This is a genomic window from Microbacterium sp. 10L49, assembly GCF_056395125.1.
On sequence record NZ_JBFTIW010000003.1, the window covers coordinates 396427 to 850467 of the forward strand.

Annotated in this window: 410 protein-coding genes, 4 tRNA genes and 1 pseudogene (2 of these 415 cut by a window edge); 179 read left to right on the plus strand and 236 right to left on the minus strand. The window is 69.6% G+C overall.

What is annotated here, in order from left to right; all coding sequences use genetic code 11:
• Together AC1DCT_RS09715 and AC1DCT_RS09720 are read left to right on the plus strand one after the other, a co-directional pair.
• Nucleotides 1–386, plus strand: the 3' portion of a protein-coding gene (locus AC1DCT_RS09715; protein WP_441977916.1) for a lipoate--protein ligase family protein. Its footprint begins 274 nt before the window's first position; only the last 386 of its 660 coding nucleotides appear in the window; its start codon lies beyond the left edge, outside the window; the stop codon is at nucleotides 384–386.
• Between the two features lie 58 nt (nucleotides 387–444).
• Entirely contained in the window at nucleotides 445–954 is a 510-nt protein-coding gene (locus AC1DCT_RS09720; protein WP_441977915.1) for a hypothetical protein, read from the plus strand.
• Between the two features lie 21 nt (nucleotides 955–975).
• On the opposite strand, the gene AC1DCT_RS09725 is transcribed toward AC1DCT_RS09720, so the two are convergent.
• The 3 genes from AC1DCT_RS09725 to AC1DCT_RS09735 all read right to left on the minus strand — a co-directional run bounded on the left by AC1DCT_RS09725 (nucleotide 976) and on the right by AC1DCT_RS09735 (nucleotide 6263).
• A complete protein-coding gene (locus tag AC1DCT_RS09725; RefSeq protein WP_477428843.1) occupies nucleotides 976–2220 on the minus strand; it encodes a glycosyltransferase family 4 protein in 1245 nt (414 codons plus the stop codon).
• 6 nt (nucleotides 2221–2226) lie between these two features.
• Nucleotides 2227–3381 (minus strand): glycosyltransferase, encoded by a 1155-nt coding sequence (locus tag AC1DCT_RS09730; RefSeq protein ID WP_477429652.1) that lies wholly within the window; start codon nucleotides 3379–3381, stop codon nucleotides 2227–2229.
• Nucleotides 3382–3815: 434 nt separating this feature from the next.
• On the minus strand, nucleotides 3816–6263 hold the full coding sequence (locus AC1DCT_RS09735) for a polysaccharide lyase 8 family protein (RefSeq protein WP_477428845.1): 2448 nt from the start codon (nucleotides 6261–6263) through the stop codon (nucleotides 3816–3818).
• Nucleotides 6264–6418: 155 nt separating this feature from the next.
• Between AC1DCT_RS09735 and AC1DCT_RS09740 the strand changes: the two genes are divergently transcribed.
• Nucleotides 6419–7036 carry a hypothetical protein gene (locus AC1DCT_RS09740; protein ID WP_477429654.1) on the plus strand — a complete coding sequence of 206 codons (618 nt, stop codon included), beginning with the start codon at nucleotides 6419–6421 and terminating at the stop codon, nucleotides 7034–7036.
• Nucleotides 7037–7094: 58 nt separating this feature from the next.
• Here the strand turns inward: AC1DCT_RS09740 and AC1DCT_RS09745 are convergent, their stop codons facing one another.
• The 6 genes from AC1DCT_RS09745 to AC1DCT_RS09770 all read right to left on the minus strand — a co-directional run bounded on the left by AC1DCT_RS09745 (nucleotide 7095) and on the right by AC1DCT_RS09770 (nucleotide 15251).
• Entirely contained in the window at nucleotides 7095–7616 is a 522-nt protein-coding gene (locus AC1DCT_RS09745) for an SRPBCC domain-containing protein (RefSeq protein WP_477428847.1), read from the minus strand.
• A gap of 99 nt (nucleotides 7617–7715) precedes the next feature.
• Complete coding sequence (locus tag AC1DCT_RS09750; RefSeq protein WP_477230158.1) at nucleotides 7716–8126, minus strand: MmcQ/YjbR family DNA-binding protein; 411 nt, start codon at nucleotides 8124–8126, stop codon at nucleotides 7716–7718.
• 183 nt (nucleotides 8127–8309) lie between these two features.
• A complete protein-coding gene (locus AC1DCT_RS09755; protein ID WP_477428849.1) occupies nucleotides 8310–9941 on the minus strand; it encodes a fucose isomerase in 1632 nt (543 codons plus the stop codon).
• Complete coding sequence (locus AC1DCT_RS09760; protein ID WP_477428850.1) at nucleotides 9938–12556, minus strand: GH116 family glycosyl-hydrolase; 2619 nt, start codon at nucleotides 12554–12556, stop codon at nucleotides 9938–9940. Before AC1DCT_RS09760 ends, AC1DCT_RS09755 begins: the two co-directional genes overlap by 4 nt.
• Nucleotides 12553–14058: an FGGY-family carbohydrate kinase gene (locus AC1DCT_RS09765; RefSeq protein WP_477428852.1), complete on the minus strand. Its 1506-nt coding sequence runs from the start codon at nucleotides 14056–14058 to the stop codon at nucleotides 12553–12555. The genes AC1DCT_RS09760 and AC1DCT_RS09765 overlap by 4 nt, the downstream gene beginning before the upstream one ends.
• Nucleotides 14059–14270: 212 nt before the next feature.
• Complete coding sequence (locus AC1DCT_RS09770; RefSeq protein WP_441977906.1) at nucleotides 14271–15251, minus strand: LacI family DNA-binding transcriptional regulator; 981 nt, start codon at nucleotides 15249–15251, stop codon at nucleotides 14271–14273.
• 144 nt (nucleotides 15252–15395) lie between these two features.
• Here AC1DCT_RS09770 and AC1DCT_RS09775 point away from each other — a divergent pair, with 144 nt between their 5' ends.
• Together AC1DCT_RS09775 and AC1DCT_RS09780 are read left to right on the plus strand one after the other, a co-directional pair.
• Nucleotides 15396–16523: a glycoside hydrolase family 172 protein gene (locus tag AC1DCT_RS09775; RefSeq protein ID WP_441977905.1), complete on the plus strand. Its 1128-nt coding sequence runs from the start codon at nucleotides 15396–15398 to the stop codon at nucleotides 16521–16523.
• Nucleotides 16524–16569: 46 nt separating this feature from the next.
• Nucleotides 16570–18105 (plus strand): DUF4185 domain-containing protein, encoded by a 1536-nt coding sequence (locus AC1DCT_RS09780; protein ID WP_477428854.1) that lies wholly within the window; start codon nucleotides 16570–16572, stop codon nucleotides 18103–18105.
• 203 nt (nucleotides 18106–18308) lie between these two features.
• Here AC1DCT_RS09780 and AC1DCT_RS09785 read toward each other — a convergent pair whose 3' ends face one another.
• From AC1DCT_RS09785 to AC1DCT_RS09810, 6 genes are all read right to left on the minus strand, one after another.
• Entirely contained in the window at nucleotides 18309–18740 is a 432-nt protein-coding gene (locus AC1DCT_RS09785) for a DoxX family protein (protein ID WP_477428856.1), read from the minus strand.
• A gap of 108 nt (nucleotides 18741–18848) precedes the next feature.
• Complete coding sequence (locus AC1DCT_RS09790) at nucleotides 18849–20636, minus strand: ABC transporter ATP-binding protein (protein WP_477428858.1); 1788 nt, start codon at nucleotides 20634–20636, stop codon at nucleotides 18849–18851.
• A 5-nt stretch (nucleotides 20637–20641) separates the two neighbouring features.
• Entirely contained in the window at nucleotides 20642–22366 is a 1725-nt protein-coding gene (locus AC1DCT_RS09795) for an ABC transporter ATP-binding protein (protein ID WP_477428860.1), read from the minus strand.
• A 174-nt stretch (nucleotides 22367–22540) separates the two neighbouring features.
• Nucleotides 22541–23326: an anti-sigma factor gene (locus tag AC1DCT_RS09800; protein ID WP_477428862.1), complete on the minus strand. Its 786-nt coding sequence runs from the start codon at nucleotides 23324–23326 to the stop codon at nucleotides 22541–22543.
• The gene (sigK, locus tag AC1DCT_RS09805; protein WP_439901844.1) at nucleotides 23323–23922 is read right to left on the minus strand and encodes an ECF RNA polymerase sigma factor SigK; all 600 of its coding nucleotides are present in this window, start codon (nucleotides 23920–23922) and stop codon (nucleotides 23323–23325) included. Before sigK ends, AC1DCT_RS09800 begins: the two co-directional genes overlap by 4 nt.
• 147 nt (nucleotides 23923–24069) lie before the next feature.
• The gene (locus tag AC1DCT_RS09810) at nucleotides 24070–24747 is read right to left on the minus strand and encodes a fasciclin domain-containing protein (RefSeq protein ID WP_477230147.1); all 678 of its coding nucleotides are present in this window, start codon (nucleotides 24745–24747) and stop codon (nucleotides 24070–24072) included.
• Between the two features lie 129 nt (nucleotides 24748–24876).
• Here AC1DCT_RS09810 and AC1DCT_RS09815 point away from each other — a divergent pair, with 129 nt between their 5' ends.
• On the plus strand, nucleotides 24877–26439 hold the full coding sequence (locus tag AC1DCT_RS09815; RefSeq protein ID WP_477428864.1) for a molybdopterin-dependent oxidoreductase: 1563 nt from the start codon (nucleotides 24877–24879) through the stop codon (nucleotides 26437–26439).
• 41 nt (nucleotides 26440–26480) lie between these two features.
• On the opposite strand, the gene AC1DCT_RS09820 is transcribed toward AC1DCT_RS09815, so the two are convergent.
• The 4 genes from AC1DCT_RS09820 to AC1DCT_RS09835 all read right to left on the minus strand — a co-directional run bounded on the left by AC1DCT_RS09820 (nucleotide 26481) and on the right by AC1DCT_RS09835 (nucleotide 30905).
• On the minus strand, nucleotides 26481–27584 hold the full coding sequence (locus tag AC1DCT_RS09820) for a DUF4185 domain-containing protein (protein WP_477428866.1): 1104 nt from the start codon (nucleotides 27582–27584) through the stop codon (nucleotides 26481–26483).
• Between the two features lie 29 nt (nucleotides 27585–27613).
• Nucleotides 27614–28525 (minus strand): carbohydrate ABC transporter permease, encoded by a 912-nt coding sequence (locus AC1DCT_RS09825; RefSeq protein ID WP_440732481.1) that lies wholly within the window; start codon nucleotides 28523–28525, stop codon nucleotides 27614–27616.
• The gene (locus AC1DCT_RS09830) at nucleotides 28525–29451 is read right to left on the minus strand and encodes a carbohydrate ABC transporter permease (protein WP_441977895.1); all 927 of its coding nucleotides are present in this window, start codon (nucleotides 29449–29451) and stop codon (nucleotides 28525–28527) included. The genes AC1DCT_RS09825 and AC1DCT_RS09830 overlap by 1 nt, the downstream gene beginning before the upstream one ends.
• An 83-nt stretch (nucleotides 29452–29534) precedes the next feature.
• On the minus strand, nucleotides 29535–30905 hold the full coding sequence (locus AC1DCT_RS09835; RefSeq protein ID WP_477428868.1) for an ABC transporter substrate-binding protein: 1371 nt from the start codon (nucleotides 30903–30905) through the stop codon (nucleotides 29535–29537).
• Nucleotides 30906–31223: 318 nt separating this feature from the next.
• Here AC1DCT_RS09835 and AC1DCT_RS09840 point away from each other — a divergent pair, with 318 nt between their 5' ends.
• Entirely contained in the window at nucleotides 31224–32180 is a 957-nt protein-coding gene (locus tag AC1DCT_RS09840; RefSeq protein WP_477428870.1) for a hypothetical protein, read from the plus strand.
• A 91-nt stretch (nucleotides 32181–32271) separates the two neighbouring features.
• On the opposite strand, the gene AC1DCT_RS09845 is transcribed toward AC1DCT_RS09840, so the two are convergent.
• From AC1DCT_RS09845 to dnaK, 4 genes are all read right to left on the minus strand, one after another.
• On the minus strand, nucleotides 32272–32751 hold the full coding sequence (locus tag AC1DCT_RS09845; protein ID WP_440732485.1) for a heat shock protein transcriptional repressor HspR: 480 nt from the start codon (nucleotides 32749–32751) through the stop codon (nucleotides 32272–32274).
• Nucleotides 32752–32967: 216 nt separating this feature from the next.
• Nucleotides 32968–33954 (minus strand): DnaJ C-terminal domain-containing protein, encoded by a 987-nt coding sequence (locus AC1DCT_RS09850; protein ID WP_441977893.1) that lies wholly within the window; start codon nucleotides 33952–33954, stop codon nucleotides 32968–32970.
• A 10-nt stretch (nucleotides 33955–33964) separates the two neighbouring features.
• Nucleotides 33965–34606, minus strand: a complete 642-nt coding sequence (locus AC1DCT_RS09855; RefSeq protein WP_441977892.1) for a nucleotide exchange factor GrpE — start codon at nucleotides 34604–34606, stop codon at nucleotides 33965–33967.
• Complete coding sequence (gene dnaK, locus AC1DCT_RS09860; RefSeq protein WP_441977891.1) at nucleotides 34606–36459, minus strand: molecular chaperone DnaK; 1854 nt, start codon at nucleotides 36457–36459, stop codon at nucleotides 34606–34608. The genes AC1DCT_RS09855 and dnaK overlap by 1 nt, the downstream gene beginning before the upstream one ends.
• 219 nt (nucleotides 36460–36678) lie before the next feature.
• Here dnaK and AC1DCT_RS09865 point away from each other — a divergent pair, with 219 nt between their 5' ends.
• Nucleotides 36679–37356, plus strand: coding sequence for a hypothetical protein (locus AC1DCT_RS09865; protein ID WP_477428872.1), 678 nt, complete (start codon nucleotides 36679–36681; stop codon nucleotides 37354–37356).
• A gap of 82 nt (nucleotides 37357–37438) precedes the next feature.
• Here the strand turns inward: AC1DCT_RS09865 and AC1DCT_RS09870 are convergent, their stop codons facing one another.
• Nucleotides 37439–37903 carry a DUF3817 domain-containing protein gene (locus AC1DCT_RS09870; protein WP_477428873.1) on the minus strand — a complete coding sequence of 155 codons (465 nt, stop codon included), beginning with the start codon at nucleotides 37901–37903 and terminating at the stop codon, nucleotides 37439–37441.
• Between the two features lie 233 nt (nucleotides 37904–38136).
• On the opposite strand from AC1DCT_RS09870, the gene AC1DCT_RS09875 reads away from it, so the two are divergent.
• Complete coding sequence (locus AC1DCT_RS09875) at nucleotides 38137–38931, plus strand: sirohydrochlorin chelatase (RefSeq protein ID WP_477428875.1); 795 nt, start codon at nucleotides 38137–38139, stop codon at nucleotides 38929–38931.
• A gap of 358 nt (nucleotides 38932–39289) precedes the next feature.
• On the opposite strand, the gene AC1DCT_RS09880 is transcribed toward AC1DCT_RS09875, so the two are convergent.
• The 10 genes and pseudogenes from AC1DCT_RS09880 to AC1DCT_RS09925 form a co-directional block, all read right to left on the minus strand.
• On the minus strand, nucleotides 39290–39997 hold the full coding sequence (locus AC1DCT_RS09880; protein WP_477428877.1) for an ABC transporter ATP-binding protein: 708 nt from the start codon (nucleotides 39995–39997) through the stop codon (nucleotides 39290–39292).
• A 2-nt stretch (nucleotides 39998–39999) separates the two neighbouring features.
• Nucleotides 40000–40215: an ABC transporter ATP-binding protein C-terminal domain-containing protein gene (locus AC1DCT_RS09885; RefSeq protein ID WP_477429656.1), complete on the minus strand. Its 216-nt coding sequence runs from the start codon at nucleotides 40213–40215 to the stop codon at nucleotides 40000–40002.
• An 18-nt stretch (nucleotides 40216–40233) separates the two neighbouring features.
• Nucleotides 40234–40698: pseudogene (locus AC1DCT_RS09890) on the minus strand (ATP-binding cassette domain-containing protein); the annotation flags it as partial.
• Nucleotides 40695–41696: a branched-chain amino acid ABC transporter permease gene (locus tag AC1DCT_RS09895; protein WP_477428879.1), complete on the minus strand. Its 1002-nt coding sequence runs from the start codon at nucleotides 41694–41696 to the stop codon at nucleotides 40695–40697. The gene AC1DCT_RS09895 and the pseudogene AC1DCT_RS09890, both read right to left, overlap by 4 nt.
• A 3-nt stretch (nucleotides 41697–41699) precedes the next feature.
• Nucleotides 41700–42563 (minus strand): branched-chain amino acid ABC transporter permease, encoded by an 864-nt coding sequence (locus AC1DCT_RS09900; RefSeq protein WP_477428881.1) that lies wholly within the window; start codon nucleotides 42561–42563, stop codon nucleotides 41700–41702.
• Complete coding sequence (locus tag AC1DCT_RS09905) at nucleotides 42563–43819, minus strand: ABC transporter substrate-binding protein (protein WP_477428883.1); 1257 nt, start codon at nucleotides 43817–43819, stop codon at nucleotides 42563–42565. The genes AC1DCT_RS09900 and AC1DCT_RS09905 overlap by 1 nt, the downstream gene beginning before the upstream one ends.
• A 128-nt stretch (nucleotides 43820–43947) precedes the next feature.
• A complete protein-coding gene (locus tag AC1DCT_RS09910; RefSeq protein WP_477428885.1) occupies nucleotides 43948–45531 on the minus strand; it encodes an AMP-binding protein in 1584 nt (527 codons plus the stop codon).
• Nucleotides 45532–45601: 70 nt separating this feature from the next.
• Nucleotides 45602–46420 carry a lysophospholipase gene (locus tag AC1DCT_RS09915; protein ID WP_477428887.1) on the minus strand — a complete coding sequence of 273 codons (819 nt, stop codon included), beginning with the start codon at nucleotides 46418–46420 and terminating at the stop codon, nucleotides 45602–45604.
• A complete protein-coding gene (locus AC1DCT_RS09920) occupies nucleotides 46417–47004 on the minus strand; it encodes a PadR family transcriptional regulator (protein WP_477428889.1) in 588 nt (195 codons plus the stop codon). Before AC1DCT_RS09920 ends, AC1DCT_RS09915 begins: the two co-directional genes overlap by 4 nt.
• Nucleotides 47005–47210: 206 nt before the next feature.
• On the minus strand, nucleotides 47211–49229 hold the full coding sequence (locus tag AC1DCT_RS09925; protein ID WP_477428891.1) for an oxidoreductase: 2019 nt from the start codon (nucleotides 49227–49229) through the stop codon (nucleotides 47211–47213).
• Nucleotides 49230–49461: 232 nt separating this feature from the next.
• On the opposite strand from AC1DCT_RS09925, the gene AC1DCT_RS09930 reads away from it, so the two are divergent.
• The 13 genes from AC1DCT_RS09930 (at nucleotide 49462) to AC1DCT_RS09990 (ending at nucleotide 63279) form a co-directional block, all read left to right on the plus strand.
• Nucleotides 49462–50496: a hypothetical protein gene (locus AC1DCT_RS09930; RefSeq protein WP_477428893.1), complete on the plus strand. Its 1035-nt coding sequence runs from the start codon at nucleotides 49462–49464 to the stop codon at nucleotides 50494–50496.
• A gap of 271 nt (nucleotides 50497–50767) precedes the next feature.
• Nucleotides 50768–52489, plus strand: a complete 1722-nt coding sequence (locus tag AC1DCT_RS09935; RefSeq protein WP_477428895.1) for a nitrite/sulfite reductase — start codon at nucleotides 50768–50770, stop codon at nucleotides 52487–52489.
• Nucleotides 52486–53232, plus strand: a complete 747-nt coding sequence (locus AC1DCT_RS09940) for a phosphoadenylyl-sulfate reductase (protein ID WP_477428896.1) — start codon at nucleotides 52486–52488, stop codon at nucleotides 53230–53232. Before AC1DCT_RS09935 ends, AC1DCT_RS09940 begins: the two co-directional genes overlap by 4 nt.
• Nucleotides 53229–54167, plus strand: coding sequence for a sulfate adenylyltransferase subunit CysD (gene cysD / locus AC1DCT_RS09945; protein WP_477428898.1), 939 nt, complete (start codon nucleotides 53229–53231; stop codon nucleotides 54165–54167). Before AC1DCT_RS09940 ends, cysD begins: the two co-directional genes overlap by 4 nt.
• Entirely contained in the window at nucleotides 54167–55492 is a 1326-nt protein-coding gene (locus tag AC1DCT_RS09950; protein WP_477428900.1) for a sulfate adenylyltransferase subunit 1, read from the plus strand. Before cysD ends, AC1DCT_RS09950 begins: the two co-directional genes overlap by 1 nt.
• 151 nt (nucleotides 55493–55643) lie before the next feature.
• A complete protein-coding gene (locus tag AC1DCT_RS09955) occupies nucleotides 55644–56729 on the plus strand; it encodes an ABC transporter substrate-binding protein (RefSeq protein WP_477428902.1) in 1086 nt (361 codons plus the stop codon).
• Nucleotides 56726–57526 carry an ABC transporter ATP-binding protein gene (locus AC1DCT_RS09960; protein ID WP_440732516.1) on the plus strand — a complete coding sequence of 267 codons (801 nt, stop codon included), beginning with the start codon at nucleotides 56726–56728 and terminating at the stop codon, nucleotides 57524–57526. The genes AC1DCT_RS09955 and AC1DCT_RS09960 overlap by 4 nt, the downstream gene beginning before the upstream one ends.
• Nucleotides 57516–58529, plus strand: coding sequence for an ABC transporter permease (locus tag AC1DCT_RS09965; RefSeq protein WP_477428904.1), 1014 nt, complete (start codon nucleotides 57516–57518; stop codon nucleotides 58527–58529). The genes AC1DCT_RS09960 and AC1DCT_RS09965 overlap by 11 nt, the downstream gene beginning before the upstream one ends.
• The gene (gene cobA / locus AC1DCT_RS09970; protein WP_477428906.1) at nucleotides 58526–59437 is read left to right on the plus strand and encodes a uroporphyrinogen-III C-methyltransferase; all 912 of its coding nucleotides are present in this window, start codon (nucleotides 58526–58528) and stop codon (nucleotides 59435–59437) included. Before AC1DCT_RS09965 ends, cobA begins: the two co-directional genes overlap by 4 nt.
• Nucleotides 59434–60921, plus strand: coding sequence for an FAD-dependent oxidoreductase (locus AC1DCT_RS09975; RefSeq protein ID WP_441977874.1), 1488 nt, complete (start codon nucleotides 59434–59436; stop codon nucleotides 60919–60921). The genes cobA and AC1DCT_RS09975 overlap by 4 nt, the downstream gene beginning before the upstream one ends.
• The gene (gene fdxA / locus AC1DCT_RS09980) at nucleotides 60918–61247 is read left to right on the plus strand and encodes a ferredoxin (RefSeq protein ID WP_477428908.1); all 330 of its coding nucleotides are present in this window, start codon (nucleotides 60918–60920) and stop codon (nucleotides 61245–61247) included. The genes AC1DCT_RS09975 and fdxA overlap by 4 nt, the downstream gene beginning before the upstream one ends.
• Nucleotides 61240–62166: an NAD(P)/FAD-dependent oxidoreductase gene (locus AC1DCT_RS09985; RefSeq protein WP_477428910.1), complete on the plus strand. Its 927-nt coding sequence runs from the start codon at nucleotides 61240–61242 to the stop codon at nucleotides 62164–62166. The genes fdxA and AC1DCT_RS09985 overlap by 8 nt, the downstream gene beginning before the upstream one ends.
• 57 nt (nucleotides 62167–62223) lie before the next feature.
• Nucleotides 62224–63279, plus strand: coding sequence for a hypothetical protein (locus tag AC1DCT_RS09990; RefSeq protein ID WP_477428911.1), 1056 nt, complete (start codon nucleotides 62224–62226; stop codon nucleotides 63277–63279).
• A gap of 44 nt (nucleotides 63280–63323) precedes the next feature.
• Here the strand turns inward: AC1DCT_RS09990 and AC1DCT_RS09995 are convergent, their stop codons facing one another.
• Together AC1DCT_RS09995 and AC1DCT_RS10000 are read right to left on the minus strand one after the other, a co-directional pair.
• Complete coding sequence (locus AC1DCT_RS09995) at nucleotides 63324–63884, minus strand: hypothetical protein (protein WP_477428913.1); 561 nt, start codon at nucleotides 63882–63884, stop codon at nucleotides 63324–63326.
• 6 nt (nucleotides 63885–63890) lie between these two features.
• Nucleotides 63891–64433: an MOSC domain-containing protein gene (locus AC1DCT_RS10000; RefSeq protein WP_477428915.1), complete on the minus strand. Its 543-nt coding sequence runs from the start codon at nucleotides 64431–64433 to the stop codon at nucleotides 63891–63893.
• Nucleotides 64434–64648: 215 nt separating this feature from the next.
• On the opposite strand from AC1DCT_RS10000, the gene AC1DCT_RS10005 reads away from it, so the two are divergent.
• Nucleotides 64649–66064, plus strand: coding sequence for an MFS transporter (locus AC1DCT_RS10005; protein WP_477428917.1), 1416 nt, complete (start codon nucleotides 64649–64651; stop codon nucleotides 66062–66064).
• Between the two features lie 47 nt (nucleotides 66065–66111).
• Here AC1DCT_RS10005 and AC1DCT_RS10010 read toward each other — a convergent pair whose 3' ends face one another.
• Nucleotides 66112–66543 (minus strand): MepB family protein, encoded by a 432-nt coding sequence (locus AC1DCT_RS10010; RefSeq protein WP_477428918.1) that lies wholly within the window; start codon nucleotides 66541–66543, stop codon nucleotides 66112–66114.
• Between the two features lie 269 nt (nucleotides 66544–66812).
• Entirely contained in the window at nucleotides 66813–67379 is a 567-nt protein-coding gene (locus AC1DCT_RS10015) for a MarR family winged helix-turn-helix transcriptional regulator (RefSeq protein ID WP_477428920.1), read from the minus strand.
• Between the two features lie 155 nt (nucleotides 67380–67534).
• On the opposite strand from AC1DCT_RS10015, the gene AC1DCT_RS10020 reads away from it, so the two are divergent.
• Both AC1DCT_RS10020 and AC1DCT_RS10025 read left to right on the plus strand, forming a co-directional pair.
• Complete coding sequence (locus AC1DCT_RS10020) at nucleotides 67535–68476, plus strand: hypothetical protein (RefSeq protein WP_477428922.1); 942 nt, start codon at nucleotides 67535–67537, stop codon at nucleotides 68474–68476.
• 105 nt (nucleotides 68477–68581) lie between these two features.
• A complete protein-coding gene (locus AC1DCT_RS10025; RefSeq protein WP_440732528.1) occupies nucleotides 68582–69499 on the plus strand; it encodes a helix-turn-helix transcriptional regulator in 918 nt (305 codons plus the stop codon).
• 228 nt (nucleotides 69500–69727) lie between these two features.
• On the opposite strand, the gene AC1DCT_RS10030 is transcribed toward AC1DCT_RS10025, so the two are convergent.
• From AC1DCT_RS10030 to AC1DCT_RS10065, 8 genes are all read right to left on the minus strand, one after another.
• A complete protein-coding gene (locus tag AC1DCT_RS10030) occupies nucleotides 69728–70942 on the minus strand; it encodes an MFS transporter (protein WP_440732529.1) in 1215 nt (404 codons plus the stop codon).
• Nucleotides 70943–71045: 103 nt separating this feature from the next.
• On the minus strand, nucleotides 71046–71825 hold the full coding sequence (locus AC1DCT_RS10035; protein ID WP_441977865.1) for a hypothetical protein: 780 nt from the start codon (nucleotides 71823–71825) through the stop codon (nucleotides 71046–71048).
• Nucleotide 71826: 1 nt separating this feature from the next.
• Nucleotides 71827–72432, minus strand: a complete 606-nt coding sequence (gene dcd / locus AC1DCT_RS10040) for a dCTP deaminase (protein WP_233311902.1) — start codon at nucleotides 72430–72432, stop codon at nucleotides 71827–71829.
• Nucleotides 72433–72454: 22 nt separating this feature from the next.
• Nucleotides 72455–73150, minus strand: coding sequence for a response regulator (locus AC1DCT_RS10045; protein ID WP_440732532.1), 696 nt, complete (start codon nucleotides 73148–73150; stop codon nucleotides 72455–72457).
• On the minus strand, nucleotides 73147–74511 hold the full coding sequence (locus AC1DCT_RS10050) for a sensor histidine kinase (protein WP_477428924.1): 1365 nt from the start codon (nucleotides 74509–74511) through the stop codon (nucleotides 73147–73149). Before AC1DCT_RS10050 ends, AC1DCT_RS10045 begins: the two co-directional genes overlap by 4 nt.
• Nucleotides 74508–78272, minus strand: a complete 3765-nt coding sequence (locus AC1DCT_RS10055; RefSeq protein WP_477428926.1) for an efflux RND transporter permease subunit — start codon at nucleotides 78270–78272, stop codon at nucleotides 74508–74510. The genes AC1DCT_RS10050 and AC1DCT_RS10055 overlap by 4 nt, the downstream gene beginning before the upstream one ends.
• Before the next feature lie 227 nt (nucleotides 78273–78499).
• Nucleotides 78500–79321, minus strand: a complete 822-nt coding sequence (locus tag AC1DCT_RS10060) for an ABC transporter permease (protein WP_477428928.1) — start codon at nucleotides 79319–79321, stop codon at nucleotides 78500–78502.
• A complete protein-coding gene (locus AC1DCT_RS10065) occupies nucleotides 79318–80262 on the minus strand; it encodes an ABC transporter ATP-binding protein (protein ID WP_477428929.1) in 945 nt (314 codons plus the stop codon). The genes AC1DCT_RS10060 and AC1DCT_RS10065 overlap by 4 nt, the downstream gene beginning before the upstream one ends.
• A gap of 622 nt (nucleotides 80263–80884) precedes the next feature.
• On the opposite strand from AC1DCT_RS10065, the gene AC1DCT_RS10070 reads away from it, so the two are divergent.
• The 3 genes from AC1DCT_RS10070 to AC1DCT_RS10080 all read left to right on the plus strand — a co-directional run bounded on the left by AC1DCT_RS10070 (nucleotide 80885) and on the right by AC1DCT_RS10080 (nucleotide 83372).
• Complete coding sequence (locus tag AC1DCT_RS10070) at nucleotides 80885–82219, plus strand: chymotrypsin family serine protease (RefSeq protein WP_477230119.1); 1335 nt, start codon at nucleotides 80885–80887, stop codon at nucleotides 82217–82219.
• 12 nt (nucleotides 82220–82231) lie between these two features.
• Nucleotides 82232–82777, plus strand: a complete 546-nt coding sequence (locus tag AC1DCT_RS10075; RefSeq protein ID WP_477429658.1) for an Ig domain-containing protein — start codon at nucleotides 82232–82234, stop codon at nucleotides 82775–82777.
• Nucleotides 82778–83298: 521 nt separating this feature from the next.
• A tRNA-Gly gene (locus AC1DCT_RS10080) sits at nucleotides 83299–83372 on the plus strand.
• A gap of 70 nt (nucleotides 83373–83442) precedes the next feature.
• On the opposite strand, the gene AC1DCT_RS10085 is transcribed toward AC1DCT_RS10080, so the two are convergent.
• From AC1DCT_RS10085 to AC1DCT_RS10095, 3 genes are read right to left on the minus strand one after another with little or no spacing between them, the layout of a single operon-like run.
• On the minus strand, nucleotides 83443–83967 hold the full coding sequence (locus AC1DCT_RS10085) for a putative glycolipid-binding domain-containing protein (RefSeq protein ID WP_477428931.1): 525 nt from the start codon (nucleotides 83965–83967) through the stop codon (nucleotides 83443–83445).
• Between the two features lie 7 nt (nucleotides 83968–83974).
• The gene (locus AC1DCT_RS10090) at nucleotides 83975–84454 is read right to left on the minus strand and encodes a VOC family protein (RefSeq protein ID WP_477428933.1); all 480 of its coding nucleotides are present in this window, start codon (nucleotides 84452–84454) and stop codon (nucleotides 83975–83977) included.
• Nucleotides 84451–85758 (minus strand): FAD-binding oxidoreductase, encoded by a 1308-nt coding sequence (locus AC1DCT_RS10095; RefSeq protein ID WP_477428935.1) that lies wholly within the window; start codon nucleotides 85756–85758, stop codon nucleotides 84451–84453. The genes AC1DCT_RS10090 and AC1DCT_RS10095 overlap by 4 nt, the downstream gene beginning before the upstream one ends.
• Before the next feature lie 264 nt (nucleotides 85759–86022).
• Between AC1DCT_RS10095 and AC1DCT_RS10100 the strand changes: the two genes are divergently transcribed.
• The gene (locus AC1DCT_RS10100) at nucleotides 86023–86340 is read left to right on the plus strand and encodes a DUF2853 family protein (protein WP_477428937.1); all 318 of its coding nucleotides are present in this window, start codon (nucleotides 86023–86025) and stop codon (nucleotides 86338–86340) included.
• 114 nt (nucleotides 86341–86454) lie between these two features.
• Here the strand turns inward: AC1DCT_RS10100 and AC1DCT_RS10105 are convergent, their stop codons facing one another.
• Nucleotides 86455–86940: a MarR family winged helix-turn-helix transcriptional regulator gene (locus AC1DCT_RS10105; RefSeq protein ID WP_477428939.1), complete on the minus strand. Its 486-nt coding sequence runs from the start codon at nucleotides 86938–86940 to the stop codon at nucleotides 86455–86457.
• Nucleotides 86941–87018: 78 nt separating this feature from the next.
• Here AC1DCT_RS10105 and AC1DCT_RS10110 point away from each other — a divergent pair, with 78 nt between their 5' ends.
• Nucleotides 87019–88218, plus strand: coding sequence for an FAD-dependent oxidoreductase (locus AC1DCT_RS10110; protein WP_477428941.1), 1200 nt, complete (start codon nucleotides 87019–87021; stop codon nucleotides 88216–88218).
• Nucleotides 88219–88253: 35 nt separating this feature from the next.
• Entirely contained in the window at nucleotides 88254–89165 is a 912-nt protein-coding gene (locus AC1DCT_RS10115) for a cyclase family protein (protein WP_477428943.1), read from the plus strand.
• A gap of 32 nt (nucleotides 89166–89197) precedes the next feature.
• Here the strand turns inward: AC1DCT_RS10115 and AC1DCT_RS10120 are convergent, their stop codons facing one another.
• The gene (locus AC1DCT_RS10120) at nucleotides 89198–89356 is read right to left on the minus strand and encodes a hypothetical protein (RefSeq protein ID WP_477428945.1); all 159 of its coding nucleotides are present in this window, start codon (nucleotides 89354–89356) and stop codon (nucleotides 89198–89200) included.
• A gap of 186 nt (nucleotides 89357–89542) precedes the next feature.
• On the opposite strand from AC1DCT_RS10120, the gene AC1DCT_RS10125 reads away from it, so the two are divergent.
• Together AC1DCT_RS10125 and AC1DCT_RS10130 are read left to right on the plus strand one after the other, a co-directional pair.
• On the plus strand, nucleotides 89543–90082 hold the full coding sequence (locus tag AC1DCT_RS10125; RefSeq protein WP_477428947.1) for a GNAT family N-acetyltransferase: 540 nt from the start codon (nucleotides 89543–89545) through the stop codon (nucleotides 90080–90082).
• Between the two features lie 104 nt (nucleotides 90083–90186).
• Nucleotides 90187–91827: an acyl-CoA dehydrogenase family protein gene (locus AC1DCT_RS10130; protein ID WP_477428949.1), complete on the plus strand. Its 1641-nt coding sequence runs from the start codon at nucleotides 90187–90189 to the stop codon at nucleotides 91825–91827.
• Between the two features lie 131 nt (nucleotides 91828–91958).
• On the opposite strand, the gene AC1DCT_RS10135 is transcribed toward AC1DCT_RS10130, so the two are convergent.
• The 3 genes from AC1DCT_RS10135 to AC1DCT_RS10145 all read right to left on the minus strand — a co-directional run bounded on the left by AC1DCT_RS10135 (nucleotide 91959) and on the right by AC1DCT_RS10145 (nucleotide 96908).
• Nucleotides 91959–93680 carry a phospholipase C gene (locus AC1DCT_RS10135; RefSeq protein ID WP_477428951.1) on the minus strand — a complete coding sequence of 574 codons (1722 nt, stop codon included), beginning with the start codon at nucleotides 93678–93680 and terminating at the stop codon, nucleotides 91959–91961.
• Nucleotides 93681–93957: 277 nt separating this feature from the next.
• Nucleotides 93958–95355, minus strand: coding sequence for a Re/Si-specific NAD(P)(+) transhydrogenase subunit beta (pntB, locus tag AC1DCT_RS10140; RefSeq protein ID WP_477428953.1), 1398 nt, complete (start codon nucleotides 95353–95355; stop codon nucleotides 93958–93960).
• Nucleotides 95352–96908, minus strand: a complete 1557-nt coding sequence (locus AC1DCT_RS10145) for a Re/Si-specific NAD(P)(+) transhydrogenase subunit alpha (protein WP_477230110.1) — start codon at nucleotides 96906–96908, stop codon at nucleotides 95352–95354. Before AC1DCT_RS10145 ends, pntB begins: the two co-directional genes overlap by 4 nt.
• 180 nt (nucleotides 96909–97088) lie before the next feature.
• On the opposite strand from AC1DCT_RS10145, the gene AC1DCT_RS10150 reads away from it, so the two are divergent.
• From AC1DCT_RS10150 to AC1DCT_RS10165, 4 genes are all read left to right on the plus strand, one after another.
• On the plus strand, nucleotides 97089–97514 hold the full coding sequence (locus AC1DCT_RS10150) for a hypothetical protein (protein WP_477428955.1): 426 nt from the start codon (nucleotides 97089–97091) through the stop codon (nucleotides 97512–97514).
• 82 nt (nucleotides 97515–97596) lie between these two features.
• Nucleotides 97597–98001 carry a trimeric intracellular cation channel family protein gene (locus AC1DCT_RS10155; RefSeq protein ID WP_477428957.1) on the plus strand — a complete coding sequence of 135 codons (405 nt, stop codon included), beginning with the start codon at nucleotides 97597–97599 and terminating at the stop codon, nucleotides 97999–98001.
• Nucleotides 98002–98256, plus strand: a complete 255-nt coding sequence (locus tag AC1DCT_RS10160) for a trimeric intracellular cation channel family protein (RefSeq protein ID WP_477428959.1) — start codon at nucleotides 98002–98004, stop codon at nucleotides 98254–98256.
• A 75-nt stretch (nucleotides 98257–98331) separates the two neighbouring features.
• Nucleotides 98332–99633 carry an alpha/beta hydrolase gene (locus AC1DCT_RS10165; protein ID WP_477428961.1) on the plus strand — a complete coding sequence of 434 codons (1302 nt, stop codon included), beginning with the start codon at nucleotides 98332–98334 and terminating at the stop codon, nucleotides 99631–99633.
• Nucleotides 99634–99722: 89 nt separating this feature from the next.
• Here AC1DCT_RS10165 and AC1DCT_RS10170 read toward each other — a convergent pair whose 3' ends face one another.
• A complete protein-coding gene (locus AC1DCT_RS10170; protein WP_441978223.1) occupies nucleotides 99723–101039 on the minus strand; it encodes a cation:proton antiporter in 1317 nt (438 codons plus the stop codon).
• A gap of 61 nt (nucleotides 101040–101100) precedes the next feature.
• Nucleotides 101101–102045 carry a LysR family transcriptional regulator gene (locus AC1DCT_RS10175; RefSeq protein ID WP_477428963.1) on the minus strand — a complete coding sequence of 315 codons (945 nt, stop codon included), beginning with the start codon at nucleotides 102043–102045 and terminating at the stop codon, nucleotides 101101–101103.
• Nucleotides 102046–102142: 97 nt separating this feature from the next.
• Between AC1DCT_RS10175 and AC1DCT_RS10180 the strand changes: the two genes are divergently transcribed.
• Complete coding sequence (locus AC1DCT_RS10180) at nucleotides 102143–103183, plus strand: YeiH family protein (RefSeq protein WP_477428965.1); 1041 nt, start codon at nucleotides 102143–102145, stop codon at nucleotides 103181–103183.
• Nucleotides 103184–103277: 94 nt separating this feature from the next.
• Here the strand turns inward: AC1DCT_RS10180 and AC1DCT_RS10185 are convergent, their stop codons facing one another.
• The 5 genes from AC1DCT_RS10185 to AC1DCT_RS10205 form a co-directional block, all read right to left on the minus strand.
• Nucleotides 103278–104294, minus strand: coding sequence for a magnesium and cobalt transport protein CorA (locus AC1DCT_RS10185; RefSeq protein WP_477428967.1), 1017 nt, complete (start codon nucleotides 104292–104294; stop codon nucleotides 103278–103280).
• Nucleotides 104295–104434: 140 nt separating this feature from the next.
• A complete protein-coding gene (locus tag AC1DCT_RS10190) occupies nucleotides 104435–105715 on the minus strand; it encodes a serine hydrolase domain-containing protein (RefSeq protein ID WP_441978220.1) in 1281 nt (426 codons plus the stop codon).
• Nucleotides 105716–105833: 118 nt separating this feature from the next.
• The gene (locus tag AC1DCT_RS10195) at nucleotides 105834–106565 is read right to left on the minus strand and encodes a response regulator (RefSeq protein WP_477428968.1); all 732 of its coding nucleotides are present in this window, start codon (nucleotides 106563–106565) and stop codon (nucleotides 105834–105836) included.
• Nucleotides 106562–107857, minus strand: coding sequence for a sensor histidine kinase (locus AC1DCT_RS10200; RefSeq protein ID WP_477428970.1), 1296 nt, complete (start codon nucleotides 107855–107857; stop codon nucleotides 106562–106564). Before AC1DCT_RS10200 ends, AC1DCT_RS10195 begins: the two co-directional genes overlap by 4 nt.
• Nucleotides 107854–108429 (minus strand): hypothetical protein, encoded by a 576-nt coding sequence (locus AC1DCT_RS10205; protein ID WP_477428972.1) that lies wholly within the window; start codon nucleotides 108427–108429, stop codon nucleotides 107854–107856. Before AC1DCT_RS10205 ends, AC1DCT_RS10200 begins: the two co-directional genes overlap by 4 nt.
• Nucleotides 108430–108699: 270 nt before the next feature.
• Here AC1DCT_RS10205 and AC1DCT_RS10210 point away from each other — a divergent pair, with 270 nt between their 5' ends.
• Complete coding sequence (locus tag AC1DCT_RS10210; protein ID WP_477428974.1) at nucleotides 108700–109773, plus strand: hypothetical protein; 1074 nt, start codon at nucleotides 108700–108702, stop codon at nucleotides 109771–109773.
• Between the two features lie 142 nt (nucleotides 109774–109915).
• Complete coding sequence (locus tag AC1DCT_RS10215; RefSeq protein WP_441978216.1) at nucleotides 109916–110569, plus strand: response regulator; 654 nt, start codon at nucleotides 109916–109918, stop codon at nucleotides 110567–110569.
• A 64-nt stretch (nucleotides 110570–110633) separates the two neighbouring features.
• Here the strand turns inward: AC1DCT_RS10215 and AC1DCT_RS10220 are convergent, their stop codons facing one another.
• Complete coding sequence (locus tag AC1DCT_RS10220; protein WP_477428976.1) at nucleotides 110634–112427, minus strand: sensor histidine kinase; 1794 nt, start codon at nucleotides 112425–112427, stop codon at nucleotides 110634–110636.
• Between the two features lie 110 nt (nucleotides 112428–112537).
• A complete protein-coding gene (locus tag AC1DCT_RS10225; RefSeq protein WP_477230100.1) occupies nucleotides 112538–113923 on the minus strand; it encodes an ATP-dependent DNA helicase in 1386 nt (461 codons plus the stop codon).
• Between the two features lie 162 nt (nucleotides 113924–114085).
• Between AC1DCT_RS10225 and AC1DCT_RS10230 the strand changes: the two genes are divergently transcribed.
• Nucleotides 114086–115204 (plus strand): hypothetical protein, encoded by a 1119-nt coding sequence (locus AC1DCT_RS10230; protein WP_441978212.1) that lies wholly within the window; start codon nucleotides 114086–114088, stop codon nucleotides 115202–115204.
• Nucleotides 115205–115323: 119 nt separating this feature from the next.
• Here AC1DCT_RS10230 and AC1DCT_RS10235 read toward each other — a convergent pair whose 3' ends face one another.
• From AC1DCT_RS10235 to AC1DCT_RS10295, 13 genes are all read right to left on the minus strand, one after another.
• Nucleotides 115324–117525, minus strand: coding sequence for a bifunctional copper resistance protein CopD/cytochrome c oxidase assembly protein (locus AC1DCT_RS10235; protein WP_477230099.1), 2202 nt, complete (start codon nucleotides 117523–117525; stop codon nucleotides 115324–115326).
• A 116-nt stretch (nucleotides 117526–117641) separates the two neighbouring features.
• Nucleotides 117642–117929, minus strand: coding sequence for an HU family DNA-binding protein (locus AC1DCT_RS10240; protein ID WP_045250850.1), 288 nt, complete (start codon nucleotides 117927–117929; stop codon nucleotides 117642–117644).
• A gap of 395 nt (nucleotides 117930–118324) precedes the next feature.
• On the minus strand, nucleotides 118325–118918 hold the full coding sequence (locus AC1DCT_RS10245; protein WP_477428978.1) for an endonuclease domain-containing protein: 594 nt from the start codon (nucleotides 118916–118918) through the stop codon (nucleotides 118325–118327).
• Between the two features lie 519 nt (nucleotides 118919–119437).
• Nucleotides 119438–119743 (minus strand): 30S ribosomal protein S14, encoded by a 306-nt coding sequence (gene rpsN, locus AC1DCT_RS10250; protein WP_233311002.1) that lies wholly within the window; start codon nucleotides 119741–119743, stop codon nucleotides 119438–119440.
• A gap of 3 nt (nucleotides 119744–119746) precedes the next feature.
• The gene (gene rpmG, locus AC1DCT_RS10255) at nucleotides 119747–119917 is read right to left on the minus strand and encodes a 50S ribosomal protein L33 (protein ID WP_045250846.1); all 171 of its coding nucleotides are present in this window, start codon (nucleotides 119915–119917) and stop codon (nucleotides 119747–119749) included.
• The gene (rpmB, locus tag AC1DCT_RS10260; RefSeq protein ID WP_045250845.1) at nucleotides 119917–120153 is read right to left on the minus strand and encodes a 50S ribosomal protein L28; all 237 of its coding nucleotides are present in this window, start codon (nucleotides 120151–120153) and stop codon (nucleotides 119917–119919) included. Before rpmB ends, rpmG begins: the two co-directional genes overlap by 1 nt.
• Before the next feature lie 150 nt (nucleotides 120154–120303).
• A complete protein-coding gene (locus AC1DCT_RS10265) occupies nucleotides 120304–121089 on the minus strand; it encodes a DNA-3-methyladenine glycosylase (RefSeq protein ID WP_477428980.1) in 786 nt (261 codons plus the stop codon).
• Nucleotides 121089–122978: a hypothetical protein gene (locus tag AC1DCT_RS10270; protein WP_477428982.1), complete on the minus strand. Its 1890-nt coding sequence runs from the start codon at nucleotides 122976–122978 to the stop codon at nucleotides 121089–121091. The genes AC1DCT_RS10265 and AC1DCT_RS10270 overlap by 1 nt, the downstream gene beginning before the upstream one ends.
• Nucleotides 122968–123798, minus strand: coding sequence for a TIGR03943 family putative permease subunit (locus tag AC1DCT_RS10275; protein WP_440732569.1), 831 nt, complete (start codon nucleotides 123796–123798; stop codon nucleotides 122968–122970). The genes AC1DCT_RS10270 and AC1DCT_RS10275 overlap by 11 nt, the downstream gene beginning before the upstream one ends.
• A complete protein-coding gene (locus AC1DCT_RS10280; RefSeq protein ID WP_440733200.1) occupies nucleotides 123791–124777 on the minus strand; it encodes a permease in 987 nt (328 codons plus the stop codon). Before AC1DCT_RS10280 ends, AC1DCT_RS10275 begins: the two co-directional genes overlap by 8 nt.
• 94 nt (nucleotides 124778–124871) lie before the next feature.
• Nucleotides 124872–125270, minus strand: a complete 399-nt coding sequence (locus AC1DCT_RS10285; RefSeq protein ID WP_440732570.1) for a Fur family transcriptional regulator — start codon at nucleotides 125268–125270, stop codon at nucleotides 124872–124874.
• A 226-nt stretch (nucleotides 125271–125496) separates the two neighbouring features.
• Entirely contained in the window at nucleotides 125497–126816 is a 1320-nt protein-coding gene (locus AC1DCT_RS10290; protein WP_477428984.1) for a cell division initiation protein, read from the minus strand.
• A 236-nt stretch (nucleotides 126817–127052) separates the two neighbouring features.
• On the minus strand, nucleotides 127053–127649 hold the full coding sequence (locus AC1DCT_RS10295; RefSeq protein WP_477428986.1) for a TetR/AcrR family transcriptional regulator: 597 nt from the start codon (nucleotides 127647–127649) through the stop codon (nucleotides 127053–127055).
• 135 nt (nucleotides 127650–127784) lie between these two features.
• Here AC1DCT_RS10295 and AC1DCT_RS10300 point away from each other — a divergent pair, with 135 nt between their 5' ends.
• Entirely contained in the window at nucleotides 127785–128471 is a 687-nt protein-coding gene (locus AC1DCT_RS10300; protein ID WP_477428988.1) for a DUF899 family protein, read from the plus strand.
• 59 nt (nucleotides 128472–128530) lie between these two features.
• On the opposite strand, the gene AC1DCT_RS10305 is transcribed toward AC1DCT_RS10300, so the two are convergent.
• The 7 genes from AC1DCT_RS10305 to AC1DCT_RS10335 all read right to left on the minus strand — a co-directional run bounded on the left by AC1DCT_RS10305 (nucleotide 128531) and on the right by AC1DCT_RS10335 (nucleotide 135723).
• Nucleotides 128531–129967: a YibE/F family protein gene (locus AC1DCT_RS10305; protein ID WP_477428990.1), complete on the minus strand. Its 1437-nt coding sequence runs from the start codon at nucleotides 129965–129967 to the stop codon at nucleotides 128531–128533.
• A 91-nt stretch (nucleotides 129968–130058) separates the two neighbouring features.
• On the minus strand, nucleotides 130059–130949 hold the full coding sequence (locus AC1DCT_RS10310; RefSeq protein ID WP_477428991.1) for a metal ABC transporter permease: 891 nt from the start codon (nucleotides 130947–130949) through the stop codon (nucleotides 130059–130061).
• Nucleotides 130946–131785 carry a metal ABC transporter ATP-binding protein gene (locus AC1DCT_RS10315; protein WP_477428993.1) on the minus strand — a complete coding sequence of 280 codons (840 nt, stop codon included), beginning with the start codon at nucleotides 131783–131785 and terminating at the stop codon, nucleotides 130946–130948. Before AC1DCT_RS10315 ends, AC1DCT_RS10310 begins: the two co-directional genes overlap by 4 nt.
• Nucleotides 131782–132708 (minus strand): metal ABC transporter solute-binding protein, Zn/Mn family, encoded by a 927-nt coding sequence (locus AC1DCT_RS10320; protein ID WP_477428995.1) that lies wholly within the window; start codon nucleotides 132706–132708, stop codon nucleotides 131782–131784. Before AC1DCT_RS10320 ends, AC1DCT_RS10315 begins: the two co-directional genes overlap by 4 nt.
• 70 nt (nucleotides 132709–132778) lie before the next feature.
• The gene (locus tag AC1DCT_RS10325; protein WP_477428997.1) at nucleotides 132779–133444 is read right to left on the minus strand and encodes a hypothetical protein; all 666 of its coding nucleotides are present in this window, start codon (nucleotides 133442–133444) and stop codon (nucleotides 132779–132781) included.
• Between the two features lie 138 nt (nucleotides 133445–133582).
• Nucleotides 133583–134344: an SDR family oxidoreductase gene (locus AC1DCT_RS10330; protein WP_477428998.1), complete on the minus strand. Its 762-nt coding sequence runs from the start codon at nucleotides 134342–134344 to the stop codon at nucleotides 133583–133585.
• Nucleotides 134345–134835: 491 nt separating this feature from the next.
• Complete coding sequence (locus AC1DCT_RS10335) at nucleotides 134836–135723, minus strand: RNA polymerase sigma-70 factor (RefSeq protein ID WP_477429000.1); 888 nt, start codon at nucleotides 135721–135723, stop codon at nucleotides 134836–134838.
• Between the two features lie 304 nt (nucleotides 135724–136027).
• Here AC1DCT_RS10335 and AC1DCT_RS10340 point away from each other — a divergent pair, with 304 nt between their 5' ends.
• Nucleotides 136028–136600: a dihydrofolate reductase family protein gene (locus tag AC1DCT_RS10340; RefSeq protein ID WP_477429002.1), complete on the plus strand. Its 573-nt coding sequence runs from the start codon at nucleotides 136028–136030 to the stop codon at nucleotides 136598–136600.
• A gap of 55 nt (nucleotides 136601–136655) precedes the next feature.
• Here AC1DCT_RS10340 and AC1DCT_RS10345 read toward each other — a convergent pair whose 3' ends face one another.
• The 4 genes from AC1DCT_RS10345 to AC1DCT_RS10360 all read right to left on the minus strand — a co-directional run bounded on the left by AC1DCT_RS10345 (nucleotide 136656) and on the right by AC1DCT_RS10360 (nucleotide 141546).
• Entirely contained in the window at nucleotides 136656–138335 is a 1680-nt protein-coding gene (locus tag AC1DCT_RS10345) for a glycoside hydrolase family 13 protein (RefSeq protein ID WP_477429004.1), read from the minus strand.
• A gap of 105 nt (nucleotides 138336–138440) precedes the next feature.
• Entirely contained in the window at nucleotides 138441–139328 is an 888-nt protein-coding gene (locus tag AC1DCT_RS10350; protein WP_441978195.1) for a carbohydrate ABC transporter permease, read from the minus strand.
• On the minus strand, nucleotides 139328–140239 hold the full coding sequence (locus tag AC1DCT_RS10355) for a carbohydrate ABC transporter permease (protein ID WP_440732582.1): 912 nt from the start codon (nucleotides 140237–140239) through the stop codon (nucleotides 139328–139330). The genes AC1DCT_RS10350 and AC1DCT_RS10355 overlap by 1 nt, the downstream gene beginning before the upstream one ends.
• Nucleotides 140236–141546, minus strand: coding sequence for an ABC transporter substrate-binding protein (locus tag AC1DCT_RS10360; RefSeq protein ID WP_441978194.1), 1311 nt, complete (start codon nucleotides 141544–141546; stop codon nucleotides 140236–140238). The genes AC1DCT_RS10355 and AC1DCT_RS10360 overlap by 4 nt, the downstream gene beginning before the upstream one ends.
• 144 nt (nucleotides 141547–141690) lie before the next feature.
• On the opposite strand from AC1DCT_RS10360, the gene AC1DCT_RS10365 reads away from it, so the two are divergent.
• The gene (locus tag AC1DCT_RS10365) at nucleotides 141691–142977 is read left to right on the plus strand and encodes an ROK family protein (RefSeq protein ID WP_477429006.1); all 1287 of its coding nucleotides are present in this window, start codon (nucleotides 141691–141693) and stop codon (nucleotides 142975–142977) included.
• Between the two features lie 27 nt (nucleotides 142978–143004).
• On the opposite strand, the gene AC1DCT_RS10370 is transcribed toward AC1DCT_RS10365, so the two are convergent.
• From AC1DCT_RS10370 to AC1DCT_RS10385, 4 genes are all read right to left on the minus strand, one after another.
• On the minus strand, nucleotides 143005–144354 hold the full coding sequence (locus AC1DCT_RS10370) for a dihydrolipoamide acetyltransferase family protein (RefSeq protein WP_441978192.1): 1350 nt from the start codon (nucleotides 144352–144354) through the stop codon (nucleotides 143005–143007).
• A gap of 127 nt (nucleotides 144355–144481) precedes the next feature.
• Nucleotides 144482–145486, minus strand: a complete 1005-nt coding sequence (locus AC1DCT_RS10375) for an alpha-ketoacid dehydrogenase subunit beta (RefSeq protein ID WP_440732586.1) — start codon at nucleotides 145484–145486, stop codon at nucleotides 144482–144484.
• Nucleotides 145483–146610 (minus strand): thiamine pyrophosphate-dependent dehydrogenase E1 component subunit alpha, encoded by a 1128-nt coding sequence (locus AC1DCT_RS10380; RefSeq protein WP_477429008.1) that lies wholly within the window; start codon nucleotides 146608–146610, stop codon nucleotides 145483–145485. Before AC1DCT_RS10380 ends, AC1DCT_RS10375 begins: the two co-directional genes overlap by 4 nt.
• Before the next feature lie 220 nt (nucleotides 146611–146830).
• On the minus strand, nucleotides 146831–147898 hold the full coding sequence (locus tag AC1DCT_RS10385) for a histidinol-phosphate transaminase (RefSeq protein ID WP_477429009.1): 1068 nt from the start codon (nucleotides 147896–147898) through the stop codon (nucleotides 146831–146833).
• Nucleotides 147899–148050: 152 nt separating this feature from the next.
• Here AC1DCT_RS10385 and AC1DCT_RS10390 point away from each other — a divergent pair, with 152 nt between their 5' ends.
• Entirely contained in the window at nucleotides 148051–148455 is a 405-nt protein-coding gene (locus tag AC1DCT_RS10390) for a phage holin family protein (RefSeq protein ID WP_440732589.1), read from the plus strand.
• A 47-nt stretch (nucleotides 148456–148502) separates the two neighbouring features.
• Here the strand turns inward: AC1DCT_RS10390 and AC1DCT_RS10395 are convergent, their stop codons facing one another.
• Together AC1DCT_RS10395 and AC1DCT_RS10400 are read right to left on the minus strand one after the other, a co-directional pair.
• Nucleotides 148503–149999, minus strand: coding sequence for a hypothetical protein (locus AC1DCT_RS10395; RefSeq protein ID WP_477429011.1), 1497 nt, complete (start codon nucleotides 149997–149999; stop codon nucleotides 148503–148505).
• 4 nt (nucleotides 150000–150003) lie between these two features.
• Nucleotides 150004–150249, minus strand: a complete 246-nt coding sequence (locus AC1DCT_RS10400) for a hypothetical protein (protein ID WP_477230081.1) — start codon at nucleotides 150247–150249, stop codon at nucleotides 150004–150006.
• 208 nt (nucleotides 150250–150457) lie between these two features.
• Between AC1DCT_RS10400 and AC1DCT_RS10405 the strand changes: the two genes are divergently transcribed.
• Together AC1DCT_RS10405 and purB are read left to right on the plus strand one after the other, a co-directional pair.
• Nucleotides 150458–150961, plus strand: coding sequence for a low molecular weight protein-tyrosine-phosphatase (locus AC1DCT_RS10405; RefSeq protein ID WP_440732592.1), 504 nt, complete (start codon nucleotides 150458–150460; stop codon nucleotides 150959–150961).
• 45 nt (nucleotides 150962–151006) lie between these two features.
• Entirely contained in the window at nucleotides 151007–152413 is a 1407-nt protein-coding gene (gene purB, locus AC1DCT_RS10410) for an adenylosuccinate lyase (protein ID WP_477429013.1), read from the plus strand.
• Nucleotides 152414–152419: 6 nt separating this feature from the next.
• Here purB and AC1DCT_RS10415 read toward each other — a convergent pair whose 3' ends face one another.
• The 5 genes from AC1DCT_RS10415 to manA form a co-directional block, all read right to left on the minus strand.
• Nucleotides 152420–153862, minus strand: coding sequence for an MFS transporter (locus tag AC1DCT_RS10415; protein WP_440732593.1), 1443 nt, complete (start codon nucleotides 153860–153862; stop codon nucleotides 152420–152422).
• Nucleotides 153863–153910: 48 nt separating this feature from the next.
• Nucleotides 153911–154306, minus strand: a complete 396-nt coding sequence (locus AC1DCT_RS10420; protein ID WP_440732594.1) for a hypothetical protein — start codon at nucleotides 154304–154306, stop codon at nucleotides 153911–153913.
• Nucleotides 154303–154986 (minus strand): acyl-CoA synthetase, encoded by a 684-nt coding sequence (locus tag AC1DCT_RS10425; RefSeq protein ID WP_477429015.1) that lies wholly within the window; start codon nucleotides 154984–154986, stop codon nucleotides 154303–154305. The genes AC1DCT_RS10420 and AC1DCT_RS10425 overlap by 4 nt, the downstream gene beginning before the upstream one ends.
• A gap of 130 nt (nucleotides 154987–155116) precedes the next feature.
• On the minus strand, nucleotides 155117–156094 hold the full coding sequence (locus tag AC1DCT_RS10430; RefSeq protein ID WP_477429017.1) for a DMT family transporter: 978 nt from the start codon (nucleotides 156092–156094) through the stop codon (nucleotides 155117–155119).
• Between the two features lie 161 nt (nucleotides 156095–156255).
• Nucleotides 156256–157416: a mannose-6-phosphate isomerase, class I gene (gene manA, locus AC1DCT_RS10435; RefSeq protein WP_477429019.1), complete on the minus strand. Its 1161-nt coding sequence runs from the start codon at nucleotides 157414–157416 to the stop codon at nucleotides 156256–156258.
• Between the two features lie 177 nt (nucleotides 157417–157593).
• Here manA and AC1DCT_RS10440 point away from each other — a divergent pair, with 177 nt between their 5' ends.
• The gene (locus AC1DCT_RS10440) at nucleotides 157594–159339 is read left to right on the plus strand and encodes an AMP-binding protein (protein ID WP_477429021.1); all 1746 of its coding nucleotides are present in this window, start codon (nucleotides 157594–157596) and stop codon (nucleotides 159337–159339) included.
• A gap of 102 nt (nucleotides 159340–159441) precedes the next feature.
• Here AC1DCT_RS10440 and AC1DCT_RS10445 read toward each other — a convergent pair whose 3' ends face one another.
• Complete coding sequence (locus tag AC1DCT_RS10445; RefSeq protein WP_477429023.1) at nucleotides 159442–159855, minus strand: winged helix-turn-helix transcriptional regulator; 414 nt, start codon at nucleotides 159853–159855, stop codon at nucleotides 159442–159444.
• 116 nt (nucleotides 159856–159971) lie between these two features.
• Between AC1DCT_RS10445 and AC1DCT_RS10450 the strand changes: the two genes are divergently transcribed.
• Complete coding sequence (locus AC1DCT_RS10450) at nucleotides 159972–160337, plus strand: DoxX family protein (protein WP_441978179.1); 366 nt, start codon at nucleotides 159972–159974, stop codon at nucleotides 160335–160337.
• A 169-nt stretch (nucleotides 160338–160506) separates the two neighbouring features.
• Here AC1DCT_RS10450 and AC1DCT_RS10455 read toward each other — a convergent pair whose 3' ends face one another.
• The 3 genes from AC1DCT_RS10455 to AC1DCT_RS10465 all read right to left on the minus strand — a co-directional run bounded on the left by AC1DCT_RS10455 (nucleotide 160507) and on the right by AC1DCT_RS10465 (nucleotide 163623).
• Nucleotides 160507–161409: a VOC family protein gene (locus tag AC1DCT_RS10455; protein ID WP_477429025.1), complete on the minus strand. Its 903-nt coding sequence runs from the start codon at nucleotides 161407–161409 to the stop codon at nucleotides 160507–160509.
• A gap of 129 nt (nucleotides 161410–161538) precedes the next feature.
• Nucleotides 161539–163011, minus strand: a complete 1473-nt coding sequence (locus AC1DCT_RS10460) for an MATE family efflux transporter (RefSeq protein WP_440732602.1) — start codon at nucleotides 163009–163011, stop codon at nucleotides 161539–161541.
• A gap of 135 nt (nucleotides 163012–163146) precedes the next feature.
• A complete protein-coding gene (locus AC1DCT_RS10465) occupies nucleotides 163147–163623 on the minus strand; it encodes a MarR family winged helix-turn-helix transcriptional regulator (protein ID WP_477429027.1) in 477 nt (158 codons plus the stop codon).
• Between the two features lie 54 nt (nucleotides 163624–163677).
• Between AC1DCT_RS10465 and AC1DCT_RS10470 the strand changes: the two genes are divergently transcribed.
• The 3 genes from AC1DCT_RS10470 to AC1DCT_RS10480 are packed head-to-tail and all read left to right on the plus strand — an operon-like array spanning nucleotide 163678 to nucleotide 165496.
• Complete coding sequence (locus tag AC1DCT_RS10470) at nucleotides 163678–164388, plus strand: hypothetical protein (protein WP_477429029.1); 711 nt, start codon at nucleotides 163678–163680, stop codon at nucleotides 164386–164388.
• Entirely contained in the window at nucleotides 164385–165110 is a 726-nt protein-coding gene (locus tag AC1DCT_RS10475) for an SDR family NAD(P)-dependent oxidoreductase (RefSeq protein WP_477429031.1), read from the plus strand. Before AC1DCT_RS10470 ends, AC1DCT_RS10475 begins: the two co-directional genes overlap by 4 nt.
• A gap of 20 nt (nucleotides 165111–165130) precedes the next feature.
• A complete protein-coding gene (locus AC1DCT_RS10480; RefSeq protein ID WP_477429033.1) occupies nucleotides 165131–165496 on the plus strand; it encodes a Fe-S protein in 366 nt (121 codons plus the stop codon).
• Between the two features lie 48 nt (nucleotides 165497–165544).
• Here the strand turns inward: AC1DCT_RS10480 and AC1DCT_RS10485 are convergent, their stop codons facing one another.
• From AC1DCT_RS10485 to AC1DCT_RS10500, 4 genes are all read right to left on the minus strand, one after another.
• The gene (locus AC1DCT_RS10485) at nucleotides 165545–167722 is read right to left on the minus strand and encodes a heavy metal translocating P-type ATPase (protein ID WP_477429035.1); all 2178 of its coding nucleotides are present in this window, start codon (nucleotides 167720–167722) and stop codon (nucleotides 165545–165547) included.
• 38 nt (nucleotides 167723–167760) lie between these two features.
• Complete coding sequence (locus AC1DCT_RS10490; RefSeq protein ID WP_441978173.1) at nucleotides 167761–168693, minus strand: heavy-metal-associated domain-containing protein; 933 nt, start codon at nucleotides 168691–168693, stop codon at nucleotides 167761–167763.
• On the minus strand, nucleotides 168693–168902 hold the full coding sequence (locus AC1DCT_RS10495; RefSeq protein WP_440732609.1) for a heavy-metal-associated domain-containing protein: 210 nt from the start codon (nucleotides 168900–168902) through the stop codon (nucleotides 168693–168695). The genes AC1DCT_RS10490 and AC1DCT_RS10495 overlap by 1 nt, the downstream gene beginning before the upstream one ends.
• 140 nt (nucleotides 168903–169042) lie before the next feature.
• Complete coding sequence (locus AC1DCT_RS10500) at nucleotides 169043–169621, minus strand: DUF1349 domain-containing protein (RefSeq protein WP_441978171.1); 579 nt, start codon at nucleotides 169619–169621, stop codon at nucleotides 169043–169045.
• A 140-nt stretch (nucleotides 169622–169761) separates the two neighbouring features.
• On the opposite strand from AC1DCT_RS10500, the gene AC1DCT_RS10505 reads away from it, so the two are divergent.
• Complete coding sequence (locus AC1DCT_RS10505) at nucleotides 169762–170286, plus strand: DEAD/DEAH box helicase family protein (protein WP_477429037.1); 525 nt, start codon at nucleotides 169762–169764, stop codon at nucleotides 170284–170286.
• 30 nt (nucleotides 170287–170316) lie between these two features.
• Here the strand turns inward: AC1DCT_RS10505 and AC1DCT_RS10510 are convergent, their stop codons facing one another.
• The 4 genes from AC1DCT_RS10510 to AC1DCT_RS10525 form a co-directional block, all read right to left on the minus strand.
• Nucleotides 170317–171468, minus strand: coding sequence for a cystathionine gamma-synthase (locus AC1DCT_RS10510; protein ID WP_441978169.1), 1152 nt, complete (start codon nucleotides 171466–171468; stop codon nucleotides 170317–170319).
• Between the two features lie 29 nt (nucleotides 171469–171497).
• Nucleotides 171498–172619 carry a PLP-dependent cysteine synthase family protein gene (locus AC1DCT_RS10515; protein WP_441978168.1) on the minus strand — a complete coding sequence of 374 codons (1122 nt, stop codon included), beginning with the start codon at nucleotides 172617–172619 and terminating at the stop codon, nucleotides 171498–171500.
• A gap of 264 nt (nucleotides 172620–172883) precedes the next feature.
• Nucleotides 172884–173333, minus strand: coding sequence for a Fe-S cluster assembly sulfur transfer protein SufU (gene sufU / locus AC1DCT_RS10520; RefSeq protein ID WP_477429039.1), 450 nt, complete (start codon nucleotides 173331–173333; stop codon nucleotides 172884–172886).
• The gene (locus AC1DCT_RS10525) at nucleotides 173330–174634 is read right to left on the minus strand and encodes an aminotransferase class V-fold PLP-dependent enzyme (RefSeq protein ID WP_477429041.1); all 1305 of its coding nucleotides are present in this window, start codon (nucleotides 174632–174634) and stop codon (nucleotides 173330–173332) included. Before AC1DCT_RS10525 ends, sufU begins: the two co-directional genes overlap by 4 nt.
• 157 nt (nucleotides 174635–174791) lie before the next feature.
• Here AC1DCT_RS10525 and AC1DCT_RS10530 point away from each other — a divergent pair, with 157 nt between their 5' ends.
• The 11 genes from AC1DCT_RS10530 to AC1DCT_RS10580 all read left to right on the plus strand — a co-directional run bounded on the left by AC1DCT_RS10530 (nucleotide 174792) and on the right by AC1DCT_RS10580 (nucleotide 188084).
• Nucleotides 174792–175805 (plus strand): hypothetical protein, encoded by a 1014-nt coding sequence (locus tag AC1DCT_RS10530; RefSeq protein WP_477429043.1) that lies wholly within the window; start codon nucleotides 174792–174794, stop codon nucleotides 175803–175805.
• 75 nt (nucleotides 175806–175880) lie between these two features.
• Nucleotides 175881–179927, plus strand: coding sequence for a beta strand repeat-containing protein (locus tag AC1DCT_RS10535; RefSeq protein ID WP_477429044.1), 4047 nt, complete (start codon nucleotides 175881–175883; stop codon nucleotides 179925–179927).
• Nucleotides 179928–180094: 167 nt separating this feature from the next.
• A complete protein-coding gene (locus tag AC1DCT_RS10540; RefSeq protein WP_477429046.1) occupies nucleotides 180095–181804 on the plus strand; it encodes a radical SAM protein in 1710 nt (569 codons plus the stop codon).
• A gap of 3 nt (nucleotides 181805–181807) precedes the next feature.
• Entirely contained in the window at nucleotides 181808–182182 is a 375-nt protein-coding gene (locus AC1DCT_RS10545; protein ID WP_441978162.1) for a hypothetical protein, read from the plus strand.
• Nucleotides 182182–182988 (plus strand): prolipoprotein diacylglyceryl transferase, encoded by an 807-nt coding sequence (locus AC1DCT_RS10550; RefSeq protein ID WP_441978161.1) that lies wholly within the window; start codon nucleotides 182182–182184, stop codon nucleotides 182986–182988. Before AC1DCT_RS10545 ends, AC1DCT_RS10550 begins: the two co-directional genes overlap by 1 nt.
• A 274-nt stretch (nucleotides 182989–183262) precedes the next feature.
• Complete coding sequence (locus AC1DCT_RS10555) at nucleotides 183263–183694, plus strand: hypothetical protein (protein WP_477230063.1); 432 nt, start codon at nucleotides 183263–183265, stop codon at nucleotides 183692–183694.
• Nucleotides 183695–183791: 97 nt separating this feature from the next.
• On the plus strand, nucleotides 183792–184823 hold the full coding sequence (locus tag AC1DCT_RS10560) for an iron-siderophore ABC transporter substrate-binding protein (protein ID WP_477230062.1): 1032 nt from the start codon (nucleotides 183792–183794) through the stop codon (nucleotides 184821–184823).
• Nucleotides 184823–185872: a FecCD family ABC transporter permease gene (locus AC1DCT_RS10565; RefSeq protein WP_477429048.1), complete on the plus strand. Its 1050-nt coding sequence runs from the start codon at nucleotides 184823–184825 to the stop codon at nucleotides 185870–185872. The genes AC1DCT_RS10560 and AC1DCT_RS10565 overlap by 1 nt, the downstream gene beginning before the upstream one ends.
• Nucleotides 185869–186924: a FecCD family ABC transporter permease gene (locus AC1DCT_RS10570; protein ID WP_477429050.1), complete on the plus strand. Its 1056-nt coding sequence runs from the start codon at nucleotides 185869–185871 to the stop codon at nucleotides 186922–186924. The genes AC1DCT_RS10565 and AC1DCT_RS10570 overlap by 4 nt, the downstream gene beginning before the upstream one ends.
• Nucleotides 186921–187715 carry an ABC transporter ATP-binding protein gene (locus AC1DCT_RS10575; protein ID WP_477429052.1) on the plus strand — a complete coding sequence of 265 codons (795 nt, stop codon included), beginning with the start codon at nucleotides 186921–186923 and terminating at the stop codon, nucleotides 187713–187715. The genes AC1DCT_RS10570 and AC1DCT_RS10575 overlap by 4 nt, the downstream gene beginning before the upstream one ends.
• Before the next feature lie 27 nt (nucleotides 187716–187742).
• Nucleotides 187743–188084: a CHY zinc finger protein gene (locus AC1DCT_RS10580; protein ID WP_477429054.1), complete on the plus strand. Its 342-nt coding sequence runs from the start codon at nucleotides 187743–187745 to the stop codon at nucleotides 188082–188084.
• A gap of 128 nt (nucleotides 188085–188212) precedes the next feature.
• On the opposite strand, the gene AC1DCT_RS10585 is transcribed toward AC1DCT_RS10580, so the two are convergent.
• From AC1DCT_RS10585 to AC1DCT_RS10605, 5 genes are read right to left on the minus strand one after another with little or no spacing between them, the layout of a single operon-like run.
• The gene (locus AC1DCT_RS10585) at nucleotides 188213–189124 is read right to left on the minus strand and encodes a carbohydrate ABC transporter permease (protein WP_477429056.1); all 912 of its coding nucleotides are present in this window, start codon (nucleotides 189122–189124) and stop codon (nucleotides 188213–188215) included.
• Nucleotides 189114–190094, minus strand: a complete 981-nt coding sequence (locus tag AC1DCT_RS10590) for a carbohydrate ABC transporter permease (RefSeq protein ID WP_477429058.1) — start codon at nucleotides 190092–190094, stop codon at nucleotides 189114–189116. Before AC1DCT_RS10590 ends, AC1DCT_RS10585 begins: the two co-directional genes overlap by 11 nt.
• Entirely contained in the window at nucleotides 190091–191371 is a 1281-nt protein-coding gene (locus tag AC1DCT_RS10595) for an ABC transporter substrate-binding protein (protein ID WP_477429060.1), read from the minus strand. The genes AC1DCT_RS10590 and AC1DCT_RS10595 overlap by 4 nt, the downstream gene beginning before the upstream one ends.
• A 28-nt stretch (nucleotides 191372–191399) precedes the next feature.
• A complete protein-coding gene (locus AC1DCT_RS10600; protein ID WP_477429062.1) occupies nucleotides 191400–193007 on the minus strand; it encodes an FAD-dependent oxidoreductase in 1608 nt (535 codons plus the stop codon).
• Nucleotides 193004–194053, minus strand: a complete 1050-nt coding sequence (locus tag AC1DCT_RS10605; RefSeq protein ID WP_477429064.1) for a LacI family DNA-binding transcriptional regulator — start codon at nucleotides 194051–194053, stop codon at nucleotides 193004–193006. The genes AC1DCT_RS10600 and AC1DCT_RS10605 overlap by 4 nt, the downstream gene beginning before the upstream one ends.
• Nucleotides 194054–194213: 160 nt before the next feature.
• Here AC1DCT_RS10605 and AC1DCT_RS10610 point away from each other — a divergent pair, with 160 nt between their 5' ends.
• Nucleotides 194214–196520, plus strand: a complete 2307-nt coding sequence (locus tag AC1DCT_RS10610; protein ID WP_477429066.1) for a hypothetical protein — start codon at nucleotides 194214–194216, stop codon at nucleotides 196518–196520.
• Nucleotides 196521–196559: 39 nt separating this feature from the next.
• On the opposite strand, the gene AC1DCT_RS10615 is transcribed toward AC1DCT_RS10610, so the two are convergent.
• The 3 genes from AC1DCT_RS10615 to AC1DCT_RS10625 all read right to left on the minus strand — a co-directional run bounded on the left by AC1DCT_RS10615 (nucleotide 196560) and on the right by AC1DCT_RS10625 (nucleotide 201008).
• Nucleotides 196560–199409: an FAD-binding and (Fe-S)-binding domain-containing protein gene (locus AC1DCT_RS10615; protein ID WP_477429068.1), complete on the minus strand. Its 2850-nt coding sequence runs from the start codon at nucleotides 199407–199409 to the stop codon at nucleotides 196560–196562.
• Between the two features lie 186 nt (nucleotides 199410–199595).
• Entirely contained in the window at nucleotides 199596–200402 is an 807-nt protein-coding gene (locus AC1DCT_RS10620; RefSeq protein ID WP_441978157.1) for a 2-phosphosulfolactate phosphatase, read from the minus strand.
• Nucleotides 200403–200468: 66 nt separating this feature from the next.
• A complete protein-coding gene (locus tag AC1DCT_RS10625) occupies nucleotides 200469–201008 on the minus strand; it encodes a VOC family protein (protein WP_477429070.1) in 540 nt (179 codons plus the stop codon).
• Nucleotides 201009–201113: 105 nt separating this feature from the next.
• Here AC1DCT_RS10625 and AC1DCT_RS10630 point away from each other — a divergent pair, with 105 nt between their 5' ends.
• From AC1DCT_RS10630 to AC1DCT_RS10640, 3 genes are all read left to right on the plus strand, one after another.
• Complete coding sequence (locus AC1DCT_RS10630) at nucleotides 201114–202052, plus strand: J domain-containing protein (protein WP_477429072.1); 939 nt, start codon at nucleotides 201114–201116, stop codon at nucleotides 202050–202052.
• A 287-nt stretch (nucleotides 202053–202339) separates the two neighbouring features.
• On the plus strand, nucleotides 202340–204082 hold the full coding sequence (locus AC1DCT_RS10635) for a sensor histidine kinase (protein ID WP_477429074.1): 1743 nt from the start codon (nucleotides 202340–202342) through the stop codon (nucleotides 204080–204082).
• Complete coding sequence (locus AC1DCT_RS10640; protein WP_477429076.1) at nucleotides 204073–204738, plus strand: response regulator; 666 nt, start codon at nucleotides 204073–204075, stop codon at nucleotides 204736–204738. Before AC1DCT_RS10635 ends, AC1DCT_RS10640 begins: the two co-directional genes overlap by 10 nt.
• A 180-nt stretch (nucleotides 204739–204918) precedes the next feature.
• Here the strand turns inward: AC1DCT_RS10640 and AC1DCT_RS10645 are convergent, their stop codons facing one another.
• Nucleotides 204919–206220 (minus strand): serine hydrolase domain-containing protein, encoded by a 1302-nt coding sequence (locus tag AC1DCT_RS10645; protein ID WP_477429078.1) that lies wholly within the window; start codon nucleotides 206218–206220, stop codon nucleotides 204919–204921.
• A gap of 4 nt (nucleotides 206221–206224) precedes the next feature.
• Entirely contained in the window at nucleotides 206225–206458 is a 234-nt protein-coding gene (locus tag AC1DCT_RS10650) for a hypothetical protein (RefSeq protein ID WP_477429080.1), read from the minus strand.
• Nucleotides 206459–206658: 200 nt separating this feature from the next.
• Between AC1DCT_RS10650 and AC1DCT_RS10655 the strand changes: the two genes are divergently transcribed.
• Nucleotides 206659–207972 (plus strand): serine hydrolase domain-containing protein, encoded by a 1314-nt coding sequence (locus AC1DCT_RS10655; RefSeq protein WP_441978152.1) that lies wholly within the window; start codon nucleotides 206659–206661, stop codon nucleotides 207970–207972.
• A gap of 163 nt (nucleotides 207973–208135) precedes the next feature.
• Here AC1DCT_RS10655 and AC1DCT_RS10660 read toward each other — a convergent pair whose 3' ends face one another.
• From AC1DCT_RS10660 to AC1DCT_RS10690, 7 genes are read right to left on the minus strand one after another with little or no spacing between them, the layout of a single operon-like run.
• The gene (locus AC1DCT_RS10660) at nucleotides 208136–208750 is read right to left on the minus strand and encodes an alkylhydroperoxidase domain protein (RefSeq protein WP_441978151.1); all 615 of its coding nucleotides are present in this window, start codon (nucleotides 208748–208750) and stop codon (nucleotides 208136–208138) included.
• Nucleotide 208751: 1 nt separating this feature from the next.
• Nucleotides 208752–209339 carry a CMD domain protein gene (locus AC1DCT_RS10665; RefSeq protein ID WP_477429082.1) on the minus strand — a complete coding sequence of 196 codons (588 nt, stop codon included), beginning with the start codon at nucleotides 209337–209339 and terminating at the stop codon, nucleotides 208752–208754.
• Entirely contained in the window at nucleotides 209332–210447 is a 1116-nt protein-coding gene (locus tag AC1DCT_RS10670) for a putative FMN-dependent luciferase-like monooxygenase (protein WP_477429084.1), read from the minus strand. Before AC1DCT_RS10670 ends, AC1DCT_RS10665 begins: the two co-directional genes overlap by 8 nt.
• A complete protein-coding gene (locus tag AC1DCT_RS10675; protein ID WP_477429086.1) occupies nucleotides 210444–211169 on the minus strand; it encodes an ABC transporter ATP-binding protein in 726 nt (241 codons plus the stop codon). The genes AC1DCT_RS10670 and AC1DCT_RS10675 overlap by 4 nt, the downstream gene beginning before the upstream one ends.
• Nucleotides 211166–212134: an ABC transporter ATP-binding protein gene (locus tag AC1DCT_RS10680; RefSeq protein WP_477429088.1), complete on the minus strand. Its 969-nt coding sequence runs from the start codon at nucleotides 212132–212134 to the stop codon at nucleotides 211166–211168. Before AC1DCT_RS10680 ends, AC1DCT_RS10675 begins: the two co-directional genes overlap by 4 nt.
• A complete protein-coding gene (locus AC1DCT_RS10685) occupies nucleotides 212131–213933 on the minus strand; it encodes an ABC transporter permease (protein ID WP_477429090.1) in 1803 nt (600 codons plus the stop codon). The genes AC1DCT_RS10680 and AC1DCT_RS10685 overlap by 4 nt, the downstream gene beginning before the upstream one ends.
• Nucleotides 213934–213942: 9 nt before the next feature.
• Nucleotides 213943–215112 (minus strand): ABC transporter substrate-binding protein, encoded by a 1170-nt coding sequence (locus AC1DCT_RS10690; RefSeq protein WP_477429091.1) that lies wholly within the window; start codon nucleotides 215110–215112, stop codon nucleotides 213943–213945.
• Between the two features lie 455 nt (nucleotides 215113–215567).
• Between AC1DCT_RS10690 and AC1DCT_RS10695 the strand changes: the two genes are divergently transcribed.
• Nucleotides 215568–215786, plus strand: coding sequence for an RNA-binding S4 domain-containing protein (locus tag AC1DCT_RS10695; RefSeq protein ID WP_440732649.1), 219 nt, complete (start codon nucleotides 215568–215570; stop codon nucleotides 215784–215786).
• A gap of 193 nt (nucleotides 215787–215979) precedes the next feature.
• Nucleotides 215980–216576, plus strand: coding sequence for a P-loop nucleotide/nucleoside kinase family protein (locus tag AC1DCT_RS10700; RefSeq protein WP_477429093.1), 597 nt, complete (start codon nucleotides 215980–215982; stop codon nucleotides 216574–216576).
• Here the strand turns inward: AC1DCT_RS10700 and AC1DCT_RS10705 are convergent.
• The 3 genes from AC1DCT_RS10705 to AC1DCT_RS10715 form a co-directional block, all read right to left on the minus strand.
• Nucleotides 216573–217649: an RNA polymerase sigma factor gene (locus tag AC1DCT_RS10705; protein WP_477429095.1), complete on the minus strand. Its 1077-nt coding sequence runs from the start codon at nucleotides 217647–217649 to the stop codon at nucleotides 216573–216575. The two genes, AC1DCT_RS10700 and AC1DCT_RS10705, sit on opposite strands and share 4 nt — an antisense overlap.
• A 145-nt stretch (nucleotides 217650–217794) precedes the next feature.
• On the minus strand, nucleotides 217795–218181 hold the full coding sequence (locus AC1DCT_RS10710; RefSeq protein WP_440732656.1) for a YciI family protein: 387 nt from the start codon (nucleotides 218179–218181) through the stop codon (nucleotides 217795–217797).
• Nucleotides 218182–218310: 129 nt separating this feature from the next.
• Nucleotides 218311–218778, minus strand: a complete 468-nt coding sequence (locus tag AC1DCT_RS10715) for a hemerythrin domain-containing protein (protein ID WP_477429096.1) — start codon at nucleotides 218776–218778, stop codon at nucleotides 218311–218313.
• Between the two features lie 224 nt (nucleotides 218779–219002).
• On the opposite strand from AC1DCT_RS10715, the gene AC1DCT_RS10720 reads away from it, so the two are divergent.
• Both AC1DCT_RS10720 and AC1DCT_RS10725 read left to right on the plus strand, forming a co-directional pair.
• The gene (locus tag AC1DCT_RS10720; protein WP_477429098.1) at nucleotides 219003–219173 is read left to right on the plus strand and encodes a hypothetical protein; all 171 of its coding nucleotides are present in this window, start codon (nucleotides 219003–219005) and stop codon (nucleotides 219171–219173) included.
• A 206-nt stretch (nucleotides 219174–219379) separates the two neighbouring features.
• On the plus strand, nucleotides 219380–220828 hold the full coding sequence (locus tag AC1DCT_RS10725; protein WP_477429100.1) for an HNH endonuclease signature motif containing protein: 1449 nt from the start codon (nucleotides 219380–219382) through the stop codon (nucleotides 220826–220828).
• A gap of 95 nt (nucleotides 220829–220923) precedes the next feature.
• On the opposite strand, the gene AC1DCT_RS10730 is transcribed toward AC1DCT_RS10725, so the two are convergent.
• The 6 genes from AC1DCT_RS10730 to AC1DCT_RS10755 all read right to left on the minus strand — a co-directional run bounded on the left by AC1DCT_RS10730 (nucleotide 220924) and on the right by AC1DCT_RS10755 (nucleotide 225109).
• A complete protein-coding gene (locus tag AC1DCT_RS10730; protein ID WP_477429102.1) occupies nucleotides 220924–221724 on the minus strand; it encodes a family 1 encapsulin nanocompartment shell protein in 801 nt (266 codons plus the stop codon).
• Between the two features lie 26 nt (nucleotides 221725–221750).
• Complete coding sequence (locus AC1DCT_RS10735) at nucleotides 221751–222794, minus strand: Dyp-type peroxidase (protein ID WP_477429104.1); 1044 nt, start codon at nucleotides 222792–222794, stop codon at nucleotides 221751–221753.
• Nucleotides 222795–222941: 147 nt separating this feature from the next.
• A complete protein-coding gene (locus AC1DCT_RS10740; protein ID WP_440732665.1) occupies nucleotides 222942–223487 on the minus strand; it encodes a DoxX family protein in 546 nt (181 codons plus the stop codon).
• 37 nt (nucleotides 223488–223524) lie between these two features.
• On the minus strand, nucleotides 223525–223947 hold the full coding sequence (locus tag AC1DCT_RS10745) for a hypothetical protein (RefSeq protein WP_477429106.1): 423 nt from the start codon (nucleotides 223945–223947) through the stop codon (nucleotides 223525–223527).
• Complete coding sequence (locus AC1DCT_RS10750) at nucleotides 223944–224849, minus strand: NAD-dependent epimerase/dehydratase family protein (RefSeq protein WP_477429107.1); 906 nt, start codon at nucleotides 224847–224849, stop codon at nucleotides 223944–223946. Before AC1DCT_RS10750 ends, AC1DCT_RS10745 begins: the two co-directional genes overlap by 4 nt.
• Nucleotides 224846–225109 carry a hypothetical protein gene (locus AC1DCT_RS10755; RefSeq protein ID WP_441976462.1) on the minus strand — a complete coding sequence of 88 codons (264 nt, stop codon included), beginning with the start codon at nucleotides 225107–225109 and terminating at the stop codon, nucleotides 224846–224848. The genes AC1DCT_RS10750 and AC1DCT_RS10755 overlap by 4 nt, the downstream gene beginning before the upstream one ends.
• A gap of 296 nt (nucleotides 225110–225405) precedes the next feature.
• On the opposite strand from AC1DCT_RS10755, the gene AC1DCT_RS10760 reads away from it, so the two are divergent.
• The 3 genes from AC1DCT_RS10760 to AC1DCT_RS10770 all read left to right on the plus strand — a co-directional run bounded on the left by AC1DCT_RS10760 (nucleotide 225406) and on the right by AC1DCT_RS10770 (nucleotide 228522).
• A complete protein-coding gene (locus tag AC1DCT_RS10760; protein ID WP_441976463.1) occupies nucleotides 225406–226608 on the plus strand; it encodes a PucR family transcriptional regulator in 1203 nt (400 codons plus the stop codon).
• A gap of 98 nt (nucleotides 226609–226706) precedes the next feature.
• Complete coding sequence (locus AC1DCT_RS10765) at nucleotides 226707–227588, plus strand: helix-turn-helix transcriptional regulator (protein ID WP_477429109.1); 882 nt, start codon at nucleotides 226707–226709, stop codon at nucleotides 227586–227588.
• Nucleotides 227589–227700: 112 nt separating this feature from the next.
• Nucleotides 227701–228522, plus strand: coding sequence for an alpha/beta fold hydrolase (locus tag AC1DCT_RS10770; protein ID WP_477429111.1), 822 nt, complete (start codon nucleotides 227701–227703; stop codon nucleotides 228520–228522).
• Nucleotides 228523–228585: 63 nt separating this feature from the next.
• Here the strand turns inward: AC1DCT_RS10770 and AC1DCT_RS10775 are convergent, their stop codons facing one another.
• Together AC1DCT_RS10775 and AC1DCT_RS10780 are read right to left on the minus strand one after the other, a co-directional pair.
• Complete coding sequence (locus AC1DCT_RS10775) at nucleotides 228586–228741, minus strand: hypothetical protein (protein WP_441976466.1); 156 nt, start codon at nucleotides 228739–228741, stop codon at nucleotides 228586–228588.
• A gap of 134 nt (nucleotides 228742–228875) precedes the next feature.
• Entirely contained in the window at nucleotides 228876–229442 is a 567-nt protein-coding gene (locus AC1DCT_RS10780) for a dihydrofolate reductase family protein (protein WP_477429113.1), read from the minus strand.
• Between the two features lie 141 nt (nucleotides 229443–229583).
• Here AC1DCT_RS10780 and AC1DCT_RS10785 point away from each other — a divergent pair, with 141 nt between their 5' ends.
• Both AC1DCT_RS10785 and AC1DCT_RS10790 read left to right on the plus strand, forming a co-directional pair.
• Nucleotides 229584–229958, plus strand: a complete 375-nt coding sequence (locus tag AC1DCT_RS10785) for a TfoX/Sxy family protein (RefSeq protein WP_477230026.1) — start codon at nucleotides 229584–229586, stop codon at nucleotides 229956–229958.
• Nucleotides 229959–229960: 2 nt separating this feature from the next.
• Nucleotides 229961–230611, plus strand: a complete 651-nt coding sequence (locus AC1DCT_RS10790; protein ID WP_477429115.1) for a DUF2461 domain-containing protein — start codon at nucleotides 229961–229963, stop codon at nucleotides 230609–230611.
• A gap of 137 nt (nucleotides 230612–230748) precedes the next feature.
• Here the strand turns inward: AC1DCT_RS10790 and AC1DCT_RS10795 are convergent, their stop codons facing one another.
• The 9 genes from AC1DCT_RS10795 to AC1DCT_RS10835 all read right to left on the minus strand — a co-directional run bounded on the left by AC1DCT_RS10795 (nucleotide 230749) and on the right by AC1DCT_RS10835 (nucleotide 238730).
• Nucleotides 230749–230940, minus strand: coding sequence for a hypothetical protein (locus tag AC1DCT_RS10795; RefSeq protein WP_477429116.1), 192 nt, complete (start codon nucleotides 230938–230940; stop codon nucleotides 230749–230751).
• On the minus strand, nucleotides 230937–231401 hold the full coding sequence (locus AC1DCT_RS10800; protein WP_477429118.1) for a MarR family winged helix-turn-helix transcriptional regulator: 465 nt from the start codon (nucleotides 231399–231401) through the stop codon (nucleotides 230937–230939). Before AC1DCT_RS10800 ends, AC1DCT_RS10795 begins: the two co-directional genes overlap by 4 nt.
• A gap of 351 nt (nucleotides 231402–231752) precedes the next feature.
• Nucleotides 231753–232862 (minus strand): Gfo/Idh/MocA family protein, encoded by a 1110-nt coding sequence (locus tag AC1DCT_RS10805; protein ID WP_477429120.1) that lies wholly within the window; start codon nucleotides 232860–232862, stop codon nucleotides 231753–231755.
• A 5-nt stretch (nucleotides 232863–232867) separates the two neighbouring features.
• Nucleotides 232868–233785: a carbohydrate ABC transporter permease gene (locus AC1DCT_RS10810; protein ID WP_477429122.1), complete on the minus strand. Its 918-nt coding sequence runs from the start codon at nucleotides 233783–233785 to the stop codon at nucleotides 232868–232870.
• Nucleotides 233782–234705, minus strand: coding sequence for a carbohydrate ABC transporter permease (locus AC1DCT_RS10815; RefSeq protein ID WP_477429124.1), 924 nt, complete (start codon nucleotides 234703–234705; stop codon nucleotides 233782–233784). The genes AC1DCT_RS10810 and AC1DCT_RS10815 overlap by 4 nt, the downstream gene beginning before the upstream one ends.
• 4 nt (nucleotides 234706–234709) lie before the next feature.
• A complete protein-coding gene (locus AC1DCT_RS10820) occupies nucleotides 234710–236017 on the minus strand; it encodes an ABC transporter substrate-binding protein (RefSeq protein WP_477429126.1) in 1308 nt (435 codons plus the stop codon).
• Between the two features lie 99 nt (nucleotides 236018–236116).
• Nucleotides 236117–236863: a cupin domain-containing protein gene (locus AC1DCT_RS10825; protein WP_477429128.1), complete on the minus strand. Its 747-nt coding sequence runs from the start codon at nucleotides 236861–236863 to the stop codon at nucleotides 236117–236119.
• Complete coding sequence (locus AC1DCT_RS10830; protein ID WP_477429130.1) at nucleotides 236860–237729, minus strand: sugar phosphate isomerase/epimerase family protein; 870 nt, start codon at nucleotides 237727–237729, stop codon at nucleotides 236860–236862. Before AC1DCT_RS10830 ends, AC1DCT_RS10825 begins: the two co-directional genes overlap by 4 nt.
• The gene (locus AC1DCT_RS10835; protein ID WP_477429131.1) at nucleotides 237726–238730 is read right to left on the minus strand and encodes a zinc-dependent alcohol dehydrogenase; all 1005 of its coding nucleotides are present in this window, start codon (nucleotides 238728–238730) and stop codon (nucleotides 237726–237728) included. The genes AC1DCT_RS10830 and AC1DCT_RS10835 overlap by 4 nt, the downstream gene beginning before the upstream one ends.
• A 188-nt stretch (nucleotides 238731–238918) precedes the next feature.
• Between AC1DCT_RS10835 and AC1DCT_RS10840 the strand changes: the two genes are divergently transcribed.
• The gene (locus AC1DCT_RS10840) at nucleotides 238919–239935 is read left to right on the plus strand and encodes a LacI family DNA-binding transcriptional regulator (RefSeq protein WP_477429132.1); all 1017 of its coding nucleotides are present in this window, start codon (nucleotides 238919–238921) and stop codon (nucleotides 239933–239935) included.
• Nucleotides 239936–240044: 109 nt separating this feature from the next.
• Nucleotides 240045–241010: an acetylxylan esterase gene (locus tag AC1DCT_RS10845; RefSeq protein ID WP_477429134.1), complete on the plus strand. Its 966-nt coding sequence runs from the start codon at nucleotides 240045–240047 to the stop codon at nucleotides 241008–241010.
• A 66-nt stretch (nucleotides 241011–241076) separates the two neighbouring features.
• Here AC1DCT_RS10845 and AC1DCT_RS10850 read toward each other — a convergent pair whose 3' ends face one another.
• From AC1DCT_RS10850 to AC1DCT_RS10870, 5 genes are all read right to left on the minus strand, one after another.
• Nucleotides 241077–243317 (minus strand): right-handed parallel beta-helix repeat-containing protein, encoded by a 2241-nt coding sequence (locus AC1DCT_RS10850; protein WP_477429136.1) that lies wholly within the window; start codon nucleotides 243315–243317, stop codon nucleotides 241077–241079.
• Between the two features lie 169 nt (nucleotides 243318–243486).
• Nucleotides 243487–244605: a Gfo/Idh/MocA family protein gene (locus tag AC1DCT_RS10855; protein WP_477429138.1), complete on the minus strand. Its 1119-nt coding sequence runs from the start codon at nucleotides 244603–244605 to the stop codon at nucleotides 243487–243489.
• The gene (locus tag AC1DCT_RS10860; protein WP_477429140.1) at nucleotides 244602–245426 is read right to left on the minus strand and encodes a sugar phosphate isomerase/epimerase family protein; all 825 of its coding nucleotides are present in this window, start codon (nucleotides 245424–245426) and stop codon (nucleotides 244602–244604) included. Before AC1DCT_RS10860 ends, AC1DCT_RS10855 begins: the two co-directional genes overlap by 4 nt.
• Nucleotides 245427–245765: 339 nt before the next feature.
• Complete coding sequence (dnaB, locus tag AC1DCT_RS10865; RefSeq protein ID WP_477429142.1) at nucleotides 245766–248345, minus strand: replicative DNA helicase; 2580 nt, start codon at nucleotides 248343–248345, stop codon at nucleotides 245766–245768.
• A gap of 441 nt (nucleotides 248346–248786) precedes the next feature.
• A complete protein-coding gene (locus AC1DCT_RS10870) occupies nucleotides 248787–249653 on the minus strand; it encodes a hypothetical protein (RefSeq protein WP_477230019.1) in 867 nt (288 codons plus the stop codon).
• 150 nt (nucleotides 249654–249803) lie between these two features.
• Between AC1DCT_RS10870 and AC1DCT_RS10875 the strand changes: the two genes are divergently transcribed.
• Both AC1DCT_RS10875 and AC1DCT_RS10880 read left to right on the plus strand, forming a co-directional pair.
• Entirely contained in the window at nucleotides 249804–250823 is a 1020-nt protein-coding gene (locus AC1DCT_RS10875; RefSeq protein ID WP_477429144.1) for a hypothetical protein, read from the plus strand.
• 88 nt (nucleotides 250824–250911) lie between these two features.
• Nucleotides 250912–251916 carry a chaplin family protein gene (locus AC1DCT_RS10880; protein WP_477429146.1) on the plus strand — a complete coding sequence of 335 codons (1005 nt, stop codon included), beginning with the start codon at nucleotides 250912–250914 and terminating at the stop codon, nucleotides 251914–251916.
• Between the two features lie 153 nt (nucleotides 251917–252069).
• Here the strand turns inward: AC1DCT_RS10880 and AC1DCT_RS10885 are convergent, their stop codons facing one another.
• From AC1DCT_RS10885 to AC1DCT_RS10940, 12 genes are all read right to left on the minus strand, one after another.
• Complete coding sequence (locus AC1DCT_RS10885; protein ID WP_477230016.1) at nucleotides 252070–252807, minus strand: class F sortase; 738 nt, start codon at nucleotides 252805–252807, stop codon at nucleotides 252070–252072.
• Between the two features lie 22 nt (nucleotides 252808–252829).
• Nucleotides 252830–253534, minus strand: a complete 705-nt coding sequence (locus AC1DCT_RS10890) for a hypothetical protein (RefSeq protein ID WP_477230015.1) — start codon at nucleotides 253532–253534, stop codon at nucleotides 252830–252832.
• A 240-nt stretch (nucleotides 253535–253774) separates the two neighbouring features.
• Nucleotides 253775–254452, minus strand: coding sequence for a response regulator (locus tag AC1DCT_RS10895; RefSeq protein ID WP_477429148.1), 678 nt, complete (start codon nucleotides 254450–254452; stop codon nucleotides 253775–253777).
• Nucleotides 254452–256044 (minus strand): ATP-binding protein, encoded by a 1593-nt coding sequence (locus tag AC1DCT_RS10900; RefSeq protein ID WP_477429150.1) that lies wholly within the window; start codon nucleotides 256042–256044, stop codon nucleotides 254452–254454. Before AC1DCT_RS10900 ends, AC1DCT_RS10895 begins: the two co-directional genes overlap by 1 nt.
• A gap of 83 nt (nucleotides 256045–256127) precedes the next feature.
• Nucleotides 256128–257756, minus strand: a complete 1629-nt coding sequence (locus AC1DCT_RS10905) for a tripartite tricarboxylate transporter permease (RefSeq protein WP_477429152.1) — start codon at nucleotides 257754–257756, stop codon at nucleotides 256128–256130.
• A complete protein-coding gene (locus tag AC1DCT_RS10910) occupies nucleotides 257756–258322 on the minus strand; it encodes a tripartite tricarboxylate transporter TctB family protein (protein ID WP_477429154.1) in 567 nt (188 codons plus the stop codon). Before AC1DCT_RS10910 ends, AC1DCT_RS10905 begins: the two co-directional genes overlap by 1 nt.
• Before the next feature lie 77 nt (nucleotides 258323–258399).
• Complete coding sequence (locus AC1DCT_RS10915) at nucleotides 258400–259416, minus strand: Bug family tripartite tricarboxylate transporter substrate binding protein (RefSeq protein WP_477429156.1); 1017 nt, start codon at nucleotides 259414–259416, stop codon at nucleotides 258400–258402.
• 238 nt (nucleotides 259417–259654) lie between these two features.
• On the minus strand, nucleotides 259655–260107 hold the full coding sequence (gene rplI / locus AC1DCT_RS10920) for a 50S ribosomal protein L9 (RefSeq protein WP_440732688.1): 453 nt from the start codon (nucleotides 260105–260107) through the stop codon (nucleotides 259655–259657).
• Between the two features lie 11 nt (nucleotides 260108–260118).
• Nucleotides 260119–260373 carry a 30S ribosomal protein S18 gene (gene rpsR, locus AC1DCT_RS10925; RefSeq protein ID WP_071641238.1) on the minus strand — a complete coding sequence of 85 codons (255 nt, stop codon included), beginning with the start codon at nucleotides 260371–260373 and terminating at the stop codon, nucleotides 260119–260121.
• A gap of 89 nt (nucleotides 260374–260462) precedes the next feature.
• Nucleotides 260463–260984, minus strand: a complete 522-nt coding sequence (locus tag AC1DCT_RS10930; protein ID WP_378806617.1) for a single-stranded DNA-binding protein — start codon at nucleotides 260982–260984, stop codon at nucleotides 260463–260465.
• Nucleotides 260985–260989: 5 nt separating this feature from the next.
• Nucleotides 260990–261355, minus strand: a complete 366-nt coding sequence (gene rpsF, locus AC1DCT_RS10935) for a 30S ribosomal protein S6 (protein ID WP_440732690.1) — start codon at nucleotides 261353–261355, stop codon at nucleotides 260990–260992.
• A gap of 189 nt (nucleotides 261356–261544) precedes the next feature.
• A complete protein-coding gene (locus AC1DCT_RS10940) occupies nucleotides 261545–262342 on the minus strand; it encodes a hypothetical protein (RefSeq protein ID WP_477230013.1) in 798 nt (265 codons plus the stop codon).
• A gap of 232 nt (nucleotides 262343–262574) precedes the next feature.
• Between AC1DCT_RS10940 and AC1DCT_RS10945 the strand changes: the two genes are divergently transcribed.
• The 3 genes from AC1DCT_RS10945 (at nucleotide 262575) to AC1DCT_RS10955 (ending at nucleotide 266153) form a co-directional block, all read left to right on the plus strand.
• The gene (locus tag AC1DCT_RS10945) at nucleotides 262575–263567 is read left to right on the plus strand and encodes a hypothetical protein (RefSeq protein ID WP_441976481.1); all 993 of its coding nucleotides are present in this window, start codon (nucleotides 262575–262577) and stop codon (nucleotides 263565–263567) included.
• A 52-nt stretch (nucleotides 263568–263619) separates the two neighbouring features.
• The gene (locus AC1DCT_RS10950; protein ID WP_441976482.1) at nucleotides 263620–264855 is read left to right on the plus strand and encodes a hypothetical protein; all 1236 of its coding nucleotides are present in this window, start codon (nucleotides 263620–263622) and stop codon (nucleotides 264853–264855) included.
• Between the two features lie 65 nt (nucleotides 264856–264920).
• Entirely contained in the window at nucleotides 264921–266153 is a 1233-nt protein-coding gene (locus AC1DCT_RS10955; protein WP_477429159.1) for a hypothetical protein, read from the plus strand.
• Between the two features lie 147 nt (nucleotides 266154–266300).
• On the opposite strand, the gene AC1DCT_RS10960 is transcribed toward AC1DCT_RS10955, so the two are convergent.
• From AC1DCT_RS10960 to AC1DCT_RS10975, 4 genes are all read right to left on the minus strand, one after another.
• Nucleotides 266301–268028 carry a dipeptide ABC transporter ATP-binding protein gene (locus tag AC1DCT_RS10960; RefSeq protein ID WP_477429161.1) on the minus strand — a complete coding sequence of 576 codons (1728 nt, stop codon included), beginning with the start codon at nucleotides 268026–268028 and terminating at the stop codon, nucleotides 266301–266303.
• Nucleotides 268025–269038: an ABC transporter permease gene (locus tag AC1DCT_RS10965; RefSeq protein WP_440732695.1), complete on the minus strand. Its 1014-nt coding sequence runs from the start codon at nucleotides 269036–269038 to the stop codon at nucleotides 268025–268027. Before AC1DCT_RS10965 ends, AC1DCT_RS10960 begins: the two co-directional genes overlap by 4 nt.
• A 1-nt stretch (nucleotide 269039) precedes the next feature.
• Entirely contained in the window at nucleotides 269040–270116 is a 1077-nt protein-coding gene (locus AC1DCT_RS10970) for an ABC transporter permease (protein WP_441976485.1), read from the minus strand.
• A gap of 174 nt (nucleotides 270117–270290) precedes the next feature.
• Nucleotides 270291–271925 (minus strand): ABC transporter substrate-binding protein, encoded by a 1635-nt coding sequence (locus AC1DCT_RS10975; protein ID WP_477230008.1) that lies wholly within the window; start codon nucleotides 271923–271925, stop codon nucleotides 270291–270293.
• A gap of 327 nt (nucleotides 271926–272252) precedes the next feature.
• Between AC1DCT_RS10975 and AC1DCT_RS10980 the strand changes: the two genes are divergently transcribed.
• Entirely contained in the window at nucleotides 272253–272477 is a 225-nt protein-coding gene (locus tag AC1DCT_RS10980; RefSeq protein WP_477230007.1) for a hypothetical protein, read from the plus strand.
• Nucleotides 272478–272700: 223 nt separating this feature from the next.
• Here the strand turns inward: AC1DCT_RS10980 and AC1DCT_RS10985 are convergent, their stop codons facing one another.
• The 4 genes from AC1DCT_RS10985 to AC1DCT_RS11000 form a co-directional block, all read right to left on the minus strand.
• Nucleotides 272701–273081 (minus strand): DUF779 domain-containing protein, encoded by a 381-nt coding sequence (locus AC1DCT_RS10985; protein WP_477429163.1) that lies wholly within the window; start codon nucleotides 273079–273081, stop codon nucleotides 272701–272703.
• Between the two features lie 171 nt (nucleotides 273082–273252).
• Nucleotides 273253–274803 carry an acetaldehyde dehydrogenase ExaC gene (exaC, locus tag AC1DCT_RS10990; protein ID WP_477429165.1) on the minus strand — a complete coding sequence of 517 codons (1551 nt, stop codon included), beginning with the start codon at nucleotides 274801–274803 and terminating at the stop codon, nucleotides 273253–273255.
• 172 nt (nucleotides 274804–274975) lie between these two features.
• Nucleotides 274976–276298 (minus strand): GAF domain-containing protein, encoded by a 1323-nt coding sequence (locus AC1DCT_RS10995; RefSeq protein ID WP_440732700.1) that lies wholly within the window; start codon nucleotides 276296–276298, stop codon nucleotides 274976–274978.
• A gap of 92 nt (nucleotides 276299–276390) precedes the next feature.
• Nucleotides 276391–277854, minus strand: a complete 1464-nt coding sequence (locus AC1DCT_RS11000) for an MFS transporter (RefSeq protein ID WP_477429167.1) — start codon at nucleotides 277852–277854, stop codon at nucleotides 276391–276393.
• 130 nt (nucleotides 277855–277984) lie between these two features.
• On the opposite strand from AC1DCT_RS11000, the gene AC1DCT_RS11005 reads away from it, so the two are divergent.
• Nucleotides 277985–278707, plus strand: coding sequence for a TetR/AcrR family transcriptional regulator (locus AC1DCT_RS11005; RefSeq protein ID WP_477429169.1), 723 nt, complete (start codon nucleotides 277985–277987; stop codon nucleotides 278705–278707).
• Nucleotides 278708–278716: 9 nt separating this feature from the next.
• Here the strand turns inward: AC1DCT_RS11005 and AC1DCT_RS11010 are convergent, their stop codons facing one another.
• Nucleotides 278717–280159 (minus strand): CCA tRNA nucleotidyltransferase, encoded by a 1443-nt coding sequence (locus AC1DCT_RS11010; RefSeq protein ID WP_477429171.1) that lies wholly within the window; start codon nucleotides 280157–280159, stop codon nucleotides 278717–278719.
• Between the two features lie 83 nt (nucleotides 280160–280242).
• Here AC1DCT_RS11010 and AC1DCT_RS11015 point away from each other — a divergent pair, with 83 nt between their 5' ends.
• Nucleotides 280243–282090: an alkaline phosphatase family protein gene (locus AC1DCT_RS11015; protein ID WP_477429173.1), complete on the plus strand. Its 1848-nt coding sequence runs from the start codon at nucleotides 280243–280245 to the stop codon at nucleotides 282088–282090.
• A 24-nt stretch (nucleotides 282091–282114) separates the two neighbouring features.
• Here the strand turns inward: AC1DCT_RS11015 and AC1DCT_RS11020 are convergent, their stop codons facing one another.
• The 3 genes from AC1DCT_RS11020 to AC1DCT_RS11030 are packed head-to-tail and all read right to left on the minus strand — an operon-like array spanning nucleotide 282115 to nucleotide 285689.
• Nucleotides 282115–283032: an alpha/beta hydrolase gene (locus AC1DCT_RS11020; RefSeq protein ID WP_477429175.1), complete on the minus strand. Its 918-nt coding sequence runs from the start codon at nucleotides 283030–283032 to the stop codon at nucleotides 282115–282117.
• 23 nt (nucleotides 283033–283055) lie between these two features.
• Nucleotides 283056–284111 (minus strand): LLM class flavin-dependent oxidoreductase, encoded by a 1056-nt coding sequence (locus AC1DCT_RS11025; protein ID WP_477229999.1) that lies wholly within the window; start codon nucleotides 284109–284111, stop codon nucleotides 283056–283058.
• Nucleotides 284112–284150: 39 nt separating this feature from the next.
• Nucleotides 284151–285689 carry a DUF7059 domain-containing protein gene (locus AC1DCT_RS11030; RefSeq protein ID WP_477429177.1) on the minus strand — a complete coding sequence of 513 codons (1539 nt, stop codon included), beginning with the start codon at nucleotides 285687–285689 and terminating at the stop codon, nucleotides 284151–284153.
• A 161-nt stretch (nucleotides 285690–285850) separates the two neighbouring features.
• Between AC1DCT_RS11030 and AC1DCT_RS11035 the strand changes: the two genes are divergently transcribed.
• The 5 genes from AC1DCT_RS11035 (at nucleotide 285851) to trxA (ending at nucleotide 291912) form a co-directional block, all read left to right on the plus strand.
• A complete protein-coding gene (locus AC1DCT_RS11035; protein WP_477429179.1) occupies nucleotides 285851–288052 on the plus strand; it encodes a DUF6049 family protein in 2202 nt (733 codons plus the stop codon).
• Between the two features lie 79 nt (nucleotides 288053–288131).
• A complete protein-coding gene (gene murJ, locus AC1DCT_RS11040) occupies nucleotides 288132–289661 on the plus strand; it encodes a murein biosynthesis integral membrane protein MurJ (protein WP_477229996.1) in 1530 nt (509 codons plus the stop codon).
• Between the two features lie 28 nt (nucleotides 289662–289689).
• Nucleotides 289690–290346 carry an IMPACT family protein gene (locus tag AC1DCT_RS11045; RefSeq protein WP_477229995.1) on the plus strand — a complete coding sequence of 219 codons (657 nt, stop codon included), beginning with the start codon at nucleotides 289690–289692 and terminating at the stop codon, nucleotides 290344–290346.
• A gap of 215 nt (nucleotides 290347–290561) precedes the next feature.
• A complete protein-coding gene (trxB, locus tag AC1DCT_RS11050) occupies nucleotides 290562–291515 on the plus strand; it encodes a thioredoxin-disulfide reductase (protein ID WP_477229994.1) in 954 nt (317 codons plus the stop codon).
• A gap of 73 nt (nucleotides 291516–291588) precedes the next feature.
• The gene (trxA, locus tag AC1DCT_RS11055) at nucleotides 291589–291912 is read left to right on the plus strand and encodes a thioredoxin (protein WP_292717765.1); all 324 of its coding nucleotides are present in this window, start codon (nucleotides 291589–291591) and stop codon (nucleotides 291910–291912) included.
• Nucleotides 291913–292548: 636 nt separating this feature from the next.
• Here trxA and AC1DCT_RS11060 read toward each other — a convergent pair.
• The 9 genes from AC1DCT_RS11060 to rpmH all read right to left on the minus strand — a co-directional run bounded on the left by AC1DCT_RS11060 (nucleotide 292549) and on the right by rpmH (nucleotide 298806).
• Nucleotides 292549–292887, minus strand: coding sequence for a single stranded DNA-binding domain-containing protein (locus AC1DCT_RS11060; RefSeq protein WP_440732712.1), 339 nt, complete (start codon nucleotides 292885–292887; stop codon nucleotides 292549–292551).
• Between the two features lie 97 nt (nucleotides 292888–292984).
• On the minus strand, nucleotides 292985–293962 hold the full coding sequence (locus AC1DCT_RS11065; protein WP_477429181.1) for a ParB/RepB/Spo0J family partition protein: 978 nt from the start codon (nucleotides 293960–293962) through the stop codon (nucleotides 292985–292987).
• Entirely contained in the window at nucleotides 293962–294888 is a 927-nt protein-coding gene (locus tag AC1DCT_RS11070; RefSeq protein WP_477429660.1) for a ParA family protein, read from the minus strand. The genes AC1DCT_RS11065 and AC1DCT_RS11070 overlap by 1 nt, the downstream gene beginning before the upstream one ends.
• Nucleotides 294889–295727: 839 nt before the next feature.
• Nucleotides 295728–296369: a 16S rRNA (guanine(527)-N(7))-methyltransferase RsmG gene (gene rsmG / locus AC1DCT_RS11075; protein ID WP_441976506.1), complete on the minus strand. Its 642-nt coding sequence runs from the start codon at nucleotides 296367–296369 to the stop codon at nucleotides 295728–295730.
• Between the two features lie 15 nt (nucleotides 296370–296384).
• Nucleotides 296385–296870, minus strand: coding sequence for a Jag family protein (locus AC1DCT_RS11080; RefSeq protein WP_440732716.1), 486 nt, complete (start codon nucleotides 296868–296870; stop codon nucleotides 296385–296387).
• Nucleotides 296867–297982, minus strand: coding sequence for a membrane protein insertase YidC (yidC, locus tag AC1DCT_RS11085; protein ID WP_441976507.1), 1116 nt, complete (start codon nucleotides 297980–297982; stop codon nucleotides 296867–296869). The genes AC1DCT_RS11080 and yidC overlap by 4 nt, the downstream gene beginning before the upstream one ends.
• A 3-nt stretch (nucleotides 297983–297985) precedes the next feature.
• Nucleotides 297986–298336 (minus strand): membrane protein insertion efficiency factor YidD, encoded by a 351-nt coding sequence (yidD, locus tag AC1DCT_RS11090; protein WP_441976508.1) that lies wholly within the window; start codon nucleotides 298334–298336, stop codon nucleotides 297986–297988.
• Entirely contained in the window at nucleotides 298333–298665 is a 333-nt protein-coding gene (rnpA, locus tag AC1DCT_RS11095; protein ID WP_440732719.1) for a ribonuclease P protein component, read from the minus strand. The genes yidD and rnpA overlap by 4 nt, the downstream gene beginning before the upstream one ends.
• Nucleotides 298666–298668: 3 nt before the next feature.
• Complete coding sequence (gene rpmH, locus AC1DCT_RS11100; protein ID WP_105689046.1) at nucleotides 298669–298806, minus strand: 50S ribosomal protein L34; 138 nt, start codon at nucleotides 298804–298806, stop codon at nucleotides 298669–298671.
• 300 nt (nucleotides 298807–299106) lie between these two features.
• Here rpmH and dnaA point away from each other — a divergent pair, with 300 nt between their 5' ends.
• The 8 genes from dnaA (at nucleotide 299107) to AC1DCT_RS11140 (ending at nucleotide 309769) form a co-directional block, all read left to right on the plus strand.
• On the plus strand, nucleotides 299107–300507 hold the full coding sequence (gene dnaA, locus AC1DCT_RS11105; RefSeq protein WP_440732720.1) for a chromosomal replication initiator protein DnaA: 1401 nt from the start codon (nucleotides 299107–299109) through the stop codon (nucleotides 300505–300507).
• Between the two features lie 514 nt (nucleotides 300508–301021).
• A complete protein-coding gene (dnaN, locus tag AC1DCT_RS11110; RefSeq protein WP_440732721.1) occupies nucleotides 301022–302161 on the plus strand; it encodes a DNA polymerase III subunit beta in 1140 nt (379 codons plus the stop codon).
• 5 nt (nucleotides 302162–302166) lie between these two features.
• Nucleotides 302167–302619 (plus strand): GNAT family N-acetyltransferase, encoded by a 453-nt coding sequence (locus tag AC1DCT_RS11115; RefSeq protein ID WP_441976510.1) that lies wholly within the window; start codon nucleotides 302167–302169, stop codon nucleotides 302617–302619.
• A gap of 154 nt (nucleotides 302620–302773) precedes the next feature.
• A complete protein-coding gene (gene recF, locus AC1DCT_RS11120; protein ID WP_441976511.1) occupies nucleotides 302774–303943 on the plus strand; it encodes a DNA replication/repair protein RecF in 1170 nt (389 codons plus the stop codon).
• The gene (locus AC1DCT_RS11125) at nucleotides 303930–304421 is read left to right on the plus strand and encodes a DciA family protein (RefSeq protein WP_440732724.1); all 492 of its coding nucleotides are present in this window, start codon (nucleotides 303930–303932) and stop codon (nucleotides 304419–304421) included. Before recF ends, AC1DCT_RS11125 begins: the two co-directional genes overlap by 14 nt.
• A 118-nt stretch (nucleotides 304422–304539) precedes the next feature.
• Nucleotides 304540–306645: a DNA topoisomerase (ATP-hydrolyzing) subunit B gene (gene gyrB, locus AC1DCT_RS11130; RefSeq protein ID WP_440732725.1), complete on the plus strand. Its 2106-nt coding sequence runs from the start codon at nucleotides 304540–304542 to the stop codon at nucleotides 306643–306645.
• A 176-nt stretch (nucleotides 306646–306821) separates the two neighbouring features.
• A complete protein-coding gene (gyrA, locus tag AC1DCT_RS11135; RefSeq protein WP_477229990.1) occupies nucleotides 306822–309371 on the plus strand; it encodes a DNA gyrase subunit A in 2550 nt (849 codons plus the stop codon).
• Complete coding sequence (locus tag AC1DCT_RS11140; protein WP_441976513.1) at nucleotides 309368–309769, plus strand: DUF3566 domain-containing protein; 402 nt, start codon at nucleotides 309368–309370, stop codon at nucleotides 309767–309769. Before gyrA ends, AC1DCT_RS11140 begins: the two co-directional genes overlap by 4 nt.
• Before the next feature lie 149 nt (nucleotides 309770–309918).
• Here AC1DCT_RS11140 and AC1DCT_RS11145 read toward each other — a convergent pair whose 3' ends face one another.
• On the minus strand, nucleotides 309919–310632 hold the full coding sequence (locus AC1DCT_RS11145; protein ID WP_441976514.1) for a VIT1/CCC1 transporter family protein: 714 nt from the start codon (nucleotides 310630–310632) through the stop codon (nucleotides 309919–309921).
• 137 nt (nucleotides 310633–310769) lie between these two features.
• Here AC1DCT_RS11145 and AC1DCT_RS11150 point away from each other — a divergent pair, with 137 nt between their 5' ends.
• From AC1DCT_RS11150 to AC1DCT_RS11170, 5 genes are all read left to right on the plus strand, one after another.
• On the plus strand, nucleotides 310770–312050 hold the full coding sequence (locus AC1DCT_RS11150) for a sensor histidine kinase (protein WP_477429183.1): 1281 nt from the start codon (nucleotides 310770–310772) through the stop codon (nucleotides 312048–312050).
• A 52-nt stretch (nucleotides 312051–312102) separates the two neighbouring features.
• Nucleotides 312103–312819 (plus strand): LuxR C-terminal-related transcriptional regulator, encoded by a 717-nt coding sequence (locus AC1DCT_RS11155; protein WP_441976516.1) that lies wholly within the window; start codon nucleotides 312103–312105, stop codon nucleotides 312817–312819.
• The gene (locus AC1DCT_RS11160; protein ID WP_477429185.1) at nucleotides 312816–313721 is read left to right on the plus strand and encodes a hypothetical protein; all 906 of its coding nucleotides are present in this window, start codon (nucleotides 312816–312818) and stop codon (nucleotides 313719–313721) included. Before AC1DCT_RS11155 ends, AC1DCT_RS11160 begins: the two co-directional genes overlap by 4 nt.
• A 55-nt stretch (nucleotides 313722–313776) precedes the next feature.
• A tRNA-Ile gene (locus tag AC1DCT_RS11165) sits at nucleotides 313777–313850 on the plus strand.
• A gap of 68 nt (nucleotides 313851–313918) precedes the next feature.
• Nucleotides 313919–313991, plus strand: a tRNA-Ala gene (locus AC1DCT_RS11170).
• 96 nt (nucleotides 313992–314087) lie between these two features.
• On the opposite strand, the gene yczR is transcribed toward AC1DCT_RS11170, so the two are convergent.
• Nucleotides 314088–315512 carry a MocR-like transcription factor YczR gene (yczR, locus tag AC1DCT_RS11175; protein WP_477429187.1) on the minus strand — a complete coding sequence of 475 codons (1425 nt, stop codon included), beginning with the start codon at nucleotides 315510–315512 and terminating at the stop codon, nucleotides 314088–314090.
• A 61-nt stretch (nucleotides 315513–315573) separates the two neighbouring features.
• Between yczR and yczE the strand changes: the two genes are divergently transcribed.
• The 3 genes from yczE to AC1DCT_RS11190 all read left to right on the plus strand — a co-directional run bounded on the left by yczE (nucleotide 315574) and on the right by AC1DCT_RS11190 (nucleotide 317860).
• Nucleotides 315574–316305: a membrane protein YczE gene (gene yczE / locus AC1DCT_RS11180; RefSeq protein ID WP_477429189.1), complete on the plus strand. Its 732-nt coding sequence runs from the start codon at nucleotides 315574–315576 to the stop codon at nucleotides 316303–316305.
• A gap of 34 nt (nucleotides 316306–316339) precedes the next feature.
• Nucleotides 316340–317161, plus strand: coding sequence for a phosphatase PAP2 family protein (locus AC1DCT_RS11185; RefSeq protein WP_477429190.1), 822 nt, complete (start codon nucleotides 316340–316342; stop codon nucleotides 317159–317161).
• 357 nt (nucleotides 317162–317518) lie between these two features.
• A complete protein-coding gene (locus tag AC1DCT_RS11190; protein WP_477429192.1) occupies nucleotides 317519–317860 on the plus strand; it encodes an avidin-fold protein in 342 nt (113 codons plus the stop codon).
• Nucleotides 317861–317941: 81 nt separating this feature from the next.
• Here AC1DCT_RS11190 and AC1DCT_RS11195 read toward each other — a convergent pair whose 3' ends face one another.
• Nucleotides 317942–318517 carry an Lrp/AsnC family transcriptional regulator gene (locus tag AC1DCT_RS11195; protein WP_440732736.1) on the minus strand — a complete coding sequence of 192 codons (576 nt, stop codon included), beginning with the start codon at nucleotides 318515–318517 and terminating at the stop codon, nucleotides 317942–317944.
• 129 nt (nucleotides 318518–318646) lie between these two features.
• Between AC1DCT_RS11195 and AC1DCT_RS11200 the strand changes: the two genes are divergently transcribed.
• The 5 genes from AC1DCT_RS11200 (at nucleotide 318647) to AC1DCT_RS11220 (ending at nucleotide 324045) form a co-directional block, all read left to right on the plus strand.
• Nucleotides 318647–320233, plus strand: coding sequence for an ABC transporter substrate-binding protein (locus AC1DCT_RS11200; RefSeq protein ID WP_477429194.1), 1587 nt, complete (start codon nucleotides 318647–318649; stop codon nucleotides 320231–320233).
• 80 nt (nucleotides 320234–320313) lie between these two features.
• Complete coding sequence (locus AC1DCT_RS11205; RefSeq protein WP_440732738.1) at nucleotides 320314–321381, plus strand: ABC transporter permease; 1068 nt, start codon at nucleotides 320314–320316, stop codon at nucleotides 321379–321381.
• Entirely contained in the window at nucleotides 321378–322304 is a 927-nt protein-coding gene (locus tag AC1DCT_RS11210; RefSeq protein ID WP_441976521.1) for an ABC transporter permease, read from the plus strand. Before AC1DCT_RS11205 ends, AC1DCT_RS11210 begins: the two co-directional genes overlap by 4 nt.
• Entirely contained in the window at nucleotides 322301–323194 is an 894-nt protein-coding gene (locus AC1DCT_RS11215; protein ID WP_477429196.1) for an ABC transporter ATP-binding protein, read from the plus strand. The genes AC1DCT_RS11210 and AC1DCT_RS11215 overlap by 4 nt, the downstream gene beginning before the upstream one ends.
• A complete protein-coding gene (locus AC1DCT_RS11220; RefSeq protein WP_477429198.1) occupies nucleotides 323191–324045 on the plus strand; it encodes an ABC transporter ATP-binding protein in 855 nt (284 codons plus the stop codon). The genes AC1DCT_RS11215 and AC1DCT_RS11220 overlap by 4 nt, the downstream gene beginning before the upstream one ends.
• A gap of 79 nt (nucleotides 324046–324124) precedes the next feature.
• Here the strand turns inward: AC1DCT_RS11220 and AC1DCT_RS11225 are convergent, their stop codons facing one another.
• From AC1DCT_RS11225 to AC1DCT_RS11240, 4 genes are all read right to left on the minus strand, one after another.
• The gene (locus tag AC1DCT_RS11225; protein WP_477429200.1) at nucleotides 324125–325246 is read right to left on the minus strand and encodes a M24 family metallopeptidase; all 1122 of its coding nucleotides are present in this window, start codon (nucleotides 325244–325246) and stop codon (nucleotides 324125–324127) included.
• Nucleotides 325247–325498: 252 nt separating this feature from the next.
• Nucleotides 325499–326176: a DUF3349 domain-containing protein gene (locus AC1DCT_RS11230; protein ID WP_477429202.1), complete on the minus strand. Its 678-nt coding sequence runs from the start codon at nucleotides 326174–326176 to the stop codon at nucleotides 325499–325501.
• Nucleotides 326173–326463, minus strand: a complete 291-nt coding sequence (locus AC1DCT_RS11235) for a hypothetical protein (protein ID WP_441976528.1) — start codon at nucleotides 326461–326463, stop codon at nucleotides 326173–326175. Before AC1DCT_RS11235 ends, AC1DCT_RS11230 begins: the two co-directional genes overlap by 4 nt.
• Before the next feature lie 16 nt (nucleotides 326464–326479).
• Nucleotides 326480–327676 (minus strand): inorganic phosphate transporter, encoded by a 1197-nt coding sequence (locus AC1DCT_RS11240; protein ID WP_441976529.1) that lies wholly within the window; start codon nucleotides 327674–327676, stop codon nucleotides 326480–326482.
• A 260-nt stretch (nucleotides 327677–327936) separates the two neighbouring features.
• Between AC1DCT_RS11240 and AC1DCT_RS11245 the strand changes: the two genes are divergently transcribed.
• Complete coding sequence (locus tag AC1DCT_RS11245) at nucleotides 327937–328758, plus strand: cytochrome c oxidase assembly protein (RefSeq protein ID WP_477429204.1); 822 nt, start codon at nucleotides 327937–327939, stop codon at nucleotides 328756–328758.
• Between the two features lie 174 nt (nucleotides 328759–328932).
• Here the strand turns inward: AC1DCT_RS11245 and AC1DCT_RS11250 are convergent, their stop codons facing one another.
• On the minus strand, nucleotides 328933–329391 hold the full coding sequence (locus tag AC1DCT_RS11250) for a hypothetical protein (protein ID WP_477429206.1): 459 nt from the start codon (nucleotides 329389–329391) through the stop codon (nucleotides 328933–328935).
• A gap of 153 nt (nucleotides 329392–329544) precedes the next feature.
• On the opposite strand from AC1DCT_RS11250, the gene AC1DCT_RS11255 reads away from it, so the two are divergent.
• Together AC1DCT_RS11255 and AC1DCT_RS11260 are read left to right on the plus strand one after the other, a co-directional pair.
• Complete coding sequence (locus tag AC1DCT_RS11255; protein WP_477429208.1) at nucleotides 329545–331158, plus strand: amidohydrolase; 1614 nt, start codon at nucleotides 329545–329547, stop codon at nucleotides 331156–331158.
• A gap of 39 nt (nucleotides 331159–331197) precedes the next feature.
• Nucleotides 331198–331626, plus strand: coding sequence for an NUDIX hydrolase (locus AC1DCT_RS11260; RefSeq protein ID WP_477429210.1), 429 nt, complete (start codon nucleotides 331198–331200; stop codon nucleotides 331624–331626).
• Nucleotide 331627: 1 nt separating this feature from the next.
• Here AC1DCT_RS11260 and AC1DCT_RS11265 read toward each other — a convergent pair whose 3' ends face one another.
• The 3 genes from AC1DCT_RS11265 to AC1DCT_RS11275 form a co-directional block, all read right to left on the minus strand.
• Nucleotides 331628–332113: a hypothetical protein gene (locus AC1DCT_RS11265; RefSeq protein ID WP_477429212.1), complete on the minus strand. Its 486-nt coding sequence runs from the start codon at nucleotides 332111–332113 to the stop codon at nucleotides 331628–331630.
• Between the two features lie 46 nt (nucleotides 332114–332159).
• Nucleotides 332160–332576: an aminoacyl-tRNA deacylase gene (locus AC1DCT_RS11270; RefSeq protein ID WP_477230355.1), complete on the minus strand. Its 417-nt coding sequence runs from the start codon at nucleotides 332574–332576 to the stop codon at nucleotides 332160–332162.
• A gap of 107 nt (nucleotides 332577–332683) precedes the next feature.
• Nucleotides 332684–333154, minus strand: a complete 471-nt coding sequence (locus tag AC1DCT_RS11275) for a DNA helicase (protein WP_440733203.1) — start codon at nucleotides 333152–333154, stop codon at nucleotides 332684–332686.
• A gap of 169 nt (nucleotides 333155–333323) precedes the next feature.
• Here AC1DCT_RS11275 and AC1DCT_RS11280 point away from each other — a divergent pair, with 169 nt between their 5' ends.
• Together AC1DCT_RS11280 and AC1DCT_RS11285 are read left to right on the plus strand one after the other, a co-directional pair.
• Nucleotides 333324–333881, plus strand: a complete 558-nt coding sequence (locus AC1DCT_RS11280; RefSeq protein WP_233310797.1) for a peptidylprolyl isomerase — start codon at nucleotides 333324–333326, stop codon at nucleotides 333879–333881.
• A gap of 28 nt (nucleotides 333882–333909) precedes the next feature.
• Nucleotides 333910–334800, plus strand: a complete 891-nt coding sequence (locus AC1DCT_RS11285) for a rhomboid family intramembrane serine protease (RefSeq protein WP_477429214.1) — start codon at nucleotides 333910–333912, stop codon at nucleotides 334798–334800.
• Nucleotides 334801–335051: 251 nt separating this feature from the next.
• Here the strand turns inward: AC1DCT_RS11285 and AC1DCT_RS11290 are convergent, their stop codons facing one another.
• On the minus strand, nucleotides 335052–335291 hold the full coding sequence (locus AC1DCT_RS11290; protein ID WP_477429216.1) for a cell division protein CrgA: 240 nt from the start codon (nucleotides 335289–335291) through the stop codon (nucleotides 335052–335054).
• A 78-nt stretch (nucleotides 335292–335369) separates the two neighbouring features.
• Between AC1DCT_RS11290 and AC1DCT_RS11295 the strand changes: the two genes are divergently transcribed.
• Both AC1DCT_RS11295 and AC1DCT_RS11300 read left to right on the plus strand, forming a co-directional pair.
• Nucleotides 335370–336170 carry a class E sortase gene (locus AC1DCT_RS11295; protein ID WP_477429218.1) on the plus strand — a complete coding sequence of 267 codons (801 nt, stop codon included), beginning with the start codon at nucleotides 335370–335372 and terminating at the stop codon, nucleotides 336168–336170.
• Nucleotides 336170–336343: a hypothetical protein gene (locus tag AC1DCT_RS11300; protein WP_441976537.1), complete on the plus strand. Its 174-nt coding sequence runs from the start codon at nucleotides 336170–336172 to the stop codon at nucleotides 336341–336343. The genes AC1DCT_RS11295 and AC1DCT_RS11300 overlap by 1 nt, the downstream gene beginning before the upstream one ends.
• Before the next feature lie 104 nt (nucleotides 336344–336447).
• Here AC1DCT_RS11300 and pknB read toward each other — a convergent pair whose 3' ends face one another.
• The 7 genes from pknB to AC1DCT_RS11335 all read right to left on the minus strand — a co-directional run bounded on the left by pknB (nucleotide 336448) and on the right by AC1DCT_RS11335 (nucleotide 345313).
• Entirely contained in the window at nucleotides 336448–338148 is a 1701-nt protein-coding gene (pknB, locus tag AC1DCT_RS11305) for a Stk1 family PASTA domain-containing Ser/Thr kinase (RefSeq protein ID WP_477429220.1), read from the minus strand.
• Between the two features lie 63 nt (nucleotides 338149–338211).
• Nucleotides 338212–339948, minus strand: coding sequence for a protein kinase domain-containing protein (locus tag AC1DCT_RS11310; RefSeq protein WP_477429222.1), 1737 nt, complete (start codon nucleotides 339946–339948; stop codon nucleotides 338212–338214).
• A complete protein-coding gene (locus AC1DCT_RS11315) occupies nucleotides 339945–341402 on the minus strand; it encodes a peptidoglycan D,D-transpeptidase FtsI family protein (RefSeq protein ID WP_440732755.1) in 1458 nt (485 codons plus the stop codon). The genes AC1DCT_RS11310 and AC1DCT_RS11315 overlap by 4 nt, the downstream gene beginning before the upstream one ends.
• Nucleotides 341403–341415: 13 nt before the next feature.
• Entirely contained in the window at nucleotides 341416–342816 is a 1401-nt protein-coding gene (locus AC1DCT_RS11320; RefSeq protein ID WP_477429224.1) for an FtsW/RodA/SpoVE family cell cycle protein, read from the minus strand.
• Nucleotides 342813–344063 (minus strand): protein phosphatase 2C domain-containing protein, encoded by a 1251-nt coding sequence (locus tag AC1DCT_RS11325; RefSeq protein WP_440732757.1) that lies wholly within the window; start codon nucleotides 344061–344063, stop codon nucleotides 342813–342815. Before AC1DCT_RS11325 ends, AC1DCT_RS11320 begins: the two co-directional genes overlap by 4 nt.
• Before the next feature lie 9 nt (nucleotides 344064–344072).
• Nucleotides 344073–344588: an FHA domain-containing protein FhaB/FipA gene (locus AC1DCT_RS11330; RefSeq protein WP_477429226.1), complete on the minus strand. Its 516-nt coding sequence runs from the start codon at nucleotides 344586–344588 to the stop codon at nucleotides 344073–344075.
• Nucleotides 344585–345313 (minus strand): FhaA domain-containing protein, encoded by a 729-nt coding sequence (locus tag AC1DCT_RS11335; protein WP_477429228.1) that lies wholly within the window; start codon nucleotides 345311–345313, stop codon nucleotides 344585–344587. The genes AC1DCT_RS11330 and AC1DCT_RS11335 overlap by 4 nt, the downstream gene beginning before the upstream one ends.
• Before the next feature lie 396 nt (nucleotides 345314–345709).
• Between AC1DCT_RS11335 and AC1DCT_RS11340 the strand changes: the two genes are divergently transcribed.
• The 5 genes from AC1DCT_RS11340 to AC1DCT_RS11360 all read left to right on the plus strand — a co-directional run bounded on the left by AC1DCT_RS11340 (nucleotide 345710) and on the right by AC1DCT_RS11360 (nucleotide 357512).
• Nucleotides 345710–345793: transfer RNA gene (locus AC1DCT_RS11340), tRNA-Leu, on the plus strand.
• A gap of 227 nt (nucleotides 345794–346020) precedes the next feature.
• Nucleotides 346021–348525, plus strand: a complete 2505-nt coding sequence (locus AC1DCT_RS11345; protein WP_477429230.1) for a right-handed parallel beta-helix repeat-containing protein — start codon at nucleotides 346021–346023, stop codon at nucleotides 348523–348525.
• A gap of 178 nt (nucleotides 348526–348703) precedes the next feature.
• On the plus strand, nucleotides 348704–350578 hold the full coding sequence (locus AC1DCT_RS11350) for a lipase family protein (RefSeq protein ID WP_477429232.1): 1875 nt from the start codon (nucleotides 348704–348706) through the stop codon (nucleotides 350576–350578).
• A gap of 268 nt (nucleotides 350579–350846) precedes the next feature.
• Nucleotides 350847–355463, plus strand: a complete 4617-nt coding sequence (locus AC1DCT_RS11355; RefSeq protein ID WP_477429234.1) for a Calx-beta domain-containing protein — start codon at nucleotides 350847–350849, stop codon at nucleotides 355461–355463.
• 186 nt (nucleotides 355464–355649) lie between these two features.
• Nucleotides 355650–357512, plus strand: coding sequence for an AAA family ATPase (locus AC1DCT_RS11360; RefSeq protein ID WP_477429236.1), 1863 nt, complete (start codon nucleotides 355650–355652; stop codon nucleotides 357510–357512).
• Nucleotides 357513–357566: 54 nt separating this feature from the next.
• Here the strand turns inward: AC1DCT_RS11360 and AC1DCT_RS11365 are convergent, their stop codons facing one another.
• Complete coding sequence (locus AC1DCT_RS11365; RefSeq protein WP_440732764.1) at nucleotides 357567–358352, minus strand: DNA/RNA non-specific endonuclease; 786 nt, start codon at nucleotides 358350–358352, stop codon at nucleotides 357567–357569.
• A gap of 194 nt (nucleotides 358353–358546) precedes the next feature.
• Here AC1DCT_RS11365 and AC1DCT_RS11370 point away from each other — a divergent pair, with 194 nt between their 5' ends.
• From AC1DCT_RS11370 to AC1DCT_RS11395, 6 genes are all read left to right on the plus strand, one after another.
• The gene (locus AC1DCT_RS11370; RefSeq protein ID WP_477429238.1) at nucleotides 358547–360655 is read left to right on the plus strand and encodes an MDR family MFS transporter; all 2109 of its coding nucleotides are present in this window, start codon (nucleotides 358547–358549) and stop codon (nucleotides 360653–360655) included.
• Between the two features lie 56 nt (nucleotides 360656–360711).
• On the plus strand, nucleotides 360712–361326 hold the full coding sequence (locus AC1DCT_RS11375; protein ID WP_441976547.1) for a TetR/AcrR family transcriptional regulator: 615 nt from the start codon (nucleotides 360712–360714) through the stop codon (nucleotides 361324–361326).
• A 195-nt stretch (nucleotides 361327–361521) separates the two neighbouring features.
• Nucleotides 361522–363597 carry an MDR family MFS transporter gene (locus AC1DCT_RS11380; protein WP_477429240.1) on the plus strand — a complete coding sequence of 692 codons (2076 nt, stop codon included), beginning with the start codon at nucleotides 361522–361524 and terminating at the stop codon, nucleotides 363595–363597.
• Between the two features lie 61 nt (nucleotides 363598–363658).
• Nucleotides 363659–364291: a TetR/AcrR family transcriptional regulator gene (locus AC1DCT_RS11385; protein ID WP_477229965.1), complete on the plus strand. Its 633-nt coding sequence runs from the start codon at nucleotides 363659–363661 to the stop codon at nucleotides 364289–364291.
• Nucleotides 364288–364872 (plus strand): GNAT family N-acetyltransferase, encoded by a 585-nt coding sequence (locus AC1DCT_RS11390; RefSeq protein ID WP_477429241.1) that lies wholly within the window; start codon nucleotides 364288–364290, stop codon nucleotides 364870–364872. The genes AC1DCT_RS11385 and AC1DCT_RS11390 overlap by 4 nt, the downstream gene beginning before the upstream one ends.
• 549 nt (nucleotides 364873–365421) lie before the next feature.
• Nucleotides 365422–365625, plus strand: a complete 204-nt coding sequence (locus AC1DCT_RS11395; protein WP_045250254.1) for a cold-shock protein — start codon at nucleotides 365422–365424, stop codon at nucleotides 365623–365625.
• 173 nt (nucleotides 365626–365798) lie between these two features.
• On the opposite strand, the gene AC1DCT_RS11400 is transcribed toward AC1DCT_RS11395, so the two are convergent.
• The 3 genes from AC1DCT_RS11400 to AC1DCT_RS11410 form a co-directional block, all read right to left on the minus strand.
• Nucleotides 365799–366473, minus strand: a complete 675-nt coding sequence (locus tag AC1DCT_RS11400) for an HAD hydrolase-like protein (protein WP_477429243.1) — start codon at nucleotides 366471–366473, stop codon at nucleotides 365799–365801.
• A gap of 26 nt (nucleotides 366474–366499) precedes the next feature.
• Nucleotides 366500–367195: an endonuclease NucS gene (gene nucS / locus AC1DCT_RS11405; RefSeq protein WP_441976552.1), complete on the minus strand. Its 696-nt coding sequence runs from the start codon at nucleotides 367193–367195 to the stop codon at nucleotides 366500–366502.
• A 127-nt stretch (nucleotides 367196–367322) separates the two neighbouring features.
• Complete coding sequence (locus AC1DCT_RS11410; protein ID WP_440732772.1) at nucleotides 367323–368546, minus strand: MFS transporter; 1224 nt, start codon at nucleotides 368544–368546, stop codon at nucleotides 367323–367325.
• 59 nt (nucleotides 368547–368605) lie between these two features.
• Between AC1DCT_RS11410 and AC1DCT_RS11415 the strand changes: the two genes are divergently transcribed.
• The 11 genes from AC1DCT_RS11415 to AC1DCT_RS11465 all read left to right on the plus strand — a co-directional run bounded on the left by AC1DCT_RS11415 (nucleotide 368606) and on the right by AC1DCT_RS11465 (nucleotide 383861).
• Nucleotides 368606–369700, plus strand: coding sequence for a LacI family DNA-binding transcriptional regulator (locus AC1DCT_RS11415; RefSeq protein WP_477429246.1), 1095 nt, complete (start codon nucleotides 368606–368608; stop codon nucleotides 369698–369700).
• 119 nt (nucleotides 369701–369819) lie between these two features.
• Nucleotides 369820–372765: a Na+/H+ antiporter subunit A gene (locus tag AC1DCT_RS11420; protein WP_477429247.1), complete on the plus strand. Its 2946-nt coding sequence runs from the start codon at nucleotides 369820–369822 to the stop codon at nucleotides 372763–372765.
• A complete protein-coding gene (locus AC1DCT_RS11425) occupies nucleotides 372765–373364 on the plus strand; it encodes a Na(+)/H(+) antiporter subunit C (protein ID WP_477429249.1) in 600 nt (199 codons plus the stop codon). The genes AC1DCT_RS11420 and AC1DCT_RS11425 overlap by 1 nt, the downstream gene beginning before the upstream one ends.
• The gene (locus AC1DCT_RS11430) at nucleotides 373361–374923 is read left to right on the plus strand and encodes a Na+/H+ antiporter subunit D (RefSeq protein WP_440732776.1); all 1563 of its coding nucleotides are present in this window, start codon (nucleotides 373361–373363) and stop codon (nucleotides 374921–374923) included. Before AC1DCT_RS11425 ends, AC1DCT_RS11430 begins: the two co-directional genes overlap by 4 nt.
• On the plus strand, nucleotides 374920–375597 hold the full coding sequence (locus AC1DCT_RS11435) for a Na+/H+ antiporter subunit E (protein WP_477429251.1): 678 nt from the start codon (nucleotides 374920–374922) through the stop codon (nucleotides 375595–375597). The genes AC1DCT_RS11430 and AC1DCT_RS11435 overlap by 4 nt, the downstream gene beginning before the upstream one ends.
• Entirely contained in the window at nucleotides 375594–375863 is a 270-nt protein-coding gene (locus tag AC1DCT_RS11440; RefSeq protein ID WP_045271280.1) for an MrpF/PhaF family protein, read from the plus strand. The genes AC1DCT_RS11435 and AC1DCT_RS11440 overlap by 4 nt, the downstream gene beginning before the upstream one ends.
• 58 nt (nucleotides 375864–375921) lie before the next feature.
• On the plus strand, nucleotides 375922–376311 hold the full coding sequence (gene mnhG / locus AC1DCT_RS11445; protein WP_440732778.1) for a monovalent cation/H(+) antiporter subunit G: 390 nt from the start codon (nucleotides 375922–375924) through the stop codon (nucleotides 376309–376311).
• Nucleotides 376312–376976: 665 nt separating this feature from the next.
• Nucleotides 376977–377612, plus strand: a complete 636-nt coding sequence (locus AC1DCT_RS11450) for an endonuclease domain-containing protein (protein ID WP_477429253.1) — start codon at nucleotides 376977–376979, stop codon at nucleotides 377610–377612.
• A 198-nt stretch (nucleotides 377613–377810) separates the two neighbouring features.
• Nucleotides 377811–381896 (plus strand): Pls/PosA family non-ribosomal peptide synthetase, encoded by a 4086-nt coding sequence (locus AC1DCT_RS11455; protein WP_477429254.1) that lies wholly within the window; start codon nucleotides 377811–377813, stop codon nucleotides 381894–381896.
• 34 nt (nucleotides 381897–381930) lie between these two features.
• Nucleotides 381931–383307, plus strand: coding sequence for a M1 family metallopeptidase (locus tag AC1DCT_RS11460; protein ID WP_477429255.1), 1377 nt, complete (start codon nucleotides 381931–381933; stop codon nucleotides 383305–383307).
• On the plus strand, nucleotides 383304–383861 hold the full coding sequence (locus tag AC1DCT_RS11465) for an RDD family protein (protein ID WP_477429257.1): 558 nt from the start codon (nucleotides 383304–383306) through the stop codon (nucleotides 383859–383861). The genes AC1DCT_RS11460 and AC1DCT_RS11465 overlap by 4 nt, the downstream gene beginning before the upstream one ends.
• A 40-nt stretch (nucleotides 383862–383901) precedes the next feature.
• Here AC1DCT_RS11465 and AC1DCT_RS11470 read toward each other — a convergent pair whose 3' ends face one another.
• Both AC1DCT_RS11470 and AC1DCT_RS11475 read right to left on the minus strand, forming a co-directional pair.
• Complete coding sequence (locus tag AC1DCT_RS11470; protein ID WP_477429259.1) at nucleotides 383902–385317, minus strand: MFS transporter; 1416 nt, start codon at nucleotides 385315–385317, stop codon at nucleotides 383902–383904.
• Complete coding sequence (locus AC1DCT_RS11475; RefSeq protein WP_440732783.1) at nucleotides 385317–385769, minus strand: MarR family winged helix-turn-helix transcriptional regulator; 453 nt, start codon at nucleotides 385767–385769, stop codon at nucleotides 385317–385319. Before AC1DCT_RS11475 ends, AC1DCT_RS11470 begins: the two co-directional genes overlap by 1 nt.
• Before the next feature lie 55 nt (nucleotides 385770–385824).
• On the opposite strand from AC1DCT_RS11475, the gene AC1DCT_RS11480 reads away from it, so the two are divergent.
• A complete protein-coding gene (locus AC1DCT_RS11480; protein WP_440732784.1) occupies nucleotides 385825–386409 on the plus strand; it encodes a cysteine hydrolase family protein in 585 nt (194 codons plus the stop codon).
• Here the strand turns inward: AC1DCT_RS11480 and AC1DCT_RS11485 are convergent.
• Nucleotides 386354–386908, minus strand: coding sequence for a 4'-phosphopantetheinyl transferase family protein (locus tag AC1DCT_RS11485; RefSeq protein WP_440732785.1), 555 nt, complete (start codon nucleotides 386906–386908; stop codon nucleotides 386354–386356). The genes AC1DCT_RS11480 and AC1DCT_RS11485 overlap by 56 nt on opposite strands.
• Nucleotides 386909–387090: 182 nt before the next feature.
• Here AC1DCT_RS11485 and AC1DCT_RS11490 point away from each other — a divergent pair, with 182 nt between their 5' ends.
• The 6 genes from AC1DCT_RS11490 (at nucleotide 387091) to AC1DCT_RS11515 (ending at nucleotide 395044) form a co-directional block, all read left to right on the plus strand.
• Nucleotides 387091–388101: a LacI family DNA-binding transcriptional regulator gene (locus AC1DCT_RS11490; protein WP_477429261.1), complete on the plus strand. Its 1011-nt coding sequence runs from the start codon at nucleotides 387091–387093 to the stop codon at nucleotides 388099–388101.
• A 103-nt stretch (nucleotides 388102–388204) separates the two neighbouring features.
• Nucleotides 388205–389515, plus strand: a complete 1311-nt coding sequence (locus tag AC1DCT_RS11495) for an ABC transporter substrate-binding protein (RefSeq protein WP_477429263.1) — start codon at nucleotides 388205–388207, stop codon at nucleotides 389513–389515.
• Nucleotides 389516–389585: 70 nt separating this feature from the next.
• Nucleotides 389586–390506 (plus strand): carbohydrate ABC transporter permease, encoded by a 921-nt coding sequence (locus tag AC1DCT_RS11500; RefSeq protein WP_477429264.1) that lies wholly within the window; start codon nucleotides 389586–389588, stop codon nucleotides 390504–390506.
• Complete coding sequence (locus tag AC1DCT_RS11505) at nucleotides 390503–391345, plus strand: carbohydrate ABC transporter permease (protein ID WP_441976566.1); 843 nt, start codon at nucleotides 390503–390505, stop codon at nucleotides 391343–391345. The genes AC1DCT_RS11500 and AC1DCT_RS11505 overlap by 4 nt, the downstream gene beginning before the upstream one ends.
• On the plus strand, nucleotides 391345–393477 hold the full coding sequence (gene yicI / locus AC1DCT_RS11510; protein WP_477429266.1) for an alpha-xylosidase: 2133 nt from the start codon (nucleotides 391345–391347) through the stop codon (nucleotides 393475–393477). Before AC1DCT_RS11505 ends, yicI begins: the two co-directional genes overlap by 1 nt.
• Before the next feature lie 70 nt (nucleotides 393478–393547).
• Entirely contained in the window at nucleotides 393548–395044 is a 1497-nt protein-coding gene (locus tag AC1DCT_RS11515; RefSeq protein ID WP_477429268.1) for a glutamate-cysteine ligase family protein, read from the plus strand.
• Between the two features lie 120 nt (nucleotides 395045–395164).
• On the opposite strand, the gene AC1DCT_RS11520 is transcribed toward AC1DCT_RS11515, so the two are convergent.
• The 8 genes from AC1DCT_RS11520 to AC1DCT_RS11555 all read right to left on the minus strand — a co-directional run bounded on the left by AC1DCT_RS11520 (nucleotide 395165) and on the right by AC1DCT_RS11555 (nucleotide 405017).
• Nucleotides 395165–395923, minus strand: a complete 759-nt coding sequence (locus tag AC1DCT_RS11520) for an alpha/beta fold hydrolase (protein ID WP_477429270.1) — start codon at nucleotides 395921–395923, stop codon at nucleotides 395165–395167.
• A 73-nt stretch (nucleotides 395924–395996) separates the two neighbouring features.
• Nucleotides 395997–398636, minus strand: coding sequence for a penicillin acylase family protein (locus AC1DCT_RS11525; RefSeq protein WP_477429272.1), 2640 nt, complete (start codon nucleotides 398634–398636; stop codon nucleotides 395997–395999).
• Nucleotides 398637–398738: 102 nt separating this feature from the next.
• On the minus strand, nucleotides 398739–400634 hold the full coding sequence (locus tag AC1DCT_RS11530; RefSeq protein ID WP_477429274.1) for a YhgE/Pip family protein: 1896 nt from the start codon (nucleotides 400632–400634) through the stop codon (nucleotides 398739–398741).
• On the minus strand, nucleotides 400631–401596 hold the full coding sequence (locus AC1DCT_RS11535; RefSeq protein WP_477429276.1) for a P-loop NTPase family protein: 966 nt from the start codon (nucleotides 401594–401596) through the stop codon (nucleotides 400631–400633). The genes AC1DCT_RS11530 and AC1DCT_RS11535 overlap by 4 nt, the downstream gene beginning before the upstream one ends.
• The gene (locus tag AC1DCT_RS11540) at nucleotides 401593–402261 is read right to left on the minus strand and encodes a TetR/AcrR family transcriptional regulator (RefSeq protein ID WP_477429278.1); all 669 of its coding nucleotides are present in this window, start codon (nucleotides 402259–402261) and stop codon (nucleotides 401593–401595) included. The genes AC1DCT_RS11535 and AC1DCT_RS11540 overlap by 4 nt, the downstream gene beginning before the upstream one ends.
• Nucleotides 402262–402500: 239 nt before the next feature.
• Entirely contained in the window at nucleotides 402501–403133 is a 633-nt protein-coding gene (locus AC1DCT_RS11545) for a SatD family protein (RefSeq protein WP_440732797.1), read from the minus strand.
• 91 nt (nucleotides 403134–403224) lie between these two features.
• Complete coding sequence (argG, locus tag AC1DCT_RS11550; RefSeq protein ID WP_477429280.1) at nucleotides 403225–404673, minus strand: argininosuccinate synthase; 1449 nt, start codon at nucleotides 404671–404673, stop codon at nucleotides 403225–403227.
• Between the two features lie 110 nt (nucleotides 404674–404783).
• On the minus strand, nucleotides 404784–405017 hold the full coding sequence (locus tag AC1DCT_RS11555; RefSeq protein ID WP_477429282.1) for a PIN domain-containing protein: 234 nt from the start codon (nucleotides 405015–405017) through the stop codon (nucleotides 404784–404786).
• Nucleotides 405018–405132: 115 nt separating this feature from the next.
• Between AC1DCT_RS11555 and AC1DCT_RS11560 the strand changes: the two genes are divergently transcribed.
• Nucleotides 405133–407250 carry a carbohydrate-binding module family 20 domain-containing protein gene (locus AC1DCT_RS11560; RefSeq protein WP_477429284.1) on the plus strand — a complete coding sequence of 706 codons (2118 nt, stop codon included), beginning with the start codon at nucleotides 405133–405135 and terminating at the stop codon, nucleotides 407248–407250.
• A gap of 76 nt (nucleotides 407251–407326) precedes the next feature.
• On the opposite strand, the gene AC1DCT_RS11565 is transcribed toward AC1DCT_RS11560, so the two are convergent.
• From AC1DCT_RS11565 to AC1DCT_RS11600, 8 genes are all read right to left on the minus strand, one after another.
• Entirely contained in the window at nucleotides 407327–408061 is a 735-nt protein-coding gene (locus AC1DCT_RS11565; RefSeq protein ID WP_477429286.1) for a Pr6Pr family membrane protein, read from the minus strand.
• Nucleotides 408062–408090: 29 nt separating this feature from the next.
• Nucleotides 408091–409263 carry a hypothetical protein gene (locus AC1DCT_RS11570; RefSeq protein WP_477429288.1) on the minus strand — a complete coding sequence of 391 codons (1173 nt, stop codon included), beginning with the start codon at nucleotides 409261–409263 and terminating at the stop codon, nucleotides 408091–408093.
• Nucleotides 409257–410075 carry a hypothetical protein gene (locus AC1DCT_RS11575; protein WP_477429290.1) on the minus strand — a complete coding sequence of 273 codons (819 nt, stop codon included), beginning with the start codon at nucleotides 410073–410075 and terminating at the stop codon, nucleotides 409257–409259. Before AC1DCT_RS11575 ends, AC1DCT_RS11570 begins: the two co-directional genes overlap by 7 nt.
• On the minus strand, nucleotides 410072–411007 hold the full coding sequence (locus AC1DCT_RS11580; protein ID WP_477429662.1) for a vWA domain-containing protein: 936 nt from the start codon (nucleotides 411005–411007) through the stop codon (nucleotides 410072–410074). The genes AC1DCT_RS11575 and AC1DCT_RS11580 overlap by 4 nt, the downstream gene beginning before the upstream one ends.
• Nucleotides 411008–411285: 278 nt before the next feature.
• The gene (locus AC1DCT_RS11585; RefSeq protein ID WP_477429292.1) at nucleotides 411286–412272 is read right to left on the minus strand and encodes a vWA domain-containing protein; all 987 of its coding nucleotides are present in this window, start codon (nucleotides 412270–412272) and stop codon (nucleotides 411286–411288) included.
• The gene (locus tag AC1DCT_RS11590) at nucleotides 412263–412754 is read right to left on the minus strand and encodes a hypothetical protein (protein WP_477429294.1); all 492 of its coding nucleotides are present in this window, start codon (nucleotides 412752–412754) and stop codon (nucleotides 412263–412265) included. The genes AC1DCT_RS11585 and AC1DCT_RS11590 overlap by 10 nt, the downstream gene beginning before the upstream one ends.
• Complete coding sequence (locus tag AC1DCT_RS11595) at nucleotides 412738–413766, minus strand: DUF58 domain-containing protein (RefSeq protein ID WP_477429296.1); 1029 nt, start codon at nucleotides 413764–413766, stop codon at nucleotides 412738–412740. Before AC1DCT_RS11595 ends, AC1DCT_RS11590 begins: the two co-directional genes overlap by 17 nt.
• 223 nt (nucleotides 413767–413989) lie before the next feature.
• The gene (locus AC1DCT_RS11600; protein ID WP_441976632.1) at nucleotides 413990–414955 is read right to left on the minus strand and encodes an AAA family ATPase; all 966 of its coding nucleotides are present in this window, start codon (nucleotides 414953–414955) and stop codon (nucleotides 413990–413992) included.
• Between the two features lie 40 nt (nucleotides 414956–414995).
• On the opposite strand from AC1DCT_RS11600, the gene AC1DCT_RS11605 reads away from it, so the two are divergent.
• The 3 genes from AC1DCT_RS11605 to AC1DCT_RS11615 all read left to right on the plus strand — a co-directional run bounded on the left by AC1DCT_RS11605 (nucleotide 414996) and on the right by AC1DCT_RS11615 (nucleotide 417433).
• A complete protein-coding gene (locus AC1DCT_RS11605; RefSeq protein WP_477429298.1) occupies nucleotides 414996–415304 on the plus strand; it encodes a hypothetical protein in 309 nt (102 codons plus the stop codon).
• 210 nt (nucleotides 415305–415514) lie between these two features.
• Nucleotides 415515–416765 carry a sensor histidine kinase gene (locus tag AC1DCT_RS11610; protein ID WP_477429300.1) on the plus strand — a complete coding sequence of 417 codons (1251 nt, stop codon included), beginning with the start codon at nucleotides 415515–415517 and terminating at the stop codon, nucleotides 416763–416765.
• Nucleotides 416762–417433, plus strand: coding sequence for a response regulator (locus AC1DCT_RS11615; RefSeq protein WP_440732824.1), 672 nt, complete (start codon nucleotides 416762–416764; stop codon nucleotides 417431–417433). Before AC1DCT_RS11610 ends, AC1DCT_RS11615 begins: the two co-directional genes overlap by 4 nt.
• Before the next feature lie 61 nt (nucleotides 417434–417494).
• Here the strand turns inward: AC1DCT_RS11615 and AC1DCT_RS11620 are convergent, their stop codons facing one another.
• Nucleotides 417495–417890, minus strand: a complete 396-nt coding sequence (locus tag AC1DCT_RS11620) for a DUF4190 domain-containing protein (RefSeq protein ID WP_441976589.1) — start codon at nucleotides 417888–417890, stop codon at nucleotides 417495–417497.
• A 176-nt stretch (nucleotides 417891–418066) separates the two neighbouring features.
• On the opposite strand from AC1DCT_RS11620, the gene AC1DCT_RS11625 reads away from it, so the two are divergent.
• From AC1DCT_RS11625 to AC1DCT_RS11640, 4 genes are all read left to right on the plus strand, one after another.
• The gene (locus AC1DCT_RS11625) at nucleotides 418067–419368 is read left to right on the plus strand and encodes an acyltransferase family protein (protein ID WP_477429303.1); all 1302 of its coding nucleotides are present in this window, start codon (nucleotides 418067–418069) and stop codon (nucleotides 419366–419368) included.
• Nucleotides 419369–419487: 119 nt separating this feature from the next.
• Entirely contained in the window at nucleotides 419488–420453 is a 966-nt protein-coding gene (locus AC1DCT_RS11630) for an AraC family transcriptional regulator (RefSeq protein ID WP_477429305.1), read from the plus strand.
• A 129-nt stretch (nucleotides 420454–420582) separates the two neighbouring features.
• Nucleotides 420583–422736 (plus strand): adenylate/guanylate cyclase domain-containing protein, encoded by a 2154-nt coding sequence (locus AC1DCT_RS11635; protein WP_477429307.1) that lies wholly within the window; start codon nucleotides 420583–420585, stop codon nucleotides 422734–422736.
• A 1-nt stretch (nucleotide 422737) separates the two neighbouring features.
• Nucleotides 422738–424165, plus strand: a complete 1428-nt coding sequence (locus AC1DCT_RS11640) for a mechanosensitive ion channel domain-containing protein (RefSeq protein WP_477229928.1) — start codon at nucleotides 422738–422740, stop codon at nucleotides 424163–424165.
• Nucleotides 424166–424225: 60 nt separating this feature from the next.
• Here AC1DCT_RS11640 and AC1DCT_RS11645 read toward each other — a convergent pair whose 3' ends face one another.
• Both AC1DCT_RS11645 and AC1DCT_RS11650 read right to left on the minus strand, forming a co-directional pair.
• Nucleotides 424226–425224, minus strand: coding sequence for a DMT family transporter (locus tag AC1DCT_RS11645; RefSeq protein ID WP_477429309.1), 999 nt, complete (start codon nucleotides 425222–425224; stop codon nucleotides 424226–424228).
• Nucleotides 425225–425347: 123 nt separating this feature from the next.
• Nucleotides 425348–426274: a hypothetical protein gene (locus AC1DCT_RS11650; protein ID WP_477429311.1), complete on the minus strand. Its 927-nt coding sequence runs from the start codon at nucleotides 426272–426274 to the stop codon at nucleotides 425348–425350.
• A 262-nt stretch (nucleotides 426275–426536) separates the two neighbouring features.
• Between AC1DCT_RS11650 and AC1DCT_RS11655 the strand changes: the two genes are divergently transcribed.
• From AC1DCT_RS11655 to AC1DCT_RS11665, 3 genes are all read left to right on the plus strand, one after another.
• Nucleotides 426537–427823, plus strand: coding sequence for an adenylosuccinate synthase (locus AC1DCT_RS11655; RefSeq protein WP_477429312.1), 1287 nt, complete (start codon nucleotides 426537–426539; stop codon nucleotides 427821–427823).
• Nucleotide 427824: 1 nt separating this feature from the next.
• Nucleotides 427825–429051, plus strand: coding sequence for a lactonase family protein (locus AC1DCT_RS11660; RefSeq protein WP_477429314.1), 1227 nt, complete (start codon nucleotides 427825–427827; stop codon nucleotides 429049–429051).
• Between the two features lie 91 nt (nucleotides 429052–429142).
• Entirely contained in the window at nucleotides 429143–430039 is an 897-nt protein-coding gene (locus AC1DCT_RS11665; protein WP_477429316.1) for a DUF4238 domain-containing protein, read from the plus strand.
• 93 nt (nucleotides 430040–430132) lie between these two features.
• Here the strand turns inward: AC1DCT_RS11665 and AC1DCT_RS11670 are convergent, their stop codons facing one another.
• Nucleotides 430133–430561: a hypothetical protein gene (locus AC1DCT_RS11670; RefSeq protein ID WP_477429318.1), complete on the minus strand. Its 429-nt coding sequence runs from the start codon at nucleotides 430559–430561 to the stop codon at nucleotides 430133–430135.
• Between the two features lie 393 nt (nucleotides 430562–430954).
• Nucleotides 430955–431578, minus strand: a complete 624-nt coding sequence (locus AC1DCT_RS11675; protein WP_477429320.1) for a DUF4352 domain-containing protein — start codon at nucleotides 431576–431578, stop codon at nucleotides 430955–430957.
• A gap of 194 nt (nucleotides 431579–431772) precedes the next feature.
• On the opposite strand from AC1DCT_RS11675, the gene AC1DCT_RS11680 reads away from it, so the two are divergent.
• The 12 genes from AC1DCT_RS11680 (at nucleotide 431773) to AC1DCT_RS11735 (ending at nucleotide 445496) form a co-directional block, all read left to right on the plus strand.
• Nucleotides 431773–433785, plus strand: a complete 2013-nt coding sequence (locus tag AC1DCT_RS11680) for a hypothetical protein (RefSeq protein WP_477429321.1) — start codon at nucleotides 431773–431775, stop codon at nucleotides 433783–433785.
• 8 nt (nucleotides 433786–433793) lie between these two features.
• A complete protein-coding gene (locus AC1DCT_RS11685) occupies nucleotides 433794–435446 on the plus strand; it encodes a class I SAM-dependent DNA methyltransferase (RefSeq protein WP_477429323.1) in 1653 nt (550 codons plus the stop codon).
• Nucleotides 435443–436603: a restriction endonuclease subunit S gene (locus AC1DCT_RS11690; RefSeq protein ID WP_477429324.1), complete on the plus strand. Its 1161-nt coding sequence runs from the start codon at nucleotides 435443–435445 to the stop codon at nucleotides 436601–436603. The genes AC1DCT_RS11685 and AC1DCT_RS11690 overlap by 4 nt, the downstream gene beginning before the upstream one ends.
• Nucleotides 436600–437355, plus strand: a complete 756-nt coding sequence (locus AC1DCT_RS11695; RefSeq protein WP_477429326.1) for a hypothetical protein — start codon at nucleotides 436600–436602, stop codon at nucleotides 437353–437355. Before AC1DCT_RS11690 ends, AC1DCT_RS11695 begins: the two co-directional genes overlap by 4 nt.
• A gap of 66 nt (nucleotides 437356–437421) precedes the next feature.
• Nucleotides 437422–437943 carry a hypothetical protein gene (locus AC1DCT_RS11700; protein WP_477429328.1) on the plus strand — a complete coding sequence of 174 codons (522 nt, stop codon included), beginning with the start codon at nucleotides 437422–437424 and terminating at the stop codon, nucleotides 437941–437943.
• A gap of 164 nt (nucleotides 437944–438107) precedes the next feature.
• Nucleotides 438108–438350, plus strand: coding sequence for a type II toxin-antitoxin system RelE/ParE family toxin (locus AC1DCT_RS11705; RefSeq protein ID WP_477429330.1), 243 nt, complete (start codon nucleotides 438108–438110; stop codon nucleotides 438348–438350).
• Nucleotides 438351–438363: 13 nt separating this feature from the next.
• Nucleotides 438364–439446, plus strand: coding sequence for an ImmA/IrrE family metallo-endopeptidase (locus AC1DCT_RS11710; RefSeq protein WP_477429332.1), 1083 nt, complete (start codon nucleotides 438364–438366; stop codon nucleotides 439444–439446).
• 32 nt (nucleotides 439447–439478) lie between these two features.
• Entirely contained in the window at nucleotides 439479–440621 is a 1143-nt protein-coding gene (locus AC1DCT_RS11715) for a hypothetical protein (RefSeq protein WP_477429334.1), read from the plus strand.
• Entirely contained in the window at nucleotides 440599–443790 is a 3192-nt protein-coding gene (locus AC1DCT_RS11720; protein WP_477429336.1) for a type I restriction endonuclease subunit R, read from the plus strand. Before AC1DCT_RS11715 ends, AC1DCT_RS11720 begins: the two co-directional genes overlap by 23 nt.
• A 102-nt stretch (nucleotides 443791–443892) precedes the next feature.
• Nucleotides 443893–444375, plus strand: a complete 483-nt coding sequence (locus AC1DCT_RS11725; RefSeq protein ID WP_477429338.1) for a hypothetical protein — start codon at nucleotides 443893–443895, stop codon at nucleotides 444373–444375.
• 2 nt (nucleotides 444376–444377) lie between these two features.
• Nucleotides 444378–444839: a hypothetical protein gene (locus AC1DCT_RS11730; RefSeq protein WP_477429340.1), complete on the plus strand. Its 462-nt coding sequence runs from the start codon at nucleotides 444378–444380 to the stop codon at nucleotides 444837–444839.
• Nucleotides 444840–444881: 42 nt separating this feature from the next.
• Nucleotides 444882–445496 carry a hypothetical protein gene (locus AC1DCT_RS11735; RefSeq protein ID WP_477429341.1) on the plus strand — a complete coding sequence of 205 codons (615 nt, stop codon included), beginning with the start codon at nucleotides 444882–444884 and terminating at the stop codon, nucleotides 445494–445496.
• A 23-nt stretch (nucleotides 445497–445519) separates the two neighbouring features.
• Here AC1DCT_RS11735 and AC1DCT_RS11740 read toward each other — a convergent pair whose 3' ends face one another.
• Genes AC1DCT_RS11740 through AC1DCT_RS11755 form a run of 4 tightly spaced genes read right to left on the minus strand, consistent with a single transcriptional unit; the run spans nucleotide 445520 to nucleotide 449105 of the window.
• On the minus strand, nucleotides 445520–446389 hold the full coding sequence (locus AC1DCT_RS11740) for an ABC transporter permease (RefSeq protein ID WP_477429343.1): 870 nt from the start codon (nucleotides 446387–446389) through the stop codon (nucleotides 445520–445522).
• Nucleotides 446389–447207: an ABC transporter permease gene (locus tag AC1DCT_RS11745; RefSeq protein WP_477429345.1), complete on the minus strand. Its 819-nt coding sequence runs from the start codon at nucleotides 447205–447207 to the stop codon at nucleotides 446389–446391. Before AC1DCT_RS11745 ends, AC1DCT_RS11740 begins: the two co-directional genes overlap by 1 nt.
• A complete protein-coding gene (locus AC1DCT_RS11750; protein WP_440732851.1) occupies nucleotides 447197–448027 on the minus strand; it encodes an ABC transporter ATP-binding protein in 831 nt (276 codons plus the stop codon). Before AC1DCT_RS11750 ends, AC1DCT_RS11745 begins: the two co-directional genes overlap by 11 nt.
• A 13-nt stretch (nucleotides 448028–448040) precedes the next feature.
• The gene (locus AC1DCT_RS11755; protein WP_440732852.1) at nucleotides 448041–449105 is read right to left on the minus strand and encodes an ABC transporter substrate-binding protein; all 1065 of its coding nucleotides are present in this window, start codon (nucleotides 449103–449105) and stop codon (nucleotides 448041–448043) included.
• A gap of 277 nt (nucleotides 449106–449382) precedes the next feature.
• On the opposite strand from AC1DCT_RS11755, the gene AC1DCT_RS11760 reads away from it, so the two are divergent.
• The 6 genes from AC1DCT_RS11760 to AC1DCT_RS11785 all read left to right on the plus strand — a co-directional run.
• A complete protein-coding gene (locus tag AC1DCT_RS11760; RefSeq protein ID WP_477429347.1) occupies nucleotides 449383–450801 on the plus strand; it encodes a dihydrolipoyl dehydrogenase family protein in 1419 nt (472 codons plus the stop codon).
• A 277-nt stretch (nucleotides 450802–451078) separates the two neighbouring features.
• The gene (locus AC1DCT_RS11765) at nucleotides 451079–451411 is read left to right on the plus strand and encodes a DUF427 domain-containing protein (RefSeq protein ID WP_440732854.1); all 333 of its coding nucleotides are present in this window, start codon (nucleotides 451079–451081) and stop codon (nucleotides 451409–451411) included.
• 14 nt (nucleotides 451412–451425) lie between these two features.
• Nucleotides 451426–452292, plus strand: a complete 867-nt coding sequence (locus tag AC1DCT_RS11770; protein WP_441976605.1) for an ABC transporter ATP-binding protein — start codon at nucleotides 451426–451428, stop codon at nucleotides 452290–452292.
• Between the two features lies 1 nt (nucleotide 452293).
• The gene (locus tag AC1DCT_RS11775) at nucleotides 452294–452980 is read left to right on the plus strand and encodes an ABC transporter permease (RefSeq protein WP_477429349.1); all 687 of its coding nucleotides are present in this window, start codon (nucleotides 452294–452296) and stop codon (nucleotides 452978–452980) included.
• A complete protein-coding gene (locus AC1DCT_RS11780; protein ID WP_477229913.1) occupies nucleotides 452977–453720 on the plus strand; it encodes an ABC transporter permease in 744 nt (247 codons plus the stop codon). The genes AC1DCT_RS11775 and AC1DCT_RS11780 overlap by 4 nt, the downstream gene beginning before the upstream one ends.
• Before the next feature lie 35 nt (nucleotides 453721–453755).
• Nucleotides 453756–454041, plus strand: the start of a protein-coding gene (locus AC1DCT_RS11785) for an ABC transporter substrate-binding protein (RefSeq protein WP_477429351.1). Its footprint extends 632 nt past the window's final position; 286 of the gene's 918 nt are visible here — the first part of the coding sequence; it begins with the start codon at nucleotides 453756–453758; its stop codon lies beyond the right edge, outside the window.

Sequence of the window (454041 nt, forward strand, 5' to 3'; positions counted from 1 at the left end):
TCGTCGAGCGCGAGGAGGCGCATGCCGACCCCACCGCGTTCTTCGCGCAAACGGGCAGGACGATCGTCGACGCGCTGCGCGGGCTCGGCGTCGACGCCCGTCTGGGTGAGGTGCCCGGCGAGTACTGCCCCGGCGAGTACAGCATCAACGCCCGCGGCGCCGTGAAGCTCGTCGGCACCTCGCAGCGCGGTGTGCGCGGCGCACGCCTGCTCAGCGGGATGCTCGCGTTCGGCCCCGTCGACCGCTTCGTCGCCGTGCTCACGGAAGCCAACGCCGCACTGGGGCTCGACTGGGATCCGCAGACGTTCGGATCCATGCTCACCGAGGCGCCGGCGGTCTCGCGCGACGACGTCGAGAACGCGCTGGCGGCGGCGCTCATCGCCTGACCGACATGGGCAGCGCTGCCCATGTCGCGAATGCGCCGGTGCCGGTAGCGTCGGCGACATGAGCGATCCCCAGCAGCAGTTCCCGCCCGCACCCGGCGCGCAACCGCCCGCGACCGCGTCGACTCCCCCGCAGCCGCCCTACGGATCCACGCCCGCCTATCAGCCGGCATATCCCGGAGCCACCGCGCAGAACGGCCATCCTGCCGGGGCGCAGAACGGCCTGCCTGCGACGGCCGGGGCGGGCCGCAGTGCGGACGGCAGCGCCCGCGTCGCCCTGGTGCTGGCGATCGTGAGCGTCGCACTGGGCGTGCTGTACACCTTGCTCTTCCGCTTCGCGATCATCCGACTCTCGTACGACTTCCACCTGGGCGCAGGGGTCATCGGGACTTACAGCCTCGTCGGGCAGACCCTGCTCTTCCTCGCTTACGCCGTCACGCTGATCTTCGGGATCCTCGGCGCCCGCGGCAGTCGATCGGTGCAGGCGGGTATCGCGATCGGAGTCGGTGGCGCAGGCATCATCGGCATCGCGTTCGCTCTGCTGTCGAACGTGATCCCCACGTCGTTCTGACGGATCCGTGTTCCGCCGGGCTCAGCCTGCGATCGCGCGACCGTAGACCTCGAGCATCGCGGCCGTCCGCGACGACTGCCGGAAGTCGGCGGCGACCTGCGGGTCTGGCTCGGGCGCACGGCCGGCCGCGATGTCCGCGGTGGCGATGCGCAGCGTGTCCGCCAGAGCCGCGATCCGGCGGGATTCGTCGGCGCCGACGTCGGGCACGGCCCACAGCCCGCCGCGCAGCTCGCTCGCGATGTCGGGGTCGCTCACGACCGTCGGGGTGCCCAGGGTCGCCGCTTCGAAGGGCGTCATCCCCTGCGTCTCGAAGCCGATCGACGTCTGCACCACCGCGTCGGCCGCAGCGATCCGGGCGAGCACGTCGGCGTAGCCGATCCGGCCGGCGAAGTGGATGCCGGGGCGCACCGCGCGTGCGGCGATGCGCTCGGCGGCGCGGCGCTCTCCCCCGCCTCCGACGATCTCGATGTCCGCATCGACGTCGCTCGCGACGACGGCCTCGAGGAACGGCAGCAGACGCTTCTCCGGGCTCATCCGGCCGAGCCAGATGAACCGCGGCCGCCCCGGCTTCCGCTCCGTGCCCGGTCCCTGAGCCTGTCGAAGGGCGGCGAGCACCTGCTCGCGCACCTCGTCGTCGATCCCGTTCCAGATCACGTCCACGGATCCGAAGACGCCGTGCTGCTCGAGCCGGCGGGCGAAGTGCCCCGACGGCGCGGTCACCGCGCGCGACTCCGCGGCGATCCCCGCGAGGTACGCCCACCCGTCGACGCCGCGCGGCTGCACCCCGATCCCGCGCAGCGCCGCACGGCGCCACAGGTTCAGCGCGCCGAGCACGGGCTTGTGCAGAGGGGTCACCGCGGCGATCCCGACGTCGACGCGGTTGTGCATGGTGTGCACGGCGGGGATGCCGTGCCGGTGCGCGAAGCGGTGCCCGATGTACGCGCCCCAGAAGTCGGCCTGCACGTGCACGAGGTCCACGGGCGGCCGGCGGGTGAGCGCACGGTCGAGGAAGCGGTCGGTGCGCCGTCCCGGCCACGTCAGCGAGTACTCGCGGTCGGCCGTGATCGGGATCGACGGGAGGTCGACGTAGCCAGGGTCGCCCGCGGCCGCGGCGAGCCGGGCCGATCCCGGAGCCGAGTGCATCCGCGGCGCGACGATCGTGACCGTGTGACCCGCCCGCTCCAGGTACTTCCGCTGCAGTCGCATCGAGACCTGCGCCCCGCCCAGCGACTCGGCGTGCTGGTCGCCGAAGAAGACGATGTGCATCCGCGCCTACTCCGGCAGCGGCTCGTCGCGGTACAGCGCCTCGAAGGTGTCCAGCGTGCGGTTGATGTCGTGCACGACGACCCCGTCGAGCGAGGCGCGCTGCATGCGCTCGTATTCGGCCGGGTCGGCGGTGAGCACGTCGGTCAATCGCGCGGCCAGCTCGTTCACGTTGCCGGGCTCGAACAAGTAGCCGTTCTCCCCGTCGTGCACCAGGTGCGGCAGCGCGACGGCGTCCGCGGCGACGATCGGCAGCGCCGAGGCCATCGCCTCCATCGTCGCGATGGACTGCAGCTCGGCGATCGAGGCGATCACGAACAGCGAGGCGCGGCTGAGGATCGCGCGCAGCTCGGCATCGGTCGTGCGCCCGTGGAAGGTCACCCGGTCGGCCAGCCCGAGCTGCTGCGCGAGCGCCTCGAGCTGTTTGCGCTGGTCTCCCCCGCCCACGATGTCGAACGTCACGTCGAGAGCCGGATCCAGTTTGGTCATCGCCTTGAGGATGACCTCGACCTGCTTCTCGGCCGTGAGCCGGCCGACGAACACGATGCGGTTCTTCTCACGCGGGCCGATGACCGGCGTGTACTGGGTGCGGTCGATCCCGCAGCTGATCGGGATGACGCCCTCGACGTCGATCGTGCGCTCGAGGAAGTCGGCCGCGCGGCGGGTCGGCGTGGTCACGGCGCGGGTGAGAGCGAACGTGCGCGCCGCGTCGGCCCACGCGAACTTCAGCACGATGTCGTCGACGAACTTCGGCATCGTGGTGTGGTCGAGGATGTTCTCGGCCATGACGTGGTTCGTGGCGATCACGGGGATCCCGCGCTGATGTGCGATGCGCGAGAGCCCGCGCCCGATCACGATGTGCGACTGGATGTGCACCACGTCGGGCTGCACCTCGTCGAGCACTTTGCGTGCGTAGTGCTTCGCGCGCCACGGCCAGACGAACCGCAGCCAGTCGTGTGGCGCCCAGCGCACCGACGGCAGCCGGTGCAGCGTCATCGCCTCGCCCTCGATCACCTCGATGCGGGGCTTCGCCGTGCGGTAGGCCTGGTTGGGGGCCACGACGTGCACGTCGTGGCCGCGCTGCACCAGGCCGGCGGCGAGGCGCTCGGTGAATCGGGCGGCGCCGTTCACGTCGGGTGAGAACGTGTCGGCGCCGATGACGATGGTGAGCGGGCGCGGCGCGGCCGCGGACTCAGCCGAGGCGGACGCGGCGGTGTCGGGGGTGGCCTGCGGGCGATGATCGCCGGGGGAAGTCACGTGATTGCTGCCTTTTGCTGGGCCGCGGCGCCGGCGAGCGCCTCATCGGCCGCTCGAACCCCGCGGAGATGGCCTGGATCGGGCGCTGGCCACTCTACCCGAGCGGACTGAGGATGCCGGGGAGGCGGATCCGGCACCGCACGGCAGCGTTCGGCGGTCCGCGGCGTCCCGTGCTCAGGATGGATCGGTGTTCGCCGCCTCTTGCCGACCGGAACGTCGCGGTTTCGGAGAATCCATCCTGAATTGCGGACACCAGGGGCGATGGCGGAGTCCGCGATCCAGCGTCCACCGCACGGCTCCACGGCCGGCCCGCTGATCGGCGGGCCGGCCGTGGACAGGATTCAGACTCCGAGCACGACGCGCTTGGCGTGCCCGTGCCCGTCGAGGTCGAACTCGAGGGTGAGCGGCGACGTGCCGACGATCCGAACCCCGTCGTCGGCCTCGACCACGGTCGACTCCACGACCCCGGCGAGCACGACCTGCGCGGTCGCCTGCGTGCGGCTCGGGTCCGAGAGCGCGACCGTCGTGCGCCCGCCCTCGGTGTGCACCGCGAGCGAGCACGGGCCGCTCACCGTCACTCCGTTGCCCGGGGTCGTGCCCGACGGCGTGGCCTGGAAGAAGTTCCCGAGGGTGAGGCCCTGCCCCGCCACGCGGATCACCTGCGCCTGGGCGTTGTTCGCGACGACCTCGACGGTCGGCGCATCCGACTCCGTGAACGTGACCGAGTGGTCCACGTTCGGCAGCACTATGTACGCGTAGCCGCCGCCGGACGGATCCGTGCCGTGGTGGTGCGTCACCGTGACGTAGTCGCGGTTCTTGACCTCGGTCGTGCCGCCGGTGTCGGATCCGGAATTGATCGTCTGCCAGTCGCCGGAGCGGGGCACGACCTGCACATCGATCGCGCCCGAGACGTTCTCCCCCTTGAGGAAGACGTATCCGCCGTGACCCATGATGTGCACGTTGCGCTTCACGGTCACCGCACCATCGGCCGCGGTGAGCACGCGGTTGCGATTGTCGGTGCGCACGTTCGGCACGGTGCCGGCCGCGAACGAGCGGTTGTCGATCGTGGTGAACACGTCGTTGCCGGAGGTCGACGCGATCGCCGCGCCCAAGCACACCACCTTGTCGTCGAGGAAGAACCAGGACTTGCGGGCGCTCAGCGACTTGTCGAAGTTCAGGTGATCCATGCCCTGGATGCCCCAGCGCTCGTCGAGCGCGAGCCCGCCGCCGAACGCCTGGAACGCCCGAGGGATACCCGTGCCGTCCGTGGCTCCGTTGGCCCGCGTCGCCGCCGTGACGGTCGTGCCGGGCAGCCGGTACGGGTCGACCGTGGGCCAGAAGTCCGCACTGTACTGCGCCGGATCCGCAGCGCTGTAGAAGAAAGTCAGCCCGTCGCCCTGGTACCAGCCGAGGTTGTTCTCACGGTTGCCCCATTCGTAGCGGCCGATCCGCTTCGAGGAGACGTTGACCACGGCGCTGAAGCCGGGGCGGTGGTGCACCAGGCGGTCCTGGTCGCCGAATGCCCGCGTGTAGACCGGGGCGTCGGCCGGCGTCACGCTGTCGTCGCCGAGGATCGAGGTCACCAGCAGCGACTTGGCAACCGTCTGGGTGGGCAGGCCGTACAGCTTCTCGTCGGTGCAGCGCTGCAGCCAGCCCTTCACGAGCGAGAGGTAGCGGCTGCGATACGGCTCCCCCGCGCCGGGGGCGAGCAGCAGGATCGCGGTGATCGCGGCGGCCCCGTCGACGTAGTCGGGCTCGGCCTGTCGCGAGACCGCCCGGCCGCGGACGGTCTCCATCATCCGGCCGTTCCAGATGAACGGCGCGTACGAGGCCTCGACCGCATCGAGGACCACCGACTTCTTCGGATCCGTCACCGCCCAGTCGCTGCCGCCGAGCAGGCCCAGGATCTCGGCGATGCCTCCGAGCGTGACCACGCCGTAGGTTCCGACGTAGGGCAGGTAGCTGTGCTGCACGAAGGATCCGTCGGCGTAGAAGCCGTCGCCGCTGGTGACGTAACCGAACACGCTGTTCTTCCCCGCCCGCACCGTGTCGCTGAGGGCGTCGCGGGCGAGCGCGATCTCGTCAGGACGCCCGTCGAGGATTCCGCGCAGCGCGCAGGACAGGGCTTTGTCGGTGCGGTTCGCCCCCGTCTCGGCGAAGCTCGTACCGCGGCCGCGCCAGTTCGGGTCGGGCGTGAAGTAGCGCGCGGCCGCCAGGAGCGCGGTGCGCACGTCGGCCGGGACCGCGTCGTGCAGCAGGATGCAGATGTCGGCCGCCTTGCGGGGCACGCCGATCTCCCAGAACCACCAGTTGCCTACGGCGGACTTGCCCGCCTTGTAGACGTTCGCGCTGAGCCAGGTCAGCGCGTCCACGAGGTCGGCCGCGAGCGCGGCATCGCCGTGCTGCGCGCACCCCGCGGTCGAGTAGGCGAGGGCGAGGTCGAAGATGCGGTTGAACGTCACGCCCATGTTGCCCGACATGACGGTGCCACTCACCCCGGTGAGAGGCAGATCGGCCCAGATTCCGGGAGACGCGGCGGGCCGCACCATCGCGTTCCACGACGCGGTCGCCGCGGTGCTCATGCTGCTCAGCACGTCGGCGAGTTCGGGGATGGACGCCGCGCTGCCGTCGCCGGCCAGCATCACGCGACGGCGCTCGATGAGCACCGCGAGCGGGTCGTCGGCGACGGCCGGGACGCGGCCGGACAGCGGCCGGGCGCTCGCGGATTCGCCGGCGACGGCGACGAGGGCGCCTGCGCCGAGCAGCCCGAGCAGGATGCGGCGGTTCATCTCAAGAGGGGACATCATCGGCCTCCGGGTCGTTCGGGGAAGGATTCGCGCACCATGGTATGCGCTTTCCCATCCGAATAGTAGAGGCGGTGTACATATTTCACGGCGCAGTGGACGCACGGCTGGCCCCCACCTTCGCCCCCTACGCTCTGAGCATGCGCCTGCTCGCCGACGCCGACCCCGCACGCTGGATCCCCGTGACCGGATCCCTCGGTCTACGCGGCCGGCGGCACCGCAAGGCGGCGATCCGGATGCTGCTCGGCCAGGCCGGCGCGGCGGTCGGCGCTCCTCCGACGGCCTCAGGAACCAGGGGCGGATCCGGCTTCGGTGCGTGGGCGCTCAGCCAGGCCGCGCCCTTCCTCATGCGGAAGGCTGACGGCCGCGTACTGGTATGGACCTGGAAGGCGGAGCCCGAGCTCATCGTGGCCATGGCGAGCGCGCAGGAGCTCACCCCGCAGCTGCGCACCGCCCGCGCCATGATGCCGATGGAGTACGACGACACCGGGGAGTTCCGCAACCCCTACCTCGGCGCCGGGGAGAAGCTCGTCGTGCCGCTGCCGCAGCCGGGGCCCACGGGGCAGTCGGCACCGCCGTTCGCGACGTACACCTGGGACACCGGCACGCACCTCATCACGCTGCAGGCGGTCTGCGCCGACCGGGAGCGATTCGGCACCGTCATCTCCGCCGTGGACGAGATCGCGCGCACCCTGCGCACCGCGGACGACCTCGCCGTGGGCGAGGCGGGTCCGGTGCTGCGGCTGCCACCGGCCTGAGCGCAGGACAGCGGATCAGTCCGTCCTGTCTCGGGGAATCAGCCTGTGGCTCTGATCGTCAGTCGCCCTGAAGCGCAGCGGCGAGGCCGTTCAGGCGAAGGGTCGTGCCCCCGCGCAGGTGCGGGAAGTCGTCGCCCCCGTCACCGGTGCGGGCCAGGAACGCGACCTGCTCGGTCCACGTGAGCAGGCAGCCCGTGCCGTCGTCGGCGAACAGGACGGTCACCAGCGACGCCCACCGCGGCACGTCGTTCACCGTCGAGGTGTAGGAGAACACGATCCGACGGTCGGTGACGATGTCGAGATAGTGGGAGTGATAGGCAAGCTGCTCCGGTGCCGCATCGGGAACCGGGAAGCTGCTGGTGGCATCCACGCCGCCACCGACCCGGAACTCGTGACGTTCAGCCGTCCGCTTCCCCGGCAACCGGAACCATCGTCGTCGCTCCGTCTCATCGGCGAACGCGGCGAACACCGACGAGGCCGCCGCCTCGAAGCGGCGCTCGATCGTGAAGGCGTCGTGACGTACGTCTAGGGCGGCGGGCGTCCACCTCGCGTCGTCGTGGGGTGCGGGGTGGGCTGTCATATCGTCTCCGGTTCATCAGCGGGTTTCTCGGTGACCCTCAGGAAGAAACGTGAACGGACGGCGATGATTCCGCCCGCGCCATGCAAGCTCCGGTCACCCTCAGTTCAAGCCGCGCTCGGCCAGCCACGCGCGACCTACCGCCTTCGGCGCGCGGAGCAGCCACGCGTCGGCGATCACCTCGCCGAGATGATCGGGCACGATCGCGTCGAGGCGCAGCAGCACGGCGGGGTATCCCGCGAAGTGCGGGATGGTGAAGAAGACGTCCGGATCCGCTGCGATCAGCTCCTCGGCGAGGGCTGCGGTCTCGGTGTGCACGGCGACCACCGCCCCCTCCGGCCAGGTGCGGCCGAGTTCAGAGAGCTGCGCCAGATCCGTCTTGCGCGGTCCGCGCATCCACGCGATCTGGCCGCCGTTGCAGCGCCAGGCCGGTTCCCCAGTGTGACCGCCGGTCCTCTCCTCGACGCCGGGCAACGCAAGGGCCAGCGCACGGACATCATCGATCGTCGCCATGGATCCGATCCTCGTCCCGTCCGGGACGCGGCTCAAGGGGCGGGCGGTTGCAGGACGTCGCGACGGATGCAGGACGGATCCGGCGATCACGTCGTGGACGCATTCGTGGCGGGACTGCTGCCGCGAGCCTGACCCGTCGCCGCCGCCGCGCTTGTCGCGACACGATGGATGGCCCAGGGTGAGTCAGACGTTCACGTCGCCCACGAGGTTGACGCGGATCCCCATGCCGTCCAGCATCGCAGCCTTAGCGACGAGCGCCTTGTCGGCGGTCTCGGCGTCGGGCGCGTAGACCAGCTGCGCGTGGTTGGCCTTGTGCCTGGCCATGAACTGGTCCCGACTCTGACCGTGCAGCACGACGTGCGCGATCGGCCACTCCGGGTTCGTGGCGTCCTTCCGACGCTGGGTCTCCTCGGCGGGCAGCTCCACGACCGTGCCGCGGAACACGTCGGCCTGCAGCACCCCGTCGGCGATGAAGATGCGGGACAGCACGACTTCGCCCGGCTTGGAGACGCCGTTGATCGTGGCGCCGCCGGCGGGGAAGAACACGTGACCCTGCCGCCATCCTTCAGCCCTGTCCCAGCCGCCGAGGTGCGAGGCGGGGACGGATCCGGAGATCTCGTAGACCCAGACGAACTCGCCGTCGTAGTCCTCGCCCCAGCGCACGTCGTGCAGCGTGTTGTCGGGCACGAGGCCCATCGCCCGCCACACCCGGTCGGTCACGAGGGCATCGACCGCGACCCCCTCGTCGGCCTCGTTGAAGTGCGGGAAGGCGCGCCCCTCGTGCAGGATCCGGGATCCGTCGCGCGAGGTGACCGGCGGGCGCTCCGTGGAGTTCAAGATCCCCTCGGCGAGATCCGATGCGGGCACCAGATCCTTGAGGCCCTGCTGGTACTGGATCCCGACCGCGTCCAGGCCGAAGTCGTCGGCGATGCGAAGGGCGGCGATGTACATCTTCAGCTGCCACTGCACCTGCTCACGGGTGAGCTCGGTGGCGGCGTCCTCGCCGTAGACGAAGGTCATGCCGTGCGCGATGAGCCAGTCGTAGGCGGCGTCGGCCTCGGCGTCGGTCACGGTCAGCATCTCGGCGTACAGCGCGGACTGCGACAGGCGCTCCTTGTAGATGCCGGTCCCATTGAGCAGCTCGTCGTCGAAGATCGCGTTGTACATGCCCATGCAGCCCTCGTCGAACACGCCGATGATGGCCTTGTCGGCGCGCAGCTGCGCGGCGAGCGCCTCACCGAGTTGCTTCTCCGGGCTGTCCGGGAGCACGGGCAGGGCACGTACGTGTGAGGCGTCGTGCGTGATGCGGCCCGTCTCCGTCCACTCCTTCAGGCCCGCGCGGAACCAGTCGTCCGTGAAGTCGACCGACCAGATGGTGGAGTAGGGCTTGCCCATCTTCGTGAGGCCCGCGTTCAGACCGAGCAGACCCACGAGCCCCGGCCAGTCCGGAGCGAAGTTCGCGGTGGTGAGGATCGGGCCGCGGTGCGTGCGCAACCCTGCCAGCACGTGGTGCGAGTACTGCCAGTTCGCGGTCGCCACGATGAGCGGTGCGTCGACGGGGATCCTCGTGAACACCTCCATGCCCATCCGCTGGCTCGAGATGTAGCCGTGACCGGTGACCGGATCCACGCCGAAGGGGCGGATGACGGTCCACCCGAGGTCCGCGAAGGCGGCGGTGACGGCAGCCTCGGTCGCGGCCTGCACCGGCCACCCCGCGACGTTCGCCGATTCACGGAGGTCGCCGGAGGTGATCAGGTAGGCGGTCTTCGGTGCGGAGGCGGGGCGCACGGTCGGCGCGGGGATGGCGTAGCTCATGGGATTCTCCGTTGCTGGATGGGGGTCTCGTCAGTGGTGCCGGTGGTGCCGGTGGGCAGCGGGAGGGTGCGGGTCTCGCCCGCGACCATCCGCAGGTCGCCGGCGACGACGGCGTCGTGCAGGCGGAGCTCGGCGAGGTCGAGCGCTCCGCCGTGGAGGTGGAGGGTCAGCGTGCCCGGGTCTACTTCGGCCAAACCCCACCCGGTCCCGGTGGTGAACAGGAATCGCGCAGGGGCATCCACAGCGAAGGCGCCCAGGGTCGGTGCGAAGGACAGGGTTCGCGCGGGCGCGTCCCACTGCGCGCCGCTCGCGGCGAGCAGCAACGCCCAGGAGGCGAGGGAGCGGGCGTAGTGGTTGCCGCACTCGATCTCGTTCCACGGATTGCGGTGAACGCCGTCATAGCGGGAGCGCAGGGTGCGTTCGACGAGCAGGGCGTCCTCGACCCGGCCTGCATAGAGCAGCGATGCCGCCACCTGGTGCTCGATGCCGGTCCACACCTCGTCCGAGTACACGAACGGGATCGCGGGCCGCCCGCCGCGTGGCCAAGAAGCGAGCAGCAGCCCGCCCTCATCGTTCAGGGCGTACACGCGCTGCGTGCTCTCGTGCACGGACAGGTCGGCCCGGTGGTTGTGCGCCACGATCGCGGCGAGCGCGGAGTCGAGATGCTCGGGTGGCAGCAGCGCTCCGAGCCCGTTCACCCAGGCGTGGAACTGCCCGAGGAGCTGGTCCGACAGCACACCCTCGCCATACTGGTAGCGGTGCGCGTCGACGTCGTCGATCACCTGCCGGTAGTACTCGCCGCTGTACAGCACGTCGTCCATCGCCCCGGCGACGTGGTCGGCACGGGCCGCCCAGTCGCGAGCACACTCGGTCTCGCCGAGGTGGGCCGCCATCCGCGATCCGGCCCGGAGTGCCGCCAGATAGATGCCGTTGGCGAGCGGATCGATCCCGTGGAACTCGATGTCGTAGGTGTTGTGCAGCTCGCCGTCCAGCAGGCCGTCGCCGTCGCGATCCCATTCCCGGATGGCATGTTCCAGGGTGCGCACCGCCGCCGGCCAGAGCTCGCGCAGGAACGCGTCGTCGCCGGAGAACCGCCACTCGCGATGCAGCCGCAGGAGTGTGCCGAGCTGGCCGTCGACTGCCGGACCGATGAACCACGACGGGGATCCGAAGATCCGGTTGCCGCGGAACTTCTGCGCGCCGTCCTCGTCGGTCTCGAGCAGGAACTCGGGCCGGCGGGCGCTGCGCTCGAGCGAGGGGAACAGCCATGCGACGGTCTGCGCGTACGACCAGACATGGGTGCAGGTGCCCTCGCAGGAGCCGCCGTGGTCGAAGGATCCCTCCCACGCGGCGAACACCGGCCCCTCCCCCAGGACCGGGTTCGGCGACTCCAGCACGAAGCAGGTGGTGGAGCGCGCCGCGGCGATGTTCGCCCCGGCGGCTTCGGCGAGCACGGGATCCAGGGTGCCGCCGTAGAGGGCCTCGACGAACGCGTCGGTCGCCGCCTCGAGCGCGGGCAGTTCGCGGTGCAGGTGCACGGCGGCCGCCCACGCGTCGGGCCAGAGCGACGCGTAGTGGTTGCGCACGACGGGTGGCAGCGCGGGATCCACCGGTTCATCGTCCAGGATGATGTGCCCGTGCCAGCCGCGCCGTCGGTTCGGGAACGACCAGCTCAGCACGAACTCGAAGTCACGAGCCTCGCCGGGCGCGAGCGTGTGCAAGATCCCGAGGGACCCTGTGCGCAGCCGCGGCAGTTTCGCGAGCATCTCCTGCTCGGTGAGCGGCGGGGCGTCGGGGTCCGCGTCCCGCTCCGCGAACAGGCCGCGCGGGCGGTCCTCGAGCGTGAGGCGGGGTTCAGGGTCGAGCAGTCCGTCGGCGGTGAGGTCGCTCCAGAACATGCGGGCGCCGTCGGGCCAGTAGCTCGTGACCCACTGCGGCTTGACCGTGGTCGACGCGTCGCTCGTGGTGAGGGCGAGGGTGCCGTAGCCCGGATCGTCCTCGGGCAGATCGATGCCGAAGTCGAGTCCGCCCACGGCGCCGTCGTCGCGCCAGCGCACGGTCTGCGTGCCGCGCATGCCCCAGGGAGCATCCGGTCCGGGCTCCCCGCGGCCGGCTGTGTGCGAGACGCTGCCGGCGATCGTGACCGCGATCGGCACGACGCCCGGATTGACGACCCGGTAGCGCAGTACGGCCGCGGGGATGCCCGAGGCATCCGCATCGAGCGGCACGAGCGGGGTGAACGCATGCAGCGACACCTCCACGGGCAGCACGCGGTCGGCGAAGTCGATGTCGACCACGGGGTACTCGCCGTGCATCGTGGCGCCGTCGAGCCGCGGCAGGCCCGCGAGGTCATCGAACGAGAACCCGGCATCGAGGTCCCGGCGGCCGGTCACGCGCGCCTCCAGCACGCGGGTGACCGGATCCGCGCCCTGCGGCGCCGCGTGGATCGCGAAGAACGTGCGCGGGTTGCGCCGGTCCTTGTCGGGATGGTTCTCCAGCTCCCAATCGCGCAGCTCGCCGCGGGCCCCGAGCGACACGTTCCCGGTGCCGATGCCGCCGAGCAGGAACGCCGCGCGCTCCGCGGTGTGCGGGATGGGGCGGGCGCGGCGCGTCATGCGGACGCCTCCTTCTCGTCGGCCCTCTGCTGCGCCGCGAGCTCGTGCACGACGTCGGCGGTGCCCGCGTAGAGACGCAGGTAGCGGTCGAACAGCGCGTTGTAGACCGGGGCGAGTGCGGGGTCGGGGGTGATCGTGGCGACGGCCGGGTTCCAGTCCGCGATCGCGGGGGCCGGATCGGAGACCGCGCCCGCCGCGAGGAAGGCCGCGCCGTAGCTCGCACCGATCGTCACCTCGGGCACCTCCTGCACGAGCCCGGTGACGTCGGAGACGATCTGCAGCCAGAGCCGGCCCTGCGTGCCGCCGCCCACCGCGACGACGCGCCGGATGCCGGCGCCCGCGTCGCGCATGGTCTGCACGTTGTGCCGCACGCCGAGCGCGGTGGCCTCGAGCGCGGCCCGGTACAGGTCGCCGCGGCCGTGCGCGAGCGTGAGACCGGCGATCACGCCGCGCGCGTCCGGATCCTGGATCGGCGTGCGCTCGCCCGCGAAGTACGGCAGCAGCACGAGCCCGCGCGCTCCGACGCCGGATGCGTCCGCCTCGGCGAGCAACTCGGCGTAGTCGGACCCGGTGAGGTCCTTCAGCCACGCGGTGAGCGCGCCGGACGTCGACAGCCCGCCGGCGAGGTTGCGGGTGCCCGCGAAGGCGCCGGCCGTGGTCCACATCGAGGGGGTGCGCAGAGTCTCCTCCCCGGTCGCGATGAGGAACATGGTCGTCCCGTACATGAGCATGAGGTCCCCGACGCCGTGGGCCCCGACGCTGACCGCCTCGGTCCACGCGTCGATGGTGCCGGCGATGACCGGCGTACCCTCGGGGATGCCGGCGAGGGCTGCCGCCTCGGCTGACACGGCCCCGGCGACGTCGCCCGCCCAGCACAGGGCGGGCTGCTCGATGGGCGCCGCGTACCGCTGCCACCATCCGTCGTGCCAGCATTCCCGTTCGATGTCGTAGAGCGGAGACACCTGGCTCGCGGACTGGTGGTCCAGCACGTAGGCGCCGGTGAGCCGGTGCGCGAGCCACGAGGCGGGCATGAAGAGCCGATGCGCGCGGCTCCACGCCGCCGGATCCTCGTCACGGATCCAGAGGATCTTCGGACCACCGGCCTGAGAGGTGAGTTCGGATCCCCCCACCCGCGTGATCTCGGCGACACCCAGGTCTGCCGTCATCCGCTCGATCTGCTCGCCGGCCCGGGTGTCGACACCGTAGAGGATGGCAGGACGGACGGGTTCGCCCGCGTCGTCGGCCAAGAGGATGCACGGTCCCATGCCGCTCACGCCGACGCCGGCGACCTCGGCCTCCGGCACCTCGGCCAGCAGCTCACGGGACAGGGAGACGAACTCGTCCCACCAGATCCCGCCGTCCATCTCGACCCATCCGCTGCGCGGACGCATCACGTCATGCGTCCGCGTGGCCTGGGCGAGGATCGCACCGTCGGCATCGACGAGGACGCCCTTGCTGCTGGAGGTGCCGATGTCGACACCGATGGTGCACCGCACGCGCATCCTCCTCGATCGCTCGCCCTGACCGGACGGCGATCACACTACGCGAAATCGATTTCAAGTGCAATCGGCCTGGAAACACTTCGCGAGGATCGGCATTTGCGTGGTCTTCGCGCTGATTTCGTGAAACCGATCCACATGCTCAGTGGCCAAACGAATCCCCGCCGGATGGTTCGTCCCCGCGCTCGGCTCTGCTCTGCTCTGCTCGGACCAGCTCAGCGCGAGACGGTCGCGGCCTGGATCTCGTTGCGGAGCACGATCGTGCGCGCGGGCTGGTCGTCGCCGCCGATCCGGTCCAGCAACATCCGTGCGGCCGTCACGCCCATGTGGCGCGCAGGAAGACGCACCACGGTGACCACGCTCGGCGACAGCGTCGTGAACGGCAGCGAGCCCACGACCGCGACGCCCATCGCGGGCGGAGTGAGGCCGTGTTCGGTGAGCACCTGGATGGCACCGACGCCGATGAGGTTGTTGCCCGCGACCACGGCGTCAGGCGGCTCGGGGAGCGCCAGCAGCTGCTCCATGGCCTCGCGGCCCCCGTCCACCCGGAACGACGAGAACCGCAGCAGGTCGGGGATGACAGGAAGACCGTGGGAGGCAAGAGCCATCCGCCAGCCGTCCACGCGTTCGACCGCTGTCTCGATGTGCTCGGGCCCGGCGATGTGCGCGATGCGGGTGTATCCGGCGTCGATCAGCTGCTCGGTCGCGCTGCGGCCCGCGTCGCGGTTCGCCATGACCACGCCGTCGATGTCGTACCCGGTGCTGCGGTCGACGGCGACCACAGGCCGCCCCGCCGCCATGATCTCCTCGAGGCTGGTGTGATCCGATGCCGCGGCGAGGATCACCCCGGACATGTGCTCGGCGATCGCGATCCGCAGATACGTCTGCTCCTTCTCGACCTGCGCGTCGGAGTTGCACAGCACCACGGAGAAGCCTGCTTCAGAGGCGACGTCCTCGACTCCGCGCGCCATCTCGGTGAAGTAGGGGTTCTCGATGTCGGGGATCACGAGCGCGATCACCTCGGAGCTCTGCCGCCGAAGGGTGCGCGCGGTGCGGTTCGGGAAGAACTTCAGCTGCGCGGCGGCCTGGCGCACGGCCGTGACCTTCTCCTCGGAGACGCCGACGCCGTTGAACACGCGGGAAACCGTCGCCGGAGACACGCCCGCGAGACGCGCCACGTCGTAGATGGTCGCCATCCCGCCCTGCCTTCTGTTGTCCGTCAGGACACACTACCGTGATGAAATCGATTGCAACAGTGGGATGGAATCGGTAGGGTGGCCGCACGCGCTGCCACGCCCTGCACGCGTCTTCACCCACTCGACACGAGGATGTGCCCCGCCATGACCTTTTCCGACCTGTCGTCCCTGTCCGCCTTGCGCACCGTGCAGACCCGGTCCATCTCCCCGGAGAACTTCGACGGCTCCGTCGGCGGCGGCGCCAGGGCGACCGAGGGGACGGGGGCCGACTGCGCCCGCGACCTGGGGCCCGGCTGGAAGATCTCGCCGAGCGTCGACATCGCAGCGGGCGAGACGTTCGATCTCGCCGTGATCGAGGGCGCGGGCAGGATCACCCACATCTGGATCACCACGCACACCGACAACTGGCGCACTCTCATCCTGCGCGCGTACTGGGACGGCGCGGCCGAGCCCGCCGTCGAGGTGCCCTACGGCGACTTCTTCTGCAACGGCTGGGGCGTTTTCGCGCAGGTGAACTCGCAGGTGATCGCCGCGAACCCGCATGGCGGCTTCAACTCGTACTGGCCGATGCCGTTCCGCGACGGCGCCCGCCTCACGATCGAGAACACCTCGGCGGTCGATGTGCGCGTCTACTACCAGGTGACCTACGAGACCGGCGGCGACTACTCCGCCGACGGCTACTTCCATGCGCAGTGGCGCCGCTCGAACCCGCTCGAGGAGCTCGTCCCGCACACGATCCTGGAGGGCATCGAGGGGCAAGGACAGTACGTCGGGACGTACATCGCGTGGGGTGTGAACTCCAACGGCTGGTGGGGCGAGGGCGAGATCAAGTTCTACCTCGACGACGACACCGACCACCCCACGATCTGCGGCACCGGCACCGAGGACTACTTCGGCGGCGCCTGGAACTTCGACATCCCCGGCCAGGGGTACACGGCGTTCTCGACGCCCTACCTGGGCATGCCCCAGGTGATCCGCCCCGACGGGCTCTACGTCTCGCAGCAGCGCTTCGGCATGTACCGCTGGCACCTCGCGGATCCGATCCACTTCTCCACCGGCCTGCCGAAGGTCGACATCCAGGCGCTCGGATGGCGCAGCGGATGGCGCTACCTCCCCCTCCGCGACGACATCGCCTCCACCGCGATGTTCTACCTGGATCGCCCGACAGCCCGCCGCCCGAAGGCGCCGAGCGCTGACGACATGGAGGTGCACCTAGGAACGGCCCCGGTGCCCGACCTCGGATCCACTCCCCCGCGCGCACCGCGCAGCTGAACCCGTCGCGCGGCGAGTGCCGGCGACGCGAAGAAAGGAGAGGGCGATGAAGCCCCTGACCAGGATCGCGGCGGGCGCCGCGATCACCTCCCTCGCCGTCGTCGCCTTCGCGGCCGCGACCGCGCCTCCGCCGGCCGTGGCCACCACTGCGACGACCCCGGCCACCGTCGTCGAGAAGCTCACCGGACCGGATGCTCCCAACAACACCTGGGGGCGCTGGGACGTGAAGGCGACCGATCTCGGCATCGGGTGGGACGACGGATCCGGCCACGTGCTCACCGCGTTCGGCGACACCTTCGGCAACTCCTGGACCGGCCCCGGCGGCGGTGCGCCGCCGAACGGGAACTGGCGCAGCAACGTGCTGCTGCGCTCGAGTGACACGGACCTGGCCGACGGCATGCTCTTCGATCACGCCGCGCAGGATCCGCAGGGGATCGCGAAGCAGATCATCCCGTCGAAGAAGATCAACGGCGACGAGATCACCGTCATCCCTACGGCGGGCATCTCGGTCGGCGGGCGGCAGTACCTCGGCTTCATGTCGGTGCGGCAGTGGGGTCCTCCCGGGGTGTGGGACACGAACCACGCGGGCATCGCCTACTCCGACGACGACGGCGAGACCTGGACCGTCTCCGACACCCGCTGGGACAACCCCGACGGCCACGACCCGTTCCAGATGCAGGCCTATGTGCAGAAGGGCGGCACGATCTACGTCTTCGGCACGCAGAACGGCCGCAACGGCCCGGCATCGGTGGCGAAGGTTCCCGCGCAGAAGCTGCTCGACAAGGCCTCGTACCGGTACTGGGACGGATCGTCGTGGAGCAAGGACGAAGCCGCGGCGAAGCCGGTCATGGACGCGCCGATGAGCGAGATGTCGGTGCAGTGGGACGACTACAGCAAGCGGTTCCTGATGATGACGCTCTCGGGCGAGGACATCATCCTGCGCACCGCGACCAGCCCCGAGGGTCCGTGGACGCCGGCGCAGACGGTGGCCAGCTCGACCGATTACCCCGCGCTGTACGGCGGCTACTTCCATCCGTGGAACAAGAACGGCGAGATCTACTTCACGATGTCGCAGTGGAATCCGTACAACGTGTATCTGATGCACCTGCGCATCGATCGCAACGGCACGATCATCGATCCGAATCTCGTCGCGGATCCGAGCTTCGAGCGCGCGACCGCTCTGGGCGACGGCACCAACGGCACCTGGGGCGCCAAGCCCAACTCGGGGATCGACAACGCGCCTGCCGCGGGTTTCACGGGCGACCACCGCGTGTTCGTGCGGTACAACCAGGGCTGGCGCGACGTCTGGCAGGACGTGGCGGTGCAGCCGCACACGACCTACCGCCTGACGGGCTTCGTCCGTACATCGGTGAACAGCGACGCCGGCTACTTCGGCGCCCGCTCGCTCGACGGCACGGTGATCTCCGAGGCGCACTTCACCTCGGTGGGCGCATGGACGCGCTTCACCGTCACGTTCGACTCCGGAGACCGCGATCAGGTGCAGCTCTACGGCGGCGTCTGGACGAACAGCGGCGACATCTGGATGCAGATGGACGACGTGGCGCTCGTGCGGGTGCCCTGACCCCGCGCTGAAACGCCGGAGCCGGCGCCGGCGTCGCCGGCAGATCCCCAAAGATGGAAAACGTCGCTCCGAGCCGCGTCGGGCAGCGAAATCCATCTCGCAGCCCGCGGCGCGGGATCCGAAAGATGGAAAACGTCGCTCCCACGGCCCTGGGAGCGACGTTTTCCATCTTCGGCGCCGCTTGCGGTTCAGGCCACAGCGGTTCAGGCCAGTGCGCGCACCGGTCCGCGCAGAACGGCGCGGTCCAGGCCGTAGCGGCCCGCGCCGGTGAAGGCGAGCGCGAGGGCCCCCGCGCCGAGCACGGCTGCGAACTCCCAGCCGCCGTCGCCGACCCAGATGCCGTTTCCGAGGTGCACGAGCACGATGGCTCCGACCATGTCGGCGGCCAGCAGCACGCCGACGGGGCGTGTGAAGAGACCGGCGATGAGCAGGATCCCGCCGATGAACTCGAGGAATGCGATCACGGGGCCGGCGATCTCGGGCAGCGGGGCGCCCATGCCCGCGAAGGCCTGCACCGTGCCGGGCAGGGTGAACTCGAAGACCTTCTGGGCGCCGTGCGCGGCGAAGACGCCGCCGATCACGAGGCGCAGGACCAGGAGTCCGAGAGAGGCGGCGGGCTTCGTGGTGTTCGTCATTCCGGACAGCTCCTTCGTGGCAGGACACGAGCTGCGAGCTCGCCTCGGGGCATCCGCCCCGTTCCTCCACGCTACGGAGCCGACCCTGTCATGTTTCTGAACGCGGGCTCAATATCCGGTGACGGATCCTCGGGAACGGATGCCGTCATCGCGCCAGAGCGCCCAGAGCCGGGCGTAGGCGCCGCCGGCGGCGACGAGCTCGTCGTGGGACCCGAGCTCCACGATCCGCCCATCGTCTACGACAGCGATTCGGTCGGCGTCATACGCCGTGGACAGCCGGTGCGCGATCGCGATAACCGTGCGCCCTTGCATGGTCGCGGCGAGCGCCGCCTCCAGATCGCGCGCCGCGGTCGGATCCATAGCGCTCGTCGCCTCGTCCAGGATGATCGTGTGCGGATCCGCGAGCAGCACCCGGGCGAGCGCGAGCTGCTGCTCCTGGGCCCCCGTGAGCGGATGCCCGCCGGATCCGACCACGGTGTCCCATCCGTCGTCGAGCGTGTCGATCCAGCCCATGGCACCGATCCGATCCAGCGCATCCGCCACCTCGGCATCGGCGGCGTCGAGGTGCCCCAGCAGCACGTTCTCGCGCACGGTCGCCGCGAACACATGGTTCTCCTGGGCAACGAGCAGCACGTGCCGTCGCCGGAGGGCGAGCGGGATCGACGCGACGTCCGCTCCCCCGACGAGGGCGCGGCCAGCCGTGGGTCGGTCGACCCCGGCGAGCAGCCGAGCCAGTGTGGACTTCCCGGCGCCCGAAGCGCCGACGATCGCGAGACGCTCCCCCGGCACGATCCGCAGCGACACGTCGTGCACGACCGGCCGCCCCGGTCGGTAGGCGAAGGTCACGTCGTCCAGTTCGACCTGGGTCGCCTGCGGCTCGGCACCGTCCTCCGCGTGCGGCGCCTCTGCGGCTTCGTGCACGCCAAGGATCCGCGCGAACGAGACGAAGCTGCGTTGCAGCTCGTCCGTCCAGTCGATGAGGGATTCCAGCGGCGCGACCAGCGCCGAGGCGTACAGAGTGGCGGTCACGACCGCGCCGACCGATACCTCGCCGCGCACGGCGAGCCAGCCTCCCCACGCGAGCGACGAGAAGACGGGGATCGCGAAGGCGAGGTTCGCCCACGGGAGCATGGTCTGGCGCAGCCGGATCCGGCCCACCGCGGCCCGCCAGTGCAGGGCGAGCGCATCCGAGATCGAGCGCCGGCGCGCGCCCTGCAGGCTCAGCGCCTCGACCGCGCGGGCTCCGTTCGCGGTCTCGTCGAGGGAAGCGAACGTGGGCCCGTAGCTGTCTCCGAGCCGCTGATAGACGCCAGGGGCCCTCCGCGTGTACCAGCGCATCAGCAGGACCAGCACGGGCAGAGCGATCAGGTACACCGGCGCGATGAGGGGCGCGGCGATCGCCGCGGCGACGAGGGTGAGTACCACGGTGAGCGCGGATATCAGGCTCCCTGGGAGCGCCCAGCGCACCGTCTCCGCCACCGTGCTGATGTCCTGCGTGGTGCGCGTGACGAGCTCGCCCGTGCCCGCAGACTCCACCACGCCCATCGGAACAGCGAGGACGTCGGAGAGGAAGTCGATCCGCAGCCGGGCGAACACGTCTTCGCCGAGCCGCCACGCGCTGCGCGCGGCCGTCAGCACGAAGAGGGTCTGCACGAGAACGCCTGCCAGCATGGCGGAGCCGTACAGCGCCACCTCGCCCGCCCCCGCCCCTGCGCGGAGCCGATCGATGAGCAGTCCGATCAGCCGCGGCGGCACGAGCGACGACGCGGCGGCCCCCGCGTTCAGGGCGATCACGAGCACGAAGCGCGCCCGATGCCGTCTCCAGATCGCGGCGAGCTCCTGCCGCACCCGCGCGGCGCTCGCCCGGGGCAGCGCCTGCTCGTTCTCGTCGGTCATCGTCATCATGCGACCCCCTCGGCCCGCAGCACCGCGCGGCGATACGCGGGATCCAGCCCGATCAGCTCCTCGTGCGTGCCCTCGGCGCAGATCTGGCCGTCGTCGATCACGACGACCCGGTCGGCGGCGCTGAGCACGAGCGGGCTGGTGCTCACGACGACCGTGGTCCGCCCGGCGCGATGCACGCGGATCCCGGTCGCCATCCGCTCCTCCGTCGCGGCATCGACCGCGGACGTCGGATCGTGCAGCACCAGGATCGGCGCCTCGGTCAGAAGAGCCCGCGCGGCGCCGAGGCGCTGCCTCTGACCGCCGGAGAACTCGACACCGCGTTCGCCGACACGCACATCGAGCCCTTCCGGAAGCTGCTCGAGGACGTCCTCCGCATCGGCCGCCGCGACGGCGCGCAGGATCCGCGCATCGTCGTGGCGTCTCCAAGGGTCCAGCAGATCCCGCAGCGTCCCGCTGAACAGGAACGGCACGGGGCCGGACACAACGATCTGCGCTCGCACGGCCGACACGGCAAGGCTCGAGGCCTGTCGCCCACTCAGCAGCACCGGGTCGGCGATGTCGTCGCCGAGGCGGCCGAACCGATCGACGAGAGCCTGCGCCTGCTGCGCGTCGCGCACCACGACGGCGACGACTTCGCCGTCGCGCACGGTGAGTCCCGTGCGAGGATCGTGCAGCGCGGGCGCTCCCGCCCCTGGCGCCGGCACGGCGTCGTCGGGGCCGTCCGTCCAGAGCGGCTCGACCGCGAGGAGCTCCACGATGGCGCGCGCCGCGATCATCCCGCGCACGACGACCCGGACGACCTGGTTGAACAGCGTGACGGGCAGCACCATGAAGCCCGCGTATCCGTAGAACGCCACCAGCTCGCCGATCCGCAGCTCTCCGCGGGCGACCATCGCGGCGCCGATCCAGGTGAGCCCGACGACGAGGACTCCCGCGATCAGCACGCCGAGCGCGTCGGCGAGCGACACCGGCCAGGCGACCGCCTGCTGCGCGTCCCTGGCGCGCTCCGAGCGGCGGCGGAACCGCTCCAGGAACCAGTCCTCGCCGCCGATGCCGCGGATCACCCGCAGCCCGCGCACACTGTCGGTCGCGACCGCGTTCATGTCGCGGGTCGCATCCCTGGCCGCGCTCTGTCGAGAACGGAGGATCCCGACGAGGAACACCTGCAACATCGAGAACGCGGGCACCGCGACGATCACCAGCACGCCGAGCAGCACCGAGTCGCGCAGCAGAAGGACCGAGACCGTGCCGAACGAGACGAGCGCGGAGACCAGGGTGCCGACGTTGATCGGCACGAATCCGAACCACCAGGCGTCGTTCGACGCCATCGTGACCGCGGATCCGGATCCCAGCCGGCGATCGGCGGCGATCGTGATCCGCGTCGCGGTGTGCACGATCACCTGATCGACCCGGCTCACCCCGCGCTCGTAGTTGATGGATCCGGCGCGGTCGCGGAGCCCCTGGATGAGCGAATGCTGCAGCTGCAGCCACACGACGACGCCCAGCCAGCCGAGGAAGGCGCTGTAGTCGCCCGCGACCAGGCCCTCGTCGATCGCCCTGCCGATCGCCCACGGGGTGAGCGCGAGTCCGAGCAACCAGACGACGTCGCACACGACGCCCTGCAGCACCGTGGTCCACTGCCGGCGTACGAGCCAGGCCAGGAAGCCGAGCGGTGTCACTCCTGACGGCGGGGGGACATAGGTCTCGGGAAGGGCGATCATCGCCCGGCTCCTCTCGCGGGGGAAACAGAGTCATCGCCCCTCGGCGCACGCGGCCGGGGGCGGAAAGGATCACAGGATCCGGGGAGCTCTGTTCAACGGCGCATGCCGCCACGCTAGCGGATTTCGCGTGAAATCGATATCACTGATTTCGGGAGATGCGGAACGAGATCTGCCTCAGGCCGTCGGGATGACGATGATCGGCTGGCTTGTGGGCTTTCCCGTGGGGGATCCCCCCGCCGGCTCCACCGTCACGGCGATCGCGTCGCCGGCGTGCATGTTCCCGCTCAGTTGCGCGGTCGTCGTTCCCTGCTCCGCGGCGAAGACGCCGGCTGAGACGGGCCCATCGCCCCGGACGAACCACAGCTCGTACGTCTGCTTCGCGTCCAGCGGCTGCAGCCCGTCGGACACGAGCACCGCCGAGCCGATCGACGCCGACCAGTGCGCCGTCGCGTGGCCCCCGGAGGGCAGCGACACGGTCTTCTGCGCCGCATCGGGTGCGTTCTCGATCTTGTCCAGCGCGACGACGGCCGCGGGGCGCAGCAGTTGCGGGATCACGACGGAGGCGGCCACGCCGAGACCGACGATCAGCACGAGGCACGCGGCCAGTGCGAACAGCAGCCTGCGCGGACGACGCGCGGGCTCCGCTGCGGCGGCCTCCGGAGCCGGGGCTGGATCGCCCTGGTCGGAAACGGCCGGCGGCTCGTCCGCGGGCGCTGCGTCGTGGCCGAGGTTCTGGGGCGTCACCGCGATGCGGGCGAGAAGCGCGTCGCGCAGCGCCGGAGGGGGCGCGACCGGGGGCACCCCGTCGGCAAGGAGGGCTGCAGTGTCCGCGTCGTCGGAGACGATCGACGACCACTCGGGGTGCGCGGCGAGCGCGGTCCGGTAGCGCTGCTCGTCCTGCACCGACAGCGACCCGAGGCTGTGGCCTGCGGCCAGCTCTGCGAACTCCCGCTCGTTCATGCGTTCACCCCCCAGTGCGTCCGAAGACGCGTGAGTCCATCTCTCATGCGGGTCTTCACCGTTCCCAGCGGTGATCCCGTGATCGTGGCGATCTCGCTCTGCGAGTAACCGCCGTAGTACGCGAGCACGAGTGCCTCGCGTTGCGCGTCCGGCAAGGCGGAGAGGGCATCGACCACCCGGTCCGCATCGATCGACAGCTCGGCCTGTTCGGCGACGCTGTCATGGGCGACGTCGAGGTCGCGTGCGCCGATCCGCACGTCCCGGTCGGCGCTGGCCTGCGAGGCACGCACGCGGTCGACCGCTCGACGATGCGCGATCGTCAGGATCCAGGTCCTGCCCCGGCCCCGATCGGAGGTGAAACGGGAGGCCGTCTGCCAGATCTCCAAGAAGACCTCCTGCAGCACCTCTTCGCTCTGCGACCGGTTCACGAGGACGCGGAGGATGAGGCCGAAGACGCGCGAGGAGAGCATGTCGTAGAGCTCGGCGAACGCTGACTGATCGCCCTGCGCGACGCGCAGCAGCAGCGCGGACGCAAGGTCGTCGCCGCCGTCCTGCTCGGCGTGCTCCCGATCGTCGATCACCATGGGTTCCAGCATGCCTCACCTCCCTGCCCCGCATCGGCAATGCGTCGAGGGCGAGCACTGTCGCGTCTTTCTGTATGCCCCTCCCCGCCGGACCGGATCGCATGCTCGGACGGTGCCGTCGATCATGCGATCCGGTCTGCGTGGCGGATCCGCAGGTCCTTACTGGGCCGGCGGCATCAGGACGGAGTCCACGAGGTACACGGTCGCGTTCGCGGTGTGGACGCCGCCGCAGATCACGTTCGCGTCGTTGACCTTGAGGTTGTCGCCCGAACCTGTCACGGTCACGTCGCCGCCCTCGACGGTCTTGTGCGTGCCGACGATGTCCTTCGGCGAGATCTGACCGGCGACCACGTGGTACGTCAGGATCTTGCTGAGGGTGTCCGCGCCCGCATCCGTCTTCAGCGTGTCGATCGTCGCGGGATCGATCTTCTTGAAGGCGTCGTCGACGGGTGCGAAGACGGTGAACTCGCTCCCGTTCAGGGTGTCGACCAGGTTCACTTTCGGGTTGAGCTTGCCCGAGACCGCCGCGACCAGCGTGGTCAGCAGCGGGTTGTTGCTGGCGGCCGTCGCGACCGGGTCCTGCGCCATCCCGGCGACGGAGCCGGAGCCGGACGGGACCTGCTGCGCATAGGCGGCGCATCCCGGTCCGACCAGATCGGCCGCCGGATCCATCGTCTGAGACGGAGACGCGGCCGGCGCGCTGGTCGATGGCTCGGAGGACGAGCCGGAAGATGAGCCCGACATCGACGAACAGCCCGTGAGGGCCAGGGCCGCGGCGGCGAGCAGGCTGGCGGCGGCGAGCGACGCCCTGGCGTGCAGGCGAACAGTGGATCGCATGATCTTTCTCCTTTGACTGGTGCATCGTGACCGTTCATCGGCCGACACGATGCATTCGGAGCCGCACCCGCACCGGATTGGATCCGGCCCGATCGCCATCCGATCCGCCGATCGCGACGAACCACGGATATGGATGAGAGCACAGGGAATGCCGGCGCACGGATCTGGGCCGCTGTCGCGGGGGTCGTCAGCGGCATGGTGTTCGTCGCCGCCGCCGAGATCACGGCCTTCCTCGTGGCGCGCGACGCGAGTCCGCTGCTCGCGGCGGGCTCGTTCGTCATCGACATCGTGCCGCAGTGGGCGAAGGAGCTGGCGATCGAGCTCTTCGGCGCCAACGACAAGCTCTTCCTCCTGCTGACCCTCGGCGTCGGCGTGCTCGTCGCCGCCGCGGCCGCCGGCCTCCTGGAAGGTCGACGCCGCTGGATCGGCGTCGCGGTGTTCGCCGTCGCCGGCGCCGCCGGGACATTGGCCGCGCTGACCCGCACGGGGGCGACGCCGTTGTCCGCCTTGCCGTCGCTCATCGGCGCGATCGCGGGCTGCGTGTTCCTGCGGATGTCGATCGCAGCGCTGCGCCGATGGCGCGCCCTCCGGGCCGCGGATGGCGCGGGTGGCGGCCCGGATCGGCGGCGCTTCCTCCTGCTGACCGCGGTGGGAGCGGTCGCCGCGATCGTGGCGGGAACCGGTGCCCGCCTCGGAACCGCGGCGACCACCTCGATCGCAGCGGTGCGCAAGGCGCTGCGACTGCCGGAGCCGCTGTCGCGGGTCACGGTCCCCGAGGGAGCCGAGCTCGACATCCCGGGCCTCTCGCCGCTGTTCACCCCGAACGCCGACTTCTACCGTGTCGACACCGCGCTGACGGTGCCTTCGTTGGCACCCGCAGATTGGCGCCTGACGGTCGATGGAATGGTCGGCGAGAAGGTGGAGCTGAGCTTCGACGAACTGCTGCGGATGGGCCTGCGGGAGTACGCGGTGACCCTGACCTGCGTCTCCAACCAGGTCGGCGGCGATCTCGTCGGCACGGCACGCTGGCTCGGCGTGCCGGTGCGCGAGATCCTCTCCCGCGCGCTCCCCGCGAAGGGGGCCGACATGATCCTCTCGCGCAGCATCGACGGGTTCACCGCGAGCACACCGCTCGACGCGCTCACGGATCCGCACCGCGACGCGATCCTCGCGGTCGCGATGAACGGCGAGCCCCTGCCGCCCGAGCACGGTTTCCCGGTGCGGATGGTCGTCCCCGGGCTCTACGGGTACGTCTCGGCGACGAAGTGGCTCACCCGGATGACGGTCACGACATTCGAGAAGGACCAGGCCTACTGGACGCCCCGCGGGTACAGCGCGCAGGCGCCGATCAAGCTGTCGAGCCGCATCGACACCCCGCGCATCGACAAGGAGATCCCGCCGGGGGCCGCCCGGATCGCCGGGGTCGCCTGGGCGCAGACCGTCGGGATCCAGCGGGTCGAGGTGCAGATCGACGGAGGGGCCTGGCAGACTGCGACGCTGTCGGCTCCGGTCAGCGACGACACCTGGGTGCAGTGGTTCCTCGACTGGAACGCGACGAGCGGCAGCCACTCGCTGGTCGTCCGCGCCACCGATCGGCACGGCCGGATGCAGGAACAGCAGCGCACCCCGATCGCTCCGAACGGATCAACCGGATGGCAGTCGACCGTGGTCCGGGTCGGCACGGCCGGCTGAGCGGCAGCGGGAAGCGCCGACCCCCGAGCCGGCGCCCGCCGTCAGACGAGCCCTTGGATCCGGAACTGCTCGACGTGGTAGACACTGTTGTCGCCGGTGTTCCACTGACTCACGCTGAGATGCAGATCCGGCAGCGTCGAGCCGGGCAGGATGTACCCGCCATAGAGCTGGGCGACGTGGGTCGCGTCCTCGGCGCCCCAGTTCCCGCCCCAGAGCAGGGTGGTCTTCGCGGCTGTGTAGAGGTTGTCCGTCGGAGTGTTCACGATCATCGCGTCGATCCGGTAGGCATCGGCGTTGAACCAGGTCAGGATCCACTTGCCTCCGAGAGGTCGCAGGCACATCTCGCCGAACTTTCCCGGCAGCACCTCGGTCGCGGGGTTTCCCCAGCCCCACGCACCGTTCGCGTAACCCCACGGCTGGTACGCCGACAACGTGGTCATGCTGTTCTGCGGCACCCGGTAGAGCACGATGCCCTTGTCGCGCTGGAAGCCCGTGCCGTAGATGTAGACGTAGCCGTCGTTGCCCTGACCCCACGTGATGCACTGGAAGTGCCCGTTGGCCATGTCGGCCGGGAACTTCAGCCCCGTATGCTGCCAGGTCGCCCCGGAATCGTCGGACTGCCACAGTTCGGTCCAGCGCACCGCCCCGAACGTCGGCCCGTTCACGATGGCATGCAAATACATCCGGGATCCGATCGTGATCACGTCGGAGGGGATCACGGTCTCGTAGTACGCATCGTGCGGGTAGTACCAGAGCTGGGGCGCCGTGACCTGGGTGTTCGCACCCGCGCCCGCCGCGCCGTTGAACACGACCCCGGTGGTGAGGTCGGTGGTCGAGGAGTACAGCGCGACCGGGGAGCGCCAGTTCGTACCGCCCACCGTGTCGGCCCAGGTGTCGCCGAACATGAACAGCAGCCGCCCGTCGGGCGTGCGAGCGGGTATCCCGAGATCGGTCGCGCCGATCCCGTACTGCACCCCCGCCTGCGTGCCGGCGAGCACCTTCATACGGGTCACGGTGAGTCCCGCGGCCGCCGCGGGACTCGCGCCCAGCGCCGAGACGCCGAATGCGGCGCCGGCGGCGAGCGCTCCCTGCAACAGGCTGCGGCGGGTGAGCCCGCGGGCAGGTCGGATCGCTTCTTCGGACATGGCCTTCTCCCCTTCGAGAACGCGACCGGCTACTTGAGCCCGGCCATTTTGATGTTGCCGATGATCTGACGCTGGAAGATGAGGAACAGGATCACAACCGGCGCCGCGGCGAGCACGGATCCGGCCATGAGCAGGCCCAGCTCGCTCGAGCCGCGGCCGGTGCGGAACTCCGCGAGGTACTGCTGCAGCACGAATTTCTCCGGCGACGTGATCGTCATGATCGGCCACACGTAGGAGTTCCAGTAGGCGAGGAACGCCGTGATGCCCATGACGACGAACGGCGGCTTGGACAGCGGCAGGAAGATCCGCACGAAGATGCCGAACCGGCCGCAGCCGTCGAGCATCGCCGCCTCCTCGAGGCTGGCCGGGATGTTCAGGTAGAACTGCCGGATGAAGAACACCGACGCGGCGCTGGCCGCCCCCGGGATCACCAGCACGGCGAGCGTGTCCAGCATCGCCAGCTTCGTCACGACGATGAAGCTGGTGAGCAGGATCGTCATCCCCGGGATGAACATGGTCGTGAGCACGGCGACCCACAGCGTGCGCTGGAACCGGAACTCGAGACGCGCGAACGCGTAAGCCGCGAACGAGTTCACCGTCAGGCTGAGCACGGTGAACAGGATCGCGCCGAGGAACGTCCAGCCGAGCGTGCGCAGGAATGTCTCGTCGCCGAGGATCTTGCCGTAGTTCTCCCAGTGCCACACTTCGGGGAAGAACTGGAACGGAGTGCTCAGCACTTCGGTCTTCGCCTTGAAGCCGGCGATCACCATCCAGGCGAGCGGGAACAGCGCGGCGAGCAGGAAGATCAGGCCGACCACGCCCTTGCCGACGAAGGCCGCCCAGCCACCGATGCCGTGCGGCACCTTGAGCCGGCGGTGATCCTTGCCGTCCAGGACGATGCGGGTGGTCTCGGGCACGGTCGCGGGGTACGTCGCGCTCATCAGTCGACCAGCCTTTCGGAGTTGATGAACTTGAACACGAGGGCCGACACGGATCCCAGCACCACGAACAGCAGCAGCGCCGCAGCGATCGAGTAGCCCACGTTCACGTCGTTGCGGAAGTGGTTGAAGATGAACAGGTTGGGCAGGGTGGTCGAGTCCAGCGGACCGCCCTGCGTCATCACGAGGGGCAGCTCGAACTGCTGGATCGCGGCGACGAAACCCGTGATCAGCAGGTACAGGAACACGTTCTTCATCTGCGGCATCGTGATGTAGAAGGTCTTCTGCCACCAGCCGGCGCCCTCCATCGCCGCTGCCTCGTAGTACTCCGTCGGGATGTCGACCATCGCGGCGACCATGATGAGCGAGGTCAGCCCCATGCCGAGCCACACAGCCGGCACGGCCACGGCGAGCAGCGCCCAGGCCGGATCCCCGATCCAGGAGACCGCGTCGATGTGGAACGCGGCCAGAACGGCGTTCAGGATTCCGCCGTCATAGGCGTAGATCACCACGAAGATGATGGACGCGATGACTCCGGAGATGATCGTCGGGATGTAGATGCTGACCTTGAGGATGGTCGCGAGCCGACGCGACAGGCTCACCACGAGACTCGCGAACAGGAAGGCCAGCACGAGCATCGCAGGCACCGTCATCAGCACGAACAGGAAGCCTCGGCCGATCGTGGCGACGAACAGCGGGTCCGTCAGCACGTCGGCGTAGTTCTTCCACCCGACGAACTGCGGATCCTTGTAGAAGCTCCAGTCCTGGAAGGAAAGGAAGCCGGCGTACACCGCCGGCCAGGCTACGAAGATGCCGAGCAGGATCACCACGGGGGCGAGCATCAGGTACGCGAGCTTGGTGTCTCGGTTCCGGTACCGCGCGTGCCGGCGCCTGACGGTGTGCCGGTCGTCGGTGACTTCGGCGGGCATCGTGCCTCCTCGTCGTTCTGAGGTGCGGGGCGTCGGCTGCGCGGTCGGGGACGGCCTCGCAGCGGTCCCCGACCGCGCCGCGCTCACTTCTTGGGAGCCTTGCTGGGCAGATCCTGCGACTGGATGACCTTCTGGATCGCGGCATCGGCCGTGTTGATCGCGTCATCCGGCGAGGCCGCGCCCTTCATCACCGACTCCATGGCAGTTCCGACGGCGAGCGAGACGTCCCAGGGGTAGGTCGGCTCGGGGATCGCGTCCGGCGCGATGTCCTTCGTGATCACCTTCGACCACGGGGCCTTGGCTGCGGCCTCATCCTTCGCGACGGCATCCTGCACGGAGGTGCGCACAGGGACCTTGGTGAACTGCGTGTTCACGAAGAACGGCACGAGGTTCTTCGGGTCGCCGGCGAGAGACCACTCGAGGAACTTCCCGGCGGCGTCGGCGTGCTTGCTCTTCGCGTCGATGACCCACTTGAAGTTGCCGAGGGTGGTCGCGGTGCGGCCGTCGGCGCCCGAGGCGTTCGGGAAGGCGCCGATGCCGGTCTTGGTCAGCAGGTCGGGATAGTCGGATCCGATCTCGGACATCATCCACGAGCCGGAAACCTTGAAGGCGACCTTCTTCTGGCCGAAATCCTTGCCCTCGACATAGGCGGCGAGCGCCTGCTTGGGCATGTATCCCTTGTCCCAGAGCTCCTTGTACTTGGACATCAGGTCACGGTACGCCGCGTTGTCGATGTCCGGCTTGGCCCAGTCGTCCGTGAGCGCCGTGTGCCCGGCGAAGTTGTACTGCTGACCGACCGTCGACCAGGCGAAGGTGATCGCGTCGGACGCCGGCGAGATGCAGTACTGACCCTGCGCGAGCGTCGGCTGGATCTTGGCGCAGTCGGCGAGCAGGTCGTCCCAGGTCGCCGGGGCCTTGTCGGTGTCGACGCCGGCCTTGTCGAGCATGTCCTTGTTCCAGAACAGCACCGTCTGCGCTTCCTGCAGCAGCGGGTAGGCGTAATAGGTGCCGCCGATCTCGGACACGGACTTGGCGGAGTCGATGATCTCGTCGAGCTTCGACTTGTCCACGACCTTTCCGAGGTCGTAGAGCTGCCCGGCGTTGACCGCGTCCTGGATGCTGCCGGAGTGCGTGTAGATGTCAGGGGCCTTGCCCGCCGCCTGGGCAGCCTTCATCTTCTGATCCCAGGCATCCGCCGGGATCTCCGTGTCCTTGACGACGATCTTGTCCTGGGAGGCGTTGAACTTCTTGACGATGTCCTTGTACCAGGCGTTCTCGGGCGGAGTGAACGTGCGGTGCCAGAACTCGATCGTGGTCTTGCCGGAGGAGTCGCCTCCGTCGCCCGCGGCCTGCCCCGGCGTGCTCGAGCCGCAGCCCGCGAGCAGTCCTACCGCCGTGATGCCGCCGAGAGCGGCCATCACCACCCGGCGCGTGCGCTGTGTGTCCGTCTTCATGGGTTCCTCCTCGGGAACACGACTTCCTCGTCGAATCGGTGCTGGGTCCGGCACAGAGGGCCGGGTCCGCGGTCGCGCTGAGTCGGCATCGACCGGGCTGCATTCAGAGTAGGCGAAATCGATTTCAGGCACAAGACGCTCTTGAGCGATCTGCGCAACCCCCTGCGAGTGAAAGCCGATTCCTCTTCTCTCCGCACCGCGCCCACCCTTTCGGCCGCGACCAGAACGCCCCTAGAGTCGTTCGACAGGAAATCGATTTCAGATGAGGTTTGCTCGTCCAGTCGTGAGGACACTCGCGAAAACCACGAAGGAGCTCCCATGATGACGTCCGCCGTCGGATCCCCCTCACCGGCCGATCTCTCCGGGCGATGGATCCGTCCTGCCGGTCCTGTCCCGCGCGAACCCCGCTGGGGCCATCCCGCGGGGATGCAGCTGGGCATCAGTTCCGCACCGCGCGGGCTGCTGCAGATCTTCACCCCCTATCTGGAGCATCCGCCGGAGCGACTGGTGAACTACATCGCCGTGGAGCCGGTGCCTGCGGGCAGCGCCGAGCGCGGCTATTCAGAGCTGGAGCCGAGCACGCTCGACCCCGGCGAGCGCGGGAAGCGGATGTGGGCCGTCGACCATCCGTCCGATGCCGCGGTGCGGGCACGGCTGGATCCCGATCCCGGAATCGTCGACACCGCGGACGGCGTGGAGCGGCTCACGATCTGGATCCGGGTCGAGCCGTTCGATAACGGGGCGCAGGTGCAGGTGCGGGCGCGGTTCAGGGCCGATCGTCCGCACGAGGTGGAACTGGCGGGGTACAGCGACTCCGGCTCCGTGCCTCTGGACCGGCTCGTACTCAGCGCGACCATGGGCAACTGGGCGCGGCTGCGCCGGCTCGAGCTCGCGGACCGCGTGGTCACGCCTGCAGAGCTCTGGCCCGGGTTCACCGGCACCGGGTTCGCCGCGCACGCCTCCTTCGGACTCGACGAGCTCGTCCGCGAGGGCGGGGCTGCGCTCGTCTCCGCGACGGGCGACGAGGACGACCCGTGGTCCGTCGGCTACAGCGCGGACACCGCGGAGCACTGGCGGTTCCTCGGTCGGAGGATGCGGCAGACATGGCGGGTGGACCACCCGCATCCCGCCCTCCGTGCACAGGTCAATGCGCGGTGGTCGTACTGGGCGAGCGCCTCGGAGATCCCCGGCGGTCCCGCCTACGAGAACCTCGAGGTCGTGCAGCCTTTCCGACAGGGCGCCGCACTGCGCTTCATCGTCGAGCCGCTGGACTGATCGCCAGCGTGCACGGCGGAGGCCTGCACCGCCGTCTCGGCTCTGCCTGCGCGTGTCAGCGCCGGCGCGGTCTCTGCGCCGCTGTGCTGCCTCAGCGCTGGCTGTCGTCCGGATCGTCCGCGGTGTCGTCGGCACGCTCCGGGCCGCTCAGCCACGGACGCCACAACACCACCTCGGTGGAGCGGCGGATCCGGCGCCCGGACGGGACGGCCATGACGGATCCGGTCGTTCCGGCGGCGAACACACGCACGCCGGGGCGGTTCGCGCGCTCCTCGCGCAGGTCGTGCTCGAGCTCGCCCACACGGCGGCGCAGCGTGCGCACCTCGTCCTCGAGGTCGAGCAGGCGCGCGATCGCGGGCAGGCTCATCCCCTCACCGGACAGCTGGGCGACCTCGCGCAGCTGCTCGATGTTGCGCATCGAGTAGCGGCGGGATCCGCCCCTGGTGCGGCCGGGAACGACCAGGCCGATCCGGTCGTACTGCCGCAGGGTCTGCGGGTGCATCCCGGCGAGCTCGGCGGCGACCGCGATCGCGAAGATCGGGGTCTCGGCGTTCATGCGCTCATCGGCCATGACGCACCCTCGTCCTTCGCGCACGGCGCATCCCGAGAACACCGGTCGCGCCCCGCAAGCGGGCGCGCGTACCGGAAACAGGAGAATGCACCGAGATCAGGAGGATCCGCGAGGAATCGTCCTGATCTCGGTCACTGTTCCTGATTCCGGGACGACGCGGCGAGCGGCGCCCGGTGTCCGCGTCGCGCGCGGACCCGATCGACGGCGCAGGTGAACTCATCCCCGGGCCTTCGCCAGCAGCTCGGTGCGCGGGTTCTCGGCGGGCTCCGCCTCACGGAAGCGCTCCAGCGCCTCGCGCGCGGCGTCGTCGAGGTGCGACGGCACGGCCACCTGGACCTCGGCGAGCAGGTCGCCGACGCCCTTCGACGTCGTGACGCCGCGGCCCTTGACCCGCAGCACCCGGCCCGACGGAGTGCCCGGCGCGACCTTGAGCTTGACCGGATCTCCACCGAGGGTCGGCACCTCGATGGTGGCGCCGAGCGCGGCCTCGGTGAACGTGACAGGAACCGTCACCCGCAGGTTCAGCCCATCGCGGGTGAACACGGGGTGCGGCTTCACGGCCACCTGGACCACGATGTCGCCGTTCTCGCCGCCGTCGGGCGAAGGCCGCCCACGGCCGCGCAGACGGATCTTCTGCCCGTCCTTCACGCCCGCGGGGATCTTCACCTTGAGCGGGCGGCCGTCCTCACCCTGCAGCGTGACGGTCTCGCCCTGCACAGCGGTCGCGAACGACAGCGTCGTGCGGGCCGTGACGTCGGCGCCCTTCTGCGGGCCGCCGTAGCCGCGGAACCCGCCGGAGGGCTGGCCGAACCGACCGGATCCGAACCCGCCGCCGCCCTGGTTGAACATCGCGAAGATGTCGTCGAAGTCGGCGGACTGCCCGCCACGGCCCCGGTTGAACGCGCTGAACACGTCATCGAAGCCGCCGTTGCCGGCACTGCCGGGCGCAGTGAACCGCGCCCCACCGGCGCCCATCGCGCGGATCTGGTCGTACTCGGCGCGCTGCTCGGTGTCGGAGAGCACCGAGTACGCCTCGCTGATCTCCTTGAACTTCGCCTCCGCCGCGGCATCGCCGGGGTTGGAGTCGGGGTGGTACTTGCGCGCGAGCTTGCGGTAGGTCTTCTTCAGATCCGCCTCGGACACGTCCTTCGAGACGCCGAGGGTCTTGTAGAAGTCCTTGTCGAACCAGTCCTGGCTAGCCATCGATCACCCCCTACTCAGCAGGAACGGCGACGACGACCTTGGCAGGACGCAGCTCCACATCGCCCAGGCGGTAGCCCACCTCGACGACCTCGAGCACGACGGCCTTCTGCACACCCGGGGTGGGCTGCTGGAAGATCGCCTCGTGCTGCTGCGGGTCGAACTCGTCGCCCTTCTCGCCATACGAGACCACGCCGAGGCGCTCCACAACCGAGCGCACCTTGTCGGCGATCGCGGCGAAGGGAGTCCCCTCCTGCAGATCGCCGTGCTGGGCGGCGCGGTCGAGATCGTCGAGCACGGGGATCAGGCCCTTGGCGGCCTCGCCCTTCGCGCGCTGGATCTCGACGCCGCGCTGCTCCTCGGTGCGGCGGCGGTAGTTCGCGTACTCGGCCTGAAGACGCTTGAGGTCGACGAGCAGCGTGTGCTCGGCGTCGGCGAGGGCCGCGTCCTCGGCGGCGTCCTCGGCGAGCGCGTCGTCGCTCTGCGCGATGTTCAGGATGTCGTCGACCGTGAGCTCGTCATCGGCGCCGGCGTTCGCTCCGGAGTCCTGCCCTTCCGGCTGGGGGCCGGACGCGTTCGCGTCCGACCCCTCGCTCGGTCCTTCGACAGGCTCAGGAACCGCGGCGTTCTCGTCGAAGTCCTTGGGATCCGTCATTACTTCTTCTCGTCCTCGTCGTCCACGACCTCGGCGTCCACGACGTCCTCATCCGACGCCGCGCCCTCGGCCGCCGGCTCGCCCTGCGGGGCGGCCGCGTCAGCCTGGGACTGCGCGTAGATGGCTTCGCCGAGCTTGCCCTGCGACTGGTTCAGCTTGTCGAACGCGGTCTTCACGGCCTCGTCGTCATCACCGGCCAGCGCGGTCTTCAGCGCGTCGACGTCGGCCTTGACCTCGGTCTTCACGTCCTCGGGGAGCTTGTCCTCGTTCTCCGAGATGAGCTTCTCGATCGAGTAGGAGAGAGTCTCGGCCTGGTTGCGGACCTCGGCCGACTCGCGGCGCTTCTTGTCCTCAGCGGCGTGCTCCTCGGCCTCGCGCACCATGCGGTCGATGTCGTCCTTGGACAGCGAGGAGCCGCCCGTGATCGTCATCGACTGCTCCTTGCCGGTGCCCTTGTCCTTGGCGGACACGTGCACGATGCCGTTCGCGTCGATGTCGAAGGTGACCTCGACCTGCGGGATGCCGCGCGGAGCCGGCGCGATGCCGGTCAGCTCGAAGGTGCCCAGCGGCTTGTTGTCGCGGGTGAACTCGCGCTCGCCCTGGAAGACCTGGATCGCGACCGACGGCTGGTTGTCGTCGGCGGTGGTGAAGGTCTCGCTGCGCTTGGTCGGGATGGCCGTGTTGCGCTCGATGAGCTTGGTCATCATGCCGCCCTTGGTCTCGATACCGAGGCTCAGCGGGGTGACGTCGATCAGCAGGACGTCCTTGCGCTCACCCTTCAGCACACCGGCCTGCAGGGCGGCGCCGACGGCGACGACCTCGTCCGGGTTGACACCCTTGTTGGCCTCCTTGCCGGTCTCGCGCTTGACGAGCTCGGCCACAGCGGGCATGCGGGTGGATCCGCCGACGAGCACGACGTGAGCGATGTCGCCGACCTTGATGCCGGCCTCGCGGATCACGTCCTCGAAGGGCTTCTTGGTGCGGTCCAGGAGGTCCTTGGTGAGGTCCTCGAACTTCGCGCGGGTGATCGTCTCGGAAAGCGACACGGGGCCGTTCTCGGTGAGCGACAGGTACGGCAGGTTGACGCTGGTCGACGTCGAGGAGCTGAGCTCCTTCTTCGCCTGCTCCGCGGCCTCCTTGAGGCGCTGCAGCGCGATCTTGTCGCCCGAGACGTCGACGCCGGTCGAGTCCTTGAACTGCTTGATCAGGTAGTCGACGAGACGCTGGTCCCAGTCGTCGCCGCCGAGGCGGTTGTCACCGGCGGTGGCGCGCACCTGGATCGTGGAGAAGTCGTCGTCCTTGCCCACCTCGAGCAGCGAGACGTCGAAGGTTCCGCCACCGAGGTCGAAGACGAGGATGAGCTCGTCCTCCTTGCCCTTGTCGAGGCCGTAGGCCAGGGCCGCCGCGGTGGGCTCGTTGATGATGCGCAGGACGTTCAGGCCCGAGATCTCGCCGGCCTCCTTGGTGGCCTGGCGCTCGGCGTCGTTGAAGTACGCGGGGACGGTGATGACCGCGTCGGTCACGGTGTCGCCCAGGTAGGCCTCGGCGTCGCGCTTCAGCTTCATCAGGATGCGCGCGGAGATCTCCTGCGGCGTCCACTTCTTGCCGTCCACGTCGAACGACCAGTCGGTGCCCATGTGGCGCTTGACCGAGGCGATCGTGCGGTCGACGTTGGTGACGGCCTGGCGCTTCGCGGTCTCGCCGACGAGCACCTCCCCGTCCTTGGTGAAGGCGACCACCGAGGGGGTGGTGCGGAATCCTTCTGCGTTGGCGATGACCTTGGGCTCGCCGCCCTCGAGGACGCTGACGACGGAGTTCGTCGTACCGAGGTCGATACCGACAGCACGTGCCATTTGTTTTCTCCTTCAGTCGGAAGTTTCGTGGAAGTCTGCGCGAGCTCCGGATCCTTGGGGATGACCCTGCGAAACCTGAGTCGCGATGACTCAACGATACGCCCACTGTCAAGAGATGTCAAACAAACTTGATACGAGTGCGCTCAACTTTCACGAGTGGCGTCGCATGGATAGTTCACCCCATCGTGCGGACGCACAGCAGATCCCTAGGATCGGGGCATGACCTCACGCACCCGCACCGCATCTGCCGCGATCCGCCTCGGCGCCGCCGCGCTCCTCCTGGCCACCGCGCTGCCGCTGAGCGCCTGCCTGAACCCGTTCGACCTCATCCCCAAGGGGCCGGCCAAGACGCCCACGTCCGAGCCGACCGCCGATGCCGGCACCGTGACGGACGCACCGGCCGACTCGTCCTCCTCCGGATCGCTGTACTTCGAGGACCCGTCTCTGCCGGCGGGTACGGCCGCGGAGTGGTCGGACGGCCTGATCAGCGACAGCGAGTGGGACTACACCACTCCCGACGACGGCAAGGGCAACTGGGGCTTCACCCGCAAGGACGGCGTCTGTCAGGCGAAGTTCTGGCAGGGCACCATGACGTGGAACGGTCAGACCGACGACCGATCCGCGTCGGACGCGGTGCTCGCGGCCGTCCTCGGCACGACGCCCGACAAGGCCACCGAGCGCGCGACGGATGACACGCTGATGAACGCGACCAGCCAGACGAAGGACATCGCGAGCCGCACGCTGACCTACCCCGCGGACAAGGGCAGCGGATATGCAGCGGCGCGTGGATTCCTGAACGCCGGCCTGGGATTCTACGTCGCGGTGACGTGCACCGATGGCTCAGCATCCTCGGTCGTGAGGGACGTGCTCGACAAGGACGCAATCCTCATCCACTGATCTCGCACGGCGCGAGGACGGCCGTCTTCTTCGAGCCTGTTGTCGTCCAGTCCCGCCTGAGGTGGCCGCGGTCACACCCCGGTCAGTGGCTCCCGCCGGGCGGGCCGATCAGCAGCAGCACCGCGAACAGTGCGGCGACGGCGGCGACGATGAGCAGCCCGAGCACCCACGGCCGGTGCAGGAACCAGCGCATCGTGCGGTCGTACCAGGCGGCGTCACGCGGGTCGTCGGTCTGCGCGAGACGCCAGTCGCCGGCGAGGCGGCCGGTGCGGTGCAGCCAGATCTCGGCGGGGATCGTGGCATAGGGCACGATCGCGCTGGCGATCGCGAGGATCGCGACACCGACGCCCCAGCGCTGGTGGAACGCGAGCAGCACCGCGGTGGCGCCGTAGGAGAGGAACACGAAGCCGTGGATGGAGCCGGCGATGGTGACGAGCACCGGCGGCAGGCCCGTGGCGCGAGCGATCAGGGCGCCGATCAGCAGAGTCCAGGTGATGGCCTCCGCGATCGCGAGCACGCGGAACAGGCGGGCGGGGGTGGTGAACACGTCTCTCCTCGGGTCGAGTATCTTTCCAGCGTAGGGAGCCGGATCCCCCCGCCGCCTCCCGCCGGCCTCCACCTTTCGGACGGTTTCTGAGGCACCCTCCCGCGAGGCACCACATGCTGCCCGACGCACCCCGCGCGCCGTGATGCCTCAGGCAGGATCTGGCTTCCCACGGTCGTGTCACCGTATGACGCGCGATCCGGCGGGGCGGCACCGAGGCGGCCTACACTCCCCCCATGCCCCGCCCCGCGCTGCTCGCCGTCTCGCACGGCACCTCCGACGCCGCCGGCGCCGCCGCGATCGCGCTGCTGGTGCGCCGGGTCGCCGACCGGCTCCCGGACGTCGCCGTGCACTCCGGCTTCGTCGACGTGCAGCAGCCCGACGCGCCCACGGCCCTCGCCGCGGTCGACGGACCCGTGGTCGTGGTGCCACTGCTGCTTTCGCAGGGCTTCCACGTACGGGTGGACCTGGGGCGGGCCGTGTCGGAGCGCTCCGACGCGGTCGTGACGGATCCGCTCGGGCCCGATCCGCGCCTCGCGACGGTGCTCGCGCTCCGGCTCGCGGACGCCGCTGCTGCGGCGCACCCGGCACCCCGGCTCGCTGGTCGCGAATTGCGCCTTCACACGCCCCAGGAGCGCAATATCCGACCAGTGAGCGGCCCCATTCGCACGGACCCCGCTGCGCCGGTGATCCTCGCCGTCGCCGGCTCTCGGGATCCGCGTTCGCTGCCCGACGCCGAGTCGATGGCCGCGCAGCTGGGCGAGGAGCTCGGGCGCGCGGTCGTGCCCGCCTACCTCGCCGCGCGCGAGCCGGCCCTCGCCGACGCCCTCGCCGCGCATCCGGGCGCAGCTGTCGCGACCTATCTGCTCGCGCACGGCTACTTCTTCGACGTGGCGGAGCGCGTGACCGGATCCGCCGTGCTCACCGAGCCGCTGCTCGACGATGGCGAACCGCCCGCGCCGCTCGTGGATCTCGTCGTGGACCGCTACCTGGCAGGCGAGGCCGAGCTCAGGCGGCTGCGGGGGCACTGAGCGACTGTCGGCACGCCGCCGCGGTGATCGCCAGGGTTCCTGACGAGCTGTTCCCCTTCCGTTCACGCATTAGCCACTCGCGTCGGGCTCGCGAGCGCGCGACCGGATGGGCTCGACGGGGGCTGTGCGGCTGGCCGCGACGCGCCCCCCACGGCGTGACGCGCCCTCACGCTCGGTGACGGCTGGCCGCCCAGCGAAAGGTGCTTTCGTGCACGCCGACGCGGCCGGACGCGCTCACGGAGTCTGCGTTCTCCGTGCGGCACATCCGACCGCGCACTCGGCGAAGCGATGTCCACCCGTCGACACCGCCCCACCCCGCGTCGCCCGATCTGCGAACCCCGGACGACGACGCTTCGGCCTATCCCCCGAGGTAGGCGTCGGAGAGCAGATCCCGCGCGACGAGGCCCTGCACCGTGCCGTGGCCGACGACTCGGCCCTCGGCGAGCACGGAGACCGTCGAGCACAGATGCTGCACGAGGTGCGTGTTCTGTTCGACGAGCAGCACGGTCAGCCCCTGCGCCGCTACCGCCTCCAGCAACACGCGCACCTCCTGCACCGCCACCGGCGAGAGACCGCTCGAGGGCTCGTCCAGCATCAGCAGGCGCGGATCCGACATCAGCGCTCGGGCGATCGCGACCAGCTGCTGCTGCCCGCCGCTGAGCCGCCCCGCCGCCTCTCTGCGACGCTGCGCGAACCAGGGCGTGCGTGCGTATGCCGCGTCCAGGCGCTGCCGCGCGATCCTGCCGCCGGCATGGCTGGCTCCGAGCAGCAGGTTGTCCTCGATCGACATGCTGGGGAACAGCCGCCTGTTCTGCATGCAGAGGGCGATGCCGGCGTCGACGATCCGCCGGGTGGGATCCTGCCCCCGTTCGACGCCGTCGAAGCGGACGCTCCCGGTGCGACGCGGAGTCGCACCCATGATGCCCATGAGCAGCGAGGTCTTGCCGGCGCCGTTGGCCCCGAGCACCCCCGCGACCGTGCCCGCCTCGACCTCGAGCGACACGCCGTGCAGCGCCTCGACGGCGCGGTAGCCGACGACGAGGTCGGTGATGGTGAGAAGCGCCATGTTCAGCTCCCGAGGTACGCGGCGATCACCGCAGGGTCGTTGCGGACGTGTTCCGGGGATCCCGCCGAGAGCACCTCGCCGGACGCCATCACGACGATCTCGTCGGCGAGCGGCATCAGGAAGCGCATGTTGTGCTCGACGACGATCACGCTCGTCGCCAGCTCATCCCGTACGCGGGCGACGACGCTCTGCAGGTGATCGGTCTCCGCGACGTCCATGCCCACGGCCGGTTCGTCGAGCAGCAGCACGGTCGGTGCGGCGGCGAGCGCGGTGGCGATCATCACGAGACGCTGCACGGCGCTGGGGAGCGAGGATCCGACCCGATCCAGATCGGCCTCGATGCCCACGATCTCCGCCGTCCGTTCGACCGGCGGGGATCCCGGGCGGGCGCGCCGGGCCAGGTTCAGGGTCTCCCGCACCGTCCAGCCGTGGAACAGCCGCGTCGTCTGGAAGGTGCGGGCGATGCCGCGGCGCACGGTGCGGTGCGGGTTCAGCCGGCTCACGTCCGCCCCGTTCAGCAGCACCCGCCCGGACGTGGGCGGGATCGTTCCGCCGATCATGTTGAGCAGGGTCGTCTTGCCGGATCCGTTCGGGCCGATCAGGCCCAGCACGCGCCCGCGGTCGACGCTCACCGACACCTCCTTGACCGCGTGCACCCCGCCGAAGTCCTTCGACAGCGCGTCGATCACCAGGACGCTCATGCCTTCCCCTTCCCTGCGGACCCGCCACGGCCGAACGCCGCGCGCACCGCGCCGAGCAGGCGCTCGACACCGCCGACGACACCGCCAGGCATCAGCAGCGTCACCAGCACGAAGATCACGCCGAGGACGATCTGGCTCACCCCCGGATACAGCGTGAGCAGCTGTGAGAGGCCGACCACGACCAGCGCTCCGATGACCGGCGTGAACAGCCGCCCGTAGCCGCCGATGCCGATCGCGACGAACATCAGGAAGCCCTGCACGAACGTGAACTGCGAGGGCGCGATCACGCCGTTGTACTGCGCGAGCAGCACTCCCGCCCACGCGCCGATCACAGAGGAGATGATGAACGCGATCGCCTTGGTGCGGGCCGTGGGTACGCCCGCGTGCTCGGCGAGGTCCTCGTCGGCGCTGATCGCGCGCAGCCGCTCCCCGAGCGCCGACCGGCCGAGCACCTCGAACAGGACGAGCGCCGCGACCAGGGATCCGACGATGAGGGCCATGACCGCCTCCAGGGGCAGCCCGAGCGCCACCGGCATGCCGTTCGGCCCGCCGGTGAGCTTCGCCTCGTTGACGAACACGAGCGTGCACACGGCGCCGAAGAACAGGGTGCCGATCGCGAAGTACTGCCCGCGGGTGCGGCTGAACACGAACGCCACCGCGGCTCCGACGACGCCCGCGATCAGGACCGCTCCCAGCGCCGCGGCGATGAAGGGCAGCCCTGCGTTCACCAGCAGCGACGACGCGTAGGCGCCGATCCCGAAGAAGCCCGCCTGCGCGAGGCTCGGGTAGCCGCCGAGACCCTGCACGATGTTGAGGCCGACCAGGGCGATCGCCCAGATCACGACGAGGACGGCGACGAGCCCCTGATCGCCCTGCAGCCCGGTGACGGCGAGGGCGGAGACCACGCCGATGACGGCGATCCCGGCCCAGCTCGGCCACCGGCGCCGGCGTTTCGGCGCGGCCGTGCGCGGGGGCGCCGTGAGTTCGAGGACGGACATGCGTCAACCCACTCTCTGTGCGTTGGTGGTGCGGATGCCGCCGGGCCGGAGCACCAGCACCGCGACCAGAAGGAGGAATCCGAATGCGCTCTGATAGGCGGGGTCGACGAAGGTCCCTCCGAGGCTCTCCACGATGCCGAGGGTGAGCCCGCCGATCACGGCGCCGGCGATGCTGCCGAGGCCGCCGATGACGACCACGACGAAGGCGCTCAGCAGCAGCGGATCCGCCATGAACGGCGAGACCTGGTAGGTCGGGGCGAAGGTCACGGCGGCGATCCCCGCCAGGATCCCGGCGATGAGGAACGCCAGCAGATACTGCCGCTGCACCGAGACGCCGAGGATGCCGGCCGCCTCCCGATCCTGCGCGACCGCGCGGATCGAGCGACCGAAGCCCGTACGGTTCATCACCAGGGCGAGCAGCGCGACGCTGACCGCGGCGACGAGCACGACCACGACCTTCACCCCGGCGATGCGCAGGCCGCCGAGCTGCAGCGTCCAGTGATCGTAGGGCGTGTTCAGGGCCTTGCCCTCGCCGCCCCAGATCACGAGGGCGATGTTCTGCAGGATCAACAGCAGCCCGAGCGCGATCGCGGGCGCTGCTGCCGGGTTGCTCCGGATCCACCGGTACGCGAGCACCTCGGTGAGCACGGAGAGCACCCCGGCCAGCAGCACTCCGGCGGCGATCGCCCACAGGTACGGGACCCCGGCGGCCTGCAGCGCCCACGCCGTGTACGCGGCCAGGACGATCACTCCCGCGTGTGCGAAGTTCGGGATCTCCATGATGCCGTAGACGAGCGTGAGGCCCAGGGCGACCAGCGTGAACAGACTCCCGAGGAACACCCCGTTGACGAGCGCCTGCGCGATCATCAGCCCGCGGCCCCGCACGGCGCATCGGTGATCTTCGGGTCGGCGATCTTGCCGCCGAGTCCGTCGAACACCATCGCGGTCGCGATCGACCCCTTGCCCGTGCACCACTGGGTGACCTCGGAGAGCGTGCGCGCGTTGCGGTCGGTGAAGAGCGCGCCCTTGCCCGACGGCAGCCACCCGCTCACGGTGCCCTTGGGCACGTCGATCGCGCCGAGCGCCTTCAGGATCGCGGCGCGATCGGTGGTGGATCCGGCCTTCGTCATCGCCTCGGCGACCACGAACGGCAGGTCGTACGCCCACATCGTGAGGTCCTGCGGCACCTCGTCGTACTTCGCCTGATACGCCTTCGCGAAGGCCTGGGCGGCGGCGTTGTCGGCCGTGGTCGGCGTCGTGCCCGCGCAGTCGAGGTTGTTCGCCATGAGGGCGTCGAAGCCGTCACCGAGGATCGCCTTCGCCTGCTCGGGGTTCACGCCGGCGCTGTGCAGCACCGGGCCGGTGTAGCCCGCCTGGCGCAGCTGCTTCAGCACCGGAAGGATGACCCCGGTCACGCTGGAGAGGTACACCGCGTCCGGCTGCGTGGCGAGGGCGCCGGCGATCGCGCTGCCGTAGTCGGCGCTGCCCAGCGGCGCCGACGTGACGGTCACGTCGAGGCCCGCCGCGGTGCCCTGCTTCTGGATGAGCTGGGTCAGCCCCTCGCCGTAGGGCTCGCCCTTGGTGTCGATGACGCTGATCTTCGTGGCACCGAGCTTCTGCTTCGCCCAGTCGACGCATCCGACCGTGTACGTCTCAGATGCGCCGCGCATGAGCACGATGTCGTCGCTGTAGCCGAGGATGCTGGGATAGGTGCTGTCCAGGATGTTCACCATCGGCACGGGCGTGCGCTGCAGCTGCGGGGCGTAGGTGGAGGATCCGAGGCCGAACGCGATCAGCGGCAGTTTCTCGGACTGGACCATCTGGCGCAGGGCCGCGACGCCCGTGGTGGCCGGGTCGCTCTTGTCGTCGGCGTAGCTGAAGGCCAGGGTGTGGTGTGTGCCGGCGACGTCGAAGCCCTTCTCGTTGAGGGCGGCGAGGCCGAGCTCGATGGCGTTCTTCTCCGAGGGACCGAGCGTGGCGTACACGCCCGACATCGAGAGGATCGCGCCGACGGTGACCTTCTCCTGGCTGCTGCCGGAGCCGCCGCCCTGCGGGGCGCAGGCCGCCGTGGCCAGCATCACGGTCGCGACGATCCCCATCGCGGCGAGGTTGCGGATCTTCATGTTCTCTCCTTTGAGTGGTGGCCCGATCGAGCGGTCGAGCGAGTTATTGCAACTTGTTGCATCAGTGGCCGCAGAAGACGCGGCGCGATGCGAGGGACAGTGCGCAGATCCGGCCGGACCCGGCGGACTCAGCGGGTCGGGACCGGCGCCCGATCGCCGAGGGCGCGCAGCTCGCGCCGCAGGATCTTGCCGGCCGCCGACTTGGGCACGGCGTCGATGAACTCCAGCAGCCGGATGCGCTTGTACGGCGCCACCTTCGCGGCGACGAATGCCATCAGCTCCTCCGGATCGATCGTCCGCCCCGGCTGGGCGACGACGAAGGCCTTCGGAATCTCTCCCGCGTCCTCATCCGGCACGCCGATCACGGCGGCGTCCGCGACATCCGGATGCTCCAGCAGCACGGCCTCCAGTTCGGCGGGCGGCACCTGGTAGCCCTTGTACTTGATGAGCTCCTTCAGGCGGTCGACGATCGTGACGTTGCGGTCGGCGTCGACCACGACGACGTCGCCGGTGCGCAGGAATCCGTCCGCATCCAGCACCTCCGCCGTCGCTGCGGGGTTGCCGACGTAGCCGCGCATCACGTTCGGACCGCGGACCCAGAGCTCACCGGGCTCGCTGACGCCGGCGGAGGGCACGGCGATCTCGCTCCCGTCCGCGCCGACGACGCGGTTCTCCGAGTTGGGCACCGGGGTCCCGACGCTCGCCTTGGGGGCGCTCTCGCCGCGGCCGACGAAGTGCGACACCGGGCTCATCTCGCTCATGCCGTACCCCTGGCGCACCGACACGTCGAGCCGGCGCTCGACGGTCTCGGCCAGATGCTCGTCCAGCGGCGCCGCCCCGGAGAAGATCTCCCGCAGGCTCGACACGTCGTACTCGTCCACGAGCGGATGCTTGGCGAGCGCCACCGCGATCGGCGGGGCCACGAAGGCGAACGTCACCCGATGCCGCTGGATCAGGCTCAGGAACTGCTGCAGGTCGAAGCGCGGCATCGTCACCAGCGTGGCGCGGCGCTTGAGCGCGAGGTTCAGCAGCACGGTCATCCCGTAGATGTGGAAGAACGGCAGTACGGCGATCACGACGTCTCCCCGGTCCACGCCGATCCGCTCCTCGATCTGGCACAGGTTCGCGACGATGTTGCGGTGCGTGAGCTCGACGCCCTTGGGGTGGCCGGTCGTGCCGGAGGAGAACGGCAGCGCCATGAGCTGCGTGGCGGGGTCGAACGCGGCATCGGGCAGCGTCAGCGCGCCGCCGTCGCGCGCCCGGCCGGCGAACTCGAGCGAGAGCACCGCGTCCGGGCCGAGACCCGCCGCCCCAGCGCCCTGCGCGGCGGTGTCCCGCAGCGCCGGTGCGGCGTAGATGCGCCGGGCCCCGGCGACCCGCAGCTGCGTGCAGATGTCCTCGGCGACCGCGAGCACGGGCACGGTCGTGACGGCGACGCCCAGAGCACCGCACGCGTGGAACAGCACCGCGAACTCGAGCGAGTTCGGCGCGTGCAGCCCGACCACGTCGCCGGCGCGCAGGCCGCTGCGGCCGAGCTCGTGCGCCGTCGCGGCCACCAGATCGCGCAACCCGCCGTAGTCGACCTCGCGACCGGATGCGCCGTCGATGATCGCGGTCTTCGCCCGGTCGTGGTCGGCGAGCCGCCCGAACACGACCTGGGGCAGGGATGCCTCCGGGATCACGACCGCCGGGTGCGGACTGGAAAAGCTCATGAGGACTCCTTCGTCGCTCTGGCGGGTGCCGGGTCGCCGGTGTGGCGGCCCGGAGATGCGGGGGTCGGGTTCAGCGGCGGATCGGGACGTGCTTCGCGAGGAAGTCGATCACGTCGCCGATCACCTCATCCCGGTTGGTCTCGTTGAAGATCTCGTGACGCGCGCCGGGGTAGCTCGTGTGCTCGCCGCCCTCGCCAATGAGATCGGGCAGCACAGCCGCCGCGAGCGGGTAGGGCGCGATCGGATCCGCGTCGCCGTGCAGCCAGATCGTCGGCAGTGCGCCGACGTCGGGCCCGTCGGCGATGTCCTTCAGGGCGACCTCGATCGCGAGCAGCGTCTCGCGCAGGAACGGCCCGTGGTAGACGTACTCGTCGTCGAGATAGGCCTGCCCGGTAGCGGGGTCGCGGGAGAGCCCGTCCGGATCGATCGGCACATCGGGGATCGGGTCGAGGTTCACCAGCCCCATCAGGTCGGGGTTGCCTCCGATGAACGGCCCGCTCAGCACCAGTGCGGCCAGGGCGCCGGTGCCTTCGCGCTGCACGTAGCGCGCCGAGATCGCACCGCCCATCGAGTGCCCGATCAGCACCACCGGGAGGCCGGGGTGCGCGTCGATGGCGAGGCGGATGACCGCGTCGAGGTCGCGGGCGTAGTCGTCGAAGGTCTCGATGAACACCCGGGCGCCCTCGGACCGGCCGTGACCCTGATGGTCGGGGGCGTACACCTCGGCGCCGGCCGCAAGCAGGCGCTCGACGACGTGGTCGTAGCGGCGGGCGTGCTCGCCGTAGCCGTGCGCGATGACGGCGACGAACTGGGGCGCGTGTCCGGCCCAGTTCCACACGGCCACCCGCCCTGCGGTGCCGGCGAGGTCGAGCTGTTCGGGTTCGGTCATGATGTCCCCTTCGGGTCGTGACGGGTCGGGTTCTCGGCGGTCGAGTCCGCCGCCGGGGCGTCGAGGGCCTCGAGCTGGGCGATCGCGGCATCGGCCCAGTCGAGCCGGGCCTTCTGCAGGTGCAGGCCCCACTGCAGCACGAGGTACTGGCGGCGCCGGGTGTCGGAGAGCGTCCCCTGGAAGTCGCGTTTCTCGATCGCCTCGTACTCGGCGAGCTGGCGGGCGTGGATCTCCCGGTGCCGTCGGATCTCCGGCAGCAAGTCCCCCCCGAGCGAGGACGACGCGCGCACCCGCACCATCAACGAGTCCTTGATGTGCTTGGGGTCCTCCGGCGCCGTCATCCAGCGCCGGAGCTCGTCGCGCCCCTCCTCGAGGATCGCGTAGGTGCGCTTGCCGCCCCGGCCGCCGCCATCGGCGACCTCGACGATCAGGCCGTCCCGCTCGAGCCCCTTGAGCTCTCGATAGATCTGCTGGTGCGTGGCTGGCCAGAAGTAGCCGATCGAGCGGTCGAACCGCCGGGCGAGCTCGAGGCCGGAGGACGGCCGCTCGTTGAGCGCGGTGAGGATGGCATGAGCGAGAGACATGCGATCAGGATACGAACGCGACCGTCCGGGGACGCGCTCGCCTGCGGCGCGAGGCGCGGGACGGGTGAGCACGTTCATGGGGGATCGACCTCTCTGTCGTGGCCCGGCGGGCAGTCCACCAGAAGTCTGAGTGATACTCAGTGTCATTCTTGATGGAACCGGGTAGCAGCGATGGTACCGATGTTCCGACCTTTTTGCAACAAGTTTCATTCTAGGTGCGCGGCGAGCTCGACGCCCTGCCTGATCGCCCGCTTCGCGTCGATTCCGGCCGCCTCGTCCGCGCCCCCGATCACGTGATGGCGGAGCCCCCTGGCGCGGAGATCCGCCACGAGCGCCGCATTCGACTCCTGCCCCGTGCACAGCACGACGGTGTCCGCCTCGATCAGCCGCTCCTCACCGTCGACGACGATGCGCACGCCGTGCGGCGTCACGGCGAGATAGTCCGCGCCGGCGATCTCCTGCACCCCGCGGCGGCGCAGCTCGGCGCGGTGGATCCACCCGGTCGTCTTGCCCAGTCGCGACCCCAGCCGACCCGGCGAGCGCTGCATCAGCACGACGGACCTCGGCGAGTGCTCCGGGGCGGGCTCGACGAGGCCCCCGCACCCGCGGCCGCCTTCCGCGATCCCCCACTCGCGCTCGAACGCCCGGAGGTCGTCCTCGCCCGCCCGGTGTCCAGGGTGGGTCAGATAGGCGGCGACGTCGTAGCCGATGCCCCCGGCGCCCAGGATCGCGACACGACGACCGACCGGGCGCCCCTCGCGCACGACCTGGGCATAGTCGAGCACGTGCGGCAGATCGAGGCCGGGGATGTCCGGTCGGCGCGGCAGGACGCCGGTCGCCACGACGATCCGATCGGCGCCCGCCAGCATCTCGATGTCCGCGGTGACGCCGAGGCGCACGGCGATGCCGAGCTCGTCGACGCGATGCCGGTAGTAGCGCAGCGTCTCGTCGAACTCGCTCTTGCCGGGGATGCGTCGCGCGATGTCGAACTGCCCGCCTATGTCCGCCCGTCGCTCGAACAGCTCGACCCGATGACCCCGCTCGGCCGCCGCCACCGCGAACGCGAGGCCGGCTGGCCCCGCCCCCACCACGGCGATGCGTTCCGCCGCGCGCGTCGGTCCGAGCCGGATCAGCGTCTCGTGGGCGGCGCGGGGGTTCACCAGGCAGCTCGTGACCCGGCCCGTCAGGGTGTGGTCGATGCACGCCTGGTTGCAGCCGATGCACGTGTTGATCCGGTGCGCCTCGCCACGCGCCGCCTTCGCGAGGAGCTCCGGATCCGCGAGGAACGGACGCGCCATCGACACGAGATCGGCGTCCCCCGCGGCGAGCAGGCGCTCCGCGACCTCCGGCGTGTTGATCCGGTTGCTCGCGACCACGGGGATCGCGACCTGTTCCCGCAGGCGTCGCGCCGCCGCGGCGAACGCGGCACGCGGCACGAGGGTCGCGATCGTCGGCACCCGCGACTCGTGCCAGCCGATGCCGGTGTTCAGCAGGTCGACGCCCGCCGCTTCCAGGTCCTGCGCGAGCGCGATCGTCTCCTCCTCGGTCGATCCGCCCTCGACGAGGTCGACCGCGGAGAGGCGGAAGGAGAGGATCGCGTCGACGCCGAGCGCGGCTCGGACGGCGCGCACGACGGCGATCGGGAACGCGCGGCGCCGATCGGGATCCCCGCCCCAGGCGTCGTCGCGGTGGTTGGTCGCCGGCGCGAGGAACTCGTTGAGCAGATACCCCTCCGACCCCATGATCTCGACACCGTCGTATCCGGCCGCGATCGCGAGCGTCGCCGCGTCGGCGAAGCCCCGGATCACGTCGAGGACCTCGCGGTGCGTCAGCGCGTGCGGCACATGCTCGGCGATCGGCGCCTGCAGCGCACTGGGGGCGACGAGGTCGGGGTGGTGGGCGTAGCGCCCGAAGTGCAACAGCTGGAGCAGGATCCGGCCGCCCTCGGCGTGCACGGCCTCTGTGATGAGCCGGTGTTCGGCGACGGCGTCCGCGGACATCACCGCACCGCCCTCCCAAGGACGCCCCGCCCGATCGGGCGAGACTCCCCCGGTGACCATGAGCGCGACGCCGTGCCGCGCGCGCTCCGCGTAGAAGGCCGCGAGGCGCGCGAAACCGCCGTCGAGCTCCTCGAGCCCCAGATGCATCGACCCCATGAGCACGCGATTCGACAGCGTCACCGCGCCGACGCGGATCGGGGTGAAGAGCGCGGGATAGGGGTTCATCGTCGACCTCCAATTGCAACAAGTTGCATAAGCATGGTCTTGATCCTCTCACGCCCGGGCCGCGTTTCGTCCCGGCGGGTTGCGGAAGCCGCATCCGTACCGCGCTCCCCGCCTCCGGCCGGGGAAGTTCGCCGGCCGTTCACCCTCCGTCCATCCGCACGCCCCCGTGACTCGGAAGGGGTGGACGAGGCGCCGCCCCCGTTCCGGCACGCCCCCGACGAAGGAGCCTCGCATGCACGTCCCCCGTACCCTCGCGGCCGCATCGGCCGCAGCCGTCGCCCTCTTCGCCGCGAGCACGGCCCCCGCCGTCGCCGCGGACGCGCCCGGCCAGGACAAGACCGGCCACTACTCGTTCGCCGTGATCGGTGATGTCCCCTACGGCACCGCACAGCAGGCGCTGTTCCCGCAGTGGATCCAGGAGATCAACGCTGCGGATCCGGAGATGACGTTCCACGTCGGCGACATCAAGAACGGTTCGACGCGCTGCGACGACGCCCTGTACCAGCAGATCAAGAGTGACTTCGACACCTTCACGAACCCGCTGATCTACACCCCGGGCGACAACGAGTGGACCGACTGCCACCGTGCGAACAACGGGGCGTACAACCCGCTCGAGCGCCTCGCCCACGACCGCTCCGTGTTCTTCGCGAACCCCGGAGTCTCCCTCGGGCAGAACCCGGTGAAAGTCGACGCGCAGACCGCGGCCGGGTTCCCCGAGAATGTGTCTCTGCGTCGCCAGGGCGTCGACTTCGCCGCGATCCACGTCGTCGGTAGCAACGACGGCGTCCAGCCGTGGGCCGGCCTCGGTGACACCGTCGCGCGCCCCGAGCAGCTCGCCGCGGAGCAGGCGCGCATGGCGAACGCGATCTCGCTCGTGAAGAGCACGTTCGCGACGGCGAAGCAGAAGCACGATCGTGCCGTGATGGTGCTGCTGCAGGCCGACATGTTCGACCCCACCTACACGCCCTCCTGGTCGGACATCTCGGCCTTCCAGCCGCTCGTGCAGACTCTCGTGGAGCAGTCCAGCGCTTTCGACGGCGAGGTCTACCTCGTCAACGGCGACAGCCACGTCTACAACTCCGACAAGCCGCTCGCGGCCGGATCCCCGTGGCTGACGACCTATGGCGTGACCGGATCCGCCGACAACCTCACGCGCGTGACGGTCGACGGATCCTCGAACAACAAGGACTGGCTGCACGTCACGATCAACCGCCCCGGCGCCGACCACGTGCTGAGCTGGGAGCGCGTGCCGTACCTCGCGCACTGATCCGTATCGCGCTCGAGGACTCCGCCTGCGCTCGCGCTCGGGCGGATTTCTCGCGTTCCAGAGGAGGGATTCGCGGATCCGCTCCGCCGGTGGCTGCGTTCTCCTCCCGAGCGTGCGGGCGACCGGATCCCAGCTCGAGGGCCGCACCGCGGACGCTCCATTGAACAGCATCCTCCCCGGAGGAAACTGGACCATGTCGAACAATGACGCTCCGTGTCGGAGCCGATGACACACACGAGCGCCCGCGCGGATCCGCCCGTAGCTTGTCGGCATGCCTCCCGAAGCGATCGTTCCTGTGCGTGGTGCCCGCACGCGCACCGCCCGCGTGCCCACCAAGCCGCACGGGCAGTGGGCCGTCGACGGCCACGAGCCCCTCAACGGCAACGAGGAGTGGAAGCTCGCCGACGGCGGGCTGAGCGTGCGCGAGCGGATCGAATCGACGTACGCCGCCGGCGGCTTCGCCTCGATCGACCCCACCGACCTGCACGGCCGGTTCCGCTGGTGGGGCCTGTACACGCAGCGCAAGCCCGGGATCGACGGCGGTCGCACGGCGACGCTCAGCCCGGAGGAGCTCGAGGACGAGTACTTCATGCTGCGCGTGCGCATCGACGGCGGCCAGCTCACGACCGAGCAGCTGCGCGTGATCGGCGGCATCTCGACCGAGTTCGCACGCGACAGCGCCGACTTCACCGACCGGCAGAACATCCAGCTGCACTGGATCCGCGTCGAGGACGTCCCCGAGATCTGGCGCCGGCTCGAGGATGTCGAGCTCAGCACCACCGAGGCCTGCGGCGACGTGCCGCGCGTGATCCTGGGATCCCCGGTCGCCGGCATCGCCGCCGATGAGATCATCGATCCGACCCCGCAGATCCTGGAGATCGCGGAGCGGTTCATCGGCGACGAGACGCTCGCCAACCTGCCGCGCAAGTACAAGACCGCGATCACCGGCCACCCCAGCCAGGACGTCGTGCACGAGATCAACGACTGCGCGTTCGTCGCTGTCGAGCACCCCGAGCTCGGCATCGGCTACGACCTCTGGGTCGGCGGCGCGCTCTCCACGGTGCCCCGCCTCGGCGAGCGCCTGGGCGTGTTCGTCAGCCCCGACCGCGTGGCCGAAGTCTGGCACGGCGTCACCCAGATCTTCCGCGACTACGGCTACCGGCGGCTGCGCAATAAGGCCCGGCTGAAGTTCCTGCTCGCCGACTGGGGCACCGAGAAGTTCCGCGAGGTGCTCGAGGGCGAGTACCTGGACACCCCGCTGCCCGACGGCCCGGCCGCGCCGAAGCCGGTCGGCAAGGGCGATCACGTCGGTGTGCACCTGCAGAAGGACGGCCGCTACTACGTCGGTGCCGCCCCCACGGTCGGCCGGGTCTCCGGCACCGTGCTCACCGGGCTCGCGGACCTCGCCGAGGCGCACGGATCCACCCGGATCCGCACCACGCCGTACCAGAAGGTCCTCGTGCTCGACATCGCCGAGGATCGCGTCGAGTCGCTCGTCGCGGGCCTGTCGAAGCTGGGACTCGAGGCCCGTCCGAGCCTGTTCCGCCGCGCGACCATCGCGTGCACCGGCATCGAGTACTGCAAACTCGCGATCGTCGAGACCAAGGCCAACGCGGCCATCGCGATCGACCAGCTCGAGCAGCGCCTCGGCGCCCTCGAGCCCGAGATCGGCCGCCCGATCACGCTGCACGTGAACGGCTGCCCGAACTCGTGCGCCCGCATCCAGACCGCGGACATCGGCCTGAAGGGCCAGCTCGTCATGATCGACGGCGAGCAGGTGCCCGGCTACCAGGTGCACCTCGGCGGCGGGCTCGCCAATCCCGACCGCGAGGAGGCGGGCCTGGGCCGCACCGTGCGCGGCCTGAAGGTGCCGGCCGACGGGATCGCGGACTACGCCGAGCGGGTGATCCGCCGCTACCTCGCCGACCGTGCCGGAACCGACGAGACCTTCGCGACCTGGGCGCACCGCGCCGACGAGGAGGCGCTGCAGTGAGCACCGTCGTGGACCTCGACCTGCGCCCGGCCCGTCGCTCGCCCGACGAGCTGCGCGCCCTCGCCGAGCGCGGCGCGGCAGAGCTGCGCAGCGGATCCGCCGACGAGGCCTCGCCCGCCGAGGTCGCTGCCTGGGTCGCTGCGAACGTCTCCCCCCGCCTCGCCGCCGTCGCCTGCTCGATGGCCGACGCCGCGCTGCCGCATCTCGTGGCCGAGGCGATCCCCGGCGTCGACGTGCTGTTCCTCGACACGGGCTACCACTTCCTCGAGACGACGTTCACCCGTGACGAGGTCGCCCGCACGCTCGACGTGCGCATCGTCGACGTCAAGCCCGCGCAGACCGTGCGCGAGCAGGACGCCGAGTTCGGCAAAGACCTGTTCGCGCGCGATCCCGCGCTCTGCTGCGAGATGCGCAAAGTCGCCCCGCTGCACCAGGCGCTCGGCGGCTACGAGGTGTGGTTCACCGGCGTGCGCCGCGAGGAGGCGCCCACCCGGGCGAACACGCCCCTGATCGCCTTCGACGAGCGCAACGGGCTGATCAAGGTGAACCCCGTCGCGGCGTGGTCGTTCGACGACCTCATCGCCTACGCCACCGCGAACGACGTGGTGGTGAACCCCCTCGTCGCGAACGGGTACCCCTCGATCGGCTGCGCGCCCTGCACCAAGCCCGTCGCCGCCGGCGAAGACCCCCGCTCCGGCCGCTGGGCCGGACTCGCCAAGACCGAATGCGGACTCCACGTATGAGCATCATCGACACCCTGCCCGCACGCACGCCGGCCGACGCCGGATCCCTCACGGGGCTCGATCTGCTCGAGGCCGAGGCGATCCACATCATCCGCGAGGTCGTGGCCGAGTTCGAGCGCCCCGTGCTGCTGTTCTCCGGCGGCAAGGACTCCGTGCTCGTGCTGCACCTCGCCGCTCGCGCCTTCGCGCCGGGCCGGATCCCCTTCCCCGTGCTGCACGTCGACACCGGGCACAACTTCGACGAGGTCATCCGGTTCCGCGACGAGACCGTCGAGCGCCTGGGCCTGAAGCTCGAGGTCGCCCGCGTGCAGGACTACATCGACGACGGCCGCCTCGCCGAGCGACCCGACGGCACCCGCAACGTGCTGCAGACCCAGCCGCTGCTCGACGCGATCACCGCGGGCAAGCACGACGCCGTCTTCGGCGGCGCCCGCCGTGACGAGGACAAGGCACGTGCGAAGGAGCGCATCATCTCGCTGCGCGACGAGTTCGGGCAGTGGGATCCGCGCAACCAGCGCCCCGAGCTGTGGAGCCTGTACAACGGCCGGCACACGCCGGGCAAGCACGTGCGCGCGTTCCCGATCTCGAACTGGACCGAGCTGGACGTCTGGCGCTACATCGCCCGCGAGCAGATCGCCCTGCCGCCGCTGTACCTGGCCCACGAGCGCGAGGTCTTCCGCCGCGACGGCATGTGGTGGGCCGTGAACGAGTTCGCCCAGCCCCGCGAGGGCGAGCAGGTCGAGCGCCGCGTGGTCCGCTACCGCACGGTCGGAGATGCGAGCTGCACCGGCGCCGTCGAATCCGACGCCGCCACGGTCGACCAGGTGGTCTCCGAGGTCGCCCGCTCCACCCTCACCGAGCGCGGCGCCACCCGCGCCGACGACCGCATCAGCGAGGCCGCCATGGAGGACCGCAAGAAGAACGGATACTTCTGATGAGCACGATCGAGACCGCCCCGGCGCTGCTCCGCGACACCACCCTCTTCCGGTTCGCGACCGCGGGCTCCGTCGACGACGGCAAGTCGACGCTGGTCGGCCGGCTGCTTCACGACGCGAAGGCGATCCTTGCCGACCAGCTCGAGCAGGTCGCGCGCACCTCGGCCGACCGCGGCTTCGCGCACGGCGAGTTCGACTTCGCGCTGCTCACCGACGGCCTGCGCGCCGAGCGCGAGCAGGGCATCACGATCGACGTCGCGTACCGCTACTTCGCCACGGACGCGCGCAGCTTCATCCTCGCCGACTGCCCCGGCCACGTGCAGTACACGCGCAACATGGTCACCGGATCCGCCACCGCCGACGCGGTGGTCGTGCTGATCGACGCGCGCAAGGGCGTCGTCGAGCAGACCCGCCGGCACCTCGCCGTCGTGTCGCTGCTGCGCGTGCCGCACGTCGTGATCGCGGTGAACAAGATCGACCTCACGGGCTTCGACGAGGAGCGGTTCCGCGCCGTCGAGGAGCAGGCGCTCGCCGTCGCCGCCGAGCTCGGCCTCATCGACATGCACGTGATCCCGGTCTCGGCGCTCGAGGGCGACAACATCGTGGATCGGTCCGACCGCACCCCGTGGTTCGAGGGCCCGACCCTGCGCGAGCTGCTGGAGACCCTTCCTGCCCGCCAGGCCGAGGAGGACGCCGCATTCCGCCTGCCGGTGCAGACCGTGATCCGTCCGCAGGGCGGCATCTCGGCACTGATCGACGACGCCGAGACCGACGAGCTGCGCGACTACCGAGGCTTCGCCGGGCGGGTGTCGAGCGGATCCGTCCGCGTCGGCGACCGCGTGCAGGTCTTCCCCGGCGGTCACGAGACGACCGTCACCGGCATCAGGGTCGCGGGCCGCGTGGCCGAATCCGCGCACACCGCGCAGTCGATCGCCGTGACGCTCGCCGACGAGGTGGACGCCGCGCGCGGCGCCCTCATCGCGACCGCCGGCACCGTGCCGGACGGGCATGCGGAGGCCGAGGTCGAGATCTTCCAGCTCGACGTGCGGCCGATCGCCCCGGGCGCCCGCGTGCTCGCCAAGCACGGCACCGCCACGGTGCAGGCGATCGTGACCGAGGTGCTCTCGCGCCGCGACCTGGACACGCTCGCCCTCGAGGACGCCGCAGAACTGGCTGTGAACGAGATCGGCCGCGTGCGGATCCGCTTCGCGTCGCCGCTCCCCCTCGAGCCCTATGCCGATGACCGGGAGGGCGGCGCCCTGCTGCTCATCCACCCGGTCGACGGAGCGACGCTGGCTGCCGCCACGGTCGTCGCGGCGACGTAAGGGGTCGTTGAGCGAGGACGGCGAAGCCGACCGAGACGAAACGCGATAACCCGCATGAGCACCGCGTTTCGTCTCGCTTCGCTCGCTCAACGACCACGAAGAAGAACCAGACCCGCAACACCCACCCAAGAAACGCCCTAAGGAGGCGACAGTGAATCGCAAGACCCGCATCAGCACGGCCCTCACCTCTCTCGGACTCGCGATGGCGATGCTCGCCGGCTGCGCCTCCGGTCAGGCGGCTGCCTCGGGCCCGTCCGCCTCCCCGACGCACGACGACCTCGCCGAGCTGCACCTGGGCTACTTCGCCACGGTCACGCACACCCCGGCCCTGGTCGGCGTGCAGGAGGGCCTGATCCAGAAGGAGCTCGGCTCGACCCAGCTCAAGACCGAGGTGTTCAACGCCGGCCCCGCGGCCATCGAGGCGCTCACCGCGGGCGCGATCGACGCCGCCTACATCGGTCCGAACCCGGCGATCAACTCGTTCATCAAGTCGGGCGGCGCCTCCGTGCGCGTGATCGCCGGCGCGACCAGCGGCGGCGCGGCCCTCGTGGTGCGCGACGGCATCACCAGCGCGGACGAACTCAAGGGCAAGACGCTCGCCACTCCGCAGCTCGGCAACACGCAGGACGTGGCACTGCGCACCTGGCTCTCCTCGAAGGGGCTGAAGACCAGCGTCACGGGCGGCGGCGATGTGAACATCACCCCGACGGAGAACGCACAGACCCTGACGCTCTTCAAGAACGGACAGGTCGACGGCGCCTGGGTGCCGGAGCCGTGGGCCTCGCGCTTGGTGGTCGAGGCCGGCGGGCACGTCCTGCAGGACGAGCGCGACCTGTGGCCCGACGGCACGTTCCCGACCACGGTGCTGCTGGTCAGCAAGGATTTCGCCGACAAGCACCCCGGCGCCGTGAAGGAGCTGGTGGCGGGTCACCTCGACTCCCTGGACTGGATCGCGAAGCACAAGACCGAGCTGCCCGGCGCGGTCAACGACGCACTCAAGGCCGCGACCGGCAAGCCGCTCTCGGACGCGGTGCTGACCAAGGCGCTCAGCACGGTGTCGTTCTCGGCCGATCCGAGTGCGAAGGCGTTCGCGACCCTGGTCAAGAACGGCGTCACCGCGGGCACGCAGACGAAGGGCTCGATCGACGGCCTGTTCGATCTCGCGGCGCTGAACGCCGCCCTGAAGGAGCGCGGTGAGAAGGCCGTGAGCGACGGCGGGCTGGGAACGAAGAAATGACCGCCCCGCTCGCGCCGAGCTTCGACGGGGTCACCCCGGTCCTGCCCGCACCGGATCCGGTGGATCCGGCCGTGCGCCTCGCGCATGTGACCAAGCGGTACGGATCCGGCCCCGTCGTGCTCGACGACATCTCCCTGGACATCCTGCCGGGAGAGTTCGTCTGCCTGCTCGGCGCGAGCGGCTGCGGCAAGTCCACCCTGCTGAACCTCATCGCGGGCCTCGAGCCGCTGAGCTCGGGCTCGCTGACGGCTCCGGACGAGGGCGCCGCCGTGATGTTCCAGGATGCGGCACTCATGCCGTGGCTGAGCGCCCGGCGCAACGTCGAACTCGCCCTGCGTCTGCGCGGGGTGCCGCGCGCGGAGCGGCGGGCGGAGGCGCTGCGCCTGCTCGGGATCGTGAACCTTGCGGACGCCGCGGACAAGCGCCCGCACGAGCTCTCCGGCGGCATGCGGCAACGTGTCGCGCTCGCCCGCGCCCTGGCCCAGGACCGGCCGGTGCTGCTCATGGACGAGCCGTTCGCCGCGCTCGACGCGATCACCCGCGACCTGTTGCACGAGGTGCTGGAGAACGTGTGGCGCGAAACAGGCCGCACGATCGTGTTCGTGACCCACAACGTGCGCGAGGCGGCCCGCCTCGGCGAGCGCGTCGTGCTGCTCGGCAGCCGCCCCGGCCGGATCTCGCGCGAATGGCGCGTCGCACGCACCCGCGGCCGTCGTATCGAGTCGCCCGAGGTGTCGGCGCTGGCCGCCGAGATCACCGTCGAGCTGCGGAAGGAGATCCGCCGCAATGCCTCTTGACAAGATCAGCCGCAATTCGGGGTCGCCCCGCGAGGACGAGCGAAGCGAGACCGAGACGAAACGCGGAGGCCTCGCAGGGGGCGCCGTTTCGTCTCGCTCCGCTCGCTCAACGACCGCCGCTCGCTCAACGACCGTCGAGAGTGACGACGACCTCGCCCGTCTCGAAGCGGGCCTGGACCGGCTGCAGACCGCCGAGGCCGGATCCGTCTCCCCCACCCGCGAGCGCCTGCGCGCCATCCTGCCGCCGGTGGGTCTGCTGGTGCTGCTGCTCGCCGCCTGGCAGCTGTACATCGTCATCGCGAACCCCCGGCCCGACAAGGCGCCGAGCCCCCTGCAGGTGCTGGGCGCGCTCGGAGACGCCTGGCAGGCGGGCCGGCTGCAGGAGGCTGTGCTCACGAGCCTCGAGCGCGGCGGCATCGGCTTCGTCATCGCGATCGTCGTCGGCACGCCGATCGGCCTGCTGCTGGCTGAGTGGAAGCTGCTGCGCCGTGCCGCCGGACCCCTGATCTCGGGGCTGCAGGTGCTGCCGTCCGTGGCCTGGGTGCCCGCCGCGATCATCTGGTTCGGCCTGTCCGATGCGACCGTGTACTTCGTGATCCTCATGGGCGCGATTCCCTCGATCGTGAACGGACTGCTCTCCGGAATCGACCAGGTGCAGCCGCAGCTGCGCCGTGTGGGCACCGTGCTCGGCGCGAACCGCTGGCAGGCCGCCACCGCGATCGTGCTGCCGGCTGCTCTGCCCGGCTACCTCGCCGGCCTCAAGCAGGGCTGGGCGTTCTCCTGGCGGTCACTGATGGCGGCGGAGATCATCGCGACCGGCGGATCCATCGGCTTCGGACTCGGATCCATGCTCGACCAGTCCCGTCAACTCGCCGACCTGCCGGGCGTGCTCGCGACCATCATCCTGATCCTGGCGATCGGCATCCTGATCGAGCTGGTGCTGTTCGCCCCGCTGGAGCGGGCCGTGCTGCGCCGCCGCGGACTTCTGCTCGGAGGCGCATGATGACCAACGGAACCGTCACCCTCGTCGGGGCCGGCCCCGGCGACGCCGGCCTGCTCACGATCCGAGGACTGCGCGCCCTCGAGCGCGCCGATGTGATCGTCGCCGATCGTCTGGGTGCGCGCGCCGTGCTCGACCAGCTCGCCGCGGAGGGCACAGTCCTCACCGCCGAGGTGATCGATGTGGGCAAGACCCCCGGCCACCACCCCGTGCCCCAGCACGAGATCAACGCTCTGCTGGTGCGGCATGCGCGTGCCGGGCGCGAGGTCGTGCGCCTCAAGGGCGGAGACCCGTTCGTGCTCGGCCGCGGCCGCGAGGAGGCCCTCTACTGCGAGGCCGAGGGCATCGCGGTACAGGTCGTGCCGGGCATCACCAGCGCGATCTCGGTGCCCGCCGTCGCCGGCATCCCGCTCACCCACCGCGGCGTCGCCACGGCCTTCACCGTCGCGAGCGCGCACGATCCGATCGAGCAGCTGCCTGGCGGATCCGACCACACGGTCGTGCTGCTCATGGGCATCGGCACGCTCGCGCACACCGCGGGGATCCTCGCCCGGGGTGACCGCGGCGCCGACTGCCCCGTCGCGATCGTCGAGGACGGCTACGGCCCCGGCGAGCGCGTCACGATCGGCACGCTCGGCACGATCGCCGCCGTCGCCGCGGTGCGTCAGGTGCGCAACCCCGCCGTCGTCGTCGTGGGCGACGTGGTGCGGCTGAGCCCGCACGCCTCGCCCTCGCAGACCGCATCTTCGTCGCCCCTTTCCTGGTCGTTGAGCGAGGACGCCGGAGGCGACCGAGACGAAACGCCGCACGCTCGCGAGAGCACCGCGTTTCGTCTCGCTCCGGCTGCGCCGGTGCTCGCTCAACGACCCCGTTCTTCCGCCCGATCCGACCGAAAGACCCTGCAGCCGTGACCGCTCTGAACTCCTCCGCCCCGCTCCGCGTCGCGATCGTCGGCGCGGGCCCTGCCGGGATCTACGCCGGCAACATCCTCGCGAACGCCGTCGCCGCCCGCGCGAACGGCTCGTCCGTCGGCGCAGCCGGCGACACGTTCGGCACCGTCGGCGCAGCCGGCGACACGTTCAGCACCGTCGAGATCGACCTGTTCGAGTCGCTGCCCGCGCCCTACGGGCTGATCCGCTACGGCGTCGCCCCCGACCACCCCCGTATCAAGGGCATCGTGAACTCGCTGCACGAGATGCTCGACGCTCAGGGCGTCGATGCCGAGCGTCGCACGATCCGCTTCCTCGGCAACATCGAGGTCGGCCGCGACGTGTCCCTCGACGAGCTGCAGGCCCGCTACCACGCCGTGGTGCTCGCGACCGGTGCGATCCGCGACGCCGCCCTGCGCATCCCCGGCGTCGAGCTGCCCGGATCCTACGGCGCCGCCGACTTCGTCTCCTGGTTCGACGGCCACCCCGATGTGCCGCGCACCTGGCCGCTCGTGGACGAGCAGGTCGCGGTGATCGGCAACGGCAATGTCGCGCTCGACGTCGCCCGCATCCTCGCGAAGCTGCCGGAGAACCTGCGCAGCACCGAGGTGCCCGACAACGTGCTCGCGGGACTCGAGGCGTCCGCCGTTACCGACGTGCACGTGTTCGGCCGCCGCGGGCCCGCCGACATCAAGTTCACCCCGATCGAGCTGCGTGAGCTGGGCGAGGTCGCCGGAGTCGACATCCTCGTCGATGACGCAGACTTCGAGGGCGTGGATCCGGCCGCCGCGCCCAACAACCAGCTGAAGATCATGCTGCGCACGCTGAACGCCTGGCGCGACCGTCCCGAGAACCGGGGCGAATCGACCGGCGCCCGCCGCCGGCTGCACCTGCACTTCTGGCACGCGCCGGTGGCGATCATCGGATCCGATCGCGTCGAGAAGGTGCGCTTCGAGCGCACCGCTCCGGCCGAGGACGGATCCGTCTCGGGCACCGGCGAGTTCGTCGAGTACCCGATCACCGCCGTGTACCGAGCCGTCGGCTACTTCGGCTCGCCGATCGTCGACGCCCCCTTCGACGCCCAGCGCGGCGTGGTGCCGAACGAGAGCGGCCGCGTCGACGGCACGCCGGGGCTGTACGCCACCGGCTGGATCAAGCGCGGTCCGGTGGGCCTCATCGGGCACACCAAGTCCGATGCAACCGAGACCATCGCGAACCTGCTCGAGGACGCCGAGGCCGGTCGACTCGTCGCCCCCACCGAGTCCGCCGACGTGCTGGAACTCCTCGCCGAGCGCGAGGTCGAGGTGACCACGTGGGACGGGTGGCTCGAGCTCGACGCGCACGAGCGCGCTCTGGGGGCCGCACACCAGCACTCGCGCGAGCGGGTCAAGGTCGTGCCGCGCGAGGAGCAGGTGGAGATCTCGCGCCGCTCTGCGCTTTCCGGCACCGGAGCGCTCGCCCGATGACCTACGTGATCGCGCTGCCCTGCGTGGATGTGAAGGACCGCGCGTGCATCGACGAATGCCCCGTGGACTGCATCTACGAGGGCGAGCGCTCCCTCTACATCCACCCCGACGAGTGCGTCGACTGCGGCGCCTGCGAGCCGGTCTGCCCCGTCGAGGCGATCTACTACGAAGACGACCTCCCCGACGAGTGGACGGACTACTACAAGGCCAACGTGGAGTTCTTCGACGAGATCGGATCCCCGGGCGGCGCCGCCAAGGTCGGCCCCTACGCGTTCGACCACCTGCTGGTCGCCGCGCTGCCTCCGCAGGCGGACGACCATGACTGACGACGTCTACGACGTGCTCGTCGTCGGCGGGGGCCCGGCCGGCCTCTCCGCCGCGCTGAACCTCGCCCGCTCCCTCGCCCGGGTGCTCGTCGTCGACGCGGACCGACCGCGCAACGCCGCGACCCTCATCTCGCACGGCTTCCTCACCCGGGATGGGATCCCCCCGCACGAGCTGCGGCGGATCGCGCGCGAAGAGCTCGCCGCCTACCCGAACGTCACGATCCGCACCCGCGAGCGGGTGTTCCAGATCGAGGCCGACGGATCCGGGTTCGTCGCCGAGATCGGCCGACGCGCCCCCGAGGTACGGATCGCCGCACACCGCGTGCTCCTCGCCACGGGCCTGCGCGAGACGCTGCCCGAGGTGCCGAACCTGCGCGGGTTCTACGGCGTGAGCCTGTTCAGCTGCGCGGCGTGCGACGCCTGGGAGCTGCAGGACCGCCCCCTCGCCCTCATCGGCGAGACGTCGGACCTCGCCGCCCGGGCCCGGCTCATCGCGCGGTGGACGAAGGAGCTCACGGTCTTCACGAACGGCGCCGACACCGTCGACACCGCGGAGGAGGCCGAGCTCGCGGCCGCCGGGATCGCGGTCGAACGCAGCCCGATCGCCGAGCTGTACGGAGAGCGCGGGGCGCTCACCGGCATCCGCCTCGCCGACGGATCCATGCACGCGGTCGAGGGTGGCTTCGTGCGCCCCGAATGGGAGACCGACCTCTCGTTCCTGCCCGCACTCGCGCCCGATCTCGACGCGCACGGTCACCTCGCTGCCGACCGCGCGGGCCGCACCAGCGTGCCCGGACTCTACGCCGCGGGCGACGTCGCCTCGCCCGGTCCGCAGCAGCTCATCGTGGCCGCCGGTGCCGGGGCGCGGGTGGCCGCGGTGATGATCCACGACTCGATCGGCGTCGCGACGGCCCACTGACTCCGCCGGCAGCACTGCGTCGGGGATCCGGCCAGGGAACATCGTTAACCTGTGCGCATGAGAGCCCGTCGCGGTATCGCCGTCGCCGCCGTCGCCCTGCTCGCGGTTCTGACCGCGGGGTGCACGGCCCCACCCGATCCGAAGGCATGGCTTCTCGAACCGGTGCCGTTCGCGCCGGGCGGGGAGGCCGCGGTCGATGTCGCGTATGCGCAGGACCAGCTCGTCCCGGACGGCGCCGGCGGGTTCTGGGGCGCGTCCAGCACGACCTGGCTGCATGTCGACGCCGCAGGCAGGACGCTCGCGCACTTCAACATAGACATCTCGGAGCTCGGCGCGCGGATGCCATTGCTCGCGCCGCTGTCGACGACAGAGCTTCTCGTCGCGGATCGGTTCAGGGCACAACTGGGGATCCGCGACAACGCCGCGGGAACGACGCGCGTGCTCGGATCCCTCTTCGCCGATGGCGGGTATGCGCCGATCGCCGCGCTCGCCGCCCGAGGCCGCGTCGCGTACGTAGGCCTGCTGAGGCCGGGCACGCCCGATGCGCCGAGGACCCTCACGCTCGAGATCGTCCGCCTCGATGTGGACGACGGCACCCGGGCGGTGCTGCATACTGAGCCGATCACGATCCTGCCGGCGAACAGCTCCGACTCGGGGCCGCGGGTGCGGCTCGACGTCCAGGAGAACGGCTCGATCTTGCTCCTGACGCCGACGGGGCTCGCTCTGCTCGCACCCGACGGATCCGTGCACTCGCGCATCGACTCCGACCAGCCGATGTCGGCGCTCGCTCTCGGAGCCGGGAGCGAGGTGCTGTGGTGGGGCGGATCCGTCGCGTTGCTTCCGTCCGCGACGCGCGAGTCCGCCGCACCGGTCCGCGTCGAGGTGCGCGGTGGCTCGGCCGAGGCGCGCGCCTCGGTCGAGCGCCATTCGACCTGCGACGACGGCCGCACCCTGCGGCTAGTCTCGACCGGCGGCGGCACGCTGCAGACCACAGCACGGCTGCCGTTCCTCTGCGATGGGCGTGCGGGCGTGTGGACGGGATCCTCGTGGATCGTCTCGATCGGCGGAGAGGGCGACGGCGTGCTGGTGCGGGTGACGCCGCCGCGGGCCTGAGCGGCGTCGGGCTCGAGACACCGACGCACGGACGCCGGTCGGTATCAGGCCCGCGCCACGACCTCCGCGACCGCGTCGAGCAGCGCCACGAGCGGATCCGGGATCCGCTCGGCGGGGAGGGCTGCGACCACGTCGGCCGCGAACCGCGTCTTGCGGCCGCTCGCGGTGCCGGCGAAGCGGTGCAGCTGCGCCTCGACCGAGCGGACCCGCTGCGCGGGCTGACCTTGGAACACCCGGAACAGCGCGAGCTCGCCACGCGCGGCCAGCGTCTCCAGCACCAGATCGGATCCGGCGGCGCGGATCACCTCGTCCTCGAGGTCCTGGTCGCAGCCGAAGAACCCGACGTGCGTCACGGCGGCCGGATCCGTCTCCCCGTCGGACAGCACCCCCGCCGCGATGAGGGCGCCGAGCACGTAGCGCAGCTCGGCCGCGTCGTAGAGGCCGAGCACCGGCACAGCCGGATCCCGCCGCTGCAACCAGGACCGCAGGTTCGTGATGCCGCCGAGCGAGACCACGTCCGCCCGGACGTCGTCGCCGCGCAGCTGTGCCGCGGCGATCAGGGCGAGCCTGTCGCTCTCCCCCTCCACGAGCACTACGGGCAGCACGGGCAATCAGACCCGGGTCAGTGGAAAGTGCGGCGGGGACGGCAATTCGACCTCGATCACATCTCCGGGGACCACGGATCCACCGCGTGAGACGATGCCCATCACCCCGGCCAGTCGCACCACGGACCCCTCACCGTCGGCATGCACGAGCCGCTTCAGCAGCCCGGACCGGAAGTCGTTGATCTGCTGGCACGGATTGCGCAACCCGGTCACGGTGACTACCGCTTCGGATCCGACGTGCAGCCTCGTCCCGACCGGCAGCGCCAGCAGATCCACATCGCCGGTCGTGATGTTCTCGCCCAGCTGCCCCGACGCCACCTCGTAGCCGGCCGCACGGAGGTCGCCGAAGAGCTCCTCATGGATCAAGTGCACCTGACGGAGGTTCGGCTGCGAGGGATCCACGGCGACCCGCGAGCGGTGCTGCACCGTGGGACCGGCGTGGGCATCGCCGGCGACCCCCACACCCTCGACCAATGCGATCTCGCCCTGCGTGGATTTGCTGAACCCGTGCACCGGGCTGGTAGAAACCGCGACCACTCGACCCGTCATGGGTTCATCGTGCCACGGGCGCCTTGCCGCTGAGGCGCGGTCCGGCGTCTCGAACTCAGTCGATTCTGCCCGCTACGCCGCATCAGGCACTCGAATCAACCGGATCGGCGGAGTTCGGAACGGAGTCCGCCGACCAGAAGTGAGCCGACAGGACCGCGGATCGCGCATCGGCGCGCCGCTACCTCTCGTTCACCCCCACCCACGAGACTTCCTGCATGAGCAACGGCGATCATCCCGAACCCCAGGCGACCGCGAACAGCGGAGCCGTCGCGGTGGTGGGCCTCGAGCTGCGCGGTGACGAGCCGGCGCCGAAGAAGCAGATCTACTCCTGGGCGCTCTGGGATTGGGCGACGCAGCCGTTCCACTCGGTGATCCTGACCTTCATCTTCACCGCGCTGTACCTGACGTCCGACGCATTCCTGCCGGCCGACCTCGCCTCGCTGGCCGACAAGGACCCGGCCAAGGTCGCCGGCATCGCCGAGCTCACGAGCGGACTCGGACTCGGCGGCACGATCGCCGGGCTCGCCATCCTGCTGCTCGCCCCCGTGCTCGGGCAGCGGGCCGACGCGGCCGGCCGCCAGAAGCTGTGGCTCGGGATCGGCACCGGTGCGCTGATCCTGTGCATGCTCGGACTCTGGTTCGTCACCCCGACGCCGTCCCTGTTCTGGTTGGGCGTCGCGCTGATCTCTGCCGGCGTCGTGTTCAGCGAGATCGCCTCGGTGAACTCGAACGCGATGCTCATCTCGATCGCGAATTCGAAGACGGTCGGACGAATCTCGGGCCTCGGCTGGGGCTTCGGCTACCTGGGCGGCATCGTCGCGCTCGTGCTGGTGATCGTGTTCTACATGGCGGACTGGTTCGGGCTCTCCGCGGACGGCGGTCTGCCGTTCCGCATCATCGCCGTCGGCTGCGCGGTATGGGCGATCGCGTTCTCGATCCCGATCTTCCTGAACGTGCCGGAGCCGTCGCTGGGACGGGCGGACCGGAAGGTCGGCTTCTTCGCGTCGTACGTGCTGCTCGTGAAGGACGTGATCGGGCTCTACCGCAACCCGAGCACACGCACCACGTTCTGGTTCCTGGTTGCGAGCGCGGTGTTCCGCGACGGCCTGGGCGCGGTCTTCACGTTCGGCGCCGTGATCGCGAGCACGGTCTTCGGCTTCAAGTTCATCGAGCTGGTGATCTTCGGCGTCGCCGCGAACCTCATCGCGGGCGTGTCCACGATCCTGGCCGGGCGTCTCGATGACCGCTGGGGCCCGAAGCGGCTGATCCTCATCTCGCTCGCCTGCATGTGCGTCGCGGGCATCGCGGTGTTCGCCCTGGTCGACACCGGGCGGATCGCCTACTGGATCGGCGGCCTGATCCTGTGCGCGTTCGTGGGACCCGCGCAGTCGGCAGGGCGGTCGTTCCTGGCCCGGGTCACCCCGGCCGGCCGCGAGGGCGAGATCTTCGGCCTCTACGCCACGACGGGCCGAGCGGCGAGCTGGATCGCCCAGGGCGCCTGGACGGTGCTGATCCTGCTGACCGGCAACACGAAGTTCGGGATCCTCGGAATCGTGGCGGTGCTGCTCGCCGGCCTCCTCCTGCTCCTGCCGGTGAAGGAGACGCGGCGCAGCGTCCACCTCTCGCGCTAGGCCGTATCGCCCGCCGCAACCCATCGGCTCACCAGCACCACCTGAGCTCAGAACTCCTGGAACGCGGGCGCTTGAGCACGTTGCGTGGCCGTGGCCTGGACGTTCAAGCCCGTGCACCAGCTCGGATACACCCGGAAGCCGCGCTTGCCCGGCCACCTTCCTGACGTGATGCCGAGCTCCGCGAGATGCGTGCCGGTGAACCGGAACACCCCTCTCCGACCCTGTTGCTCCACGAAGACGAGCAGACCCGCAGCGCGATCGTCATCGCTGAACGGCGCCGTGCTTCCCTCAGCGTCCCGTTGCCAGAACGCGACGAAGGCGCCCGGCTTGGTCGGAGTGGTACGCGCGGTGCGGATATGCCAGGCCTCGTCGCCGATCTGGACGATCCCGGACTCGTAGTCGCTGTTCTGCATCTCGGGGATGACTTCGGCCGCCGTGCCCACCCCCGCCGAGTACGCCGCAAAGGCAGTGAAACGCATACAGCCACGCTAACCTAGAGCACATCCGGCGGCCCGGACCTCCGCCCGGCCAGTTCAGGTCGCGATCTCTCCACTCAGGTCGCACTCTCTCCACTCAGGTCGCACCTTCTGCGCCGAACGGCGGCTCCGAAGAGCAGAAAGTGCGACCTGAAGCGGATCCGGCCGAAGCGGATTCGGCTCGCGGCGGAGCGGTCGCATAGCCCCGCCGAACCCGCCGGACCCCGCGAGACCCTGCGGGGTCGCCGCGCCCTGAGCGACAGACCGGCCGCTCAGCGCCAGTTGGCGGCGACCTTGGCCAGCAGGCGGGCGAACTCGGCCTGCTCCTCGGCCGTCAGCGCCGACATCGCCGTTCGCAACGCCTCGCGCCGGTCGCCGCGGATGCCGCGGCCCATCCGCCGCCCCTCGTCGGTGAGCACGATGCGGGTACGACGGGCGTCGTCCGGGTCCGCCTCGCGAAGCAGCCAGCCTCGTTCCACACCCTGCTGCACGAGGCGCGATGCGCGCGGCTGATCCACGCCGATCGCCTCACCCAGCGCGCTCACGCTGAGCGGGCCCTGGGCCAGCGCCTCGAGCATGCGCAGCCGCGCAGGCGCCTCGCCGCGAGCACCGCCCCACGGCCCCGCCCCGCGCGCGCGCGGATCCCCGTGCGCGGCTCCGTGCGCGCCGCGCACGTGCGGACCGCCGCGGCCCCGGAATCCGTCGCCACCATGCCCGAAGTCGGGATCGTGCATCCCGTGCCGATGCTCGCGCGGCGGGCGCAGGCCCCGACCGCGCAGTAGGCCGAGCGCCGCGACGATCGCGTCGAGGGGATCCGGGTTCTCGGCATCGTGAGGCATGCTCCGATTTTACATGCGACTTGACATGGATCCGGATTGCATGTCACACTGCATATACATGGCAGATGACATGGATCCGGAGAGTCCGGAGAGGCAGCCCCGCCGCGAACGGCGCCGAGCAGCCGGTCATCGCCCCGAGACCTGAAGGACTTCGCATGAACACCGCAGAGAACAACACACAGAACACGCCCACTGACCGGAGCCGCCCGTTCGGCTTCTGGATCACCGCCGTCGACCGCCTGATGGCGGCCAAGTTCGCCACCGCGTTCGAGGACGAGGGGATCACCCGCCGCGACTGGCGGATCCTCAACGTCATCGACGGCACCGTTCCGACGGGCCGCGAGCTTCCGGCCGGCAAGGTTCGCCGCCTGGTCGCGCTCGGCTGGGTCGAGCCCGGCGCTGAAGGCTGGGCGCTCACCACGGACGGCACGGCCGCCAAGGCTCGCCTGACCACCGCCGTCGAGGAGATCCGCGCGCAGGTCGCCGGTGCCCTCGAGCCCGACGAGTTCGCCACGATGACGGGCTCCCTCGAGAAGCTCGCCCGCAGCCTCGGCTACGAGGAGGGCACTCGCCTGCCTCGTCGTCGCGCCGGCGAGCGCCGCGAGGGCGGCCACGGCCGTGGCCACCGCAGGCACCACCGCGGATACGGCGACCACCGCCGCAGCCACGGTGAGCACCGCCACGAGGCCGGGTTCGGACACGGCGAGGCCGGGTTCGGACACGGCGAGCGCTTCGCCGGCGGCGAGCGTCCGGGCTTCGGCGAGCGCCCCGGCTTCGGCCGGTTCGCCGACCACCCCGGCTTCGGCCGCGAGTGGCTGCAGCGCGAACACCTCCGTCAGGAGCACGCCCGCCACCAGCGCCGTTGCGACGGACACGCCGACGGTGAACGTCAGCACGGCGAGCACTCGCACGGCGAGCGTCAGCACGGCGAGCACCAGCACGGCAAGCACTCCCACGGCGAGCGTCAGCACGGCGAGCGCCTGCGCGAGCGCCGGCAGGGCGAGCACCGGCACGGCATGGGCCCGCGCGGCGGATTCCACCGGCACACGCCGGAGCAGATCCACATCCACCTGCACGGCGGTCGTCACGACGGCTGATCCGCTTCCCCTTCCGGCCCCTGTCCGCGCACGCGGCAGGGGCCGGACCCGTCTCCTCCGCCGGCCGCCGGAATAGAGGCCGCGCGGCCTCGGTTTCCCTTTCACATGACACTTCTCGCCCCGGACAGGACGACGCCCGCCGTCGTCGTGCCGGGCGCGATCCCGCCCACCGGCGGCGCGGTCGATGCCCTTCTCTCGGCTGTCGACGTGCGGCTGATGCGGCAGGTGCGGATCGCGCCGGATCCGGCCGAGACCATCGCGCTGGACCGTGACGCGCTGTCGATCGTGTACGTCATCGATGGCGCCGTGCACACCCGCTGCGGCGACAAGCCGATGTCCCTCGCGCGGGGCGACGCCATGCTGACGCCGGGACGGGTGCCGATGTCGGTGAAGACCGATCCCGGCACCCGGATCCTCGTCTCCACCCTCACGCTGGTGCCGCACGCGGCGCACATCGCGAACGCCCTGCCCGACGTGGCCCTGGTGCGCGATTTCGCCCACCACGAGCCGGCGGCGGCCGCGCTGGCCGCCCAGGTCGGACTCGATCTCACAGCCCTGCCGGTCGACGCCGCTGCGTTCGAAGCCGCCGGCCGCGACGGCGACGCCGTGATCTGCCGCATGATGGCGAACACCGTGCTCGCGTCGGTGATCCGCGCCTGGGCCGCGCACGGCTGCGCCCCCGCGGGGTGGCCGGCGCGCACGAGCGACCCCTTCCTGGAGAAGGTGATCGACGCGATCCACGCCGCACCCGGCAACGACTGGAGCGTCGAGGGCCTCGCCAGCGTCGGCGCCATGTCGCGGACGGTGTTCGCAGAACGCTTCCGCGCCGCCTTCGGCACCTCGCCCGCGAGCTACGTGACCGAGGTGCGGATGCGCGCCGCCCAGGACCGGCTCGTGCTCGGCTGCCTCGTCAGCGAGATCTCCCGCGACCTCGGCTACAGCTCCGACGAGGGCTTCAGTCGCGCCTTCCGCCGCCGCACGGGCCAGACCCCGACGGCGTGGCGCGAAGCTCGCACCGCCTGACGCGCCCGCGGAATTGCGGTGCGCTGCTCCGCTCAGCGATCCGCGCGGGCGCGGACGACGTCCGGCTCGCTGTCGCGCCCGGACCGGATCCGTCTCGGGCGCATCCGCTCCTGCCCGGACGCTTCCGTGATTCCGCAATAAGGACGATGGCAACTTCTCAGGACGGATCCGCCCGGATCCTCCTGCAGAGTTGCCATCGTCCTCCAGAATTGCGGCGCGCTGCTCCGCTCAGCGATCCGCGCGGGCGCTGATCCTGCTCGATACCCCGAACAGCAGCGCTCCGACCACCAGCACGACCGCGCCGATCACGTAGACCTGGGCGATCCCGATGCCGTCCACCAGCAGGCCGCCGACGCCGGCAGCGGTCATGATCGCCGCCTGGAATCCCATGACCACGAGGCTTCCGCCCGCCTCGAGCCGGTCCGGCATGCGGTGCCCGATCCAGGTGTTCACGATCAGCAGCCACGAGGCGAAGAAGAATCCCCAGACGAACGCCACCACGCCGATCGCCCAGAGGGATCCGGTCATCGCGTCCATCAGCAGCACCGCGCCGGCGATCACGAGCGGGGTGATCACGGCGAGCGTGCGGTAGCGGCGGTCGACGATCACGCCGATCGCGATGTTGCCGATGAAGCCGCCGATGCCGAACAGTGCGAGCAGCAGGATGATCGTCCCCTCGGTGATCGCGGCACCGCCCTCCTGCACGCGCTCGAGCGCGACCCGGATGTACGTATAGGCGAGGAAGTGCCCGAGCACCACCAGCACGTGGCCCACCACGCCGAGGCCGATACCGCGGCGGCGGAACGTCTCGACCAGAGTGGACAGCCGTGCGGCCCCCTCTGCGGGCACGCTCGGGAGCAGGATCCGCAGCAGGACGGCGAGCACCGCGCTGGCCGCCGCGGCGATCCCGAAGACCCCGCGCCAGTCGAGCACCTGGCTGAGCAGCACGCCCGCCGGCACACCCGCCACAGTGGCGAGCGACACACCCGCCGAGTTGAACATCATCGCCCGCCCCAGGCGCTCCGGACCGGCGATCCGCGCGGCGACCGTGACAGACATCGACCAGAAGCCACTCAGCGCGGCGCCCAGCAGCACGCGCGCGACCAGCAGCAGCGGCAGGTTCGGAGCGACCGCGACGATCAGGTTCGAGACGGCCGCGCCGATCGCCATCCACACCAGCAGGGAGCGGCGGTCCAGGCGGGGCAGCATGAGGCCGATGGTCGGAGCCACGATGAGCCCGGCGAGCGCCGTCACGGTGACCATCTGCCCGGCCTGGCCGGGCGTGACGCCGATCTCCGCCGCGATGTCGGTGAGCAGGCCGCCGGGGAGGAACTCCGCGGTGACGAGCAGGAACGCCGTCGCCATCATGGCGAGCAGGGCGCCGTAGTTCAGCCGGCGCGGGGCGGAGGCCGCGATCGTGGGCACGGGGGCGGTGGTGGTCATGCTTCCAGCCTGGCGCACGACGGGGTGCGGCGCCCGACCGTGCGTCCGGCCGATCCGACCGATCGTCCGGATCGGATCCGGGCGTGCTCGATCGCGGCGGTTGTCAGAGCAGCGGCAGCACGGCCGGCACCGCGGCGGCGACCGGGAACGGCCAGGCCGCGTTCGCGATGAGCACGGCGATCAGCACGATCGCACCGATCAGCAGCACGACGAGGATCAGGAACACCAGCGCCACCAGGCCGGGGTAGCCGCCTCTACCCGCCTCGGGGGCCGACGGCGGAGATCCTGGCCGCTCCGGCGGGAGCGCAGGAAGCGGCAGTCCGGTCGGCGGCACCGGATCGGAGTCGCGGGCGGGGACCATGCCCGCGGGCGTCGGGTCGGCACGCGGGGGCTTGGCGTCGCGGCGGGAATCCCAGGTCTGCCTCACGGCGGCCCCCGGCGCCGACGGGTGCCCCGTCGTCTGCGCGGTGTCGGGTGCGGCTTCTGTGCCCGACCGGGCCTCGGAGGCCGGCTCGCCGAACAGCGCGGGGTCGGGATCCGCCAGGATCGCGGCGAGGCCCGGAGTCTCCTCCGCGGGCGCTGCCGCCTCAGGGCTGGCGAGCAGTCGCGCGAGCTCGGCGTCGTCCCGGGCGGGCGCGATCTGGGGGTCGGCGAGGATCCGCGCCAGCCCTTCGCTCTCCACGGGCACAGGCGCCGGATCGGCATCACCAGGAAGCGGTGCCGGCTGCGGGAGCGACGTCGGATCGTCGGCACGCCCGGGCTCGGGCGCATCGTGGACGGGCGGCTCAGGGACGACGGACGGGGTCGGCGCGACCGACGGACCGGGCGGTGCGGGCGCGGAGGACGGTTCGTCCCGGGTCGGATCCGTCTCGTCCGCGGTCATGTCAGCCTCCGGTGGATCCCGCGTCGGTCACTCCGACGTCGGTGCGATGGAAGTTCTGGAAGGAGCGCGAGGCGGTCGGGCCGCGCTGCCCCTGGTAGCGGTTGCCGTACGGACCGGATCCATAGGGGTTCTCCGCCGGCGAGGACAGCTGGAAGAAGCACAGCTGACCGATCTTCATGCCCGGCCAGAGCTTGATCGGCAGGGTCGCGACATTGGCGAGCTCGAGCGTGACGTGCCCCGTGAAGCCGGGGTCGATGAAGCCGGCCGTGGAGTGCGTGATGAGTCCGAGGCGGCCCAGCGACGACTTCCCCTCGAGGCGCGCGGCCACGTCGTCCGAGAGCGAGACCTGTTCGAAGGTCGCGCCGAGCGCGAACTCGCCGGGGTGCAGCACGAACGGCTCATCCGGTTCGACCTCGATCAGCCTGGTCAGCTCGGGCTGATCCTCGCCCGGGTCGATGAAGGGGTACTTGTGGTTGTCGAACAGCCGGAAGTAGCGGTCCAGCCGCACGTCGATGCTCGACGGCTGGATCATCGACGGTTCGAGCGGATCCAGTCCGATCCGCCCCGCGTCGAGCCCCGCCCTGATGTCCCTGTCGCTCAGCAGCACGGTTTCAGCGTAGTCGGTGCCGTCACTGCGAGTCGGTCAGGCCGTTGCGGAACGCGAAGACGACCGCCAGCACGCGATCACGCATGCCGAGCTTCTGCAGCACCCGGCCGACATGGGTCTTGACCGTGGACTCGCTCAGCCAGAGCTTCTCCGCGATCTCGGCGTTGGACAGCCCCTGCACCAGTGCGTCGAAGACCTCGCGCTCACGGTCGGTGAGCACCTGCAGCCGGGCCGCGGCGGCGGCACGGTCGTCGTCCCTCGCGCGGCGGCCGGGGTCCTCCGCGGCGCGGCTGAGCACGCCGAAGCGCCGGAGCAGTTCCGAGGTGACCCGTGGTGCGAGCACGGCGTCTCCGGCGGCCACGGCGCGGATCGCGGCGACGATGTCGTCCGCATCCGAGTCCTTGAGCAGGAAGCCGCTGGCGCCGGCGTCGATCGCACCGAACGCATAGGCGTCGAGATCGAAGGTCGTGAGCACGAGCACGCGGATCCCGCTGCCCGACGCCACGAGCTCCCTGGTCGCCTCCAGGCCGTCCTTGCGGGGCATCTGCACGTCCATGAGCACGACGTCGGGCCGGTGCACGGTCGCGAGCGCCACCGCCTCGATCCCGTCCTGCGCCTCTCCCACCACCTCGATGTCCGGCTGCGCGCCCAGCACCATCGCGAGACCGGCGCGGATCAGGGCCTGATCGTCGGCGATGAGCACCCGGATCGCGGTCATGACGCGCTCCTCGGCAACGCCAGGCGCACGACCCAGCCCCGCGGCGCAGTGGGTCCGGCCTCGAGCGCACCCCCGTAGAGGGCGGCGCGCTCGCGCATCCCGAGAAGGCCCCGGCCCACGCGACCGGAAGGCGCCGTGGATCCGGATCCCTCCACGCGCCCATGCTCCGGCGGAGCACTGTGCCCTGCGCGGGCGCCCTCGGGCGCGACCGGCGTCGTGCCGTTGTCCCGGATCTCGGCGTGGATCGCCTCGGCGGTCACCCGCACCTCGACCCGCACCTCGGTCGGCGCCTCGGCGTGCCGCAGCGCGTTGGTGAGGGATTCCTGCACGACCCGGAACACCGTCATCTGCAGACCCGCCGGGACCGCCTGCGCAGCGCCGGTCGCGGATCCGGTGGCGGCGTCCTGCTCCGCGCGCCCCAGGTCGAGATCCAGCCGCACTGGCAGCCCGATCCCCCGGTAGACCTCGGCGAGGCGCGGCAGGTCGTCCAGACCCGTGCCGTTGCGCGTCGATTCCTGCCCGTTTGTCCGTTCGAGCACCCCGATCGCCCGCCGCATCTCGTCGAGGGAGGAACGCGCCACCCCGGCGATCTGGCCCACCGCCTCGCGCGCTCGGTCGGGATCCGCGTCGAAGACGGCCCTCGTGCCGTCGGCCAGCCGCACGATCACGCTCAGCGAATGGGACACGATGTCGTGCACATCACGGGCGATGCGCGACCGCTCGGCGAGAGCGGCGAGCTGCGCCTCCTGATCACGCTCGTGCTCGAGGATCCGCGCTCGCTCCACGAGCGCCGCCACATATCGGCGGCGGTTTCCCGCGTTCTGCCCCCACAGCAGTGCGACCAGGAGCAGCAGCAGGTCGAACGCCGCCCAGGACAACGCCGTGTCCAGCCGCGAGCCCGAACGGTTCACCGGTGCGAACCCGAACCCGGTGAGCAGATGGACACCGCCCAGCGCCAGCGTCACCGCATAGGCGATCGCGCCGGCGATCCACGCGCGGGACATCCGGTCGTACACGGCGATCGCGAACACCGCGTAGGCGACGGCGAACGCCCCCACATCCAGCCAGAACGGCAGCAGTACGAGCGGCAGCGTCAGTGTCACGAGGTACAGCAGCATCGGGTTGCGCCGGCGGAACAGCACCATCATGGTCGCGACGATCGCCACGACCACGAGTCCCAGGCCGATGCCCCAGACTCCGCCGGGCCGCACGACGACCGGGTCCCCCGCGGGGGCCGTCCCGAGCATCGGCACGACCGTCAGCACGACCCAGCTGAGCGTCGTGAGGGCGTCGGCCCAGTGCGGATGGCGCTGCCAGCGCGACGCGGCGCGATCCAGGGCGCGCGCGGAGCCGTCGGTCACGTCGCCAGTCTCCCACGGTCCTCCGGGTCGGCCGAGGCCGCCCGGTCCGCGGTCGTGCGCGACGAGCGTGACGCGGGCTCGCCGGCGCTCAGCGGCAGCACGGCGACCGTCTCCGCCTCGGACGACGCCGGATCCTGCCCGGTCTCGAACACCTCGACACCGGCGCTGCGGCGTTGGCGACGGGCCTCGCGACGCTCCCTCCGCGCCTGCCTGCGATCCCCGCGGCGCTCGTAGAGCACGACCAGCGCCGGCACCAGCAACAGGGTGAGCACCGTGGACGAGACCAGACCGCCGATGACCACGATCGCGAGCGACTGCGAGATGAATGCCCCGCCGCCGGTGATGCCGAGGGCCATCGGGATGAGCGCGAAGATCGTCGCGCACGCGGTCATGATGATCGGCCGCAGGCGCAGGCGCGCCCCGTGCACGACCGCGTCGTCGAGCCCCGAGCCGTTCCGGCGGTACTCGTTGATGAGGTCGATCAGCACGATCGCGTTCGTGACCACGATCCCGATCAGCATGAGCATCCCGATGAGCGCCGGGATGCCGAGCGGGGTCCCCGTGATCAGCAGCCCCGCGATCGCCCCCGTCGCCGCGAACGGCACCGAGACCAGCAGGAGGAGCGGCTGCACGAGGGAGCGGAACGTCGCCACCAGCACGATGTAGACCAGGGCGATCGCCGCGAGCATCGCGAGCCCGAGCTCGCTGAACGACTGTGCCTGTTCAGCGGCGGCGCCGCCCTCGTCCAGGTTCACGCCGGCCGGCAGGTCGACTCCCGCCACCGCCGTCTGCACGCCGTACGACGCCGTGGAGAGGTCGGCTCCCTCTGCGGGCGTGGCCGAGATCGTGACCGCGCGAGCGCCGTCGATCCGGGTGATCGTGGCGGGAGCCGAGACCACATCCACGGCGGCGATGTCGCCGACGCGGATCGGCGTCGCGCGCAGATGCTCGAGGTCGCGCTGCGCCTGCGTGAGCCGGTCGGTCTCGGCCTGCTGGCGCGACCCGTCGGCGATCGCGGTGCGCGCCGCGGAGATCTGCTCGTCGAGGCCCGTCAGCCCGCTCTCGGCCCCGGCCACGGCCTGGGTGAGCTGCTGCACGAGCTTCTGATACTCGAGTGCGCTGAGCTGACCCTGCGTCGCGGGCTGGGGGTCGGCGGGCGGCGGCGAGGCGAGCAGCTGCGCGAGCTGCTCGCGCAGCGCGGCCAGGTCCGCCGCCCCGGAGGAGCGGGCGTCGTACAGCGTGGAGAGCTGCTCATCGGCCTTGTTCTCCGCCTCGGTGCGCGCCTGGGCGGACATCGTCTCCTGCTCGCGCTGCAGTGCATCCGCCGCATCCTTCTGCGTCTTCTGGGCCTGCAGAGCCGAGATCGGCAGGGTGAGCGCCTTGACCGCCTCGGGGTCCGTCGCGGTCGACTGCGCACGGACCACCAGATCCGTGGCGGTGCCGTCGATGCTGACGGAGCCGAGCCGCTCGCCCTGGACGGCGGAGGAGATCGCCGCCCCCACCTCGGCGGTGGTGAAGCCCTGCGCCGCCGCACGCGCGGGGTCGACGGACACCTTCAGCACGGGCAGATCCGCGGCGAGGTCGCTCTTCACCGTGCCGATGCCGTCCACCTTGCCGAGAGCCGCCGTGAGCTTCTCCGACGCGCTCGCCAGCGCCTTGTCATCGGGGCTCTTCACGATCACATCGATCGACGACGACGTGGTCTGCGTCGCCTGGGTCGAGACGGTGATGCGGTCGGCCTCCGGGAGCCCGGCGACGGCCTTGCGGATCCGCGGCAGCACGGCCTCGGGATCCGCATCCGGCGCGATCACGATGTCGAGCGTGACCGGCGCCCCCTGCTCACCCGCCGTGGTGCGGTACGAGGCGACCCCGTCGAGATCGCGGACCTTCTTCTCCAACGCGGTCGCGGCCTTGTCCGATACGGCGAGCGTGGTGTCCAGCGGCATCGTCTGGGTGACGGTCACCGCGCGCTCGTCGGCGAAGCTGCCGAGCATGTCGGTCTTCAGGAAGGTCGCCGCCACGATGGTGCCGGCGAACACGACCACCGAGATCAGCACGACCGTGACCGGCCGGCGCAGCGCGAACAGCAGCGAGGGCAGATAGGCCCGCTGCATGCGCGTGACGCGCTCGGCGGGATCCTGCGCCGCCGCATCAGCGCCCGCGGCGGTCACGCCCGACGTGCCGGCCTGTTGCGGATCCGCTACGGCGGCGTCCGTGGGATCCGTGCTCTCGACGGCGGTCATCGCCGCCTGCTCGGCATCCGCGGCCTCGGCATCCGCGACGGCGCCCCTCTTCGGACGGCGCAGGAACCAGTACGCGAGCACGGGCACGATCGTCAGCGACACCAGCAGCGAGGCCAGCAGCGCGATGGTCACGGTCAGGGCGAACGGCCGGAACAGCTCCCCCGCCATGCCGCCGACGAGGGCGACCGGCAGGAACACCGCCACCGTCGTCAGCGTCGACGCCGTCACGGCGCCGGCCACCTGGCGCACCGCGGCCAGCACATCGCCAGGGGTGAGCGGCGCGGATCCGCGTCGCCGCGCGATGTTCTCGATGACGACGATCGAGTCGTCGACCACGCGGCCGACTGCGACGGTCAACGCGGCGAGAGTGAACACGTTGAACGAGAACCCGCCGACGCGCAGCCCGATCACCGCGATGAGCAGCGACAGCGGGATCGAGACGGCCGTGATCACGGTGGCCTTGGGCGAGAGCAGGAAGACCAGGATGATCAGCACCGCGAACACGAGGCCGAGGCCGCCCTCGACGGCGAGGTCGTGCGTCGACTTCTCGATCATCGTGGACTGGTCGAACAGCACCGAGCTCGCGGCGTTCGCGCCGAGAGAGGGCAGCGCCTTCGCGACCGCGGCCGTCACCGCATGCGACACCTGCACGGCGTTCGCCTCGGGCGTCTTGGTGATCGTCAGGCTCAGCGCGGGACGGCCGTCGGCGCGCGAGATCGTGCTCTGCGGGACGGGGGCGAGCTCGACCGTCGCGACCTCGGACAGCGGCACAGGCCCCTGCATCGTCGGGATCGGCATCGCCGACAGGCGCTCGATCGAGGTACCCTCCTGGCCGACCTCGATCGCCATGGCGCGCGTGCCGTCGCTGCTGGTGCCCGCCGGCACCACGACGCCGGCGGTCCGCAGAATCCCCGACACCGCGGCCGCATCGATCGAGCGCGCCGACAGCTTGGCCGGATCCAGGGTCACGAGCACGCGCTCGGAGGCGCGGCCCGACACCTGCACCGCACGCACACCCGGCACGTGCTCGATCGCAGGGACGAGGGTCTTGTCCACCCGCTCGGCAAGGGCGCCGACGTCGCCGTCACCCGTGATCGCGAGACTCTGCACCGGGATGTCGGCGGAACTGCCCGCGTAGACCTCGGTGTGCACGCCGTCCGCGGCGGATCCGGCGGCGGACGCGGCGGCCTTGAGATCGGCGAGGATCTTGGTGTCATCGCGGCCGAACGCCCAGTTCACGGTCAGCTGCCCGCTGCCGCTCGAGGTGCTCGTGCGCACCTCGTCCACCCCGGTCACGGAACCGAGCGCATCTGACAGCGGCTTGACCACATCGTGGTCGAGGGTCTCGGCCGAGGCGCCGGGCTTCGTCACGAGGACGACCGCCGCGGGCTGCGACATCGACGGCAGCAGCTCCTGCTTCATGCTGCCGGTGGCCCACAGGCCCGCTCCGACGATGAGCACGGTGAACAGGGCCACGACGGCGCGGTTGGCGAGGCTGAGTCGGGTCAGCGGGGTCACGGATCCTCCAGGCGATCACGGGCGGGCGCAGGGGCACCGCGACTGCCGCGGGCTGCGACGAGCCGTACCTTCAGCCAACCGCGCACCACGAGGCCGGCACATCCGCTTCGGGGAGGATCCGGTCCGTCCCGGGGTGGTCCTCAGGTACCACATCCTCCGGCCGCGTCCGCAGACGACGTCGCCCCCTCCGCACAGTGCGAAGGGGGCGATGTCGGCAGATCCGCGGGTCAGGCGTCGCGCGAGCGCAGCACCACCCAGGATCCGAGCAGGCCTGCGGCGACCCAGGCGCCGAGGGTGAGGAACGCCACGCCTGCGGACATCGGCGCGGTGTCGCTGGGCAGGATCGCGTTCTGCGCGGCCGACAGCGGAAGGTAGTTCGCGGCGTCGAGCACCCATTTCCAGGACTCGCCGGCGAAGGCGAAGAAGTTCGACATGATCGGCAGCACGAACAGCAGTCCGACCGTGGCGGCGATCGCACCGGCACCCGAACGCAGCATGAAGCCGAACGAGACGCCGATCAGCGCGCACACCGCCATCGTCGCGGCGGCGGCGAGCAACGGCAGGATCACCTTGTCGGGCGCACCCCACTCGAGCCCCTGGCCGTGCGCGCCGAGGATCGCCGACACGATGACCGCGGCGACCACGAACATCACCAGCGACGCGAGGAACAGGAACACCCCGAGCACGACGGACTTCGCCACCAGCACGCGCCCGCGGCGCGGGTCCGCGGTGAGCGTGGAGCGGATCATGCCCGTGGAGTACTCGCCGGTGACGGCGATCGCACCCAGAATCCCGGCCAGCAGCGCGGTGAACTGGATGGGCGTGACCACGGCCATGATGCCGTTGAGCCCGCGGGGCGCCTCACCGGAGGTGGTGAGGGCGAAGGCGATCAGCACGGCGATGCCGATCGTGAGTGCGGCGGTGATCGCGATCGACCACCAGGTGGAGCGCAGCGTGGTGAGCTTGATCCACTCGCTGCGCAGGCTCCGCGGGAAGCTCAGACGGAACCGGCTCGCGGCGACGGGCACGGTGGGAGCGACGGCGCTCATGCGACCACCTCCGGGATCGGGGCGCCGGCTTCGGAGACGGCGCGGGTGCGGTACTCGACGGACTCGCCCGTCAGAGCGAGGTAGGCGTCCTCGAGCGAGCCGCTGGTCGGGGTGAGCTCGTGCAGCGCGATGCCGCGCTCGGCCGCGAGGTCGCCGATCCACCACGCTTCGGGGCCGGTGACGTCGATCGTGTCGTGCCCCGAGCCGTTGACCACGGCGCCGGCGGCGAGGAGCAGATCCGCCAGCTCGGCGGCGCGCGGGCTGCGCACCCGCACCTGGGCGGTGGTCCACTGCTGCACGAGCTGCGCCAGCGGCGCGTCGGCGAGCACCCGGCCGCGGCCCAGCACGATGATGTGGTCGGCGGTCTGCGCCATCTCGCTCATGAGGTGGCTGGACAGCAGCACGGTGCGGCCCTCCGACGCGGCGTGCCGCACGAAATTGCGCACCCACATCACCCCCTCGGGGTCGAGGCCGTTGACGGGCTCGTCGAGGATGAGCGTGTGCGGGTCGCCGAGCAGCGCGGCGGCGATGCCGAGGCGCTGCCCCATGCCGAGGGAGAACCCGCCGGCGCGCTTGCGGGACACGGATCCGATCCCGGTGATCTCGATGACCTCGTCGACGCGCTTCGAGGGCAGGCCGTGCGTGGCGGCGAGCGCGCGCAGGTGGTTGCGGGCCGAGCGGCCGGTGTGCACGGCCTTGGCGTCCAGCAGCACGCCGACCTCGGTGAGGGGCGCGTGCAGACGGCGGTACTCCTGCCCGTTCACGGTCACGCGGCCCGCGCTCGGCCGGTCCAAGCCCACGATCATCCGCATCGTGGTCGACTTGCCGGCGCCGTTCGGTCCGAGGAAGCCGGTGACGGTGCCCGGCCGCACGGTGAACGACACGTTGTCGACGGCGGTCTTGGGTCCGTATCTCTTGGTGAGGCCCTCTGCGGTGATCATGTCTTCGACGCTATGCGGCGGCTGTGCCTCGTCGCATCCCTCTGGAGGATGACTCCGGGGATCCCCGGGGATGATTCCGGAAACCCCGAACGTCGCCCGCCCCTGCCCGGGCTCCTCGCGGGTTCTCCCCTCACTCCGTTTCCCTCCCCTCACTCCGTTTCCCTCCCCTCACTTTGTTTCCCTCCCCCGGTCGGCGCCCGTGCGGGGAGGGAAAGTCGCGGCGGGGAGGGAAACCGTGCGATGAGGCAGGGCGGATCCGGGATCCCGTGGGCGTTTGTTATGCTGGCCAGGCGTCACCGACGCACGGGGCTGTAGTTCAATGGCAGAACTTCTGCATCACAAATTCTGAATCCCGCAACTTCCCGGAAGCTCCCGCCGCGGTCGATTCTCCTGCGCGATTCCGCGGAACGCTGGCCGCTTGACATCCCGCCCGGTCCCGGCCGATCCCGCAATTTCCTCGCGCAAAGCGCGGGGTAAACGCGTGGCAATCAGACCCCACGATGCATGCACATCGGATAGAACATAGATTTGAATGCGGGTAGAGTGTGGCCGCACGCGTCGTTTTGCGACAACCGCACCAGCGTGTTTGACTGAAGTTCCGCGGAGCCCGTAGATTCCGCGCATGAACCGTGGAACGAAACTGGGGTTGACCTCGGTCGCTATTGTCGTCACCTTTCTCACGCTCTGGCCCTCGAACGCGGTTCTGGCGGCCACGTCGAAGCCTGCGGTGGACCTGACGCAGCCCGTTCCACCGAACGGGCAGTTGGTGTCGAGCCTCAACGCCGAGGGCCGATGCCTTTTCGACAATGGCGTCTACCCGGCGGGTGGCGTGGGTTACCGAGACAGCTCTCTCCCTTATGACGACCTTGAGCCCGTACCTCGAGCCGAACAGACGTTGCGCGCCCAAATCCTGCGGCAGCACGCGGGGCAGGTGATGGAGGTATCGTTCGCGGGGAAGACGGGGACCGTCACGGTCAGCAAGGCGTCGGTTCAGGGTGCGACGTCGACCGTCGACGAGCTGGCGGGAGCCGACCCTGCAGCCGTCGACGCGTTGGCGACGTTGCGAGCTGCGGGAACTCAGATCGGCGTGGAGTCCAAGGATGCGCCGTCGCTGTTGGATGTGTGTACGATCCGAAGCGCCATCAGCACCGTCGCCACCAAGATTCCCACTCTGTCCGCCTCCGCCGTGACCAACGCAGCCGACGGCAAGGTCGATATCACCGTCAATGCCGAGTCCTTGCTCTCGCTTCAGGCAGCACTCTCCGGCTTTGCGCCGTGGATTCGACTGCAGAGCGGGGACGTCGAGCCGGCTTCCCGGACCGCCGATAGCGCACCATGGTACGGGGGCGCCAGGACCAATCGTTGGGACGGCGAGCCCTGGTGCTCCACGTCTTTCCGGTTCAACAACGGTTCTCGGTACCTTCTCACGGCGGACCATTGCGGCCCATCAGGGTACAAGTGGTACAACAACGGCGACATGTACAACGGCGGCTACGTGGGGTTCAGCGCTTCTAATCTCGGCGCCTACGGCGTTGATGCGGCCGTCATTGCCGGCTCTTCCTACGGTTCCAGGGTGTACACAGGTTCGCCCAGTTCCTCGACCTCCATCGAGGCAAACGGTGTCTATCCGAACTCCGCCCTCAACTACCTCGACCAGCTGGTGATCTCTGGGGCATCTTCAGGACAAGGCAACATCACCTCGGCAGGAAACAGTCAAACCTGCCGTTGGTATGAGGGAAAGAACTATTGCCACCTGCTGTACTTCTCCGCTGTCGGCGGCCTCTGCATCGGTGGCGACAGCGGCGGCCCAATCGGCGTCTACGACCCCGCGAACGGAAGGTTGATCGCCTCGGCTATCGTTTCGGCCACAGAGGGCGACCGGAATGGCAATCATTGGTGCCTAGGTACCGATATCTCTGCCGCCATTTACCTTTGGGGTGGTGGGACCATTGGCTGAAAAGGGACGATGATGCAAAAGACACGACCAACACGATTCGCCGGAACGAAGCGTGCGACCTCCTATCTCACGATCGGCGTAGTCGCGGTGCAGCTCCTGCTGACTTCTTGTTCGGCCTCGACGGGGACAACAGCCGAGACCGGGAGCAGCAGCACCACATCCCCATCAACGCCCACGCCCACGCCCACGCCCACGCCCACGCCCACAGTGTTCGAGCCAGTGACCGCAGGACGGGTGCTTGTGGCCCTGCGCCCAGGAAGCCTTCCGATCGGCTCGATTAGCGGGCCTGCGGAGACGTGGTTCATCGCTGCTGGAAGGTGCTCGGCAGAAGGATGCGCGGGGGGCCCCTACACCTTCGCCAGTCAGGGTGAACTTCCGCCCGGGATGACTCTGGAACCAAACACAGGGCGGCTTACGGGGACCTCCACGAAACTGGGCACCTGGAAGATCACTATCACAGCGACCGACGTGAACGATCCGTCAGAAACCGGATCACTCACCCTGGACTACAGCATCTTCCAGACGGAGGCCGCGGACGGTAGCTCCCCCTCGCCCTAAATGCCAGGGACGATGCGCTGCGGCCTCATCAGGTGCGGCTCGCTCGTTGAGTTAGACGATGGCGCGGCTCGATTTCGTTGCGTCAGGAGGGGCCCTAGAACAATACCCACGAACGAGAGAAGGCCCCCGCCCCCCGGCATTGCCAGGGACGGGGGTCTTCTCTGTCTGCAGTATTCGCAACTTAGCGCCAGGTCTGGGCGGTTGAAGCACGCAGCGCTCAAGGGGACCGCGTTCGAGGGCCGGCTACCGAGGGAGTTTCGCTCCACCGTTGCCACGCTGCTGCGCGACGAGGCCGGCATCGAAGCCGCTCAGCACCAGCTCAACCATGCGCACATGTCTACGACAGAGGACAAGTACGCGGTGCACGTCACGGTCCTTCCGGACCAGACAGTCATCCTCGAGCAGTTCGATGTTCTCTCGGATTGAAAGCGCGGGGTAAACGCGGGGTTTGCCCGTCTGACATGCAACCTATAGACTCGCAAAGTCGCTACAGCCGCGGAATTACGCGGCTGTTTCGGTGCGGGGCTGTAGTTCAATGGTAGAACTTCTGCTTCCCAAGCAGACAGCGCGGGTTCGATTCCCGTCAGCCCCTCCACTCCGACAAGGCCTCCGTCACCGACGGGGGCCTTCGTCGCGTCAGACGCCGTACGGATCCCGCTCCGGGGCTACTCCCGCACGCGCACGAACAGTCCCGGGTACTCGAGCACGAGCCCCGCGGCGTCGACGAGGATCTCCCGGCGGAAGTCGCTGTCCCGCGACTCGTAGAGGTAGCGCTCTCGGCTGCGGCACGTGTAGCGCTGCGGATCCGGCAGCACCTCGAGCGCGTCGGTGACGTAGGCGGTGACGATGTCCCGGGACTCGCCGGGTCTCAGCGCCAGGCGGCGGATCGGCAGCGTGTTCGTGAAGGGGCTGAAGGACAGGTCGATGTCGATCGCCGCACTCAGGTCGGGGCGCGGCACGTCGTTCACCCGCCATTCGCCCGCCGACGATCGGGCCAGGCGCAGGGTTCCGACGCGGTCGTCCTCGACCGTGAGATCCGCGAACTCCCACCGCTCCGTCAGCCGGGCGGCATAACGGATCACGCGACCAGGGCTCTCCACGACCGATGTCGCATCCACGCCGCCCGTCGCGACGGACAACTCCAGCGTCTCCGTGCTCCCCGTTTCGACGCCTCGCCAGCGGATCCGCATGACGCCGTCAACCGATCGATTCGGCGAGGGAGACGATGATGCCCTCCGGACCGCGGACGTAGGCCATCCGGATGGCGTGCTGCCATTCGCCGACGCCGCCGACCAGCGCGTATCCGTCGCCCACGACCTGGTCGATCATCGCGTCGAGGTCGTCGACCATGAAGGCGACGTTGCGGATGCCGAGCTCGTTCGCCATCGGAGCCGGCGAGCCGGGCTCGTGATCGGGGCGGGTGAAGCTGGACAGCTCCAGCGTCGTGCCGCCGGAGGGAGCGCGCAGCATGACGATCCGAGTCCGGGCGTCGGGGATCCCGATCACCGTGTCGAGGAATTCGCCCTCCACGGCCATGGGATCGCCGAGAACCTCCAGCCCGAGGCCGGCGAAGAACGCTGTGACCGCCTCCAGGTCGGCGACCGTGATTCCGACGTGATCGAAACTGCGCACCCGCGGCGCACCAGCAGGGTCAGACAGGGGCTTCTGCGTGCTCATCCTCGAACCTCGTTCCTGTGGGGGTGCGGGTCGCTGCCCGCGGGCTGAATGGCTTGCGGGAAGTCGAAGAACCGGTGCGGGTCGTAGCGCAGCTTGATTCCGGCGAGACGGTCCGCGTTGGCGCCATGGTAGGCGGCCAGCGGATCCTCCAGTAGGAGGTCGGGGAAGTTCGGATACACCCGTCCGGATCCGGCTTCGTGGGCGGCGTTCCAGGAATCGTCGATCCACGGGTCGCCGGGGTCGCCGACATGCTCCAGCAGGAAGCGGGTGCCACGGTGCGCGAACGTGGTCTCACCCGAAGCCACCCGGTTGTACGCCCCGCCCATCGCCGTGTACGAAAGCCTGCGCGGCCTGCTGCGGTCCGCGTCGGCGAGCAGCGACAGGATCCGCTCCAGGATCGGTTCTTCGATCGTGTGCTCGAAGAACTCCGACCGCAGGCGGACCGGACGCTGCGGCAGCGAACGCCGCTCGTCGGCGTGCGTCTCCTTCACGGTCGAGTACGGCACCGGATCTTCCACCCGCAGCCGCGCCGACCCGGCTCTGCCGAGGAGCTCCCGCAGCCACGCGTTGGTCACGGACGCGGGAAGGCTCGAGACTCCGACCGCGCGGATCTGCACGCCGGGGACACCCGGCTCCTGCTCGACGACCAGATCGACGGTCAGGCCGTCCGGCGCATCGGGGGCGTGCTCCTGCCAGTCCGTCACAAGAGCACCGACGTCGACATTCCCCGGTATCACGACCTCGACACGGGAGACCATGGGCTCGGGCACGGTCGCGAATCGGAACGTGCCGACCACCCCGAACTGGCCCCCTCCCGCGCCGCGCAGCGCCCAGAACAGATCCGGCTCGCGATGCTCGTCGCAGTCGACGATGTCGCCGTTGGCGAGCACGACCCGGGCGCCGATCAGCCGGTCGCAGGTCAGCCCGTGCTGCCGTCCCAGCAGCCCGATCCCGCCGCCGAGAGTCAGCCCCGCGATGCCCACGGTCTCCCCGCATCCCGCCGACAGCGTGCGTCCCACCGCATGCAATGCGCCGTACACCCGGCGCAGCCGGCACCCTGCGCCGATCGTCGCCGTACCCGACGGATCGACGCGGACCTGATCCATCGCGGCGAGGTCGAGCACGATGCCGTCGGTGGTGGATCTGCCGGCGAAGCAGTGGCCACCGCCCCGCGGCACCAACCGCATCCCGGTCGCCGCGGCGTGGCCGATCTCCCGTGCGATGTCACGCTCCGACGCGCACGCGACGACCAGCGACGGCCGCACGCCTGACGACGCGGTGCGATGCTGCTCTGGTGCGGACATGACTCGACCGTACGAACCACGTAGGCGCTGAGGATTGAACAGAACGCGCATCGTCCAGCACTCCGAGGAGGCCCGCCGGATGCTGCCGGCGGTGCCGACGTGTCGAACACCGCACGAGGATCGCCGGCCGGCTCACGCACCACGGGTACGGCATCAGATCCCGCTGTCAGTTTCCTATGGGTGTCTGTTGCTGTTCGGATGCGGCCTCTAGGCTCTCTGGCGAGCGCGGCACATCCGAGCCGAGCCGGAGCGAAGGAGTTCCCTATGGCCGACTGGGCCGCTGACGTCAAGATCTACCGTCCCGACGCCGATGATGCTGCGATCGCGGGTCTGCTCAAGACCTACCGACTCGTCATGGACAGCCAGGACTCGGCGTACGTCGCATTCTCCGACAAGGACGAGGTCGAGACCGTCAAGACCAATTTCCTCAAGAAGAAGCTCGGCCTCACGGAGTCGGACGCGGTGCTCGACGCCGCGCTCGACGAGGTCAAGGAGACCATGAAGGCGGACCGCACCAAGAGCCGCATCACGGTCTACTACCTCCTCGCGGAGAAGTTCGGCAAGCTGGGCCAGTTCCACTGAGCACCCGCTCCGCCGCATGACGAGGAGGGGCCGCAACCGCATGAGCGGGTTGCGGCCCCTCCTCTTGTTCTGTCGACCGCGGCACTCGTCTGTCGTCCGCGGCGAGTCACATCCTCAGGCCCCGGTCTGCCTGCGGAGCTGATCGATCTCGTCCCGGTTCAGTTCGGCGGCGCGAGCCAGCAGCTCCGCGGCGAACTCGATCTGCTCGTCGCTGAGCGTGTCCAGGTATGCGTTCCACCGCTCGGCGACCCGGCCGTAGATCGGACCGACGCCGGCCAGGATCGGATCCGGGTCCGCGGTGACAATCACCTTGCGACGATCCGACTCGTCCCGGGCACGGTGCACATAGCCCGCGCGCTCGAGGCGGTCGATCATCGCCGTGACCGCTCCCCCCGCCGTGAGCCCGGTCCGTGCCGCGAGTTCCCCGGGGGTTGCGGGGCCGCTGCTCAGCAGCAGGCCCACGGCCTGCAGGTCGGTGCCGTTGAGCCCGACCGACCGTGCGACCGCATCCTGGAAGAGCACTGCCCGTGCCATGAACTCCTGCATGGCCTCACTCTGACGGGTGATGGCGTCCGCACGACGTGCGGTCGGTTCGGTCATCTGATATTCTCTCTAATATCGAGAGACTCTGATCGCGAGACTCTCTCTGTCCTCCAAGACTATCGAAAGGCAGATCCGATGCCCAAGGCACTCATCATCGGTGGCGGAGTCGCCGGCCCTGCCGTCGCCCTCTTCCTGCGCCGCGCCGGCTGGGACGCGGAGATCTATGAGGCCCGGCCGGCCCCGGATGCCTTCGGGGGCCTCTTCCTCAATGTGGCGACCAATGGTCTGGCGGTGCTCGAGACCCTCGGGCTGAACGAGCGCCTGCTCGGCGACGGCCACCTCAGCCCGTACATGCAGATGTGGAGCGGGCGCGGGCGAAAGCTCGGGACCGTGCCCAACGGCCCCGCCGGCGAACCCGATCGCGGGAGCGTCGTCGTGCGACGGGAATGGCTCAACACCGTGCTGCGCGAGTCGACCGCGGAGGCGGGCATCCCGCTCACCTGGGGCGCGCGGCTCGACCGCATCGAGGAGACACCGAACGGCGTCATCACGCACTTCGCGGATGGCACCACGGCGAGCGGCGACATCCTGATCGGCTGCGACGGCGTCGGCTCCCCGACCCGGCGGTGGATCGACCCCGCCGCGCCGGATCCAACGTACGCCGGCCTGCTCAGCATCGGTGGCTTCGCACGCGTCGAGGGGCTCGCACCGACCCCGCTCACGCAGCACATGGTGTTCGGCGCCCGTGGCTTCTTCGGATACCTCGTGCGCGAGGACGGCACGGTCTACTGGTTCGCGAACCCCGCCAAGGCTGAGATGGACCGAGACGAGCTGCGGGCGGTGCCGAGCACCACTTGGATCCATGAACTGCGCGCCCTGCACGCGAACGACCCGTACCCGATCCCGCAGATCCTGGACGGCACGACCGGCACCGTCGGCGCCTACGGCATCTACGAGCTGCCGCACGTGCCGCGCTGGCACCGCGGGCGGGTCGTCGCCGTCGGCGACGCCGTGCACGCGACTTCACCGAGCGCAGGCCAGGGCGCCTCGCTCGCCTTGGAGGATGCGGCGACCCTCGCCCTGTGCCTGCGCGACCTGCCCGACCACCAACAGGCGTTCACCCGATATCAGGCGCTTCGCCAACGTCGCGCGGAGGACATCGTGGCCTACGCCCGGGCGATCGGCCGGCAGAAGACGGGGAGCTCGTCGAAGCTCTCCATCCTGATGCGGGACTTCCTGCTCCCGCTGTTCCTGCGCGGCGCGATGAAGGACACGCGCAACAACCACCTCTACAACCACACGATCCCGTGGGAGAGCTCGATCGTCGACACGTGACGCCCGCCCGCGGCGTTCCTCGACATACTGGCGGGATGACCTCCCCCGAGTACCGCGCGCGCTTCGGCTTCGACATCGCCTTCACCAACGGCGGCGGGATGCACGGCGACGGCTTCCGTCTCGACCTGCCCTCCCCCGACCTGGACGCCGAGGCGATCGGCCTGCTCCTCATCCGGCACCTCGGTCTCACCCTCGTCGAGTCGGTCGTGCTGCACGATCTCGAGATCGTCGCCGAGCAGCACCGCGGCAGCCGCGGGGTCGAGGCGACGCCCACGTCCGCCCGCCGAATCGTGGATCTGTCGCACCCGATCCACGCCGGCCTCGTCACCTACCCCGGGCTGCCCGCGCCCGAGATCACCCCGTTCCTCACCCGGGAGGACTCGAGGGCGAAGTACGCGCCGGGCACCGAGTTCGCGATGGACGTCATCACGATGATCGGCAACACCGGCACCTACATCGACTCGCCGTTCCACCGCTACGCCGACGGCGGCGACCTCTCGTCGTTGCCTCTGGAGAAGCTCGTCGACCTGCCCGCCGAGGTCTTCCACCTCACCGACGCATGGTCGTCCGGCCGTCGTGGGATCGGATCCGCGACGCTCGCCGACCGCGACCTGGTCGGCACGGCCGTGCTGCTGCACACGGGCTGGGACCGATACTTCGGCACTACGGAGTACGGCCGGGGCGCGCCGTTCCTGACCGGAGCCGGGGCACAGGCGCTCGTCGACGCCGGGGTCGCTCTCGTCGGCATCGACTCGCTCAACATCGACGACACCGAGTCGGGCGGCGAGCGCCCCGCCCACTCGACCCTGCTCGCGGCGGGGATCCCCGTCGTCGAGCATCTTGCGAACCTGGGCTTGCTGCCGGCGCGCGGCGCCCGGTTCACCGCCGCACCCCCGGCCGTCGCGGGTTTCGGGACCTTCCCCGTGCGGGCGCACGCGATCGTCTAACCCGGCCGCCCACGCGACAGGGCGGCCCGCCGTCAGAGACCCTCGATCGACCCTTCGAACCCGAGCATCGTGTCCACCGTGGGCGGCGGGAGCAGGCCGCCGTCGTCCTCGTCCCGCGGCGGACCGTTCTCGACCGCCTCCTTCTCATCCACCACTGCTTCGACCTGATCGTCGTCTTCGTCGTGCCCCATCTCTTCCTCCTTCACGAGGGAGCCGGCCCGCGACGCCTCGTCAGCATGCCCGCCGGCGGCGGGTCCGGATCCCGACTTCTTCTCCGCAGAGTATGCCGACCCGCAAGGGGTCACAAGAGGACGATGCACCCCGTCGCCGGGGTCGACGGCGGCCACGTCGTCCGAGCCTGCGGGTAGCGTGGGCCTATGTCCACAGGACCCGCCGTCACCCTCCGCGCCCGCACCGAAGCCGACTACGACGCCCTGTACGCGCTCGCTGCGGAACTCGACAGCTGGGAGGAGCGCAGCCCGCTCCGGCCCGCCGCCATGACGCGGAAAGGCTGGGAGGCGCGCGTGGCCGACTACGACGCGGACCCCAGCGGCAACCTCGGATTCGTGATCGACGTCGACGGCGAGGCCGTCGGCACGGTGAGCCTGTTCGACATCGACGGCTTCACCGGAACGGCCGAGGTCGGCATCGCCCTCGTCCGATCCGCGCGCGGCCAGGGGATCGGCACCGAGGCCATCGCGCAGATCCTCGAGTTCGGATTCGTGCGCGCCAACCTGCGCCGCGTGCATCTCGAGGTGATCGCTTCCAACGCGGCGGCGATCCGGTCGTATGAGAAGGCCGGTTTCGTCGTCGAGGGACGCCAGCGCGAGCACGCCTGGGTGCGAGGGCGCTACGAGGACATCGTGCGGATGGGGTTGCTCCGCGACGAGTGGCGGGAGAGTCGCGCCGCGGGCTGAGTCCGGCGATCCGCCGTCGAGCGCGCCCGCATCGGTGCGATGTCTCCGGGTCGCCGGCGGGGATGGCGTAGCGTCGGACCAGACCGCGATCGAAGGGGATCCGCATGGCGACGCACACCGTCACGAACCAGGCCCCGCCACGAGAAGGCCTCGATGAGTACGCACTCCACCTCCCCCTCGTCGAGGGTGTGCGGCGACACGGCGCTTCCTGGGCCGAGCCGGAGCTGACCGCGAGCGGGATGCTGGTCGGATCCGCCGCCTTCCAGCACGACGCGGAGCTCGCGAATGTGCACGAGCCGGAGCTCGTCGCGTTCGATCGCTGGGGGCACCGCATCGACGAGGTCGAGTACCACCCCTCGTACCACCGGGTCATCGGCGCCGCGGTCGCCGCCGGAGCGCACACCGCCGCCTGGGCGGATCCGCGTCCTGGCGCGCAGGTCGCTCGCGCCGCCCAGTTCCTGCTGTTCGCGCAGATCGAGCCCGGCCACGCCTGCCCCGTGTCGATGACGCACGCGGTCGTTCCCGCGCTGCAGCAGTTCGGGTCCGCGCACCTGCAGGACGAGTGGATGCCGCGGCTGCTCTCCCGGGATTACTCGCCCGCACTCGCCCCCGGCAAGACGTCGGCTCTGTTCGGCATGGCGATGACGGAGAAGCAGGGCGGATCCGACGTGCGCGCGAACCGCACCTCCGCGGCGCCGACCGGCGACGGGTCCTGGATCCTCACCGGGCACAAGTGGTTCTGTTCGGCGCCGATGTCCGACGGCTTCCTGGTGCTCGCTCAGGCGCTGGCCGGGCTCACCTGTTTCCTCGTGCCGCGCGTGCTGCCGGACGGATCCCGCAACCCTTTCCTCATCCAGCGCCTCAAGGACAAGCTCGGCAACCGCGCGAACGCCTCGAGCGAGGTGGAGTTCGACGGCACCCTCGGCTGGCTCGTGGGCGAGGAGGGTCGCGGTGTCCGCACGATCATCGAGATGGTCAATCAGACCCGGCTGGACTGCATGCTCGGCGCCGCCGCCGGCATGCGTCAGGCGACCGCCGAGGCGATCTGGCATGCGCAGCACCGATCGGCCTTCGGTGCCCTGCTCGCCGACCAGCCCGCGATGACGCAGGTGCTCGCCGACCTCGCCGTGGAGGCCGAGGCCGCGATCGCCTCCTCGCTGCGGGTCGCCGCAGCCTACGAGGCCGACGCGCCCTCCGAGGACGAGCCGTTCCGCCGGCTCGCGACGGCGGTGCTCAAGTACTGGATCTGCAAGCGCGGGCCCGGCCACGCCTACGAGGCGCTGGAGTGCCTGGGCGGCAACGGCTACACCGAGGCGTTTCCGCTCGCCCGGCGCTACCGCGAGCAGCCGGTGATGGCGGTGTGGGAGGGATCCGGCAACGTCATCGCGCTCGACGTGCTGCGCGCGATCGCCCGTGAGCCGGAGACCGCCGACGCGCTGCTCGCCGAGGTGCGCCTCGCCGCCGGGGCGGACGCCCGCCTCGACGCACACGTGGCCGACACGGAGCTTCTGCTGCGCGCGGCGCAGCGAGATCCCACGTCCACCGAGGCGCAGGCCGGAGCACGCCGACTCACGGAAGCGCTCGCGGTGGCGCTGCAGGGCTCGCTGCTGCTCCGGCACGCGCCGGCACCGGTCGCCGACGCCTTCGTCGCGTCCCGCCTCGGCGGCGCACGCGGCTTCCTCTACGGAGCCGCGCCCGCTCGGGCCGCCGCCGCGATCGTCGCCCGCCACGCCGGCTCGCCATGAAGGCTGTCCGCCGAACCGGCTCGATGCCGGCGGCGACGTCGACGGCCCGGTCGCTCACTCCGAGCGCCCGGGCCGTCGTGCCGATGCGCGGGCCGGCTCCAGGAGGCCGGCCCGCGTGTGCCCGTCGGGCGTCAGCTGCAGCCGCCGCCCTGCCCGAGATGCTTGCCGTTGTTGCCGGCGCAGTACGCCGGCTGGACGATCGCGCCGGTGGCCGGATCCAGCGTCAGGTTCGCGTCCTTGCGCGGGTGCGAGAAGTCGAGCATGTTGCCGAGGGAGCCGGCGACCGCGTCCACGGATCCGTCGCCGAGCCGGCCGAGGCCCCAGTTGTCCTCGATGAACCGCGAGATGGACGACTGCTGTGTGACGGTGTGGTCGACGAAGTCCTTCTTCGCGAACGGGGAGATCACCAGGAGCGGCTGACGCGGTCCGGGGCCGCAGCGGTCGGCGTAGCCGCCCAGGATCGGCGTACCGGAGGCGGCCGCGTCGAGGCACCAGGCCGCATCGTTCTGCGGATCGTTCGACGCGTTGGTCACGGTCGCCGCGACGTGGTCGTACCAGCCGTCGGAGTCGTCGTAGGCGAGCACGATCGCCGTGGATCCCCAGTTCTTGGACTTCTGGATGGCGTTGATCTCGTTCACGACGAAGGCCTGCTCGTCGATCGGATCCGAGTACGACGCGTGCCCGTCCTGGTAGTTCGGCGCCTTCAGGTACGAGACCGCCGGCATGTTGTCGGTGTCGACGACCTTGTTGAAGTCGGTGATGTCGTACTGGTGGTTGGCCTGGCCGGCGTGCCCGATCTCGGCGTCGGAGGCCGGGGCGAGGTGGTGCGGGTTGGCCGTCGACGCGAAGTACTGGAACGGCTCGTGGTGCGGGTTGTAGTCGGTCGACGAGACGCCGGCCACGTTCGTGTGCGTGGTCGTGCACTGCGCATAGTCGATGCCCTTGATCGTCTTGGTGCCTTGCGGCGTGAAGCCGCCCTGGAACCAGCCCCACGACACGTTCTTCTCGTTCAGCAGATCGCCGATGTTGCGACCCTGCATCGCGGCGAGCGCATAGCTCTTCGCGTGGCTGCCGTCGGAGCAGTCGTCGAAGGCCGGATCCGGATCCTCCGTCATGGTGCCGACGCCCTGCGCGTCCGGGCTCTTCACCGTGTACGGGTCGGGGGTGGCGGTCTGCGCGCCGGTGAACGGGTCGACGCTGATCACGCCGTGCGTCTGCCCGGAGACGAGGTTGAGCGCACCGGGGCTCGACGGGCCGAAGGTGTCGGAGAAGCTGCTGTCGCTGAGCGCGTAGTGCTGGGCGTAGTTCCACAGGCCGGTGACGGTGTTGCCGTCGTAGTAGTCCATGGTCATGCCCGGGGTCGCATACCGGGGATCGCCGGGGTTGCCGCAGGTGTCGGTGCTGGTGTTCTCGACGAAGCGGTCCATGGCGCCGCCGTTGTACGCCTTCTGCTCGGCGAGGTACTCGTGGTCCTGGTCGCAGGTGACGGACTGACCGGGGGTGAGCCGCTTCGGCTGCACGGTGTTGGGGTTGTTCGGCGCGAGCAGCCCGGCGTTCGCGAGGGTGGCGATGTCGGTCGGGGTGTCCTTCGCGGCGGTGAACGCGGAAGCCGGCGCCCCGGTGCCCTGGACCGTCTCGCCCGCGATGTTCGCGGCATTCGGGTAGGTCGCGAAGTAATGGTCGAAGGACACGTTCTCGCCGAAGATCACGACGACGTGCTGGATCGGCGTGGAGGTGGCGGCAGCGGGACGCGGAGCAGCGGCGGCCGGCAGCGCGCCGGCTGCACCGCCGGCCGCGGCCGCCAGCACGAGGGCGCCGAGCGCCCCGGCGGTGCCGAATCGGGAACGGAACATCGAGGGACCTTTCGTGAGAGGAAGGGGCCTCGATGCCGCGGAGGACGCCAGGCGCTCCCCGGCATCGGGTCCCGCACCGAAGGTAGGCCCGCACGACCGCCGGCGACAGGGGTCGAAGGCATCATTCCCGATCCGTTCACCGGATCCATCGGGTTCTCCCAGGAAAGCGGCCCGCGAAGACGCGCGCGCGCTCAGGAAAGGCCGGCCCGCAGGCCCTCTCGTGCCGAAGGTCGGCCCCCGTCAGGGAGCCGATCTTCGGCGCACTGGGCGGCGTGGATCAGAGCGCCGCGATGATGTCCTCCACGCGCTGCTTGGCGTCGCCGAACAGCATCTGCGCGTTCTCCCGGAAGAACAGCGGGTTCTGCACGCCCGCGTAACCGGCGGCCATCGAGCGCTTGAACACGATCACGTTCTCGGCCTCCCACACCCGCAGCACCGGCATGCCGGCGATCGGGCTGCCCGGATCCTCCGCTGCGGCGGGGTTGACGGTGTCATTCGCGCCGATCACCAGCACGACGGAAGTCGACGCGAGGTCGTCGTTGATCTCCTCCATGCTGAGGACGATGTCGTACGGCACCTTCGCCTCAGCGAGCAGCACGTTCATGTGGCCCGGCAGGCGCCCCGCGACGGGGTGGATGCCGAAGCGCACGTCGATGCCGCGTTCGCGCAGCTTGGAGACGAGGTCGGCGACGGGATACTGGGCCTTCGCGACCGCCATCCCGTAGCCCGGGGTGATCACCACGCTCTTCGCGGAGGTGAGCATGTCGGCTGCGCCCTCCGCGGTGATCTCCCGATGCTCGCCGTGCTCCTCGTCGCCCGACGCGGACGCCACGATCCCGAAGCCGCCGGCGATGACGGACAGGAACGACCGGTTCATGGCCTTGCACATGATGTAGGAGAGGTAGGCACCACTGGATCCGACCAGCGCACCGGTGACGATGAGCAGGTCGTTGTTGAGCAGGAAGCCCGCGGCGGCTGCCGCCCAGCCGGAGTAGCTGTTCAGCATCGAGACGACGACCGGCATGTCGCCACCGCCGATCGAGGCGACGAGGTGCCAGCCCAGCGCGAATGCGAGCAGGGTGACCGCGATGAGCAGCCACAGCTGCTGGTCGATCACGAACCACACCGTGAGAACCAGGAATGCCACGAGCGCCAGGATGTTCAGCACGTTCTTGCCGGGCAGCATGAGCGGCTTCGAGGAGATCCGCGCCGACAGCTTGAGGTAGGCAACGATGGATCCGGTGAAGGTCACACCGCCGATGAAGATGCCGATGAAGACCTCGGCGTTGTGGATTCCGACCAGGGCAGGGGCGATCTTCGCGTGGGCGAGGTGGCCGTTCCAGCCGACCAGCACGGCGGCGAGGCCGACGAAGCTGTGCAGCAGCGCGATGAGCTCGGGCATGCCCGTCATCTCGACGACCCTGGCGCGCCACAGGCCGATCCCCGCTCCCACGATCAGGGCGACGAGCAGGAAGACCAGCCCGATCACGGCGCCGCCGGACCAGGCCTGCGCCACGGTCAGCGCCACGGTCGCGACGAGCGCGATGGCCATGCCGGAGATGCCGAAGATCACGCCGGAGCGTGCGGTCTCGTGCTTGCTGAGCCCGGCGAGGCTGAGGATGAACAGCAGGGCCGCGACGATGTACGCGGCAGTGGAGAGAGCCCCGACGGTCACTTCTGGCCGCCCTTCGTGAACATGGCGAGCATGCGACGGGTGACCGCGAACCCTCCGAAGATGTTGATGGATGCGAGCAGCACGGCGATTGCGGCGATCACCTGGACGACCGGATTCGGATCCGTGATCTGCAGCATCGCGCCGACCACGATGACGCCCGAGATGGCGTTGGTCACCGACATGAGCGGGGTGTGCAGCGCGTGGTGCACCTTGCCGATCACGTAGAAGCCGATCACGACGGATAGCGTCAGCACCGTGAAGTGCTGAGGCAGCGGCGCGGGCGCGAAGGCGTTCACCGCGAACAGCGCGGCGATGCCGAGCACGATCAGCAGCGCCTTGCGGCCGGCCGACATGCCCTTCTTCGCCGGTGCCGCCCCATCCGGTCCCTGAGCCTGTCGAAGGGCGACCGGCGCCTTCGCCGGAGCCGCCGCGACCTGCACGGGCGGTGGCGGCCAGGTGACGGCACCGTCGCGCACGACCGTGACCGAGCGCTGCACGACGTCGTCGAAGTCGATCGTGAGCACGCCGTCCTTGCCCGGGGTGAGCAGGGCGACGAGGTTCGCCACGTTCGTGCCGTACAGCTGCGAGGCCTGGGCGGCCAGGCGTGAGGCGAGGTCGGTGTAGCCGAGGATGATCACGCCGTTCTCGGTGACGATGCGCTCGCCCGCGACGGATCCCTCCACGTTCCCGCCCTGGCCCGCCGCCATGTCGACGATCACGCTGCCGGGCTTCATCGCGGCGACATCGGACGCCGTGATGAGCCGGGGCGCGGCACGCCCCGGGATGAGCGCCGTGGTGATGATGATGTCGACGTCGGCGGCCTGCTCGGTGTAGATCTCGGCGGCGCGGCGGTCGTACGCCTCGCTCGTGGCCTTGGCGTAGCCGTCGGAGGACTTCTCCACAGCCACGTCGACGGGCAGGTACTCGCCGCCGATCGAGGTGACCTGGTCGGCCACCTCGGGGCGCGGATCCGTGGCGCGCACGATCGCGCCGAGGCTCGAGGCCGCACCGATCGCGGCGAGGCCGGCGACGCCCGCGCCCGCCACGAGCACCTTCGCCGGCGGCACCTTTCCGGCGGCGGTCACCTGGCCCGTGAAGAACCGGCCGAACTCGTGCGCAGCCTCGACCACGGCCCGGTAGCCCGCGATGTTCGCCATCGAGCTCAGCACGTCCATCGACTGCGCCCGCGAGATGCGCGGCACGGCGTCGAGCGCCAGGGCGGTGATGCCGCGCTGAGCGAGGGACTCGACGAGGTCGGGGCGCAGCGCCGGTGACAGCAGCGCGATGAACGTCGCCCCGTCGGCGAGCAGAGCGATCCGCTCCGGATCCGGCGGCGTGATCGCCAGCACGATCTCACTGCCCCACGCCTGCGAACGTTCGACCAGCGTCGCCCCCGCGGCCGCGTAGGCCTCGTCGGGGTACGACGCATCCGATCCCGCTCCGCGCTCCACGACCACGTCGTGACCGAGCTTGCGAAGCTGCGCGATCGTCGCCGGGGTCGCGGCCACGCGCGCCTCGCCCGCAGGCTCGCGCACGATGCCGATGACTGCCATAGCTACCTCCTCTGTGCCCGTCAGCGATGACGGGGCTCCAGGCGACCTCGCCCGGACAACCTGCTCAGAGTACTGAGCCGGACGGCGGGGATCCCTCGGCTTTTCGCGATCTTACGCGCAAAGAATCGCGGATCTTTCCAGTCCGACAACGCCGCGCGCTCCCCGCGTAGGCTCGTCCTCATGGCACCGGATCCTCGGCTGAAGGCACTGCTCGGCGACTGGACGGGGACGGAGGAGCTGTACCCGACCGCATGGACGGAAGCGGGATCCGCCCGCGGTGCCCTCAGCATCGAGCCAGGCCCCGACGGGATCCTCCTCGACTACGTGGAATCGAGGGACGGCGCAGCCGGCGCACCCCTCGTGGCGCACGCCGTCGTCGCCGGCGCCGGCTTCTGGTGGTTCGACACGTACGGCTTCACTCCGGCGACGCCCGGCACCGCGGTCTGGGACGGCGAAACCCTGGTGCTCGACCGTCGATCCGACCGCGGCCGCACCGTGATGCGGCTGCGGCCGGAGCGCGACCGCCTGATGCTCGAACTGGACACGGCCGTGCCGGCGGACGCGGATCCGTCTCCCCTCGTGCGCGGCGTCTACACGCGCGGCTGATCGGCCGCCGGGAACGCGGAGCCGGATCCGCCACGCCGGGGCGATGCCTGCGGGCGGTCGCGCGAGACGCTTAGCTGTCCTCGTGAAGGCCACTGCATCCAGGCTCCTCGCGACGCCGCGCCCCGCGATCAGCGCCCGCCTGTTCGACACCCTCGACATCGTGGCGACCGGTCTGTTCGCGGTCGAGGGTGCGGCGGCTGCCGCGCATGCCGGCCTGGATCTGCTGGGTGTTCTGGTGGTGGGCTTCATCGTCGCGCTCGCCGGCGGTATCCTTCGCGATGTGCTGCTCGGCGACCTTCCTCCGGCGGCGTTCTCCTCGCGGATCCGGATCATCGCCGCGCTCGGCGCCTCGCTCGCCACGTTCGGGGTTCTCGCCGCGGTCGACGAGATCCCCGCCCTCGCGCTCGCCGCTGCGGACGCGGTGGGCCTGGCCCTGTTCGCCGTCGGCGGTGCGGAGAAGGCCGCCTCCCGCGGCGCCAATCTGTAGGTGGTCGCCGCGCTCGGCACGATGACGGCGACGGGCGGCGGCCTCGTGCGGGACGTGCTCCTGAACCGCGTGCCGTTCGTGCTCTCGCAGAGCGTCTACGGCACGGCCGCACTGGCCGGGGCGCTGGTGACGGGGATCCTGCTGCGCTGGACCCGGGCACGCGGACTCGCGCTGCTCGCCGGATTCGCGGTGGCGTTCCTGCTGGGCATGCTGGCCGTGGTCTTCGACTGGCAGCTGCCCCGGCTTCCGGTCTGACCGGTTGTGATCGGCACCGGACTAGAGTCACTCGTGCCGCGCGCGATACGACTGACCACCGAACAGGAGCCATCGATGACCTGGTTCTTCAAGCTCAACGTCATCGACGGCCCGCTCCCGCTCACGATCTGGGGGCTGACGATCGTGGCCGTGATCGTCGTCCTGATCCGCCGGCCCAGCCCGGCGTGGTTGTGGCGGATCGTGATCGCCCTCGCCGTCGGGATCGGCGGAGGCGCTGCACTCGTGGCGTTCGTGAACACGTCGCACGCCTTCGGGCCGGCCTTGCCCTACGCGTGCTGGTTCTGGGTGCCGGCAGGGTTCGCGGCGATCCTCCTGGGCATCGTGTCGTTGTGGGAGCGCCGGGTCTGGCGGAAAGTCGTCGCGATGCTGGTGGTGGTCCTCTCCCTGCTCTCTACGACGCTCGGCGTCAATGCGGCGTTCGGCGTCAACACCACGGTCGGCTCGATGCTCGGCATCGCGACCGACGACAAGATCGACGTGCTGCCCAAGCCGGTCCCGACCGAGACCACGAGCGGCCCGCTCTACGAGTCCTGGTACCCGCCGGCGGACATGCCGAAGACCGGCGAGACGGCCGTGCTCAGCGGCTCGCACGCGATCCCCGCCACCGGCGGCTTCCGGCCCCGCGATGCGGTCCTCTACCTACCGCCCGCGGCGCGCACCGCGAATCCCCCGCGGCTCCCCCTGATCGTGATGATGATGGGCTATCCCGGCGATCCGGACGCGACGTTCATCGCAAAGGCGCTCGATGACCTCGCCGCCAAGAACAAGGGCCTCGCGCCCATCGTGATCGTCGCGGATCAGCTCGGCGTCACCAAGTCGGATCCGGTCTGCGCGAACACCGCCAAGTACGGCGACGTGCCCGCCTACTTCAACACCGACATCCCGGCCTACGCGACGAAGAACCTCAACGTGCTGCTCGACCACAGCTACTGGACGATCATGGGCTACTCGAACGGCGGCGCCTGCGCGTTCACATGGGCGACCCACCACCCGGACATCTGGGGGAACATCGTGGCGATCTCACCGGACGAGTACCCGGGCGTGGAGTGGCGCGACGAGGCGATCAAGACGCTCTTCGGCGGCGACGCGGCGAAGTTCGACGCGCTCAAGGCCGAGGCGGGGATCGCGGAGAACCCCGGGAAGTTCGCCGGCCACCTCGCCGTGTTCACCGTCGGCGGTGCGGATCCGGGATACATCCCGGGGACGAAGCGCGACGCCAAGCGCGCCGAGGACGCCGGCTTCACCACCACGTTCCATGAAGCACCGGGAGCCGATCACGTCGCAGGCGCCCTGAACACCGGGATCCCGTTCGCCATGGAACTGCTCTACAAACATCTGGGCCTTTCGGCTCCCTGACCCCCGCCCCGTGCGCAGCGCATGACCGGCGGTCCGCCGGCTGCCGAGCCGGGCGAGACCGCCGCTCGGTCACGACAGGGCGGCGCCGATCAGTGCGGCGTCGCCGAGCCCTCGGCCCGCGCGGCCGTGTTGCCCGGCGAGAGCCGACGCAGCACGAGCGGCGCCGCGATGCCGTGCAGCAGGATGCTGCCGACGACGGTGACGACCATGACCAGGAGCACGATGTTGCCGTCCTCATCGGGCAGCGCGTTGTACGCGAGCAGGCCGAACACGATCGTCGCCGTGCCGCGCGGCCCGAGCAGGCCGATCCGCACCCGGTCTCCGCGCCCCACGGAGCTGCCCATCAGCGAGAGGTACACCGGGCCGAGCCGCAGCAGGGTGAGCGCGAGCAGCGCCAGCACGAGAACCCGCCAGTCGAAGGAGTCGGTGAAGGCGAGCAGCGCCGCACCGCCGAGCATGAACCAGACGAAGTTGGCGGTGAGCGTGCCGACCTCCTCGACCAGCAGCAGCTCGGCATGAGGGATCACCCGCAGCTCCATGCCGCGGGTGCGGGCCACGCGGTACATCAGACCGGCGACGAAGGCGGCGACGAAGCCGTTCGCCTCGAGGGCCGGGATCGTCGCGATGCCGTACGCGATGAGCGGAAGCAGCAGCATGGCGTAGCGCGCACCGCCCTCGCTCGCGATGTTCCGGTCGCGCGCGATCCGCAGCACGAGGCCGACGAGACCGCCGAGCACCACGCCGATCACGACGGCCCAGAGCGTGGCGGGCACCGCATTCAGGAATGCCTCCGTCATCTTGTCGACGTTGTGCCCGAGATCCTCATCCGTGACGTTGACCGTGTCGGATCCGGTGGCGATCGCCTGCCGGACCACGGGGGCGAGCACGACGGCGATCGGCAGCGCCATCCCGAAGATCGGCGAGACGAGGCCGTCGTTGTAGCCGCTCTCCACGTTGAGGATCGCGCGGATCCGCTCCGGCAGGCGCTTGGTGCGCAGCAACCGGGCGGCTGGAGCGAAATCGGTCGGCATGACCACGCACGCGATCACCCCGATCACCACGAACGACTCGGGGATGAGCAGCACGCTCGCGATTGCCGTGAGGATGAGCGACAGCGGCAGCGCGATGAGCACGAGCCGCGCCGTGACCCTGCCCTCGCCCCCGAAGATGCCGCCGCGCACCTCGGTGGCGTCGGCGAACAACAGGAGGGAGAGGATGACCTCGACGATCTTCTCGGTGACCGGAGAATCCAAGGCGGTCGCATAGGTCGGCAGGTCCCACACCGTGGTCGCGGCGCCCAGCACCAGCAGCATCGCCGGGCCCGCGACGCCCCAGCGCTCGAAGCGGCGCGACACCAGCGACCACAGCAGCACCGCGGCGAGGCCGAAGAGCACGAGCGAGGGCATCCGGTTCCTTCCGACGATGGCGACGGCGGCGCGACGGCCGCAGTATCGCGACGAGGTGAGACTATCGCGCCGAGCGTCCCTGCTTCGCCGCCCGTTCCTTCGCGGTCGCCACGGCCACCTCGATCAGCTCCCGGGCGGCCGGGGAGAGGTCGCGCGCTCCCCCGCGCCAGAGCGCCGTGATCGGGCGGATGACGGGTTCGCCGGCGGTGCGCACCGCGCGCAGTCGGCCCAGCCGGATGTCGTCGGCGGCCTCCCGCCGGCTCATCACCGCGGCCCCCAGTCCGCCCGCGACCGCGGAGCGCACGGCGGCCGAGGTCGGCAGCACCACTGCCGGCTCCGCGGCGTCCCGGCCGAGCCGGCGGCGCACCTCGTCCTCCCAGGCGCGCCGGGTGCCGCTGCCCTGCTCGCGGGCCACGAGCGCCTCGTCGGCCACCGTGTCGAACTCGACGGGGCCGCGCGCGTTCCAGGGGTGCTCGGGCGCCACGACCAGCACGAGCTCGTCCTGGTCCACCATGGTCGCGCCGAGCTCGACCGGCACCTCGGTCGACTCGATGAACGCGAGATCCGCATGCCCGTCCCGCACCAGCGCAGCGGCGTCCGTGCTGTTGCCCGAGAGCAGCTGCACGGCGGTCGGCGTGCGCCCGGCCTCGACCTGGCGCCCGCGCAGTGCGACGAGCCACGGTGGCAGCAGCTGCGCCGACACGGTCTGGCTCGCCGCGACGGTGAGCCGTGCGGTGCTCTCGCCACGCAGGGTGCGCGTCGCGGTGCGGAACCGGCCGACCGCCGCCAGCACATCGTCCGCCCAGGACGCCACGACCTCGCCCTCGAGCGTGGGGCGGGTGCCCGACGGGGCGCGGTGGAACAGCGACAGTCCGAGTTGACGCTCCACCGCGCGCAGACGTGCCGACGCCGACTGCTGGGTCACGCCGGTCTCCCGCGCCGCGCCGGAGATCGAGCCGGTGCGCACGACGGCGACCAGCAGCTCGAGCGCTCCGAGGTCGGGCATCGCTCCCTCTGTCACCTGGCTTGCCACAGTCCACGACTGTACCCCTATCGAGCGCCGCCGGATACCGCGGTCGACGTCGACGGACGAGCCTGGATCCATGATGTTCCGCCCTGCCCCCACGTTCCCCTCCCGCCTCGTCGCGCGCGGGGCGGACGTGCTGCCGGGCTTGGCGCTCACCGTGCCGATCGCCGTCGTCGCCACGCTGATCGGCGCGGCGATTCCGGTGCTCGGATCCGCCCTGCCCGCGATCGTGATCGGCGTGGTCATCGCGGTGATCCGTCGGCCCGGCGCGCGTTTCCAACCCGGTGTGGAGTACTCGGGGCGGTTCCTGCTGCAGTTGGCCGTGGTGCTGCTGGGCGCGCAGCTGTCGCTCGACGCGATCCTGCGCGTGGGCGCGGAGACGCTGCCGGTCATGCTGTCAACTCTTGCCGTGTGCCTGCTCGGCACCTGGGTCATCGGCCGGGCGCTGCGCGTGCCCCAGCGCCTGCGCACCCTGATCGGCGTCGGCACCGGAGTCTGCGGGGCCTCCGCGATCGCCGCGGTGTCGCCGGTGATCGGCGCGCTCAGCGCAGAGGTCTCGTACGCGGTGTCGACGATCTTCGTCTTCAACATCCTCGCCGTGGTCCTCTTCCCCCTGCTCGGTCACGCCCTGAGCATGGATCCGCACACCTTCGGACTGCTCGCCGGCACCGCCGTGAACGACACCAGCTCGGTGGTCGCCGCGGCGAGCGTCTTCGGAGCGGCCGCGCTCGGGTATGCGGTCGTGGTGAAGCTCGTGCGCACGCTGATGATCATCCCGATCTCGATCGGACTGTCCGTCATCGAGTCACGCCGGGCGACCGAGGGGCGGCGGCTGACCCTGCGAGGTGTGATCGGGCTGGTGCCGTGGTTCCTCGTGGGGTTCCTCGTCGTCGCGGTGATCGGATCCCTCGGGGTGATCCCCGCCGGCCCACGAGAGGCGATGGTGCACACCAGCGGGTTCCTCATCGCCACCGCGATGGCCGGCATCGGGCTGTCCACCGACGTGACCGCGCTGCGCCGTGCCGGCTGGCGGCCCCTCGCGCTCGGCGCGATCCTGTGGATCCTGGTCACCGTCACCGCCCTCGCGGTGATCGCGCTGACGACAACTGGTGGTTGAGCGAGGACGCGCGAAGCGCGACCGAGACCAAACGCGGCGCTCTCGCGAAGGACGGCGTTTCGTCTCGCTTCGCTCGCTCAACGACCCCGGTCGGTCAGAGCCAGCCGCGCTTCTTGAAGACCAGGTACAGGGCGAATCCGCCGCCCACCATGAGCGCGATCGCCATCGGATAGCCGGCGGCCCATTTCAGTTCTGGCATCACCTCGAAGTTCATGCCGTAGATGCCCGCCACGATGGTCGGCGCGAAGAAGATGGCGGCCCAGCTGGAGATCTTCTTGACCTCCTCGCCCTGCCGCATGCTCTCCTCGGTCATCCGGCGCATCTCCTCGTTCTGGCGCCGGGCGACGATCGTCGCCTCCACGGTGAGCGCGTTGTCGAGATTGGCGCGGAACGTCGAGACGCGCTCGGACAGGGTCAGGATGTGGTCGAGCACGTCGCGCAGGTAGCGCTGCAGCTCCAGGTCGACGGCGTACTTCGCGGATCCGCGCAGCAGGTTCTCCAGCATCGGCTGCAGCGGCTGCGTGGCCTTCTGGAAGTCGATGACCTCGCTGCTCAGCTCGTAGATGCGCTGGGTGACGTCGGACTCCTCGAGGAACAGCTGCGCCTCGATCTCGTCGATGTCGTTCTCCAGACCCGCCAGCACCGGCGAGTACTCGTCGACGAGCTCGTCGAGGACCGCGTAGAGCACGGCCTCGGGGCCGCGGGCGAGCAGCTCGGGGTCGTGCTCCATACGGCCGCGCACCCTGCTCAGGCTCGGCGTCTCGGCGTGCCGGATCGTGACGACGAAGTTCGGGCCGACGAACACGTGAAGCTCGCCGAACTCGACCTCCTCGTTCGCGTCCAGATAGCGAGCGGGGCGCAGCACGATGAACAGGGTCTCCCCGTAGCGCTCGAGCTTGGAGCGCTGATGCCCGGTCAGCGCATCCTCCACGGCGAGCTCGTGCAGGCCGAACTCCGCGGCGACCTGGCGCACCTCCTCCTCGCTGGGGCGGTACAGGCCGATCCAGCCCATGCCGCCGCGGCCGTGCATGAGCTCGAATGTCTCATCCAGCGTGTGCGGGGTGTCGGTGCGGACGCCGTCCACATAGATGCCGTTGTCGACGATCGCCATGGTTGCTCCTCGGGTCGTGCGTGCGCCTCGACCTGCAAGCCGGTCGAACGCGGGAGGCGTCGAGCCGTCCGCTCAGCTGTCTTCCGGCAGATGAGCGGACCAGCCGAACCAATACTCCCGCGCTCGACGGGAGTATTGCATCAGCCTTGCGGCAGCGGGCAGATGGCCGCGCCGTCGACCGCCTTAGCGTAGTCGTCCGAGGTGAACGGCAGGGCGAATTCCGGCGCCGTCCTGCCCTTGCCCGCGGGCGCCTTGGAGGCGATCGCCGCGAGCTCGAACGCGAGGTCACCCGCGAACGCGTCGCCGACCGTGGAATCGTTCAGCACCACGGCGACCGTGAAACCGGTCGCCGGGTCGGAGTAGGCCGCAGTCAGGTAGCCGGGCGTCCCGCCGTGCTGGCCGATCATCGATCCGACCAGCTTCGCGCCGCCGGTGGTCTGATACCAGCTCGGGGCTCCGTCCGCGATGGGGAGCGGGGTGCCGAAGCGCTTCGGGGTCTTCTTCACCCGCAGCGCCTGCGCCGCCTCGGCCTGCACGTACCGTCCGAGATCGGCGATCGTGGAGACCACTCCCGAGTCGGTGTAGCCGTTGCTCGACGAGCTCACGGTGATGTCCGTGGGCTTCGCGCACTGATAGGCGCCGTCGACCTGGGTCAGGTAGGAGCCCTTCAACGCAGGCGACGGGGTGGGCGCGGCGGCCTGGGGACCGGGCAGCGACGTGGAGCCCAGCCCGAGCGGAGCCGTCACGTACTGGCGGATGAGCTGCGCCGCGGTCTGGCCCGTGGCGCGCTCCAGCGCCTGCCCGAGCAGCAGATACCCCGCATCGGAGTCGCGGTAGCCGGTGTGCGGGGGCGTCCGGTTCTGGGCGAGCCCGTAGGACGCCAGCTCCTTCGGCTCCCACTGCCGGTCGGGGTTGCTCAGCCACATCGGCATCGCCGTCGCCTGGGAGGAGCCGATCCCGCCGGTGCCGTTGCACAGATCCAGCAGGGTGACGTCCTGCAGATCCGGCACACCCGAGACGTACTCGGTGATCGACGCGTCGAGCTTGACCGCGTCGCGGTCGGCCAGCGCGTACAGCACGTCGCAGGTCATCAGGCGAGTGACATCGCCGATCCGGAACGACATGTCGGTGCTCACCGGGGTCTTGTCCTCGACGGACACGGTGCCGAGACCCTCGACGTAGGATCCGCCCCAGGGCGCCCACACGCCGACGATCGCGCCGCTCGAGCCGCTCGCCGCCATCGCGCGCTGGACGGCCGCCTTGATCTGGTCCTGCGTATCGGACGGCAGCCCGCCCTGCACCTGCGGTTTCGGCGAGTACGAGGGCGCTGCGGCAGTGCCCGAGCAGCTGCTCAACGCGAGTGCCGCCGCAACGGCACCGGCGACCAGCGCCCCTATCCGACGGCCTGTGATCCGACGCATTCGCCCCCCTGACATCCTCACGATTGTAAGCGGCCCTTCTCAGGGCGACGTCATCCCTGAGGATGATCCCGGACATCGGGCGAAGATCGTGATGTGCGGGATACGCGCCCACTGTGCCTCAGACGCTCCCGAGTCCCTTCGCGATCGCCTGCGCGCGATCGCGCACGCCCAGCTTCGCGAACAGCGCGTTGACGTGCGTCTTCACCGTGGCCACCCCGACGTAGAGCGCCTCGGCGATCTCGCCGTTCGACCGGCCCCGCAGGATGAGCGCGTAGACCTCCCGCTCCCGGGCTGTGAGCGCGGGGAAACGCGTGGCGAGGGCCGTCGCCGAGGCCGGATCCGGATCCGGATCCGTGTCCGCGAGGGAAGGCTCGACGCGCCCGTGCGCATCCGGCGCGGCGGCATCGGGGGTGACGGCGTGCGGCGCGCCGATCCGTCCCAGCAGCACGTCGCGCACCGGGGCGGAGAACGTGGACTGTCCTGCGGCGACCGCGCGGATCGCGGCGGCGAGCTCCGCCCGCCCCGCGTCCTTGGTGAGGTAGCCGCGAGCTCCGGCGCGCAGCGCGGCGACGATGTCGGCGTCGTCGGCGAAGGTGGTGAGCACCAGCACGGCGGTGCCCGGCGTCTCCGCCGTGACCCGCCGAGTCGCGGCGGCGCCGTCCAGCACCGGCATCCGCAAGTCCATGAGGGCGACATCGGGATGGGTGGCGGCGATGAGCGCCACGGCCTCGGCCCCGTCGCCGGCGGCGCCGACGACCTCGAAGTCCTCGACGAGGCCCAGCACTGTCTCCAGCCCGTCGCGGATGATCGCCTGGTCGTCGGCGAGCACGATGCGGATCCGCTCGGTCACGCCGGCGCCTCCACCCGCAACTCGAAACGATCGCTCCGTGCGCCCGCACCACCGCCGGTCCCTGAGCCCGTCGAAGGGTCCGGCACCAGACCTGCACGGGCGGTCCCGCCGAGCGCGGCGAAGCGCTCCCGCACCCCGCGCAGCCCATAGCCGCCACCGGTCGCGACGAGCCCCCTGTCCTGAGCGGGCGCCGCGGGGGCCGGGTTCTCGATCGTGCACTCCACCCGGTCAGGATGCCAGATCAGCCCGACCCGCACCTCGGCGCCCGGCGCGTGCTTGCGCGCGTTGCTCAGCCCTTCCTGCACCGCGCGGATCAGCGCCTCGGCGAGCGCGGCCGGTACCGAGCGCGGCACGCCGACGACGTCGAGGCGGGCGCTCTTCTCCCCGGTGACGAGTGCGCGGATCCGGACCTCGAGTTCGTCCGGCGCTACCGGTGCTGCCGTGTCGGACCCCGGTTGCTCGGCCGGCTCGCGCAGTGCCCGCACGGCCTCACGCGCCTCTTCCAGCCCGTTCACGGCGAGCCGCCTCGCGGCTGTCACCCGTTCCGCCGCGCGACCGGCGTCACCCGCGTCGAGCAGCGCCTCGGCCGCGTCCAGCTGCACCACGAGGCCGCCCAGGCTGTGCGCCAGCACGTCATGCAGGTCACGGGCGAGCGCCACCCGTGCGGCGGTGGCCTGCGCCCGCAGTGCCTCCGCGCTCGCGCGTTCCCTCTCGATCAGGAGCACGCGCTGCGCCCGCCGGCCGAGCCCCGCGATCACGCACAGCACGAGGGCGGCGACGATCCCGGCGAACCCGAGGACGTCGACCTCGGATCCGGCCGTCCCCGTCGCGCCGGCCTGCGCGAGCGCGGCGCCCAGCGCGATCCCGAGCGCCCCCACGACCGCGACGCCGCCGAAGACCGGCAGCGGCGTCTGGGGGTCGCTCGTCACGGTCATCACCGCCACCACGAGCAGCGCCACACCCACCCCGCGCGTCGGAACCGCGGTGAGGCTCCCCGCGATCGTCATCACGGCGAGCAGACCGATCGCGAGCAGCGACGCCCGGCCGGATGGCGGAGACGTCCTCGCCTGAGCGGCCGGCGCCTGCACCCCTGTTGGAGGAACCGGATCCGTTCCGCCCCGGGTCGCAGCGACCAGCGTGCGGATCACCCAGGCCGCGAGCCCGACGAGGGCGAGGGCGGTGACCCACGGCGAGACCACGGGGGCGGCCCGCCACAGTCCGTAGGCGACGGCGAGAGCGCCGGCGAGATTGATGCCGGCGCTCCACCAGGTGAGCGGATTGATGCGGGTCACGAGACCATGATGCGCGCTGATGCGTCCTGCGCGGTGCCGCGGCGCAGCCCTTCGACTCGGTGGTGCAGGACGAGGGTCCTGGCTGCGCGGTTCGCGGCGAGCACGAGCAGGATCAGTCCGCCGGAGATCCCGAGGTGGCTGCCGAACGACTCGAACGCGAAGGTCAGGCCCACGCGCACGCCGATAAGCACGACCCACAGCGCAAGGCCCCAGGGCGAGGTGCGGGTCTCGAACTCGGCGGCGGCCCTGGCAGCGGCCTTGACGGGCATCCCCGCCGTGACCGGGACGGCGCCGTCCGGGCGGGCGATGCGGCGGATGTGCGCGATCGCGCCCATCGCGGCGCCCACGACCACGGCGATCACGATCTCGACGACGAACGCGACGACGTCGATGACCCCGAGTCCGCGCCCGTTCAGGGACTGCAGCAGCAGGGCCACGCCGAGGATCGCCGCCACTGCGGGGAAACTCCAGTCGCGGGTGCCGAGCACCGGACGCCAGGTCATCTGCCGGACGGCGATCACGCCGACCGCGACGAGGATCAGCAGGACGTTGGAGACGATCGAGAGGTTCATGTCCTCGATGCTCCTCGGATGCCGGATCCGGCGGCACCGCCCTGGGGTGGAGATCCGCGTTCGGCGGGTGGAGATCTGCGGCCAGCGCGCGGAGTCCGCGCCCGGCGGGTGGAGATCCGCGTCCGAGCCCGCGATGTGGTGCAGGCACCACATCGCTGTGGTGGCACGACCATCGGCCGCCGGCGCGTCGATTTCTAGCCTTTTCAGTACGAGAACTTCCCGGATCGGGATGCCGCAGACGCCCTTCGCGGGCAGTGAGAGAAGGACACCATGAACACCACGAAGACCACTGACAACACCACCGCCAGACGCCTCGTCGGAGCCGGGCTCGTCGGCGCCACCGTGCTCGGCTCGATCGCCATCGGCGTCGCCACCGCCGCCCCCGCGTCGGCCGCGACCCCGGTGCGCGCGGCGGCCACGGCCGACGTCACCCGCGGTTTCGACATCGTCAACATGACCAAGCACACTCTGGAGCTGACCGGGATCGGCAGCCCGGGCGAGCGCGATCAGTACCGGCCGACCGGGACGAAGATCCTCCCCGGTCAGTCATACCGCTACGAGAAGGTCTACTACTTCGCCAAACGCGGTGAGACGACCCTCACATTCAACTACAGCGAGAACCTGCCCGACGGCTCGATCCGGCTCGGAACCTTCGAAGCGACACTCGTCGTCGACGCCTTCAGTGGCACCAACATCCGCACGGATGCCGGTGCCACCTTCACCGTCGAAAACCAGGGCATCACCGCCGGCCGGCTGATCCTCTCGGAGAAGGAGTTCTCCACGATCTCGGTGCCCGCCTCCGACGCCCAGCGGCAGGCCGACCTGCTCAACCAGACCTGCATCTCGGGGATGGCGTCGTGCACGTTCACGCCGGTGACGAAGGTGGACGGTCCCGATCAGCGCAGGCTGGTCGCCGGTGGCGCGAACAACACCGACACGGCGCGTCCGGAGAGCTTCACCACCAAGGTCGTGGCCACCACCACCTCCTCGGTCGAGACAACCGGATCCGCCAAGCTGACGATCAAGGGGATCCTCGAGGCGGGCCTCAGCCACAAGTACGGCGGCACCTGGTCCGACACCAAGGAGACCACGAAGGTGCACAACTACACGATGAGCCCTTACTCGAACTACAACATGTGGTCGCGGTCGCTGACCGACCGGGTGACCGGCGACTTCACCGTCACGATGGGCAAGACCACCTGGAAGCTCACCGGGGTGCACTTCGACATCCCGAAGAAGGACGCCGACCCGCTCTACGACAGCGTCGCACGCCCGCTCACCGACCAGGAGAAGGCGAACCTGCCGCAGGTCGCCGAGATCAAGCCGATCGCGCCGGCCGACTGACCCACTGGGGACCCGGGGGATCCGAGGAGTTGGGGAACCACGGATCCGAGCCGCCGCCCGCACCCGAGAGGTGTGGGCGGCGGTTCTGCGGGAGTACTCTCGGGGCACCGGCGGGATCGCACACCGGCAGGCAGGAGCACGTATGCGCGTCGTCATCGCCGAGGACGAGTTCCTGCTGCGGGAGGGGATCTCCCGCATCCTCGCGGATGAGGGTCACGAGATCGTCGCGACGGCCGGCGACGCGGACGACCTGCTCGGCAAGGTCGCCGCCTACCGGCCGGATCTCGTGCTCACCGACATCCGGATGCCGCCCGATTTCGCCGACGACGGTCTGCGCGCGGCGAAGCGGATCCGTCGAGAGTTTCCCGGGACGGCCGTGGTCGTGCTGTCCCAGTACGTGGACGCCACCGGTGCGATGGAGCTGCTCGCGGACGGCGCGAACGGCATCGGCTATCTGCTGAAGCGCCGCATCCTCAACCTCGAGGACTTCCTCGACTCCGTTCAGCGCGTCGCCGACGGCGGATCCAGCATCGACTCGGATGTCATCACCTCGATGGTGCGCCGCGAGGTCCGCAACCACCAGGACGGCGGCATCGCGCAGCTCACCCCGAGGCGGCTGGAGGTGCTGCAGCTGATGGCGCAGGGCTACAGCAACGCGCGCATCGCCCGAGAGCTCTTCGTGACGGAGAAGGCGGTCGCGCGCAGCATCGCTCTCATCTTCGTGGCCCTCGATCTGCCTCCGGATCCCGACGACCATCGCCGGGTCCTGGCCGTGATGCGCTTCCTGGACCGGTGACGGATCCGGCACGCTCAATCGGTCCCTGAGCTCGTCGAAGGGCCCGAACCCGTGCGTGGGTGCACTATGCCTCGCGATGGCCGAGTGGAATCTCCGCGCGCAGCCTCGTCCCGCCGGGAACGGCCGGCTCGAGTGTCATCGTCCCGCCCAGGGTCTCGATCCGGTCCCTGAGGCTGCGCAGGCCGAATCCCGGGACCGCCCCGACCGGCCCCTTCCCGTCGTCGCTCACCGCGATCTGCAGGCGGCCGTCCCGCACGGCCAGGTCCACGACGATCTCGCGGGCGCCGGCGTGCTTCACAGCGTTGGTCAGGGCCTCGGCGATCACGAAGTAGGCGGTCGACTCGATCTCGGCCTCCATCCGACCGAGAGGAACGGCGGCCTCGACCCGCACCGGGATCCGGACCTGGTCGGCCAGCGCGGATACGGCGGCCTCCAGGCCGTGGTCCTTCAGCCGGCTCGGCATGAGGCCCTCGACCAGGCCGCGCAGCTCGTCGAGCAGGGATCCGCAGCGCTCGGCGATCTGCGCAGCCTCCGCCCGGATGTAGTCCGCGTCGTCGGCCTGCCGCGCCATCCGCTGCACGTCGATGCCGACCAGGACGATCCGCTGCTGGGCGCCGTCGTGCAGATCCTGTGCGATGCGACGACGTTCGGCGTCCGCGGCCACGACGATCCGGCGCCGAGAGGTCTGCAGCTCCTCCGCGGCCACGTGGAGCTGCTGCACCGCGGAGCGCAGCTCGACGATCAGCCGCTGCTTGTCCATCGCGAGTCCGAGCTGTGCGGCCACGGTCGCGACCAGCCCCCGGTCCGCGATCAGGTCGCGGTCATACAGGAGCGCGCCGGTGGGGGCCTCCGGCGGGCCGATCGGCCACCGGCCGCTCTCATCGGGTACGGCGAGCTCGCGCCCTGCGCTGTCGACGAAACGCGCCGGGTCTGTGTCCGCCGTCCAGAGGATCCTGGCGCTGGGGTCGCCCAGAGCCCGCACCGCGAGCGCATCGAGCAGCGCCGGCTCCACGGATGCCGCGGAGATGCCCGCGGCCACCTCCGCGACCTCACCCGCGTGACCGAACGCGCCGAAGGTCAGCCCCACGAGGAAGGCGACGGGCAGGCCACCGAGCATGAGCAGCTGGACGACGGTCGCGGCCTGCTGCACGCCGGGGCGGGAGTCGAGGTGCAGCATCACGACCGTCACGCCGATCACCGCGATGGCCGCGCACCCGTAGCCGATGAACGGGAGCAGTTGGCGGCGCGGGAGTGTCGCCATCCGCGAGAGCCGGATGCCCCAGAGGACGACCGTCGCCGCCAGAGCGAGCATGCCCACCGCCGCCTGCAGGGTCCAGACCACCTCGGTCACACCGGGTTGCAGGACGACGATGATCTGCGGGGCCACGGAGACGAGATAGGCCACCGCCACGATGGCGCGGGCGGCCCTGCCGGGCAGCCGACCGGAGGGGAACGCGAGCAGCAGGTGCAGCAACAGGGCAAGCGGGAGGCTGGACGTCAGCGTGCCCAGGACGCGGAGCGCCGGGATGCTGTCGTCGTAGGTGCCGGAGGCCCACAGCGCCAACGCGGTGAGCAGCATCAGCCGCCCGATGGCGTTGTGCGGGCGCCGGTACCACGCGAGGAGGCCGGTGATGGTGAAGACCGCGACCAGCACGGTGTCGAGCAGGGATCCGCCGAGGCCCCTCGTCGAGGGGATCGCGAGCTCGACCAGGCAGAGGACGGCCATCAGGATGCCGACGCCGACCAGCGCCGCACGCAGGCTCGGCGTTCCCGCCCCCGAGGAGCGTCCGTCCGCGGTCGGCGGGCGCCGGTCGGCCGCCGGAATGCGGCCGTCCGCCGAGCCGTTGAGCGGTGTCATGCGTACAGGATCCCAGGACCGGCCGACGGGCGGAACGGTTCCCAGGTGTTCCGCCGCCGCACCGGCTCCGCATCGGTTCGGTCGCCTGACGGCGCGTGCCGCATGCCCGCCTACGAACCGACCTTCGGCGTGGAGTCGCCCTGGCGGGCCTCCCACGCGGCGCGCATGAAGCGGCGCACGTCCTCGTCGACGCGGATGTCGCGGGGGCGCAGCGGGCGGGACAGGTACAGCCCGTCCAGCGAGGTCAGCCGCGACAGCGCGACGTAGGTCTGCCCGGGCGCGAACGCGCCGGATCCGAGATCCACGATCGCCCGGTCGTAGGTCTTGCCCTGGGACTTGTGGATCGTGACCGCCCACGCGAGCCGCAGCGGGAACTGCGTGAACTCCGCGACCACTTCGCGCGAGAGCGTCTTGGTACCGGGGTTGTAGATGTACCGGTAGCGCTCCCAGACCGCGGGTTCGACGTCGACCTCCTCGCCGTCGATCTCCACGCGCACGGCATCGCCGAGAATGCGCACCACCGTCCCGATGGTGCCGTTCACCCAGCGCGGCGGATCCGGCGACGCTGCGATGTCGTTGCGCAGGAACATCACCTGCGCGCCCTCCTTGAGCTGCAGCTCCTGGTCGGCGGGATAGTTCGCCTCGCCGCGGCCGAAGTCGCCGGAGATGTCGGCCTTGGCCTTCTGCACCTTGCCGGGCAGCGCCGCGAGATGGCGGGCGTTGATGCCGTTCACGATGTCGTTGCGCGTGGCGAGCGTGATGATCGGGATCTCGCCGGGTGCCGGATCCGGCGGCGTCCTCGCGCCCGCGTCGTTGAGCGCACCCGCGATCTCGGCGGTCACTCGGCCGTAGCGCACGGCGTTCAGCATCGCCTTGAAGCCCGCATCGGACTGCCGGTGGATGTGCACGAGCTCGCGCACGTGCAGCGTCGCGCCGTGCGTGCCGATGTCGAGCAGTCCGTCGGTGGCCTCACCACCGGTCCACACCTTGGCGTCGAAGAACCAGAAGGAGCGGTAGTGGTCCTGGATGTAGCGCAGCTCGTCGCCGCGTGGCGGCACGGGGGCCAGCTGATACGGATCCCCGAACATCACGACCTGCACGCCGCCGAACGCCTCCGCCTTGCGGCCCCGCGCCTGACGCAGCGACCGGTCGATCGCGTCCATCAGATCCGCGTTGACCATCGACACCTCGTCGATCACGAGCGTGTCGATCGCGTTCAGGATCTTGCGAGTCGCATCCGACTGGTCGATCTCGCTGTCGGCGATGAGGCCGATCGGCAGGCGGAACAGCGAATGGATCGTCTGACCCTCGACGTTCAGCGCTGCCACCCCCGTGGGGGCGCAGACGGCGATCTGCTTCTGCGTGTTGTACGCGAAGTGCTGCAGCAGCGTGGACTTGCCGGTTCCGGCGCGGCCGGTGATGAACACGTGCTCGCGGGTGTCCTCGATCAGTCGGAACAGTTCTTCCTGTTCGGCGGAGAGGGTCGGCGTGCTCACGGTCCTCGAATTCTACCGGCGAGCGTCTTCTCTGACCGCGAGACTGCACTGGAATAACGAGACAGCACTCCGGGAGTGCAGTCTCGTCACTCAGTTGCAGTCTCGCGGACCCGGCCGGGCCACTCGGGGTTCCTGCAGGCGGACTTTCGTAGACTGGCGCACATGGTGCAGTCGGCGGGGGTGCTGACGCCAGGCGTGCGGTCGCGCCGGGCGCGGAGTGCGCGTCGCCGTGCCTCGCTCTGGTCTGACCTCACCCTGCTGGCTGTCGTCGGCGCCGTGCTGGTGGCCGCCCTCGCCGCGGGCGGACTCACCATGTACCGCGAGTTCTACAGCCCCTCCGCCTTCGTCACGCGCTATCTGACGCTGCTCAGCGAGGGTCGCGCGGCCGACGCCCTGCAGCTGCCCGGCGTCGCCCTCTCGCACGGCGACCTCGACACCGACGCGTTCCGCTCCGCTTCCGATGCTCTGCTGCGTCATGACGCACTCGGCACACTCACCGACATCGTCGTGACCGACGAGCACCCCGACGGCGACGCCACCTCGGTCACCGTGACGTACAAGGCCGGGGGTCACGCCGGATCCTCCACCTTCCGCGTCGCTCAGGACGGCTGGATCGGCGTCGCACCCGCGTGGGAGTTCGCGCAGAGCCCGCTCGCCGTCATCTCGCTCACCGTGCGCGGATCCGACCGGTTCTTCGTGAACGGCTTCGAGCTCGACCGCCGCCAGGTCGCGGCGCAGGGTGCGGACTCATCGGCGCTCGACGCGGTCCCGATGCTGGTGTTCTCCCCGGGGCTGTATTCGGTGTCTGTGAAGACCGCGACCGCGACCGCGACCGGCATCGGGGTGCTGGCCGACAAGCCGCTCGCCGACGTGCCGCTGGATGTGCAGGCCAAGCCCACCGACGCCTTCGTCAAGGTCGTGCAGCAGCGCGTCGACGATTTCCTCGCGCAGTGCACGACGCAGCATGTTCTGCAGCCCACCGGCTGCCCGTTCGGTCAGACCGTGCCCAACCGCGTCGTCGACGGCCCCACCTGGAGCATGGTCAAGGGACCCGACATCACCCTGCAGCCCGACGGCGAGGGGTGGAAGATCGTGGCGACCCCGGCCACCGCACACATCGAGCTCGAGGTGAAGTCGCTCTACGACGGATCCGTGTCGCACGTCGACGAGGACGTGCCGTTCGAGGTGGACGGGACGATCCGGTTCCTGCCCGACGGATCCGCCTCGATCAGCATCACCTCACCCGAGCAGTCCGCTCCCCCGCCCGGATCCGAAGGCTGAGCCCGCCCCGCACGTGGTCGTTGAGCGAGGACGCCGAAGGCGACCGAGACGAAACGCGGTGCCCTGCCGGGGTGCCGCGTTTCGTCTCGCTTCGCTCGCTCAACGACCCCGTGGGGGCCTCAGCGCCCGCGGGCGGCAGCCCTGGCGTCCTTCTCGGCGAGTTCGGCGAGCCGCGCGTTGTACTCCTCGAGCTCCGCATCGCCCGAGCGATCGGCAGCCCGGTCCTGACGCTTCTGCACCTTCGCGTCGCTGCGGCTCCACTGGATCGCGACCGTGATGGCGAGGATCAGCGTCGGGATCTCCCCCACCGACCATGCCACGCCGCCGCCCACGTACTGGTCCTGCAGCGGCGTCGCCCCCCAGGTGCGGCCCATGGATCCGAACCACTCGGCGACCATCAGGCCCGACTGCATCATGATCGCCATGCCGAAGAACGCGTGCGTGGCCATCACGGCGATGAGCGTGATCAGGCGTCCGGCGTACGGCAGCCGCCGCGGAACCGGATCCGCGCCGATGAGGCTGAGCACGAACAGGTATCCCGAGATGAGGAAGTGCATCGTCATCCACTCGTGCCCGATGTGGTCGGTCATGGCCCAGCGCACGAGGTCGGTGAAGTAGAACGCCCACAGCGACAGCACGAAGATCGCCGCCGCCACGAACGGGTTGGTGACCACCCGCGAGAACGGCGAGTGCACCGCCCACAGGATCCATTCCCGCCCGCCGCGGGTGCCGTCGTCGCGCTTGTCGATCGCGCGCAGGGCGAGCGTGACCGGTGCGCCGGCCACGAGCAGCAGCGGGATCGCCATGGAGAGCATCATGTGCCCGAGCATGTGCACGCTGAACAGGGTCTCCTGATACGCGTTGATCGCGCCCCCGGTGACCCACACCAGCCCCAGCATCCCGAGGATCCAGAACACCGTGCGGTGGATCGGCCAGGCGTCGCCGCGCTTGCGCAGACGGAGGACTCCGAGCACGTACAGCGCGATTCCGAACGCCGCGGCGGTCGCCCAGATCAGGTCGATGTTCCACGCCGTGATCCAGCGGATCGGGGTGAGTTCGGGGGGCAGCGGGGAGCCGGTGAGGATCTCGGCCGGCGTGCGCACGGTGGCCACCTCGAGGCCGGTGGGCGGCGCGGTGCGCGAGAGCGCGGCGGCGAGGCCGGAGGCGATGCCCATGAGGGCGAGCTCCAGCAGCACCAGGGTCCAGAACGGGCCGGATCCGCCCGCGTTCGCCGACGCGGAGCCGGATCCGTCCTGCTCGAGCTTCGGGATGAGCCGGGTGCGGTAGCGGGCTCCGAGCGCACCGAGCAGGATCAGCACGATCGCCTTGGCGACGATGAGTCCACCGTAGGGCGTGAGCAGACCGGCCCAGTCGCCCACGGCGACGATGGAGCGGGCGATGCCTGAGACCGCGACCACGATGTACGCGGCGAGGGCGAGGGAGGAGTAGCGGCGCACGAGGTCCGCGAAGGTGAGGGCACCCCTGGTCTTCTTCGCGCCGGCGGGCCTCTTGGCGCTCTTCGCCCCGGGCTTGGCGGAGGCGTGCGCACCGGCCGTGGCGCTGCCCTTGCGGGCGCCGCCACGCCCGGCGTCGGCGAGCTCGCTGCGGGATCCGCGCAGCACGATCAGCAGCACGAGGCCGCCGATCCACACCGCGGCGCCGACCGTGTGCAGCAGCAGCGAGTTCACCGCGGCGTCATGGCCGCTGAGCTCGCCCGCATGGCCCTGCGTGGCGAGCGGGACGAACGAGGCGGCGGCGAGGATCGCGGTGAGCAGAGTGGCGGTCCAGCCGCGGAAGGCGAACGCGGCGATCGTGATGACGGCGCCCGCGAGCACCGTCATCAGCCAGGCCTGACCGAGAGGGAGCTCGAGCAGGAACCGGCCCAGCTGGGCGCCGAACTCCGGCCCCGCGCTGAGCTTCACACCGAGCGTCTGCAGGAACGTGAACAGACCCGCCACGGCGCTTGCGACCGTGTAGACCGCGGCACCGATCGAGGCGGTGTCCAGTGCGATCTCGAAAGAGCGCGCCCCGCTGCGCAGGGCGAACAACGCGAGCACGAGGGAGCCCAGCATCGCCGCCGCGCCCAGGTTGCTGATCGTCTTCACGACGGGCAGGCCCCAGCGCACCACGGGTCCGGGATCGAGGAGCAGGTTGGGCGCTGCGCCCCCGCCGAACGCGAGCCCGGCGACGACGGCGAGGATCGCGGCGCCGACAAGGATCACGGGACCGGCGATGCGCAGCGTCGGGGATCCGGCGGGCAGGGCGGAGCGGGCGGCGTCCGACCCGGTCTCGGGGCGGACCCCGGTGGCGGGGCGATTCACCCCTCCAGCCTATTCCGGTGTCGCTCGGGGTCTGCCGGGAGCCCGGCCGATTGCGAGGCCCCACGCGAAAGGCCGCCCCTCCGAGAGAGGGACGGCCTTGCGAGGCGAAGCCAGAATTACTTGACGGCAGCCTTGAGCTTGGAACCAGCGGTCACCTTGACGCGCTTGCCGGCCGGGATCTTGATCTCGGCGCCGGTCTGCGGGTTGCGGCCCGTGCGGGCGGCGGTGGCGACCTGCTCGAAGGAGATCCAGCCCGGGATCGAGACCTTGCTGCCCTTGGCAACAGCGTCCGAGACCGTCGCGAACAGGGCATCGAGAACGCCGGAGACGGCAGCCTGGCTCTGGCCGGTGGCGCTGGCGATGCTCGCGACGAGCTCGGTCTTGGTGATGGACTTGTCAGCCATTTCATCCTCCAGCGACGGGATCCCGTCGCTTCGTATCAGAGTTCCGGATGGGCGGATGCCCCCCGTTGGTCGAACGACCGCCTTGAATGTATCAACCAAACCCCGGATTTCCGCGTCATTTCGCGGGTTTTGACGTTTTGAGACGGCGTGTCGCGCCTCATTCGTCACTCCAGTCACAGGGGCGGGCGCCGATTCCCCCTCCGTCCACCCGCACGGGAGGACTTCTCCCGTTCGGGAGGAGGTCCAGGATCCGATCGTCCTCCCGAACAGGAGTTCTCCTCCTGAGGCTGTGAGCGGCTCAAGGCCCCGGTAGACATTGCCACGCGCGATCGCGCAGTTCGGCACGCGCCAGGCGGATCGCCGAGGGCTCAGAAAAGTGCGGTGCGGCGCGGGCTTCAGCGCGCGAGATGGAGTCGCTGGGCGATCGCCATCAGAATCGCGGCCTGCACCTCGGGCCAATGCTTCATCAGGCGGTCGTATCCGATCCGGATGACGTGGTAGCCGTGCAGCCGGAGCAGAGCATCGTGGCTGTTGTCCTTCTCACGCTGCTCACCGACATGGTGCCCACCGTCGATCTGCACCACGAGCCGCTCGCCGATGAGGAAGTCCACTCGATGGCCGAGCAGCCACACCTGCGGCGTGATGGGGATATCGAGCCACGCGAGCCGAGTGCGGAAGATGCTCTCCGTTCCCGCATCCGCGAAAGGTCGAGCCTCCGCGAGCATCCGTCGAGCGTCGGGCGGCAGCGGGAGGCGCTCGAGCACCGCTGGGTCCACGACACGCTTGCGCATCGCCGACTCCCACACTGCGAGCGCCGCCTCGTACGGCTGACATCTCGCGATGAGAATCAGGGCGTTCTCGAGCGAGTCCTCCAGCGCATCGGGATCACGTGGCAGCAACGGCGCACTCCAGTGGATGACGCCCTCCGACACCTGGGCATGCCCCGACCGCGGCGGCGCCGCGAGATGCGGCTCGCGTGCGTCGAGCACCCAGAGCCCCTTGCGCTCCGCGCCAGCGTGATGCAAGTCAGCACGACGCCGCGCCGCGCTGCGGCCACCAGAGACGGGTCTGCCGCGGGCAGGGCGACCCAGCCTCTGCGCACAGAGAACAGCCCGCCCGCTTCGCGCGCGCGGCGGAGCTCGTACGCGGTGACGCCGGCACGCCGAAGCACATCGATGCGCGCCACACCGCCGCGTCGCCGGAGCTGTTCGATCGGATCCATTCCTCGATGGTGAACCTGCTCGGGATTCCATAGGACCGGATCCCGAAACCCGTGCGGAAACCACCGCAGCGCCGACCTGTGCAGGGAGTTCTCCTCGGGAGGAGAACTCCCGGATGGGAGGAGGATCCGCCTCGGATCCTCCTCCCATCGAAGAGGATTCGCCCGATCTGCGCGACCTCAATGCTGCGCGAGCAGGAGCGGGGGCACTCCGGACACGCAGAAGGGGCGAGGATCCGAAGACCCTCGCCCCTTGCGTCCCTGGGATGAACTCAGGGACCGGTAAGACTTACCAGCTCGACTTGGTCACGCCGGGCAGCTCGCCACGGTGCGCCATGTCACGGAAGCGGACACGCGAGATGCCGAACTTCGTGAGGACACCGCGGGGGCGGCCGTCGATGGCGTCGCGCGAACGGACGCGGGCAGGCGACGCGTTGCGCGGAAGCTTCTGCAGGCCGACGCGGGCGGCCTCGCGGGCCTCCTCGGTCGCGTTCGGGTCGACCAGGGTCTTCTTCAGCTCGGCACGACGCTCGGCGTAACGCTCGACGACGACCTTGCGCTGCTCGTTGCGCGCGATCTTGCTCTTCTTAGCCATGGATCAACGCTCCTCTCGGAATTCGACGTGCTTGCGAACCACCGGGTCGTACTTCTTCAGCACGAGGCGGTCGGGGGTGTTGCGGCGGTTCTTCTTGGTCACGTAGGTGTACCCCGTGCCCGCGGTCGAACGCAGCTTGATGATCGGACGGATGTCCTGAGCCTTCTTGGCCATTAGAGCTTCACACCCTTCGCCTGGAGGTCCGCGACGACCCGCTCGATGCCGCGGGCGTCGATCACCTTGATGCCCTTGGCGGACACGTTGAGCGTGATCTTACGACCGAGCGACGGAACGAAATACGTCTTCTTCTGCACGTTCGGGTCGAAGCGGCGCTTCGTCCGACGGTGCGAGTGCGAGATGTTGTGACCGAAACCGGGAACTGCTCCGGTCACCTGGCACACTGCTGCCATGATGACTCCTTCTCTACCGTGAGGCCGGACGGCCCCACCCAAGATCCCTTGTCTGCACGCCTCTCCCCTGCCCGATCGCTCGGTTCAGAAGGGGAGGCACACGAACTGCGCACAGGAGTGTGCGCAGACAAAGAGCTACTTTAGCACGGATCAGCGGCCGGGCGTGTCGGCGGCTGCGGCGGCCTCGGCGGCGCCCCGGCCCCAGCGGAATGGGGACACGGTCGGATCCCCGGGGATCCAGAACCGCCAGGGGAACGCATCCGTGCCGGCGTGACCGGCCACCCCCACTCGCGGGCCCGTCGCGACCTCGGCCAGCGGCGAGCCGAGCCAGAGCTCGGCCCGCGCTCCCGCCTGCTCGCCGCCCGTGACGGCGTCGATGCCGTCGTGCCGCGGGTGCCGCAGGCCCGACGCCTGACCGAGCCGGCCCGGTCCGCGCGCGAGGTCGCGCAGCTCCCGGGTCTGAAACTCAGTTGATCCGGCGCTGTCCAGCGCCGGATCCGCGTCGGCACCCCCAGATCGACTGAGTTTCGGACGCACACCGCGCCGCACCGCCGCCGCCTCGACACCGGAGACGACCTCGCCGGCCCGCAGCAGCACACCACCGGCGACGCCGTCGGGTGCACACACCACGTTCACGCAGGAGTGGATGCCGTGGCTGAGGTACACGTACAGATGCCCGGGCTCGCCCCACATCGTGGCGTTGCGCGCGGTGCGGCCCATCCGGGCGTGGGAGCCGGGATCCGGCACCGGGCCCACACCCTTGCCGTGGTAGGCCTCGACCTCGGTGATCCGCAGCTGCACCTCGGCGCCGTCCACGAACGTGCGCAGCCGGGCGCCGAGCAGGCGTGGCGCCACCTCGAGCGGCAGCGCCTGCAGGTCCTCCCGCCGGGCGCGGCGCAGGCCGTGGCCGGCGGGCGGAAGACCCGCGCCGGTCATCACCGGTGCGGCGCCTGCGCGCACCACGACGGGTCGAAGCCGGCGAGCACGACGCGCTCCTTGCCGGTCTTCGTGTCGATGATGTGCGTCTGCATCGTGGTCGGCAGCGGCAGCAGCGACTGGTCGTAGGGGTTGTTCACGAGCTTGGGGGCCACCACGATCGCGCTGTACTGCCCGCTCGGAGACGGGCAGGCCTGCATGATCGCGTCGGATCCGGTCACGCTGAACAGCTTCGTCGCCTTGCCGTCGTCGTCCACCCGGGTGACGATCTGCCCGGTCGGCAACCCGGTGGCATCGCGGGTGGCGACCTGTCGCAGCGTGCCTCCGGGGAAGGGCGCGATCGTGCCCGGCACGCCGAAGTCGGGGGTGGAGGCGGCCAGGGGCTTCTCGGATCCGTCCGCCAGGTTCAGCTCGACCAGGTCGTTGCCGCGGCTGACGATCGCCGTGTAGGTGCCTCGGGAGATGCCCTCGACGGTCTGCGCGGCGCCGAGGGCCGTCGGCTTCGCCTTCGCATCGGAACGGTCCTCGACGTACAGCGCACCGCTGAAGTCGATGAACAGTGCCGAGGAGGAGTCGGGCACGAACGCCCACTGGGCGATGCTCGGCATCTTGTCCCCGACCGTGACGATCTGCGGCTCGCCGTCGCCCGTGAGCGACTGGCTCACCAGGATGCTCGCCCGACCGCTGGTCGCACTGATGCCCTTGTCGGTGAAGGTGTAGCCGACGAGGTTGCCGCGCTCGGACACCTGCAGGTTCGAGAGGAACCCGGGGCCGGGCAGCTTCAGCTCCCGCTGGTTCTTGCCCTTCCGATCCATCACCAGCAGCACCGACGTGCCGCCCTTCTCCGTCGCCACCACGAGGTGGTCGGCCGTGGCGCGGAAGTCGTCGATCTTCTCGTGCTGCACCACCGGGACGGCGTTCTTGCCGCCGAGGTCGGTGAGGAAGATCGTGTCATCGCCGTCGGCGTTGCGCTGCAGCAGGAAGATCGTCGACTTCGGCGTCTGGAAGGTCGCCTGCAGTGTGCTCTGACGCTGCTTGTCGGTGCCGGTCGCATCCTTGACGGTGACCGTGTAGGTCGTGTCGTCGTCGAGCGGCACGGTGAAGCGGATCCCGAGGTTGCGCCCCGACGTGTCGACGGTGAATGGAGCCTTGGGACTCACGCTCACCTGTTTCGGATCCACCTTCGCCAGCGGCTGGCTGGCGGTGATGATCATGCGCGTACCGGAGGCGTCGATCGCCGACTGCGCGTCGATCTTCACGCTGCTCACGCGCGGTCCCTGCAACAGCGTGATCACCCCGAACGCGGCGACCACGAGCACGAGCGCCCCGATCACCGCACCGAGGACCAGGGGGAACCGTCGGCGGCGCGCGACCGGCGCCGGAGTGGGGTGCGGTTGCCACTCCGGGGGCTCGAGCCGCGGGTCCGTGGGTGGCGCGAGCTGCGGATCCGCCGGCGGCTCTTCGACATGCGCATCGTCCGGCACGAGGGGCGGATCCTCCTGGTGCACGCGCGTCGCCGCCGCCGCGGCCGGCGCGGGGGCGACGTCCGGGAACTCGGCCTCGGCCTGCGCCGGAGCGGCATCGGCCGTCGAGGCGCTTGTGCCCGATCCTGCGTTCGGCGTCCGCCGCGGTCCCGGAGTGTCGTCGAAGACCTGCTCGGGCGCCGCAGAGCGGGTGACCGGCTCATCCGCGGTCGGCACGGCGGGGACCTGCGGAGCCTCAGGAGCGTCCGCCGCAGTCGAGGCCCTCGGCGCAGCGGCCTCGGAAGGCTCGGCCGGCTCGGAATCTTCCGGCGCCGCGGCTTCCACCCCGGCAGCCGCCTCCTCCGCCGCACGGCGCGCGCGCAACTCGGCGCGGGTGAGGGGGTGATCCGCGTCGTCAGTGCTCATAGGGGTCCTTCGGCTCCGAGATCTTCGACACACTGGCCGGCACGATCGAGAGCTTCCCGTCCGCGCTGGCGCGAACGGTCCCCTTCACCTGAATCCAGTCGCCCACAGCGTACTGGCCCTGCCAGCCGCTGATCTGCACGGGCACCGACGCCGGCTGCGCGTCGAGCACGCAGTGCGTGATGACCATGCGGGTCAGGTGCGCCTGATCCTTCGCGGATCCGCTGGGCGTGAGGAAGCCGGTGAGGGTCACCGTGGATCCGTCGTACTTCTCGGGCCGGGAGCCCGTGGCGAACACGCTGGCCCAGCCGCCCACGCCGAACGTGCTGGTGTCGGTGTTCGCTCCGAGGGCGACGTCGTCGGCGCCGGCGAACAGCACGTTGCCCATCGGGGCTCGCTGCATCGCCATGTCCACCGAGAGGGACGCAGGAGGCAGCAACAGAGCTCCCGCGACGACACCGGTCGCGATCACTCCGCCCGTCGCACCCAGCACCGTGCCCAGCACGCGGCGGCCGGACCGGGCGGGCGCGTGGTCGTGGTCATGCCCGTGGTCGGCGTCTCCGTGATCGTGACCGTGGTCCTGCTCCGCGCCGAGCGGCAGCACGCACGACCATACGGCGCCGACCAGCGTCGCGATCGCTGCGGCCACGGCGAACCACACCGTCTCGGGGCTGATGTAGAGCGTGAGCCGCCCCGTGAAGGCGAGGACGAGGGTGGCGATCGCGAGCGCGACGGCCAGACCGGCGCCGAGCCAGCGGGTGCCGAGTGCCTGCGCACGAGAGGGCCGGTGCGCGGTCGTCGTCTCAGGAAGAACCTCAGGCAAAGACGTTCACCCCGATCCCCAGGGCGAAGCCGAACAGGATCACGATGCCGACGATCCCGCCGAGGGTGCGGGCGGTGAAGGTGGTGCGCAGCAGCGCCATCATCTTGATGTCGACCAGCGGACCCACCAGGAGGAAGGCGACGATCGCGCCCGGCGAGAACGTCGAGGCGAACGAGAGCGCGAAGAACGAGTCCACGTTCGAGCAGATCGCCACCGAGATGGCCAGCGCGATCATCGCGACGACGGACAGCAGCGGGTTGGAGCCGATCGCCAGCAGCACGTCGCGCGGGACGAGCACCTGCACGGCGCCCGCGAGCGCGGATCCGATGATCAGCGCGGGCATCACGGCGCGCAGCTCGATGAGGAACTGGGCCAGGCTCCGGCGGATCCCGGATCCCTGCTCGTGCACGACGACCTCGCAGGTGTCGCGGAACCGCGCGGTGAGCAGCGCGTCGGGATCGGGATGCCGGCTGTACACCCAGCCGATCAGGTTGGCGACGAGGTAGCCGCCGACGAGACGGGCTACCAGGATCCCGCCGTCGAAGCCGAACGCGGCATGCGTCGTGAGGATCACGATGGGGTTGACGATGGGAGCCGCGATGAGGAACGTCAGCGCCTCCGCAGGTCCCAGCCCGCGCATCATCAGCCCGCGGGCGAACGGCACGTTGCCGCACTCGCACACCGGGATGAGCATGCCCAGCAGCGACAGCACGGCCCTGCGCGCCCAGCCACGCTTCGGCAGCACGCGCTCGATCACGCCGGCGGGCAGCCATACCTGCACCGCGATCGAGAGCAGCACCCCGAGGATCACGAAAGGCAGCGCCTCGAACAGCACGCTCAGTGACAGGGTGAGCCCGTCCTGCAGCCGGTTCGGCAGGCGGGCGGAGAACAGATGCGGCGCGAACACGTCGATTGCGACGAGGGCGGCCACTACGGCGACGCCGATCGCTGCACCGATGAGTGCCGTGCGCCCGGACAGCCGCGGCGGCGGGGTGCGCAGCGCGTGCGGAGTCGTCGCGCCGTCGCGCGTTGCGGTCGTACGGCGGCCGGGGGTCGTCAAGGTCACGCGGGGATCACTCCTGGGCGGCGTTCGCGCAGTTCGCACACAGTCCGAAGATGTCCACCACGTGCTCCGCGTCGCGGAAGCCGTGCTGGGCCGCGGTGCGCTGCGCCCACTGCTCGACGTCGGTCGCCTCGATCTCCACGGTCATCCCGCAGGAGCGGCAGATCAGGTGGTGGTGGTGGCCCTCGCTGCTGCACGCGCGGTAGAGCGCCTCACCCTCGGGGCTCTGCAGCGAATCGGCCTCACCGGAGGCCGCGAGTCCGGCGAGGGCGCGATAGACGGTGGCCAGGCCGATGCCGGTATTGGCCTCGCGCAGGGCCTGGTGCAGCGACTGCGCGCTCACGAATCCGCGCAGGTCGGAGAGCTCCTCGCGCACGCGTTCGCGCTGCCACGTGTTCCGCTGGGCCATGCCTCGAGTCTAGAGCGGGGTGCTGGCCTGCGGCTGGGAGCAGCGTATCCGTGACCTCCGAGCGAGGATGGGGTCGTTGAGCGAGGACGCCGCACGGTCGTTGAGCGAGGACGCGCAGCGACCGAGACGAAACGCAGGCCGAGACGAAACGCGGCGACCTTGCGAGATCACCGCGTTTCGTCTCACTCGCTCTACGCGCGTGTTCGCTCAACGACCCCGGAAGGGGTCAGGCCTCGGTGCCCTCCGCGGGTGCCTCGGCCCCGTCGGTCTCTGCCGGGCTCTCCGTCTCCGCAGCGGCGGATCCGGATCCGGATGCCTCGCTGCCGAGCGCCCCGTCGGGGCGGATCAGCTCGCGCACCTCGGCCATGAAACTGGTGAGCTGCTGCTGCTGCCAGCGCAGCTGCCGGGCCCGGTCATCGGCGTCGCGCACGACGTTCGCCGTGTGCGCGGTCACCATGTCGACGATCTTCTGCGACTTGGTACGGGCGCGGTCGAGGGTCTCGCGGGCGCGCACCTGCGCCTCGGCCTCGATCGCGCTGGCCTGCGAGCGCATCAGACGCTCGTAGTCCTCGGCCTTGGCGGAGATCCGCTCGGCGTGCGCCAGCGAGGATGCGACCTGCTCGTTCGCATCGGCGGTGATGCGCTCCGCGTGCGCGACGGCCTGGTTGTGCAGCACGAGGAACTCCTGCTGCGCGTCGTCCTGACGGCGCGTGAGGGATTCCTCCATCTCCAGCACTCGCGCGTTCATCTCCCGCACCTCGCGCTCGGCGGAGACGCGCAGATCGGTCGTCTCCCGGGTGACCATCGCGCGCAGCGCCGCGGCGCCCTTCTCAGCCTCGGTGCGGATCGAGTGCGCCTCCTGCTCGGCGTGGTTCACCTTCTCCGCGGCGTGCGCGGCCTCGCGCTCGACCTGCGCGGTGTGCGCCGTGAACTCGGTCTCCATCTTCAGGCGCACCTGGTCGGCGTCGCGCTCGGCCTGCGCCGTGATGCGCGCGACGTCGGCATCGAGCTCGGCGCGCTTGGCGGCGGCCTCGTCGCGGGCGGCGTCGAGCAGACGCTCCGCCTGCACCGCGGCGTTCTGGATCAGGACGCTGGCCTGCTCCTCCGCCACGCGCAGCACGGTCTCGAACTGCGAGCGCGACGTGGCCTCGTCGATGTCCTCCTGGGACCCGGCCAGAGCGGTGCTCAGCGACTGGATCTGCTGCGCGGACTCGGCGATCTTGGCGTTCGCCGTCGCGAGGTCGGACTCCAGTTTCGCCGCACGCTTCTCATGCGCGGCGGTCGCCTTCTCCAGTTCCTCGCGGTGCTTCTCCGCGACCTTGCTGAGCTCGCCGCGCAGGTGCGCGTCGGCCTTCGCGCCGGACTCGGACGCGCGCCGCAGCTCCTCCGTGAGGGCGGTCAGGTGCGCGTCGACCTCGGTCTTGTCATAGCCGCGGAAGCCGATCGTGAAGGACTGCTGCGTCGTAGGGTTGTCCAGCAGCTGATCGAAGAAGTCGCCCTGGGGGCCTTTGTCCTCGGTTGCTCGGTCCTCGGTTGCCTCGGCCACGTGCCGCGCCTTTCTGTTCGCCCCTCCTTCTCCCGGGCAGGGGGGATGTGCCGGAAGGATGGATGCGGAGGGTGAATCGCGTCGTCCGGCGCCCCTGGGTGCGGGGTCCGCGATCCGCGCGAGTCCTGAAGATCCTAACCCGGCGTTCCGTTGTGCCGACAGGGCTGGAGCCCGGCTGGGCGCGGAACGATCGGCAGGAGGATCGCCGCGTCGACGCGTCCCGGTCCCGGCGCCGTTCACGCCGCTGAGCTGTCGGCGTCCTCGGAACGGATCCCGGCGACCACCGCGCGGACCGCGACCTCGGCGCGACGGCGCTGCTCCGCCCGGTCCACGCCGGCGAGCGGTCCGCGCAGGCAGAGCTCCGCGAAGCCGTGCACGGTGGCCCAGCACGCCCAGGCGGCGTCGTCGCGGCGTTCGGCGGAGAGCTCGCCGGCCGCGACGAGATCGTCGAGCGCGCCGGTCAGCGCCACGAACGCAGGAGCCTCCCGCACCGTCGCAGGATCCGGCGGCCGGATCCCGAAGAAGACCACCGCGAACCACCCCGGCTCGTCCAGGGCGAAGTCGACGTAGGCGACGCCGATCCGACGCAGCCGCGCGGCCGGAGAGCGCTCGGGGGCATCCGTCATCGCGGCGGCAAGACCCTGCTGGATCGCGGCCGCGGTCGCATCGAGCAGTGCCGCACGGTTCGGGAAGTGCCGGTATGCGGCGTTCGGCGACACCCCGGCCCGTCGGGTCGCCTCGCGGATCGTCACCGCCGAGGGCCCGCCCTCACGGCTGAGCTCGACCGCGGCCTGCACGAGAGCGGTCGCGAGATCGCCGTGATGGTAGGCCACCGGATCCCCTCCCCTCGGGACCGGTTCCGCCTCTTGAACCGGCTTCGCGCGATGTGTACGGTGTGAACATAGCAGATGTGGACGCCGTGAACATCGGCGCCACCGGCGCGACTGGAACGACCATCGGAGGATGTCATGACCGCTCTGCCCCCTGTCGTCGACGAGCAGACCTGGCGCGAGGAGCTCGCGAAGCTCCGCGTCCGCGAGAAGGCCGCGACCCGCGAGCTGGACGCGATCGCGGCTGCACGCCGCCGGCTGCCCGCCGTGAAGCTGCCCGAATACACGCTGATCGCCGAGGACGGCTCCGCCGTCACCCTGGCCGAGATCTTCGACGGGCACAGCCAGCTGGTCGTTTACCACCACATGTGGACGGATGGCGCGACCTGGCAGTGCCCCGGCTGCACCGGCGGCACGGCGCAGTTCGCGCGCCCCGACATCGTGGAGCCCCTGGATGTGCGCTTCGTCATCGTCACCAACGGGCCGATGGACGAGATCCTCGCGTACAAGAAGCGGGTCGGGAACCTGATGACCTGGTACTCGGCGGCGGGCACGAGCTTCGGCGCAGACATGGACGCCGGTCCTGGCGAGGGATTCGGATACAACGTGTTCCTGCGTGACGGCGACGACGTCTACCGCACCTGGCACACCTCCGGTCGCGGCGCCGAGCAGTTCATGCTCACGTTCGCGATCGCCGACGTGCTGCCGTACGGGCGCCAGGAGGTCTGGCAGGACGTCCCGGATGGCTGGCCCCAGCATCCGACCTATGAGGGATGGCCGGGATCGAAGGAGATCGCCGAGCGCTACGGCGATCCGACGGCCTAGCGCTCTGGGTCAGCTTCTGGGTCAGGCCCGGGCCAAGCCTGCGGATCGGCGCGGCGGCTTCACCCGGTGCGCGGGCTCGGCCTCGTCAGCGGTTCGTCCTCGACGGTGCGCAGCGTGCGCAGCCAGGCGACCTTCTCGGCGTCGTCGTCGCCGAGCGAAGCCGGCATCGGCTCCCCGCTCACGGCGGACCGGGGCGGCAGCAGCGCGACGGCGATGGCGGTGGTGAGCGGAACGGCGAGGACGAGCCCGATCCCGCTGCACAGCGTGCGGACGACCTCCGTCGCGATGTCCTCCAGGCTCAGCAGGCTCACCATCGGCTGGTCGTACACGTAGAGCAGGAGCACCACGCTCAACGAAGCCCCCACGTAGGCGAACACGATCGTGTAGATGGTGGAGGCGATGTGGTCTCGACCGATGCGCATCGCCCGGCTGAACAGCTGGCGCCGTGAGAGCTCAGGGGCGACCGCGCGCAGCTCCCAGACGGAGGAGCTCTGCGTGATCGTCACGTCATTGAGCACACCCAGCCCGGCGATGATGATCGCACAGGTGAGCAGCCCCTGGAAGTCGACCTGCGGCACCATCGGCGCCAGGAACCCGCCGCTCTCGTCGATGCCGCTCAGCCTGGTCGTGCCGACCGCCAGCTGGGCCAGCATCGCGGTGATGGCGACGCCCGCCAGGGTTCCCGCCAGCGCGGCGCTCGTGCGCATGGAGATGCCGTGCGCGAGATACAGCACGACGTAGAGGATCGCCGAGGAGCCGACGAGGGCGATCGCCATCGCAGGCCCGGCGTGCAGCAGAGCGGGCAGCATGAACATCACGATCATGGCGCCGCTGAACACCAAGCCGACGAGGGCGAGCAGGCCCCGGAGCAGCCCGACCACGACCACGATCAGCGCGAACAGGCCGGCCCACACCGCCAGGGGAACCGTTCTGACCACACCGAACGCCGCGATCCCCGGATCCACGCCACCTGGCTGCGGGACCTTCGTGCGCCCCGGCACCTCGGTCACCTGCAGCTCGAGCCGGTCGCCGGGACGCAGACCCGCACGGGCGAACGGCCCGTTCAGCATGGTCGTGACCTTGTCACCGGCGCGGGCGCCGCTCTCGATCCTGACCTGGGCGATCAGGCAGGGCGCGGGGGCCGCGCCTCCCGGCGCAGGGGCGGCCACGCCGCCGGAGCGCGATTGGCCATTGGGATCGACGCCCGCTCCCCCGGAGCCGGAGCCGGGTGCCCCGCCGGATCCGCCCGCCGATGGTGGCAGATCCGCGCAGTTGGTCAGCTTCAGGATCTCGCCGGTCGGATAGGTCGTGCTCCGCGCGGACGCGGAACCGGTCGCCAGCACTCCCGGACGCGCTGCGGAAGGCCAGAGGAGCAACAGTCCGACGATCGTCACCACCCCGACGACGATCAGCGTCGTCAGCAGGATGCGCTGCGGAGTCCGAGCAACGCGAACATCGCGGATCGCCGCCGTGTCATGCCCGTGCCCGTGTCCCATCGCCGAACTCCTCCACTCGCCCCGGGAGGATTGTCGCCCCGGGAAGGCCGGTCGCGCGGCACGCGGTGAGGCGTGGCGAGTCGGCGGTCGATCACGGCCGGTTGATCGCCGCCTCGGTGCGCGCCGTCGAGCGCACCACGCGATCCCGACGGGATCCGATCGCGCGGCACACGAGGTAGATCACGAACGAGACCGTCGTGATGTAGGGGCTCACCGGGAGCGTGCCCATCACCGCCAGCAGGATGCCGCCGACCGCGGACACCACCCCGAACACGGCCGCCAGCACCGGCACCGAGAGCGGGCCGGAGCGCACCCGCATCGCGGCAGCCGCCGGGGTGACGACGAGCGCCATCACCAGCAGGGCGCCGATGATGTGCACCGCGACCGCCACGACGAGGCCGAGCAGCAGCATGAAGGCGAACGAGACGCCGACCGTGGGGACGCCGCGGGCGGCTGCCGACTGCGGGTCGAGCGAGTCGAAGCGCAGCGGCCGCCAGATGAGCAGCAGGCCCAGCAGCACGAGGGCGCAGATTCCGGTCAGCCAGCCCAGCTGGTCCGACTGCACCGAGACGATCTGGCCGGTCAGAAGACTGAACCGCCCTGCGGCACGCCCGTTGTAGAGCGAGAGGGCGAGGATCCCGATGCCGAGGCCGAACGGCATCAGCACGCCGATGATCGAGTTGCGATCGCGTGCGCGGGCGCCCAGCCAGCCGATGATCGCGGCGGCGATCAGGGATCCGACGATCGAGCCGGTGACGACGTCGACGCCGACCAGCAGGGCGACGGCGGCGCCCGCGAAGGACAGCTCGCTGATGCCGTGCACCGCGAAGGCCATGTCGCGCTGCATCACGAAGACGCCGATGAGGCCGCCGACGAGGCCGAGCACGGCTCCCGCCCAGACCGAGTTGGAGACCAGCGCGAGGATCTCGCCGTACTGCGACAGACCGCCGAACATGGCCTGGCCGATGTCCGCGAGGTTCATGCGTGCAGCTCCTCATCCGGGCCGTCGTGGTGGTGCGCGGCGCTCTCCGCATCCGGCGCGCCGACGACGACGAGCCGGCCCCCGACCTCCGAGACGAACACGGGAACGCCGTAGAGATCCGAGAGCACCCGCGTGGTGAGGACCTCGTGCGGCGTGCCCAGCGTGAACCGGCCGTTCGCGAGGTACAGGATCCGGTCGACGATGTCGAGCACGGGATTGATGTCGTGGGTGACGAGCAGCACCCCGGCGCCGGTGCGGCGGTGCCGGTCGATGAGCTCCACCACGGCTCGCTGATTCGCCAGGTCGAGGCTGGTCAGGGGCTCGTCGCAGAGCAGCAGTCGCGGGTCATCGGCGAGTGCCTGACCCACGCGAAGCCGCTGCTGCTCACCGCCGGAGAGCGTGCCCGCGGGGCGGTCCGCGAAGGATTCGGCGCCAACCGCCGCAACCAGCGCGTCGATCCTGGCGCGGTCGCCACGTCGCGGGATCGGGAGGCCGAACCGGTGCCCGTCGACGCCGAGCGCGACAAGGTCGCGGCCCCGCAGCGACGTCTCGGCGGGCAGCGGGCGCGCCTGCGGCAGATAGCCGATGCGGCGGCTGCCGCGTCGGCGCACCGGTTGCCCGACCGCTTCGATCGTCCCTTCGGAGAGGTCCTGCAGCCCGAGGATCGCGCGCAGCAGCGTGGTCTTGCCGGTGCCACTGGGGCCGAGCACCGCCACGAGTTCGCCGGGGGCGACGTCGAGGTCGAGTCCGCTCCACAGCTCGCGGTCATCCCGGCGGATGCCGGCACCGCGGATCCGCAGCAGCGAAGCGGCCGGAGAGGCGGCGGGAGAGGTCACTTGTCGAGATTACGCGAGAGCGTGTCGATGTTGTCCTTCATCCAGGTGAGGTAGGTCTTGCCGTCCGGAACGAGCTCGGTGACCTCCTGTACGGGCACGCCCTTCTCCTTCGCGACGCCGATGATCTTCGTGGTCTCGGCGCCGCCGGCCTGGGCGTTGGCGAACAGCGCCTTGACCTCACCCGACTCGACGAGGCTCGTGGCCTCGAGGAGCGTCGCGGGCGGAACGTCCTGGCCCTCTTCGACCGCGTGGCTGAACGCCTCGGGAGTCACGTTCACCAGGCCTGCCGCCGCCGTCAGGTACAGCGGGACCGGCTCCGTGACGAAGATCTTCTCCCCCTGGTGCGCACCCTTGATCGTCGCGAGCGAGGAGTTCAGCCCTTCAATGCCCTGCTGGAACGTCGCGAGGTTCTTCTCGAAGTCGGCCTTGTGCGCGGGGTCGATGCCGCTGAGCTCGTCGGCGACCTTCTTCGCGACGTCCTCGACGACCGCGGTGTCGTACCAGACGTGCTCGTTGAAGCCCTCGGCGGTCTTCATGCCGTCCTCGCCCTTCGGCCAGCTCGGCGCGAACGTCACCGCGGTGACGACAGGAGCCTTGCTGCCCGCCTTCGCGACGAGGTCGCCGAAGAACGCGTCGTAGCCGCCGCCGTTCTCCAGGATGAGCTTCGCCCCGCGGACCTTCAGCTGATCAGCCGCGGTCACCTCGTACTCGTGCGGATCCTGCGACAGGGACGCGATCACAGAGGTCACCTCCACGTGCTCGCCGCCGATCTCCTTCGCGACGTCGCCCCAGACGTTGGTCGACGCCGTCACCGTGATGGTCCCCGCACCGGATGAGGACGCGGGGTCGGCCGTCGCGGAGCAGCCCGCGAGGGCGAGGATCGAGGCGGCGGCGAGCGCGAGGGCGGCGAGGGGCTTCTGCATGATCTCGACCCTACGGTAAATGAGAATCATTATCAAAACGGATCCTGATCCGCATGGAGACCGACGCGTCTCACGAGGGTGAGTGGGCCTCTCCCCCCGCCGAAGCCGAGATCGCTGCGTCGGCATGATGACGGTCCGGGCGGGGAAACAGGGCACCGACCCTGATCCGCTCGTAGACCACGGTTGCGGCGAAAAGAAGGATGCCGGCGCCGATGCCGACTGCCGTGGCGACCACGGTTGATGCGTCGGCGGCGATGGCAAGGGCCAAAGCAGTGACCGATCCTGCGAGCACGGCGTTGACGAGACCGATCATCGACGCCATGGCGAAGATCACAGACCATCGGGAGTATCGGACGCCGAACTTGCCGTTCGACAATGGGTCTTCGGCGGCGAAGAAGCTGTGCGCCGCCGTGGGAGTGAGTCTGGCGTAGTACGCACGTATGGCTTCGATCCGCCTCGTCACCGAGACGTTCTCGACAGTGGTGTCGACGAGTCGCACGATGGTGAACCAGCCGAGCAGCCAGATCGTGGGCAGCACCGTGAGTGCCAGCGGGGCGAGGAGGCCTTTTGTCGAGCTGGCGAAGCCGATGGCGACGAGCCCACCGGATAGCGCAGAGAGGTAGATCATCGACCGCGTGCCGGCTTCGTTGATCGTCGACCCCGCAATCGACTGGAGCATGGACTGTTCTGAGCTGAGGGCACCCAGCAACGCCGGTGACGTGTCGACGTCTTCCACTTTGAGACTCCGTTTCCGCGGCTGAGGAACGCCGCGCCATAGAGGGTGACCGCTGACTTCGTGGATCTAGACGGCCACTCGGACCCGCCATGCGTCGGAGTGGCCGTCTTCCGTGGGGCGCGGAGCCGCCCCAACGGATCAGCTGCGGGGCGGGTTGGCGGGCAGCCACTCCTCGAGGGTGGTCTCGAAGATGATCGCTCCGTCGACCGGGATCAGGGTGCGCTCCTCGATGTGGGCGCCGTAGTACTGCGCGTCGGGGTCCTGCACCACCTGGCGGCTGTCGCCGCGGAAAGCGAGACCACGGCGGACGAACTCGTCCATCGTGAACTGCTCCGGGCCCGCGATCTCGCGGTCGCCGTTGATGGGCTCCCCAGCCGCGGTGCGCGCGACGGCCGTGGACACGTCTTCGGCGGCGATCGGCTGGATGAGGGCCCCGGGCAGGTGCACGGCGCCGTCTGCCCCGACGGAGATGTCCGCGATGCTGCCGAGGAATTCGAAGAACTGCGTGGCGTGCACGAGCGAGTACGGCATGCCCGACTCGCGGATCAGCTTCTCCTGCGCCGTCTTGGCACGGAAGTAGGGGATGTTCTGCGGACGGTTGGTGCCGACGATGGTCAGCGCGACGTGGTGCCCGACGGCGGCCTTTGCCTCCGCGGCCAGCAGGTTGCGGGTGGACGTGGTGAAGAAGTTCAGCACGTCGTTCTCCTCGAAGGAGGGAGAGTTCGAGACATCGACGACGACGTCGGCGCCGACCAGAACCTCGGCCAGTCCTTCTCCCGTCAACGTGTTCACACCGGTGTTGGGGGATGCCGCCACTGCCTCGTGGCCGTGCGCGGTCAGCTTCGCGACCACCTTCGACCCGATCAGTCCGGTACCGCCGATCACAACGATATTCGCCATGTCCTTGCCTTTCGTCTGCGGGGGCGCCGGTGCCGACGCCTCATCAGTAACGACCGGAAGGCGGCCCGCTCTGTGACAGTGTCAGGGCGTGTTCCAGTGCCGCAGCTTGTCGGGGTTGAGCACTGCCCACAGCCCAGCGATTCGACGGAACTGTATGCGGAGGTTCAAAACTGCGGCGACGCGACTTCCGTCACGGAAGACCATCGCCGGTGCTCCGTTCACGTCGACGACCGTCGAGGTCCACCCGGTGGCGGGTCCCATCAGGCTTACGAGGACGTCCGAGACTTCCGCGCGGCCCAGCACCGGGATCGTGGGGGCGACCACTCGTCCGCCACTGTCGACGAGAAGTGTGACGCCGCGGCGCAGCTTCTTCGCGAGGCGGGACCGGTCGCCTGTGGCGAGCAGCTGCCGGATCGTCTCGACGTGGGATTCGTGACGGCGCGCGCTTCGTGGGGAGAGAGGACCGAGAGTGCGCGATGGTGATCGATGGGTCATGCTCCGGCCGACGTGAGATGCTGCAGCTTGTCCGGGCTCATGACCCAGAGGAGCTGGACGATGCCATCCGCTGCGGCCGTCACGGTGACGACTGTGGTGACCACCCCGTTCTCGGACAAAGTGGCTGCCGGCTGCCCGTTCACCTCAACCCAGCCGATCCGTTTTCCGGTCCAGAAGTGACTGGAGAAGGCGGCGACGAACTTCGCCACTCGGGTGCGGCCGATCACAGGGATTCGCGCAGCGAGCTTCGCTCCGTTCCCGTCTGTGTAGCTGACGACATCGGACGCGAAAAGGTCCTCCAGTGCAGCGACATCCCCGGTCTGCGCGGCGACGAGGAACGTCTCCAGTAGCCGGCGGTGCTCGCCCGCGGGGACGGCGTTACGCCTGTTGTCTGCCAGATGCTTCCGTGCCCTGCTCACGAGCTGCCGTGCCGCGGGCACCGAGGACCGCACGATGACCGCGATCCGCTCGTACGGATAGTCGAGCGCTTCACGAAGAACGTACGCCGCCCGTTCGGTGGGGGTGAGCTTCTCAAGCAGCAGCAGCACAGCCAGGTCCAGGGCTTCACCACGCTCCGCGCCGAGTAGAGGATCATCCTCGGTATTCACCGGTTCAGGGAGCCATGGACCGATGTATGTCTCGCGACGGGCGTGAGCTGACTGCATCTCGTTGATGCACAGGCGGGTGACCACCGTCGTGAGAAGGGCCCTCGGCTCTTTCACGATGGATCGGTCGCTGTGCTGCCAGCGGATCCAGGCATCCTGCAGGATGTCTTCCGCGTCGGCGACGCTGCCCAGCATGCGGTAGGCGATGCCGAACAGTCGGCGACGCTCCTGCGCGAACACGTCCGCGGCGCAGTCGAGGTCGACCCACTCAACAGACATCTGATCGTCCGTGATCCTCACCCTTCGTCGCGCACAACGATCGTCACCATGCTCTTACTGATCTTGACCGGGAAGAGCGGCCGAATGTGACACCCGGAGTGAATCTTCTTGCGGATGTCGCGCACCCGTCGGATCCTCAAGGCACATGTCGGACCCTGACCGCCAGGTTGGCCGCCATTGCCGCCCGCAGAAGAACATCACTCCCTGACAGCGGACCATCCGCGGAACCCTGGCACAACACAGGACGGCCACCGGCGAGTAGGTTCCAGGCAGGACCCCTGAAACCCTCAGCGAGGAGAGACGCATGAGCCAGACCTCTGCACCGACCACACGTCGCGTCGTGCTGTACGAACTGATGTCGATCGATGGATTCGCCGATGATCCGGGAGAGGGCGAGTGGCTGCGGGACACCGGGACCGGGATCGGCGACTTCCTGGCCGAGACGATCTCGACGCAGGACGCGGTGCTGCTCGGGCGGCGCACCTACGACAAGTGGGCGCCGTATTGGCCGAGTTCGACCGTGCAGCCTTTCGCGGACTTCATCAACGGCACGCCGAAGTACGTGTTCAGCTCCTCACCCCTGGAGCCTGCATGGTCGCACTCATCGCACGTCACCGAATCACCGGCCTCGTTCGTCGCCGATCTCAGGAATCAGGCCGGTGGCGACATCGGCATTCACGGCAGCCTGTCCCTCGCACGCGAACTGATCGCCGCAGAGCTCGTGGATGAGCTCCGGCTGGTCGTCGCTCCGAGCCTGGCCGGACGCGGGAAGAGGCTGTTCGGAGACGACCCGGACGGCGTGCTGCAGCGCTTCGAGCTCGACCAGGTCGATCGGTCCGGCGGCTGCCTGCTCCTGCACTACCGGCGCATCGCCTGAGCGCGGACGACGACGGAGCGCGGACCCCGGAAGGGTTCGCGCTCCGTCACCCGCGTCAGCCGCGCAGCCAGACCGTGCTCTCGCCCGGTACCGCGCCATCGACGAGGCCGCCGAGCACCGGCTCCTCCCCCGGCGCCAGCGCGAACGGCTCCGTGCCGAAGTTCGTCACGACCTGCCACCCGTTGGGACGAGCGAAGCGCAGCACGTCGTCACGGCCGGTCTCGATCCACTCCAGGGTCTCGCCGGTCTGCAGCTCGTGGCGCAGCGCGAGCGCCCGACGGTAGGCGTTCAGCGACGACGACGGATCCGCATCCTCCGCCTCGACCGCGTAGCTCGCGAACCAGGCCGGCTGCGGGATGTGCGCGCCGCCGGTGCCGAATCCGAGCGATGACCCGGTGCTCGACCACGGCAGCGGCACACGGCAGCCGTCACGTCCCAGGCCATCGCGCTCCGGATCCGCGCCCCGGAAGAACGCCGGATCCTGCCGGTCCTCGGCCTTGATGTCGGCGACCTCGTGCAGGCCGAGCTCCTCGCCCTGGTACAGGTAGGTACTGCCGGGCAGGCCGAGCAGGAACAGGGATGCGGCGAGCGCCCTGCGGCCGCCCCGCTCCAGATCGACCTGATCCGCGGGTCCGCCGGCGAGGATCCACGCCGAGCCCTGCTTGACCTGCCGACCGTTGAGCGGCTCGAGGCCGTAGCGGGTGGCGTGCCGCACCACGTCGTGGTTGGAGAGCACCCAGGTGGAACTGGATCCGGTCGCCTCGCTCTGCGCGAGGTTGTCGGTCACGATGTGCCGGAACTGCGCGGCGTCGAAGTCGGCCTCGAGCAGGTCGAAGTTGAACGCCTGGCCGAGCCCCTCGGGCGTCGCGTACTTGGCGCGCCGCTCCGGGGTTGCGACCCACGCCTCGGCCACGGCGATGCGCGGAGGGTCGTACTCGTCGAACACGCGACGCCATTCGCGGTAGATCTCGTGCACCGCGTCGCGATCCCACAGCGGGTGCTGGCCGGTCGTCCGGTCCATCGCGTCGAGCTCGGCCTGACTGGGCAGCACCGCCGGCAGGTCCTTGCTGAGGCCATGCGCGACATCGATGCGGAAGCCGTCGACACCGCGGTCCGACCAGAACCGCAGCGTGTGCAGGAACTCGGCGTGCACGTCGGGGTTGTCCCAGTTGAAGTCGGGCTGCTCGGTCGCGAAGTGGTGGAAGTACCACTGGCCATCGCCGACCGGCTCCCAGGCGGGGCCGCCGAAGACGCTCGTCCAGTCGGCGGGCGGCAGCTCGCCGTTCTCGCCGAGTCCGTCGCGGAAGATGTAGCGGTCGCGCTCGGGCGACCCCTTGGGGGCGGCGAGCGCGGCCTGGAACAGCGCGTGCCGGTCGGAGGAGTGGTTCGGCACGATGTCGACGATCACCTTGATGCCGCGGCCATGCAGCGCCGCGATCATGTCGTCGAAGTCGTCGAGGGTGCCCAGGCGCGGATCCACGTCGCGGTAGTCGTCGACGTCGTAGCCGCCGTCGGCGAGCGCGGAGGGGTAGAACGGGCTCAGCCACACGGCGTCGACGCCGAGCCCGGCGAGGTAGTCGGCCTTGTCGGTGACGCCGCGGATGTCGCCCAGCCCGTCGCCGTTCGAGTCGGCGAAGCTGCGCGGATAGACCTGGTAGACGACGGCCTGGCGCCACCAGGCGGCGTCGGCGGATCCGAGCGCGGGAACTGCGGTGGCGAGGACTGCATCGGTCATGGAAAGGAGCTCCTTCGGTGTTGCGGTCTTGGCGGGCGGGTGCGCCCGACACGGAGGCGCCGGCCCGGACGATCGGCCGTTCGATCGTCCGGGCCGGCGGGTCTGTCAGCCCTTGACGGCGCCCTGGGTCACGCCCTCCATCACCCAGCGCTGGGTGAACAGGTAGGCGACGATCGCGGGAGCCATCGCCATCAGGTAGGAGGCGAAGGCCACGTTGTAGTTGCTGCTGAACTGATTCTGGAACAGGTTCTGCCGCACCGGGAGGGTCTGCAGGGCCGGATCCGAGATGATCAGCGACGGCATCATGAAGTCGTTCCAGGCGTACAGGAAGGCGAAGATGCCGACCGTGGCGCTCATCGGGCCGAGCAGCGGGAAGATGATCCGCCAGAACGTCTGCCAGGTGCTCGCGCCGTCGATCCGGGCGCTCTCTTCGAGTTCGAGCGGGATCGACCGCAGGAACGCGGTGAACAGCAGCACGCTGAAGCTGAGCTGGAACATCGTGGCGAGCAGGATCACGCCGAACGGATTGTCCAGATGGGTGAGCCCGGTGAGCTGGATCTGCGGCAGCGCCACCACCGGGAACGGGATGAACATCGCGGCCAGCAGGTAGAAGAACGAGTACCGGAACAGCCGGTGATCCCAGTTGCGCACGATCGCGTACGACGCGAACGCGGCCAGCACCACGGTCAGGAACACGGTGCCCGCGGTGACGAGCAGCGAGACCCCGGCCCCGACCGGGAACTTGGTGAGGTCCCAGGCCTGCGTGAACCCGTCGACGCTGAACGGCGCCGGGAGCGAGAACGCGTTGCCGTCGACCGCCTGCTTCGACGTCTTGAACGCCATGGAGATCGTGACGTACAGCGGGATCAGCACCGTGACGGTGCACAGGATCAGGATGATGGTTCCCGACCAGTTGACCCGCTCCATCTTCACCCGCGGCTTGCGGCCGACGGTGGTGAGGGCCTCGGTGGTGAGAAGAGTCTGCGTGGACATCAGAGTGCGTTCCTTCCGCGGGTCACGGACAGCTGCAGCAGGGAGATCAGGATCGCGACGATGAAGAAGATCGTCGCGTTGGCCATCTGATAGGCGTAGTCGCCGCCGTTGAAGCCGGCGATGATCGTCATCGCCACGCTGCGGGTCGCGGTGCCGGGACCACCGTCGGTGAGGCCCTTGATGATGTCGTACGCGTTCAGGAACCCCTTGAATCCGAGCACGATATTGATGACGAAGTACCCGGCCACGAGCGGCACCGTGATCCGGGTGAGCTGCTGGAACTTGCTCGCCCCGTCGATGTCCGCCGCCTCGTAGACGTCCCCCGGGATCGAGAGCAGGCCCGCGATGTAGATGAGCAGCGTGCCGGGGATCGCCTGCCAGGCGGTCACGATCACGATGCCGACCCAGGCCAGATCCGGATTCGCCAGGATGCTCGTCGACAGCCACGGGATCCCCGTCGCCGTCCCGAGAGCCGGGATCGAGTTCGAGAACAGGAAGTTGAAGACGTAGGCGATGATGATGCCCGAGATGACCATGGGGATCACGAAGATCGCCCGCAGGCCGGTCTTGAAACGGATCCGCGAGACGAGCCCGACGGCCAGCAGGAAGGCGAGCACGTTCACGACGATCACGGTGGCGATCGAGAACCCGAACGTGAACAGGTAGCTCTGCAGAATGGCCGGATCGCTGAACGCGGCGATGTAGTTGGTGAACCCGTTGAAGCTCCAGGTGCCGATCCCGATCGAGTCGGTGAAGCTGAAGAAGATGCCCATGACCGCCGGCACGGTGATCGCCAGCGTGAACAGCACCAGCGTCGGCAGCAGGAACAGGTAGTAGATCGGCTCGATCCGACGGCTGCTGCGCCGGATCTTCCGGTCACCGCCCGTCACGATGGTCGTTGTCGTGCTCATTTCGCGGTGCCCTTCGTGTCGCTCGGAAGCTTCGGGGCGAGGAAGGCGGCGCGCGCCCAGTCCGCGTCCATCGTGCTCAGGGTGTCTTTGACGCTGCCCCCGAGGGCGATCGCCTGGACGTAGTTGAAGACCGGGATCGTCTTCGGCACCAGCACCGAAGCCCCCTGATAGACCGCGCCCTCGTCGTAGTACGGGATCATCCCGGCGATCCGCGGATCGTTCGGCATGGTGGCGTCGGTGGTCGGTGCGAAGCCGAGCTGCGCGGCGTTGTACGCGTCGATCACGGACGGCTGGTAGAGGTAGGCGAGGAAGTCGCGTGCGGCCTTCTGGTGCTTGGATCCGGTCGGGATCATCGCGGCGAGGTCCATGTTCACGCGGACCTTGAGATCCTTCGGATCGTTCGTCATCGGCAGCGGGAAGGTGCCGAGCTGCAGGTCGGGGGACGTCTTGGCGATCTCGCCGAACGCCCACGGCCCCTGCAGATACATGGCGCCCTGACCCTTCGCGAACGCGAGGTTGCCGTCGACGTAGGCCTGGCTCCCTGCGTTGGGCTGGGTGTAGTTCTTGATGAGCTGCGTCATCTGGTCGACCGGCTTCGCGAAGTCCTTGGAGAAGGACGTCTGCGAGTTCGGGCCGACGTTCGTGCCCTCCTCGTTCATCTTCTTGAAGAAGTCCACGACCGGCACCTCACCGCCGACGGCATAGTCGTACCAGCCCTGACCGATCGTCCAGTTGTCCTTGAACGTGCCGTAGAACGGGGTGACCCCAGCCGCCTTCAGGGTGTCGCTCGCGGCGATCAGCTCGTCCCAGGTCTTCGGCACCTCGATGCCGTGCTTCGCGAAGATCTCCTTGTTGTAGATCACCGAGGCGGCCATCACCGAATACGGCAGCACCGTCGTCTTGCCGGGGCAGATGCCGTACTGGTCCAGCAGCGGCTGCAGATCCTTGCGGATCCGTCCTGCCTCCTCCGTGTCTGACAGGTCGGTCAGCGCGCAGCGCTGCACGAATCGGGCGACCTCGAAGTTGTAGTTCGCCAGCATCAGGTCCGGCGGGTTGCCGCGGACGAAGCTGGCCGAGACCACGTCCACGCCCGAGGTGTCGATCTCCACCCGCACCTTGTTCTGCGAGGCGTTGTAGTCGTTCACGACCTTGGTCATGAAGTCGATCGCCTCGCGCTTGCTGAAGGTGAAGCGGACCGTCTCGCGACCGTCTGCCGGCGCGCAGCCGGCTAGGGCGGTGCCCGCGATCGTCAATGCCGTGATGACGGCGAGCACTCTCGCCGTCCGCGTTCTCTTCCCAGACACCATCGTCCTCGTCCCTTCCGGCGGATCCACCGCTCCGCAGCCTGAGGGCCGGCGGCGAGATCCTTGTTCCGGAGATTAGATTTTGTTCCCGAATCAACTCGGGCAAGGGATACTCTGACAGAGGTCCACCCGAGAGGTCAAGCACGAATGCCGAGATCCGCCGCGCCCGACACGGCACCCGACGTCGCCGCCGACGCCGGTCCCGAAGGCGCGCTCGTTTCGGGCCGCGACGCCCCCACCGCGTCCGCCGTCAGCAGGCCGAGCCTCGGCCAGGTGCTCGACTTCGCGTGGGGTCGCGGGCCGTTCACCGCCACGGAGGCGATGGCCGGTGCTTCGCTCACCCGTTCGACCACGATCGACGCGATCGACACCCTCGTCGCGGCGGACGTGGTGCGCGAGCTCCCGAACGCCCGCGACGCCGGCGAGTACTCGGGCGGACGCCCCGCCCGCAGATTCGAGCTGCCCGCCGACCTCGGCGCCGTGATCGCCCTGGACGCCGGCGACACGCACCTCGGCGTGACCGTGACCGACCTCGCGCGCACCCCGCTCGCGCACGTGCGCACCGACCTGGATCGCCAGCACACGGTGGGTCAGCGCCGGACCGCCATCCTGAAGCACCTCGACGCGGCGCTGTCCGCGAGCGGCGTCCCCCGCGACGGCATCCTCGCCCTGTGTGCCGGCGTCGCGGCTCCCGTGGCACGCAACGGTTCTTCCCCGCCCCACCCCGACGGCTTCTGGGAGCGCACCAACCCCGGCCTCGCCGAGCTTCTCGCCGGATGGGCGCCCGTGGTCGAGATCAAGAACGACGCCGTGCTCGCGGCCGCCGCGGAGGGCGATCTGGGCGAGGCCGTCGGGTGCCGCGACTACATCGCGCTCATCGCCGGCGAGCGCTTCGGCGCGGGCGCCGTGGTGGACGGGCACATCCTGCACGGCGCACACGGCGGCGTGGGCGAGATGGTGCTCTTCGACCACGTGCGCGGGGTGGACTCCGCGCACGGCCTCGGCCCCACGATCACGCGTATCGCGGACGAGCTGCTGGACTCCGGCGACGCCGAGGCCGACGGCGCTCTCGCCGCGCTCGCCACGGAAGGGCTCCGGGCGGATCGCATCCTCGCCCTCGCTGCGACCGGGGATCCGGATGCGGCGAGGGTGGTGCGCGAGACCGGCGCCTATCTGGCCCGGGTGGTCGCCGTGCTCGGCAGCACCTACGACCCCGAGCGCGTGATCATCTGCGGGGCGATCGCCGAGGACATCGAACCCGTGCTCGACGCCGCGCGCGACGTGCTGCGCCCGCTGCTGGACCTGCCGGCGCCGGCGATCCTGCGCTCACGCCTCGGCGCCGACATCGTACTCGCCGGCGCGGTCTCCACGGCCCTCGCCTCAGCGCGCGCCTTCGGCCTGCCCCAGCTCGTGGCGCAGAGGCTGCACGGCTGAGGCGAGCCGGGACGGCTGCGGCCCGCGTCAGTCCACCAGCAGCGCGGGCTCCTCGAGCACGGCGGCGACGTCGGCGATGAAGCGGCTCATGCCGTCGCCGTCCACGACGCGGTGGTCGAAGGATCCGGCGACCGTGGTCACCCAGCGCGGGCGCACCTCGCCGTCGACGACCCACGGCTTCTGGCTGATCGTGCCCATGGCCACGATGCCCGCCTCGCCCGGGTTGATGATCGGGGTGCCCGCGTCCATCCCGAACACGCCGATGTTGGTGATCGTGATGGTGCCGCCCTGCTGGTCCGCCGGGGTGCTCTTTCCCTCGCGTGCGGTCAGGGTGAGCCGGTTCAGAGCGCGCGCGAGGTCCTTCAAGCCCAAGTCCTGTGCATCCTTGATGTTCGGCACGAGGAGGCCCCGCGGGGTGGCCGCGGCGATCCCGAGGTTCACGTAGTGGCGCACCGCGATCTCGGCGCCGTCGGCGGTGTCGATCCAGGCGGCATTGACCATCGGGGTGCGGCGCACGGCCCAGATCACGGCGCGGGCGACGATCAGCAGCGGCGAGACCTTGATGTCGGCGAAGTCGGGTGAGGCCTTGAGCCGCTTGACGAGCTCCATGGTGCGGGTCGCGTCGACCTCCTTCCACACGGTCACGTGCGGGGCGGAGTAGGCGCTCTGCACCATGGCCGAGGAGGTCGCCTTGCGCACGCCCTTGACCGGGATGGACTCGGTGCGGCTCTCGTCGGCGCCGGCGCGAGCAGTCGAGGGCGCGATCCCGCGGGCGAGGCCCACCGGCGCGGGCTGCGGCGCGGGCACGGTCTCCTCGCGCACGTCGCCCCACTCCGGGGTCTGGATGTTGCGGAACACGCTGGCCTGCTCGGCGTGCTTCATCACGTCGTCGCGGGTGACCTCGCCGTCCGCCCCCGAGGGGGCGACCTGGGTGAGGTCGACGCCGAGATCGCGCGCGAGCTTGCGGATCGGCGGCTTCGCGATCACCCCGACCGAGGAGCGCACCGGGCGCTCGGCGGGACGGCGGCGGCGCGAGGTCGCCTCCGCGCCGGAGCCGTAACCGACCAGCACGGATCCGGAACCTTCCTCCGCCGGGGCAGCAGCGGGAGCCGCGGCGGGGGCGGCCGGCTCGGCAGCCGAGGTCAGGAACGTGATGATCGGGGTGCCGACGTCGATCGTCTTCCCCTCGGGCACGAGCAGCTCGCCGACTGTGCCGGCGTGCGGCGAAGGCAGCTCCACGAGCGACTTGGCCGTCTCGATCTCGCAGATCACGTCGTTCACGGCCACCGCGTCGCCGGGCGCGACCTTCCAGGTGACGATCTCGGCCTCGGTGAGGCCCTCGCCGACGTCCGGCAGGGTGAAGGTCTGGGTGCTCATGGTCGGGATCCTTTCACACGGGGTCGTTGAGCGAGGACGCCGAAGGCGACCGAGACGAAACGGGGTGACCTCGCAGGAGACCGCGTTTCGTCTCGCTTCGCTCGCTCAACGCCCCCTGGATAAGACATCAGTACGCGAGAGACCGGTCGACGGCCTCGAGGATCCGGTCCGGATCCGGCAGGTAGGTGCTCTCGAGCTTCGCGGGCGGGAACGGGGTGTCGTATGCCGAGACCCGCAGCACCGGCGCCTCGAGGGCGTAGAACGCGCGCTCCATGACGGTCGCCGCGATCTCGCTGCCGAGGCTCACGAACCCCGGCGCCTCCTGCGCGTAGACCATGCGGCCCGTGGAGCGCACCGAGTCGAGGATGGGGCCGTAGTCCACCGGCGACAGCGAACGCAGGTCGACGACCTCGCAGCTCGTGCCCTCGGCCTCGGCGAGCGCCGCGGCCTGCAGCAGGGTCGACACCATGGCGCCGTGCCCGACAAGGGTCACGTCGGATCCGCGGCGCACGACGCGCGAGGCGTGCAGCGGCAGCGCCGGGGCGGACAGATCGACCTCGCCCTTGGGCCAGTACCGGCTCTTCGGCTCGAGGAAGATCACGGGGTCGTTCGACGCGATCGCCTCTTGGATCATCCAGTACGCGTCGTTCGGGGTGGACGGCGAGACCACGCGCAGGCCCGGGGTGTGCGCGAAGTAGGTCTCCGGGCTCTCCTGGTGGTGCTCGACGGCGCCGATGTGCCCTCCGTAGGGGATCCGGATCACGATCGGCATCGAGACCCTGCCCTCGTGCCGGGCCGTGATCTTCGCGAGCTGCGTGGTGATCTGGTCGAAGGCGGGGAAGACGAAGCCGTCGAACTGGATCTCGATGACGGGGCGGAACCCGCCCATCGCCAGGCCGATCGCAGTGCCGACGATGCCCGACTCGGCGAGCGGGGTGTCCAGCACGCGCTGCGGGCCGAAGTCGCGCTGCAGGTGCTCGGTGACGCGGAAGACACCGCCGAGTGCGCCGATGTCCTCGCCCATGAGGAGCACCCGGGGGTCGTCCTCCATGGCCTTGCGAAGACCCGCGTTCAGAGCCTTGCTGAACGGCATCGTCTCGATGCCGGTCCGGGTCGTGTCCACCGTGGTCATCGGTCACCCTCCTGGAAGGAAGCCTCGTACTGCGCCTGCCATGCCTTCTGCTCGACCATCAGCGGATGCGGGTCGCTGTACACGTTGTCGAAGATCGCCTCGGCCGTCGGAGAGCCGAGAGCGAGGGTGCGCACGCGCAGGTCTTCGGCGGCGTCCGCGGCCTCGGACTCGACGTCGGCGAAGAAGGATCCGGCGGCTCCCCGGTGCTCCAGGTAGGCGCGCATGCGGGCGATCGGGTCGCGCAGCGCCCACTCCTGCTCCTCGTCGCTGCCGCGGTACTTCGTGGGGTCGTCGCTCGTGGTGTGCGCGCCCATGCGGTAGGTGACGGCCTCGATCGCGCGCGGGCCCTGGCCGGTGCGCGCCTCGTCCAGCGCGCGGCGGGTGACCGCGTAGCTCGCGAGCACGTCGTTGCCATCGACGCGGATCGACTCGATGCCGTATCCGGCGCCGCGCTGGACGAGCGGCACCCGGGACTGGGTCGACACCGGCACGGAGATCGCCCAGTGGTTGTTCTGCAGGAAGAACACCTCGGGGGTCTGGTAGCTCGCCGCGAAGACCATCGCCTCGTGCACGTCGCCCTGGCTGGACGCGCCGTCGCCGTAGTAGACCATCACGGCCTGGTCGCGATCGACGTCACCGGATCCGCACTTGCCGTCGAAGACGAGCCCCATCGCGAGGCCCGTCGCGTGCAGGGTCTGCGAGCCGAGCACGAGCGTGTAGATGCGGGTGTTGCCGTTGCGCGGATCCGTCGGGTCCCATCCCCCGTTCGAGGTGCCGCGCATGAGCTTGATGATGTCGACCGGATCCACGCCGCGGATGCGGGTGACGGCGTGCTCGCGGTAGGAGGGGAAGATCGTGTCCTGCGGGCGGGCGGCGCGGGCGGATCCGACCTGGGCGGCCTCCTGCCCCCGGCTCGGCGGCCACAGTGCGAGCTGGCCCTGGCGCTGCAGGTTCGTGGCCTGGGTGTCGATCGCGCGGATCGCGACCATGTCCCGGTAGAGCTGCTCGAGCTCGCCATCGGGCAGGGCCTCGATGAGGGGCAGGTACTCCTCCGCGGCGGGGTTCGGAGCGAAGCGGCCGTCGGCATCGAGGACGCGGACGGTGGGGATATCGGCGTCAGTCACCTTGTCTACGGTAACCGAGCTTTCCCCGTCTGCGGTGGAGGGTGCGCACAAACGATCCCGAGGCGTGTGTGACGATCCCCACGGACGCATGCGGGCGCGCGGATATCCAGGTGTCCCACGTATTAATGCCAGGTCCCCCTAGCTTTTTACATGGACGGCCTTGCATCGTTCGGATCCTCGGATCCCGCGCATCCGGTCCGCGGATGCGCCGCCCTCACGATCAGCGCTGGGCAGCGGCCACGGCGAGCACGCGGGGCAGCGACTCCGCCTCGCCGACCGAGATGCGGATCCCGTCCCCGGGGAACGCCCGCACGATGAGGCCGGCCTCCTCGAAGGCCGCAGCGACGTCGGCGGTCGCCTCGCCGGTGGGCAGCCAGACGAAGTTGCCCTGGGCGTCCGGCACGTCCCAGCCCTGTGCACGCAGGCCCTCGACGAGCTCGGTGCGACGTTCGACGATCACTGCGACGCGGGCGCGCAACTCGTCCTCGGCATCGAGGCTGGCGATCGCGGCGCGCTCGGCGGCGGCGGTGACCGACAACGGGATGGCCGTGGTGCGGGCCGCGTCCAGCACGCGCGGGTGCCCGATCGCGTAGCCGACGCGCAGGCCCGCGAGCCCGTACGCCTTGGAGAAGGTGCGCAGCACGACGACGTTCGGATGGGCCTCGAAGATCCGCTCGGCCAGGCCGTCGACGGCATCGGGCGCGGTGACGAACTCGGCGTAGGCCTCGTCGAGCACGATCAGCACGTCCCGCGGCACCTTCGCCACGAACGCCGCGAACTCGGCGCTGGTCACGATGGGACCGGTCGGGTTGTTCGGCGTGCACACGATCACCACGCGGGTGCGCTCGGTGATGGCGGCGGCCATGGCGTCGAGATCGTGACGGGCGTCGGGGGTGAGCGGCACCTGCACCCCGGTCGCCCCGGCCACCAGCGGCAGCCCGGGGTAGGCCTCGAACGAGCGCCACGCATAGACGACCTCGTCGCCGACCGTCGCCGCGGCCAGCACGAGCTGGTACAGGATCGCGACGCTGCCCGAGGCCACGTGCACCGCATCGGGCGCGACGCCGTAGCGCTCGCCCAGCCGGGCGCGCAGGGCACCGGCGGTCGCGTCGGGATAGCGGTTCATCGGCGTCGCGTCGGCGAGCGCGGCGAGCACCGAGGGCAGCGGCTCGAACGGGTTCTCGTTGCTGGAGAGCTTGAAGGCGTCGGCACCGGCCTGCTTGCCCTGGCGGTACGGCGGGAGGGCCGCGATCTCTTCGCGGATGCGGGGCAGGATCTCTTCGCTCACGGGTCGAGTCTAGATCTCCTGACGGGCGGGACACCGGGGTCCCCGCTGCCGCAGACGCCGGCGTCGAGCCGATTCCGCCGGCGGATCCGTCGGCGGAAGGCCGGTCCGAATCTCCCCGGCGGATCCCGGGTTCGGATGCGAGAATCGGCATCATGAGGTTTCTCATCCGCGTCATCGTGAACGCCTTCGCCATCTGGGTCGTCAGCCTGATCACCATCCTGGAGGTCACGGTCACCCCTTACCCGCCCGGCGGGATGGTGCCCCTGCTGGTCACGCTGCTCGCGATCGGAGCGGTCTTCGCGATCGTGAACACCATCGTCGGCACCGTGGTGAAGATCGTGGCGATCCCGCTCTACATCCTGACCCTCGGGCTGATCTCGCTCGTGATCAACGGATTCCTGCTCTGGCTGGCCGCGTGGATCACCGGCTTCTGGGGCTGGGGGCTGCACGTCGGCGGGTTCGGCTGGACCATCGTCGCCGCCCTGCTCATCGCCATCATCAACGCGGTCTTCAACGCGATCCTGCGCCCTCAGCGCCAGCGCGACCGCGACCGCTGAGGCGGTCCCGGGGCCGCCCCGCCCTCGCGTCGGCAGTCGCCCGTCGGTCACTTCGCTCCGGGCACACGCGTCGCCGTGAAATCGGTCGAGTCGGTCAGCGCGGCGCCCTCGTAGACGGAGAAGTGCTCACGGATCGCGTCCATCCGCGGATCCCCGGACTGCTCGGCCAGGCGCACCGTCTCCTGGTACGCCGAGAGCTGATGCGCCGGCATGGTCAGGTCGATCCCATGACCCGGCAGGGTCGTGCGCGTGATGACCAGCCCCTGCGACGATCCCAACCCGTCGGGCCGTCCCCCTCCGGCGAGCCCGGCGACCGGATCGTCCGTGTGCCGGACCGCGACGTGGTCCACGTTCTCGGGCAGCGCGGGCTCCGTCGGCGACCCGACCGTGTACACGCCCTGCACATCGAACTGGCCGGACTGCGCGACGAGATCGACGTTCATGCCGCCCTGCGAATATCCGACGAGGTCGACCGGCGTCGTCTCGTCAGCACCCGCCGCATGCAGTGCCGCGACGGTGGCCTTGTACGAGTCGGACTCCTTCCGCTCGACGTACGCCTGGACGTTCGAGGTCATGTCCCAGGGCTCCGACTCGGGCTGTCCCGGGCGGGTGCCGTCGACGTAGGCGACGAACCGCGAGGATCCGTCGGCCAGCGCGTACTTCTCGACACGCACCTGGGGCGCCTGGCCATACGGAATGCGGGCGACGGCGTCGCTCAGGGTCGCCGGCGCCGTCGGAACGGGGAGCGCACCGGGGCTCGCGCCCGCACCCCCTGAACTGCTCGAGACGAATCCGGGTGTGCGCGTGCGACTGAGCAGCAGGTCTCCGGGGCGCGGACCGGCTGCACCCCTCCCGGGGGCACCGGGACCGGACGCGCCGTCGACCAGCACCACCCCCGGTGTCGGCATCAGCGGCACGCGCGGTGTCTGTCCCATCCTCGGCGCCACCGTCATCAGCAGAAGCAGCGCCCACTGGGAGATCTCAGCCTCGGCCGCCCCTGCGTTCAGCAGCGCGAGGCGCAGGGCCGGGCTCAAAGTCGAGAGGATGTCCCACGCCGTCCCGCTGGTCTCGCTGAGCGGGCTTCCCGGCGTCGCCGTGAAGCCTTCGAACGCCCCCTGGGCCCAGGTCTTCAGCAGCTCGCGCCGGGCCTGAACCAGGCGCGGGTTCTGCGCGAGGATCTCCTCGATCCGATGCTGCGAGCGCTTCACGAGTTCCGGATCCGTCACGCCCGACATCTCGCGCTGAGCGCGGAGCTCGGCGATCTCGAAGATGTCGGCCATGGTCGCGGTGTCACTCGCGAGCTCGTCCAGTTCGGCGCCGACCGCGTCCAGGCGGTTCGCCGCGGGCCACACCGGCATGGTCGCGCCATACCGTGACCCTGGCGGCAGGGCCGACGACTGCAGGATCGTCGGGATCTCCAGCAGCTCCTCCCGGGCGACCTGAACGGCGGCGGAGTCGGCGCGTATGCGGCCCGCCATCGCGCGCAGGTCGTCGGGATCCACGGCGACGATGCCGCCATGCGTGATCTCCACGTCGCTTCCCATGACGTCACCCCGCCCGCAACCCGGACTGGATCGACTCCAGCTGGTCGAGCACGCCGACGAGCTCACGCTGCTGCGCGGCGCATCGCTCGAGCATCAGCTCGATCGCGCGGGCTTTCCACGCGCAGTCGGCCGCGAGCGCGCGCAGATCGGCGAGCGCGCGATCCAGCCGCTCTCGCGCGCGGTCGCAGCGCAGCATGGCCTCCGCGAGCATCCAGGATCCTTCGGCAGTGACGGGAGCGATGGCGAACATGACAGCGACTCTGCCGGAGGCCGAGTCCGCGCAGGACGAGGTTCCCGTGACCCGTGCAGAGCCCGCGGATCCCCGGCGATGTGGAGGACGAACGGCGCGCACTTCGCCACCCGCGCTTCGCCGCCTGCGTTCCGCCGCCCCGCTCCGCCGCGCCGCGCTCGGCCGCCCGACTCGTTACGGCACGGACTCGTTACGGCACAATGGAGCCATGACCGAGTCGGACCCGTTCCGCGTGATCTTCGTGTGCACGGGCAATATCTGCCGGTCCCCCATGGCGGAGGTCGTCTTCCGCGACATCGCCGCCAAGCAGGGCCTCGGCGACCGGATCGTGTCGACCAGCGCCGGGACGGGCGACTGGCACGTGGGCGAGCAGGCCGACAGTCGCACGATCGACTCCCTGGCCCGCCGCGGCTACGACGGAACCAAGCATCGCGCGCGCCAGTTCACCTACGACTCCTTCGCCGAGAACGACCTCGTCGTCGCCCTGGACCGCACGCACGAGCGGATCCTGAAGCAGTGGGCGCGCGATGAGTCGGAGGAGGGCAAAGTGACCCTGCTGCTCTCGTTCGAGCACAATCCGACCGTGCTGGATGTGCCGGACCCCTACTACGCCGACGCCCGGGTGTTCGACGAGGTGCTCGGTATGATCGAGAGAGCGAGCCACGGCCTGTTCGGCCAGCTCGAACCCGCCATCCGACCGCCGCGTCCGTGACGTCTCCTCGCCCGTGACGACACCGCGGAGCATCGGACCGACGGCATGATCCACGACTCTTCCGGAGGACACCCCGTGACCGCCTCGCTTCCCGTCCAGCCCCTCAGCCCGCTCGACGGCCGCTACCGCGCCGCGGTCGCCCCGCTCGCCGACTACCTCTCCGAGGCCGGCCTGAACCGTGCCCGCGTCGAGGTCGAGGTGGAGTGGCTGATCGCCCTCACGGACCGCTCCCTGTTCGGCACCGCACCGCTCGCCGCGGCCGACAAGGACCGCCTGCGCGGCCTGTACCGCGACTTCGGCCAGGCCGAGATCGACTGGCTCGCAGAGAAGGAGGCGGTGACCCGCCACGACGTGAAGGCCGTGGAGTACCTCGTCCGCGACCGCCTGTCGGCGCTGGGCCTGGACGCCATCGCCGAGCTCACGCACTTCGCCTGCACGAGCGAGGACATCAACTCCGCCTCCTACGCCCTCACCGTCAAGCGCGCCGTCGAGCGGGTGTGGCTGCCCGCGCTCCAGGACGTGATCGCCAAGCTCCGGGAGCTCTCGGTCGAGCACGCCGACGCCGCCATGCTGTCCCGCACGCACGGCCAGCCGGCGACGCCCTCGACCATGGGCAAGGAGCTCGCGGTGTTCGCGTGGCGCCTGGAGCGCGTGGTCAAGCGGATCGAGGGATCCGAGTACCTCGCCAAGTTCTCCGGCGCGACCGGCACCTGGTCGGCGCACCTCGCCGCTGAGCCCGACGTCGACTGGCCGATGATCGCCCACGAGTACATCGAGGGTCTCGGGATCGACTTCAACATCCTCACCACCCAGATCGAGTCGCACGACTGGCAGGTCGAGCTGTACGACCACGTGCGCCATGCAGGCGGGATCCTGCACAACCTCGCGACCGACATCTGGACCTACATCTCGCTCGGCTACTTCGCGCAGATCCCCGTCGCCGGTGCGACCGGATCCTCGACCATGCCGCACAAGATCAACCCGATCCGCTTCGAGAACGCCGAGGCGAACCTGGAGCTGTCCGGTGCGCTGTTGAACTCCCTGTCGCAGACCCTCGTCACGAGCCGGATGCAGCGCGACCTCACCGACTCGACCACGCAGCGCAACATCGGCGTCGCCTTCGGGCACTCGCTGCTCGCCCTGGACAACCTGCGCCGCGGCCTCAACGAGATCTCGCTCTCCCGCGACGTACTGCTCGAAGACCTCGACCACAACTGGGAGGTGCTCGCCGAGGCCATCCAGACCGTGATCCGCGCGGAGGTCGTCGCCGGGCGCTCCACGATCCAGGATCCGTACGCGCTGCTCAAGGAGCTCACCCGCGGTCACCGTGTGGGCGCAGCCGACCTCGCCGAGTTCGTGCAGGGCCTGGAGATCGGCGACGCCGCGAAGCAGCGCCTGCTCGCGCTGACCCCGGCGACGTACGTGGGGCTCGCGGAGACGCTCGCGAAGTAACCGGACTCAGGCCTCGGCGGGTGCGGCTGCGGGCGCGCCGGAGTGCTCGCCGGCGCGGTCCTTCGGCATCGCGAGGATCGCCACCAGCATGAGCGCTGCGGTCACGGCCGCCGCGATGAACACCCAGGTCGAGGCGTGCACGACGGTCGCCGGGTCCTCGGATCCGCCGCCGGAGGCGATGATCGCGTTCGATATCGCGCCAAACACGGCCACGCCCACGGCGCTGCCGGCCGAACGGGCGAACGTGTTCATCCCGGTGACCGCGCCGCGCTCGCCCCAGCCGACGGATGCCTGCGCGACGATGAGCGTGGGCGCGGCCGTCCAGCCCAGGCCGAAGCCGATCACGAAGGCGACCGCGGCGAGCGTGTAGGCGTTCGGATACGGCCCGATCAGCGCCAGCCCGATCGCGGCGAGCACGGCGATCGACGCCCCGATCAGCGCGGTGAAGCGGAACCCGTGCCGCAGATACAGCCGCCCGGCGTTGGCGGCCGAGAGCGGCCAGCCCAGGGTGAGCGCGGCCACCGCGAGCCCTGCCAGCAGCGGCGGCACCGCGATCGCACCCTGCAGATACGCCGGCGCGAAGCTCGTGATGCCCGTGAGCAGGGCGCCGATCGCGAGCGAGGCGAGCGTCGTGGTGAGGATGAGGCGGCGCGAGATGAGCCGCAGGTCGATGATCGGCTCGGCCGCGCGGCGCTCCACGAGCGCGAAGGCCACGAGCGCCAGCGCACCGCCGACGAAGCAGACCAGGCTCGGGACCGACAGCCAGGCCCAGGCGTTGCCGCCCTCGAGGATGCCGAGGATGATGCCGGTCAGACCGATCGTCAGCAGCCCCGCGCCGAGGTAGTCGATCCGATGCCGATGCTTGTCGATCTGCTCATGGAAATGCCTCACCAGCATCCATCCCGCGATCAGGCAGAGCGGGATGTTGATGAAGAAGATCAGCCTCCAGGCGTCGAACTGGGCGAACAACCCGCCCAGCGCCGGGCCGATCACCGAGGACAGCGCCCAGACGCTGGCGATGTATCCCTGCACGACGGCGCGCTCGGACAGCGTGTAGATGTCGCCGACGATGGTCGCGACCATCGGCCCGACGGCCCCTGCGCCGAGCCCCTGCACCAATCGGAACAGGATGAGCGAGGTCATGCTCCACGCGAGTCCGCACAGGATGGATCCGACCAGGAACAGGGCGATCCCGAAGAGCACGATCGGCTTGCGGCCGACCGTGTCGGCGAGCTTGGAGTAGATCGGTACGCTCACGGCCTGCGCGAGCAGGTAGATCGAGAACAGCCAGGGGAACTGCTGGTAGCTGCCGAGATCGCGCACCACGCTCGGCACGGCCGTGGCGAGGATCGTCGCATCCATCGCGATGAGACCCATCGCGAGCATGAGCGAGAGCAGCACCGGGCCGCGATCGGATCGGAGTCCGACAGAGGCGCGATCGATCGTCATGCTCACCCTGGGGTCAAGGCGTTCCGGATCCGGGCTATTCCCGGTCGACTACGCCTTCGGCGCGTCGCCCTCCGCGGATCCGGATGCATCGTCCGAGTCGGCATCGACCGTGCCCGTCGTTCCCGGCGCGGCTGCGGTGTCGTCGACCTTGTCATAGAGCACCGGGCGGTCGTGGGTCTTGGTGAAGTCCGCCGGATCCACCGCGAGGATCAGGATCGAGAGGATCAGCAGGGCCGCGATGAAGATCCCGCCGGTCACGATGAAGGCGAGGTTCCACGGCGGGATGGCCGCGTAGGTGCCCTTGTCGACGGCGCGCATCACCTTGTCGGTGAAGGCGCCCGTGGCGATCAGTGTGACGACGCCGGCGAAGACGCCGCACAGCAGCGACAGCCCGATCAGCTGCACCGGCCGGAACAGATCCCTGCGCCTGGTCTTCTCGGTCATGCGGATCCTTCGTTCTCGGCCGGCGCCGTGCCGGCGGTGTCGATGCCCGAACCAGTGGAGCGGGAGCGGGGGCTGAGCCCTGCGATGCCGAGGAACACCGCGACGACGGCGGCGTACGCGCCGAAGATGCCCACGGCCAGGGTGATCCCGGTCAGCGTGAACGAGCCGGCCTCGGCGATGGAGTAGTTGAGCGCATAGGTCGTCGGCACGCACAGCAGACCGACCGCGAGCGCCAGGCTCAGAGATCCGATCAGGATCCCGTCGCGGGCGCCGTCGGCGACGGGAGCCGGCGCGGTCCCGGCGCGGGCCTGACGGCGGGCACGGAGCCCGGCGAGGAGCTCGACGAGCCCGCTCAGCGCACCCCACGCGATCACGACGACGAAGAACAGGGGCGTGGAGCGCCACGCGGGCACTCCCCCGGCCATGCCGGTGATGACGGAGATCACGGCGAGCAGCACGTGCGGCCAGCGCCAGCCCGCGGGCGCCACCAGCCATGCGGCGAGCATGTGGATCAGCGCCGTGACGAGAGCGAAACCGCTGAACACCGAGAGCCCGACGACCGCCGAGTGGTTCGCGGTGAACGTGATCATGAGCGCCGCGACGGCGGCGAAAACGGCGCGCGCGAGCTGCACGGTGCCCATGGACATCGTGCGCAGCTGGAACGTGCGGGTGGCGGGCATGACGGATCCTCGGGTCCCTGTGCTTCGAGCCCGTCGCGCGGTCTCGGGGACCAGGCCTCAGCAACCGCTTCGACGGGTTCTACGGCCGCCCCGATGGACGGGCGGACCCTGCCAGTCTACGCGCGGGATCCTAGGCGCCCGCTCGGGAGGCGGGCTCCGGCGCATCCGGATCCGGATCGCCCGCATCCGCATCGAGATCCGGATCGGGATCCTCGACGGTGCGCCCGTCCTTGCGGCGCGGTTGCAGCTCGCTGAGCAGGGTGCCCGCGATGATGAGGGCCGCTCCGAGGATCGCGAGCGGCGGGATCCGCTCCCCCGCGATGCGCCCGACCACCCCGGCCCACACCGGTTCGCCGGTGTAGATGATGGTCGCGCGGGTCGCGGAGACCGAGCGCTGCGCCCAGTTCATCGTGAGCTGGATCAGTCCGCTCGCGACGCCCATGCCGAGACCGGCGAACAGCCAGACCGGGTCGAAGGCGGGGATCGCCTCGCCGACGGCGGGCATGGTCGCGAAGCCCAGCAGCGACGCGGTGAGCAGCTGCACCACCGTCAGCCGCCCCACGTCGAAGCGCCCGCCGAAGAGGCTGATCAGGATGATCTCCCCCGCGATCGGCAGCGTGCTGATGAGGGTAAGGATCTCGCCCTCGCCCAGCTGGATGCCGCGGGATCCGATGCCGGCCACCAGCAGCAGGCCCACGAACGCCAGGCCCGCCCCCACCAGGGTCAGCGCCCTCGGCGGCTTGCGCAGCACCAGCCACTGCAGCAGCGGCACGAGCGGCACGTAGAACGCGGTCATGAACGCGCTGGTGCTGGAGTCGATCGTCTGCAGGCCCGCGGTCTGCAGCCCGTAGCCGCCGTAGATCGCGGCGCCGATGGCCGCGCCGGCCCCGAGCTCGCGCCAGGTCATGCCGCGCAGCGAGCGCCAGAAGACGGCCGCGGCGAACACCCCCGCCGCGAGGAACCGGAACCCCACGAAGAACCACGGCCCGGAATGCTGCATCGCCGTGTGCACGACGAGGAACGTGCCGCCCCAGATGATGGTGATCCCGACGAGGGCCCACTCCTGCACGGACAGTCCCAGGAGGCGACGGGAGACGGGGTGATTCACGGTAATACGTTACGGGGTTCCGCGCCGCGAAGACGCTTCCCGCGGGGTCGTCGAGCGCCCTTCGACAGGCTCAGGGACCGGGCGAGGCCGGCCGAGCGCCGCACTGAGCGAGCGCAGCGAGTCGAAGCGACGAAACGCCGCGCGCTCGCGCGGACGTCGCGTCAGCCCGCGGTGGCGATCCAGAGCCGACCGGATCCGACGACCTGCACGTCGGCCGCGCGGCTGACGAACGCGGCCGCACCGCGTGGCACCTCGACCGCCGCCTCGCCGGCGGAGAGGGCGAAAGATCCGTCCGTGGCGATCGCGATCGAGGGGCCGGCCAGCGCGATCGCGGCGGCGCCGGTGACCGCGATCAGCTCGAACGGCACGTCAGCGCCGGAGGCATGGATGCGTGGCCGGTAACTGCGCACGTTCTCGGCGATCTCGACGGGGACGAGGTGGTCGTCCTCCGACGCGGTGAAGGTCAGCACGCGCTCGAGCTCGGCGGTGTCGACGTGCTTGGGGGTGAGCCCGCCGCGCAGCACGTTGTCACTCGGGCCCATGAGCTCGACGCCGGCTCCGCGCAGATAGGCATGGATGTTGCCGGCGGGCAGCCAGAGCGACTCCCCCGCGGCGAGCGTGATGTGGTGCAGCATCAGGGCGACCGCGATGCCGGGGTCGCCGGGGTAGGCCTCGGCGAGGCGCGTGATCAGCTCGAAGCGGCCGTCACCCGACGCCGCGGCCACGAGCGCGGCGACGGCGAGGTCCACGGCCGCACCGCCGGCCAGCAGCCAGGAGAACCCGGCGCGCAGCCCGTCGGGGCCGGCCAGCTCCTCGCGCCAGGGCGCCAGCGAGTCGGATCCGGAACGCGCCGCGAGGGCGTCCATATCGGCGAGGATCTCGGCGACGGGACGGAAGCCGCACAGCGCCTCGAAGCCGTCCTCGAGGGCGACGATCAGCTCGGGCTTGGCATAGGGATCCTTGTAGTTGCGGTGCGCGGCGGTGAGAGGGATGCCACGGGCGTTCTCATCGGCGAATCCGGCCTCGGCCTGGGCCGGGGTGGGATGCGCCTGGAGCGACAGGGGCGCGCCCGACACGAGGATCTTGAGCAGGAACGGCAGGCGGGAGCCGCTCTCGTTCTCCCAGTCCAGCAGCGTCGTCCAGGGTTCGCCGGCGACGGTGCGCGCCGGGGATCGGGGGTGCGCGCCGAGCCACAGCTCCGCCTCCGGGCCGCCGGTGCCCGCGGTCCCGAGCACGCCCGCGACGCCGTCCACCCGGCCCCAGGCGTAGTCGCGCGGCTCATTGCCGATGGGGACGAACAGCGGGCTCGAGGGGGCACTCATGGGTCTCCGTTCAGCGGATGCAGAGGGTCCCTGCCAGCGTATCGAGCGTCGCCGCGGCGGGCCGCCCCGTTTCGAAGCGCGCGAATTGCCGTGACCCGAGGCCGGGAAGGGTCATTCGCGCGCTTCGAAACGGCGATCAGGCGCGCTGATCCGCGGGATCCAGACGAAGATGGCTCCATGAGCCAGCCCCGCCCCGCCACCGCCGCGACCGCCGCGATCCGCTCCGCCCGCGACCTGCTGCTCGCGCACGCCACCGACTACGCGGGCGCCCGCGCGGTCTTCCACTGGCCCGCGCTGTCGGAGTTCAACTTCGCCCTGGAGTGGTTCGACGTCGTGGCCGGCGAGACGCCGAACCGGCCTGCGGTGCAGATCGTCTCGGCCGATCTGACGAGCAGAAGCTGGACCTACGGCGAGCTCGCGCGCCGCTCGAACCAGGTCGCGAACTGGCTGCAGGGCCTCGGGATCCGCCGCGGCGACCACGTGATCGTGATGCTCGGCAACACGATCGACCTGTGGGAGACGATGCTCGGCCTCACCAAGGTCGGGGCGGTCGCGATCCCCACTTCGACGCTGCTCTCCCCCGCGGATCTGGCCTACCGCGCGGAGAAGGGCGAGGCACGCGCGATCGTGACGCTCGGATCCCTCGCCGACCGCGTCTCCGAGCTGCCCGAAGACATCGAGCGCATCGCCGTGCCCGACACGTCTGGCGCGGCGGCGCCCGCCGGCTGGCACGACTTCGCCGGCTCGAACGACGCCGAGAACGACTACGAACCCGACGGTCCCACCCCGGCCGGTGACACGAGCCTGCTGTACTTCACCTCGGGCACGACCAGCCGGCCGAAGCTCGTGCAGCACACGCACGTGTCGTATCCGGTCGGGCACCTGTCGACCATGTGGTGGCTGGGCGTGCGCGAGGACGATGTGCACCTGAACATCTCCTCTCCCGGCTGGGCCAAGCACGCCTGGTCGAGCTTCTACTCGCCGTTCCTCGCCGAGGCCACCGTGTTCGTCTACAACTACGACCGCTTCGACGCGAACACACTCATGGAGGTCATGGAGCAGCACCGCGTCACCACGTTCTGCGCGCCGCCGACGGTGTGGCGGATGCTGATCCAGGCCGATCTGGGCCGGCTCCCGCACCCGCCGCGTGAACTCGTCGGCGCCGGCGAACCGCTGAACCCCGAGGTCATCGGTCGCGTGCGCCAGGCCTGGGGCGGCACGATCCGCGACGGCTTCGGGCAGACCGAGATGACGGCCTGCGTGGGCAACTCGCCGGGCCAGGTCGTGAAGGACGGATCCATGGGTCGCCCGCTGCCCGGCTATCCGGTGGTGCTGGTGGATCCGGTCACCGGGGCGCGCGTGGACGGCGACGCGGATGGCGTGGCCGAGGGCGAGATCTGCCTCGACCTCGCGGAGCGCCCGCTCGGGCTCATGGCCGGGTACTACGCGGATCCCGATGCCACCGCGCGCTCACGCGAGGGCGGCTTCCACCACACGGGCGACATCGCGACCCGCGACGCCGAGGGGTACCTGACGTACGTCGGACGCGCGGACGACGTGTTCAAGGCGTCCGACTACAAGATCTCGCCCTTCGAGCTCGAGTCGGTGCTGCTCGAGCACCCGGACGTCATGGAGGCGGCGGTCGTGCCGAGCCCGGATCCGACCCGCCTCGCGGTGCCGAAGGCGTATGTGCTGCTGACCGCGTCGGCGCACGACGACCTCACCGCGACCGCCGGCTCGATCTTCGCCTACGCCCGAGGCCAGCTCTCCCCGCACCTCTGGGTGCGGATCATCGAGTTCGTGCCGGAGCTGCCGAAGACGATCTCCGGCAAGATCCGCCGGGTGGATCTGCGCGCCCGCGAGGCCGAGCGCATCGCGAGCGGCGACGAGTCGGGCCAGCACCACGACCGCGACCACCGCTGAGGGGCCGCTCCCCTGTCGTTTCAGAGCGCGCACTTTGCTGTGGATCCGGCCCGGATCCAGCCATTTGCGCGCCTCGAAACCCTGAGGGGCTGCGAGCGGACGTCAGCGCGCGTCGTAGTCGGCGCGGGACTGCTCGATCGTGGCGTGGTTGGCGATCGCCCACTGTGCGATCGTGTGCGCGATCTCGACGAAGGTGCTGCCGAGAGCCGTGAGCCGATACTCCACCCGTGGCGGGACTTCGGCGTAGGCGGTGCGGATCACGAGCCCGTCGCGCTCGAGCTGGCGCAGCGTCAGGGTGAGCATGCGCTGGGAGATCCCGGGGATGTGCCGGAGCAGGTCGCTGAACCGCATCACGTCGTCGCCGAGGGTGGCGACGACCAGCAGCGACCACTTGTCCCCTACCCGGTCGAGAACCTCGCGGATCATCCGCCCCACCTCGGGACCGCCTGGCTGCCCCTCGCACGAGCGCTCGTACTCGGAGAGATCCGCAGGCGCGGCGGGCGCCGGCTCGCTCACGGTTCTGCCCCTGTGCGCCGGTGACACCGATGTGCCTTTTGTACGCGTCTCCACGATGCTCCATCCTTTACTTACTGATCGTAACAAGGTAACGATCGATAACAAGAAGGAACCTCATGCTGATCGCCCTGTGGATCGTCAACGCGCTGCTCACCCTCGCCATGCTGGGCGGCGGCGGCATGAAGCTGATCACCCCGAAGCCGGTGCTCGCCGAGCGCGGGATGGCCTGGACCGAGGACTTCTCCGCAGGCTCGATCAAGGCGATCGCCGCCCTCGAGGTCGTGGGCGCGATCGGGCTCATCCTGCCGCTCGCGACCGGGATCGCCCCGATCCTCACCCCGCTCGCCGGCACCGGTCTCGCAGTCATCATGCTCGGCGCCGTCGTCGTGCACCTGCGCCGCAAGGAGACGGCGACCCCGGCGATCGTCCTCGCCGTGCTGGCCGTGGCGAGCGCGGTGCTGGGCTTCCTCGCCATCCGCTGAACCCGCTCGCCGCGCTCCCGGATCCGGCTCAGGTCGCGATCCTCGAGTTCAGATCGCAATATCTGCTGTTCCCAGCCGCCGGAAACAGCAGATATTGCGACCTGAACGAAGTCATCGCGACCCGAACGAGGGGATCCGGCGCCGGCAGAGCGGCCGGGGTCCGGGCGGCTCAGAGGTCGGCGATGACGATCCGTCCCATACGCATCAAGTGCTCGTACGCGTTCGGCCGTTGCATCAGCTCGCCGAGATTCGCGGGCACGACCTGCCAGCTCACGCCGAACCGGTCCACGAGCCAGCCGCACTGCTCGGCCTGCGGCACGGCGCTGAGCGCCTCCCAGATCCGGTCGATCTTCTCCTGTCCGTCGCAGTCGATCTGCAATGAGAACCCGGGAGTGAACGTGAAGTCCCTGTCGACGGGAGAATCGAAAGCCGCGAAGCGCTGCCCGGCGAGCAGGAACTCGGAGTAGATGATCGGCTCGTCGACGTGCGGAGGCTCGGTCACCGGATACTCGACCTGACGGGTGATCCCCGACGGCGGCAGCAGCTCGCCGTACAGCCCGATCGCCTCCTGCGACCTGTTCCGCACGGGCCCGCCGAACACGAGCATCGGGGTGATCAGCGGCGCGGGCTCGGCATCGCGGTCCATCAGCTTCAGCTGCCAGCTGACCCCGTAACGATCCTCGACCCAGCCGTACAGACCGCTGAAGAAGTACTCCCCGATGTCCATCAGCACGAGGCCGTCTTCGCCGAGTCTGGTCCAGGTGCGGTTGATCCAGGCCCGCGCGGCATTCTCATCGTCGAAGCGGCGCGGATCCACACTCAACAGAAACGAGATCGCCGGGTTCGGCGCGAATTCGGATCCGGCGTTGATCAAGGTGATCCGGTAGCCGTCGATCTCCACGTCCACGGTGAGCGGCTTCCCGGCGAACGAGCGCTGGAACTCCGGCAGTCCGTCGACGGGGTAGCGCGCGACGACCCGCGAAGTGGTGCGGTCGAACACCGACGCGTAGAAGGCCCCGGCCTCCTCGGCAGCATGGTCGCACCAGATGTTGGGGGTGATCCGCTGGGTCATATGGGGGAGCTCCTCGCACGCCGACGGTCCCCCCAAGAACTCCAGAGTGCTCGACCGCACGCTCTCACCGCAAGCGCCCGGCGGCGATCGGAGCACGGTGCGGGGTTCGCGGTCAGCCCCGGTCCGCCCTCAGCGCCGTCCGACTTTGAGCCGAGGCTTCGCCCTCACCACCGGAACGGAGGCCGTGATGACGGCGTCGACGACCATGGAACCGTCGGTCGGGCCGATGACCGGGATCGCCGTGGTCGGGGTGACCTCGATCGGATCCACGGGCATCCGCGCCAGTTCGCGATGCGCCTTCACGTACGCGGGGATGAGCAGCGCCGCCGCGCCCAGCCAGGCGAGCGGGTTGCTCAGCGCGACGCCGGGGTAGCCGATGAGGGCACCGAGCACGACGGCGGCCCCGACGCGCATCACGAGCTCGATCACGCCGGTGACGGTCGGGATGAGCGTGTGCCCGAGGCCCTGCAGGACGCCGCGCAGCACGAACAGCACTCCGAGCGCGGTGTAGCTGACACCGTTGATCAGCAGCATGAGGGCGGCGAGGCGCACGACCTCGTCGGATCCGTCGCCGATGAACACGCGCACCATCGAGGATCCGAACAGCACCAGCAGCGCTCCGAGCACGACGGCCGTGATGACGGCCATCCAGATCGCCTGCGTCACGCCGCGGCGAATGCGGTCGGGCCGACGTCCGCCGAGGTTCTGCGCCGCGTACATCGAGGCGGCGAGTCCGATCGAGGCGAGGAACGCGACCGCGATGCTGTCCACGCGGGAGGCGGTCGTGTATGCGGCGACGGCGACAGGGCCGAGCATGTTCAGCGCGACCTGCACGGTGATCGTGCCGATCGCGATGATCGAGGCCTGGAAGCCCATCGGGAGGCCGAGGCGCAGGTGCTGGACGATGTCGTCGCGGGTGACCCGCCAGTCGGCGCGGTGCACATGCAGCACCGGGAGCTTGCGCCACACGTACACGAGGCACAGCACGACCGAGACGCCCTGCGCGACGACGGTGGCCCAGGCGGCGCCCGCGACGCCCCATTCGAACGTGCCGACCATGAGGATCACGAGCACGATGTTCAGCGCGCAGGAGACGGTGAGGAACACGAGTGGGGTGCGCGAGTCGCCGATCGCGCGGATCACCGCGGAGAGGTAGTTGAAGAACATGATCGTGCTGCCGCCGATGAAGGTGACCTGAGTGAACACGGTCGCCTCGGGCATCAGCACCTCGGGCGTCTGCAGCAGGGCGAGCAGCGGCGCGGTCACGAGCGGGGCGCCGACCGAGATGATGATGCTCGTCGCGGCGGTCAGCAGCGTGCCCGTGGCGACCGACCGTCGCACCGCGGCGTGATCGCCCGCGCCGTATGCCTGCGCGGTCGGGATCGCGAAGCCGCTGCTGAGTCCCCATGCGAAGCCGATCAGCAGGAAGATCAGGCTGCCGGTCGCGCCCACGGCGGCGAGCGAGTCGACGCCGAGATGGCGGCCGACGACGATCGCGTCGGCGAACTGGTAGAGCTGCTGCACGACATTGCCGATCAGCAGGGGGACGGCGAAGGCCAGGATGACGCGCCAGGGGCGGCCGGTGGTGAGGGACGTGGACATGCGGAACTCTTCGGGCGGGGATCGGCGGGGGACGAAGCAAGGCCCGCCGTGATCGGTCACGGCAGGCCGTTTCCCATGGTATCGAATCGATTCGGTGAATCGGTAGGGGGTGCGGGAACTTTCTGCCGGGCCGGGTCAGTCGGTGCGACCTCCGCCGCCGTATCCGCGATGCACCTCGGGATCGAGTCCGTGCGCGGCGGCGAGGCGGGTCACGAGGGCGGCGAACGCCTCGCGCTCGGCCGGATCCAAAGGGCTCAGGACGTCGGCGTTCTGCTGCTCCGCCGCCGCGCGGAGGGTCCGCAGAGTGGCACGGCCCTCCTCGGTGAGATCGAGGCGGTGGTGGCGGCGATCGTCGGGATCGCGTGTCCGCGACACCAGGCCGGCCGCCTCGAGAGTGTCGACGAGCACGACCACCCGGCTGGGCACGGCGCCGAGCCGGTCCGCCAGCGCCCGCTGACTGAGCCCCGGGTTCTGCATCAGGATCCGCAGCACGCCGGCCGTCGCCGGGGTGAGGCCGGCCGGCTTCACGAGTTCGGCGAATCGCGCGGAGGCGAATGCGCCGAGCTGGGACAGCAGGAACCCCGTGCGTGCGGGTCGGCGAGCGGCATCCATGGGTCCAGCATAGTCCTCTTGACAGAATCATTCATGCCATGCATCATTTCAGGCATGACCGATTCTTCGACTGCTTCCCGTCGCCCCGGCGGGCCCCCGCTGGGCCCGCTCGCGATCGTCACCTTCGCCCTGACCATCGCCGGCGTCGTGGTGCTGCTCGTGGGCACCGGGTCGGTTCCTGCGCCGTTCGCCTCCGCCGCCGACGCCGCGAGCTGGTACACCGCCCACGCCCTGCCGATCCGCATCGCGGCCACTCTGCAACTCGGCGCCGCCGTGCCGCTGGGGATCCTCGCCGCCTCGATCTACGCCCGCCAGCTGCGCCTCGGCGTGCGTGTCCCCGGCCCGGTCATCGGCCTGTACGGCGGGATCGGCGCCTCACTGCTGCTGCTCGTCTCGGCCCTCGTGACCTGGGCGCTCGCCTCCGGTCCCGATGCCGCCGATCCCGGCAGCGCCGCGCCCCTCGGGCGACTCGCCTTCGGGCTCGGCGGTGTCGGCTACGCCGTGGGCATCGGACTGCTGATCGCCGGCATCGCCGTGCCGGCGTTCATCCTGCGGCTGATCCCGCGCTGGCTCGCGCTGGCCGGGCTCGTGCTCGCGGCCGCCGGCGAGGTGTCTTTCCTCTCGCTCGTGATCGACCCGCTGCAGGCGCTGCTGCCGATCGTGCGCTTCGGCGGCGGAGCCTGGCTGATCGCGGCCTCGTTCCTGCTGCCCCGGGACCGGCCGCGGCGAGGTCCGCGCGCCGTGGGTGCGGAGGACGCGTCATGAGCACCGCACTCGTCGTCGGTGCGAACGGCGCCATCGGCGAGGCCGTCGCGCGGCGGCTCGCTGCGGAGGGACATCGGATGCTCCTCGTGTCGCGCCGAGCGGATCCGCTGGCCGCACTCGCGGACGCTCTGCGCGGCGACGGTCATGACGCTGAGGCCGCCGCCTTCGACGCCGCCGATGCGGGTCCCCTGGCCGAGTTCCTCGCCGCGCACGCCCCGGCGGGCATCGACGTCGCAGTGAACAACCTCGGCATCGCGCACCTGCCGCGTCCGCTCACCGAGATCGATGACGCGGAGTTCGCCCGCGTGCTCGCGGTCGACCTGCTGGGTCTGTCCCGGTGCCTGCGCGCGGAGCTCGCTGCGATCCGCGACGGTGGGGCCGTCGTGAACGTCGCTTCCACCGCCGGCATCGGCGGAGCCCCCGGCATGTCGGCCTATGCCGCCGCCAAGCACGGCGTCGTCGGCCTCACCCGCACCACGGCGCTCGACGAGGCCGCCCGGGGCGTGCGCGTGAACGCCGTCGCACCGGGGCCGATCGCGTCGGGCTCGGTGCTCGACCAGCCCGCGGAGGTGCGCGAACGCATCGGCCGGTTCATCCCGATGCAGCGGATGGGGCGGGCCGAGGAGGTCGCCGAGGCGGTCGCCTGGCTGGCCTCACCCGCCGCCTCCTTCGTGACCGGCGTGGTGCTGCCCGTCGACGGCGGCAAGACCGCCGCGCTCTGACCGATCCGAACGGAGACCTCATGGACCTGTTGACCGTGCTGCGCGAGTTCCTCGTGCTCGTGCACCTCGTCGGCTTCGCTCTGCTGCTCGGCGGCTGGGCTGCGCAGGCGGTGCGGCGACGCTACGTCACCACGACCCTGTTCCGCACGGGGCTGGGGGTGATGATCGCGTCGGGACTGCTGCTCGCGATCCCCTTCCCCGCCGGCGTGCAACTCGACTACCTCAAGCTCGGGGTGAAGCTGGTGGTCGCCCTCGCCATCGGCGGCGCCTTCGGCGTCGTCATCACGCGGGAGCGCGCCGGCCGGCCGACCGCCACGGCCTTCTGGACGATCGGCGCCCTCGCCGTGCTGAACGCCGGGATCGCGATCTTCTGGCACGGCGCCTGACCGGTCGCCCCGCCCTCCCCATTTACGAGTCGTCCCCCTGAGCACGGTCTATAGGTCGGGGATCGCGGCGACGTTGTAGGCGAAGGCCCAGAACAGGTTCGTCTTGATCGTGCCCAGCGTGCGCCGGGAGAGCCGGATCGCGTCGGCCGCGGCCTGCAGGTCGCCCCGCACGAGCGTGATGTCGCTCGCCTCGATCGCGACATCGGTTCCCGTGCCCATCGCCATGCCGAGGTCGGCCGTGGCGAGCGCAGGAGCATCGTTCACCCCGTCCCCGACCATCGCCACCACACCCCCCTCGGCCTGCAGCCGGGTCACCACGTCGACCTTGCCCTCGGGCAGCACCTCGGCGATCACCTCGTCGATGCCGACCTCCGCGGCGATCCGCCGAGCGACCGCCTCGTTGTCGCCGGTGAGCAGGATCGGCGTGAGGCCGAGGCGCTTGAGCTGGGCGACCGCGTCGGCGCTCGTGGGCTTCACGGTGTCGGCGATCACGACGATGCCGCGGGCGGATCCGTCCCACCCGACCGCGATGACGGTCTTGCCTCCCGCTTCGGCCTCGGCCTTCGCGGCCGCGACCCGGGGGCTCAGGCGCTGCGCCCAGTCCGCGAGCAGCGCCTCCCGGCCGACGAGCACGGCGTGCCCGTCGACGATGCCCTGCACACCGCGGCCCTCGAGATTCTGGAAGGAGTCGACCTCGGGAAGCGGATCCGCGGTCGTCCCGTCGAGTGCCCGAGCGGCCGAAGCCGCCGTCGCAGCACGGGCGACGGCCTGCGCGATGGGGTGCTCGGACGCGTTCTCCAGCGCACCAGCGAGACGCAGCAGCTCGGCAGGATCCACCCCCTCCTCCGCGATGACGCCCGTGACCTCCATGCGGCCGCTCGTCACGGTGCCGGTCTTGTCGAGCACGATCGTGTCCACGCGGCGGGTGGATTCCAGCACTTCCGGACCCTTGATCAGGATCCCCATCTGGGCGCCCCGCCCTGTACCCACGAGCAGCGCAGTCGGGGTGGCGAGGCCCAGGGCGCACGGGCAGGCGATCACGAGCACGGCGACCGCGGCGGTGAACGCCGCCGTGGCGGGGAAGCCGGCTCCGAGCCAGGCGCCGAGCGTCACCACGGCGATCGCGATCACGATCGGCACGAACACGCCGCTGATCCGATCCGCGAGGCGCTGCACCTCGGCCTTGCCGGTCTGGGCGTCTTCGACGAGTCGGGCCATCTGCGCGAGCTGCGTATCGGATCCGATCCTCGTCGCGCGGATCACTAGGCGCCCGCCGGCGTTGATGGTCGCTCCGGCCACCGCGTCGCCCGCGCCGACCTCGACCGGCACGGATTCACCGGTGAGCATCGACGCGTCCACCGCGGAGGATCCGGAGACGACGACGCCGTCCGTGGCGATCTTCTCACCCGGACGCACGACGAACTCGTCGCCGGCCGCGAGCTGCGCGATCGGGATCCGCACCTCTTCCTTCCCTGAGCCCGCCGAAGGCCGCAGCACCGCCACATCCTTCGCGCCGAGCTCGAGCAGTGCGCGCAGCGCCGCGCCCGCACGCCGCTTGGAGCGCTTCTCGAAGTACCGTCCGGCCAGGATGAAGACGGTCACGCCCGCACCCACCTCGAGGTAGATGTTGCCGCTGCCATCACCGGCTTGCAGGGTGAGCGAGAACTCGTGCCGCATCCCCGGCATGCCCGCGGCGCCGAGGAACAGGGCGTACAGCGACCACCCGAACGCGGCGAGCGTGCCCATCGAGATGAGCGTGTCCATGGTCGCGGCCCCGTGACGCAGATTCAGCCACGCGGCACGGTGGAACGGCCACGCGCCCCACACGATCACGGGTGCGGCGAGCGCCAGCGACGCCCACTGCCAGTACGTGAACTGCAGCGCGGGGATCATCGCCATCGCGATGACGGGCACCGTGAGGATCGTGCTGACCAGCAGCCGGGTGCGCAGAGAGCGCAGCTCCGGGTCATCGGTCTCCGGATCCGGCCCCTCGGCCGTCTCGGGGAGCGCGGGCTTCGGGAGCACGGCGGAATAGCCGATGTCCTCGACCTGGGCGATGAGCGTGGACGGGTCGAACCCGTCCGGCAGCGACACCTTCGCCTTCTCGGTCGCGTAGTTCACCACAGCGGTGACCCCGTCGAGCTTGTTCAGGGTCTTCTCGATGCGGTTCGCGCAGGAGGCGCAGGTCATCCCGCCGATCTCGAGCTCCACGCTGTTCGCGTTCATGGGTGCGTCTCCTTTCGTTGCAGGTCGGTCGCGCCGGGTCAGTGGGCGCGCGTCGTCGTGTCGAGGACGAAGGCGGCCGTGTGCACGGCTCCCTCCACCTGGAAGTCGAAGTAGAGCAGGTAGCGGCCCTCAGTGCCCACGTGGGCGGAGAAACGGACGTCGGGTCCCGACGTCGCGCCGGGCGTCGGAGCCGCGCCTTCCGGATGCACGTGCAGGTAGGCGAGGTCGCCCTCGCGCAGCGCGACGAGGTGCCCGTAGGCGCCGAGGTAGGGCTGCAACGTGGTGACGGGAGCGCCGTCGCGACGGACCGTCACGGTCAGCACGGAGGCGGATCCGGGCTCGAGAGAGCCGTCGATGCTGACGTCGAAGCCGTCGGCGTTCGCTCGGGTGCTCGTCGCGGGGACGACGGGCGCGAACAGGCCGGCGATGTCGATCGTGCGGGTGAGGGTGACCGGATCCGCACCCGCGGCCGCGAAGTCCGCGAAGACCCGGTACGTCCCGGCGGCGTCCCACGCCCAGGGAATGCTCCAGGTGCCGGTGGCGGTGTCGAGCACGGGGTGCACGTGCCGGAACCCGGTGCCGTCGCTGCGCACGACTATCAGGTGCAGATCCTTCTCGTGCTGCGGCGTGTAGGCCGTGACCGGGGCGCCTGCGGCGTCGAGGATCCGGAAGCTCAGCGCCCCCAGCTCCCCCACAGCGCCAGGCGCGGAGACCGGAGGGAGCGTGTACCCGCCGGCAGAGAGGGACACGCCTGCGAGGCTCTCCCCCGCCGCCGCGTGCGCGCTGTGGTCCATGGATCCCTGTGCGCCGGATCCGTGCGCGTCGTGCTGGCCCATCTCGGTCTCCTCCTCGTGCATGGTGTTCTGCGGTGCGGCGTCGCGCGGGGCGACGAGTGCCGCGGCGCCGAACGCCACGGCGAACGCCGCCGCGAGCCCGGCGCCGTAGAGGCCCAGTCGTCCCGCGGCGTTCATCAGGCGTGAACCGCCCGGTAGCCGGCCTCGTCGACCGCGGCGAAGACACTCGCGTCATCGAGACCCGTCGTGGACGTCACCACGAGGCGGCCGGTCGACGCGCTCACCTCGATGCCTTCGACGCCGGCGATCTTGCCGACCTCCCGGCGCACGGACATCTCGCAATGCCCGCAGGTCATCCCGGTCACCTGGTACTCGGTGGTGGTCATGTCATCTCCTCCGTTCGATACCCCGTCCGGGTATCCTATGGTCACAACCATATACCCCCCAGGGGTATTCCGCGCCCCACGAGGAATCACGTTCCCGCCGATCGGAAGGCCGCACCGACGCGTCTCGCGCCGGCGACGGATCAGTGCAGCGAGCCGTCGGCCTCGACCACACGCCAGGCGTGCAGTCGCACGGCGAGACCGGCCCGCGTCGGCGCGCACACGAACGGCCCCGCCTCCGCGACGAGCGACGACGCGAACGGCAGCACGCGCACGAGCTGGAGCGGCTCGCCGACGATTCCGGCGCGCACCGTGAGCGCGTCCGTACCACGGCTCACCCGCACGAGGATGCGACGATCGGCCCACTCCGGTACCGGGGCGAGTGACCAATCCGACATCCCGTCGGTGACCACGGCGCCCACTTGCGGCCGCCCGTCGGCGAATTCGACGCCCGCCTTGACCCAGCGCTCGTCCGAGACGCGCACGAACGCTCCCGCCTGGTCGAACTGGGCGGAGAACGCCGCCGTGAACTCCACCTCCACGGCCGTGTCCACGGCGAACGGCACCACGAGCGCGTGCTCGCTGTCGTGCACGAACCCGTACGACGTGATCCGCCACGCATCGCTGCCTTCGACGGCGGTGACGACGAGGTCGCCCTGATCCTCGGCGAGCGCTGCGGGCTCGTGGGTCCAGCGTCCGTCCGACCAGGCGATGTCCGTCATCTCCTCAGGCTACGGCCCCGGCGGCATCCCACCTGCAGCCCCGCGCCCCGCGGCCGCTGCAACCCCCGCGGTGACTGCAGCGGCCCCTGCGGCAGCCCGCAGCGGCCCTTGCAGCACCTGCGGATCCGTAGACTCCGGACATGCGCATCGTCGTCTCCGGCACGCACGCCACCGGCAAGAGCACCTTGATCTCCGACGTCTCCCTCGCACATCCCGAGTTCGTCGTCCTCCCGGATCCGTTCGAGTTCGTGGACGAGGGAAGCGGATCCGGATCTCTCGTCGCACAGCTGCGGATCAGTGCGGAGCGGCTCCTCGACCCGGAACTCGCCGGATCCGTGATCGCCGAGCGCGGGCCGCTCGACTTCCTCGCCTATCTCGCCGCGCTCGACGACCTGGGCCGGTCCTCGCGAGCCGCGGAGCTGTTCCGGCGCGAGGCCCCGCTCGCTGCGGAAGCGATGGCGGAGGTCGACCTGCTCGTGCTCCTCGGGCTCGACGACGGCATCACCGTGCCCGAGGAGGAAGACCCTGAGCTGCGCGAGGCCATGGATGAGGCGCTGCGCGCGCTGACCGACGACGAGGAGCTCACCGGCGCGGCGCGGATCCTGGAGCTCGCAGGCGATCCGGCCACCCGGCTGGCGGCGCTGGCGGCCGCCGTCCTGGGGTGATCCGGACCCCTGGTCCGTGGCGCGGGCCGCTCAGCCGGCCAGGGCCTGCTCCAGGTCGGCGAGCAGGTCGGCGACGTCCTCCAGGCCGACCGAGAGACGCACGACCTCCACGGGCACGGCCGCCTCGGTCCCGCGCACCGAGGCGTGCGTCATCGCGTCGGGGTAGTTGACGAGCGACTCCACGCCGCCGAGCGACTCCGCCAGCTGGAACACGCGCGTCGACTCGGCGAAGCGACGGGCGGCCTCGCCCGACTCCAGCGCGACCGAGACGATGCCGCCGAAGCCCGACATCTGCCGCGCGGCGAGCTCGTGGCCGGGGTGCTCGGGCAGGCCGGGGTAGTAGACGCCGGTGACGCGGGGATGCGCGGCGAGGAACTCGGCCACGGCCTGCGCGTTCTCGTTGTGCTGGCGCATCCGCACCGGCAGGGTCTTGATGCCGCGCGTGGTGAGCCAGGCGTCGAACGGCCCGGACACCGCTCCCACCGCGAACTGCAGGAAGCCGACCTTCTCGGCGAGCTCGGCGTCGCGCAGCACGACCGCGCCGCCGACCACGTCGGAGTGCCCGCCGAGGTACTTCGTCGTCGAGTGCACGACCACGTCGGCTCCGAGTGCGAGCGGGCGCTGCAGCGCGGGGGTGGCGAAGGTGTTGTCGACCACGACGACCGATCCGGCCTCGTGTCCGATCTCCGCGAGCGCGGCGATGTCCGAGATGCGCAGCAGCGGGTTCGACGGGGTCTCGACCCACAGCACGCGCGGGGCCTTCGCGGCGACGGCCGCGCGCACCGCCTCGGTGTCGCTCATGTCGACGACCTGCACCGTGATCCCCCAGCCGCCGAGCACCCGGGAGATGAGCCGGAACGTGCCGCCGTAGACGTCGTTGCCGAGCAGCACATGGTCGCCCGGCTGCAGGATCGCACGCAGCAGGGTGTCCTCCGCGGCGAGGCCCGAGGCGAACGAGTAGGCGTGCGTGCCGCCCTCGAGCGCGGCGAGCTGCGCCTGCAGCGCGTCCCGCGTCGGGTTGCCGCTGCGGCCGTACTCGTAGCCCTGGCGGAGGCCGCCGATCCCGTCCTGCACGAACGTCGTCGAGAGGTGCAGCGGCGGGATCACCGCGCCGGTGTAGGGGTCGGCGGCCTGGCCCGCGTGGATGGCGGCGGTGGCGGTCTTGTCGGTCTCGATGGTCATGGTGGGATCCTCTCGGGTTCAGTCGTGCGCTACGGCCGTGCGGTCTCGGTCGGCGCGGGGAGGCGGTCGGCGTGCGGCGCGTGCGCGTCGACAGAATGTGCTCCCGGCGAGTGCACATCCTGTTGGCGCGAAGAGGATGTGGGCTCGGCGAGTGCGTGTGCACTCGCCGGGGCGGACGGCACGGCGAACCCGTGCCCGGTCATCCAGTCGTCGTCGTAGAGCTTGTCGAGATAGCCGCGGCCGTGGTCGGGCAGCAGCACGACGACCACGTCGTCCTCCCCGAGGCCCTCGGCGACGCGCAGCGCGGCGACCACGGCCATGCCGCTGGAGCCGCCGACGAGCAGGCCCTCCTCGCGCGCGAGCCGACGGGTCATCGCGAACGACTCCGCATCGGAGATCCGCTCGTAGCCGTCGACCACGGCGGGATCGAACGTGGCCGGCAGGAAGTCCTCCCCGACGCCCTCGACGAGATAGGAGTGGATCTCATCGCCGGAGTAGATGGAGCCCTCGGGATCCGCGCCGATCACCTGCACGCGTCCGGCGCTCACCTCCTTGAGGTAGCGGCCGGTGCCGCTGATCGTGCCGCCGGTGCCGATGCCCGCGACGAAGTGCGTGACCCGGCCGTCCGTGTCAGACCAGATCTCCGGGCCGGTGGATTCGTAGTGCCCGCGAGGGCCGTTCTGGTTCGCGAACTGATTGGGGTTGAAGGCCCCGGGGATCTCGCGGGCCAGCCGAGCGGCGACCGAGTAGTACGACTCTGGATGCTCGGGCGGCACCGACGTGGGTGTGACGACGACCTCGGCGCCGTAGGCGCGGAGCGTGGCGACCTTGGGCCCGTCGAACTTGTCCGGCACCACGAACACCATCCGATAGCCGCGCTGCAGCGCGACCAGCGCGAGGCCCACCCCGGTGTTGCCGCTCGTGGCCTCGACGATCGTGCCGCCCGGTTGGAGCAGGCCCTCGCGCTCTGCGGCATCGACGATCGACCGTGCGATGCGATCCTTCGCGGATCCGCCGGGGTTGAAGTACTCGACCTTGGCGAGCACGGTCGCGCGGATCGCGCCGCGCTCGGCGGTCGCACCGGTGACGGACGAGAGACGGACGAGGGGCGTCGCGCCGACGAGGTCGGCGACATGGCTGGCGTAGCGCACGGAAGTTGTCCTGAACGGTGGTCGCGCCGGAAGAGCGCAGGGCTGTCTGTGGTCGTCGGAGAAGCGCGGATCGCGCTCAGAGACAACAACGACAGGTCAGGGCCACAGTGTCAAGGTACAGCACCGGATCCGGATCCGAAGACTCGGCCGCAACAGCCCGAGTAACAGTTCGCCGACTCCCCTCCTGGATTCAAAGAGCGCAAATGGCTCCATCCAGGCCCGGAAAGGGGTCATTTGCGCGCTTCGAAACGGCAGAACCCCGCCTCAGGCCCGGCGCAGCGCATCCTCCAGGGCGACCCAGCCGAGCATCGCGCACTTGACGCGCGCGACGTAGCGGGAGACGCCGGTCAGGGCGGCCGCGTCGCCGTAGACGTCCTCATCGAGCTCCATCGCACCGCGGGAACGCAGCGCCTCACGGAATCCGTCGATGAGTTCCCCCGCCTCTTCCCGCGAGTGACCGACCACGAGTTCGGTGAGCATCGACGCGGAGGCCTGCGAGATCGAACAGCCGGATCCCTCCCAGCTCACCTCGGTGATGCGCGCGCCGTCGTCGGAGACGCGGGCGCGCAACGTGATCTCGTCGCCGCAGATCGGGTTGCGCTGGTGCGACTCGGCGGTGTGCGGATCATCCTCCGCGCCGAGCAGGCCCTTGCCGTGCGGGCGCTTGGAGTGGTCCAGGATCAGCTCCTGGTAGAGGTCCTCGAGGCCGCTCATGCGTGCACCTCCTGCTGGTCGGAGGATCCGGAGACGCCGAAGAATGCGCGCACACCGGAGACGGCGTCGAGCATCCGGTCGACCTCGTCGGCCGTGTTGTAGAGCGCCGCAGAGGCGCGCACCGACGCCGTCACGCCGAGGCGGGCGTGCACGGGCTCGGCGCAGTGGTGCCCGACGCGCACGGCGACGCCGCGGGAGTCGAGGAACTGGCCCACATCGTGCGCATGCACCCCGTCGACGACGAAGGACTGCAGTGCCACCCGTTCGGCGCCGTCCGCGGCACCGAGAAGCCGCACGCCGTCGATGGCGCCGAGACCGGTGCGCATGCGCTGTTCGAGCTCGGTCTCGTGCGCGTGCACCGCATCCATGCCGAGGTTGTCGAGGTACCGCACGGCGGCGGCGAGGGCGATCGCCTGCGACACCGGCTGCGTGCCGGCCTCGAACCGCTGCGGGGGCGGCAGGAACTCGGTGCGCTCGAAGGTGACGCGGGTGATCATGGAGCCGCCGGTGAGGAACGGCGGCAGCGCGGCAAGCACCTCGCGACGTCCGTACAGCCCGCCGATGCCGTATGGGCCCTGCATCTTGTGGCCGGAGAACACGGCCAGATCGACGCCCAGTGCGGGCAGGTCGAGCGGCAGATGCGGCGCCGACTGGCAGGCGTCGAGCACGGTGAGCGCGCCGACGGCCTGCGCGAGGGCGACGATCTCCGCCACGGGGTTCACGATGCCGAGCACGTTCGAGACGTGGGTGAAGGCGACGACGCGGGTGCGGGATCCGATGATCTCGGCGGCGTGATCGAGGTCGAGGGATCCGTCGTCGCGGATCCGGATCACGCGCAGGACGGCACCCGTGCGCTTTGCCAGCTCCTGCCAGGGAACGATGTTCGCGTGGTGCTCCACCTCGGTCACGACGAGCTCGTCGCCGGGCTGCAGCGCGAAACGGGCGCTCTCGGGCAGGCCGCGGCCGAGGGTCGCGTTGCCGATTGCGTACGCCACGAGGTTCAGCCCCTCGGTGGCGCCGTGCGTCCAGACCAGGTCGTCCTGATGCGCGCCCACGAAGCCGGCCACGGCCGCACGGGCGTCCTCGTAGAGCTCCGTCGCCTCAGCGGCGAGCGTGTGCGCCCCGCGGTGCACGGCCGCGTTGGAGCGCTCCAGGAAGTCGCGCTCGGCATCGAGCACGACGCGGGGCTTCTGGCTCGTCGCCGCGGAGTCGAGGTACGCCAGCGGAGCCCCGTTCACGGATTCGGCGAGCAGGGGGAAGTCGGCGCGGACGGCGGCCACATCGAGGGCAGGAGAACTCACGTATCAACGCTACGTCAGCGCCGACCCCCTGGGATCCGTCCGACAGTGCTTGGTCTCGATCCGGTGACGCCGCGGGAAACAACCGCAAGTGGCTCTAGACAGATGCTCTGCGCAGGGAATACCTTGTGCCGTAACGGCGGTATATCGGGGGGTATTCATGCGGGGTCGTACGCGGTCGCTACGGGGATTCGTCCCCGCTGCGGTCGCGGGCGGATTCTTCGCCCTCGGCTGGGTGGCTCTGTCGATCGCTTTCGGATCCGGATCCGCGCAGGCTGCAGAGACCGCACCCCCGCCGCCTCCGAGCCTCCTCGGCACGCTGCAGAGCACCGTCGGCGCAGTTCAGGACACGATCGTCGAGGCGCCGGCCACCGTTCAGAGCATGCTCTCGGCCGTGCAGACCACCGTTTCCGAGGTACTTCCGGTACCCGTCGTCGACGCGGTGACGGACGCGGCACCCGCGCCCGCAGAGGCCGCAGTGCCGGTTGCACCGCTGGTCGCGCCGATCGTCGAAGCCGTCCTCCCGGTCGTGGAGGGCGTCGACCAGACCGCCGGCGCCGCGATCGACGTCGTCACGACGACCACGGACACGGTCGTCCCGGCGCTGAGCCCCGTGCTCGCGCCGGTCAACGCTGTTCTGCACCGCGTGCCCACGACGCTCGGCGCCGTGACCGATGCGCTCCCGCGGATCGCCGTCTCGATCGACGGCACCGTCGGAACCGTGACCGAGACAGTGCGCGGCGCGACCGCGCCTGTGCCGCCGGCCTCCCCGGTCGCGGATCCGGCCGGATCCCCCGCCGTTCCCGCTCTTCACGGCGCATTCGACCCGGTCTCCTCCGCCTCGTCTCCCCTCGTCACGCCTGCTTCGGCGCGAGGCGAGGCGCAACGCGCGCTTCCCGCCCTCGATGACGTCGCCACGGCGGCGCTCTCCGCGCCTCCGTCAGCGACCGCGCCCGCAGCACCCGCGCAGCACCCGTCGGGTTCCCCGACGTCTGAGTTCGGGGTGCCCGGCACCGGATCCGCATCCGGTGGCAGCACGAGCGACGTGCGCCTCTTCGGCACCATCTCTTCGTTGTCGGCAGGCGACCGTCTGCTGACCGTCCGCACCGGATCCGCAGGCGACGACCGCCTGCCGGTCTCGCCGGTCGCGGACCACGACTCCTCTCCCGACTGATCGGGGCACGACCGCCTTCGAGGCGGCACGTGTCATCGCGCATTCGCGCATCCCCAGATCAGAAGGAAAGAGAACATGAATCGCATCGTCAAGCGTGCTCTCTGGGGCACGCTCATCGCGGGCGGGATCACTCTCGCCGGCGCGACGGCGGCAAATGCCGCAGAGGCGCCACCCAATGGCGCCGACTGCGGCTGCAACGTCGTCAACAGCACACTCACGGCAGTCACGAACCTCGTGGCCGGCGCCTGCGACCCGTCGCAGGGCGGCGGAGGCGGAGGAACCGGCGGCCTTCCCGCGGTCACGCAGGACGTCTCGGACCTCGTCGGCGACACGCTCGGCACAGTCACGGGCACGGTCCCGTCAGGTGGCGGCACGGATCCGGGTCTGCCTTCCGTGCCGTCCGTCCCGGACGTCACTGACGCCATCGTCCAGACCGCCGAGGCGGCGACCGACGGAGCCGCGGACACGGTCAGCGGCGTCACCGACGCAGCCACGACCGGCGTGACGAACACGGTCGACGACGTCACGCACGCTGCTGCCAGCGGCGCTGCAGACACCGTCAGCTCGGTCGTCACGGCGGCGGGCAACGGAGTCGGCGACACCGTCGACGGGGTCACCGACTCCGTCGCATCCGGCGTCAACGGCACCATCGGCGGGGTCACCGGGCACTTCCCGGGTCTGCCCTCCGTCCCGGGACTCCCGGGCAACGGCGGCACCCCCGGCCTCCCGGGCGTTCCGTCGCTGCCGGGCCTGCCGAACGTCGGCGACACCCTCGGCGGCGTCACCGGCACCCTCGGCGGAATCACCGGGCACCTCCCGGGTCTGCCCTCCGTTCCGGGCCTCCCGGGCAACGGCGGCACACCCGGCCTTCCTGGACTTCCTGGACTTCCTGGACTTCCTGGACTTCCTGGGCTTCCGGGCGGTTCGTTGCCCGGCATTCCGGGACTGCCCGGGACTGGCGGAGCTCCGGGCGAGATCACGGTTCCCCTTCCGGGGATCGGTTCGGTTCACGCCGGCACCACCCCGAACGGGCTCAACGTCGGTAAGAACCTCAACGTCCTTGGAATCAAGGACGTCTGGGACCTCACCGCTGGCCCCGACGGCGTGTCCACCACCGACCGCATCGGCACCGACAGCACCAACGTCTACGTCGACGCAGCCGTCCCGACGAACGGGACCACGGCCCCGCACGCCGGCGTGAGTCTGCCGAACCTCGGCGGGATCACCGGCGGCCTCCCCACCGTCCCGGGTCTTCCCGGTGGCGGCTCCCTGCCCGGGCTTCCGGGCACCGGCGGCACCCCCGGAGGTAATGGAGGAGGAACCATTCCGGGGCTGCCCTCGATCCCGGCTCTGCCGAACCTCGGCGGAGTCCTCAGCGGAATCACCGGCACGCTCCCCGGGCTGCCGGCCGTCCCCGGCCTCCCTTCGGTTCCGGGCCTGCCCGGCACCGGCGCCACTCCTGGCGTGGTCACGATTCCGGTTCCCGGCGTCGGTTCGGTTCACGCTGGCACCACCCCGAACGGCCTGAATGTCGGTAAGAACCTGAACGTCCTCGGAGTCAAGGACGTCTGGGACCTCACCGCCGGCCCCAACGGAGTATCCACCACGGACCGCATCGGCACAGACGCCACCAACGTCTACGTCGACGCAGCCGTCCCGACGAACGGGACCACGGCCCCGCACGCCGGCGTGACCCTTCCGAACCTCGGCGGGATCACCGGCGGCCTGCCCACCGTCCCGGGCCTCCCGGGAACCGGTACCCCCGGCAACGGGGGAACCCTCCCGGGCCTGCCCACCCTGCCCATCGGTGACCTCACCGGTGTGCTGGGCGGTCTGACCGGATCCCTCCCGGGCCTGCCCACTGTTCCGGGCCTGCCTTCGGTTCCGGGTCTCCCCGGCACCGGCAGCACGCCTGGCGTGATCACGGTTCCCATCCCCGGCGTCGGCAGCGTCCACGCCGGCACCACCCCCGGCGGGCTGAACGTCGGTAAGAACCTGAACGTCCTCGGAGTCAAGGACGTCTGGGACCTCACCGCAGGCCCTAGCGGCGTGTCCACCACGGACCGCATCGGCACGGACGCCACCAACGTCTACGTCGACGCAGCCCTCCCCACCACCGGCACCACGCCGGGACACGCTGGCGTCACCCTGCCGAGCCTCGGCGGGATCACTGGCGGCCTCCCGGGTCTGCCCTCCGTTCCGGGTCTCCCCGGCACCGGGGGCACCCCCGGTGGCAGCCTTCCGGGCCTTCCATCCCTGCCTATCGGTGCCATCACCGGTGCGCTGGGCGGTCTGACCGGATCCCTCCCGGGTCTGCCCTCTGTTCCGGGTCTCCCGGGCAACGGCGGCACGCCTGGCGTGGTCACGGTTCCCCTCCCGGGGATCGGTTCGGTTCACGCCGGCACGACCCCGAACGGCCTGAACGTCGGTAAGAACCTCAACGTCCTCGGAATCAAGGACGTCTGGGACCTCACCGCAGGCCCCAACGGAGTGAGCACCACCGACCGCATCGGCACCGACAGCACCAACGTCTACGTCGACGCAGCCCTGCCCACCACCGGCACCACCGCACCGCACGCCTCCGTCACCCTGCCGAACCTCGGCAACCTGACCGGCGGCCTGCCCACCGTCCCGGGACTCCCGGGAACCGGAACCCCCGGTAACGGGGGAACCCTCCCGGGCCTGCCCAACCTCGGCGGCGTCCTCGGCGGAATCACGGGCAGCCTTCCGGGGCTGCCCACCGTCCCCGGACTGCCCACGATCCCGGGTCTCCCTGGAACCGGCAACCCGGGAACCCCCGGTAACGGCGGAACCCTCCCGGGCCTGCCCAACCTCGGCGGAATCCTCAGCGGAATCACCGGCAGCCTTCCGGGGCTGCCCACCATCCCGGGCCTCCCTGGAACCGGCAACCCCGGAACCCCCGGTAACGGGGGAACCCTCCCGGGGCTGCCCAACCTGCCCATCGGTGCCATCACCGGTGCGCTCGGCGGATTGACCGGCAACCTGCCCAGCCTGCCCACCATCCCGGGTCTCCCGGGAACCGGCAACCCGGGAACCCCGGGCAACGGAGGGACCCTTCCGGGCCTGCCCAACATCGGCGGGATCCTCGGCGGACTGACCGGCAACCTGCCCGGCCTGCCCACTGTCCCCGGTCTGCCCACGATCCCGGGCCTCCCGGGAACCGGCAACGGCGGCACCCTCCCGGGCCTGCCCAACCTGCCCATCGGTGCCATCACCGGTGCGCTCGGCGGATTGACCGGCAACCTGCCCAGCCTGCCCACCATCCCGGGCCTCCCCGGAACCGGCAACCCCGGAACCCCCGGTAACGGGGGAACCCTCCCGGGCCTGCCCAACATCGGCGGGATCCTCGGCGGACTGACCGGCAACCTGCCCAGCCTGCCCACCGTCCCGGGCCTCCCCGGAACCGGCAACCCGGGAACCCCGGGCAACGGCGGGATCCTTCCGGGTCTGCCGAACCTCGGCGGCTTGACGGGCGCCCTCGCGGGCGTCCTCCCCGGCGAGCCGAACCCCGGCGCCGGCCTGCCCAACCTCGGCGGCGTCCTCAGCGGAATCACCGGCAGCCTTCCGGGGCTGCCCACCGTCCCCGGCCTGCCCACGATCCCGGGTCTTCCCGGAACCGGTGGCACCCCGGGCAACGGCGGGACCCTCCCGGGCCTGCCGAACCTCGGCGGCGTCATCGGCGGCGTGACCGGAACCGTTCCGGTGGTCACCGGCGTCATCGGCGGAGTCACCGGATCCCTCCCGGGCGTCATCGGAGGGATCACCGGATCCCTCCCCGGCGTCATCGGAGGGCTCACTGGATCGCTGCCCGGCCTGCCCACCGTTCCCGGAACTCCGGGCACCCCGGGCACCCCGGGCACCGGAACTCCGGGCACGCCCGGAACCAGCAATGGCGGAACCACCCCGGCCGCCGGTAACGGTGGCGTTCAGGTCGTGTCTCACGTGACGCACGGTCTGAACGGGGCTGTGCGCAGCCTGCACGCAGCCACCGCGAGGACGGGTTCTCTCGCGCAGACCGGGTTCTACGACCCGTTCCTGCTCTTCGCCGGACTGTTCCTGCTTGCCGCAGGCGCGGTGGCGAAGGCCGTCGAGCGCCGCTGAAATCCTCACTGCGGAGGGCCGTCCTTGCGGGCGGCCCTCCGCTCCTGTGTGCGCATACATCCGGCACGAACGTCCTCGCCGCACGATCGGACTTCGCGACCGCGCGGTTATCCACACGCCCCGTCCGCACCCCCGACACGGAACCACCCGGCCGCTAGGGTGAGCGCATGCCCCCCACCGTGGAGAACCCGGCAGGCTTCGGCCCCGGTGCGGCGGGAGCCCCCGTCCGCGCGAAGACCGCCGGATCCGGACAGCCCCTGCGCGACTACCGCGTGCACCGCTACGTCAACGCGTTCTGCCCCACGTGCCATGAAGAGGATCCGGAACGTCCGCTCGCGGATGTCCGCCGGCTGAGCGGCTGGCTGGCGGTGCGAGGCGACCGCGTCTGGCTCGAGCGAGGCTGCCCCGAGCACGGACTGCAGCGCACGCTCTACGACGAGTCGGCCGAGATCCTCACCTACCTCGAGCAGTGGACCGCACCGACGAAAGTGCACGAACCCGACCTCGCAGGCAACTTCAAACCGGTGCCCTCGGCCTACGAGGACGGCCTGCCCGAGATGCAGACGCAGCACACCTGCATCCTGCTGGAGGACCTCACCGACCACTGCAACCTGCGCTGCCCGACGTGCTTCGCGGAATCCAGCCCTGCGGCGAGCGCCATCGCCCCGCTCGCGGAAGTGCTCGCCTCGGTCGATGCCCGGCTCGCCAAGGAGAACAATCGCATCGACGTGCTGATGCTCTCCGGCGGCGAGCCGACGCTGTACCCCTGGCTGGAGCAGCTGCTCGAGCACCTCGTGGCGCGCCCGATCGTACGCATCCTGCTCAACTCGAACGGTCTGCGCATCGCGCAGGACGACGCCCTCGTCGCGACGCTCAAGAAGCACCGCGAGCGGGTCGAGGTCTACCTGCAGTACGACGGCGAGAGCGCCGGGGCGTCCGCCTACCACCGTGGCGCGGACATCCGCCGGTTCAAGGAACGCGCGCTCGCACGACTCAGCGAGGCGGGGGTGTTCACGACCCTCACCATGACCGCAGCCCTCGGCGTGAACGACGGCGAGATCGGCGCCGTGATCCGTCGCGCGATGGAGACGCCCTACGTGGGCGGCGTCACGATCCAGCCCGTGTTCGGATCCGGCCGTTCGGCGGGGATCGACCCGCACGACCGTCTCACGCACACGGGCGTGCTCGCCCGGCTCGAGCCGCAGACCGACGGCGAGGTCACCTGGAAAGATCTCACCGCGCTCCCCTGCAGCCACCCGCACTGCTGCTCGGTCGGCTACCTGCTCAAGGACGACTCCGGATCCTGGAACTCGCTCACGAAGCTCGTCGGGCACGACCGGCTCAAGGAGTTCCTCGACCTCAACCCGGATCTGATCGCGAACCGCATCGCCGACAGCGGCATCAATCAGAAGCTGAAGGACTCGGTCAAGCAGTCGCTGCTCGACCTGCTCAGCGAGCAGTCGTCGCTGTCGCACCCCTCGATCGGATCCCTCTGGAAGGACATCTGCACGGGCTGCGACCTCGGCATCGGCACGCTCACCAAGCTCGCCACCGCGGCGCTGCCCGGGCAGCACAAGCGGCTGAGGCAGTTCCTCGGCGAACGCGTCAAGCGCATCACGGTCAAGCCCTTCATGGACATCAACACCATGATCGAGGAGCGCCTCACGCAGTGCTGCGTGCATGTCGCGACGGTCAACGAGCAGACGTCGGCGCACCAGTGCGCGCCGTTCTGCGCCGTGCAGGCGTGGGCGCCGCTCTCCCGCACGCGCATCTCGACAGCGACCGGATCCGCGGGTGCTCGCGCCGGCGGCGCCGCCTCAGAGGCGGGCGTCGACGTCGGGGACCGCGCCCGGCTGCCGCTCTCGGTGGGGCACTGACCCGTGTCCGCTGCGCTTCCGGATCCGTCCTCCGCCCCTCAGGGCGAGGGCCCGACGGGCGCGCCCGGTGAGCTCGACCTGTCCGGCCTGAACCGCTACGACGAGACCGTCGGATCCGCCGCGCCGCCGTTCGATCCCCTGCGGCTGTGCGTGTTCACGACAGTCGCGCTCATCGCGTGCCTGCTCGGTCCGATCGCCGTGCTGGGCTTCGCACTCGTCGCCATCGCCGGATATGCGCGCGCCCGCCGTCAGGGTCTGCTGCGCTCGAAGTGCAAGCTCGGCGACACCCGCCTCGTGCTCGCGTATCTCTCTGCTCTCGCGGTGCTCGCCGCTGTCGCGACCCCGTTCTGGGTGATGTTCTGGATCGGGCGGTTCTGATGTTCCCGACGCTGCAGGATCTGCTCGGACCGTGGGCGCCTCCGCTCGAGACGCACGGGTTCTTCGTCGCGCTCGGACTGGGCGCGGCGGGGATCGTGTTCCTCATCGAGCGTCGCCGGCGGGGCGTCACGGATCCGCGGGTGGCATATCTCGTGCTCGGAGCGCTGCTGGGCGCAGCGATCCTGAGTCGCCTGGGCACCTGGGCTCAGCACATCGACCTCACCAAGAACCGCGACCTCGTCTCGCAGCTCACGCACGGCAACGCCTCGATCCTGAGCGCCCTGGTCGGAGCCTGGCTCGGCGTGCACGTCGCCAAGAAGATCGTCGGCTACCGCGAGCGCAGCGGCGACCTCTTCGCCCCGGCGGTCGCGATCGCGATGGCGATCGGCCGGTTCGGCTGCCTGTTCACCGAGCGGCCGGGCACCCCCACTGGTGCGGACTGGGGCATCGTGCTGGATCCCGCGGCCGCCGCGCGGGTCGGATCTACGGCGGGAGTGCCGCTGCACCCGAGCTTCATCTACGAGATCGCGTTCCACGCGGCCGCGTTCTGCCTGCTCTGGTTCTGGCTGCGCCACCGCGACATCGCCGCCGGCGAGACCCTCACGCTATACATCGCGGCATACGGGATCTTCCGCTTCTTCGTGGAGTTCGTGCGCGGCAACGACGTCGCCTGGCTCGGCCTGACCCGACCGCAGCTGTTCCTCATCGTCACGATCCCGCTCCTGCTCGCCCGCATCGTCTGGAAGGCGCGGCGAGGCGCCTTCCCGCTCATCCCAAGGAGGATCCCGAGTGAACAGCACGCCTGAGGACCCGTCCGAACCGGATCCGGAGCAGCCGGTGGTCCAGCCGGATCCACCCGCACCCGGCGCCCCCGAGCAGCCGCCGGGCCCGCCCCGGCCACCCGCGCCGCCGAGCCCGCCGGCGGCACCGCCCGCACCTGCACCGCCCGGTCCGCCCGCGCCTCCTCAGGCACCCCTCCCGGAGCCGGCCGCCCCTCCCCTCGCCCCACCGCTCGGCGGCCCAATACCGACGGGCGACGCGATCCCTCCGGGGGGCGCCGAGATCCCTCCGGCTCGGACGGTGGTTCCGCCGCCCGATCCGGTGGCGCCCACCGGTCCTCCCTCGGGGGGCGCCGCGCCCGGCGCCTATCCCGGCGCGCCGGGCTCATATCCGGGAGCGTCGGGAACCCCCGCAGCGCCGGGCGGCTACGCGGCGTATGCCGGTCCGGCCGGCGGACCACCACCGCGCTCGGGACTGAGCTTCGGCGCGGGGATCGGCGTCGGAACCGCGGTCGGCTGCGGATCCATGCTGATCGCTCTGGTGCTGTTCTTCAGCCTCGCCAACCTCGGAACCGCGTTCTCGATCGGCGCGCTCGTACTGCCGCTGATCCTGGGCGCGGTGCTGCTGATCTGGGCGAAGACCAGGGGCATCGGCGTGGGCGTGCTCATCATCTCCGCGGCCGCCTGGCTCGTCGTGATCGGGCCGTGCCTGGGGCTGCTCAACGGACTCTGAAGCACCCGCCGCGCAGGCGGCTCCGGCCCTTCTCGACAGATCAGGCAGATAGGTTAGGCTTACCTATCTACCCACTGCCTTTCTTCGAGGAGATCCCATGCCCTCCCTCCGTCTGCGCCGTGGCGCGGCCGTCCTCACCCTCCTGACCGCCGGCGCCCTCGCGCTGTCCGCGTGCTCCGCCGGGTCCGCGCCCAGCACGACCGGAACCGGATCCTCGAGCGGTGCCTTCCCCGCGACCATCGAGCACGTCTACGGCAAGACCGTCATCGAATCGGCACCGAAGAACGTCGCCACGATCGGCTGGGGCAGCTTCGATGCCGCGATCGCCCTGGGCACGATCCCGGTCACGATCCCGAAGTCGACCTTCGGCGACGCGGACGGCGATGGCTACCTGGAGTGGACGAAGGACGCGATCGACGCCGACAAGGCGAAGCTTCCGCCACTGCACGACGAGACCGACGGGATCCCCTACGAGAAGATCGCGGACACCTCGCCGGATCTGATCCTGGGCGCGAACTCCGGTCTCACCAAGCAGGAGTACGACACCCTCGCCAAGATCGCCCCCACCGTCGCCTACCCGGGCACGCCCTGGGGCACCTCGTGGCGCGACTCCACCACGATGGTCGGCGCAGCGCTCGGCAAGTCCGCAGAGGCCAAGACCCTGATCGCCGACACCGAGAAGGCCATGGCGACCGAGATGGCGAAGTACCCCGCGGCGAAGGGCAAGACCGGCATGGTCATGTGGGTCGACGCGAAGGATCTCGGCAAGGTGCAGTACTACACGCCGAGCGACACCCGCGTGCAGTACCTGAACGACCTCGGCTTCGCCACGCCGCAGTCCATCACCGACCTGGCCGAGAACGAGAAGGGCTTCGTCGCGACGATCTCGGCCGAGCAGGCCGACAAGCTCGACGCCGACGTCGCGGTGGTCTACGTGCAGGGCGGCGACCTGTCCACCCTTCAGAACGACCCGCTGCTGAGCCGGATCCCCGCCGTGAAGAAGGGCTCCGTCGCGCTCATGAACGACGAAGCCCTGCTGATGGCGGTATCAGCGCCCACCGTGCTGTCCATCCCATGGGCGCTGCCGACCTACGCGAAGATGCTCGGCGAGGCTGCCGCCAAGGCCTGATGACCCTCGCCCCTGCACCGACGCCGCCCGCGCCGGGATCCGAGGCACGCCGTCGCGTGCGTCTGTCCCCGACGTGGGCGCTCGTCGTGTGCCTCGTCGCGCTTCTCGTCGCGAGCGGGCTCTCCCTCGCGCTGGGTGCGCGCATCGTGCCGCCCGGCGCCGTGTGGGACGCGTTCCTGCGCCCCGACGGTTCCACGGACCAGGCGGCCGTGCTCTCCCGGGTGCCTACGACGATCACCGGACTGCTGGTCGGCGCGGCGCTGGGCATGGGCGGCGCCCTCATGCAGGGCATGGCTCGCAACCCTCTCGCCGACCCCGGCCTGCTCGGCGTGAACGCCGGAGCGTCGCTGTTCGTGGTGCTCGGCATGACGCTGTTCGGGTGGCAGGCGCCGCTCGCGATCGTGTGGTGCGCCCTCGCCGGCGCCGCCGTGGCGGTGGTCGTGGGCTACGGCGCCGCCGCGGCGAGTCCCGGTGGCGCGACCCCGGTGACGCTCGCGCTCGCGGGCGCGGCGGTCACGGCGATCGCGACGGCCGTGATCACGGGCATCCTCATCGTCGACCAGTCGACGTTGGAGAGCTTCCGGTTCTGGCAAGTCGGATCCCTGACAGCGGCGTCGTTCTCCACGCTGGCGCAGCTCGGGGGCTTTCTCACCCTGGGTGCCGTGCTCGCCGTCGCCTGCTCCGGCCGACTCAACGCGCTCGCGCTCGGCGACGACGTCGCTCGCGGGCTGGGCGTGAGCGTCGGCGCATCCCGGCTCACCGCGGTGCTCGCGGTCGTGCTCCTGTGCGGCACGGCGACGGCCCTCGCGGGTCCGATCGGGTTCGTCGGGCTCGCCGTCCCGCATGCGGTGCGGTTGCTCGTCGGCAGCGACTACCGCTGGATCGTGCCTTTGTCGGCCGCGGCCGGAGCCTCGTTCCTGCTCGTCTGTGACGTGATCGGGCGGATCCTGGCTCGGCCCGGTGTGCTCGAAGTGGGCATCGTGACCGGCGTGATCGGCGCTCCGGTCTTCATCGCGCTCCTGCGCCGGCGCAAGGCGGTGGGCCTGTGACCGTCCTCGACACCGCACGACCCGACGCGACGTCCGCACCCGCCGATCGGCTCCGCGCTGCTCGGTGCCACCGCGAGGCCCGCGACGCCGTGCTCATCGCGGGTCTCGCCGTCGTCACGGTCCTCCTGTTCGGCGCAGCCCTCATGTTCGGCACGAAGACCCTCGCCCTGCCCGACGTGCTGCGCGCGCTCACCGGCCAGACGGTGCCCGGCGTGAGCTTCGCCGTGGTCGAACTGCGCCTGCCCCGTGCGGTCGGCGCGCTGCTGGCCGGAGCGGCGTTCGGCCTCGGCGGCATGCTGTTCCAGACCCTGCTGCGCAATGTGCTCGCGAGCCCCGACGTGATCGGCGTCAGCGCCGGATCCAGCGCCGCGGCGATCACTGCCATCTCCTTCTTCGGCGCCTCCGGGCTCATGGTGGCCGGCGCGGCCGTCGCCGGGGGGCTCGCCACCGCGCTGCTGATCTGGGCGCTCGCCCACCGCCGTGGCCTCTCCGGCCTGCGCTTCGTGCTGGTCGGCATCGGCGTCGCCGCGGCGCTGCAGGCCGTGATCAGCTATGTCCTCACGCGCTCCGACGTCAAGGCCGCCGAGCAGGCGACCGTGTGGATGGCCGGATCCCTCAGCCGCAGCCTCTGGGACCAGCTCGCCCCGACTGCTCCCGTGCTCGCCGTGCTGCTCATGGTCGCCCTGCTGGCCGCGCGGACGCTGCCGGTGCTGCGACTCGGCGACGACTCCGCGACGGCGCTCGGCGCACGCCCGCAGCGCTCCCGGATCCTGCTGATCCTGTGCGCGGTGCTGCTCATCGCGGTGGCGACCTCACTGACCGGACCGATCTCGTTCGTCGCCTTCCTGGCCGGGCCCATCGCGCTGCGGCTGGTCCGGCGCGACGCCGCACTCCCTCTGGTCTCCGCGCTCCTCGGCGCGATCATCGTGCTCGCGGGCGACGCGGCCGGACAGCACGCCTTCCCGATCACGCTACCCGTCGGCGTGCTCACCGGCGCGATCGGTGCGCCGTTCCTGCTCTGGCTCCTGATGAGAGGACGCACGCGCGCATGAGCTCGCACACCCTCGAAGCGAACGACCTGACCGCCGGCTACGACGGCGCGCCCGTCATCGACGGCCTCGACCTGGCCCTGCCCGTGTCAGGGATCACGATGATCGTCGGCGGTAACGGCTGCGGCAAGTCGACCCTGCTGCGCACGCTCGCCCGGTTGCTGAAGCCGCGCAGCGGATCCGTGCTACTGGACGGAACCGCGATCTCGCAGCTGCCCACCAAAGAGGTCGCCCGGCTCGTCGGCCTGTTGCCGCAGGCGCCGATCGCCCCCGACGGGATCAGCGTCGCCGAGCTCGTCGACCGCGGTCGCACCCCGCACCGCGGCTGGCTGGGCGGGCGCGACCGCCGCGACGACGAGGTGGTGGCCGATGCCCTGCAGGTGACCGGCATGACGGAGTTCGCGGAGCGCTCCATCGACGAGCTCTCCGGCGGACAGCGGCAGCGCGCGTGGGTCGCGATGGCGCTCGCGCAGGAGCCCGACATCCTGCTGCTCGACGAGCCCACCACGTACCTCGACCTCGCGCACCAGGTGGAGCTGCTGCAGCTGCTCGTGCGGCTGTCGCGCGAGCGCGGCACGCAGGTCGTGGTCGTCATGCACGAGCTGAACCTCGCCACACGCTACGCCGACCATCTCGTCGCGATGCGCGACGGCCGCATCGTCGCCGAGGGCGCTCCGGGTGACGTCGTCACCGTCGAGCTGCTGCGCGAGGTCTTCGACCTCGAAGCCGTCGTGATCCCGGATCCGGTCGCCGGCACGCCGATGATCGTGCCCGTGGACGTGCACCGTGGCTGAACACGCCGCCTGCCTAGGATCGTTGCCATGGGCATCGAGCAGGTCGAGATCAAGGGTCGCCCGGTCGACGGGCAGACCCGCTGCGTGCACTACCGCACCGAGCTCGACGTCGTGGCGATCCGATTCGCGTGCTGCGGCGAGTACTACCCCTGCCACCTCTGCCACGACGAGACGGCCGGACACCCGTCCCGGCCGTGGCCGCTCGCCGAGCAGGACGCCAAGGCCGTGCTCTGCGGCGTCTGCGGCCACGAGCTCGAGATCCGCGACTACCTCGGCGCGACCGCCTGCCCGCGATGTGCAGCCGCATTCAACCCGCGCTGCGCCCTGCACGCGGACCTGTACTTCGAGGTCGCGCCGGTCGAGCTCTGAAGGACGGACCCGACTCTGCAGGATGATCCGCGCGGAATCATCCTGCAGAGTTGCAGAAGTCCTGCGGAAGCGGCACCCGACCGCGGCCGCGTCACCGTCTCAGCCCTCAGCTCTTCAGCCCTCAGCCCTCAGCCCTTCAGCCCGGAGTGGGCCAGCCCCTCGACGAACTGCCGCTGCGCGATCAGGAACACCACGAGCACCGGCACGACCGTCATGGTCGCCGCGGCCAGCTGCGTGTTCCACATCTCGCCGCCGTATGCGTCGGTGTAGCGCGTGAGCGCCTGCGGCAGCGTGAACAGGTCCGGTGATGTCAGGTAGACGGTCGGCTCCAGATAGAGGTTCCAGGACGCCAGGAAGGTGAGGATCGCGACGGCGGACAGGGCGGGCTTCGCCAGCGGCAGGCAGATCCGCCACCAGATCGCCAGCCGTCCGAGCCCGTCGAGGCGGGCGGCCTCCTCCAGCTCGACAGGCAGCGCGATGAAGAACTGCCGCATGATGAAGGTCGCCAGCACGCAGGGCGCGGCGAGCGCCGTCACGAGGATCAGCGGCCAGTGCGTATTGATCAGCCCCACGCTCTTGAACATCTGGAAGAGCGGGACGATCGTCACCTCTCCGGGCACCAGCAGGCCGATCAGCACGACCAGGAACAGCGCATTCTGCCCGGGGAAGCGGATGCGCGCGAAGGCGTAGCCCGCGAGGCTCGACACCAGGAGCGCGATGAGCGTCACGACGACGGCGATGTAGACGCTGTTGCCGTACTGGCGGGCGAAGGGCTGGAACCCGAACGCCTGCACGTACGCGTCCCAGGTCGGCGACGCGGTGAAGATCGTGGGCGGCGCGGCGAAGATCTGGTCGAGTGGCTTGAACGAGGATGCGACCATCCAGATCGTCGGCACGACGAACGGCAGCGCCAGCACACCGAGGGCGACGTAGAGCACGATCCGGCGGAGGATCCGCCCCTGCCGAGGTCGAGGGGTCACGATCTGCGAGGGGGTCGCCCGTCCGGCCAGCTGCGGTTCCGCGAGTGTCTCAGTTCTCATAGAAGACCCATCTCCTTCGGAGCTGCCACTGCAGGACGGTGAGCAGCATCACGAACGTGAGCAGCATCAGTGCGAGGGTCGAGCCGTATCCGATGTTGTTGAACGTGAAGGCCTGCTGGAAGACGTAATAGACGAGCACCGTCGTGGAAAGGGCGGGGCCGCCCTCGGTGAGCACTGCGATCTGCGCAAACGCCTGCAGCGCACCCACGATCGTGATGATGCTCGTGAGCAGCAGCGTCGGCGAGATGAGCGGCAGCGTGATGCGCGTGAAGATCGTGCGGCTGCCGGCCCCGTCGATGCGGGCCGCCTCGTACAGCTCTCCGGGCACCCCCTGCAGCGCGGACAGGAACAGCACCATGTTCACCCCGACGCTGCGGATGACCTGCGTCACGATCACGGCGCCCATCGCAGTGGGCCCCTCCTGCAGCCAGTTCGGGCCGTGAATGCCGATCTGCGCGAGCAAGGCGTTGATCCCGCCGTTGTCCTGGAGCAGGAAACCCCAGACCAGCGTCCAGGCCACGACCGAGATCACGACCGGGGAGAAGAACAGGGTGCGGAAGAACGTCACCCCTCGGAAACGGCGATTGAGCATCACAGCCAGACCGAGCCCGAGAGCGATGTTGAGCACCACGACGCCGAGGGAGAACACCGCGGTGGCACCCAGCACGCTCGGCAGCTGCGGATCCGCGGCGAGCGCGGCGTAGTTCGCCCCGCCGACGAAGCTGAGCTGCCCGGTGAAGATGTTCCACTTGTTCAGGCTGTAGACGATCGCGAGGCCGACCGGGATCAGGACGAACAGCACGACGCCCGCCAGCTGGGGCGCGATGAAGAGGTAGCCCGCGGCTGCGTCTCGCCGGCGCATCGTCCAGAATCGGGTCGCGCGCCTGCGCACGGGATCCGGCCCTCCGGCGCCCCGGGAGGCGTCCGGTGATGCCTCCCGGGGCATGGTGGAGCTGACAGTCATCGTCATTTCACCAGGAGCGGGGAGATCGCCGAGCAGACAGAGCCCAGCACCTTCTTGACGTCCGCATCGGGCTTCCACATCGCGTCGAGGGCGGTCTTGCCCTTCTGCGCGATCTCGGCAGGACTGGTGTGATTCGGCAGGGTGACGGCACCGGGGATCTGATCCACGACCACCGTCTGCAGCTGCTCGGCGGTCAGCTTCGTGTTGTTCGCCGCCAGCTTCTCGCCGGTCAGCAGAGACTTGCGCGCCGAGGGGAAGAACTGAGAGAGCTTGGCGCTGTTCTCCGGTCCGGTCAGATAGGCGAGGAAGGAGCTCGCCTCCTGCGGATGCGCGCTCGTGCGGAGGACTCCCATGCCCGCCTGCCCGATCACCGAGTAGGACCCAGCGGGACCGGCGGGAAGCGGCACGACCTCGTATCCGAAGTTGCCGGTGAGCAGCGAGGCCCGGGAGACCTGAGCGACGGTGAACGCGGAGTCGCCGGCGAAGAAGTCGGCCTTGGTGCCGGGGCCGGGCATGGCGGAGTCCTTGAAGACAGCGTCATGCAGGAAGGTGAAGGCGCCGACCATCTTGTCGTCGTCGAAGGTGCACTTCGTGCCGTCGGCGTTCCAGGCACTCGCGCCCCACCCGGTCCAGACCGTGGCCAGGGTGTTCCAGGCGGAGTAGTCGAAGTCGCGGATGACGAACCCCGCCTTCCCTGTCGCGGCGTTCACCGCTGCCCCGATCTTCGAGATGTCATCCCAGGTCGCTCCAGAGGCAGGGAGGGACTGGCCGGCCGCGGCGAGGAGATCCTTGTTCACGTAGAGCGCGTACGGCGAGTTCGAGAACGGATAGGCGTAGAGCTGCCCGCCCTTCGAGAACTCCGTGGTCGCGCTGGGGAGCAGATCGTCGTACCCCCAGCCCTTGGTCTCCTTCAGCGTGGGGGTGAGCGGCAGAAGGGCATCGGAGGCGATCAGGTCCTTGGACAGATCCCCCATCCACGCGAGGTCCGGGGCATTGCCGCCGGCGATCTGCGTCGTGAGCGTCGTGTTGTAGTCCGCGAACGGGAGGCTGTCGAAGGTGATGGATTTGATCTCAGGGTGCGTCGCCTTGTAACTGTCGGCGATCGAGGCGAACAGCGCGAGCTGCGCCTCGTTCGAGGTCCACACCGTCATGCGGAGGGCAACGCTGTTCGGGGCGGCGGTGGTGGGCGCGGGGGCGGTCGGGGTGGCGCTGCATCCGGTGATCGCGACGATCGCGGCCGTCGCCAGGGCAGCAGCGCCGACCAGCTTCTTTGCTGTGTTCATGGGGGGCTTTCTTGATAGGAGGGACGCGCTAGTAGCCGAGGATCTCCGGCCAGTGGAGCTCGATGCCCGACTCGACGAGCCGGCTCTGGAACCGCTGTCGCAGTTCCTGGTCCGAGAGCACATGTCTCGGAAGCGTGGATTCGTCGATGCAGAAGCTGGCGAGCTCACCCGCGGACTCCCCGATGTTCCATTCGACGGGATGGAGGCGGTATGCGCCGTTGGTGATGTGGGTCGTGCCGATGTTCTTCGCGGCGGGGATGAGGTTGCGCGTGTCGACGGGGACGAGCGCACCGAGAGGGATCTCGAACGGTGCGCACTCGACATCGATGTAGTTGTCGCCGCCCGTCGAGGGGTGCAGGTCGATCCGGTACATGCCGACGCCGACCGAGTCGGGGAAGGTCGCCGGACCGGCGTGACCGCGGGACGCGACCGAGATGTCCTGTTCGACCACGGTGGTGACCGCCCGGATGCGACGCGACTCGCGGACGTACGGCGCCTGCGCGAATCCGTCCGCCGTGCCGGTCTGATCGCCGCGCGGGCGCAGTCCCGGCCAGCCCGTGCCGCCGTCGGGGCGCGGGGCCTCGGTCTGCAGCCAGTACAGGTAGGAGCGGGAGAGCTCCTTCGCAGCGGCGCGGTGGGTCGCCGCATCGGGATCGTCGAAGACGGATCCGTCGAGGTAGTCCAGCATCGGCCAGTTGGCCATGACGATGTCGCTCTCGTAGGCGCCGGGCAGGAAGTTCTGACGGGCGATGATCCGGCGGAACTCCCACAGGTCGAGATCGCCCGGATCCTCGCGGGGATCCGGCGTCGCGCCGTCATCGCTGTAGGGCGGATTGACGTGGAACGTGCGGGATTCGGGCTCGAGCGTGCGTGGCTGCGGTGCGGTGAAGGAGAGCAGCCGGTCGCCCCAGAAGGCCGGCGCGTACTCGCGCCAGTACTCGTACGTCGCCGGCCGCTCGATCGTGAAGTCGGCGCCCTCGACATGGTCGAACACGAAGCACCAGGAGATCGCCTGGAGATTGCCGGGATCGGCCTGCTCCGGCGCGCTCGGCTCCCCCGTCTCGGAGCGCGACTCCGCCCCCGCGACGTAGTCCGTCCCCGTCAGTGGGAGGAGCTCTCCCGTCTCGGTGGCATCGAGTACGAACGGGGCCTCCACCTGCACTTCCGTGCCGTCCTCGACGTGACGAAGGGTCACGGAGGAGACGACGTGCTCTGCGACCAGGGCAGACGTCGGCACGTAAGGCTGCAGGACGGTGAGCCGGCCGCTGGAGAGGTACGGGGCGAGCTGCTGCGCGATCACCGAAACGGCGACCCGCGGCTCATGACAGAGCCTGCTCACGCGTCCGAGTCCGGGGTTGAGCCTCGGGTCGCGGCGGGCGGCGTCGGTGAGCGGGTAGAAGGAGCGGTAGTACGCACGGATCCCTTCGCGCAGCGCGCGATACCGGGCCGTGACGCCGAACTGCTCGACCCAGATGTGCTCGTCCGGCGGAACCGCCTGAGAGGTGAGCTGACCGCCGAGCCACGCGTACTCCTCGGAGAGGATCACGCGCTTGCCGCGGCCGAGAGCGGCCAGCGCAGCGGCGACGCCCCCGAGCCCGCCTCCGATGATCGCGATGTCGGCGCGAAGCTCCTTCATACGTCGGCCCGACGTGCCATCAGCGTCTCGCCGGGTTCGAGGGACCCCTGCAGAAGGCGCTGCCGATCGATCGTTCCCGCGCTTTCGGGGTCGGCCGCGATCAGCTCCCTGAGCAGGCCCAGCGCCTCGAAGGCGATGCGCTGGCGCGGGGTGTGGAAGCCGGAGAGGCGCAGGCCTTTGACGGTGTGACTCTGCACCTCACCGAGCGCGGCGATGGAGACCTGTACCGGCAGCGCGACACCCTGCCGCTCGAGGGCGAGCGCGAGGTCTTCGGCGGCGAAGGCGTCTTCGGCGACCACGAGGGTCGCGCCGCTCTCGACGATCGTGCGCGCGGTCGCGGCGAGATCCCGGCCGACTTCGGGCAGCGAGCGGAAGGACAGCGGTCCGCCCGCACCTGCCGCCTCGATCTCGGCGAGCCGGTCGCGGGACGACGGGGTGTCCCGATCGCCGTGCACGTACACCGCCGACGTGTGGCCCAGCTCGACCGCCCGTGCGATCAGATCGCGGGTGAGCGCGCGGTAGTCGATCCCGACGTAGGGCACGCCTTCGGCCTCGTCGCGTCGTCCGACCGCGACGAACGGGAAGCCCTCGCTGACCAGACGGGCGAGCTCCTCCCCGTCCATGTGCTGGCCGAGCAGGATGCAGCCGTCGGCGAGGCGCAGCCGCGTGTTCCGGTGGAAGAGGCGGCGCGAGCCGTTCTCGACGGGCGAGCTCGTGAAGAACAGGAGGTCGCAGTCGTACCGCTCGGCGGCGCGTTCGATCCCGTTGAGCAGCGGACCGTAGAAGTCCATGCTCTCCGCGGTCAGGGCGGACTCGTAAGTGAAGACGCCGAGGATCTTGTTGTCGAGCCCGGCGAGCCTGCGCGCGGCGGGGTCTGCCACGTACGTCGTCTGCTCGATCGCGCGACGCACCCGCTCCCTCGTGGCCTCCGGGATGCGGACGTTCGTGCCGTCCCGATCGTTGAGCACGAGAGACACCGTCGTCTGACTGACCCCGGCGATCCGTGCGATCTCCTTCTGGGTCGTCTTGCCCGTCTTCCCCGACATTGCGTCCTCCGCGTCTGATAATGCCTATCACCAAGGCGATGCCCCGACGCTAATGCGTATCTTCACGAAGCGCAAGTCTTCTTGACTTCCACGATGGAGAGGGATCAGACTGAAACCCGTTCGTGCGCTAATGCGCATTATCATGATCAAGGGAGATCCGATGACGAAACCGAACGATGCCGGCGCGGGATTCACGCGCCGAGGATTCCTGGGCGCCACCTTCGCCGCGGGCGCACTGCTGGTGGCGGCCCAGAGCCCGATCCGCGCGAATGCGACCGCGGGCGACGTGACCCTGAGTGCCGACGGAGTGAGCATCGTCGCGAGCGTCGGCGGGCGCGTCGCGATCAGGGATGGCTCGGGTGTCATCCGGATGCAGGGCTCCAAGTTCCAGACCAAGGACACCGCGACGGGCATTCAGGTCTCCACTGGCGGAACGCCCACGCTCGTGACGCTCGCCGACGGCACTCCTGCCATCCGGATGGACTACGTGATGCCCGCCGCGGCCGGGCCGATCGCGGTGTACGGGTTGTTCTCGATCAGCACGCGCCATGTGCGGCTCGAGTGGCACGCTTCAGGATCCGGTGTCTTCATCCCGGACGGGTTCCTGTTCAGCCGGGCGATCATGTCAAGCACCGAGCCGGACGGCTACGTCGCGCTCACCGAGTGGAAGAGGGACGCCGGCGGAGGAATACCCTTCGAGGACGCGGTCGGCGTCGCGCACACATCGGCATGGGGCGCCCTGCATGGGCTGCTCATCCTCGACCGCTCCCGCCAGTCCTGGACGAATTCCACCTGGGTGCACGCGCCCGGGGTGACCCAGCCTGACGGCAGCGTCGTGAGCCGGGCGGACTTCTTCTTCAGTGACAAGCGGCCCTCGGCGGTCGCCTCGATCGGCACGGCGCAGGACCTCGGCATCGAGGTCTGGACAGACCGGCCGTTCGGTCTGTGGACATCGGCCGGCCAGCAGCTCACGATCTCCGCCCAGGTCGCCAACGGCGCGGCGACCGATCGCGCGGTCGACCTGGTCTGGTGGGCGCGCGACTTCAACGGGAACCTGCTGGCGAGCCAGACGGTCGCCGTGGTCGTCCCGGCTGCCGGAACCCTCGACCACGCCTTCTCCCTGACCGCACCGGGATCCGGCTTCGTCGTCACCGAGGTCGCGGCGGTCTCCGGCGGGATCGAGGCGTTCGCCCGCACCAACCTCGCGGCGGTCCCGCCGCGGGACGACGCCGCGACGTCGGACAGCATGTTCGGCATGGCCAACTACCCGTGGCTCCAGGTGCCCTCGGCCACCGCATTGCTCGACCTCTGGCAGAGCATCGGCGTCGACCGCGTGCGGATCTCGTACGACGGCGGGCCCGGGCTGCCGCCCTCGGCCTTCGACGCCCGGGGCATGTCGCACAACATCGAGTTGCAGCCCTCGCTCACAGCCACCGCCGCCGAGGCGACGGCCTGGGCAGACACGAACACGGCGACCGCCGTCGCGGCCGGCGCCGAGTACTTCGAGGTCGGCAACGAGCTGAACCGTCCTTTCAACACCGGCACCGCCGCACAGTCGTACATCGACAAGGCGCTGCGTCCGGTGCACGACCGGGTGGTCGCCACCGGAGCATCGCTGAAGCTGCTGAACAACGGGCTCGCGGGCATGGACGAGCCCTGGGTGCAGAACTTCCACGCCGGCGGCGGCTGGGACCTCATCGACGGCATCGCCTTCCACCCCGGTCGAGGCAACTTCACCCCCGATTACGAGCCGCAGGGCCCGGTGGACGCGGGGGCGAACGGCACCTATTGGAACTTCCTCGGAGGCCTGCGCCGGCTCAAGGCGCTCATCGCGCAGTACGGGCCGAAGGAGATCTGGATGACCGAGGCGTACGCCTGCACCAAACCCAACGCGTGGTGGTACGACACCTACCGGCACGCCGCGGAGAACGTGTTCCTGAGCCTTGCGCTCGCGAAGGCGGAGGGCGTCCGCTGCGTGTGCTGGTACCAGTTCCACGACAGCGTCCTCGGTAATCCACAGGTCGCGAACCCCGCCGACGCCGAGTATCACTACGGCCTGATGAACCGCGACACCAGCGCGAAGCCGTCTCTGCTCGCCTACGCGAACGCGGCACGGCTGCTCGACCGCGCCACGTTCGTCCGCTGGCTCAGCTTCGCGGACCCGGAGAACAAGGGCCTCCTCTTCGATACCCCCGAGGGCGAACTCGCCGTGCTGTGGAACCGCGCTGACGGCTACATCCTGAACGCCGACCACGACCCTGCGGGCAGCACGTTCCCCGCGCCCGAGCTCTGGCTGGATCCGTGGCCGACCAAGACCGCGCTGACGGTCCCGGCGAGCGGTACGGGCGTCACTCGGATCGACTGCATCGGGCAGGAGACGTCCCTCGGCGTCGCCGCAGGAACGGTGGCCCTCATCCTCGACGGCGCGCCCCGCGTCTATCGCGGGCTCGACTGCAGCGGACTGTGACCCGGAGGCGCCACGACCCCCTCGTCCCCGCCGCCCTCCTCAGGCCCGGGTAAGCTCCTCCAGCACCTCGACCACGTGCCGGTACGGCCGGCCGGTGGCGCGGCTCATTCCGAGCTCGCAGGTGCGGTTCGCCGAGACGTAAGCGTCGAAGCCACCGCGCAGGGCGTCGGCCGTCGCGACCTCGGCGGCCTCGACCGCGGTGGCGCTCGAGGTCAGCTCGGGGTGCAGCATGCCGCGGTCGCCCGCGAACGCGCAGCAGCCCCAGCCCTCGGGCACGTACACCTCGTCGGCGACGGCCGCGGCGAGCGCGCGCAGGGCATCGTTCGCATCGAGCTGCGTGGTCGAGCAGGTCGGATGCACCGCGACGGAGCGAATCCGCTCCCGCACGGTCAGCTTCGGCAGGACTTCCCGCGCGAGGAAGGTCGTTGCGTCCTCGATCCGCAGCGCGGCGTACTCCGGGCGCTCCGCGACGGCCTTCGCCAGCATCACGTGCAGCCCCTCCGTGCAGGAGGCGGCGTCGCAGACCACGGGCAGGGCACCGTTGCGGCTCGCTGCCCAGAGCGCCGGCAGCACGCGCTCGGTCATGGTGGCGTAGCCATCGAGCTGGCCCTTGGACTTCCACGGGGTGCCGCAGCAGAGCCCGCCCGCATCCGGCGGCACAACGTACGCGATCCCGGCACGCTCCAGCAGCAGCCGCACGGCCTCACGCGATCCCTCGCCGTGCACGCCGTCGGCGTCCTGCTCCGCGCCGAACATCGTGCCGATGCAGGATCCGAACAGCACGGCCTCCGCATCGGCCGGTTTCTGAGCCTGCAGCGCGCGCGTTCCTCCGCCGGGGAGACGCGCGTCGTACAGCGGCACGGTGTCGGCGCCGAGCACGGCGCGGGCGGCCTTGGTCACGCTTGTCACGAGTGGTGCCGGCAGGGCGTCAGCGACGTTCAACGCGAAGCCGCCGCCACGGGTGATCGCGCCCCAGCCCTTCGCGGCGACGTTCCACACGCCCTGTTCGAGCCGGCCCGCCTCCTCGGCCCGCAGCCGACGCACGAGATCGCCGGTGTTGATGTCGACGGGGCAGGCGACCCCGCACATGCCGTCGACGGCACAGGTCTGCACGGCGTCGTAGTCGTAGTCCCGCGCGATCTCGGCGGCCACGTCGACCTCGCCGCGGTGCAGAGCGGCCGTCATGTCGCGGCGCAGCACGATGCGCTGCCGCGGGGTGAGCGTGACGTCCTTGCTGGGGCAGGTCGGCTCGCAGTACCCGCATTCGACGCAGCGGTCGACCTCACCCTCCACCGTCGGCACGAGTTTGAGATCGGCGAGGTACGAGCCGGCGTCGTCCGACAGTATGACGCCCGGGTTGAGGATCCCGTCCGGATCCACGAGCCCCTTGATCTCCCACATCATGTCGGTGAGCACGTCGCCGTACTGCCGGCGCACGAAGGGAGCCATGATGCGCCCGGTGCCGTGCTCGGCCTTGAGCGTGCCGCCCTGGGCGAGCACGAGCGCGACCAGGTCCTCGGTGAAGGCTTCGTAGCGGCGCAGCGCCTCAGGATCGTCGAAGCGCTCGTTGATGAGGAAGTGCACGTTGCCGTCCTTCGCGTGCCCGAAGATCACGCAGCCCTCATAGCGGTGCTTCTCGAACAGCGCGGTGAGGCCCTCGCACACGCCGAGCAGGCGCTCGACCGGCACCGCGATGTCCTCGAGCAGTGCCGTCGTGCCCGACGGGCGGGCTCCCGCGACCGCCGTGTACAGCCCCTTGCGGACGGTCCAGAGCTCCCCGCGCTCGACCGGATCCTCGGTCATGCGTGCCGGGGTCGTGAGCGGCAGGGACGCGACATGCGCGAGCGCCGCCGCCGTGCCCGCGGCCAGCGCGTCGGCATCCGCGGCGTGCACCTCGATCAGCAGCGCCGCGTGCCCCTGCACGTCGATCCCCGCGATCACCTCCGGCACCGTGCTCAGTCTCTGCGCGACCCGCAACGACGCCGCGTCCAGGAGCTCGATCGTCGCGAGTCCGAGCGAGGTCAGGCCGGGTAGCGCCGCCATCGCGTCGGAGAGCGTGTCGAACACCAGCAGCCCGGTCGAGATCGCCGGCTGGATCGGGATCGTGCGGAACCGCGCCTCCGCCACGAACGCGAGCGTCCCCTCGGATCCGATCACGAGGTGCTCCAGGATCCGCACCGGATCGTCGAAGTCGAGGAGGGAGTTGAGGCCGTATCCCATTGTGTTCTTCATCGAGAACTGGCGCGCGACCTCGGCGCTCAGGGCCGGATCCCCGCGCAGACGGTCGCGGAGGTGCTGCAGACCCCGGACGATCTCGGGCTCTCGATCGCGCAGCTGTGCCAGGGCGTCGGGTGCGGCGGTGTCGAGGATCGTGCCGCTCGGCAGCACCAGCAGCATCGACTCGATCGTGCGGTACGAGTTCTCCACGATCCCGCAGGCCATGCCGCTCGAGTTGTCGGCGACCACGCCGCCGATCGTGCACGCGATCTCACTCGCCGGATCCGGCCCGAGCTTGCGCCCGAAGCGGGCCAGCCGCGTGTTCACCTGGCGCACGGTGGCACCGGGCTTCGCGGCGATCCAGGTGCCGTCGTCGGCGACGCGGATGCCGCGGAACGCCGAGCGCGTATCCACCATGACGTCCCCCGTCACGCCCTGTCCGCTGAGGCTCGTGCCACCCGAGCGGAAGGTGAGGCTGCGCCCCGCCGCGCGCACGGCGGCGAAGACCCGGGCGACGGCCGCTGCGTCCTGGGGAACGAGCACCGCGTCGGGCACCAGGAGGTAGTGCGAGGCGTCGTGCGCCCGGGCGAACCGGTCGATCGTGCGCGAGGCCACCCGGACGTCGGGCCCGAGCGCGGCCTCGTCCAACGGCGAGGTCAGAGTGGCGGGCATGCGATTACTCCTCGGCGGATCGGGGTGTCTCCAGTCTGGCCCCCATCCATGCGTTTCCCTCCCCTGGCCGTCGTCCCCTCCCCTGAGAGGCGCTTCTGCGGGGAGGGAAAGGCGCTACGAGGAGGGAAACGCGGTGGAATCGGGGATGAGCCGCGGATCGGGGATCGAGGACGAGCGGGGACCGGGTCAGGCGCGAGCCGCCGGATCCACCGCCCGGAACACCCCGTCCACGAGCACCGGGACCGTCGTGGACACATCCGTCTGCGCGGCGAGTTCGACGTCCGCGCCCTGCCCCTCGTCACGCAGCTCGACGCCGCTCGACGAGGCCGTGAACAGGTGCCGGGTCGCCCGGGCCAGGCCGGTGTACGCGGCGCAGGCCGCGGCGGCTTCGGGTGAGCAGGCGTCGATGCCGAGCGCGCCCAGGGCATCGATCACGGCGCCGGCGGTGAGCATGTCCTCGACGGAGAACCGCACCGTCTCGTCGTCGCGCACCTCGCCGCCCGCGACCACGGCGACCTTGACCCGGCGCCCGACGGCGTGCTGATGGTCGAGGATCCACTGCGCGACGGCGGAGCGGTTGCGCAGCGATGCGGCGAGCACCGGCACACCGAACCCCGCGGCCGCCGCCGACAGCCGCGAGCCGTTGAACGACGGCACCACGGCTCGGGTCGCACCGAAGGCTGCGACGTTCTCGGCGGTGAGGCTCGACGGCGACAGCGTCACCCCCGCTCCCCCGCGCGGTCCCGCAAGACGGGCCTCTCCGAAGCCGTGCTCAGCCGCGATGCGCTCGGCCTCGACGCGCGTACCGGGGAACGGCTGCACCTCGAGCCCCTCGGTCACGGCCCGCTCCACGGTCGTCGTGAACGAGATCGCGTCGATCACGACGATGACGCCTGCCCCCTGTGCGATCGAGCGCAGGCCCTCGCGCGCCCAGTCGAAGCGCACCTCGTAGTCCTGCTGCAGCGGATGGTCCGGGCTCATCGGGGATCTCACCCGGGGAATGCTACCCGGGTGCGGTCCAGGCCTGCGCTCCCACATCGACCCACCGCGACCGGGGACTCACCCCTGGTCGTCGGAACGCACCGGGGCGCTGCTCCAGCCGGACGCCGACCCGGTCAGCGCGGCGTCGAGCGACTCCTGCGCATAACGCATGTTCTCGGCATAGCGCGGTTCCTGCAGACGCTGCCACATGACCTCTTCCGGCACGTCTTCGACCTGGGCGGTGATCCACCAGATGTTGCCGAACGGATCCTTCACACGCCCGCCGCGCTGCCCGAACGCGTTGTCACCGAGCTCGGTCACCACCGTCGCGCCGCGATCCAGAGCCCGGGCGAATGCCGCGTCGGCGTCGGCCACCCAGACGCGCAGCAGACTCGGCATCACCGGCCACTCGTCACGCCGGTCGAAGGCGAGCACCACGGTGTCACCGACGCGGATCTCGCCGTGCCCGACCGAGCCGTCCTGGGTCTGCACACGGGCGAGCTCCTCCCCCTCGAACGCGCCCGTGATGAAGTCGAGGAGCGCGCCGGTGTCGTCGGTCACCACCCAGGGCGCGACGGTCGTATAGCCGGTGGGCGTCGCGGGGTCGATCATCGCCATGGCGGATCCTCTCGTCGTCGTCTCGAGGCTACGAGCAGCCTCCGACATCGGACCGGATACCCTGTACTCCGCTGTTCCACCGCCGCGGACCACCTGAGGAGGGCGATGTTCGACAGTCCGCTCTCGGCCTCCGCGTACGAGGTGCTCGGCGTCGGCGCGAGCGTCGACCACGAGGAGCTGCGCCGCGCCTACCGACTGCAGCTGCGCCGCACGCACCCCGACACGGGCGGCGACGCGACCGTGTTCATCCAGGTGCAGCGCGCCTGGGAGCTCGTCGGCACCCCGGAGCTGCGCGCCGCCTACGACCGCGGGCACGGATTCGCCATCGACGAGGTCGCGTGGGACGGCTGGCGCGCTCCGGCCGCGCGCACCGATACACGCCCGCGTGCGAAGGCCTACGGCGAGGCGGGCGCGAGCCGGCGGCGTCACTACGTCGCGCAGGTGCATGCCTGGGCCGGATCCGAAGTGCCGGATCCGTACGACCCCGCGTTCGTGCGCACGGTCCCCCGCGAGCTGCGCCGGATACTCGCGAACGCCCTCGCCGAGGAGCACACCGCGCGCGCCGTCGCGGACCTGGGCATGGGTTTCACGGCCTGGCACGACGTGGCCGTCCCGGCCGGCGCGGCCACGGTCGGCGGCGAGGCCCCGTCGCCCGATACCCTCGACCACATCGTGCTCGGGCCGAGCGGGCTCTACGGCCTGATGTCGGCCGACTTCGGCGAGATCGCGCGCTTCCGCGCCGGCGAGGTCATCGCATCCGGCGCCGGGTCCCGCGCACCGATCACCGCCCTCGTGACGCAGGTGCGCACGATCGCGCGCGCGGCCCGGGTGCGCTTCGGCGGGGCGATCCTGGTGCTCCCCGACGATGACCTGGCGCAGGCGACCACGCCTCTCGGTGCGATCCGCGGCACGACCGTCGTGGTCGTTCGCCGCAGCGCGCTGCGCCCGCTGCTCCGCGCCGGCGTACCCGGATCCCGCACGATCGGCGGCACCGAGCTGTTCGACCTGCGCACGCGGATCCAGCAGACCGTTCGCTTCGCCTGAGCGCGAGGGGATCCGGTCGTTGCTCGTCTGACCGCGAGGAGGTCTGCTCCCGGTATCTCTTCACCCCCTTTCACCGTCTTCACCCCCTCTGGCGGACGTCAGCACGAGGGGGCGAAGGCGCTCCGGGGAGGTGAACGCAGCGGGCCGCCACTCCAAGCAGGTACGCGCGCCCCTCCCCGCACGGGACCCAGGCCCATGGTCACCGCACCGTGCCGCGCGACATCATGGGGTGTGCACGTCGTGCGCGCCGCGAGCGGCGAAGAAGGAGCGGTGAAGAAGGAGAGGCGATGGCGGATCCGGCGACCGTCGACCCGTCCTCCACCGTGCACCGAGGCGGCTCCGACCGCCCGCTGCCCGCGGCCCTCGTCATGATCGCGGTCTTCGCCTTCCTCCTCGGCGCTGTCGAACTGGGCATCGGGCTGCGCACACCTGACACGCTCTGGGTGGTGGCGCTGTTCACCGGGGTGTTCTGGATCTGGGTCGCCGCAGGCGTGCTCGCCTGGTGGCGCCGCCCGCACAACAACACCGGCCTGCTGCTGGTGGTCGGTGGCATCGCATTGTTCCTCGCCGGGCTCGTCAACCTCGGCGTCGACGCGCTCTCAGTGCTGAGCGCGATCTTCGCGACGAGCCCGCTCGCCATGACGATGCATCTGCTGCATGCGTTCCCGTCCGGGCGCCTGCGCGGGCGGCTCTCGATCACGACCGTGGTGCTGGGCTGGGTGGCGTGCCCGGTCTTCCAGCTCGCGCTCGTGCTGCTCTCGGCGTCCGCGCCGGCCGCCGTCCCGATCGTCGCCGCCGTGCAGAAGACGCTCGGGATCACGGTGATGGTGCTCACGGCCGTCGTGCTGACCCGGCGTCTCGTCGTCGCCGACCCGGGCCACCGGCGCGCGCTGCTGCCCCTGTTCGGCTACGGCATCGTGGCCGTGCTGCTGCTCGCCTTCGCGCCCACGATCGTCGGCGCATTCGGGTGGGATCCGGCGATCGGCGGCGTGACGCAGCTCATCGTCTCGGCGGCGATCCCCATCGCCTTCCTGCTCGGGGTGCTGCTCGGCGGGTTCCGCCGCACCGGCGACCTGGAGCCGCTGAGCGCCTGGCTCGGCATCACCGGCGCGGGCGGACCGGCCGTCGCCCGCGCCCTGGCCGGCACTCTCGGCGACGACTCGCTGCGCGTCGTGTACTGGGCCACCGAACGCGGCGAGTACGTCGACGAGACGGGCGCGCCGGTCGACCCCGCCCAGCGCGGACCGGACCGGGGCTGGTGCGAGATCCGCGTCGACTCGCGTCTCGTCGGCGCGATCGTCTACGACACCCGGATGACCGCGGATCCGGCGCCCGTGCGACGTGCGGGCGACGTGCTCGCCATCGCGATCGACCGCGAGCGACTCACCGCGGAGCTGCTCGCGAGCAACGATGCGCTCACGCAGTCGCGGATCCGCCTCGTCGAGACCGCCGACCGGGAGCGCTCGCGGATCGCGCAGGATCTGCACGACGGCATCCAGGTGCAGCTCGTGCTGCTCGCCCTCGCGGCGCAGACCATCGCGAACGCCCCCGATGCCGGCCCGGCGACGAGCGAGGCATCGGCGCGGCTGCGGCACGGGATCGACGAGGCCGCGGCCGATCTGCGCCGCCTCGTGCACAACGTGCTGCCGGTCACCCTCACCGAGCGCGGGCTGACCGCCGCAGCGGAGGACCTCGTCGACCGGCTGGCGATCCCCGCGACGCTGGAGGCCAACATCGACGACGCCACGATCTCGTCGACGACCGCGCACACCGCCTACTTCATCGTCGCCGAGGCACTGACGAACACGGTCAAGCACTCGAAGGCGTCGCGAGTGCGGGTCACCCTGCACGTCGAAAGCGGCCTGCTGCACATCCTCGTCCGCGACAACGGCGTGGGCGGGGCGAGCGTCGACCGCGGTGCGGGCCTGCGCGGCCTTCTCGACCGCGTCGACGCGCTCGGCGGCAGCCTGCGGATGCGATCGGATCCAGGACACGGCACCGAAGTGAAGGTGGAGCTGCCATGCGCGTGATCATCGGCGAGGACGAGGTGCTGCTGCGCGAGGGGCTGCGGCACCTGCTCGCACAGGACGGCTTCGAGGTCGTGGCGGCCGTCGGCGACGCCGAGGCGCTGCTGGCGCAGGTCGAGCTGCTCGCGCCGGAGCTGGTGATCACCGACATCCGGATGCCCCCGACGCACACCGACGAGGGGCTGATCGCCGCGCTGCGGATCCGCGAGGCGCATCCCGGGATCCCGGTCGTCGTGCTCTCGCAGTACGTGCAGCGCCGCTATGCGACGGAGCTGCTCGACCAGAACAGCGGCGGATTCGGGTATCTGCTCAAGCAGCGCATCGCCGACGTCACGACCTTCACCGCCGACCTCCGCCGGGTGGCCGCGGGCGGCACGGCCCTGGATCCGGAGGTCGTTTCGGTGCTGGTCACGCGGGCGAGCCGCGCGAGTGGAGCCGTCGGATCCCTCACGCCGCGCCAGCTCGAGGTGCTCTCGCTCATGGCGGAGGGACGCAGCAACGCGCGGATCGCGACGGACCTGTTCCTCTCCGAGAAGGCCGTCGTGCAGCACACCTCGCACATCTACACCGCGCTCGGGCTTTCGGTCGACGGCGACGACCACCGTCGCGTTCTCGCGGTGCTGCGTTTCCTCGCCTCGGTGGCGGAGGAGTACCGGTGAGGAGGAGTCCCTACCCCCCTCGGGGTCGTTGAGCGAGCACCGAGCATCGCGAGGAGCGAGACGAAACGCGATGCCCTCACGGACGGCCCTCACCGACGGGCACCGCGTTTCGTCTCGGTTTGCTTCGCCGTCCTCGCTCAACGACCCCAGGGCCCGCACTGACGACGCAGCGGGTCGGCACTACTTCCGCGGCGGCGGGACGTAGGCGGTGCCCAGCTCGCCGGTGAGGGCGACCAGGAGCCGCACCGCAGGCGTCTGGCAGATCGCGTCGCCCGGGTCGTCGGTGAGGGTGGGCGAGGTGGTGCAGCCGCCCGACGCGATGTCGCTGTTGGTCTGCACGGCGACCGTTGTGTCCGTCGCCGTGTCGTAGAAGAGCGAGGTGTTGTAGCCGGAGAGGTCGCCGGTGTGGCCGACCCACCCCTGCGAGCAGCTCAGCCCGAAGCCGTACCCGATGTCCGAGAACGAGGTCAGTCGCAGGGTCTGCGTCTTCCCATCGACCAGCCCCTGGCCGGTGCCGAGTGCGCGCCCCATGGTCAGCAGGTCGTCGATGTCGGAGATGATCTCGCCGGCCGTGAAGCTCCATGACGGATTCCAGTCCGTGGAGTCGGCCGGGGCGTCCGGGGTCGCACTGTTGCCGTTCAGCGTGTACCCGCGTGCGTACGGCTCCGGCAGCGCGGCCGAGGTTCCGGGCCACGACGTGTGCGCCAGGTGCAGCGGATCGAAGATCCGCGTCTGCATCAGCCGGCCGACGTCCTGGCCGGTCACCTTCTCGATCACCTTCCCGAGCAGCACCGTGTTGGTGTTCGAGTAGGCGAACCCCTCCCCCGGAGGGAACAGGGGTGAGACGGCGGCACCCGCCTGGATGACCTCCTCGGGCGTGTAGACCGCGGTCGGATCCGCGAAGTACTTCTCCAGGAGCTTCGCGTTCATGGTGTAGCTCGCGACACCGCTGGTCATGTCGGCGAGCTGCGTGAGTGTGATGGTGTCGCCGTTCGGGATCCCGTCCACGTACTTCCCGATGGTGTCGTCGAGCTTCAGCCTGCCCTCCTGTGCGAGCTGCAGCACGATCGTCGCCGTGTACATCTTCGTGAGCGACGCAATGCGGGTGTACATGCCGACCTGCATCGGGGTCCCGGCCAGATCGGCGTTCCCGTAGGCCTTGGTCCAGGTGCCCTCGGGCGTGCGCACGCCGACGACCGCACCCGGGGAGGCGCCGAGGGCGAAGGCCTTCGCCGCCACCGCGTCGAGCTTCGCGACGGTCTCCGCGGACAGGGGCGACATCGTCTTCGCGCCGGGCTTCGCGGCGATGGTCCGGGCGGGATCCGCGACGCATCCGGCCGGGGACGTGGACGGCGACGGCGAGGCGGTTCCAGGTGCGGCGCCGGAGGGACCGGAGCAGCCGGCCAGGATGAGAGCCGCGGTCACCGCGGCGAGCGCGAACGCCCGGCGCAGAGCCGGCGGGACCGTGCGGGAGGACGGCATCGTCTCAACCTCCGTAGATGTAGATGCTCTTCATGAGTGATGTGGCGATCATGGCGGCGGGCGGGCGCCCGTCGGCGGTTCCGGGCATCGTCTTCGTGTGGGATCCGATCCGGAAGTGGTCGTCGAGAGAGACGGGGACGGATCCACGCAGCTGCGTCACGCCGTAGGTCGCGGTGTCATCGCCCTGCGGTGGGCGCACGCGCGTCGCTGCTCCCGGCCGCATCTCGTCAGCCGCCATCGTGAGCCTCCTCATCGCGCACCCGGTCCACCGCGCGTGCGGATCCGACCCTCGTCTCTCCCCCTCGAGCATCCCCATGCGACCACCAGTCTCCCGGGGCCGCGCCTGCGGCGGAATGGGCCTACGTCTATTCCTCCCGGGTGCCGCCGGTGCCAGGGTCTCCTTGGGGGAAGGATCGATCTGCCCGAAGGAGCTCCGCCATGGTCACCGCTCGTCTCGCACGGCCGATCGCGCTCGCGGCCGCCCTGCTCGTGCTCGCCGGCTGCTCCGCACAGCCCTCGACCGGACCGACCTCGACCGGCGCCGGAACCCCCTCATCGACGGTGCCGGCGGTCTCGACCTGCGTCGCCGACCCCTCGGCCGTGGTGGCGCGCACCGCGGACCTCCCGTCGTCGGTGCTTCCCGACGACCTCACCGCGACGATCGACAAGACCTCGCAGGACGCCTTCGCACAGACCTCGTCGAAGGGGGCCGTCGTGGCCGTGCAGTCGCCGAAGGGGCTGTTCCTGAAGGCGTACGGCGTGGCGGATCCGGCCGCCGGCACTCCGATGACGACCGACGTCTACCAGCGCGTCGGATCCATCACGAAGACCTTCACCGGCACCCTCACGACGCAGCTCGCCGCCGAGGGCAAGCTCAGCCTCGACGACACGATCTCGAAGTACGTCGACGGCGTCCCGCGCGGCGACGAGGTCACGATCCGCATGCTCGCGGACATGACCAGCTCGATCACCAGCTACACGAAGGACCCGGCCTGGCAGAAGATCTTCTTCTCGGAGACGGACCGGGTCTGGAAGCCGCAGGAGCTGCTCAAGGCTGGCATCTCACTCCCGCCGCAGGACTTCGCGCCCGGGACCGCGTTCGACTACTCGAACACCAACACGATCCTGCTGGGCCTGGTCATCCAGAAGGTCACGGGCCAGAGCTTTCAGGACGTGCTCGTGGAGAAGATCCTCACTCCCCTGGGCCTGACGCACACGATCTTCCCGGCTGGATCCGCCGCATTCCCGGATCCGCACGCCCAGGGCTTCACGCTGCAGGGCGGACACGGCACCCCGGAGAACCCGGCGAACACGACGAACTGGAACCCCTCCTGGGGCTGGACGGCCGGCGAGCTGATCTCCAGCGCACCGGACCTGCTGAAGTACGGCCGTGCGGAGGCGACGGGAGCGGGACTCGTACCGGCGAAGGACCAGATCGAGCGGCTCACGTCGTTCCGCGAGTTCAACGGTCCCGGCAACGGCGGCTACGGCATCGGCTGGGGCTGCCAGAACGGCTGGGTCGGCCACACCGGAGAACTCCCGGGCTACAACACGGCCATGTTCTACAACACCAAGGACGACACCACGATCATCACGATGGTGAACAGCGACATCCCCTCAGGCGACTGCCCGAGCGACGCCCGCACCCTCACCGACAACCCGACGGATCTGCCCTGCAGTTCCCCCGCGACCCGGATCTTCCAGGCCCTCGCTGCGACGCTGGGCACGCCGTTCGCCCCGCAGAAGAAGTAGCCCTGCAGCCCGGATCCGTCGTGGCCCGGCCCGGCTGGCCTGCGTTTCCCTCCCCGTGCTGTCTTTCCCTCCCCCTAGACGCGCCTCTGCGGGGAGGGAAAGACGATGCGGGGAGGGAAAGACGATGCGGGGAGGGAAACGCGGATCCGGAACGCTGTCCGGATCAGGCCTTCGGCGCGGGCGGCGTCGGCTCGCCGAGCGACAGCATGAGGCGGTTCGCCCAGTTGAAGAACGACGCGCTCTGCACCACGTCGACGATCGCCTGGTCGTCCAGGCCCGCCGCGCGCAGCGCCTGCACGTGCGCCTCCCCGAACCGCGACGGGGTGGCCGTCAGCGCGGCCGCCGCCTCGATGATCGCGGTCCAGCGCTCGTCCTGCTCGCCGTCGATGCCCTCGTCCAGCAGCCGCTGCACGTCGTCGCGGCGCGAGGGCGCCTGGATCGTCGCGAAGCGGGAGTGCACCGAGGCGCAGAACAGGCAGCCGTTGACCCGCGAGGCCGCGGCGGCGGAGATCTCGCGCTCGGCCCGGCCGAGACCGGCGTCGGTGTTGTAGAAGATGTCGTTGTCGGCGCGGGTGCGCGCGCCGAGCACCACGGGATCGCGCACGAGCAGACGGAAGTACGGGCTCGCGGCGCGGGAGCGCTCGACGAGGGCGGTGTAGTCGTCTTCGGTCAGCTCGTCCTCAGGCTTCGGCTCGAGCCACGGCACCCAGCCGAGCTCTTCCTGCGTGAAGACGTGCGGCGGGGTCACCTCGGGGTGACGCAGAACCTGCTCTGCCATGTCAGATCGCCTCCTTGAGCACGCTGAGTCCCGCGATCACGCGGAGCTGGAAGTGGGTGAACGCGACGAGCTGCGACACCGTGACGACGCCGTCGGTGCTCCAGCCCGCATCCAGCAGCGTCTGCAGCGCGTCCGGACTCGAATCGCGGGGACGGTATGTGAGCAGGTGCGCGTGCTCGAGGGCCGCGCTCAGGCGGGATCCGATCGCGTCGCGGAGCGAGGGCGGCGCGACCCAGTGCAGGCCGTCCTCATCCTCGACGCTGAGCGGTCCCTCCGGATACGCCCCGTACGGACCGGTCGTGAGCGCCTCCGGCAGCGCCGCGTCGATCGCCGCGCGCACGCCGGGATCCGCGGCCTCGAGCAGCGCTCGGTAGTGGCCGGCGAGACCGTCCGCACGGCTGAGCGCGGCGACCCAGTAGCCCAGGGCCGCGCGCTCCGCCACAGTCGCCCGGTCGAGGTCGGCGGGCGTTGTGATGAGCCCGTCGTACGTCGCCTGGGCGTCGCTGCGCGCGACGGGGCGCTTGGCGCGCAGCGCATCGAGCGGGCTGCCCGGGACGATGCCGACGAGGTCGTCGATCAAATCAGACATGGGTCTCCTCCGGGATGGTCAGGATGGCGTCGTCCGCATCGAGCGGCTCGGGCCCTTCGACGGGCTCAGGGACCGCCGGGCTCCACCCCAGCGCCGGGGCGACCCGGGTGGCGATCAGCTCGAGCGAGCGCAGCAGCACGGCGTGCGGCGGATCGACCGGGTGCGACTGGAACACGATGTCGGTGGCCGAGGCGAGCACGTGGTCCTGCGCGAGCTCCTCGATGATCTGCTCCGGAGTGCCGACGTGCAGGTCGAACAGGATCCGCAGCTCCTCGTCGCTCGCCCCGTCCGGGATCGCGATGCCCATGGGGCGGGCCGCGGGCAGCGAGCGCTCGATCCCGCGTGCCAGGAGCGCGGCGACGTCGGCCTCGTCGTCGACCACGACAAGTCCGCGCGAGGCGAACGTGCGCGACGAGACACCGTCCGGCAGTGCCGCCTCGTACGCGTCGATGACGAGCCGCTGCGTGTCGGCGAGTGCGGTCGCACCGGATCCGGCGGTGTGCGGCTGCGACTTCGACAGCATGAGGCCGGATCCGGCCGCACCGATGCGCGCGGCGCCCTCGGGCGAGAAGGTGGCCTGCCAGAGCGTGTCGAGGAGCTCGGGCACGGCCGGGTAGAGGCTGCCCCCGTCGGCCGTCAGCTGGTCTCCGCGGAGGGCTTCGTGCAGGCGGGCGAGATGGCGCCCGTAGATCGCGCCGCGCTCCTTGGGGTCGTGCCCGAACGGCGGGAACGAGCTGGGCGTGCCGCCGCTGCCGACACCGAGCTCGAAGCGTCCGTCGCTGATCAGCGACAGCACGGCCGCGTCCTCCGCGACGCGCAGCGGTTCCTCCAGCGGCAGCGTCACGATGCTCGTACCCAGGACGATGCTCGTCGTCTGCGCGGCGGCGTGCGCGAGGAACACGAACGGCGACGGCAGCCCGCCCTCCGCCTCATGGAAGTGGTGCTGCGCCACCCAGGCGGAGTCGAAGCCGAGCCGTTCCGCCGTGCGGATCTGCTCCAGGGCGAGCCGATAGCGCTCGGCGGCCGGGGCGTCGTCGAGCACTCGGGTGAAGAATCCGAGTCTGGGTCGTGTCGAGGACACGCGTGCGGAACCAGCCTGTGCGGTCATGAGCCGCTCCTTCCGAGGTAGGCCTCTTGAATGCGGGGGTCGTGCAGCAGCTCCTGCGCCGACCCCTCAGCGACGATCTCGCCCGTCGCCAGGACGTACCCGCGGGACGCGATCGACAGGGCGAGCTCCGCCTGCTGCTCCACCAGCAGCACCGCGACGCCGAGCTCGCGGTTGAGCCGGGCGATCTCGTCGAGCACCTGGTCCACGAGCTTGGGCGAGAGTCCCATCGTGGGCTCGTCCATGCAGATCAGCCGCGGCCGGCTCATCAGCGCCCGCGCGAACGCGAGCATCTGCTGCTCGCCGCCCGAGAGCGTGCCCGCCTCCTGCCGGCGGCGTTCCGCGAGCCGCGGGAAGTGCTCGCGCATCCGCTCGATGTCGTCGGCGATCCCGGCACGATCACGGCGCGTGTACGCCCCGGCATACAGGTTCTCGTCCACGGTCATCTGCGGGAAGACGCGCCTCGCCTCGGGCACGCTCGCGATCCCCGCACGCACGCGCTTGGCGGTGGAGCGTTGGGTGATGTCGGCGCCCGCGAATGCGATACGCCCGTCCTTGACCCTGTTCAGTCCGAGGATCGACTTCATCGTGGTCGACTTGCCCGAGGCGTTGCCGCCAAGCAGCGACACGATCTCGCCCTCGCCGACCTCGATCGACACCCCGCGCAGCGCATGGAAGGGACCGTAGTAGACGTCCACCGCGTCCAGGCTCAGCAGGGCGGTCATGCGGATCCCTCCTCGCCGGAGTCCGCGCCCGGGGTCGTTGAGCGAGCGGAGCGAGACGAAACGTCGCGCCCGCGTGGTGGCCGCGTTTCGTCTCGGTCGGCTTCGCCGTCCTCGCTCAACGACCCCGGAGCTTCCCGCCGCCGGCCGAGATAGGCCTCGATCACGGCCGGGTCGGTGCGCACGCTCTGCGGGTCGCCCTCGGCGATGATCCGGCCGCCGTCCATCACGATCACCCGGTCGGAGACCGTCATCACCAGATCGAGCTTGTGCTCGACGAGGAGGATCGCCTGCCCTGCGGCCTTGAGCTCGAGCAGCTGCGCGAGCACCTCGGCGGTCTCGGACTGGTTCATGCCGGCCGTCGGCTCGTCGAGCACGAGCAGCTTCGGCTGCAGCGCCAGCGCGCGGGCGATCTCGGTGCGCCGGCGGTTCGCGTAGCTCAGCGTGTAGGCCGGGTCATCACGCCGCGGCCCGAGCCGGGATTCGAACCGGTCGACCTCGAGGTCGATGACCGCGTCGATCTCGGCCCGCTCCCGCCGTGCCGCCGGGGCGCCGAACACCGCGACGAACAGCTCGGCGAGCAGTGGGATCCAGCGCAGCAGGAAGACGTGCGAGAGACGGCGGAACGGCCGGTGCGCGCGCAGCTGGGAATGGATCCCGACCTCGATGTTGTCGGCCACCGAGAGGGTGGCGAACACGCGGCCGTTCTGGAACGTGCGCGCGATGCCGTGCTCGGCGATGTCAACCGTGCTCGCGTGGTCGATGCGTGCTCCGTCCAGCGCGATCGTGCCGCCGTGCGCCGGGATCGTTCCGGTAACGAGGTTGAGCGTCGTCGTCTTGCCGGATCCATTGGGTCCGATGATCGACACGACCTCTCCCGGCTGCACCTGGAACGTGACGCCGTCGACGGCGCGCACGCCGTCGAAGTGGCGCTCCAGGCCGGTGACGTCGAGCAGTGCGGCGGTCATGAGTTCCTCACCAGGACGCCGCCGGGCCGGAAGCGCACGACGAGGATGAGCACGAGGCCGTACACGATGATCCGCCACTCCGGCGTGAACCGTAGCAGCTCCATCGCGCCGATCAGCACGATCGATCCGACGACCGCGCCGTAGGGCAGACCGACGCCGCCGAGGATCACGATCGTGACCACGAGCAGCGACATCAGCATCGTGAACATCGTGGTGTCGATGTAGGTGTACTGATGCGCGAGGAGCGATCCGCCGATGCCGGCGAAGAACGCCGAGATCGCGAACGCCAGGGCCTTGTAGTCGCGCACCCGCACTCCCGAGGCGAGGGCGGCGACCTCATCGGATCCGACCGAGGAGATCACCTTCCCGAGATGGGAGCGCCTGATGCGCCACATCACCAGCAGGGTGAGCGCCAACACGACGAAGTCGATGAGGTAGTACGCGAGCGGGGTGTTCAGGTCGATGCCGGCGATGGACGGCACGGGGATGCCGTAGATGCCCTGCGGCACGATGAGCTGGATCAGGGCCACGATCGCGATGCCGAGTCCGAGCGTGGCGATCGAGATGTAGTGGCCCTTCACACCCCAGATCGGCGAAGCCAGGATCGAAGCGATGACCGCCGCTCCGATGCCCGCGATCGGCAGCGCGAGCCAGAACGACAGGTGCAGGTGCACGCTGAGCAGCGCCGAGAGGTAGGCGCCGATGGCGATGGGGCCTGCCTGCCCGAGCGCGAGCACGCCCGCCTGTCCCGCCGTGACCGTGAAGCCGGCGGCGATGATGGCGTAGACGAGCACCTGGGTGCCGGTCGTGAGCACGTAGGTGTCGGCGAGGATCGGCACGAGCACACCGAGCACGACGAACGCGGCGATCCACACCCACCGCGGGATCCGCAGCGGGCGCCCCTTGCCCAGGAACGTGCCCGTGAGCGGCTCGGTCGAGATGAGCGGCACCTTGCCGAGCAGGCCGCCGGGGCGCACGATCAGCACCACGAGCAGCACGACGAACACGATGATCTGGCGCGCGGCGTCGCCGAACCAGTAGATCCCGAACGCCTCCAGGATCCCCAGCACGAATCCGCCGACGACGGCGCCGACGAGGGATCCGAGGCCGCCGAGCGCGGCCGCGACGAACGCGGTCATGCCGATGTTCAGACCGGAGACGGGGTTCACGACCCCGATGTAGAGCGAGAAGAAGATGCCGGCGAGACCGCCGAGCCCCGATGCGATGACGAAGGAGACGTTCTGCACGGATCCGACCGGGATCCCCATCTGCAGGGCGGCTTCCTGGTCCTGCGCGGTGGCGCGGATCGCCCGCCCCGCCCGGCCGTATTTGAGGAAGAGCGACATCGCGATCATGACGACCGCCGTGATGCCCAGCATCACCAGATCCGAGGTGCCGAAGCGCATGTTCCCGATGTGCAGGTTCGAGGTGGGCAGCACCTGCGGGAACGAGCGGAACTGCGCGGAGAACGCGAGCTGGGATCCGTTGTCGAGGATCTGCGCGACCGCGTACGTGGACAGCATGGCCGCGAGCGGCAGGTACTTCGCAAGCGGACGCACGACCGCGATGTTGATGACCAGGCCCAGCAGGGCGCAGATCGCGAGCACGAGCGGCAGGGCGATCCAGAACGGCTGCTGCAGCTGCACCACGAAGAACCAGGCCAGCATCGCGCCGAGCCCGAAGAACGAGAACTGCGCGAAGTTCACGACGTTCATGACGCCGAAGACGAGCGAGATGCCGACCGCTCCGAGGGCGTAGACGTTCCCTCGGAGCAGGCCGGCGATCAGAGTGTCGAGCATGGGGCGCGATCAGCCTTCGATGGCGACCCAGGCGCCGTCCTTCAGCACGGTGGGGGTGAGCTGCGGCGAGGCAGGACGACGGGTCTCCTTGTCGAACGAGAGCTTGCTGTAGACGACGCTCGGCACGTCGGTGATCTGCTGGAAGCCCTTGAGGATCCCGGCGCGGTCGGTGCCGCCCTTCTTCGCCGCGGCCACGGCGACGTGCAGAGCATCATAGGCGCCGGCCTCGAAGAGGGTGACTTCCTTCTCCTCCGGGTACTTCTTCTTGAACGCCTTGACGAAGTCCTGCACCTCAGGTGCCTTGCTGGTCGACACGAACTCCGTTCCGATGACCGAGCCCGCCGCATCCGGGGTGCCGTCGAAGGACTCCTCGTCCTGGCCGCCGTAGAACGTGCCGGTGAAGCCGATCGCGCGCAGCTGAGTGACGAGCTTCGCCGCGTCCGGCCCGTAGCCGACGTGCGCGAACGCCTTCGGGCTGCCGGCGACGGCCTTGGTGAGCGAGGGCCGGTAGTCGTCGGAGGTGGGGTCGATCGCCTCCGCGTCGGTGATCTTGAGGCCGATCTTGTCGGCCTCGGCCTTGAACGCCTGGAACGCGGGGATGCCCCAGTCGGCGGTGTTCAGGTAGGTCACGCCGATCGAGTCGATGCCCTGCTTCTTGATGTAGTCGGCCGTCCAGGTGTAGCTGGCGCTCGTGGTGATCGCGCTCGACCACTGGTACTGCGTGCCCTTGGCCGTGAAGTCGGGGTTCGAGTTGTTGAAGCCGTACTGCAGCAGCTTGCCCGCCGTGTATATCGGCGAGGCCGGGATCGACGCCGCCGACGAGTAGTCCCCGAACACGAGCGAGATCTGCGGGTCGTTGACGAACTTCTGCGCCACGGTGACCGACTGCTTGGGGTCGGACTGCGAGTCCTCGTACTTGAGGGCCACGGGGTGGCCGTTGATGCCGCCGTCCTTGTTGACCTCTTCGACGGCCAGGTCGAACGCCTTCTTGAACTGCTCGCCGTACTGCGCGTACTGCCCCGTGGTCGCGGACGAGACGCCGAAGTACACGGTGCTGCCGGCGGAGGCGCCCGCCGACGGCCCGTTCGCGGAGGCGGAGAGGCTGCATCCGGCGAGCGCGAGGGCTGCGGTGGTCGCCATGATCCCGGCGAATGCGATGCGTCGAGTGTTCCTTGCCATGGGGGCCTCCTTCGGGTCGTCGCACCGCGGGTCGGTGCCGTCCGGACGACGCGCTGTGTACGACGCCCGGCGATGCGCCGACGGAACGGGCGGCCGCGGCGTGTGCCCACACTCACATGCCCGCCGGATCCACTGCCGTTGTGTGTCGCTTTTCGACATCGTGTGACGCCGCGGACGGCTTCTGTGACGCCACGCGACGCGGATTCCGCGTGCACGGATCCTCACCCGAATCGGCGGGGGTAGGCTGCGCGGTTCCGCCGTCGGTCGACGTGTTTCCCTCCCCTGACCGTCTTTCCCCCTCGGGCGGACGTCAGTGCGAGGGGGGAAAGACGCTGCGGGGAGGGAAACGCGGTCAGCAGTGTTGCCGGCGATGCCGCAACGCAGCGGATCCGGCGCCGGGCCGATCCGATCCGATCCGATCCGATCCGATCCGAGAACTCGGATAGCGTGGCGGGATGAGCGTGAACGACGACGTCGCCATCGGCGGTGAGAGCATCCGGCTCGGCCAGTTCCTGAAGTTCGCCGGGCTGATCGACTCCGGCGGGGACGCCAAGGGCGCGATCCTCGATGGGTACGTGCGCGTGAACGGCGAGGTCGAGCGTCGCCGCGGACGTCAGCTCGTCGCCGGCGACCTCGTGACGCTCGATGAGCGCACGGTGCGAGTGCGCCCCTGACGTCGGGCCGGTCCGTTCCCCGGCTTGCTCCTGGCGCTCGCTGGTCGCATCTTGCGGCTATGGCGCACGGATAACCGCGATTCGCGACAAGTGAAGCGGCGAAGGAGCCGGGTCACGACTCTCCGACCGATCGGTGGTCGAGCCTGACCGATCGGTGGATCCGGGCGGCGTCTCCCCTGAGGAACCTGGAGACATGACCAAGACACTCTCCCTCCCCGCGGACCGCGCCCTCACTCCCGCCCGTCGCGCGGCCTTCCGTCCCGTCCTCCTCCTCGGCGGCGCCTTCGCGGCGGTCAGCGCCGTGATGATCGCCTTCCTCGGCATCGCCAGCGCCACCGGCATCGGCTTCGAAAGCGCGATCTGGGTGCGATGCTCCCTCGTGCTCGCCAGCGCGGTCGTAGTGCTGGCCATCGCCGCCTCCGCGTCCCGCGGTTCCCGCGCTGCCTGGGTGCGCCTGCGGATCATCAGCCCCGTCATCGTCGTCGCGGTGGCGGCAGATCTGAAGGCGCGCTTGCTGCGCCAGGTCGCGGCGGGGAACGATGTCGTGCTCGACTTCGGATTCTGGTTCCGGCGACAACGCGATGAGTTCCGCGCACTGCTCGCCCCTCAGGGCATCGTGCCGGAGACGGTCTACATCGCGACGAGTCTTGAGACCATCCTGAGCCGAGTCGGTGACCGACACGGCAGGCAGGCGGACGATTGGCCGCTCACCGCCCAGACGGCGACGGAATACTTCGAGCGGTTCGAGCCGCCGACGCCCGAGGAGGGCCCCCTTGAGGTGGTCCGCTAGGTGTAGCCCTCACCTCGTCCCTCGACCGCGGCGAGCGCCTCGATCGCACCGCGCGTCGGGGCGATCCGCACGAGTGCGCGGTAGAGCCGCAGCAGCGCGGCCCGGTCGGTCACCCCGGTGCGGGCGCGGTCGCAGTGCACCGACTGGATCGCCGCCTCGAGCTGGAACCGGCCCGGCTCCGCTCCCCCGGCGACGCCGCTGAGGCGCGCCGCCCGGTGCAGCAGCGCCTCACCCTCGGCGATGAGCGCGGCGTCCCAGAGCGCCGGATCCTGCTCGTCCAGCGCGGGCCAGGGCTGGCCGGGCGCCGGGGAGACCCGAGCGGGCGCCCGCGACTGCGCGAGCGTGAGCAGCGCCGCCAGGCCCCACGCCTCTGCATCCGTCTCGAGCAGCGTCGCGGTGAGCACGGCGAGCCAACGGGCCTCGTCGGCGAGCGAGGTGCGCACGTCGTCGTGGTCGCCCAGCCAGTCCAGGGCGTAGGCGCCGTAGATCGCCTCCAGAACGGCGGCGGTGCGGGCGGGCATGTCGCTGCGCGTCGGCAGGACGAAGCGGATCCCGGCGTCGCGGATCTTGCGCTTCGCCCGCACGAGGCGCTGCGCCATGGCCGCGGGTTCGACGTCGAACGCGCGCGCCACCTGGGCCGCGTCGAAGCCGAGCACGGTCTGCAGCATGAGCGGTGTGCGGATGCTCTGGTCGATCGCGGGATGCGCGCATGCGAACAGCAGCTCCAGGCGCCGGTCCGGGATCGTCTCGCCGCGCTCCACGAGGGCCTCGACGTCGATCCCCGTATCCGCGCCGAGGCCCGACGCGTCATCGAGCGGAGCGCTCGTGCGGCGCGCCGCGGAGCCCCACACGTCGCGGAGTCTGTTGCGGGCCACGGTGAGCAGCCATCCTTCCGGGTTGTCGGGCACTCCGGCATCGGGCCAGGTGCGCAGTGCACGTTCGAGGGCGTCGGCGAGACAGTCCTCGGCCAGCGCCAGGTCGCCGGTCCCGCCCGCGAGGAGTGCGACGAGCCGTCCGTAGGAGGCGCGGACCGCGCGCTCGGCGGCGGACCGCGCCTCATCGGCCGCGCTCATTTCGCCTCCTGGGGTGCGGGATCCGGATCTGCACGAGAACCGCGAGACCGAACTTCCGTCCCGAGACCGCCGACACCATCGGCGGTCTCGGGACACAGGATCGGTCTCGCGGCCTCACGGCGGCGCCGACCACACGCTGCGGCATTCACCGGACCGGCGAAGCTCCCTGCCATGCTCCGTCCGCGAACCGTGTCGCGACGGGACGCACCTCGACCGCGCCCCACTCGACCGACGGCGCCTTCGCGGCCCAGGCGAGTGCCGCGTCGAGGTCGTCGACCTCGATCACGAAGGTGCCGCCGAGCTGCTCCTTGGTGTCGGCGAACGGCCCGTCCTGGATGACCGGCTGCCCGTCGCGCACACGCACGGTCGTCGTGGCGGTCGACGGGTGCAGCACCTCGGCGCTGCGCAGGACGCCCGCCTCGTCCAGAGCCTTGGCATAGACGTCGAAGGCGCGCATGCCCTCGGCGAGCACCTCCGGCCCGAGGTCCTCGGCGCTCATCTCGGGGTACTGCAGCAGAAGCGTGTAACGCATGATCCGTCCTTTCGTAGGTATCGACATCATGGTGACGATCGAAGGATCCGCCGATCGACATCCTCCTCCGCGAAGTCGCGGTTCGGGGGCGCGGAGCGCACTCTCTCGCCCCGCGCACCAGTCCGGCGCTCAGAGCCGGCCGAGCACCTCCTGCGGATCCGCCGCGAGCGCGAGCGTCTCCAGTACGTGCAGCAGCTGCCGTTCCTCGAAGGCGAAATGGCTCTCCATGATGGCGCCGACACCGTCGAGGTGCCGGTCGATGTCGTCCGGCGGCACCCCGCCGTCGACCGCCGTGCTCAGCGCCGTGAGCAGCACGTCGATCATGGCGTGATCCTCGGAGAGCTTGCGCAGCACCGGGGCGAGCTCGGGATGCGCGGCCTCGATCGCCGGGAACAGCGCCCGATCCTCGCCGCGATGGTGCTGGTCGAGGGCGGTGCAGAATCCGCGGCAGTACAGCAGCAGATCCCGGGCCGGTCGCTGCGGATCCGGTCCGTGCACGCCGGCGCGCACGACCCCGAGGGCCTCTCGCAGCCGGGTGTGCGCCTGTCGGAGTTCATTGCTCCAGGCGATGAGCCTTGTCGTCTCGCGCTCAGTCACGCGAGAACGAAGGGTGGGACGAGGGCATCGTCGCGCTCCTTCAATCCGGCGCCTCCATGCCTGACACGGTCTGCCACCAGCACGCGACGCTCCGGTCATCATATCCGTCGGTCCCACCCTGTTCGCGCGGACAGCCGACGCTGTCGCCGGATCCGAGGGTCCTTACCCCCACGGGCCGTCGGGCGTAGGGTGACGGCGAAGCCCACGGATGCTGAGGAGACGTCATGTTCGGAGAGAAGCGGCGCGAGGAGAAGCGCGAGGAGGCGGCGCTCGAAGAGGCGAAGCAGCAGGCTGCGGCCGCAGTCGAGGAGAGCGAGACGGACGACGCCTCGTTCGAATCCGACGAGCAGGTCGAGGAGCAGTTCGAGCCGGACAGCGGCGACGTCCGCGAGTAGGTCTTTCTGAAGGGACCGAGCTCCGGTGACGCCCCGCCCTGAGCGAGCCGATGGCACGACGAAAGGCCCGCGGGTCGGGCTCTTCGACGGGCTCTGCGACCGAGGTCACCGACGACTGGATCTTGTGACCCGTTCGTGATCTTTTATAGATCTGATCTGGCCCTTTTGGAGCCTGGAATGTCGGTGGCCCCGAGTTGAATGGGGGTATGACGAGCTCGACCGGCACGGTTCTGGATCCCGGGGTGGACCCGGTGGATCCGGTGCTCGTGCTGGCCGCGCTCGTGGACGGGTTGGCGACGACCGAGGCGACGATCACCCGCCTGCAGGCGTTGAAGGATGTGCACCTCGCCGTCGCGCAGCGGCTCGCGGAGGACCTCGCCGCCGCGGACGGTGCGTCCGGGGTGCGGGGCGAGTCGGTGGATCTCGCCGCGCGCAGTGTCGCGGCGGAACTGGCGGCGGTGCTGCACATGTCCGACCGGGTCGTGCAAGGGCGGATGGTGCGCGCCGCGGAACTGATGACGAAGTTCCCCGCCACGATGCGGGCGTTTACGGATGCGAGGATCAACGCCGGGCATGTGCGGCTGATCCAGGATGCCGGGGCGCGGCTGGACGGCGGGGTGCGGGCGGAGTTCGAGCGGGCGGCGGTCAATGCGTGCGTCGGGGAGACCCCGCACCGGGCGAAGCGGATTGTGGAACGGATCGCGGAATGCCTCGCCCCGCGGAGTCTGACGGAACGGCACCGGGAGGCCCAGGAGAAGCGCACCCTGTGGCGGGAGGAACTCCCGGACGGGCAGAAGATGCTCGGGATGATCCACGCCACTGCGATCATCGACGGGATCTACGACCGACTCACGCAGCAAGCCCGGATCGTGAAGGTCGCGAACGCGGCAGCCGCGAAAGACGCCACCGCGGACGGGGATCGGGACCAGGACGCTCTGGGAGATCCGGGCGATGACCGCACCATCGACCAGCTCCGCGCGGATCTGTGCGCGGACACCCTGCTCACGGGTGCCGCGTCTGGGCATGACACGCCCGCAGGGTTGCTGTCGGCAATCCAGGCACGGGTCGAAGTCACGATCCCCGTGTTCACCGCGATGGCTACCGACGTGGCGGGCGCATCTCGGCACGGGTCGCCGACGGTAGCCGGCGTTGGTTCCGTGTTCGGTGTCCGCGTCGAGCAGCCGGCCGAACTCGCCGGCGGACAACCCATCGACACCGACACCGCCCGGATCCTCGCCGGCGGGGCCACGGCATGGGAACGGGTGCTCACGCATCCGGTCACCGGGTCGATCCTCGCCGTGGACCACTACCGGCCCAACGCTGACCTGCGCCGACTCCTGCACGCGAGGGATTCCCGCTGCCGTTTTCCGACCTGCGGGCTCCCACCGGTCGCGCAAGACCTCGACCACACCATCGACGCCGCGTTCGGCGGTGCGACCGAGGAAGGCAACCTCGGGGGTCTCTGCCGACGCCACCACGTCCTGAAACACCAAACCGCGTGGAAAGTGAAACAACAAGGAGCCGGGGTCCTCGTATGGACCAGCCCCGCCGGATCCACCTACATCGATCGGCCACCCGCACCCGTCACCTTCACCATCGAAGACCCGGATCCGGATCCGGACCCACCATCCGTCGACGAAACCGCGCCGTTCTGAGATGCAGTCCTGATCGTGTCGGCAGGATCCCGTGGCGGGGCGCTTCGACAAGCTCAGCGACCGACAAGCTCAGCGACCGACGGGCTCAGCGCCCCTCACCGGAGGATGACACTCGCCTCGGACGTGTACGCCGAGAACGTCACCGACTCCTGCGCGTACAGCCGGATCCCGTCCGCGTCGTGCGAGAGGTAGCCGATCGCCACGTCCTGGCCGAGGGTGAGCGCGTAGTCGCCGCCGCGCATCGTGAGCACGATCGCGCCGTCGAGCGCCGGCGCGAACACGATGGTGCCGTCGTCACCGAGCAGCCGGCGCAGATGCTCGTGCACGGGGTAGCCGTGATCGACGGTCTCGGAGGCCGCGGTGTACAGCTCGGCCGAGAGCAGCAGCGCGTACGGGCCCTGCACACCGACAGTACGGAGCACCGTGAGCGCCTGCGCGACCGCCGCCGGCAGCTCGCGCGGATCCGCGGGCACCGGGATCGTCGCGTTCGAGCTGCTCGCGACGATGCCCTGCACGCCCGCAGCGTCGGAGCCGGCGAACACCAGGGTGTCCTCGGCAGTGGCAAGCGCCTCCACGGCATCCTTCACGGGCTGCCAGTCGGAATCCTGCGCACCGCGATCGACGTCGTCAACGGCGGCACGGGTGACGGTGAACTCTGCGCGCAGCTCGATCAGCGGCTGCACTCGCCGGCGCCGTGCCTGCACGGCGGGGGCGGGAGCGTCGATGGCCTCGAGGTGCCCCGTGCCGACGGCGGACAACGCGGTGCCACCCGGTTCCGGCACGTCCACGACACGGCGTCCGGCGATCCGGGTGATGAAAGTGCGCCGCGCCTCGTCGTCGATCTGGTCCCACGCGACCGAGGAGATCGGCGCGAGCCTGCGGTGGAGGTTGTCCATGTCTGCGACCTTTCGCTGGGTGGGGGTCAGTGCGCGGCGGCGCGGCGGAGCCCGCCGATGCCCAGGTCCGCTTTCGCGTCGGCATCCGACGGAGCGCCCACCGGAGTGACCGCCGGAGCGGCCTCCGCGGTCGCCGAGGCCGAACCGGGCCCGGGCGGCACGTCGTCGAGGAAATCGAGGGTGGGCGTGAAGAACAGAGTGCCCGTGCGGGCGGTCGCGAAGTCCAGGATCCGGTCGGTGTTGCCGGGCGGGCTGCCCAGGAACATGTTGCGCAGCATCTGCTCGATCACTCCGGGATCCGCCGCGTAGCCGATGAAGTAGGTGCCGAACTCTTCGGTGCCGAGCCGGCCGAACGGCATGTTGTCGCGCAGGATCTGCCGCTGCACGCCGTCGGCGTCGATGACCGTGTTGAGGTGCACGTGGGAGTTGACCGGCTTGATCGCGTCGGGCATCTCGACGTCCTCGAGTTTGCTGCGACCGATCACGCGTTCCTGCTCCTCGACCGACAGCGCTCCCCACGCCTCCAGATCGTGCGTGTACTTCTGCACGATCACGTAGCTACCACCGGCGTATTCCGGATCCTCGTCGGCGACGAGCACGGCGGCCGGGGCGGCGGCGCCCTCGGGGTTCTCGGTGCCGTCCACGAAGCCGAGCAGATCGCGCTCGTCGAAGTACTTGAATCCGTGGGTCTCGTCGATGACCACGGCGTGGCCGCGCAGCCGGTCCATGACCTGCCGGGACAGTTCGAAGCAGATGTCCATGTGATGCGCGCGCACATGCAGCAGCAGATCCCCGGGCGTGGCCGGGGCGCGGTGGCGCGGGCCGTCCAGCGGCACGAACGGGTGCAGACCTCTCGGACGCGGCAGCGCGAACATCCGGTCCCAGAACTCGGCGCCGATACCGAGCACGCAGTTCAGCTGATCGTCGGGGATGCGGAACGACACCGATCGCGTGATGCTGGAGAGGTCGGCGAGCACGTCGCGCACGACCTCCTCGCTGCCTTCGTTCACCGTGAGCACGAGGAACAGCGCCGCGCGAGCGGGTGGTGCGACGAACTGCTGAGTGACCACCGGATCCGTCCCCTCCGCGCGCGTTCGCGACGCACGGTCAGCCTGTCACGGGCTCGCATCCGCTTCAAGCCGGTTGTCGCCTGCGTCAGGTGGCCTTGGTCCCTGTCACAGGGCGAGCGACGTGCGGAACCTCCCCCGGAAGCGTCCTCACCCGTCGCTTCCGGAGGGGGCCTTCTTCGCCGGCCGATAGCAGAGCGCGAGCTGGCCGAGACCGCCCGCCACCCCCAGTCCGGCGGCGATCGCCAGCGCGGGCCAGCCCGAGAGCAGCGGGGCCAGCGGGGTGTGCGCCAGCAGGAGGCCGTCCCCGCTGTAACGGCCGGCCCCGATCGTCGCGATCGCGACCGGAGCGACGGCGAGCACGAGGTTGTACTCCCAGCCGTTGGTCGTGACGAAGAACCCCTTGCGCCCCTGCACCGTCCAGATCGCCACCAACATCAGGGCGACGAATCCAGCCGCCGGAAGCGGGGTGAGCACGCCCGCCGCGAGCCCGAGGCCCGCGAGCACCTCGAGCGATGCCGCCGCTCCGGCATTGAGCAGGCCGGGACGCATGCCGACGCTCTCGAACCAGGCGGCCCGTCCACGGATCCCGCCCTTGCCGAAGAACTTGTCGAGCCCGTGCGCGGTCAGCGTCAGGCCCAGCAGCAGCCGCAGGATCAGCACCCCCGCATCCACCGCCGTCGCGTCCCCGATCATCGGCCCCGCTCCCTCCGGTCTGCCCGGCCCACAGGCGTCACCGCTCGGCCTCGTCGTCCTCCGCCGCCCAGCGCTCGCTGTTGGCGCGGAGCACCTCGGGCGCGCGCTCGGCCTCCTCGCGTGTCGCGAAGGGGCCGACCCGCACCAGCGACGGGGACTCGAGGCCGTACTCCACGGCACCCGTGCGGGAGTTGTACCAGTACGAGTGATCGCCATCGGGCATCCGCACGGTGTGCGCGGCGCCGGGATCCGCCGGGAACACGCTCCACTCGGGGCGCAGGAACGGCTCCGCCAGGTCGGCGCCGTCCACCTGGAAGAGGGCCTCGTCGTCGGTGAGGGTGCGCAGGAACACGGCGGCGTGGCGCGCCGCGCCGCTGCGCAGCTCGTAGGTGTGGCCGGCGACCAGGCTCGACCAGTCATGGATCTCGTTCGCGTCCGCAGACGTCGGTTCGGAAGTCATGCGGGAGATCCTAGGAGCGGATCGCCGGGCACGTCGAGGTAGCCCGCCCTCAGTTCGTCGCGCAGCGCCGGACGTGTCGTGCGCCAGCCCAGCCGATCCCTGGCGCGGTCGGCGCGCGCGTGCTGATCGAGCAGCAGCACCCCGGCGAGCGCCGCGCCGAGGCGCTCGGCCGTCTCCTCCGCGGACTCGGCACGCACCGTCGCTCCGGCCGCGGACGCCGCCGCGGCGGCGAGCTCGGCGACCGTCTCGTCTGCCTCTGATGCCGCGATGTAGACGTCGTTCTGGTGCGATTCCGCGCCGATGATCCGCACGTACAGGTCGGCGAGGTCGTCGATGTGCACGGTGGCCCAATGCTGGGATCCGTCGCCGATCGACGGCAGCACCGGCTCCTGACCGCTGCGGTCGAGGTCGTCGACGAACCGGCGCGGGATGCCCTGACCGTGCCCGTAGACGATGCCCGGCGCGACCACGACCACCCGCATGCCCTCGCTGTCGTCGGCGAGGAGCCGGCGCGCGGTCTCGTCCATCCAGGCCACGGCGGCGGGCGGCGCAGCGGGCGACTCCTCGGTGAGGTCGAGTCCCGATCCGTACGTCCACAGACTGCTCGTGTAGACGAACGGCTTGTCGCTCGTGAGCAGGCCCGGCATCACTGCGGCGATGAAGTCCGCATCGTCCGCGCGCGAGGTCGCCGTATGGATCACCCCGTCCGACTCGAGCGCGAGCTCGGATATCGTGCGGGTGTCCTCCTCCGACGCGAGGAACGGATCCGCTCCCGCGGCGCGGACCTGATCCGCGTCGTCCTGGTCGTCGACCAGGGCGGTCACCCGGTAGCCCGCGGCGACGAGCGCGGTCAGGACCGCTTGCCCGATGAAACCGGTCGCGCCGGTCAGCAGCACGCTCATCGATCCTCCTCGTCATCCGATCCCGGATCCGCGGCGATGTCCTCGGGCACCTCGTAGGAGAGCACATACGAGAACAGCTGCCCCTCGCGCTCCTCCGGCTCGACCTCGTAGACCTTGGTCCAGCGCCGGCCGTCCTGCTCCACGTGGCGACGGAGCACCTCGTCGGGTCGTCGCTCGATGAGGAGCAGTCCCTCGAGCCGCTCCACCACGGGGCCGAAGGGCCGGTCGCGCAACTCCGCGGTGTACGTCTCCGGGCTCATCATCGTCGTGTCGCGATGGTCATGGCAACCCCCTTGTGGCACGCCACGCTAGCCCGCCCGGCGCCCCCTCGGCAGGGGTCCGGCCACGGACCTGTCCGCGGGCACAAGAGGCCCTGTGCCGCGGACAGAGCTGACCGAACACGCCGCTCCCTCGGGGCGACCGGATCACGCGGACGGGCTCGCGGCGTAACCTCGCTGTCAGCGACGCGCTGAAGGCAGGACGGAAGCCGCGCAGGATCGACAGGAGTGGACATGACCGACCTCACGGCGGCGGACGCATCCGGCGCAGGGGTGCGATGAGCACGAGCGATCGCGACGAGGGAATCGCCTGGGTCGAACACCACCTGCCCGGCCTGATCGAGAGGGTCTACGCCCGCAGCGTCGAAACACTGGCCGTCTATCAGGACGAGAAGCACGTCTCCACCGGGGAGCTGCGGCGCTCCATCGAGGACAATCTGCGCTTCCTCGTGCACGCTCTTGGGCACCCGGAAGCTCCTCTCGACCCGACCGTGCCGGAGCAGACCGGACGGCGCAGGGCGCACCAGGGCGTGCCACTGCCCGAGGTGCTCCAGGTGTACCGGATCGGGTTCGGGATCCTGTGGGGAGCGCTGGTGGAGCGCGCCACGAAGGACCCGCGCACCGAGACGCTCACGCGCCTGCTGAGCACCTCGACGCGGATCTGGGACGTCGCCGAGGAGCACGCGACCGTCCTCACCGAGGCGTACCGGGCGGCGACCGCAGAGATCATCATCGCGCAGGAGCATCGCCGCGCCGCGTTGGTGGAAGTGCTGCTCACCGGGCATGTCAGCAGGGACGCCGGGCCGTGGGAGGCGGCGTCGCTGCTGGGCTTCCCCTCGGACGCCGACCTGATCGTGGTCGCCGCGCAGACCAACGAGGTGGCAGCGGAGTCGCTGCCGGGGATCGCCCGTCGGCTCGCCGAACAGGGCTGCGTCTCGGGGTGGCGGCTCACCCCGGCCCTGCAGCTCGGAGTGGTCGCCCTCACCCGGCCCGAGGCGCTCGAAGAGGTGCTCACCGTGCTGCGCAGCTACACGGGAGCTCGGGTGGGCGTGAGTCCGCCCTTCCCCGTGCGCACCGACGCGCCACGCGCGCTGCGCCTCGCCCGCGCTGCGCTGTCGATGACGGCGCGTGGCACGTCCGCGGTGCGCGTGTTCAGTCCTAGCCCGATCGCCGCGATGATCGCGGCGGATCCGCACGAGGCCGAGCGCCTCACCGAGGATGTGCTCGGGCCGGTGCTGCACCTGCCCGAGGGCGACCGCGATGTGATCCTGGAGACGCTCGAGACCTACATCGACACCGGCGGATCGGCAGCCGACGCCGCGGCGCTGCTGCACTGCCACCCGAACACGGTGCGGTACCGGCTGCGGCGGATCGAGGAGCTCACCGGGCGCAGCTTCACGCGCCCGAGCGACATGGCCGAGCTCTCGGCCGCGTCATACGGCCTCGAACTGACCCGCATCGCGCAGCACCGCGGAGCCTGAGCCGACGCGCCGTCGGGGTTACGGGCGACATGCCCGGGGCGGGTGCGGCGTGCGGGAGAATTGAGTCATCCCCTCTTCTCCCCCGACCGAGGATCTGCGTGAGCGACTCTTTGAACGCCTTGGGCCGCTATGTCCGCGCACGACGCGGGGTCGTGCTGCCCGAGGACGTCGGGTTGGTCCGACAGCCGGGGCGGCGAGTCACCGGGCTCCGCCGGCAGGAGGTCGCCGAGCTCGCCGGGATCAGCGCCGAGTACTATCTGCGGATCGAGCAGGGGCGCATCGGGCGCCCGTCGGAGCAGGTCCTCTCGGCCCTGGCCCGTGCGCTCCGCCTCGACGACGAGTCGATCGCGCACCTGCACCGGCTCGTCGCAGGACGGCCGCCTCAGCAGGTGGAGCCCGACCCCGCGGTCGCGGAGCGCCTCGCGCGCACGCTGTCCCGCTGGTACCGCACACCCGCGTACATCTCCGACCCGCACCGGGACATCGTCGCCGCCAACGCGCTGGCCACCGCGCTGGGGCACGGGGGACTCGCCGTGGGCTCCAATCAGATCGCCGGGCTCTTCAACGACCGCATGAAGAGCACCCTGGTGGAGTGGGAGGCGATGACGCGCTCGGCCGTCGCCACGCTCCGCCGGGACGCCCATCCGGACTCGCCGCGCCTGGCCGAGCTGGTGCGCGACCTGTCCGCGGATCCGGACTTCGTCCGCATCTGGGCGCGGCACGACGTCTCCGGCCCCGAGGACACGACGTTCCACATCGTCATCGAGGGATTCGGCGAGGTCGCGATCGATGCGCACAACTTCGCCGTGCGCAGCCTCCCGGGCTACCAGCTGACGGTGCTGTCGGCGGGCCCCGGAGGCAAGGCCGAGACGCTCTTCGCCGGAATCGCGGCGTCTGTGCCGCTCTCGACGGGGACGATCCCCTCAGCCCCTCCGGCGAGCCCTATCCCTCCGGCGAGCGCGACGTCCGCCGGAGGGTAGTACTACGCGGGCCTCCCTCTCCGGTGCCGGCCGGGCCTAGCGTGTGTCTCGCGGCTGCGCGGCGATCCGTCGCCGTCCGCGTCGCGCCCCCTCCCCCAGGAAAGGACACACGATGCCCTACATCACCACGCCCGACGGCACCGAGATCTACTACACCGAGCTCGGCGAGGGCCGCCCCGTCATCTTCAGCCACGGCTGGCCGCTGAGCTCGGACGCCTGGCAGAAGGAGCTGAAGATCTTCGCCGACGCCGGGTACCGCGCGATCGCACACGACCGCCGCGGTCACGGCCGCTCCTCGCGCACCTACCGCGGCAACGACATGGACACCTACGTCGCCGACCTGGCCTCGCTCGTCGAGCAGCTCGACCTGCAGGACGTCCTTCTCGTGGGCCACTCCACCGGCGGCGGAGAGGTCGTCCGCTACGCCGCCACCCTCGGCGCAGGACGCGTATCGAAGGTCGCGACGGCCGGTGCGGTCCCGCCGATCATGCTCCAGTCGGCCACGAACCCCGAGGGCACTCCGCTCGAGGTCTTCGACGGGATCCGCGCGGGCGTGCTCAACGACCGCTCGCAGTTCTACAAGGACCTCGCCGAGTCGTTCTTCGGCTTCAACCACCTGCCGGAGCAGCGCTCGCAGGGCCTCGTCGACGACTTCCAGCGCCAGGGCATGATGGCCGGCCTCAACGCCGCCTACGACTGCGTGAAGGTCTTCTCCGAGACCGACTTCACCAAGGATCTGCAGGCGCTCGACGTCCCCATCTTCCTCGCGCACGGCGATGACGACCAGATCGTCCCGATCGCCGCGGCTGCGGAGAAGGCGATCACCCTCGTCTCGCAGGGAACGCTGAAGGTCTACCCCGGTGCCTCGCACGGCATCTGGGGCGACTACCAGGTCGCCCTGGACGACGACATCCTCGCGTTCTTCGCCGAGTGACGCCGAAGCGGCGGGGGTCTCAGGGCCCCCGCCGCTCTCGTCGCATCGCGCCGCCGGAATCGGTCAGAGCCGGTCGAGGCCCTCTTCACGACGCTCGTCCTGCGAGCCCTCGTCGTCGACGCCGCCGGTCTCATCGAAGGCTTCGTCGCGACGGTGCTGCCGACGCTCCTCCTGACCCTCTCGCTCGTCGCGCAGCTCGTCATTCTTGTCGTGACCCATCGGATCCCTCGCTCGTCATCGTGCGCGGCGCCGGTTCGCGCCTTGCGCGCCTGTGGCCAGCATGCTCCTCCCGCCGGCGGAAAGCACGGGTTCTGTGCGCCAGGACAAGCAGGACGGGTGCGATGCGGGACCGTTCAGCGTCCGGGTGGGCCCTCGAGCACGGTCGGCACGTACTCGAGCAGCTGCAGACGACCGTCGAAGGTGCGCGACTCGATCAGGTCGAGGCGCACATCGGGGTATCCGTCGAAGATCCGATCCTGTCCCGTCGCCCCGGTGATCACCGGGAACAGCACCACGCGGTACCGGTCGACGAGGCCGGCGTTCAGCAGTGACCGGCACAGCGCCAGACTGCCGAGCGTGCGCAGCGGACGATCCGATTCCTCTTTCAGCCGTCGCACGAATTCCACGGTGTCGTCACGGACCAGGATCGAATTCGCCCAGGTCAGCGGCTCGTCGAGCGTCGATGAGAAGACGTACTTGGTGATCCCGTCGAGCACGTCGATGCCCTCCTCGCCGGCGGCGGCGAATGCCGACATGAGCCGATAGGTCGTCGCGCCCATGAGGATCGGGTAGTCCTTGTCGGGCGCGGTGGCGAGCCATTCGAAGTACTCGGGCCCGCCCATCCCCCAGAGCCCTGGCCAGCCCTCGGCGGCGCCGTAGCCGTCGAGGGAGCAGATGAAGTCGATCGTGAGGTTCTGCATGTCTTCTCCTCCCGCTCCGCCGGGGCGCCGAGGATCTCCGGTGCGTGCGGAGGCTTCGCGCTGGAGTCTAGGCTGCGGCGGGTGCCCGCGGAAGACGTAGGCGGGTTACGGTCTCCGGGGCGAACGTGAGATAACAGAGCCATGCAGATCCCGCGACCCTCCGAGGACTCCAAGGAGTTCTTCCACGCCGTCATCCCGGCGACGCCCGGTGTCGAGGTCAAGCCGATGTTCGGCAACCTGGGCGCCTTCGTGAACGGCAACATGTTCGCCGGGCTCTTCGGCGAGGACCTCGGTGTGCGCCTCATCGACGAGAGCTCGCTCAGCGCCCTGCGGTCCGTTCCCGGCACAGGCCCGTTCGGCCCCGCCGAACGACCGATGGGCGGCTACCTCGCTCTGCCCGGCGAGTGGCGGAATGATCCGGAACGGGTCACCGAATGGGTCACCGCCGCGCTCGAGCAGGTCGGGGCCCTCCCACCCAAGAAGCCCAAGACGCGTGCCCCACGGAAGAAGGCATGACCATGAGCGCGACGTTCCCCGGGTGGTCGGAGCGCGCGAGCGCCTTCTACGTCGGCTTGGAAGCCGACAACACCAAGGACTACTGGACCCGGAACCGCGCGGTCTACGACACGGAGGTGCTCGCCCCGATGCAGGCCCTGCTGGATGACCTGTCCACGGAGTTCGGCGAGGGAAGAATCTTCCGCCCGAACCGCGACATCCGCTTCAGCGCAGACAAGTCTCCCTACAAGACCTCGATCGCCGCGACACTCGGCCAGGGATACATCGAGTTCTCGGCGCGCGGCATCGGCACGGGCGCGGGCTGCCACATGCTGGCGCCTGACCAGCTGACGCGGCTGCGGACCGCCGTCGCCGACGAGGTGACGGGCCCGCGGCTCGAGGCCGTCATCGGCGAGCTCGAGGCCTCGGGCATCGACGTCACCTCGCACGACCGCCTCGCCACCGCGCCCCGCGGATACGCGAAGGACCATCCGCGCATCGAGCTGCTGCGCAACAAGGACCTCGTCGCCCGATCGCACTGGGGCCAGGAGACACCGTGGCTGCACTCCCCCGAGGCCGCGGAGCATGTGGTCGCCGTACTGCGCGCCGCACGTCCGCTCGTGCAGTGGCTGGACGAGAACGTCGGCCCGAGCGCACAGGAGCAGCGCCGCTGAGCGGCCGCCACCTTGACGGTTCCGCGCGCCGGAGGTAGGCAGGCACCAACCGAGGAGTGCGGGCGGTAACGGGACCGCGACCCTCAGCCGCGGGCGACGACGCGCGGGTGGTCTCGCCAGGCCGGCATCGTCGCCATCTAGTCCAGGGTCTCGCGTTCGAGCTGGTCGCGCGACGCGCCGGGGTTGCGCCGCGTCTGCCATGACACCATGCGCTCGAACCGCTCGTCGAACGACGTCAGGTTGCCGGCGGCATCGGTGCAGTGCTCACAGTACCGACCCGTCTCGATCGGCATTCCACAGCTTTCGCAGTGCACGGATTCGGTGTTCATGATCCATCCTTTCGTGGTGATTGCGGAGAGGCCGACCGATCGACGAGCAGCTCGGAGAGCGTTTCGAGCATCGCGTGCGCCTGGCCGGCCGGGAGCCGCGAGAATGCGTCCCGCAGCCTGCTGTCGTCGAGCACCTGCTGTTCCTCGTGAACGCTGCGGATGCCCTCCGATGTGAGCCGGACGAAGGTGCGTCGGCGGTCGGTCGGATCCGATTCCCGCTCGAGCAGGCCGCGGCGTTCGAGGCGGGTGACGATCTCGCTGACGACGGACTGCGTACGCTTCAGGTGCTGCGCGGCTTCCCCGATCGTGACCGGGCCGGTCGCCGCCAGGTGCAGGAGGACGGCCCGCGATGGACCGGAGAGCGCGCTCCTCGGCCCTGTCCGACGGTGAAAGGACAGGTACGTCTCCATGAAGAGCGCGACGAACCGCTCCGCTTCGTCCTGGTGACTGTCTGCAGCCATGCTGGCATCCTCGCGAGCACGAAATACATCGTCAAGCCCGATGGATCTGCGCCGGGTCGCAGCCCGCGCGGGACGGCGTCATGCCGATCGGCGCGTGAGCCCAGACGGCATCGGAACAGCCGCAGTTCGGACGGAGACTCAATAGCCAACGGTCGCGCACCGACACTCCGGCATTTGATGCGCCCATCTATTTTGCGGATCCCGACCCCGGCATGCGCAAGCCGAATGCGTCGATTTCGACGACTTTCACGAATTCTTCCGTTGCCTCGGACCTGTTCAGCTCTTGTGATCCTGGGTATTGCGAGACTCGACGTGCGACTTAGCCATGTTGGTGCCTAGTGGCGATGGTGGTCAGGGAGTCTCGGCCGGAACGTCGACCCAGCGCTCTTCCCGGGCGGCGAGGAGCACCGCCTCGGTCAGCTGCGCCGCGCGCACGCCGTCGTCGAAGGTCGGCAGGCCGTCCGGCTGCTCCCCCGCGATCGCGGCATAGACGTCGGCGACGAAACCGTTGAACGCGTCCTGATACCCCTGGGCGTGCCCGACCGGGAGCCGCGAGAACCGGGCGACGCCGGGATGGGCGTTCTGCGGATCCCGGAACAGCTGCGCGTTGCCCTCCCTCCGGCCGATCCAGAGTTCCTCCGGGCGCTCCTGGTCGAAGCGGATGCTCTCCCGGGTGCCGTGCAGCTCGAGGGTGAGGGCGTTCTTGCGGCCCGCCGCCATCTGCGAGACCAGCAGGGTGCCGATCGCCGCCGTTGCGGTCTCGACGAGGATCACGACCGCGTCCTCGTTCTGCACGGGGTGACCCCCGCGCTCCGCGAACGCCCGGCGGGTGCGGGCGGTGAGCCGGACGATGCGCTCGCCCGCCACGAACTCGAGGAGATCGCAGAGATGCGATCCGATGTCGGCGAACGCGCGGGACGGGCCGCCCTCGTCGGACGTCGCCCGCCAGTCGTCGTCGGTCGGCAGCAGCATCCAGTCCTGCAGGTAGCCGCAGTCCACCGTGAGCAGAGCGCCGAGCTCGCCGGCGAGGACGCGGGCTCGCGCCTCCCGCACCATCGGGTGGTACCGGTACACGAACGGGACCGCGGCGACCACGCCCTGTTCCCGCGCTGCGGAGGCCAGCGCCCGGGCCTCGGTGAGCGAGGTGGCCAGCGGCTTCTCGCAGATCACGTGCTTGCCCGCCTCGATCACGCTCATCGCCAGCGCGGCGTGCGTGGAGTTCGGGGTGCAGACGTGCACAACGTCGCTGTCCCCGGCGAGGAGTTCGTCGATCGTGGTGGCGTGCTCGACCCCGAGCTGCGCCGCGGCGACCGCCGCGCGCTCGGGAGAGGAACTGGCGATGCCGGCGAGGACCGCGCCCGCGGCACGCGCCGCTCGGGTGTGCGCCTGCGCCATGAATCCTCCGCCGAGGAAGCCGGATCGGATCGTCCCGACGCCGGTGTGAGTGACCTCCGTTGTCATGTCGACTACTCCTTGCTTGCTCCGCCGAGGAGGCCCGACTGCAGGCTCCTCTGCGAGAACAGGAAGATGAGGAGTACAGGGAGGACCCCGATGATGATTGCCAGTGCGAGTTCTGGCCTGCCAATACTCAGCTGAATACCGCTTCCTGTCGGGTTGAACCGTTCGGTGTTGTTGAACAGCTCTTGCAGCCCCACCGGGATGGGGTAATCCGACGTCTTGGCGAGCATCACCAGGGGAAGGAAGTAGTTGTTCCATGTGCCTACGAAGCTGAAGAACGCCACGAGCGCGACGATGGGGCGCGCGAGGGGCAACGCGATCTGGAAGAAGATCTGTGCCTCAGAGGCTCCATCGATGCGCGCAGCGGACAGCAGGTCTGGAGGCAGGCTCGTCGAGTAGTAGATATAGGTCAAATAGACCCCAAAGGGGTAGAACGCAGACGGAATGACAACAGACCAGATCGTTCCGGTGAGGTGAATTGCGTTGAGTTCGAGGAAGACAGGCAGCACAAGAGTTGTTCCGGGCATCAGCATCACTAGGAGCGTCAGATTCAGGAGGGTCTTTCTTCCCCTGAACTTCGTCATCGCCAACCCATAGCCGGCTGGGATGCAGGCCATGACCGTGAGAACGAGCGCGAGCGCGGAATAGATGACCGAATTCTTCGCCCAGGTAACGATGGCCCCGTCCTCGAACCGCAAAAGGTTCGCGAACGCATCGAGGTACCCCTCAGAGGAGCCGAAGGCCAGGGGGGCTGACCGAACCAGTTCCGCGTCGGTCTTGCTCGGTGTGAGCAGCAGCCAAAGCACTGGAATCACGAAGAAGACGACGAACCCGATGATCGCGATCCATGTCAGGCACAGGAAGAGGGTTGACGCCGGGGAGCGGCGTCCCACCTTCGGGGTCTTCTGATCGAGTCTCTTACTCATTCGTCATCCACCTTGAAAAGACCAGAACGCGAGATGAGGAAGAACGCGCCGATTGCACAGAGGAGAAGCAGGTAGAGCGACAGGGCTGCGGCTCCGTTGAAGTCGTTATTGGCGAAGGCGTAAACATAATTGAGCTCATTCGGGGACCATGTTGGCGAGATGTTGTTGCCCAGCAGCTGAGGTTCAACGAACAGCTGGGTGCCGCCGGCGAAGGCCAGCACAGCCATGTAGACGATCCATTTGCTGATCATCGGGATCTGGATGTACCACGCAAGCTGGAATGCGTTCGCGCCATCGACTTTTGACGCGTCCATGATCTCGTTAGGTATGTTGTTCAGCGCTCCGTACATGATGACGATCCAGCCGCCAGCGCCGATCCAGAACGCGATGATGACGAAGAGCCAGGGCAGGTTGGGGGGCAAGATCACCTTCTGAAAGCTGTTCATTCCGAGAAGGTGAAGCAGACTCGAGAACGGGCTCGTGGTCGGGTCGAGCATGAAGAGCCAGACGAGCACTCCGGCGACGCCGGCAAGGGCCCCCGGCAGGTAGAAGATGAACCGCAGCGTCGACGAGACGAATCGTGAGCGCTGGTGAACGATCAACGCGAGACCCACAGTGAGGACCAGCAGGGTCACGAGCCAGATGACGACGTATCCGCCGATGTTGATGAACGACTCGGCGAACCGATAGTCAGTCGCCACCTTGATGAACTGTCCAAGGCCGACGAACTGGCCGTCGGCGTTGACGAAGGCGAGGTAGACGGCGTAGAGCGCTGGGCCTACGCCAAAGGCGAGTAGCAGCAGGCTGTAGAGGCTGACGAACCCGTACCCGGCCAGGCCGGGCCGCCGCTTGCGGCGGCCCGACTGGACAGGAGCAGGGTGTCGCGCATCGACGACGCCTTGCACTTGTGTGGTGAACACGGTCTTACTTGCTCTTTTCACTGACGACGTAGCCCACCGACTTGGCGAGATTGAGAATCTGGTCCTGCCATCCGGGGAGTGTCTCGGCGACCGACTTGCCCTGGATCACCTGAGGGATGACGAAGGAAGCCCAGTTATTGCTGGGATCTGCACGGCTTGTGGAGGACCACCCACTCCAGACCTGGCCAGCCGCCTTTTCAAATACGGGCCCGACATCGTTCGCGAAGTAGCTCGTATTCTTCGGGTTGTCCAACCACGCCTTGGCTGCGGGCACGTAAGCCGGATAGGTGGACGCGATCGACTGAATTCCGGTGTCGGTCGTGACCCAGTTGACCAACGCGGAAGCAGCCTTCAGGTTGGTGCTGTGCGATGAGATGTACCAGACCCCTCCACCCACGCTTCCGGTGGCAGGCGCGTCGCCTGCCCAATGCAGCGGTGCGGCTGCGGCGACCTTGCCGGCGGGAACCTGAAGGACCTTGGAGAAGATGTACTGTCCGAACCACGCTGGCCCGACGAGACCGAGAGTCTTGGCGCCATACTTGCCCGGGTAAGTGTTCCCGAGGAGCGCGTCCGTCGTCAGGCTCCCGTTGGCGACCATGTTGTCGATGACCTTCGCCATCTTGACGCATTCGGGGGCAGAGGTGTTGGCGGAGAACTTGTTGCCGTTCAGAGAGTTGATGGGGCACTTGGCGCCCCAGAAGAACACCTGAGCCTGGAGTGCGTCTCCGACGCTGCCGAGAACATACCCAGGATGCTCCTTGGACAGTTTGGCTCCGAGGTTCTCGAACTCTTCCCATGTCGTAGGGATCTTGTAGCCGAACTGATCCATCAGGTCGCGGTTGTACCAGAAGACGTTCTGAGCCAGGTCATTACGGACGCAGTAGACAGTCCCGTCGATCGTGCACGGATCGAGAGCCCCCTTCGCGAAGTCCTTGAACTTCGATGCGGGAAAGACCTGGCCTCCAGCGCCCTTGACCTCCACATTGAGAGGCGCAGCGAATGGCGTCTTTCCGGTCGCTGCCCAGTCGAGATCGGTGAGGTGGCTGTCGAACACGACATCAGGCCATCCGCTCCCCGTCTTGTCGAACAGGTTGATCTTCGTCTGGAAGACGGTGCCGGAAGTGCTGAAGGTAACGAGATTGACCTTGGCGTCGGGGTGCGCCTTCTCGTACGCCTGGATCGCCGGAACACGAGTTGCGTCCGCCCAGACGGTGATGGTCGATTTGCTGTCCTGCTTCTGCGGAGAGAACGTGGCCGCGGGCTTGGCAACCACGTTGACACTCGCGCATCCGGCCATGCCTGCGATGAGCATTGCTGCCGAGGCGGCGAGCCCCAGCCTTCGCCATCGGGATCGGGCGGGTGTGTGTGACTTCATTGTCGGACCTCTCTTCTTCGGGTGGTTGGTCGTTGTTCAGTTGGTGGGAGGACTGCCGGGCTGTGCGTGGCTATGGAGGAGTAGCACCCCTTGCTCCCCAGCGATCAGGGTGAGTGGCTGGGTGAGTGCCCCGTATGCGATGGAGCGGGCGACGAGCTGCTCTTCGGTGTCGGAGTCCGTGGCGCCGCCCGCAAGGACGACGAAGACGTGTTCCATGCTGTCCGCAGCAACGTGAAGGCTGCCGCCCGGCTCGAGTTCTATGCGCTCCACCGCTAGGCACCGGGCGTCCCGTTCGGCATCGACCGCTGAGCGGACCTCGCCATTGACGACGGTGGCGCCAGCAGTTGGCCGGTTCTCCTCGTCGGCGAGTGTGACTACGCGGCTGCGGGTTGGTCCTGCGTGGAGAGGCAGTTCTGCATGGGTTCCGTCTCGTTCCCCGCGGTACAGAGCGAGATCCGGGGGACTTTGGAAGCTGATCAGCTCGGCGCGAGAGCCGGAGTGGTTGTACGTGCCATGAACTTCGCCGATGGGGACCCAGACTGCCTGTCCGGCTTCGAGAGGGGTGTATTTTTCGCCTTGACGAAGGGACACCGAACCGTCGAGCACGATGAAGCAGTCTTCGGAAATGTCATGGACGTGCTGCGGAAACTCATCTCCGCCCTCAAAGATCGACAGATTGAGTGTGATCTGACGGGCACCGACCTCGGGGGACACGACGCGCGAGGATCGCCCTCGGCCCATCGGGAAGTCGAGACCGCTGTCCAGGGTCGAATAGGTGATCATTCTGCGGCACCGTCCCTCGAGGTGAATTTCTCCTGTGCGATGGCCCGGGCACCCGAGAGTGCCCGGTATGAACTTTCGGCTGCGTGCACCGGGTCATAGTTCGGTTGGCTGAACACCATCGCGCTAACTTCAACGGTCACCGGCCGATGCCAGCCCGCGGCGATCATCCCCGCGAAGTACCCCGGGTAATCGAAGGCGCCGTCGCCTGGGAGCACGAACTGGAAGCCGGTTGCTGTCCGAACCGAGTCCTTGACATGCGCGTGAACCGCGAGCGGCACGAGATCCTCGATCAGTTCGTTGGTGTCGTACTGCAGGCCGGGGAGTGTGAAATGGCTGATGTCGAAGTTGATTCGGACGGACTCGAGTCCTACCTGATCGATGAGCCAACGGACGCGGTCCGGCCGATCAATGAGGCCACCGACATGAGCCTCGACGGCAAGGACAACACCCTCACTCGCGGCGGTCGTGCCGAGCGTGCCGAGTACGTCGACCAGCTCTGCCCCACCTGCCGGCCACTGTGCCGACCGCCCGCCCATGGTGAAGGTAACTATTAGGGGGTCGCGCGGTGAGAGGCTGAGACCGGATCCGATGACCTCGAGCAGATCATCCCGGACCGTGGACGACACTTCGCCCTCGGCGCTGAGAATCTGAAGCTTCGCCAGGACACCGACCAGGTCGAGCCCGGTCGCGTCCAATCGCGCTCGTGTCTTCGAAGACTCTTCGCGAGAGAGACGGGGAGAAGCATTCTTGTAGCCGTCTGCCAGCGTGAGTTCGACTCCGTCATAGCCGGTCGCAGAGATGAGCTCGATGGCGTCCCAAGGAGACATGTCTGCGAGCCCATAGGTGCCGTACGCGAGCGGGATCATGCGACGCTCCAGTCGAAGAGGACGCCGGCCCATTCCGCAGGCGCAACCAGCATCCCTTCATACGCTTCCCTCGCGTCATGGGGAGGGACGACCTGCCCGATGGTCGCAGAAAGACGAAGCTTTCCGCGCTCGATCAGAGAGAAGATCGCTTCGGCGTTTCCCTGGATGGAGTGACGTGTGAACGGGTCGGAGTACACAGGGAACTGCCACTCATGCGCGCCCTTCACCGTCACGGTTCCGTGTTCCTGCCACAAATGGATGTGGTTCAGGATCGATGTCAGATCAGTTTCGTACGCACCTCGCGGGGATCCGAGAAGCACCAGCTGACCTCCGCGCTTGGCGACGGTGAGCCCTTGCTTTACAAGCTGGGGAAGGCCGGTTGCTTCCACCACGATGTCGGCTCCCGCTTGGCCGGTGATCTTCAAGATCTCTTCCGTTGTGCTGGGAGCTCCGCCAAGGACCACGGCGGATACCCCGCAAGCAGTTGCGAGCTCGAGGCGCTGCGGGCTGGCATCTACGCCTACAACGCTGACCCCGGCTGCCTCGAACAGCTGAGCGGCGATAATTCCCACTCCACCGAGCCCCAAGATCACCGCACGGTCGCCCAGCGCTGGTGCACTGACGCGCACCGCGGTCATTGCCACCAAAGCAAGGGCGGCTGCGGCAGCATCTTGTGGTTCAACCGAGGACGGGACTCGCACTCGGAAGCCACTCGTGACCGCGTGGCTTGCATGAGGCGTGTGACTCATGACGATGTCGCCGACGGCGACATCGGTGACGTCATCGCCAACCTGAAGCACTTCGCAGACCGCCCTGTTGCCAGGAACGTACGGGAAGTCGACCGGCTGCCTGCCGGTCAGCTTTGCGAGCTCGGTCCCCGTAGAGACGAAGGAGTAGAGCGTTCGCAAGAGGATCTGGTCCTTGTTCAGGTCAGTGTTGAGATCGCCGATCCCCGTGGTCACCTCACCGAGATCGGTGAAGACGATCTGCTGGCGTTTCATGACAAGCCTCAATTTCCCTGCCACGAAGACGGCAGCGCTGCATCCATTCGGGTTCACACGTTCCGTAACCGGTTACGGAGATGTTGTACGATGCTAATCATGCACCCATCTCCCGTCAAGTGCCGCGATGGAGCGGGCGCACGATTCCTTGCGGCCCACTCGCCGTCGAACGCGCGGAGGGACGTTCGGTGACCGGGCGTCCTGAGCGGGAGCCGGCCCTCAACATCTACGACCTTGCCAAGCATCTCGGCATCTCGTCGGGCACCGTGTCTAGGGCACTCAACAATCGACCCGAGGTCAGCGCCGCTACACGGGAACGGGTGTTGGAGGCTGCAGCAAAGCTTGGGTTCTCACCAAGCCCGCTTGCGCGTGGGCTCGCTCGCAATCAGTCGCAGACGATTGGCGTCATCGTTCCCACGAGCGATGACCCCTTCTTTCTGTCGTTCGCGCGAGGGGTGCAAAGCATCTTCGGCGCATCGGGGTACTCAGTGGTTCTGTCTTTCGCCGACGCTCCCGACTCGATCGCGGGTGCATCAAAGAGCTTCATCGCCTCGCGAGCAGCCGGGATTCTCTTGCTCGGTGGAAGCGAGGTGACCGATGACAAGATTGCCAAGATCGTGGGGAAGACGCCGGTCGTGGTTGCGCTGCGTAGGGCGCAGCACGCCGAGTTCTCTTCCGTCTTCGTGAATCACGAAGACGGCGCGAGCGCCATGGTTCGGTTGCTCCGCGAGAGGGGGAGTCAGCACATCGCTTTCGTGAGCCTGCCCCTCACGTCTCAGGCGGCGCATGAGCGCCTCAGGGGCTACCGCTCGGCGATCGACGATGTCGACCCAGCGTGGACCGTGGTTGCGCGCGGTGGCAAACCCCTGGACGGCGTTGAGGCCACCGTCGAGCTGATGTCGCGACCGGGGAGCGAGCGGATTGAGGCGATCTTCTACGCCAGTGATGCCTTGGCTACTGGCGGACTCAATTCGTTGTTCTCTAAGGGGATCGATGTCCCCAAGGACATTGCCGTCGCTGGCTTTGGCGATATCGACTCGTCGGCAGTAACTGTTCCGCCGCTCACTACGGTGAGAGTCCCCATGTACGAGGTGGGATGCCGCGCAGGTTCCTTGCTGCTTGAAGCGATCGAAGACGATCCTGCTACGACCAGGGACATTGAACTCGGCCTGGAGCTGATCGAGCGGGATTCCACCCGTAACTGACCGGTGTCAGCTCTCATTGGATAGGGGCTGACGCAAGTTCCGTAACCGGTTACGATGGCTGCAATGGACCGCATCTGCGGCGCCCATATCCACGAACATTGGACACGCAATGGCGCAGTTTGACCTTCCGCTTGAGGAACTCCGGCGATACTCCCCATCACCGGAGGAGCCCGTCGACTTTGACTCTTTTTGGGCGGCCACCCTCGACGAATCCCGACAGCGATGGTTCGAGCCCCGCTTCGACCCCTTCGATAGTGGTCTCACAGAGATGGTGGTTGAGGACGTCACGTTCGCCGGCTACAACGGTGATCCGATCAAGGGGTGGATGGTGCGGCCGCGGCATGCGGAGGGACCGTTGCCTTGCGTTATTCGCTACCTCGGATACACGCAGGGGCGGGGCCTCCCTCTTCAGTCGGTTGCGGTCGCGGCGGCAGGCTTCGCACACTTTGTGATGGACAGCCGCGGACAAGGCAACGGCGGCAATCCAGGCTCGACGCCGGATCCGGTTGGGTCCGCGCCTCGCATACCCGGATTGGTCACAGCTGGCATCGAGGACCCGTCCACCTACTACTACCGACGACTGTTCACCGACGCCGTCCTCGCTGTTGACGCTGTCCGCGCTCACCCTGCCGTCGACCCTGCCCAAGTGATCGTGTCCGGCGTCAGCCAGGGGGGTGGAATCGCTCTGGCGTCGGCCGCGCTCAGCGAAGGGCTGATCGGTGCCGCGATCGACGTTCCATTCCTTAGCCACTTCCGGCGAGCTCTGCAGATCACGGACGCGAGCCCGTACAGCGAGGTCTCACGGTTCATGCAGACGGTCCCGGGCCGAGAAGATGAGATCTTCCGGGTGCTCTCGTACTTTGACGGAGTCAATTTTGCGGCCCGAGCTACGGCCCGGGCGCTCTTCTCGGTGGCCCTCGCAGATGTGACGTGTCCACCCTCCACCGTGTTCGCGGCGTACAACCGGTACGCCGGCTCGAAGCAGATCTCGATCTACCCCTACAACGGTCACGAGGGCGGTCAGGCGCATCAGGTTCTGGCGCAGTTGAGGTTCTTCGCGGATCTCATCGGCTGATCCATCAAGCAGAAGTGTGCCTGTTCTCTCTCAGGAGAACAGGCACACTTTTTCTGAGCGAGGTGTCTAAGCCACGATGATCGGCTGAGTCACGGTGCTCTTGTGTCCAGATGCGTCGACCAGGGTGGCGAGCAGGATGTGCCGTCCCGAACTTAGCGTCGACGTGTCCAGGCTGAAGCTCCGTAGGCCAGATGACGGGTGCCAGGCGTAGTCAAGTCCTGCTGAGTCGATCCGAAGGTTGTACGCCTGAATGTTGAGGCCGAAGAGATCGACCTGGACCGAGACGGTGCCAGTGATTGAGGCCTCAGGGGAAGGCGACATGATGGCGAGCGTTGCGCCTGGGGTCCACTGAAGGCCGCCGTACTGGTATGCCCCGAGGCTCGGGGTCGGGTCGGAGGACCCGTCTGTGACGCCGGGGATGGCGACCGCCGCGTTGCGAGCGGGAGAGCCGTACTGCAGCCGATAGTCGTTGTTCGATGGGTCCACATAGAGCGGGTCCACCGCGGAGGCAAGGTTGTGATCGATGGTCGCTCCCGCGCAACCACCTCCGATTGAGGTGGTAACGCAACTCGCACCGCCGAGGTTGTTCTGAAGGACACTCCCGGTGGCATCGTTGGCGCCGCGGATCTGTACCCCGCCGTCGTTGTTGTAGACCTTGTTGCCCTTCGAAACCCCGGTGACAGAGTTGAGCATCACTGTTCCTTGCACCAGATCCCACCCGACGTTGTTCGACACGGTGCCGTTGCCCGTGTCGTTGTCGAGGTAGATGCCGGGACCGACGTGCGCAGAGACGCTGGCCGGCGGATGATACCCGTGCACCCAGTTGTGATCGATGCTGCCGCCAGTCAGATCCGCCTTGCAGCAGAAGTAGATGGCGCCTGTGTCGGTGCTGATGCGGCCGAAGTCCGAAATCTCGTTGTAGGAAACGAGATCCCCCTGCATCGACGTGCCTGCAACGGCGGCCAGATCATTGATACCCGATCGGCCAAGTCGGCTAATCGTGTTGTGGGTCGCCGTCTCGTGCTGGCCGACGATCTGCACTCCCGCGGCATAGCTTCCAAGGTAGTCAACGTCGTGGATGACGCTGCCGGTGACGGTGTTGTACGACCCGTTGAGTGCGATCCCGTTGCCGGAGCTGAATGCGATCTCGCTGTTGGAGACGGTGTTTCCAGTGCCGTTGATGACGAGACCACTCGTCGTGGCCCCCGCGGTGGTCGCACCACATTTTCCGATCGCCGGGTAATGCGAATCAGTCTGGATCTGGTTCGTGTGCGATACGTAGGAGGCGTGAACGCCGTCGATGACGACGCCAGTACTCGAAGTCCCCGTTTGGATGGATGAGCTGTGGATGGTCAGATCGCTGATGTCGGTGTAGCTGATGCCGCCGGCGCCCGAGAGGTCGAAGGCCAGGTTACGCGTGCGCGATGTCACCTGCCCGGCGGCAGGCTGGCTTCCGCTGGCCGGGTAGTAGTAGACCGTCTGCGTTGGAGAGTCGTAGTACCACTCGGTGGCTGCGGAGAGCTCTGAGAGCTTTCCGGACAGGTAGAACGTCGTCTGCACGGGCTTGAGTCCGATGCATAGGCCTGCGTCCGAGAGTCCGGTCAAGCTGATCTGACCGGTGGTCGAGGAAGAGACCGTTCCGGTCTGCGAGAGATACCAAGTGCTCAGATGGACGTTGGCACCGTTCCAGTATCCGTTCGGCTGCGAGAGATCCGCGGCCACCACGGCCGAGTTCGTGGTACCGGTGCCGGCCGACTTGTAGGTCCGATCTGAAGGCAGCGCTGAAGGGTCAGGCCATTGTGCGTCGAAGATCATCGTGCCGTTGTCGAAGAGCTGGCGGCTGGATCCGATGGCGTCCAGGTTCGCGGAGGCCTTGAACACGCGACCGGCATCGACCGCTGCAGCGAAACCTGACCCCGCGAGAAAAGCGTTGCCCGACTCGAGAGTCGCGAGGTCGGTTGCGCTCACCGGCGACCAGCCATCGACAGCGTCGGCTCCGTCGATCGTCGCGGTTCCAGGGCTGCTCGCTCGGTACGTGATCGGCGCCGACGCCGTACCAGAGATAGTCGGGCTGACCGTCTCGTGATAGGTCCCCGGCAGAAGCACACACGTGTCGCCGGCGATCATCACTGCGGTGCAGCGCGCGATGTGTTGGAAGGGTGCCGACGACGATGCGCCGGAAGCCGCATCGTCGCCGGTTGGTGAGACGTAGTACGTCGTTGACGCGGCCGATGCCGACATCGCTGACGTGACCACTGATGTGAGGGCTAGTGCTGTAACCGCGAGGCAAGCACTCCATTTCTTCATTCCAGGCACACTCCTTTGGACAGCACCGGCTGTCATCATTGACGGAAACCGTAACCGCTTACGGGGGAGACTTTAGGGGACCATGGGTTCGACGTCAATGCGCATGCTCGCTGGATGTCAGGGCACAGCATGAACGCCCGCTGCTGCGGCAGCGGGCGTTCAGTCGTGATCAGAGAGTTGCCTCAAGTGGGTCGAAGTCGGCGCCAAGCGAGCCGACGGGGCCGAGCGTGCTGGCGACGTCGACAAATTGGTGCGAGGCGGCGGCTTCCTCGATAGACAGGAGAGTATCAAGAACGTGATAGCCGAACTCGCCAGTTGCGACGTGTGGGCGGCCTGCCCGGAGGGAGCGCGCCATATCGAGGACTCCGAGTCCGCGTCCTGCGAGCACGCCTTCCTCGGGCACCCGGAGATGTTCTTGTTCCGTGGCGGCGGAGTCAGTGAGGGGGCGGACAATCGTGATCTCGCCACCGAACATGTTGGGATCGGGAATGACCAGCGTGCCCTCCGTGCCGTTGATCTCCACGACACCATGACGCTTGAGCGGCGAGTCGGTGCTGTAAAGGCTTTGCGCCTGTCCACCCTGCTCGAACTCCATCAGCACGGACAACGTGGAGAGCACCTCGACGGGGAACTCTTGCCCCGCAAGCTCGCCGGTATGCACACGTCGTCTCGTCGTTCCCTGCAGACCGACAGCGGCGACGGCCCCGACTGCCCCGAAGACATGGACAAGGGTGGAGACGTAGTAGGGCCCCATGTCGAGCAACGGCCCGCCTCCCTTGGCGTACAAGAACACGGGGTTGGGGTGCCACAACTCCGGGCCCTGCCACTGGAAGGCAGTCGATGCGAACAAGGGGCGACCGATGTCACCTCTTGCAATGGCCCGCTTCGCGGTCTGCACGCCTGGGCCTAGCACCGTGTCAGGGGCGATTCCCACACGTAAACCTGCAGTTTCCGCCTTTTGCAGCAGCCGTCGAGATTCCTCGCGGTCGATGCCGATCGGCTTCTCGCTCCACACATTCTTTCCCGCTGAGATGACTCGCTCGGAGACTTCCACATGGGCTGCGGGGATTGTGAGATTGACGACGATCTCGATCTCGGGATCGTTCAGCACCACGTCCACGCCGCCCGCTTTGGGTACGCGATGCTTCGCGGCCTGCGCGCGCGCCCGCTCTTCGACGAGGTCACCAATTGCGACAACCTTGACGTCGGGAAAGCTTGAGAGGTGGGTGAGGTACTGGTCGCTGATGTTGCCGGCACCGATTACGCCGACTCCGACGGGCCCGCTCATCGGCTCAGGAATTTCTCGTCCAGCTGCAGGCTGTCGAGGTAGATGCGACTGGATTCGATCGCGTCGAACAGGTCACCGGGGTAATGGTCGAACTCGACAATCGCCACTTCAAGCGCGGCCGCCGCGGCGATCGCCTCTCTCAGTGGCACGACGCCTTGACCGGCCGGCACCTGGTCGTCCGGCGGGTAAGACGCGATAGCAGTGGCGTCAAGCGTGCCGTCCTTGGCGTGCAGCGCGATGACACGGCTGCCGAGGGTGCGAAGCAGCTCCGGAGAATCGATGCCGGCGCGGGCAACCCAATAGAGATCTACCTCGAGCACCACCCGCTCATCCAGCAGATCAGCCAGCACTTCGAGACCGCTCTTACCCTGAAAACTGGACTCGAGCTCGTGCGCATGGTTGTGGTAGCCGACTCGGATCCCACGTTCTGCTCCGATCTCTGCAGCGATGTTGAGGGATCGGGCGATCTCCGCAATCTGTTCGATCGACTGCCAGCGTGAAGGCTCGGTGTACGGGTCGATCACCGTAGTCATTCCCAGAACGCCTGCGGCATCGAAAACGGCAGCGGGGGACGGCACCGGAACGCTTGTGCCGCTGCCGTCGGGATTGACGAACGAGGTGGAAGCGAGGAACGCATGTCCCGTCGGCGCCGCGATCCCGTTGGTCTTCAGTGACGTAGCCAGCGTCTCAGCTCGGCGCACAAAGTCGTACGGCTCAGCCGCAGTAAACCCACGGGATGCGAGTTCGGCCAATGTGCGGTCAAGATCGGCCTCAAGGGCCTCCCTGACCGTGAACAGCTGAATGGATGTCTGGACCGGCATCGGTCACACTCCTTCGATAGTCTTCCGTGATGTCTAGCTACGGACAACGCGTCATCGCTCAGTCGGGACAGAGGCGGCTCCTCACAGCCCCCCGCTGCGTTTGCAGTCCGCCCTAGGTCGCTACCCATACGTTGACCAAGCCCAGACCGTAACCGCTTACGGAAGTAAGCTACAGTTGCTCAATATTGGTGTCAACGTCATTCATGTGAGCCGTCACTTTGGAGCGAACCGAGATCGCTCTCGCCCGCGGGAGGGTGAGGGCGCACGAATGCCGCCAGAAGAGGGGTACCAGCCGTGTGAGTCCCGGCGGCGCCTGAACACCTCCGGTACGGACGGAACCTAGTGGAAGTCCCCGCCGCCCTGGAAGTCGCTGGCCATGTCGGCGAAGCGCGAGAAGTGACCCTGGAACGCGACCTGGATCGTCGCAGTGGGACCGTTACGGTGCTTGGCCACGATGAGGTCGGCTTCGCCGGGACGCACGTCCTTGTCGTAGACGGAGTCGCGGTGCAGCAGGATCACCATGTCGGCGTCCTGCTCGATCGAGCCCGACTCACGCAGGTCGCTGATCGCGGGCTTCTTGTCCTGACGCTGCTCCGAGCCACGGTTCAGTTGTGAGAGCGCGATCACCGGCACCTGCAGCTCCTTTGCGAGCAGCTTCAGGGCACGGGAGAACTCCGACACCTCTTGCTGACGCGATTCGACCTTCTTGCCGCTGGTCATCAGCTGCAGGTAGTCGATGACGACCATCCTCAGGCCGACGCGCTGCTTGAGCCGGCGGCACTTCGCGCGGATCTCGACGAGCGTCATGTTCGGGCTGTCGTCGATGTAGAGCGGCGCGTCGTTGATGCGTCCACGCGTCGACGCGACGGTCGTCCAGTCGCGCTGGTCGAGCGTGCCCTTGCGGAGGTTCTGCAGGGGCACGGCACCCTCGGCGCTGAGCAGGCGCATGGCGATCTCCGCCTTGCCCATCTCGAGCGAGAAGAAGATGGAGGGCTGGTTGTGCCCGATCGACGCGGCACGGGCGAAGTCGAGCGCGAGCGTGGAGTTGTGCGTCGGGATCATCGACTCGCCGGCGAGGTAGAGATGGTCGTCGTTGTCGACCTGCACGCACCGCACGGGCACGCTCGGGATAGGGCGCACCGCCTTCACGTACCGGCGCCCGATCCGCAGGGTGCTCGATGGACGCTCCTGCGCGTGAGCGAGCCGCTTGCGCTCCAGGTGGAAGACGTCGTCGACCGTGGAGAAGTTCAGGATGTAGGCGACCGATGACGCCTCGGTACGGCCGCGGACGCGCTTCGTCGTCCGACCGCACTTGTACCCGAGGCTGACGATCAGCTCGTACACGCTGTCGGCCAGACGCTTGCTCGTCACCGAGAACTGGCAGGATCCGACGCCCTTGACGACCGTGCCGTCGGTGTCCATGAGACCGGCGAGCAGCTCGCGACGCTGCGCCTCGGATGCCCGCAGGTACCGCACGGGGATGTGCTTGTCACCCAGCACTCCGACCTTGCGCAGCAGCGCGGCGAAGCTGCCGTGATCGCGGTGGCACGCGTCGCAGCGCAGCGCCTCACCCGAGTACGCGTGACCGCAGTCCGGGCAGGACAGCCGCTCCGGGTGCGCGCCCTTGTTCTTCGGCCCGCAGGTGCGGCCGCACGTGTTCACGTTGGGGTGCCGCGCGACGAACTCGACACCGCAGACATCGCAGTTCTTGACGAGCAGCTGCCGCTCGGCGAGCTGGAGCGAATACAGCATGCCGCCGCGCGCCTGCGTCCGGACGCCGGTCGCCGCGATCAGCGCCGGGATCTCGTTTGTCTCGCTGGTCAGGCGGGCTGAGGCACCGTGTCCGTCGCCCAGCCAGGCGCCCAGCACGTACGGAGGGATCGGCAGCTCGGCATCGGCCGCGCGCAGCGGCGCCGCGTTGGGGATGGAGTGATTGGCGCGCCCCTCCACGCCCACGGTCAGCGTCTCGAGGATCTGCTCGGTCGTGACGGTCACCGTGCCGCCGATGCCCCGACGTGAGGCTCGGGTCTCGGTGACCCACTGGTGCTGCGCGTCGGCGACGATCGTGGTGCCATCGGAGAACTCGACCTCATAGCAGGGGCGGTCGAGCATCACGTCGGTGACGGCGACGACGCTCGTCGGGTGCCCGTCCGCGCCGTAGAGGTAGTCGCCGACCTGCACCTCGCCCATCGTCGTCCACCCGGTGGGGGTGGCCAGCGGGGTGTCGAGGGCGAGCGCCTTTCCCATGGCGGGACGCGCGGCGACGACGATCATCTGACCGCCGTGCAGGCCGTTGGTGAGCTCGTCGAGCTCGCGGAACCCGGTCGGCACGCCGGTCATGGATCCGTCCCGGCCGCTCGCGGCCTCCATCTCCTCGACGGCGGCATCGACGGCGACGGTGAGCGGGACGTAGTCTTCGGCGGCCTCGGTGCCGGTGACCGCGTAGATCTCGGCCTGGGCGCTGTTGACGAGGTCGGTGGCGTCACCCTGTCCGTCGTAGCCCATCTGCACGATGCGGGTGCCTGCATCGACGAGCTTGCGCAGGAGCGCACGCTCCGACACGATCCCCGCGTAGAAGCCGGCGTTCGCGGCGGTGGGCACGATCGACGTCAGCGAATGCAGATAGTCGGCCCCGCCCGCGCGCGACAGGTTGCCGGTCTTGATCAGCTCGTCGGTGACGGCGATGACGTCGGTCGGCTCGCCGTGCGAGTACAGCGAGAGGATCGCGTCGAAGATCAGCTCGTGCTTGGGGATGTAGAAATCGGCCCCGCGCAGAGACTCGATGACGTCGGCGACCGCGTCCTTCGACAGCAGCATGCCGCCGAGGGTGCTCTGCTCGGCCATGAGGTCGTGCGGCGGGGTCCGCTCAGGCCCACGTCCCGAACCGAGCCGCTCCTCCGCGATGTCCGCGATCGACACGCGCGCCCCCTCTTCCTCCACCGATTGCCGAGCACATCACCGTCGGATCCGCGCCTCGGGCGGGATGATCATCCCGCAGCACAAAGCACACCACCAGGGTCCGACATCGGGATGCTCGACAACGCTACCTGCAGCGCTCGGGAGCCTGTGGATAACTATGTGGAGAGATTGCGGGTAACTCCGGAGTGTCTGTGCAGAGTGCCTGGGGATAACTGTGGGGAACGTTCGCCTCCGGAACTTTTTTGCCCAGCCTGATCAGGCGTTTCCCTCTTCCCCACCCTGTGGATGAGAATCTGTTTAAAGTCCCTCTTTAAGGTTCGCCGTCGTGTGGTGGGATGTGCACAACCTGGGGACGCCCCCCACGTGGGCCGCCTTTTGTCAAGTCGGCCATTCGGCGGGTGTGGCGCTGCTCATCCGCGCACTCCAAGACGGCGCGTGCGCTCAAACAGCCGGATCCTTCGCCGCGTCGCACCACTGCTCCAGACGTCGCTGCGCGAACGTGCTGCTGAGCTCGCTCCGGTCCGCCGGGTGCTCGAGCCAGAACCGCAGCGCTGCGTAGATCACCCAGGGCGGCGTCGGATACTCGTCCACCCCGATCCGCCACGGATCCCTGCCCTCGCGTTCGATCAGGACGCTCCGGGATCCCTCCGTGTCATCCTCCTCGCGGGCCACGGCGGTGATCGCGTGGATGTCCTCCCAGCGGACGGACTCGATCGCGTCGAGGTAGTACCGGGAGATACCGCTGCGACCGATCGAGAGCCCGATCGGGATGCGGGCGAACGACGCGCTGCGGAACGCGATGATCAGCGCGATCACCCCGCACAGCACGAGGACGGCCGCGCACAGCCCGAGAGGAACGACGAGCAGCAACCATCCGCCTGCGTCGACGGCGACCGCACGTACGCCCGCCATCACCAGAAGCACCGCGGATCCGGCTCCGCCGAGCAGCAGCCCCCAGCCGAGAGTCCATGACGCGAGCCCCTCGCGGAAGAAGTGCACCCAGGAGTCCGGAGGGGCCGAATCCGCCCGCGTGAGGGTGACCGCGTTCATCAGCACGGGGCCCCTGATCCGCCGTCGGCCGCCTTCACGGGAGACCGAGACGCCGGCCATGAGCGCACCGTAGAACACGCTGGCCAGAATGGTCCCCAGCACGTCTCCGCCGAGAGCGCGCAGGGCGCCGAACGCCAGCAGTCCCGCGGCGACCACGGTCATGATCGCGATCGCCGTCACCGGCATCGGACCCATCCCTCTGTCCTGCCAGTTGCGGGGCGGCGGATACGGCAGCACCCCGCGGGCATCCGTGCTCATGCTCCCCCCACGCCTCGACAGTAGCGCGCCCTTCCTCGTCGGCGCACAAGAGTGCCGCCACCCCCTGGACGTGCGGCGCCGGCGAGCGTACAGTCAGCGCCAAGCGAACGTCGTCCCCGCGACGTCACTCGGGATCCTGGGGAGGTGACCGTGGACGTGACCGTTTGGAGCGGTCACCGGCTCCGTGTCGGTCTGCTCTCGGGTGCCTGTCTCGCCCTGGGCTGGGCGGCGCTCTCCGTGATCCTCGGCTCCTCGCCGGCCCACGCGGATGATTCCGGGAGCCTGCTCGGCGATGCCGGCGGTCTGCTCGGCGGCACCTCCACCGTGATCGCGTCCACCGTCAGCGACACGGCGACCGCCGTCGCCGGCACCGCGGATGCGATCGTCGCGCCGGTGCAGAGCATCGTCCAGGAGGCCGCACCGGCGGTCTCCGACGCCGCGGATGCGTCACAGCCTGTGCTCGACGGCGTCGCATCGGCGCCTGCCGCCCCTGGTCCGGTCGAGAACGCTGTCACGGATCCCGGCGGCACGATTTCGAGCGTCGTCCCCGACGTGCTCGCGCCGGTGTCCTCCGTGCTCGCATCGTCACCGCTGTCGTCGCTCACCGCCCCCATCGCCGACGCCGTGACGTCCGTCCCGATCGTGGGTGACGTGAGCGGCGAGCTCGGCGTCCCCGCTCTGCTCGGCCGGCTCAGCGACACCATCGACGGCGTCACGGGCACCCTTACTCCCCCATCGGGCGGTGTGATTCCCTCGGATCCTCTCGTCGTCTCCCCTCTGGTCGGGCACGGCACCGACGGTGCCGGTGGGCGCGGAACGGATCCGCTCCCTCCCGCTCCGATCACCGTCTCAGGCTCCGCGGCCGGTCCGCCCTTGCGACTCGACGACCGTTCCCACCGTGTCTCCCATGACGTTGCGGGAGCCGGAGCGGGCAGTACTGCGCCTCCGCTCCCGTCCGCGCCGCCGCCTCCCCGCGCGCCGGAGCCCTGGGCGGCCGGGGAGGGGTCGGCATCATCCTCCGCCGGATCCGGCGGGAGTTCTGCTTCCTGGTTCGCGGCCTTCTCGACGCTGCATGCCGCTGCGCCGTCCCTCAGCGCGCCGTTCGGCGCCGCTGCCGACGACGCCTTGCCTTCCTCGCCGGTGTTCCCCACCGACGTCGCTCCCGACTGAATCGGTCCGGGCTGCCCGTCAGGGGCAGGAAACCGACGCGCGTTTCCGCGCGTTCCCTCATCGATTCACTGTCAGGAGAACAAACACCATGCGCACTTTCGTGAAGCACGCCCTCTGGGGCACGCTCATCGCCGGCGGGATCACCCTGCTCGGCGCCTCGGCTGCGAACGCGGCCGACAACACCTCCGGAGACGACGGGATCGGATCCGGCACACAGATCATCGCCCCGATCTCGGTCCCTGTCACCGTGACCGGAAACGCGATCTCGATCCTCGGATCCTCCACGGCGACCGGTCCCGCCCCGACCGCCGCACCCGCACCCGGCCCGGCACCGGCTACGACCTCCGGAGACGAGGCCATCGCGTCCGGCACGCAGGCGGTCGTCCCCGTGAACGTGCCGATCACCGTGGCCGACAACGCGATCAGCGTGCTGGGAGAGTCCGACAGCACGGCGACGGCGCCACCCGCCGCGCCACCCGCCGCGCCAGCGGCAGCGACACCGGCACCGGCGGCGACCACCAGCGGTGACGACGGAGTGCTCTCGGGCACGCAGGCGGTCGTCCCGGTGACGGCGCCGATCACGGTCACGGGCAACGCGGTGAGCGTGCTGGGCGACAGCACCGCCACCTCGGGCTCGCCGACCACCGGCACGACGCCACCCGCCGGCACCCCGCCCGCCGGATCCGGTCCGAGCACCAGCGGCGACGACGCGATCCTCGGCGGCACGCAGGTCGTCGCCCCGATCACCGCTCCGATCACGATCGGCGGCAACGCCATCGCGGTGGGCGGCACCAGCACGACGACCACGGGAACACCCGGCACCCCGGGCACACCCGGCGCCCCCGGAACCCCGGGCACTCCCGGAACCCCCGGGACCCCGGGCACTCCGGGAACGCCAGGAGCCCCCGGTACGCCCGGAACCTCCGGCGGTCACGGTGCCGCGTCGATTCCCGTGTCGAACCTGGGCGCCGCGCAGAGCGGGCCGCGTCTCGCACAGACAGGCGGGGCTTCCCCGGCGCCGCTGATCCTGGTGGCGCTCCTGCTCGTGATGATCGGAGGCGGGATCCTCACCCGGCGCGCACTCGCCCGATGACCGGTTCGGCGGTGCGGCGTCCGAGGGAGGGTGCACGCAGCGCCGCCGGGCCCCGCCGGGTCGGCCCCGTCCCCAGCATCGGCCGGCCGGCAGAGAAAGGGGGTCGCCTCCCCAGGAGGAGGCGACCCCCGACGGGCGCGCCAGGGCGACCGGTCACGACACGCGTTCGGCGGTCACGATCCAGTTGTCGACGGAGTGCCCGTCGATGTGCGGCGCGTCGAGGTCGCAGGAGAACAGCGACAGCGCCCGCTCCGGCGCATCCGACTGCCACACCCACTTGTAGGTGGTCGCCGCCTGCGCCACGACATCCTGCTTTGGAACGGATCGGGCGTCCTGCGTGACCGTGAATCCCGCGGTGGCGTATCCGCCCGCCTGCAGCGCATAGGTGAGCACCACGCTGTCGCCGGCCCGCACCTGCCCGAGATCGTAGAACACGTCCTTCGTGCCATAGCCCGTCACGTTGTGCCCGACGATGATGCCCCGGTAATCGGAGAGGTCGCCCGGCACCGTCTCCCACTGCGGCGGTCCATACCACCCCGCCAGTCCCTCGTCGGGGCTCAGCCAGCCGTCGCCGTTGAGCTGGATCTGGTTCACATCCGCGTCGATGAGCGGCACTCCCTGCTGGAGCACGGTCACGTGCACGGGAATGCCGGCGATGTCCCGCAGCGGCGCGGGAGTCGGCGCGGCCGGCGAAGCGATCGGGTTCGGCGAAGGGGTCGGCGTGACGGGCGCGGCCGTCGGCGCCGACACGGGCGCGGTGGACATCGGTACGCCACCGAGGGCGGATCGCGTCGCGCTCCACAGCAGCACCGCGGCCGCCCCGGCGACGAGCCCGACGACGAGCAGGGCCACCGCGAGGCGGCGGCGCCGCGCGGTGGCCCTGTCGTTCATGGCGTGCAGTGGTTCGCTTGACTCAGTTGCGGCGCGAACGCGCGAGCAACCCTGCGCCGGTCAGCGCCCCGGCCGCGAGAAGGCCGAGGCCGCCCGAGAGCACGAGCACCGCGGTCTGATCGCCGTCGGTCTGCACCGTGGCGGGCACCGTGTGCGTCTCGGGCTCAGGTGCGGGCGCGACGACCGGCGGGGTCTCGACGGGCGGCGTGACGACGGTCACGGGGCAGGTCACGGCGTCATGGTGAACGGTCTTCGTCACCGCCGGCGTGCCCTCGGTCGGCGGGACGGCAGGCTGGCCTTCGACATCGATGATCTTCTCAGCCGACCAGTAGAACCAGTCGGCCTTCCCGGGCGTACCCGCCTGGAAGATCTGGTTGATCGGATCCGTTCCATGCCCGGCGCCCTCGTAGTTCGTGGTGTTCGCCTGCCAGTTCTCCCCCGGCGGAACATCCCCGGGGGCCGGACCGTCAGGACCGCCGGTCCACGAATAGCGCTGGAAGTTGCCCCAGTGCCAGACCTCTTCAACCGCAGGCGTTCCCGGGGCCCCGGGAACGGCCGGCGTCACGACGACGGTCTCGTCGTACGCCGCCATCGGCGTGCACGGCGCGGCGTCGTCTGCAGACGCGCCCGGCACCGTGATCAGGATTCCCGCGACCGCGAGCGACATCGCGCCCGCCGCGTACGCGGCCTTGCGGAGCACCCCAGCGCCCCTGTTGACAGAAGACATGTCCCCAGCTCCCCAGCTCGGTGATCGGTGATGATCACACGCTCCGGGTGCGCGGAAGTCTGCGGAGTGCACTGCGCCGCGCCGATCCCCAAGATCACCGGGTCCCACCCCGTCGACGGTTGCCCACGCCCCAGCCCGTGCAACCTTTGAGGCAAACCATACCGGTCTTCCGGTATTCGGGCAATGGATCTGGTGCACAGCGCAGAGCCTCATCTGCCGATCCGGACAGCCTCCGCCGTCTCAGCCGCGGGAGGCGCGATATCGGTTCTCCGGGCGACCCACCGCGCCGTAGCGAGGCGCGACCTCCGCCCGCCCGATCGTGGCGAGATGATCGAGGTAGCGGCGAGCGCTCACCCGCGACATCCCCAGAGCGTCTGCGATCTCCGCCGACGACATGTCACCCGCGGCCCCGTCGAGAAGCGCAGCGACCCGGTGCAGGCTCGAGGCCGAGAGGTTCCTCGGCGCAGCCACGGCGTCATCGGAGCCGCCGCCCAGCATGAGATCGACCGCCCGCTGGTCCAGATCCGCATCCCCCGCCGCCATGGTGAGCGCGCGCTGCACCTCGTTCAGGCGGCGATGCAGATCGGCCCTCGTGAACGGCTTGACCAGATAGTGCCGGACGCCCAGCGTCCGCGCACGACGCACCGTCTCGAGGTCGCGCGCCGCGGTCACGGCGATCACCTCGACGTCGGTGCGCATCGTCCGCAGCCGACGCAGCAGCTCCAGGCCGTTCAGGTCGGGGAGATAGACGTCGAGCAGCAGCAGATCGGGGCGGTGGTGCTCGATCTCCCTGAGCCCCGCGGAGGCGGTGTGCGCCACGGCGACCACCTCGAAACCGGGGTGATCGCCGACCAGCTTGGCGTTGAGGCCGGCGAGCAGCCGATCGTCCTCGACGATCACGACCCGTGCGGAGCTCATCACGGAGCCTTCGCCTCGAACGACCACGGCACATCCACGACGAAACGGGCGCCTCCCGATTCGGAGGCCTCCGCGATCGCGGTGCCGCCCAGTCGCTGCGCCACCCGCTTGACGATCGTGAGGCCGATGCCTCGCCGCTCCTTGCGCGGAACAGAACCCTTGTCCGAGACATCGATCTCGAAGACGGCTTCGCGCAGGTGCGCAGGAACACCGGGACCGTCGTCGTCGACGCTCACGGTGATCCGATCCGGCAGGACCTCGTCGTTGATGCGCAGCACGACCCGCCCTCCCCGGGATCCGAGGGCTTCGATCGCATTGTCGAGCAGGTTCCCGATGATCGTCAGCAGGTCGTCGTCCTGCTCGACCTCGCGCAGGTGCGAGTCGGGATCCACGACCAGGTCGATCCCGAGTTCCTGGGCGCGCGCGGACTTGGCCAGCACGAGCGCCGAGACCTCGATGTCGTCGATGCCGTGCAGCAGTTGTCCCGTCGGAAGGGATCCGCCGCCGCCGACGCGGTGGATGAAGGACAGCGCCGCATCGGTCTGATCGGTCTCGAGCAGGCCGCTGAGCACCTGCAGGGTGTTGGAGAAGTCGTGGGACTGCGCCCTCAGGTCGTCGGCCAGGCTGCGTGCACCGCGCAGATCGCGCAGGGTCTCCTCCAGTTCGGTCCGGTCGCGCAGCATCGCGATGTGACCGACATCGCGATCCTCCACCCGTGCCGCAGCTCCGTGCACCACGAGCACGCGCTCGCCGGACAGCACGGGGGTCTCCCCGGTCTCCCCGGAGAGCAGGAACTGCGCCAGCTCTTCGTCGAGCACGTCCGCAACGTCCTTGCCGAGGATCTGGTCCGACTCCACGCCGAGAAGTCGGGCGGCCGCGTCGTTGACGACGACGAGACGTCCGTCCGCATCCACCGCGATGAACCCCTCCTGGATGCCGTGCAGCATGGCCTCCCGGGTGTCCAGCATCGTGCGGATCTCCTCCGACTCGAGGCCGTAGATGCGCCGGCGCAGCAGGGCGCCGATCCAGACCGAGCCGATCACGCCGATGACGGCGGCCGCGATGGGCGCGATGATGAGACCAGGGAGATCGTCGACGAACTGCGCCTGCAGATCCGTCTCGAAGATCCCGACCGAGACGATCCCGATCACCCGGTCGTCCGGTCCGTGGATCGGCACCTTCACCCGCCAGGATTCACCCAGCGTGCCGGTCTGGGTCTCGATCTGCACCTTTCCGGAGAGGGCGACCGAGGGGTCCGTGGAGACCTTCTCACCGATGCGCTCAGGATTCGGATGCGAATAGCGGATGCCGTGGTCGTCGGTCACGACGACATAGCTGAGGCCGGAGGACTTGCGCACGGCTTCCGAGATCGGCTGGATCTGGCCCTCGGGATCCTGCGCCAGCAGGGCTTCGACCACGGTCGGCAGACCGGCGACGGACTGTGCGATGGCGACCATGCGATCCCGGTAGGCGTCCCGGTTCGCCTGGGCGGCGAGGAAGGCCGCGACCGCACCCGTCCCCGCGACGATGACCAGCACGATCGCGATCTGCAGCACCAGCAACTGCGTGCTCAACGACATCGGACGACGCACGGCAACAGTCTCCCACGCGCCAGGGCGGCGCCCACCGGAGGAGAGAGCCTCCGGATGGGCGCCGCGCGTGCGCTCCGCGACAATCACTGCCGGTCGCTCTGGGTGCGTGCCGCCTCCCGGTCCGGGGTCCGGCCGTCGACCGGCGTGCGTTCCGGCGACTCGATCGTGGGGACGGCTTCGATCGCCGGAATGAGGGAGGTCGGCAGAGCCCCAACCTCGACCAGGACGTCCCGCTTCGAAGGGCGGCGGCGCAGCGCGAAGGTGAGGATGAACACCAGGGCGAGCGTGCCGTAGATCGCCCATGTGAAGGGCGTCGAGACCAGCGTCGCAGGGTCACCGCCGGCGATGTCGAGCGCCCGGCGGAACTGCACCTCGGCGATCGGTCCGAGGATCGCTCCCACGATGAGCGGGGAGACCGGGTAGCCGAAGCGGCGCATGACGTAGCCGAGCACGCCCAGCACGAGCAGCAGGCCCACATCGAAGGTCGAACCACCCGCCGCATAGGCGCCCAGCACGGCGAACGTCGCGATACCGGCGAACATGTACGGCTTCGGGATCTTCAGCAGCTTCACCCACAGCCCCACGAGGGGAAGGTTCAGCAGCAGCAGGATCGCGTTGGCGACCACGAGGCTCGCGATGAGGCTCCACACCAGGGGGCCGTTGGTCTCCAGCAGCTGGGGTCCGGTCTGGATCCCGTACTGCTGGAAGGCGACGAGGATCACCGCGGCGGTCGCAGAGGTCGGGATGCCGAGTGTGAGCAGCGGCACCATGGTGCCGGCCGCGTTGGCGTTGTTCGCTGCTTCCGGCCCCGCCACACCCTCGATCGCGCCGTGGCCGAACTCCTCGGGCCTCTTGGACAGCCTGCGCTCCAGCGTGTACGACAGGAAGGTCGGGATCTCGGATCCGCCGGCGGGGATGACGCCGAGCGGGAACCCGATCGCCGTGCCGCGCAGCCATGGCTTCCATGACCGCCGCCAGTCCTCCCGGTTCATCCAGCGGCCGGCGAACGGCATGACCTTGAAGAGCAGGGTCGACTGATGGGCGACGACGTAGAACAGCTCGCCGATCGCGAACAGCGCGACGATCAGCACCACCGTGTCGATCCCGTCGAGGAGCGGCAGGAGGCCGAAGGTCAGGCGCTGCTGTCCGCTCTGGAAGTCGATGCCGACGAGCGAGATCGCGAGCCCCACCGCCATCGAGATGAGTCCCCGCAGCGGCGAGCTGCCGACCAGCGCGCTCACGGTGAGGAATGCCACCACCATGAGGGCGAGATAGTCCTGCGGGCCGAGCTGCACCGCGATGTCGACGATCCATGGCGCGAAGAACGCGACCAGCATCGTCGCGATCGTGCCCGCGACGAACGATCCGATCGCGGCGGTCGCAAGAGCCGTGGCGCCCCTTCCCATGCGCGCCATCCTGTTGCCGTCGATCGCGGTGATGACCGACCCCGACTCGCCCGGAGTCTTCAGCAGGATCGCGGTGGTCGAGCCGCCGTACATCGCGCCGTAGTAGATGCCGGCGAACATGATGAACGCGGCCGACGGATCGACGGAGTAGGTGAGCGGAAGCAGCAGGGCGATGGTGAGCGCGGGCCCGATTCCCGGCAGCACGCCGACGAGCGTGCCGACGATCGTGCCGATGAGCGCGAAGATCAGGTTCTGCGGCTGGAACGCCAGCTCGAACCCGTGCATGAGTCCTTCGAGGCCGGGCATCAGAGGATCCCTTCCAGCACGCCCGCGGGCAGGTCGATCGAGAGCAGTTTGGTGAACGCGAAGAAGATCACGCAGGCGGTCGCCAGCGCGATCACGGCGGCGATCAGATAACGCCGGGACCCCATCGCGAGCGAGATCAGGAAGAACATGACCGTGGTGGCGGGGATGAAGCCGAGCGGCTCCACCGTGAACAGGAAGAACAGCAGGCCGGCCGCCGCGATGCCCAGCGCCACCCAGTGCGTGCGGGTGACGTCGACGTCGCCTTCGGCCTGTTCGGGCTCACCGCGCTTGCCGCGCGCGAGCTGCACGGCCAGCAGCGCCGCGAGTACGAACAGTGCGCTGCCCACGACGATGGGCATGAAGCCGGCGCCGATCCCGGACGCGGACGTGGACTGGCGCTGGCCGAGCCCGTCGAAGAGGACGACGCCGCCCAGCACGAACACGGCCGCGGCGACGACCCACTCGCCGAGTCCCCTGGTGGATCGCGGACGGGTCCCGTGTCCGAGTTCCCCCGGATGCGGGTCTTCGGGCGTGGCTGTTTCCTGAGGCGAAGAGACGTCGCTCATCGAATGCTCCTTGATGCGGCTTGACACAACGGGCGCGACCGCTCGCGGAGGAGGGTGCCCCTCCGCGAGCGGTCGTGCTACTTCGCGAGACCCAGGTCCTTGAGGACGCTCTGCACCCGCGTGTTCTCCGACTTCAGCCACCCGGCGAACTCGTCTCCGGCGATGTAGTTGTCGATCCAGTCGTTCTTCTGCAGCTCGGCCTTCCACGCGTCGCCGGCGTGCATCTTCTCGATGGCGGCGAGGTACTGCGCGCGCAGCTTCGCATCGATGCCGCCCGGCGCCATGATCGAGCGCCAGTTCGCGAACTCCAGCTCGGGGTCGATCTCCCCCGCGGCCTGGGCGAAGGTCAGGTCGCCGTCGTTCTTGAGCGAGGAGACGAGCAGGCCCGTCAGCTCGCCGCTCTCGATCTGCGCCGCGAACTCACCGGTGCCCGCGATGCCCGCCTGCACCTTGCCGCCGAGCAGCGCGGTGGTGGCCTCGCCGCCGCCCGAGTAGGGCACGTAGTTGACCTCCGACGGCTTCACGCCGTAGTGCTGCGCGAGCAGGCCGATGAAGAGATGGTCCGCGGATCCGGCGGATCCTCCCGCGATCGCGACGGACTTCGGATCCTTCTTGATGGCCGCGAAGAGGTCGTCGATACTCGCGAAGGACGAGCCCTTGGGAACGACGATCGCCTCGTGCTCGCCGACGAGACGCGCGATCGGGGTCAGGTCGTCGAGGGACACCGAGGTGCCGTTCGTGACGACGCCGCTCATCATCGCCAGCCCCGACATGATCAGCAGGTCCTTCTGACCCTTCTTCGGCGCGACCTGGGCGAGGGCGACGGTGCCCGAGGCGCCGGGCACGTTGTTGACCGTCACGGTCTTGGCCAGCTTGTCGGCCTGCAGCGAGCCCTGCGTCGCGCGGGCGGTCTGATCCCATCCGCTCCCCGGCGCGGCCGGGGCGATCAGCTCGAGCCGGGTGAGCGGCTTGAATGGAGTGGTGCCGGAATCGGCGGAGGCGCCCTGGTCGCTCTTCGGGGAGCTGCACGCCGTCAGGGCGAGGAGCAGAGCCGTCCCCACCGCCGCGGCACGGGCGAATGTCGAGATCTTCACGGACGATGCCTTTCACATGTCACCGGCGCCATCGCCGGTGTGCGGAGCCGGCGACCCTGCCGGACCCGTCGAATGTACTGAGGCATCCGGGTCGAACCCGGTTCTGGTCATTAAGAAAAGCGCGGTGATCTCGCGGTGCTCCGCCCTCCGCCTGTGACCGCTCCAGGGCATGCGAAAGGGGCCGCCTCCCGAAGGAGACGGCCCCTGACAGGCAGTCGGCGCGTGAGCGCCTGCCGGATTACTTGGCGGCGACGACCTGCAGCGTGATCACAGCGGTCACGTCGTCGTGCAGACGAACCGTGGCCTCGTGCTCGCCGACCGACTTGATCGGCGAGGTGATGTGCACCTTGCGCTTGTCGATCGCACCGATGCCGGCAGCCTCGACGGCGGCGGCGACATCGGCGGTCTTGACCGAACCGAACAGACGGCCCTCGGCGCCGGCCTTGACGGCCAGGCGCACCTTGGCGGCCTCGATGGCGTTCTTCAGCGCCACCGCGTCGTCGAGGTCGTGGATCGCACGCGCCTTGCGGGCGGCCTGGATCTGCTCGACCTGCTTCTCGCCACCGCGCGACCACGCGACAGCGAAACCCTGCGGCACGAGGTAGTTGCGGGCGTATCCGTTCTTGACCTCGACCACGTCACCGGCGCTACCGAGCCCGGCGACCTCATTCGTGAGAATCAGCTTTGCCATGTCGGTACCCCTTAGCGGCCAGCGCCGGCGTAGGGCAGGAGCGCCATCTCGCGCGCGTTCTTGATCGCCTTGGCGATCAGACGCTGCTCCTGCACCGAGACACCGGTGATACGACGGGCGCGGATCTTTCCACGCTCCGAGATGAACTTGCGGAGGGTCGCGACGTCCTTGTAGTCGATGACACCCACGCGGATGGACTTCGCGGGAGCGGTGGGCTTGCCACCCTTCCGCGGCTTGCGGCGGTCGCCGCTCGACTTTCCAGCCATGAGTCTTCCTTACGAGAAATGGTTTTCGGATCCGTCAGGATCCGCAATCTTGTTGATGCTCCGGCCCCTGTGCGGGACCGACGACGGCCTCAGAAAGGCGTGTCGTCGCCGAAGCTGCCGGGAGTGCTCCACGCGTCAGCGCTCGAGGAACCGGGGGTCGACCACGGCTCGTTCGAGGACTGCTGCTGCGGACGTCCACCGCCGCTGTTGCCACCGGAGAAGCCACCGCCGTTGCCGCCGCCGTTGGAGGCGGCACGGGTGACCTGCGCGGTCGCGTAGCGGAGCGAGGGGCCGATCTCGTCGACCTCCAGCTCGATCGCGGTGCGGTTCTGGCCTTCTTTGTCCTGGTAGGAGCGCTGACGCAGGCGTCCGGATGCGATGACCCGCATGCCCTTCGTCAGGGATCCCGCCACGTGCTCGGCGAACTCGCGCCACACGGACGCACGGAGGAACAGCGCGTCGCCGTCCTTCCATTCGTTCGCCTGGCGGTCGAAGGTGCGCGGCGTCGAAGCGATGGTGAAGTTCGCCACCGGCAGCCCGTTCTGCGTGTAGCGCAGCTCGGGGTCGGCAGTGAGGTTTCCCACCACGGTGATGACGGTCTCGCCGGCCATGATCCTTAGACCTTCGCGGCCTTGGGCTTGCGGGCGGCCTTCTCCTCGGCACGCTTGGCCTCGGCTGCGACCATCGCCTGCGCCTCTTCGGCACGCAGAACCTTGGTGCGGAACACGAGCTCCGACAGGTTCAGCTGGCGGTCCAGCTCGTTGGTGGCATCGCTGCTCGCGGTGAAGTTCACGACGGCGTAGATGCCCTCGGTCTTCTTGTTGATCTCGTAGGCGAAACGGCGCTTGCCCCAGATGTCGACCTTGTCAATCGAGCCACCATCGTTGGTGATGACCTTCAGGAACTTGTCGAGGTTGGGGGCAACCTGGCGCTCGTCCAGCTCGGGGGTCAGAATGACCATGAGCTCGTACTGGTGCGTCACTTACCCACCTCCTTCGGACTAGAACGGCTTCCGGGACTTTCCCGGAAGCAGGAGGGTGTTGTGCACGTGTCAGGGCACAGATGTACCCAGACAACCTGAACAGCTTAGCGGATCCGGCAGGGCGCCGCGAACCGGTCCGGCTGTGCGGTCGATGGGCGAGGCGGGGAAGACCCCGCCTCGCCCCGGCCGTCAGGCGCAGGAACTGAGTGCGGGCGACGTCACGAAGAGGTCGGCGTTCTGGCGCGATCCTCCGGTGACGTACGGGAGCGTGAAGGTGTAGGTGAACAGGACAGTGCCGTCCGAGCTGGGCGTGAAGGTCGTCGCGGGCGTCTGCGCGCTGCCGAAGTGGGTGTAGCCGACGAGGCCGTTGGGAACGACCGCGATCGCCGGGTTTCCGTAGTACCCCTGCACGACTCCTGGCATGTTCACGCCGGCGCCGGCCACCGAGATGTCCAAGTACTGCGGTCCGAGGTAGTCCGCCGAGGCATAGACCGGCATCGTGAACGAATACGCGATGCCCGCCTTCACATCGACGGCGTAGTTCGCGGTGATGACGGAGGGCGTCTGGTCTGCGCCGTCACGGTTGTCGTTATCGTCGAGCGACAGGAACCCGACGCTGTTCTGCGGGTCGCCGCCGCCCGACCACCAGCTGGCCGGCGTCGGAGCGACCGCGGAGTCGGTCTGAGACCAGAGCCCCGTCTGCGGGTCCTGGACCGGCGCCTTGGGCGGAGTCCAACCGGTTCCGAACAGTCCATCTGATGTCGGCGATGTGCCGACCCGACCGTCGGACACCAGGTTCCCGCCGACGACGGTGAACGACCCCACCGGCAGCGCCGCGCAGGGAGCAGGCGCGGTCGAGGCCACGGCCACCGGGGCGGCGACGGCCATGGCGATGACCGGTACCGACCACGCGGCGGTCTTCACCACGGTGCGACGGCTGAGGCCGCGATGGACGCTGTCCGTTTCGGGCACGACGAATTCGGGCATGCAGGTTTCCTTCCCCATTGGATGCCGCACGGCCCCCAGCGGGCGCGCGACGACCGGCTCACGGGTCGGGTGCCCGTGATATTCCGGCATCGAGCAAAATAGCGGATCCGCCCGTCACGTTCCGCATCCCTTGGGGAAACCTACTGTGACCGGTCCCATGTCAAAGTCCGCGTTGTTCTTCATCTCCAAAACCCACATCGGTGGATGCGCGCCGCGACGATAGCCTGGCGGCATGCGATGGGAGAACGACGTCGAGGTCGGCAACTGGATCCGGGATCGTCTGGATCCCGGCTTCACGACGATGCACGGCGTCGTGCCGCACGGGTTCGAGGCGTACGCCAGGATCTTCCATCCGGCGTCGGTGCGGAGCCTCCTCGGTGGCGGCGTCGTGCCGACGAGCGACGAGCTGCGCGCGATGTCGGACGACGAGTTCGACCGCACCGTCGCGTCGTTGCGGGACGAGGTCGTCACCTGGGCGGACACGGCCGCAGCCTTCGGCACGGTGCTGCACCCGCTCGCACAGTGGAACCGGATCGTGCGCACGCCGGAGGGCGAGGACTGGCGCGGCCGGCGCTCCCCCGACGGGCGGCAATTCAGCGCGCCGATCGAGGGCGATCTGCCGCCCGCGATCCTGGCTCATGTCGCCGAGCACCTGGTCGCGCACACCACGACGCCGGACGACGGGATCGCGGGCGTCTGGGCGGGCTGGGGCGGCCTGCTCGGTGGCTACGGTCCCGCCGGGCGCGTGTTTCTGACGGCCACCGGCGACGCCGCCGAAGCGCACGCGGCGCTGCTGGCCGAGAGCATCCACGACCCGTTCAACAACCCGTACCAGAAGGCGGTGTGGCACGACGGGATCCTGCCCCGCGAGATCTCCGAGAGCGCGCACCTCGAGCTCCCGCAGCGCGAGCACGTGCTGTTCGCCGCGCCGCCGCGCGCGTTCGCGGATCCGGACTGGGTGGCGTTCGTCCCCTGGCGCGACCCTTCGACAGGCTCAGGGACCGGGCTCGACGAACGCGGCGTCGCACCGATGGCGCAGCACCCGAGCCTGATCTGGCCGGCGGACCGCGCCTGGATCCTGGTCAGCGAGATCGACTTCGACTCCACGGTCGTCGCCGGATCCGCCGCTCTCGTCGCCGCGCTGTGCGCGGACGAGCGGATCGAGGCCCTGCCTCTCGCCGAGGGCGCGGACCTGCAGTGGGACGCCGACGAGCTGAACCGTTGAACGCCCGCCGCGGTCCGGCCAGGATGCGAGCCATCGGGGTTAGCGTGGACGCGTGACCGTGCCGACGAACCGACCAGCGGGCTCGTATCCTTTCGATGCCACCCCGCTCACCGCGCCGATCGACCGCGCCGCGCTGGCCGCGTTCGCCCGTTCGGCGCCCGCCGGAGGCTCCGGAGCGAGCGCGCCCCAGATCATCGGCATGGTCTTCGGCGGCATCGCCATCGTCTTCATCCTCGGCGTCGCGGGCAGCATCTTCGGTGCGATGCTGAGCACCTCCTTGGGAGTCGGCGTCAGCGTCATCGTCACCCCCCTCTTGCTCCTGGTCGTCGCGGCGGTCATCACGGTGGGCGTCGTGTTCTGGGTGCGCGGCCGGAGGATTCGGGCCTATCGCCTCGCCGCATTCGCGGCGGCAAACGGCATGAGCTACCTCCCTGAGCTCGCCGATCCGCAGCTTCCCGGCATGATTTTCGGCCTGGGCCATGCGCGGGCGTCCCGTGACCTGGTGCGAGGCACGACACCCCGCTTCGTCGAGTTCGCGAACTATCAGTACACGACCGGATCCGGCAAGGAAGCCGAGACCCACCATTGGGGCTACGTCGCCATCCGACTCGACGTGCCGCTGCCGAACATCGTGCTCGATTCGCTCGCGAACAACGGTTTCCTCGGCTCGAACCTGCCCGCGTCCTACGGCAGGCATCAGCGTCTGTCCCTCGAGGGCGACTTCGATCAGTACTTCGCGCTGTACTGCCCCGAGGGCTATGAGCGCGACGCGCTGTATCTGTTCACACCTGACGTCATGGCGCGCCTCATCGACAACGCCGCCTCCTTCGACATCGAGATCGTCGACGACTGGCTGTTCCTGTACGCCCAGAAGACAGAGGTGACGACCCTGGATCCCGCGGCCTGGGCGCAGCTGTTCGGCACCGTGGGGGCCGTCATCACCAAGCTGCAGCAGTGGGCGCGCTGGCGCGACGACCGGTTGCGCGCGGCGGGAGCCGTCGGCGCCGGCTCCACGGCCGCCCCGTCCGCGTCCCCGGTGCCGGCCACGGCCCCTGGCGTGCCGGTCGCCCCGCTCGGATTCCTCGCCGGCGCCGCTGCCCCGAGCGCCGACGCCACCGGCTTCGCCGCACCCACGCCGGCGGATCCGGGCCAGCCCTGGTCGCCGCCCCCGGGCGTCGCTTCCGGCGGGCGCCGGCTCAAGCGCGCGTTCCCCTGGGTGTCGGTGCTCATGTTCGGCATCATCGCCGTGGCGTGGTTCGTGTTCCGGGTGCTCCTGTTCGGGCACTGATCCGGGCACCGGCCCCTCGGCAAGAACCCCGCGGATCCTGCGGCGGCTCGGGCTAGCGTGGGGGCGTGAGCACCCCACTGCCCCCGGGATACTTCGATCCCCGGCCGCTGACCGAGCCGGTCGATTCCAGCGCCGTCGCCGCGTTCGCGCGGCAGCAGCGCGCGCAGCACCCCACGTCGGGCGGCACGATCGTCGGGATCGTGATCGCCGCGGTCGTGATGGCGATCCTCGTGGTTCCGGTCATGTTCGTGATCGCCATGGGCATCGGCCTCACGATCGGCTCCGCAGTGGGCCACGGCGCGGGCGGGAGCGCGGGCGCCGCGATCGGCGGGTTCGGAATGCTCGTCCTGATCGGGGGGATGGGCACCGGCGCCTGGCTCCTCATCGCCAGGGCCCAGCGCGATCGACGGATCGCGCAGTACCGCATCGCCTGCTTCGCCGCGGCGAACGGAATGTCGTACATCGGGACGATCGCGGATCCGCCCCTTCCCGGCATGATCTTCGGGCACGGCTCGGGGCGTGCGACGACCGACGCGGTGCGCGGCACGCAGCCGAGGTTCGTCGAGTTCGGCAACTACCGGTACACCACCGGCTCGGGCAAAGACGCCCACACGCACCAGTGGGGGTACATCGCCGTCAAGCTCGACGTGCCCCTCCCGCACATCGTGCTGGACGCGCTCGGCAACAACGCGCTGGGCAGCAACCTGCCCGCGTCGTTCGACAAGCATCAGCGGCTCTCGCTCGAGGGCGACTTCGACCGCTACTTCACGCTGTACTGCCCGGCCGGCTACGAGACCGATGCGCTGTACCTGTTCACGCCCGACGTGATGGTTCGGTTCATGGACAGCGCGGCCCTGCTCGACGTGGAGATCGTCGACGACTGGCTGTTCCTGTACACGCAGCGCCCCGTGTCGACCCTGGATCCGAACAGCTGGGGCTGGCTGTTCGGTGCCGTCGCCGCCGTGCTCGGCAAGCTCGACCAGTGGGAGCGCTGGCGCGACGACCGGCTGCGGCTGGGCGCTCCAGCGGACGCGACCGCTCCTGCCCTGGCGAGCTCCGCCGACGCCGTCGGCGTGGTTTCGCCGTCCCCGGGGGCGACCGCCGGGCACGCGCTGCCCTTCGCGGCGCCCGTGGACCTGCTCACCCCGCCGCCGCCCGGCGTGGCGCCATCAGGCCAGCGTCTGCGCCGGCGAGGACCGTGGGTGACGCTCGCGATCGTGTTCGGCGTGGTGCTGGGCGTGCCGGTGATCTTCATGGGCGCGCTCGGCGTCATCGCCCTTCTCGTGATGGGCCGCTGAACGGGACCCACTCCCTTCTCCGGTCGTTGAGCGAGCACGGCCGAAGGCTGAGCGAGACGAAACGCGGTGCCCTTTCGAGATGACCCCGTTTCGACTCGCTCCGGCTGCGCCGGTGCTCGCTCAACGACCCCGTGAGGGGTCTGGCCCTCAGGCGCCGCGGCGCACCGCCTGCCAGAGAGCGCGGCGCTCGGCCTGCTCCACCGGATCCGGCACGGGAAGGGCCGCGAGCAGCTCCCTCGTGTAGGAGTTCGACGGATCGTTCAGCACCTGCGCGGTCGTGCCCTGCTCCTGAATCCGTCCCTGCCGCAGCACGATGATGCGGTCGGAGACGGCGTCGATCACGGCGAGGTCGTGACTGATGAACAGCGACGCGAAGCCGAGCTCGGCCTGCAGCTGTACGAACAGGTCGAGCACCTTCGCCTGCACCGAGACGTCCAGGGCGCTGGTGGGCTCGTCCGCGATGAGCAGCTTCGGGTCCAGGGCCAGAGCGCGAGCGAGCGAGGCACGCTGACGCTGGCCACCGCTGAGCTCATGCGGGAAGCGGTCGCCGAAGCTGGTCGGCAGCCGCACCGCATCGAGCAACTCGTCCACGCGCGCACGCGCGGCGGCGACGCTCGACGCCCTGCCGTGCACGACGAGCGGCTCCGCGATGCACTCGGCGATCGACAGCAGCGGATTGAAGCTGGTGGCCGGATCCTGGAACACGAACCCGATCTCGGGGCGGAGCGGGGCCAGCTGACGCTGCTTGACGCCGTTCATCTCCTGGCCGAGCACGCGCAGCGACCCGCCGACGACCGTGGTGAGGCCGACGACGGCGCGGCCGATCGTGGTCTTGCCGGATCCGGACTCGCCGACCAGGCCGACGACCTCGCCGGGGCCGACGTGGAAGTCGACGCCCTTGACCGCCACGACGCCGCCGCGGCCGAAGCGGCCCGGATACCCGATCTCGCACGCCCGCGCGACGATCAGGCTGCCTTCCGGGGCCTCGTCCGCGACGCCGGAGGCCGGGCTGGTCACCGCCGCCGCCTCGAGCATCGACTTGCCCTGGCCGACGTGCGGCACGGCGGCGAGCAGCTCGCGCGTGTACTCCTGCTGCGGGTTGGCGAAGAGCTCGCGCACCGGGGCCTGCTCCACGATGTCGCCGCGGAGCATCACCACCACACGGTCGGCGAGGTCGGCGACGACGCCCATGTTGTGCGTGATGAGCACGATCGTCGCACCGAATTCGTCGCGGCAGGCGCGCAGCAGCTCGAGGATCTCGGCCTGCACCGTGACATCGAGGGCCGTCGTCGGCTCGTCGGCGATGATGAGCCCGGCGTTCAGCACGAGGGCCATCGCGATCACGATGCGCTGCTTCTGCCCGCCGGAGAACTGGTGCGGGAACTCGTCCACGCGCTGTTCCGGATCCGGGATGCCCACCTTGCGGAGGATCTCGATCGCCTTCGCCCGCGCCTCCTTCTTGGAGAGCCGGCCGTCGTGATGCGCACGCAGCCCCTCGGCGATCTGCCAGCCGACGGTGTAGACGGGGTTCAGCGCCGTGGACGGCTCCTGGAACACCATCGCCGCGTCGCGGCCTCGCATCGCGCGCAGCTTCGCGGCCGAGGCGTGCACGACGTCGGTCTCGCCGCCGCGGCCGCGCACGATGACCGCGCCCGACATGGTCGCGGTCTCTGGCAGCAGGCCGAGCAGCGCGTTGGCGGTGACGGTCTTGCCGGATCCGGATTCGCCGACGATGGCGAGCACCTCACCGGCGTGCGCCTGGATGTCGATGCCCTTGACCGCGTCGACGGGCTCGGCGTCAGTCGCGAAGCGCACCTTGAGACCGCGGAGTTCTGCCACATCGGGCAGGCCGGTGTTCATGGTCGTGCCGGTCATGCCGCACCTCCCGCGCGACGGCGGGTGCGCAGTCGCGGATCGCTCAGGTCGTTGAGGCTCTCGCCGACGAGGGTGATGCCGAGCACCACCAGCACGATCGCGAGGCCGGGGAAGATGGACGTCCACCAGATGCCGCTGGTGACGTCCGCGATGGCGCGGTTGAGGTCGTAGCCCCACTCCGCGGCCGAGGTCGCCTCGATGCCGAAGCCGAGGAAGCCGAGCCCGGCGAGGGTCAGCAGCGCCTCGGAGGCGTTCAGCGTGATCACGACCGGCAGCGAGCGCGTGGAGTTGCGCAGCACGTGGCGTGTCAGGATCCGCCCGGTCGGCACGCCGATGACTCTCGCCGACTCGACGAACGGCTCGGCCCGTACGCGCACCACCTCGGCGCGGATCACGCGGAAGTACTGCGGCACGAACACCACGGTGATCGACAGGGCCGTGGCCATGATGCCCGACCACAGGTTCGACTGCCCGTGGCTGATCACGATCGACATCACGATGGCGAGCAGCAGCGACGGGAACGCGTAGATCGCATCGGCGATCACGACGAGCGTGCGATCGAGCCAGCCGCCGAAGTAGCCCGACACCAGGCCGAGCGCGATGCCGATGAAGATCGAGCAGGCGATCGCGGCGAGGATCACCAGCAGCGCGGTCTGGGATCCCCAGATCACCCGGGAGAAGACGTCGAAGCCGCTGACGGTGGTGCCGAGAAGGTTGGTGGCGCTCGGCGGCTGCTGCGTGCCGAACTTCACGCCGTTCACGGACTGCTGCGCCCACGAGTACGGGGCGATGAACGGCGCCAGGATCGCGACCAGCACGAAGATGCCGGTGATGACCAGGCCGGTCACCAGCATGCCGCGCTGCAGCCCAACGCTCTGGCGCAGCTGCGAGACCACGGGGATCCGCTCGCGCCAGCGGCGCTTGCGCGGCGCCTGGGCGGCGAGCGCCTCGGTCTTCGGAGTCGGGAGGTCGCGGTCGATCACGGGGTCGGGGGTGTTGTCGACGTTCATCTCAGTACCTCACCCGCGGGTCGATCATGGCGGCGACGATGTCGACGACGAAGTTGGTGACGGCGACGATCACCGCGATCATGACGACGATGCCCTGCACGGCCACGAAGTCGCGCGCCTTGAGGTACTCGCTCAGCATGAAGCCGATGCCCTTCCACTCGAACGTCGTCTCGGTGAGGATGGCGCCGGCGAGGAGCAGTGCGATCTGCAGGCCCATCACGGTGATGATCGGGATCAGTGCCGGCCGGAACGCGTGCTTGGTGACCAGACGGTACTCGCTCACGCCGCGGGAGCGACCGGAGGTGACGTACTGCTGGCCGAGCGTTCCGATCACGTTGGTGCGGATGAGCCGCAGGAAGATGCCGGCGGTGAGCAGGCCGAGGGCGAGGGCCGGCAGGATCGCATGCCACAGCACGTCGAGGATCGCGGGACCGTTGCCCAGCCGGATGGCGTCGAGCAGGTAGATCCCGGTCGGCGTGCTCACGCCGCTCATCAGCAGCTCGGTCTGCGTGCTCGCGCGCCCGGAGACCGGCATCCAGCCCAGCCAGACCGAGAAGACGAGCTTCAGCAGCAGGCCGACGAAGAAGATCGGCGTGGCGTAGGCGAGGATCGCCATGATGCGCAGAGATGCGTCCTGCCACTTGTCGCGGCGGTGCGCCGCGACGAGGCCGAGCGGGATCGACACCGCGAACGCGACGATGAGCGCGTAGATCGCGAGCTCGAGCGTGGCGGATCCGTAGGTCAGCAGCACCGTGGTGACCTTCTGGCCGTCGGTGATCGTCGTGCCGAAGTCCCCGCGCAGGATGTTGCCGAGGTACTCGAAGTACTGGATCAGGACCGGCCGGTCGTAGCCGGCCTGGTGCACACGCGCGGCGAGCTGGTCGGGAGGCAGGCGACCGCCGAGGGCCGCGGTGATCGGGTCGCCGGTGACCCGCATCAGGAAGAAGACCAGGGTGACCAGGATGAGGACGGTGGGGATGATCAGCACGAGGCGGATCAGGATGTAGCGCCACAGTCCTCCTCCGGAGGACTTGGGACGCGTCGCCACGGGATCTGCGGCGAGGACATCAACGGCCATGGGGAACCTTCGTGAGGGTGGAGCGGATCCGGTCGCTTCACTGCGAACCGGAGTCGGGCGGATCAGGACCCCGTGACGGGGAGTCGAGCCTGTCGAGGTTAGGGACCGGATCTGCGCCCTGGAACGAGGACGGGGCACCGTCGCGAGTGCGGCGATGCCCCGTCTGAGGGTGCGCTACTTCGTCAGCGGCGCGTAGCGGAACTTGAACGACGCGTCGAGCGTGGTGCCGTTCACGTCCTTGCCGACGACGGCGACCTGCTTGCCCTGCAGCAGCGGCAGGGTGGACAGGTCCTTCGCGACCATGTCCTGCACCTGCGCCAGGTCGGCCATGCGCTTGTCCTTGTCGGTCTCGGTCTGCGACTTCACGATGAGGTCGTTGACCGCGGTGTTGTCGTAGTGGTTCTTCAGGAAGTTGTCCGTCGTGAAGAACGGCGACAGGTAGTTGTCGGCGTCGGAGTAGTCCGGGAACCAGCCGAGCTGGTAGGCCGGGTACACATCGGCCGTGCGGTCCTTGGAGTACTGCGTCCACTCGGTGCTCTGCAGGTTGACGGTGAACAGACCGCCCTGCTCGAGCTGCGCCTTGATCGCGGCGTACTCGTCACCCGAGGACGGGCCGTAGTGGTCGCCGTTGTACTGCAGGTTCAGCGTGACCGGACCGGTGATGCCCGCGTCGGCGAGGACCTTCTTCGCCTTGTCGAGCGAGGGGCCGCCGTTGCCGTCGCCGTACATCGACTTCAGCGGCTGGGTCGCGCCGGCCATGCCGTCGGCGACGAACGAGTACAGCGGGCTGTACGTGTCCTTGTAGACGTCCTTCGCGATCGCCTCGCGGTCGACGAGGTCGGCCGCCGCCTGGCGCACGGCCTGAGCCTTGGCCGGGTCGGCCTCGGGGGTCGTCGCACCGAACGGCTGCGTGTTGAAGTTGAAGACGACGTAGCGGATCTCGCCGCCGGGGCCCTCGACCAGCTTGACCTTCTTGTTCTTGCCCAGGTCCGCGGTGTCGGTGGCCGACAGACTGCGGAACGCCACGTCGACGTCGCCGTTGCCGATCGCGAGCTTCAGGTTCGACGCGTCGGCGAAGTACTTGACGTTGACCTGGCTGTTGGCGGCCTTGCCGAGCTCGCCCTGATAGCCGGCGTACGGCTTGTAGGAGATGAGCTGGTTCTTCTTGTAGTCGGTGATCTCGTACTGACCGGCGAAGGCCTTGCCCTTGACGATGGCGTCGTCGTCGGTGACCTTGTCGGCCGAGAAGACCTTCTCGTCGACGATGGGCGCGGCCGGGCTGGAGAGGATGAGCGGCCAGATCTGATCGTTGCCGTTCTTCAGCGTGAAGACGACCGTGGTCGCGTCCGGCGCCGCGGTGCTGGCCAGGTTGCCGAGGAGCACAGCCGGCCCGTTGGGATCGTTGATCTTGACCATGCGGTCGAAGGAGAACTTCACGGACGCCGAGGTCAGCGGGTCGCCGTTGGCGAACTTCAGACCCTTCTTGAGCTTCACCGTGTACTCGGTCGGCGAGGTGAACTCCGCAGACTCGGCGATGTCGGGGGTGACCTCCGCGGTGCCGTATTTGCTGTTCATCAGGAACGGGTAGACCTGGTTCATCACCGCGAACGACCCGTTGTCGTACGAGCCGGCCGGATCGAGGTACGTGATCTTGTCGGTTGTGCCGACGGTGATCGTGCTGCCGGAGGATCCCCCGGTCGAACCCCCGCCGCCCGTGCTGCTCGTCGCACAGCCCGCGAGAACGAGGGCCGTGGCGCCGAGCGCGCCGATGGCGAGGCCGAGACGGCCTCGAGTGCTGTGGAATGACATATACACCTCTGTATCGGTTCCGAGACCGCGCTTCAGCGCGGCCGCAACATCCATGGCCGTCAGGGTTCACGGCGCACGGGACACCCGATTGTAGGCATGGGTCGGCGATTCGCGGGAGTTCCGACGCCGAGACGTGACCTGGCCAGGAGATCTTCCTGGCTGGCATCGACGCGGACCTTAGCCGTTCCGACGGGCGGGATCCCTGGATAGCCGGGGACCGCTCCTTGGCAGCCCGAGTCGTCCTCGCTAGCCTTACCCCATCGCCAGCGGCGAATGCTGACGGGGCCCGATCTCGGGCATCGACAAACCGGAGGAATCACTATGAGAATGCGCAAGTTCATTGCTGCGACGGGGGGAACCGTTCTCGCAGCTGCGCTGACCATCGCCATCGCACCGAGCGCCTCGGCGGCCACCCAGGTCGGTTCGGGAGGCTACGCCTCGCTGAGTGCCTGCCAGGCCGACCAGCGCCAGTTCGCGCGCAGCGGATATCAGATCGCCCAGAACTGCGAGCTGCGCGGCGACGGGTACTACCACTTCACCTACTGGGCCTGACCCTCGACGCCACGAGTTCTTCGAACTCTCGTGAACAGACCCTGGGACCTCGACGCTAGATCCCAGGGTCTGTCCTTTCGCCTCCGACTCTCCCCGACGCTCGGGCGCTCCCTAATCCGGGGCATGCGGGAGCTAGCGGGCGTAGCTGTCGATACAGATCGACCGCAGCCGCTGATCCCGACCCGGTAAAAGGGACCGGCTGCCAGCCGGTCCGGGTCGTCGATCAGGCCAGGGCGAAGTGCTCCAGCTCGTCCTGATCGAGCATCCGCGAGCGGGTCAGGAACCGTTTGCCGGTCGGTGCCTCGACGCTGAATCCGGATCCGCGTCCGTCCACGACGTCGATCGTGAGGTGCGTGTACTTCCAGTACTCGAACTGCGACACGGACATGTAGACCGGCACGGACTCCTCGAGGCCGACGTCGAGATCTCCGAGCAGCACGTCGCCGGATCCCGTCAGGAACATCCCCACCGGATAGCACATGGGTGCGGATCCGTCGCAGCATCCTCCGGACTGGTGGAACATCAGCGGACCGTGCTGCGCCGTCAGTTCGCGCAGCAGCGCCGCCGCCTCGGCCGAGACCTCGACGCGGTGGAACTCGGGCATGGCCCGCTCCTCTCGTGTGTCGCCCCTCGGTCGTTGAGCGACGCTTCGACTCGCTACGCTCGCTCAGCGCGGGTCCTCGCGAGACGAAACGCGGCGCCCTGTCGAGCTCCCCGCGTTTCGTCTCGGTCGCGTTCGGCGTCCTCGCTCAACGACCGGTGGTGGGTATCCGGATCAGAAGAAGCCCATCGGGCCCTCCGCGTAGGAGACGAGGAGGTTCTTCGTCTGCTGGTAGTGGTCGAGCATCATCTTGTGGTTCTCGCGGCCGACGCCCGACTGCTTGTACCCGCCGAACGCGGCGTGCGCCGGGTACTGGTGGTATGTGTTCGTCCAGACGCGGCCGGCCTCGATCGACCGGCCGGCCCGGTAGGCGGTGTCGCCACTGCGGCTCCACACACCGGCGCCGAGGCCGTAGAGCGTGTCGTTCGCGATCGAGATCGCGTCGTCGAAGTCGGCGAAGCTCGTCACCGACAGCACCGGCCCGAAGATCTCCTCCTGGAAGATCCGCATGTCGTTGGTGCCCTCGAACACGGTCGGGGCGACGTAGTAGCCCTCGCTGAGGTCGCCACCGAGGTCGACACGCTCGCCCCCGGTGAGCAGGCGCGCACCGCCCTGCTTGCCGATGTCGATGTAGCTGAGGATCTTCTCGAGCTGATCGTTCGACGCCTGCGCACCGATCATCGTGGTGAGATCCAGCGGGTTGCCCTGCACGACCTTCTTCACGCGCTCGAGCCCGTCGGAGAGGAATCCGTCGTAGATCGAGCGCTGGATGAGGGCGCGGGACGGGCACGTGCAGACCTCGCCCTGGTTCAGGGCGAACATCGTGAAGCCCTCGAGCGCCTTCTCGTAGTACGGGTCGGCGGTGGAGCTCGCGACGTCCTCGAAGAAGACGTTGGGGCTCTTGCCGCCGAGCTCGAGGGTCACCGGGATGAGGTTCTGCGACGCGTACTGCATGATCAGGCGCCCGGTCGTGGTCTCGCCGGTGAAGGCGACCTTGCGGATCCGCTTGTGCTGGGCGAGCGGCGCACCCGCCTCGATGCCGAAGCCGTTGACGATGTTCACGACGCCGGCCGGGAGCAGGTCGCCGATGATCTCGAACAGGAACAGGATCGATGCGGGCGTCTGCTCGGCCGGCTTGATGACGACGCAGTTGCCCGCGGCGAGCGCCGGGGCGAGCTTCCACGTGGCCATCAGCAGCGGGAAGTTCCACGGGATGATCTGGCCGACCACGCCGAGCGGCTCGTGGAAGTGGTACGCCACCGTGTTCTCGTCGAGCTGGCTGATGCCGCCCTCCTGGGCGCGCAGCACGCCGGCGAAGTAGCGGAAGTGGTCGACGGCGAGCGGGATGTCGGCGGCGAGCGTCTCGCGGATCGGCTTGCCGTTCTCCCACGTCTCGGCGATCGCGATGATCTCGAGGTTCTGCTCGATGCGGTCGGCGATCCTGTTCAGGACGTTGGCGCGCTCCGTGGGGCTCGTCTTGCCCCAGCTCGCGAACGCCTTCCAGGCGACGTCGACGGCGCGGTCGATGTCCTCACTGGTACCGCGGCCGACCTCGGTGAACGGCTTGCCGTTGACCGGGCTGACGTTCTCGAAGTACTGGCCCTTGACGGGCTCGACGAACTCGCCGCCGATGTAGTGCCCGTAGCGCGGGCGGTAGTTCGCGAGCGCGCCCGGCTGCCCGGGTGCCGCATAGGCGGTCGACACGCTCTCCTCGATGATGGTCATCGCGTCTCCTTCGACGTACCGCGGCTCCGATGCCGCGCGGGTTGATGTGTGCCTCGACGGTAGGCGCGTGCACGTTGCACCCGGATGCGTCACGTTGCATCGGGTTGCACCCCGGGGGTCGTTGAGCGAGCACGCCGGAGGCGAGCGAGACGAAACGCCGGGAACGGCGGCGTCAGCCCTGCTCGAGGCGCTCGATGCGGCTGACGAGACCCGCGCGCTTCGGCGAGCGCGCGGGCAGCAGCTCCAGGCAGAGGCGCAGGATCTCGGCGTCCTCGGATCCTTCCGGGATCTCGGCGTAGCTCAGCAGTACATCGATGCTGGCCTCGGTGCGCATGGTCTCGCGCAGGATCGAGCGCACCGAGTCGCGATACTCCTCCACGCCCGGCGCCGCCGAATCCGGCAGCACGGGGCCGCGGTACGCCGAAAGCGCCACCCGGTGCGCGCCGCGGTCGAGCAGCGACAGCACGTCCTGGGCGTCGGTCTCCAGCGGCACGGTCAGCCGGTACGGACGCGACTCGGGAACGAGCGCTGGCCAGATCCGCTCGAGCGCCCTGCGCAAGCGGACCATCTCCGGGCGCAGGGTGTCGGCCGAGGATCCTTCGCCGTACACGAGCTCGGCGAGACGCTCGGCGGACAGCCCCTGCCGGTGCACGGCCAGCAGCAGCAGGATCTCGGCGTGCCGCGCGCTGAGCTCGACCGAGCGCTCGCCGTCGTCGCTGAACACCTCGAGCCTGGCCCGATCACGGCCCAGCACGCGCAGGGCGGCGCGCTCGGGAATCGGACGCCGCCGCGGGGCTGGGGCGACGGGGGCCACCGGCTCGGCGCGGGCTCGCAGCCGTGCCACGAGCAACTCGGCCTCGACGGCGCGGGCGGTGGCGTCGACCAGCATGCGCGCCTGCGGGCTCGCGGCCTCGGCGCCGCCGGTCACGTCGATCACTCCGAGGATGCGCCGGTCCTCCGGATCGAACACGGGTGCAGCGGTGCATGACCACGGCTGCACGAGACGGTTGTAGTGCTCGGCCCCGTGGATCTGCACCGAGGCGCCGAGTTCGAGCGCGGTGCCCGGGGCGGAGGTGCCGACCGCTCGCTCCGACCAGTTCGCGCCCTCTACGAAGCCCATCTCACCGGACAGGATCCGCTGATTCAGATCCCCTTCCACCCACAGCAGACGCCCCGCGTGGTCGCCGACCGCGACGATGACGCCCGAATCGTCGGCGGATCCGGGCAGCAGCAGGGAGCGGATCGTGTCCATCGCCCCGGCGAGCGGGTGCGCGAGCCGGTAGGCGTCGAGGGCGTCCGCGGTGAAGTCGAGCGGGGGCAGACCCTCGGCGCCGACGCGCTGCCGCCACGACCGCTCCCACGACTCCCGCACGAGTGAGCGCACGCTCTGCAGACGGCCGTCGTCGATGTTGCCCGCGACGAGCTCCTCGTGCGCGCGCTCGATGAGCAGGCGCGCGGGCGCCGGCTCGCGGGAGGGCTGCCAGCCAGAGGACACAGGGTCTCCGATCGTCGGCGACGGAGTGGGTCCAGTGTACGGCGACCGGACTCGGCAGTGCCGCGATCGGAGCATTGCGGCTCCCCGCGGCGTCAGGCCGGCGCTTCGTGCTCGTCGACCGTGCGCGCGTCGGTCAGGCTGAGCGCGCCGATGCCGGCGATGATGCCGACCGCCACGGCGAGCACGGCGAACACCACCTGCTCGCCGTGGAAGAAGGATGCGACGAGGGCGGGATCCCATGCGCCGACGGGGAGCGTCACGGTGACCAGGGCGGCGATGAGCGTGCCGACGACGGCCGTACCGACGCTGGTTCCCAGCTCCTGTGCGGTGTCGTTCATGGCGGCGCCCATCGAGGTGCGGTTCTCGGGCATCGCGCCGACCAGTGCCACCGCGCAGATCGTCATGACCGTGCGCAGGCCCGCCGTCATCACCACCATCGCGAGCGCGATAGCGAGGTAGTCCTGCTCGACCGCCCAGGCCATGACGCCGAGGCCCGCCGCGAGCAGGCCCGCGCCGATGAGACAGGCGATGCGGTGCCCGAACCTGCGCACGAGCCACTCGGTGAGGGGTGTGGCGAGGATCATCGTCGCGATGAGCGGCAGATTGGCCAGGCCCGCCTGCAGCGGCGACCATCCCCACGCGTACTGGAAGTGCAGGATCAGGGCGAACATCACGCCCGCCATCGCGACCGAGGTGCCGATCTGGGCGATCGCCGCGCCGCGCACGGTTCCCCGGCGGAACAGGGCCAGATCCAGCATCGGCGCCACCGCCCGTTGCTCGCGGAGGATGAAGAGCACGAGCGAGACCACGGCGCCGGCCGCGACCGCGAGCGTGATGGGTGATGTCCACCCGTTCTCGATGCCGCTGGTGAGCACGTAGCAGCCCATACCGATCGTGAGGATGCTCAGTGCCGCGCCCGGCAGATCGAGCCGGTCCTTGGTGAGGCCGCCCGGGGCGTCGGCCGGCACACCGAAGTGGACGCCGGCGGCGGCGATCAGGGCGATGGGCGCGTTCACGAGCAGCAGCCACTGCCAGGGCAGATGAGTGAGCATCGTGCCGCCGAGGAGCGGACCGAGGACGAAGCCCGACATTCCGACGACCATCATGAGCGTGATGGCGCGCATGCGCAGCTTCTCGTCGTCGAACAGCCGGAAGACCAGCGAGTTGGTGATGGGCGCCATGGCGGCCGCGGCGATCCCGAGCAGGGCACGCAACGCGATGAGCTCGCCGGTGCTGGCGACGAGCAGTACGGCCAGGCTGATCAGCCCGAACAGGCCGAGCCCGATCTGCAGCACCCGGCGTCGCCCGAAGCGGTCGGCGATCGAGCCGGCGGTCAGCAGCAGGCCGCCGAACGTGAGCGAATAGGCGCCGGTGATCCACTGCAGCGAGGTCGTGTCCCCTCCGAGCTCGCGACCGATGGTCGGCAACGCGATCGAAAGGAGGGTGTTGTCGACCATCTCGACGAAGAACGCGAGACAGAGAGCGGCGAGCGGGATCCAGGCGGCCCGCAGGGATGAGTAGGTGCGGGAGCGAGCGAGGACGGGTGCGTCGGTCATGGCGATTCCTCCGATCGACAGTTAATCGAACGACGTTCGATGACCGAACGCCGTTCGATAGAATAGAACGATGTTCGATGATGTGCAAGCGCCTCCGACGCCGGGACGATTCGCATGGTGGGATGGAGCCATGGCAACCACACCGCAGCAGGCCGACGGGCCCGCACGCCAGCGCGGTCCGCGCACCCGCTCCCGCGCGTCCCACTCCCTGGAGTCGGTCCTCGCCGGCGCGGTGGAGATCCTCGACGAGTCCGGTGCGCAGGGACTGACGATCCGTGCGCTGGCCACACGGCTGGGCGGCGGCGTCGCGAGCGTGTACTGGTACGTATCAGGGCGTGACGAACTGCTGGATCTGGCTGCCGACTCTGTGCTGGGCGGCGTACTCGAAGCGACGGCGGACGTCGGCGGCGAGGACCCGATCGAGGACCTCCACACCATCGCGCTCGCCATGTTCGATGCGATCGTCGATCGGCCCTGGCTCGGCGCCTACGCCCTCCGCGACACGACGAGCCAGATCCACTCGCTGCAGCTCTACGAGCGCATCGGGGAGCACGTGATGCGCCTAGGCCTCACGCCGCGCCAGGCGTTCCATGCCACCTCGGCGGTCGTGGGCTACGTGATCGGCACCGCCGCCGACCTCGGCCAGGAGCCGCCCGCCGCCGTCGTGTCGGGCAAGGTGAGCCGCGAGCAGTACATGGCCGAGGCCACCGCGCAGTGGCGCGCACTCGATGCGGCCGAGTTCCCCTTCATCCACCACATCCTGGACGAGTTCGACGGCCACGACGACCGCGACCAGTTCCTCGGCGGGCTCGACCTCCTCCTGGCCGGACTCCGCCTGCAGGCGGGGCGCTAGTTCCCGAGCTCAACTCCGCGCGGCCCACCAGTCGCGCAGACGCCGCTCGGCGGCCCCGGGGCCGATGACGCCTTCGTCGAGGCGCAACTCGAGCAGGAAGCGGTACGCCTCGCCGACTTCGCGGCCCGGGGCGATGCCGAGGATGCGCTGCACGTCGTTGCCGTCGAGCTCGGGGCGGATCGCGTCGATCTCCTCCTGCTCGCGGAGTGCCGTGATCCGCGCCTCGATGTCGTCGTAGGCCGCGGCGAGGCGGGAGGCCTTGCGCTTGTTGCGGGTGGTGACGTCGGCGCGGGTGAGGATGTGCAGACGCTCGAGCTGGTCGCCCGCGTCGCGCACGTAGCGGCGCACCGCCGAATCTGTCCATGCGCCCTCCGCATACCCGAAGAAGCGCAGGTGCAGCTCTATGAGCTTCGCCACCGCGTCGGTCGACTCCTTGTCGAACCGCAGCGCCTGCATGCGCTTACGCGCGAGGCGGGAGCCCACCACGTCGTGATGATGGAAGCTCACCGCGCCCCCCGGCTCGAGCTTGCGGGTCTGCGGCTTGCCGATGTCGTGCAGCAGCACGGCGAGACGCAGCACCGCGTCGGCCGGTTCGCCGGGGTGACGGGCGTGCTCCAGCGCGATCGCCTGCTCCAGCGCGGTGAGCGAGTGTTCGTAGACGTCCTTGTGGTGGTGGTGCTCGTCGACCTCGAGCCGAAGTGCATTGACCTCGGGCAGGAACTCGTCGACGAGACCGGTGTCGACGAGCACGCGGATGCCGCGCACCGGGTCGTCGGACTGCAGCAGGCGGATCAGCTCCGACTGGATGCGCTCCGGGCTCACGATTCCCAGCGTCGAGCGCAGCTCAGCCATCGCCGCGAGCGTGCGCTCCTCGATGCCGAAGCCGAGCTGGGCGCTGAACCGGGCCGCGCGGAGCATGCGCAGCGGATCGTCGCCGAAGCTCACCTCGGGGGTGGTGGGAGTGCGCAGGAGGCCCGCGATCAGATCCTCCACTCCCCCGGTCGGATCCACGAGCCGCTGCTGCGGGACGAGGAAGGCCATGGCGTTGACGGTGAAGTCACGGCGCACGAGGTCGCCGTCGATGTCGTCTCCGAAGGAGACGACGGGCTTGCGGGTGACGCCGTCGTAGGCGTCGGCACGGTACGTGGTGATCTCGACCTGCTCGGACGGACCGTCGGGCGAGGGCACCTTGGCGCCGATCGTGCCGAACTCGCGGCCGATGTCCCACTGCGTGGTGGAGATCGGCTTCACGATGCGGAGGATGTCGTCGGGGCGGGCGTTCGTGGTGAAGTCGAGGTCGTGCGTGGGCCGGCCGAGCAGCGCGTCGCGCACGGGGCCGCCGACCACGGCGAGGTCGAACCCGGCGTCGGCGAACGCCGTGGCCAGGGTCCGCACGACCGGATGCTCGGCGAGGGCGCCCAGGCGCGCAAGGGAATCGGCCATGTTGAGCATGGTCTCCAGGGTACCGGGGTGGGCTCAGCCGCTGCCGAGCGCGCGGTCGTCGGCGCCCCTCGGCCGCTCAGTAGGATCGCGGCATGGTCAGACGCAAGAACTCCCCTGCCCCGAGCGACGGATCATCCGCTGCGGCCGGCGATCCCGCCGGTGCACCCGAAAACGCAGCCGCGACGCCGGACGACGGCACGGGTGACTCGGCGGGGAAGGGCCGCTCCCGGTCCCGCCGCGACTTCCTGCGCCTCGGTGGACTGACCGCCGCCGGAGCTGTCGTCGGTGGCGGTGCAGGGGCTGCGGCCGGCTACGCGCTCGGCCAGCACAACGGCTTCGCGGAGGCGCTGGACGACTACGGCGCCCTCGCACCCCGGCACGCGCCCGGATTCGACCACATCGTGGTCGTCATGGGTGAGAACCGGTCCTTCGACAACCTGCTCGGCTACCTGTACACGAAGGAGAACCTGCCGGAGGGCAAGGACTTCGAGGGCCTCGCCTTCGGGGAGTACTACAACGAGCTCGACGGCGTGCGCTACGACGCGCACGTCTACGAGGGCCCGACCGACCAGATCATGACGTGGCCGGATCCGGATCCCGGCGAGATGTATCCGCACGTCAACACACAGCTGTACAACGTGATCAATCCGGCAGAGAACGCCGACCTGTACGACGGCGGCTTCCATCCCCCGTACAACCATCCCGAGGACGGCCAGGAGCCGACCATGAGCGGCTTCGTCACCGACTACCAGGTGAACCTCATGCGCCTCAAGCACGGCAAGGAGCCGAGCGAGGACGAGCGCAAGCGCATCATGGGCTCGTTCTCACCGGAGATGCTGCCGACGGTGTCGACGCTCGCCCGCGAGTTCGCCGTGTTCGACCACTGGTTCTGCGCCGTGCCCTCGCAGACGTTCTGCAACCGCACCTTCTTCAACGCGTCGACCTCGCACGGCTTCGTCACGAACCACGAGGGCGGCGACTACGACAAGTGGCTGAACGCGCCCAAGTCGCCGACGATCTTCAACCGCCTCGAGGATGCGGGCCTGAAATGGAAGGTCTACTTCGACGAGCTGCAGATGGTCTCCTTCACCGGCGTGCTGCACGCACCCGTGCTGGAGAAGTTCTGGCGCACCGAGCACTTCGGTACGATGGACGACTTCTACGCCGACGTCGAGCACGGAGAGCTTCCCGCGTACTCCTTCATCGAGCCGCGCATGATCTACAACCACAACGACTTCCACCCGCCGTTCGGGGCGCGACGGGAGAGCGACGTGGACGGATCCGACATCATCAACAGCGCGTTCTCCGATGTCCGCGCCGGCGACGACCTCGTGCACGACATCTATGACGCGATCCGCACGAGCAAGTCCACGAAGGGATCCAATGCGATCAACACGCTGCTGCTGATCACCTTCGACGAGCACGGCGGCACCTACGACCACGTCGTCCCGCCGAAGGCGACTCCGCCCGACGATTCCGGCACGGGCGAGATGGGGTTCGAGTTCGACCGCCTCGGTTGCAGGGTGCCGGCGATCGCCGTGTCCGCCTACACGCGCAAGGGCACGATCGTGAACGACCAGATGCACCACGGATCCGTGATCGCGACGCTCACCCGCCTGCACGGCCTGAAGCCGCTCACCCGCCGCGATGCGACCGCCAACGACCTGTTCCAGATCATCAACCTGGACAAGCCCCGCCACCCGTCGGACTGGCCCGTGACGAAGTCGCTGTACACGCCCCCGAACCCCGAGGCGAAGCCGCCGCATCCTGCGCATGCGCATGCGGGAAAGCCGTTGACCCCGCCCGCCCAGGGCCTGCTGGGCCTGCTGCTCGCGCGCTACGGCCTGCCGGAGGATCAGGAGCCGCAGACCTTCATCGACGCGTACAACCTGCTGCACAAGCACGGCAAGGGCCTGTTCGGCGCACCGGATGAGGACTGACCCCGCAGGGCCCCGCGACCCGGACTAGGCGGTGGGGACGACGACGCGTTCTCCGAGCCGCTCGGCCAGGAAGACGCCGGCGCGATCGAGAGCGCGATCGGCAGCAGGAAGCCTTCCCACCGCCGTCTGATAGTTGTGCGGTGCCCGCGCGGCGGACTCCAGCGTGACATCGACGTCAGCGTGGGCGGCGTTCATCGCGAGACGGAGAGCGTCATCATGCAGCAGCTCTCTGCTGCCCACCTGGATCAGCAGGGGAGGGAGCCCGCTCAGATCCGCGAACACGGGACTCGCGAGCGGCGAGCGCGCCGCATCTCCGGGGTCGTGCTCCGGAAGATACCGCCGCCCGTATGCGGCGATGTCGTCCGGCTGGAACAGCGGATCGTCGCCGTCCCGCGTGGTGAAGGAGGCGCCGCTGAGGGTGAGGTCCGTCTGCGGGGAGAACACGGCGGCCGCGACCGGCATCTCGAGACCCGCCTCCCGCGCGGCGAGGAGCGTGGCCACCGCGAGTCCGCCTCCCGCCGAGTCGCCTGCGATGAGCAGGCGGTCGGCACCGTGGCTCTCGACGAGCTCCGCGTACGCGGCGAGGGCATCGTCTACGGCCGCGGGGAACCGATGCTCCGGCGCGAGCCGGTAGTCGAGCGAGTACGCCGTCGTGCCCGTGCGCACCGCGAGGCCCGCTGCCATACCGACGCCCGTCTCCGCGGATCCGATCACGTATCCGCCGCCGTGCAGGTAGAGCAGGATCCCGTCCCCGGCGCCGTCGGGACGCAGCTCGATCGCGGGCCGTCCGCCCAGCTGCCGGCGCGCGGACGCGACCCCGGTCGGCGGTGGGACCGCGCCCTGCTCGAACGCCTCCCTCATCTCCTGAACGGTCGCGTCCGCCGGGAAGCGGTTCTTCGCGTAGTTCTCGGACAGCTGATCGAACTCGGCTCGCGTCTGCATGGCTCCCGAATGTAGCCGGGGGTTCAGACAGCGTCCCCCTGCACCGGGCCCTCGGTGTTGGGCTTCCAGCCCAGCGCCGGCGCCACGTGCTCGGCGAACGCCTGCAGCACATGCAGGTTGTACTCGGGTCCGAGCTGGTTCGGGATCGTCAGCATGAGGGTGTCGGCGGCCATGACGGCCTCATCCTGCTTCAGCTGGGAGATGAGCACATCGGGCTCGGCGGCATACGTCTTGCCGAACGTGGAGCGGAACCCGTCGATCACGCCGATCTGGTCGCCGTTCTCCTCGCTGCGCAGCCCGAAGTAGGCCCGATCCTGATCCGTGATGAGCGGGAACACGCTGCGGCTCACCGACACCCGTGGTGCGCCGGCGTGACCGGCCTCCTTGTAGGCGGCGCGGAACAGGTCGATCTGCTCGCGCTGCAGCTCATGGAACGGCTGGCCCGTCGCCTCCGTGAGCAGCGTCGAGCTCATCAGGTTCAGGCCCTTGCGTCCGGTCTCCTCCGCCGTAGCGCGGGAACCCGCTCCCCACCAGATGTGGTCGCGCAGCGTCGGGGACTGGGGCTCGATCGCCAGGTAGCGGCCGGCCCCCACCATGCGGGGGTCGCCGGGCGCCACACCGGCCCCGTCGATCACCTGCAGGAAAAGGTCGAACTTCTCGCGGGCCATCACGCCGCCGCGCTCCGGATCCTCCTCGTCGTGGAAGCCGAAGGTCTCGTAGCCACGCAGCGCGGTCTCGGGTGAACCACGGCTGACGCCGAGCGCGATGCGCCCATCGGCGATCCAGTCCAGAGCCGCTGCCTCCTCGGCGAACTGGAACGGGTTCTCGTAGCGCATGTCGATGACGCCGGTGCCGACTTCGATGCGCTTCGTGCGCGCGGCCATCGCGCTCAGCAGCGGCATGGGCGACGCCGCCTGGCGCGCCCAGTGGTGCACGCGAACATATGCGCCGTTGACGCCGATCTCGTCGGCGCCCTCGGCGAGCTCGATGGTCTGGCGCAGCATGTCGCCGGCGGTGCGCGTCGTCGACCCCGGCACGTCGCCGTAGTGCCCGAACGAGAGGAATCCGAAAGCCTTCATGATTTATTCAAACGCATGGATCCCGACATGCATTCCCTTTCAGTGCTCGGCGGGGATCAGGAAGCCGTCGGTCACGAGTGCGCGCAGACGCGGCTCGAGGTCGGCCCAGAGGTCGGTGAGGGACACCTCGAACAGGTCGGCGAGCGCGGACACGATCTGGACGACCGTGAGGTCGCCGTCGCACGCGCCGACGAAGCCGGCGAGCGCCGGGTCGACCGAGATCGTGCGGCCGAACCCTCCGCCCTGGCGCAGCTCGATCACGCTCGGCGCCTCCTGACCGGGCAGGTGATGGCGGGCCTCGGTCACGTCGGGCGCGACGAGCAGTACCTCGGGGATGCCGTCGGCGAGAGCGTCGTGCCCTGTCAACCCGTCGCGGAACGCCCTTCCGGCGCTCGTCACGGGCTGGGTGAGCGTCTCGAAGCGGCGCAGCGGACTCACTGAGGCACCGGAGTCGGCCCCGACGGGCCGGCGGATCAGCACGTACCCGAACCCGATCTCGGTCACGCCGCGGGCGGCGAAGTCGGCGAGCCAGGCGTCCAGCAGCGGCTCGAACGCGGCGTCGCGGGGTGTCGTGCCGCCGTCGCGGATCCACAGCTCCGCATAGCCGAGCGGCGACAGCGTCTCGCGCTGCACGACCCAGACGTCCAGTTCCGGGGCGATCCACGACTCCAGGCGGCGGAGCCCCAGAACGGCACCGCGGGACTCCCAGTTGCCGAGCAGCTGTGCGGATCCGCCCGGGACGAGGTGTGCGGGGGCCTGCGTCACGAACGCCTCGACGAGCGCGTCGCCCACGAGCCCGCCGTCGCGGTACTCGTACTCGGGCACGTCCGCGCCGCGCGGCGTGATCACGAACGGCGGGTTCGACACGATGAGCCCGAAGCTCTCGCCCGCGACCGGCTCGAACATGCTGCCCTGGCGGAACTCGATGTTGTGCACGCCCGCGAGCATCGCGTTCAGCTCGGCGTAGGCGAGGGCGCGCGCCGAGATGTCGGTGGCGATGACGGATCCGGCGTGCCGGGAGACCAGCAGCGCCTGGATGCCGCAGCCCGTGCCGAGATCCAGCGCACGCTCGACCCCGACCGGCATGACCAGAGATGCCAGGGTGCGCGAGGCGCCGCCGACACCGAGCACATGGTCGGACGGCAACTCGCCGCCGCCTTCCATGTGGTGCAGGGCCAGCTCGTCGAGGTCGCTCGCGATCCACCACTCGCCGACCCCGTCCGCGTCGACGAACGACTGCGGCCGGATCAGGGCGGCCGGCACCACCGCGCCGTCCTCCCGGTAGCCGAGGCCCAGCGCCTCGAGCCCGTCGAGGCCGGTGCGCGCGAGCGCTGCCGCGACGTGGGCCTCCGGCTGCGGCATGCCCAGTACGAAGAGGCGCCCGAGCGTGGCCAGGGCATCGGTGCGGCCCTCGACCGCCGCGAGCAGCGGCGAGCGGATGCCCCGGGCGAGAGCGTCGTCGGCCTCCGCGCCCCAGGCGGCGCGCAATGGCTCCGACCGAAGGTCGGCGGCGTCGAGATCGGCGGCGAGCGCCGCGCACAGCACGGAGTCGGGACGGGGCAGCAGGTGTCGGACCACGGCGCCAGCCTACGCGGGGCGCTGCGCGGTCTCCGCGGCGCGCTCGATGGTGCGCATCGGATGTCCCGCACCCTGCCCGCCTCCAGGGATCGGGCCTGTGCGCCGCCTAGAATCTCAGGGCCAGCACTCCCCTGCGCCCCGCGCGCCCGACGGATCCCCCGATGACTGCGACTCAGACCGAATCAGCCCCCCTGCGCCTGCGCGTGCGACGCACCGCCGGAGCCTTCGCCGTCGCGCTGGGCCTGCTGCTCCCCCTTGCCGCACTTTCACCTGCCGCGGCGGAGGAGACCCCCACCCCCAGCCCGACGCAGACACCGCAGCACACGGGTGTGCAGCTCTCGCTGCAGCCGGACGGAAACGGATCCTATGCATCCGGATCACCGCTGACCGCGACGCTCACGCTGCGCAACGATGCCACCACCGGTCTCGGCGCGGGTACGGTGCACCTGGAGCTGGGGCGTGCTCCGCTCGGCGATCGTCGCGCCGTGAGCGCCTGGCTGGACGGATCCGGCGACGCACCCGCGCTCAGCCCGATCGGCGACGTGCGCACCACGGTGCTGGATGCCGAGGGCACCTCACGCACCCAGGTCGTGGTGCCGGCGGGCGACGTCGGCGCGCTCACCCCCGGCGTCTACCCGCTGCAGGCACGGTTCGAGGCGACCCCGGCGGCCGCCGATGCAAAGGCACCGGCTCCCGCACGCAGCGCCCTCGTGGTCGCGCAGGGGACGCCCGCCACCGTCGTCACGGTCGTGCCGATCACGGCGAACCCCACCGGCGACCTACTGAGCGCTGCCGAACTCACCGCTCTCACCGCGCCGGCCGGGGCGCTCACGGCGCAGCTGAACGGCGTCGCCGGCACCTCTGCCGTGCTCGCCGTGGACCCGTCCATCCCTGCCGCGATCCGCGTGCTCGGTGCGGGGGCACCCGCCACGGCGACAGCGTGGCTCGCGCGGCTCGAGGCGCTGCCGAACGAGCGCTTCGCCCTGCAGTTCGGCGACGCGGACGCCACGGCGCAGGCGGCAGCCGGGCTGACCGCGCCGCTCACCGTCGACGACTTCGAGCCGTTCCTGAACCCCGCCGGCAAGACCTCGACGACACCCGCGCCGACGCCGACATCGACATCGACATCGAGCCCCTCGCAGGACCCTGCCGCACCCGACGCGATCGCGGGCGCCCGCACCGACATCCTGTGGCCGCGCGGCCAGGTCACCGCCGGGCAGGTGGCGACGATGTCGCATTACGGCCCTGCGGGTGCCGGAACCGTGCCGATCCTGCCTTCCACATCCTTCACCGCGGGTGCGCAGGATGCCCCGGTCTCGTCGCGCGGTGCCGTGGGCGGCACGGCCGTGCTCGTCAGTGACGAGGCCGTCTCGGAGGCGCTGAGCGCCGCGGCCGAGCAGTCCGATGCGGCGGCCCGCGGGGACGCACTGACCGAGGCGAACGCGATGCTGTGGTTCGACGCGCCCGGGTCCACGGTGCTCGCCGGTCTCTCCCGCACCGGGACGCGGTCGGAGGAGGGACTGTCCAGCGCTGTCACCGCATTCAGCGGCGGGCAGGACGGGCGCCTGGATCGCGTGCTGTCCGGCGCTCCGACCGAACTCGCGGTCGCCACGGGGTCCGCCGAAGACCGCGCAGAGGCCGTGACTGTCCTGAATGAGGACGCCGGTCGCCTGGCACAGTTCGCCACGATCCTCGAGCGCCCCGCCGATCTCACGGTGCGCGAGCGCATCTCCATGCTGCGCCTGCTCGGTGTGGGCGTGCACACGACTGCCGAGGACTTCGGCACGGCTCTCGCGTCGCATCGCGCCGTGACGCGAAAGACCATGGAAGCAGTCGGGATCCAGCCGTCCAATCCGATCCTGATCAGCCCGAAGGTCGACGTTCCGGTGTGGGTGCGCAACGAGCTCCCCTATCCCGTCCGAGTGAGGCTCAACGTCTCATCCAGCGACAGCCGCATCGACGTGCCCGCGGCAACGGACGTCGAGGCGCAGCCTTCGAGCACCACGCGCGTGCGCCTCCCCCTCGAGTCGCACGTGGCCAACACCGAGCTCACACTCACCATGACCTTGACGAGCCCGACGGGCGTCGCGATCGGCCCGGCGCAGACCGCGCGCCTCACGATCCGGGCCGAGTGGGAGACCATCGGGCTCATCGTGTTCGGAAGCCTGGGCCTGCTGCTCATCGGCGCCGGGATCTTCCGCACGATCCGCCGCCGCAGGATCACCGCCACAAAGCATGCCGCAGATGGCATGGAAGGATCCGACGGCGCGGCGGACGAGAGCGACCGGGAAGAACTCGCGGTCGCGGACATCCCCACCGAGAAGACCGGATCCGCTTCGGGCGAGAAGGAGACGAATGAGTAGCCTCGGTCGCGCCAGCGCCCTGCTCGCGGCGGGCACGATGGTGTCGCGCATCACGGGACTGCTGCGCACGATCGTGCTGGTGGGCGTGATCGGTGCGGTCGGCAAAGCGCCCGATGCCTTCGCGCTCGCCAACCAGCTGCCGAACGACGTGTTCTCCATCATCTCGGTAGGTCTGCTGACGGCCGTGCTCGTGCCCCAGATCGTCAAGGCCGTTGCCGGGGAAGACGGTGGCAGTGCCTTCATTTCGAAGATCTTCACCGCGGGTACGGTCGTGTTGCTCGCAGCCACGGCAGCCGCCATGCTCGCGGCCCCCTGGATCATCAGCGTCATCATGAAGGCGGGCACGAGCGTCGAGCAACAGCAACTCGCCCTCGCTTTCGCGTACTGGTGCCTTCCTCAGATCTTCTTCTACGGCCTCTATGCCCTCATCGGTGAGACCCTGAACGCGCGCAAGATCTTCGGCCCATTCACGTGGGCGCCTGTCGTGAACAACGTGGTCTCGATCGCGGGATTCCTCATCATCGGGTTCCTGTTCGGAACTCCGCTCACCGAGGTCTCCGATTGGCCCGCCAACCGGATCGCCTGGCTCGGCGCCACTGCCACCCTGGGTATCGCCGTACAGGCGGGTGTCCTCCTCGCGTTCTGGCCACGCACGAAGCTGGCGCTGCGCATCGATTTCCGCTGGCGGGGGGTCGGTCTCGGCAACGTCGGCAAGTTGGCCGGCTGGACCATGTTGATGGCGTTGTCGAGCCTCATCGCCGGCTTCTACCAGCACAGTGTCGCCCTGGCCGCATCGGGTTCCAACGCATCGTTGACCGTGATGAACAACGCATGGCTGATCTTCATGCTCCCCTACTCGGTGATCGTGCTGTCGATCGGGACGCCGTACTTCACGCAACTCAGCGAGCACGCTCACGCCGGACGCCTTGAGGATCTGCGAGGCGATATCGCACGCAGCATCCGAACGCTCGGCTTCTTCCTCACGGGCGCGCTGGCCGCGGTGGTGGCCGCGACCGTTCCCGCCTCGCGCATCTTCACCGACAACCGTGATGAGGCCCAGGCCGCGGCCCTCGTTCTCGTCGGTTACCTGGTCGCACTCCTCCCCCTGGCAGTGCTCTTCATCGTGCAGCGCACCTTCTACGCCCTTGGAGACACTCGCACGCCCTTCGCCTTCACGATCTTCCAGTGCATCCTCATCGCCGCCACGGCGTTCGGGACGCAACTCCTCCATCAGGCCGGCATCATTCCCCTGTCTGCTCTGGCGGCGACGCTGGCGCTCGGCCAATCCGTTGCCAGCGTGCTGCAGACCATCGTCGCGACCGTGCTGCTTCACCGCCGCCTCGACGGCATCGGGACGAGTCGCTGGATCCTCGCATTGGGGCGCTTCGTGCTCGCCGCCATTCCCGCCACCGCCGCGGGGTGGGGAGTTTTCCTTCTCCTCGGCGGCCCACACGGATGGACGACGGCAGACCGGATCCCGGCGGCGGTCGGCTGTCTGATCATTGCTGCGGTGGTCATGGTCGTCTACATCGGTCTGCTCGCCCTGCTGCGTGCACCGGAGCTCGACGCCCTGAAGGGTCTCGTGCGCCGCTTCGTGCCCTCGCGCTGAGCCGTCACGGATCCGGACCTCGCCTCAGATGACCACGCCCAGCCGTTACCCCGACACGATCGCCACCCCCGTCACGCGTGAGCTGGTGGTGAAGAAGTCGCGCTTCATCGCCCACCTCGTCCCGGTCCGCTCGGTCGCTGAGGCAGACGAAGTCATCGCCTCCGTTCGTCGGCAGTATTGGGATGCCCGCCATAACTGCACGGCGATGGTCACCGGGCTGAACGGCGATCAGGCGCGGTCCTCCGATGACGGGGAGCCCTCGGGCACGGCCGGGATCCCGATGCTCGAGGTCCTGCGCCGCCGCGGACTCACGGACCTGGTCGCGGTCGTCACGCGCTACTTCGGTGGCGTGAAGCTCGGCGCCGGCGGGCTGATCCGCGCCTATTCGACTGCGGTCTCCGAGGCGCTGGACGACGCCGCGCTGCTGCACCGCCGTGAGCTCCTCGAGGCGCGTGTCGACGTGCCGCACGCCGATGCCGGCCGCATCGACAACGCTCTGCGCGAATGGGCCACGGCCCACGGTGCGTCCTTCGGCGATGTCACGTACGGCACCTCGGCCTCCTTCGCTCTCTGGATCCCGCCCGCGATCAAGGAGGAGTTCGCCGCTGATCTCGCCGCGGTGTCGGCCGGATCCCTCCTCCCTGTCTACGGTTCGACGCGCATCGTGGACGTCCCAGGCGACTGACTCGGGATCACGCGCCACCACCCTGCCCTCCGAGCCCGCACTGCTCCGACCTCGGAAGTCCTGACGGATCAGCCGACCCGCGCTGTGATGCGTGGATCCCGCCACGTTCACCACAGCGGGGCCACGCCCTCGCCCAGGAACGGCGGGTAACGCCCAGGCCCGCGGAATGCCGCGCCGGTACCATGTGTTGAAGCGTGCGAAAGCAAGGAGAAGCAATGCGACAGGTCATCATCATCGGTTCGGGACCTGCGGGATTCACCGCGGCGATCTACGCGGCCCGCGCGAACCTGAATCCGGTGCTCGTGGCGAGCTCGGTCGAGGTCGGCGGCGAGCTGATGAAGACCACCGAGGTGGAGAACTTCCCCGGCTTCCCCGAGGGCATCCAGGGTCCGGACCTGATGGCCAAGATGCAGGAGCAGGCGGAGAAGTTCGGCACAGAGGTGCTCTACGACGACGTCACCGAGCTCGAGCTCGACGGCGAGATCAAGAAGGTCACGCTCGGCAGCGGCACCGTGCTCGAGGCCGCGTCCGTGATCTACGCCACCGGATCCGCCTATCGCACACTCGGCATCCCGGGCGAAGAGCGTCTCTCCGGTCATGGCGTCTCCTGGTGCGCGACCTGCGACGGCTTCTTCTTCCGGGAGCGCACCATCGCCGTCGTCGGCGGTGGTGACTCGGCGATGGAGGAGGCGACGTTCCTCACCAAGTTCGCCTCGAAGGTGTACGTCATCCACCGCAAGGACTCGCTCCGCGCCTCCAAGATCATGCAGGAGCGCGCCTTCGCGAACGACAAGATCGAGTTCATCTGGAACAGCGCCGTCGAGGAGGTGCTCGGCGAGGACGCCACCACCGCCGTGCTGCTGCGCAACACGGTCGACGGCACGACGAGTGAGCTCCCCGTGGACGGCCTGTTCATCGCGATCGGCAACGACCCGCGCACGCACCTCGTGCACGGCAAGCTCGACCTGACCGCGGAGGGCACCATCTGGGTCGACGGACGCACTTCGCGCACCTCTGTTCCGGGCGTCTTCGCTGCCGGCGATGTCATCGACCCGACCTACCGTCAGGCGGTCACGGCTGCCGGATCCGGCACAGTCGCAGCGCTGGACGTCGAGCACTTCCTCGCCGCGCTCTCGGATGGAACCACCGCCGAGTCGGTTCTCGTCTGAGCCGCGGGAACACTTCAGCCCCTACCGCTGTTGACGCCTCTGAGCGTCTCACGCTTTCACAACAAGGAGAATCATGACTGCCAAGGCAACCAGCCAGGCGACCTGGGAGCAGGATGTGCTTCAGGCCGATGGCCCCATTCTGGTCGACTTCTGGGCCGAGTGGTGCGGTCCGTGTCGCATGGTCGCGCCCGTGCTGGACCAGATCCAGTCCGAGAACGGCGACAAGATCACCATCCTCAAGCTCAACGTGGACGAGAACCCCGATCTCGCCATGAAGTACCAGATCACGTCCATCCCGGCGATGAAGGTCTTCCAGGGTGGCGAGGTCAAGACCACGATCATCGGCGCGAAGCCGAAGTTCGCCCTCGAGCAGGATCTGGCCGCTTTCCTCGGCTGATCCCGCCCACACGGCCTCGAAGCCCGCTCTCCTCTGGGAGGGCGGGCTTCGTCGTTCCCGGATCGATCCTGTTCAGAGCGGCTCCGGATCATGCTCCGCGGCGCATTCCGGCTCCGCGTGCTGCGCCAGCACAGGCGACGGATCGATGGGCGCCGCGCTCCCCTACCGAAAAACTCTGGGAAGCTCTGATCCCTGACCTGCCCCCGGTCGGAGCTCCACGACAGCACCGTTTCACGTGAAACGGGCCAGTCAGCAGCCAACCAGAGGCCATGGTCTAACCCCAACGCTTCTCAGACGACAAGGTCGTCTACCCGCCATACACGCCACGCACCATGCACATGGTGGTGGCGGGGTCATGGGCCCTTGTACGTGCGCGGCGGCGACACGTTTCACGTGAAACGCCCACACGCATCGGCTGCACGCGGGCGTCGCTACTCCACGGAGCGGCGGGCGCAAACTCTGCGGCGGAGGGCGCAGGGGTGGCTTCTCCGAGTGCATCGGGAGGGGCCCGCGAAGCGGGAAGGACCCCGCTCTGTGCGTGACCATGCCACCCCGGAGTCCGAGCGCGCCACGATAGCCCCTGGTGGGGGATAGACCTCGTCTGGGCGACGTTTCACGTGAAACATCGCGGGTGAGTCAGGGCCGGGCGTCGTCCGCCAGCAGGTCCCAGCGACGATACTTCGGGCCGTCTCCGAGCAGCCCCCAGACGATCGGGGTGAGTTCGGGGTAGTCGAGGGCGATGCGACGGAGCAGATCGAAATTGCGTGATTCGTCGGGGCGTACGCCACCGCTTTCGACGATCTCATCGGCTCGCAGGAGGAAGACGACCAGCTCATCCACGCTGGGGAGCTCCTCCATGAAGGCCCAGGGGTCCTCTCCCCCAAGCAGACGCTCCTGGACCAGCACCGCGAGCTCATCCGCCGCTTCGGCGCGCAGCACTTCGAGGCTGGCTCGACGGGTCGGGGATTCTTTCACCGTTCCAGCCTACGCGGCGGTGGATGAACAGGGGCCCGAGAGGATCCGCGTACGCAGATCGTCCCGGGCCCCGTTGAAAGCGGTCGCTCCGAATCCGTCAGGAACCGAAACCTTCTTCGCCGATCTCCGAAAGGATGCGGTTCAGGTCCTGGATAGAAGCGAATTCGATCTTGACCTGGCCTTTTCGTGCACCCAGGGCGATCTGCACCCGGGTGTTGAGTCGATCGCCGAGCTTGCCGGCGACGTCGTCCAGGTACGCGCGGCGCGCGCCCGCCTGCGGTTTGACGGACTTGGCTACGGTGCCCGCTGCGGCGATGGTCTTCGCCGCCTCTTCAGTTGCGCGGACGGAGAGATCCTCGTTGACAACCTTGTCCGAGAGCCGCTGCATCAGTTCGGTGTCGTCGAGCGAGAGGATCGCCCTGGCGTGGCCGGCCGACAACACTCCTGCCGCCACCCGCTGCTGGACGGGAACAGGCAGTTTGAGTAGCCGGATCGTGTTGCTGACCTGCGGACGGGAGCGGCCGATGCGGTTCGCGAGGGCCTCCTGGGTGATACCGAAGTCCTCGAGGAGCTGCTGGTACGCGGAGGCCTCTTCGAGCGGGTTCAACTGCGACCGGTGCAGGTTCTCCAGCAGCGCATCACGGAGCAAGTCTTCGTCTGCGGTCTCCCGTAGAATCGCCGGCATCGAATCGAGTCCGGCTTCCCGAGCGGCGCGGGTGCGCCGCTCCCCCATGATCAGCTCGTACTTGCCTTCGTCGTTCTGTCGCACGACCACGGGCTGCAGCACCCCGAACTCGCGCACGCTGTGCACGAGTTCCGCGAGATCGTCCTCGTTGAAGTGGACGCGCGGCTGTCGTGGATTCGGAACGATGTCGTGCGGGTTCACACGAATCAGGCGGGCGCCCGGAACGGCGACAAGATCCTCGTCCGGCTCGGCGGGCTGTACAACAGGCGCGGTCTCCGGGACCGGATCGATGCGTGCGCCGGGGAAGAACACGTCCACGGGGCGCTCCGTGGCATCCGAAGTGGGGATGAGTGCGCCGATCCCCCGGCCGAGTCCCGTGCGTTTGGCCATCAGTGCCCCTTCTCGTTGTGTTCGGTCGCCCGGCGGGCGATCTCAACTGCTGCTTCTCGGTAGGCGACCGCGCCTACCGACTGCCCGTCGTACGCGATCACGGTCTGCCCGAAGCTCGGCGCTTCGGAGATACGCACGGAACGAGGAATCACGGTGTCCAGCACCTCGTGCGGGAAATGTCCGCGCACCTCCTCCGCAACCTGCTGCGCGAGTCGGGTGCGTCCATCGAACATCGTCAGCAGGATCGTCGACATCGTGAGGTCGGGATTCAGGTGCTTCTGGATCATCCGGATGTTGCCGAGCAGCTGGCTCAGGCCCTCCAGGGCGTAGTACTCGCACTGAATCGGGATCATCACCTCGGTCGCGGCGGTGAAGGCGTTGATCGTGAGCAGTCCCAGCGACGGCGGGCAGTCGATGATCACGACGTCCACCGGATTCTGGGTCAGGTAGTCATTGAGCGCGGTGCGTAGCCGGTGCTCGCGAGCGACCTGCGAGACGAGCTCGATCTCGGCGCCCGCGAGGTGAATCGTGCTCGGCGCGCAGAGCAGATTGGGGGATTCAGGACTGGCTCGCACGACGTCCACCAGCGGAACATCGCTGATCAGGACGTCATAGATGCTCTGCAGATCGGCAGTGTGCGGGACTCCCAGCGCCGTCGATGCATTTCCCTGTGGATCCAGGTCGATCACGAGCACCTTCGCGCCGAGATCCGCCATCGCCGCCGCGATATTGACGGCGGTTGTCGTCTTTCCAACCCCGCCCTTCTGGTTCGAGATCGTGAAGACGCGGGTCGGCCCGTCGAAACGGACCGTGACGCCTTCCAACGCCTTGCGGCGAGCCGTCAGATCCGCGAGTTCCCGGGCCAAAGGGGTGTCCACGCCGTATCCAGCAGTCGAGGTGCTTGGGGACTGTTTCACGTGAAACATCCACTCCTTTCGACGATCTCCGACGGGGAAACGACGGAATCTCCACTCTAACTTGCGCGGCCGACAATCTCCGGACGCATCGGTGAAACAGGGTGATGTTTCACGTGAAACACCACGTTCTGTGCCACTCGCAGCTCCTTGGGGCATGCGCGCTGAGCCCTCATTGCACACGCGGGCGCAGGGGTGTGTGGATCACGAGTCGGTGGGCTCCTTCCCGCTGCGCGGGCCCCTCCCGATATTCGCCATCCACACCCCCCTGCGCCCTCCCACGACAGAAACGGTCGGTCGGTGCTGGCAACAGCTATGACCCAGGTGGCGGCGCTACGGTGATGTTTCACGTGAAACATCACCGTAGCGGCTGTGGCCCTCGAGGCAGGTACAGGCTGTGTCGACCGACTGAGAGGTCCCGCAGCGTTGACGGCCATCTCTGCGCAACACCACACTGCTCCCCCTACCCGGCCGTCGCGCTCTCATCCCACACGAGCGCCGCTAAGCGAAACGTGCTGAGCATGCCCCTCGCTGGCGGCTGCTCCTGGACACACCCACGATCCGATTCGTCCGCTGTCCTGGGGTTCGTTTCAGCTGGGGGCCCTGTAACACCCAATCCCATCCCTACCGAAGGACGCTGGTCCCACGCGCTTGGCCCAGGTCGAGCACGGCGTTTCACGTGAAACGAGGGCGGAGGGATGTGAGTACCACGAATATCGGGAGGGGGCCCGCGAAGCGGGAAGGAACCCGCCGATTCGCGGAACTCACATCCCGCAGCCCGGGTGCCACGAATCGAGGTGGAGTTATCAGAGGAAGACCGTATCCCGAAAGAGCGGTCCTACTTACAAGACCTAACCACGGACAGTCGCTCGCAGCACGCGCGTCGTCTCGGTCAGCACGCCTTCACCGAGGATCTCGACACGCACGTCGCTGAGCAGGAACTTGCGGATCTGCTTCTGCGCAGCGGTGATCTCGTTTTCAGCGTTGACGCCCTTGAGCAGCGCGAGCTCTCCCCCGCTGCGCACGAGAGGCGCAGTCCACGGAAGCAGAGTGCGCAGCGCGCTGACCGCGCGTGCAGTGACCATGTCGAACGTGCCGCTGAGCCCGACATCCTCAGCACGACCACGAACAACCGTCGTGTTCGACAGGCCCAGGGCCGTGACCTGCTCGTCCAGCCATGCCACGCGTCGCTCCATCGGCTCGATGAGCGTGAACTGCACATCGGGTCGGGCGATCGCGAGCACGATGCCCGGCAGGCCGGCTCCGGATCCCACGTCCGCAACAGTGCCGTGGAACAGAGGTGCGGCGATAGCGCTGTTGAGGATGTGCCGGGTCCATAGCCGCGGCACCTCGAGCGGGCCGATCAGGCCCCGCTCTTCGCCTTGCTCGGCCAACGCCGCGGTGAAGTCGCGCGCGAGCCCGATCCGATCCCCGAACAGCACGGCGGCAACAGCCGGCTCAGCCTCGAGCTCGGACGACACCGGTTCAGTCATGTTTCACGTGAAACGTCAGTGCCGGCGGATGACCGTATGGCGGGTCGGACCATCGCCGTAGGACTCGGAGATCAGGCCCCGCTCCGCCACGATGTCATGCACCAGCTTGCGCTCGTAACTCGACATCGACGGCAGCGACGCCTGCGACGCTCCCTCGTCGAGCTTCGCGACAGCGGAATCGACCAGGCGCTCGAGCTGACTACGGCGCGCATCGCGGGATCCGGCGACGTCGAGGATCACGCGCGAGAAGGATCCGGTGCTGCTCTGCACAGCGAGTCGGGTGAGCTCCTGCAGCGCCTGCACGGTGTCGGGCGCGGAAAGCAGGCGCAGACCGTCGCCCTCCGCCTCGACCGAGACGTATGCTCGTCCCTGCTTGACGTCCAGGGTCAGGTCGCCGTCGATGTCGGCGATGTCCAGAAGACCCTCGATGAAGTCCGCCGCGACGTCGCCCTCATGCTCGAGATCGGAGACGGTCGGCTCGGCGACATCCTGCTCGGTCATGCCTTGTCTCCGTTCACGTTCTTCTCAGGATCCTTCTTGGCGTGGTCCTGGTCCTTCTTGGCGCGCTTGGCGCTCTTCGGCTGCTGGCGCTTGGGCTGCTGAGCACGGAGGCGCTCGGCGTCCTCCAGCATCTTCTGCTGCTCGGCGTCGTAGGCGGCCTTCGGCACGACCTTGCCCTCGGAGTTGATGGCCTTGCCCTTGCGCGCGAGACGCTCCTCCCGCGCCTTGGCCGCATCGGATCCGGGTGTCGGCATCTCACGCAGCACCAGGAACTGCTGGCCCATCGTCCACAGGTTGCTGATGAACCAGTAGATGACCACACCGAGCGGGAAGAACAGACCGGAGAAGATGAAGCCCAGCGGAAGGATGTACAGCATGATCTTCTGCATCTGGTACGCCTGGCCGGTCTTGGCCTCGGGCGACAGGTTCTTCGAGATGATCTGCAGCTGCGTGAAGAACTGGGATCCGATCATGAGGATCACCAGGACGACGAGGATCGCGACCGTGGTCTCCCAGCCGGCCGGCTTGTGCTGCACCGCATCCACGAGGCTGGTGTGCAGCGGCGCCACTCCGAACAGCGTCGCGTCGTAGAACTGCTTGGTCAGCTGCTTCGTCAGCAGCCACACCCCGCCCTCGCCCGCGACGGCGTGCTTCTTGACATCGCTCAGCGTGTAGAACATGCCGAGCAGGAACGGCATCTGCACCAGCAGCGGAAGACAGCTCGACATCGGCGTCGTGCCGTGGCGCTTGTACAGGGCCATGGTCTCGCGACTCATCGCCTCGCGGCTCAGCTGATCACGCTTGCCCTTGTACTTCTCCTGAACTTTCTTGAGTTCAGGGGCGATTTCCATCATCTTGCGCTGACTCTTGATCTGCCGCACGAAGAGCGGGAAGACCGCCGCGCGGATGACCAGGACGAGCCCGACGATCGACAGCACCCAGGTGAGGCCCGCGGCGCCCTGCATGCCCAGGGAGGTGAACAGCCAGTGCCAGGCGACGAGGATCGCCTCGACCAGTGCCTTGAACGGCCACATGACGATGCCGAGCAGATCGAAGCCTCCGCTCGAGGCAGCAGGCGTCGTTGACGCGGCAAACAGGAGGTCGGAACCCACTGATCAGTCCTTTCGGGAGGGTACGACGAATCCTCGGGGCGTGAGGGCGTGTCGGAAGTCGGAATGCGGTGGCACGTCGTCCACACCGCCGTGGCTCCAGGGATTGCAGCGCAGAATCCGCCACGCCGAAAGGCCTGCGCCCTTCACCGCACCGTGCTGCTGCACCGCACCTACAGCGTAGGCGGAACACGATGGGTAGTACGCACAGACATCGCCGTACAGGGGGGAGACCACCGCGCGGTAGGCGGTGAGGAACCCCAGCACCAGGTTGCGTGGAACCAGCGGGACTGCCCGCAGCGCGTCACCGGCGTGCAGGTGCGCAGTACCGCGCGAATACGCCGGAAGCGCGCTCATCGCACACCCCTGTCGACGGCTCGTCCCAGATCCGACAGCAGATCCACGAAAGGCGCCTCCGCCGCGGAAGGCAGGGCGCGGATGACGATGTCGACGCCGTCCCGCAGCGGGAGCTGGCGGGCGCATGCGTCCTTCAGGCGTCGCCGCACCGTGTTGCGGGTCACTGCGTTCCCCACCTGCTTGCTCACGATGAAGCCGAAGCGCACGGGGCGCTGCTCACCGGTGTCGAGCACCGAGACGACAAGCCGCAGCCCGCCGTATCGCCGTCCGCGCCGAACCACCGTGCGGTAGTCGGACCCGCGGACGAGGCGATGCGGGCGGGCGAGCACGGTTTACGCCGAGAGCTCGACACGGCCCTTCGTGCGGCGTGCCGAGAGGATGGCGCGGCCGGCGCGGGTGCGCATGCGGGCACGGAACCCGTGCTTCTTGGCGCGACGACGGTTGTTGGGCTGGAAAGTACGCTTGCTCATGATTTCTCCGGGAAGGGAAGCTGTCACCGGGATCGATGCGGCCGGAGACGGTGGACAAAGACTGCCGAAATGGCATAAGTCAACCGATTAAGGCTACGACGTCGACCCCGACATCGCAAACTGAGCGGGCGAAAGCAACATTATCCACATCTGTGGAGGGATCCTTCAACAAGGACACGCCGTCTCTCGTTCCCAGTCACAGGTTGCCCTCACGGCCCAGGCTGACTACCGTGGCACGAGCAGTTATCCACAGGCAGCGTGTCCCGATCCGCCCGCTGTGCCGAGTCGCCCGGGGGAACCATGTCCGCAGCCGCAGAGTCCGAAGTCCCGATCTGGGACGAACTTCTCGCGGAGCTGGCCCGAGACGAGCGCGTCTCCGCGCCGCTGCAGGGCTTCCTCAATCTCGCCGTTCCTGCGGGCGTCATGACTGCCACCCTCTACCTGGAGGTCCCGAACGACCTCACCGCGGGACAGATCAACAAGCGCCTCCGACTGCCGATCATGGAGGCGCTCGCCCGCATCGGAGACGAGGTGACCTCGTTCCGCGTCACCGTGAACCACGACATGGTCGAGCAGCAGACCGTGCCGATCCCGGTCCCGGACTTCGCCCCCGGCCGGCAGGAGCCGACCAGGATCGAATCCCCCATCGAGCAGCAGCCGACACCGATCCGTCACGAGTCGCGGCTGAACCCCAAGTACGTCTTCGACAACTTCGTGATCGGCCAGTCCAACCGCTTCGCCCACGCGGCCGCCGTCGCCGTCGCCGAGGCACCCGCGAAGGCGTACAACCCGCTGTTCATCTATGGAGGCCCTGGCCTGGGCAAGACCCACCTGCTGCACGCGATCGGCGACTACGCCCAGTCCCTGTACGCCGGGGTCAAGGTTCGCTACGTGTCGAGCGAGGAATTCACCAACGACTTCATCAACTCGATCGCGAACAACCGCGGATCCGCCTTCCAGGCGCGCTATCGCGAGGTCGACATCCTGATGATCGACGACATCCAGTTCCTGCAGGGCCGCGCGGAAACGCAGGAGGCGTTCTTCCACACCTTCAACCAGCTGCACGACCACAACAAGCAGGTCGTCATCACGAGCGACCTGCCGCCCAAGCACCTCACCGGGTTCGAGGAGCGGATGCGGAGCCGGTTCGAGTGGGGCCTCATCACCGACGTGCAAGCGCCCGACCTGGAGACGCGCATCGCGATCCTCCGCAAGAAGGCGCAGAGCGAGCAGCTGCACGTCCCGGACGACGTGCTCGAGTACATCGCGACGAAGGTGTCCTCCAACATCCGCGAGCTCGAGGGTGCGCTGATCCGTGCCACGGCGTTCGCGAACCTGAACCGCTCCGCACTCGACATCGCCACCGCGCAGACGGCCCTGCGCGACATCGTCGATCAGGACGAGGACAGCATCATCTCGCCGACCGACATCATCACGACGACCGCGAACTACTTCAAGCTCAGCGAGGACGACCTCTACGGATCCAGCAGGTCGCAGCAGATCGCGACGGCCCGACAGATCGCCATGTATCTGTGCCGCGAGCGCACCAATCTCTCATTGCCGAAGATCGGCCAGCTGTTCGGCAACCGCGACCACACCACCGTGATGTACGCGTACAAGAAGATCAGCGAGCTCATGAAGGAGCGCCGCGCCATCTTCAACCAGGTGACCGAGATCACCGCCCAGCTCAGCCGTCGCTGAACCTCCGCACGGATCCTCCCCCGCGCTGCGGGCTCTCTGCGCGGCCGCAGGAGCGCCGTCGACGCCAGTTCCAGGCTGTGCCGGCGAATTCTGGCATCCGCCCCGCCCGGAAGTCCACATGTGGATAACTTGGGGATATCTCGGGATCCGGACGGCGTGGATTCCCCATGATGAGCGTCGATCTGTGGATAACTCGGGCGAACGGATCCGCCCCGCATGCCCCGCGACCCCGCTGTTTCCGCAGGGTCTCCACAACTCACACGTCTGTAGTTCCCTAGAGCCGCAAAGCATCCCCAGAGTTATCCACAGTATCCACAGGCGTTAACACCGTTAAGAACTCCTTTCGAATCTCCGTCCATCGATCACCACCCGGTGCCGGGTTGGGGATGGATCCGGATCCGGAGCACTTCGACCTGAACCTGATGCCTCGTGGCATTAGCATGGGATCCCCTGGTGTCTGCCATGGGGCGGAGATTCGTGTCATCCTCCGCATTCAGTCGACGGAGGAGCGCCGGTGAGGTTCCAGGTCAATCGCGATGTCTTCAGCGAAGCTGTGTCCTTCGTCGTCAAGCTGCTGCCTCAGCGCAATCCGCAGCCGATCCTGGCCGGAGTGCTGATCGAGGCCGGTGATGAGGGGCTCACGCTCTCGGCCTTCGACTATGAGGCCTCCGCGCGCACCACGATCGAGGCCACCGTCGACGAACCGGGCACGATCCTCGTGCACGGACGCCTGCTCTCCGACATCGCCAGCCGTCTGCCCAACGCACCGATCGAGATCTCTGTCGAGGAGGACGGCGGCATCGCCGTACGCTGCGGATCCGCACGCTTCACCCTCGCCGCCATGCCGGTCGAGGAATATCCCTCCATTCCCGAGGTCTCCGGCACCAGCGGTGTCGTCCCCGCAGAGGACTTCGGCACTGCGATCGCCCAGGTCGCCTTCGCCGCCTCGCGCGACGACGTCACCCCGGTGCTCACCGGCGTGCAGCTCGAGGTCAGCGAGAACACGCTGAGCCTCGTGGCCACCGACCGATACCGGGTGTCGCTGCGCGACGTCCCATGGGACGGCGAGGCCGCGGCGCAGACCGCGCTCGTCCCGGCTCGCACCCTGCAGGAGGTCGGTAAGACCTTCGGTCACGCCGGCACCATCCAGATCTCGTTCTCGGGCGCCGGTGACCGCGAGATCATCGCATTCACCGCGGGCAACAAGACCGTCACCTCGCTGCTCATCAAGGGGAACTTCCCCCCGGTCCGCCGCCTTTTCCCGGAGCAGACCGACCACCACGCGGTGGTGAGCACCGCCGACCTCACCGAGGCCGTGCGTCGCGTCGCGCTCGTGCTGGACCGGTCCGCTCCGCTGCGTTTCACGTTCGAGACGTCCGAGGTGACCATGGACGCCTCCGGCGGCGAGCAGGCCCGTGCCTCCGAATCGGTCGACGCGCACCTCAACGGCGAAGAGGTCACCCTCGGCCTGAACCCGCAGTACCTGCTCGAGGCGCTCGGAGCTCTCAAGAGCGAGTTCGTGCGCGTCACGTTCACCTCCTCGGACAACGCGAACAAGCTCAGCCCCGTGCTGATCACGAGCCAGACGTCGGTCGATGCGGCCGGTCTCGACTCGTACAAGTACCTGCTGCAGCCCAACCTGCTGCTCCGCTGAGACGGATGCGGCTGGACCCGATCGATTCCGCTCTCGCGGAGAGGATCATCACCCGCGATGAGCGATCGGGCGACGACTGGCACCCCGAGTACCCGTTCGAGGACGAACTCGTGCCGCTGCGATCGCTCGCCGCTCGCGAGGACGCGGATCCGGTCTTCACGCTGTACGCCATCCGCGATGACCAGGGTGTCGCGGTCGGCGGCTTCGGATTCTTCGGTCCACCGGACGAGACGGGAACAGTCGAATTCGGGTACGGGCTGATCCCCGCCGCGCGCGGTCGAGGGCTCGCGACGACCGCCGTCACCGAAGGCCTGAGGATCGCGGCCGATCATGGAGCCGTGCGCGCGATCGCCGACACCGAAGAGACGAATCTCGCCTCGCTCGCCGTGCTGGCGCGGTCCGGAATGACCGAGATCCGCCGCGAGGGCGGCATGGTCTACGTCGCCCGCGAGTTCTGATCGCGCTGTCGCACACGGCCCGGCCCCCCCGCGACTGGTCGCAGAATGCGGCTTCGAACGCGGAATGACCGCGTTCTGCGACCACTGAGCCGGAGACGGAGCGCACGGGTTCCGACCCAACCCGGTGTCGGGGCCCGCGGGTAAGGTTGCTCGGGTGATTGTGGAGCATCTCAGCCTCGTGGATTTCCGCAATTACGCGACCGCCGAACTCGCGCTGCACCGCGGCCCGAACGTGCTCGTCGGCCGCAACGGCCAGGGCAAGACGAACCTCGCCGAGGCGATCGTGTTCCTCGCGACCCTGGGTTCGCACCGGGTCTCCTCCGATGCCCCGATGGTGCGTGACGGTCATGATGCGGCGATCGTCCGCGCTCGGCTCGCGCACGGGCCGAGGAAAGTCCTGATCGAGGTGCAGATCAACCGACAGGGTTCGAACAAGGCGCGCATCAACGCCGCTCCCGGCCGGACCGCGGATCTGCCCCGATACGCGCACGTCGTGCTGTTCGCCCCGGAGGATCTGCAGATCGTGCGCGGGGATCCGTCCTCCCGCCGCCGGTTCGCCGATCAGCTGCTGATCCAGCGCACTCCGCGCATGTCGGCGGTGCTCGGCGACTACGACCGCGTGCTGCGTCAGCGCACGGCGCTGTTGAAGTCGGCGCGTGCCCGTGGCATGAAAGCCGAGGCCTTGACCACGCTCGACGTCTGGGACGACAAGCTCATCGCACTCGGATCCGAGATCATCGACGCCCGTTCCCGGCTCGCCGCCGACCTGCAGCCGGGGCTCACCGATGCGTATTCGGCGATCGCCGGCGAGGATCATGACCCGCGCCTGCACTGGGCCCAGTCGATCCGCGGCGGCGACCCGGAGGAGGGCGACGCCGCCGAGGAGGCACCCGCTCCCGGATCCACGGCGGATCTCTTCCGCACCGCCCTCGCGGCCAAGCGCTCCGCCGAGCTCGAGCGGGGACTCACCCTGGTCGGACCGCACCGCGACGACCTCGTGCTGCGGGTGCGCGACCTCCCGGTGAAGGGCTACGCCTCCCACGGGGAGTCGTGGTCGATCGCGCTCGCGCTGCGACTCGCCTCGGCGGAGCTGCTGCGCGCGGAATCCCCCGCCGGGGATCCCGTGCTCATCCTCGACGACGTATTCGCCGAGCTCGACGCCGAACGCCGCCGGCGTCTGGCCGGCATCACGGCCGGCTACGAGCAGGTGCTGGTCACGGCAGCCGTCGAGGAGGACATCCCCGAGGTGCTGCATCGGCACGTGGTGCGGATCTCGGCCGGCACCATCATCGACGAGCGCGAGGTCGACGATGACCGAGCATGACGAGCCGGACGTCCCCGAGACGATCGCGACGTACTTGCGGCTGAGGGGTCTGAAGCCGAGTTCCAAGAACTGGAAGCGCAAGAAGCGCCTCGTCGACGACGAGAACGCCCCGTTCACGGCCGGCCGTGACCCCGGCACACTCGGCGATGTCCTGGCGAAGCTGACCAAGGATGCGGGCTGGGAGGCGGCGCTGAGCCGCGAGGATCTCGTGCTGCAGTGGGCGGAGCTCGCGGGCCCCGACACGGCCAAGCACTCCGAGCCGGTGTCGCTGGAGGGCGGCATGCTCACGGTCAAGTGCGATTCGACGGCGTGGGCGAAGAACCTGCAGTACATGCGCGCCGTGATCATCACGGAGATCGGCAGGAGGTACCCGGAGGCCGGTGTCGAGAACATCCGGTTCGTCGGGCCGGACGTCCCTTCGTGGAAATGGGGCACCAGAGTCGCTCCAGGGCGCGGTCCGCGCGATACCTACGGTTAGGACATGATCCATCCCGTCCCGGGGGACTCCAGGCGCGCAGAATCGCGTACAACGAGACAGGAAGGGGTCTTTCCGATAGACTGAGGGCCTAGATCTTCGATGTGGAGCCTCCTCTCAGATGACGCCTGAAACCCCCTCTGACGCGAACGAATCGACCGCGAACGACTCGACCCAGACGGGGGCAGAAGCACCCGGATCCGCCACGTCGCCGACCGCGCCCGCCCCGGCGGCGAAGCCCGCCCCAGAAGTGGAGTACGGCGCCGACTCGATCCAGATCCTCGAGGGACTCGAGGCCGTGCGTAAGCGCCCCGGCATGTACATCGGTTCGACCGGACCCCGCGGCCTGCACCACCTGGTGTACGAGATCGTGGACAACTCCGTCGACGAGGCGCTCGCGGGCTACGCCGACAAGATCCTCGTCACCCTCCTCGCCGACGGCGGCGTCCGTGTCATCGACAACGGTCGCGGCATCCCGGTCGACCCGCACTCCTCCGATCCGACCAAGTCGACAGTCGAGGTCGTGCTCACGATCCTGCATGCCGGTGGCAAGTTCGGCGGCGGCGCGTACGCCGTGTCCGGCGGTCTGCACGGTGTCGGATCCTCCGTGGTCAACGCCCTTTCGACGCGATTCGACGTCGAGGTCAAGCAGAAGGGCTTCGTCTGGCGGCACCGTTTCGCCGACGGTGGTGCGCCGCAGCAGCAGCTCGAGAAGGGCGAGGCCACGTCCGAGACGGGAACGACGATCACGTTCTGGCCGGACGCGGAGATCTTCACCGAGACCGTCGAGTTCGAATACGACACGCTGCGCACCCGCTTCCAGCAGATGGCGTTCCTGAACAAGGGGCTGCGCATCGAACTGCTCGACGAGCGCGAAGGCGCCACGGTCGATGAGGAGGTCGACGGCACCGTCGTCACGCGCCAGCGCGCGGATGTGTTCTTCTACGAGCGCGGTCTCGTCGACTACGTCGAGTACCTCAACCACGTGCGCAAGGCCGATGCCGTCAACGACGAGATCATCGCGTTCGAGTCCGAGGACACCGCCCGCAAGATCTCGCTCGAGGTCGCGATGCAGTGGACCACGGGCTACACCGAGAACGTGTTCACCTACGCGAACACCATCAACACGCACGAGGGCGGCACGCACGAGGAGGGCTTCCGCGCGGCGCTGACGACGCTCGTCAACCGCTACGCGCGCGCCAACAACATCCTCAAGGAGAAGGACGACAACCTCACCGGTGACGACGTGCGCGAGGGCCTCACCGCGGTCATCTCGATCAAGCTCGGCGAGCCGCAGTTCGAGGGCCAGACCAAGACCAAGCTCGGCAACACCGAGGCGAAGGCCTTCACCCAGAAGGTGGTCGGCGATCAGCTCGGCGACTGGTTCGACCGCAACCCGAAGCAGGCCAAGAACGTCGTGACCAAGGCCGTCGAGGCCGCGACCGCCCGCATGGCCGCCCGCAAGGCGCGCGAGACCGCACGCCGCAAGAGCGTCTTCGAGTCGGCCGCGATGCCCGACAAGCTCAAGGACTGCACGAGCAAGGATCCGTCGATCAGCGAGATCTTCCTCGTGGAGGGCGACTCGGCCGGCGGCTCGGCTGTGCAGGGTCGCGACCCGCACACCCAGGCGATCCTGGCTCTGCGCGGCAAGATCCTCAACGTCGAGCGCGCGCGTCTGGACAAGGCCCTCGCCAACAAGGAAGTCCAGGCGATGATCCAGGCCTTCGGCACGGGCATCGGCGAGGACTTCGATCTCGGCAAGGCGCGCTATCACAAGATCGTGCTCATGGCGGATGCCGATGTGGACGGCCAGCACATCACCACGCTGCTGCTGACCCTGCTGTTCCGCTACATGCGCGGGCTCATCGAAGCGGGCTTCGTGTTCCTCGCGATGCCGCCGCTGTACCGCCTGAAGTGGACGAACGCACCGCACGAGTACGTGTACTCGGACGCCGAGCGCGACGCCCTGCTCAACGACGGGCTCGCGAACGGCAAGCGGATCCCGAAGGATGCCGGCATCCAACGCTACAAGGGTCTGGGCGAGATGAACGCCAAGGAACTGTGGGAGACCACGATGGACCACACCACACGCACGCTCCGTCAGATCACGATCGACGACGCGGCCGCCGCGGACGAGATCTTCAGCGTGCTGATGGGCGAGGACGTGGAGTCGCGTCGCGGCTTCATCCAGCGCAACGCCAAGGACGTCCGCTTCCTCGATATCTGATCCACCAACCACACAAGCGAATATCGGGAGTTCCTCCTTCGTGGCGGAGGAGGGCGCAGGGGTCTCACTGGTCAGGAGCATCGGGAGGGGCCCGCGCAGCGGGAAGGAACCCGCTCTGCTCCTGACCAGTGAGACCCCGGAGCCCGGGCCCCAGACGGGCAGGACGAGAAGAAGACATGACGGACGAACGAAACGAATCCGAGCACAACCACGGCAAGATCGACCAGGTCGATCTGCAGTCGGAGATGCAGCGGTCCTACCTCGACTACGCGATGGCGGTCATCGTGGGCCGGGCACTGCCCGACGTGCGCGACGGGCTCAAGCCCGTGCATCGCCGCGTGATCTACGGCATGTACGACGGCGGCTTCCGCCCTGACAAGTCGTTCTCCAAGTGCGCCCGCGTGGTCGGCGAGGTCATGGGTCAGTACCACCCGCACGGCGACTCCGCGATCTACGACGCCCTGGTCCGGCTGGTGCAGCCGTGGTCGCTGCGCTATCCGCTCGCACTCGGTCAGGGCAACTTCGGCTCCCCCGGGAACATGGGCGCCGCGGCCCCCCGGTACACCGAGACGAAGATGGCCCCGCTCGCGCTCGAGATGGTGCGCGACATCGAAGAGGCCACGGTCGACTTCTCCGACAACTACGACGGGCAGACGCAGGAGCCCGACGTGCTGCCCGCACGGTTCCCGAACCTGCTGGTGAACGGCTCGATCGGCATCGCGGTCGGCATGGCCACGAACATCCCGCCGCACAACCTGCGCGAGGTGTCCGAGGCCGCCCTCTGGGCGCTGGAGAATCCCGACCTGCCCCGCGAGGAGCTGCTCGAGGGCCTGATCCAGCGCGTCCCGGGCCCCGACTTCCCGACCGGTGCGCAGATCCTGGGCACGAAGGGGATCCAGGAGGCGTACCGCACCGGACGCGGATCCATCACGATGCGCGCGGTCGTGGGCGTCGAGGAGATCCAGGGCCGCACGTGCCTCGTGATCACCGAACTGCCGTATCAGGTGAACCCCGACAACCTCGCGGTGAAGATCGGCGACCTGGTCCGGGAGGGCAAGGTCGCCGGCATCGCCGACATCCGGGACGAGACCAGCGATCGCACCGGCCAGCGCCTGGTGGTCGTGCTCAAGCGCGACGCGGTCGCGAAGGTCGTCCTGAACAACCTGTACAAGCACACGCAGCTGCAGGACAACTTCGGCGCCAACATGCTCGCGATCGTCGACGGCGTGCCGCGCACGCTGGCGCTGGACGGCTTCATCACGCACTGGCTCGCCCACCAGGTCGATGTCATCGTGCGCCGCACGAAGTTCCGCCTGGCCAAGGCCGAGGCGCGCATGCACATCCTGCAGGGCTACCTCAAGGCGCTCGACGCACTGGACGAGGTCATCGCCCTGATCCGCCGCTCCCCCTCGGCGCAGGAGGCAAACGAGGGTCTGCAGCAACTCCTCGACATCGACGAGGAACAGGCCCAGGCCATTCTCGACATGCAGCTGCGGCGCCTCGCCGCGATGGAGCGCCAGCGCATCATCGACGAGGCCGCCGAGCTCGAGGTGCGGATCGCCGACTACAAGCAGATCATCGCGGACGAGGGCCGCCAGCGCGAGATCATCCGCGAGGAGCTCACCGCGATCGTGGATCGGTTCGGAGACGAGCGCCGCACCCACATCCTGCACGGCTTCGACGGTGACGTCTCGATGGAAGACCTCATCGCCGAGGAGGAGATGGTCATCACGGTCACCCGTGAGGGCTACATCAAGCGCACCCGCAGCGACAACTACCGTTCGCAGCACCGCGGCGGCAAGGGCGTCAAGGGCGCACAGCTGCGGGCCGACGACCTCGTCGAGCACTTCTTCGTGACGACCACGCATCACTGGCTGCTGTTCTTCACCGACAAGGGCCGGGTCTACCGCACCAAGGCGTACGAGATCCCGGAGGCCGGCCGCGACGCGAAGGGCCAGCACGTCGCCAACCTGCTCGCACTGCAGCCGGACGAGAAGATCGCGCAGATCCTCGACCTGCGCGATTACGAGGCGGCACAGTACCTGGTGCTCGCCACGCGCGGTGGACTGGTGAAGAAGAGCCGTCTCGGCGATTACGACACCAACCGTCAAGGCGGTGTCATCGCGATCCGCCTGCGCGAGGACGACGAGCTGGTCAGCGCGTTCCTCGCCGATGCCACCGATGACGTCCTGCTGATCAGCCGGCACGGCATGTCGGTGCGATTCCAGGCGACCGACGAGGCGCTGCGGCCGATGGGACGCGCGACCGAGGGCGTCAAGGGCATGCGGTTCAACGGCGAGGACAGCCTGCTGTCCGCCTCGCTCGTGACGGGCGACGGCTACGTCTTCGTGGTCACCGATGGCGGCTATGCGAAGCGCACCTCGGTGGACGAGTACCGCGTGCAGGGCCGCGGCGGTCAGGGCATCAAGGTCGCCAAACTGAACGACGACCGGGGCATCCTGGCGGGGGGTCTGATCGTCCAGGAGGACGACGAGGTCCTTGTGGTTCTTGCCAGCGGCAAGGTGGTACGCTCTGCCGTGGCCGAGGTGCCGGCGAAGGGTCGCAACACCATGGGCGTGGTTTTCGCCCGGACCGACGAGGACGATCGGATCCTTGCGATCGCGCGGAACACCGAGCGCGGCCTGGCCGACAGCGACGAGTCCGAGGACTCCGGTACGGCCCCCGAGACAGAAGCCCCCGAAGCCCCCGAAGGAACTGACGCATGAGCACGGTAGCCGACAAGCTCGCGAAGAAGTCTTCCCGCAAGACCTCCAGCAAGCAGGTGCGCCTGCGCCTGGTCTACATCGACTTCTGGTCGGCAGTGAAGCTGTCCTTCCTCGGTGCGATCGCGATCGCTATCGTGACCCTCGTCTCGTTCCTGCTCATCTACCTGGTGGTGGATGCCACGGGGCTGATGGACAAGGCCGACGAGTTCGTCTCCGGCATCGCCGACGGCGCAAAGCTGAGCGCGGTCGTCGGGCTGCCGCAGGTGCTGGCCTTCGGCTCGGTCGTCGCGATCCTCAACCTCATCGTGTTCACGGTGCTCGGTGCGATCGTCGCCGGCATCTACAACCTCGCGGTCAAGGTCACCGGCGGTCTGCTGGTCGGTTTCACCTCGAACTGACGCTTCTACGCGGAAGGCCCGGATCCTCGGATCCGGGCCTTCCGCGTTCTCTGACCGCGAGACTGCAACTCTGTCGCGAGACTGCACGATTCTGCTGCAGTTTCGTGACGGGGATGCAGTCTCGCGGTCGATGGATGCGGGATCGAATCTCAGACGACGCCGGTGCTGCCGAGCAGGGTGCCGATGAGCCACGTCGCGAGGAGGGCGAGCGCCCCGCCGATGACCAGACGGATCGAGGCGCGCGTCGGATTCGAGCCGCCGATCCGCGCTGAGATGAAGCCCGTCGCGGCGAGGGCGATCAGCACGGCGACGAAGGTGACCGGCACGCGCCAGCCGGGCGGCGGCAGCAGGATCGCGAGCAGCGGCAGGATGGCGCCGACCGTGAACGCGATCGCCGAGGAGATCGCCGCGTGCCACGGGTTCACCAGATCGTCCTGGTCGATGCCGAGCTCGACCTCGAGGTGCGCAGCCAGTGCATCGTGCTCGGTGAGCTCGACGGCGACCCGGTGCGCGGTGTCGTCGCTGAGTCCGCGCTGGCGGTACAGCTCGGTGAGCTCGGCGAGCTCCGCGTCCGGCATCGTACGCAGCTCTTCGCGTTCCTTCGCGATGAGCGCGTGCTCGCTGTCGCGCTGGCTCGACACCGAGACGTACTCACCGAGCGCCATCGAGATCGCGCCGCCGATGAGGCCCGCGAGGCCCGCGACCAGCAGCGCGGCATTGTCCGTCGTGGCACCGGCCACGCCCACGACGAGGGAGGCGACCGACACGATGCCGTCGTTCGCGCCCAGCACCCCGGCTCGCAGCCAGTTCAGGCGCTGTCCGAGACCGGTGCCGTGCGGTTCGTGCGGATGCAGTGCAGTCATGGGTCCACGTAAGCACCTGCACGCAGCGCCGTCCATCAAGGCAAGGCATGCATAACCGCTGTTCTTACGGAAACCCCGAACCGGATCCCCCGGCTTCCCCCGTTCCCGGTCCACGAGCGCGCCCGTAGCGTGGAGCCATGACCACAGCAGCCTCCTCCCCGCCTCCTGTGACAGGCCCTGTCGCGGAAGCGTCACGCACCCCGGTGCGCCTGTTCCTCACGATCCTCGAACTCGCCGCGCTCGGCGTGATCGGATCCGCGGTGGTCGGCATCCTCGGCGGTGCGCTGGGGATCGGCTTCGGCCTCAGTTTCCTCGGCGTCGGGATCATCGTGCTCGTCGGCCTGGTCTACGCCCTGTACGGAGTGGCCTGGTTCGAGATCGCGCGGCTGAACGGCCTGTACGGGTTCGGACTCCCGGCCCTGCGCTGGCGTGCGACCGACCGTCCGGGCTTCGGCGGCTGGCTGCTCTCGCTCTGGCGGCAGGCGTACAACGGCCGGATGTGGCGGGCGCTGGCCAACTTCGCCATCGCCTGCGCGCTCGGATCCCTGGTGCTGCGGCTCATGGCGTGGTTCGGGTGGTCGGCGGTCACGGCCTTCGCCCCGCTGTTCACCACCGGCGAGGTCGACACGGGTTGGGGTACGAGGTACCCGAGCGCCTGGGCCCCGCTCATCGGCGGCGCAGGCGCGGCGGCCGCCGCCGTCGGCATCATCAGCGTGGCGCTGCTGCACCGGGTGATCTCGCGCGGCATCGTCGCCACCCCCGACCGTAACCTCGACCTCAGTGAGCGGGTGCGCACGACCACCGCGCAGCGCGCCGGCGCCGTGCGCGCCGCAGACGTGGAGCGCACCCGTATCGAGCGGGACCTGCATGACGGCGTACAGCCGCGGCTCGTCTCCGTCGGGATGACGCTCGGGATGGCGCAGCAGAAGATCGACTCGGATCCGGAAGCCGCCAAGGCGCTCATCGCCGAGGCGCACACCTCGACGAAGGCGGCGATCACCGAGCTGCGCCAGCTCGCGCGCGGAATCCACGCCTCGGTGCTCGACGACCGGGGGCTCGACGCGGCCCTCTCGGCCCTCGCCGGGCGCTCCCCCGTGCCGGTCGTGCTCGATGTGCGGCTGAACGGGCGGTGCTCGCGTGACGCCGAGGCCGCCGTGTACTTTACCATCGCGGAGTCGCTCACCAACGCGGCCAAGCACTCCCGGGCCAGCGAATGCAGGGTCGTGGTGCGGGTTCGCGACGGCGGCACGCTCTGGGCCCGGGTCGAGGACAACGGCATCGGCGGCGCGACCGTGCTGCCGGGAGGAGGACTCGACGGGATCGGCAACCGCGTGCTCGCCGCCGGTGGCACGTTGCGCCTGGACAGCCCCGCGGGTGGTCCGACCAGCCTGGAGGTGAGCGTCCCGTGCGCATCCTGATCTGCACTCTTCTCGACCAGCACGTCGGTTCCGCCCCGGAGGAGCGCATCTCATGAGAATCCTGATCGTCGAAGACTCGGTGCTCCTGCGGGAGGGACTCGTGCGTCTACTCGAGGACGCCGGGCACGCGGTGGTCGCCGCGCTCCCCGATGCGACCGACCTCGACGAGAGCGTCGATGCCACCGATCCCGAGCTCTGCATCCTCGATGTCAGGCTCCCGCCGACATTCGTGGACGAGGGGATCCGCGCCGCGCTGTCATTGCGCACCCGACTGCCGCAGCTTCCGCTGCTCGTGCTGTCGCAGTACGTCGAGGAGCGTTACGCGAGCGATCTGATCATCGCGCAGAGCGGATCGGCACAGGGGTCCGCGGGCCCGCTCGGCTATCTCTTGAAGGACCGGGTGGCTGATGTCTCCGAGTTCATCGAATCGGTCGCGCGCATCGCCTCCGGATCCACCGTGCTGGACCCGGAGGTCGTGGCACAGCTGCTCACCCGGCGCAACCAGGACGACCGCATGCGAAGCCTCACCGAACGCGAGCGGACGGTGCTCGCCATGATCGCGGAGGGCAAGTCGAACCAGGCCATCGCGGCCGCGCTGTTCCTCTCCGAGGCCAGCGTCGAGAAGCACATCACCGCCATCTTCCAGAAACTCGGGCTGGAACCCGACGAGTCCGGCAACCGCCGCGTCCTCGCCGCGATCGCCCACATCTCCAGCGCCGGCCTGAACGGCCCTGGTGCCGGACCCGCACAGACAGGACCGAACCGATGACGAATCTCACCCCTCCGAACCCGCCCGAGCCGGACCCCTCTGCGGCCGCTGCGCCGGACTCCTCCCGCCCCGGATCCCCCGCGCCAGGCTCGAACCCGAGTCGCGGAGCGCTGACCGCGATCACCATCGCCGCGGCGATCATCGGCGGTGGGGCGCTGGTCAGCGTCGGCGGCACCTCCGCACTCGCGGCTGTCAGCCAGATCGCCACCGGCGACGGCTCGGTGGGCAGCACCACCACCGTCGACACCTCGGGCGTGACACACCTCAAGGTTGAGGTCGGGCGCGGTTCCGCGACGGTCCGCTTCGATGACGTCGCCGCGGCGACGATGCGGACCACCGGGGCCGGCAGCAGCGACTGGACGATGCGCCGGGACGGCGACGTGCTGCGCGTGGACCGCCCCAGCGGGCCGTTCGGCTGGTGGATCGGCGCCTGGTTCGGCATCGATCCGCAGATGACCCTCACGCTCCCCCGCGAGCTGGAGGGCGAACTGGGCGCCGACCTGCGGCTGGATGCAGGTTCGCTCTCCACCCAGGGACGCTTCGACACGCTGAGCACGACCGTGAACGCGGGGTCGCTGACGGTCGACGGCGGCGCGACCTCGGTGACCACACGGGTGAGCGCGGGCTCGGCGACGCTGCGCCTGGACGACGTCACCACGGCGGACCTGTCGATGTCGGCGGGCGACCTGAACGCCACGCTCACGGGAACCCAGCCCGACGGGATCCGCCTCGATGTCAGTGCCGGATCCATGGATGTGACGGTGCCGTCGGGCCGGTACGCCCTGTCCAAGGACGTCTCGGCGGGCAACCTGGAGACGAGCGTGCAGAACGACTTCTCGTCGTCGCACCGCATCCAGGCCTCGTTGTCCGCAGGCAGCATCACCCTGCGCGAAGGGAGCTGACCCGGCTCGATTTCGTGATCGTGTCAACGTCCGGTAAAGTCTTGGAGGTTGATACGGGGCTATAGCTCAGGCGGTTAGAGCGCTTCACTGATAATGAAGAGGTCCCAGGTTCAAGTCCTGGTAGCCCCACCGACATGTGAGCGGATCCGAGAGAATCGGATCCGCTCATTCGGTCGAAACCCGCCGAATCCCGGCACGGGGCCTTAGCTCAGTTGGTAGAGCGCCTGCTTTGCAAGCAGGATGTCAGGAGTTCGAATCTCCTAGGCTCCACACAGGACGAAGGGTCCAGGCATGCGCCTGGACCCTTCGTCGTTCTCAGGCCAGTGCAGCCGAGAACCGGTGCTCGTCCGCGCCGAACGAGACCACTCACACCAACGCTTCGGCGGGGGTCGGCCGCGGTCCGGCTGCAGGCAGGTCGACGCCCGCGGTCACCCGTCGCCAGGACTCCTCGAGGATGTCGACCGCGCGGGCAAGCTCGCGGGCCTCGGCGGTGAACGGGATCCGCAGGTGCCGCTCGTGACCGCCCTCCACCGCGAACCGCGGTCCGGCCGACAGGTGCAGCCCGTGCCGTGTGGCATCCATCACCAGGGCGGAGCTCAGCGGCGCGCCCAACTCGACCCAGAGTGCGACTCCGCCGTGCACCTCAGGCACCGACCACTCCGGCAATGCCGCGGCCAGCGCTGTGGTGAGCGTGTCGCGGCCGGTGCGCAGCAGAGCGGAGCGCTGCGGCAGGATCTCATCGAGCCGCGCGACCACGCGGGTTGCGATGGCCTGCTCGAGGTCGGGGGTGCCCAGGTCGTGCGAGGTGCGGGCCGCCCGCAGACGGCGGATCAGGTCCCCGTCGGCACGGATCCATCCGATGCGCAGCCCACCCCACACGGACTTGCCGAGCGAACCCACCCGGATCGACGCGCCCGTCGTGAGCGGGGCGGGGCCCGCGGGCCCGTCGACGCGGAGATCGGCGGTCGTCTCATCGATCAGGAGGACGGATCCGGCATCGTGTGCAGCGCGTGCGAACACCGAACTCTCCTCCGCGCTCATCCATCGCCCGGTCGGGTTCTGGAACTGCGGCATGAGGTAGGCGAGCACGGGAGCCGTGCGGGAGAACGCCTGCACGGCACGATCCAGGTCCCAGCCCTGCCGCGCATCCACAGGAACACCCACGAGACGGGACCCGGCCCGACGGAACGTCTCCGCGGCGTGCGGATAGGTCGGCGTCTCGATGAGCACGCGATCGGCCCGGCGCAGCAGAGTGCCGGCGATCAGGTTCAGCGCATGCTGGGCGCCGTTGGTCACCATGACCTGCTCGGGCACGGTGTCGATCCCCTGCGCCGTGTACCGGTCCGCGATCGCGGCGCGCAGCTCGGCGTGTCCGAGGATGTCGTAGCCGGAGCGGGAGACGAGCGAAGTCGCTGAACCCGCGACCTCGGCGATCACCCCCGGCAGGCCGGGCCACGCCGGAGGGCTGGCCTGCTGCAGGTCGATGCCGCCGTGGTCGAACCAGCGCGCGGCGGCGGTGCGTGCGAGCGGCCGGGTGACGCTGCCGGAGCCCTGGCGGCTGACGATGTGCCCGGTCGCGCGCAGTCCCCGGTAGGCGGCTGCGACCGTCGTCCGGCTCACGCCGAGCGCTGCCGCGAGCTCCCGCTCGGCGGGCAACGCCGTCTCGGGAGCGATGCGATTGTCGAGGCAGAGCAGGCGGATGCCGTCAGCGAGAGCGTCGAAGGCCGGTTCGCTGGTTCGCCACAGCCCGAGCAGCTCTACCAGTGCGCGCGCGGAGAGACGGGAGTCCATCAGGCCAGCCTAGGGTGATTGGACTGGTCTCACCAGTCCAGTTCTCCTGCATCATGGATCCATGACACGACGGGTGCTGCAGCTGGTGATCGGACTTGTGCTCTACGGCGTCGGAGACGGGCTCATGATCTCCGCCGGACTCGGCGTCGACCCCTGGACCGTGTTCGCGCAGGGGCTGTCCCGGCACACCGGCATCGGCGTGGGATGGATCACCAACATCGTCGGCCTTCTGGTGCTGCTGCTGTGGATCCCGTTGCGGCAGAAGCCGGGCTTGGGCACTCTCCTGAACGTCCTTCTCGTCGGAACCGCGATCCAGGCGACCGTGACGGTCCTCCCGCCGGTGCACGGCCTGCTCATGCAAATCCTCCTGCTCGTCGCCGGGGTGCTCGCGGTCGCCCTCGCGAGCGGGCTGTACATCGGTGCGCACTTCGGTCCTGGCCCACGCGACGGTCTGATGACCGGCATGAACTCCCGCCTCGGCTGGCCGATCTGGGTCTCTCGCCTCACGGTGGAGGTCACGGTGCTCGCGATCGGCTGGCTGCTCGGCGGCACCGTCGGTGTCGGCACGGTCGTGTTCGCCCTCGGAATCGGCCCTCTCGTGCACATCGCCCTGCCGCTGCTCGACACGGCACGCACGCGACATGGACACGGCGAGGAGCCGGAGACGCCCACGCGGCTCCCGGAGGATACCGGTCTCGTCCGACGACTCATGCGGCGCAGCCGTACCGGGACGTACGACGAGTCACGCGCTCTCAAAGACCTGCGGGCAGCGCGAGATCGCAGCGACTGGTGAGCAGGCCCACAGTTCGAACCTGCATGATGGATGCATGGCGGCAAGACGTGGAGTGTGGTCTTTCGCGATAGCCGCTGTGATCCTCGCGGCCGCGTTCGTGGCCACATACGTGTTCTTCGTGCGCACCTACGTCGGGCAGATCGTCGACGAGCGGGCGTTCGTGGGGGCTTCGTCGCAGCACGACATGGTCTATCGCCTCACCGGCATGGTGCTCGGTAATGTACCCACGGTCGCCATCGGTGGGGGAATCCTGCTCACGCTGATCATCGGCCTGGGGACGCGACGGTTCCGGCATCTGCTGGTCGCCCTCGCTGTGGGAGGAATCGCGGTGATCGCCGCCGAGCTCGCCAAGCACGTGTTCCTGGACCGCGCAGCGACCGGCGCCACCGACTTGCTGGACAATTCATTCCCTTCCGGGCATGCGACGGTCGCGGCCGCCGCAGCGTTCGCTGTCTTCGTCGTGTGTCCCCCGCGCTGGCGCCCTCTGGCTGCAGTGCTGGGCGGCGCATTCGCCGTGGTCACCGGCATACTGCTCGTGATCCAGCAGTGGCACCGGCCGAGCGACGTGGTCGCGGCGTTCATGCTGGTCGCGGCATGCGGGTGCCTGGGCGGGATCGCGCTGCTGCTCTGGCGTGTGCCGGAAGCGGTGCCGCCGGCACGAACGCTGCCCGCCCTGTGGTGGATCGCGGGGGCGAGCGCCCTCGCCTCGGCCGTCGCCTTCGTCATCATCTACATCACGGTGGAGAACCACGGCAGCCACCTGCAGATCGCTTACGCGGGTGGGGGCGCCGCGATCCTCGCCGTCGGAAGCGCATTCGCCGCCGCGGGGAACACGCTCTTCCGGCGGATTTCCTGAGGCGGATCCCTCCGTCCGCGCACGGTGATTCCCGTGTGCCGAGAGCACACACCGGAATATCGGTCCAGGGTTTCCCGGCGTCGCAATGACAAGATCCGTGACGCGCGGGAAAACCACCGGTGAACAGCAGGTATCTCCTCGAAGAGCCCGGGCGGGCGGCACTGCACAGGACGTTTTCCGCATTCGCCGAGTAATCCACATGTGGATGAACCTGTTAATAGATTTCTGCGCCGCAGGGATTGTCATTCCGGCGGAGATGATGGCCGCCCGCACGGGATCCGCACACCGCCTTCGCGGCTCGCACCGGAGGAGGACGGGATTGCGCCGAACGCCGGTGCGGGGTCCATACTCGTCGTCATGCCTTCCACGCTCCTCCTCGACGGACTGCGCTTCGCCATGGTCTCCTCGACCGCCAGCGAGGTCGATCCCGAGGCTCCGACGACCTTCGACTACCACCAGGACGGCCGCCTGATCTGGGGTGAATATACCGGTGACACGGTGACGGAGGGCCGTTTCGTCGGCGAGGTGGCCGGTGCCGAGGTGCGGGTGTCGTTCGCGCATGCCCTGGTCAGCGACGGCTCCGTCGTGCGCGGGGACGCGGTGAGCCGCGCCGAGCAGGAGGACGACGGCCGGATCCGCCTCATCGAGGACTTCGCCGTGGATGGCGTCGAACACGTGAGCGTCTGCCTGCAGGTCTGAGGCCCTGCTGTCGCCGGTGAGGGCACCGCGTTTCGTCTCGGTCGGCTTCGCCGTCCTCGCTCAACGACCCCGGGGTGACCGTCAGACCCGGGTCCCGCGGCTCCCGTCGGTGCGGGTGAATCGCATCAGGCCGCTGTCGACGCCGATCGCCGCGCGCTCCGGGATCTCGTCCGGCAGCACGAACGGTCGACGGAAGACCTCGCCCATGACGATCGCGGTCTCGACCTTCGTCACCTCGGGACGGTCGGCGATCGTGCCGATCACGAGCGACTGCATCCGCTCCATGTCGACGCTGCGGACGAGGAGCATCACATCGTGCTCACCGGTCATCACCATCGCCGATTCCACATCGGGCATGTCACCGATCGCCTGCAGGAACGAGGACCACGACTGCGGCTGGATCGTGCAGAACACGAGCGCGCTCACCCCGAGGCCGAGTCGCGTCGTGTCGACCTCGGCGGTGTACCCCGTGATGATCCCGGCGCGGGTCAGGGACTCCACCCGGGAGTAAGCGCTGGCCCGGGAGATCCCGACCTCCTGCGCGAGCGCGGCGATCGAGATCCGCCCGTTGCGGCGCAGTGCGCGGAGGATGTCGTACGCGATTTCGTCGATCCCGGGCGCGGATCGTCCAGAGACGGAAGGCTGATCATCGCTCATGCTGGACATATTGCCGTAGTGATGGAAGCGTGACAATGGATTGCTCGAAATCTGGCTAAACGGTCGGATATAGTGCCGGGAAACCCGACCCGGTCATCTGACCTGTCCAATTCAATGAGGAGGAAGCCCGTGGCCCGTTCCTATCGCCACGTCGCCGCAGCGCTCATCGCTGTGGCTGCAATCGCGCTCGCCGGCTGTTCCGGGGGCAACTCCGCGAACAACTCCAGCGGCTCCTCCTCGGGCGGCACGCTCGTGGTCGACACCGCGTTCTCGCTCGAGACCGGTGACCCCGGCCGCAACTACGTGCCCACCGGCAACATGGTGCTGCACGCGGTGTACGACACGCTGCTGACGTTCCAGGGCGCCGATTCGACCACCCCGAAACCGGATCTCGCGACCATGAAGCAGAACTCGGACGCCACCGAGTTCACCTTCACGATCCAGGATGGCCGGAAGTTCTCCGACGGCACCCCGGTCACCGCCGACGATGTCGTGTTCTCGCTCGACCGCGTCGCGGGCATCACCGATTCCAAGGCCAACTTCCTCATGGCGGGCATCACGGTCGCCAAGGTCGATGACAAGACCGTCACCCTGTCGACCAAGACGCCGTCGCTGCAGCTGCCCGCGATCGTCACCAACCCGTCGCTCGCGATCCTCAACTCGAAGCTCGTGAAGAAGAACGGCGGCACGACCGACGACAAGGACGCGGCCAAGACCTGGCTCGACGCGAACTCGGCCGGCTCCGGTCCGTACAAGCTGCAGTCGCTCGACCTGACCTCGCAGGTGGTGCTCGTGAAGAACGACAGCTACGACGGCGAGGACAAGCCGGCCTACGACAAGATCGTCGTGCGCAACATCTCGCAGTCCTCCACGCAGCTGACCAACCTCAAGGGCGGCGACTCGAACGTGGCGGTCGACCTCTCCGGAGACCAGGTCAAGAACCTCGGCGACGGTTTCACCGTGAACTCGGCGCCGTCTGCCGAGACGCTGTTCCTGCTCATCAACCAGGACAAGAACGTGGGCGGTGCGACCGCGAACCCGAAGTTCGCCGAGGCCGTGCGCTACGCGCTCGACTACGACAAGCTGCTGGAGCTCGCCGGCGCCGGATCCGAGCAGGCCACCGGCGTCATCCCGCCGATGTTCCCGGGCGCGAACAAGTCCGGCGTGAAGCAGGACCTCGACAAGGCCAAGGCTGCTCTCGCCGCCTCCGGATACACCGGCCAGGAGATCAAGCTCCAGTTCCCGAACGACAACCCGGTCGGCGGCGTGGAGTTCACCCCGGTCGCCGAGCGCGTGCAGGAGCAGCTCAAGGCCGCGGGCATCAACGCGACTCTCGCCCCGGCGCCGTTCGCGACCGAAGTGCAGCCCTACGTGAAGGCGCAGGAGGCGTTCTCGCTCTGGTACTGGGGCCCTGACTACGCCGACACCTCCTCGTTCCTGCCGTTCGGCCCTGGTCAGAAGGTCGGCCTGCGCGCCGGCTGGCCGACGGAGGCCGACAGGACCATCGCGGGCCTGGTGACCAAGGCGCAGAACGCGACCTCCGTCGACGAGCGCAACACGGCGTTCAGCGACTACGCCAAGGCGATGCAGGAGTCGGGACCGTTCGTGCCGCTGATCGTGCCCGGCATCAACCTCGCCAGCTCCACCAAGGTGGCGGGTCTCGAGTACAACGTGACCTGGACCCTCGACCTGCGGACGCTGCACCCCGCGAAGTGAGCCCTGCGGGGACCGGAGCCACGCGGCTCCGGTCCCCGCAGCATCACGCCCCCTCCGCCACGTAGATCCGGAAGCACCCTGTGTCCGAGACCCGAGTCATCGCCACCCGCAAGACGCGGCAGGCCCAGCACACGCTGCTGCGCTTCCTCGCCCGGCGGGCCGTGACGAGCGTGATCCTGCTGTTCGGGATCGTGCTGGTCACCTTCTCCCTCACCGTGATCGTGCCCGGTGATCCGGTGCGCGCCGCCCTCGGCGAGGGCGCCGCCTCGAACCCCGCCACGGTCGAGGCCTTCCGGCAGAAGTACGGGCTGGACCAGCCGGTGTGGATCCGGTTCTTCCTCTACGTCGGCAACCTGCTGCGCGGCGACCTCGGCACCTCGCTGAAGTCGGGACAGCCGGTCTCCGCAGACCTCGCCAAGGCCGTGCCGGCCACGGCGGAGATCGCCTTCTACGCGATCATCATCAGCCTCGCCGTCGCGATCGTGCTGGGCACCCTCGCCGCCTACCGCCGCGGCAAGGTCACCGACCAGGTCGTGCGCGTGGTCACCCTGATCGGGCTCAGCATCCCCACGTTCTGGATGGCCATCCTCACCTACCAGCTGTTCTTCATGCAGCTGCACTGGGTGTCAGGATCCGGGCGGATCTCCCCCACGATCACACCGCCGCCGCGCATCACTGGCTTCTACACGATCGACTACCTGCTGAACGGCGACTCGGTCGGATTCTTCGACGCGACCAGCCACCTGGCCCTGCCGGTGCTGGTGCTGAGCCTGTTCACGATCGCGACCCTCACCCGGTTCGTGCGCACCTCCGTGCTCGAGGTCCTCGACATGGACTATGCCCGTGCGGCGCGGGCGAAGGGCCTGAGCGGACGCCGGGTCGTCGTCGGCTACGTGCTGCGCGGAGCGGCGCTGCCCATCCTCACCCTCGTCGGCATCGCCTTCGGCAGCCTGCTCTCGGGCACTGTGCTGGTCGAGGCCGTGTTCGCCTGGCCCGGCCTGGGCACCTACGCCTACAACGCGTCGAAGAACCTCGATCTGCTCGCGGTGACCGGCGTCGGCCTCGTGGTCGGCGTCATCTACCTCGTCATCAACCTCGTCGTCGACGTGCTCTACGGCGTCCTGGATCCGCGAGTGAGGCTGTCATGAATCTCGTCATCCCTGAGAAGGTCGCCCCGAGGCGCCGTCGCCCCTGGCTGCCGCGCGCCTGGCGGACGCCGCTGGCCGTGGTGGGCACGGTGATCGCCCTGATGTGGATCGTGATCGCGATCCTCGCCCCGTGGATCGCCCCGCACGACCCGCTCGCGCAGGACCTCCCCCGGCTCGCCGCCCCCAGCGGCGACGCGATCATGGGCACCGACGTCAACGGCCGCGACGTGTTCTCCCGTCTGCTCCTGGGTGCTCAGGCGACGATCCCGCTCGCGCTCATGCTCGTCGTCTGCGCGATGATCGTCGGCACCGTCGTGGGCGCGGTCGCGGGCTATCTCGGCGGCTGGTTCGACGAGGTGCTCATGCGCATCACCGACATGGTGATGGCGTTCCCGACCGTGATCCTCGCCATGGTCATCGCCGCCTCCCTCGGCCCGTCGATCATGAACGCGGTCATCGCCGGCATCATCGTGGCCTGGCCGCCCTACGCCCGCATCACGCGGTCGCTCGTGCTCGGACTGCGCACGCAGAACTATGTGATCGCCGGGCGCCTGCTCGGATCCTCCCCGCTGCGCTCCCTGCTGCGCGACGTGCTGCCGAACATCGCCGGCCCCGTGCTCGTGCTCGCGTCGCTCGACATCGGCACGGCGATCCTGCTGCTGTCCGGACTGTCCTTCCTCGGTCTCGGAGCGCAGCCGCCGACGCCCGAATGGGGCACCATGATCGCCGCGGCCATGCAGAACACCTCGGCCTGGTGGCTGGGTCTGTTCCCCGGCCTTGCGATCCTCAGCATCGTGATGGCGTTCAACTTCATCGGCGATTCGCTGCGCGACGCCCTCGATCCGCTCGCCGCGCGCGAGCGCGAGGCGGAGGCGCCCACCGCGGTGTCGGCCGCCGCCGCGACCGGGGAGGTGGCCGCATGAGCGCCGCACTCGCGATCCGCGACCTCCGCGTCGAGCTCGGGCAGGGCAGACGCAACCGCACCGAGGTCGTCAAGGGCATCTCCCTCGACCTGGTCCCCGGACGCATCCAGGGCCTTGCCGGAGAGTCCGGATCCGGCAAGAGCATGACCGCCATGGCGATCCTCGGTCTGCTGCCGGCTGGCGGCACCGCCTCCGGATCCATCGTCCTCGGCGGCGCGGGCGGATCGGAGGTCGAGCTCGTCGGGATGACGGGCGGGGCCTACCGCCGCGTGCGTGGCAAGCGCATCGGCATGGTCTTCCAGGATCCGTCCGCCAGCCTGCATCCGCAGATCACCGTCGGCTCCCAGCTCGCCGACGGCATGCGCGCCCATCTCGGGCTGTCCCGCGCCGAGGCCCGGAAGCGGGCATCGGAGCTGCTCGCGCTGGTGCGCGTGCCGAACCCGGAGGAGGCGCTGCAGAAGTATCCGCACCAGTTCTCCGGCGGGCAGCGGCAGCGCATCGCGATCGCCATCGCCCTGGCGTGCGAGCCCGAGGTGCTGCTCGCGGACGAGCCGACCACGGCGCTGGACGTGACGGTTCAGGCGGGGATCCTGCACCTGCTGCGCGACCTCGCGACCGAGCGCGACCTCGCCGTGCTGCTCGTCACGCACGATCTCGGCGTGATGAGCGCGATTGCCGACGAGGTCGCGGTGATGCGCGGCGGGCTGATCGTCGAGTCCGGATCCCGGCAGCAGGTCTTCCAGAATCCGCAGCACCCGTACACGCGGGAGCTGCTGGATGCGATGCCCGACGCGCAGGACTCCCTCGTGGATGCGCCGGCCGAGAGCGGCTCCGCGCTCGGTGCCTCTGCCGCCGACGCGGACGCCGCCGACACGGAGGAGAACCGATGAGTGATCAGAAGCCGGTCCTGCACGTCGACTCCCTGGTCGTCGAGTACGGCGGTCGCGCCGCGTTCCGCGCGGTGGACGGCGTCTCCTTCGACATCGCCGCCGGTGAGGTGCTCGCGCTCGTCGGTGAGAGCGGCTGCGGGAAGTCCTCGACGGCTCGGGCCGTGATCGGCATGGAGAAGCCGCGCGCCGGTGAGGTGCTCTACCGGGACCGTCCGGTGAAGCCGCTCGGAATGCGCACCCGCCCCGCCGAACTCACCGCGATCCAGATGGTGTTCCAGGATCCGAACTCCTCGCTGAACCCGCGGATCCGCGTCGCGCAGCAGATCGCGGAGGGATCCCGCGCCGCCCGTGCCCGTGGCGTCGACACCGAAGCGCCATCGCACTGGCTGAAGGCGGTCGGCCTCTCCCCGACCCTGGAGAACCGATACCCGTACCAGCTCTCCGGCGGTCAGCGGCAGCGCGTCGCCATCGCCCGAGCGCTCGCCGCGAAGCCCGACCTGATCGTCGCCGACGAGCCGATCTCGGCGCTCGACGCCTCGGCCCAGGCCTCGGTCGCCGGCATGATGCGCGAGCTGTGCGTAGCCTCGGGCGCGGCGATGCTGTTCATCTCGCACGACCTCTCCGTGGTCCGGCTCATGGCCGACCGTGTCGCCGTCATGTACCGCGGGCGCATCGTCGAGTCCGGCGCGACGCCCGTGGTGTGGGCCAACCCGGTGCATCCCTACACGGAGGCGCTGCTCGATGCGATCCCGCATCCGGACGGCGAAGGCGTGCTTCCCGCGGCGCCCGCCTCGGAGGCTCCGTCATCCTGGCGCACCGAGATCCCCGAGGCCCTCGACCGCGTGCGCTAACCGCGCGACACAGACTTCCCGGTGCGGGCCGCCCCCGATTGCGCCCGCACCGGGAGCTCCACGGTGCGGGCGCGATTGGTCAGGATCCCGCAGGGGTCAGCTCGTGCGGGGTGGTGTTGAGGTTGGTGCAGCCGTCGGCGGTGACGACGACGATGTCCTCGATGCGGGAGCCCCAGTCGCCGGGGAAGTAGATGCCCGGCTCGATGCTGAAGGCCATGCCCTCGCGCAGCGGCAACGCGTTGCCGGGCGCGATGTACGGCTCCTCGTGCGTGGTGACGCCGATGCCGTGGCCGGTGCGGTGCAGGAACGCCTCGGCCAGACCCTCCGCGGCCAGTATGTCGCGTGCGGCGGCGTCGACCTGCTCCGCGGTGACGCCGGGGCGCACCGCGTCGACGGCCGCCTGCTGCGCGCGCACGAGCACGGCGATGCGTCGCGCGACCTCGGGATCCGGCGTGCCGACGGCGTAGGTGCGCGTGCTGTCGGAGTTGTAGCCGCTGGGCACCGCGCCGCCGATGTCCACGACCACGATGTCGCCGTCCTCGATCACCCGGTCCGATACCTCGTGGTGCGGATCCGCGCCGTTCGGACCCGAGGCGACGATCACGAACTCCACCGTGCGGTGCCCCTCCTCGACGATCGCAGCGGCGATGTCAGCGCCGACCTCGCGTTCGGTGCGCCCGGCGCGCAGCAGGCCGGGAACGCGCCGGTGCACGGCGTCGATCGCCTCACCGGCGCGGCGCAGTTCGGCGATCTCGGCGGCGTCCTTGATCATGCGGCTCTCGCGGAGCACCGGCGTCGCGAGCTCGGGCCGCACGTCCAGGCGCTCGGTCAGCGGGATCGCGTGCAGCGCCGGCAACGCGTCCGAGACGCCGAACCGTGAGACGGATCCGCCCATCGCCGCCGTCACCAGCGCGTAGGGATCCTCGCCGTCCACCCAGTCCGCGGCCGCGAGACCGAGCGCGCCGACGGCCGTGTCGCGTACCTTCGCGAGCTCCATCCGCGGCACGACGACGGTCGGATCCCCGGCCGCAGGGATCACGAGGGCGGTCAGACGTTCGATCGTGTCCCCCTCGACGCCGACGAGATACGTCAGGTCAGGCCCGGCTCCGACGATGATCGCGTCCAGACCGGCACTCGCGGTCAGGGTGCGGGCGCGGTCGAGGCGGGCGGCGTACACAGAGGCGGGGAAAGGCGTGCTCACCCCTCCACGCTACGTGCCGTCGAGGACGGCGCGCCAGGCCCGCGGCGAGACATATTCCGAGATCGAGATGAACCGCTGCGTGCGCCAGGATCCCGCGCCGAATCGTCCGTCGGATCCGCTGCGTCGCCCGCCCAGCCCAGACGATTCGCCTGTCTCGCGAGACTCCAACTCCGTAACGAGACTGCGGTTCTGGGGTGCAGTCTCGTCACTCAGTTGGAGTCTCGCGGTCAGGAAACGTGAGCGAGGAGCCGGTCAGCTCAGCGTGATGCCCGACTCCTCGAGCCGCCTGCGCACGCGCTCCACGTCATCGTCGCCGGGGAGCTCGCCGAGTACCTTCATCATGAGCACCTGGGCATCGACGAGCGAGATCTCCGGATCCGCTCCGCTCTGCGCGGCGACCGCCTCGCACACCTCCTGCACCTCGTCGTCGGTGAGGCGGCGGCGCAGCAGGGCGAGGATCGGCACACGGTCCTGGGCGGGGATGCCCTCCGGATAGCCCGCGCCCAGCCAGCGCAGCGCCTGCGCGATCAGGTTCTGCTCGGTGGAGCCCGGCTCGTCGACCGCGGCATCCGGGCCGGCGGTTCCGCGCGCTCCGGCAGCGGCATCGGCGAGAATCGTCCGATCGCCGACGATCCGCTGCGCCTTGGTGCTCAGCGGCACTCCGCGATCGGAGAGCAGCATGGCCACGCGGCGCACCTCGTCGTCGCCCGGCGTCGCCGAGGTTACGTCCGCGATCGCGGCCCGGATCTGCGAGACCCGCACCGGGTCCGTCTCCTGCTGGGCGAGCGCGCTGACCACCGCGGTGAGCTCCTCCGCCGTGAGCGTGCGCCGGAGCAGTGCCAGCAGCGGCGTGTAGTCCTTGGGTGGCACGCCTTCCGGATAGCCGGCGCGCAGCCAGTCGAGCACGCGGCCGAGAACGTTGCCGTTCATCTGCCGACCCCGAACAGGGAGATGCCGAAGTAGTGGTAGATGCTCAGCCGGGTGATGAAGAGCACCCCGGCCAGCACCACGGCGATCACGAGCGCGAACAGGATCCATCCCGCCGCGGTCAGCAACGGCCGGCGTGTGCCGGGCGCCTCGCCGTCGACCTCCCCGGTGCCGGCCGACTGCAGGCGCATCCCGAGGGCGAACAAGGCGGGCAGCCCCGCACCGAACATCAGTCCGACCAGCAGCACGCGACCGGCCGAGAGCGCCATCTGCGCGATGTCGAAGTTCATGTATCCGTCCTTCGGTTCAGGCCGCCGCGCCCTGCGAGGCGGCGTTCGGCGCGAGGGATCCGTCCCACTCGGCATTGACGTTGTGGTGGTCGATCTTCTGGCGGCGGCTGCGCAGGTACATGAGGGCGGCGGCCGCCAGCAGCAGCACGAACACGGTGATAGCGCCGGCGAGCCCGCCGATGCCGTGCGCAAGGAAGAAGCAGAGCGCGCCGACCACGCCGGCCGCGGGCATCGTGATGAGCCAGGCGGTGACCATGCGCCCCGCGATGCCCCAGCGCACCTGGGCACCGGGCCGGCCCACGCCGGAACCGAGGATCGAGCCCGTCGCCACGTGCGTGGTCGAGAGCGCCATGCCCATCGAGCTCGAGGTGAGGATGATCGCGGCGGAGGACGCCTCGGCAGCGAGGCCCTGGGGCGACTCGATCTCGACGAGGCCCTTGCCGAGAGTGCGGATGATGCGCCAGCCGCCGAGGTAGGTGCCGAGCGCGATGGCGGCACCGCAGGTCACGATGATCCAGATCGGCAGGCCCTCGTTCAGGATCTGGTCGCCGGTGAGCGAGCCGTGCGCGATGAGCGCGAGGGCGATCACGCCCATGGTCTTCTGCGCGTCGCCGGTGCCGTGTGCGAGGGAGACGAGCGATGCGGTGCCGATCTGACCCCAGCGGAAGCCGGCCTCGCGGTGCTTGGCGTGCACGGTGCGGGTGAGGCGATAGACGAGCCAGGTGCCGACCGCGGCGACGACGCCGGCGATCAGCGGGGAGAGCACGGCGGGGACGATGATCTTGCCGAGGATGCCGGCCCAGTTGACGGTGGCGGCACCCGCGATGCCGGCGCCGATGAGGCCGCCGAAGAGGGCGTGCGAGGAGCTGGACGGCAGGCCCAGCAGCCAGGTGAGCAGGTTCCACAGGATGCCGCCCACGAGCCCCGCGAAGATGATGATCATGGCCGACTCGGGGTTGAGACCGGGCACCAGATCGCCGCTCGGGCTCTGGATCGTCAGCACGTCCTTGGTGATGGTTGCGGCGACCTCGACCGAGAGGAACGCGCCCACCAGGTTCAGGATCGCCGAGAGCCCCACCGCGACCTTGGGCTTCAGCGCCCCGGTGGCGATGGAGGTCGCCATCGCGTTCCCGGTGTCGTGGAATCCGTTGGTGAAGTCGAAACCGAGTGCGGTCACGACCACCAGGATGAGGATCATCACTTCGGCGCTCATGATCGTCAGCATTCCGCGCTGCGCCCCCGCGAACAGCGGGTGTCGCGCACTCGACCGCGAGAGTTCACCGGGCGTTAAGGGCGGCCATCGCGACGGTCGATCGCGAGGTCCTCACCGTCCGCATAGCCGCCGGGCGTAACGTCATCGCGGCCCGCCGCCGCGCGGTGCCGCATCCACCGCCCTCGCGAGACACGGAGCCCGCCACGCCGCCCGTCCCCGTCTTCCTCAGCACCTGGAGTCTGGATCCCACAGCACTCGCGGTGCTGATCGTCGCGGCCGGGCTCTACCTCGGCGGTGTCGTAGCGCTGCGCCGACGCGGCCACCGCTGGCCGCTGCGGCTGACGCTGATGTACCTGCTGCTCGGGCTCGGCTCGTATGCCTGGGTGTCGTTCGGGTTCCTCGGCACGTGGAGCACGGAGCTCCGCTGGGCGTTCACGACACGGATCGCGCTGCTGCTGTTCGTCGTACCGATGCTGGTGACGTTCGGCCGGCCGGTGGCGCTGGCCCGGACGGTACTGTCCGCGCGGCCCCGCGCCCGCATGAACGGCTTCCTGCGGTCATGGCTCGCGAAGTTCTTCGGCAACGCGATCATGGCCCCGGTGTTCACCTGCCTGGTTTTCGCCGTGTTCTTCACGCCGCTGTCGGCGATGCTGCGGTCAGGCGCTGTCGCCGAGGCCGTGATCTCGGTGCTGGTCCCGCTGCTGGGGCTCCTGATGGTGCTGCCGATGGCGGCGCACACCGTGGCCCGCACGAGCCTGTTCATCGTGGCGGAGTTCCTGTTCGCGTTCGTGGAGCTCGTGCTCGACGCGGTCCCCGGCGTGCTGCTGCGACTGGGCACCGTGGTCTTCGATCACGCCGGCGCCTGGCCCGGCGCCCTGCCGCTGTGGTTCCCGAATCCGCTGCGCGATCAGCAGCTCTCCGGAGACCTGCTGTGGCTCATCGCGGAAGTCGTCGACGTGCCGATCCTCGTGATCCTGATGATGCGCTGGCTCCGGATGGACAAGCGCGAGTCGCGGAGCCTCGATGAGCTCAGCGACGAGGACATGGCCGAGCTCACCGCCGCGCACCTGCGCGGGGAGTGACGGATCCGGATCCGATCCCGCCGGCCGGATCCCGCCCGATCCCTGCGTTCGGATCGCCGCGTCCGGCCCGCTGTTCAGGTCGCGATCCCCGCGTTCAGGTCGCAGATTCGGTCCCATCCGGGCCGGTTTTGCAGCCGAAATCGCGACCTGAACCTCAGGAGTCCGGATCCGGCGTCACTCCGCAGGGGCCGCGGTGCGGATGCGCTCGCCGAGGAAGGCGAGGTCGGCGGGCGTGAGCGCGGTCACCGCGTAGGACACGGGCCACACGGTGCCGTCGTCGAGCTGCGCCGGCCACTCGAACTCGAACGTGGCGTAGCGCACCTTGAACTTGGCCTTCGGCTTGAAGAAGCAGACGACCTTGCCGGCGGCGTTCGCCCAGGCGGGCATGCCGTAGTAGGTCTTGGGGACGAGATGCGGCGCGTTCTCGGCGACCAGGCCGTGCAGGGCGGTCGCGAGGGGGCCGTCCTCCTCATCCATCTCCGCGATCTTGGCCAGCACGTCGGCCTCGCCGGCGGCGCGCAGCTCCTCGGGGCTCACCTTCTTGCGGGCGGCGCGGGTGCGGCTCTCCTTCGCGGCCTCCTTGACGGCGGCGCGCTCGAAGTCGCTCAGTACAGGGGCGTTGTTCTCGGTCATGGCATCCTCCGCTCGATCGTCCCGCGGATCCGGGGACTTCTTCAGCGTACGAAGCTGTGCGGACGGGCGCTTCTTCAGAACTGATCGATCCGATCGGGCGCGCGGGCGGCCCCGATCGGGCAGCGCGTTCCGGGAACCTGTCACGATGGCGTCATGACGACGTTGTTCACGGGCCGGATCCGACCGCTCTCCCCCGCCGCCGAGGATCTGGTGGACGGGCTGCTCGTCGCAGACGACGGGCGCATCATCGCCGTCGGCGCGGCGGAGGACCTCGCCGCCCGGGATCCGTCGGCCGAGCGTGTGCCGCTGGACGGCTGGGCGATGCCGGGACTCATCGAACCTCATGGGCACCCGGGCACCGCCGCCGTGCTGCTGTCCGATCGCGTGGTCGATCTGCGACCCGTCGTCGTGCCGGACGCGGACGGCGTGATGACCGCTCTGCGGACGGCGATCGCGGCCTCCGCGGGAGCGCCGGTCTACGCGAACGGCTGGGATGCCCTGCTCCAGCGCGGTCTGCCCGAACCCGACATCAGTCTGCTCGACAGGCTCGCCGGATCCACGCCGCTCGTCATCGTGCACAACTCCGGGCACTCGGCGTATTTCAACGCCGCGGCGGCGGTCGCCGCGGGACTGGACCGGTCCACGCCCGATCCGGTGGGCGCCTCGTTCGGCCGCACCGCGGACGGCGAGCTGAACGGGGTCGCGCTCGAGGCGGGTGCGGTCGAACGGGTCGCCGCTCCGCTGCTGCGTGCGGCGCAGGCCGACATCGTGGAGCTGCTCGGCGCCCACTTCGCCGACCTCTCCCGCCGCGGGATCACCACCGTCTCGGACCTCAGCTGGAACCCGGCGCTGAATCCGGCCGTCGACGCGCTGCGTGCGGCCGGGCGGATGCCGCTCCGGCTGCGGTGGTACGAGACGTCCCGTCCGGGCGGTTCCCCGGCGGCGCACCCCGGGCGCGGACGTGGATCCGAGGACGGCATGATGCGCCAGGTCGGAGCCAAGACCTGGACCGACGGCTCGCCGTGGATCGGCAACATCGCGACGAGCTTCGCCTACCTCGACACGGCCGCCACCCGCGAGCTCGGTCTGGAGCCGGGGCACCGCGGCAGGTCGAACTACAGCACCGCCGAGCTGCACGAGATCGCGGAGCCCTACGCGGCCGCCGGCTGGCAGCTCGCCTGCCACGCGCACGGCGACCTCGCGATCGACGAGACGCTCGACGTGTACGAGCAGCTGATCGAGAAGCACGGCCTGACCGATCACCGCTTCCGCCTCGAGCACGTGGGCGCGATGACCCGCGAACAGTTCGAACGCGCGGCGGCGCTCGGCGTGACGGTCAGCCTCTTCGTGGACCACATCACCTATTGGGGCGAGGTGCTGGTCGACGACCTGTTCGGACCGGAGCGCGGCGGTGCATGGGCGGACGCGGGCGCGGCGTTCGCCGCAGGACACCGCGCGACGTTCCACAACGACGGCTGGGTCACCCCTGCCGAGCCGCTGCGAAACATGGCCGTGGCAGAGACCCGGCGCACGCGCTCGGGCATGGTCATGCCCGCCGGCGCTCCGGTGTCTCGTGCGCAGGCGCTCGCCGCGCACACGACCAACGCGGCGTGGCAGCTGTTCAGCGAGCACGAGGTCGGGTCCTTGACCCCTGGTCTGTTCGCGGACCTGATCGTGCTGGATCGAGATCCGCTGACCGTGCCGGCGGAGGATCTCGCCGAGGCCGTGGTGCGTGAAGTGCACCTCGGTGGGCGGCGCGTGAGCTGACCGCGCCGTACCAGTCGGGGACGGCCTAGGGTGTGAACCATGGACATGCGCGTCGCGGCATACGCGGTCATCCTGGACGAGGACCGACGTGTGCTGCTGGCGCGGTGGACCGAGGGTCGCCGGGTGTCGTGGACGATGCCCGGGGGCGGGCTGGAGCCGGGTGAGGATCCGGAGACCGCGGTCCGGCGCGAGGTGCGCGAGGAGACCGGCTACAAGGTGGTCGTCGATGAGCTGCTCGGGATCCACTCCCGGGTGATCCCGGCCCGTCGCCGTGTCACGCCCGGGGCGACCGATCCGCTGCACACGCTGCGCATCGTGTACCGGGCGCGGATCGTGAGCGGCAAGCTGCGCTTCGAGAAGGGCGGATCCACCGACATGGCCGCCTGGTACGCGCTCGACGAGGTCGCCGGTCTGCAGCGCGTGCGCCTCGTGGATATCGCTCTCGGGATGGCGGGCGTAAAGGGCTGAGTCAGCGCAGGACCTCGACCAGGGCGACCCAGGAGATCACGATCGCGACGACGAGCGCGAGGAGTGACCCCGCAGCCGCGAACATCAGCCCGACGGGCCGGCCTGTCAGCAGGAGCACGCCCGCCGCGGTGTAGGCGATCAGCGGCAGGAAGCCCAGAGCCGCGCGGGGCACCGTGTTGCCCAGCCCGGGATCGTGCCGGAGGGCGAGCGCGGCATGCACCTGGAACCCCGCGGCTCCGGCCGTCGTCGCCAGCAGGAGCACGCCGAACCAGAGCGGTTCGAGTGCGGGGATGAGGGCGATGCCCGAGGTGAGGATCGCGAGCACCAGCCCCGCGATCGCCGCGGCGAGCCGCGCGGTCAGGGCCTTGGCGAGGATGATCTTCTCGATGTTGACGCTCGCCGCGACGATGACCAGCCCGGCGAGGGCCGCAGTCGCGCCCAGCATCGCGACGTGGAACTCCGACCACGCATCCAGTGCATCCGTCATTCCCGGATGCTACCCCCGCGCTCGCACGCTGCGCAGGGGCGTGTCATCACTCCGGTTCGGAGATGTCGGCGACGGTCGCGTCGTAGGCCGCGATGAGGTCGTCGGCGTCCACGAACAGGCTGTAGCCGTGGGCACCCGCGCCCATCGCGATCCGCCGCCCGCGGATCGTCTCATCGGCGAAAACGGGCCAGTCGGTGGTGCTGCCGATCGGGACGATCGTGCCGCGTTCGTAGCCGGTCGCGGCCAGTGCGACGGCCGGTTCCGGGAGTTTCAGCCGGTTCACGCCCACGAGGGCGCGCAGCTTCGGCCAGGAGATCTTGCGACCGCCGGGGATGAGCGCGAACAGGAACGTGTCGTCGGCTCTCTTGACCACGAGGGTCTTCACGATGCCGGAGGGATCCAGCCCGAGCAGCGCCGCGGCCTCCTGCAGGCTGTTCGCCGCCGGGCGCTCGCGGATCTCGATGTCGAGGCCGCGTGCGGCCGCGGCGTCGCGGACGCGGGCGTGCGGCCCTTCGACGGGCTCGGAAACGGACCCTTCGACGGGCTCGGGAGCCGGCGAAGCGGACGTGCTCACGCCTCGGGGGCGTTCAGCGGGTCGTCCGCGACCCAGAGCTCGTCGTCGGCACGCAGGGCCTGCCAGGCGGCGACGAGGACGCCCACCGCGGCTGCGGCGCCGAGCACGATCGCGATGACGGCGCCGATGCCGAGTCCGCTCTTGCGCTCTGCAGGCACCGCGACCACGGCGCGCGGGGTGTACGGGGTGCCGGTGCGCTTGGCGTTCGCGATGTCCCACGCGCTGAGAGCGGATCCGACCACGCCGCCGATCGCGGGGACGACCTTGTGGTCGACGACGTCGCGAGAGAACTTGATGCTCTTGTCGACGGCAGGAACCACACGGTGCTCGTACACGTCCTGCACGGTGGGAACGACCTGCTCGCGGCGGAAGTTGTCGAGCTGCCTTCCCGCCTCACGGGCGACGTTCGCGGCATCGCCGACGATGACCTGCTGCGCGGCCCACAGCTTGTTCGCCTCGCTCTGCAGCTGGCGGAGTTCCTTCTGACGCTTGCGGCTCAGGCTCACGATGCCCTCCCAATCGAAACGGGGTTCGGACTCCCCATCCTGCCAGAGAAGTGCCTGTGCGGCGGGTGTGCATCCGAGAAGTTCACAGGGGAATCGGAAGGTCGCAGGGATCCGATGCGAGAATGGATCCATGCCTCACGCCACTCACGTCGCCACGCTGCACACCAACCACGGAGACATCGTCGTCAACCTCTACGGTGACCACGCTCCCCGCACGGTGAAGAACTTCGTCGAACTCTCCGATGGCACCGGATCCTGGACGCACCCCGCCACCGGCAAGCCCGGCGAGGGCCCGCTGTACAAGGACGTCATCTTCCACCGGATCATCCCGAACTTCATGATCCAGGGCGGCGACCCGCTCGGCCAGGGCGTCGGTGGCCCCGGCTACAACTTCAACGACGAGATCCACGGCGAGCTCAACTTCAACGAGCCCTACATCCTCGCGATGGCCAACGCGGGCCTGCGTCGCAACGCCATCACCGGCCAGGTCGAGGGCACCAACGGCTCGCAGTTCTTCATCACCACCGACCCGACCCCGTGGCTGCAGGGCAAGCACACGATCTTCGGCGAGGTCGCCGATGACGCGTCCAAGGCCGTCGTGGACGAGATCGCCGCGGTGCGCACCGGTGCGGGCGACCGCCCGGTCGAGGACGTGGTGCTGCAGTCCGTCGACATCGTCGCGAACTGACTCCGCGAGCGGACTCCGGAGCGCACGGATGACGACTTCGGAGTTCCACGCGAATCCCGACAACTTCTGCTACCGGCATCCCGGACGGCAGAGCTTCGTGCTCTGCCAGCGGTGCATGCGAACGATCTGCCCCGAGTGCCAGACGCAGGCCCCGGTCGGCGTGATCTGCCCGGAGTGCATGCAGGAGCAGCGTCGCAGCCAGACCCCGGCCCAGCGTCGCGCCAACCGGCGCTGGGGCGCGCGGTCGATGACCGCCGTGGGCGGGCGTCCGATCGTGACGTACTGGATCCTCGCGATCACCTCCGCGGTGAGCCTGCTACAGCTGCTCCCTGGAATCGGCTCGGTCATCACCGGCTACCTGCAGTTCGCGGGCGCGTACCTCTACCCGTCACTGTCCGGACTGCCGTTCGAGCCCTGGCGTCTCCTCACCGCACTCCTCGTGCACGGCGGTTTCATCCACCTCGGCCTCAACATGCTGGCGCTGTGGATGGTCGGGCAGCAGCTCGAGCCGCTGCTGGGTCGCGCGAAGTTCCTCACGCTGTATCTCGTGAGCGGTCTCGGCGGGTCCGTCGCGATGGCTCTGATCGATCCGGCGCAGCCCACGGTCGGGGCGTCCGGGGCGATCTTCGGCCTGTTCGTCGCGCTGATCGTGATCGGCCGCCACCTCGGCGGCAACATCGTCGGAGCGCTGGTCGTGCTCGCCATCAACTTCGTGTACGGATTCATCGTGCCGGGGATCGCGTGGGAGGCACACGTCGGCGGTGCCGTCGTCGGCGCGCTGGTGGCGCTCGTCTACGTCCGCACGAGCGGCCGCGGCACGGCGAGGTTCTGGTGGATCGGCCTCGTCTCGGCGCTCGTCCTCGTGCTGCTCGCCGTGGTCGCGATCGTTCCTCCCCTGCTCATCACCGCCGGCCGCTGAGCACCGGACCACAACGGCCCTCGCCTTCGGGTGGGGGCCGTTCGTCGTCCTCCGAGGCGTGTGAATAACAGCCGTGTAATTCTCCCCACATGGGGATAGATCTGTGGATAACTTCGGGGAGGGGTGTGCATATCCATCCCCAGAATGTGGATAACCCCCTGGATCCGTGGACAACCCTGCGGGATTCCCGCTCTGGAATGCAGAAACGCCCCCGCGTGAGCGAGGGCGTCTCGAGAAGCAGAGCGGTGGCGTCAGCGCCAGCGCGTCGTCATCAGAAAGCCGATCAGGGCGATGCCGAGACCGATCAGCAGGTTCCAGGACTGCAGGCCCGGGATCGGGTACTGCATGCCGGTGATGTAGAAGACCAGGATCCAGGCCAGGCCCAGCAGCATGAAGCCGACCATGACCGGTTTGAACCATACGGCGTTGGGAGCGGTGCCGCCGTCGACCTTCTCGACAACGGCTTCTTCGGGCTTGCGGGATCGTGCCATGGGCCCAGTCTACCCAACGGGCCGCAGCGCACATCAGGTGGTGTTCGCGAGGAAAGGTCGCCTCGGTAGGATCGCGGGATGACCGACGCCCCGCGAGCCGCCGCACGCCGTGCCGGCCGGGGCGGGCGAGCGCGCCGCCGTGTCACGGTCACGAGCGTGCTGGGCGAGCTGCTGCTCACCGCGGGCGTCGTGGTGCTGCTGTACGTGGCGTGGCAGATGTGGATCGGCGACATCATCATGAGCGCCGCGGCGAACGACAAGGGGCAGTCCATCAGCGCGCAGTGGGCGAAGGATCCGGCCCCCGCGCTGCCGGCCGAGATCGACGACGGGAGCGGCGTCGACGGCGCGCACCCCCGATACGAGCCGCCCGTGATGACCGCGCCGGAGGACGGCGTGCCGTGGGGCGCCCTGATGCGCGTGCCGCGCTGGGGCACCGACTACGCCGTCACGATCGCGGGCGGTGTGACCCGGCCCGACACCCTCGACCACGGCTGGATCGGGGTCTACCCGGGCTCGGGCATGCCAGGGCAGGTCGGCAACCTCTCGATGGCGGCGCACCGCACCACCTGGGGCAAGCCGTTCAACCAGCTCGACCGGCTGCGCCTGAACGACGCGATCGTGATCGAGACGGAGCAGGGCTGGTACACCTATCGGTTCCGCACGCTCGAGTACGTGACGCCGGACAGCGTCGACGTTCTGGATCCCGTCCCGCAGGAACCGGATCCGGCTGCGGCGGGCGCCCCCGGAGGCCGGTACATCACGCTCACGGCGTGCTCGCCGCTGTACTCGCTCGCCGAGCGCATCGTGGCGTACGGGGTGTTCGAGAGCTTCCAGCCGCGGGCCCTGGGCGCCCCGGCCTCGTTGAAGGCGGTGAGCTGATGTACGGCGCGCTGTGGCGCATCCTCCCCGGCCCGTGGTGGGTGCGGCTGATCATCGTGCTGGTGCTGCTGGCCGCGGTGCTGTACGGACTCATGTTCTGGGTGTTCCCCTGGGTGAGCCCGCTGATCTCGCCCGGCGATGTGAGCATCGAGCCCGCGCCGACCCCGACCTGAGCGGATCAGGGAGGGCACCGCGCTTAATCTCCGCGTTTCGTCTCGCCTTCGGTTCGCTCAACGACCGTGCGCTGCGCGCAGCGCGCTCAACGCCCGCCGACGCGTCACTTGCCGGTGCAGTAGCTCAGGTCGATCGTCGACAGCACGGGAACGTCTCCGGGGGGCGCCGACATCGACGCGACCGTCTTCGGATCCGTGGCCTTGCAGTTCGGGTTGCCGACCGGGTTCGCCGTGAGCCCCAGCTCCTGCAGCGTCTGGGTCGCCGAGTCCAGCGTCCAGCCCGTGAGGTTGTTCAGCGTCACCACGCCGCTCGCGACGACGAGGTCGATGACGGTACCCGGAGCGACCTTGGTGTCGGCCTGCACGCTCGACGACAGCACGATGTCGTGCTGCGTGCGGGGGTCGTTCTCCTGCCGGATGGATCCGAGCTGCAGACCCGCCTTGGAGAGAGCGTCCTTGGCGGCGGTGGCGCTGAGGCCCACGAGCTGCGGGACCTTGACATCGGCCGCGCCGCTGGAGACGTACACGGTGACGGACTGGCCCTTGTCCATGTGGGTGCCGGCCTCGGGCTCGGTGCTGACGACCTTGCCCTTCTCGACGGTCGCATCCGACTGGTCGATGCGTATGGCGCGCAGGTCGTTCTTCGACAGCAGCGCGACAGCCGATTCGTAGGTCTGCCCCGCCAGGCTCGGAACGGTGCGGGTGGCGCTCGGCACATCCGTGGTGGGCTTGATCGCGAGCACCCAGATCAGCACCGAGGCCAGCAGCACCACGAGCAGTGCCACGCCGGCCCAGATCCACGCCACCGGGGGACCCGACTGCGTGCGCGTCATGGTCGTGTCGGTGGAGAGCTGGCGGAGGGTGCGCGCGGTCTCCTGGGCGTGCCGCGGGCTCGGCCCGTACAGCTCACTGGTGAGCGATGACAGCTGCTTCTTCGTGGGGACGGCGCCCGTCACGGCGTCGTCGAGCGCGGTGCGGAACGAGACCGCATCGGGGAAGCGCTGGAAGGGATCCTTCGCCATCGCGCGCAGCACGACCGGATCCAGGGCGCGGATGCGCTCGAGCTCGGCGGCGGAGTGCTCCTCGTCGTGCACCTCGCTCGGCGGCAGCGGGGTCTCGCTGACGTGCTGGTAGGCGACGGCCACCGGGGAGTCGCCGCGGAACGGCTGCCGTCCGGTCAGCATCTCGTACAGGACGATGCCGGCGGAGTACAGGTCGGTGCGCGCGTCGACCTGCTCGCCCTTGGCCTGCTCCGGCGAGAAGTACGCCGCGGTGCCGATGATCTGCGTGGTCTCGGCGACCGTGGACGACGAGTCCGACACGGCACGGGCGATCCCGAAGTCCATCACCTTGACCGTGCCGGCCGGTGTGATCATCACGTTGCCCGGCTTGATGTCGCGGTGCACGACACCGGCGCGATGCGAGTACTCCAGAGCCTCGAGGATGCCGTCGGCATAGCGCACCGCGTCGGCGGTCGACACCGGACCGCGCGCGATGATGTCCTTCAGCAGCTCGCCGTGCACGAGTTCCATGACGATGAACGGCACAGGCTCGGCAGCGGTGCCCCCGGCCTCGGGGGTGGCATCCTCGCCCGCGTCGAACACGCGCACGATCGAGGGGTGCGACATGCGCGACGCCGCCTGCGCCTCCATCCGGAACCGGGTGCGGAACGCTGTGTCGCGCGCGAGCTCCCTGTCCAGGATCTTGATCGCGACCTCGCGCCCGAGGGTCAGGTCGTACCCCCGGTGCACATGGGCCATGCCACCGCGGCCGATGAGGTCATCGACGCGGTACCGACCCGACATCACACGCGTGATCGTCGCCACAGAGGACCCCCCTGGTTCTCTCGTTCGTACTGCTGACCGACGTCAGGGTGTCGGTGCCGGAGTGACCGGGCCGGTGCCCGGCAGGATCGGATCCGCCATCTGCGGCGACGGACCGCTCTCGCGCTTGCTGTCCCCGCACAGCGCGATGTACGTCGCGGTGACCTGAGCTCCGGGCTGGTTCGCGATCGAGATCTGCGCGTTCAGCGTGCCGGCGTCGAAGGGCTTCTGGGATCCGTCGCCGACGAAGGTCGCGTTGGTCAGCGTCACCACGTAGCCCGACACGTTGCCGGTGCCGCTGGGGCACACGAAGCCGGCCCAGCTGAGCTGCACGGTCTGCCCGGCGATCGCCGGTCCGCCGAGCGTCGGCGGCGAGTCGGGTGCGCCGATCGGAGCGAGGTCGCCGTAGACGGTGAGCTTGACCGACGTGCCCTTCTTGACGTTGCCGCCGCTGGGGTCGGTGCTGTAGACCGTGCCGACCTTGTCCTGCGCGGGGGCGCTGTCGCCCGTCGAGCAGGATCCGTCGAGGCCTGCGCCCTTGAGCGTCTGCACCGCGGCGTCGCAGGTCTGGCCGACCAGGCCCAGCGTGCTGAGCGCGACGGTGTCGGCCGTCGGCGTCGGCGTGGGCGTGGTCTTCGTCGGGGTGACAACCGGGGCCGACGATGACGTCGAGGGTCCGGGCTCCGGGGCCTTCTGGTTCGACAGCAGTGCCCAGATGGTGCCGCCGAGCACGATGATCAGCAGCGCGATGAGGGCGATCAGCGGCCAGGTCCACGGGCTGCGCTTCTTCTTCTCCGGGGCCGCATCGGCCTCGGTCGGGATCTGCGCCGTAGTCGGCATGATCGTGGTCGCACCCTGCGTCGCGCCCATGAGCTGCGTCATGGCGTCGTCGGAGCTCGCGACGGCACCGGCGCCCACGACGCCGGCGATGACAGCGGGCACCGCGATCGCGGCGGAGTTCAGGTCGCCGCGGCGCAGCGCTTGCGCGGCACGGGCGACGGTGGCGGCGGAGCTCGGCCGGTCCGCCGGCTTCTTCGCGATCATCGCCATGACCAGGTTCTGCACCGGCTGCGGCACCGTGGCGGGCAGCGGCGGCGGGGTGTCATTGATCTGCGCCATCGCGATCGCGACCTGCGACTCGCCCGTGAACGGGCGCTTTCCGGCCAGGCATTCGTACGCGACGATGCCGAGCGAGTAGATGTCGGTAGCCGGGGATGCGGCGTGCCCGGACGCCTGCTCGGGCGAGAGGTACTGCACGGTGCCCATGACCTGACCGGTCGCCGTGAGCGGCACCTGGTCGGCGATGCGGGCGATGCCGAAGTCGGTGATCTTGACGCGGCCGTCCGGCGTGATCAGCAGGTTGCCGGGCTTGATGTCGCGGTGCACCAGACCCGCGGCGTGCGCGGCCTGCAGTGCGGAGGCGGTCTGGGCGACGATGTCAAGCGTCTTGTCGGCGCTGAGGGTGCCCTCGCGCTCGATGATGGTCGAGAGGGCCTCGCCGGGCACGAGCTCCATGACGAGGTACGCGGAGCCGTTCTCCTCGCCGTAGTCGAAGACGCTCGCGATGCCCTCGTGGTTCACCAGGGCCGCGTGGCGGGCCTCGGCGCGGAAGCGCTCGAGGAAGCCAGGATCCCCCATGTACTCGTCCTTGAGGATCTTGATGGCGACGGTCCGCCCGATGACGTGGTCGGTCGCCTCCCACACCTCGCCCATGCCGCCGATGGCGATCCGAGACTGCAGCTCGTAGCGACCGCCGAAATGCACACCTTGCGTCGGCCTCATTTCTTCAGCACCGCCTCCATGACCTTCTTGGCAATCGGTGATGCGATTGCATCACCGGATCCGGATTGTCCTTGCCCACCGCCGTCTTCGACGACGACCGCAACGGCGATCTCCGGGTTCGAAGCGGGCGCGAAGCCGGTGAACCACAGCGTGTAGGGATCTGTGTCGCCGTTCTCCGCTGTGCCCGTCTTACCGGCCACGTCGACTCCGTCTATTCTTGCACCCTGCGCCGCGCCGCTTGAGACCGACGCCTGCATGGCTGCGGTGATCGCCGCGGCCTGCTCGGAGCTCATGGCCTGCCCGAACTGGGTGTTGTCGAACTGCTTCTGCACCGACAGATCGTCGCCGAGGACCTGATCCACCATGCGCGGGTTCATCACGACGCCGTCGTTCGCGATGCCGGCGGCCACCATGGCCATCTGCAGCGGGGTCGCCCGTACGTCGCCCTGACCGAACCCGGTGAGACCGGTCTGGTCGGAGGACAGGCTCTTCGGATAGGTCGACGGGGTCGACTCCAGCGGGAGGGAGAACGCCTTGCCGAAGCCGAACTTCTCCGCTGTGGCGCGGATGTCCTTGTCGCCGAGCTGAACGGCCAACTCTGCCATCGGGATGTTGCAGCTCAGTCGGATCGCATCGGCGAGGGTCACGGTCGGCCCGTCGCCGCAGGTGCCGCCCCAGGCGTTGTGCACCGCGGTAGTCGTGCCGGGCAGCGTGTAGGCGGCGGGATTCGGGAACGTCGACTGCATCGTGAACTTGCCGGAGTCGAGCGCCGCGCTGGCCACGACCAGCTTGAACGTGGACCCGGGAGGGTTCATGTTGCCGCCGATGGCGCGGTTGTTCAGCGGCTTGTTCGGATCGGCGACGAGCCCGTCGTAGGTCTTGTTGGCCGCGGTCCCGTCGTGCACGGCGAGGGAGTTCGTGTCGAAGCCGGGGGTGGACACCATGGCCAGGATCCGCCCGGTCTTCGGCTCGATGGCGACGACGGCTCCCTGGTAGCCCTGCAGGGCGTCGTAGGCGGCCTTCTGCGCCACCGGGTCGAGACTGAGGCGCACGTTCGCGCCCTTCTGCGGCTGGCCCGAGATGATGCGCTCGATCGAGGACAGGAACTGCGTGCTGCCGGTGCCGCTGAGCTCGCTGTTCATGGCCTTCTCGATGCCGGTCGCGCTGCCCAGGGCCGGGTTGTAGTAGCCCGTGACGGCGGACCACATCTGCGGGTCGGTGTACACCCGCTGGAACGAGTACATGTCGCCCGACGGCGTCGACGTGGCGATCGGGGTGTCGCCCGCGAGGATGGATCCGCGCTGGATCTCGTAGCTGTCCAGACGCGTGCGCCGGTTCGCGTCGTTCTGCGAGAGCGCATCGGCCTGCACGACCTGGATCCAGCTCACCGAGCCGAACAGGGCGAGGAACATGACCAGCACGAGGATGCTGATCCGACGGAGCTCTTTCGTCATCCGATCACCTTCCTCATCCGATCACGACCCTGGGCTGGCGACGCACACCGTCGGAGATGCGCAGCAGCAGCCCGACGATGAGCCAGTTCGCGATGAGCGAGGATCCTCCCGCGGCGAGGAACGGCGTGGTGAGCCCGGTCAGCGGGATCACCCGGGTGACGCCGCCGACCATGATGAACACCTGCAGGCCGATCGTGAACGAGACACCCACCGCCAGCAGTTTGCCGAAGTCGTCCTGCCCGGCGACGCCGATCCGCAGTCCGCGGCTGACGAACACCATGTACAGGCAGAGCAGGGCGAACAGCCCGATGAGGCCGATCTCCTCGCCGAGGCTGGTGATGATGAAGTCGCTCTCGGCGACGGGCGTGATCTGCGGACGGCCCTGGCCGAGGCCGGTGCCGAGCAGTCCGCCGTGCGCGAGGCCGAAGATGCCCTGCGTGAGCTGGTAGCTCTGGTCCTCCATGAGGTCCGGGTTGAAGGCGTTGATCCAGGTGTTGAAGCGGTTCTGCACGTAGGTGAGGAACTGCGACACGATCGCGACGCCGACCACCACGCCCGCGACGCCGATGAGCACCCAGCTCGTCTTGCCGGTCGCGACGTAGAGCATGACGATGAACATGCCGAAGATGAGCACACCGGTGCCGAGGTCGTGCTGGGCGACGATGATCGCGAGCGAGATCAGCCACACCACGATCACGGGCCCGAGCTCGCGCATGCGCGGCCAGGTGATGCCGGCGAAGCGCTTGCCCACCGAGGACAGGCTCTCCCTCGTGCGAACCAGGTAGCCGGCGAAGAAGATCGCCAGGAAGATCTTCGCGAGCTCGCCCGGCTGGATCCCGAGTCCGGCGATGTTGATCCAGACGTCCGCGTTCGCGTCGTCGACGCCGAGGCCGGGGACGAAAGGCAGGATCAGCAGCACGATGCCGGTCAGGCCCGACAGGTACGTGAAGCGGTACAGCACGCGGTAGTTGCGCAGGAAGATCACGAGGGCGATGGCGCCGATCACCGAGATCGCCATCCACATGAGCTGCTTGTTCGAGTAGGCATCGAAGCCCACCCGGTGCGCCGCGATGTCGAGACGGTAGATCTCCGCGATCCCGACGCCGGTCAGGAGCGTCGCGATCGGCAGGACGAACGGATCCGCATCGCTGGCCACGAAGCGCAGCACGATGTGCAGGGCGAACACGAGCACGGCGAGCCCGCCGCCGATGAGCAGGATCATCGGGTCGATCCGGCCCAGGGCGCCCAGCTGCACGAGGGTGAGCGCGGCGCCCGCGACGACCACGGCGAAGAGCAGGAGCCAGAACTCGCGGTTGCGCTGCGTCTGCGGTCCGCGGATCTTGCGCAGCGCGCGCAGCACGGCGGTGTCGGCGGCGACGTCGCCGGCGTGAGGTGCGGGTGCGGTGGATGTCATGGCTTCTTCCCCGTCCCGGCCGAGGCGCGGAGGCGCTCCACGATGGCGTTCGCATCGTCGAGGGACCGTGCGGTGATGGTCTGCTGCACGAGCGACTGGTTGAAGCTCGGCAGATCGGACATGCTGATGCCGGTGTCGTCGTACACGTGCGAGAGGGAGATCGGACCGAGATCCTGCTGGATCCCCTGGAAGACCGCGACCGTGTCCGACTGGGTGTCGACGCCCACGAAGTAGCGCGTCTGAGTCCACGCGTAGGCGCCGAACAGCGCGGCCGCCATGAGCGCGATCACGACGATGAGACCGGTGATCCAGCCGACCCGCCGGCGCACCGACCGGCGGTGGTCCTCCTCGATGAGCTCCTCGAGGTAGTCGGCGGCGGGCTCGAAGTGCGTCGGCTCGTTCGCCGCCTGGCGCACGGGGTGCAGCCAGCTGGGACGGGCCGGGCGCGCCGCCGGAACGACGATGCCCTGCGGATTCGCCGCAGCGCCGACGACCGTGGCGGATCCGGAGAGCACGGGGTGCTGGCCGCCGACATCGACGATCACGATCGTGACGTTGTCGGGGGCGCCGCCGTCGAGGGCGTAGCGCAGCAGGCCGTCCGCGGTGCGCCCCGGCGCCATGCCGAGCCGCAGCGTCTTCTGCATGTGCGCCTCGTCGACCACGCCGGACAGGCCGTCGGAGCACAGCACCCAGCGGTCGCCGGGCAGCGTCGGCATGACGAACATGTCGAGCTCGGGATCCGCGTCCATGTCGCTGAGCACGCGCATCAGCACGGAGCGGCGCGGGTGATAGCGCGCCTCCTCGGGGGTGATCCGCCCGGAGTCGACCAGGCGCTGCACGAACGTGTGGTCGGTGGTGATCTGGGTGAGCGTCTCGTCGCGGTAGAGGTAGATGCGTGAGTCGCCGATGTGGCCGATGACGGCGTAGTCGTCGACCATGATGATCGCGTCGAGCGTGGTGCCGAGGCCGGCCAGTTCCGGGCGGTCCTTGACGGCGCGGATCATGTCGCCCGCGGCGGTGGTCGCGGCGGCCTGCAGCGAGGCCTCCGCGTCCATGGTGGAGGGGTAGGCGTGGTCGAGGTTCTGCAGCCGGTGGATCGCGATGCTGCTCGCGACGTCGCCACCCGCGTGGCCGCCCATGCCGTCGGCGACGACGAACAGGTTCGCCCCGGCGTAACCGGAGTCCTGGTTGTTGGAGCGGACCTTCCCGGTGTGGGAGATCGCGGCGCTCGAGCCCTCGAAGACCATGGTCGCCGGTTACGCCCGCAACTCGAACGTGGTGGCGCCCACCTTGATGGGCGCGCCGATCGGTACGGGCACCGGGGCGCCGACGCGCTCGCCGTTCAGGAACGTGCCGTTCGTGGAGTCGAGATCCTGCAGCATCCACGCCTCGCCCCACAGCAGCAGTCGCGCGTGGTGGCTGGACGTGTAGTCGTCGCGGATGACGAGACCCGACTCGCTGGAGCGGCCGATCGACATCGGCTCGGATCCGAGCGGCACTTCGAGGCCGGCCTTCGGACCCGAGGTGATGACGAGCTTGGTGACGGTGGACGTGGTGGCGGGGCCGCCGAGCTTGCCCTTCGGCGCGGCCGCGGGCTTGGCGGGCGCCGGCTTCGCCGCGGGAGCGCTCGCCGCCGCGGCCTGGCCCTGAGGAAGCTTGCGCACGCGCACGCCGAACAGATCCGCGCGCAGCGAGTAGACGACCGCGAACACGAAGAACCACATCAGCACGAGGAAGCCGATGCGCAGCAGGAGCAGTGTCAGTTCGCTCACGGATTGACCCCGAACGCGCGCGTCGCGTCGTCGCCGCGGCCGCCGCGGGCCGGTGCCGAGACGGGCACGACCTGGAAGGTCAGGTCCGTGCGGCCGATCGTGATGACCATGCCGCTCTCCAGCTGGGCCTCGCGCACGCGCTGGCCGTCGAGCTTGGTGCCGTTGGTCGAGCCGAGATCGCGGAGCATGGCGTGGTCGCCGTCCCACAGCACCTCGGCGTGCTTGCGGCTGGATCCGGCGTCGGCGATGGTGATGTCGGCATCGCTGCCGCGCCCGATGACGGTGCGGGCCTTCGTGAGCGGGTACCGGGATCCGCCGGTCGAGATCTCGGCCTGCCACGTGACCCGTCCGGCGCTCGAGGTCGAGGCGGACTCGACGCGCACGGTGCCGGTGGCGAGCTTGTCGTCGGCCTCGAGGGCGATGTTCACGGGGCCGGCGAAGCTGTAGCCCTGGGAACGGGCGTGCTCCTTCACCAGCACGTGCAGCTCGTCGATGAGGGCGGATCCGAGTCCGTGCATGGCCGTCGCGTCCTCGCCGCTGAGATTCACGAGGAAGGTGCTCGGCACGATGATGCGGTCGCGGCTGACGACAGCGGCCTTGGTGTCCATCTCACGGCGCAGGGCCGAGGCGATCTCCACGGGCTGGATGCCGCTGCGGAAGGTCTTCGCGAACGCGCTGTTCACCGCGCGCTCGAGACCCTTCTCAAAGCTGTCTAGTAGTCCCACTGGGCTCCCATGGCTCACCGATCGGTACGGCCATGTTAGCGACACGGCCTGAATGAAGCCCCGGACGGCGCGATACGCAGGAAACCCTGAAGCGGCCGGGCGACACGGCGGGCGGAACGCGGGGGCTCGGATCCGCGAGGGGTCCCGGATCGGCGTGGGGGCTCGGATCCGCGTGGGGCCCGGCGTCGCGGGATCCGGCGTCGCGGGATCCCGCGTGCGGATCCGGCGTGCGGATCCGCGAAACTGCAACTCCGTCACGAGACTGCAGGACTATCGCGCTGTCTCGCGACGCAGATGCAGTCTCGCGGATGGGGCGGCCTGCGGGCGCGGCGCCGTGGTTCGAACCCGGTCTCGGGGCGTGATATTCTCGGGAGGTTGGTTCGCGAGGACCGACATGCGCGAGTGGCGGAATAGGTAGACGCGCTGGCTTCAGGTGCCAGTGCCTGCAAGGGCGTGGGGGTTCAAGTCCCCCCTCGCGCACAGAACGAAGAAGGCCCGGGTCTCAGGATCCGGGCCTTCTTCGTCTCCGTGCTCAGAGCGGCCGCGTCCCTCCTTCTCGTGACAGCCGGACGATCGATGTCATTGCCGCATGAGCCGACCGGATCGGTTCCGCTCGTACGTGTGCGAATCCGTTCGCTTCCTTTCGTTGGAACACGCTTTCCCGTGACCATGGGGGGCACAGGACTGCATTCGAGGAGGAACGCACGATGGCCCGCACTTCGCATCCCCATCCCACTGCCGCATTGGGGAGGATCCGCCGCTGGACGGGCATCCTCGCCGGTGCCGCGACTCTGGCTCTGCCGCTCGCCGGGCTCGGGGCGCTGACCGCCGCCGCGGCGACCGGCGCCGAGTATCGCGTCGACTGCGGCGCGGCCGACGCCGGCGCGGACGGCAGCGCCGACCACCCGTATACGACCCTCGCCGAGGTGAACGCTCTCGCGCTCCAGCCCGGTGATGCGCTGCTGTTCGCTCGCGGCACGACGTGCACGGGCACGCTGACTCCGCACGGATCCGGATCCGCCGATGCGCCGATCGTCGTGGGCGCCTACGGCGACGGCGCCGCGCCGGTCATCGACGGCGCGGGCGCGCACGACGCCGTGCTGCTGAAGGACATCGAGCACATCACGGTGCAGGACCTCGCGATCACGAACGCCGCCAATCCCGGCACCGAGCGGAACGGGATCCGTCTCTCCCTTACCGACTTCGGCAAGGCGAGCGGCTACGTGCTGCAGCGTCTCGACGTACACGACGTGATGGGCGACGACAACAAGGGACTGAATGGATCCGCCGCGATCCAGATCGGCATCGGGGGCAAGACGACGGCGACGTGGATCGACGGGCTGCAGATCCGCGACAGCACGATCACGCATGTCGGGCGCGAGGGCATCTACTTCAAGTCGACCTGGAACAAGCGTCCCGAGGTCGGATCCCAGGACACCAGCGGCCTCGGCCCGTGGACGCCGAGCACGGGCGTCGTCATCGCCGGCAACACCCTGACGAGCGTCGCGGGCGACGGCATCAAGGTCGACACGACGAAAGGCGCGGTGATCGAGCACAACACCCTCGCCGGCTTCCAGCTCCGATCCGCCGTGGCCAACGCCGGCATCTGGCCCTTCAACGCCGACGACACGCTCGTGCAGTACAACGACGTGTCCGGGGGCGGCAACAGCCACGACGGCATGTCCTTCGACGACGACGGCGGATCCCAGAACACCGTCTTCCAGTACAACTACAGCCACGACAACGCGGGCGGCCTGCTGCTCGTCTGCCCCTACTCCGGTGCGCGCACCTGGGGCACCGTGTTCCGCTACAACATGAGCTACGACGACGCGGCGCGGGTGTTCCAGCTGTGCCCCGGCAACATCCAGGACACGCACATCTACAACAACACCATCGTCGACGAGCACGCGACGCCCACGTACTTTCTCCAGGACGACAACAGCACCAGCCGTGGCGTGACGTTCAGCAACAACATCATGGTCAACCGCGGCGCTCCCATGGGCGTGCAGGTGCGCGGCCCCGGGCTGTCGTTCGATCACAACCTCTTCATCGGCGTCACGGGCGTGCCCGCGAATGCCGACGGCGCCGTCAACACGGGCGGTCTCGGCGACGACCCCGGCTTCGTGGAGGAGACCCACAAGCCGACCGGCCTCGACGATCTCGGCGGTCTCGGGCTGCGCCAGTTCTCGCCGGCCTTCCGCGCCGGTCTCGCGGTCGCCGACAACGGCGGACGGGACATCACCGGCACCCCGGTGCCTGAGACGGGCCCGGTGAACCTGGGCGCGGATCAGGGCGTCGGCGCCCACACGGATCCGTCGGCGGTGCTGCGGATGCCGTCCGTCTCGGCCGCGGCGGGCCTGCAGGTCACCGTGCACGTCACCGCGACGTTCTGGGGCGCCAAGCCCACGCGCGGCGCGACGGCCGCATTGCAGGCGCCGGACGGATGGACGGTGACCCCGATCCAGGCGAGCGTTCCGGATGGGCTGAAGTCCGGCGCGAGCGCGGAGCTGTCCTGGACGGTGACTCCGCCCGCCGACGCCGCGGAAGGCACGGCGACGCTGACCGCGACCGTGACCGCCGGTGACGGCCTGCTCGGCAGCGTCGCGACGGACGCAAAAGTGCGCGCCCTGTTCGCGTCGGTCGAGGCCGCCTACAACGATGTGGCCATCACCGCGGACGGCGCCTCGCCGTATACGGGCGATCTCGCGCTCAGCCGGAGCAGCCTCTCCTCGAACGAGCTGCTGAAGGCCAAGGGCATCGCTCCCGGTGCGACCGTTCAGGGCGCAAAGGTCGCTTACACCTGGCCGCAGTTCACGCCGGGTGAGAAGAACGCGGTATGGGCCAGCGGGCAGAGCATCGCCGTGCACGGGCAGGGCACCGCGCTCGAACTCGTGGTGTTCGGCGTGAACGCCTATCCCACCCCGGTGTCCGGCACGGCATCGGTGACGTACACGGACGGATCCACGAGCTCGTTCACGCTCGCCGCCGGCGATTACTACTACAACCAGCCGGCGACGGGGAACACGTTGTTCACGAAGATGGCCTATCGCAACACCCCCAGCGGCAAGGGAAACGGCCCGTTCAGCCTCTTCGAGAGCACGATCCCGATCGACGGCGCGAAGCAGGTCGCCTATGTGACGCTGCCGCAGCGGCCGGCCTACACGGACGGCAAGACGCCGGGCCTGCTGGTCCTGGCGATCGGCGTGGGCTGACCCGCGCCGTGAGCCGAGTCCCTGTCCCGTCGTGCGGGCAGGGACTCCGCCCGCGCGCAGACTCTTCACACTGCAGCCGAAGGGCCAGTATGTTGGCCTCAGCGCACCCCGGCACGGGGATCGCAGGATGCGGATCGCGGCTGAGCGGCCGAGTGACCCGTGAGGCGAAGGGGGCACCGTGGCCGGCGACGAGAGTGCAGTCCTACCGGATCCGGATGAGGCCCGACGCGGACGCTCCGACCGCCTGAGCGGCGGGATCGCTCGCCCGATCGGCGTGATCGCCCGGCAGAGCACGGCGATCCGGATCGTGCTGGGGCTCGCGCTCGTCGCGGTCGGCGCCGTCTTCCTCCTCGTGTCGATGACGGTGCAGACGATCGCGCTGGTCACCGGGATCGGGATCCTGCTGGTCGGTGTCGCCGTTCTGGTCGTGCCCGGTGACCGCGCCGAGGGACCCGGATCCGGATCCCGTTCGCTTCCCGTGATCGTCAGCCGGGTGCTCGGTGCACTGCTCGTGCTGCTGGGCGCCGGGATGGCGCTGTGGCCCGCAGCGGGCGCGCCCCTGCTGGCGCAGCTCCTCACCGTGGCGCTGGTCGTCTTCGCCGTGGCGACCGTCATACGGGCGTTCCGGCCCGGCGCGGACCAGCGCGTCACGGGCATCATCGGGGCCGTCGCGACACTGGCTGTCGCCGCAGTCACGGTGTTCTGGCCCGTGCTGACTCTGGTCGTGTTCCGCCTCGGAGTGGGGGCGTGGTTCGTCTTCATCGGGCTGCAGCTGCTCGTGCGGGTGCTCTGGCGTCGCCCCCAGGCGCCCCGCGCCCCGGGTGGACGTCGCGGGGTGCGCTGGCTCCGCACGATCGGGGCGAGCGTCGCCCTCGTGCTCGCGGTCGCGCTCGCCGCGGGCAGCGGCGCGCTGCTCGGCGGCACCCCGCTGCCGGTGCCGGACGCGTTCTACACCCCGCCCGCCGACGTGCCGGCGCAGGCCGGCACCCTGATCCGCTCCGCACCGATGACCGTCGGCGTGCCGGCTGGGGCGAAGGCCTGGCGGATCCTCTATACGACAACCAACCCCGACGGATCCCCGGCGGTCTCGAGCGGCACCGTGCTCGCACCGGCGGATCCCGGACCGGATCCACTCCCCCTGCTCACCGTCTCGCATGGCACGGTCGGCGTCGTCCCCGGCTGCGCGCCCTCGCTCAGCGCCGAGCCGTTCGCCGACGGCGCGGGAACGGCGATGGTCGACATGGTCACGAAGCACGGCTGGGTCGCCGTGACCAGCGACTACATCGGTCTGGGCACGAAGGGCCCGCATCCCTACCTCGTGGGCGACGCGGAGGCGCGCAACGTGTGGGACGCGTCCAAGGCCGTGCTCGGCTTCAGCGAGCTCAAGGTCTCCACCGACACGGTGATCTGGGGCCACTCGCAGGGCGGTCAGGGATCGCTGTGGACGGGTCAGATCGCCGCGTCGTACGCCCCGGAGTTCACGGTCAAGGGCGTCGCCGCGTTCGCGCCGGCCTCGAACCTGTACGCGCTCGCCGAGGCCATCAAGTCGGAGACGGCGGGCAAGACGGTCTCGGCGTACATCGCCGCGACCTGGGACAAGGTGTTCCCGGATCTCGACGTCGAGAAGAACCTCACGCCCGGATCCGCAGGTCCCGTGGAACGCATCGGTGGACTCTGCTTCAACGGGCACGACGGCCTTGCGGCGATCCTGCGCGGCAGTCAGGTGCCGAACCAGATCTTCCCGAACGCGCTGCTGGCGGGGCCCTTCGGTGACAAGCTCAAGGAGCAGGAGCCCACGGGGCCGTTCCCTGCTCCCCTGCTGGTCGCCCAGGGTCTGGCGGATCCGCTCGTGAAGCCCGTGATCCAGGACGAGTGGGTCAAGGCTCGCTGCGATGCCGGCATCCCCGTCGACTACCGCACCTACCCGGGGCTCGGGCACGTGGAGCTCGTGGGGCCCGACTCGCCGCTCACGCCGCAGCTCGAGCAGTGGACCCTGGACCGCCGGGACGGAAAGGCACCGACCCCGGACTGCGACCACCTGCCGGCGGGCTGAGGGCGCACAGCCCGGATCAGCGGGCGAGAGGGCATCGCGGGAGCGCGATGGCGGCCATCCGGTACACAGTGATGGTCCGCGCAGCCCGTTCCAGCGCCTGTGGATAACCATGGCACCGTGGTGACACTGACGCGCCCCGAGTCGCGCCGCTAACGTCTGTCGTGCCCTGGATCGGCGCTCGGGAACGCGTCGAGCGGGGTGCGGGGGGATCGCCGGACCCGGGATCCGGCGATGCGGCGGGACGTGCGACGAACGGGAACGAGGGCGAGTGACGGGGCGAAGCAGGCAGAGCGCTCGATCGACGGGAGTAGTGCTGCTGCTGGCGGCGATCGTCACCGGCATCGTGGTCGTACCGTCCTCCCCCGCGCACGCCGATGAGGATTCGATCCGCTTCAGCAGCGGCGAGGCGCACGCCACTCTGGGGCCGAACGATGTGCTGCGCATCGACGGGCGGCTGCGGTACTTCAACAACTGCTCGGCGCCGGCGAACGCCGGCGGGATCGACGATTTCGTCTACCCGGCGGCGGACGTCTACGTCGTCGCCGCGAACCATGAACCCTCCGACGGCGACGCGCTGATCGACGCCTCCGGCACGCCCACCACGATCGTGCAGGCGGGGGGCACGTTCGTGGACGAGATCCTCGCGATCACCCAGCCCAGCGGATCCCTGCCGGAGGGGGAGTACTCGATCGTCATCGACACCTGCCAGAACGGTGTCTTCAACGCCGCGTCCGACACGCTCCTGAGCGACACGATCAGCGTCGCATTCCCGCCCGTCCTGCCCGCGATCGATCAGTCCATCCTGGAGCTGAAGAACAATGCCCGCACCCAATGGGGCAACTGGCAGGAGATCGCGAAGCTGTTCGACACCCTCCTGAACGTCGACAAGGCTGCCGGCTGCGGCACCGCCGCATTCGAGCACGGCGAAGAACTGGAGGACGCGCTGCACGGCTGCCTGGAAGTCATCAACATCTGGGTGGACTCCCCGGCGATCTCCACCTGGATCGAACAGACCGGGCGGATCAAGGATGCCGCCCGATGCCATGGCGACGACGCCGGTGCCTGCTTCGGTTTGATCTCCTCGTACTGGGGGCTGGACGGATCCCCGGTGCGCACCTTCGTCACGTCCGGGGCCAAGAACCTCATCGCGAACCAAGCCAAGACGTTCTTCGGGATCTATGCCGACCCCCCGCGCACCGACTACACCTCCGCGTCCTCGGCGGTGCAGCCCGACCTGCCGATCCCGCAGACCCAGGGCGACGGTCCGGTCTTCGACCGGCTGAGCGAGTTCGCGACCGCACTGGAACGCGAGCAGCTGATGCGGACCGCACTGCTGGCCGCGCTAGAGCGCTATCAGGGCGCCCAGGCCGCGGGCGATACCGCGGCGGCCGTGGCCCAGGCACGCTCTGCGGCGAATCTGGCCGACACCATCGCGGACGCCGCACCCGTCACCGCCGCGCTGATGCAGGGGTGGTTCGACGCGGTGCAGACCGCGATCCCCGACCTCACCGCGATCACGCAGGACGAATGCGCCGACGCGCGGCGCCTGCTCGGCGGGCTGAACGGGGCGAACGGCAGCGGGATCACCCCTGCCGAGAACCAGGCCCTGCGCAACTGGGGCAACGCGGGTTCGGCCCGATCCGCGTGGCTCGACGAGGTGCGCGCGAATGGCATCGTCCCTGGCGGCCTGAACTGCGCGCCGCTGTCGAACCTCGGGCCGGTGAGCGCCGTCGTGAACGGGCAGAGCGCCGAGTCCGACCAGCTGCGCAGCACGGCGACGACGCTGCGACGGCTGGCTGACGGAATCGTCGGATCCGCCGCCGCGCCGACCCTGCGTCTGACGGGTGCGACGGGAGCGACGGTCGGTGCGCCTGTGACCCTGGCCGCGAGCGCGAACGTGGGTGCGACAGTGAGCTGGGATCTGGACGGCGACGGCGCATTCGACGATGCGACCGGAGCGTCCGCAACGGTGACGTTCGCCATCGCCGGCCATCGGTTCGTCGCGGCGAAGGCAACGGTCGGCGACGGCCCGGCGGTCACCGCGCACGCGCTGGTCGACGTGACAGCGGCGAACGGCGCTCCGCGGATCGACGGCTTCGATCCGGCAGGGATCGACGGGCGCGCCTACGCCACCACGGCAGTGGGTGACGAGCAGACCTTCACCGTGCAGGCGACCGACCCCGAGGGTGAGGCCCTGCGCTACGACTGGTTCGTCGATGGCGCCGTGCAGACCGGGAACGGGCCGACACTGACGCTCACCCCGGCGGGTGGCGATCGCGGGCCGCATACGGTGAGCGTGCAGGTGCAGGATCCGCATCCCGGAAACATCGCCGAGCAGGCCTGGCGCTGGCAGGTGAACGACCCCGATCGAGACCACGACGGCTGGGCGGACAACGCGGTCGCCGACTGCGACGACCATGATGCGTCCGTGCATCCGGGTCAGGTAGAGGTGCTGTACAACGGCCGGGACGACGACTGCAACACCGCGACCGCCGACCAGCCGGCGAATCTCGGGACGGGCGGTGAGGTGTGGACCTGGGGCGACTACCGTGGCAACGCGCGGGGCGGAGCCGCCGATGTCCCGGCACCGATGGGAATCACGGACGCGGTGCAGATCTCGGGCTTCATGGTGGGAGGCAACGCACTGCGCAGCGATGGCACGGTGTGGGGCTGGGGCGACGGCAACGGGTCCATCACCCGGCTGCCCGGCACGAATTACGGACCGATGTACGGCCTCGGCAGCGAGTCCGGGGAGCTCGGCGGCGTGACGGCGATCACCGAGACCACCTATCTGGTGCCGGCCGTGTTCCTGCTGCTCTCCGATGGTCATGTCGCGTCGGTGGGCTGCGAGGGAAGCGCGACGACCGACGGGCAGCTCGGTGCCGGAGCGGCCCTGAACTGCCGCAACTACCCGGACTACGTGCTCGGCCCCGACACCGACGGTGACGGGGCGCCGGATCCGCTGAGCAACGTGGTGAAGGTGTGGAACCTCGGCGGGTCGGGGCTGGCGCAGCAGGCCGACGGGACCCTGCTGCAGTGGGGTCGGCGGCAGTGCGCCGGGACCCCGGGGTATCGGCCGATCAGCTACACCGCGGTGGTTGAGCCGGCCTTGACGGCGGCGCTGCCGGGACTCGTGCAGGCCATCGGCGGCAGCAACAACGACGGCGCCGCGATGTTCCGGCTCGCGGACGGGCGCGTCCTGGCCTGCGGGGCGGACATGCCGGGCCCCGCGCAGGCGCCCAGCAACCAGGTGGTCCCGTTCGGCGACTTCGGACCTGCGGATCCGGCGGTGGACGTCGCAGTGACGCAGAGCTCCGACGAGTTCTGGGTCGTCACGGCATCCGGAAAGCTCTGGGTCAAGGCGTCGACCGGACTCGCTCTCGACCTCGACGGCTGCACGCCTCAGACTTGCCCCGGCTGGAAGCTGTTCGAGGCGCCACTCCCGCCGGGGGCCGCGGCGGTGGATCTGGAGACGACGTGGCCGACGATGCACCTCCGCCGCGCCGATGGCACACTGCTCACCTGGGGTGAGGGAACCGCGGGGTCGTCCGGCCACCCCGGGCAGGGTGGTTGGGGCACCCCGGCGCCTGCGCTGATCGACGGTTTCGTGCTGCAGAGCAGCCTGGCCACGTGGGACGGGTATGCGCTGGTGCTCCCCTCGGCCACGGTGGCCGCGTCGGGATGGGTGCCGCCGCAGCCCGACGTGAGGGTGTCGGCGTCGGGCGCCACGGGTCCTGAGGGCGGCGCAGCCACGGCCGGCGTGGTGCTGGACCGGCCCGCGTCGGGTGATCTCGTCGTGTCCTGGCGCTTCGGCGACGCGACTGGCGATGTCACCGTGCCCGCCGGCCAGACCCGCGTCGACCTCCCGCTGACGCTGCCCGCACCCGATGGAGTGTGGGGTGCGGATCGGCACGCACAGGTGATGCTCACCGGAGTGTCCGCGAACGCGATCCTCGGCGAGGACGTCGCCGACATCACGATCACCGACGCGGATCCGGCTCCCGAGCTCTCTCTCGAACCCTCCTCGATCGCAGAGGGCGACGACGCTCTGACCGCGGCGCCCGTGACGGTCCGGCTCTCCCGGCCGGCAGCGGTGGATCTCCGCGTGCGCGTGACCGCCGCCGACGGCACGGCGACCGCGGGAACCGACTACAAGCCGCTCGACGTCACGGTTCCGGTGCCGGCCGGCAGCACGACTGCAACCGCGCCGCTCGTGCTGCTCGGCAACACCGTGCCCCAGCCGAACCGCGCTCTGACGATGACCGCGGCCCCAGTCGCTCCGGATGCCGCATCCGTGATCCTCCCCGTGACCGGATCCCTGACGATCGCCGACGACGACCCGGTCACGCTACGGGCCCGCAGCGTCGTCGTCGCCGCAGGCGACACAGCCGAGATCGAGATCGCCTCGCCGCTCGTACCGGCTGACGAGTCGGTCGCCGTGGAGTGGCACACCGTCGATGCCACCGCCCGGGCGGGAACCGACTACACCGCCTCCGTCGGAACCGTGACCCTCGCGGGCGGCCGTGAGGGCGGCGGCCGCGGCACCATCACTGTCCCGACGGCCTTGCTGACTGCGGCCGCCTCAGCAGAACAGGGGCACGTGCTGACTGTCGCGCTGACCCCCGCTTCCGGGACGCGCACGGTCGTCTCCCCGGCATCCGTGACGATCCTCATCACACGCGCACTCGACTCCGGACCGAGCCCGAGCCCGGAACCGTCGTCGCCGCAGACGCCCGTTCCCTCCCTCCCGGCACAGGCAGATCACGGAGGCGGTGACCTGCCGGGCACCGGGGCGGCGCTCCCGGTCGCGGCGGTGGTCATCGGTGCGCTCGCGCTGCTGGCCGGAGCCGGGCTGCTGCGGGGCCGTCGTCGAAGGCGGGGTTGAGGGGCGAGGCGCTGTCGGGCCGCGGGGCTGACGGACATCGTGGAGCTCAGCGGTCACGGCGACGCGACCCAGGACGCGGCTGACGACGACCGGGCTGAGCGTGCGCCGCGCACTCGGTCACCCGCCCTCGAAGCCCGTGTCGTCCCGGCCTTCCGCACGCGTGCTCCCGTCCACTACGTTCGTCCCGTGAGCCCACGGTCGTTGCGCGCCGCTGCAGAGGAATCCGACGCCGCGCGCTTCGTCGGCCGGGATCCGGAGATGGCCACGGTCGCGGACCTGCTCGACGCTGACACGCCGAGCCGGATCCTGTTCGTGCACGGACCCGGCGGCATCGGCAAATCGACATTGCTGCGGGCCGCCGCCGCGCTCGCGGATCGCCGGGGACTGCGCACGTCGCGGATCGATGCACGCACCCTGCCGCCCGAACTCGAGCACGCGGTCGAGGTCGTCATGTCCGGTAGCGCCGTGCGGCGGTGTGTCGTGATCGACGAGGCGGATGCACTCGGTCCGCGCCTCGACGTGCTGCGCGACCGGCTGCTGGACGAGCTCGCCGACACCAGCTGCCTTCTGGTCGCGGGCCGCAAGGGACCCTCCCCGTCGTGGCGCAGCGCGGGGCTGGACGCGATCGTCGTCGGACTGCCGCTGCGCCCCCTCACCGACGAGCACTCCGCCGAGCTGCTGCGCTCGCGGGGAATGGATGAGGCGCAGGTCGCGGAGATCGTGGAATGGGCGCAGGGATCCCCGCTCGCCCTGACGGTCGCCGCCAGCGCTCCCGCAGGTCGCACCGACGGCCCGAGCTCAGCCGCGCTCGAGCAGCGGCTGACGCAGTGGCTCGTCGGACAGCCGATCCTCGACGTATCCCGCGACGTTCTCGAGGTCGCTGCTCTCGCCCGCACTGTCGACGCTCGCCTGCTGAGCGCCGCCCTTCCCGGGCAGGCCACTCGCGACGGCCTGCGGCGCCTCGCCGCACTGCCCGTCGTGGAGCGTCTCGGAGACGACATCGCGCTGCACACGGTCCTCGCCGCGTCGATCCGCGAACACCTGCGCAGCACGGCCCCGGCGCGGGCGGCCGCGCTTTCGCGGCGCATCGCCGAGCACCTCGCCGCGCGTGCGAGGCTCGGCGACATGGGGGCGCTGCTGCGGCTGTCCCGGCTGCTGGAGAGCGCCGAGCTGCGGGCCGCGATCGGCAACGATCCCAGCGACGAGTACTACGCCGACAATCGCCTGCATCCGGGTGAGCTCGAGCGTTTCGGGCGCCACCATGGCTTCGACGACGGCGCGGACTGGGGTGAGGTGCTCGACTGGTTGCAGCGGCCTGAGGGCCTGCTGTTGATCCGCCGCCGCGACGGCGAGGCCGTGATGGTGACGCGTTTCGTCGCGGTGCGGGAGCTTGCGCACACCGCCGCGCCGATGAGGCAGCCGGATCCGCGGAGGTCGCATGAACGGGACTCGGGGCCGGCGCCCGGCGCCATCGCGAGGAGCCTGGCGCTCGCCGCGGAACGCACAGACGCGGATCCGGCTCGGTCATTCGCCGGCGTCGTGCTCTTCGCCGACGGTCCTGCGCGCGACGCGGCGGAGGCGGCGCGGCTCGGCAGCGGCGCCTTCATGCTGCAGCACGGCGTCGGCGACATGCAGTCGATGTTGATCCACTACCCCGAGCCGGATCGCCGACCGCCCGTGCCGTCGAGCATCGCGAGCGAGGTCACGGGTCCCCTTCCGCGGCCCGTGGCGCTGAGCGACTTCCGCCCGTTCGGGGCGATCGGCAACGTGGAGGCGATGGTGCTCGGCGAACTCGGGTTCGTGCCGCGCTCGATCGACGCCGGTCTGCTTCTCGCCGAAGACGACGACCCCGTGCGGATCGCCGCACTCACCGCCCGGCTCGACGAGGTGTTCGGAGCGGGCGCGGAGGACCGTCGTCAACGGCGGGCGCTCGAGCTCGTCCACCTCGGCACGCGCACGAGCGAGGAGGAGTGCCTCATGGCGCTCAACGTGAGCAGACGCACCTGGTTCCGCATTCTTCGCGCCGCACGGGAGCGCGTGGCCGGCTGATCGCCTCGGCGGGCGGATGTTCCGTCCGCCCGTTTCCGTCCGCGGTCGGGTTGGTCAGACCACGACGTCGTCGAGCGCGTGGAGCAGACGCCACTCGCCCGGGCGGACCGTCCGCGTCGCGAGCACGTCGGCGGACTCCAGAGGCCCGACGTCGACGCCGGCGAGGGTCGCGATCTCGGAGACCGGCACCTGGAACGTGCGGAACCCGCCGAGCGGCGCCGTCGCGAGCAGGCCGTCCCTGGTGTCGACCAGGTCGGACTGATCGAGCACGAATCCCGCCGCCGCGAGCGAACCCGCCGTGTCCCACGCTGCGATCTTCCAGAAGCGCAGCGGGATCCGGATGCCGCGGTAGGGCGGGTCATCCTCGGCCAGGACCGGCGCCGTGAACACCGAGAGGCGCTGCGCCGTCGCCTCCGCATAGGTCAGCACATGGTCCTCGAGGCCCAGCCAGAGCTCCGGTCCCTGGTTGAAGTTCGCGGCCTGCGGCGCCGCGTTGGGGTAGACGAAGGTGGCCTCCATCGCCGCGCGCGCGTCACCGGTCTCGCCCCAGCCCGGATCTCGCCGGCGCACCAGATGACCACGATCGAGGTCGTTGCGGGCGTAGACGGCCGGGCCGGTCTGCTCATCCTCGCCGACCCGCGGATCGAGCCGCCACTCGCCCGTGCGCGGCAAGTCGCGCAAGGTCGCACCGTCGATGTTCACGCCGGTCGACGCTGCCAGCCGACGCTCGGGGTCCAGCAGCACGGTGAATCGCGGGTACGCGAGTTCGCGCACCTGGTGACCAGGGCGAGGAAGAGGCACGGTCGTCGCGAGGAACCCGGGGTCGTAGCCGTCCGTCATGCCTCCATCGTCGCCGAAGCCTCCGACAACCGGCCCGGCACAACGGATCCGAATCCGTGCGTGCAGGAAAGCTTGCAAAGGTGTAACATTGCAGGGTTGCAAGTTTTGCGCCGGCGTCGGCGCTCGCGTCGATCGATGAAGTCCGCGGGCAGGATCCGCACCGCTCCATCCCCCGTTCTCCTGGAAGGACCTGTATGGCAACCGCCACCGACACCGTCACGACGGTCGAGGCGCCCATCGCGCACGCGCCGAAGCCGATCATGACCCACAAGCAGATCATGCTGGTGATCTACGGCCTGATGAGCGGCATGTTCCTGTCGTCGCTCGCGCAGACCGTGTTCGGCACCGCGATCCGCACGATCGGTGACGACCTGCACGGCCTCGACCAGCAGGCCTGGGTGACGACCGCGTTCCTCATCACGTCGACCATCGCCGTGCCGATCTACGGCAAGCTCAGCGACATCTTCGGCCGCCGCCCGCTGTTCATCCTCGGCATCGTCATCTTCATCCTGGGCTCCACGCTCTCCGCGTTCTCGACCTCGATGATGATGCTGGCCGCGTTCCGCGCGTTCCAGGGCATCGGCGCCGGCGCGCTGATGGCACTCCCGCTCGCGATCATGGGCGACATCCTCGCTCCGCGGGAGCGTGCCAAATATCAGGGCTACTTCTTCGCGGTGTTCGGCATCGCGACCGTGATCGGCCCGCTGGTCGGCGGCCTCTTCGCCGGTGCGAAAGAGATCCTCTGGATCGACGGCTGGCGCTGGACCTTCCTCATCAACATCCCGCTGGGCCTGTTCGCCCTGTTCATGGTGATCACGTTCCTGCACCTACCCAAGGTCGGCAAGCACAAGGGCCCGCGCATCGACTGGTGGGGCGCCGCCGCCGTGATCGTCGCCCTCGTGCCGCTGCTCATCGTCGTCGAGCAGGGCCGCACCTGGGGCTGGGACTCGGTCGCCGCGATCGCCTGCTACGCGATCGGCGGGCTCGGCCTCGTGGCGTTCATCGTGATCGAAGCCCTCATGAAAGAGGACGCGATCATCCCGCTGAAGCTGTTCCGCTCCGGCACGTTCGCGATGGCCACCGTGCTCGGCGTCCTCGTGGGCTTCGCGATGTTCGGCGCCATGATGACGATCCCGCTGTACATGCAGATCGTCGTCGGCATGAACCCGACCGAGTCGGGGCTGTCGATGCTGCCGCTGATCCTCGGCCTCATCATCGCGTCGCTGGTCTCGGGACAGATCACCGCACGCACCGGCAGGTACCGCATCTTCCCGGTCCTCGGCACGCTCTTCACCGCCGTCGGCTTCCTCTCCCTCACGCTCATCCGCTACGAGACGCCCCTGTGGCAGATCTTCGCCGGCATGTTCGTGCTCGGTCTCGGTCTCGGCCAGCTCATGCAGCCGCTGACGCTCGCGAGCCAGAACTCGGTCGACCCGCACGAGATGGGCGTCGCCTCGAGCGCTGCCACGTTCTTCCGCCAGATCGGCGGAACGCTGGGCACGGCTGTCATGCTGTCGGTGCTGTTCTCGATGCTGCCGACCAACATCCTGCACGCGACCGAGGACAAGGCCAACCTGACCGCGGCGCTCGACGCCGCGCTGGATCCGGCGACGTCGTCCAAGAGCGAGAACGCGGCGATCATGAAGCAGCAGTGGAGCGGAGTCGTCGGTCCGCTGACCGAGGGCGTTCAGGCGCAGCTCGACAAGGGCGTGGCGGAGGGTGACGCGAAGGCCAAGTCCGCGGCCCGCGACGCCGTCACCACCGCCGTGACCGCGGGCGTGGACCAGGCCGTCGCCGCGGGTCAGCTGCCCGCTGAGGCCGCCCCCGCCGTGATCGCGCAGAAGGTCGCCGAGGCGACGCCTGCCGCCGAGGCCTCCGCGCACCAGCAGGTGCTGAACACGGCCGCGGAGAAGGCGCACGCCTCGGTGCAGGGCGACACGGTCGCGGTCGACTGGGCCGACCACGACCAGCGCACCTACTGGGTCGACCAGCTGGTGCCGACGCTGCAGGACCGGATCAAGAAAAAGGAGAACGACGCCTCCGGATCCGGTTCCTCCGGCACCGCGGTGAACGACACCTCCTTCCTGACGGGGGCGGACGCGGCGCTCAGCAAGCCGTTCAAGATCGGCTTCATCCAGGGGCTCGTGACGCTGTACTGGGTCGGCCTCGGCGTGATCCTGCTCGCGTTCGTGCTGACCTGGTTCTTCAAGGTTCCGCCGCTGCGCGCCCGCTCCGCCCTGCAGGAACGGGCCGACAAGGTCGGCATGACCGAGACCGGAAGCATCAGGACCCACAAGGCCTGAGCAGAGCCTGACGAGAGCCGGGGCGGAGCCCCGCTCCGGCTCTCGAGGAGACAGAGATGACGAGCATCGAAGAACCGGCGGCGGATCCGCACGCCGACAACTGCGGGCGTCGCGAGCGCAAGAAGCAGCAGACGCGCCTGGCGCTGCACGAGGCGGCGCTGCAGCTGGTCGACGAGCAGGGCCTCGACGGCACCACGGTCGAGCAGATCTGCGAGACCGTGGACGTCTCGCCGCGCACCTTCTTCAACTACTTCCCGTCCAAGGCGGCCGCAGCGCTGGATCTGCCGGACTCCGGGATCTCCCCCGAAGGAGCCGCCGCCTTCCGCGCCGCCGAGGGCGAGCTGGTTCCGGCGCTGTGCGAGCTCATCGGCGCCTCGATGGATGACGCGCAGCAGCGCAAGCGCATGAAGGCGCTGGTGCTGCGCCGCCCCGAGCTGATGCCCGCGTTCGCGCAGTGGATGGGAGGCGTGCGCGAGCAGTACTTCGCGCTCGTGCGCGAGCGGGCGACTGACGAGGAGGCGCTGGCCGCGGTCGCGCTGACGATGGCGGCGCTCAGCGTGATCGTGCACGACGGGACCGCCGGAGGCGAGCGTCCGGGAGCGGCGCGGCTGCTGGAGGGCGTGGAGCAGCTGGTGGCCGCTCGCGGCGCTCTCCTGCGCGACCCCGACTGACCCCGCGGTCGCTGAGCCGGTCGAAGCGCCCCGCCGCGCAGGATCCAGCAACCTCATAGCGATTCTGCGTTTGCGCAACCTTTCCTTTCGTGTAATCTTGCAGGGCTGCAACATTCTTGCCGCCAACGTCGGCGCTCGAAGCGACGGGTGTCGACGACGGGCGACGGCGTCCTCGATTCACGTGAAAGGGACTCCATGTCCACCGCCACAGCAACAACAGGGGCGACGCGCGCCGAGCGCTCGCAGAACGCCCCGATCATGACGCACAAGCAGATCCTGCTCGTCATCTACGGCCTCATGGCCGGCATGTTCCTGTCGTCTCTCGATCAGACGATCGTCGGCACCGCGATCCGCACGATCGGCGACGACCTGCACGGTCTCGACCAGCAGGCCTGGGTCACCACGGCGTACCTGATCACGTCGACGATCTCGGTGCCGATCTACGGCAAGCTCAGCGACATCTTCGGTCGCCGGCCGCTGTTCATCTTCGGCATCTCGGTGTTCATCCTCGGCTCCATCCTGGCGACGTTCTCGTCGTCGATGCTGATGCTCGCGGCGTTCCGAGGCGTCCAGGGCATCGGCGCGGGCGCGCTGATGTCGCTGCCGCTCGCGATCATGGCCGACATCCTCGCGCCGCGTGAGCGGGCGAAGTACCAGGGGTACTTCTTCGCCGTCTTCGGCATCTCCTCGCTGATCGGCCCGCTCGTCGGCGGCCTGTTCGCCGGTGCGAACGAGATCCTCTGGATCTCCGGATGGCGCTGGGTGTTCCTCATCAACCTGCCGATCGGCCTGATCGCGCTCGGCATGGTGATCGCGTTCCTGCACCTTCCGAAGGTCGGCAAGCACAAGAACCCCCGGATCGACTGGTGGGGCGCGACGGCCGTGATCGTGGCGCTCGTGCCGCTGCTGCTCGTCGCCGAGCAGGGCCGTGAGTGGGGCTGGGCCTCGTTCGGCGCGATCGCCTGCTACGTGATCGGCGGCCTCGGCGTGATCGCCTTCGTGCTGATCGAGATCGCGATGAAGGACGACGCGATCATCCCGATCCGGCTGTTCCACTCGCGCCCGTTCTCCTGGGCGACCGGGATCGGCGTGCTCGTCGGCTTCGGCATGTTCGGTGCCATGATGACCATCCCGCTGTACATGCAGATCGTCGGCGGACTCACCCCCACCGAGTCCGGATTCGCGATGCTGCCGATGGTGGTCGGACTCATGGGCTCGTCGATGGCGGCCGGGCAGATCACCTCGCGCACCGGAAAGTACGGCATCTTCCCGCGCACCGGCACGCTGATCATGGCCCTCGGCTTCCTGCTGCTGACCTTCGTCTCCTCGAACACTCCGGTGTGGTTCATGATGATCGGCATGTTCGTGGTCGGCCTCGGCCTCGGCCAGCTCATGCAGTCGCTGGTCATGGCGAGCCAGAACGCCGTCGAGGCCAGGGACATGGGTGTGGCCACGAGCGCCGCGACCTTCTTCCGCCAGATCGGTGGAACGCTGGGCACCGCGATCATGCTCTCCATCCTGTTCACCCTGCTGCCGCTGAACATCACGCACAGCATGGCCGACAAGCCGACGCTGACGGCCGCGCTGAACGGAGCTCTGGATCCCGCCGTCGCGGGCAAGGAGCAGAACAAGGCGGTCATGAAGCAGCTGTGGACGCCGATCACGGGTCCGCTCGAGCAGAACTTCCAGGCACAGCTCGACAAGGGCGCGACGGCGGCGAAGACCGCCGCGGGCCAGGCTGTGACGCAGAAGGTCACCGACGGAGTGAACCAGGCAGTCGCGGCGGGCCAGCTCCCGGCGGCTGCGGCGCAGACCGTGATCGCCCAGAAGGTGGCGGAGGCGACTCCGGCCGCCGAGACCGCAGCCCTGCAGGCGGTCGCCGACAAGGCGCACGCGACGGTGCAGGACGGCAAGGTCGTCGTGGACTGGTCGAACAAGGACCAGCGCAGCTATTGGGTCGACCAGCTCGTGCCGAACATCGTCAAGGAGCTGAACAAGGCGTCTTCGAAGACGTCGAGCGGATCCAGTAGCGCGGTGAGCGACACGTCGTTCCTGAACGGCGCGGATCCGGTGCTCACCAAGCCGTTCATGGTCGGCTTCACGAAGGCGATCGACGTCATCTACTGGGTCGGTTTCGGCGTGCTCATGCTGGCGTTCGTGCTGACGTGGTTCTTCAAGGCTCCGCCGCTGCGTACGCGCTCCGCGCTGCAGGAGCAGGCCGATGCCGCCGGTGTCAGCGAGACCGGCACCATCAGGACCCAGCAGGCCTGAGCGGATGGGCCGGAACGGGCGGATTCCCGTTCCGGCCCTCCCGTCGGGAAGGATGAGGAGCATGATCGAGACCGTCGACGGCCGGGGTGCCGCGAGCGAGCGCGTCGGCGAGGGCCGGCGCGAGCGCAAGAAGCAGCAGACCCGGCAGGCCCTGCATGAGGCGGCGCTGCATCTCGTCGAGGAGCAGGGCCTGGACGGCACCACGATCGAGCAGATCTGCGAAGCCGTCGATGTCTCACCGCGCACCTTCTTCAACTACTTCCCCTCGAAGGCGGCGGCGGCCCTGAAGCTGCCGGAGTCCGGCGCCGCCGACGACGTGGTGACGCGCTTCCTGCATGCTCGTGGCGAGCTCGTGCCGGCGCTGTGCGAGGTCGTCGGCTCGTCGATGGACGAGGGCATGGACCGGCATCGGATCAAGCAGCTGCTCATGCGCCGGCCCGAGCTGCTGCCCGCCTTCTCGCAATGGATGGGATCCGTGCGCGAGCAGCTCATCGAACTCGCCGAGCGACGGGCGGCCGACCACGACGAGGCCGTGCGTGCGGTGTCGCTCGTGCTCGCCGCGATGAACGTGCTGGTGCACACCCGCGCGACCCCGGACCGGCCGGGCGCCGCTCGTCTGCTGCAGGCCCTGGACGGACTCGTCGACGTGCGCGCCGCACGGATGTCGGATCCGGACTCTAGCCTGGAGGCATGACCTCCTCCGCTCTGGAACGTCTCGCCCTCCCCCTGCGCACCGAGCGCCTGATCGTGCGGGCGAGCACGCCGGCCGACTCCGACGCGGTGTGGCGCTATCGCCGCCTCGACGAGGTGTCCCGGTGGCTGACCACCGCGCCCGCAGATGCCGAGGAGTTCCGCGCGCACTTCACGGATCCGGAGCGACTCGCGATCACCCTGCTCGTGGAACTGCCGGGCACTGGCGTGATCGGCGACATCATGGTGCGCGTCGAGGACGCCTGGTCGCAGGCCGAGGTACGTGCGCAGGCTGCGGGCGTGCAGGCGGAGCTCGGCTGGGCGATGGATCCCGCGCAGCAGGGCCGCGGCTACGCGACCGAGGCGGTCCGTGCAGTGATGGCCGCGTGTTTCACCGTGCTGGGGCTGCGCCGGGTCAGCGCGGGCTGCTTCGCCGCGAACCAGGCGTCGTGGCGGATGATGGAGCGGCTGGGAATGCGGCGCGAAGAGCACAGCCGTCGTACGGCGCTGCACCGCAGCGGAGAGTGGATGGACGGCATGAACTACGGGATTCTCGCCGAAGAATGGCGCTCTCTGAACGATTGAGAGCGTTTTCCGATCGGCGCGCCCGTCCGTTCTGGACAGGGTGCGCGGCCTCGCCTAATGTGGACCGCGCGCACGTGAAGACGGCCGCTCCCGCCTGACGTCCCCAGCGAAGGTGGAAAGGTCTTCCCCAGAGACCGGCGGTCAGTGCGTGCAATGGCCCCCTCGGCGCATCCAGTCCCCAATGGATCCCCCGGGGGGGCCGCTTCGTCCCCAGTATTCCGATGTATTGAGATGATATCCCCGTGAGGCAGATTTGTCCCCCTTTTGGGGGACAAAACCTCAGAAGATGGGTTATGCTGATCTCAGACGCACCCTCCGGTCGTCCTGGGTCCCCATCGCTCCCCCCGCGGTGGGGACCCGCTCCATTTCCCGGCGCTGTGCCGTCGTGACCGGCGATTCTGGCGGCGGACGGTCGGATCCGGCGGTCGCGCAGACGTGCAACATTTTCGTCACCTTGTCATCCGGGGTGTTGCGATGCGGGCCGACTCGGATAGCGTTAGCATCGTCGACGCGTTTGCGCCGGCGTAAGCCCAAGCAAGAAGGCAGTACATGACTCAGGGCACGGTTAAGTGGTTCAACTCGGAGAAGGGCTTCGGCTTCATCTCCCCCGACGACGGTGGAGCTGACGTGTTCGCGCACTACTCCGCCATTGCATCCTCCGGCTACCGCTCGCTCGACGAGAACCAGCGCGTCGAGTTCGATGTGGCGCAGGGCCCCAAGGGCCTGCAGGCCGAGAACATCCGTCCGCTCTGAGCGACACGGAATTCTGAGACTCCCCCGGTGCTTCGGCACCGGGGGAGTTCTCTTTGTGCGGGCTTCGACGTGCGCGGCTTGACCATGAGACCGAAGCTGCGTCCCGAGACCGACGATTCGATCGTCGCTCTCGGGACGGAAGTTCGGTCTCGCGGATGACCAGGCGGATCCGGTCAGGCCGCGGGCAAGAGGATCCGCAGCAGCTCGTCGGGGGTCGCGACCTCGGCGACGGCGCCGGCCGACTCCCCCGGCTCGCCGAAGCCCCAGGTGACGAAGATCACGGGCACGCCGAGCGGGGCCGCACCCTCGATGTCGTGGAGGCGGTCGCCGATCAGGACAGGACGGCTGATGTCGACGCCCGCGTCGGCCAGACGGCCGAGCGCCCGGCGGAGGACCGCCTCCTTGCCGTCGTGCAGGCCCGCGGCGTCGGGCAGGGCGCCGGCGACCACGACGAAGTCGTCGATGAGCTCGTAGTGCTCGAGGATCGCGAGCACCTGGTTCTCCGGCTTCGAGCTGGCCGTCGCCTGCGGGATGCCGGCGGCCTTCACCGTCTTCAGCGCCTCGGCCACTCCCGGATAGATCCGCACGCTCGCGGCGTAGCCGTCGCGCGCGGCGAGGCGGCGGTACTCGCGGACGGCGCGGTGCGCATCCTCTGCGGACATCCCGGCGAACTCCTGGAAGGACTCGAACATCGGCGGTCCGATCCAGCGGGACAGGGCGCCTGCGTCGGGCTCGGGCAGCCCGAAGGACGTGAAGACCTCGAGCAGGCGCGGCAGGATGCCGGCGGATGCGTCGGCGATCGTGCCGTCGACGTCCCAGAGGATGCAGGAGTAAGGAGATGCGGCCACGTTCATGCCTTTCGGGGAATACGGGATCAGAACAGCCGCGGGATGCCGGACTCGATGCCCTTCATGTCCTCATAGTCGAGCACGAGGCACCGGATCCCCCGGTCCTCGGCCAGCACGCGCGCCTGGGGCTTGATCTCCTGCGCGGCGAACACACCCTGCACCGGAGCGAGGTGCGGATCCCGGCCGAGCAGCTCGAGATAGCGGGTGAGCTGCTCCACGCCGTCGATGTCGCCACGGCGCTTGATCTCGACGGCGATCGCGGCGCCGTCCGCGTCACGCACCATGAGATCGACAGGGCCGATGGCGGTCGGGTACTCCCGGCGCACCAGGGTGGCTCCCTCGGCGATCCGCTCCACCTGCTCGGCGAGCAGTCGCTGCAGGTCCGCCTCGACGCCGTCCTTCTGCAGACCGGGATCGATGCCCAGCTCATGCGCCGAGTCGTGCAGGATCTCGTAGATCTGCACGCGCAGCGCGTCACCGGTCTTCTGGTGGGTGACCCGCCAGACCTCGGTGACGCCGGCAGATGCCTCCTCCTCCCCCGGCTGCTCCGGTTCGAGGCGGCACGGCGGGCTCATCCAGTTCAGCGGCTTGTAGCTGCCGCCGTCGGAGTGCACGAGCAGGCTGCCGTCGCCCTTGTGCACGAGCAGACGCGTGGCGAGGGGCAGATGGGCGTTGAGGCGGCCGGAGTAGTCCACGGCGCAGCGGGCGATGACGAGACGCACCCGAAGAGCCTAGCCCGCTGCGCCGCAACACCTGCACGATCGTGCGACGGAGGCAGGACGGATCCACGGATGCGCGTCCCGGGGTCCTGCAGACGCGCCGCCCGCAGCGGCCGAGACGGGCGTGGGCTCAGCCCGCGGAGACCTTCTCCTCCTCGCGGAGCGGCCGGGCCGCGCCCGAGAACAAGCCGGAGAGAGCTGCCAGCACGACCAGGATGTAGAGCGTGTTGAGCAGGCCGATGTGGTTGCTGATGAAGCCGAGCACGGGCGGGCCGCCGAGGAAGGCGATGTAGCCGATCGTCGCGGCAGCGCTCACCCGCGCGGCGGCCTTGGCGGGGTCGTCGGCCGCGGCAGACATGCCCAGCGGGAAGCCGAGCGACGCGCCGACGCCCCACAGCGCCGCTGCCACGAACACCAGCGGGGTGCTCGGCGCCAGGATGAACAGCAGGATGCCGGCGGCGGCGGTGATCGCGAGCACCCGCAGCACCACGACGCGCCCGAAGCGGTCGACGAGCGGGCCGCCGAACAGGCGCACGACGGTCATCGCGACGGAGAACGTGGCCAGGGCCGCGGCGCCGAGCGCAGGACCCGCGTGGTGGTCCTCGGAGACACCGAGGGCCAGCCAGTCGTTGGCGCCGCCCTCCGCGAAGGACATGCCCAGCATCACGATGCCGAGGAAGTACGTGCGCGGCTCGCGCCAGGCCTCGAGCGCGACGTGCATCCGCTCGCGCCAGTGCGGCTTCTCCTCGGGCTGCGGGTCGAGCGCCGCTTCGCGATTGGGCACGTTCATCCAGCAGGCGAAGGCGAGCACGGCGATGATCACGGCGATGATCAGGGTGTGCGCGGCGACGTTCAGACCCAGGTTCACCACGAGAGCTCCCACCCCGGCGCCGATCACGGTGCCGAGGCTGAAGAAGGCGTGGAACACCGGCAGGATCGTCTTGCCCATCTGCTGCTCGATGGCGGTCGCTTCGACGTTCATCATCACGTCCAGCGATCCGTTGCCGAGGCCGAACAGCACCAGCCCCGCCACCACGACCGGCACGGAGCCCAGCACGTTGGTGCCCAGGCCCACCAGGCCGACGCCGATCGCGAAGCTCAGCATCGTGACGAGCATGCCGAGGCGCGCGCCGGTGCGCGCCATGACGGCGGGGCTCGTCGAGATGCCGATGATCGACGAGATGCCCATGCCGAGCAGCAGCAGGCCCATCTGACCGTTGTCGATGTGCAGGGCCGCCTTGATGTCCGGCACGCGCGACGCCCAGGTCGCGATCGACAGGCCGCTGGCGAGGAAGATCGCGAAGATCGCGGCGCGCCAGCGCACGAACTGGGAGCGGGTGAGGGCGGTGTCCATCCGGCCAGTGTATCGAATCGATTCGATCTCTGTGTTCCCAACGATGTTATTGTCGAGACATGACCTCGGATCCGGATGCTGCGGCGGTGCGGCGACGCGCCACGATCGCGGATGTGGCGCGTGCCGCGGGGGTGAGCCCGTCCACCGCGTCGGTCGTGTTCAGCGGCAAGGCACCGGTCGCCGACGCCACCAGGGAGCGGGTGCTCGCCGTCGCCGCGGAGCTCGGCTACACCGGCCCCGACCCCCGTGCCGCCTCACTGCGGCGGGGGCGCAGCGGCATCGTCGCCGTGGCGCTCGAAGAGCACCTGCGCACGGCCTTCCTGGATCCGATCAAGACCGCGACCATGGACGGGCTCACCGACGGCCTGGCCGCGCTCGGCGCCGGGGTGCTGCTGCTGCGGGATGACCCCGAGGCCGGGGCCGATGCGCCGACCCTCGCCACGGCGCCCATCGACGCGGCCGTGCTGATCGGCTGCAGCCCGCGCATGCGCGAGACCCTGCAGGCGGTGCGCAACCGCGGCTTGCCCGTGGTGGTGATCGAGGGCGACGCCGGCGACGACGTGCCCCGCATGGAGCTGGACAACGGCGAGGCTGCCGCGCAGATCGCGCACCACCTGCGTGCGCTCGGCCACAGGGATGTCGCCGTGGTCACGCTGCCGTTCGACGGGGACAAGGTGCGCGGCGATGCGACGCCCGAGCGCATTGCGATGATCACGACCCCTGTCACGAGCGCGCGCCTGTCGCCGACCCTCCAAGTCTTCCCGGACGCGCGCGTAGTGTCCGCCGCCAGCAGTCTCATCGACGAGGGCCTCATCGCGGGGCGAACCCTGTTCGCGGATCCGCAAACCCGACCGACCGCCGTCATCGCTCAGAGCGACCTCCTCGCCGCGGGCGTCATCCGCGCTGCGGAAGAGGTGGGTCTGCGCGTGCCCGAGGATGTCAGCATTGCGGGGTTCGACGGCATCGCCGTGGACGGGCTCGGCGAGCACGTGCTCACCACCGCCGTGCAGCCCGCGGTGGAGAAGGGACGCGCCGCGGGAGACGCCGTCGCGCGTCTGCTGGCGGGGGAGCAGGCCGCGTCCATCCGCTTCACCTGCACATTCCGCGAGGGCACCACGACCGGGCCCGTGCCCGCTCCGCAGCCGCTTTCGTGACGACGGCGGCGGTCGATTCCGGATCCGGCACGTAAACTGGCTCCGAACCCGCCCGCCTGTGTCGACCTGCACGCTCACCTGCTGAGTCCGCAGAGACCGACGAGCCAGAGGAGACCGCCATGCTGACGCTCCTCGCCGTGTTCGCCGTCGCCTCGCTGCTGCTACCGCTTCTGGTCTCATGGATCGGCGCCCGTGCCTTCGCTGTCGCGGCGCTCGTGCCGGCGGCCGCGTTCGTGCACCTGATCGCGCTGACGCCCCAGGTGCTCGCCGGATCCGATGACTCCGCGCTGATCCCGCGGGAGTCGATCGACTGGATCCCGCAGCTGGGACTGTCCCTCTCCTTCCGGCTCGACGAGCTGAGCTGGCTGCTCGCCCTCATCGTCACCGGCGTCGGGGCGCTCGTGCTGCTGTACTGCCGCTGGTACTTCCGCGGCTCGAAGGAGGGCATCGGCCAGTTCGCGGCGGTGCTGCTCGCCTTCGCCGGCGCGATGTACGGCCTGGTGACCACCGACGACCTCGTGCTGCTGGTGATGTTCTGGGAGCTGACCAGCATCCTCTCCTACCTGCTGATCGGGCACTATCACCGCCGAGGTGCGAGCCGACGTGCCGCGCTGCAGGCGCTGCTGGTGACGACGCTGGGCGGGCTCGCGATGTTCATCGGGGTGGTGTTCCTGGCCGTGGAGGCCGGAACCTCGAGCATGTCGCGGATCCTGGAGATCGCGCCCACCGGCCCGGTGGTCGACGCGGCGATCGTGCTGCTGCTCGTCGGCGCGCTCAGCAAGTCCGCGATCTTCCCGTTCCACTTCTGGCTGCCGGGCGCCATGGCAGCTCCCACCCCGGTGAGCGCCTACCTGCACGCCGCAGCCATGGTGAAGGCGGGCATCTACCTCATCGCGCGGTTCGCGCCCGTGTTCGCGCTGTCCGGCCCTTGGCGGCCGATCACGATCACCTTGGGCGTGTTCACGATGCTGCTGGGCGGCGTGCAGGCGCTGCGGGAGACCGACCTCAAGCGCATCCTCGCGTTCGGCACCGTGAGTCAGCTCGGCTTCTTCACCGTGGTGCTCGGCTATGGGACGCCGGACGCGATGCTGGCCGGGCTCGCGCTCGTGATCAGCCACGCCCTGTTCAAATCTGCCCTGTTCCTCATCGTCGGCGTCATCGACCGCCAACTGTCCACGCGTGATGCGAACGAGATCAGCGGCGTAGGGCGCCAGGCGCCGCTGCTCGCCATCTCCGGCTTCCTCGCCGTCGGATCCATGATGGGGATCCCCCCGACGATCGGATTCGCCGCGAAGGAGTCGACCCTGGCTGCCTTCTTCGACGAGGCGCAGCGCGGATCCCCATGGGGGATCGTCGCGCTCGTGGGCGTGATCCTCGGATCCATTCTTACCGCGGCATACGGAGCGCGGTTCCTCTGGGGGGCGTTCTGGCGGAAGAAGGACGCCACGGGCGCCTATATGCCCGACACGGAATGGCCGTCCCCTCCCTTCGGGTTCCTGGTGTCGCCGGTGCTGCTCGCGTTCGGCACGCTCGTGCTGGGCCCGCTGGCCTCGGCGGTCACCGTGGTGCTCTACGGCTACGCGGACGACGCGAAGGCACCCGGCTACGACGGTTCGCCCCTGGACCCCGGGTACCTGGCGCTCTGGCACGGTCTGGCACCGGCCCTGTTCCTCTCGCTGGGCGCGGTGCTGCTGGGTCTCGCGCTGTTCCCGCTCACGCGGCGCCTCGGCTGGGACCGCCGACCGCGCCTGCTGCCGTTCACCGCGCAGGACGCGTACTACTTCGTGATGCGGAGCGTGGACCGGCTCTCCCTGGTGACCACGTCGCTCACGCAGCGCGGTTCGCTGCCGGTCTACGTCGGCACGATCTTCGTGGTCGTGATCGCCGCCGAGACCACCGCGCTCATCGCGGGCGGCCCGGCGAATGCGCAGCTGAGCGCCTGGCACACGCCGGTGCAGCTCGTGGTGGCGCCGATCATGATCTTCGCGGGGCTGCTCGCGATCAGGGCGCAGAAGCGCTACACCGGCGTCGTGCTGGTCTCCGTCACGGGCCTCGGCATGGTCGTGCTGTTCGGCACGAGCGGCGCGCCCGATCTGGCGCTCACTCAGATCCTCGTCGAGACGGTGACGCTGGTCACCTTCGCGCTGGTGCTGCGGCGGCTGCCGGCCCGGATGGGGGAGCACAACGCCTCGGTCGGCCGTGTGCCGCGCGCGATCCTCGGCATCGCAGCGGGCGTGATGATGGCGCTCGTGGCGATCGTCGCCACCGGATCCCGGGTCGCCGAGCCCATCTCCGAGGCGTTCCCGAAGCTCGCGTACGAGCTCGGGCACGGCAAGAACGTGGTGAACGTGGCCCTGGTGGACCTGCGCGGCTGGGACACGATGGGGGAGCTGTCGGTGCTCGTGCTCGCGGCCACCGGCGTCGCCTCGCTCGTGTTCGTCACCCACCGCGCCGACCGGCTCTCCGCCACGAAGGCGCTGCCCGAGGGCCCGCGCCGGGCCCGGCGCGGCCCGCTCGTGGAGACGACCGAGGGCGTGCGCGTGCAGACGGCCGGTGACACGGCGCCGCGCGCGTGGCTCGTCGGCGGCGGCAACGTCAAGCCGGAGAACCGTTCGATCCTGCTCGAGGTGATCGTGCGGATCCTCTTCCACACCATCATCGTGGTCTCGATCTACCTGCTCTTCGCCGGCCACAACGCCCCGGGCGGCGGCTTCGCGGGCGGTCTTGTCGCGGGCATGGCCCTGGTCATGCGCTACATCGCGGGCGGCCGCTGGGAGCTGGGCGCCGCGGCGCCCACCGACGCGGGGCGTCTGCTCGGCGCGGGGCTCATCCTCGCGGTGGGCGCGGCCGTGGTGCCGCTGTTCTTCGGGCTCGCACCGCTCACCAGCGCGGTGTGGGAGGCGGAGATCCCCGTCATCGGCCACATCGAGTTCGTCAGCTCCACGTTCTTCGACATCGGCGTCTACCTCGTCGTGATCGGTCTGGTACTCGATGTGCTGCGCAGCCTCGGGGCCGAGGTCGACCGGCAGACGCTCGAGATGCGCGCGCGGGGGGTGGACATCTGATGGACGTCTCCCTGGTGCTCATCATCGTGATGGCGGTGCTGTTCGGCTGCGGCGTGTACGCGATGCTCGAACGCAGCCTCACCCGCGTGCTGATCGGGTTCCTGCTGCTCGGCAATGCGGTGAACCTGCTGCTGCTGATCGTGATGGGCCGGCCGGGACCCGCGCCGTTCTACGGCATCGCGGACGATATGAGCGACCCGCTGCCGCAGGCGCTCACCCTCACCGCGATCGTGATCACATTCGCGGTCTCCGCCTTCCTGCTCGCGCTCATCTACCGCTCGTGGCAGCTGGGCAAGGCCGACACGGTCGAGGACGACGAGGCCGACCTCGCCCTGCGCGAGCGCACCGAGATCGAGGAAGACCTCATGGACGACGAGGTCGATCTCGAGGACGAGGACGCCACGACCGACTTCGTGGGCGTCGTGACGTCGCCGATCCGTGTGCTGCACGCGAAGGATCTGGACGGGCTCGTCGATGACGCACCGGTGGACCGGCCGGATCCGCACCCGTTCTCCCGGGCGGATCGCTCGGCCCCTGAGGCGGAGACGAGCACACCCGAGACAGACGACGACCGCAAACCGGGGGAGGAGCCGCGATGAACGCCCTCGTCCCGCTGCTCGTCGCCCTGCCGCTGCTGGGCGCCGCGATCACGCTCGTGTTCGGCCGCAACACCCGCGTGCAGGTCATCGTCACCGTCGTCACGCTCGCCGCGGTCTCGGTGATCGCCGCGACCCTGCTCGTCGTGGTGGACCAGACCAAGCCGATCGCGGTGATGGTGGGCGGCTGGCCCGCCCCGTTCGGCATCGTGCTCTACGTCGACCGGCTCGCGGCGCTGCTCGTGCTCGTGTCGAGCATCGTGCTGGTCGCGGTGCTGCTCTTCTCAGTGGGCCAGGGTGCCGCGGATGGGGCCGAGGAGACCCCGATCTCGATCTTCAACCCGTCCTACCTGATCCTCGCGGCGGGCATCTTCAACGCCTTCATCGCGGGCGACCTGTTCAACCTCTACGTCGGATTCGAGATCCTGCTGGTCGCCTCCTACGTGCTGATAACTCTGGGCAGCACCGAGTCCCGGATCCGCACAGGCGCGGTCTACATCGTCGTGTCGCTGGTCTCCTCGGTGCTGTTCCTCGTCGCGATCGCGCTCATCTACGCGGCGCTCGGCACCGTGAACATGGCGCAGATCGCGGAGCGGATCGGGGAGATCCCGCCGAGCACGCAGCTCGTGCTGCACCTCATGCTCGTGGTCGCCTTCGGCATCAAGGCGGCCGTGTTCCCGATGTCGTTCTGGCTGCCGGACTCGTATCCGACCGCGCCCGCGCCGGTCACGGCGGTGTTCGCCGGACTGCTGACCAAGGTCGGCGTGTACGCGCTGATCCGCACCGAGACGCAGCTGTTCAACGTGTCGAGCATCAACACGCTGCTCATGATCGTGGCGCTCGCGACGATGCTGATCGGAATACTCGGCGCCGTCGCACAGGCGGAGCTGAAGAGGATCCTGTCGTTCACGCTGGTCAGCCACGTCGGCTACATGGTGTTCGGCCTGGCGATCGCGACGCCGGCTGCCATCGGCGCCACGGTGTACTACATCGTGCACCACATCATCGTGCAGACCACGCTGTTCCTCGCGGTGGGACTCGTCGAGCGACGCGCGGGCAGCACCTCGATCCTGAAGGTGCGAGGACTCATGAAGGCGGCGCCGCTCATCGCCGTGCTGTACTTCGTGCCGGCGATCAACCTCGGCGGCCTGCCGCCGTTCTCGGGGTTCATCGGCAAGTTCGCGCTGTTCCAGGCGGCGGCACAGGTCGCGACGCCGTTGATCTGGGTGCTCATCGTGGGCGGCGTGCTCACCTCGTTGCTCACGCTCTACGCCCTCATGCGCGCGTGGAACCTCGCGTTCTGGCGCAGCAAGGATGAGACGCCGGAGGAGATGGAGAACGAGCGCATCGCCCATCTCGGCAGCGCGCCGGCCGCCGACGAGCAGCAGGAGCGGCGCCGGATCCCCACGATCATGACCTTCGCGACAGGCGGCATGGTCGCGGTCACCCTCGCGCTGACCGTGTTCGCGGGCCCGATCTACGGACTCTGCGAGCGGATCGGCGCGAACCTGCTGCAGCCTGTGCACCTCGACATGCTCGATGGGGACGAGGTCTCCTCATGAACCCGGGGACGAAGCGGGGACTCTGGCGCGAGATCGGCCTGCAGCTGCCGTTCCTGCTCTGGCTGATCGTGCTGTGGATGCTGCTGTGGGGCCAGTTCACGGTGCTGTCGGCCGTGACCGGCATCGCGGTGGCGCTGTTCGTGACGCGCGTGTTCCGGCTGCCCACGATCGAGCTCTCCGGGCGGATCAACCTGTGGTGGGCGGCATTGCTGGTGGTGCAGTTCCTCACCGCGGTCGTGCACGGCTCGCTCAGCGTCGCCGCGCAGGTGCTGAACCCGAGGCGCGCGCCGCGGTCCGCGATCATCGCGGTGCCGCTGCGCTACGCCGACGACCTCGTGATGACCCACGTAGCGGTGACGTCGTCACTCATCCCGGGGTCGCTCGTGGTCGAGGCCGACCGCGACACCCGCACTCTGTATCTGCACGTGATCGGCGTGCGCTCGCTCGAGGACGTGGAGCACCAGCGCGCGGGCGTGCTGCGCTGGGAGCGCCGCATCGTGCGCGCCCTCGGCACTCCGGCGCAGGCCGCGCGGTTGCGCGCCGACGAGCGTGCCGAGGGGGAGCGTCTCGCCGGGGCGATCGCCGGGAGCTCCCCGACGCCGCGCCGACCGAAGGGATCCGGTCCGTCCCGGGGATCCGGCTCGTCCCAGGGATCCGAGGAGGGTCGCCGATGAATCCGCTGCTGCTCGTCATCATGATCGTGTTCGCGGTCGCCGCCGTGCTCGCCGTGATCCGCATCGTGATCGGACCCTCGATCCTCGACCGCGCCGTCGCCGCGGACGTGCTGCTCACCGAGGTGATGTGCGTGCTCGGTGCCGACATGGCGATCAACCACCACACCCGCACGCTGCCGGTGCTGATCGTCGTCGCCGCGGTCGGCGTGTTCGGCTCCATCTCGGTCGCCCGCTATGTCGCGCGGAGGGACAACACGCCATCATGAACGCCGTCACCATGAACCAGGCCTTCGCGCACCGGACCCGCAGCAACGGGGGAGCGCGATGAACGTGTTCGAACTGCGGATCCCCGATGTCGTCGTGGACACGGCGGTGTGGATCCTCGTCCTGATCGGGGCGCTCCTGTGCCTGACCGCCGCGATCGGGCTGCTGCGCCTGCGGGACGTGCCGAGCCGGCTGCACGCGGCCACCAAGCCGCAGGTGCTCGGTCTGCTGCTGATCTGCCTGGCGATCGCGCTCTCGCAGCGCTCCGTGATCGGGGTCGTGCTGGGGCTGCTGCTGGTGGCGCCGGTCGTGCTGATGCAGTTCGCGACCGCGCCCCTGTCGGCGCACATGGTCGGCCGCCAGGCCTACCGCAACGGCACGATCGACGAGCGCTCCCTCGTGGTCGACGAGCTCGCCGATTCGAAGCGCACCCCGCCCGGCGCGGGCTGAGGTCCCGGGCACCGGGCCGCGGAGCGCCGCCGAGGGCGGCTGAGGCCCAGCGCGGGGCGCCCGCCCGCGGGCCGCCTACCCGCGGGCTGCGTACCCGCGGGCTGCGGAGGGCAGTCGCTCCTACGCAGAAGCGGATTCAGGCTGAATTCGGCGGGCATCGGCCCGACGGACGGCGACGGGGGTGGGACGACCGGCTCCGAGTCTGGGTCACGACGCCGGCTGGTTCCGTATTCAGGATGAACCCGGTCTTTCACCGGACAAGACGCCGCGAATCCACTGATCCCGCAGATCGCTCCTGAATAGGGGATGGAGTGCCGGCGTCGCAGCACGTGAGCCTTCGTCCTGCACAGGCTGCGGCGCTGGCGCGTTCTACACGGGTTCCGGATTCATGCCCCGCCGCGCTTCGAAACCCCGAGAGAGTCGCGACCATGCATCACGACAATCCTCGTTCGCCGGCACCCCTCCCGAGGAGAGCGGTCTTCCTCACCGCAGAACTGCGTGCCGCGGGACTCACCTCCCGGACGATTCGCGCGGCGGTCGATGGAGGGAGCTTGATCAGAGTCCGTCGCGGGCGCTACGCCCGAGGCGATGCTCCGCCTGCGATCATTGCGGCGGCCAGAACGGGGGGTCGTCTGGACTGCGTGTCGATGCTGCGACTTCTCGGCGTGTTCGTACTCGACGAGTCTCGGCCGCACGTCCGAGTCAACGCCCACGCCGGTCGATTCGACAAGCGAGGTCTCGTGATCCACTGGCGAGTGCCGGAGGATGACATCTCTGGGCAAGACATGGTCAGCATCCGGGATGCAGCCGCGCAGGCTGTGCTGTGCCAGGAGGCCCGTGCGGCCGTCGCCACTCTGGACAGCCTGCTCCATCTGAAGCTGCTGTCGGAGGACGATTTGGATGCGATGTTCCGCGCACTTCCCGCGCGGACTCAGGTGCTGCGCCGTCTGGTCGACGGCAGGGCAGAGTCGGGCGGCGAGACGCTGCTACGCCTGATTCTGCGCACCCTTCCGGTGGATGTGCGGACGCAGGTCACGATCACGCGGGTCGGTCGTGTCGATTTCCTCGTCGACGGCTGGCTCATCATCGAGTGCGATGGCCGCGAGTTCCATCAGGGCTGGGACAAGCAACAGGAAGACAGACGCCGTGATGTCGAGGCGGCGGCCCAGGGCTATGTGACGGTCCGATTCATCGCGGCTGACGTCTTCGGCGACTCCTCCTCGGTTCGCACCCAGATCGCGCGGGTTCTCGACGCGCTGACTCCGCGATTCCGTCGCGCTCGTGTTCGCGATTCAGGATGAACGCCGGTTCTTGGCGAAATGTGGTGGAGTTTCCGCGGATCTGGCAATTCTGACCTGAATTGCGAACGCGAATCCCATGACCCCGCAGCCAGCCTCGCGGCAGCACAGCCCACCGGGATCCGCTTCACCTGCTGTTTCCCCGCCCGCGGTACCCTGGGCGCGCACGCGCCCTGTGTGCAGCCGCTCGAACGGAAACCGATGCAAGACATCCTCGACCGTGCCGCGCTCGCGGCGCTGCCGCGCACGCTGATCGACATCCTCGTCGACACCGCCCGCCGATACCCGGACGCCTCCGCGATCGAGGATGTGGACGGTGCGCTCAGCTACGCCGAGCTGCTCGCCCAGGTCTGGCGGACGGCGGCCCGGCTGCACGAGCACGGCGTGATGCGCGGCGACAGGGTCGGCATCAGGATGCCCTCGGGCGGACGCGAACTGTACCTCGCGATCCTCGGCACCATGGCGGCCGGCGCGGCGTACGTGCCGGTCGACGCGGACGATCCGCAGGAGCGGGCCGATCTCGTGTTCGGCGAGGCGAAGGTGCGCGGCGTGATCGGGGCGGGCGGGGTGTTCGCGCCGACGGCGGATCCGTCTGGCGCTGCCGAACAGCGGGTTTCCGCGGATCTGCACGGCGGTTCGACGCAGACAGGCGGATCCCGACCGGGCGGTGCATCCGGATCCGGCCTGTTCGCCGGTGAGGATCCGCACCCGAACTCGGTCGCGATCACGACCGTGCCGCACCCGATGCCGTTGGACGATGCCTGGATCATCTTCACCTCGGGCTCGACCGGCGTGCCCAAGGGCGTCGCCGTGAGCCACCGCTCCGCCGTCGCCTTCGTCGACGCCGAGGCGAACCTGTTCCTGCAGGATGCGCCGCTCGGCCCGGGTGACCGCGTTCTCGCGGGGCTTTCCGTCGCCTTCGACGCCTCGTGCGAGGAGATGTGGCTGGCCTGGCGCTACGGGGCCTGCCTGGTGCCGGCGCCGCGGGCACTGGTGCGCTCCGGCGAGGACCTCGGACCCTGGCTGCTCGGGCACGGCATCACCGCGGTGTCGACCGTGCCGACGCTCGCGGCGCTCTGGCCCCAGGATGCGATCGAGAACCTGCGCCTGCTGATCTTCGGCGGCGAGGCGCTGCCGCCCGAACTCGCCGCGCGTCTGGTCGGCGAGGACCGCGAGGTCTGGAACACGTACGGACCCACCGAGGCCACGGTCGTCGCCTGCGCGGCCGAGATGGACGGCGAGGCGCTGCGCGCCGGGGAGCCGGTGCGGATCGGTCTGCCGCTGGACGGCTGGGAGCTCGCGGTCGTCGACGGCGAGGGCGACCGGGTCGGCGAGGGCGAGGTCGGCGAGCTCGTGATCGGCGGCGTCGGACTCGCGCGGTACCTGGATCCGGCGAAGGACGCGGAGAAGTACGCGCCGATGCCGTCTCTGGGCTGGGAGCGCGCCTACCGCTCCGGGGACCTCGTGCGGTACGAAGAGGCGGGCCTGGTGTTCCAGGGCCGCGCCGACGACCAGGTGAAGATCGGCGGCCGGCGCATCGAGCTCGGCGAGGTCGAGGCCGCGCTGCAGAACCTCACCGCGGTGACGGCGGCGACCGTCGTCGTGCAGCGCAGCGAGGGCGGCATCCCCCTGCTCGTCGGCTATGTGGTGCCGACGGAGGGTTTCGACCGGCAGACCGCGCGCGCCGAGCTCGCCGAGACGCTCCCGGCGCCGCTCATCCCACTGCTCGCCATCATGGACGACCTGCCGGTGCGCACCTCGGGCAAGGTCGACAAGGCGGCGCTGCCGTGGCCGCTGACAGATCCGGACGCCGACGACTCCACGCTCACCGGCACCGCGGCCTGGCTCGCAGAGCAGTGGTTCGCGGTGCTTGGCACCCGGCCCCTCGACGAGGACGCCGACTTCTTCCAGCTCGGCGGCGGATCCCTCGCGGCCGCGCAGCTGGTGAGCCGCATCAGGGCCCGCGCGCCCGAGTTCACGATGGCCGACGTCTACGACCTGCCGCGGCTGCGGCGCATGGCCGACGCCGTCGAGGCCGAGGCGGGCGACGAGGACGAGGAGCCGGGAGAGTTCCACGAGTCCCGGCCCACGCCGCGTCGCATGCAGTGGATCCAGTCGATCCTGGGGGTGCCGCTGTTCGTGCTCGGCGGCATCCGGTGGGTGCTGTGGCTGCTGACCGGCAGCGCGATCCTGCATCTGGTGCCCGGGTTCGACTGGCTGCCGACGGCGCCGCTGTGGCTGCTGATCGTCGGACTCGTGGTGTTCGCGTCGCCGTTCGGCCGCATGGCGATCGCCGCGGTCGCCGCGAGGATGCTGCTCGCCGGCGTGCGGGCCGGCGACTATCCGCGCGGCGGCGGGGTGCACCTGCGGCTTTGGCTGGCGGAGCAGGTCAGCCACCAGATCGACCCGGTCGGCTTCGCGGGGGCTCCGTGGGTGAGCTACTACGCCCGGGCGCTCGGAGCGAAGATCGGCCCCGACGTCGACCTGCACACGCTGCCGCCCGTGACCGGCATGCTCGACATCGGCCGGGGTGCCGCGATCGAGCCCGAGGTCGATCTCTCCGGCTACTGGATCGACGGCGACACCGTGCGCATCGGCGGAATACGGATCGGCGCGGGCGCGGTCGTGGGCGCGCGCAGCACGCTCGCTCCCGGCACGCGCATCGGCCGCGCCGCCGAGGTCGCTCCCGGATCCGCCGTCTTCGGCCGGGTGCGCGCCGGGCAGCGCTGGGCCGGCTCGCCCGCCGTGCGCATCGGCGGCAAGTCCGCCCCGCTGGCGCCCGAGCGGCCGCCCGCTCCGCGGCGCTGGCTGTGGGCATATGCCGCATCGAGCATGGGCCTCGGGCTGCTGCCCGTGCTGGCATTCGCGCTCGGTGCGCTCGTGCTCGTGCAGGGCGGGCGCGGTGCGTCCTCGCTCGCAGCTGCGCTCCCGGGACTGGCGATCTGGCTCGTGCCCTCGGTGCTGGTGACGGGAGTCGTGTTCGCGGGGCTCGTCGTGGCGGCGACCCGGCTGCTGTCGATCGGGCTGCGGGAGGGGATCCACCCGGTCCGCGGCCGGATCGCGTGGCAGGCGTGGACCACCGAGCGCCTGCTCGACTCCGCCCGCACGCTGCTGTTCCCCGTGTACGCGAGCCTGATCACGCCGATGTGGCTGCGCCTGTTGGGTGCGAAGGTCGGATCCGAGGTGGAGATCTCCACGGTGCTGCTGATCCCGTCGATGACGACGATCGACGACGGCGCGTTCCTCGCCGACGACACCATGGTCGCGTCCTACGAGCTCGGCGGCGGGTGGATGCGACTGGCCGCGGCGCGCATCGGCAAGCGCGCGTTCCTCGGCAACTCCGGCATGGCGGGCGCCGGCCACAAGGTGCCCAAGGACGGCCTCGTCGCGGTGCTCTCGGCCGCGCCGGACAAGGCGAAGGCGGGATCCTCCTGGCTCGGATCGCCACCGGTGCGCCTGCGCCGGGTGGTGAACGAGTCGGACTTGGAGCGCACCTACCGTCCGCGCATGGCACTGCGGGTCGCCCGGGGCCTCTGGGAGCTGTGCCGCATCGTCCCGGTCATCCTCACCTGCGCGCTCGGGCTGGCGGTGCTGCTGACACTCGCCGCACTGGCCCTGAGCATCGGCCTGGTGTGGACCGTGGTGCTCTCCGGCCTCGTCCTGTTGGCCGCGGGCGCGGTCGCCGCCGGGTTCGCGACGGCGGCGAAGTGGGCGTTCGTCGGGCCGATCCGCCCGGGGGAGCACCCGCTGTGGTCGAGCTTCGTGTGGCGAACCGAGGTCGCCGACACGTTCACCGAGATGATGGCCGCGCCATGGTTCGCCAACGCGGCGGCGGGCACGCCCGCGCTCGCCGTGTGGCTGCGCTCGCTGGGCGCGACGATCGGCAAGGGCGTCTGGACGGACAGCTACTGGCTGCCCGAGCCCGACCTCGTGACGCTCGGCGACGGCGCCACGGTCAACCGCGGTTGCGTGGTGCAGACGCATCTCTTCCACGACCGGGTGATGAGCATCGACACGGTCACGCTCGAGGCGGGGGCGACCCTCGGCCCGCACAGCGTGATCCTGCCCGCTGCGACCATCGGATCCGACGCCACGGTAGGCCCCGCATCCCTCGTGATGCGCGGGGAGAGCGTGCCGGTGGGCAGCCGCTGGAGCGGCAATCCCATCGGGCCGTGGCGCGCGGTCAAGGTGCGCAGCTACCAGGATCCGGCGGCTTCGACCCCCGCATCGGACCGGCAGTCTCAGGTCCTCGAGATGCCCGACGGGCCCGAGGGCCCCGCCGCGTGAGCGCGCACGCCCCGCGATCTGTGAGCATGGAACAGTGAGCCCCGACGACTACACCCCGCATTCCGGCGATCGCCGCTATCGCGTCGAGCACTACGACCTGAGCGTCGACTACCGGCTCGGCACGAACCGGCTGGACGGTGTCGCCGTCGTGCGCGGGCGGGTCGTCGAGGCGACCAAGGCCGTCTCCCTGGACCTCGTGGGGCTGCGTGCGACCAAGGTGCGCGGCGACGTCGGCGGTCGCATCGGCTTGACGCAGACCGACCGCAAGCTCAAGGTCGCCTTCGGCCGCGAGCTCGCCGCGGGGGATCCGTTCGAGCTCACGATCTCGTACGGCGGCGCCCCGCGCCCGCGGCGCACGCGCTGGGGCACGCTCGGCTGGGAGGAGCTGGAGGACGGCGCGCTCGTCGCCTCGCAGCCCATCGGCGCGCCGTCGTGGTTCCCCTGCAACGATCACCCCGGCGACAAGGCGACGTACCGGATCTCGATCACCACGGACCCCGGATACGCGGTCGCCGCCGCGGAGCCGGTGTCGACGACGACCAAGGGCGGCCGCGCGACGTGGGTCTTCGAGCGCTCCACGCCGACGCCCAGTTACCTCGCGACCGTCCAGATCGGGAAATATGTCTCTCGAGGCATGGATCTCGCCGGTGTCGTGGGGCAGGTGCTGCATCCGGCGGGACTTGCCGCGCGGGTGGACGCGGACCTGGCGCCGCTGCCGCAGATGATGGCCGTGTTCGCCGAGGCGTTCGGGCCGTATCCGCTGCCGTCCTACCGGCTCGTCGTCACTGCAGACGACCTGGAGATCCCGCTCGAGGCGCAGGGCATGGGCGTGTTCGGCGCCAACCACATCGACGGGAAGGGCAGCCTCGAACGCCTCATCGCGCACGAGCTCGCGCATCAGTGGTTCGGCAACAGCGTGGGCGTCGCGCGCTGGCGGGACATCTGGCTGAACGAGGGCTTCGCCTGCTACGCCGAGTGGATCTGGTCCGAGCGCAGCGGCGGTCACAGCGCGCACGCGAAGGCGCTCGGGCACTGGGCCGCCCTCGCCGCCGAGCCGCAGGATCTCGTGTTGTCCGACCCGGGCCCGGAGCTCATGTTCGACGATCGGGTCTACAAGCGCGGGGCCCTGGCGCTGCACGCCTTGCGGATGACGGTCGGAGACGACGCGTTCTTCCGGATCCTGCGTTCGTGGACCGAGCGCAACGCGGGCGCGACGGCGATGACCGAGGACTTCCGCCTGCTGGCCGCGTCCGTCGCCGGACGCCGGCTTGAGGCGTTCTTCGACGCGTGGCTCGACCAGCCGGCGCTGCCGCCGCTGCCGGAGGCGGCCCCCGGCACCGGCGGAGTGGAGCCCGCCCCCGTGACCCAGGCCCTGAACGTCGTCCCGCGCGCCGTGGAGCAGCGTCGGTGACCGAGGAGACGCGGCCGCCTGGTGCGGTCGCGCGCGCCGACCGCAGAGCAGCTCTCGCGGAGGTCAGCACGCAGCTGGCTCCCACGCTCGGCCCCGAGGCGGCGAGGCGCGTCCGAGCCTTCGAGAACGGCGCGCTCTACGTCGACTCGACCATGTCGGGGGCCCTCCTGGCCTGGCTGATCGACAGCGTCCTGCTGTACGCCGTCGCGGTCACCGTGGCGATCCTCTACGGCACAGGATCCTTCGACCCCGACCGGGCGGTCGGAGCGGTCGTCATCGGAATCTCCCTGATCGTCGTGCTGCCCTTCGTCTACGGCTGGGCCTTTCGCAACGGCCGCGCCCTGGGCGGGGTGCTCACCGGCACGCAGGTGGTGCGGATGAAAGACGGAACCCCGATCGGGTTCGCGAAGGCCGGGTGGGCGATGCTGATCCGCACGGTGTTCCTGCCTTTCCTGTTCTGGGCCGCCATCGACGGCGTCGGCCAGGTCAGGGCGAGCATCGATCGGACCGCGACGGCGCGGCTCCACGACAGCGGAGTCACCCGTCTGCCCTGAGGCTCGTCTTTCGTGCCCGACCCTCGGGCTCGCGGCCGGCTCAGGAATCGGATCCGGTCGCTCGCCCGATTCTGAGCAGCGACCGATCGAACACCGTGACGAGCAGGAACACCACGGCGATCCCGACCACGACCCAGCCCAGGACGTGCAGGCCGGCCGTCGTCGCCCGCGCACCGTAGACGTTGCCGTAGATCACGGCCGATACGATCGCGCCGAGGTAGAAGAACGTGCGCAGCAGACCGGCCGAGGAGGCGATGCGTGCGGGCGCGGCCTGGTAGTACAGCGAGTTCTGGATCGCGAGATTGTTGAGACCCTGCGGGATGCCGAGCACCAGCATCGCGAGGACGAGGAACCAGACCGGCGACGACCCGGTCATGAACAGCACGAGGATCCCGGCGACGAGTTGCGCGGCGGATCCGACCAGCAGCTTGCCGAAGACCTCGGGCCGGCGTCCGAATGCGAGTGCGACCGCGATGCCCGCCGCGAACACCGGGAGCAGCACCAGCCCCGCGACGGTCGGGCTGAGGCCGCGGCCGTCTTCGAGCCACTGGGTGAAGCCGTAGACGAACGTGTACGAGATGGTCGCGGTCAGCAGCGATCGCACGTAGCTGAGCAGCAGCGGCCTGTTGCCGGAGAGCACGCGCACGTCGACGAAGGGATCCGGGACTCGGCGCTCCCACCACACGAAGACGGTTCCGGCCGCGAGTGCCACGACGAGCAGCCAGATCAGGGCCGGCGCGATGTTCTGCAGGAAGACGAGCAGGGCGAGCATCGTGACGGCGAAGAGGACGATCCCGATGCCGTCGATCCGTGGTCGGTCCTGTACGGCGGGCTCGAGCCCCGTCCGCCGGGGGAGGAAGAGCGCGCCCAGCAGCAGTGTGGCGAGTCCGAGCGGCACGTTGACGGCGAACGTGGCGCGCCAGCCCCAGGCGCCGACGAGCACGCCGCCGAGCGCGGGCGCGACCACGGCGATGGTCTGGGTCGTGACACTGAGCAGGGTGAGGATCCCGGCCGGCGAGGCGAGGCCGGTGCGCTCGCCCTCCGCGCGGATCATGTGCATCGCCGCGGGGTAGCCCGCGCAGGTGCCGAGGCCGAGGATGACGCGCGCGGCCACGAGCCACCAGATGCTGTCGCGGCTCTCCGGCGCGAGCATCCCGATCGTGCCGGCGGCGGTCACGAGCACCGCGCCGAGCCGGAAGAGGGAGCGCACGCCGAAGATGTCGACGAGGCGGCCGACCAGGGGCTGCCCGATCGCGGTGGCGAGGTAGAGGCTCGACACGAGCCACACGGTCTCGCGAGCCGGAGCGCCCAGCGCGAGGCCGATCGGGGTGAGCGCCACCGCGATGATCGCGGTGTTGATCGGGTTGAGGATCGCTCCCACCATCATCGGCGCGAGCAGTCGCCGATCGAACCGTCCCTCGGGAGCAGGACCCCCGATAGGTGCGGGGAAGCGCATCAGGGCAGCATCCGCTCGAGCACGGCCATGGCAGTGGAGACCGCGCGGAGGTCCGCGGGGTCGAGGTCGGTGAGGGCGTGCTCCAGCCAGGCGGCCGCGGCATCCTTCTGGCCCTCGATCCGCGCCCAGCCTGCGTCCGTGAGATCGATGATCTGCCGCCTTCCGTCGCTCGGGTCCTGGCTGCGGGTCACGAACCCCGCACTCTCCAGGGTCTCGACCGTCGCCGCCATCGACTGGGGCCGCACCCGTTCGGCGGCGGCCAGCGCGCTGACGGTCGAGACACCGCCCTTGCCCAGCCGAGCGAGCGCCGAGGCCTGCGACGGGGTCAGCGAGTCGTCGGCGCCCGCCTCGCGGAAGCGCCGCAACAGGCGGGCCACCACGGTTCGCAGATCGAGGGCGGTCTGCGCGGGACTCGGGATGGGGATGACGGTCTCGGACCCAGGCTCGGACATATCAACAGCCTAAACTGAACAGGTAAAACTGTCTATCTTGTGCGAGGATGCCGTCATGACCACCGCACTCCTGCTCATGGACTTCCAGAACGGCATCGCCGGGCGCTACGCCGCGGGCGGTTCCGACGTGATCGAGAACGCTGGGCGCGCGCTCGCCGCGGCTCGGACCGCCGGGATCCCCGCCGTGTTCGTCCGTGTCGCTCTCCGCGAAGGATTCCCCGAGGCCGTCGCCCGGAACAAGTCCTTCGGCGCGATCAAGGACTCGACGACGTCTTCGCATCTGATCGAATCTGCGGAGGCCACGCAGATCGTCGCCGAGCTCGCGCCACTGCCGGAAGAGCCCGTGGTCGTCAAGCGCCGGATCGGCGCCTTCGCTTCCGACCTCGATGTGGTGCTGCGTGGGCTCGGTGCCGACGAACTGGTGCTCGCTGGCGTCTCCACGAGCGGGGCCGTGCTGAGCACGCTGCGCGACGCCGCGGATCGCGACTTCGGGCTCACCGTGCTCGCCGACGCCTGCGCGGATCAGGACCCGGAGGTGCACCGCGTGCTGCTCGAGAAGGTGTTCCCGCGCCAGGCCGACGTGGTCACGGTCGACGAGTGGGCCTCGGGCCTGGATCCGGATGCCGCAGCGCGAGCGTGACGATCAGGCCGGGGGCGGTGGCGACAGGCAGGATCCGGAATTCGCCGCCGTCCGGGACGGTCGCGCGGCCGTCCGGGGAGAGACGCACCTGATCGGGTGAGAGCAGCAGCCCGCGCCCATCGGCTTTGAGCGCCGCCTCGATCGCGGTCCAGCCGCGAAGATCCGGCGGACTCGTCAGGGGGAACAGTGCGGCGAGGTCGGGCGCGGCGCGCTCCTGCTCGGCGTCGATGCCGAGGGCGGCGACGTCTCGATCCGAGCCGACGGCGACGACCACCCACGGACCCGCGTAGGCGACGCTCGCCAGCACCTGCGCGTGCGGCAGCAGTGGTCGCCCGTGCGGCCCACCGCACCCCGGGCAGCGCTGCTCGATCCGCAGGTCTGCCCCCGGGACGAGTTCGGCGGCCAGTTCCCGGATGAGGGCGCGCCCGGCCGCACGCCGGTCGTCAAGGGCGGAGCGCGTCCATGCGATCCGCACCCGCTCCACCGTCGCCCGCTGCACGTCACCAGCGTAGGGTGCAGCGCGCCCTGAGCCGGCGGGCATGGACGCCTCGGGGCACACCCGCTCGATAAGTTGAAGAAAACAACTTAAGGCTTGCGCGAGAGCGGCGGGCTCGCTATCGTCGGCTGTCGAAGCGCTTCACCAGCGCAATCCGTACCGACCGAAGAAGACCGGAGACGACGATGGCGAAGATCCACGAGGTGGCCGAGGCCGCCGGTGTGTCGATCAGCACCGTCTCGTATGCGCTGAGCGGCAAGCGGTCGATCTCACCGGCCACGCGGGACCGAGTGGAGCGTGCGGCCGCCCGGCTCGGCTACGAGCCGAACGCCGGGGCGCGGATGCTCGCGGGGCGCCGCACTCACATCTTCGCGCTCACCGAGCCGTTCCGGGCCGACACGCACGCCCCGACCCACATGAGCTTCGTGCTCGCGACCTCGATCGCCGCGCGCCGGTACGACTACGACATCCTGCTGCTGACGGACGCAGAGGCGTCGGCAGGGATGCGCCGGGTCTCGGCCAGCGGGCTCGTGGACGGGATCATCGTCCTCGACGTCGCGCCGGAGGATGACCGGGTCGCGCTGTCGCGTGCGATCGACGTGCCGACGGTCTTCATCGGCGTGCCCGACGACGTGGAGGGCCTCGTCTGCGTCGACCTCGACTTCGAAGCGGCCGCCGCGCTCGCCGTCGACCATCTCGCCGACGCGGGCCATCGCCGTATCGGGTTCCTCGGCCACCCGGAGAGCGCCTACGCGCTCTCGAACTTCCCTCCGCGGGTGCGCCGCGGCATCGAGCAGGCGGCGCGGCATCGCGCGGTCGCCCTCTCGACGGCCTTCCCCGGGGAGGGCGATGGGCGCCGCCGCGACATCGGCGATGCCGTGCGGCGCATGATCGGCGAAGGAGTCACCGCCCTGGCGCTGCACTGCGACGACGCGGCGCACTCGGCCGTCCTGGCGGAGCTCGCCGCGGCCGGGCTCTCGGTGCCGGGGGAGATGTCGGTCGTGTCGGTCGGCTCCTCGTTCGACACGTCCTCGTTCTCGACCCCGCTGGACCGCATCCCGCTCGAGCCCGAGATCTCCTGCGAACTCGCGGTGGAGCTCGCGTCCCGCCTGGCTGATGGAGAGCACGTCGAACCGGGCGTGCGCCTCACCGCGCCGCGATATCAATCGTTCGGCTCGGTGAGCGCTCCTCGCTGAGACCCGGCCGCGCCCTCTCACCCGATTCCCGTCCTACTCCGATCCGACCCTTTTCCCCTTTTCACCAATGTCGAAACGCTTCGACAATCTCATGGAGGTAGCAATGAAGCACACCAGGATCCTCGCGGCCGTCGTCGCGACGGCGGCCGTCGCCGCGGCCCTCACCGGCTGCAGTGGCGGCGCGAGCGGCAGCGGCGGCGACACGAACGGCGAGGGCAAGACCCTCCGTCTGTGGCACTACGAGGGCGCGGACAGCGCCATGGGCAAGGCGTGGGCAGAGGCGATCAAGGTCTTCGAGAAGGAGACCGGAGCCAAGGTCGAGTTCGAGGAGAAGAGCTTCGAGCAGATCCGCTCCACGGCGAGCCAGGTGCTCAACTCCGATCAGGCGCCCGACGTGCTCGAGTACGCCAAGGGCAACGGAACCGCGGGCCTGCTGTCCAGCCAGGGACTGCTCGCCCCTCTCGACGATGCGGTGAAGAAGTACGGCTGGGACAAGAAGCTCGCCTCCAGCCTGCAGACGACCGCGAAGTACGACGACAAGGGCATCATGGGATCCGGCAGCTGGTACGGCGTGCCGAACTACGGTGAGTACGTCGAGGTCTACTACAACAAGACGGCGTTCGAGAAGGCCGGCGTCGCCGTGCCGACCTCGCTCTCGGAGTTCGAGACCGCGATGAAGACCTTGAAGGACGCCGGCCAGACTCCCCTCTCCGAGTCGGCGGCGGAGTATCCGCTCAGCCAGCTCTGGTACCAGCTGGCCTTGACCAAGGCCGACCGGTCGTTCATCGACGACTACCAGCTCTACAAGCACAAGGTGGACTGGAACGGCGAGCCACTCACTTACGCCACCCAGACCATCGCGGACTGGACCGCGAAGGGGTACATCTCCAAGGACGCGAGCGGTGTCAAGGCCGAGGATGCGGGCGTCTCGTTCATCAACGGCCAGTCACCGATGTTCTACTCGGGCAGCTGGTGGTACGGCCGATTCATGAGCGAGATCAAGGGCTTCGAGTGGGGGACGTTCCTGTTCCCGGGCAGCGACTTTACCCCCGGATCCGCGGGGAACATGTGGGTCGTGCCGGAGCGTGCGAAGAACAAGGACCTCGCGGAGAAGTTCATCGACATCACGATGCGGCCCGAGATCCAGGCGATCCTCGGCAACAACGGCGGCGTGCCCGTCGCCGCCGACGTGTCCGCCATCACGGATGAGAAGTCGAAGCAGCTCATCGAGAACTTCAACGCCATCACCAAGAACGACGGCATCGCGTTCTATCCCGACTGGCCCACCCCGACGTTCTACGACCAGATCAACGCCGGTCTGCAGGAGCTCGTCAACGGCACCAAGTCTCCCGCGGAGGTGCGCAAGCAGCTGGGTGAGCAGTACGCGTCCGGCGTGAAGGACATCGTCGGCTGAGGCCCTCGGGGGCTGCGGCGTCATCCGCAGCCCCCGGGCGCTCGCACCTCTCTACCGAAAGGACGACGGCATGTCCGACGCACGCAGTCTCATCCCGGGGTCGCGCCCGCGCGCATTCTGGCCCTATCTGCTCCCGGGACTGATCCTGCTCATCGTGATCATCCTGATCCCGCTGGCCTGGAACGTCTTTCTCACGTTCACGAGATACCGCGGCATCCGGCCTCCGCAGTGGATCGGGCTGAGCAACTGGCAGGAGCTGCTCGGCGACGAGGTGTTCTGGACCTCGTTCGGCAACTCCGTCGCGATGATCGTCGCGATGGTCGTGGTGCCGACCCTGCTCGGCCTTCTGCTGGCGGCGATGCTGTTCGACCTGATCGGCAAGAAGTTCGGCGGCCGGGTCGCGAGCTTCCTGCGCGCCACGTACTACCTGCCGCAGATCCTCCCCGCCGTGATCGCGGCGATCGTGATCGGCTGGATCCTGCGCCCGAAGAACGGCGCGCTCAACCAGGTACTGGAGGCGATCGGTCTCGGCGCACTGCAGCACAACTGGCTGGGCAGCGGCGACACCGCGCTCGTCAGCATCATGGTGATCATGGTCTGGGTGCAGCTGGGCTATCCGGTGGTGATCTTCATGGCGGCGCTGCAGCGGGTGGACCCGGAGCTGTACGAGGCGGCGGAACTGGACGGCGCCGGCTGGTTCCAGAGGTTCCGCGCCATCACCGTGGGCATCATCCGGCCCGAGATCTTCGTCGTCACGCTGACCTGCACGATCGCCGCGCTCAAGGTCTTCGGGCCCGTCTACGCGCTGACCCGCGGCGGTCCTGGCACGTCGACCATCGTTCCCGCGTACTACGCGTACAGCGAGTTCTTCCAGTCGCAGCAGGTCGGCTACGGCGCGACCATCGCGACCGCGCTGACCGTCGTCATCGCCATCGTGAGCGTGGTGTTCATCCTGGTGCAGAACCGCATGGAGAAGGAGGAGGCCCGATGAGCCGCCGGGGAATCGCGCGACGCCGGCCGTCCGACTGGGTGGTCCTCGCCGTCGCCATCGTGCTGGGCCTGCTCATCGCGGTGCCGCTGCTGCTGATCCTGATCAACTCGTTCAAGTCGCCCGGCGACTACAACAGTTCGGGACCGCTCTCGCTGCCGAAGGAGCTCTACTTCGACGGGATCAGCGCGTTCTGGGACCGCGTCGACTTCCCGCTCAAGCTCTGGAACAGCTTCTTCATCTCCGGCACGGTCGCCGTGCTGGCGGTGGGGCTGTCGATGCTCAACGCCTTCGCGCTCGGCATCGGCCGGATCAAGGGACGGCTGTGGATCGTCGTGCTGATCCTGCTGGCGAACATGCTGCCGCAGGAGGTGCTCCTGTATCCGCTGTACTTCCTGTTCAAGCAGGTCGGGCTGTACGACAACCCGTGGTCGGTGATCATCACCTTCACGGTCATCCAGTCGGCCTTCGGCACATACCTGCTCTCCTCCGTTTTCAGCACGTTCCCTAAGGAGGTGCTCGAGGCGGCGGCGCTCGACGGCGCCGGTCGCTGGCACGTCCTGTGGCGTGTGGTGTTCCCGATCTCCCGGCCGACGCTGTCGGTGCTGCTCATCTTCTTCTTCATCTGGACGTGGAACGAGTTCCTCATCCCCCTGACGTTCCTCGTGTCGAACGCGAACCAGACGGTGCCCGTGGCGATCACGGCGCTGCAGGGCGACCGGCTCATGGACGTCACCACGACGAGCGCCTCGGCGCTGCTCGGTCTGCTGCCGACGCTCGTCTTCTTCCTCATCTTCCAGCGCACGCTGACGCGCGGCATCACGGCAGGAGCAGTCAAGTAATGAAGTTCACCGACGGGTTCTGGCAGCTCCGCCCCGGAGTCGACGCGCTGTACGCGCAGGAGGCGCGTGATCTCACCGCCCAGGAGGGCGAGCTCACCGTCTGGGCGCCGACCCGGGTGATCGCCTCGCGTGGCGACACCCTCAACCGCCCGATGCTGACGGTGTCGCTGGCGAGCCCCGCCGAGGGCGTGATCCGGGTGCGCATCGAACACCATCGTGGTGCAGCCGGTGCCGGTCGTGCGTTCGCGCTCGATGCCGACCCCGCGCACCGCGCCGAGGCACGTGTCGACGACGCCGGCGGCGTGCTCGACGCCGGCGCCTTGCGGGCGCGCATCCGCCGCGGTGCGCCGTGGGAGCTCTCCTTCGAGCACGACGGCGGCGTGTACACCACCAGCGGTCACCGCTCGATCGGTTCGATCGCGCTCGCCTCGCACGCCGCGGTCGTGGCCGAGCCCGTCGGATCCGACGGCATCAGCCGCGAGGGGAAGGCCGAGGCGGCGAACTACATCCATGCGCAGCTCAGCCTCGACGTCGGCGAGCTCATCTACGGACTCGGCGAGCGGTTCGGCCCCTTCGTGAAGAACGGACAGACCGTCGACGTGTGGAACTCCGACGGCGGCACGTCGAGCGAGCAGTCGTACAAGAGCATCCCGTTCTATCTCTCCAACCGTGGCTACGGCGTGCTCGTCAACGACGCCGGCCATGTCTCGTTCGAGGTCGGATCCGAGGCAGTCGAGCAGGTGCAGTTCTCGGTGGCGGGGGAGAGCCTGGAGTTCTTCGTGATCGCCGGCCCCACTCCGGCTGAGGTGCTCGACCGGTACACCCGCCTCACCGGGAGGCCGGCCAGGGTGCCGGACTGGTCGTATGGCCTGTGGCTGTCCACGAGCTTCACGACCGACTATGACGAGGCGACCGTCAACGGCTTCATCGACGGCATGGACCAGCGCGACATCCCGCTCGAGGTGTTCCACTTCGACTGCTTCTGGATGCGCGAGTTCCACTGGACCGACTTCGAGTGGGACCCGGCGGTGTTCCCCGATCCGGAGGGCATGCTCGCGCGTCTGCACGAACGGGGGCTGCGCGTGAGCACCTGGGTGAACCCGTACATCGCCCAGCGGTCGCGGCTGTTCGACGAAGGCATGGAGCACGGGTACCTGGTCCGGCGGCCCGACGGATCCGTGTTCCAGTGGGATCTCTGGCAGGCCGGGATGGCGCTGGTCGACTTCACGAACCCGGAGGCCACGGCCTGGTTCCAGGGCTACATCCGCCGCCTGCTGCGGCAGGGCGTCGACGCGGTCAAGACCGACTTCGGCGAGAGGATCCCGACAGGGCTGGCGTGGCACGACGGCAGCGATGCCGAGGCGATGCACCACCGGTACACGCACCTGTACAACCGGGCCGTGTTCGACGTGCTCGTCGAAGAGCGCGGCGAGGGCGAGGCGGTGCTGTTCGCCCGCTCGGCGACGACCGGTGGCCAGAGCATGCCGGTGCACTGGGGCGGCGACAACTCCTCCTCGTTCGTGTCGATGGCCGAGTCGCTGCGCGGCGGGCTCTCGCTCGCGCTCAGCGGGTTCGGGTACTGGAGTCACGACATCGGAGGCTTCGAGGGCGATCCGGATCCGGCGGTCTTCAAGAGGTGGCTCGCGTTCGGCCTGCTCTCCAGCCACTCGCGCCTGCACGGCTCGACCAACTACCGGGTGCCGTGGGCGTTCGATACCGGCGGCGAGGAGCCGGGGCAGAGCGCGGTCGACGTCGCTCGCGCCTTCACGAAGCTCAAGCGTTCTCTGCGCCCCTACCTGGTCGCGGCCGGCGAGGAGGCTCACCGCAGCGGCCGCCCGATCATGCGCCCGATGGTGCTCGAGTTCCCCGACGACCCGGCGGCGCGCCACCTCGACCGCCAGTACATGCTGGGCCCCGATCTGCTGGTGGCGCCCGTGTTCACCGCAGCCGGCGATGTCGAGTACTACCTGCCCCGCGGCCGGTGGACGAACTGGTTCACGCGCGAGCAGGTTCAGGGAGGCGGCTGGCGCCGCGAGACGCACGCCTTCGACACGGTTCCGCTGTGGATCCGGGAAGGCGCCGTGATCCCGGTCTCCGGCGAGGACGGCGTGCGGTCGGAGGTGCGCGGGTGAGCGGCGTCTGAGGTCCCGGGTCGACGGATCCGACCTCGACGCGCGGACGCGGGGCGAGTAGCTTCTGCTCATGGGAGACCGTGTCGATGATCGGGTGTTCACCCGGCAGGACCGCACGCAGTTCCGCGAGAAGACGGCGCGGTGCCTCGACGCCCTGGCCAGCATGCTCGCCGACGGCCAGTTCGAGGTGTCCGAGCCGCGGCTGGGTCTCGAGATCGAGCTGAACCTGGTCGACGACGCCTGCGACCCGGCCATGGCCAACGCACGGGCGCTCGAGGCGATCGCCGATCCCGCGTTCCAGACCGAGCTCGGCCAGTTCAACATCGAGATCAACGTCGAACCGCGCCCCCTCGCCGGCGGCAACGTGATCCGGCTCGAGGAATCCCTGCGCGAGGCGCTGAACGCCGCCGATACGAAGGCGCGCAGCACGGGGTGCGGGCTCGCCATGATCGGGATGCTCCCCACGCTCGACGAGCACCACTTCACGAGCGAGTGGCTCTCCGAGGATCCGCGCTACGACCTGCTCAGTCAGCAGATCCTGGCTGCCCGCGGGGAGGACATCGAGCTGCGCCTCGACGGCGCCGCCCTCACCGGCGCGGGCGGTCGGGAGAGCCTCGACATCGTGTGCGACACGATCCTGCCCGAGGCCGCGTGCACCTCGGTGCAGCTGCACCTGCAGGTCGACCCGGCCGACTTCGCGGTCTACTGGAACTCGGCGCAGGCCATCGCCGGCGTGCAGGTGGCCCTGGCCGCGAACTCGCCGTTCTTCGCGGGGCGGGCGCTGTGGCACGAGACCCGGATCCCCCTGTTCGAGCAGGCCACCGACACGCGCTCGGTCGAGCTGAAGAACCAGCGGGTGCGCCCGCGCGTGTGGTTCGGTGAGCGCTGGGTGACCTCGATCTTCGATCTCTTCGAGGAGAACTCGCGCTACTTCCCGGCCCTGCTCCCGGTGACGACCGAGGAGGATCCGTTCGAGGTGCTCGCGCGCGGCGGCACCCCCGCGCTCGCCGAGCTGCGCATGCACAACGGCACCGTCTACCGGTGGAACCGGCCGATCTACGACGGGCACGGCGACCGCTACCACCTGCGTCTCGAGAACCGCGTGCTTCCCGCCGGGCCGTCGATCGTTGACGTGCTCGCCGACGCCGCGTTCTACTGCGGCCTGGTGCGCAGTCTCGCCCTGGCCGACCGGCCGCTGTGGACGCAGATGACATTCGACGCCGCCGAGGAGAACCTGCATTCCGCGGCACGCGACGGCATCGAGTCTCGGCTGTACTGGCCCGAGGTGGGCTGGATCGGTCCGCGCGAGCTCGTGCTGCGGCGGCTTCTACCGCTCGCCGCCGAGGGGCTGGACGGCTTCGGGGTGGATCCGGTCGCGCGCGACCGATACCTCGGGGTCATCGAGCAGAGGTGCCTGACGGGCCGCAACGGCGCGGTCTGGCAGCGGGAGGCCGTCGCAGCCCGGGAGCGCGCCGGCGCCACGCGGTCCGAGGCGCTGCACGGCATGCTCGCCGACTACCTCGAGCGCATGCACACCGGGGAGCCCGTGCACACCTGGACGCTCTGAGTACGTCGGCCGCCCTTCGTACCGCCGAGGGGGCTGAGCCTTCTTCGTTCACTGGTCCCGAATTGCGGTTCCGCAGGCACAGAACCCGCAATTCGCGACCAGTGAACGGGCCCCGCCCTGTCAGATCTCGGCGAGGAACTCCCGGATCCGGTCGGCCGCCGGCTGCGCATCCCGGATCATCGTCTCGTGTCCGCAGCCCCGGATCTCCGCCAGTTCGCCCTGGGGGATCGCGTCGGCGACGGAACGGGTCCATACCGGCGGGCAGACCGGATCGCGCGAGCCGCGCAGGACCAGCGTGGGCACGGAGATCCGCGGATAGACCTGCTCCGGGCGATGCGCGACCGTGGCACGGATCTTGCGGACGATGTGCGGGCCGGCGCGCAGGTACTCGCGCACGCCGCGGATCACCACGCGGGGATCGATCGAGGCAGTGTCGTGCAGGAAGCGCAGCCCCTGTCTCACCACGCGGCGGGCGCCGGCGTCGACGGTCGGCGCCGCCAGCACGACCGCACGCACCCGGTCGGGATGGCGCACCGCCAGCTCCGCCGCCACCTGGCTGCCCATCGAGTGCCCGATCACGGTCACCGGCGGTGTGCCGGTCGAGGCGAGGTGCGCGGCGATCAGGTCGGCGTGCTGGGGCATCGTGAGCGGCAGCTCGGGCTCGGGCGCCGCGCCGAATCCCGGCAGGTCGACGGCGACGACGGTGCCGTCGAGGCGGCGGGCGAGTTCGGCGAAGACGCTGCGCCCCATGCCCAGGCCGTGCACGAGCAGCAACACGTCCGATCCGGATCCGGTCCGCTCGACGATCAGGGTGGATGAGCCCTCCACGAAGGCGGTGACGCTCCCGCCGAGCGCCGGTGTCAGATCGGGAGTGCTCACCCCACCACTTCATCACATCGCGCCGAGTTCGGCCGCGAGCAGCGGGGCGCCCACGGCCGCAGGACGGCGAGGCTCAGCCCGCGGGCTTGAGCACCAGCGTGTCCACGGCGGCCGCATCCACGGCCTTCTTCGTGAACGCCCAGGGGGACTGCACGCCCTTCGACCAGTTCTCGGTCTGGTCGGTGTAGTGCGGGCTGAAGGCGTGGCCGCTCGCGCCGGTGAGGTGGTTCCAGGTGGAAGCGTCGAAGTCGGAGAGATCGACGACCATCCGCATCGACGGCACCGTGGTCGTCGCGTAGGGGCCGCCGAGCGTCCACCCGGTGGCGTCGACGAGGGAGGATCCGCCCCCGACCGGATACGGTCCGCGGTTGAACAGCCACTCGATCGGCGCGATGCCGCTCTTGCCGAGCGTCTGGTGGGTGAGCGTGATCGCGTGCAGGTCGCCCCAGTTCCACCGAGCCGGATCCGATCCCTGCGCGGTCGAGAGTTCGTCATAGGCCTGCTTCGCCGACAGGGCCAGCATCTCGTTGCGCCCCGTGACGCCGATCTTCGGGTTGATCCAGAGCGGGTCATCCGGGTTCTCGAGCATCGGTCCGACCACGGTGAACAGTCGTCCTTGCCCGTCCATCGGCAGCGGATGCTCGCGGTTCGCGAAGAGGTTGAGCGCCAGCTTCTGCCAGAGCACGTTCGCATAGGCCGCGGCGGGCGAGTCGGCGGTGGCCTGCGCGTCCCAGGTCTTGAGCAGCTTCACGGCCTTGCGTACACCGGCATCCTTCGAGGGCGGCAACTCCTGCATCTCGGCCGCGAGCTGTTTGCCGATCCAGCTCTGCTGATCGAACTGGATGTCGCGCATGTCCTGCGTCGTGAGCGGATGCTGCTTCGCGCTGCGTTCGATGAGATCGGCGATCCGTGTGGCGCGATAGCCGTAGTCCCAGTCGCGCGACAGGAAGTACGGGTAGCTGTCCGGCACGATCGCGTTGTTCGCGGTGACGATGTAGCCCTCGTCCGGGTTGTACGAGACGGGGAGCTTCTCGAAGGGGATGTACCCGGTCCAGTCGGACGCGCTCGACCAGCCCGGCTGCGGGAAGTAGCCGTTTCCGGCACCGCGGATCGGCAGGCGTCCGGGCGTCTGGTAGCCGATGTTGCCCTTCTGGTCGGCGTAGATGAGGTTCTGCGCCGGCACGTCGAACAGCGACGCCGCATGCCGGAAGTCGGTGAAGTCCGCAGCGGTGTTCATGGCGAAGATGGCGGTCGACGTGGTGCCCGGATCCAGTGCGGTCCAGCGCAGGCTCACCGCGTACTGGCCGGGAAGCGCGTCGGTCGCGGCATCGGGGGCGACGCCCGTCTCGCCCCCCGGTGAGGCCGTGTCGGTGCGCCCCACGGTCGGGGTCTTCGCGAGCGCGGTGAAGTCGTCGGTCAGCCCGGAGACGATCGGGCCGTGCGCGGTGGAGCGGACGGTGAGCGTGATGTCGGCGGAGCCCGCGACCTTGACGGTCTCGGTGCGCGTCTGCAGCGGCACGCGCACGCCGTCGCGCCAGTAGCTGTCGCCGTCGATCTTCTCGATGTACAGGTCGGTCACGTCGGTGGTGAGGTTCGTGAACCCCCAGGCGATGTTCGCGTTGTGCCCGATCACGATGCTCGGCAGGCCGGAGAACGAGAACCCGGCCACGTCGAACGGGCAGGCGGTGCTCACCGTGCGGCAGCGCAGCTGCATCTGGTACCAGACCGAGGGGAGCGCCGCACCCAGGTGCGGGTCGTTCGCGAGCAGCGGCTTGCCGGTCGCGGTGAGGGATCCGGAGACCACCCAGGAGTTGGATCCGATGCCCTCGCCGGGGTCTCCGAGCAGCGTCTGGACAGCCTCGAGGGTGTTGCGCGCGGTGGTCCACGTCACGCCGGTCGCTGAGCTCGTCGAAGCGCCCGCACCGGTGCCGGCCGGCGCGCTCGCCGCCCCGGATCCGCGGCCCTGCTCCATCGGGGTGATGGTGGGCACGATCACGGGGTGCTCGTCGAACGGGTAGGCGGGGTAGATCTCGTTCATGGTCGCCGCGTCCACGGTGGGGGCGAGCAGTGCGCGCGTCGTCTCGGACTCGACGTTGCCACGCAGATCCCAGGCCATCGCCTTCAGCCAGGCGACGGAATCGGCGGGGGTCCACTTCTCGATGGTGTAGTCCGGATTGGTCATGCCGACCACGGCATATTCGAAGGATGCCTCGGCGCCCTCGTGGTCCGCGAGGTAGGTGTTCACGCCGTCCGCGTACGCCTGGTAGTAGCCGCGGGTGGTAGCGTCCATCGCCGCCACCTCCTTCTCGGCGATGCCGTGCCAGTCGAGGGTGCGCAGGAACTCGTCGGTGGCGACCTGGGAGGATCCGAACAGCTCGGCGACCCTGCCGCTCGTCACGTGCCGGCGGAAGTCCATCTCCCAGAACCGGTCCTGCGCATGCACGAAGCCCTGCGCGTAGAACAGATCGTGCGTGTTGTCGGCCGTGACGGTGGGGATCCCACGGTCGTCGCGCTGCACGGTCACCTGCGCCTGCAGCCCTTTCAGCGCCAGCTCTCCCGAGGTCTGCGGGAACGAGCGCTGCACGGTCCACACCAGGACCAGAGCGGCCGCCGTGGCGAGGATCACGACACCTGCGAGCACCCCGAAGACGGTGCGCCCGATGATCCGCCCGATGCGAGGCCGGGGCTTCACCGTGGGATCGGCAGACGACATGGGCGCTCCTTCGCGTGACACGGAGTCCCATGAAGCGGCGGATCGGGTCGCAGCTCGTGAGACGTCCTCGCATCCTAGCGCGGGGCTCCCGCCCGCCGCGGCTCAGCCGATCAGGCTGGGCTGCAGGTCGCGCAGGGTGCGCTTGTGCGTCATCCGGGTGACCCCGATCATCGCGAGCAGCAGGGATCCGACCATCCAGATCCCCAGCACTCCCAGATCCGTCAAGGCCCTCCCGACCTGCCCGCCGTACATCAGCTGGCGCATGGCGTCGACGACGTATCCCATCGGCAGCACATGGTGCAGTGCGGCGAGCGGCGCCGGCAGCGTCTGCCAGGGGAATGTGCCGCCTGCGGTCACCAGCTGCAGCACCATGAGCACGAGGCCCATGAACTGCCCTACGGATCCGAGCCACACGTTCAGCGTGAGGATGATCGCGGCGTAGGTGGCCGAGGCGAGCACCATGATCCCCAGGGCGCCCCAGCCGTTCTGGAACGTGAACCCGAGGGCCCAGGCGAGCACGCCGAGCAGGCCGACCATCTGCAGCGCCCCGAAGGCCGCGGGCGTGAGCCAGCCGGCGAGCGTGATCCGGATCGGCGAGTGCAGCGCCGTCACCGCACGCCGCGAGATCGGCTTGATGATGAGGAACAGCGCGTAGATGCCGATCCAGCCCGCCAGTGCGGCGAAGAACGGTGCGAGGCCCTGGCCGTAGTCCTTCGCGGCGGCGACCTTGTCGCTGGACACGTCGACGGGGTTCGCGATCGTCTTCGCCTGCTGCTCGCGCAGGTCGGGTGTGGACGCGGGGATCGCGTCGACACCCGCGGCGAGGCCGTCGTGCAGGGTGCCGATGCCCGTGGCGAGAGTGCCGAGGCCGTCGTGCAGGGCCTTCGCGCCGTCGCGCGCACTTGCCGCGCCCGAGCTCAGCGTCGCGGCACCGGTCGCGGCCGTCTGCGCGCCGTCGGCGAGCTGCTGCGACTTGTCGGCCAGGGTGGCGCTGCCGGAAGCGACCTGGGCGCTGCCGTCGGCGAGCTGGTCGATCTTGCCGACCGCGCCCTGCACGGTGTCGTTGCCGCTGCGCAGTCTGTCGCCCAGCGGATCCAGCTTCGCCAGCACCGCGTCGATCTCGGGCTGCGAGAGTCCGCGGTCCGCCAGGGCGGTCGCGATGTCGCTGCGCACCTGGGGCAGAGTGTCGGTCGCCTGCTGCACGAGGGATCCGGCCTCGTTCGCGTACTGCGCGATCTGCTGATTGCCGTCGCTCACCTGCTGCGCGCCGTTGGCGAGGGTCGCCGCGCCGTCGGCGAGCTGCTGCGATCCGTCCGCGATCTGCTGCGTGCCGCCGGCGAGCTGTGCGGCGCCGTCGGCCAGCTGGGCCGTGCCGTCGGCGAGCTGCCCGCTGCCCGAGACGGCGGTGTTCGCACCGTCGTGCAGCTGCGAAGCGCCGTCGGCCGCCTCGCCGAGCTTGTCTCGGACGTCGCTCAGCCCGGTGAGCAGTTTGTCCGCGGCCTCCTGGCCGACCATCTCGGCGACAGACCGGCGGATCTTCTCGACGGCTCCGGATCCGATCGACGACGCGAGGTAGTTGTTGGCGTCGTTCGTCTCGAGCTCGATCCGTGCCTGGTGCGGGCTCGTACCCGAGGAGGAGAGCAGTGCTTCGGAGAAGGTCTTGGGGATCGTCACCGTGAAGTCGACGTCGCCGTTCTTGAGGGCCGCGCGCGCGGCAGTGGCGCTCATCCGGTTCCAGTCGAAGGCCTTGCCCTCGACGAGGTTGTCCGCGACCTTCTCGCCGTAGTTCGTGGTGGTGCCGTTCGAGGTCGACCCGGCGTCCTCGACGACGAGGCCCACAGGCACCTCGCTGAACTTTCCGTACGGATCCTGGTTCGCCCACAGGTACAGCCCGCCGTACAGGATCGGCACGGCCATGAGGGCGATCAGGGCGATCACGGCCATGGGGGTCGCGGTCAGCCGGCGCAGTTCGGCGCCGATCATCGCGGGAATCTTCATCGCGCGGCTCCGTTCTCGGTGTCGGTGGGGTTGTCGGTGTCGGTGTCGTCTTCCTCGACGGGGTCGTTGAGCGAGGACGGCGAAGCCGACCGAGACGAAACGCCGTCTTCATCGGGTTGCGGCGTTTCGTCTCGCTGCGCTCGCTCAGCGTCCGGGGTGGGGGCGTCTTCATCGGGTTGCGGCGTTTCGTCTCGCTGCGCTCGCTCAACGACCTCGGAGGGGACCGGATCCGGCTCGATGAGGATCTCCTCGACGTCTACAGGCGCGACCGGATCCGGATCCGCGTCCCTCACCGTGGTCAATCCGGTCACGTCGGCGAGCGGGCGCACGGGCACCGTGGCGTTGGAGGGGTAGTCGGTCTCGAGCGCCTCGGGGAGCCGCTCGATGACCGCGGCCGCGGATCCGCCGACGATCACGAGTACGGCGAAACCGCGCTCGGCGAACTCGGTGGCGATGCGCCACCAGTCTTCGGGGCGCCCGCCGTGGCGATCGGGGGAGACCAGCACGAACCCCTCCACGTCGTCACGCAGCACGGCGAGCTCGGCCATGACGCGCACGCGCACGGACGGCTTGATGGTGCCGATCGGCTGCGCGGCGAGCTCGGCGAAGCCGATCTGTTCGAGCCAGCGCCGGGCGTGCAGCGGGGTGGCGGGGAGCCCCGCGAACATGAGCTCCTCGCCCACGACGGCGGCCAGCGTCACGCCGGGGTGCGGGTCGCTGACCTCGGGGGCGTCGACGAGCGCCATGCGGCGGCGCAGGTCGCGGTGGTTCCGGGTGCCGTCGATCGTGACCTCGCCGGTGTCCGGGCGCATCCGGCCGGTGGCGATGAGCCCCAGCACCGTGGGGCGCAGCTCAGTCTCGGCGAGCACGAACCGGGCGTGGCCCGTCTCGATCTCGAACGACGTGGTGGGCAGCGCATGGCCCTTCTTGCCCTTGCTGACGTCGTGCACGGCGATCCTCATGCGCGGCCCTCCTCGGCGGGAATCGTGGCAAGCGTATCCGGCACGCCGGGCGCCGAGAGCTCGGGGTGCGCGGTGAGCAGCGTGTCGATCTCGCGCCAGCCGAGCCCCGCGATGCTGAGCACGGCGCGCACCGCGATGTCGCCCGCGACGGGGGAAGAGGCGTCGGTGCGGGTGACGACGGTGCGGGCGCTCTCCTCGATGAGGCGCGCGAGGGTGGGGGCGGCCATGTCCTGGCGCAGCTCGCCGCCCTCCTGGCCGCGACGGACCAAGGCAGCGAGCACGCGCCGCAGGGGCGCGAGGGCGGTGGCGGTCTCTTCGACGTGCGCCTCGTTGAGCGCGATCGCCGCGGCCACCTGCACATGTGCGGCCTCGCGCCACAGGTCGGCGGTGAGGCGGGCCAGGGCGATGCGGCTGTCGGCGTCGTCGACCCGCTGCGCGATCGCGTTGAAGCGCGCGGCGCCGGCGGAGATCAGCGCGTGCACGAGCGCGGTGCGGTCGTCGAAGTGGCCGTAGAGCGCGCGGCGGCTGAGGCCGGCGGCGCGGGCGATCTGATCGACGGACGCGTGCGGATCCGCGGCCAGGGTCTGCGAGGCGGCGGCGAGGATGCCGGCCCGATTCTCGGCGGCGTCCCTGCGCTGACGGCGGGGTGCGGTGATGTCTGTCACCCCTTCAGTGTAACTCTAAAGTGCACATGCGTGTGCAAGTTATGAGTGGGTGCGTGTCTGGCCGGTCGTTCACTGGTCGCGTGTTGCCGTTATGCCGCGGGAATGAGGGCAATTCGCGACCAGCGAACGGGGAGATGAGCGGGATTTGCGGTATCCGGCGACGCAGGGCGTCCTGGAACGGGATATGCGGGATCCGGATCTGTGCGGCCTGGATCCGGGTTCGGCGCGTCGGCGCCGGGTCAGGCCAGCAGCAGTCGGAGTCCCTCGATGATCGCTCCCGCACCCGACGAGGCGAGCGCCTGGGAGACGGCAGGCTGGGTGATGCCCTCGGCGGCCGCGAGGTCGCGCTGGAAGACGCCGAGGCAGCGGCCATAGGTGAGGCGCCGTGTGCGCGCGCTCATGTCGCTGATGAGCTGGTCTCGCGTCATCAGCCCGATGTTCGCTTGATGGGCGAGGAGGCGCGCGGCGTCCGGCTGGGCCTCGTGCGCGACCACCCAGGTGCGGGCTCCTGGCACGGTGCGTTTCTGCAGCGCATGCACGTGCTCGATCGCGGTGCGCGCGGCCCACCACCCCGGCCCCTCCGGGAGGTCTCCCGCAGCGGAGGCGATCTCCTCGACCGGCCCGATGCCCACGCCGAAGCGGCAGTCGATGTGCTCGGGCAGGGCGAGCCGCAGCAGGGTCAGCCCCGCGAGCGCGGCGTCGAGCGTGGGGTAGACGCCCTGCTGCTCGTCGCCCACCGTCGGCCGGAGCGGGCTGCTCGCGAGAGGCCGGTCGGCCTCGACGCGCGCGATGGCGTCATCGAGCGCGTGCTGGGCGCCCGAACGGTCATCGAGCCCGCGAGATCCGACGATGTCGAGGATCACGGCGATCATGAAAAAAGGTTATCACTGATCTTCTACGAAGATAAGCTCTTTGCTTCTTGATCGGGCGGATCCGCCGAGGGCTTATGGAGCCCGGGAGGCCTCAGTCCGTGCCGGAGTCGAATGCGGCACCCTCGCTGGCTGCATCCACCGCATCGGCCAGCGCCTCCTCGGTGTCGGCGAGGGTCGTGCCCTCGACCGCAGCCGCGATCTCAGAGGCCTCGCCCGCCGTCACGCGCCCGACGAGCTCGCCCGTCGCACCGCCCACGAGGCCGAGACCCGCGTACTGCTCGAGGCGTGCGCGCGAGTCGGCGATGTCGAGGTTGCGCATCGTGAGCTGGCCGATCCGGTCGACCGGACCGAACGCGGCGTCGCCGACGCGCTCCATGGACAGCTTCTCGGGGCCGTAGGACAGGTTGGGGGAGACGGTGTCCAGGATCGTCCAGTCGTCGCCGCGGCGCAGGCGGATCGTGACGGTGCCGGAGATCGTGGATCCGACCCAGCGCTGGATCGACTCGCGCAGCATGAGCGACTGCGGCTCGAGCCAGCGGCCCTCGTACATCAGGCGGCCGAGACGGCGGCCCTGCTCGTGGTACGTCGCGAGGGTGTCCTCGTTCAGGATGCCGTTGACGAGGCGCTCGTAGGCGATGAACAGCAGTGCCATGCCGGGGGCCTCGTAGATGCCGCGCGACTTCGCCTCGATGATCCGGTTCTCGATCTGGTCGCTCATGCCCAGGCCGTGCCGTCCTCCGATGCGGTTCGCCTCGAAGACGAGCTCCACCGGATCCGTGAACTCGACGCCGTTGAGCGCGACGGGGCGGCCGCCGGCGAAGGTCACCGTGACATCCTCGGTCTCGATCGCGACGGAGGGATCCCAGTACTTCACGCCCATGAGCGGGTCGACGGTCTCCAGCGACACGTCGAGGTGCTCGAGGGTCTTCGCCTCGTGCGTGGCGCCCCAGATGTTGGCGTCGGTCGAGTACGCCTTCTCGGCGGAGTCGCGGTAGGGGAAGCCGTGCGCGACGAGCCACTCGCTCATCTCCTGGCGTCCGCCGAGCTCGGTCACGAAGTCGGCGTCGAGCCAGGGCTTGTAGATGCGCAGGCGCGGGTTGGCCAGCAGGCCGTAGCGGTAGAACCGCTCGATGTCGTTGCCCTTGTAGGTGGAGCCGTCGCCCCAGATGTCGACGCCGTCCTCCTTCATGGCGCGCACCAGCAGCGTGCCCGTGACGGCGCGGCCGATCGGCGTCGTGTTGAAGTAGGTCTTGCCGCCGGAGCGGATGTGGAACGCGCCGCAGGCCAGGGCCACGAAGCCCTCCTCGACGAGCGCGGTCTTGCAGTCGATGAGACGCGAATCCTCGGCGCCGTACTCGAGTGCGCGGCCGGGGATCGACGCGATGTCGTCCTCATCGGGCTGGCCCAGGTCACCGGTGTACGTGTAGGGGACGGCGCCCTTGTCGCGCATCCACGCGACGGCCACGGAGGTGTCGAGGCCTCCCGAGAAAGCGATGCCGACGCGCTCGCCGACGGGCAGAGACTGGAGGACCTTGGACATGGGATCCAGTCTATCGGCGGGCAGGGGGTGCATTTCGGGGGAGGCCCACCCGGGCGGGGCGACGGGCAGGGGTGCGCGAGTGACGCAGGACCGGGCGGATGCGAAGTCGCTCAGATCAGGCGCACGTCTACGCCGAGAGCCGCGTAGGTTCCGATGGCGCGACGGTCACAGGAGAGCAGCGGGACACCGGCGGCCTTTGCGGCGAGGCCGACCAAGCCGTCGTAGATCGCGCCGCCGGCGATACCCGCCTGGCTCAACGTGGTCACGGCAGCGCGGGCGACGCCCGGCGGCAGCGATTGCTGGAAACGCTTGCAATGCATGTTGAGCCACAACGCAAACAACATGCTTCGGTGCTCAGAGGAATAGTCCAGATTCTCTGGAAACGCTTGCATGAGGACCAGGCGCCCTGCTACTTTCGGGCACGATCGCGCGCGCCCGCCGCGCGGCAAGGAGTCGACGATGACACTCTTCCCCCGCAGAATCGCGACGGCGCTCGCGGCCGCCGCGCTGATCGCATCCGCTGTGCTGGTCGCCCCGTCCGCCTTGGCCGCGACGCCGACGGTCGCGACGAAGGCTCCGGCACCCGCTGCGGATCCGGCCGCCGCCGCGACGAAGGACGTCACGGCGCATCTCTTCCAGTGGCCGTGGAAGTCGGTCGCCGACGAGTGCAGGCACGTGCTCGGCCCGGCCGGCTACGGCGCAGTGCAGGTCTCGCCGCCGCAGGCGCACGTCGAGTTGAAGGACCAGGGCTACCCGTGGTGGCAGGCGTATCAGCCGGTCTCCTACTCTCTGCAAAGCCGCTACGGCACGCCCAAGGAGTTCGCGCAGATGGTCGACGCGTGCCACCGCGCGGGCGTGCGGGTGTATGTGGACGCGGTGCTCAACCACATGAGCGGCCAGCAGACCGGCGGCGTCGGCAGCGACGGTTCCACATTCGCCAAGTACGACTACCCCGGTCTGTACTCGAACAGCGACTTCCACCACTGCGGTCGTAACGGCGACGACTGGATCGCGAACTGGAACGACCGCTGGGAGATCCAGAACTGCGAGCTACTCGGACTCTCGGACCTCGCGACCGAGACCGAGCACGTGCAGGCGACGCTCGCCGGCTACCTGAACTCCCTGCTGGCCCTGGGCGTCGACGGCTTCCGGTTCGACGCGGCCAAGCACATCCCCGCTGCCGACCTGCAGGCCATCACGGCGAGGCTCGATCGCCCGGCGTACATCTACCAGGAGGTGCTCGACGGCGGCCCCATCCAGAAGAGCGAGTACCTGCCCGTCGGCAGCGTGATCGAGGATCGCTACGGCACGCAGATCTCCCGGGTCTTCAAGACCGGATCCCCGTCCTGGCTGAACATGTTCGGCGAGGCCTGGGGGTTCAACGCCTCCGACACCTCGGTCGTCTACACCGACAGTCACGACACCGAGCGCGATGGCTCCGGTGGCTCGGTCACCTACAAGGACGGCGCGCTGAACGATCTCGCCACGGTGTTCGAGCTCGCCTGGCCGTATGGGCATCCGCTCGTGCTGTCGAGCTACCACTTCACGAGCACCGACGCGGGCCCCATCTCCGACGCCGGCGGCACCGTGCTTCCGGTCGCCTGCAACGCGGCGACGTCGGGCGTGGGCGGCTGGCTCTGCCAGGATCGCGCCGACGCGACCGTGGGCATGGTGGCGTTCCGCAGCACTGCGTCGGGCGCGGCCGTGACCCGCTGGTGGAGCGACGGATCCGATGCGATCGCCTTCGCGCGAGAGGGGGCGGGCTACGTCGTCGTGAACAAGGAGAGCGGATCCCTCACCCGCACCTTCGACACGGGTCTCGCCGCCGGCAGCTATTGCAACCTCGTCACCGGACACGTGGTGGGCAACCACTGCACCGGTCCGTCCGTGACGGTGGCGGCCGACGGATCCCTCGCGACGACCGTGGCAGGGCTGTCGGCCCTCGTGATCTCCAAGGACGCCCGCGTCAGCAAGCCCACGACGGCTCCCGTCGCGGCGGTCGCGTTCACGGCGTACGCCTCGGTCGACGCCGGGCAGAGGCTCGTCGTGGTGGGCAGCGATCCGGCGCTCGGCGCCTGGGATCCGGCGAAGGGCCTCGCGCTCTCGTCCGCCGCATACCCGGTGTGGCGCGCCTCGGCCGCAATCCCCGCGGGCACCTCCTTCGAGTACAAGTACGCGAAGGTGTCGGCGGACGGCACCGTGGAGTGGGAATCGCGATCGAACCGCACCGCGACCGTGCCCGCGGACGGCGCTCTCGCGTTCAACGACGGCTGGAATGCCGGGGCGACGGTGGACGCCTCGGTGACCCTGCATGCGACCCTCGACCCCGGCCAGACGGCGTACATCGTCGGCGGATCCCCCGCCCTCGGCAACTGGAGTCCGGACGCCGCGATCCCGCTCGCGGCTGTCGGCGACGGCACGTACACGGGGACGGTGACGCTGCCCGGCTCGACGACGATCGAGTACAAGTACATCCGCAAGGATGCGGCGGGCAACGTCACCTGGGAGAGCGACCCGAACCGCACTGTGACCACGGGGTCCGGTGGCACGATGACGCTCGACGACACGTGGCGCTGAGGCTCTGACCGCTCGAGGTCCGGCCCGTCTTCCCCTGAATGAGGGAGGACGGGCCGGATCCGGTGCCGCCCGGCTTCTACGATCCGCGCTTGCGGGACACCCAGACCACGCCCGCGCCCACGGCAAGGATCGCGACCGCGATCGCCGCGATGTAGGCCGCGACACCGCCGTAACCGCCGACGTTCGCCGGATCGAGGAAGGGGTACGGGTACCAGCCACGGGTGCCCGTGCGCGGGTTGATGATGAGGTTCGCGCGGATCAGCGTGTACGCGGCCCACACGATCGGGAACACCGCGGTGATCGCGACGACGCCCCAGCCCAGGCAGCGGCGGCGCGGCGCGAACAGAACGTCGGCCAGCATCAGCAGCGGCCCCACCACGTGCATCATCTCGTTGGCCCAGGCCACCGTCGTACCCTGCGGGAGCTCGATGCCGCGCAGCAGGGTGTTGTAGACGATGCCGGTGACGATCATGTAGGTCGAGCCGCAGGCGAGCAGGATCGCGATCCAGCGCGGCTCTGGGGTGACGGATCCGGTGGAGCGCAGGCTCCAGACCGCCACGATCATGAGCATCACTGCGGACCAGATGTTCGACTCGATCGTGAAGAAGCTGAGGAAGTTCGCTGCCACGGTCGGCACATGCGACGCGTAGGGGGTCGTCGCCTGCAGCGCGTTGCCCATCGTCACGGCGAGCTGGTTGACGACCGCCGCGAGGATGGCGGCGGCTCCGACCAGGCGCACGATCGCCCATGGCGTCGTGCCGATCGCGAAGGCAGGGCGGGTCGTTGTGCGCTCCGGCGCGGACGTGTGCATGCTCTGACGATAGCGGCGTGGGGCCGCGATTACGGGTACTTCGTGAGCGCCTTCTGGAAGTCGTCGACCTTCGACTCGCTCAGCATGTAGCGGCCGACGATCGCGAGCTGCAGGCCCTCGAGCGGCTCGCCGGTGCGCTGCGCCGTCTGCTCACGGGACTTGCGGTACTCGCCGGTCGTGTCGTTCGCGAGGTCGGTCATGTCGGCGTAGAACCAGCCCGGATCCGGTTCGTCGTCGCTGAACCACTCCCAGTCGACCTGCGTCTCCGGGGTCGCTCCGCCGTACATCTTCGCGATCATCGCCGGATCCACACCGCTGCCCGGGTCGTTGAACGCGACCATGCTGCGCCAGCCGTGCTGCTCGATCACCGTCTCGACCGTCTGCATGACCTCGAGCTTGTGGCCGTAGCCGGTCACCGGCGTCGTCGTCGCCCAGACGTCGGACGTGAAGCGCACCAGCATCGACTCGCCGCCGTAGCCGTTGCGCTCCGGGCGCTCCTGCGCGTCGGCGGACTTCACCCACTGCAGCCCGTAATCGGCCGTCAACTGCGTGCGCACATCTGCCATGGTCTCGTCGGCCAGCGCATGCAGCTCCTCGAGCGACTGCTGCCGCAGGAACGTGCTCGAATCCTTGTCCTTGATGCCCGGATACGCCTCCCAGAGCTTCTGCTTGGCGGTCTTGTGCCCGTCGTAGGATCCGGTCGCCGCGACCCGGACGGCGCTCAGCGCACCCATCGTGCCGACGTTCAGCACCAGCGCGATCGTGAGCGCGGCGGCGCCCAGCACGCGTCCCGCCTTCGTCGCCAGTGCGGCGATCGCGAGGCCCAGCACCACGAGCTGCAGCACGAGCATGGTCGCGCCGAAGAACGCGTCGGCGGCGCCGATCGCGATCAGAATCAGCATGAGCACGGCGAAGGCGATCGCGGCGCACAGCGCGATCCAGCCGAGCGGACTCCGCTTCTTCGGTGGCGCTCCTTGGTCTGCGGTGTACCGCGTTTCGTCTCGGCCGCGTGCGGCGTCCTCGCGCAACGACCGTGCGGCGTCCTCGCTCGACGACCCAGGGAAAGAGGCCGGGGGAGTCATCAGGGGCACCGCCGTGCCCAGCAGCGCACGGCGGGCGCCACGGTAGCCACCGGGCGGCGGCACGGGCGGGGCGCCGGCGGAGTCGGACACGTACCGGGGCGGGTCGCTGCGTTCTACCATGGCTTGTCCGTCCCGCTGCTGCCGCCGTCGTCGGTGCCGCCCTGCTGGTTCTGCTGGCGGTCCTGCTCGCCCTGCTGCAGCTTCTTCTGCAGTTCGTCGAGTTTGTCCGGATCGGGTGTCTGCGGCTGCGGCGGCTGCTTCGGGTCCTGCTTCGGATCCGGAGACTGCTGCTGCTTCTGCTGCTCGTCCTGCTGCTTCTGCCCCAAGCGGTCCTGCTGGTCCTTGTTGGACTGGCTCATGTCGCGCTGCGGATCCGGCGACTGCTCCTGCGCCTGCTTGCTGTCGCACTCCTTCGGCCGGTCGGCGTTCACCTGCAGCGCCTGCGCGTAGAACTCCAGCGCGGTGACATGGTCCTGCTTGTCGGCGGCAGCGTCGCCCTCACGCTCGAGCACCAGGGCGAGGTTGAACCGCACCGCGCACACCTCGAGGCCGTGCGCGAGCTTCAGCGACTCCTCGAACTTCTTCTGTCCGGCGGCGAGCTTTCCCGATTCGGCCAGACCCACGCCCTGATCGAAGGGGGCCTTGTACGGCTCGAACCAGTTCGCGGGATTCAGCCCCTCCGCGGCGCTCACGGATCCGGTGTAGTCGCCCGCGACGTACGTGACGATCGACTGGTACGCGAAGGCGTACAGGCTCACCAGCTTGCCGACGAAGAGGGCGGCGACGAGCAGCAGTGGCAGCGAGCACCAGGCGATCCAGCGGCGTGCGGCGCGGCGACGCCGGTTCGCGGCGAGCAGCGCGTGCGCGGCGGCGTCGGCAGTGGTCCCTTCGAGCTCAGGGGCCGCGAAGGCCGGGGTGGTCGCCGTGGTCATGAATCACCTCCCGACGTCGGACGGACCGAGAGCCCGCGCATGCGCACGATCAGCATCGTCGCGCGGGCGATCTCGGCGCACAGGAGCGCCGCGACCACGAGCGCCACGATCCAGCTCAGATCGGTGGGCTGTGTGAGCGGGTCGTCCTCGCGGTAGGCGGTGGTCGACTTCGGCGCGGGTGGAAGCACGGTCTTCGCGTCGGCGGTGCGGTGCTCGTAGGTCACGCCGAGCTCGGACGCGATGCGCTGCAGGTTCTTCTCATCGATGCGGCTGAGAGCGTCGGACCCCTGGTACTGGATGTACGGCCCGGCGCCGGAGCCCGACGCGGTGTCGCCGAACGCCCCCGTCGTCTCGCGCATGGGTCCGCCCTGGCTGGTGCCGTAGCCGAGCACCTCGCCCCCCGAGATCAGCTTCTTCGCGCTGTCGAACGGTTCGGGCTCGGTGGAGACCGTCTGCTCGCCGTCGCCGAGGTAGAACACCATCCGCGCCCGGTCGGGGGAGGCCTTCTGCGCGTTCTGCAGGGTCTGCGTGAGCAGCTGGTTCGCGATGCCGATCGAGCTGCCCTTGGACTGCCGTGTCACCTCGGGCTGCAGCACCTCGACGGCCGAGACGAGTGCGCCGGTGTCGGTGGTGAGCGGAAGGCGCAGCACCGCGTTCGCGTCGAAGGTGATGAGGGCGAACCGCGCCCCCGGGTAGGCCTCGGCGATGCGGCGCACGTCCTCGCGGACGCCCGCCATGCGGGTCCTGTCGACCGTGCCCGCGGATGCGCTCTTCGCGCCGTCCCAGTCCTCGGCGACCATGCTCGCCGTGGTGTCGACCGCGATCACGACGTCGGTGGCGGAGGCGAGGGTGCGCACGTGCCCGCCGGGCACGCCGGGCCGCAGCAGCAGCACCCCGCACGCGATGACGAGCAGGACCCGGAGGATCCACATCACGGGGCCTGCACCTGGCCCGGTCCCGGAGCCCGCCCCGGTCCCCGAGCGAGCCTCTTTCGGGGTCGTTGAGCGAGCACCGACGGAGTCGGAGCGAGACGAAACGCGGTTTCCCGCGGAGGACCGCGTTTCGTCTCGGTCGTCGCTGGCGCTCCGTCCTCGCTCAACGACCCCAGATTCGTTCCGCCGCAGGGCGCGCACGAGCATCCACACGGCCGCGGCCAGCACGGGCAGCACGAGCAGGATCACCAGGAGCGGTGCGAGGACGGGCTGGAGGATCACAGGCGCACCCTCCACAGCAGCACGATGAAGCCGAGCGCGATCACGATGAGCGCCGCGATCCACAGCTGCGGCACGTCGGTCCAGATCACGGTGGCCTGTCCCTTGAGCTGGGTCGCCTCCTGCTTCTGCACCTGGCCGATGATGTCGCCCACCGTCGTGGTCTCCCGCAGCGCGTAGGCCTTGCCGCCCGTCGTCGTGGCGGCATCGGACAGGGTCTTGCTGTCGGGCTGGTCGATGCCGTCGACCGGGTTGATCGTGTAGATCCGGATCTTCTTCGACGCGGCGTAGTCGGCGGCCTCCTGCAAGCTGACGATCGGGGATCCGTTCAGCTCGTTGTCGGTCGCGAGGATGATCGAGCGGGCGCGCTGCTCGTCGGCATGGTCGAAGCGCAGGGCGCACGAGGCCAGGCCGTCGCCGATGAGCGAGGCGCCGACGCCGTTCATGGTGCCGACCCACTGCTCGGGGATGTCGGTCGAGTAGTCGAAGCCCTTCATGAGACTGCGCAGGTGCTCTTGGATGAACCGATAGTCGTCGGTGAGGGGGAAGACCTGCACAGCGGAGCTGTTGAAGATCGTGAGCCCGACGCGCTCGCCCTTGAAGCCGTCGGCGAGCTTGTCGAAGATCGACACGATCTCCTTGTCGACGTCGGTCATGGATCCGGACACGTCCAGGCACAGCATGATGTCGCGGTTCGTGGACACCGGCTGGATCGTCTTCTGGGCGATCGGGCGGGCAGCGACCACGCCGCCGAGCACCGCGGCGAGCACGCCCAGCGCGACGATGCCGGCGAGCGCCGCCTGGCGCCGGCGCACCGCGCGCTGGAACGCCGGGAGGGAGCGGATCCGTTCGGCGCGGGCGATCGGGGCGCCGGGCGCCGCGGATCCGGTGCCCCGGCGGCGCAGTCCGAGCAGCACGCCGAGCACGATCGCCGCCAGCAGGGCGCCGACGATCGCGAGCAGGATCCCGACGTTCGCTAGTACCACGTCGTCACCACCGTGCGGGCGGCGTCGGCGCCGACGAGCGGGTCGACCGGGGCGGTGCGGCGGAAGATGCTGGGGTAGTAGTTGCGCCCGATCGCGTCGATGAGCGCGGGGTGCACGCCCATCCGCACCAGGTCGTCGAGCGCGAGCACGGGCGCCTCGATGCCGCTGTACTCGTTCACGAAGCCGCGCACCACGCGGCTGAGGTCGAGGTTGGCGCGGCGGGCGTCGGTGCGGCCTTCGCGATAGTCGGCCTCGATCTGCGCGATCGCGCCGAGGTACTCCTGCCGCAGCACGGTGGCGACGTCGGCGGTGAAGGCCGGCACCGGGACCGGCGCGGCGGCGAACACGACCGCGCGGCGCGGGCGGGTCAGCACGACGACGAGCCACGCGATCCCGGCGATCAGAGCGAGGACGCCGATCGCGAGCAGGACCCAGCCGTAGCCGTACTGGGCGGGCGGGTACAGCTCATCCGTGCCGGACATGCGACCTCGCATCCAGCATCCGCAGCAGCGCGCCGACCGCTTCGTCCTGTTCGGCCAGCGGCACGTGCGTGATCTCCAGCCGGCGCAGCAGCGTCTCGGTGTGCGCGGCGTCGGCGGCATCGGCGGCGTGCAGTTCCGCCGCGAGCTCGGCGTCGCCCTGCAGGAACTCGGGGATCGCCCAGCGCGTCGCGACGTCGCGGCGCGCCCGGGCCGGCACGGCCGGCTCGGGCGGCTCGGGAGCGGGCGGCTCGGGCGCCCGGCCGTCGACAGCATGTCCTCTCGCCGAACGCACACCTTCTCGACGCGAAGAGCGTGTGCGTTCGGTGGGAGCGTGTGCACTCGACGAGCGCGGAAGGTGCTCCAGCACGGGCTCGGCGTCGCGCAGCGTGATCCACAGCACGTCGTGCTGCACGCGCAGACGCCGCAGCAGCCGCTCGGTCTCGTCGGAGACCGGGGCGTCGTCGGTGACCACGACGACGATCATGCGCCGCGCGATCGTACGAGCGATGTACGACAGCAGCGCGTCGCGGTCGCTCGGCGCGGACGCGGCGTCGACCGCGTGGTCGATCGTGCGCAGGGTGTGCTCCAGCGCCGCCTCGCTGCGGCCGATCTCGCGACGACGGACACCGGCGGAATCTCCGCTGACCAGGCAGAAGTCGTCGCCGTGGCGGAGGGCGAGAAGCCCCAGCACCCCGACCGTCAGGATCGCCAGATCCTTCTTCGGCTTCTCATCATGCGCGAGCGCGGTCATCGCGAGGCCGGTGTCGACGGCGAAGAGCACGGTGTGCATGCGGGTCGCGAGCGACCGTCGCACGACGGGGGATCCGAGCCGCGCCGTGGCCTTCCAGTCGATGTCGCGGATCTGATCGCCGTACTCGTAGGCGCGCAGATCGTCGAAGTCGAGGCTGTGCCCGCGCAGCAGCGACGCGTACGCGCCGTCGAGCGCGTGCGTCGACTTGCGCGTCGAGTCGATGAAGAGCTTGCCCTTCACCGGCGTCAGCAGGCTGGCCATGGCGGGATCCTCGGTTCCTTCGGCTTCTCGGCTTGTTCGGCTTTTCGGTAGGGTCAGCGCCCGGTGGGAGATGGAAAACGTCGCTCCGAGTTGCTCGGGAGGGGCGAAATCCATCTCTTGGCCGCACGGTTGACGTCGTCGAGATGGAAAACGTCGCTGCCGAGGGCTTCGGAGATGCGAAAACCATCTCCGACACGGGCGCCGCGGACGAACGGATCCATGATCAGGGGGTCGGCACGGCGCCGAACACGGCGTCGATCACGTCTTCGCTGCGCACGTTCTCGGCCTCCGCCTCGAACGTCAGCAGCACGCGGTGGCGCAGCACCAGGTGGCGCAGGTTCCGCACGTCCTCGGGGATCACGTACGAGCGCCCGGCGAGCAGCGCGAGCGCGCGGGACGCCTGCAGGAACGCGATGGATCCGCGCGGGCTGGCACCGTACTTGATGTAGCCGCCGAGCGTCTCGCCGATGTACGGCACCGGATTACGCGTGACGTACACGAGCGAGACGATGTAGTTGCGGATCGCCGGATCGACGTAGACGCGTGAGGAGATGTCCTGCAGCTGCTCGACGTCGGCGAGCGAGATCGTCGTCGTCGCATGCCGATCCGGATCCAGGGCTCCGGAGTCGATGCGCGCGAGCACCTCGAGCTCGTCGGCCGGGCTCGGATACTCGACGATCTCCTTGAGCAGGAATCGGTCCATCTGCGCCTCGGGCAGCTCGTACGTGCCCTCCTGCTCGATCGGATTCTGCGTCGCGATCACGAGGAACGGACGAGGGACCCGGTGGATCTCGCCGCCGATCGTGGTCTGCCGCTCCTGCATCGCCTCGAGCATCGCCGACTGCGTCTTCGCGCTGGACCGGTTGATCTCGTCGAGCAGCACGAAGTTGGCGTGCACGGGGCCGAGCACGGTGCGGAAGGTGCCGCTCGCCGCGTCGTAGATCTGCGTGCCGGTGATGTCGCTCGGCAGCAGGTCGGGCGTGCACTGGATGCGCTTGAAGTCGGCCTTGACCGTGTCGGCGAGGGTGCTCGCGGCCGTGGTCTTGGCGAGGCCGGGAACCGACTCGAGCAGGATGTGCCCGCCGGCCATGAGTGCGAGCAGCAGGCTCGTGCGCAGGCGCTCCTGCCCGACCATGCGGGCCGAGTAGGCCTGGGAGACGGTGTCGAGGATCTGCCGCGCTCGCGCCATCTCCGCCTCGGTAGGTGCGGGCTTCGCATCGGCGGCGGGGGTGGGCGCTTCCGGCCTGGGGCGGCTCTCGGCGGCCGGTGCTGCGGGGGCCGCTACTGCCGGGGCTGCGGTCGGCGGAGCCGCGGTCGTCGCCGGCTGCGGAGCCGGCGCCACCGGCTGCTCCCGCCGGATGCTCGGCGCGGGCGGCATGGGCGGCGCGGGCGGAATCACGGGGGGCGGCGCGACCGTGCTGGCCGGCGGGGGCGGCGTCTGCGCGGCGAAGGATGTGGCGTCGTTGTTCTGGCTCACGTGCGGCTTCCCCCTGCTTCCCGTGTGCACGATCCGGCGACGCGCACCTCTGCCAGCGTAACCGCCGGCACCTCCAGCGCAGCCCCGACGGCATGGGGAGGACTACCCATCGCGGGTTCCCCGCCGCGAACGCCGGAAGCGCCCGCCCCCGCCGACGTGAGGCCGACACCGAAACGACACCGCCCCGAGGTCGATACTGCGGGGTGACGCGCGGGGGCGTGGGAGGTCGTAGCGTGGATCGGACCGCACGCAACCGTGGAGAGGGGGCGGCATGACTGTCGAGAGCCCGCAGGCTGCGGCGCGTCCGGGGTTTCGCCGCCTCGGGATCCTGCCGCTGCGCGTGGCGCCGGGGCGCGCGAATCTCGCGATCTGGGCGGTCGCGATCGCGTGCGCGCTGGCACAGCTCGCGGTCTCCGCCTCGCTCAGCGTCACCCTCTACCGGATCCCGCTCGCGGCGGCGCTGCTGCTGTCGCTCGTGCAGGCGGCGGCCATCGTGTTCGCGCTGTTCGCGCCGGCGTGGGCGACCGTGCTCGCGCTGATCGCGGGCAATGCGCTGTCCGGACTCGCCGTGGCCGCCCCGGGACAGCCGTGGCCGATCGCCGCGTCGACCATCGTCGCCTACGCCCTGGTCTGGGTCGGCGTCGCGCTGCGGGCGCGCTGGTGGCTGCCGGTCGCCGGATGGGCGTTCAGCGTGCTGTCCTCGGTCATGGTCGCCGTGGAGGCGCCCGCGCTGCCCGACGACGGACCGGTGATCGCGAATCTCGTCGTCTTCGCCGCCGTCACACTCGGCGCGGTGCTCGTCGGACTCGGCATCCGCAACTGGTCGCTGCTGCGCGCCCAGCTGCGGACCGAGCGCGCCGCCACCGCCGCGGAACTCGCCCGCCGCGAGGCCGTGCAGGACAAGGCGCGCATCGCCCGCGAACTGCACGACGTGGTCGCGCACGGCATGTCCGCGATCCAGGTGCGCGCGGCCAGCGCGCGGTACCGGATGCCGGATCTGCCCGCGGAGGCGGCCGCCGAGTTCGACGAGGTCGCCGCCACGGCGCGGTCCGCGATGAAGGAGATGCGCGTGATCCTCGGGCTGCTCCGCGATGAGGAGAGCGGGGCGGATCATGCGCCGCAGCCGGGGCTCGACGACCTCCCGGCGCTCGTCGCCCGGGCGAACGACCTCGCACCCGTCGCGGAGACCGGATCCTGGCAGCTCACCCCCGCCGAGCGGAGCGAGCCGCTGCTGGGACTCACCGCCTACCGCGTGGTGCAGGAGGGGCTGAGCAACGTCGCCCGGCATGCTCCGGGCGCGGCGACGGAGATCGATTGGACCGAGACGCCGACGGAGCGCGGGATCAGGATCCGCAACGCCGCCCCGACGCGAACGGCCGCGCCGCGTGCGGATGACGGAGGGCACGGCCTCCGCGGCATGCGCGAGCGGGTCGAGGCGATGGGCGGCACGGTCGCCGCCGCCGTCACGGGCGATGGCGGGTACGTGCTGCAGGTGCGTATCCCACGGGAGGAGAAGGCATGACGACGGTGCTCATCGTGGACGACCAGGCCATGCTCCGGGCGGGCTTCGCCGCGATCCTGCAGGCGCAGGACGGGCTGGAGGTCATCGGGCAGGCCGCGGACGGCGCGGAGGGCGTCGACGAGGCGCGCCGGCTGCGCCCCGAGGTGGTGCTCATGGACGTGCGGATGCCGAACCTCGACGGCATCGAGGCGACGCGTCGGATCATCGCCGCCGCCGAGCGCGATGGCCGCACGCCGCCCGCCGTGCTCGTGCTCACCACGTTCGACGCCGACGAATACGTGCACGAGGCCCTGCAGGCCGGGGCCAGCGGGTTCCTGCTCAAGGATGCCCTGCCGGAGGAGCTCGTGCAGGCGGTGCGCGTGGTGGCGGCGGGCGACGCCCTGCTCGCGCCGCGCATCACCCGCCGCCTGCTGGAGCGCTTCGCGGAGAACCGTCCGCGCTCGAACAACGCCGAGCTGCGCCTGAAGGGGCTCACCGAGCGGGAGCACGAGATCCTCGTGCTGATCGGGCGCGGGCAGTCGAACCGCGAGATCGCGGCCGACCTCTTCCTCGCCGAGCAGACCGTCAAGACGCATGTGAGCCGGATCTTCTCCAAGCTGGGGCTGCGCGACCGCGTGCAGGCCGTGATCCTCGCCTACGACGCCGGCCTTGTGGCGCCCGCCGGCTGATGCCGACAACCGTGGCGCCCGTCGGCTGAGACCGGCCCAGTCGGCCGACGTCGCCCCCGGATCAGCCCGTCTGCGAGACCGCGACGCCGAACACGGAGAGCCCGACCGCGAGGAACAGGATCAGGATCAGCGCCCACACCAGCAGGATCAGGCTCGAGATGATCACGCCGGCCACGGCCATTCCGCGGCCCGCCGGCTCCTTGCGCAGGCCGGCGATGCCCAGGATCAGCGCCGCGATCGGCACGAGGAACGTGAAGCCGAACACGATCGAGACGAGCGCCAGCACCATGGACGCGATGCTCAGGCCCTTGGGCTCCGGCGCCGCGAGGTAGGCCGGCATCGGATAGTACGGCTGGCCGTTCGCGGGGTGCTGCACCATCGGATACGGCGGCGCGGGCTGATACTGCGGCGTGGACTGATAGGGCGGTCCGGGCTGCGGATCCTGCGGATAGGTCATGATCCCCCCTGGTCGGTGCGACGCGATGCGCCGTGACTCCTTTCCTAGCGCAGTCGAGTCGAACTCGCGCGCGCTATCGCGAACTTGCGACACCGAGATCGTGATACCGCAGTAGGGGGTGGATCCGGCTCCGCAGCGGGACGCGGAGGCCGTGACCCGGGCCCGACCGTAGGGGCATGGCACTCCTCAGCCCGATCCTTGCTTCCACGCCGGCACCGCCCGCACGCACGGCCGCTCCCGGTCCCGTCCCCGCGAAGGTCACGCGCGACACGGCCGTCGACGGCGTGCGGGCGATCCTGCTGGGCGTCGTGGTGCTGCTGCACTCGCTCATGGTCGGGGTGAGCGTCGCCGCCGACGGATCCCCGATCCTGCGCAACGCCATGGAGGGCTGGGACGGGTTCGCCCCGCTCACCTGGATCCTGCAGATCATGCCGCTGTTCTTCGTGCTGGGCGGCTTCGCGTCCTACACGCAGTGGACACGGCAGCGGGCGAAGGGCGCCACCACCGGTGAATACGTGGCGGGGCGGATGCGCCGGCTCCTGCTGCCTGCGTCCGGCGCGATCGCGGCGACCGCCGTGGTGCTGGCCGGTCTCGCGATCGCCGGGGTTCCTGCCGACATCGTCGCGACGGCCGGCTTCCGGATCAGTCAGCCGCTGTGGTTCCTGGGCGTGTACCTCGGCTGCTCCGCACTCGTGCCGGTCATGGTGCGGCTGCACGAGCGGCACCGGATCCGCACCGTCGTCGCGCTCGCCACCGGGGTCGTCGCGATCGACATCCTGCGCGGTGCGACCGGCGTCACCGCGATCGGACTCGTGAACATGGTCTTCGTGTGGCTGCTGCTGCAGCAGCTCGGCTTCGCGGTGGCGGACGGATCCCTCGACCGGCTGCGCCGCGCACCGCTGCTCGCGATCGCCAGCTCGGCAGTCGTCGTGGCGGCCGTGCTGATCCTCACCGGCGCGGCCCCCGCCGACCTCATCACGGCGCTCAACCCGCCGATGGCGATCCTCGTGGTCGCCGGTGTCGCGCAGACCGCCCTGTTCCTCGCCCTGCGCCCCCGGCTGCGCACCTGGGCCGCGGGTCCGCGCACCGCATCCGCGGTGGGCTGGATCAACGCCAGGGCGATGACGATCTACTCCTGGCACATGCTCGTGGTGGTCGCGCTCGCCGGGGCTCTGCTGCTCTCGCCGCTCGCCCTGCCGGTGCCGCTCAGTGCCGAATGGTGGGCGAGCCGGCCGCTGTGGTTCGCGGCGGCACTGATCGCGGTGGCCCTCGTCGTCGTCCGTGCGGGCCGACGCGAGGCCGCGCGCGAGACCCGGACGATCTCGGTCGGCAGCGGTCGTGCGACGACGTCCGCCTCGCTGGGCGTGGCCGGTGTCGTCGTGATCCTCGTGGCCGGATCCGCTCCCTCCGCCTGGGTGATCGGCGTGGCCCTGGTACTCGCGGCGGTGCGGCTGGCCGGGGGCCGCGCTCGCGGATGACGAGCCAGCCGGCCGAGACGGTGTCGGACTCCGTACCCGATCGACGCGTGCACGAAATGTCGGATCCGTCGGACGCTACGCTTCCAGAGGGGAGGGCGGCGACGGAGGGCGGTGCGGAGGTGACGGTCGACAACGCCATGCTCGAACGCCGAGGCCCCTTCGAGGGCGGCGCGCTGTTCTCCGGCGCCGAGGGGCTCGTCGGACTCTCGGTGTCGTCCCGCATGTCGAGCCCGCGCCCGCATCACCATCGCACGCTCGTCGCCACGACCACCTTCGGCGAGATGTTCGCGACGCGCATCCGTTCCCGCCATCTGCACGCAGAGCGCACTCCCGATCGTCTCGATGACCCGTACTCCGGGTATGCCCAGCTCGGGTTCGTGCTGTCAGGCCGCATGCACATCGAGCAGTCCGGCCGGCACGGCACGATCGAACCGGGTGCGGCCAGCCTGCTGGTGGGCAGCCTCCCGTTCCGCACCCGGATCGATGACGAGGCCGAATCCATCCAGCTGTACCTCCCGCTGCGCCTGATGCTCGCGCACGGCTACGCGCCGGAGGCGTGGGCCGGTCGCTCCTGGGAGGTCACACCGTCGGCGTCGGTGCTCCGCGAGATCCTGCGCTCCGTGACGAGCGGGTCGCACCCGGTTCCGGCCGCCTCGGCCAGCCACGTCGGCCACGCCCTGCGGGAGTTCGCCCTCGCTGTGCTGCACGAGGCGGCCGATCGTGTGCATGCCGGCTATGACGCCAGGGCGATGTACCGGGAGCGTGCCCAGGCCGCGATCGCCGACCGCTTCGCGGATCCCTCCTTCGGCGTCGCCGCCCTCGCCGACGAGCTGCGGGTGAGCCCGCGCTACCTGCACACCCTGTTCCAAGGCGAGGATCTGAGCGCGGGGGCGCAGCTGCGGGCCACACGGATCCGGCACGCCGCGACCCTTCTCGCCGGGTCGCGCACGCGGGATCTGACGATCGCGGCCATCGCTCGGCTGAGTGGGTTCGGCGGCGACGATCAGTTCGCCCGTGCGTTCCGGCGTGCGCACGGCGTCACGCCGTCCGAGTACCGGGCGCGACACCGGCCCGCAACCCTCTGAACGTCCGACGTTTCACGCAGGCGCGGCGCCTCTCCTCTTTCGGGCCCGACCGTTATATCGGTACGGTTCGAGTGCCACAGCGTGGCCACCGGGAGTCTTGCTCGAGGAGTTGTGCTCAAAGGGGGGCGGATGGACGTCGAAGGATCGCGCGCGGAACGTGTACCGAGGAGGCGTCGCCTCCGGGCAGGCCTGAGCATCCAGTCGAAGCTGCTGATCATGCTGCTCGCGGTGAGCCTCGTCTCCGCGCTCATCATCGGCGCCATCGGGTTCCTGAACGGCCGCAGTTCGCTGCATGCGAGCTCGATCGACCAGCTCACGACGATCCGCGAGATGCGCACGCACGAGATGAAGGTCGCGCTCGAGGACGTCCAGCGCACCGCATCCCTGAACTCGCGCAACCTCAGTGCGCAGAACATGTCCAAGGCGATCAACGACGGCTTCGACCAGCTGCAGAGCAGCACGCTCGACCCGGCGCAGGATGCGGCGCTCGACGGCTACTACGCCGACACGTTCGTGCCGACCCTCGAGAAGAAGACGGGTGAGACGTACGGCAAGCAGGCCTTCGTTCCGGCGTCCCCTGCCGGCCAGTGGCTGCAGGCGCACTACACGGTGCGCAACACGACGCTCGACGATGCCGGCTACGACGCGAACCTGAAGAACGACGATGCCGGCGACGGGTCGGCGTACTCGGCCGCCGCGGTGCGCTACGGCGACTACTTCACCCGCCTCGTCCACCAGGCGGGCTACGAGGATGTGATGCTGCTCAACCTCACGGGTGATGTCGTATACACCGCGTACAAGGGCCCGGAGCTCGGCACCAATCTCGAGACCGGGCCGTTCCGCGACTCCAAGCTCGCCGACGCCTATCGCGAGGCTGTGGCCACCAACTCCGTCGACACGGTCGTGATGACGGACTTCGAGCGCTGGGTGCCCTCGCTCGGAGTGCCCTCGATGTGGATCGTGTCCCCCGTCGGCAACGACACCGGCATCACCGGAGTGATGGCGCTGCAGGTGCCGTTGAGCTTCGTGAACGACGTCATGACCGGCAGCAACGGGTGGAAGGACCAGGGGCTCGGCACGACGGGAGAGGTGTACCTCGTGGGACGGGACGGGCTGATGCGCAGCACGTCGCGCGAGGTCGTCGAGCATCCGAAGCAGTACGCGCAGCGCGTGATCGACCACGGCACCCCGCCGTCGGCGGCGAAGCGCGCGGTCGCGGTCAAGGGCACCGTGCTGATCCAGCCGATCACGGGGGACGCGGTGACCAGGGCGCAGAGCGGCAAGAGCGGCACGCTGGAGGGATCCGACTACGTCAGCGCCTCGAGCGTCGTCAGCTACGGACCGCTCGACGTGGAGGGTCTGGACTGGGTCGTCGTCGCGCGCATCGATTCGAGCGAGGCGTTCGCGCCGGTGGACGACTTCACGCGGATCGTGCTGATCTCGCTGCTCGGCATCATGCTCGCGGTCGCCCTGCTCTCGCTGGTGCTCGCGCAGGTGTTCACGAGGCCGATCAACCGCCTGGTCACGGCCGTGCACCAGGTCGCCGAGGGCGATCTCGATGTGCAGGTGCCGGCCGGATCCCGTGACGAGTTCGGCGATCTCGGCAGTGCGTTCAACGACATGGCGTCGAGCCTGCGGATCAAGCAGCAGCTCATCGACGACCAGCGCGCCGAGAACGAGAAGCTCATGCACACGCTCATGCCGCAGAGCGTCGCGGAGAAGTACAAGCAGGGGGAGGAGGCGATCACCGAGGCGCACGACAACGTGTCGGTCGTGTTCGCCGAGCTGATCGGACTCGACGAGCACAGCCGCGCGCTCAGCGCCGAAGAGGAGATCGCGCAGCTGAACGTGCTCATGCGCGGCTTCGACGAAGCGGCCGAGCGGGCCGGCGTCGAGAAGGTGCGCACGCTGCACGGCGGCTACCTGGCCTCGTCGGGACTCATCGTGCCGCGCGTCGACAACGTGCGCCGCGCGGTCGAGTTCGCCCGCAGCCTGCGCGAGGTGCTGGAGAGGTTCAACGCCCAGTACGGCACGTCGATCGGGCTCCGCGCCGGCGTCGACACCGGATCCGTGACGAGCGGCCTGGTCGCTCGCACAAGCCTCGCCTACGACCTCTGGGGCGATGCGGTGAACCTCGCGTACCGGGTGCGCTCGGTCAGCGGCGACCCCGGCATCTACGTCAGCCAGCAGGTGCGCGACCGCACCGCCGAGCTGGTGGAGTACATCGAGGCGGGCACCGTCGAGGTGCGCGGCAAGGCCGAGACCGTGTGGAAGGTGGCCTGACGTGGGCGCCGTGTTCCAGCAGAGCTGGACCTGGTGGCTGATCGCGCTCGCGGTCGGCGTGCCCGTGCTGCTGGTGGGGCTGACCGAGCTGCTCGGAGCCCTGCGCCGTCGCGGCAACCCGATGGCCAAGCCGATCGCGCTGCTGCGCAATGCCGTGGTCCCCGCGGGCGCGCTGTTCGCGCTGCTCGTCTTCGCGATCGGGCAGAAGGACGACGGTTACGTCTGGGTGCGCGTCGTCGCGACGATCTTCGGTTTCCTGCTGATCCTGCTCGTGCTCTCGGCCTTCAACGTGGTCCTGTTCGCGAACGCCGAAGAGGGATCCTGGCGCCATCGGGTGCCGTCGATCTTCGTCGAGATCGCGCGGCTCGTGCTGGTCGTGGTCGGCCTCGCGATGCTGTTCTCCTGGGTGTGGGATGCCGACGTGGGCGGGCTGTTCACCGCGCTCGGCGTCACCTCGATCGTCATCGGCCTGGCGCTGCAGAACGCGGCGGGCGGCGTCGTCTCCGGACTGCTGCTGCTGTTCGAGCAGCCGTTCAAGATCGGCGACTGGCTCGACACCGGCGGGGTGAAGGGGCGCGTCGTCGAGGTGAACTGGCGCGCGGTGCACATCGACACCGGATCCGGGATCCAGATCGTGCCCAACTCGACGCTCTCCGGTGCCTCGTTCACGAACATGAGCGAACCGGCCGGGCCGTACTACGCGACCGCGTCGATGGCGTTCAGCACGGACGATCCGCCTCAGGAGGTGATGGCGCTGCTGGTGCAGCTGGCCGACGGCCTGCCGATGCGGTGGCGCGACGAGCGGGCCACTGCGGAGTACAGCGGCTCCGCGAAGTACGCCGTGTCGATCCCGATCTCGGCACCGGCCGAGGCCTCCGGTGCGCTCTCCCTCTACCTCTCGTGGCTCTGGTACGCGGCGCGGCGGCGCGGGTTCGCCCTCGACGGCGACGCCACCGACCCGATCGCCGAGCCGGCGATGCTCGACGCGGCGATCGAGGAGGCCGTTCCCGTGCTGCACCTCGATGACGCGGGGCGGGAGCTGGTGCGCGCGGGCGCGACTCTGCAGCGGTACGGTGTGGGCGAGGTCGTACTGCCCGCCGGCATCGTGCCGAACGAGGTGCGCCTGATCGTGTCCGGCCGCGTCGTGATGCAGTTCGAGTCAGGGGACGCGCGGATCCCCGTGGGCGATGCCGGCCCGCGCGAGCTGATCGGTCAGACGGCCCTGACCCGTGAGCGCACCACGGTGACGATCTCGGCGGTCGAGGTCCTGACGGTGCTGCGGATCCCCCTGGCCGTGATCGATGAGCTGATCCGCACGCATCCGCGGCTGGCGGCCGAGATCGGCGAGTCTCTCGAGCTCAAGCGCGCGGCGGCCGCCGACGCGATCGCCGCCCTCGGCCTGGCCCGGGGGGAGATCCGGCCGCGCTGAGGCCGGCCGTCAGGCGCCTCTTCCGTGGCGAGGAGTGCGGTCTGGCAGGGGGTACCGCCGTCAGTCGGGGTCCTGCTCGGTGGCGGGCGGGGTTCCGTCGGCGGATGCCTGCGCCGCACGCCGCCACCGCAGCCGCGTGACGAGCACCCCGAGCAGGCAGAGCGCGCCGCCGACGAACATGAGCGGTGTCGGCACCTCGCCGAGGATCAGCCACGACAGCAGGATCGCGATCGCCGGCACCACATAGGTGGTCGCGGAGGTCTGCCCCGCGGTGCTGCGCTGCAGCACGTACGCCCAGGTGGTGAAGGCGATCGCGGTTGGGAAGATGCCGAGGTAGACCACCCACAGGGTCGCGTCGAGCGGGGCGGTCTGCAGCGCCCCGACGAGGCTGCCCGTCCACGGCAGCAGTGCGATCGTGCCGGCCGCCGCGCCCAGCCAGGTGAGCGTGGTCGCGTCGGCGCCGGCGCTCAGCAGGTGCTTCTGCAGCAGCGTGCACCCGGCGTACATGACCGCGGCGAGCAGTGCGAGCAGGAGCCCGGCGATGTCGAGGACGCCGCTCTTCGCCCCGGAGTTCAGGCCGATGAGCACCACGCCCGCGAAGGCGATCGGCGCTCCGATCAGCAACGGCTTCGGGAAGCCTTCGCGCAGGAACAGCCCGCTGAAGACGACCACCATGAGCGGCGCCAGGTTGACCACCATCGCGGCGGTGCCGGCGTCGAGGGTGTGCTCGGCGGCGTTGAGCGCCAGGTTGTAGACGCAGAACCAGCCCACGCCCCACACGGCGACGAGCAGCCAGAGCCGTCGTGACGGCAGGCGGATCCCGCGCCTCAGCGCGATGACGGTGAGGGCCATGGTGCCGACCGCCATGCGCAGCAGTGCCAGCGCGCCGGGATCGAAATGCGGACCGGCGCCGCGGATGCCGATGAACGCCGAGGCCCAGAGCACGACCGTCACCAACGCCGCCGTGAGGACCAAGGTGCCGTTGCGCCGTGGAGCGGGCGTGCTCGTGCCCTCGCCCTGCGCGGGGCCCCGCATCCGTTCCGGGGTGGTCTCGGTCATGCTTCGATCGTCGCAGAGACCTCCGACATCGGTCGAGCACGGCGGCCGCCATCGGCCACCGAGATCCCGCCAGGCGCCCCGGCGGAGGACCGCACGCGGTCGTGGCGTGGCGCCCGCACCCCGTCAGATCGAGTTGCGGCGGGCCTGGATGGGCTCGCCTGCGGTGCCGTCCGCATATGCGGCGGTGATCATCGGATTCCCGATCCCCAGATCGAGCGCGCCCGCGCCGACCGTGATCGATGCGCGGCCGGATCCGTCGAACGTCACGGATCCGGCCGGTGCGCCGCCGTACGTCACGGAGGCGGTCGAGCGGGGCTGCCCGGACAGGCTCAGCGTGTAGCTGCTGAGGATCCGGATCCCGAGCAGGCCGACGGTCTGATTCGGGGTGATCCCCGTGAAGGCGAGGGGCGCGGGAGCGGCCGCGGCCTGCGGTGGCGCGGGTGCCGGCGCCGGTGCGGGCGCCGGGGTGCCGGGCGCGTCGGGAGCGGGGATGCTCTGCGGCGGGAGCGACCCGGGGTCACCGTCCGGGGCGGGCGCATCGGGTGCGGGCGCGACGACGGTCTCGACGGGAGGCGGGGTCGTCGAGGGAGGCGCCGCGGGGGAGGTCGGTCCGGCGGGCGTCGGGGACCCGCCGCCCTCGAAACCGCCTTGAGTGCGCGGATCAGGATCCCCGGGTGCGGAGATGTCCTGGCCACCGGCCGCGGCATCGCCCGGCGTGCGCGGGAGCCAGAGGCCGGCCGCACCGAGGCCGAGGCACAGCACCACGGCGGCGCCGGACACCCACAGTGCGACCCGACGCCGCGACGCTGCGTTCCCGGGCGCGGCCTTCCCTGGCACTGCCGGTTCGATCGGCGCGGCGACGGGCAGAGCCAGGGTGTCGGCGAGCGTCGCCCCGGCAGGGGCGAGAGGCGCCGCGAGAGGCGCGGCGAGCTGAGGTCCCCGCAGCGACGCCGCCTCCTGCGACTCGCGGAGCAGGCGCGCCTCACGACGCGTGGCTGCCGCGGGTGACGCGTGCGGGCCCGCGGAGGGCTGATCCGTCGGCTCTGTCATCGTGGTGGTCTCCGTCGGGGCACGGCGCCGGCCCCGCGTCCTTCACGTTACCGGCAGCCGCAGAGTTTCTCCTCGGCCGTCGTCGTGCAGGCGCCTCTCCGAGCGGTGCCGGTCGTCGCCGGATCCGGCCGCGCGCCACTGCCCCGCGGCCGGTCGGCGCCCTCCGATAGACTGGCTCCGCCCGATCGGGCCAGCTCATCAGCCGGTGCAAACCCGGCGAAAAGCACGGCGGCCACCGGCCGCACCCAAGGGGGATGCACCCATGCCAGGAATCGTGATCGTCGGCGTCCAGTGGGGCGACGAGGGCAAGGGCAAGGCCACGGATCTGCTCGGCGAGCGCACGGACTGGGTGGTCAAGTTCAACGGCGGCAACAACGCCGGGCACACCGTCGTCGTCGGCGACGAGAAGTACGCCCTGCACCTGCTGCCCTCCGGCATCCTCTCGGCCGGCGTCACCCCCGTGATCGGCAACGGCGTCGTGATCGATCTTGAGGTGCTGTTCCACGAGCTCGAGGCCCTCGGATCCCGCGGCATCGACACGTCGCGTCTCAAGGTGAGCGCCAACGCGCACATCATCACCCAGTACCACCGCACGCTCGACAAGGTCACCGAGCGCTTCCTCGGCAAGCGCATGATCGGCACCACCGGCCGCGGCATCGGACCGGCCTACGCCGACAAGATCAACCGCGTGGGCATCCGCGTGCAGGACCTGTTCGACGAGAACATCCTGCGCCAGAAGGTCGAGGGCGCGCTCGACCAGAAGAACCACCTCCTCGTGAAGGTCTTCAACCGTCGCGCCATCACGTGCGACGAGATCGTCGAGGACCTGCTCTCCTACGCCGAGCGGCTGCGACCGATGGTCGCCGACACCGGCCACCTGCTCGACGACGCGCTGCAGCGCGGCGAGGTCGTCGTGTTCGAGGGCGGCCAGGCCACCATGCTCGACGTCGACCACGGCACCTACCCCTTCGTGACGTCCTCCTCGGCGACCGCCGGAGGCGCGGCGACCGGATCCGGCGTCGGCCCCGGCCGTCTGGATCGCATCGTCGGCATCGTGAAGGCGTACACGACGCGGGTCGGATCCGGTCCGTTCCCCACCGAGCTCTTCGACGAGAAGGGCGACTGGCTGCGCGCGCGCGGCTTCGAGTTCGGCACCACCACGGGGCGTCCGCGCCGGGTGGGCTGGTACGACGCCCCGATCACGCGGTACGCGACCCGTGTGAACGGCATCACCGACCTCGTGCTCACCAAGCTCGACATCCTCGACGGGCTCGACCAGATCCCGGTGTGCGTCGCCTACGACGTCGATGGCGTGCGCTTCGACGACGTGCCGGTGAACCAGAGCGACTTCCACCACGCGAAGCCGATCCTGGAGTACTTCCCGGGTTGGCAGGAGGACATCTCCTCCGCGCGCCGGTTCGAGGACCTGCCGAAGAACGCGCAGGACTACGTGCTGGCGCTGGAGAAGATGAGCGGCACCCGCATCTCGGTGATCGGTGTCGGGCCGGAGCGCGACCAGGTCATCGTCCGGCACGATCTCGTCGACTGACGTGACCCGGTTCTGGGTCGGCGGCTACGGCGTCGACATGGAGGGGCCGGCCGACGGCATCGGCGTGCTGGCTGTCGATGAGGGACACGGTCCGACGACTCTCGCCTACCGCGGTGCGGTCGCGCCCGCGCCGTCACCGTCGTGGCTGGCGCAGCACCCGACGCTCGACGTCGTCTATGCGGCGCTCGAGGGATCCGGCGAGGTCGCCGCGTTCGCGCGCACCGGCGAGAACGCCCTGCGGCCGCTCGGGCGGCCTGTCGCTGCGGGGCAGTACGTGTGTCACCTCGCCGTCGCCCCGGACGGTCGGTTCCTCGTCGCGAGCTGCTACGGCGACGGCCGCGTGGTGCGGATCGGGCTGGACGCGGCCGGCAGGCTCGTGCCGGATGCGCGCGACAAGGCGGCCGAGCTGCGGGCGGCCCTGTTCGGCGAGGGCTCGGACGAAGCCGGCGACAGCGGCGACGGCGACGATCGGGCCGAATGGCGGGAGCTGCGCCGTTCGGCTGGAGAAAAGTCCGGATCCGCCCAGCCGAATGGCGATTCTCCCGCCAAACGGTTGGGAGCGGGTGCCGGGGCCGCGACCGACCCGTACGCCTCGGATCCGAACCGCCTGGATCCGAACGGCGATCCCCGGGTCTCGCACGCGCACGCCGCCGCCTTCCTGCCCGACGGGCGGATCGCCACGACCGACCTCGGTTACGACCTCGTGCGGATCTGGCGTCCTGCGGCGTCGGGACTGACGCTCGACCATGAGGTCGTGCTGCCGCGGGGATCCGGGCCGCGGCACATGGTCGTGCATCCCAGCGGGCACCTGCACGTGGTCACCGAGTACTCGTGTGAGCTGTTCACGCTGGCCGCCGATCGCGAGGGGCACTGGAGGCTGATCTCCGGCACCCCGGTGTCGGCGATCGTGACGCCCGGGCACGACTACCCGGCCGAGCTCAGCCGCTCCCGCGACGGCGAGACGCTCTACGCTGGAGTGCGCGGCAGCAACACGATCGCCGCGCTGCGCGTGCGCGGATCCGGCGAGCGGGTCGAACCCCTCGCGCTCGCCGACGCAGGCGTGGACTGGCCGCGCCACCACCTCGTGCACGACGGGGCGCTGCTCGTCGCGGGCCAGCGCTCAGATGAGATCAGCGTGCTCGACCTCGACGAGCGCACCGGCGCCCCCGGCCGCGTGCGCCACCGCACCCCCGCCCCCACGCCGACGCACCTGCTGCTCGCGCGCTGACGCGGCACCTCGCGCGAACCAGCGACTACCCCGCAGAGCTCGTGCCGCGCATCTACCGCCGCGAATGAGCGCGACACGCGATACTGAGGACGTGGCGGCACCCAAGAAGCATCACTTCGTTCCGCAGATGCTGCTCCGCAACTTTGCATCCTCCGACGGACGCCTCCGCGTGTTCGCCATTGACCGCGAAGCCACCTACACGTCGAGAACGCTGGGGCTCGGGCAGGTAAAGGGCGGTCACAACCGCGTCCGTCCGGATGGGACCGTGGACCGCGATTTCCTGGAGCAATGGATGTCGAGTCTCGAAGGAGCGGCCGCAGGCGATATCGCGAGGCTAACGGCCTCGAAAGAGCTAACGGTCCATGTCAAGGACTATCCGTCGCTTCCATGGCTCGCGAGCCTGCAGTACAACAGAAGCCGCGCGGTCATGGGGTACTTGAAATCCAGACTTGAAGCGGAGTCGATGACGGGATCCGCTCTCGAAGTACAAACCGCCATCCTTGACGTCACGGCCCGAAATGTACTCGGTGCCTGGGAGTCATCGAAGGACGAGCACGCGAGACCGAAAGATCAATGGGACTCGATGGTCTCCGTCTTGATCCATCTCAGGTGGGATGTGCTTCGCTACGAGAAGCCCTGCCTCGTGGTATCAGACGGGTTTGCGGCCCAGTACGGGGTCGCGCCCGAGTACGAGGCGGCCTACGACAGAACCGCCAAGAACTGGGCGAAGCACGGAATTGGAGTGCCGCAGCATCAGGCGATGTCGTTCACTATTCCGCTCACGACACAGGTAGCGCTTCACCTTCATCGTGGTGACGCGCGCAAGTATCTGTCCGCTCAGCAGGTGAATCAGCGCACTATCTACGCCGCGCGTTCCTTCGTCGCGTTGCCGAGCGACTGGACTCTTCCTGATGACGCACTCGGCGACATCGATGGGTGGATCGATACGCAGCGCTTCGTGCGATCCATGATCGCGAAGAACGCCTAGTTCGAACCCTCAACCGTGCGAAGAACGATCCAGGGCGCTGCCGAGCAGCACGTTCCGCGGAGCGCTGAGGGTCAATCCACGAGCTTGCGTCTCCTAGCGAAGCGCATCCTCGTACGCGGCAAGCCAAACGCCACAGGTGATGCGTCGGGCGTGAGCGGCGAAGGCAAGCTTCGCAAACCATCCGCCCAGAATGACGCCACCGATGGCAAAGACCCATGCGATCGCGACTCCAAAATCCGACGATGAAGCGATCGAACTAACGAGAATCGCCATCGCGGCGAGGAGGACCGCAACCACCGCCGAAGGAGTCTCTGCGCCGTTCATGCTGTGCGCTCGGAGGGTGCCAAGGACTGCGAGACGCACATTCGGAGATTCCTTGGTGCCCTCAACAAACGCAGCAACACGGTCGACATTCAACATCTCGTGGGGGTCGCGAGGGAGGTACTGCTTTGCCTCCTCGAGCACCCGATGGTTTACAAAGGGCACCGCGGTCGAGACCAACGGTGAGCGAGATTTCGACATGCCGCAATCATCCGCGGGTCCACCGACATCGGCGATCCATAACCGGCGTGCCACTGCCGACGGGCTCTCACGCGAAAGAGGGGCGATCCGATCCGGGTAATGCGCAAGTCAGGCCCGTCGCGGGCGGTGTGGATTGATCCGACAGCGCCTCGGCAGCGGCGTAGAAGTCGTGTGTCACCGGCGAAGTCCCCCGAACGGTCGTCGGGCTCAGCCTAGAGCACCGGGTGCTCACACCTTCCGCGCTCACGACCAGCGCCGGTCGCAGCAGGTGCTCCAACACGTAGTCGGCGTCGCGCCCCATGCCCATCAGCGTGGGCGACGCGATCGAGTACTGGAACGTCAGCCCCGGCACCGTCGTCGACAGCCCGCGTTCATGCCGGATCCCAGGGCGACTCAGTACTTCCACTCCCAGCCGGTAGGGGCGCCGGCCATGGCGAAGACGAGGGCCCCGGTGGTTGACGTGACATCGAGCACGATCCATCCAGACACGCTCTGTCCGGGTCCGATCTGCGACGGGAGCAGCTCCCCCTGGTCCAGGCATGAGTAGGCATTGCCTTGGGGATCGTTCAACCTCTTCCCTTCGGCGTCGTACGCCTGCCATTCGAACGGTGTGAAGGAGAGGGAGGGGTAGGGATCCTGCGCGAGCTCCGGCGTCGTCTCGACGTTGAGATGGATGCCCACGTAGTGCCCGTTCTTGGGCGCACTCTGGAACCCGCTGGTGCACGGGATGTCCATGGTGATGTCGGTCACCGTGAAGCGCGAGGTCACGGCGTTGGTGGCGCTCGACGTCGTTCCAGCGATCTGACCGATCTCTTTCACGAGGTTGCCGCGGGAGCTCTTCGCGCTCGCGCCGAACTCCGAGCCCGCGCTGGCGGAGGGTGCCGGGGAAGCAGGAGTGGCGACCACGGACGACGACCCAGGCGTCTTGCCGGAGTCGGCGGGCCTCTGGGCCGAGCAGGCCGTGAGTGCGAGGGCCGCTGCGATGGATACCGCGGCGATAAGAGGGAACCTGTTCATGTCGTGCTCCGTTCGGGGAGAAGAGAACAGACAGGCGGGTGACTCCCCAGCGGATCCCCGCCTGTCGGAGCAGCACTCAGATGCTGCCGAGTATGAGGATGCCGCCGGGCGCGTCAACGCTTTTGACCGGCATCGATAAGGGGGGTTATCAGCACAAAGGGCGAAATGTCGGGGATCCTCGGTACATTGACGGCATGACCACACGTGCACCGCTCCTCATCGACCTCGCCGGGGTAGCCCGGCTGGCCGATGTGCGGCGCCCGGTGGCGTCGATGTGGCGTGCTCGCTTCTCAGCATCGGCCGACGCCTTCCCTCCCATGGTCGCGGAGAAGGGCGGCCGCGCCGTGTTCGATGCGATCGAAGTCGCCCGTTGGCTCGAGCGCACGAGTCACGGCAACAATCCCGATGCGGTCGCCGATTCGGCAGCCGCGGCGGCACCGGCCGACTTCGACATCGCCGATGCGACGCACCTGGGCGTGGTCGACGCGCTGCTCGCTCTGCGCGCGCTCTCTGGCGAGCCTGTCGGCGCGAGCACACGCGCAGAACTGCGCGCCCGCGCCTCCGCATTCGACGCCGACGACGCCTGCCTGCTCAGCGAGCTGTCCGAGAGCCGTCCGGCGTGGGCGGAGTGGGCGGACCTCCTGTCCGACGCGGCCTTTTCACCGCTCGCTGCTTCCCGGCTGCTTGAAGGGCGTCACGTCGCTGTGCGTGCCGCGGACGGGTCGGCCGGCGCGTTCACTGCCGAGGCGGAGGATCTCTTCGTCGCGCTGGCGCACGCGCTCGCCGCCGAGGGCGAAAGCGAACTGGTCCTGAATGCCGGTGTGGCCCCGGGGCTCGCCGCGCGGATGGCGCACGTCCGCGACGACCTGGAGCTCGGCGTCGCGCCGGGTTCCGAGCGCCGCGATATCCGGCGCCGTCTGCTGTGCGAGGGGATCACGCTCCGCCCTGTCGTGAGCGAGCGCCCCGCGGCCCGCCTGTTCGTCGGACGGCTGCCCGCGGTCGGCGCCCGCTCGACGTCAGAGATGCTGCAGGCGCTCGACGAGGTCGCGCTGGGGATGCAGGACCACGACAGGGCGCTGGTGATCGCTCCCGCTGCGGCACTGACCGATGCGGTGCCGAGTTCCGTCGCGGGCGTGCGCGCGGACGTCCTGCGGTCAGGGCTCGTTCGTGCCATCGTGAAACTTCCTGTCGGGCTGGTGACGTCGTCGCCGCGCGAGCAGCTCGCCGTCTGGGTGCTCGGGCGCGAAGCAGCGGATCTGCCCCTCGCCGATCGATACACGGCGGTCGCGGATCTGCCCCTCGCCGATCGATACACGGCGGTCGCGGATCTCAGCGGCGCGGCGCTCACCACAGCCGCGCGCGCCGACATGGTCAGCGACGTGCGGGCGGCGATGGGACGTCTGCAGGAGGTGAGGGCCCACTCCTTCCGCTTCACGCGCATGGCGCGGACCAGTTCGCTGATCGCGGCGAATGGCACGCTCGTGCAGCGGCCGATCGCGGCACGCGTTGGCGAGCCCGCCCCGCACGACCTGCCCGCGCTCCTGGATGTGGCCCGGGAACGGCTTGGAGAGGATGCGCACGCGTCCTCTCCGACCGTGGCCTCCCCGCCCTCGCCGATCGTGCCTGCGGCGACCATCGGGGCACTCATTGCGGAGCGTCACCTGCGCGTGCGCCCCGGCACTCGGGTGGAGGCCGAAGAGCTCGGTGATTCCGGTCTTGTCGTCGTCGGCGCTGGCGATCTCGATGACGTCGCTTCGATCGGAACCAAGCACGTGGATCCGCTGGCGTTCGCGGCGGCGCACCCGTCGGCGCAGCTCACCCTGGCGGGGGACGTCGTCTTCCGCACCGCGCCGACTCCGCGCGCGTGGGTGGACCCGGAGGGATCCAAGGTCGTTGCCTATCCGGCGCGCGTCCTGCGCATCGACTCCGCCGATCCGGGCGGACTCGTCCCCGAGCTCGTGGCCGCCGACATCGAACGCGCGAGCGGCGGTGCCGGATCCTGGCGGCGCTGGCTGCTGCGTCGCGTGTCGCCTCAGGCGCGCGCGGGGCTGCGAACGGCGCTCGCCGACATCGCCGCTCAGCGCGATGCGCTGGCGCGCCGCATCGAAGCTCTCGACGCCTATGCCGAACTGCTCGCGGCCGGAGTCGCCTCCGGCCGGGTCTCACTCGCCGATGATGCCGCGGACTCGGCATCCGAAACGCAATGAAGGGAATCATGCCTCGTACGAAGAAAGCCGCTCCTCAGGCGCCTTCGACCATGAAGGAGCTCAAGGACACGCTCTGGAAAGCGGCGGACAAGCTGCGCGGATCCATGGATGCGTCCCAGTACAAGGACGTGATCCTCGGGTTGGTGTTCCTCAAATACGTGTCGGATGCCTTCGACGAGCGCCGGACCCAGATCCGCACCGAGCTGCACGCCGACGGCTATGACGACGACCAGGTCGCCGCGCTCATCGACGACACCGACGAGTACACCGGCAGGGGGGTGTTCTGGGTGCCGGCTCGCGCGCGGTGGAGCTTTCTGGCAGAGAACGCGAAGGGTCTGGATCCGGCGCTCGGCGAGGGCATCAAGGCGATCGGTGCGCTGATCGATGAGGCCATGGAAGACCTCATGCAGGCGAACCCGCAACTGTCCGGCACTCTTCCGCGCATCTTCAACCGCGACAACGTCGATCAGCGCCGCCTCGGTGAGCTGATCGACCTGTTCAACTCGGCACGGTTCGCCGCACAGGGGCAGTCGGGTTCGAGCGGCCGCCGCGCGCGGGATCTGCTGGGCGAGGTGTACGAGTACTTCCTCGAGAAGTTCGCCGCAGCCGAAGGCAAACGGGGCGGCGAGTTCTTCACGCCGCCGAGTGTGGTGCGGGTGCTCGTCGAGATGCTGCAGCCGACGCGGGGGCGCGTGTACGACCCGGCGTGCGGATCCGGCGGCATGTTCGTGCAGGCGGAGAAGTTCATCGATGCCCATCACGGCGAGGGATCCGACATCTCCGTCTATGGGCAGGAGCTTAACGAGCGCACCTGGCGCCTGGCGAAGATGAACCTCGCGATCCACGGCCTGAACGGCAACCTCGGGCCGCGCTGGGGAGACACCTTCGCCCGCGATCTGCACCCCGAGATGCAGGCCGACTTCGTGATGTCGAACCCGCCGTTCAACATCAAGGACTGGGCGCGCAACGAGGACGACCCGCGGTGGAAGTACGGGGTGCCGCCGGCGGGCAACGCGAACTACGCGTGGATCCAGCACATCCTGTCGAAGCTCGCGCTCAGCGGGCAGGCCGGCGTCGTCATGGCGAACGGGTCGATGTCGTCGAACTCGGGCGGTGAGGGGCAGATCCGCGCCGAGATCGTCGAGGCGGATCTGGTGTCGTGCATGGTCGCGCTGCCGACCCAGCTATTCCGGTCGACGGGGATCCCGGTGTGCGTGTGGTTCTTCGCGAAGAACAAGGGTGAGCGCGCCGGACAGGTGCTGTTCATCGACGCCCGCAACCTCGGCCACATGGTCGACCGCGCCGAGCGCGCCCTGTCGGACGAGGACATCGCCAAGATCGCCGGCACCTTCCACGCGTGGATGGGCCGGCCGGTCGTAGAGCGAACGCTCCGACCGGTCGTTGAGCGAGCGCAGCGAGACGAAACGTCGCACGCCTACGCCGACATCCCCGGCTTCTGCCACTCCGCCACTCTCGCCGAGATCAAGGCCGCCGACTATGCGCTGACCCCGGGCCGCTACGTCGGCGCCGCGGAAGTCGAGGACGACGGCGAGCCGATCGAGCAGAAGCTCGCTCGCCTGCGCGCCGAGCTCGAGACGCAGTTCGCCGAGTCCGCGCGGCTTGCGGACGTCGTACGTGAACAGCTGGGGAGGGTGTCATGACGATCTCGGCATTGTCAGACGCCGGAGTCGCCGTCCTCGACTGCGAGCACAAGACTCCCTCGGCGCAGGAGCGGGGGCACCCTTACATCGCCATCCCGGACATTCAAGACGGACGCGTCGTCCTGGCAACGACTCGCCGCATTTCTGGTGACGATTTGGCCGAATGGACTCGCCGCACTGTGCCGCGTGCGGGCGACATCGTGGTTACGAGGCGGGGCCGGGTTGGGGACTCAGCTCCCATCCCGGACGTCCAGTGCGCCATAGGCCAAAACCTCGTCCTGCTGAGGTCGGACGGTCGGAATGTCGACCAGGACTACCTCCGATGGGCAGTGCGTAGCCCTGAGTGGTGGGGCGAAGTCGAGCGCCTGAGAAACGTCGGCGCCGTCTTCAGCAGCCTCAACGTAAAGGACATCGCGCGGATTCGGTTGTCATTCCCACCTCTCCCCGAGCAGCAGGCGATCGCCGAGGTGCTGGGCGCACTCGACGACAAGATCGCCGCGAACACTACCGTCGCCAAGGCCAGCGATGCCCTGATGCGGGCCGAGTACGAGGCGTGGCCCGACATCGTTCTCACGACCGTAGGGAAAGTTGCTGGTTCGCCGCGCGTAGCTACCGATCCGGGAGCGGTCGAACCGACTACCCCCTACGTCGGGCTTGAGCACATAGAGAAGCGCACCATGTGGCTCACTGACTTCGGCTCGGCGAGGGACGTCACGAGCGGCAAGTCCAGTTTCGAAAGTGCCGACGTCTTGTTCGGAAAGCTTCGGCCGTACTTCCACAAGGTCGTGTCCGCTCCGATGAACGGAATCTGCTCGACTGATGTGCTCGTCGTGCGCGCCCTCGACCCGGCAATGGCATCCGTGATGCTTGCAGCGGTTGCGAGCGATCGAGTCGTGCAGGCAGTGGTGGCTGCCAGTGAGGGAACGCGAATGCCGCGAACGAGCTGGAAGGACCTTGCCGCAACCGAGATTCCGTGGCCATCCGGGCCGTCGGCGAAAGAGCTGGCAGGTCGACTTGATGGGATTCGCGATGCCGCTCTCGCCGCCCTGGTCGAGAACCGCACTCTCGCGGCAACGCGCGACGCGCTCCTCCCGCAGCTGATGTCGGGCAAGCTGCGCGTGCGCGACGCCGAGAAGATCGTCGAGGCTTCGACATGAACGCCGTCGGGCAGCTCGCCACATCATGGTGGGGACCGCAGAGCGCGGCGATTGTCGTGATCCTTCTCACCGTCGTGATCTGGGCGATCAAGACGATCCCGGGGTGGCTTGTCAATCGATCAGGCAGGCTCCCGGGATCGCCCGCCACCGCGCGCTATTGGCGCGCGCGACTGACTGAGGCGCTTGCGCAGCTGAAGGACGTGCCAGAGGGGCCAGAACGATCGCAGTTCGCTGCCCGGGTCACCGAGGCCCGGATCATGGTCGAAGCTCACGAGGCGAGTCGGCGAATGGGGCGCGGTAGTCAAGCCTTCTACTGGATCTTGTTCGGAGTGTTCGCGGGTGGGGCAGTGCTTTTCAATGTGATCGGCACGCAAGCTCACGCCGGATCCGCCAATCTCGTCGCCTTGGGCTTTGTGGTCGCGATGTTGGTGGCCGAGGTGCTCGCTCTCAACACGGGCCTCGCCGTGGACGAGCGGTTCAACGCGCTCGTCGCCGCAGGGCGATTCGGGCACAACGACCAAGTCCGCGCCAATCCTTGGTGGTTGACTCGCACCTACGACGAATGGAAGTCGCGCCTCGACCTGCGCAAGACGAAGCGTGCTCGGGTCGCGCACGACAAGATGCACCTCCGCCGTCGCATCCGCTGGCGCCGTGCACTCTACGGCCTCACCGCGTGGCCACGCGCGATCGAGATCAATAGCGACATCTGGGCCGACGGCGAACCCGAAAATCTGGCAGACCCATCCATCTGAAACTGGCCGAGCACACGAACAAACTGACTTCCGGGGGGAATCATGAACCACGACCATGTACTGACAATGACGAACGCGACGCTGCGGATACGGACAGAGGACGTCGCCGTCCAGTTCGTCAAGGACTGGACCGTCTGGGGATGGCTCATCGCGGTGGCGATCGGTGTCGCTGCGGTGCTTATCGCCCTCGCCGCGCCCTTCGTGGCCGCGTATGCCAACGAAGCGCGACACGGCATGGTTATCTGGATCCTGCTCGTCCTCGCGACGTTCGGCGCCGCGGGGGTGCTGCTGATCTTGCCCGGCACGATGATGCGCCACGTCTATACCCACCCGGTCGTGTGGTGGGTCGTGATCCCGTGGGTCGCGGTCGCCCTCTTCTTCGTGTGGTGGGGTGCCGTGCAACTGGGTGGCTCTCCCGTGTCCTGGGCAGGTTATGTGCCGGCGATCCTCATCGGCGCAGGTGTGCTCGTGGGGGCGGGATATGACGCCCTGAATCGGTTCGCGTCCTGGATCCCCGCGACGGTCGGCGCCGTCGTTCTCGCATTCGTTCTCGGCGGACTCTTCTTGTACCTGAAGGCGCGCGAATGAGGTGCCAGGTCGGCGGGATCGCAGGACGAACGGAAGCGGAGGCTCGAATGAACATCTGGCGCAGGTCTTCCTCTGCATTGTCCAGAATGTTACGATCTAGGTAACACATGGAGCTGGAGTACGCGACGCGAGAGCTCGAGAAGACGTGCACGGACGAACGCGCCATGCAGAAGAAGCTCGGCGCCCAGGTCACGAAGGCCCTGAAGCTGCGGATCGCTGAACTGAGGCGCGCCGTGCAGATGGACGACCTGTTGCTGGGTACAGGCCGCTGGGAGCAGATGACGGGGGACCGGACAGGGGAGTGGTCGGCGCGTTTGACCGCGAACTGGCGTCTCATCGTTACTCCGGTGGATCGCGAGATCGTGACGGTTCTCGTGCTCAAAATCGAGGACTATCACCGACGCTGAAGGGAGCGGAGAGATGACTGCACAGCCGAACTATGTCGTCACCACCGGCGACTTCATTGCGGAGTGGATGGAGACCGAGGGGATCAACGCGGCAGAACTGTCGCGTCGGCTGGGGGTGAGTCGCAAGCATGTGAGTGAGCTGCTGCACGGCAAGGCGCCGTTGTCGCACAGCCTCGCGCTCGCGCTCGAGCGCGTCACCGGTGTGCCCGCGCGCATCTGGAACCAGTACGAGAGCGGATACCGGGAAGACCTCGCGCGTCTGCAGGAGGTCGCCGACCTGGAGCGTCAGTATGCCGCCGCGAAGGCGTTCCCGCTGCCGTACCTGCGCAAGTGGTCGTACATCACCGCCGGATCGCGCGACCAGGCCGAGACCGTACGGCAGCTGCTTGCCATTCTCGGCGTCGCGAGCCTGGACGCGTACGAGGTCACATGGCGTGAAGGAGTCGTCGCTTATCGCAGGTCGGCGATCGCACGGGATCACAGTGAAGCTCTGGTCACCTGGCTCGCCCTCGCCGAACGCCACCACGACGGCCTGCACGACGTCCCCGAGTTCGACCGCGACGGGCTGGAGACTTTGATCCCCGAGCTGCGCCGATCCACCCGTGAGGATCCGACGAACGCGATCGAGGCGGCGATCGCGGCGTTGCGTGCGATTGGCGTCGTGCTGTGCCTGATCCCGGGCGTGCCAGGCCTCGGGATCCACGGCGCGACGCGCTGGGTCAACGGGCATCCGGTCATCCAGCTCTCCCTGCTTTGGAAGAGCGATGATCAGCTCTGGTTCACCCTGTTCCACGAGCTCGGGCACGTGATGCTCCACGGTGACCGCGAGCTTTACCTCGACGGCGAGGGCACTGCGGCGGAGCAGGAGGCGGATGCGTTCGCGTCCGAGGTGCTGATCCCGGCCGCCGAGGAGATTCGGCTTCCGCATCGCCGAGACCTTGTCGCGATCCGCGCGCTCGCAGACGAATGGGACATCGCGCCGAGCATCGTGCTCGGTCGCGCTCAGCACCTCACACATGACTACGCCTGGGGTCACGAGCTGAAGACACGGGTCGATTTCGAGCCTTTGCAGAATGATGCAGGAGCGAAAGAGTGAGTCCACGCGCTGACCGTACGAAGGAGCACCACATGGCCGACAAGAAGGCTAAGACCACGAGGGAAGCCCCGTCGATCGAGCTGCCCGACGACTTCCAGGATCGGGTGTTCGCCGCGATCGCGGTCCAGCGCCCAGCGGTGACCGCCTATATCAAGGAGATCCGGCGGAAGCGTCCGAACGCCACTCCCGCCGAGGTCATGAAAGTCATCGAGTCGCAGTATGTCGCGACGACGACAACAGCCAGTGCGGCGATTGGGGCCTCGGCTTCGATCCCGGCGGTGGGCGTTCCGGTCGCTATTGGCTTGGGCGTCGGTGACCTGCTGTTCTTCTACGAGACGACTGCGCTGTTCGCCCTGTGTATGGCGGAGCTTCGCGGTATTCCGATCGATGATCCGGAGCGCGCCAAAGCCCTCGTTCTGGGTGCGCTGCTCGGTGAGAAGCGCAAGAGCAAGATCGCGCCCATGATCCTGGCGGCGCTACCCGCAGGGGCGAACCTCGCTGGTGCCAAGATGGCGGTCGGTGCTGCGGCGAAGGGCGCTATTCCCAAGTGGGGGGATCTGCTCGCCGAGCAGATCCCCGACGCCGCGCTCGTGCCGGTGACGATCGTGCTGGCGCGGAAGGCCATCGCACAGGGTGCCGTGATGGGAACGGTCAAGATCAGCTCGAAGGCGATCCCGGTGATCGGTGCCGTCGCCGGCGGTGCCACGAGCTTCTACTTCGGTAGCAGCGTCGTCAAGTCCTGCCGCGACGGATTCGCGGCACCCGTGGAGACGTGGCCCGAATGGCTTGAGCTCACCGATGCGGACGGCGATGGCGTCCCCGACCCGTCCAAAGCAGTGCTCGCCATGCGCGCTGCATCGGAGTCGGCGAAGGAGTTCGGTGAGAACGCATGGGAGCGGATCGTGGATGCGACCGAGGTGTTCCGCAGCGTCGACATCGACGGGGACGGGATCCCGGATGCCCCGGCGGCACTCACCGCGGTGAAGGGCGCAGCGTCAGCGGTCGGTGACGCAGCGGGAGGCGCGGCCCGTGCGGTCGGGTCCGCCGTTTCCGGCACAGTCTCCGCGGTCACGGGCGTCTTCAAGCGCCGCAAGAATGCCGAGGCTGAGCTGGAGACGTCGACTTCGGAACTGCCTACCGAGGAGGAGCATCATGACCGGGTTCGCGGAAGCTGACTGGGAGGACCAAGCCCTCGAGCTGCTGTCGCAGCCACTCGACTGGCGGCCTCGTCGCGGCGAGGAGATCGCACCCGGCAGCGGCGAACGGGACGCCTGGGACGAACTGCTGATCCGGCCGCGCCTGCTGGACGCACTCCGCCGACTCAACCCGTCAGTCCCAGTCCCGTACCTTCAGCAGGCGGTCGGGGAGATCGCAACGCCCACGTCGCAGGACGCGATCACCGAGAACTACCGGATCCACACCTATCTCGTCAGCGGCTACCCGCTGAGCTACATCGACGGTGACGGCGTCGAGCAGAACCTGAGGCTTCGTCTGCTCTCCACGGATCCGTCCGACAACGACTGGCTCGCCGTGAACCAGGTCACGATCCGGCAGGGCGACTTCCACCGTCGGTTCGACATCGTGCTGTTCGTGAACGGCATGCCGCTCAGCATCATCGAGCTGAAGCGCGCGGGTGCGGCAGGGGTCGGCGCGGCCGCCGCGCACGCGCAGCTGCAGACGTACCTGCGGGAGTTTCCCACGGCGTTCCGCTTCTGCGTCTTCACGCTCGCGAGCGACGGCCTCGACGGGCAATACGGCACCCCGTTCACACCGTTCCACCACTTCGCCCCGTGGAACGTCGACGACGACGGCAAGCCCCTCGAACAGCCGCGCATCGAGTACGGCGAAGACGTGCAGCCGATCGACGACGCACTCACCGGCCTGTACAACCAGGAGCGGTTCCTGCAGCTCGTCCGCAACTTCACGGCGTTCGATGAGGGACCTGACGGCCTCGCGAAGCGCATCGCGAAACCGCACCAGTATTTCGCCGTCACCAAGGCTGTCGGCAGAACCGTGCAGGCGGTGAAGTCGAACGGCAAGGCCGGTGTCGTCTGGCACACCCAGGGATCCGGCAAGTCGATGGAGATGGAGCTCTACGCCAACCTGGTCTCGCGGCGTGCCGAGCTCAAGAACCCGACGATCGTCGTGGTCACCGACCGCAACGAGCTCGACGGGCAACTGTTCGGCACATTCGACCGGAGTCTTCTCCTCGCGGAGAAGCCGGTTCAGATCCGCGAGCGTGCACAGCTTCGCGACCAACTGCGCAACCGCGTGACAGGCGGCATCTACTTCACGACGCTGCAGAAGTTCGGCCTGACCGATGCGGAGAAGGCAGCGAGGAACCAGCATCCTCTCCTCACGGATCGACGCAACGTCATCCTCGTCGTCGACGAGGCGCACCGCAGCCACTACGACAACCTGGACGGGTACGCGCGGCACCTGCGCGACGCTCTGCCCAACGCCACGCTGATCGCGTTCACCGGCACTCCGATCTCGTTCGCCGAGCGCAACACCCAGGACGTGTTCGGCGACTACATCGACATCTACGACCTGACCCGTGCGGTCGACGACGGCGCGACGGTCCCCGTCTTCTTCGAGCCACGACTCATCAAGGTCGCTCTCGCCGAGGACGTGAGCGAAGAGGATATCGACCGCGCCGCCGACGAGTACACCGTTGGCCTCGACGACACCGAGCGCGCCCAGCTCGAGGCCTCCGTCGCCGTCGTCAACGCCGTCTACGGTGCGCCCGAGCGCATCGAGAAGCTCGCGAACGATCTGGTGACGCACTGGGAGGACCGGCGCGCCCGCATGCTCCCGTTCATCGAGTCGCCGGGTAAGGCGTTCATTGTGGGGAGCACGCGCGAGATCTGCGCGCGGCTGTACGACGCGATCGTCAGGCTGCGGCCGGACTGGCACTCCGACGCCCTGGACGCGGGCAAGATCAAGGTCGTCTATTCGGGCAGCGCGACCGACCAGCCGCCCGTGAGCAACCACGTGCGCCGCGACTCCGGTAACGCGGCGATCAAGAAGCGGCTGAAGGATCCTGACGACGAGCTCGAACTCGTGATCGTCAAGGACATGATGCTCACGGGGTTCGACGCCCCGCCGCTGCACACTCTGTACCTCGATCGTCCGCTCAAGGGTGCCCTGCTGATGCAGACCCTGGCGCGCGTCAACCGCACTTTCCGCGGTAAGCAGGACGGACTGTTGGTCGCATATGCCCCGCTGGCCGAGAACCTCGCCAAGGCGCTCGCCGAGTACACGCCCAACGACCAGGAGAACCGCCCGATCGGCCGGGACGTCGATGAGAAGGCGCGCGAGATCGCGGACGAGCTGATCGTGATGATCCGCGACATGCTCGCAGGCTGCGATTGGCGGGCGGTCGTGGCCAAGGGCGGCCCGCGCGCCTGGCGCACGGCGGCGACCATGGCGACGAACTACCTGCGTGATCCTGCGAATCCGCTCAACGCCCCGGATCTCGGATCCGAAACGCTCAAGGCGCGTTTCCGTGCGGCCAGCGGTGCGCTGGCCCGCGCCTGGGCGCTGTCAGCCGGGCAGGACAGTCTCGCCGACCTGCGGCAGGAGATCGGGTTCTACGAAGAAGTGCGCGTTTGGATGGCGAAGTTCGACGCCGCCGAACGCCAGGCGCGGGACGAGCCGATCCCCGACGACATCCAGCGGCTGCTCGGCAAGCTCGTCGCGGAGGCGATCGCGCCGGGAGACGTGCTCGACATCTATGACGCTGCCGGCCTACCGCGCCTGTCGCTCGGTGACCTCGGGCCGGAGTTCCTGGCCAAGGCCCAGGCCGCGCCCAACCCGCATCTCGCGATCGAAGCGCTGCGCAAGTCCCTCGTCGATGCCGGAGCGGCCGCGACCCGGGGCAACCTGGTGCGCCAGCGCGCGTTCTCCGAGCGCATCGCGGAGATCATGAAGCGTTATACGAACCAGCAGCTCACGGCCGCCGAAGTGATCGCCGAACTCGTGGCGCTGGCCAAGGACGTCGCCGCCGAAGCGTCGCGCGGGCAGCACTTCTCTCCGCCGCTTTCACAGGACGAGCTGGCCTTCTACGACGCCGTCGCGCAGAACGACTCGGCCGTCACGATCCAGGGGGAGGACGTGCTGGCCCAGATCGCGCGGGAGCTCGTCGCCGTGATGCGCCGCGATGTCCGCACGGATTGGACGGTGCGCGACGATGTGCGGGCGAAGCTGCGCTCCTCGATCAAGCGGCTGCTCGTGAAGTACAAGTACCCGCCGGACAAGCAGCCCGAGGCCATCAAGCTCGTCATGGACCAGATGGAGTCGATGGCGCCGCGTTATGCGGAGGATCGGGAAATGGGGTGTTGAGCGAGAGTTGGTCTGCCTGCACATGATCGGATCCACGGTTGACGCGCTGCTCGTGCGATTCTAATCTATCTATTAGATAGCTATAGAAGAGAGGGGTTGAGCATGGCGATGGTCGAAGTTCGCGTCCATGTACCTGTCGACCGTGAGACCGAGTTCTATCGCTGGTTTGCGGACTGGCGAGACGGCGCTGCGTCTGCGGGAGACATCGGAAATGAGGGAGCAACGGAGGCGACGCTCCAGCCGGCGATTTCCTGGTGGAGGCTGCTGACTCCGAAGGAGTCGGCGATCTGGAGCATGTGGATCGACGCGGCCCCCTCCATGGTGACCGCGGACAGAATCGTGCACGAGCTTGATCTGAAGAGCTCGAGGGAGATCCCCGGTGCTCTCGCGTGGTCGAGCCGAAAGGGAAAGCGGGTCGGATTCACCGTGGACTGGCGATTTCGCAAGGAGGCCACCGGCGAAGCAGTCTACGGCATTGAGGACTCGGCATACGCCGAGATGCTTGCAACGGCCCGTGAGCATGCGTCATCGCCGTCCATCCACCCGAGGATTGCGCTGCAGTCTTCGTCGGCTGACAGGAACTGAAAATGAACTCCTGGGACATGCTGGTCGAGACGCCGGTCTGTGAGGCCGACCTCGATGACCGGGTACGGAAACCTGGCCATGATGGACAGAACCAATGCAGCTACTGCGGGGTTGGCGCGAACCGACCTTGGTATGACGTTCTCGACATCACGGCAGTCCGACATTGGACGACCAACAGCCAAGACATCCCGGGAGGAGGCCACTGGACCTGGTACTGCCCGGAACACCTGGAGAAGCGAAACGGCAATTGGTGGAAGACCAGTCACCTAGCCCCCGCGCGCCTCAAGCCGGCGATCACGCACGTCTGCACACGACGTGCCGAATTCGGCGAACGCTGCGGGGCGGAGGCAGTCGAGCCGTTCGATGGCGTTTGGTTGTGTGAAAGACATGCCGCGGCGGAGCGCGTCGAGCGTCGGGTTCGCGAATTGCTCGGTGACAGTGGCGATCCGCTCGACGAGGGCTAATCCGAGCGGTTTTCAACAGTAGCCCGCCCCTAGACTCCTGCCATGACCCCTCCGCGCTCGGCGTCCGTCGGCCAGGTCGTGGTGCTGCTCGAACGCTGGCCGGATCCGGTTCCGCCCGCCGAGCTCCCGATCCGGGGTGCGATGCGGTCCGGCGCCCGGGCCGTCTTCGTGGTGCTGCTGGTCCTCGCCACGGTGGTGGGGGCGGGCGCGGTCGTCCCGCTCTGGACCATGCCGACTCCGGGTGTCTGGTTCTCCGTGCTCTTCACGGTGTTCGTCGCGGTGCTCGTCGTCGTGCTCTGGCTCGTCTACATCGGTGCGCTGGCCCACAGCGCGTCGAGGGTGCGTGCGCGGACGCGCTGGCGGGCAGCGGCCGGTCGCATCGAGCGGCTCGACGGCACGGTCGTCGCGCGTACCGTGTCGACGATCGAGGACGGCGGCGTGGACCGCTTCGAGCTCGCGGTCGACACGTCGCAGGGCCGGTCGTCCGCGACGTGGGAGCGTCCGACCGCCCGGTCCAGGATGCTCCTGCAGACCCAGGTGCCGGGCGTAGGAGCGAGCGCGCGGGTGTGGCGGATCAGGGAATCCGGAGCCGATGATCCGCTGGTCATCGAGATCCTGGATCCGTCGGTGGTGGCCTCTCCCTCCGCGCAGGAGTGACCGACTCCGCGAGGATCCTGACGCTACGCCGCCTGCGGGCGCATGCCCATCCGGGCCAGCACGACGTCCTCTACGATCTGGATCACGTTGTAGAGCAGGAGCGAGACGACGGTGACCACCACGACCGAGGTCCACAGCGCGGTGAACTGCGCCTGCGGGATGAAGCCGCCGATCGAACCACCGATCCCGCCGCCGACCGCCAGCCATTCGGCCAGCAGTGCGCCGGTGATCGCGCCGGGAACCGAGATGCGCACCGCGGCGAAGAAGGCGGGAAGCGACGCGGGCATCGCCACCTTCCGCAGCTTGGCCCAGGCTCCGCCGCCGTAGACCTCGACGAGGTCGTTCATCTGCGCGGACGCCGACTTCAGGCCGAACGAGATGTTCACCAGCGCCGGGAACAGCACGACGATGCCGCCGATCACGGCGACGGTCCAGAGGTCGCGCCCGAAGATCATGATGATCACCGGAGCCATGGCGATGAGCGGAACGGAGCGCAGCAGCATCGCGACCGGCATGAGCGCGTGCTCGACGCCGCGACTCAGCTGGAAGGCCGCAGCGCCGAGCAGCGCGACGACCAGACCTGCCGCGAATCCGATCGCCGAGTGGCCGAGCGTCACGGCGAGATTGCCGAGGATCAGTTCCCGGTTCGCCGCAGCGGCCGGCACGACGAACAGATACCGCCACACATCCACGGGGCCCTTGGCGATGAGCGGGGACACTCCCGACAGCCAGAGCACACCGACCCAGAGGATGCCGACCGTGAGCAGCGTCAGCAGGAAGGTGAGCAGTCCCCAGCCTGCGGCGGAGAGCACCCGCCTGGTGCGCTCGCGCCGCAGGCGGGCGTCGACGTCGACGATGGATTGCGCGGCGGTGACGGTGATCACGGTCATCATCACGCTGCTCCCTTCGACCAGGGGGTGAGGGATCTCGCGGCCAGACCCACCAGCGCGAACCCGGCGAGGGCGACCGCACCGCTGGCGAGCGCCAGCCCCCACACGACGGCCGCGTCGGAGTTCTGCTGGGCGAGGATCATGGCGAGACCGACGCCGCGCTCGATCTTGCCGAAGAACTCGCCGAGCACGGCGCCGAGGAACGCCGCCGGCACGGCGATCTGCAGCGCGTTCAGCACGGCGGGCAGCGCCGCGATGAAGCGCACCTTGACGAGCTGGGTGAATGCGGATCCGCCGTACACGGTGACGACGTCGAGGCTCGCCCGGTCGGCCGACTTCAACCCCAGCAGGGCGCCCACGACGGTTGTGAAGAACACCGACAATGCGGCGAGGAAGACCGCGGTCCCGCTCGGCTGCCCTGCCGCGGCGGGAGGCCCGATGAGCACCACGGCGAGCATGCCCACGGCGACGATCGGGACGCAGTAGGTCGTGATCGCGAGCTGCATCGCCACGCCCTCCAGCTTCGGGATCACGAGCACGACGGCGGACAGCAGCAGCGCCAGTCCGTTGCCCCACAGGTAGCCGATCCCGGCCTCGGCGAGGGTCGCCGCGAAGTTCTGCTCGTAGTAGGTCCATCCGCTGCGCACGAAGCCGGCCAGCACCTGGGGCGGAGTCGGCACGGTGATCGTGCCCACCGCGCTCCTGCCGAAGGCCGCCGCGACGATCCACCAGAGCGCGAACAGCACCACGGCGCCGATCACGCCGATCGCCCACGGGGGCAGACGTCGCCCGGCAAGCGCGGTACGTGCGTCAGTGGTCATCGGCTGCGGCTCCCCCGACGCCGAAGAGCAGTTCGGATGCCTCGTCGACGTAGGCGTGGAACTCCGGCGTGCGCATCATCTCGGGTGTGCGCGGGCGCGGCAGATCGATCGTCATGACGGCCTTGACGCGCCCCGGACGCGGGCTCATCACGGCCACCTGATCGGAGAGGAAGATCGCCTCGGACACGCCATGGGTGACCAGCAGCGTGGTCGCCGGCTTCTCTGTCCAGATCCGCAGCAGCTCGAGGTTGAGCTTCTGCCGGGTCATGTCGTCGAGTGCACCGAACGGCTCGTCGAACAGCAGCACGTCGGGCTTGAGAATCAACGAGCGTGCGATCGAGACGCGCTGGCGCATGCCGCCGGAGAGCTGGGCCGGCTTCGCCTTCTCGAACCCCGTGAGGCCGACGAGCTCGATGAGCTCCGAGACGTACGCCTTGTCGACGCTCTGCCCGGCGATCTCGAAGGGCAGCCGCACGTTCGACATCACGCTGCGCCACGGCATCAGTGCGGAGTCCTGGAAGGCGATGCCGAGCTTGTGCGCACGGCGCAGCTCGTCGGGGCTGCGTCCGTCGACCCGGGTCGTACCGCTCGTGGGGCGCTCGAGACCGGCGAGGATGCGCAGGATCGTCGACTTCCCGCAGCCGGACGGGCCGAGCAGCGAGAGGAAGGTTCCCTGTGCGGTGTGCAGATCGGTGTCCTGCAGCGCGACGACGCTCTTGCGTCCGCTCGTGAACACCTTGTTCAGGGCTGTGATCTGCAGGCCGGTGCCCAGAGCGACGCTCTGGGCACCGGCCGCGGCCCTGATCGCGGAATCCGACATGGCGGTGGCCGTGTCAGCCCGCGTACTTCACCAACTCGGGGTGGGCCTTGTAGACCTCCTCGAGCAGTGACAGGTCGAAAAGATCCTTGGGGGTCAGAGTGACGCCGGCGCCGGCCAGGCTCTTGATCGTGCTCTTCTGCAGCTCGTCCGAGATGGTGAAGAGCCCGTTCTTCGCGGTCTCGTCGGAGACGACGAGCTTCTCGGCCTGCTCCTTGGCACCGGCGATCGAGTTCGTCAGATCCAGCTTGAGGTCCTTGCCGTAGTTCTCGACGGCCAGCTTCGCGCCGGCTTCCGGATCCTTGACCGCGTCGGTCCAGCCCTTGATCTCGGCCACCAGGAACGACTTCAGCCGCTCGCGATGCTTCGCGATCATGTCGTCGGTGGTCGTGACGGTCTCGGCCACGAAGGGGAGCCCGTTGTCGGCGAACGGCAGGTTGGTGGTCTCGACGCCCTTGGCCTTGACCGTGATCGCCTCATTGGTGAGATAGGCGATGAAACCGTCGACGTCGCCGTTGAGCAGGGGCGCCGGGTCGTACTGCACGGGAACGATCGTGACGTCCTTGTCCGTGAGACCGTTGGCGGCGAGCAGTGCCTTGAACAGCGCGGTGTTCGAGTCCTGGACGCCGATCTTCTTGCCCTTGAGGTCGGCGGGCGTGGCGATGTCGCCCTTGCTCTTCAGCGACAGCACCGTGAACGGGTTCTTCTGGTAGGTGGTGCCGATGATCTTCAGCGGCGCCCCCTCGCTCGCCACGACGGATCCGATCGAGACCGCATCGGAGAGAGCGATGTCGGTCTTGCCCGACAGCAGCTCGGCGGCGCCCGTGGACGGACCGGGGGTGAGCGTGACGGTGAGGCCGGCGTCCTTGTAGTAGCCCTTCGAATCCGCGAAGAACTCGCCGGAGAACTCCTCGTTCTTGATCCAGCTGAGCTGGACGTTGAGCTTTCCGCCGTCGGATGCGCCCTCGGTGGGGGTCTGGGCCGCCGAGCCGCCGCTCGAGCAGGCGCTCAGTGCGATCGCGGTGACGGCCGCGGCGGCGAGTGCCGCCAGCGAGCGCCGGAGCGAGGAGTGAGATGTCATGTGCGGGTCTCCTGCCGGTGAAGCTCTTCGGGTGTGCGTCGCGCCGGCGATCCGGCGCGAGCAGTTCCCTCACGGTACGGACGTCATGTTTCGGCCAGACGCACGGTTGGTTGCCCCGCTGTTTCGCGCGCGATCGGGACGGAGCCGCCCCGTCGTCTCGCGGGATAGGAGCGGAATCTGACGAACCCGTGAGGAATCCTCGCCCGGCCGCGGGCGTTCTGCGAGGGTGGGACGGAGGTTGCGTCACCCCCACCGCACCGCGATCGGAAGGCTCCTGATGACCGACGAATACGACCTGATCGTGCTGGGCGGCGGCCCGGTGGGAGAGAACGTGGCCGACCGCGCCGTGCAGGGCGGGCTCACCGCCGTGATCGTGGAGAGCGAGCTGGTCGGCGGCGAATGCTCGTACTGGGCGTGCATGCCGTCGAAGGCGCTGCTGCGCTCGCCGCAGGCGCTGCGCGCGGCACAGCACGTCGGCGGCGCGGCGGAAGCGGTGACCGGCCGCCTCGACGTGCGCGCGGTGCTCGACCGGCGCGACTCGTTCACGAGCCACTGGCAGGACGACGGCCAGGTTGTCTGGCTCGATTCCGCCGGGATCGACCTCGTGCGCGGGCACGGACGCCTGAGCGGTGAACGCAAGGTCGCCGTCACCCAGCCCGACGGCAGTGTGCGCACCCTCACCGCTCGGCACGCGGTGGTCATCAGCACCGGATCCGATGCCGCGATCCCCCCGATCCCGGGGCTGCACGAGGCGAACCCGTGGACCAGCCGCGAGGCCACGAGCGCCGAGGAGATCCCCGCGTCGCTCGTCGTGATCGGCGGCGGCGTGGTCGCCGTCGAGATGGCCACCGCCTACGCCTCGCTCGGTGCTGAGGTCACCGTGCTCGCCCGCAGCGGACTGCTCGGATCCGTCGAGCCGTTCGCCGGCGAGCTCGTCACCGAGGGGCTGCGCGCGCTCGGTGTCGACGTGCGCACGGGCGTCGTCACGAAGAGCGTCTCGCGCGACGCCGACGGGGTCACCGTCACGACGGACGGCGGCGACGTGCGTGCCGCGGAGATCCTCGTCGCGACGGGCCGCACGCCCCGCAGCGGCGACATCGGGCTCGAGACGGTGGGGCTCGCCGCGGGCCGGTATATCCGCACCGACGACACGCTGCAGGTGCCCGGCGTGGACTGGCTCTACGCCGTCGGCGACGTGAACGGCCGCGTGCTGCTCACGCACCAGGGCAAGTACCAGGCCCGCGCCGCGGGCGACGTCATCGCCGCCCGCGCGAAGGGCGAGCCGGTCGACGACGACCGCTGGGGCCGGCACGTCGCGACGGCGGACCACACGGCCGTGCCGCAGGTCGTCTTCGGCGAGCCCGAGGTCGCGGCCGTGGGCGTCACCGCTGCGGCCGCCCGCGAGGCGGGCCACCGCGTGCGCGAGGTCCAGGTCGAGTTCTCCTCCGTCGCCGGCGCTTCGCTGCACGCCGACGGCTACAAGGGCCGCGCGCACATGGTCGTGGACGAGGACCGGCAGGTGCTGCTCGGCGTGACCCTGGTCGGATCCGATGTCGCGGAGCTCATCCACGCCGCCACGATCGCGGTCGTCGGCGAGGTCCCGCTGGCCCGGCTCTGGCACGCGGTGCCGTCGTATCCGACCATGAGCGAGGTGTGGCTGCGGCTGCTCGAGGCCTACGGGCGGCAGACCGCCTGAGGGCTGCCCCGTCCCCGTGGTGCGGCCGGTCTTTCTGGTTTCAGAGCGCGCAAATGGCTCCATTCGGGCCCCGGATCCAGCCATTTGCGCGCTTTGAAAACATGTATGGTCCGGTCGGAGCGGGAATCCCGGCGGATGTCGGTCTGTTTCCGATGTGGCGGGCGTTCTTCATGGATGTCGGAGGCTTGGCCTACTGTCGGAAGGGCGCGCCGTGGCGCACACCGGGCAGGCGCACGCGGACGCACGTGTCTCATCGATCTGAACAGGACGGACGAGCATGCAAGCAGTATTCGAAGGACGAGTCGTCGCGAACGCCGATGACGCCGATGTGGTGCTCATCGAGGGCAACAGGTACTTCCCGCCGACGGCCGTCACCGAGGGCGTGCTGCAGGAGAGCCCCACGCCGTACACCTGTCCGTGGAAGGGCGAGTGCCAGTACTACTCGCTCCGCGTGAACGAGCAGGACCACAAGGATCTGGCGTGGGCGTATCCGCACCCCTACCCGACGGCCATCGAACGGGTCGGCGTCGACTTCTCCGGCTACGTCGCGTTCGACCGCAAGGTCGAGATCCGCGCGGGCGACGTGCCCCAGGAGGGGGCGCTCCCCTGAGGGGCGGGACCGCGATGATCGAATTCCGCTCCGTCACGAAGACGTTCCCGGACGGCACCCGCGCCGTCGACGACTTCAGCCTGGTCATCCCCGCCCGGCAGACGACCGTGCTGGTCGGCTCGTCGGGATCCGGCAAGACCACACTGCTGCGCATGATCAACCGCATGGTCGAGCCCAGCTCGGGCGCCGTCGAGATCGACGGCGAGAGCGTGCTCGAGGGCGACCCCGTCGCCCTGCGTCGCCGCATCGGCTACGTGATGCAGAACTCTGGACTCCTGCCGCACTTCAGCGTGATCGACAACGTCGCGACGGTGCTGCGCTTGAACGGCGTCGCCCGGCGTGAGGCGCACGTCCGCGCGCGCGAGCTGCTCGACACGGTCGGCCTCGACCAGGCGCTCGCCGACCGCTATCCCAGCCAGCTCTCCGGTGGACAGCAGCAGCGCGTCGGCGTGGCCCGCGGGCTCGCCGCGGATCCGAACATCCTGCTGATGGACGAGCCGTTCGGCGCCGTCGACCCGATCGTGCGCACCGAGCTGCAGCAGGAGCTGCTGCGTCTGCAGCGCGAGCTGGGCAAGACCGTGGTGTTCGTCACGCACGACATCGACGAGGCGCTGCTGCTCGGCGACCGGATCGTGATCCTCGGCAAGAGCGCCCGCATCGTGCAGCAGGGCACGCCGGACGAGATCCTCGCCGCTCCCGCCGACGACTTCGTGGCCGCGTTCATCGGCGCCGACCGCGGACGCCGCGCGCTGCACCTGCGGGAGACCCCGCACGGCACCGTGGTCGTCGACGCCGACGGGCGCGCCCAGGGGACGCTCGTGCAGTCGCCCGCCGACCTCCTCGATGCGCATCCGCCGCAGGCGGCGGACGAGGTCGGCTGACATGACCTGGATCATCGACAACCTCGGGCTCATCGCGAGCCTCGCCGCCGTGCATCTGCAGCAGAGCCTGATCGCTCTCGTGCTCGGGGTCGTCGTCTCGGTGCCGCTGGGGTGGATCGCCTGGCGGTACCGGCTGGTGCGCGGCCCCGTGATCGTGCTCACCGGCCTGCTCTACACGATCCCCTCCCTCGCGCTGCTCATCCTGCTGCCGGCGCTGCTCGGCTACTCCGCCATCAGCCCCACCAACCTCGTCGTGGCGCTGACCATCTACAACGTGGCGATCCTCGTGCGCGCAGTCGCCGACGGGCTCGACTCGGTCGATGCCGATGTGCGTCGCGCCGCGATCGCCATGGGCTACGGATCCGGACGCCGGTTCTGGACCGTCGACATGCCGCTCGCCGGACCGGTGATCCTCGCCGGCGTGCGCGTCGCCGCCGTCTCGACGATCGCCCTCGCCACGGTCGGCATCCTGGTCGGCGTGCAGAACCTCGGCTACCTCTTCACGAATGGACTCGACCGCCGCCTCATCGAGGAGGTGTTCGCCGGAGTGATCGCGGTGATCCTGCTCGCGCTCGTGATCGACGCCCTGCTGGTCGTGCTCGGCCGCGTGCTGATGCCGTGGCAGCGCAGCACCCGGCGACGTACGCGCAGCGGCCGGCCCGCCGTCGTGACCGGAGGTGCCGCATGAACCTCTTCGGCGATGCGATCCGGTGGCTGCTCGACCCCGAGCAGTGGACCGGCTCCTATGCGCTGCCGGTGCTGCTCGGCCAGCACCTGCTCTACACGGTCGTGTCGGTGCTCGTCGCGAGCCTGATCGCCGTGCCGGCCGGCTGGGTGATCGGGCACACCGGCCGTGGACGCGAGGTCGCCGTGGCGATCTCGGGCGCCGCGCGTGCGATCCCCTCGTTCGGACTGCTGATCCTGCTCGTGCTGCTGTTCGGCGTGCTGCAGGTGCCGGCGGCCGCGCTGGTGACGCTCGTGCTGCTCGCGATCCCGTCGCTGCTCGCCGGTGCGTACACCGGGATCGAGGCGATCGAGCCCCGGGTGATCGACGCGGCGAAGGCGATGGGGATGACGCCGTGGCAGGTTTTCTGGAAGGTCGAGTTCCCGCTCGGTCTGCCCCTGCTGGTCGGCGGCCTGCGCGCGGCGACGCTGCAGGTGATCGCGACCGTGACGATCGCGGCCTGGGTGAACCTCGGCGGCCTCGGCTACCCGATCATCCAGGGCATCCCTCTCGGCCGCTTCGACCAGGTGCTCGCGGGGGCCCTCCTCGTCGCGGCGCTCGCCCTGATCGCCGACCTGCTGTTCGCGATCGCGCAGCGCGCCGCCGTCCCGGCCGGTGTGCGTGCGGCCGGCGGTCGCTCCGAAGCCGAACCCCACGCCCGCGGGCGCTCCCTGAGCCTGTCGAAGGCCGCCGCACGCACCTGACCTGCACCGACTCCCCCACCGAAGAGAGGCACACCATGTTCACCGCTCGCATCACCCGCATCGCCGCTGCCGCGACGGTCGCGGCCGCCGTCGCGCTCGCGCTCAGCGCCTGCAGCTCCAGCAACCCGCTCGACAAGCCCACCGCGACCGGCGGATCCGGCTCCTCCGACACGGTCGTGATTGGATCCCAGGCCTATTACTCGAACGAGATCATCGCGGAGATCTACGCGCAGGCCCTCGAGAAGGACGGCGTGAAGGTCGATCGCAAGTTCAACATCGGCCAGCGCGACGCCTACATGCCCGACGTCAAGTCCGGCGCGA

Bases quoted from the DNA above. Each gene is read 5' to 3' on its own strand.
- AC1DCT_RS09720 (WP_441977915.1), top strand. From the start codon at position 445: ATGAGCGATCCCCAGCAGCAGTTCCCGCCCGCACCCGGCGCGCAACCG.
- AC1DCT_RS09725 (WP_477428843.1), bottom strand. From the start codon at position 2,220: ATGCACATCGTCTTCTTCGGCGACCAGCACGCCGAGTCGCTGGGCGGG.
- AC1DCT_RS09735 (WP_477428845.1), bottom strand. From the start codon at position 6,263: ATGAACCGCCGCATCCTGCTCGGGCTGCTCGGCGCAGGCGCCCTCGTC.
- AC1DCT_RS09740 (WP_477429654.1), top strand. From the start codon at position 6,419: ATGCGCCTGCTCGCCGACGCCGACCCCGCACGCTGGATCCCCGTGACC.
- AC1DCT_RS09745 (WP_477428847.1), bottom strand. From the start codon at position 7,616: ATGACAGCCCACCCCGCACCCCACGACGACGCGAGGTGGACGCCCGCC.
- AC1DCT_RS09750 (WP_477230158.1), bottom strand. From the start codon at position 8,126: ATGGCGACGATCGATGATGTCCGTGCGCTGGCCCTTGCGTTGCCCGGC.
- AC1DCT_RS09755 (WP_477428849.1), bottom strand. From the start codon at position 9,941: ATGAGCTACGCCATCCCCGCGCCGACCGTGCGCCCCGCCTCCGCACCG.
- AC1DCT_RS09760 (WP_477428850.1), bottom strand. From the start codon at position 12,556: ATGACGCGCCGCGCCCGCCCCATCCCGCACACCGCGGAGCGCGCGGCG.
- AC1DCT_RS09765 (WP_477428852.1), bottom strand. From the start codon at position 14,058: ATGCGCGTGCGGTGCACCATCGGTGTCGACATCGGCACCTCCAGCAGC.
- AC1DCT_RS09770 (WP_441977906.1), bottom strand. From the start codon at position 15,251: ATGGCGACCATCTACGACGTGGCGCGTCTCGCGGGCGTGTCTCCGGCG.
- AC1DCT_RS09775 (WP_441977905.1), top strand. From the start codon at position 15,396: ATGACCTTTTCCGACCTGTCGTCCCTGTCCGCCTTGCGCACCGTGCAG.
- AC1DCT_RS09780 (WP_477428854.1), top strand. From the start codon at position 16,570: ATGAAGCCCCTGACCAGGATCGCGGCGGGCGCCGCGATCACCTCCCTC.
- AC1DCT_RS09785 (WP_477428856.1), bottom strand. From the start codon at position 18,740: ATGACGAACACCACGAAGCCCGCCGCCTCTCTCGGACTCCTGGTCCTG.
- AC1DCT_RS09790 (WP_477428858.1), bottom strand. From the start codon at position 20,636: ATGACCGACGAGAACGAGCAGGCGCTGCCCCGGGCGAGCGCCGCGCGG.
- AC1DCT_RS09795 (WP_477428860.1), bottom strand. From the start codon at position 22,366: ATGATCGCCCTTCCCGAGACCTATGTCCCCCCGCCGTCAGGAGTGACA.
- AC1DCT_RS09800 (WP_477428862.1), bottom strand. From the start codon at position 23,326: ATGAACGAGCGGGAGTTCGCAGAGCTGGCCGCAGGCCACAGCCTCGGG.
- sigK (WP_439901844.1), bottom strand. From the start codon at position 23,922: ATGCTGGAACCCATGGTGATCGACGATCGGGAGCACGCCGAGCAGGAC.
- AC1DCT_RS09810 (WP_477230147.1), bottom strand. From the start codon at position 24,747: ATGCGATCCACTGTTCGCCTGCACGCCAGGGCGTCGCTCGCCGCCGCC.
- AC1DCT_RS09815 (WP_477428864.1), top strand. From the start codon at position 24,877: ATGGATGAGAGCACAGGGAATGCCGGCGCACGGATCTGGGCCGCTGTC.
- AC1DCT_RS09820 (WP_477428866.1), bottom strand. From the start codon at position 27,584: ATGTCCGAAGAAGCGATCCGACCTGCCCGCGGGCTCACCCGCCGCAGC.
- AC1DCT_RS09825 (WP_440732481.1), bottom strand. From the start codon at position 28,525: ATGAGCGCGACGTACCCCGCGACCGTGCCCGAGACCACCCGCATCGTC.
- AC1DCT_RS09830 (WP_441977895.1), bottom strand. From the start codon at position 29,451: ATGCCCGCCGAAGTCACCGACGACCGGCACACCGTCAGGCGCCGGCAC.
- AC1DCT_RS09835 (WP_477428868.1), bottom strand. From the start codon at position 30,905: ATGAAGACGGACACACAGCGCACGCGCCGGGTGGTGATGGCCGCTCTC.
- AC1DCT_RS09840 (WP_477428870.1), top strand. From the start codon at position 31,224: ATGATGACGTCCGCCGTCGGATCCCCCTCACCGGCCGATCTCTCCGGG.
- AC1DCT_RS09845 (WP_440732485.1), bottom strand. From the start codon at position 32,751: ATGGCCGATGAGCGCATGAACGCCGAGACCCCGATCTTCGCGATCGCG.
- AC1DCT_RS09850 (WP_441977893.1), bottom strand. From the start codon at position 33,954: ATGGCTAGCCAGGACTGGTTCGACAAGGACTTCTACAAGACCCTCGGC.
- AC1DCT_RS09855 (WP_441977892.1), bottom strand. From the start codon at position 34,606: ATGACGGATCCCAAGGACTTCGACGAGAACGCCGCGGTTCCTGAGCCT.
- dnaK (WP_441977891.1), bottom strand. From the start codon at position 36,459: ATGGCACGTGCTGTCGGTATCGACCTCGGTACGACGAACTCCGTCGTC.
- AC1DCT_RS09865 (WP_477428872.1), top strand. From the start codon at position 36,679: ATGACCTCACGCACCCGCACCGCATCTGCCGCGATCCGCCTCGGCGCC.
- AC1DCT_RS09875 (WP_477428875.1), top strand. From the start codon at position 38,137: ATGCCCCGCCCCGCGCTGCTCGCCGTCTCGCACGGCACCTCCGACGCC.
- AC1DCT_RS09880 (WP_477428877.1), bottom strand. From the start codon at position 39,997: ATGGCGCTTCTCACCATCACCGACCTCGTCGTCGGCTACCGCGCCGTC.
- AC1DCT_RS09885 (WP_477429656.1), bottom strand. From the start codon at position 40,215: ATGGACGTCGCGGAGACCGATCACCTGCAGAGCGTCGTCGCCCGCGTA.
- AC1DCT_RS09895 (WP_477428879.1), bottom strand. From the start codon at position 41,696: ATGTCCGTCCTCGAACTCACGGCGCCCCCGCGCACGGCCGCGCCGAAA.
- AC1DCT_RS09900 (WP_477428881.1), bottom strand. From the start codon at position 42,563: ATGATCGCGCAGGCGCTCGTCAACGGGGTGTTCCTCGGGAGTCTGTTC.
- AC1DCT_RS09905 (WP_477428883.1), bottom strand. From the start codon at position 43,819: ATGAAGATCCGCAACCTCGCCGCGATGGGGATCGTCGCGACCGTGATG.
- AC1DCT_RS09910 (WP_477428885.1), bottom strand. From the start codon at position 45,531: ATGAGCTTTTCCAGTCCGCACCCGGCGGTCGTGATCCCGGAGGCATCC.
- AC1DCT_RS09915 (WP_477428887.1), bottom strand. From the start codon at position 46,420: ATGACCGAACCCGAACAGCTCGACCTCGCCGGCACCGCAGGGCGGGTG.
- AC1DCT_RS09920 (WP_477428889.1), bottom strand. From the start codon at position 47,004: ATGTCTCTCGCTCATGCCATCCTCACCGCGCTCAACGAGCGGCCGTCC.
- AC1DCT_RS09925 (WP_477428891.1), bottom strand. From the start codon at position 49,229: ATGAACCCCTATCCCGCGCTCTTCACCCCGATCCGCGTCGGCGCGGTG.
- AC1DCT_RS09930 (WP_477428893.1), top strand. From the start codon at position 49,462: ATGCACGTCCCCCGTACCCTCGCGGCCGCATCGGCCGCAGCCGTCGCC.
- AC1DCT_RS09935 (WP_477428895.1), top strand. From the start codon at position 50,768: ATGCCTCCCGAAGCGATCGTTCCTGTGCGTGGTGCCCGCACGCGCACC.
- cysD (WP_477428898.1), top strand. From the start codon at position 53,229: ATGAGCATCATCGACACCCTGCCCGCACGCACGCCGGCCGACGCCGGA.
- AC1DCT_RS09950 (WP_477428900.1), top strand. From the start codon at position 54,167: ATGAGCACGATCGAGACCGCCCCGGCGCTGCTCCGCGACACCACCCTC.
- AC1DCT_RS09960 (WP_440732516.1), top strand. From the start codon at position 56,726: ATGACCGCCCCGCTCGCGCCGAGCTTCGACGGGGTCACCCCGGTCCTG.
- AC1DCT_RS09965 (WP_477428904.1), top strand. From the start codon at position 57,516: ATGCCTCTTGACAAGATCAGCCGCAATTCGGGGTCGCCCCGCGAGGAC.
- cobA (WP_477428906.1), top strand. From the start codon at position 58,526: ATGATGACCAACGGAACCGTCACCCTCGTCGGGGCCGGCCCCGGCGAC.
- fdxA (WP_477428908.1), top strand. From the start codon at position 60,918: ATGACCTACGTGATCGCGCTGCCCTGCGTGGATGTGAAGGACCGCGCG.
- AC1DCT_RS09985 (WP_477428910.1), top strand. From the start codon at position 61,240: ATGACTGACGACGTCTACGACGTGCTCGTCGTCGGCGGGGGCCCGGCC.
- AC1DCT_RS09990 (WP_477428911.1), top strand. From the start codon at position 62,224: ATGAGAGCCCGTCGCGGTATCGCCGTCGCCGCCGTCGCCCTGCTCGCG.
- AC1DCT_RS10000 (WP_477428915.1), bottom strand. From the start codon at position 64,433: ATGACGGGTCGAGTGGTCGCGGTTTCTACCAGCCCGGTGCACGGGTTC.
- AC1DCT_RS10005 (WP_477428917.1), top strand. From the start codon at position 64,649: ATGAGCAACGGCGATCATCCCGAACCCCAGGCGACCGCGAACAGCGGA.
- AC1DCT_RS10010 (WP_477428918.1), bottom strand. From the start codon at position 66,543: ATGCGTTTCACTGCCTTTGCGGCGTACTCGGCGGGGGTGGGCACGGCG.
- AC1DCT_RS10015 (WP_477428920.1), bottom strand. From the start codon at position 67,379: ATGCCTCACGATGCCGAGAACCCGGATCCCCTCGACGCGATCGTCGCG.
- AC1DCT_RS10020 (WP_477428922.1), top strand. From the start codon at position 67,535: ATGAACACCGCAGAGAACAACACACAGAACACGCCCACTGACCGGAGC.
- AC1DCT_RS10025 (WP_440732528.1), top strand. From the start codon at position 68,582: ATGACACTTCTCGCCCCGGACAGGACGACGCCCGCCGTCGTCGTGCCG.
- AC1DCT_RS10030 (WP_440732529.1), bottom strand. From the start codon at position 70,942: ATGACCACCACCGCCCCCGTGCCCACGATCGCGGCCTCCGCCCCGCGC.
- AC1DCT_RS10035 (WP_441977865.1), bottom strand. From the start codon at position 71,825: ATGACCGCGGACGAGACGGATCCGACCCGGGACGAACCGTCCTCCGCG.
- AC1DCT_RS10045 (WP_440732532.1), bottom strand. From the start codon at position 73,150: ATGACCGCGATCCGGGTGCTCATCGCCGACGATCAGGCCCTGATCCGC.
- AC1DCT_RS10060 (WP_477428928.1), bottom strand. From the start codon at position 79,321: ATGAGCGCCGTCGCTCCCACCGTGCCCGTCGCCGCGAGCCGGTTCCGT.
- AC1DCT_RS10065 (WP_477428929.1), bottom strand. From the start codon at position 80,262: ATGATCACCGCAGAGGGCCTCACCAAGAGATACGGACCCAAGACCGCC.
- AC1DCT_RS10070 (WP_477230119.1), top strand. From the start codon at position 80,885: ATGAACCGTGGAACGAAACTGGGGTTGACCTCGGTCGCTATTGTCGTC.
- AC1DCT_RS10075 (WP_477429658.1), top strand. From the start codon at position 82,232: ATGCAAAAGACACGACCAACACGATTCGCCGGAACGAAGCGTGCGACC.
- AC1DCT_RS10085 (WP_477428931.1), bottom strand. From the start codon at position 83,967: ATGCGGATCCGCTGGCGAGGCGTCGAAACGGGGAGCACGGAGACGCTG.
- AC1DCT_RS10090 (WP_477428933.1), bottom strand. From the start codon at position 84,454: ATGAGCACGCAGAAGCCCCTGTCTGACCCTGCTGGTGCGCCGCGGGTG.
- AC1DCT_RS10095 (WP_477428935.1), bottom strand. From the start codon at position 85,758: ATGTCCGCACCAGAGCAGCATCGCACCGCGTCGTCAGGCGTGCGGCCG.
- AC1DCT_RS10100 (WP_477428937.1), top strand. From the start codon at position 86,023: ATGGCCGACTGGGCCGCTGACGTCAAGATCTACCGTCCCGACGCCGAT.
- AC1DCT_RS10105 (WP_477428939.1), bottom strand. From the start codon at position 86,940: ATGACCGAACCGACCGCACGTCGTGCGGACGCCATCACCCGTCAGAGT.
- AC1DCT_RS10110 (WP_477428941.1), top strand. From the start codon at position 87,019: ATGCCCAAGGCACTCATCATCGGTGGCGGAGTCGCCGGCCCTGCCGTC.
- AC1DCT_RS10115 (WP_477428943.1), top strand. From the start codon at position 88,254: ATGACCTCCCCCGAGTACCGCGCGCGCTTCGGCTTCGACATCGCCTTC.
- AC1DCT_RS10120 (WP_477428945.1), bottom strand. From the start codon at position 89,356: ATGGGGCACGACGAAGACGACGATCAGGTCGAAGCAGTGGTGGATGAG.
- AC1DCT_RS10125 (WP_477428947.1), top strand. From the start codon at position 89,543: ATGTCCACAGGACCCGCCGTCACCCTCCGCGCCCGCACCGAAGCCGAC.
- AC1DCT_RS10130 (WP_477428949.1), top strand. From the start codon at position 90,187: ATGGCGACGCACACCGTCACGAACCAGGCCCCGCCACGAGAAGGCCTC.
- AC1DCT_RS10135 (WP_477428951.1), bottom strand. From the start codon at position 93,680: ATGTTCCGTTCCCGATTCGGCACCGCCGGGGCGCTCGGCGCCCTCGTG.
- AC1DCT_RS10145 (WP_477230110.1), bottom strand. From the start codon at position 96,908: ATGGCAGTCATCGGCATCGTGCGCGAGCCTGCGGGCGAGGCGCGCGTG.
- AC1DCT_RS10150 (WP_477428955.1), top strand. From the start codon at position 97,089: ATGGCACCGGATCCTCGGCTGAAGGCACTGCTCGGCGACTGGACGGGG.
- AC1DCT_RS10165 (WP_477428961.1), top strand. From the start codon at position 98,332: ATGACCTGGTTCTTCAAGCTCAACGTCATCGACGGCCCGCTCCCGCTC.
- AC1DCT_RS10170 (WP_441978223.1), bottom strand. From the start codon at position 101,039: ATGCCCTCGCTCGTGCTCTTCGGCCTCGCCGCGGTGCTGCTGTGGTCG.
- AC1DCT_RS10175 (WP_477428963.1), bottom strand. From the start codon at position 102,045: ATGCCCGACCTCGGAGCGCTCGAGCTGCTGGTCGCCGTCGTGCGCACC.
- AC1DCT_RS10180 (WP_477428965.1), top strand. From the start codon at position 102,143: ATGATGTTCCGCCCTGCCCCCACGTTCCCCTCCCGCCTCGTCGCGCGC.
- AC1DCT_RS10185 (WP_477428967.1), bottom strand. From the start codon at position 104,294: ATGGCGATCGTCGACAACGGCATCTATGTGGACGGCGTCCGCACCGAC.
- AC1DCT_RS10190 (WP_441978220.1), bottom strand. From the start codon at position 105,715: ATGCGTCGGATCACAGGCCGTCGGATAGGGGCGCTGGTCGCCGGTGCC.
- AC1DCT_RS10205 (WP_477428972.1), bottom strand. From the start codon at position 108,429: ATGAACCTCTCGATCGTCTCCAACGTCCTGCTGATCCTCGTCGCGGTC.
- AC1DCT_RS10210 (WP_477428974.1), top strand. From the start codon at position 108,700: ATGAACACCACGAAGACCACTGACAACACCACCGCCAGACGCCTCGTC.
- AC1DCT_RS10215 (WP_441978216.1), top strand. From the start codon at position 109,916: ATGCGCGTCGTCATCGCCGAGGACGAGTTCCTGCTGCGGGAGGGGATC.
- AC1DCT_RS10220 (WP_477428976.1), bottom strand. From the start codon at position 112,427: ATGACACCGCTCAACGGCTCGGCGGACGGCCGCATTCCGGCGGCCGAC.
- AC1DCT_RS10230 (WP_441978212.1), top strand. From the start codon at position 114,086: ATGGTGCAGTCGGCGGGGGTGCTGACGCCAGGCGTGCGGTCGCGCCGG.
- AC1DCT_RS10240 (WP_045250850.1), bottom strand. From the start codon at position 117,929: ATGGCTGACAAGTCCATCACCAAGACCGAGCTCGTCGCGAGCATCGCC.
- rpsN (WP_233311002.1), bottom strand. From the start codon at position 119,743: ATGGCTAAGAAGAGCAAGATCGCGCGCAACGAGCAGCGCAAGGTCGTC.
- rpmG (WP_045250846.1), bottom strand. From the start codon at position 119,917: ATGGCCAAGAAGGCTCAGGACATCCGTCCGATCATCAAGCTGCGTTCG.
- rpmB (WP_045250845.1), bottom strand. From the start codon at position 120,153: ATGGCAGCAGTGTGCCAGGTGACCGGAGCAGTTCCCGGTTTCGGTCAC.
- AC1DCT_RS10265 (WP_477428980.1), bottom strand. From the start codon at position 121,089: ATGACCGGCGCGGGTCTTCCGCCCGCCGGCCACGGCCTGCGCCGCGCC.
- AC1DCT_RS10270 (WP_477428982.1), bottom strand. From the start codon at position 122,978: ATGAGCACTGACGACGCGGATCACCCCCTCACCCGCGCCGAGTTGCGC.
- AC1DCT_RS10285 (WP_440732570.1), bottom strand. From the start codon at position 125,270: ATGGCCCAGCGGAACACGTGGCAGCGCGAACGCGTGCGCGAGGAGCTC.
- AC1DCT_RS10300 (WP_477428988.1), top strand. From the start codon at position 127,785: ATGACCGCTCTGCCCCCTGTCGTCGACGAGCAGACCTGGCGCGAGGAG.
- AC1DCT_RS10305 (WP_477428990.1), bottom strand. From the start codon at position 129,967: ATGGGACACGGGCACGGGCATGACACGGCGGCGATCCGCGATGTTCGC.
- AC1DCT_RS10310 (WP_477428991.1), bottom strand. From the start codon at position 130,949: ATGAACCTCGCGGACATCGGCCAGGCCATGTTCGGCGGTCTGTCGCAG.
- AC1DCT_RS10320 (WP_477428995.1), bottom strand. From the start codon at position 132,708: ATGCAGAAGCCCCTCGCCGCCCTCGCGCTCGCCGCCGCCTCGATCCTC.
- AC1DCT_RS10330 (WP_477428998.1), bottom strand. From the start codon at position 134,344: ATGGCGAATATCGTTGTGATCGGCGGTACCGGACTGATCGGGTCGAAG.
- AC1DCT_RS10335 (WP_477429000.1), bottom strand. From the start codon at position 135,723: ATGTCTGTTGAGTGGGTCGACCTCGACTGCGCCGCGGACGTGTTCGCG.
- AC1DCT_RS10340 (WP_477429002.1), top strand. From the start codon at position 136,028: ATGAGCCAGACCTCTGCACCGACCACACGTCGCGTCGTGCTGTACGAA.
- AC1DCT_RS10345 (WP_477429004.1), bottom strand. From the start codon at position 138,335: ATGACCGATGCAGTCCTCGCCACCGCAGTTCCCGCGCTCGGATCCGCC.
- AC1DCT_RS10350 (WP_441978195.1), bottom strand. From the start codon at position 139,328: ATGTCCACGCAGACTCTTCTCACCACCGAGGCCCTCACCACCGTCGGC.
- AC1DCT_RS10355 (WP_440732582.1), bottom strand. From the start codon at position 140,239: ATGAGCACGACAACGACCATCGTGACGGGCGGTGACCGGAAGATCCGG.
- AC1DCT_RS10360 (WP_441978194.1), bottom strand. From the start codon at position 141,546: ATGGTGTCTGGGAAGAGAACGCGGACGGCGAGAGTGCTCGCCGTCATC.
- AC1DCT_RS10365 (WP_477429006.1), top strand. From the start codon at position 141,691: ATGCCGAGATCCGCCGCGCCCGACACGGCACCCGACGTCGCCGCCGAC.
- AC1DCT_RS10370 (WP_441978192.1), bottom strand. From the start codon at position 144,354: ATGAGCACCCAGACCTTCACCCTGCCGGACGTCGGCGAGGGCCTCACC.
- AC1DCT_RS10375 (WP_440732586.1), bottom strand. From the start codon at position 145,486: ATGACCACGGTGGACACGACCCGGACCGGCATCGAGACGATGCCGTTC.
- AC1DCT_RS10390 (WP_440732589.1), top strand. From the start codon at position 148,051: ATGAGGTTTCTCATCCGCGTCATCGTGAACGCCTTCGCCATCTGGGTC.
- AC1DCT_RS10395 (WP_477429011.1), bottom strand. From the start codon at position 149,999: ATGGGAAGCGACGTGGAGATCACGCATGGCGGCATCGTCGCCGTGGAT.
- AC1DCT_RS10400 (WP_477230081.1), bottom strand. From the start codon at position 150,249: ATGTTCGCCATCGCTCCCGTCACTGCCGAAGGATCCTGGATGCTCGCG.
- AC1DCT_RS10405 (WP_440732592.1), top strand. From the start codon at position 150,458: ATGACCGAGTCGGACCCGTTCCGCGTGATCTTCGTGTGCACGGGCAAT.
- purB (WP_477429013.1), top strand. From the start codon at position 151,007: ATGATCCACGACTCTTCCGGAGGACACCCCGTGACCGCCTCGCTTCCC.
- AC1DCT_RS10415 (WP_440732593.1), bottom strand. From the start codon at position 153,862: ATGACGATCGATCGCGCCTCTGTCGGACTCCGATCCGATCGCGGCCCG.
- AC1DCT_RS10420 (WP_440732594.1), bottom strand. From the start codon at position 154,306: ATGACCGAGAAGACCAGGCGCAGGGATCTGTTCCGGCCGGTGCAGCTG.
- AC1DCT_RS10425 (WP_477429015.1), bottom strand. From the start codon at position 154,986: ATGCCCGCCACCCGCACGTTCCAGCTGCGCACGATGTCCATGGGCACC.
- manA (WP_477429019.1), bottom strand. From the start codon at position 157,416: ATGAGTGCCCCCTCGAGCCCGCTGTTCGTCCCCATCGGCAATGAGCCG.
- AC1DCT_RS10440 (WP_477429021.1), top strand. From the start codon at position 157,594: ATGAGCCAGCCCCGCCCCGCCACCGCCGCGACCGCCGCGATCCGCTCC.
- AC1DCT_RS10450 (WP_441978179.1), top strand. From the start codon at position 159,972: ATGCTGATCGCCCTGTGGATCGTCAACGCGCTGCTCACCCTCGCCATG.
- AC1DCT_RS10455 (WP_477429025.1), bottom strand. From the start codon at position 161,409: ATGACCCAGCGGATCACCCCCAACATCTGGTGCGACCATGCTGCCGAG.
- AC1DCT_RS10460 (WP_440732602.1), bottom strand. From the start codon at position 163,011: ATGTCCACGTCCCTCACCACCGGCCGCCCCTGGCGCGTCATCCTGGCC.
- AC1DCT_RS10465 (WP_477429027.1), bottom strand. From the start codon at position 163,623: ATGGATGCCGCTCGCCGACCCGCACGCACGGGGTTCCTGCTGTCCCAG.
- AC1DCT_RS10470 (WP_477429029.1), top strand. From the start codon at position 163,678: ATGACCGATTCTTCGACTGCTTCCCGTCGCCCCGGCGGGCCCCCGCTG.
- AC1DCT_RS10475 (WP_477429031.1), top strand. From the start codon at position 164,385: ATGAGCACCGCACTCGTCGTCGGTGCGAACGGCGCCATCGGCGAGGCC.
- AC1DCT_RS10480 (WP_477429033.1), top strand. From the start codon at position 165,131: ATGGACCTGTTGACCGTGCTGCGCGAGTTCCTCGTGCTCGTGCACCTC.
- AC1DCT_RS10485 (WP_477429035.1), bottom strand. From the start codon at position 167,722: ATGAACGCGAACAGCGTGGAGCTCGAGATCGGCGGGATGACCTGCGCC.
- AC1DCT_RS10490 (WP_441978173.1), bottom strand. From the start codon at position 168,693: ATGAACGCCGCGGGACGACTGGGCCTCTACGGCGCCGGGCTCGCGGCG.
- AC1DCT_RS10495 (WP_440732609.1), bottom strand. From the start codon at position 168,902: ATGACCACCACCGAGTACCAGGTGACCGGGATGACCTGCGGGCATTGC.
- AC1DCT_RS10500 (WP_441978171.1), bottom strand. From the start codon at position 169,621: ATGACGGACATCGCCTGGTCGGACGGACGCTGGACCCACGAGCCCGCA.
- AC1DCT_RS10505 (WP_477429037.1), top strand. From the start codon at position 169,762: ATGCGCATCGTCGTCTCCGGCACGCACGCCACCGGCAAGAGCACCTTG.
- AC1DCT_RS10510 (WP_441978169.1), bottom strand. From the start codon at position 171,468: ATGACCATCGAGACCGACAAGACCGCCACCGCCGCCATCCACGCGGGC.
- sufU (WP_477429039.1), bottom strand. From the start codon at position 173,333: ATGAGCGGCCTCGAGGACCTCTACCAGGAGCTGATCCTGGACCACTCC.
- AC1DCT_RS10530 (WP_477429043.1), top strand. From the start codon at position 174,792: ATGCGGGGTCGTACGCGGTCGCTACGGGGATTCGTCCCCGCTGCGGTC.
- AC1DCT_RS10535 (WP_477429044.1), top strand. From the start codon at position 175,881: ATGAATCGCATCGTCAAGCGTGCTCTCTGGGGCACGCTCATCGCGGGC.
- AC1DCT_RS10540 (WP_477429046.1), top strand. From the start codon at position 180,095: ATGCCCCCCACCGTGGAGAACCCGGCAGGCTTCGGCCCCGGTGCGGCG.
- AC1DCT_RS10550 (WP_441978161.1), top strand. From the start codon at position 182,182: ATGTTCCCGACGCTGCAGGATCTGCTCGGACCGTGGGCGCCTCCGCTC.
- AC1DCT_RS10560 (WP_477230062.1), top strand. From the start codon at position 183,792: ATGCCCTCCCTCCGTCTGCGCCGTGGCGCGGCCGTCCTCACCCTCCTG.
- AC1DCT_RS10565 (WP_477429048.1), top strand. From the start codon at position 184,823: ATGACCCTCGCCCCTGCACCGACGCCGCCCGCGCCGGGATCCGAGGCA.
- AC1DCT_RS10575 (WP_477429052.1), top strand. From the start codon at position 186,921: ATGAGCTCGCACACCCTCGAAGCGAACGACCTGACCGCCGGCTACGAC.
- AC1DCT_RS10580 (WP_477429054.1), top strand. From the start codon at position 187,743: ATGGGCATCGAGCAGGTCGAGATCAAGGGTCGCCCGGTCGACGGGCAG.
- AC1DCT_RS10585 (WP_477429056.1), bottom strand. From the start codon at position 189,124: ATGAGAACTGAGACACTCGCGGAACCGCAGCTGGCCGGACGGGCGACC.
- AC1DCT_RS10590 (WP_477429058.1), bottom strand. From the start codon at position 190,094: ATGACGATGACTGTCAGCTCCACCATGCCCCGGGAGGCATCACCGGAC.
- AC1DCT_RS10595 (WP_477429060.1), bottom strand. From the start codon at position 191,371: ATGAACACAGCAAAGAAGCTGGTCGGCGCTGCTGCCCTGGCGACGGCC.
- AC1DCT_RS10600 (WP_477429062.1), bottom strand. From the start codon at position 193,007: ATGAAGGAGCTTCGCGCCGACATCGCGATCATCGGAGGCGGGCTCGGG.
- AC1DCT_RS10605 (WP_477429064.1), bottom strand. From the start codon at position 194,053: ATGTCGGGGAAGACGGGCAAGACGACCCAGAAGGAGATCGCACGGATC.
- AC1DCT_RS10610 (WP_477429066.1), top strand. From the start codon at position 194,214: ATGACGAAACCGAACGATGCCGGCGCGGGATTCACGCGCCGAGGATTC.
- AC1DCT_RS10615 (WP_477429068.1), bottom strand. From the start codon at position 199,409: ATGCCCGCCACTCTGACCTCGCCGTTGGACGAGGCCGCGCTCGGGCCC.
- AC1DCT_RS10625 (WP_477429070.1), bottom strand. From the start codon at position 201,008: ATGGCGATGATCGACCCCGCGACGCCCACCGGCTATACGACCGTCGCG.
- AC1DCT_RS10630 (WP_477429072.1), top strand. From the start codon at position 201,114: ATGTTCGACAGTCCGCTCTCGGCCTCCGCGTACGAGGTGCTCGGCGTC.
- AC1DCT_RS10635 (WP_477429074.1), top strand. From the start codon at position 202,340: ATGGCGGATCCGGCGACCGTCGACCCGTCCTCCACCGTGCACCGAGGC.
- AC1DCT_RS10640 (WP_477429076.1), top strand. From the start codon at position 204,073: ATGCGCGTGATCATCGGCGAGGACGAGGTGCTGCTGCGCGAGGGGCTG.
- AC1DCT_RS10645 (WP_477429078.1), bottom strand. From the start codon at position 206,220: ATGCCGTCCTCCCGCACGGTCCCGCCGGCTCTGCGCCGGGCGTTCGCG.
- AC1DCT_RS10650 (WP_477429080.1), bottom strand. From the start codon at position 206,458: ATGGCGGCTGACGAGATGCGGCCGGGAGCAGCGACGCGCGTGCGCCCA.
- AC1DCT_RS10655 (WP_441978152.1), top strand. From the start codon at position 206,659: ATGGTCACCGCTCGTCTCGCACGGCCGATCGCGCTCGCGGCCGCCCTG.
- AC1DCT_RS10660 (WP_441978151.1), bottom strand. From the start codon at position 208,750: ATGGCAGAGCAGGTTCTGCGTCACCCCGAGGTGACCCCGCCGCACGTC.
- AC1DCT_RS10665 (WP_477429082.1), bottom strand. From the start codon at position 209,339: ATGTCTGATTTGATCGACGACCTCGTCGGCATCGTCCCGGGCAGCCCG.
- AC1DCT_RS10670 (WP_477429084.1), bottom strand. From the start codon at position 210,447: ATGACCGCACAGGCTGGTTCCGCACGCGTGTCCTCGACACGACCCAGA.
- AC1DCT_RS10675 (WP_477429086.1), bottom strand. From the start codon at position 211,169: ATGACCGCCCTGCTGAGCCTGGACGCGGTGGACGTCTACTACGGTCCC.
- AC1DCT_RS10680 (WP_477429088.1), bottom strand. From the start codon at position 212,134: ATGACCGCCGCACTGCTCGACGTCACCGGCCTGGAGCGCCACTTCGAC.
- AC1DCT_RS10685 (WP_477429090.1), bottom strand. From the start codon at position 213,933: ATGCTCGACACTCTGATCGCCGGCCTGCTCCGAGGGAACGTCTACGCC.
- AC1DCT_RS10690 (WP_477429091.1), bottom strand. From the start codon at position 215,112: ATGGCAAGGAACACTCGACGCATCGCATTCGCCGGGATCATGGCGACC.
- AC1DCT_RS10695 (WP_440732649.1), top strand. From the start codon at position 215,568: ATGAGCGTGAACGACGACGTCGCCATCGGCGGTGAGAGCATCCGGCTC.
- AC1DCT_RS10700 (WP_477429093.1), top strand. From the start codon at position 215,980: ATGACCAAGACACTCTCCCTCCCCGCGGACCGCGCCCTCACTCCCGCC.
- AC1DCT_RS10705 (WP_477429095.1), bottom strand. From the start codon at position 217,649: ATGAGCGCGGCCGATGAGGCGCGGTCCGCCGCCGAGCGCGCGGTCCGC.
- AC1DCT_RS10710 (WP_440732656.1), bottom strand. From the start codon at position 218,181: ATGCGTTACACGCTTCTGCTGCAGTACCCCGAGATGAGCGCCGAGGAC.
- AC1DCT_RS10720 (WP_477429098.1), top strand. From the start codon at position 219,003: ATGTTCGGAGAGAAGCGGCGCGAGGAGAAGCGCGAGGAGGCGGCGCTC.
- AC1DCT_RS10725 (WP_477429100.1), top strand. From the start codon at position 219,380: ATGACGAGCTCGACCGGCACGGTTCTGGATCCCGGGGTGGACCCGGTG.
- AC1DCT_RS10730 (WP_477429102.1), bottom strand. From the start codon at position 221,724: ATGGACAACCTCCACCGCAGGCTCGCGCCGATCTCCTCGGTCGCGTGG.
- AC1DCT_RS10740 (WP_440732665.1), bottom strand. From the start codon at position 223,487: ATGATCGGGGACGCGACGGCGGTGGATGCGGGGGTGCTGATCCTGCGG.
- AC1DCT_RS10745 (WP_477429106.1), bottom strand. From the start codon at position 223,947: ATGACTTCCGAACCGACGTCTGCGGACGCGAACGAGATCCATGACTGG.
- AC1DCT_RS10750 (WP_477429107.1), bottom strand. From the start codon at position 224,849: ATGAGCGTGCTGCTGACCGGCGCGACCGGTTTCATCGGGCAAGCGGTC.
- AC1DCT_RS10755 (WP_441976462.1), bottom strand. From the start codon at position 225,109: ATGAGCCCGGAGACGTACACCGCGGAGTTGCGCGACCGGCCCTTCGGC.
- AC1DCT_RS10760 (WP_441976463.1), top strand. From the start codon at position 225,406: ATGAGCACGAGCGATCGCGACGAGGGAATCGCCTGGGTCGAACACCAC.
- AC1DCT_RS10770 (WP_477429111.1), top strand. From the start codon at position 227,701: ATGCCCTACATCACCACGCCCGACGGCACCGAGATCTACTACACCGAG.
- AC1DCT_RS10775 (WP_441976466.1), bottom strand. From the start codon at position 228,741: ATGGGTCACGACAAGAATGACGAGCTGCGCGACGAGCGAGAGGGTCAG.
- AC1DCT_RS10780 (WP_477429113.1), bottom strand. From the start codon at position 229,442: ATGCAGAACCTCACGATCGACTTCATCTGCTCCCTCGACGGCTACGGC.
- AC1DCT_RS10785 (WP_477230026.1), top strand. From the start codon at position 229,584: ATGCAGATCCCGCGACCCTCCGAGGACTCCAAGGAGTTCTTCCACGCC.
- AC1DCT_RS10790 (WP_477429115.1), top strand. From the start codon at position 229,961: ATGAGCGCGACGTTCCCCGGGTGGTCGGAGCGCGCGAGCGCCTTCTAC.
- AC1DCT_RS10795 (WP_477429116.1), bottom strand. From the start codon at position 230,940: ATGAACACCGAATCCGTGCACTGCGAAAGCTGTGGAATGCCGATCGAG.
- AC1DCT_RS10800 (WP_477429118.1), bottom strand. From the start codon at position 231,401: ATGGCTGCAGACAGTCACCAGGACGAAGCGGAGCGGTTCGTCGCGCTC.
- AC1DCT_RS10805 (WP_477429120.1), bottom strand. From the start codon at position 232,862: ATGACAACGGAGGTCACTCACACCGGCGTCGGGACGATCCGATCCGGC.
- AC1DCT_RS10810 (WP_477429122.1), bottom strand. From the start codon at position 233,785: ATGAGTAAGAGACTCGATCAGAAGACCCCGAAGGTGGGACGCCGCTCC.
- AC1DCT_RS10820 (WP_477429126.1), bottom strand. From the start codon at position 236,017: ATGCTCATCGCAGGCATGGCCGGATGCGCGAGTGTCAACGTGGTTGCC.
- AC1DCT_RS10825 (WP_477429128.1), bottom strand. From the start codon at position 236,863: ATGATCACCTATTCGACCCTGGACAGCGGTCTCGACTTCCCGATGGGC.
- AC1DCT_RS10830 (WP_477429130.1), bottom strand. From the start codon at position 237,729: ATGATCCCGCTCGCGTACGGCACCTATGGGCTCGCAGACATGTCTCCT.
- AC1DCT_RS10835 (WP_477429131.1), bottom strand. From the start codon at position 238,730: ATGAAACGCCAGCAGATCGTCTTCACCGATCTCGGTGAGGTGACCACG.
- AC1DCT_RS10845 (WP_477429134.1), top strand. From the start codon at position 240,045: ATGGCGCAGTTTGACCTTCCGCTTGAGGAACTCCGGCGATACTCCCCA.
- AC1DCT_RS10850 (WP_477429136.1), bottom strand. From the start codon at position 243,317: ATGAAGAAATGGAGTGCTTGCCTCGCGGTTACAGCACTAGCCCTCACA.
- AC1DCT_RS10855 (WP_477429138.1), bottom strand. From the start codon at position 244,605: ATGAGCGGGCCCGTCGGAGTCGGCGTAATCGGTGCCGGCAACATCAGC.
- AC1DCT_RS10860 (WP_477429140.1), bottom strand. From the start codon at position 245,426: ATGCCGGTCCAGACATCCATTCAGCTGTTCACGGTCAGGGAGGCCCTT.
- AC1DCT_RS10870 (WP_477230019.1), bottom strand. From the start codon at position 249,653: ATGAGCACGGATGCCCGCGGGGTGCTGCCGTATCCGCCGCCCCGCAAC.
- AC1DCT_RS10880 (WP_477429146.1), top strand. From the start codon at position 250,912: ATGCGCACTTTCGTGAAGCACGCCCTCTGGGGCACGCTCATCGCCGGC.
- AC1DCT_RS10885 (WP_477230016.1), bottom strand. From the start codon at position 252,807: ATGAACGACAGGGCCACCGCGCGGCGCCGCCGCCTCGCGGTGGCCCTG.
- AC1DCT_RS10890 (WP_477230015.1), bottom strand. From the start codon at position 253,534: ATGTCTTCTGTCAACAGGGGCGCTGGGGTGCTCCGCAAGGCCGCGTAC.
- AC1DCT_RS10895 (WP_477429148.1), bottom strand. From the start codon at position 254,452: ATGAGCTCCGCACGGGTCGTGATCGTCGAGGACGATCGGCTGCTCGCC.
- AC1DCT_RS10905 (WP_477429152.1), bottom strand. From the start codon at position 257,756: ATGCCCGGCCTCGAAGGACTCATGCACGGGTTCGAGCTGGCGTTCCAG.
- AC1DCT_RS10910 (WP_477429154.1), bottom strand. From the start codon at position 258,322: ATGAGCGACGTCTCTTCGCCTCAGGAAACAGCCACGCCCGAAGACCCG.
- rplI (WP_440732688.1), bottom strand. From the start codon at position 260,107: ATGGCAAAGCTGATTCTCACGAATGAGGTCGCCGGGCTCGGTAGCGCC.
- rpsR (WP_071641238.1), bottom strand. From the start codon at position 260,373: ATGGCTGGAAAGTCGAGCGGCGACCGCCGCAAGCCGCGGAAGGGTGGC.
- AC1DCT_RS10930 (WP_378806617.1), bottom strand. From the start codon at position 260,984: ATGGCCGGCGAGACCGTCATCACCGTGGTGGGAAACCTCACTGCCGAC.
- AC1DCT_RS10940 (WP_477230013.1), bottom strand. From the start codon at position 262,342: ATGCCCGAATTCGTCGTGCCCGAAACGGACAGCGTCCATCGCGGCCTC.
- AC1DCT_RS10945 (WP_441976481.1), top strand. From the start codon at position 262,575: ATGCGATGGGAGAACGACGTCGAGGTCGGCAACTGGATCCGGGATCGT.
- AC1DCT_RS10960 (WP_477429161.1), bottom strand. From the start codon at position 268,028: ATGACCGGCACGACCATGAACACCGGCCTGCCCGATGTGGCAGAACTC.
- AC1DCT_RS10965 (WP_440732695.1), bottom strand. From the start codon at position 269,038: ATGAACGTCGACAACACCCCCGACCCCGTGATCGACCGCGACCTCCCG.
- AC1DCT_RS10970 (WP_441976485.1), bottom strand. From the start codon at position 270,116: ATGGCCGTTGATGTCCTCGCCGCAGATCCCGTGGCGACGCGTCCCAAG.
- AC1DCT_RS10975 (WP_477230008.1), bottom strand. From the start codon at position 271,925: ATGTCATTCCACAGCACTCGAGGCCGTCTCGGCCTCGCCATCGGCGCG.
- AC1DCT_RS10980 (WP_477230007.1), top strand. From the start codon at position 272,253: ATGCGCAAGTTCATTGCTGCGACGGGGGGAACCGTTCTCGCAGCTGCG.
- AC1DCT_RS10985 (WP_477429163.1), bottom strand. From the start codon at position 273,081: ATGCCCGAGTTCCACCGCGTCGAGGTCTCGGCCGAGGCGGCGGCGCTG.
- exaC (WP_477429165.1), bottom strand. From the start codon at position 274,803: ATGACCATCATCGAGGAGAGCGTGTCGACCGCCTATGCGGCACCCGGG.
- AC1DCT_RS11000 (WP_477429167.1), bottom strand. From the start codon at position 277,854: ATGACCGACGCACCCGTCCTCGCTCGCTCCCGCACCTACTCATCCCTG.
- AC1DCT_RS11005 (WP_477429169.1), top strand. From the start codon at position 277,985: ATGGCAACCACACCGCAGCAGGCCGACGGGCCCGCACGCCAGCGCGGT.
- AC1DCT_RS11010 (WP_477429171.1), bottom strand. From the start codon at position 280,159: ATGCTCAACATGGCCGATTCCCTTGCGCGCCTGGGCGCCCTCGCCGAG.
- AC1DCT_RS11015 (WP_477429173.1), top strand. From the start codon at position 280,243: ATGGTCAGACGCAAGAACTCCCCTGCCCCGAGCGACGGATCATCCGCT.
- AC1DCT_RS11020 (WP_477429175.1), bottom strand. From the start codon at position 283,032: ATGCAGACGCGAGCCGAGTTCGATCAGCTGTCCGAGAACTACGCGAAG.
- AC1DCT_RS11025 (WP_477229999.1), bottom strand. From the start codon at position 284,111: ATGAAGGCTTTCGGATTCCTCTCGTTCGGGCACTACGGCGACGTGCCG.
- AC1DCT_RS11035 (WP_477429179.1), top strand. From the start codon at position 285,851: ATGACTGCGACTCAGACCGAATCAGCCCCCCTGCGCCTGCGCGTGCGA.
- AC1DCT_RS11045 (WP_477229995.1), top strand. From the start codon at position 289,690: ATGACCACGCCCAGCCGTTACCCCGACACGATCGCCACCCCCGTCACG.
- trxB (WP_477229994.1), top strand. From the start codon at position 290,562: ATGCGACAGGTCATCATCATCGGTTCGGGACCTGCGGGATTCACCGCG.
- trxA (WP_292717765.1), top strand. From the start codon at position 291,589: ATGACTGCCAAGGCAACCAGCCAGGCGACCTGGGAGCAGGATGTGCTT.
- AC1DCT_RS11065 (WP_477429181.1), bottom strand. From the start codon at position 293,962: ATGGCCAAACGCACGGGACTCGGCCGGGGGATCGGCGCACTCATCCCC.
- AC1DCT_RS11070 (WP_477429660.1), bottom strand. From the start codon at position 294,888: ATGTTTCACGTGAAACAGTCCCCAAGCACCTCGACTGCTGGATACGGC.
- rsmG (WP_441976506.1), bottom strand. From the start codon at position 296,369: ATGACTGAACCGGTGTCGTCCGAGCTCGAGGCTGAGCCGGCTGTTGCC.
- AC1DCT_RS11080 (WP_440732716.1), bottom strand. From the start codon at position 296,870: ATGACCGAGCAGGATGTCGCCGAGCCGACCGTCTCCGATCTCGAGCAT.
- yidD (WP_441976508.1), bottom strand. From the start codon at position 298,336: ATGAGCGCGCTTCCGGCGTATTCGCGCGGTACTGCGCACCTGCACGCC.
- rpmH (WP_105689046.1), bottom strand. From the start codon at position 298,806: ATGAGCAAGCGTACTTTCCAGCCCAACAACCGTCGTCGCGCCAAGAAG.
- dnaA (WP_440732720.1), top strand. From the start codon at position 299,107: ATGTCCGCAGCCGCAGAGTCCGAAGTCCCGATCTGGGACGAACTTCTC.
- AC1DCT_RS11115 (WP_441976510.1), top strand. From the start codon at position 302,167: ATGCGGCTGGACCCGATCGATTCCGCTCTCGCGGAGAGGATCATCACC.
- AC1DCT_RS11125 (WP_440732724.1), top strand. From the start codon at position 303,930: ATGACCGAGCATGACGAGCCGGACGTCCCCGAGACGATCGCGACGTAC.
- gyrB (WP_440732725.1), top strand. From the start codon at position 304,540: ATGACGCCTGAAACCCCCTCTGACGCGAACGAATCGACCGCGAACGAC.
- gyrA (WP_477229990.1), top strand. From the start codon at position 306,822: ATGACGGACGAACGAAACGAATCCGAGCACAACCACGGCAAGATCGAC.
- AC1DCT_RS11140 (WP_441976513.1), top strand. From the start codon at position 309,368: ATGAGCACGGTAGCCGACAAGCTCGCGAAGAAGTCTTCCCGCAAGACC.
- AC1DCT_RS11145 (WP_441976514.1), bottom strand. From the start codon at position 310,632: ATGACTGCACTGCATCCGCACGAACCGCACGGCACCGGTCTCGGACAG.
- AC1DCT_RS11150 (WP_477429183.1), top strand. From the start codon at position 310,770: ATGACCACAGCAGCCTCCTCCCCGCCTCCTGTGACAGGCCCTGTCGCG.
- AC1DCT_RS11155 (WP_441976516.1), top strand. From the start codon at position 312,103: ATGAGAATCCTGATCGTCGAAGACTCGGTGCTCCTGCGGGAGGGACTC.
- AC1DCT_RS11160 (WP_477429185.1), top strand. From the start codon at position 312,816: ATGACGAATCTCACCCCTCCGAACCCGCCCGAGCCGGACCCCTCTGCG.
- yczR (WP_477429187.1), bottom strand. From the start codon at position 315,512: ATGGACTCCCGTCTCTCCGCGCGCGCACTGGTAGAGCTGCTCGGGCTG.
- yczE (WP_477429189.1), top strand. From the start codon at position 315,574: ATGACACGACGGGTGCTGCAGCTGGTGATCGGACTTGTGCTCTACGGC.
- AC1DCT_RS11185 (WP_477429190.1), top strand. From the start codon at position 316,340: ATGGCGGCAAGACGTGGAGTGTGGTCTTTCGCGATAGCCGCTGTGATC.
- AC1DCT_RS11190 (WP_477429192.1), top strand. From the start codon at position 317,519: ATGCCTTCCACGCTCCTCCTCGACGGACTGCGCTTCGCCATGGTCTCC.
- AC1DCT_RS11195 (WP_440732736.1), bottom strand. From the start codon at position 318,517: ATGAGCGATGATCAGCCTTCCGTCTCTGGACGATCCGCGCCCGGGATC.
- AC1DCT_RS11210 (WP_441976521.1), top strand. From the start codon at position 321,378: ATGAATCTCGTCATCCCTGAGAAGGTCGCCCCGAGGCGCCGTCGCCCC.
- AC1DCT_RS11215 (WP_477429196.1), top strand. From the start codon at position 322,301: ATGAGCGCCGCACTCGCGATCCGCGACCTCCGCGTCGAGCTCGGGCAG.
- AC1DCT_RS11220 (WP_477429198.1), top strand. From the start codon at position 323,191: ATGAGTGATCAGAAGCCGGTCCTGCACGTCGACTCCCTGGTCGTCGAG.
- AC1DCT_RS11230 (WP_477429202.1), bottom strand. From the start codon at position 326,176: ATGAACGGCAACGTTCTCGGCCGCGTGCTCGACTGGCTGCGCGCCGGC.
- AC1DCT_RS11235 (WP_441976528.1), bottom strand. From the start codon at position 326,463: ATGAACTTCGACATCGCGCAGATGGCGCTCTCGGCCGGTCGCGTGCTG.
- AC1DCT_RS11240 (WP_441976529.1), bottom strand. From the start codon at position 327,676: ATGAGCGCCGAAGTGATGATCCTCATCCTGGTGGTCGTGACCGCACTC.
- AC1DCT_RS11250 (WP_477429206.1), bottom strand. From the start codon at position 329,391: ATGACCGAGAACAACGCCCCTGTACTGAGCGACTTCGAGCGCGCCGCC.
- AC1DCT_RS11255 (WP_477429208.1), top strand. From the start codon at position 329,545: ATGACGACGTTGTTCACGGGCCGGATCCGACCGCTCTCCCCCGCCGCC.
- AC1DCT_RS11260 (WP_477429210.1), top strand. From the start codon at position 331,198: ATGGACATGCGCGTCGCGGCATACGCGGTCATCCTGGACGAGGACCGA.
- AC1DCT_RS11265 (WP_477429212.1), bottom strand. From the start codon at position 332,113: ATGACGGATGCACTGGATGCGTGGTCGGAGTTCCACGTCGCGATGCTG.
- AC1DCT_RS11280 (WP_233310797.1), top strand. From the start codon at position 333,324: ATGCCTCACGCCACTCACGTCGCCACGCTGCACACCAACCACGGAGAC.
- AC1DCT_RS11285 (WP_477429214.1), top strand. From the start codon at position 333,910: ATGACGACTTCGGAGTTCCACGCGAATCCCGACAACTTCTGCTACCGG.
- AC1DCT_RS11290 (WP_477429216.1), bottom strand. From the start codon at position 335,291: ATGGCACGATCCCGCAAGCCCGAAGAAGCCGTTGTCGAGAAGGTCGAC.
- AC1DCT_RS11295 (WP_477429218.1), top strand. From the start codon at position 335,370: ATGACCGACGCCCCGCGAGCCGCCGCACGCCGTGCCGGCCGGGGCGGG.
- AC1DCT_RS11300 (WP_441976537.1), top strand. From the start codon at position 336,170: ATGTACGGCGCGCTGTGGCGCATCCTCCCCGGCCCGTGGTGGGTGCGG.
- pknB (WP_477429220.1), bottom strand. From the start codon at position 338,148: ATGTCGGGTCGGTACCGCGTCGATGACCTCATCGGCCGCGGTGGCATG.
- AC1DCT_RS11310 (WP_477429222.1), bottom strand. From the start codon at position 339,948: ATGAGGCCGACGCAAGGTGTGCATTTCGGCGGTCGCTACGAGCTGCAG.
- AC1DCT_RS11315 (WP_440732755.1), bottom strand. From the start codon at position 341,402: ATGACGAAAGAGCTCCGTCGGATCAGCATCCTCGTGCTGGTCATGTTC.
- AC1DCT_RS11320 (WP_477429224.1), bottom strand. From the start codon at position 342,816: ATGACATCCACCGCACCCGCACCTCACGCCGGCGACGTCGCCGCCGAC.
- AC1DCT_RS11325 (WP_440732757.1), bottom strand. From the start codon at position 344,063: ATGGTCTTCGAGGGCTCGAGCGCCGCGATCTCCCACACCGGGAAGGTC.
- AC1DCT_RS11345 (WP_477429230.1), top strand. From the start codon at position 346,021: ATGGCCCGCACTTCGCATCCCCATCCCACTGCCGCATTGGGGAGGATC.
- AC1DCT_RS11365 (WP_440732764.1), bottom strand. From the start codon at position 358,352: ATGACGGACGGCTACGACCCCGGGTTCCTCGCGACGACCGTGCCTCTT.
- AC1DCT_RS11370 (WP_477429238.1), top strand. From the start codon at position 358,547: ATGGCAACCGCCACCGACACCGTCACGACGGTCGAGGCGCCCATCGCG.
- AC1DCT_RS11375 (WP_441976547.1), top strand. From the start codon at position 360,712: ATGACGAGCATCGAAGAACCGGCGGCGGATCCGCACGCCGACAACTGC.
- AC1DCT_RS11380 (WP_477429240.1), top strand. From the start codon at position 361,522: ATGTCCACCGCCACAGCAACAACAGGGGCGACGCGCGCCGAGCGCTCG.
- AC1DCT_RS11385 (WP_477229965.1), top strand. From the start codon at position 363,659: ATGATCGAGACCGTCGACGGCCGGGGTGCCGCGAGCGAGCGCGTCGGC.
- AC1DCT_RS11390 (WP_477429241.1), top strand. From the start codon at position 364,288: ATGACCTCCTCCGCTCTGGAACGTCTCGCCCTCCCCCTGCGCACCGAG.
- AC1DCT_RS11395 (WP_045250254.1), top strand. From the start codon at position 365,422: ATGACTCAGGGCACGGTTAAGTGGTTCAACTCGGAGAAGGGCTTCGGC.
- AC1DCT_RS11410 (WP_440732772.1), bottom strand. From the start codon at position 368,546: ATGGACACCGCCCTCACCCGCTCCCAGTTCGTGCGCTGGCGCGCCGCG.
- AC1DCT_RS11415 (WP_477429246.1), top strand. From the start codon at position 368,606: ATGACCTCGGATCCGGATGCTGCGGCGGTGCGGCGACGCGCCACGATC.
- AC1DCT_RS11420 (WP_477429247.1), top strand. From the start codon at position 369,820: ATGCTGACGCTCCTCGCCGTGTTCGCCGTCGCCTCGCTGCTGCTACCG.
- AC1DCT_RS11425 (WP_477429249.1), top strand. From the start codon at position 372,765: ATGGACGTCTCCCTGGTGCTCATCATCGTGATGGCGGTGCTGTTCGGC.
- AC1DCT_RS11430 (WP_440732776.1), top strand. From the start codon at position 373,361: ATGAACGCCCTCGTCCCGCTGCTCGTCGCCCTGCCGCTGCTGGGCGCC.
- AC1DCT_RS11435 (WP_477429251.1), top strand. From the start codon at position 374,920: ATGAACCCGGGGACGAAGCGGGGACTCTGGCGCGAGATCGGCCTGCAG.
- AC1DCT_RS11440 (WP_045271280.1), top strand. From the start codon at position 375,594: ATGAATCCGCTGCTGCTCGTCATCATGATCGTGTTCGCGGTCGCCGCC.
- mnhG (WP_440732778.1), top strand. From the start codon at position 375,922: ATGAACGTGTTCGAACTGCGGATCCCCGATGTCGTCGTGGACACGGCG.
- AC1DCT_RS11455 (WP_477429254.1), top strand. From the start codon at position 377,811: ATGCAAGACATCCTCGACCGTGCCGCGCTCGCGGCGCTGCCGCGCACG.
- AC1DCT_RS11470 (WP_477429259.1), bottom strand. From the start codon at position 385,317: ATGCGCTTCCCCGCACCTATCGGGGGTCCTGCTCCCGAGGGACGGTTC.
- AC1DCT_RS11475 (WP_440732783.1), bottom strand. From the start codon at position 385,769: ATGTCCGAGCCTGGGTCCGAGACCGTCATCCCCATCCCGAGTCCCGCG.
- AC1DCT_RS11480 (WP_440732784.1), top strand. From the start codon at position 385,825: ATGACCACCGCACTCCTGCTCATGGACTTCCAGAACGGCATCGCCGGG.
- AC1DCT_RS11490 (WP_477429261.1), top strand. From the start codon at position 387,091: ATGGCGAAGATCCACGAGGTGGCCGAGGCCGCCGGTGTGTCGATCAGC.
- AC1DCT_RS11495 (WP_477429263.1), top strand. From the start codon at position 388,205: ATGAAGCACACCAGGATCCTCGCGGCCGTCGTCGCGACGGCGGCCGTC.
- AC1DCT_RS11500 (WP_477429264.1), top strand. From the start codon at position 389,586: ATGTCCGACGCACGCAGTCTCATCCCGGGGTCGCGCCCGCGCGCATTC.
- AC1DCT_RS11505 (WP_441976566.1), top strand. From the start codon at position 390,503: ATGAGCCGCCGGGGAATCGCGCGACGCCGGCCGTCCGACTGGGTGGTC.
- yicI (WP_477429266.1), top strand. From the start codon at position 391,345: ATGAAGTTCACCGACGGGTTCTGGCAGCTCCGCCCCGGAGTCGACGCG.
- AC1DCT_RS11515 (WP_477429268.1), top strand. From the start codon at position 393,548: ATGGGAGACCGTGTCGATGATCGGGTGTTCACCCGGCAGGACCGCACG.
- AC1DCT_RS11525 (WP_477429272.1), bottom strand. From the start codon at position 398,636: ATGTCGTCTGCCGATCCCACGGTGAAGCCCCGGCCTCGCATCGGGCGG.
- AC1DCT_RS11530 (WP_477429274.1), bottom strand. From the start codon at position 400,634: ATGAAGATTCCCGCGATGATCGGCGCCGAACTGCGCCGGCTGACCGCG.
- AC1DCT_RS11535 (WP_477429276.1), bottom strand. From the start codon at position 401,596: ATGAGGATCGCCGTGCACGACGTCAGCAAGGGCAAGAAGGGCCATGCG.
- AC1DCT_RS11545 (WP_440732797.1), bottom strand. From the start codon at position 403,133: ATGATCGCCGTGATCCTCGACATCGTCGGATCTCGCGGGCTCGATGAC.
- argG (WP_477429280.1), bottom strand. From the start codon at position 404,673: ATGTCCAAGGTCCTCCAGTCTCTGCCCGTCGGCGAGCGCGTCGGCATC.
- AC1DCT_RS11555 (WP_477429282.1), bottom strand. From the start codon at position 405,017: ATGTTGTTTGCGTTGTGGCTCAACATGCATTGCAAGCGTTTCCAGCAA.
- AC1DCT_RS11560 (WP_477429284.1), top strand. From the start codon at position 405,133: ATGACACTCTTCCCCCGCAGAATCGCGACGGCGCTCGCGGCCGCCGCG.
- AC1DCT_RS11565 (WP_477429286.1), bottom strand. From the start codon at position 408,061: ATGCACACGTCCGCGCCGGAGCGCACAACGACCCGCCCTGCCTTCGCG.
- AC1DCT_RS11570 (WP_477429288.1), bottom strand. From the start codon at position 409,263: ATGGTAGAACGCAGCGACCCGCCCCGGTACGTGTCCGACTCCGCCGGC.
- AC1DCT_RS11575 (WP_477429290.1), bottom strand. From the start codon at position 410,075: ATGACCACGGCGACCACCCCGGCCTTCGCGGCCCCTGAGCTCGAAGGG.
- AC1DCT_RS11580 (WP_477429662.1), bottom strand. From the start codon at position 411,007: ATGTGGATCCTCCGGGTCCTGCTCGTCATCGCGTGCGGGGTGCTGCTG.
- AC1DCT_RS11590 (WP_477429294.1), bottom strand. From the start codon at position 412,754: ATGTCCGGCACGGATGAGCTGTACCCGCCCGCCCAGTACGGCTACGGC.
- AC1DCT_RS11595 (WP_477429296.1), bottom strand. From the start codon at position 413,766: ATGGCCAGCCTGCTGACGCCGGTGAAGGGCAAGCTCTTCATCGACTCG.
- AC1DCT_RS11600 (WP_441976632.1), bottom strand. From the start codon at position 414,955: ATGGCGCGAGCGCGGCAGATCCTCGACACCGTCTCCCAGGCCTACTCG.
- AC1DCT_RS11610 (WP_477429300.1), top strand. From the start codon at position 415,515: ATGACTGTCGAGAGCCCGCAGGCTGCGGCGCGTCCGGGGTTTCGCCGC.
- AC1DCT_RS11615 (WP_440732824.1), top strand. From the start codon at position 416,762: ATGACGACGGTGCTCATCGTGGACGACCAGGCCATGCTCCGGGCGGGC.
- AC1DCT_RS11620 (WP_441976589.1), bottom strand. From the start codon at position 417,890: ATGACCTATCCGCAGGATCCGCAGCCCGGACCGCCCTATCAGTCCACG.
- AC1DCT_RS11625 (WP_477429303.1), top strand. From the start codon at position 418,067: ATGGCACTCCTCAGCCCGATCCTTGCTTCCACGCCGGCACCGCCCGCA.
- AC1DCT_RS11635 (WP_477429307.1), top strand. From the start codon at position 420,583: ATGGACGTCGAAGGATCGCGCGCGGAACGTGTACCGAGGAGGCGTCGC.
- AC1DCT_RS11645 (WP_477429309.1), bottom strand. From the start codon at position 425,224: ATGACCGAGACCACCCCGGAACGGATGCGGGGCCCCGCGCAGGGCGAG.
- AC1DCT_RS11650 (WP_477429311.1), bottom strand. From the start codon at position 426,274: ATGACAGAGCCGACGGATCAGCCCTCCGCGGGCCCGCACGCGTCACCC.
- AC1DCT_RS11655 (WP_477429312.1), top strand. From the start codon at position 426,537: ATGCCAGGAATCGTGATCGTCGGCGTCCAGTGGGGCGACGAGGGCAAG.
- AC1DCT_RS11670 (WP_477429318.1), bottom strand. From the start codon at position 430,561: ATGTCGAAATCTCGCTCACCGTTGGTCTCGACCGCGGTGCCCTTTGTA.
- AC1DCT_RS11675 (WP_477429320.1), bottom strand. From the start codon at position 431,578: ATGAACAGGTTCCCTCTTATCGCCGCGGTATCCATCGCAGCGGCCCTC.
- AC1DCT_RS11680 (WP_477429321.1), top strand. From the start codon at position 431,773: ATGACCACACGTGCACCGCTCCTCATCGACCTCGCCGGGGTAGCCCGG.
- AC1DCT_RS11685 (WP_477429323.1), top strand. From the start codon at position 433,794: ATGCCTCGTACGAAGAAAGCCGCTCCTCAGGCGCCTTCGACCATGAAG.
- AC1DCT_RS11690 (WP_477429324.1), top strand. From the start codon at position 435,443: ATGACGATCTCGGCATTGTCAGACGCCGGAGTCGCCGTCCTCGACTGC.
- AC1DCT_RS11695 (WP_477429326.1), top strand. From the start codon at position 436,600: ATGAACGCCGTCGGGCAGCTCGCCACATCATGGTGGGGACCGCAGAGC.
- AC1DCT_RS11700 (WP_477429328.1), top strand. From the start codon at position 437,422: ATGACGAACGCGACGCTGCGGATACGGACAGAGGACGTCGCCGTCCAG.
- AC1DCT_RS11705 (WP_477429330.1), top strand. From the start codon at position 438,108: ATGCAGAAGAAGCTCGGCGCCCAGGTCACGAAGGCCCTGAAGCTGCGG.
- AC1DCT_RS11710 (WP_477429332.1), top strand. From the start codon at position 438,364: ATGACTGCACAGCCGAACTATGTCGTCACCACCGGCGACTTCATTGCG.
- AC1DCT_RS11715 (WP_477429334.1), top strand. From the start codon at position 439,479: ATGGCCGACAAGAAGGCTAAGACCACGAGGGAAGCCCCGTCGATCGAG.
- AC1DCT_RS11720 (WP_477429336.1), top strand. From the start codon at position 440,599: ATGACCGGGTTCGCGGAAGCTGACTGGGAGGACCAAGCCCTCGAGCTG.
- AC1DCT_RS11725 (WP_477429338.1), top strand. From the start codon at position 443,893: ATGGCGATGGTCGAAGTTCGCGTCCATGTACCTGTCGACCGTGAGACC.
- AC1DCT_RS11730 (WP_477429340.1), top strand. From the start codon at position 444,378: ATGAACTCCTGGGACATGCTGGTCGAGACGCCGGTCTGTGAGGCCGAC.
- AC1DCT_RS11735 (WP_477429341.1), top strand. From the start codon at position 444,882: ATGACCCCTCCGCGCTCGGCGTCCGTCGGCCAGGTCGTGGTGCTGCTC.
- AC1DCT_RS11740 (WP_477429343.1), bottom strand. From the start codon at position 446,389: ATGATGACCGTGATCACCGTCACCGCCGCGCAATCCATCGTCGACGTC.
- AC1DCT_RS11745 (WP_477429345.1), bottom strand. From the start codon at position 447,207: ATGACCACTGACGCACGTACCGCGCTTGCCGGGCGACGTCTGCCCCCG.
- AC1DCT_RS11750 (WP_440732851.1), bottom strand. From the start codon at position 448,027: ATGTCGGATTCCGCGATCAGGGCCGCGGCCGGTGCCCAGAGCGTCGCT.
- AC1DCT_RS11755 (WP_440732852.1), bottom strand. From the start codon at position 449,105: ATGACATCTCACTCCTCGCTCCGGCGCTCGCTGGCGGCACTCGCCGCC.
- AC1DCT_RS11760 (WP_477429347.1), top strand. From the start codon at position 449,383: ATGACCGACGAATACGACCTGATCGTGCTGGGCGGCGGCCCGGTGGGA.
- AC1DCT_RS11765 (WP_440732854.1), top strand. From the start codon at position 451,079: ATGCAAGCAGTATTCGAAGGACGAGTCGTCGCGAACGCCGATGACGCC.
- AC1DCT_RS11770 (WP_441976605.1), top strand. From the start codon at position 451,426: ATGATCGAATTCCGCTCCGTCACGAAGACGTTCCCGGACGGCACCCGC.
- AC1DCT_RS11775 (WP_477429349.1), top strand. From the start codon at position 452,294: ATGACCTGGATCATCGACAACCTCGGGCTCATCGCGAGCCTCGCCGCC.
- AC1DCT_RS11780 (WP_477229913.1), top strand. From the start codon at position 452,977: ATGAACCTCTTCGGCGATGCGATCCGGTGGCTGCTCGACCCCGAGCAG.